At 36.8% G+C, this 461,373-nt stretch carries 436 protein-coding genes and 5 tRNA genes (1 of these 441 only partly in view); 252 read left to right on the top strand and 189 right to left on the bottom strand.

Translation table 11 applies throughout. The features are described 5' to 3' along the window. Positions 1 to 170 precede the first annotated feature (170 nt). Together ULVI_RS06230 and pbpC are read left to right on the top strand one after the other, a co-directional pair. On the top strand, positions 171 to 476 hold the full coding sequence (locus tag ULVI_RS06230) for a GIY-YIG nuclease family protein (RefSeq protein ID WP_068590806.1): 306 nt from the start codon (positions 171 to 173) through the stop codon (positions 474 to 476). A 283-nt stretch (positions 477 to 759) separates the two neighbouring features. Next, positions 760 to 3,126, top strand: coding sequence for a penicillin-binding protein 1C (gene pbpC / locus ULVI_RS06225; RefSeq protein WP_068590804.1), 2,367 nt, complete (start codon positions 760 to 762; stop codon positions 3,124 to 3,126). Positions 3,127 to 3,158: 32 nt separating this feature from the next. Here pbpC and ULVI_RS06220 read toward each other — a convergent pair whose 3' ends face one another. From ULVI_RS06220 to ULVI_RS06205, 4 genes are read right to left on the bottom strand one after another with little or no spacing between them, the layout of a single operon-like run. Then, positions 3,159 to 3,683 carry a YciI family protein gene (locus ULVI_RS06220; RefSeq protein WP_068590802.1) on the bottom strand — a complete coding sequence of 175 codons (525 nt, stop codon included), beginning with the start codon at positions 3,681 to 3,683 and terminating at the stop codon, positions 3,159 to 3,161. Then, positions 3,680 to 4,153, bottom strand: coding sequence for a CYTH domain-containing protein (locus ULVI_RS06215; protein ID WP_068590800.1), 474 nt, complete (start codon positions 4,151 to 4,153; stop codon positions 3,680 to 3,682). Before ULVI_RS06215 ends, ULVI_RS06220 begins: the two co-directional genes overlap by 4 nt. A gap of 5 nt (positions 4,154 to 4,158) precedes the next feature. Then, positions 4,159 to 4,533: a VOC family protein gene (locus tag ULVI_RS06210; protein ID WP_068590799.1), complete on the bottom strand. Its 375-nt coding sequence runs from the start codon at positions 4,531 to 4,533 to the stop codon at positions 4,159 to 4,161. Beyond that, positions 4,530 to 5,183: an NAD(P)H-binding protein gene (locus ULVI_RS06205; protein WP_068590796.1), complete on the bottom strand. Its 654-nt coding sequence runs from the start codon at positions 5,181 to 5,183 to the stop codon at positions 4,530 to 4,532. The genes ULVI_RS06210 and ULVI_RS06205 overlap by 4 nt, the downstream gene beginning before the upstream one ends. A 145-nt stretch (positions 5,184 to 5,328) precedes the next feature. On the opposite strand from ULVI_RS06205, the gene dinB reads away from it, so the two are divergent. Both dinB and ULVI_RS06195 read left to right on the top strand, forming a co-directional pair. Beyond that, complete coding sequence (dinB, locus tag ULVI_RS06200; RefSeq protein ID WP_068590794.1) at positions 5,329 to 6,426, top strand: DNA polymerase IV; 1,098 nt, start codon at positions 5,329 to 5,331, stop codon at positions 6,424 to 6,426. Positions 6,427 to 6,503: 77 nt separating this feature from the next. Beyond that, entirely contained in the window at positions 6,504 to 7,268 is a 765-nt protein-coding gene (locus ULVI_RS06195) for an SH3 domain-containing protein (RefSeq protein ID WP_068590792.1), read from the top strand. A gap of 181 nt (positions 7,269 to 7,449) precedes the next feature. On the opposite strand, the gene pyk is transcribed toward ULVI_RS06195, so the two are convergent. The 5 genes from pyk to ULVI_RS06170 all read right to left on the bottom strand — a co-directional run bounded on the left by pyk (position 7,450) and on the right by ULVI_RS06170 (position 11,753). Further along, entirely contained in the window at positions 7,450 to 8,880 is a 1,431-nt protein-coding gene (pyk, locus tag ULVI_RS06190; RefSeq protein ID WP_068590791.1) for a pyruvate kinase, read from the bottom strand. Next, the gene (locus tag ULVI_RS06185) at positions 8,880 to 9,371 is read right to left on the bottom strand and encodes an IPExxxVDY family protein (RefSeq protein WP_068590789.1); all 492 of its coding nucleotides are present in this window, start codon (positions 9,369 to 9,371) and stop codon (positions 8,880 to 8,882) included. Before ULVI_RS06185 ends, pyk begins: the two co-directional genes overlap by 1 nt. Before the next feature lie 130 nt (positions 9,372 to 9,501). Then, on the bottom strand, positions 9,502 to 10,245 hold the full coding sequence (rnc, locus tag ULVI_RS06180) for a ribonuclease III (RefSeq protein WP_068590787.1): 744 nt from the start codon (positions 10,243 to 10,245) through the stop codon (positions 9,502 to 9,504). An 8-nt stretch (positions 10,246 to 10,253) separates the two neighbouring features. Next, entirely contained in the window at positions 10,254 to 11,507 is a 1,254-nt protein-coding gene (fabF, locus tag ULVI_RS06175) for a beta-ketoacyl-ACP synthase II (RefSeq protein WP_068590785.1), read from the bottom strand. A gap of 12 nt (positions 11,508 to 11,519) precedes the next feature. Continuing rightward, positions 11,520 to 11,753, bottom strand: coding sequence for an acyl carrier protein (locus ULVI_RS06170; RefSeq protein ID WP_068590783.1), 234 nt, complete (start codon positions 11,751 to 11,753; stop codon positions 11,520 to 11,522). A gap of 265 nt (positions 11,754 to 12,018) precedes the next feature. On the opposite strand from ULVI_RS06170, the gene purN reads away from it, so the two are divergent. After that, on the top strand, positions 12,019 to 12,591 hold the full coding sequence (gene purN / locus ULVI_RS06165; protein ID WP_068590782.1) for a phosphoribosylglycinamide formyltransferase: 573 nt from the start codon (positions 12,019 to 12,021) through the stop codon (positions 12,589 to 12,591). 23 nt (positions 12,592 to 12,614) lie between these two features. Next, complete coding sequence (locus tag ULVI_RS06160) at positions 12,615 to 13,253, top strand: ribonuclease H1 domain-containing protein (protein ID WP_068590781.1); 639 nt, start codon at positions 12,615 to 12,617, stop codon at positions 13,251 to 13,253. Positions 13,254 to 13,255: 2 nt separating this feature from the next. On the opposite strand, the gene ULVI_RS06155 is transcribed toward ULVI_RS06160, so the two are convergent. Both ULVI_RS06155 and ULVI_RS06150 read right to left on the bottom strand, forming a co-directional pair. After that, positions 13,256 to 13,555: a hypothetical protein gene (locus ULVI_RS06155; protein WP_068590779.1), complete on the bottom strand. Its 300-nt coding sequence runs from the start codon at positions 13,553 to 13,555 to the stop codon at positions 13,256 to 13,258. Further along, complete coding sequence (locus ULVI_RS06150) at positions 13,546 to 13,863, bottom strand: hypothetical protein (RefSeq protein WP_068590777.1); 318 nt, start codon at positions 13,861 to 13,863, stop codon at positions 13,546 to 13,548. The genes ULVI_RS06155 and ULVI_RS06150 overlap by 10 nt, the downstream gene beginning before the upstream one ends. A 212-nt stretch (positions 13,864 to 14,075) precedes the next feature. Between ULVI_RS06150 and ULVI_RS06145 the strand changes: the two genes are divergently transcribed. Both ULVI_RS06145 and ULVI_RS06140 read left to right on the top strand, forming a co-directional pair. Then, positions 14,076 to 14,999, top strand: coding sequence for a PfkB family carbohydrate kinase (locus ULVI_RS06145; RefSeq protein ID WP_068590775.1), 924 nt, complete (start codon positions 14,076 to 14,078; stop codon positions 14,997 to 14,999). Positions 15,000 to 15,048: 49 nt separating this feature from the next. Then, the gene (locus tag ULVI_RS06140; protein ID WP_068590773.1) at positions 15,049 to 16,947 is read left to right on the top strand and encodes an amidophosphoribosyltransferase; all 1,899 of its coding nucleotides are present in this window, start codon (positions 15,049 to 15,051) and stop codon (positions 16,945 to 16,947) included. A gap of 733 nt (positions 16,948 to 17,680) precedes the next feature. Here ULVI_RS06140 and ULVI_RS06135 read toward each other — a convergent pair. After that, positions 17,681 to 18,289 carry a superoxide dismutase gene (locus ULVI_RS06135; RefSeq protein ID WP_068590771.1) on the bottom strand — a complete coding sequence of 203 codons (609 nt, stop codon included), beginning with the start codon at positions 18,287 to 18,289 and terminating at the stop codon, positions 17,681 to 17,683. 166 nt (positions 18,290 to 18,455) lie between these two features. On the opposite strand from ULVI_RS06135, the gene ULVI_RS06130 reads away from it, so the two are divergent. The 6 genes from ULVI_RS06130 (at position 18,456) to ULVI_RS15530 (ending at position 28,240) form a co-directional block, all read left to right on the top strand. Further along, on the top strand, positions 18,456 to 21,611 hold the full coding sequence (locus tag ULVI_RS06130) for a UvrD-helicase domain-containing protein (RefSeq protein WP_068590769.1): 3,156 nt from the start codon (positions 18,456 to 18,458) through the stop codon (positions 21,609 to 21,611). 24 nt (positions 21,612 to 21,635) lie between these two features. After that, positions 21,636 to 22,829 (top strand): glycine C-acetyltransferase, encoded by a 1,194-nt coding sequence (gene kbl / locus ULVI_RS06125; RefSeq protein WP_068590767.1) that lies wholly within the window; start codon positions 21,636 to 21,638, stop codon positions 22,827 to 22,829. 128 nt (positions 22,830 to 22,957) lie between these two features. Beyond that, the gene (locus ULVI_RS06120) at positions 22,958 to 24,346 is read left to right on the top strand and encodes an OmpA family protein (RefSeq protein WP_068590765.1); all 1,389 of its coding nucleotides are present in this window, start codon (positions 22,958 to 22,960) and stop codon (positions 24,344 to 24,346) included. Positions 24,347 to 24,411: 65 nt separating this feature from the next. Next, complete coding sequence (locus ULVI_RS06115) at positions 24,412 to 27,135, top strand: PD-(D/E)XK nuclease family protein (RefSeq protein WP_068590763.1); 2,724 nt, start codon at positions 24,412 to 24,414, stop codon at positions 27,133 to 27,135. Continuing rightward, a complete protein-coding gene (locus ULVI_RS06110; RefSeq protein ID WP_068590762.1) occupies positions 27,135 to 27,983 on the top strand; it encodes an alpha/beta hydrolase family protein in 849 nt (282 codons plus the stop codon). The genes ULVI_RS06115 and ULVI_RS06110 overlap by 1 nt, the downstream gene beginning before the upstream one ends. Before the next feature lie 107 nt (positions 27,984 to 28,090). Next, positions 28,091 to 28,240, top strand: a complete 150-nt coding sequence (locus ULVI_RS15530; protein WP_197463481.1) for a hypothetical protein — start codon at positions 28,091 to 28,093, stop codon at positions 28,238 to 28,240. A gap of 69 nt (positions 28,241 to 28,309) precedes the next feature. Here ULVI_RS15530 and ULVI_RS06105 read toward each other — a convergent pair. Together ULVI_RS06105 and ULVI_RS06100 are read right to left on the bottom strand one after the other, a co-directional pair. Beyond that, positions 28,310 to 28,383: transfer RNA gene (locus ULVI_RS06105), tRNA-Ala, on the bottom strand. 30 nt (positions 28,384 to 28,413) lie between these two features. Then, the gene (locus ULVI_RS06100) at positions 28,414 to 29,208 is read right to left on the bottom strand and encodes a universal stress protein (protein WP_068590760.1); all 795 of its coding nucleotides are present in this window, start codon (positions 29,206 to 29,208) and stop codon (positions 28,414 to 28,416) included. Between the two features lie 71 nt (positions 29,209 to 29,279). On the opposite strand from ULVI_RS06100, the gene ULVI_RS06095 reads away from it, so the two are divergent. From ULVI_RS06095 to ULVI_RS06080, 4 genes are all read left to right on the top strand, one after another. Beyond that, complete coding sequence (locus ULVI_RS06095) at positions 29,280 to 29,780, top strand: GNAT family N-acetyltransferase (protein ID WP_068590758.1); 501 nt, start codon at positions 29,280 to 29,282, stop codon at positions 29,778 to 29,780. Between the two features lie 97 nt (positions 29,781 to 29,877). Further along, entirely contained in the window at positions 29,878 to 31,212 is a 1,335-nt protein-coding gene (locus tag ULVI_RS06090) for an MATE family efflux transporter (protein WP_068590756.1), read from the top strand. 373 nt (positions 31,213 to 31,585) lie between these two features. Then, the gene (locus ULVI_RS06085) at positions 31,586 to 32,038 is read left to right on the top strand and encodes a 6-pyruvoyl trahydropterin synthase family protein (RefSeq protein WP_068590754.1); all 453 of its coding nucleotides are present in this window, start codon (positions 31,586 to 31,588) and stop codon (positions 32,036 to 32,038) included. Positions 32,039 to 32,127: 89 nt separating this feature from the next. Continuing rightward, positions 32,128 to 32,901: a UDP-2,3-diacylglucosamine diphosphatase gene (locus ULVI_RS06080; RefSeq protein WP_068590752.1), complete on the top strand. Its 774-nt coding sequence runs from the start codon at positions 32,128 to 32,130 to the stop codon at positions 32,899 to 32,901. Here the strand turns inward: ULVI_RS06080 and ULVI_RS06075 are convergent. Both ULVI_RS06075 and recJ read right to left on the bottom strand, forming a co-directional pair. Continuing rightward, positions 32,882 to 33,496 (bottom strand): peptidoglycan-binding domain-containing protein, encoded by a 615-nt coding sequence (locus tag ULVI_RS06075; RefSeq protein WP_068590749.1) that lies wholly within the window; start codon positions 33,494 to 33,496, stop codon positions 32,882 to 32,884. The genes ULVI_RS06080 and ULVI_RS06075 overlap by 20 nt on opposite strands. A 71-nt stretch (positions 33,497 to 33,567) precedes the next feature. Further along, the gene (gene recJ / locus ULVI_RS06070) at positions 33,568 to 35,259 is read right to left on the bottom strand and encodes a single-stranded-DNA-specific exonuclease RecJ (protein ID WP_068590747.1); all 1,692 of its coding nucleotides are present in this window, start codon (positions 35,257 to 35,259) and stop codon (positions 33,568 to 33,570) included. Between the two features lie 268 nt (positions 35,260 to 35,527). Here recJ and ULVI_RS06065 point away from each other — a divergent pair, with 268 nt between their 5' ends. From ULVI_RS06065 to ULVI_RS06055, 3 genes are all read left to right on the top strand, one after another. Then, on the top strand, positions 35,528 to 37,426 hold the full coding sequence (locus tag ULVI_RS06065) for a transthyretin-like family protein (RefSeq protein ID WP_068590745.1): 1,899 nt from the start codon (positions 35,528 to 35,530) through the stop codon (positions 37,424 to 37,426). A gap of 113 nt (positions 37,427 to 37,539) precedes the next feature. After that, entirely contained in the window at positions 37,540 to 38,130 is a 591-nt protein-coding gene (locus tag ULVI_RS06060) for a carboxymuconolactone decarboxylase family protein (protein ID WP_068590743.1), read from the top strand. Between the two features lie 15 nt (positions 38,131 to 38,145). Next, positions 38,146 to 38,859 carry a toxin-antitoxin system YwqK family antitoxin gene (locus ULVI_RS06055; protein WP_068590741.1) on the top strand — a complete coding sequence of 238 codons (714 nt, stop codon included), beginning with the start codon at positions 38,146 to 38,148 and terminating at the stop codon, positions 38,857 to 38,859. Here ULVI_RS06055 and ULVI_RS06050 read toward each other — a convergent pair. From ULVI_RS06050 to ULVI_RS06040, 3 genes are all read right to left on the bottom strand, one after another. After that, positions 38,856 to 39,422: a uracil-DNA glycosylase family protein gene (locus ULVI_RS06050; RefSeq protein WP_068590739.1), complete on the bottom strand. Its 567-nt coding sequence runs from the start codon at positions 39,420 to 39,422 to the stop codon at positions 38,856 to 38,858. The two genes, ULVI_RS06055 and ULVI_RS06050, sit on opposite strands and share 4 nt — an antisense overlap. A gap of 103 nt (positions 39,423 to 39,525) precedes the next feature. Further along, positions 39,526 to 40,212, bottom strand: a complete 687-nt coding sequence (rsmI, locus tag ULVI_RS06045) for a 16S rRNA (cytidine(1402)-2'-O)-methyltransferase (RefSeq protein WP_068590737.1) — start codon at positions 40,210 to 40,212, stop codon at positions 39,526 to 39,528. Between the two features lie 92 nt (positions 40,213 to 40,304). Further along, positions 40,305 to 41,102, bottom strand: a complete 798-nt coding sequence (locus ULVI_RS06040) for a hypothetical protein (RefSeq protein ID WP_068590735.1) — start codon at positions 41,100 to 41,102, stop codon at positions 40,305 to 40,307. A 100-nt stretch (positions 41,103 to 41,202) separates the two neighbouring features. Between ULVI_RS06040 and ULVI_RS06035 the strand changes: the two genes are divergently transcribed. The 9 genes from ULVI_RS06035 to ULVI_RS05995 all read left to right on the top strand — a co-directional run bounded on the left by ULVI_RS06035 (position 41,203) and on the right by ULVI_RS05995 (position 49,684). Next, positions 41,203 to 41,841, top strand: coding sequence for a thymidine kinase (locus tag ULVI_RS06035; RefSeq protein ID WP_068590730.1), 639 nt, complete (start codon positions 41,203 to 41,205; stop codon positions 41,839 to 41,841). 1 nt (position 41,842) lies between these two features. After that, a complete protein-coding gene (gene alr / locus ULVI_RS06030; protein WP_068590728.1) occupies positions 41,843 to 42,952 on the top strand; it encodes an alanine racemase in 1,110 nt (369 codons plus the stop codon). A gap of 80 nt (positions 42,953 to 43,032) precedes the next feature. Further along, positions 43,033 to 43,443 carry a large conductance mechanosensitive channel protein MscL gene (mscL, locus tag ULVI_RS06025; RefSeq protein ID WP_068590725.1) on the top strand — a complete coding sequence of 137 codons (411 nt, stop codon included), beginning with the start codon at positions 43,033 to 43,035 and terminating at the stop codon, positions 43,441 to 43,443. A 156-nt stretch (positions 43,444 to 43,599) separates the two neighbouring features. Continuing rightward, positions 43,600 to 44,592: an aspartate-semialdehyde dehydrogenase gene (locus ULVI_RS06020; protein ID WP_068590724.1), complete on the top strand. Its 993-nt coding sequence runs from the start codon at positions 43,600 to 43,602 to the stop codon at positions 44,590 to 44,592. 70 nt (positions 44,593 to 44,662) lie between these two features. Further along, complete coding sequence (locus ULVI_RS06015) at positions 44,663 to 45,061, top strand: DoxX family membrane protein (protein ID WP_068590719.1); 399 nt, start codon at positions 44,663 to 44,665, stop codon at positions 45,059 to 45,061. A 103-nt stretch (positions 45,062 to 45,164) separates the two neighbouring features. Further along, positions 45,165 to 45,539, top strand: coding sequence for a DoxX family membrane protein (locus tag ULVI_RS06010; protein WP_068590717.1), 375 nt, complete (start codon positions 45,165 to 45,167; stop codon positions 45,537 to 45,539). A 90-nt stretch (positions 45,540 to 45,629) separates the two neighbouring features. Beyond that, entirely contained in the window at positions 45,630 to 47,792 is a 2,163-nt protein-coding gene (locus ULVI_RS06005) for a prolyl oligopeptidase family serine peptidase (protein WP_068590712.1), read from the top strand. A gap of 3 nt (positions 47,793 to 47,795) precedes the next feature. After that, positions 47,796 to 48,743, top strand: coding sequence for an ABC transporter ATP-binding protein (locus ULVI_RS06000; RefSeq protein ID WP_068590710.1), 948 nt, complete (start codon positions 47,796 to 47,798; stop codon positions 48,741 to 48,743). A 194-nt stretch (positions 48,744 to 48,937) separates the two neighbouring features. Continuing rightward, a complete protein-coding gene (locus ULVI_RS05995; RefSeq protein ID WP_068590708.1) occupies positions 48,938 to 49,684 on the top strand; it encodes an SDR family oxidoreductase in 747 nt (248 codons plus the stop codon). Between the two features lie 77 nt (positions 49,685 to 49,761). Here ULVI_RS05995 and ULVI_RS05990 read toward each other — a convergent pair whose 3' ends face one another. After that, on the bottom strand, positions 49,762 to 50,760 hold the full coding sequence (locus ULVI_RS05990) for an NADP-dependent oxidoreductase (RefSeq protein WP_068590706.1): 999 nt from the start codon (positions 50,758 to 50,760) through the stop codon (positions 49,762 to 49,764). Positions 50,761 to 50,903: 143 nt separating this feature from the next. On the opposite strand from ULVI_RS05990, the gene ULVI_RS15650 reads away from it, so the two are divergent. Together ULVI_RS15650 and ULVI_RS05985 are read left to right on the top strand one after the other, a co-directional pair. Next, complete coding sequence (locus ULVI_RS15650) at positions 50,904 to 51,086, top strand: DUF421 domain-containing protein (RefSeq protein ID WP_241780958.1); 183 nt, start codon at positions 50,904 to 50,906, stop codon at positions 51,084 to 51,086. Beyond that, positions 51,083 to 51,433, top strand: a complete 351-nt coding sequence (locus ULVI_RS05985) for a DUF421 domain-containing protein (protein WP_241780957.1) — start codon at positions 51,083 to 51,085, stop codon at positions 51,431 to 51,433. Before ULVI_RS15650 ends, ULVI_RS05985 begins: the two co-directional genes overlap by 4 nt. A 1-nt stretch (position 51,434) precedes the next feature. Here ULVI_RS05985 and ULVI_RS05980 read toward each other — a convergent pair whose 3' ends face one another. From ULVI_RS05980 to pdxA, 9 genes are all read right to left on the bottom strand, one after another. After that, positions 51,435 to 51,893: a 3-oxoacyl-ACP synthase gene (locus ULVI_RS05980; protein WP_068590704.1), complete on the bottom strand. Its 459-nt coding sequence runs from the start codon at positions 51,891 to 51,893 to the stop codon at positions 51,435 to 51,437. Further along, on the bottom strand, positions 51,890 to 52,591 hold the full coding sequence (mtgA, locus tag ULVI_RS05975) for a monofunctional biosynthetic peptidoglycan transglycosylase (RefSeq protein WP_068590702.1): 702 nt from the start codon (positions 52,589 to 52,591) through the stop codon (positions 51,890 to 51,892). The genes ULVI_RS05980 and mtgA overlap by 4 nt, the downstream gene beginning before the upstream one ends. 34 nt (positions 52,592 to 52,625) lie before the next feature. Next, positions 52,626 to 53,765: an NAD(P)/FAD-dependent oxidoreductase gene (locus ULVI_RS05970; protein WP_068590700.1), complete on the bottom strand. Its 1,140-nt coding sequence runs from the start codon at positions 53,763 to 53,765 to the stop codon at positions 52,626 to 52,628. A gap of 89 nt (positions 53,766 to 53,854) precedes the next feature. Beyond that, positions 53,855 to 55,210 (bottom strand): acetyl-CoA carboxylase biotin carboxylase subunit, encoded by a 1,356-nt coding sequence (gene accC, locus ULVI_RS05965; RefSeq protein WP_068590698.1) that lies wholly within the window; start codon positions 55,208 to 55,210, stop codon positions 53,855 to 53,857. A 101-nt stretch (positions 55,211 to 55,311) separates the two neighbouring features. Continuing rightward, complete coding sequence (gene accB, locus ULVI_RS05960) at positions 55,312 to 55,800, bottom strand: acetyl-CoA carboxylase biotin carboxyl carrier protein (protein ID WP_068590696.1); 489 nt, start codon at positions 55,798 to 55,800, stop codon at positions 55,312 to 55,314. Between the two features lie 31 nt (positions 55,801 to 55,831). Beyond that, positions 55,832 to 56,830, bottom strand: a complete 999-nt coding sequence (locus ULVI_RS05955; protein WP_068590694.1) for a beta-ketoacyl-ACP synthase III — start codon at positions 56,828 to 56,830, stop codon at positions 55,832 to 55,834. A gap of 168 nt (positions 56,831 to 56,998) precedes the next feature. Further along, complete coding sequence (rpmF, locus tag ULVI_RS05950) at positions 56,999 to 57,196, bottom strand: 50S ribosomal protein L32 (RefSeq protein WP_068590692.1); 198 nt, start codon at positions 57,194 to 57,196, stop codon at positions 56,999 to 57,001. A gap of 9 nt (positions 57,197 to 57,205) precedes the next feature. After that, on the bottom strand, positions 57,206 to 57,757 hold the full coding sequence (locus tag ULVI_RS05945) for a YceD family protein (protein WP_068590688.1): 552 nt from the start codon (positions 57,755 to 57,757) through the stop codon (positions 57,206 to 57,208). A gap of 82 nt (positions 57,758 to 57,839) precedes the next feature. Continuing rightward, positions 57,840 to 58,901 carry a 4-hydroxythreonine-4-phosphate dehydrogenase PdxA gene (gene pdxA / locus ULVI_RS05940; protein WP_068590686.1) on the bottom strand — a complete coding sequence of 354 codons (1,062 nt, stop codon included), beginning with the start codon at positions 58,899 to 58,901 and terminating at the stop codon, positions 57,840 to 57,842. A gap of 59 nt (positions 58,902 to 58,960) precedes the next feature. Between pdxA and ULVI_RS05935 the strand changes: the two genes are divergently transcribed. Further along, positions 58,961 to 59,551 (top strand): riboflavin synthase, encoded by a 591-nt coding sequence (locus ULVI_RS05935; RefSeq protein WP_068590684.1) that lies wholly within the window; start codon positions 58,961 to 58,963, stop codon positions 59,549 to 59,551. Here the strand turns inward: ULVI_RS05935 and ULVI_RS05930 are convergent. From ULVI_RS05930 to mce, 3 genes are all read right to left on the bottom strand, one after another. Beyond that, positions 59,532 to 59,765 carry a hypothetical protein gene (locus ULVI_RS05930; RefSeq protein WP_068590683.1) on the bottom strand — a complete coding sequence of 78 codons (234 nt, stop codon included), beginning with the start codon at positions 59,763 to 59,765 and terminating at the stop codon, positions 59,532 to 59,534. The genes ULVI_RS05935 and ULVI_RS05930 overlap by 20 nt on opposite strands. A 312-nt stretch (positions 59,766 to 60,077) precedes the next feature. Next, a tRNA-Ile gene (locus ULVI_RS05925) sits at positions 60,078 to 60,151 on the bottom strand. A 73-nt stretch (positions 60,152 to 60,224) separates the two neighbouring features. Continuing rightward, positions 60,225 to 60,638 (bottom strand): methylmalonyl-CoA epimerase, encoded by a 414-nt coding sequence (gene mce / locus ULVI_RS05920; RefSeq protein WP_068590681.1) that lies wholly within the window; start codon positions 60,636 to 60,638, stop codon positions 60,225 to 60,227. 135 nt (positions 60,639 to 60,773) lie between these two features. Here mce and rbfA point away from each other — a divergent pair, with 135 nt between their 5' ends. Together rbfA and ULVI_RS05910 are read left to right on the top strand one after the other, a co-directional pair. Beyond that, complete coding sequence (rbfA, locus tag ULVI_RS05915) at positions 60,774 to 61,169, top strand: 30S ribosome-binding factor RbfA (RefSeq protein WP_068590679.1); 396 nt, start codon at positions 60,774 to 60,776, stop codon at positions 61,167 to 61,169. 1 nt (position 61,170) lies between these two features. Continuing rightward, positions 61,171 to 62,388 carry an ABC transporter permease gene (locus ULVI_RS05910; RefSeq protein ID WP_068590677.1) on the top strand — a complete coding sequence of 406 codons (1,218 nt, stop codon included), beginning with the start codon at positions 61,171 to 61,173 and terminating at the stop codon, positions 62,386 to 62,388. Here the strand turns inward: ULVI_RS05910 and dusB are convergent. Together dusB and ULVI_RS05900 are read right to left on the bottom strand one after the other, a co-directional pair. Beyond that, on the bottom strand, positions 62,385 to 63,377 hold the full coding sequence (gene dusB / locus ULVI_RS05905; RefSeq protein ID WP_068590675.1) for a tRNA dihydrouridine synthase DusB: 993 nt from the start codon (positions 63,375 to 63,377) through the stop codon (positions 62,385 to 62,387). The two genes, ULVI_RS05910 and dusB, sit on opposite strands and share 4 nt — an antisense overlap. A 133-nt stretch (positions 63,378 to 63,510) precedes the next feature. Continuing rightward, positions 63,511 to 65,916, bottom strand: a complete 2,406-nt coding sequence (locus ULVI_RS05900) for an outer membrane beta-barrel family protein (protein ID WP_068590673.1) — start codon at positions 65,914 to 65,916, stop codon at positions 63,511 to 63,513. Positions 65,917 to 66,158: 242 nt separating this feature from the next. Between ULVI_RS05900 and lepA the strand changes: the two genes are divergently transcribed. After that, complete coding sequence (lepA, locus tag ULVI_RS05895; protein WP_068590671.1) at positions 66,159 to 67,955, top strand: translation elongation factor 4; 1,797 nt, start codon at positions 66,159 to 66,161, stop codon at positions 67,953 to 67,955. A 43-nt stretch (positions 67,956 to 67,998) separates the two neighbouring features. Here lepA and ULVI_RS05890 read toward each other — a convergent pair whose 3' ends face one another. Both ULVI_RS05890 and ULVI_RS05885 read right to left on the bottom strand, forming a co-directional pair. After that, a complete protein-coding gene (locus ULVI_RS05890; RefSeq protein WP_068590670.1) occupies positions 67,999 to 68,235 on the bottom strand; it encodes a hypothetical protein in 237 nt (78 codons plus the stop codon). 49 nt (positions 68,236 to 68,284) lie between these two features. Further along, a complete protein-coding gene (locus tag ULVI_RS05885; RefSeq protein ID WP_068590668.1) occupies positions 68,285 to 70,150 on the bottom strand; it encodes a cation:proton antiporter in 1,866 nt (621 codons plus the stop codon). A 127-nt stretch (positions 70,151 to 70,277) separates the two neighbouring features. Between ULVI_RS05885 and ULVI_RS05880 the strand changes: the two genes are divergently transcribed. From ULVI_RS05880 to ULVI_RS05845, 8 genes are all read left to right on the top strand, one after another. Next, positions 70,278 to 71,183: an MBL fold metallo-hydrolase gene (locus ULVI_RS05880; protein WP_068590666.1), complete on the top strand. Its 906-nt coding sequence runs from the start codon at positions 70,278 to 70,280 to the stop codon at positions 71,181 to 71,183. Between the two features lie 10 nt (positions 71,184 to 71,193). Further along, complete coding sequence (locus tag ULVI_RS05875) at positions 71,194 to 72,864, top strand: S8 family peptidase (protein ID WP_082830790.1); 1,671 nt, start codon at positions 71,194 to 71,196, stop codon at positions 72,862 to 72,864. Positions 72,865 to 73,023: 159 nt separating this feature from the next. Beyond that, positions 73,024 to 74,862, top strand: a complete 1,839-nt coding sequence (locus ULVI_RS05870) for a M1 family metallopeptidase (RefSeq protein WP_068590663.1) — start codon at positions 73,024 to 73,026, stop codon at positions 74,860 to 74,862. Between the two features lie 74 nt (positions 74,863 to 74,936). Beyond that, positions 74,937 to 75,302, top strand: coding sequence for a ribonuclease P protein component (rnpA, locus tag ULVI_RS05865; RefSeq protein ID WP_068590661.1), 366 nt, complete (start codon positions 74,937 to 74,939; stop codon positions 75,300 to 75,302). After that, on the top strand, positions 75,289 to 76,134 hold the full coding sequence (locus ULVI_RS05860; RefSeq protein WP_068590659.1) for a DUF4349 domain-containing protein: 846 nt from the start codon (positions 75,289 to 75,291) through the stop codon (positions 76,132 to 76,134). The genes rnpA and ULVI_RS05860 overlap by 14 nt, the downstream gene beginning before the upstream one ends. 156 nt (positions 76,135 to 76,290) lie before the next feature. Then, a complete protein-coding gene (locus ULVI_RS05855; RefSeq protein WP_068590656.1) occupies positions 76,291 to 77,913 on the top strand; it encodes a S41 family peptidase in 1,623 nt (540 codons plus the stop codon). A gap of 5 nt (positions 77,914 to 77,918) precedes the next feature. After that, the gene (locus ULVI_RS05850) at positions 77,919 to 78,743 is read left to right on the top strand and encodes a sterol desaturase family protein (protein WP_068590654.1); all 825 of its coding nucleotides are present in this window, start codon (positions 77,919 to 77,921) and stop codon (positions 78,741 to 78,743) included. Between the two features lie 70 nt (positions 78,744 to 78,813). Continuing rightward, complete coding sequence (locus ULVI_RS05845) at positions 78,814 to 79,185, top strand: hypothetical protein (protein ID WP_068590652.1); 372 nt, start codon at positions 78,814 to 78,816, stop codon at positions 79,183 to 79,185. Here ULVI_RS05845 and ULVI_RS05840 read toward each other — a convergent pair. The 4 genes from ULVI_RS05840 to ULVI_RS05825 all read right to left on the bottom strand — a co-directional run bounded on the left by ULVI_RS05840 (position 79,175) and on the right by ULVI_RS05825 (position 81,841). After that, positions 79,175 to 79,618, bottom strand: coding sequence for a GNAT family N-acetyltransferase (locus tag ULVI_RS05840; protein ID WP_068590650.1), 444 nt, complete (start codon positions 79,616 to 79,618; stop codon positions 79,175 to 79,177). The two genes, ULVI_RS05845 and ULVI_RS05840, sit on opposite strands and share 11 nt — an antisense overlap. 23 nt (positions 79,619 to 79,641) lie before the next feature. Beyond that, positions 79,642 to 80,553 carry a cation diffusion facilitator family transporter gene (locus ULVI_RS05835; protein ID WP_068590648.1) on the bottom strand — a complete coding sequence of 304 codons (912 nt, stop codon included), beginning with the start codon at positions 80,551 to 80,553 and terminating at the stop codon, positions 79,642 to 79,644. A 10-nt stretch (positions 80,554 to 80,563) separates the two neighbouring features. Then, positions 80,564 to 80,995: a ribose 5-phosphate isomerase B gene (gene rpiB, locus ULVI_RS05830; protein ID WP_068590646.1), complete on the bottom strand. Its 432-nt coding sequence runs from the start codon at positions 80,993 to 80,995 to the stop codon at positions 80,564 to 80,566. Between the two features lie 603 nt (positions 80,996 to 81,598). Beyond that, positions 81,599 to 81,841, bottom strand: a complete 243-nt coding sequence (locus ULVI_RS05825; RefSeq protein ID WP_068590644.1) for a putative signal transducing protein — start codon at positions 81,839 to 81,841, stop codon at positions 81,599 to 81,601. Positions 81,842 to 81,959: 118 nt separating this feature from the next. Between ULVI_RS05825 and rnr the strand changes: the two genes are divergently transcribed. Genes rnr through ULVI_RS05810 form a run of 3 tightly spaced genes read left to right on the top strand, consistent with a single transcriptional unit; the run spans position 81,960 to position 85,685 of the window. Then, on the top strand, positions 81,960 to 84,182 hold the full coding sequence (gene rnr, locus ULVI_RS05820; RefSeq protein WP_068590642.1) for a ribonuclease R: 2,223 nt from the start codon (positions 81,960 to 81,962) through the stop codon (positions 84,180 to 84,182). 53 nt (positions 84,183 to 84,235) lie between these two features. Next, complete coding sequence (locus ULVI_RS05815; RefSeq protein WP_068590640.1) at positions 84,236 to 84,913, top strand: head GIN domain-containing protein; 678 nt, start codon at positions 84,236 to 84,238, stop codon at positions 84,911 to 84,913. Between the two features lie 55 nt (positions 84,914 to 84,968). Then, a complete protein-coding gene (locus ULVI_RS05810; protein WP_068590638.1) occupies positions 84,969 to 85,685 on the top strand; it encodes a LysE family translocator in 717 nt (238 codons plus the stop codon). A 90-nt stretch (positions 85,686 to 85,775) separates the two neighbouring features. On the opposite strand, the gene ULVI_RS05805 is transcribed toward ULVI_RS05810, so the two are convergent. Both ULVI_RS05805 and folB read right to left on the bottom strand, forming a co-directional pair. After that, a tRNA-Cys gene (locus ULVI_RS05805) sits at positions 85,776 to 85,846 on the bottom strand. Between the two features lie 72 nt (positions 85,847 to 85,918). Next, positions 85,919 to 86,275 carry a dihydroneopterin aldolase gene (gene folB / locus ULVI_RS05800; RefSeq protein WP_068590636.1) on the bottom strand — a complete coding sequence of 119 codons (357 nt, stop codon included), beginning with the start codon at positions 86,273 to 86,275 and terminating at the stop codon, positions 85,919 to 85,921. Positions 86,276 to 86,369: 94 nt separating this feature from the next. Here folB and ULVI_RS05795 point away from each other — a divergent pair, with 94 nt between their 5' ends. The 4 genes from ULVI_RS05795 to ULVI_RS05780 all read left to right on the top strand — a co-directional run bounded on the left by ULVI_RS05795 (position 86,370) and on the right by ULVI_RS05780 (position 89,297). Beyond that, positions 86,370 to 88,052, top strand: a complete 1,683-nt coding sequence (locus ULVI_RS05795; protein WP_068590634.1) for a glutamine--tRNA ligase/YqeY domain fusion protein — start codon at positions 86,370 to 86,372, stop codon at positions 88,050 to 88,052. Between the two features lie 187 nt (positions 88,053 to 88,239). After that, complete coding sequence (locus tag ULVI_RS05790) at positions 88,240 to 88,617, top strand: YtxH domain-containing protein (protein ID WP_068590632.1); 378 nt, start codon at positions 88,240 to 88,242, stop codon at positions 88,615 to 88,617. Positions 88,618 to 88,620: 3 nt separating this feature from the next. Next, on the top strand, positions 88,621 to 89,052 hold the full coding sequence (locus tag ULVI_RS05785; protein WP_068590630.1) for a hypothetical protein: 432 nt from the start codon (positions 88,621 to 88,623) through the stop codon (positions 89,050 to 89,052). Then, complete coding sequence (locus tag ULVI_RS05780) at positions 89,049 to 89,297, top strand: DUF6327 family protein (protein WP_068590628.1); 249 nt, start codon at positions 89,049 to 89,051, stop codon at positions 89,295 to 89,297. Before ULVI_RS05785 ends, ULVI_RS05780 begins: the two co-directional genes overlap by 4 nt. A 58-nt stretch (positions 89,298 to 89,355) precedes the next feature. Here the strand turns inward: ULVI_RS05780 and ULVI_RS05775 are convergent, their stop codons facing one another. Beyond that, positions 89,356 to 90,357 (bottom strand): SPFH domain-containing protein, encoded by a 1,002-nt coding sequence (locus tag ULVI_RS05775; protein WP_068590626.1) that lies wholly within the window; start codon positions 90,355 to 90,357, stop codon positions 89,356 to 89,358. A gap of 78 nt (positions 90,358 to 90,435) precedes the next feature. Between ULVI_RS05775 and ULVI_RS05770 the strand changes: the two genes are divergently transcribed. Then, positions 90,436 to 91,089 carry a porin family protein gene (locus tag ULVI_RS05770; RefSeq protein WP_068590625.1) on the top strand — a complete coding sequence of 218 codons (654 nt, stop codon included), beginning with the start codon at positions 90,436 to 90,438 and terminating at the stop codon, positions 91,087 to 91,089. A 4-nt stretch (positions 91,090 to 91,093) separates the two neighbouring features. Here the strand turns inward: ULVI_RS05770 and gltX are convergent, their stop codons facing one another. Further along, positions 91,094 to 92,608: a glutamate--tRNA ligase gene (gltX, locus tag ULVI_RS05765; RefSeq protein ID WP_068590623.1), complete on the bottom strand. Its 1,515-nt coding sequence runs from the start codon at positions 92,606 to 92,608 to the stop codon at positions 91,094 to 91,096. Positions 92,609 to 92,859: 251 nt separating this feature from the next. Between gltX and ULVI_RS05760 the strand changes: the two genes are divergently transcribed. The 4 genes from ULVI_RS05760 (at position 92,860) to ULVI_RS05745 (ending at position 99,594) form a co-directional block, all read left to right on the top strand. Continuing rightward, positions 92,860 to 96,258: a DUF4175 family protein gene (locus ULVI_RS05760; RefSeq protein ID WP_068590621.1), complete on the top strand. Its 3,399-nt coding sequence runs from the start codon at positions 92,860 to 92,862 to the stop codon at positions 96,256 to 96,258. After that, positions 96,251 to 96,688: an rRNA maturation RNase YbeY gene (gene ybeY / locus ULVI_RS05755; RefSeq protein WP_068590619.1), complete on the top strand. Its 438-nt coding sequence runs from the start codon at positions 96,251 to 96,253 to the stop codon at positions 96,686 to 96,688. Before ULVI_RS05760 ends, ybeY begins: the two co-directional genes overlap by 8 nt. A gap of 126 nt (positions 96,689 to 96,814) precedes the next feature. Continuing rightward, positions 96,815 to 98,686 (top strand): tRNA uridine-5-carboxymethylaminomethyl(34) synthesis enzyme MnmG, encoded by a 1,872-nt coding sequence (gene mnmG, locus ULVI_RS05750; protein ID WP_068590617.1) that lies wholly within the window; start codon positions 96,815 to 96,817, stop codon positions 98,684 to 98,686. A 59-nt stretch (positions 98,687 to 98,745) separates the two neighbouring features. After that, complete coding sequence (locus ULVI_RS05745; RefSeq protein WP_317039823.1) at positions 98,746 to 99,594, top strand: class I SAM-dependent methyltransferase; 849 nt, start codon at positions 98,746 to 98,748, stop codon at positions 99,592 to 99,594. Between the two features lie 149 nt (positions 99,595 to 99,743). Here ULVI_RS05745 and ULVI_RS05740 read toward each other — a convergent pair whose 3' ends face one another. Continuing rightward, positions 99,744 to 100,889, bottom strand: coding sequence for a DNA polymerase III subunit (locus tag ULVI_RS05740; protein ID WP_068590613.1), 1,146 nt, complete (start codon positions 100,887 to 100,889; stop codon positions 99,744 to 99,746). A gap of 108 nt (positions 100,890 to 100,997) precedes the next feature. Between ULVI_RS05740 and ULVI_RS05735 the strand changes: the two genes are divergently transcribed. The 3 genes from ULVI_RS05735 to ULVI_RS05725 all read left to right on the top strand — a co-directional run bounded on the left by ULVI_RS05735 (position 100,998) and on the right by ULVI_RS05725 (position 104,847). After that, positions 100,998 to 102,185 (top strand): phosphoglycerate kinase, encoded by a 1,188-nt coding sequence (locus ULVI_RS05735; protein WP_068590611.1) that lies wholly within the window; start codon positions 100,998 to 101,000, stop codon positions 102,183 to 102,185. Between the two features lie 104 nt (positions 102,186 to 102,289). Next, complete coding sequence (locus ULVI_RS05730) at positions 102,290 to 103,849, top strand: lytic transglycosylase domain-containing protein (RefSeq protein ID WP_068590609.1); 1,560 nt, start codon at positions 102,290 to 102,292, stop codon at positions 103,847 to 103,849. 20 nt (positions 103,850 to 103,869) lie between these two features. Beyond that, on the top strand, positions 103,870 to 104,847 hold the full coding sequence (locus ULVI_RS05725; protein ID WP_068590607.1) for a DUF4837 family protein: 978 nt from the start codon (positions 103,870 to 103,872) through the stop codon (positions 104,845 to 104,847). Positions 104,848 to 104,921: 74 nt separating this feature from the next. Here ULVI_RS05725 and tatA read toward each other — a convergent pair whose 3' ends face one another. Next, positions 104,922 to 105,110 carry a twin-arginine translocase TatA/TatE family subunit gene (gene tatA / locus ULVI_RS05720; RefSeq protein ID WP_068590605.1) on the bottom strand — a complete coding sequence of 63 codons (189 nt, stop codon included), beginning with the start codon at positions 105,108 to 105,110 and terminating at the stop codon, positions 104,922 to 104,924. 198 nt (positions 105,111 to 105,308) lie between these two features. Here tatA and ULVI_RS05715 point away from each other — a divergent pair, with 198 nt between their 5' ends. From ULVI_RS05715 to ULVI_RS05680, 8 genes are all read left to right on the top strand, one after another. After that, positions 105,309 to 106,181, top strand: a complete 873-nt coding sequence (locus ULVI_RS05715) for a M23 family metallopeptidase (protein WP_068590604.1) — start codon at positions 105,309 to 105,311, stop codon at positions 106,179 to 106,181. 6 nt (positions 106,182 to 106,187) lie between these two features. Next, positions 106,188 to 107,693 (top strand): GH3 auxin-responsive promoter family protein, encoded by a 1,506-nt coding sequence (locus ULVI_RS05710; protein WP_068590602.1) that lies wholly within the window; start codon positions 106,188 to 106,190, stop codon positions 107,691 to 107,693. 12 nt (positions 107,694 to 107,705) lie between these two features. Continuing rightward, positions 107,706 to 109,403: a DUF6909 family protein gene (locus tag ULVI_RS05705; protein ID WP_068590601.1), complete on the top strand. Its 1,698-nt coding sequence runs from the start codon at positions 107,706 to 107,708 to the stop codon at positions 109,401 to 109,403. A 227-nt stretch (positions 109,404 to 109,630) separates the two neighbouring features. After that, positions 109,631 to 110,176 (top strand): dTDP-4-dehydrorhamnose 3,5-epimerase, encoded by a 546-nt coding sequence (gene rfbC / locus ULVI_RS05700; RefSeq protein WP_068590599.1) that lies wholly within the window; start codon positions 109,631 to 109,633, stop codon positions 110,174 to 110,176. Beyond that, positions 110,173 to 111,033 carry a dTDP-4-dehydrorhamnose reductase gene (gene rfbD, locus ULVI_RS05695; RefSeq protein ID WP_068590598.1) on the top strand — a complete coding sequence of 287 codons (861 nt, stop codon included), beginning with the start codon at positions 110,173 to 110,175 and terminating at the stop codon, positions 111,031 to 111,033. Before rfbC ends, rfbD begins: the two co-directional genes overlap by 4 nt. Before the next feature lie 7 nt (positions 111,034 to 111,040). Continuing rightward, a complete protein-coding gene (locus ULVI_RS05690; RefSeq protein ID WP_068590596.1) occupies positions 111,041 to 112,024 on the top strand; it encodes a hypothetical protein in 984 nt (327 codons plus the stop codon). 368 nt (positions 112,025 to 112,392) lie between these two features. Next, positions 112,393 to 113,373 (top strand): lipopolysaccharide biosynthesis protein, encoded by a 981-nt coding sequence (locus ULVI_RS05685; RefSeq protein ID WP_157632575.1) that lies wholly within the window; start codon positions 112,393 to 112,395, stop codon positions 113,371 to 113,373. Positions 113,374 to 113,401: 28 nt separating this feature from the next. Then, entirely contained in the window at positions 113,402 to 114,847 is a 1,446-nt protein-coding gene (locus ULVI_RS05680; protein ID WP_068590593.1) for an O-antigen ligase family protein, read from the top strand. Between the two features lie 34 nt (positions 114,848 to 114,881). Here ULVI_RS05680 and ULVI_RS05675 read toward each other — a convergent pair whose 3' ends face one another. Next, on the bottom strand, positions 114,882 to 115,988 hold the full coding sequence (locus tag ULVI_RS05675) for a polysaccharide pyruvyl transferase family protein (RefSeq protein WP_068590591.1): 1,107 nt from the start codon (positions 115,986 to 115,988) through the stop codon (positions 114,882 to 114,884). A gap of 247 nt (positions 115,989 to 116,235) precedes the next feature. Here ULVI_RS05675 and ULVI_RS05670 point away from each other — a divergent pair, with 247 nt between their 5' ends. Genes ULVI_RS05670 through ULVI_RS05630 form a run of 9 tightly spaced genes read left to right on the top strand, consistent with a single transcriptional unit; the run spans position 116,236 to position 126,965 of the window. Next, the gene (locus tag ULVI_RS05670; RefSeq protein WP_068590590.1) at positions 116,236 to 118,362 is read left to right on the top strand and encodes a hypothetical protein; all 2,127 of its coding nucleotides are present in this window, start codon (positions 116,236 to 116,238) and stop codon (positions 118,360 to 118,362) included. 33 nt (positions 118,363 to 118,395) lie between these two features. Next, positions 118,396 to 119,337, top strand: coding sequence for a glycosyltransferase family 2 protein (locus tag ULVI_RS05665; RefSeq protein ID WP_241780956.1), 942 nt, complete (start codon positions 118,396 to 118,398; stop codon positions 119,335 to 119,337). Between the two features lie 27 nt (positions 119,338 to 119,364). Then, entirely contained in the window at positions 119,365 to 120,156 is a 792-nt protein-coding gene (locus ULVI_RS05660; protein WP_068590586.1) for a glycosyltransferase family 2 protein, read from the top strand. A 23-nt stretch (positions 120,157 to 120,179) separates the two neighbouring features. After that, positions 120,180 to 121,409 carry an O-antigen ligase family protein gene (locus ULVI_RS05655; RefSeq protein WP_068590584.1) on the top strand — a complete coding sequence of 410 codons (1,230 nt, stop codon included), beginning with the start codon at positions 120,180 to 120,182 and terminating at the stop codon, positions 121,407 to 121,409. Next, positions 121,396 to 122,532, top strand: coding sequence for a glycosyltransferase (locus ULVI_RS05650; protein ID WP_068590582.1), 1,137 nt, complete (start codon positions 121,396 to 121,398; stop codon positions 122,530 to 122,532). Before ULVI_RS05655 ends, ULVI_RS05650 begins: the two co-directional genes overlap by 14 nt. Further along, positions 122,529 to 123,839: a UDP-glucose dehydrogenase family protein gene (locus ULVI_RS05645; RefSeq protein ID WP_068590580.1), complete on the top strand. Its 1,311-nt coding sequence runs from the start codon at positions 122,529 to 122,531 to the stop codon at positions 123,837 to 123,839. The genes ULVI_RS05650 and ULVI_RS05645 overlap by 4 nt, the downstream gene beginning before the upstream one ends. Then, positions 123,839 to 124,828 (top strand): UDP-glucuronic acid decarboxylase family protein, encoded by a 990-nt coding sequence (locus ULVI_RS05640; RefSeq protein WP_068590578.1) that lies wholly within the window; start codon positions 123,839 to 123,841, stop codon positions 124,826 to 124,828. Before ULVI_RS05645 ends, ULVI_RS05640 begins: the two co-directional genes overlap by 1 nt. 3 nt (positions 124,829 to 124,831) lie before the next feature. Beyond that, positions 124,832 to 126,187, top strand: coding sequence for an exopolysaccharide biosynthesis polyprenyl glycosylphosphotransferase (locus ULVI_RS05635; protein ID WP_068590576.1), 1,356 nt, complete (start codon positions 124,832 to 124,834; stop codon positions 126,185 to 126,187). Then, on the top strand, positions 126,156 to 126,965 hold the full coding sequence (locus ULVI_RS05630; RefSeq protein ID WP_068590574.1) for a glycosyltransferase family 2 protein: 810 nt from the start codon (positions 126,156 to 126,158) through the stop codon (positions 126,963 to 126,965). Before ULVI_RS05635 ends, ULVI_RS05630 begins: the two co-directional genes overlap by 32 nt. Before the next feature lie 26 nt (positions 126,966 to 126,991). Here ULVI_RS05630 and ULVI_RS05625 read toward each other — a convergent pair whose 3' ends face one another. After that, complete coding sequence (locus ULVI_RS05625; RefSeq protein WP_068590572.1) at positions 126,992 to 128,302, bottom strand: phenylacetate--CoA ligase family protein; 1,311 nt, start codon at positions 128,300 to 128,302, stop codon at positions 126,992 to 126,994. Positions 128,303 to 128,369: 67 nt separating this feature from the next. On the opposite strand from ULVI_RS05625, the gene purD reads away from it, so the two are divergent. After that, positions 128,370 to 129,644, top strand: coding sequence for a phosphoribosylamine--glycine ligase (gene purD, locus ULVI_RS05620; RefSeq protein WP_068591415.1), 1,275 nt, complete (start codon positions 128,370 to 128,372; stop codon positions 129,642 to 129,644). On the opposite strand, the gene ULVI_RS05615 is transcribed toward purD, so the two are convergent. Beyond that, positions 129,636 to 129,872, bottom strand: a complete 237-nt coding sequence (locus ULVI_RS05615; protein ID WP_068590570.1) for a DUF6341 family protein — start codon at positions 129,870 to 129,872, stop codon at positions 129,636 to 129,638. The two genes, purD and ULVI_RS05615, sit on opposite strands and share 9 nt — an antisense overlap. A 39-nt stretch (positions 129,873 to 129,911) precedes the next feature. Here ULVI_RS05615 and ULVI_RS05610 point away from each other — a divergent pair, with 39 nt between their 5' ends. The 3 genes from ULVI_RS05610 (at position 129,912) to ULVI_RS05600 (ending at position 132,607) form a co-directional block, all read left to right on the top strand. Continuing rightward, positions 129,912 to 130,859, top strand: a complete 948-nt coding sequence (locus tag ULVI_RS05610; RefSeq protein ID WP_068590568.1) for a DUF6427 family protein — start codon at positions 129,912 to 129,914, stop codon at positions 130,857 to 130,859. A gap of 101 nt (positions 130,860 to 130,960) precedes the next feature. Next, entirely contained in the window at positions 130,961 to 131,572 is a 612-nt protein-coding gene (locus ULVI_RS05605; RefSeq protein ID WP_068590566.1) for a DUF4254 domain-containing protein, read from the top strand. A 45-nt stretch (positions 131,573 to 131,617) separates the two neighbouring features. Continuing rightward, positions 131,618 to 132,607 (top strand): glycosyltransferase family 9 protein, encoded by a 990-nt coding sequence (locus tag ULVI_RS05600; RefSeq protein WP_068591413.1) that lies wholly within the window; start codon positions 131,618 to 131,620, stop codon positions 132,605 to 132,607. 37 nt (positions 132,608 to 132,644) lie between these two features. On the opposite strand, the gene ULVI_RS05595 is transcribed toward ULVI_RS05600, so the two are convergent. Then, the gene (locus ULVI_RS05595) at positions 132,645 to 133,691 is read right to left on the bottom strand and encodes a ferredoxin--NADP reductase (protein WP_068591411.1); all 1,047 of its coding nucleotides are present in this window, start codon (positions 133,689 to 133,691) and stop codon (positions 132,645 to 132,647) included. A gap of 239 nt (positions 133,692 to 133,930) precedes the next feature. On the opposite strand from ULVI_RS05595, the gene porW reads away from it, so the two are divergent. From porW to ULVI_RS05500, 19 genes are all read left to right on the top strand, one after another. Then, on the top strand, positions 133,931 to 136,462 hold the full coding sequence (porW, locus tag ULVI_RS05590) for a type IX secretion system periplasmic lipoprotein PorW/SprE (RefSeq protein WP_068590564.1): 2,532 nt from the start codon (positions 133,931 to 133,933) through the stop codon (positions 136,460 to 136,462). Positions 136,463 to 136,490: 28 nt separating this feature from the next. Further along, complete coding sequence (locus ULVI_RS05585; protein WP_068590562.1) at positions 136,491 to 136,955, top strand: bactofilin family protein; 465 nt, start codon at positions 136,491 to 136,493, stop codon at positions 136,953 to 136,955. A 9-nt stretch (positions 136,956 to 136,964) separates the two neighbouring features. Beyond that, the gene (locus tag ULVI_RS05580; RefSeq protein ID WP_068590561.1) at positions 136,965 to 137,180 is read left to right on the top strand and encodes an AtpZ/AtpI family protein; all 216 of its coding nucleotides are present in this window, start codon (positions 136,965 to 136,967) and stop codon (positions 137,178 to 137,180) included. Positions 137,181 to 137,187: 7 nt separating this feature from the next. Then, on the top strand, positions 137,188 to 137,577 hold the full coding sequence (locus ULVI_RS15780) for a DUF6168 family protein (RefSeq protein WP_068590559.1): 390 nt from the start codon (positions 137,188 to 137,190) through the stop codon (positions 137,575 to 137,577). Between the two features lie 103 nt (positions 137,578 to 137,680). After that, positions 137,681 to 138,766: a F0F1 ATP synthase subunit A gene (gene atpB / locus ULVI_RS05570; protein ID WP_068590557.1), complete on the top strand. Its 1,086-nt coding sequence runs from the start codon at positions 137,681 to 137,683 to the stop codon at positions 138,764 to 138,766. 30 nt (positions 138,767 to 138,796) lie between these two features. Then, complete coding sequence (gene atpE, locus ULVI_RS05565; RefSeq protein WP_068590555.1) at positions 138,797 to 138,988, top strand: ATP synthase F0 subunit C; 192 nt, start codon at positions 138,797 to 138,799, stop codon at positions 138,986 to 138,988. Between the two features lie 102 nt (positions 138,989 to 139,090). Next, on the top strand, positions 139,091 to 139,591 hold the full coding sequence (locus ULVI_RS05560; RefSeq protein WP_068590553.1) for a F0F1 ATP synthase subunit B: 501 nt from the start codon (positions 139,091 to 139,093) through the stop codon (positions 139,589 to 139,591). A gap of 5 nt (positions 139,592 to 139,596) precedes the next feature. Continuing rightward, complete coding sequence (gene atpH / locus ULVI_RS05555; protein WP_068590551.1) at positions 139,597 to 140,136, top strand: ATP synthase F1 subunit delta; 540 nt, start codon at positions 139,597 to 139,599, stop codon at positions 140,134 to 140,136. Between the two features lies 1 nt (position 140,137). Beyond that, a complete protein-coding gene (gene atpA / locus ULVI_RS05550; RefSeq protein ID WP_068590549.1) occupies positions 140,138 to 141,718 on the top strand; it encodes a F0F1 ATP synthase subunit alpha in 1,581 nt (526 codons plus the stop codon). A gap of 103 nt (positions 141,719 to 141,821) precedes the next feature. Beyond that, positions 141,822 to 142,691, top strand: a complete 870-nt coding sequence (gene atpG, locus ULVI_RS05545) for an ATP synthase F1 subunit gamma (RefSeq protein WP_068590546.1) — start codon at positions 141,822 to 141,824, stop codon at positions 142,689 to 142,691. A gap of 105 nt (positions 142,692 to 142,796) precedes the next feature. After that, positions 142,797 to 143,336 carry a hypothetical protein gene (locus ULVI_RS05540; protein WP_068590545.1) on the top strand — a complete coding sequence of 180 codons (540 nt, stop codon included), beginning with the start codon at positions 142,797 to 142,799 and terminating at the stop codon, positions 143,334 to 143,336. Positions 143,337 to 143,516: 180 nt separating this feature from the next. Continuing rightward, on the top strand, positions 143,517 to 144,098 hold the full coding sequence (locus ULVI_RS05535) for a hypothetical protein (protein WP_068590543.1): 582 nt from the start codon (positions 143,517 to 143,519) through the stop codon (positions 144,096 to 144,098). Between the two features lie 77 nt (positions 144,099 to 144,175). Beyond that, the gene (locus ULVI_RS05530; protein ID WP_068590541.1) at positions 144,176 to 145,636 is read left to right on the top strand and encodes a lipopolysaccharide biosynthesis protein; all 1,461 of its coding nucleotides are present in this window, start codon (positions 144,176 to 144,178) and stop codon (positions 145,634 to 145,636) included. Positions 145,637 to 145,647: 11 nt separating this feature from the next. Continuing rightward, on the top strand, positions 145,648 to 146,025 hold the full coding sequence (locus tag ULVI_RS05525; protein WP_068590538.1) for a PH domain-containing protein: 378 nt from the start codon (positions 145,648 to 145,650) through the stop codon (positions 146,023 to 146,025). Positions 146,026 to 146,030: 5 nt separating this feature from the next. Then, positions 146,031 to 146,465 (top strand): dUTP diphosphatase, encoded by a 435-nt coding sequence (dut, locus tag ULVI_RS05520; RefSeq protein ID WP_068591409.1) that lies wholly within the window; start codon positions 146,031 to 146,033, stop codon positions 146,463 to 146,465. A gap of 46 nt (positions 146,466 to 146,511) precedes the next feature. Further along, positions 146,512 to 147,528, top strand: a complete 1,017-nt coding sequence (locus ULVI_RS05515) for a sugar phosphate nucleotidyltransferase (protein ID WP_068590536.1) — start codon at positions 146,512 to 146,514, stop codon at positions 147,526 to 147,528. An 18-nt stretch (positions 147,529 to 147,546) separates the two neighbouring features. Continuing rightward, positions 147,547 to 148,932 (top strand): tetratricopeptide repeat protein, encoded by a 1,386-nt coding sequence (locus ULVI_RS05510; protein ID WP_157632574.1) that lies wholly within the window; start codon positions 147,547 to 147,549, stop codon positions 148,930 to 148,932. 4 nt (positions 148,933 to 148,936) lie between these two features. After that, entirely contained in the window at positions 148,937 to 149,716 is a 780-nt protein-coding gene (locus tag ULVI_RS05505) for a DUF4292 domain-containing protein (RefSeq protein WP_068590532.1), read from the top strand. A 54-nt stretch (positions 149,717 to 149,770) separates the two neighbouring features. Next, entirely contained in the window at positions 149,771 to 150,952 is a 1,182-nt protein-coding gene (locus ULVI_RS05500; protein ID WP_241780955.1) for a murein hydrolase activator EnvC family protein, read from the top strand. 24 nt (positions 150,953 to 150,976) lie between these two features. On the opposite strand, the gene ULVI_RS05495 is transcribed toward ULVI_RS05500, so the two are convergent. Together ULVI_RS05495 and ULVI_RS05490 are read right to left on the bottom strand one after the other, a co-directional pair. After that, entirely contained in the window at positions 150,977 to 151,486 is a 510-nt protein-coding gene (locus tag ULVI_RS05495) for an acyl-CoA thioesterase (RefSeq protein ID WP_068590528.1), read from the bottom strand. A gap of 110 nt (positions 151,487 to 151,596) precedes the next feature. Then, the gene (locus tag ULVI_RS05490; protein WP_068590527.1) at positions 151,597 to 152,535 is read right to left on the bottom strand and encodes an HU domain-containing protein; all 939 of its coding nucleotides are present in this window, start codon (positions 152,533 to 152,535) and stop codon (positions 151,597 to 151,599) included. A gap of 251 nt (positions 152,536 to 152,786) precedes the next feature. Here ULVI_RS05490 and dprA point away from each other — a divergent pair, with 251 nt between their 5' ends. Further along, complete coding sequence (gene dprA / locus ULVI_RS05485) at positions 152,787 to 153,890, top strand: DNA-processing protein DprA (RefSeq protein WP_157632585.1); 1,104 nt, start codon at positions 152,787 to 152,789, stop codon at positions 153,888 to 153,890. A gap of 49 nt (positions 153,891 to 153,939) precedes the next feature. Here dprA and trpS read toward each other — a convergent pair whose 3' ends face one another. After that, positions 153,940 to 154,908, bottom strand: coding sequence for a tryptophan--tRNA ligase (trpS, locus tag ULVI_RS05480; protein WP_068590523.1), 969 nt, complete (start codon positions 154,906 to 154,908; stop codon positions 153,940 to 153,942). Positions 154,909 to 155,034: 126 nt separating this feature from the next. Between trpS and ULVI_RS05475 the strand changes: the two genes are divergently transcribed. Beyond that, positions 155,035 to 155,775 (top strand): lysophospholipid acyltransferase family protein, encoded by a 741-nt coding sequence (locus ULVI_RS05475; RefSeq protein ID WP_068590521.1) that lies wholly within the window; start codon positions 155,035 to 155,037, stop codon positions 155,773 to 155,775. Between the two features lie 121 nt (positions 155,776 to 155,896). Here ULVI_RS05475 and ULVI_RS05470 read toward each other — a convergent pair whose 3' ends face one another. The 3 genes from ULVI_RS05470 to recA form a co-directional block, all read right to left on the bottom strand. Beyond that, the gene (locus tag ULVI_RS05470) at positions 155,897 to 157,441 is read right to left on the bottom strand and encodes an outer membrane beta-barrel protein (RefSeq protein WP_068590519.1); all 1,545 of its coding nucleotides are present in this window, start codon (positions 157,439 to 157,441) and stop codon (positions 155,897 to 155,899) included. A gap of 42 nt (positions 157,442 to 157,483) precedes the next feature. Continuing rightward, positions 157,484 to 158,032: an RNA polymerase sigma factor gene (locus tag ULVI_RS05465; RefSeq protein WP_068590517.1), complete on the bottom strand. Its 549-nt coding sequence runs from the start codon at positions 158,030 to 158,032 to the stop codon at positions 157,484 to 157,486. A 184-nt stretch (positions 158,033 to 158,216) separates the two neighbouring features. After that, complete coding sequence (gene recA, locus ULVI_RS05460; protein WP_068590515.1) at positions 158,217 to 159,224, bottom strand: recombinase RecA; 1,008 nt, start codon at positions 159,222 to 159,224, stop codon at positions 158,217 to 158,219. Between the two features lie 166 nt (positions 159,225 to 159,390). On the opposite strand from recA, the gene trhO reads away from it, so the two are divergent. The 6 genes from trhO (at position 159,391) to ULVI_RS05430 (ending at position 166,160) form a co-directional block, all read left to right on the top strand. Further along, positions 159,391 to 160,422, top strand: a complete 1,032-nt coding sequence (gene trhO / locus ULVI_RS05455; RefSeq protein WP_068590514.1) for an oxygen-dependent tRNA uridine(34) hydroxylase TrhO — start codon at positions 159,391 to 159,393, stop codon at positions 160,420 to 160,422. A 151-nt stretch (positions 160,423 to 160,573) separates the two neighbouring features. Next, positions 160,574 to 161,764: a PSP1 domain-containing protein gene (locus tag ULVI_RS05450; RefSeq protein WP_068590512.1), complete on the top strand. Its 1,191-nt coding sequence runs from the start codon at positions 160,574 to 160,576 to the stop codon at positions 161,762 to 161,764. Then, complete coding sequence (locus tag ULVI_RS05445) at positions 161,757 to 162,242, top strand: gliding motility lipoprotein GldH (protein ID WP_068590511.1); 486 nt, start codon at positions 161,757 to 161,759, stop codon at positions 162,240 to 162,242. Before ULVI_RS05450 ends, ULVI_RS05445 begins: the two co-directional genes overlap by 8 nt. Before the next feature lie 6 nt (positions 162,243 to 162,248). After that, on the top strand, positions 162,249 to 164,567 hold the full coding sequence (locus ULVI_RS05440; RefSeq protein ID WP_068590509.1) for a penicillin-binding protein 1A: 2,319 nt from the start codon (positions 162,249 to 162,251) through the stop codon (positions 164,565 to 164,567). Between the two features lie 162 nt (positions 164,568 to 164,729). Next, positions 164,730 to 165,428 carry a CoA transferase subunit A gene (locus tag ULVI_RS05435; RefSeq protein WP_068590508.1) on the top strand — a complete coding sequence of 233 codons (699 nt, stop codon included), beginning with the start codon at positions 164,730 to 164,732 and terminating at the stop codon, positions 165,426 to 165,428. A gap of 78 nt (positions 165,429 to 165,506) precedes the next feature. Further along, positions 165,507 to 166,160 carry a CoA transferase subunit B gene (locus ULVI_RS05430; protein WP_068590506.1) on the top strand — a complete coding sequence of 218 codons (654 nt, stop codon included), beginning with the start codon at positions 165,507 to 165,509 and terminating at the stop codon, positions 166,158 to 166,160. A 415-nt stretch (positions 166,161 to 166,575) separates the two neighbouring features. Here the strand turns inward: ULVI_RS05430 and ULVI_RS05425 are convergent, their stop codons facing one another. Continuing rightward, on the bottom strand, positions 166,576 to 168,264 hold the full coding sequence (locus ULVI_RS05425; protein WP_068590504.1) for an ABC transporter ATP-binding protein: 1,689 nt from the start codon (positions 168,262 to 168,264) through the stop codon (positions 166,576 to 166,578). A 386-nt stretch (positions 168,265 to 168,650) separates the two neighbouring features. On the opposite strand from ULVI_RS05425, the gene ULVI_RS05420 reads away from it, so the two are divergent. Then, a complete protein-coding gene (locus ULVI_RS05420) occupies positions 168,651 to 171,602 on the top strand; it encodes a M4 family metallopeptidase (RefSeq protein WP_068590502.1) in 2,952 nt (983 codons plus the stop codon). Positions 171,603 to 171,676: 74 nt separating this feature from the next. Here the strand turns inward: ULVI_RS05420 and ULVI_RS05415 are convergent, their stop codons facing one another. Then, complete coding sequence (locus ULVI_RS05415) at positions 171,677 to 172,390, bottom strand: 3'-5' exonuclease (protein ID WP_068590501.1); 714 nt, start codon at positions 172,388 to 172,390, stop codon at positions 171,677 to 171,679. A 171-nt stretch (positions 172,391 to 172,561) separates the two neighbouring features. On the opposite strand from ULVI_RS05415, the gene ULVI_RS05410 reads away from it, so the two are divergent. Further along, positions 172,562 to 173,215 (top strand): class I SAM-dependent methyltransferase, encoded by a 654-nt coding sequence (locus ULVI_RS05410; RefSeq protein ID WP_068590499.1) that lies wholly within the window; start codon positions 172,562 to 172,564, stop codon positions 173,213 to 173,215. 18 nt (positions 173,216 to 173,233) lie between these two features. Here ULVI_RS05410 and ULVI_RS05405 read toward each other — a convergent pair whose 3' ends face one another. From ULVI_RS05405 to hemB, 7 genes are all read right to left on the bottom strand, one after another. After that, complete coding sequence (locus tag ULVI_RS05405) at positions 173,234 to 174,370, bottom strand: serine hydrolase domain-containing protein (RefSeq protein WP_068590497.1); 1,137 nt, start codon at positions 174,368 to 174,370, stop codon at positions 173,234 to 173,236. Positions 174,371 to 174,381: 11 nt separating this feature from the next. After that, the gene (locus ULVI_RS05400; RefSeq protein ID WP_068590495.1) at positions 174,382 to 174,855 is read right to left on the bottom strand and encodes a methylated-DNA--[protein]-cysteine S-methyltransferase; all 474 of its coding nucleotides are present in this window, start codon (positions 174,853 to 174,855) and stop codon (positions 174,382 to 174,384) included. Beyond that, positions 174,855 to 175,949 (bottom strand): CNNM domain-containing protein, encoded by a 1,095-nt coding sequence (locus tag ULVI_RS05395; RefSeq protein ID WP_068590493.1) that lies wholly within the window; start codon positions 175,947 to 175,949, stop codon positions 174,855 to 174,857. The genes ULVI_RS05400 and ULVI_RS05395 overlap by 1 nt, the downstream gene beginning before the upstream one ends. A gap of 146 nt (positions 175,950 to 176,095) precedes the next feature. Beyond that, positions 176,096 to 176,560, bottom strand: coding sequence for a hypothetical protein (locus ULVI_RS05390; protein WP_068590491.1), 465 nt, complete (start codon positions 176,558 to 176,560; stop codon positions 176,096 to 176,098). A 105-nt stretch (positions 176,561 to 176,665) separates the two neighbouring features. Beyond that, the gene (locus tag ULVI_RS05385) at positions 176,666 to 177,022 is read right to left on the bottom strand and encodes a hypothetical protein (RefSeq protein ID WP_068590488.1); all 357 of its coding nucleotides are present in this window, start codon (positions 177,020 to 177,022) and stop codon (positions 176,666 to 176,668) included. A 54-nt stretch (positions 177,023 to 177,076) separates the two neighbouring features. After that, complete coding sequence (locus tag ULVI_RS05380; RefSeq protein ID WP_068590487.1) at positions 177,077 to 177,586, bottom strand: DinB family protein; 510 nt, start codon at positions 177,584 to 177,586, stop codon at positions 177,077 to 177,079. A gap of 80 nt (positions 177,587 to 177,666) precedes the next feature. Next, positions 177,667 to 178,656 (bottom strand): porphobilinogen synthase, encoded by a 990-nt coding sequence (hemB, locus tag ULVI_RS05375; protein ID WP_068590485.1) that lies wholly within the window; start codon positions 178,654 to 178,656, stop codon positions 177,667 to 177,669. 57 nt (positions 178,657 to 178,713) lie between these two features. Between hemB and ULVI_RS05370 the strand changes: the two genes are divergently transcribed. Then, entirely contained in the window at positions 178,714 to 181,368 is a 2,655-nt protein-coding gene (locus ULVI_RS05370) for a DEAD/DEAH box helicase family protein (protein ID WP_068590483.1), read from the top strand. 18 nt (positions 181,369 to 181,386) lie between these two features. On the opposite strand, the gene hemF is transcribed toward ULVI_RS05370, so the two are convergent. The 9 genes from hemF to hemA are packed head-to-tail and all read right to left on the bottom strand — an operon-like array spanning position 181,387 to position 189,035. Continuing rightward, positions 181,387 to 182,289 carry an oxygen-dependent coproporphyrinogen oxidase gene (gene hemF / locus ULVI_RS05365; protein WP_068590481.1) on the bottom strand — a complete coding sequence of 301 codons (903 nt, stop codon included), beginning with the start codon at positions 182,287 to 182,289 and terminating at the stop codon, positions 181,387 to 181,389. A 1-nt stretch (position 182,290) separates the two neighbouring features. Continuing rightward, positions 182,291 to 182,926: a hypothetical protein gene (locus ULVI_RS05360; RefSeq protein WP_068590479.1), complete on the bottom strand. Its 636-nt coding sequence runs from the start codon at positions 182,924 to 182,926 to the stop codon at positions 182,291 to 182,293. Beyond that, a complete protein-coding gene (locus tag ULVI_RS05355) occupies positions 182,923 to 183,453 on the bottom strand; it encodes a GNAT family N-acetyltransferase (RefSeq protein ID WP_068590477.1) in 531 nt (176 codons plus the stop codon). Before ULVI_RS05355 ends, ULVI_RS05360 begins: the two co-directional genes overlap by 4 nt. Next, entirely contained in the window at positions 183,446 to 184,234 is a 789-nt protein-coding gene (locus tag ULVI_RS05350) for an EI24 domain-containing protein (RefSeq protein WP_068590475.1), read from the bottom strand. The genes ULVI_RS05355 and ULVI_RS05350 overlap by 8 nt, the downstream gene beginning before the upstream one ends. Further along, positions 184,231 to 184,704, bottom strand: a complete 474-nt coding sequence (locus ULVI_RS05345; RefSeq protein ID WP_082830788.1) for a DUF6973 domain-containing protein — start codon at positions 184,702 to 184,704, stop codon at positions 184,231 to 184,233. Before ULVI_RS05345 ends, ULVI_RS05350 begins: the two co-directional genes overlap by 4 nt. Before the next feature lie 14 nt (positions 184,705 to 184,718). Then, entirely contained in the window at positions 184,719 to 185,756 is a 1,038-nt protein-coding gene (gene hemE / locus ULVI_RS05340; protein ID WP_068590471.1) for a uroporphyrinogen decarboxylase, read from the bottom strand. A gap of 27 nt (positions 185,757 to 185,783) precedes the next feature. Continuing rightward, positions 185,784 to 186,809 carry a DUF559 domain-containing protein gene (locus ULVI_RS15645; RefSeq protein WP_241780954.1) on the bottom strand — a complete coding sequence of 342 codons (1,026 nt, stop codon included), beginning with the start codon at positions 186,807 to 186,809 and terminating at the stop codon, positions 185,784 to 185,786. 46 nt (positions 186,810 to 186,855) lie between these two features. After that, a complete protein-coding gene (gene hemC, locus ULVI_RS05330; RefSeq protein WP_068590469.1) occupies positions 186,856 to 187,767 on the bottom strand; it encodes a hydroxymethylbilane synthase in 912 nt (303 codons plus the stop codon). Next, positions 187,764 to 189,035 carry a glutamyl-tRNA reductase gene (gene hemA / locus ULVI_RS05325; protein ID WP_068591405.1) on the bottom strand — a complete coding sequence of 424 codons (1,272 nt, stop codon included), beginning with the start codon at positions 189,033 to 189,035 and terminating at the stop codon, positions 187,764 to 187,766. The genes hemC and hemA overlap by 4 nt, the downstream gene beginning before the upstream one ends. 226 nt (positions 189,036 to 189,261) lie before the next feature. Here hemA and ULVI_RS05320 point away from each other — a divergent pair, with 226 nt between their 5' ends. From ULVI_RS05320 to ULVI_RS05255, 14 genes are all read left to right on the top strand, one after another. Then, positions 189,262 to 190,164: an AraC family transcriptional regulator gene (locus tag ULVI_RS05320; RefSeq protein WP_394330939.1), complete on the top strand. Its 903-nt coding sequence runs from the start codon at positions 189,262 to 189,264 to the stop codon at positions 190,162 to 190,164. A 143-nt stretch (positions 190,165 to 190,307) separates the two neighbouring features. Continuing rightward, entirely contained in the window at positions 190,308 to 191,348 is a 1,041-nt protein-coding gene (hemH, locus tag ULVI_RS05315) for a ferrochelatase (RefSeq protein ID WP_068590467.1), read from the top strand. Positions 191,349 to 191,413: 65 nt separating this feature from the next. Continuing rightward, a complete protein-coding gene (locus tag ULVI_RS05310) occupies positions 191,414 to 192,793 on the top strand; it encodes an MATE family efflux transporter (protein WP_068590465.1) in 1,380 nt (459 codons plus the stop codon). A 216-nt stretch (positions 192,794 to 193,009) separates the two neighbouring features. Then, complete coding sequence (locus ULVI_RS05305) at positions 193,010 to 196,120, top strand: VPS10 domain-containing protein (RefSeq protein ID WP_068590463.1); 3,111 nt, start codon at positions 193,010 to 193,012, stop codon at positions 196,118 to 196,120. 31 nt (positions 196,121 to 196,151) lie between these two features. Then, positions 196,152 to 197,291 carry a glycoside hydrolase family 3 N-terminal domain-containing protein gene (locus tag ULVI_RS05300; RefSeq protein ID WP_068590461.1) on the top strand — a complete coding sequence of 380 codons (1,140 nt, stop codon included), beginning with the start codon at positions 196,152 to 196,154 and terminating at the stop codon, positions 197,289 to 197,291. 77 nt (positions 197,292 to 197,368) lie between these two features. Beyond that, positions 197,369 to 197,902 (top strand): CopD family protein, encoded by a 534-nt coding sequence (locus ULVI_RS05295; RefSeq protein ID WP_068590459.1) that lies wholly within the window; start codon positions 197,369 to 197,371, stop codon positions 197,900 to 197,902. Positions 197,903 to 197,979: 77 nt separating this feature from the next. After that, positions 197,980 to 199,446, top strand: a complete 1,467-nt coding sequence (locus tag ULVI_RS05290) for a sensor histidine kinase (protein ID WP_068590457.1) — start codon at positions 197,980 to 197,982, stop codon at positions 199,444 to 199,446. Positions 199,447 to 199,500: 54 nt separating this feature from the next. After that, positions 199,501 to 200,283: an enoyl-CoA hydratase/isomerase family protein gene (locus tag ULVI_RS05285; protein ID WP_068590455.1), complete on the top strand. Its 783-nt coding sequence runs from the start codon at positions 199,501 to 199,503 to the stop codon at positions 200,281 to 200,283. A gap of 83 nt (positions 200,284 to 200,366) precedes the next feature. After that, positions 200,367 to 201,443, top strand: coding sequence for a PA0069 family radical SAM protein (locus ULVI_RS05280; RefSeq protein ID WP_068590453.1), 1,077 nt, complete (start codon positions 200,367 to 200,369; stop codon positions 201,441 to 201,443). A 52-nt stretch (positions 201,444 to 201,495) separates the two neighbouring features. After that, positions 201,496 to 203,202, top strand: coding sequence for a helix-turn-helix domain-containing protein (locus ULVI_RS05275; protein WP_068590451.1), 1,707 nt, complete (start codon positions 201,496 to 201,498; stop codon positions 203,200 to 203,202). A 195-nt stretch (positions 203,203 to 203,397) separates the two neighbouring features. After that, entirely contained in the window at positions 203,398 to 205,113 is a 1,716-nt protein-coding gene (locus ULVI_RS05270; protein WP_068590448.1) for a helix-turn-helix domain-containing protein, read from the top strand. A gap of 279 nt (positions 205,114 to 205,392) precedes the next feature. Then, positions 205,393 to 205,914, top strand: a complete 522-nt coding sequence (locus ULVI_RS05265) for a hypothetical protein (protein WP_068590446.1) — start codon at positions 205,393 to 205,395, stop codon at positions 205,912 to 205,914. 23 nt (positions 205,915 to 205,937) lie between these two features. Beyond that, positions 205,938 to 206,360: a hypothetical protein gene (locus ULVI_RS05260; protein ID WP_068590443.1), complete on the top strand. Its 423-nt coding sequence runs from the start codon at positions 205,938 to 205,940 to the stop codon at positions 206,358 to 206,360. A 324-nt stretch (positions 206,361 to 206,684) separates the two neighbouring features. Then, positions 206,685 to 208,982, top strand: coding sequence for an alpha/beta hydrolase family protein (locus ULVI_RS05255; protein ID WP_068590441.1), 2,298 nt, complete (start codon positions 206,685 to 206,687; stop codon positions 208,980 to 208,982). A gap of 74 nt (positions 208,983 to 209,056) precedes the next feature. Here ULVI_RS05255 and ULVI_RS05250 read toward each other — a convergent pair whose 3' ends face one another. From ULVI_RS05250 to ULVI_RS05240, 3 genes are all read right to left on the bottom strand, one after another. After that, positions 209,057 to 209,716, bottom strand: a complete 660-nt coding sequence (locus ULVI_RS05250; protein ID WP_068590439.1) for an HD domain-containing protein — start codon at positions 209,714 to 209,716, stop codon at positions 209,057 to 209,059. Continuing rightward, positions 209,713 to 210,459 carry a lysophospholipid acyltransferase family protein gene (locus tag ULVI_RS05245; protein WP_068591401.1) on the bottom strand — a complete coding sequence of 249 codons (747 nt, stop codon included), beginning with the start codon at positions 210,457 to 210,459 and terminating at the stop codon, positions 209,713 to 209,715. Before ULVI_RS05245 ends, ULVI_RS05250 begins: the two co-directional genes overlap by 4 nt. A gap of 127 nt (positions 210,460 to 210,586) precedes the next feature. Further along, positions 210,587 to 211,000: a BrxA/BrxB family bacilliredoxin gene (locus ULVI_RS05240; protein WP_068590437.1), complete on the bottom strand. Its 414-nt coding sequence runs from the start codon at positions 210,998 to 211,000 to the stop codon at positions 210,587 to 210,589. Between the two features lie 336 nt (positions 211,001 to 211,336). Here ULVI_RS05240 and ULVI_RS05235 point away from each other — a divergent pair, with 336 nt between their 5' ends. The 8 genes from ULVI_RS05235 (at position 211,337) to ULVI_RS05200 (ending at position 218,154) form a co-directional block, all read left to right on the top strand. Then, entirely contained in the window at positions 211,337 to 212,080 is a 744-nt protein-coding gene (locus ULVI_RS05235) for a molecular chaperone DjiA (protein ID WP_068590434.1), read from the top strand. A gap of 152 nt (positions 212,081 to 212,232) precedes the next feature. Continuing rightward, complete coding sequence (locus ULVI_RS05230) at positions 212,233 to 212,889, top strand: metal-dependent transcriptional regulator (protein ID WP_068590433.1); 657 nt, start codon at positions 212,233 to 212,235, stop codon at positions 212,887 to 212,889. A 1-nt stretch (position 212,890) separates the two neighbouring features. Further along, the gene (locus ULVI_RS05225) at positions 212,891 to 213,682 is read left to right on the top strand and encodes a transporter (protein ID WP_068590431.1); all 792 of its coding nucleotides are present in this window, start codon (positions 212,891 to 212,893) and stop codon (positions 213,680 to 213,682) included. A 7-nt stretch (positions 213,683 to 213,689) separates the two neighbouring features. Then, positions 213,690 to 214,607, top strand: coding sequence for a metal ABC transporter solute-binding protein, Zn/Mn family (locus ULVI_RS05220; protein WP_068590429.1), 918 nt, complete (start codon positions 213,690 to 213,692; stop codon positions 214,605 to 214,607). Beyond that, a complete protein-coding gene (locus ULVI_RS05215) occupies positions 214,607 to 215,344 on the top strand; it encodes a metal ABC transporter ATP-binding protein (RefSeq protein WP_068590428.1) in 738 nt (245 codons plus the stop codon). Before ULVI_RS05220 ends, ULVI_RS05215 begins: the two co-directional genes overlap by 1 nt. A 42-nt stretch (positions 215,345 to 215,386) precedes the next feature. After that, the gene (locus ULVI_RS05210; RefSeq protein ID WP_068590426.1) at positions 215,387 to 216,511 is read left to right on the top strand and encodes a metal ABC transporter permease; all 1,125 of its coding nucleotides are present in this window, start codon (positions 215,387 to 215,389) and stop codon (positions 216,509 to 216,511) included. Further along, positions 216,504 to 217,664: a metal ABC transporter permease gene (locus ULVI_RS05205; RefSeq protein ID WP_068590424.1), complete on the top strand. Its 1,161-nt coding sequence runs from the start codon at positions 216,504 to 216,506 to the stop codon at positions 217,662 to 217,664. Before ULVI_RS05210 ends, ULVI_RS05205 begins: the two co-directional genes overlap by 8 nt. 64 nt (positions 217,665 to 217,728) lie before the next feature. Further along, on the top strand, positions 217,729 to 218,154 hold the full coding sequence (locus tag ULVI_RS05200; protein ID WP_068590422.1) for a hypothetical protein: 426 nt from the start codon (positions 217,729 to 217,731) through the stop codon (positions 218,152 to 218,154). Between the two features lie 14 nt (positions 218,155 to 218,168). Here ULVI_RS05200 and ULVI_RS05195 read toward each other — a convergent pair whose 3' ends face one another. The 8 genes from ULVI_RS05195 to ULVI_RS05165 form a co-directional block, all read right to left on the bottom strand. Further along, complete coding sequence (locus tag ULVI_RS05195; RefSeq protein ID WP_068590419.1) at positions 218,169 to 218,891, bottom strand: haloacid dehalogenase type II; 723 nt, start codon at positions 218,889 to 218,891, stop codon at positions 218,169 to 218,171. Continuing rightward, positions 218,881 to 219,528 (bottom strand): DsbA family oxidoreductase, encoded by a 648-nt coding sequence (locus ULVI_RS05190; protein ID WP_068590417.1) that lies wholly within the window; start codon positions 219,526 to 219,528, stop codon positions 218,881 to 218,883. Before ULVI_RS05190 ends, ULVI_RS05195 begins: the two co-directional genes overlap by 11 nt. 105 nt (positions 219,529 to 219,633) lie before the next feature. Beyond that, positions 219,634 to 220,182 (bottom strand): carboxymuconolactone decarboxylase family protein, encoded by a 549-nt coding sequence (locus ULVI_RS05185; protein WP_068590415.1) that lies wholly within the window; start codon positions 220,180 to 220,182, stop codon positions 219,634 to 219,636. 65 nt (positions 220,183 to 220,247) lie between these two features. After that, positions 220,248 to 220,811, bottom strand: a complete 564-nt coding sequence (locus ULVI_RS05180) for a TetR/AcrR family transcriptional regulator (RefSeq protein WP_068590413.1) — start codon at positions 220,809 to 220,811, stop codon at positions 220,248 to 220,250. A 153-nt stretch (positions 220,812 to 220,964) separates the two neighbouring features. Further along, positions 220,965 to 221,123, bottom strand: coding sequence for a hypothetical protein (locus ULVI_RS15415; RefSeq protein WP_157632573.1), 159 nt, complete (start codon positions 221,121 to 221,123; stop codon positions 220,965 to 220,967). A gap of 12 nt (positions 221,124 to 221,135) precedes the next feature. Beyond that, the gene (gene feoB, locus ULVI_RS05175) at positions 221,136 to 223,235 is read right to left on the bottom strand and encodes a ferrous iron transport protein B (RefSeq protein WP_068590411.1); all 2,100 of its coding nucleotides are present in this window, start codon (positions 223,233 to 223,235) and stop codon (positions 221,136 to 221,138) included. A 47-nt stretch (positions 223,236 to 223,282) separates the two neighbouring features. Then, positions 223,283 to 223,510 carry a FeoA family protein gene (locus tag ULVI_RS05170; protein WP_068590409.1) on the bottom strand — a complete coding sequence of 76 codons (228 nt, stop codon included), beginning with the start codon at positions 223,508 to 223,510 and terminating at the stop codon, positions 223,283 to 223,285. A 169-nt stretch (positions 223,511 to 223,679) separates the two neighbouring features. Further along, positions 223,680 to 224,345 carry an SCO family protein gene (locus tag ULVI_RS05165; protein WP_068590408.1) on the bottom strand — a complete coding sequence of 222 codons (666 nt, stop codon included), beginning with the start codon at positions 224,343 to 224,345 and terminating at the stop codon, positions 223,680 to 223,682. Between the two features lie 225 nt (positions 224,346 to 224,570). Here ULVI_RS05165 and rseP point away from each other — a divergent pair, with 225 nt between their 5' ends. The 3 genes from rseP (at position 224,571) to ULVI_RS05150 (ending at position 226,945) form a co-directional block, all read left to right on the top strand. Next, positions 224,571 to 225,896, top strand: coding sequence for an RIP metalloprotease RseP (gene rseP, locus ULVI_RS05160; protein WP_068590406.1), 1,326 nt, complete (start codon positions 224,571 to 224,573; stop codon positions 225,894 to 225,896). Positions 225,897 to 226,031: 135 nt separating this feature from the next. After that, positions 226,032 to 226,105: transfer RNA gene (locus tag ULVI_RS05155), tRNA-Asn, on the top strand. 138 nt (positions 226,106 to 226,243) lie between these two features. Next, on the top strand, positions 226,244 to 226,945 hold the full coding sequence (locus tag ULVI_RS05150; protein WP_068590404.1) for a TVP38/TMEM64 family protein: 702 nt from the start codon (positions 226,244 to 226,246) through the stop codon (positions 226,943 to 226,945). Between the two features lie 57 nt (positions 226,946 to 227,002). Here the strand turns inward: ULVI_RS05150 and ULVI_RS05145 are convergent, their stop codons facing one another. Together ULVI_RS05145 and ULVI_RS05140 are read right to left on the bottom strand one after the other, a co-directional pair. Continuing rightward, positions 227,003 to 227,977 carry a hypothetical protein gene (locus tag ULVI_RS05145; RefSeq protein ID WP_068590402.1) on the bottom strand — a complete coding sequence of 325 codons (975 nt, stop codon included), beginning with the start codon at positions 227,975 to 227,977 and terminating at the stop codon, positions 227,003 to 227,005. 118 nt (positions 227,978 to 228,095) lie between these two features. Next, a complete protein-coding gene (locus ULVI_RS05140; protein WP_068590400.1) occupies positions 228,096 to 229,049 on the bottom strand; it encodes an NAD-dependent epimerase/dehydratase family protein in 954 nt (317 codons plus the stop codon). Between the two features lie 113 nt (positions 229,050 to 229,162). On the opposite strand from ULVI_RS05140, the gene ULVI_RS05135 reads away from it, so the two are divergent. Both ULVI_RS05135 and ULVI_RS05130 read left to right on the top strand, forming a co-directional pair. Further along, complete coding sequence (locus tag ULVI_RS05135; RefSeq protein ID WP_068590398.1) at positions 229,163 to 229,759, top strand: hypothetical protein; 597 nt, start codon at positions 229,163 to 229,165, stop codon at positions 229,757 to 229,759. Positions 229,760 to 229,826: 67 nt separating this feature from the next. After that, positions 229,827 to 231,899 (top strand): M13 family metallopeptidase, encoded by a 2,073-nt coding sequence (locus tag ULVI_RS05130; RefSeq protein ID WP_068590397.1) that lies wholly within the window; start codon positions 229,827 to 229,829, stop codon positions 231,897 to 231,899. Positions 231,900 to 232,004: 105 nt separating this feature from the next. Here the strand turns inward: ULVI_RS05130 and ULVI_RS05125 are convergent, their stop codons facing one another. Further along, on the bottom strand, positions 232,005 to 232,814 hold the full coding sequence (locus tag ULVI_RS05125) for an SDR family oxidoreductase (RefSeq protein WP_068590395.1): 810 nt from the start codon (positions 232,812 to 232,814) through the stop codon (positions 232,005 to 232,007). Continuing rightward, positions 232,807 to 235,170 (bottom strand): M20/M25/M40 family metallo-hydrolase, encoded by a 2,364-nt coding sequence (locus tag ULVI_RS05120; RefSeq protein WP_068590393.1) that lies wholly within the window; start codon positions 235,168 to 235,170, stop codon positions 232,807 to 232,809. The genes ULVI_RS05125 and ULVI_RS05120 overlap by 8 nt, the downstream gene beginning before the upstream one ends. Before the next feature lie 118 nt (positions 235,171 to 235,288). On the opposite strand from ULVI_RS05120, the gene ULVI_RS05115 reads away from it, so the two are divergent. Next, a complete protein-coding gene (locus ULVI_RS05115) occupies positions 235,289 to 235,753 on the top strand; it encodes a CBS domain-containing protein (RefSeq protein ID WP_068590392.1) in 465 nt (154 codons plus the stop codon). Here ULVI_RS05115 and ULVI_RS05110 read toward each other — a convergent pair whose 3' ends face one another. The 4 genes from ULVI_RS05110 to ULVI_RS05095 all read right to left on the bottom strand — a co-directional run bounded on the left by ULVI_RS05110 (position 235,754) and on the right by ULVI_RS05095 (position 238,289). After that, on the bottom strand, positions 235,754 to 236,296 hold the full coding sequence (locus ULVI_RS05110) for an H-type lectin domain-containing protein (RefSeq protein WP_068590390.1): 543 nt from the start codon (positions 236,294 to 236,296) through the stop codon (positions 235,754 to 235,756). It abuts the gene before it with no gap. Positions 236,297 to 236,389: 93 nt separating this feature from the next. Then, positions 236,390 to 236,746: a hypothetical protein gene (locus ULVI_RS05105; protein ID WP_068590389.1), complete on the bottom strand. Its 357-nt coding sequence runs from the start codon at positions 236,744 to 236,746 to the stop codon at positions 236,390 to 236,392. A 2-nt stretch (positions 236,747 to 236,748) separates the two neighbouring features. Next, positions 236,749 to 237,309 (bottom strand): HNH endonuclease, encoded by a 561-nt coding sequence (locus ULVI_RS05100; protein ID WP_068590386.1) that lies wholly within the window; start codon positions 237,307 to 237,309, stop codon positions 236,749 to 236,751. Between the two features lie 71 nt (positions 237,310 to 237,380). Continuing rightward, positions 237,381 to 238,289 (bottom strand): DUF6268 family outer membrane beta-barrel protein, encoded by a 909-nt coding sequence (locus ULVI_RS05095; RefSeq protein ID WP_068590384.1) that lies wholly within the window; start codon positions 238,287 to 238,289, stop codon positions 237,381 to 237,383. Positions 238,290 to 238,440: 151 nt separating this feature from the next. Between ULVI_RS05095 and ileS the strand changes: the two genes are divergently transcribed. The 4 genes from ileS to ULVI_RS05075 all read left to right on the top strand — a co-directional run bounded on the left by ileS (position 238,441) and on the right by ULVI_RS05075 (position 243,626). Next, positions 238,441 to 241,845: an isoleucine--tRNA ligase gene (ileS, locus tag ULVI_RS05090; RefSeq protein WP_068590382.1), complete on the top strand. Its 3,405-nt coding sequence runs from the start codon at positions 238,441 to 238,443 to the stop codon at positions 241,843 to 241,845. A 4-nt stretch (positions 241,846 to 241,849) separates the two neighbouring features. Beyond that, a complete protein-coding gene (locus ULVI_RS05085; RefSeq protein ID WP_068590380.1) occupies positions 241,850 to 242,233 on the top strand; it encodes a TraR/DksA family transcriptional regulator in 384 nt (127 codons plus the stop codon). 67 nt (positions 242,234 to 242,300) lie between these two features. After that, on the top strand, positions 242,301 to 242,930 hold the full coding sequence (locus ULVI_RS05080; RefSeq protein ID WP_068590378.1) for a hypothetical protein: 630 nt from the start codon (positions 242,301 to 242,303) through the stop codon (positions 242,928 to 242,930). Between the two features lie 63 nt (positions 242,931 to 242,993). Beyond that, a complete protein-coding gene (locus ULVI_RS05075) occupies positions 242,994 to 243,626 on the top strand; it encodes a lipoprotein signal peptidase (RefSeq protein WP_068590377.1) in 633 nt (210 codons plus the stop codon). An 82-nt stretch (positions 243,627 to 243,708) separates the two neighbouring features. On the opposite strand, the gene ULVI_RS05070 is transcribed toward ULVI_RS05075, so the two are convergent. From ULVI_RS05070 to ULVI_RS05020, 11 genes are all read right to left on the bottom strand, one after another. Beyond that, positions 243,709 to 244,131: a response regulator gene (locus tag ULVI_RS05070; RefSeq protein ID WP_068591400.1), complete on the bottom strand. Its 423-nt coding sequence runs from the start codon at positions 244,129 to 244,131 to the stop codon at positions 243,709 to 243,711. Positions 244,132 to 244,141: 10 nt separating this feature from the next. Further along, positions 244,142 to 245,230 (bottom strand): PAS domain-containing sensor histidine kinase, encoded by a 1,089-nt coding sequence (locus tag ULVI_RS05065; protein ID WP_157632572.1) that lies wholly within the window; start codon positions 245,228 to 245,230, stop codon positions 244,142 to 244,144. A gap of 127 nt (positions 245,231 to 245,357) precedes the next feature. Beyond that, positions 245,358 to 245,771, bottom strand: a complete 414-nt coding sequence (locus tag ULVI_RS05060) for a DUF2752 domain-containing protein (RefSeq protein ID WP_157632571.1) — start codon at positions 245,769 to 245,771, stop codon at positions 245,358 to 245,360. Further along, on the bottom strand, positions 245,761 to 246,045 hold the full coding sequence (locus ULVI_RS05055; RefSeq protein WP_068590375.1) for a CD225/dispanin family protein: 285 nt from the start codon (positions 246,043 to 246,045) through the stop codon (positions 245,761 to 245,763). Before ULVI_RS05055 ends, ULVI_RS05060 begins: the two co-directional genes overlap by 11 nt. Before the next feature lie 45 nt (positions 246,046 to 246,090). Then, positions 246,091 to 246,660 carry a 5-formyltetrahydrofolate cyclo-ligase gene (locus ULVI_RS05050; RefSeq protein WP_068590373.1) on the bottom strand — a complete coding sequence of 190 codons (570 nt, stop codon included), beginning with the start codon at positions 246,658 to 246,660 and terminating at the stop codon, positions 246,091 to 246,093. Beyond that, the gene (locus ULVI_RS05045; RefSeq protein ID WP_068590370.1) at positions 246,653 to 247,657 is read right to left on the bottom strand and encodes a succinylglutamate desuccinylase/aspartoacylase family protein; all 1,005 of its coding nucleotides are present in this window, start codon (positions 247,655 to 247,657) and stop codon (positions 246,653 to 246,655) included. Before ULVI_RS05045 ends, ULVI_RS05050 begins: the two co-directional genes overlap by 8 nt. 4 nt (positions 247,658 to 247,661) lie before the next feature. Further along, the gene (gene rimK, locus ULVI_RS05040; protein ID WP_068590369.1) at positions 247,662 to 248,534 is read right to left on the bottom strand and encodes a 30S ribosomal protein S6--L-glutamate ligase; all 873 of its coding nucleotides are present in this window, start codon (positions 248,532 to 248,534) and stop codon (positions 247,662 to 247,664) included. After that, a complete protein-coding gene (locus ULVI_RS05035; RefSeq protein WP_068590367.1) occupies positions 248,524 to 248,955 on the bottom strand; it encodes an ATP-dependent zinc protease family protein in 432 nt (143 codons plus the stop codon). Before ULVI_RS05035 ends, rimK begins: the two co-directional genes overlap by 11 nt. Positions 248,956 to 249,042: 87 nt before the next feature. After that, entirely contained in the window at positions 249,043 to 249,915 is an 873-nt protein-coding gene (locus tag ULVI_RS05030; RefSeq protein WP_068590365.1) for an ATP-grasp domain-containing protein, read from the bottom strand. A 110-nt stretch (positions 249,916 to 250,025) separates the two neighbouring features. Further along, complete coding sequence (locus tag ULVI_RS05025; RefSeq protein ID WP_068590364.1) at positions 250,026 to 252,248, bottom strand: TonB-dependent receptor; 2,223 nt, start codon at positions 252,246 to 252,248, stop codon at positions 250,026 to 250,028. A gap of 59 nt (positions 252,249 to 252,307) precedes the next feature. Next, positions 252,308 to 252,727: a hypothetical protein gene (locus ULVI_RS05020; protein WP_068590362.1), complete on the bottom strand. Its 420-nt coding sequence runs from the start codon at positions 252,725 to 252,727 to the stop codon at positions 252,308 to 252,310. Positions 252,728 to 252,860: 133 nt separating this feature from the next. Here ULVI_RS05020 and uvrC point away from each other — a divergent pair, with 133 nt between their 5' ends. The 9 genes from uvrC to ULVI_RS04975 all read left to right on the top strand — a co-directional run bounded on the left by uvrC (position 252,861) and on the right by ULVI_RS04975 (position 266,427). Continuing rightward, positions 252,861 to 254,651 (top strand): excinuclease ABC subunit UvrC, encoded by a 1,791-nt coding sequence (gene uvrC, locus ULVI_RS05015; protein WP_068590360.1) that lies wholly within the window; start codon positions 252,861 to 252,863, stop codon positions 254,649 to 254,651. A gap of 32 nt (positions 254,652 to 254,683) precedes the next feature. Further along, positions 254,684 to 256,918, top strand: a complete 2,235-nt coding sequence (locus ULVI_RS05010; protein ID WP_068590358.1) for a patatin-like phospholipase family protein — start codon at positions 254,684 to 254,686, stop codon at positions 256,916 to 256,918. Positions 256,919 to 256,978: 60 nt separating this feature from the next. Next, positions 256,979 to 258,145 (top strand): homogentisate 1,2-dioxygenase, encoded by a 1,167-nt coding sequence (locus ULVI_RS05005; RefSeq protein ID WP_068590355.1) that lies wholly within the window; start codon positions 256,979 to 256,981, stop codon positions 258,143 to 258,145. A gap of 94 nt (positions 258,146 to 258,239) precedes the next feature. Continuing rightward, positions 258,240 to 259,403, top strand: a complete 1,164-nt coding sequence (hppD, locus tag ULVI_RS05000) for a 4-hydroxyphenylpyruvate dioxygenase (RefSeq protein ID WP_068590353.1) — start codon at positions 258,240 to 258,242, stop codon at positions 259,401 to 259,403. A gap of 102 nt (positions 259,404 to 259,505) precedes the next feature. After that, positions 259,506 to 260,276 carry a DUF3108 domain-containing protein gene (locus tag ULVI_RS04995; protein WP_068590352.1) on the top strand — a complete coding sequence of 257 codons (771 nt, stop codon included), beginning with the start codon at positions 259,506 to 259,508 and terminating at the stop codon, positions 260,274 to 260,276. An 11-nt stretch (positions 260,277 to 260,287) separates the two neighbouring features. Next, positions 260,288 to 261,250, top strand: a complete 963-nt coding sequence (locus tag ULVI_RS04990; RefSeq protein ID WP_068590350.1) for a tryptophan 2,3-dioxygenase family protein — start codon at positions 260,288 to 260,290, stop codon at positions 261,248 to 261,250. 4 nt (positions 261,251 to 261,254) lie between these two features. Next, entirely contained in the window at positions 261,255 to 262,469 is a 1,215-nt protein-coding gene (locus tag ULVI_RS04985) for a M23 family metallopeptidase (protein ID WP_068590349.1), read from the top strand. 185 nt (positions 262,470 to 262,654) lie between these two features. Further along, positions 262,655 to 265,888, top strand: coding sequence for a TonB-dependent receptor (locus ULVI_RS04980; protein WP_068590346.1), 3,234 nt, complete (start codon positions 262,655 to 262,657; stop codon positions 265,886 to 265,888). A gap of 95 nt (positions 265,889 to 265,983) precedes the next feature. After that, positions 265,984 to 266,427: a hypothetical protein gene (locus ULVI_RS04975; protein WP_068591396.1), complete on the top strand. Its 444-nt coding sequence runs from the start codon at positions 265,984 to 265,986 to the stop codon at positions 266,425 to 266,427. 157 nt (positions 266,428 to 266,584) lie between these two features. On the opposite strand, the gene ULVI_RS04970 is transcribed toward ULVI_RS04975, so the two are convergent. Next, positions 266,585 to 267,646, bottom strand: coding sequence for an endonuclease/exonuclease/phosphatase family protein (locus ULVI_RS04970; RefSeq protein WP_068590345.1), 1,062 nt, complete (start codon positions 267,644 to 267,646; stop codon positions 266,585 to 266,587). Between the two features lie 130 nt (positions 267,647 to 267,776). Here ULVI_RS04970 and ULVI_RS04965 point away from each other — a divergent pair, with 130 nt between their 5' ends. After that, the gene (locus ULVI_RS04965; protein WP_068590342.1) at positions 267,777 to 270,614 is read left to right on the top strand and encodes a TonB-dependent receptor; all 2,838 of its coding nucleotides are present in this window, start codon (positions 267,777 to 267,779) and stop codon (positions 270,612 to 270,614) included. Positions 270,615 to 270,678: 64 nt separating this feature from the next. After that, positions 270,679 to 272,649 carry a DUF5689 domain-containing protein gene (locus tag ULVI_RS04960; RefSeq protein WP_068590340.1) on the top strand — a complete coding sequence of 657 codons (1,971 nt, stop codon included), beginning with the start codon at positions 270,679 to 270,681 and terminating at the stop codon, positions 272,647 to 272,649. 277 nt (positions 272,650 to 272,926) lie between these two features. Here the strand turns inward: ULVI_RS04960 and ULVI_RS04955 are convergent, their stop codons facing one another. The 4 genes from ULVI_RS04955 to ULVI_RS04940 all read right to left on the bottom strand — a co-directional run bounded on the left by ULVI_RS04955 (position 272,927) and on the right by ULVI_RS04940 (position 281,180). Beyond that, positions 272,927 to 274,819: an OmpA family protein gene (locus tag ULVI_RS04955; RefSeq protein ID WP_068590338.1), complete on the bottom strand. Its 1,893-nt coding sequence runs from the start codon at positions 274,817 to 274,819 to the stop codon at positions 272,927 to 272,929. Positions 274,820 to 274,843: 24 nt separating this feature from the next. Next, the gene (locus ULVI_RS04950; RefSeq protein WP_068591394.1) at positions 274,844 to 275,758 is read right to left on the bottom strand and encodes a PorP/SprF family type IX secretion system membrane protein; all 915 of its coding nucleotides are present in this window, start codon (positions 275,756 to 275,758) and stop codon (positions 274,844 to 274,846) included. Positions 275,759 to 275,792: 34 nt separating this feature from the next. After that, positions 275,793 to 280,094, bottom strand: coding sequence for a gliding motility-associated C-terminal domain-containing protein (locus ULVI_RS04945; protein WP_068590336.1), 4,302 nt, complete (start codon positions 280,092 to 280,094; stop codon positions 275,793 to 275,795). A gap of 123 nt (positions 280,095 to 280,217) precedes the next feature. Then, positions 280,218 to 281,180, bottom strand: a complete 963-nt coding sequence (locus ULVI_RS04940; RefSeq protein ID WP_068590334.1) for an endonuclease/exonuclease/phosphatase family protein — start codon at positions 281,178 to 281,180, stop codon at positions 280,218 to 280,220. A gap of 76 nt (positions 281,181 to 281,256) precedes the next feature. Here ULVI_RS04940 and hflX point away from each other — a divergent pair, with 76 nt between their 5' ends. Continuing rightward, entirely contained in the window at positions 281,257 to 282,465 is a 1,209-nt protein-coding gene (hflX, locus tag ULVI_RS04935) for a GTPase HflX (protein ID WP_068590332.1), read from the top strand. Positions 282,466 to 282,506: 41 nt separating this feature from the next. After that, positions 282,507 to 283,199 (top strand): cyclase family protein, encoded by a 693-nt coding sequence (locus ULVI_RS04930; RefSeq protein ID WP_068590330.1) that lies wholly within the window; start codon positions 282,507 to 282,509, stop codon positions 283,197 to 283,199. Positions 283,200 to 283,353: 154 nt separating this feature from the next. Here the strand turns inward: ULVI_RS04930 and ULVI_RS04925 are convergent, their stop codons facing one another. From ULVI_RS04925 to ULVI_RS04850, 16 genes are all read right to left on the bottom strand, one after another. Beyond that, positions 283,354 to 284,295 carry a DUF3078 domain-containing protein gene (locus ULVI_RS04925; protein WP_068590328.1) on the bottom strand — a complete coding sequence of 314 codons (942 nt, stop codon included), beginning with the start codon at positions 284,293 to 284,295 and terminating at the stop codon, positions 283,354 to 283,356. A 114-nt stretch (positions 284,296 to 284,409) separates the two neighbouring features. After that, complete coding sequence (locus ULVI_RS04920) at positions 284,410 to 284,916, bottom strand: DUF2480 family protein (RefSeq protein WP_068590326.1); 507 nt, start codon at positions 284,914 to 284,916, stop codon at positions 284,410 to 284,412. Between the two features lie 52 nt (positions 284,917 to 284,968). Then, positions 284,969 to 285,295, bottom strand: coding sequence for an SUF system Fe-S cluster assembly protein (locus ULVI_RS04915; RefSeq protein WP_068590325.1), 327 nt, complete (start codon positions 285,293 to 285,295; stop codon positions 284,969 to 284,971). An 8-nt stretch (positions 285,296 to 285,303) separates the two neighbouring features. Continuing rightward, a complete protein-coding gene (locus ULVI_RS04910; RefSeq protein ID WP_068590323.1) occupies positions 285,304 to 285,726 on the bottom strand; it encodes a SufE family protein in 423 nt (140 codons plus the stop codon). Between the two features lie 5 nt (positions 285,727 to 285,731). After that, positions 285,732 to 286,166, bottom strand: a complete 435-nt coding sequence (locus ULVI_RS04905) for an META domain-containing protein (RefSeq protein ID WP_068590321.1) — start codon at positions 286,164 to 286,166, stop codon at positions 285,732 to 285,734. 32 nt (positions 286,167 to 286,198) lie between these two features. Beyond that, complete coding sequence (locus ULVI_RS04900) at positions 286,199 to 287,416, bottom strand: aminotransferase class V-fold PLP-dependent enzyme (protein WP_068590319.1); 1,218 nt, start codon at positions 287,414 to 287,416, stop codon at positions 286,199 to 286,201. A gap of 23 nt (positions 287,417 to 287,439) precedes the next feature. Further along, a complete protein-coding gene (sufD, locus tag ULVI_RS04895) occupies positions 287,440 to 288,756 on the bottom strand; it encodes a Fe-S cluster assembly protein SufD (protein WP_068590317.1) in 1,317 nt (438 codons plus the stop codon). Between the two features lie 70 nt (positions 288,757 to 288,826). Next, positions 288,827 to 289,576, bottom strand: coding sequence for a Fe-S cluster assembly ATPase SufC (sufC, locus tag ULVI_RS04890; protein ID WP_068590315.1), 750 nt, complete (start codon positions 289,574 to 289,576; stop codon positions 288,827 to 288,829). A 5-nt stretch (positions 289,577 to 289,581) separates the two neighbouring features. Then, positions 289,582 to 289,944 (bottom strand): hypothetical protein, encoded by a 363-nt coding sequence (locus ULVI_RS04885; RefSeq protein ID WP_068590313.1) that lies wholly within the window; start codon positions 289,942 to 289,944, stop codon positions 289,582 to 289,584. A 42-nt stretch (positions 289,945 to 289,986) separates the two neighbouring features. After that, positions 289,987 to 291,435, bottom strand: a complete 1,449-nt coding sequence (gene sufB, locus ULVI_RS04880) for a Fe-S cluster assembly protein SufB (RefSeq protein ID WP_068590311.1) — start codon at positions 291,433 to 291,435, stop codon at positions 289,987 to 289,989. A 17-nt stretch (positions 291,436 to 291,452) separates the two neighbouring features. Further along, positions 291,453 to 291,782: a HesB/IscA family protein gene (locus ULVI_RS04875; RefSeq protein WP_068590309.1), complete on the bottom strand. Its 330-nt coding sequence runs from the start codon at positions 291,780 to 291,782 to the stop codon at positions 291,453 to 291,455. A 174-nt stretch (positions 291,783 to 291,956) separates the two neighbouring features. Further along, complete coding sequence (locus ULVI_RS04870) at positions 291,957 to 293,036, bottom strand: cytochrome-c peroxidase (protein WP_082830786.1); 1,080 nt, start codon at positions 293,034 to 293,036, stop codon at positions 291,957 to 291,959. 4 nt (positions 293,037 to 293,040) lie between these two features. Beyond that, positions 293,041 to 293,841, bottom strand: a complete 801-nt coding sequence (locus ULVI_RS04865) for an MbnP family protein (RefSeq protein WP_068590307.1) — start codon at positions 293,839 to 293,841, stop codon at positions 293,041 to 293,043. A gap of 20 nt (positions 293,842 to 293,861) precedes the next feature. Next, positions 293,862 to 295,289 (bottom strand): hypothetical protein, encoded by a 1,428-nt coding sequence (locus ULVI_RS04860; protein WP_068590305.1) that lies wholly within the window; start codon positions 295,287 to 295,289, stop codon positions 293,862 to 293,864. Positions 295,290 to 295,345: 56 nt separating this feature from the next. Beyond that, a complete protein-coding gene (locus ULVI_RS04855; RefSeq protein WP_068590303.1) occupies positions 295,346 to 297,268 on the bottom strand; it encodes a choice-of-anchor B family protein in 1,923 nt (640 codons plus the stop codon). Positions 297,269 to 297,324: 56 nt separating this feature from the next. Further along, positions 297,325 to 298,557 carry a choice-of-anchor B family protein gene (locus tag ULVI_RS04850; RefSeq protein WP_068590301.1) on the bottom strand — a complete coding sequence of 411 codons (1,233 nt, stop codon included), beginning with the start codon at positions 298,555 to 298,557 and terminating at the stop codon, positions 297,325 to 297,327. Between the two features lie 157 nt (positions 298,558 to 298,714). On the opposite strand from ULVI_RS04850, the gene thiL reads away from it, so the two are divergent. Then, positions 298,715 to 299,770, top strand: a complete 1,056-nt coding sequence (thiL, locus tag ULVI_RS04845) for a thiamine-phosphate kinase (RefSeq protein WP_068590299.1) — start codon at positions 298,715 to 298,717, stop codon at positions 299,768 to 299,770. Between the two features lie 5 nt (positions 299,771 to 299,775). Here the strand turns inward: thiL and ULVI_RS15410 are convergent, their stop codons facing one another. Continuing rightward, positions 299,776 to 300,027 carry a hypothetical protein gene (locus tag ULVI_RS15410; protein WP_157632569.1) on the bottom strand — a complete coding sequence of 84 codons (252 nt, stop codon included), beginning with the start codon at positions 300,025 to 300,027 and terminating at the stop codon, positions 299,776 to 299,778. A gap of 73 nt (positions 300,028 to 300,100) precedes the next feature. Further along, on the bottom strand, positions 300,101 to 300,862 hold the full coding sequence (locus tag ULVI_RS04840; RefSeq protein ID WP_068590297.1) for an alpha/beta fold hydrolase: 762 nt from the start codon (positions 300,860 to 300,862) through the stop codon (positions 300,101 to 300,103). 85 nt (positions 300,863 to 300,947) lie between these two features. Between ULVI_RS04840 and brnQ the strand changes: the two genes are divergently transcribed. Next, a complete protein-coding gene (gene brnQ, locus ULVI_RS04835; RefSeq protein WP_068590295.1) occupies positions 300,948 to 302,228 on the top strand; it encodes a branched-chain amino acid transport system II carrier protein in 1,281 nt (426 codons plus the stop codon). On the opposite strand, the gene ULVI_RS04830 is transcribed toward brnQ, so the two are convergent. Further along, the gene (locus ULVI_RS04830; protein WP_068590293.1) at positions 302,229 to 302,879 is read right to left on the bottom strand and encodes a DUF1801 domain-containing protein; all 651 of its coding nucleotides are present in this window, start codon (positions 302,877 to 302,879) and stop codon (positions 302,229 to 302,231) included. Between the two features lie 92 nt (positions 302,880 to 302,971). Between ULVI_RS04830 and ULVI_RS15405 the strand changes: the two genes are divergently transcribed. Next, complete coding sequence (locus ULVI_RS15405) at positions 302,972 to 303,148, top strand: hypothetical protein (protein ID WP_157632568.1); 177 nt, start codon at positions 302,972 to 302,974, stop codon at positions 303,146 to 303,148. A 269-nt stretch (positions 303,149 to 303,417) separates the two neighbouring features. Here ULVI_RS15405 and ULVI_RS04825 read toward each other — a convergent pair whose 3' ends face one another. Continuing rightward, positions 303,418 to 304,710, bottom strand: coding sequence for an aminopeptidase P family protein (locus ULVI_RS04825; RefSeq protein WP_068590292.1), 1,293 nt, complete (start codon positions 304,708 to 304,710; stop codon positions 303,418 to 303,420). Between the two features lie 119 nt (positions 304,711 to 304,829). Here ULVI_RS04825 and ULVI_RS04820 point away from each other — a divergent pair, with 119 nt between their 5' ends. The 4 genes from ULVI_RS04820 (at position 304,830) to ULVI_RS04805 (ending at position 311,282) form a co-directional block, all read left to right on the top strand. Next, complete coding sequence (locus ULVI_RS04820) at positions 304,830 to 307,670, top strand: WD40/YVTN/BNR-like repeat-containing protein (RefSeq protein ID WP_068591390.1); 2,841 nt, start codon at positions 304,830 to 304,832, stop codon at positions 307,668 to 307,670. Between the two features lie 166 nt (positions 307,671 to 307,836). Continuing rightward, on the top strand, positions 307,837 to 308,502 hold the full coding sequence (locus ULVI_RS04815; protein ID WP_068590290.1) for a succinate dehydrogenase cytochrome b subunit: 666 nt from the start codon (positions 307,837 to 307,839) through the stop codon (positions 308,500 to 308,502). 11 nt (positions 308,503 to 308,513) lie between these two features. Further along, positions 308,514 to 310,529, top strand: coding sequence for a fumarate reductase/succinate dehydrogenase flavoprotein subunit (locus tag ULVI_RS04810; RefSeq protein ID WP_068590288.1), 2,016 nt, complete (start codon positions 308,514 to 308,516; stop codon positions 310,527 to 310,529). Between the two features lie 6 nt (positions 310,530 to 310,535). Beyond that, a complete protein-coding gene (locus ULVI_RS04805; RefSeq protein ID WP_068590286.1) occupies positions 310,536 to 311,282 on the top strand; it encodes a succinate dehydrogenase/fumarate reductase iron-sulfur subunit in 747 nt (248 codons plus the stop codon). Positions 311,283 to 311,349: 67 nt separating this feature from the next. Here ULVI_RS04805 and ULVI_RS04800 read toward each other — a convergent pair whose 3' ends face one another. Together ULVI_RS04800 and ULVI_RS04795 are read right to left on the bottom strand one after the other, a co-directional pair. Continuing rightward, on the bottom strand, positions 311,350 to 312,192 hold the full coding sequence (locus ULVI_RS04800; protein WP_068590284.1) for an FkbM family methyltransferase: 843 nt from the start codon (positions 312,190 to 312,192) through the stop codon (positions 311,350 to 311,352). Positions 312,193 to 312,225: 33 nt separating this feature from the next. Further along, positions 312,226 to 314,490: a tetratricopeptide repeat-containing hybrid sensor histidine kinase/response regulator gene (locus ULVI_RS04795; protein WP_068590283.1), complete on the bottom strand. Its 2,265-nt coding sequence runs from the start codon at positions 314,488 to 314,490 to the stop codon at positions 312,226 to 312,228. Positions 314,491 to 314,604: 114 nt separating this feature from the next. On the opposite strand from ULVI_RS04795, the gene ULVI_RS04790 reads away from it, so the two are divergent. The 3 genes from ULVI_RS04790 to ULVI_RS04780 all read left to right on the top strand — a co-directional run bounded on the left by ULVI_RS04790 (position 314,605) and on the right by ULVI_RS04780 (position 317,173). Next, a complete protein-coding gene (locus tag ULVI_RS04790; RefSeq protein WP_068590281.1) occupies positions 314,605 to 315,744 on the top strand; it encodes a methionine aminotransferase in 1,140 nt (379 codons plus the stop codon). 171 nt (positions 315,745 to 315,915) lie between these two features. Continuing rightward, positions 315,916 to 316,392, top strand: coding sequence for an ankyrin repeat domain-containing protein (locus tag ULVI_RS04785; RefSeq protein ID WP_068590279.1), 477 nt, complete (start codon positions 315,916 to 315,918; stop codon positions 316,390 to 316,392). Position 316,393: 1 nt separating this feature from the next. Then, positions 316,394 to 317,173: an amidohydrolase gene (locus ULVI_RS04780; protein ID WP_068590277.1), complete on the top strand. Its 780-nt coding sequence runs from the start codon at positions 316,394 to 316,396 to the stop codon at positions 317,171 to 317,173. Here the strand turns inward: ULVI_RS04780 and ULVI_RS04775 are convergent. Continuing rightward, positions 317,160 to 318,764 (bottom strand): Ig-like domain-containing protein, encoded by a 1,605-nt coding sequence (locus tag ULVI_RS04775; protein WP_068590275.1) that lies wholly within the window; start codon positions 318,762 to 318,764, stop codon positions 317,160 to 317,162. The two genes, ULVI_RS04780 and ULVI_RS04775, sit on opposite strands and share 14 nt — an antisense overlap. A gap of 91 nt (positions 318,765 to 318,855) precedes the next feature. Then, on the bottom strand, positions 318,856 to 319,386 hold the full coding sequence (locus tag ULVI_RS04770; RefSeq protein ID WP_241780953.1) for a ComF family protein: 531 nt from the start codon (positions 319,384 to 319,386) through the stop codon (positions 318,856 to 318,858). 216 nt (positions 319,387 to 319,602) lie between these two features. Between ULVI_RS04770 and ULVI_RS04765 the strand changes: the two genes are divergently transcribed. Then, positions 319,603 to 320,487, top strand: a complete 885-nt coding sequence (locus ULVI_RS04765) for a hypothetical protein (protein WP_068590271.1) — start codon at positions 319,603 to 319,605, stop codon at positions 320,485 to 320,487. Positions 320,488 to 320,550: 63 nt separating this feature from the next. Then, positions 320,551 to 322,092 carry a glycine--tRNA ligase gene (locus tag ULVI_RS04760; RefSeq protein WP_068590269.1) on the top strand — a complete coding sequence of 514 codons (1,542 nt, stop codon included), beginning with the start codon at positions 320,551 to 320,553 and terminating at the stop codon, positions 322,090 to 322,092. A gap of 90 nt (positions 322,093 to 322,182) precedes the next feature. On the opposite strand, the gene ULVI_RS04755 is transcribed toward ULVI_RS04760, so the two are convergent. Beyond that, on the bottom strand, positions 322,183 to 325,599 hold the full coding sequence (locus tag ULVI_RS04755) for a hypothetical protein (protein WP_068590267.1): 3,417 nt from the start codon (positions 325,597 to 325,599) through the stop codon (positions 322,183 to 322,185). A gap of 157 nt (positions 325,600 to 325,756) precedes the next feature. Here ULVI_RS04755 and ULVI_RS04750 point away from each other — a divergent pair, with 157 nt between their 5' ends. The 3 genes from ULVI_RS04750 to ULVI_RS04740 are packed head-to-tail and all read left to right on the top strand — an operon-like array spanning position 325,757 to position 328,579. Continuing rightward, positions 325,757 to 326,521, top strand: a complete 765-nt coding sequence (locus ULVI_RS04750) for an exodeoxyribonuclease III (protein ID WP_068590265.1) — start codon at positions 325,757 to 325,759, stop codon at positions 326,519 to 326,521. Positions 326,522 to 326,556: 35 nt separating this feature from the next. Continuing rightward, entirely contained in the window at positions 326,557 to 327,519 is a 963-nt protein-coding gene (locus ULVI_RS04745) for an OmpA/MotB family protein (protein ID WP_068590263.1), read from the top strand. A 22-nt stretch (positions 327,520 to 327,541) separates the two neighbouring features. Beyond that, positions 327,542 to 328,579, top strand: a complete 1,038-nt coding sequence (locus tag ULVI_RS04740; RefSeq protein WP_068590261.1) for an NADP(H)-dependent aldo-keto reductase — start codon at positions 327,542 to 327,544, stop codon at positions 328,577 to 328,579. Positions 328,580 to 328,646: 67 nt separating this feature from the next. Here the strand turns inward: ULVI_RS04740 and ULVI_RS04735 are convergent, their stop codons facing one another. From ULVI_RS04735 to radA, 4 genes are all read right to left on the bottom strand, one after another. Beyond that, positions 328,647 to 329,357, bottom strand: a complete 711-nt coding sequence (locus tag ULVI_RS04735) for an FKBP-type peptidyl-prolyl cis-trans isomerase (protein ID WP_068590259.1) — start codon at positions 329,355 to 329,357, stop codon at positions 328,647 to 328,649. Between the two features lie 177 nt (positions 329,358 to 329,534). Next, positions 329,535 to 330,899: an acyl-CoA dehydrogenase family protein gene (locus ULVI_RS04730; RefSeq protein WP_068590257.1), complete on the bottom strand. Its 1,365-nt coding sequence runs from the start codon at positions 330,897 to 330,899 to the stop codon at positions 329,535 to 329,537. A 145-nt stretch (positions 330,900 to 331,044) separates the two neighbouring features. Beyond that, positions 331,045 to 332,238, bottom strand: a complete 1,194-nt coding sequence (locus tag ULVI_RS04725) for a M23 family metallopeptidase (protein ID WP_082830785.1) — start codon at positions 332,236 to 332,238, stop codon at positions 331,045 to 331,047. Next, positions 332,210 to 333,571 (bottom strand): DNA repair protein RadA, encoded by a 1,362-nt coding sequence (gene radA / locus ULVI_RS04720; protein ID WP_068590255.1) that lies wholly within the window; start codon positions 333,569 to 333,571, stop codon positions 332,210 to 332,212. Before radA ends, ULVI_RS04725 begins: the two co-directional genes overlap by 29 nt. Positions 333,572 to 333,765: 194 nt before the next feature. Here radA and ULVI_RS04715 point away from each other — a divergent pair, with 194 nt between their 5' ends. Beyond that, a complete protein-coding gene (locus tag ULVI_RS04715; protein WP_068590254.1) occupies positions 333,766 to 337,347 on the top strand; it encodes a T9SS type A sorting domain-containing protein in 3,582 nt (1,193 codons plus the stop codon). An 82-nt stretch (positions 337,348 to 337,429) separates the two neighbouring features. Here the strand turns inward: ULVI_RS04715 and ULVI_RS04710 are convergent, their stop codons facing one another. The 4 genes from ULVI_RS04710 to panC all read right to left on the bottom strand — a co-directional run bounded on the left by ULVI_RS04710 (position 337,430) and on the right by panC (position 340,894). Next, entirely contained in the window at positions 337,430 to 338,578 is a 1,149-nt protein-coding gene (locus ULVI_RS04710; protein ID WP_068590252.1) for an alpha/beta hydrolase, read from the bottom strand. A 65-nt stretch (positions 338,579 to 338,643) separates the two neighbouring features. Beyond that, a complete protein-coding gene (locus ULVI_RS04705; protein ID WP_082830784.1) occupies positions 338,644 to 339,609 on the bottom strand; it encodes a lysylphosphatidylglycerol synthase transmembrane domain-containing protein in 966 nt (321 codons plus the stop codon). Next, positions 339,609 to 339,959, bottom strand: a complete 351-nt coding sequence (gene panD, locus ULVI_RS04700; protein ID WP_068590250.1) for an aspartate 1-decarboxylase — start codon at positions 339,957 to 339,959, stop codon at positions 339,609 to 339,611. The genes ULVI_RS04705 and panD overlap by 1 nt, the downstream gene beginning before the upstream one ends. A gap of 86 nt (positions 339,960 to 340,045) precedes the next feature. Then, complete coding sequence (gene panC, locus ULVI_RS04695) at positions 340,046 to 340,894, bottom strand: pantoate--beta-alanine ligase (RefSeq protein ID WP_068590248.1); 849 nt, start codon at positions 340,892 to 340,894, stop codon at positions 340,046 to 340,048. Between the two features lie 103 nt (positions 340,895 to 340,997). On the opposite strand from panC, the gene ULVI_RS04690 reads away from it, so the two are divergent. The 10 genes from ULVI_RS04690 (at position 340,998) to ULVI_RS04645 (ending at position 353,860) form a co-directional block, all read left to right on the top strand. Continuing rightward, the gene (locus ULVI_RS04690) at positions 340,998 to 341,807 is read left to right on the top strand and encodes a glycogen/starch synthase (RefSeq protein WP_068590246.1); all 810 of its coding nucleotides are present in this window, start codon (positions 340,998 to 341,000) and stop codon (positions 341,805 to 341,807) included. A gap of 98 nt (positions 341,808 to 341,905) precedes the next feature. After that, complete coding sequence (locus ULVI_RS04685) at positions 341,906 to 343,474, top strand: DUF4270 domain-containing protein (protein WP_068590244.1); 1,569 nt, start codon at positions 341,906 to 341,908, stop codon at positions 343,472 to 343,474. Positions 343,475 to 343,485: 11 nt separating this feature from the next. After that, complete coding sequence (glmS, locus tag ULVI_RS04680) at positions 343,486 to 345,333, top strand: glutamine--fructose-6-phosphate transaminase (isomerizing) (RefSeq protein WP_068590242.1); 1,848 nt, start codon at positions 343,486 to 343,488, stop codon at positions 345,331 to 345,333. Between the two features lie 100 nt (positions 345,334 to 345,433). Next, positions 345,434 to 346,156 carry a sulfotransferase-like domain-containing protein gene (locus ULVI_RS04675; protein WP_068590240.1) on the top strand — a complete coding sequence of 241 codons (723 nt, stop codon included), beginning with the start codon at positions 345,434 to 345,436 and terminating at the stop codon, positions 346,154 to 346,156. Between the two features lie 2 nt (positions 346,157 to 346,158). Continuing rightward, complete coding sequence (locus ULVI_RS04670; protein WP_068590238.1) at positions 346,159 to 347,055, top strand: aminotransferase class IV; 897 nt, start codon at positions 346,159 to 346,161, stop codon at positions 347,053 to 347,055. A 127-nt stretch (positions 347,056 to 347,182) separates the two neighbouring features. Then, positions 347,183 to 349,936 carry a TonB-dependent receptor gene (locus tag ULVI_RS04665; RefSeq protein ID WP_068590236.1) on the top strand — a complete coding sequence of 918 codons (2,754 nt, stop codon included), beginning with the start codon at positions 347,183 to 347,185 and terminating at the stop codon, positions 349,934 to 349,936. Between the two features lie 427 nt (positions 349,937 to 350,363). Continuing rightward, the gene (gene atpD, locus ULVI_RS04660; RefSeq protein WP_068590234.1) at positions 350,364 to 351,869 is read left to right on the top strand and encodes a F0F1 ATP synthase subunit beta; all 1,506 of its coding nucleotides are present in this window, start codon (positions 350,364 to 350,366) and stop codon (positions 351,867 to 351,869) included. Positions 351,870 to 351,940: 71 nt separating this feature from the next. After that, the gene (locus ULVI_RS04655; RefSeq protein ID WP_068591384.1) at positions 351,941 to 352,216 is read left to right on the top strand and encodes a FoF1 ATP synthase subunit delta/epsilon; all 276 of its coding nucleotides are present in this window, start codon (positions 351,941 to 351,943) and stop codon (positions 352,214 to 352,216) included. A gap of 130 nt (positions 352,217 to 352,346) precedes the next feature. Then, complete coding sequence (locus ULVI_RS04650; protein ID WP_068590232.1) at positions 352,347 to 353,267, top strand: hypothetical protein; 921 nt, start codon at positions 352,347 to 352,349, stop codon at positions 353,265 to 353,267. 89 nt (positions 353,268 to 353,356) lie between these two features. Beyond that, entirely contained in the window at positions 353,357 to 353,860 is a 504-nt protein-coding gene (locus ULVI_RS04645) for a hypothetical protein (RefSeq protein WP_068590230.1), read from the top strand. A gap of 34 nt (positions 353,861 to 353,894) precedes the next feature. On the opposite strand, the gene ULVI_RS04640 is transcribed toward ULVI_RS04645, so the two are convergent. Beyond that, on the bottom strand, positions 353,895 to 354,446 hold the full coding sequence (locus ULVI_RS04640) for a GNAT family N-acetyltransferase (protein ID WP_068590228.1): 552 nt from the start codon (positions 354,444 to 354,446) through the stop codon (positions 353,895 to 353,897). Between the two features lie 35 nt (positions 354,447 to 354,481). Beyond that, entirely contained in the window at positions 354,482 to 354,919 is a 438-nt protein-coding gene (locus ULVI_RS04635) for an MgtC/SapB family protein (protein ID WP_068590226.1), read from the bottom strand. Between the two features lie 176 nt (positions 354,920 to 355,095). Between ULVI_RS04635 and ULVI_RS04630 the strand changes: the two genes are divergently transcribed. Genes ULVI_RS04630 through bioA form a run of 4 tightly spaced genes read left to right on the top strand, consistent with a single transcriptional unit; the run spans position 355,096 to position 358,576 of the window. Continuing rightward, positions 355,096 to 356,244, top strand: a complete 1,149-nt coding sequence (locus tag ULVI_RS04630) for an aminotransferase class I/II-fold pyridoxal phosphate-dependent enzyme (RefSeq protein ID WP_068590224.1) — start codon at positions 355,096 to 355,098, stop codon at positions 356,242 to 356,244. Then, positions 356,241 to 356,657, top strand: a complete 417-nt coding sequence (locus ULVI_RS04625; protein ID WP_068590223.1) for a putative signal transducing protein — start codon at positions 356,241 to 356,243, stop codon at positions 356,655 to 356,657. Before ULVI_RS04630 ends, ULVI_RS04625 begins: the two co-directional genes overlap by 4 nt. Then, entirely contained in the window at positions 356,608 to 357,270 is a 663-nt protein-coding gene (bioD, locus tag ULVI_RS04620; protein WP_068590220.1) for a dethiobiotin synthase, read from the top strand. Before ULVI_RS04625 ends, bioD begins: the two co-directional genes overlap by 50 nt. 34 nt (positions 357,271 to 357,304) lie before the next feature. Continuing rightward, entirely contained in the window at positions 357,305 to 358,576 is a 1,272-nt protein-coding gene (gene bioA / locus ULVI_RS04615; RefSeq protein ID WP_068590219.1) for an adenosylmethionine--8-amino-7-oxononanoate transaminase, read from the top strand. Here bioA and ULVI_RS04610 read toward each other — a convergent pair. After that, positions 358,562 to 359,002 carry a cytochrome c oxidase assembly factor Coa1 family protein gene (locus tag ULVI_RS04610; RefSeq protein ID WP_068590217.1) on the bottom strand — a complete coding sequence of 147 codons (441 nt, stop codon included), beginning with the start codon at positions 359,000 to 359,002 and terminating at the stop codon, positions 358,562 to 358,564. The genes bioA and ULVI_RS04610 overlap by 15 nt on opposite strands. Positions 359,003 to 359,054: 52 nt before the next feature. Between ULVI_RS04610 and ULVI_RS04605 the strand changes: the two genes are divergently transcribed. The 4 genes from ULVI_RS04605 (at position 359,055) to ULVI_RS04590 (ending at position 362,919) form a co-directional block, all read left to right on the top strand. After that, a complete protein-coding gene (locus ULVI_RS04605) occupies positions 359,055 to 360,212 on the top strand; it encodes a beta-ketoacyl synthase N-terminal-like domain-containing protein (protein WP_068590215.1) in 1,158 nt (385 codons plus the stop codon). Between the two features lie 160 nt (positions 360,213 to 360,372). Next, positions 360,373 to 361,464: a biotin synthase BioB gene (bioB, locus tag ULVI_RS04600; RefSeq protein WP_068590213.1), complete on the top strand. Its 1,092-nt coding sequence runs from the start codon at positions 360,373 to 360,375 to the stop codon at positions 361,462 to 361,464. 60 nt (positions 361,465 to 361,524) lie between these two features. Further along, positions 361,525 to 362,382 (top strand): cupin-like domain-containing protein, encoded by an 858-nt coding sequence (locus ULVI_RS04595; RefSeq protein ID WP_068590211.1) that lies wholly within the window; start codon positions 361,525 to 361,527, stop codon positions 362,380 to 362,382. Between the two features lie 45 nt (positions 362,383 to 362,427). Further along, positions 362,428 to 362,919 (top strand): DUF6646 family protein, encoded by a 492-nt coding sequence (locus ULVI_RS04590; RefSeq protein ID WP_068590209.1) that lies wholly within the window; start codon positions 362,428 to 362,430, stop codon positions 362,917 to 362,919. Here ULVI_RS04590 and ULVI_RS04585 read toward each other — a convergent pair. The 3 genes from ULVI_RS04585 to ULVI_RS04575 all read right to left on the bottom strand — a co-directional run bounded on the left by ULVI_RS04585 (position 362,909) and on the right by ULVI_RS04575 (position 365,755). After that, positions 362,909 to 363,388 (bottom strand): regulatory protein RecX, encoded by a 480-nt coding sequence (locus ULVI_RS04585; RefSeq protein WP_068590208.1) that lies wholly within the window; start codon positions 363,386 to 363,388, stop codon positions 362,909 to 362,911. The two genes, ULVI_RS04590 and ULVI_RS04585, sit on opposite strands and share 11 nt — an antisense overlap. 216 nt (positions 363,389 to 363,604) lie before the next feature. Continuing rightward, positions 363,605 to 365,146: an Rne/Rng family ribonuclease gene (locus ULVI_RS04580; protein WP_068590206.1), complete on the bottom strand. Its 1,542-nt coding sequence runs from the start codon at positions 365,144 to 365,146 to the stop codon at positions 363,605 to 363,607. Between the two features lie 318 nt (positions 365,147 to 365,464). Next, the gene (locus tag ULVI_RS04575; protein WP_068590204.1) at positions 365,465 to 365,755 is read right to left on the bottom strand and encodes an HU family DNA-binding protein; all 291 of its coding nucleotides are present in this window, start codon (positions 365,753 to 365,755) and stop codon (positions 365,465 to 365,467) included. A 128-nt stretch (positions 365,756 to 365,883) separates the two neighbouring features. Between ULVI_RS04575 and mutY the strand changes: the two genes are divergently transcribed. The 8 genes from mutY to rpmA all read left to right on the top strand — a co-directional run bounded on the left by mutY (position 365,884) and on the right by rpmA (position 372,090). Beyond that, a complete protein-coding gene (mutY, locus tag ULVI_RS04570) occupies positions 365,884 to 366,951 on the top strand; it encodes an A/G-specific adenine glycosylase (protein ID WP_068590202.1) in 1,068 nt (355 codons plus the stop codon). Between the two features lie 59 nt (positions 366,952 to 367,010). Next, a complete protein-coding gene (locus ULVI_RS04565; RefSeq protein WP_068590201.1) occupies positions 367,011 to 367,469 on the top strand; it encodes a single-stranded DNA-binding protein in 459 nt (152 codons plus the stop codon). A 20-nt stretch (positions 367,470 to 367,489) separates the two neighbouring features. Next, positions 367,490 to 368,824, top strand: coding sequence for a gliding motility-associated protein GldE (locus ULVI_RS04560; protein WP_068590199.1), 1,335 nt, complete (start codon positions 367,490 to 367,492; stop codon positions 368,822 to 368,824). 1 nt (position 368,825) lies between these two features. Continuing rightward, a complete protein-coding gene (gene gldD, locus ULVI_RS04555; protein ID WP_068590198.1) occupies positions 368,826 to 369,380 on the top strand; it encodes a gliding motility lipoprotein GldD in 555 nt (184 codons plus the stop codon). A 141-nt stretch (positions 369,381 to 369,521) separates the two neighbouring features. Further along, positions 369,522 to 370,394 (top strand): DMT family transporter, encoded by an 873-nt coding sequence (locus ULVI_RS04550; RefSeq protein WP_068590197.1) that lies wholly within the window; start codon positions 369,522 to 369,524, stop codon positions 370,392 to 370,394. Positions 370,395 to 370,455: 61 nt separating this feature from the next. Next, the gene (locus ULVI_RS04545) at positions 370,456 to 370,914 is read left to right on the top strand and encodes a DUF4199 domain-containing protein (RefSeq protein WP_068590194.1); all 459 of its coding nucleotides are present in this window, start codon (positions 370,456 to 370,458) and stop codon (positions 370,912 to 370,914) included. Positions 370,915 to 371,049: 135 nt separating this feature from the next. After that, positions 371,050 to 371,766, top strand: coding sequence for a 50S ribosomal protein L21 (rplU, locus tag ULVI_RS04540; protein WP_068590192.1), 717 nt, complete (start codon positions 371,050 to 371,052; stop codon positions 371,764 to 371,766). 60 nt (positions 371,767 to 371,826) lie between these two features. Next, positions 371,827 to 372,090, top strand: coding sequence for a 50S ribosomal protein L27 (rpmA, locus tag ULVI_RS04535; RefSeq protein WP_068590190.1), 264 nt, complete (start codon positions 371,827 to 371,829; stop codon positions 372,088 to 372,090). 59 nt (positions 372,091 to 372,149) lie between these two features. Here rpmA and ULVI_RS04530 read toward each other — a convergent pair whose 3' ends face one another. Further along, the gene (locus ULVI_RS04530) at positions 372,150 to 372,791 is read right to left on the bottom strand and encodes a transglutaminase domain-containing protein (protein WP_068590188.1); all 642 of its coding nucleotides are present in this window, start codon (positions 372,789 to 372,791) and stop codon (positions 372,150 to 372,152) included. A gap of 138 nt (positions 372,792 to 372,929) precedes the next feature. Between ULVI_RS04530 and ULVI_RS04525 the strand changes: the two genes are divergently transcribed. After that, a complete protein-coding gene (locus tag ULVI_RS04525) occupies positions 372,930 to 373,469 on the top strand; it encodes a hypothetical protein (protein ID WP_068590186.1) in 540 nt (179 codons plus the stop codon). 226 nt (positions 373,470 to 373,695) lie between these two features. Here ULVI_RS04525 and ahcY read toward each other — a convergent pair whose 3' ends face one another. After that, positions 373,696 to 375,012, bottom strand: a complete 1,317-nt coding sequence (ahcY, locus tag ULVI_RS04520) for an adenosylhomocysteinase (RefSeq protein WP_068590184.1) — start codon at positions 375,010 to 375,012, stop codon at positions 373,696 to 373,698. 119 nt (positions 375,013 to 375,131) lie between these two features. Here ahcY and ULVI_RS04515 point away from each other — a divergent pair, with 119 nt between their 5' ends. Together ULVI_RS04515 and ULVI_RS04510 are read left to right on the top strand one after the other, a co-directional pair. After that, complete coding sequence (locus ULVI_RS04515; RefSeq protein WP_068590182.1) at positions 375,132 to 375,770, top strand: 4'-phosphopantetheinyl transferase family protein; 639 nt, start codon at positions 375,132 to 375,134, stop codon at positions 375,768 to 375,770. A gap of 3 nt (positions 375,771 to 375,773) precedes the next feature. Next, the gene (locus ULVI_RS04510) at positions 375,774 to 376,466 is read left to right on the top strand and encodes a geranylgeranylglyceryl/heptaprenylglyceryl phosphate synthase (RefSeq protein ID WP_068590180.1); all 693 of its coding nucleotides are present in this window, start codon (positions 375,774 to 375,776) and stop codon (positions 376,464 to 376,466) included. A gap of 24 nt (positions 376,467 to 376,490) precedes the next feature. On the opposite strand, the gene ULVI_RS04505 is transcribed toward ULVI_RS04510, so the two are convergent. Together ULVI_RS04505 and ULVI_RS04500 are read right to left on the bottom strand one after the other, a co-directional pair. Next, positions 376,491 to 377,135, bottom strand: coding sequence for a DinB family protein (locus tag ULVI_RS04505; protein WP_068590175.1), 645 nt, complete (start codon positions 377,133 to 377,135; stop codon positions 376,491 to 376,493). Between the two features lie 56 nt (positions 377,136 to 377,191). Then, on the bottom strand, positions 377,192 to 377,785 hold the full coding sequence (locus tag ULVI_RS04500; protein ID WP_068590173.1) for a Crp/Fnr family transcriptional regulator: 594 nt from the start codon (positions 377,783 to 377,785) through the stop codon (positions 377,192 to 377,194). 207 nt (positions 377,786 to 377,992) lie between these two features. On the opposite strand from ULVI_RS04500, the gene ULVI_RS04495 reads away from it, so the two are divergent. The 8 genes from ULVI_RS04495 (at position 377,993) to ULVI_RS04460 (ending at position 384,112) form a co-directional block, all read left to right on the top strand. Next, positions 377,993 to 378,253 carry a thiamine-binding protein gene (locus ULVI_RS04495; protein WP_068590171.1) on the top strand — a complete coding sequence of 87 codons (261 nt, stop codon included), beginning with the start codon at positions 377,993 to 377,995 and terminating at the stop codon, positions 378,251 to 378,253. Beyond that, positions 378,237 to 378,869 carry a nicotinamide riboside transporter PnuC gene (gene pnuC, locus ULVI_RS04490; RefSeq protein WP_068590169.1) on the top strand — a complete coding sequence of 211 codons (633 nt, stop codon included), beginning with the start codon at positions 378,237 to 378,239 and terminating at the stop codon, positions 378,867 to 378,869. Before ULVI_RS04495 ends, pnuC begins: the two co-directional genes overlap by 17 nt. Beyond that, positions 378,830 to 379,408, top strand: coding sequence for an AAA family ATPase (locus tag ULVI_RS04485; protein ID WP_068590165.1), 579 nt, complete (start codon positions 378,830 to 378,832; stop codon positions 379,406 to 379,408). Before pnuC ends, ULVI_RS04485 begins: the two co-directional genes overlap by 40 nt. Then, the gene (locus ULVI_RS04480) at positions 379,398 to 380,927 is read left to right on the top strand and encodes a DUF4301 family protein (protein ID WP_068590163.1); all 1,530 of its coding nucleotides are present in this window, start codon (positions 379,398 to 379,400) and stop codon (positions 380,925 to 380,927) included. Before ULVI_RS04485 ends, ULVI_RS04480 begins: the two co-directional genes overlap by 11 nt. Then, positions 380,927 to 381,334, top strand: a complete 408-nt coding sequence (arfB, locus tag ULVI_RS04475; RefSeq protein WP_068590161.1) for an alternative ribosome rescue aminoacyl-tRNA hydrolase ArfB — start codon at positions 380,927 to 380,929, stop codon at positions 381,332 to 381,334. Before ULVI_RS04480 ends, arfB begins: the two co-directional genes overlap by 1 nt. 201 nt (positions 381,335 to 381,535) lie before the next feature. Further along, positions 381,536 to 381,916, top strand: a complete 381-nt coding sequence (locus ULVI_RS04470; protein WP_068590159.1) for a hypothetical protein — start codon at positions 381,536 to 381,538, stop codon at positions 381,914 to 381,916. A 280-nt stretch (positions 381,917 to 382,196) separates the two neighbouring features. Then, on the top strand, positions 382,197 to 382,538 hold the full coding sequence (locus ULVI_RS04465; protein ID WP_157632567.1) for a hypothetical protein: 342 nt from the start codon (positions 382,197 to 382,199) through the stop codon (positions 382,536 to 382,538). A gap of 197 nt (positions 382,539 to 382,735) precedes the next feature. Beyond that, the gene (locus tag ULVI_RS04460; protein ID WP_068590156.1) at positions 382,736 to 384,112 is read left to right on the top strand and encodes a sigma-54-dependent transcriptional regulator; all 1,377 of its coding nucleotides are present in this window, start codon (positions 382,736 to 382,738) and stop codon (positions 384,110 to 384,112) included. A 2-nt stretch (positions 384,113 to 384,114) separates the two neighbouring features. Here the strand turns inward: ULVI_RS04460 and ULVI_RS04455 are convergent, their stop codons facing one another. Beyond that, a complete protein-coding gene (locus ULVI_RS04455) occupies positions 384,115 to 386,571 on the bottom strand; it encodes a hybrid sensor histidine kinase/response regulator (RefSeq protein ID WP_068590154.1) in 2,457 nt (818 codons plus the stop codon). Positions 386,572 to 386,957: 386 nt separating this feature from the next. Between ULVI_RS04455 and ULVI_RS04450 the strand changes: the two genes are divergently transcribed. Next, positions 386,958 to 389,135, top strand: a complete 2,178-nt coding sequence (locus tag ULVI_RS04450; RefSeq protein ID WP_068590152.1) for a TonB-dependent receptor — start codon at positions 386,958 to 386,960, stop codon at positions 389,133 to 389,135. Between the two features lie 11 nt (positions 389,136 to 389,146). On the opposite strand, the gene ULVI_RS04445 is transcribed toward ULVI_RS04450, so the two are convergent. Further along, positions 389,147 to 389,584: a hypothetical protein gene (locus tag ULVI_RS04445; RefSeq protein ID WP_068590150.1), complete on the bottom strand. Its 438-nt coding sequence runs from the start codon at positions 389,582 to 389,584 to the stop codon at positions 389,147 to 389,149. Between the two features lie 214 nt (positions 389,585 to 389,798). Between ULVI_RS04445 and greA the strand changes: the two genes are divergently transcribed. Then, positions 389,799 to 390,275, top strand: coding sequence for a transcription elongation factor GreA (greA, locus tag ULVI_RS04440; protein ID WP_068591382.1), 477 nt, complete (start codon positions 389,799 to 389,801; stop codon positions 390,273 to 390,275). A gap of 1 nt (position 390,276) precedes the next feature. After that, the gene (locus tag ULVI_RS04435) at positions 390,277 to 390,666 is read left to right on the top strand and encodes an HIT family protein (protein WP_068590148.1); all 390 of its coding nucleotides are present in this window, start codon (positions 390,277 to 390,279) and stop codon (positions 390,664 to 390,666) included. On the opposite strand, the gene ULVI_RS04430 is transcribed toward ULVI_RS04435, so the two are convergent. Both ULVI_RS04430 and ULVI_RS04425 read right to left on the bottom strand, forming a co-directional pair. Further along, the gene (locus ULVI_RS04430; RefSeq protein WP_068590146.1) at positions 390,663 to 391,016 is read right to left on the bottom strand and encodes a hypothetical protein; all 354 of its coding nucleotides are present in this window, start codon (positions 391,014 to 391,016) and stop codon (positions 390,663 to 390,665) included. The two genes, ULVI_RS04435 and ULVI_RS04430, sit on opposite strands and share 4 nt — an antisense overlap. Continuing rightward, complete coding sequence (locus ULVI_RS04425; protein WP_068590144.1) at positions 391,013 to 392,170, bottom strand: sensor histidine kinase; 1,158 nt, start codon at positions 392,168 to 392,170, stop codon at positions 391,013 to 391,015. Before ULVI_RS04425 ends, ULVI_RS04430 begins: the two co-directional genes overlap by 4 nt. Before the next feature lie 125 nt (positions 392,171 to 392,295). Between ULVI_RS04425 and ULVI_RS04420 the strand changes: the two genes are divergently transcribed. From ULVI_RS04420 to ULVI_RS04400, 5 genes are all read left to right on the top strand, one after another. Next, positions 392,296 to 393,171, top strand: coding sequence for a flavin reductase family protein (locus ULVI_RS04420; protein ID WP_068590142.1), 876 nt, complete (start codon positions 392,296 to 392,298; stop codon positions 393,169 to 393,171). Positions 393,172 to 393,177: 6 nt separating this feature from the next. Further along, the gene (locus tag ULVI_RS04415) at positions 393,178 to 393,918 is read left to right on the top strand and encodes a methyltransferase domain-containing protein (RefSeq protein WP_068590140.1); all 741 of its coding nucleotides are present in this window, start codon (positions 393,178 to 393,180) and stop codon (positions 393,916 to 393,918) included. A 24-nt stretch (positions 393,919 to 393,942) separates the two neighbouring features. Further along, positions 393,943 to 394,317 (top strand): DUF3127 domain-containing protein, encoded by a 375-nt coding sequence (locus ULVI_RS04410; RefSeq protein ID WP_068590138.1) that lies wholly within the window; start codon positions 393,943 to 393,945, stop codon positions 394,315 to 394,317. Positions 394,318 to 394,481: 164 nt separating this feature from the next. Further along, on the top strand, positions 394,482 to 395,123 hold the full coding sequence (aat, locus tag ULVI_RS04405) for a leucyl/phenylalanyl-tRNA--protein transferase (protein ID WP_068590136.1): 642 nt from the start codon (positions 394,482 to 394,484) through the stop codon (positions 395,121 to 395,123). 296 nt (positions 395,124 to 395,419) lie between these two features. Beyond that, positions 395,420 to 395,776 (top strand): hypothetical protein, encoded by a 357-nt coding sequence (locus ULVI_RS04400; protein WP_068590134.1) that lies wholly within the window; start codon positions 395,420 to 395,422, stop codon positions 395,774 to 395,776. A 6-nt stretch (positions 395,777 to 395,782) separates the two neighbouring features. Here the strand turns inward: ULVI_RS04400 and ULVI_RS04395 are convergent, their stop codons facing one another. From ULVI_RS04395 to ULVI_RS04370, 6 genes are all read right to left on the bottom strand, one after another. After that, positions 395,783 to 396,346, bottom strand: coding sequence for a DNA-3-methyladenine glycosylase I (locus tag ULVI_RS04395; protein ID WP_068590132.1), 564 nt, complete (start codon positions 396,344 to 396,346; stop codon positions 395,783 to 395,785). A 41-nt stretch (positions 396,347 to 396,387) separates the two neighbouring features. Continuing rightward, a complete protein-coding gene (locus ULVI_RS04390; protein WP_068590131.1) occupies positions 396,388 to 397,119 on the bottom strand; it encodes a hypothetical protein in 732 nt (243 codons plus the stop codon). Between the two features lie 69 nt (positions 397,120 to 397,188). Further along, the gene (gene truB, locus ULVI_RS04385; protein ID WP_197463480.1) at positions 397,189 to 397,881 is read right to left on the bottom strand and encodes a tRNA pseudouridine(55) synthase TruB; all 693 of its coding nucleotides are present in this window, start codon (positions 397,879 to 397,881) and stop codon (positions 397,189 to 397,191) included. Continuing rightward, positions 397,878 to 398,672 (bottom strand): undecaprenyl-diphosphate phosphatase, encoded by a 795-nt coding sequence (locus ULVI_RS04380; protein WP_068590129.1) that lies wholly within the window; start codon positions 398,670 to 398,672, stop codon positions 397,878 to 397,880. The genes truB and ULVI_RS04380 overlap by 4 nt, the downstream gene beginning before the upstream one ends. A gap of 3 nt (positions 398,673 to 398,675) precedes the next feature. Continuing rightward, positions 398,676 to 398,933, bottom strand: coding sequence for a DUF3098 domain-containing protein (locus ULVI_RS04375; protein ID WP_068590127.1), 258 nt, complete (start codon positions 398,931 to 398,933; stop codon positions 398,676 to 398,678). A 100-nt stretch (positions 398,934 to 399,033) separates the two neighbouring features. Beyond that, positions 399,034 to 399,912: a cell division protein FtsX gene (locus ULVI_RS04370; protein WP_068590125.1), complete on the bottom strand. Its 879-nt coding sequence runs from the start codon at positions 399,910 to 399,912 to the stop codon at positions 399,034 to 399,036. 232 nt (positions 399,913 to 400,144) lie between these two features. Here ULVI_RS04370 and leuS point away from each other — a divergent pair, with 232 nt between their 5' ends. Together leuS and ULVI_RS04360 are read left to right on the top strand one after the other, a co-directional pair. Next, positions 400,145 to 403,042 carry a leucine--tRNA ligase gene (leuS, locus tag ULVI_RS04365; protein ID WP_068590123.1) on the top strand — a complete coding sequence of 966 codons (2,898 nt, stop codon included), beginning with the start codon at positions 400,145 to 400,147 and terminating at the stop codon, positions 403,040 to 403,042. 120 nt (positions 403,043 to 403,162) lie between these two features. Further along, positions 403,163 to 403,852, top strand: coding sequence for a zinc metallopeptidase (locus tag ULVI_RS04360; protein ID WP_068590121.1), 690 nt, complete (start codon positions 403,163 to 403,165; stop codon positions 403,850 to 403,852). 88 nt (positions 403,853 to 403,940) lie between these two features. On the opposite strand, the gene ULVI_RS04355 is transcribed toward ULVI_RS04360, so the two are convergent. Further along, positions 403,941 to 404,918, bottom strand: a complete 978-nt coding sequence (locus ULVI_RS04355; protein WP_068590119.1) for a T9SS type A sorting domain-containing protein — start codon at positions 404,916 to 404,918, stop codon at positions 403,941 to 403,943. A 112-nt stretch (positions 404,919 to 405,030) separates the two neighbouring features. Continuing rightward, positions 405,031 to 406,401 carry a saccharopine dehydrogenase family protein gene (locus ULVI_RS04350; RefSeq protein WP_068590117.1) on the bottom strand — a complete coding sequence of 457 codons (1,371 nt, stop codon included), beginning with the start codon at positions 406,399 to 406,401 and terminating at the stop codon, positions 405,031 to 405,033. A gap of 110 nt (positions 406,402 to 406,511) precedes the next feature. Here ULVI_RS04350 and ULVI_RS04345 point away from each other — a divergent pair, with 110 nt between their 5' ends. Both ULVI_RS04345 and pckA read left to right on the top strand, forming a co-directional pair. Then, entirely contained in the window at positions 406,512 to 406,910 is a 399-nt protein-coding gene (locus ULVI_RS04345; protein ID WP_068590115.1) for a DUF423 domain-containing protein, read from the top strand. 71 nt (positions 406,911 to 406,981) lie between these two features. After that, the gene (pckA, locus tag ULVI_RS04340) at positions 406,982 to 408,583 is read left to right on the top strand and encodes a phosphoenolpyruvate carboxykinase (ATP) (protein ID WP_068590114.1); all 1,602 of its coding nucleotides are present in this window, start codon (positions 406,982 to 406,984) and stop codon (positions 408,581 to 408,583) included. Positions 408,584 to 408,893: 310 nt separating this feature from the next. On the opposite strand, the gene ULVI_RS04335 is transcribed toward pckA, so the two are convergent. Continuing rightward, positions 408,894 to 409,640, bottom strand: a complete 747-nt coding sequence (locus ULVI_RS04335) for a uroporphyrinogen-III synthase (RefSeq protein ID WP_068590112.1) — start codon at positions 409,638 to 409,640, stop codon at positions 408,894 to 408,896. 29 nt (positions 409,641 to 409,669) lie between these two features. Then, complete coding sequence (locus ULVI_RS04330; protein WP_068590110.1) at positions 409,670 to 410,326, bottom strand: DUF4271 domain-containing protein; 657 nt, start codon at positions 410,324 to 410,326, stop codon at positions 409,670 to 409,672. A gap of 222 nt (positions 410,327 to 410,548) precedes the next feature. Between ULVI_RS04330 and ULVI_RS04325 the strand changes: the two genes are divergently transcribed. The 3 genes from ULVI_RS04325 to ULVI_RS04315 are packed head-to-tail and all read left to right on the top strand — an operon-like array spanning position 410,549 to position 413,123. Continuing rightward, on the top strand, positions 410,549 to 411,280 hold the full coding sequence (locus tag ULVI_RS04325; protein ID WP_068591378.1) for a polyprenol monophosphomannose synthase: 732 nt from the start codon (positions 410,549 to 410,551) through the stop codon (positions 411,278 to 411,280). Next, positions 411,280 to 412,623, top strand: coding sequence for a dihydroorotase (locus ULVI_RS04320; RefSeq protein WP_068590109.1), 1,344 nt, complete (start codon positions 411,280 to 411,282; stop codon positions 412,621 to 412,623). The genes ULVI_RS04325 and ULVI_RS04320 overlap by 1 nt, the downstream gene beginning before the upstream one ends. Then, on the top strand, positions 412,620 to 413,123 hold the full coding sequence (locus tag ULVI_RS04315) for a DUF4296 domain-containing protein (protein ID WP_068590106.1): 504 nt from the start codon (positions 412,620 to 412,622) through the stop codon (positions 413,121 to 413,123). The genes ULVI_RS04320 and ULVI_RS04315 overlap by 4 nt, the downstream gene beginning before the upstream one ends. A 2-nt stretch (positions 413,124 to 413,125) precedes the next feature. Here the strand turns inward: ULVI_RS04315 and ULVI_RS04310 are convergent, their stop codons facing one another. Beyond that, positions 413,126 to 414,130 (bottom strand): NAD-dependent epimerase/dehydratase family protein, encoded by a 1,005-nt coding sequence (locus ULVI_RS04310; protein WP_068590104.1) that lies wholly within the window; start codon positions 414,128 to 414,130, stop codon positions 413,126 to 413,128. A 63-nt stretch (positions 414,131 to 414,193) separates the two neighbouring features. Here ULVI_RS04310 and tyrS point away from each other — a divergent pair, with 63 nt between their 5' ends. Then, positions 414,194 to 415,492, top strand: a complete 1,299-nt coding sequence (gene tyrS, locus ULVI_RS04305; RefSeq protein ID WP_068590102.1) for a tyrosine--tRNA ligase — start codon at positions 414,194 to 414,196, stop codon at positions 415,490 to 415,492. Positions 415,493 to 415,630: 138 nt separating this feature from the next. Here the strand turns inward: tyrS and ULVI_RS04300 are convergent, their stop codons facing one another. Both ULVI_RS04300 and ULVI_RS04295 read right to left on the bottom strand, forming a co-directional pair. Beyond that, entirely contained in the window at positions 415,631 to 417,103 is a 1,473-nt protein-coding gene (locus ULVI_RS04300; protein ID WP_068590100.1) for a T9SS type A sorting domain-containing protein, read from the bottom strand. 112 nt (positions 417,104 to 417,215) lie between these two features. Beyond that, positions 417,216 to 418,199 (bottom strand): LuxE/PaaK family acyltransferase, encoded by a 984-nt coding sequence (locus tag ULVI_RS04295; RefSeq protein ID WP_068590099.1) that lies wholly within the window; start codon positions 418,197 to 418,199, stop codon positions 417,216 to 417,218. 254 nt (positions 418,200 to 418,453) lie between these two features. Between ULVI_RS04295 and ULVI_RS04290 the strand changes: the two genes are divergently transcribed. Together ULVI_RS04290 and ULVI_RS04285 are read left to right on the top strand one after the other, a co-directional pair. Beyond that, the gene (locus tag ULVI_RS04290; RefSeq protein WP_068590097.1) at positions 418,454 to 419,137 is read left to right on the top strand and encodes a response regulator transcription factor; all 684 of its coding nucleotides are present in this window, start codon (positions 418,454 to 418,456) and stop codon (positions 419,135 to 419,137) included. Further along, entirely contained in the window at positions 419,137 to 420,180 is a 1,044-nt protein-coding gene (locus tag ULVI_RS04285) for a sensor histidine kinase (RefSeq protein WP_068590096.1), read from the top strand. Before ULVI_RS04290 ends, ULVI_RS04285 begins: the two co-directional genes overlap by 1 nt. Here ULVI_RS04285 and ULVI_RS04280 read toward each other — a convergent pair. Next, the gene (locus ULVI_RS04280) at positions 420,154 to 421,215 is read right to left on the bottom strand and encodes a glycosyltransferase (protein WP_068590094.1); all 1,062 of its coding nucleotides are present in this window, start codon (positions 421,213 to 421,215) and stop codon (positions 420,154 to 420,156) included. The genes ULVI_RS04285 and ULVI_RS04280 overlap by 27 nt on opposite strands. Positions 421,216 to 421,290: 75 nt before the next feature. Between ULVI_RS04280 and trmB the strand changes: the two genes are divergently transcribed. The 8 genes from trmB to ULVI_RS04240 all read left to right on the top strand — a co-directional run bounded on the left by trmB (position 421,291) and on the right by ULVI_RS04240 (position 426,667). Next, positions 421,291 to 421,971 carry a tRNA (guanosine(46)-N7)-methyltransferase TrmB gene (trmB, locus tag ULVI_RS04275; RefSeq protein WP_068590092.1) on the top strand — a complete coding sequence of 227 codons (681 nt, stop codon included), beginning with the start codon at positions 421,291 to 421,293 and terminating at the stop codon, positions 421,969 to 421,971. Between the two features lie 31 nt (positions 421,972 to 422,002). Next, positions 422,003 to 422,629 (top strand): lysine transporter LysE, encoded by a 627-nt coding sequence (locus tag ULVI_RS04270; protein ID WP_068590090.1) that lies wholly within the window; start codon positions 422,003 to 422,005, stop codon positions 422,627 to 422,629. 1 nt (position 422,630) lies between these two features. After that, positions 422,631 to 422,966, top strand: a complete 336-nt coding sequence (locus tag ULVI_RS04265) for an MGMT family protein (RefSeq protein WP_068590089.1) — start codon at positions 422,631 to 422,633, stop codon at positions 422,964 to 422,966. 114 nt (positions 422,967 to 423,080) lie between these two features. After that, positions 423,081 to 424,220 carry an Mrp/NBP35 family ATP-binding protein gene (locus tag ULVI_RS04260; RefSeq protein ID WP_068591376.1) on the top strand — a complete coding sequence of 380 codons (1,140 nt, stop codon included), beginning with the start codon at positions 423,081 to 423,083 and terminating at the stop codon, positions 424,218 to 424,220. A 1-nt stretch (position 424,221) separates the two neighbouring features. Continuing rightward, positions 424,222 to 424,464 (top strand): NifU family protein, encoded by a 243-nt coding sequence (locus ULVI_RS04255; protein ID WP_068590087.1) that lies wholly within the window; start codon positions 424,222 to 424,224, stop codon positions 424,462 to 424,464. Positions 424,465 to 424,619: 155 nt separating this feature from the next. After that, complete coding sequence (locus ULVI_RS04250; RefSeq protein ID WP_068590085.1) at positions 424,620 to 425,672, top strand: NAD(P)/FAD-dependent oxidoreductase; 1,053 nt, start codon at positions 424,620 to 424,622, stop codon at positions 425,670 to 425,672. Positions 425,673 to 425,718: 46 nt separating this feature from the next. Next, positions 425,719 to 426,153 (top strand): hypothetical protein, encoded by a 435-nt coding sequence (locus ULVI_RS04245; protein WP_068590083.1) that lies wholly within the window; start codon positions 425,719 to 425,721, stop codon positions 426,151 to 426,153. A 184-nt stretch (positions 426,154 to 426,337) separates the two neighbouring features. Further along, positions 426,338 to 426,667: a 2Fe-2S iron-sulfur cluster-binding family protein gene (locus ULVI_RS04240; RefSeq protein WP_068590081.1), complete on the top strand. Its 330-nt coding sequence runs from the start codon at positions 426,338 to 426,340 to the stop codon at positions 426,665 to 426,667. A 42-nt stretch (positions 426,668 to 426,709) separates the two neighbouring features. Here ULVI_RS04240 and ULVI_RS04235 read toward each other — a convergent pair whose 3' ends face one another. From ULVI_RS04235 to ULVI_RS04205, 7 genes are all read right to left on the bottom strand, one after another. Continuing rightward, entirely contained in the window at positions 426,710 to 427,420 is a 711-nt protein-coding gene (locus tag ULVI_RS04235) for an SGNH/GDSL hydrolase family protein (protein ID WP_068590079.1), read from the bottom strand. Between the two features lie 23 nt (positions 427,421 to 427,443). Further along, positions 427,444 to 428,340 (bottom strand): metallophosphoesterase family protein, encoded by an 897-nt coding sequence (locus ULVI_RS04230; RefSeq protein ID WP_068590078.1) that lies wholly within the window; start codon positions 428,338 to 428,340, stop codon positions 427,444 to 427,446. Between the two features lie 38 nt (positions 428,341 to 428,378). Continuing rightward, a complete protein-coding gene (locus ULVI_RS04225) occupies positions 428,379 to 429,155 on the bottom strand; it encodes a DUF3050 domain-containing protein (protein ID WP_068591374.1) in 777 nt (258 codons plus the stop codon). A 77-nt stretch (positions 429,156 to 429,232) separates the two neighbouring features. Continuing rightward, positions 429,233 to 430,411: an acyl-CoA dehydrogenase family protein gene (locus ULVI_RS04220; RefSeq protein ID WP_068590075.1), complete on the bottom strand. Its 1,179-nt coding sequence runs from the start codon at positions 430,409 to 430,411 to the stop codon at positions 429,233 to 429,235. Positions 430,412 to 430,460: 49 nt separating this feature from the next. Further along, the gene (locus ULVI_RS04215; protein WP_068590073.1) at positions 430,461 to 431,177 is read right to left on the bottom strand and encodes a tRNA1(Val) (adenine(37)-N6)-methyltransferase; all 717 of its coding nucleotides are present in this window, start codon (positions 431,175 to 431,177) and stop codon (positions 430,461 to 430,463) included. 65 nt (positions 431,178 to 431,242) lie between these two features. Further along, positions 431,243 to 431,767: a ribosome maturation factor RimM gene (rimM, locus tag ULVI_RS04210; RefSeq protein ID WP_068590071.1), complete on the bottom strand. Its 525-nt coding sequence runs from the start codon at positions 431,765 to 431,767 to the stop codon at positions 431,243 to 431,245. A gap of 13 nt (positions 431,768 to 431,780) precedes the next feature. Further along, complete coding sequence (locus tag ULVI_RS04205) at positions 431,781 to 432,365, bottom strand: 30S ribosomal protein S16 (protein WP_068590069.1); 585 nt, start codon at positions 432,363 to 432,365, stop codon at positions 431,781 to 431,783. Between the two features lie 146 nt (positions 432,366 to 432,511). Here ULVI_RS04205 and ULVI_RS04200 point away from each other — a divergent pair, with 146 nt between their 5' ends. The 5 genes from ULVI_RS04200 (at position 432,512) to ULVI_RS04180 (ending at position 439,518) form a co-directional block, all read left to right on the top strand. Next, complete coding sequence (locus ULVI_RS04200) at positions 432,512 to 433,300, top strand: DUF6252 family protein (protein ID WP_068590068.1); 789 nt, start codon at positions 432,512 to 432,514, stop codon at positions 433,298 to 433,300. A gap of 189 nt (positions 433,301 to 433,489) precedes the next feature. Then, positions 433,490 to 433,942 carry a ferritin-like domain-containing protein gene (locus ULVI_RS04195; protein ID WP_317039821.1) on the top strand — a complete coding sequence of 151 codons (453 nt, stop codon included), beginning with the start codon at positions 433,490 to 433,492 and terminating at the stop codon, positions 433,940 to 433,942. Between the two features lie 203 nt (positions 433,943 to 434,145). Further along, a complete protein-coding gene (locus tag ULVI_RS04190) occupies positions 434,146 to 434,598 on the top strand; it encodes a ferritin-like domain-containing protein (protein WP_068590064.1) in 453 nt (150 codons plus the stop codon). Positions 434,599 to 434,801: 203 nt separating this feature from the next. Then, complete coding sequence (gene dnaE, locus ULVI_RS04185) at positions 434,802 to 439,154, top strand: DNA polymerase III subunit alpha (protein WP_068590061.1); 4,353 nt, start codon at positions 434,802 to 434,804, stop codon at positions 439,152 to 439,154. 31 nt (positions 439,155 to 439,185) lie between these two features. Further along, positions 439,186 to 439,518 carry a hypothetical protein gene (locus ULVI_RS04180; protein ID WP_068590059.1) on the top strand — a complete coding sequence of 111 codons (333 nt, stop codon included), beginning with the start codon at positions 439,186 to 439,188 and terminating at the stop codon, positions 439,516 to 439,518. A 118-nt stretch (positions 439,519 to 439,636) separates the two neighbouring features. Here the strand turns inward: ULVI_RS04180 and ULVI_RS04175 are convergent, their stop codons facing one another. Next, positions 439,637 to 440,200: a DUF3124 domain-containing protein gene (locus tag ULVI_RS04175; protein ID WP_068590056.1), complete on the bottom strand. Its 564-nt coding sequence runs from the start codon at positions 440,198 to 440,200 to the stop codon at positions 439,637 to 439,639. 116 nt (positions 440,201 to 440,316) lie between these two features. Here ULVI_RS04175 and ULVI_RS04170 point away from each other — a divergent pair, with 116 nt between their 5' ends. Further along, complete coding sequence (locus tag ULVI_RS04170) at positions 440,317 to 440,904, top strand: Crp/Fnr family transcriptional regulator (protein ID WP_068590054.1); 588 nt, start codon at positions 440,317 to 440,319, stop codon at positions 440,902 to 440,904. An 18-nt stretch (positions 440,905 to 440,922) separates the two neighbouring features. Here ULVI_RS04170 and ULVI_RS04165 read toward each other — a convergent pair whose 3' ends face one another. The 4 genes from ULVI_RS04165 to ULVI_RS04150 form a co-directional block, all read right to left on the bottom strand. Beyond that, complete coding sequence (locus ULVI_RS04165; protein ID WP_068590053.1) at positions 440,923 to 441,792, bottom strand: pirin family protein; 870 nt, start codon at positions 441,790 to 441,792, stop codon at positions 440,923 to 440,925. Positions 441,793 to 442,016: 224 nt separating this feature from the next. Continuing rightward, positions 442,017 to 442,727 carry a pirin family protein gene (locus ULVI_RS04160; protein ID WP_068590051.1) on the bottom strand — a complete coding sequence of 237 codons (711 nt, stop codon included), beginning with the start codon at positions 442,725 to 442,727 and terminating at the stop codon, positions 442,017 to 442,019. A 24-nt stretch (positions 442,728 to 442,751) separates the two neighbouring features. Beyond that, positions 442,752 to 443,630 (bottom strand): pirin family protein, encoded by an 879-nt coding sequence (locus ULVI_RS04155; protein WP_068590048.1) that lies wholly within the window; start codon positions 443,628 to 443,630, stop codon positions 442,752 to 442,754. A 1-nt stretch (position 443,631) separates the two neighbouring features. Continuing rightward, positions 443,632 to 443,925, bottom strand: a complete 294-nt coding sequence (locus tag ULVI_RS04150; RefSeq protein WP_068591372.1) for a GNAT family N-acetyltransferase — start codon at positions 443,923 to 443,925, stop codon at positions 443,632 to 443,634. A 442-nt stretch (positions 443,926 to 444,367) separates the two neighbouring features. Between ULVI_RS04150 and trxA the strand changes: the two genes are divergently transcribed. The 8 genes from trxA (at position 444,368) to ULVI_RS04110 (ending at position 453,604) form a co-directional block, all read left to right on the top strand. Beyond that, the gene (gene trxA / locus ULVI_RS04145) at positions 444,368 to 444,685 is read left to right on the top strand and encodes a thioredoxin (protein WP_068590046.1); all 318 of its coding nucleotides are present in this window, start codon (positions 444,368 to 444,370) and stop codon (positions 444,683 to 444,685) included. A gap of 201 nt (positions 444,686 to 444,886) precedes the next feature. Beyond that, the gene (locus ULVI_RS04140) at positions 444,887 to 445,429 is read left to right on the top strand and encodes a ClpP family protease (protein WP_068590044.1); all 543 of its coding nucleotides are present in this window, start codon (positions 444,887 to 444,889) and stop codon (positions 445,427 to 445,429) included. Between the two features lie 24 nt (positions 445,430 to 445,453). Further along, positions 445,454 to 446,383: a DUF58 domain-containing protein gene (locus tag ULVI_RS04135; protein WP_068590043.1), complete on the top strand. Its 930-nt coding sequence runs from the start codon at positions 445,454 to 445,456 to the stop codon at positions 446,381 to 446,383. A gap of 217 nt (positions 446,384 to 446,600) precedes the next feature. Beyond that, positions 446,601 to 446,674 (top strand) — tRNA-Asp (locus ULVI_RS04130). Between the two features lie 188 nt (positions 446,675 to 446,862). Next, a complete protein-coding gene (locus tag ULVI_RS04125) occupies positions 446,863 to 447,417 on the top strand; it encodes a nitroreductase family protein (protein WP_068590040.1) in 555 nt (184 codons plus the stop codon). Between the two features lie 105 nt (positions 447,418 to 447,522). Then, positions 447,523 to 449,370 carry a cytochrome-c peroxidase gene (locus ULVI_RS04120; RefSeq protein ID WP_068590038.1) on the top strand — a complete coding sequence of 616 codons (1,848 nt, stop codon included), beginning with the start codon at positions 447,523 to 447,525 and terminating at the stop codon, positions 449,368 to 449,370. Between the two features lie 262 nt (positions 449,371 to 449,632). After that, complete coding sequence (locus tag ULVI_RS04115) at positions 449,633 to 452,608, top strand: alkaline phosphatase PhoX (protein ID WP_068590036.1); 2,976 nt, start codon at positions 449,633 to 449,635, stop codon at positions 452,606 to 452,608. Between the two features lie 81 nt (positions 452,609 to 452,689). Then, a complete protein-coding gene (locus ULVI_RS04110) occupies positions 452,690 to 453,604 on the top strand; it encodes a leucine-rich repeat domain-containing protein (protein ID WP_068590034.1) in 915 nt (304 codons plus the stop codon). Between the two features lie 2 nt (positions 453,605 to 453,606). Here ULVI_RS04110 and ULVI_RS04105 read toward each other — a convergent pair whose 3' ends face one another. Continuing rightward, a complete protein-coding gene (locus tag ULVI_RS04105) occupies positions 453,607 to 454,107 on the bottom strand; it encodes a DUF456 domain-containing protein (RefSeq protein WP_068590032.1) in 501 nt (166 codons plus the stop codon). Positions 454,108 to 454,217: 110 nt separating this feature from the next. Between ULVI_RS04105 and ULVI_RS04100 the strand changes: the two genes are divergently transcribed. The 4 genes from ULVI_RS04100 to ULVI_RS04085 are packed head-to-tail and all read left to right on the top strand — an operon-like array spanning position 454,218 to position 457,683. Further along, positions 454,218 to 454,586, top strand: a complete 369-nt coding sequence (locus ULVI_RS04100; RefSeq protein WP_068590030.1) for a BlaI/MecI/CopY family transcriptional regulator — start codon at positions 454,218 to 454,220, stop codon at positions 454,584 to 454,586. Next, entirely contained in the window at positions 454,583 to 456,022 is a 1,440-nt protein-coding gene (locus tag ULVI_RS04095; protein WP_068590028.1) for a M56 family metallopeptidase, read from the top strand. The genes ULVI_RS04100 and ULVI_RS04095 overlap by 4 nt, the downstream gene beginning before the upstream one ends. After that, positions 456,015 to 457,157 carry a tetratricopeptide repeat protein gene (locus ULVI_RS04090; protein WP_068590026.1) on the top strand — a complete coding sequence of 381 codons (1,143 nt, stop codon included), beginning with the start codon at positions 456,015 to 456,017 and terminating at the stop codon, positions 457,155 to 457,157. Before ULVI_RS04095 ends, ULVI_RS04090 begins: the two co-directional genes overlap by 8 nt. Before the next feature lie 40 nt (positions 457,158 to 457,197). Continuing rightward, positions 457,198 to 457,683, top strand: coding sequence for an energy transducer TonB (locus ULVI_RS04085; protein WP_068590024.1), 486 nt, complete (start codon positions 457,198 to 457,200; stop codon positions 457,681 to 457,683). Here ULVI_RS04085 and ULVI_RS04080 read toward each other — a convergent pair. The 6 genes from ULVI_RS04080 to ULVI_RS04055 form a co-directional block, all read right to left on the bottom strand. Further along, complete coding sequence (locus tag ULVI_RS04080; RefSeq protein WP_068590022.1) at positions 457,678 to 458,568, bottom strand: hypothetical protein; 891 nt, start codon at positions 458,566 to 458,568, stop codon at positions 457,678 to 457,680. The two genes, ULVI_RS04085 and ULVI_RS04080, sit on opposite strands and share 6 nt — an antisense overlap. A gap of 205 nt (positions 458,569 to 458,773) precedes the next feature. Further along, the gene (locus tag ULVI_RS04075) at positions 458,774 to 459,172 is read right to left on the bottom strand and encodes a VOC family protein (RefSeq protein ID WP_068590020.1); all 399 of its coding nucleotides are present in this window, start codon (positions 459,170 to 459,172) and stop codon (positions 458,774 to 458,776) included. A gap of 358 nt (positions 459,173 to 459,530) precedes the next feature. After that, positions 459,531 to 460,133, bottom strand: a complete 603-nt coding sequence (locus ULVI_RS04070) for a short chain dehydrogenase (RefSeq protein ID WP_068591370.1) — start codon at positions 460,131 to 460,133, stop codon at positions 459,531 to 459,533. Positions 460,134 to 460,144: 11 nt separating this feature from the next. After that, entirely contained in the window at positions 460,145 to 460,414 is a 270-nt protein-coding gene (locus ULVI_RS04065) for a CBU_0592 family membrane protein (RefSeq protein ID WP_068590018.1), read from the bottom strand. Between the two features lie 44 nt (positions 460,415 to 460,458). Then, the gene (locus ULVI_RS04060) at positions 460,459 to 460,761 is read right to left on the bottom strand and encodes an ArsR/SmtB family transcription factor (RefSeq protein ID WP_068590016.1); all 303 of its coding nucleotides are present in this window, start codon (positions 460,759 to 460,761) and stop codon (positions 460,459 to 460,461) included. Between the two features lie 281 nt (positions 460,762 to 461,042). Continuing rightward, positions 461,043 to 461,373, bottom strand: partial view of a tetratricopeptide repeat protein gene (locus ULVI_RS04055; protein WP_068590015.1) — the 3' end only. Its footprint extends 554 nt past the window's final position; only the last 331 of its 885 coding nucleotides appear in the window; the start codon falls outside the window, past its right edge — the gene reads right to left on this strand; it ends in the stop codon at positions 461,043 to 461,045.

Here is a 461,373-nt window from a genome sequence, read left to right as displayed (position 1 = left end):
GTCGAAGCGCAAACATGGAAAAAAAACAAATTGCTAACTAAAAAGTCTTCGACGAGCTCAGACTGACATCGAATTTCATAGTTGGCTATTGGAATAAAAAATATGAATATTAATACAAATTATAGGAACAAAGTCACGCTGAGCTTGCGAAGCATTTATGAAAATTTAATATGAAACTCTATTTCACATACATCCTTTTATGTTCTGATAACTCATACTACACGGGCATGACTAATGATATTGAAAGAAGAGTTGAGGAACATATACAAGGCAAAAAGAAAAGCAGTTATACCTATGCTAGAAGACCTGTTGAATTAAAGTGGTTTGTAACATGCACCAATCCTTCTGAGGCTATTAAAATTGAAAAACAAATTAAAGGCTGGACACATAGAAAGAAAAAAGCTTTAATCGAAGAAAACGCTAAAGACCTAATTCGGTTTTCAAAAAATTACAAAGAGTTTGGTAAGCCGAAATGATTTAAAAGTCTTCGACAAGCTCAGACTGACATCGAATTTCATAGTTGGCTGTTGAAACAATACATATGAAGGTGGAAAATAATACAAATTAAAGGAATTAGGTCACGCTGAGCCTGTCGAAGCGCAAACATGGAAAAAAACAAATTGCTAACTAAAAAGTCTTCGACAAGCTCAGACTGACATCGAATTTCATAGTTGGCTATTGAAATAAAAAATATGAATATTAATACAAATTAAAGGAACAAAGTCACGCTGAGCCTGTCGAAGCGCCACGCATTACTAAATGAAAACAAGAAAACACATACAAACCCATGTAACTAAACACAAGCTGAAATACAGTATGGTTTTAATCCTGTTATTGGGATGGTCTTTTTGCTTGCCTTCACAGTTGTTTAACGCACCTACTTCTACTGTTGCCGAAAGTAAAGAGGGGTTTATGCTCGGCGCTCGAATTGCAGACGATGAACAGTGGCGGTTTCCTGAAATGGATCACGTTCCCCAACGTTTTAAGCAGGCAATTCTTTACTTTGAAGATGAACATTTTTATTCACATCTGGGATTTAACCCAGTCTCAATCTCAAAAGCCTTTTGGCAAAATCTAACTACAGATTCTCGTCGCGGCGGAAGTACGCTCACTCAACAGGTAATTAGATTATCACGAAACAATAAACGGCGCAGCTATTGGGAAAAGGCGATAGAAATTGTGCAAGCTACTCGACTGGAAGCACGCTATTCTAAGGAAAAAATTATTGCGCTCTATGCGTCGCATGCTCCTTTTGGTGGAAACGTGGTGGGATTAGAAACTGCTTCTTGGAGGTACTTCGGAATCCCTGCTTCCTCCTTAAGCTGGGGGCAATCGGCAGCCCTTGCAGTATTACCCAATGCGCCTTCCTTAATTTTTCCAGGAAAAAATGAACTTCTTCTGAAACAAAAAAGAGATCGTTTACTTTTAAAGCTTTTTCACAGGGGTATTATCGATAAAACCACATACGAATTGGCTTTAGAAGAACCACTGCCCGGGAAACCGCTTCAGTTACCTGAGATTGCTCCACACTTAACCGAAAGAATTCGAACTACCCATCGAGGTAAACGCATTCAAACTACAATCGATTATTCGCTTCAGAAAAAATTAAATAGAATTACCGCCGAACATCATTATGTGCTGAAACAAAATAAGATTAATAACTTGGCAGTACTGGTATTAGATGTTGATACTAGGGAGGTGCTTGGATATGTTGGAAATGCTCTCACAACTTTAGACCATAATAATTACGTGGATATTATTTCGAAACCTCGCAGTACAGGAAGTACCTTAAAACCTTTTTTATATGCTTCTTTATTACATAGTGGAGAATTACTCCCAAATGAGTTAATTGCAGACATTCCAACGGTGGTAAATGGTTATAGTCCTGAAAATTTTGACAAACAATTTCACGGGGCCGTCCCAGCAAGTACTGCATTATCACGTTCTTTAAATGTTCCTGCTGTACGATCGTTACAGTCTCACGGGCTAGAAAGATTTTATAATAAACTTAAAACAATGCAATTAAAAGGAATTAGCCATCCAGCAGATTATTATGGACTAACTCTAATTCTTGGAGGTGCCGAAAGCTCATTGTGGGACCTCACAAAAGCATATGCAGGAATGAGCTCGACACTTACCTATTTCAATAGATCTTCTAGTGAATATCGCACAAATGAATTTATGGACCCCATTTATGTGAAAGATCAAAAAGTTGATTTCGGAACCATCCAATCGAAGCCTTCTCTATTTAACGCAGGAGCCATATATCATACATTAAATGCACTTCAAGAAGTAAACCGACCACAGGAATCAGAAAACTGGAGTTTTTTCAACAACTCACAACCCATTGCATGGAAAACCGGAACAAGTTATGGTTTTAAAGATGCTTGGGCAGTTGGAGTTACCTCTAAATATGCCATCGGGGTTTGGGTGGGAAACGCCGACGGAGAAGGACGTCCTGGTTTAACTGGAATACAGGCAGCAGCTCCTCTATTGTTCGACGTACTTGATGTTTTACCAATTTCAGATTGGTTTGCAACTCCTTTTGATGAACTAATAGAGACTGAAGTGTGTTCTAAAAGTGGAAATTTAGCAGGAATTTTTTGTGACAACCCAACGACAGAATGGATTCCGAAAGAAGGATTGAAGACTAAAGCATGCATTTACCACCATCAAGTGTTTTTGAATAAAACTGAAACTGCTCAGGTAAACTCTTCGTGTTATGAACTTTCAGAAATGAAACAAAAAAGTTGGTTTACCCTTCCTCCCATTCAGGAATATTATTATGCACCCCTACATCCCGAATACAAACCACTCCCTTCCTTTGCGTCTAATTGTTTACAGGAGGGTGAACGAACTATGGAATTTATTTTTCCGAAGCGAAATGAAACTATTTTACTTGCTAAAGATTTTAATGAACACGTTAACGAAGTAATTTTTAAACTAGCACATCGTTCTGCAGACGCTACAGTTTTTTGGTATTTAGATAGCCAATTTATTGGAGCTACCAAAACCTTTCATGAACTGGCAGTAACTCCAAAACCAGGTACATATGTCCTTACTGCTACCGATCAAGAAGGAAACGAAATAAAACTGCAAATAGAAATAAGCAGTGCCTCCATGTAAGATAAGGGCGTTTTGTGTATAAAAATATTTTATTAGCGCAACTTAAATCCTTTAGCTGCCCACCAGGGATGCATTTCAATTACAAGTCGACCCGCTTTTACCATAGGATCCATATTGGCAAGACTATCGGCAATTTTCAATGTAGGAACATTATAAATAGTTATGCCGCGAATCTCTCCCTCGTCACCGAAAGGCCCCGAAATATCTGCAAATCCTTGGGCATACATACTACCCAAATGTGCTAAATGCTCTTCTTGTAATTGTTGCGCTTCTTTTTTAGATTGTGATCGGTTCGGGCCCGTCTTCAGAAATGCCATAAAATATTGCTGCATTATAACAGTGTCGCCCGAATCTGGATCGACATAATCGAAGATTTCAAATCCGTCGCCAGTAAGCTCTTCCTTTAATTGTGCAATCGATTTTTCTGTGGCTATTACCGGTTTTTCTTCGAAAGTAAAGGTATTGTCAGAAGAATCTTCATTCGGTTTTGTTTCGTTTTTGCAGCTTGTAAAAAGGGATAGTGCGCCGATACATAGTATGAGATAGTTCTTTTTCATGATTTCCAGTATTTAAATGGGTTTTTACTAAGTTGTGAGTTGTAATATCTAATATCGCCTGTAACCTCCACTCCCAGCCAATCGGGTTTAAGAAAAATTTCGTTTTCTTTTGTAAGTTCTACTTCAGCAACGACCAATCCTTTATTTTCTCCAAGGAATTCATCAACTTCAAAAACATGTGTTCCTACATTCACTTCATGTCTTATTTTTTCGATTTGTCCTGGTTCTGCAATAACGAGTAACGCTTCCGCTTCGGGAACAGTGATTTCTTTTTCCCACTCCATACGAATAGTTCCGGCAGCATTCGATTTTCCCTTTACAGTCAAAAATGCTTGCTCTCCTTTTATTCGTACCCGTACCGTTCGCTCCGGATGCGTATTTAAAAACGCCTGTACAATTCGGGTTTGTTGAAATGCTTCCGATTTAAAAACAGTTGAAGTCACTAAAAATTTACGTTCTATTTCCTGCATGTAGTTTAAATTCTCCAGGGTGGGTTTTTTCGATTCTTCCCCGCATGATAGATCATAATTTGATTTCCGTCGTGATCCTTCAGTTTCGCTTCAATCCATAGCCAACTTTGTTCAACAGGGGTTGTTTCAAAAGTAATTCCTTTAGATTGTAATTCTGAAACTTTTTCACTCACATTTTCAACTTCAAAATAAACCCAAACACTTTGGCTTTCTGTTACTGAAACCACTTGATGTATTGAGAAGGTTGTATTGCCATTTGGACATTCGAATCGAGCATACTTCGGAAGACTTTTTACAATAAGTTGTAACCCCAATTTTTTATAAAATAAGATCGATTTTTCTACATCTATTGAAGGAACGGTTACTTGATTTAAATTCATTTCACGTTCGCAATTTCTTTAATTTTATCTGATGTGATAACAGTTTCATCAAATCCTTTTTTCATAAGTGCCTTCATGGCTGAAGCAATGGTGTCGGGATGAATAGACTGGTATTTCTTTGGAAGCAATGGATTAATAACTTTCATAACTCCTTTCATTATACGTTCTCCCAAACGTTTTTCGTCGCGCTTTCCTGCTATTAATGATGGTTGAAGAATATACGTGTTTGGTATTTCTTGTGACAAAACGTCCCGCTCCATCTCCCCTTTTACCTTATTATAAAATACCGAACTTTCCACATCTGCTCCCATTGACGACATAACAATAAAGGTCTCAATTTTGTTTTCTTTACAAAGTTTTGCAGCTGAAACTGGAATGCCATGATCAATCTTTCGATATTTATTTTTATCGGGGGTGTTAGCCTTTGTAGTTCCAATGCAACAGAAAACTACATTTCCATAAAATTCTTCATTATGCTTTTTTAACTCGAATAGACTAATAATGTGCTCTTCAAGTTTAGGGTGTGATACACCAGTAGTTCTTCTGGAAAAAACTTTTACTTTTTCAATCGTGCGATCGTGTAATAATTTATTTAATAACGTGCTTCCGGTTAAACCGGTAGCTCCTAAAAGTATTGCGGTTTTCTTCATGGTTATTTTGCAGATTTTGTTTGATTACGAAAGATACGGATTTTACTAATTTGAAGGTGCCAACGATAGGCAGGAGTCGTAAATTTTAATGAAGCAATATCGTTTTGAAGCTGTAACTTTGGATTTCTGAAAGTTCAATAAAAGAATGGAAACAGTACCTATTCGAAAAATTATTCATGTTGATATGGATGCTTTTTATGCATCGGTTGAACAGTTAGACAATCCTGAGCTACGAGGAAAAGCAATTGCGGTGGGGGGCAGTTCAAAACGAGGTGTGGTCAGTGCCGCTAGTTATGAAGCTCGAAAATTTGGCGTTCGCAGCGCTATGAGTGGTGCCATGGCACGTAGGCTATGTCCAGAATTAATTTTTGTAAAGACTAATTTTGACCGTTACAGAGAATTTTCAGAAAAAATTAGAAACATATTTTTTGAATACACCGATCTCGTCGAACCCCTTTCACTCGATGAAGCTTATTTAGATGTTACTGAAAACAAAAAAGGAAATCCAAGCGCAACGCTCATCGCAGAGGAAATCCGAAATAAGATCAAAGAGAAAACGGGATTAAACGCATCTGCGGGAATTTCGATTAATAAATTTATCGCTAAAGTAGCCAGTGATATAAACAAACCCAATGGTCAAAAAACTGTACCACCCGAAGATGTTATTGAGTTTCTCGAAAATCTCGATGTTAAAAAATTCTACGGAGTAGGAAAAGTTACCAAAGAAAAAATGTATCGTCATGGTATTTATACTGGGAAAGATTTAAAAGGGAAATCTCTTGAATATCTTTCGGAACACTTTGGAAAAAGCGGAGCCTATTATTATCATGTGGTTCGTGGTATTCATAATAGTACTGTAAAGCCATCGCGTACCCGAAAATCTCTTGCCGCCGAACGTACATTTAGTGAAAATATCTCTTCAGAATTATTTATGATGGAACGCTTAGAGGATATTGCAGAAGAGGTGGAAAGAAGACTTGCGAAAAGCAAAGTAGCAGGAAAAACAATTACCCTTAAAATTAAATATAGTGATTTTACACTACAAACGAGAAGTAAGACGTTACCCTTCTATACCGCCACTAAGTCGTTGATCGTTAACACTGTTAAAGATTTGTTATATCAAGAACCTATGAAAGAATCGGTACGGTTGTTGGGAATTTCTTTATCAAATTTGAATAACGAATCCAAGAAAAAAATCAAGCCTTCGGTTCCCATAGAGGTTCAATTAAAACTTGATTTTTAAATTACATTAATTTCTTAACGTGACATATATGAACTAAAGTTACTTGAATCTATTTATTAACACAAAACCTTTCAATTATGAAAAAAGTAGCTTTATCATTCGTTCTTGCAGCGCTCTCTCTTGTATTTTCTTGCAAAGAAAAACCTTCTAATTTAGGTGATGATCCCAAACCAGGCACTCTTGCAATTGCAGATACAACACCCAATACACCCGATTATTTATATGTTACTGCTCCCAGCGGTCTTACCCTTCGAGAATTTAATAATTTGAATAGTGAGAAACTTGCTGTTATGCCTTACGGTACTAAAGTAAAAATTATTACTTCGGAAAAAAATTCTACCATGACAGTTGGAGGAATAAAAGGAGGTATGAACGAAGTTGAGTTTAATCATAAAAGTGGATATGCTTTTAATGGATATCTTTCAAAATTCTTCCCACCAGAGAAAGATATTAAAGCTAAAGTTTATGTAGAAGAGCTTAATAAATTATTTCCTAAAGCTTCCTATACAGAATCTGTTGGAGGTACTGCAAGTAATCCGAGTAATACTCAAATAGTAGAATTACCAACCAACCAATGGCACGAGGCTTTTTATGTTGCACAAAAATTATATCGCATTCCTTCCGCATTTTCTTTTCCAAACCCAAAGGGAAAAGACAAAGAGGTTATCTCTGATGCAAAAAAAACTCCAACGTTATGGATAAGTGAGTTACAGATAGAACGAACTAATGATATCTTACAAAGTATTATTTATTCTTACGCTGGAGAAGGATTTGCAAGTACTATTACCATCACTAAAGAAGGGGACAAAATGAAAATTAAGGAGCACATGATCGCAGATTAGTTACAATATCATAATGAAAAATAACAGCAAGGCTTCAATAGGACTTTTACTTATTGAAGCTTTTTTTATACTATCATCTTCTAAGAAACAAGAAAGGTATTACAATAGTAACAAGTTCTAAAATGTACCATTTAGCATTATAAATCACAAAATAGATGTCTTTTATACAGTCCGTCCAAAATTATTTTACTTGTGAAACGCGCAGGGTATTAACCATTCCTTTGTCTACGATGGGCATCGCAGCGAGATTAATTAAAAATTCCCCTTTATTTACAAATCCTTTTTCATAAGCAATACGATTAACGTCTTCAACTGTTTCATCTGTGCTTACAAATTTATCGTAATAGAACGACTTAACTCCCCAAAGAAGGTTGAGACGAGAAAGAATTCTTCGGTTAGAGGTATAAACCAAAATATGTGCGTCTGGTCTCCATGCAGAAATCTGAAATGCCGTATACCCACTATTAGTTAAAGTACAAATTGCACTGGCTTCAATCTCATTAGCCATATGTGCTGCATGATAACAAATCGATTTAGTGATGTAACGATTGGTACGAACATGAGGGGGTTCTTGGGGAACTCGTATTAATGAAGAGTTTTCTACATTTCGACAAATATTTGCCATTTTCTGAATTACCTGTACAGGATATTTTCCTACAGAAGTTTCGCCAGAAAGCATCACTGCGTCGGCACCATCCATTACTGAATTTGCAACATCATTAACTTCCGCACGAGTTGGTGTTAGTGACGTAATCATGGTTTCCATCATTTGGGTAGCAATAATCACCGGAATTCTTGCTCTTTTAGCTGTGAGCACTAATTCTTTTTGAATTAAAGGAACCTCTTCTGCAGGAACTTCAACCCCGAGATCTCCACGAGCCACCATTAAAGCATCACAATAAGCTACGATCTTATCAATATTCTGAACAGCTTCTGGTTTTTCAATTTTTGCAATTATGGGGATTTTATATTCACTATGAGCTTCAATAATTGCTTGAAGGTCTTTTAAATCTTGAGCATGCCTCACGAATGAAAGTGCAATCCAGTCAACTTGTTGAGAAATTGCAAATACAGCATCCTTTTTATCTTTATCGGTTAATGCAGGTAGTGATATTGCGGTATTTGGAAGGTTCACTCCTTTTCTTGAACGTAAGGGCCCTCCTTGTATTACTTTTGTTTTTACTTCACTTTTACCATCGGTCTCGATTACTTCAAACATTAGTTTTCCGTCATCTAATAATACTCGTTCCCCAGGTTTCACATCTTTAGGGAAGTTGTCGTAATTCATATAGACTTTGTTTCGATCTCCCTCAAACTCCTCTCCAGTACAAAATGAGATTGTATCACCAGGCTCTACCACGACTTCTTCTTTCATGATACCTACGCGTAATTTGGGACCCTGCAAATCTCCTAATATGGCTGTGGTTGTATCTAATTCTTCTCCAAGTTCCCGAATTATTTTAATAGTTTTCTCTACATTTTTATAATCTGCATGAGAAAAGTTAACTCGAAAGACATCAACACCTTCAAGAATCATTTGCTTTAAAATATTTCGGTCTTGCGTTGCAGGTCCTAATGTGGCAACTATTTTAGTTCGTTTTTGAATTGGCATTAATCGAAAATTAGATTGTTCTTAGATTTTATAATTTCTGTATCTACGTTATATGACGAGATAACTTGTTTTATTTGGTTGATCGCTGCAAGTATTTTCCGAAGTGGAATGGTTTCAAAGTCGGAATACACTTTCAGAAAAAAATCTACATTTTTATACTCTGGCACTAAATAGGTAGTTACTAGGCTCTCTGAACCTGAAGCATCAAATAATCCTCCGCTACTATTTATATGGGCTGCTATAGAACGACATTTGTTTGCAATGAGGTTATAGGTGGTGTATTGATACTCATCTTCAAATTCAAATAAAGGAAAGGTGACTTCTAATCCGTTATTCGAAAAGTCTAAATCGACCTCTCTTCTGTATAATTTCAACCCTGTATTTTGATTGAGTAAATATGCCATTTTATAGGCTTCTTCACTGCAATGAATTGCGATTAAAGTAAACTCTTCACTAAAGTCATCATCAAGTACCAGCCTATGGTTCGCCATCGTGTTCGTTTCGTTTCCGAAGTAAAAAAATTAAGCTTAAAAATAAGCAATGTAATGTGACTAAACCGGTCTGAGAGATAAAATCTACGTTAAATTCTACGAAATCGATTTCGAGGAGACGTATTGGTGATTACGTGAAATCTTTATCGATTTCCGATTGTAATTTATAGTATGCCCTTTTTGCTGCGCGTTCTTCTGCTTTCTTTTTGGAAGTAGCTCTTGCCTTTCCAACTACCTTGTTTTCTAGTATTAATCGTACAGCAAAATGTTTAAGCGCATCGTTTCCTGTATCTTCATATACTGAAAATTTAAAAGGCTTTTTGTTTTTCTGGCACCACTCTATAAAAAGACTCTTATAGCTTATAATTTTTCCTTCAAGTCGTTCAATATCGACATAAGGTTTAATTACTCGTTTGTAGATGAATTTTTCGCAGTATGCATAGCCCCGATCTAGGTAAATTGCACCAACCAGAGCTTCAAATACGTTACCGTGAATGTTCCCACCGAATTGTTGTATTGGAATAGTGGTGCGCACATGTTTAATTAGGTTTAAATCTCGTCCTAATTCGTTTAAATGCTCTCTACTTACTACTTTCGAACGCATCTTAGTAAGATACCCTTCATTTCCACCGGGCACTTTTTTATAAAGATGTGAAGCTATTACGGCACTTAACATTGCGTCTCCTAAAAACTCTAATCGTTCGTAATTTTGAGGCTCTCCTTCTGCATTCGTTTCATTTGAAGATCGATGCGTAAAGGCTTTTTCGTAAATAGCAAGATCTTTTGGTTTGAACCCTAGTATTTTGCGTATTGTGAAAAAAAAATCCCCGTCCTTGTTAGTACGGGAATTAAATATGTTTTTTATGGAAGCCATTATTTCTCTTAGGCATCAAATTTTTTAAAGAGCACACAGGCATTGTGTCCTCCAAAGCCAAAAGTATTGCTCATTGCAACCTTAATTTCACGTTTTTGTGCTTTGTTTAAAGTAAGATTTAGCGATCCATCAATATTCTCATCGACTGTTGTATGGTTAATGGTAGGAGGTACTAACCCATGTTGCATTGCCAATATCGATGCGATTGCTTCAATAGCTCCTGCAGCTCCTAACAGGTGACCTGTCATAGATTTAGTGGAGTTGATATTCATATCTTTAGCATGTTCTCCAAAAACTTTTGTAATAGCTTTTAATTCAGCAACATCCCCAAGTGGCGTTGAGGTACCGTGTGTGTTGATGGTATCTACTTGATTTGGGCTCATGCCAGCATCGCGAAGACAGTTTAACATGACGCGTTCTACTCCTATACCATCAGGATGGGGTGCTGTCATGTGATAGGCATCACTCGACATTCCTCCACCTACTACTTCGGCATAAATTTTAGCGCCTCGGCTTTTAGCATGTTCATATTCTTCTAAAATTAAAGCACCTGCTCCTTCTCCTAAGACAAATCCGTCGCGAGTTGCATCAAAAGGTCTTGAAGCGGTTTCAGGGCTCTCATTTCTAGTTGATAGTGCATGCATTGCATTAAAACCACCCATACCTGCTTTGGTAACAGCGGCTTCACTTCCTCCAGTAACGATCATATCACAATGCCCTAAGCGAATGTAATTTAAAGCATCGATCATTGCATTTGCGGAAGATGCACAGGCAGAAACCGTCGTATAATTCGGTCCCATAAACCCATGTTTAATTGAGATATTACCTGGAGCAATATCTGCAATCATTTTAGGTATAAAGAAGGGGTTGAAACGTGGTGTTCCGTCCCCTTCTGCAAAATTTATTACTTCATTTTGAAAGGTTTCAAGACCTCCAATTCCAGCTCCCCAAATAACTCCTACACGAAATTTATCTATTTCGTCAAGATTTATTCCAGCATCTTTGATTGCTTCGTCTGAAGAAACCATTGCATATTGGGCAAACCGGTCTAATTTTCGGGCTTCTTTCCTGTCAAAATGCTCTAACGGATCGAAATTCTTAATTTCACAAGCAAATTTAGTTTTGAACTTTTCAGCATCAAAATATGTTATGGGTGCGCAGCCGCTCTTACCATTTTTTAATCCATCCCAATATTCACCGATATTGTTCCCGATTGGTGTGAGAGCTCCAAGACCTGTAACTACAACTCGCTTTAATTCCATAGAGTGCTTATCTTATTTAGCTTCTTCGATATACGATACTGCTTGACCTACGGTAGCAATATTTTCTGCTTGATCATCCGGAATCTGGATATCAAATTCTTTTTCAAATTCCATAATAAGCTCTACCGTATCTAGTGAGTCTGCTCCTAAGTCGTTTGTGAAGCTTGCTTCGTTAACAACTTCGTTCTCGTCAACACCTAATTTGTCTACGATAATCGCTTTAACTCTTGATGCAATGTCTGACATAATTCTTGTTTTTTAAATTTAATTATAAGTGGCAAAAATAAAATATTTTAATTGAAAACACTACTTTAACTGTAAAATGTGATCTGCTTGTGGTAAAAACCGCACAGAGTGATCTATGTTGAAGTTATGTTATTAAACTTTCCTTACGTCGTTAGATGCGGAATGATGAAACCAATTTAAACATTTTTGGGAGAAGTGAAACCCTATTGCCTTACTTTTGTATTTTATTTTATTAATTACTTCTTAAACACCCAAAGAAAACTTTATGAAGAAGCGCATTGTTATTTTTGCTTCGGGTAGCGGTACCAATACTCAAAACGTGATTCAATACTTTCAGCAAAGTGAGCTTGCCGAGGTTGTTCATGTGCTCACAAACAAGAAGAGTGCCAAAGTTTTAGACCGAGCCGAAAACCTTAATATACCCACATCGGTATTTAATAAAGAAGATTTAATTTCTGAAGACGGTGTATTGGCTTTACTAACAACCTTACATCCCGATCTTATAGTATTAGCTGGATTTTTATTAAAAATTCCTGGAACACTATTGAAAGCTTTTCCGAAAAGAATTCTTAATATACACCCAGCTCTTCTTCCTAAGTACGGGGGTAAAGGGATGTATGGAATGTATGTTCATGAAGCTGTTGTTGCAAATAAAGAGACCGAAACTGGAATCACTATTCATTTTGTAAACGAGCATTATGATGAAGGTGCGATTATTTTTCAACAAAGTGTTTCTCTTTCTAAAGAAGATACTCCACAAGACGTCGCTGCCAAAATACATGCATTAGAATATGAATGGTTTCCGAAGATAATTGAAAAGGTGTTGCTTGAGATGTAGCAATAAGTAGAGTAGAGAGAAGAATGGGTAAAAAAAAGCAAAAATTTTATGTGGTCTGGCATGGTAATCCTGCTGGGATTTATGGAAGCTGGCAGGAATGCAAACGTTCTATAACAGGAGTGAAGGGAGCTCAATACAAAGCTTTTCTATCTTTTGCTGAAGCCAAAAAAGCTTATAATAAGGAGTACGCAGATTACAAAGGCAAAAACACTAAGAAGAAAACACTGTCTAAAGAACAACTTGCCGCTATTGGTGAACCTAATTTATATTCATTATCTGTCGATGCAGCTTCTAGCGGAAATCCTGGAAAAATGGAATATCGTGGTGTCGATACGCAAACTAAAAAACAACTTTTTCACCAAGGACCTTTTCAGCAGGGAACTAATAATGTAGGTGAATTTTTAGCACTCGTACATGGACTAGCTTTTCTGAAACAACAAAACAGTGATCGTATTTTATACACCGACTCTAGAATTGCAATGGGTTGGGTAAAAAGGAAGAAGTGTAATACGAAGCTCAAGTGGGGAGTACATAACAAGAAATTAAACGATTTGGTGATTCGCGCTGAAAAATGGCTAAAAACAAATAGTTATACTACTATCATCGTTAAATGGGAAACAAAAGCTTGGGGTGAGATACCCGCTGACTTTGGGAGGAAATAATTTTATAGAGTGTTTTGCTCGTCTATACTAGAGTTCCAAAATAACAATAATTGCACCGCATCATTCGATACCTTATAGAATAGCTTTATGTTTTCTGACAAGAGGATCGATTGTATATCGTTTTTTGAATCTGAACTAACACCTTTAGAAAATAGCTTGGTTAACTGAATTAAATTTTTTTGAAACAAATTTTTTTGAATTTCATCTGCCTCCCTATCAAAATACACTAACACATTCTGAAGACTGGTGTGACAAACATCAGATACAATAATATTTTTATTTTTAGAAACAGCTACATCCATTTCCCTCCTCCTAATACCTCATTTATATCTTTGAGCCGTCCTTCTTTGATGTCCTTCTCTGAAGCTTTTAGAAGTTTCGAAATAACATCTACTTTATAAGATTCGTATGCTTCTGGATATAAATATCTAGACAACGTTTTTACTTCTTCACTAGTAAATCGTTTTTCTTTCATCTTTTTATAGAAAAAACCCCTCTTTATTTGAAGCAATTCTAAAAAAAACTGAAGCTTATAATGACTATTTCTAATATCATCAATTAACTGAGTGACAATACGGTCATACTCATGTATTACTTGGACCTTGTTCATAAATATGTCATTTATGTTTACATATATGTCAAATATATCAATTTTATTATTAAATTCATAAAGAAACTTGTGAATTCATCTCTGCTAAAATTGTGTTGGGATTAACGACAGCAAAACGTATCTTTGCACGGTAAATTTTGAAGCTTTAGAACGTCTAAAGGATTCGTTATTTATAAGACCTTTAAAAGTTTCCCGTCTTAAGGGGCCTTCGTATGAGTAAATTAGTAATTGTAGGAACTGTAGCTTTTGATGCCATTGAAACACCATTTGGCAAAACCGATAAAATTTTAGGGGGTGCCGCAACATATATTGGACTCTCTGCATCTAATTTTAATGTAGATGGAGCTATTGTATCGATTGTGGGAGGAGATTTTCCGAAGGAAGATATTTCGATGTTAGAAGAAAAAGGGATGAATGTTGAGGGTCTCGAAATAGTACCTAATGGCAAAACATTTTTTTGGAGTGGCAAATATCGCAACGATATGAATTCACGTGATACTTTAATTACAGAGCTTAATGTACTGGCAGATTTTAATCCCGTTGTTCCAAAAAGTTACCAAGATTCGGAAGTCGTTATGCTAGGAAACTTACATCCCATGGTGCAAATGGGGGTAATAAACCAAATGAAAAACCCAAAATTAGTGGTGCTTGATACCATGAATTTTTGGATGGATTGTGCACTCGAGGAGCTAAAACAGGTCATAGCCAAGGTAGATGTAATTACCATTAACGATGAAGAGGCTAGACAGCTATCTGGAGAATATTCTTTAGTGACTGGAGCTAAAAAAATTATGGAAATGGGACCTAAATATGTTGTTATTAAAAAAGGGGAACACGGAGCTTTGCTTTTTCATAAAGATGAAATATTTTTTGCGCCCGCCCTACCTTTAGCAGAAGTTTTTGACCCAACAGGCGCTGGAGATACATTTGCTGGTGGGTTTACAGGCTATTTAGCCAAGACAGGTGATTTTAGCTTTGAGAATATGAAGACAGCACTCATACATGGATCGGCATTAGCTTCTTTCTGTGTAGAAAAATTTGGGACAGAGCGCATGATCGATCTTTCAAAAAAAGAAGTACATCAAAGACTCAAACAATTTAAGAGTTTAACGCAATTTGATATTGAATTAACTTAATAATACGCCTTTCGGGGCGTATTTTATTTTATAATTTTTCTGACTACTTATGAGCGATGCTTTAAAACATGAATGCGGAATAGCAATGGTTCGATTGCTAAAACCTTTAGAATATTACAAAGAAAAGTACGGCACTGCCTTCTTTGGAGTAAACAAGATGTATCTAATGATGGAAAAACAGCACAACCGAGGTCAAGATGGTGCTGGTTTTGCAAGTATTAAATTAGACGTGAACCCAGGAGAGCGCTACATTAGTAGAGTGCGCTCAAATGCATCTCAACCCATACAGGATATTTTTGCGCAAATTAATGAACGTATTAACAATGAATTTGAAATACATCCAGAATACAAAGACGATGTAACTGCTCAAAAGAAGAACATTCCATACATTGGGGAGGTATTTCTAGGTCATGTGCGTTATGGGACATTTGGGGTAAATAGTGTAGAAAATGTGCACCCTTTCTTGCGACAGAATAATTGGATGCATCGTAACCTCATTATTGCAGGTAACTTTAACATGACGAATACTAACGAACTTTTCGACAACCTTATTAAGCTAGGAATGCATCCTAAAGAGAAGGCAGATACGATAACCGTTATGGAAAAGATTGGTCATTTTTTAGATGATGCAGTTCGAAAATTATATAAAAAAGCTAGAAAAGCAGGATTAAACAAAATTGAAGCGTCTCCATACATTGCAGAACACTTAAATGTTGCCAAAATATTACGCAAGTCTGCTAAAGATTGGGACGGCGGGTATGCCATGGCAGGAATGTTAGGCCACGGTGACAGTTTTGTTTTGCGCGATCCTGCAGGCATAAGACCAGCATATTTTTACCAAGATGATGAAGTTATTGTTGTCGCTTCCGAACGGCCAGCCATACAGACCGTTTTTAATGTCCCATTCGAATCTGTTCAAGAATTAGAACCCGGTCATGCTATTATCATTAAAAAAGATGGTAATATGAAAGTTACCGAAATACTCGAACCTTTAGAAAGAAAATCGTGCTCTTTCGAACGAATCTATTTTTCAAGAGGTAGTGATGCTGAAATTTATCAAGAAAGAAAAGAACTTGGTAGACTCGTGATGCCTAAAGTTTTAGAGGCTATAGATTACGATACTGAAAATAGTGTGTTCTCTTTTATCCCTAATACTGCCGAAACTTCATTCTACGGATTATTAGATGCTGCTCAAAATGAGTTGAATAAACAAAAGAATGAAGCCATTTTAAAAGAAGAAGGCAGTCTTACAACCGAACGATTGCTTCAAATTCAGCAACATAAGATTAGAACAGAAAAAATTGCAATTAAAGATGTAAAATTGCGAACATTCATCACAGACGACAGTAGCCGAGATGATCTTGTAGCTCATGTATATGATGTTACTTATGGAGTTGTAAAAGAAAGTGACAATCTTGTTATTATTGATGACAGCATTGTACGAGGTACGACTCTTAAAAAGAGTATTCTTAAAATGTTAGATCGATTAAAACCGAAACAAATTGTAGTCGTTTCTTCTGCCCCCCAAATTAGATATCCAGATTGTTATGGAATCGATATGGCTAGATTAGAAGATTTAGTTGCTTTTCAAGCCGCACTCGCATTACATAAGGAAAGAGGCACCTATGCGGTTGTTGATGACATATATAATAGATGTAAAAAACAAACTGCGCTACATGATAAAGAAGTTGTAAATCATGTAAAAGAACTTTATGCTCCTTTTTCAGATGAGGAACTTTCAGATAAAATTGCACAGATTATAAGTGTAGAGACCATCAATGCGAAAGTAAAACTTATTTTCCAATCTGTCGACAACCTCCATATAGCGTGCCCAAAAAATCTTGGTGATTGGTATTTTACGGGTAATTATCCCACTCCAGGTGGTAACAGAGTTGTAAATAAAGCCTATATAAATTTCTATGAAGGAAATACCGAAAGAGCATATTAATGTTAAAGTGGTGTAATTTACTTACAAAAAAGAGCACTTTAACGAGTATTTAGACTTTTAGTCCAAAAGTAGGAAAAGTCTGTAAATGCTATTACTATTTGGTATATATTTGAACCATACCATAGCATAAGTAGGTTAAGTTCATGGTAAGATTTGGGGCAAAAAAGGTAAACTCTTGTTTACCTTTTTTCATTTTATATAGTTATCACAAATCAATCACCCACTACAGCATACTCGGAAAATAGTGTTATTCTCAGAATCTGTTATGTGAAACTATCCTTCAGAAGATCTATTTAAGCTCCATTCCCTCTTTTAACATTAGGCTGACGACCAACGTATACCAAATACATTATATTTTCTTAAACGCCATTTTCACAAATAGCGTTTCGACCATATGCTATTATCTTAAGGACCTCAGAAGGGAAAAGTAAGGTCTATCTCCTGCCTTAGTAACTTTATAAATGCTATTGTAAACGCCATTGAACGAAAAAAGGGGCAATTGGTCTAAAAGTTTATTTTCGGAGATTTAAATTGTTCTATATTTGAATTATACCATAGCATAAGTAGGTTAAGTTCATGGTAGATTTGGGGCAAAAAAAGGTGAACTCTCGTTTACCTTTTTTTATGCGTAATAGTTTCTAGTTTTTCTCTTAAAGTATCTTTTCATATTTATTAATAAAAAAGCCTGCATATCAAATAGACATACAGGCTAGTAAAATAATACAGTTAATGTTTATTTATTTTGCGCATATCGGGTTGCAACTTCCTCCCAATTAATTACTTTAAAGAAAGCCCCAACATAATCTGGGCGTTTATTTTGATATTTTAAATAGTAGGCATGTTCCCAAACATCTAATCCTAAAATTGGCGTTCCGCCACAACCCACATCGGGCATTAAAGGGTTATCTTGATTTGGTGTAGAACAAACTTCTACTTTTCCACCTTTATGTACACACAACCAAGCCCATCCAGAACCAAATTGACCTTTAGCAGCTTCTGAAAATTTTTCTTTAAAATCTTCGAAACTTCCATAGGCACTATTAATTGCAGTTTCCAGTTCGCCAGACGGTTTTCCACCTCCATTTGGGGACATTACTTCCCAGAAAAGACTATGATTATAAAATCCACCTCCGTTATTACGAACGGCCTTATTTTTCATATCAAGATTAGAAAGAATGTTCTCAATGGTTTTTCCTTCGTTATCGGTGCCTTCTATAGCAGCGTTTAATTTATCGGTATATCCTTGATGATGCTTCCCATGGTGAATTTTCATGGTTTTTTCATCTATATGTGGCTCCAATGCATCATGAGCATACGGTAATTTTGGCAATTCAAATGACATATGTTTTCGTTTTTAGTTAGTATATATTTTATCTACCTCAAAAATACAGCTTTAACCATCTAAAAACTGTTATAGAATTTATAAGATTTTTATGTTTCTATAGATAAATCTAATAATGCTCTTCTCAATTCCTTCTTTTACTTAATTTAGTAAAAAATCAAGTCCATTGAATTCACCCACTCCTTTTACAATTTACAACGCCTCTGCTGGAAGTGGTAAAACCTTTACCCTTGTAAAAAAATATCTACTTCTTTTATTGCGCTCAGAAAAAGCTGGAACGTATAAAAATTTATTGGCAATTACCTTTACTAATAAAGCAGTTGCCGAAATGAAAGAACGAATCGTTTCAAACCTAGTTGCTTTTTCTGAAGAAAGTGCTCTCGATACTCCTTCAGATATGATGGGTTTCATCGCTGAAGAATTACAACTTACACTACCAGAAATTCACAATCGCTCTAAAAGAACGTTGCAACATTTATTACATCATTATGCAAGTTTTAGTGTAGAGACCATCGACCGGTTTAATCATCAGCTTATACGAACTTTTGCGAGAGACCTTAAATTAGACGGAAATTTTGAAGTCACTCTAGACACAAAACAACTGTTAGAAGAAGCTGTGGATAAACTTATTAGTCGCGCTGGAGAAGATCTAGAAATAACGCAAGTATTGCTAGATTTTGCTTTGGATAAAACAGACGAAGACCGCTCGTGGGATATCGCTAAAGATATTGTCTCTGCTTCAAAAATATTGCTTAATGAAAACGATCTTCCGAAGGTACTAGCTTTAAAACAACGCTCTTTAAAAGATTTTGTTCTTTTGAAAAAACACCTACTCGATCAAATAAAAATTTATTCTGAAACTATTTCAAATGAAGCTTCAGAACTGCTTCAGTTAATTGAAACTAGAGGAATAAGTCCCAGTGATTTTAGTGGAGGGTACTTTTCAAAATATTTGACATCCCTTTCAGAAAAAAATTTCAATGTTAATTTTGATCTTGCTTGGCAAAATAATATGAGGATAAAACCAATGTATCCTGGGCGATTATTAAAAAGCAATCCAGAAAACGCCGCTATTATTGATGAACTTTCACCTCTTTTTGAAGAAAAGTTCCTTTCAACAAAACAAAATATCTTAAAAATAAAATTTAATCTAAATGTCTTAAAAAACCTTATTCCGTTATCTGTAATTAACCTAGTGCGTCAGGAAATGGAGGGCATTAAAGAGGAAAAAAATATTATTCCTATTTCAGAATTTAACACCTTAATTTATAATGAGATAAAAGATCAACCAGCTCCTTTTATTTATGAGCGATTGGGTGAAAAATACCAACATTTTTTTATAGATGAATTTCAAGACACCTCGAAATTACAATGGGAAAATTTAATTCCGCTTGTCGACAATGCACTTTCGCAACTCGATGGTGATGGGAACACTGGTTCTTTGTTATTGGTAGGTGATGCAAAGCAGTCTATTTACCGTTGGCGAGGAGGGTTGCCAGAACAATTTATCTCACTTTACGGCGGAGTGTCTCCTTTTTCTACCCTTCCGGCTGTTTTAAATCTAGACACTAATTATAGAAGTACGCACGAAATTATCGATTTCAATAATGCTTTCTTTAGGTATGTTTCTAATTTTTTTGGAAATCCTATTCACGAATCATTATATAAAATTGGTAATGAACAAAAAAGCAATGCAAAGAAAAATGGGTATGTAGAAATTCAATTTATAGAAAATACAGCGAAAGAGGAAAAAGATACCAGTTACTGTGCCGCAGTACTTGAAGCGATACAAGTATTAAAAAATGATACATTTCAATACAGCGACATCTGTATTTTAACACGTGCAAAGAAAGATGGGATTACGCTAAGCTCTTTTCTTATGGAGCAGGGGATTCCCGTTATTTCTCAAGAAACGTTACTGCTTCAGTATTCAGAAGTTATTCTTTTTCTTGTAGATATATTAACACTCACGCTATTTCCCGAACACGAGGAGGTAAAAATACGCATCCTAGATTTTCTTCATAAAAAATTTCAGATCGAAGAACCACAGCATACTTTCTTTAAACGGTTTTTAAGTCAATCGATAGAAGACTCACAGTCACTACTTTTAAAATATAACATAGATATCGATTTCCATTATCTTGCTTCTGTTTCGCTGTATCAAAGTTTCGAGTATACCATTAGACAGTGTGCCTTAGAGAAAAATGCAGATGCTTATCTCTTTGGTTTTATGGATTTTGTATACGACTTTCAACAGCAACCTCAAGCTGATAAAACTGGATTTTTAACCTATTGGGAGCAAAAGAAAGACAGTGCCTCTTTTCCAGCAGGAGAAGGAACAAATGCAGTACAGGTCATGACCATCCATAAAGCAAAAGGGTTAGAATTTCCTGCAGTGATATTTCCGTATGCCGACATTAATATATACGACGCTAAACGCGAAAAGATTTGGTTTCCTTTCGAACATGAAGAAACAAACTTTAAAGAAGTACAATTAAATTTTAATAAAGACATCGAAACCTTTGGGTCTAAGGGAACCGAATTATATCATGATTTACGTAATACGTTAGCGTTAGACAATCTAAATTTACTCTACGTTACCCTTACGAGAGCCGTAGAGCGATTGTATATTTTTTCTGAAACGCCTTCCGCAATAAGAGATGATGGCCCTACAAAATACAGTCAGTTTTTTTCTGAATTTTTGAAAAACCGCAACTTATGGAATGAAACACAACTACTATATAGCTTCGGAAAAAAAGACTTAAAAATACCTGTTAAAACCATTACTGAAGCTGAACCAATTTTACCTATATATGTATCTACTTCCCCATCTGAACACAATTTAAGTATAATAACTACCGATGCAACTCTTTGGGAAACTGAAGCTGAAGAGGCTATTTCTGTTGGTAATCTACTGCATGATACCATGGCAGAAATTAAGTATGTCCAAGAGGTCGAGCCAGTTTTAAGCGGGCTTTCGATTCGAAATGTGATTCCTCTCGATGAATTTAACGCCCTAGAGAAAACTGTTAAGCGTATTGTTTCACACCCAGAATTACAAGATGTTTTTAATACAACCGACATAATTAGAAACGAATGGGATATTATTACTTCGGAAGGCTTTGTAGTTCGCCCAGATCGATTAAACATTGATAGTAACACTTCGGTTCGCATTATAGATTACAAAACTGGAGTTCCTACCTATCATCATGAAGAACAACTCAACGGATATGCGATCGCTTTGCGTGACATGGGATTTAAAGTAAAAGAAAAAATACTAATCTATGCGAACGCACAGGAAATTACGATAAATAAATTTTAACTTTGAACCGTTAAAACTCGAACTATGTACGGAAAAATAAAAGAACACCTTCAAAAGGAAATTCAAGAAATAAAAGATAACGGACTTTATAAACGGGAACGTATCATTACATCACCACAGGATGCTGTTATAAAAATTTCTACCGGGGAAGAAGTAATAAACTTTTGCGCTAATAATTATTTAGGTCTATCCTCGAACCCAGAAGTAATTCAAGCAGCAAAAGATGCTATGGATACGCATGGTTTTGGTATGTCATCGGTACGTTTTATTTGCGGAACGCAGGATATTCATAAAGAATTAGAACAAAAAATCGCCGATTTCTATGAAACGGAAGACACTATTTTATACGCTGCTGCATTCGATGCGAATGGAGGTGTTTTTGAGCCTTTATTAGGAAAAGAAGATGCTATTATTTCCGACTCTTTGAACCATGCCTCTATCATTGATGGAGTTCGCTTATGTAAAGCAGCCCGCTATCGATACGAGAATAGCAATATGGAAGATCTTGAAAAACAATTAAAGGCAGCGAATGAAGCTGGCGCAAGGCATAAGATAATTGTGACAGATGGTGTGTTTTCTATGGATGGTCTAGTAGCCCCACTAGATAAAATTTGTGATCTTGCTGATAAATATGATGCCATGGTCATGATCGATGAGTGTCATGCAACCGGATTTATAGGAGCCACTGGACGTGGGACGCTCGAAGAAAAGGGAGTAATGGGGAGAATTGATATTATTACTGGAACGTTAGGAAAGGCCCTTGGTGGTGCAATGGGGGGATATACAACAGGAAAAAAAGAAATCATTGATCTCCTTAGACAAAGATCCAGACCTTATTTATTTTCAAATTCATTGGCACCAGCAATTGTAGGAGCTTCGATAAAAGTTTTTGAAATGTTATCTAACGATACATCACTACGAGACACCTTAGCTGAAAATACAGCTTATTTCAAAAAAGGAATGAAAGATGCTGGATTCGACATTATTGATGGTGATTCTGCGATCGTCCCAGTAATGTTGTACGACGCTCAATTGTCTCAAAACATGGCAGATAAATTATTAAAAGAAGGCATTTATGTTATTGGTTTTTTCTACCCAGTAGTTCCTAAAGAAAAAGCAAGAATAAGGGTGCAACTGTCAGCGGCTCACACACAAAAACATCTCGACAAAGCGATTGCTGCATTTGTTAAAGTTGGCAAAGAATTAGAGGTTATATAAATCCAAGACTCATTATTTATAGGGCGTTCGCTGTCTATTTGTGAAAAATTTAATAGATTTGCTTTTGTTAATTAGTTTTAACAACTTACTTTTGCTCTAATTAACACTTAAAAATTAAACAATCGAATATGAAACATCTTAACAGTATTTTAGTTGCTGCCCTCTTAATTATTGGAGTTGGCGTAGCAAATGCACAAGACGAAAACAACCCTTGGCTAATCGAGGTTGGTGTAAACGCTGTTGACCTTTTCCCCGTTGGGCTTGAGGATGGTCAACAGGCATCAAATCCCATGCGAGGAGAACTTTTTGAAGAATTTTACAATGTAGACGATCACTGGAACATTTTACCTTCTGTGTCAAAATTGGCAATAGGTAGATATATTGGTGGTGGATTTACATTCAACGCTGTTGGTACTATCAACAGAATTGATAAAATTGGTGATATACCAGCAGATGATCTTAGCTACTACGGTGTAGATGGTGAGATCAACTATAGTTTTAGAGATTTACTTTTCGGTCCTGGAGGATGGTTTGATCCATCTATTGGAATCGGTGGTGGTTATACTTGGGTAGATGACATCGGATTTGGTACTGCTAATGGTCAAGTTGGATTAAAAATCTGGGTTGCTGAAAACATAGCATTAACTGCACAATCTAAATATAAGTATGCTTTTGAAGATACTTATGGTATAGAGCATTTCCAACATTCTGCAGGTGTAGCATTTAAGTTTGGTGGAAAAGATACTGACGGTGACGGAATCTACGATCAAGATGATGAATGTCCTGAAACTCCTGGTCTTCCAGAATTCAACGGTTGCCCAGATTCTGATGGTGATGGTATCGAAGATAGAAACGATGCATGTCCTAACACTCCTGGTTTAGCTGAATTTAACGGTTGTGCTGATACTGACGGTGATGGTATTGCTGATCCACAAGATGCATGTCCTACTGTTGCTGGTTTAGCTTCAATGAATGGATGTCCTGATACTGACGGTGATGGAATTACTGATGCTGATGACGAATGTCCTAACGAAGCAGGTCCTGCTTCTAATAATGGATGTCCTCAATTAGATAGAGATGGTGATGGTGTACTTGACAAAGATGACAGATGTCCAGATGTTCCTGGAACTGTTGCTAACCAAGGTTGTCCTGAAGTAACTACAGAGATTATCAAGCAATTGAACCAATATTCTAAAACAATTTTATTCGATTACGATAAAGCAACTATTCGTCAAGAATCTTACTCTGCTCTTCAGAGTATCGCTGATATCATGAAAGAATATCCAAACGCAAACTTCCATGTTGAAGGTCACACAGATAGCAGAGGTAGTGATTCATATAACTTGAAACTTTCTAAAGAAAGAGCAGCTTCAGTTATGACTTACTTAACTACTATCAACATTCCTGCTAACAGATTAACTTCTGAAGGATATGGTGAGTCTCGACCAATTGCAGATAACAAAACTGCTGCTGGAAGACAACAAAACAGACGTGTAGAGATTTCTCTTAAGAAATAAGCATCACGCTAAATAAATAATAGAAACGCCTCCGAGATATCGGGGGCGTTTCTTATTTTTATGAAATGCAAACATTCCTTGAAGAGACATTAGCAAAGATTCAATTAAAACATTCCGATCTAAGTTCTCTTATTTTAATTCTACCTAGTAAGCGTGCCGGGGGTTTTCTAAAACACCACCTGCGACAAAATGCATCAAAGACTTTTTTTGCTCCAAAAATTCTTAGTATTGAAGAATTTATAGAAACATTATCAGACCTATCGATCATTGATACGACCGAATTAATGTTTAAAAGTTTTGAATCATATCAAGCCACAACATCAATAACAAATAAAGACGATTTTGAAACTTACGCGTCTTGGGCTACAACACTTCTTAATGATTTTAATGAAATAGACCGACATCTAGTTGAAACGGATTCTTTTTTCAATTATTTAACAAGTATCAAAACTTTAGAACGATGGGGTGTTCAAAATGAAAAAACCCAACTCATAACTAGTTATTTAACCTTTTGGGAAAATCTTCCAGATGTATATGAGAACCTTCAATTACTTCTATTAAAAGAAAAAATAGGGTACCAAGGGCTTGTCTACAGAAAAGCAGCTGAGAAAGTAGACCAATACATTAACAAAAGCCTTTCTAGTAAACATATTTTTATCGGTTTTAATGCATTAAATAATGCGGAGCAACAGATCATTCAGAAATTACTAGAAGCAGGTAATACAGAAGTTTATTGGGATGCTGATGCGTATCTTTATAATGATACTAAACATGGCGCCTCATTATTTGTTCGAGAATACCTTCAGACGTGGAATTATTATAAAAAAAACGATCTGCCGTCGTTCCCAAATAATTTCAAAAAAAATAAAGACATTGAACTTATTGGTGTTCAAAAAAATATTGGTCAAGCAAAATATGTAGGAAAATTACTTTCAGAATTAACTTCAGAAGAACTTTGCAAAACTGCTATAGTTCTCGCAGATGAAACCCTCCTAGAACCTTTACTTGACTCTTTCCCTTCTAATGTGTCGAATGTAAACATTACCATGGGAGTGCCTATAAAAAACTTTCCATTAACCACATTCTTTGAAATGCTCTTGAAGCTTCATAGTCTAGAGACCGGTGTATGGTATTATAAAGATGTATTAGCACTTCTTAATCATCCAACAGCAAAATTACTGTTGAAAAATGGCAATAAAATTCTTAAAGAAATAAATGCTGAGAATACCACTCACATATCCGAAGAATTACTTCTACAAATTTGTGGTAAAGAGGATAAAATGATGGTGTCAAAATTATTTGGTGTATGGAATGACCGAAGCAATACAGCATTAAATATATGTAGTTTCTTGCTTCTTCAACTAAAATCACTGTATGAGAAAGAACCACTTAAAAAAGTAATCGCTTATCAACTCTATACAGTTTTCAAAAAAATTGAAGCGCTTGATAATAAATTTTCACATTTAAAAACAATTCGTACAATACATTCTTTGTTTAGAGAACTAATAGCAACTACGACACTTGATTATGCGGGAGATGCTTACGATGGACTACAAGTTATGGGGGTTCTCGAAACTCGTGTACTTGACTTTGAAAGGGTTATAATGACATCTGTAAATGAAGGAATTCTTCCTTCTGGAAAATCGAATGCCTCTTTTATTACATACGATTTAAAAGTAGCTTTCAACCTACCTAAATACACCGAAAAAGATGCTATTTATACGTACCATTTCTATCACATATTACATCGGTCTAAAAATATAAAGCTGTTATATAACACCTTTTCAGATGGATTAAATACTGGGGAAAAAAGTCGTTTTTTGTTGCAACTAGAAATTAATAAACATGAAAATCATTCGCTACATCATAAGTTAGTTACTCCAGAAATTAAAATAGAACAACGAACACCTAAAACAATTGAAAAAACAACTGGGGTTATGAATCGCTTGCAGGAAATTGCTGAAAAGGGATTTTCTCCTTCCGCCCTTACATCGTATATCCGTAATCCTATTGACTTTTATTTTCAGAAAATAATAAGACTTAGTGAAATTGAAGAAGTAGAGGAAACAATTGCTGCAAATACTATGGGAACTATAGTTCATGATGCACTTGAAAACTTATATAAGCCTTTAGAAGGTTCGAATTTTACCAGAGATTCATTAAAGGAAATAAGGAAAAAAGCAACTAATGAAGTTCAGTCTCAATTTGAAAAAACATTTCCAGGAGGGAATTTTAATACAGGGAAAAACCTTATCATCTTCGAAGTTGCCAAACGGTATGTGACAAATATGATCGATTCAGATAGCGCGCAAATTAATGCTGGAAACACTATCGAATTAATTAGTGTTGAACAAGAATTTCGCGTGCCTATTATTATATCTGAACTTCCTTTTCCAACTCATATTCGGGGTAAAATTGATAGAATTGACCGATATAATGACCAATTACGTATTATAGATTATAAAACCGGAGCAGTACAAGATACAGATTTAAAGATTTCTGAATGGGAATCACTAATTTCAGACTATAAATACAGTAAGGCTTTTCAGGTATTAACATATGCATATATGATATACGAGGCTCAAGGAATAACCGCAATGGAAGCTGGAATAATATCTTTTAAAAACCTGAACAGTGGCTTTCTCAAATTTATAGACAAATCGGTATCTAAATCTGGGACTTCAGCAATTACAGCTGAAACACTAGAGCTCTTTACTTTTGAAGCAAAAAAACTAATTCTCGAAATTTGTGATTCCACAATTCCATTTATTGAAAAAGAAATAACCTAATGAATATCGAAACGAACCAAATTCTACACAACGACAAAAATAAAAAACCCATACTATACGACTGTTATTATAAAAAATCTAAAAGTCCTAAGCCTGTTATTATTTTCTGCCACGGTTATAAAGGACTTAAAGATTGGGGTGCTTGGGATCTAATGGCTAAAACATTTGCAAATGAAGGTTTCTTTTTTCTGAAATTTAACTTTTCTCACAATGGAACAACCGTAGAACAACCTCTAGATTTTTCAGATCTTGACGCATTTGCAAATAATAATTTTACAACAGAACTAGATGATCTGGATCGTGTTATTAATAAAGTAACAAGCTCTACGCTTTACGCTCAAGAGGCAGATGTAACCAAAATCTCATTAATTGGTCACAGTCGAGCTGGTGGCATTGTACTAATTAAAGCAGAGGAAGATGCTCGAATTAGAAAAGTAATCACTTGGGCAGGGGTATCAAATTTTAAATCACATTTTAAAGAAGGAACTGAAGCTTTTAAACAATGGGAGGATAGTGGAGTTATTTATGTAGAGAATAGCCGCACACAACAGCAAATGCCACATTATTTTCAATTTTATAAAAATTTTAAAGAGAATGAAGATCGACTTACTATTAAAAGAGCAGTATCAAGTCTAACAATACCCTATTTAATTTTACATGGAGATGATGATCACACAGTAAATCTTAAAGAAGGAAAGCTTTTACAAAGTTGGAACAAACACAGCACTTTAAAAGTTATTGAGAATGGTGATCATGTCTTTGGAGCTTCTCACCCTTGGAAATCTTCAAAACTCCCCACAAAACTGGATGAAGTTATTGGTATCACTACATCATTTTTAAAAAAATAATAGAAAATCCTCTTGGTTTACAGGAAAAATCCCCTATAAATTTGGGTGGATTCACGGTTGATATAAACATATCTATTACATACTTTTATACTGTAAATCAGTATATTATGTCATATTTAGAACCAAAATTATTATCACGCTACCAATGGAAAAAGGTATTAAAGGGTGTTCCCAGCAAAAGAGACCTTGCTATTTTTAGAAGAGACATCGAAATTTATGAGCGTTCAAAAAGAGAGACGCGCCAACACAGTGCTTAACAACATGAAAAAAGACACATCAATTAGACATGTCTTTTTTATTGAACTTCTGTTTTTAAAGGAAGTTAGTGGAGAATATCGGAGTCGAACCGATGACCTCTACGCTGCCAGCGTAGCGCTCTAGCCAGCTGAGCTAATCCCCCATACTAGAAAGGGCTAAATTAGTAAAAAAATTAATCCTGAACCTGTAAAACTAACAAAGGTTTTGTAGTATGAAACTCTTTCTTTAATACAACATTTTTCTCCCACAATTTTTTGAAAAAACCTCGTTTACGACGCACAACACACAGCATATCAGGATTAATACCTTGATAGTGTTCTAATACGGCCTGGAAAGTAGTCGCGTTTTCTGTCTTAGTATAAGAAGTTTTTATTTTATCAACATATTCACTCACCGACAACATTGTATCTGTGCTTTCTGGTGTCTCCACATGTAAAAGGTGAATTTCAGTTCCAAAATGCTTAATAAATTTACGAACTGGAGCAAGCGTTCGTTTCTTTTCAAATGAACCATTTTTAAATGCCATTAACATTGTCTTAGGCTGCGAAAATTTTTCCCCTTCTGGCACAATTAGAATAGGGATATTCGTAGCCTTTAAAAGCTTTCCAGACATATTTCCTAAATATACTTCTTCACGAATTGAATTACTTCTAGGAGACAACACCATAAGATTAATAGAAATGTGTTTATTAAAGCGCTCAATTCCATCAACTACACCTCCTTTAATAGGGTGAGCTACTACCGTTACTCCTTTATTATCAACTTTAGATAATACATAATCTAATCTGTTTTCAGATTCTTCTTTAAGTACAGTATTTAATTTCGACCCAGTACCAGCTCTAGAAAATTCTTGAAATACAGAAACAACGTAGACATTTGCATCTACCTCTTGTGCGAGATCAATCGCATATTGTAAATTACTTGCCGAATTTTCTGAAGATCCCACGGGAACCAATATATTTTTCATAGTTGTATTGTTTCTAGTATGTTTAAATTTAAGCCTTGTAAAGGGAAACAGTGCAAAATTAGTTGGAAAAAATGATTCGCAAGGCAAAACTTTCAGAAATTGAGGAAATTATAAACTTAACTAAGGCATGTGCAGCCCACATGATTTCTCAAAACATTTTTCAATGGAACGAACACTATCCTAATAAAGAAGCCTTTTTAAAAGATCTAGACCGACAAGAATTGTATGTACTTTTTTCAGAAAATAGTATTGTTGGATGTGTCGTAATTTCTTCGGAAAAAGATGCCGAATACAACGATATTTCTTGGAGAACAGACGATAGTATACAGTATTATATTCATCGTCTCGCCGTTCACCCGAAGCATCAAGGTTTCGGAAACGCTAGAAAATTAATGGATTTTGCAGAAGCTTACGGCAAAACAAATAATGCCATTTCTATTCGATTAGACACCTTCAGCAAAAATGTAAGAAACCAACGTTTTTATGAAAGAAGAGGATATTTAAAATTGGGAACTATCTATTTTCCAAAGCAAAGTAAACATCCTTTCTTTTGCTATGAATTGATTCTTTAAGAAGGTCTCGCGCATGTTTTTTCTTATAAAAAAATCAATGATTTCAATATCACTTTAGTAATCCGAATTACAAAGATTCGGTAGCTTTGCACCGCTCATGATCTCAACCGATATTTCTTTTAAACGAATTCAGCAATTGGCACTTCCGGCGATCGTGTCGGGCATCGCAGAGCCGGTACTTTCCAGCACCGATGCTGCTATTGTGGGAAATATACCAGAATTTGGAACCGAATCACTTGCAGCCGTAGGAATTGTAGGTGCTTTTCTTTCTATGCTTATTTGGATTCTTGGACAAACACGAAGTGCCATCTCAGCAATCGTTTCACAAAATCTTGGGGCCGGAAAATTAAGTGACCTTAACAGTTTCCCTGCGCAAGCCATCTATTTCAATATTGCATTAAGCCTTATCGTTCTACTGTCTACGTACTTTTTCGTGGAAGAAATCTTTACGTTATTAAATGCTGAAGGAATTATTTTAGTCTTTAGTATAGATTATTACAACATTCGTGTTTGGGGGTTTCCTTTAACACTTTTCACTTTTGCAGTATTCGGTTTGTTTCGAGGGCTACAAAACACGTTCTGGCCCATGGTGATCGCAGCTATCGGAGCAGGAGTTAATATCGCGTTAGATTTTATGTTTGTTTATGGTGTTGAAGGTTATATTAATCCTATGGGTATTCAAGGAGCTGCGTGGGCAAGTCTTATTGCTCAAGCATTAATGGCGGTACTAGCACTGTTATTTTTACTTAAAAAGACCTCTGTGTCGCTTCGATTACGATTTCCTTTACATCCCGAAATTAATCGACTGGTATCTATGAGCTTTAATTTGTTTATACGTTCTGTTGCGCTTAACGCAGCACTGTTACTCGCCGTACGAGAAGCAGCAGATCTCGGTAAAGAATACATTGCGGCCCACGCTATTGCAATTAATTTATGGTTGTTTACTGCATTTTTTATAGATGGTTATGGTGCCGCTGGAAATGTTTTAAGTGGAAAATTATTAGGAGAACGTAATTTTACTGGACTTTGGACACTTACAAAGCGGGTAAACAGTTACAATATTGTTGTTGCAGCAATTCTGGTTTTGGTTGGATATATTTTTTACGAACCATTAGGACTACTCTTTAACAAGGACAAGGAAGTGCTTTCGATCTTTTATGGAATGTTTTTCATGGTATTGCTTTGCCAACCTATTAGTGCTCTTGCTTTTACGATGGACTCAATCTTTAAAGGGTTGGGCGAAATGAGTTTTCTTCGGAATGTTCTTCTCGGAGCAACTTTATTAGGTTTTATACCTGTACTTTATTTCTCTAAATATATGGAATGGGGACTCATCGGAATATGGATAGCAATAGTAGTGTGGGTAGCTTACCGCGCGGCAGCTTTGATTATTAAATATAAAAGAAAGTACATTCCATTAGTTGAAAAATAAATACATTTACCATAAAAAAGAATGGAAATAATTGAATTTATTGGAGGAGCAGGATTCTGGCTAATTATCGCAATATTGGTAATCGCGGTCGTAATTTTTAATAAAGTAAGAAACCGTAAGTAATATAGATCGCTTTCTTCTTACTTTAAAACCAAAATATGGAAACCTTTGAATATCTTACTGGAAAGGGTGGATTTTTAATACTGGCTCTTATTGTTGTAATTCTGGTTTTGTACAATAAATATCAAAATTGGCGCTACACTAAACCCACTCGCAAAAAGAAAAAATAGATGCTTTCTTCCCTAATATCGTACCTTTGCTTTTTAGAAATCTGAGAAAATAGTTTTAATAGGTTAGATTAGACATTATTTACATGAGCAACATCCGCATCACCAAACAATTTTCTTTCGAAACCGGACATGCTTTGTACGGGTACGATGGTAAATGTCGAAACGTACACGGACATAGTTATAAACTGTCGGTAACGGTAATAGGAACTCCAAATTCAGATTCGAATCATGTAAAATTCGGAATGGTGATCGATTTTAGTGATCTTAAGAAAATCGTAAAAGAAGAAATTGTTGATGTGTTCGATCATGCAACCGTCTTTAATAAAAATACTCCGCACGTAGAGTTAGCTAAAGAATTAGCAGATCGAGGGCACAATGTACTTTTAGTTGCCTATCAGCCTACAAGTGAAATGATGGTGATCGACTTTGCCGAAAAAATAAAAGCCCGTCTTCCAGAAGGCATTCAATTGCACGCCTTAAAGCTTCAAGAAACCGCCACCAGTTATGCAGAATGGTTCGCTTCCGAAAATAAGTAACCTCGAAAAAGATTCTTTAATTGCAGAAATATATTTTTAGCACTTAAACTACCTCAGTAAACTGCCTACTCTTTTACTATCTTTACACCATGCAAATTCCTCCAGGAAAAAAAATATACTTCTCAAGCGACAATCATTTGGGGGCTCCTACACCAGCTGAAAGTAAACCCAGAGAAGAACATTTTGTAGCGTGGCTAGATCATGTTAAAGAAGATGCCGCAGCTGTCTTTTTGTTGGGAGACCTGTTCGATTTTTGGTTCGAATATAAAACTGTAGTCCCAAAAGGTTTTGTTCGTGTCCTTGGAAAATTAGCTGAAATTAGCGATAGTGGAATTCCAATTTATTTCTTTGTTGGAAATCATGATCTTTGGATGCACGATTACTTCGAAACCGAACTTAACATACCTATCTATCACGAACCTAAAGCATTTACATTCAACAATAAAAAGTTCTTTATTGGTCACGGAGATGGTAAAGGCCCAGGGGATAAAGGCTATAAGCGCATGAAGAAGGTATTTAAAAATCCCTTTTTTAAATTTCTTTTTAGATGGATGCATCCCGATATTGGCATGCGTGTAGCACAACATCTTTCTGTAAAGAATAAACTAATCTCTGGCGATGAAGACAAGCATTTTTTAGGAGAGGAGAATGAGTGGCTAGCGCAGTATGCAAAACGAAAGTTAGAAACCGAACATTACGATTACTTTGTTTTTGGTCACAGACATCTACCCATGACTATTCCTGTAGCAGAAAATAGTACCTATTATAATCTGGGTGATTGGATTATACACTACACGTATGGAGTTTTTGATGGCAGCTCTTTTAAATTAGAAACTTTTCCAACTACTCAAGCAAACGATTAAAAGTAATTGCATCGAGACGACCATCGGGAAACAAGCCTTGTTTCTCTTCGAAGTTCTTTAAAGACTCGAACGTTACATTTCTAAATAAACCATCTAAAGGAATTTCATATCCCTTTTCTATTAATAGTTTCTGAATCTCATATACAAAAGCACCTCGTTCCCCTAATCGAAGCGAATAGGAAGTTGGGTTTTCAGAAAACATATTTCGCAGTAAAATTTTCTTTTGTTCTGCTTCTGAAAGGACCTTCTCTTGTACAATTTCTTTTTTTGGTTGAAGCAACTGCGCCTCGTACATTTTAACAGCCGCTAACTTTTTTCGGTATTCTGAAACTGCAGCGACCGTCTGTGCATCATCATCGCTAGGGTTTCGTACATCAATACGTTCTGCGCCCCATTGTGTGATCACATATCCATTTAAAGCTTCAACTGCCTCGTAATAATTTAATACTTGTGGGCTCATTTCTTCACCCATAGTGATAGCTTCGGGAATTTCATATTCGTAATTTGGAGGATGAAAACGATGGTATTTTGAATACATGTTATACCCTAGAATGCCTAAAATAACTACTAATAGAAAAATAATGATTTGTTTCATAACGGGTTTGGTTGGCTTCCTGTAAATGTAGGAAAAACAGTTGAATTCTATTTATGAAAGAAAAATACGATTTATGCCTTTATATCCTTAAGTCGTAACTGAAGGTTTACATTGCCTTGCCATTCGTTTTCATCGATTACATAGGCAGCTTTAAATGGTTTCCCACTGCAAGCGATGTCCGCTTCCGAAGCCATCCCAAAACCAATCCCAACAAACGTCGGCGAGTTACTTTGTTGCACGGTAATTCTAAGGTGAGTTTTATCGGCGCCCACACATTTTCCATACCCAGTATCTTTTAAATGTTGGGTCATAAAAACAGGGGTCATATTTCCAGGTCCGAAAGGGGCAAATTGCTTCAGAATTCTATAAAATTTTGGAGTAATCGCTTTCAGGTTGATCTCGGCGTCGATACGAAGTTGGGGAGAAAGTAGTTTTTTATCGATAGTTTCAGAAACAACCTTTTCAAACGTTGTTTTAAACGCTTCGTAATCTTTTTCTAACAAAGTTAGTCCAGCCGCATATTTATGTCCTCCAAATTGTTCGATATGAGCGGCACATCCTTCTAAAGCATTGTAGACATCGAATCCTTTTACAGAACGTGCAGAAGCTGCTAACTTTTCTCCGCTTTTAGTAAAAACTAATGTCGGACGGTAGTATGTTTCGGTAAGGCGGGAGGCAACGATACCAATTACTCCTTTATGCCAATCTTCTTGATAGACTACTGTTGTTGAACGGTCTTCTTCTTTCCTTTCTAAAATTTGCTGAAGTGCTTCTTCGGTAATTTGTTTATCGGCTTCCCTTCGATCGAGATTAAATTGTTCTATTTCTGAAGCCCACACGGCAGCATGGTGCTGGTCGGTTTCTGTAAGAAGCGACACAGCATGATTTCCATGTTTCATTCTTCCAGCAGCATTGATTCGAGGTGCGATAATAAATACTACATCGGTAATGGTGAGAACTTCTTTTTTAACTTGTTTTAATATCGCTTTAAATCCAGTTCGCGGATTCGAATTAATTACCTTTAAACCAAAATGCGCCAAAATCCGATTCTCTCCAGTAATAGGAACAATATCGGCACCAATAGCCGTAGCAACAAGATCTAAATACAATAATAAATCATTAATTTTCAAACCACGATCTACCGATAATGCTTGAATTAATTTAAAGCCTACCCCACACCCACACAATTCTTTATAAGGATAATTGCAGTCGTCTCGTTTGGGGTCTAGTACTGCAACGGCTTCTGGAATTTCGGGTCCTGGCCTATGGTGGTCACAAATAATAAAATCAATACCTTTTTCTGAAGCATATTTCACTTTATCTATTGCCTTAATACCGCAATCGAGTGCTATAATTAAAGTAACATCATTATCCTGCGCAAAATCGATTCCTTGATACGACACTCCGTACCCCTCTGCATAACGATCGGGAATATATGTTGCGACATTTGGATAATATGTCTTTAGGTAAGAAGAAACTAAAGCTACACTGGTAGTTCCATCCACGTCATAATCGCCATATACTAAAATAGATTCTTTGGCAGCAATGGCTTTTTGAATTCTTGCTACTGCCTTATCCATATCCTTCATTAAAAACGGATCGTGGAGGCCACTAAGATCTGGACGAAAAAACCGTTTGGCTTCTTCGAAAGTTTCAATGCCACGTTGTAACAACAGACTTGCAATTACCTCATCAACACCTAAGGATTTAGTGAGCACTGCAATTTTTTGAAAATCAGGTTTGGGCTGTAAGGTCCAACGCATATTGATAGTGAAATTTTATAGGGAAGTGATGTGATAAAAGTACTAAATACTGTATGGATTTCTAAGTATTTTAGAACTATTTAAAGAGGTGTTTTTAAATTTGGTTTCATTATTGAAAAAGGGTTTTTCTTACAGTCGCAACTAAACAACTGAATTAAAAAGGAGTGTTTACCTGCTTATAATCAGTCTTTTAACGTCGTTTAAAACACTACAATGAAACTACTTTAGCACACTGAAAATAAGTATAATAATCCATAAACTCTACATCATGAAATTTAAAGTAAAAGGTAGATTACAAGCCGCTGTATGCGATGAAAACACCATGGTTGTTGCCAATACGACCCTGCGTATCTATAATATCGCTCAAAACATTAATGAAGCCACCGCATATACTGCTGCCCAAAGCAAAGAAGTTGCACAGGTTTTCGAAGAAAAAGAAATTAAAGACCGTTCTGGAAAACTGTTAGTAGAAACTACTACCGATGCAGAAGGGAATTACGAGTTTGAAATTGATGACCAGCAACAGGAATATTCTGGGGGTGCAATGGCTGTTTCGGTGTACTATAAAGACATTCCAAATTACGGGCAAGAAAATACAGACCGTCCAAAGGGATTTACCACATTTGAAGTGCTTCTTAACGTCATTCAACCACGCTGGGAACAAACCGAAAATGGGCTAATTGCCGGTTGGAACTATCAAATACTCCACCGTATCTGGTGTTATATTTTAAAAAGGTTAGATATCTGGGTAATCTGCGGAACACTTCGTAACTGCAAATCGCAGGAACCCATACAAGGTATTGATGTAATTGCAATGGACGATGATATCATAACAGACGATCGTCTAGGAATGGCTACTACCGACGCAAACGGGAGGTTCTGCATTTATTATCGTTCTGCCGATTTCAAAAAAACATTCCTTTCACCTTTTATAAATATAGAAACAACTCCTTTTCTAAGTCCAGGATACGGTCCCGACATTTATTTTAAATATGCACTTGGGGGAGATGAATTTGCAGCCGAGTCACACACAGAAGCTCATAAAGCTAGTCGCCGAAATGTTGGGAATTGTGTCTGTGTACACCTTTGCCTTGAGGATGCCCCTACGATTCCTAATGATGGAGAATTTGTTTCAGCTTTTTATAATATCGGGCACACAAGACGTTACCATCCCGTATTAAATATCGATCCAGTGACGGGAAGAACTACTGGAAAATTAGAAGCCGCTTGGAATGAGCAAGCTTTTTATAGCACTATTTTACTGTTGGGGTCGCTCACAGCCAAATTTAACGGACAGCCTACTGAATACAAATTTCAATACGCCACAGTTGCAGATCCTTCTACGCCTACAGGAAGTATTCCCGATGCAAGTTGGAACGATGTAACCGAAAGTCTTATTGCTAAAACCATTATTGGAGATCAACTGGTAAACAATACCGATCCGTCGTTAGGCAATCATAATTATGTGATACAAGGGTCGAATGCCGCAAATAGCTCGGGGGGGACCGACTACAAAGTTTCTTTTAATGGAAACTGGATCGAAGTACCACAAACTCCAGGAATTAATTTTGATGGCTCACTCATCCGACTAAAAACCGCCGACTTAACTGGAGGCGAAGTAGATAAAGGGGGGTTAGTGCCAGGAGCATCTTCAGGCCCATTAGAATCGAACACTTATATAGCATTGCGAATGTTTAAACGGGAAGCTGGAAATATGGCTTCGGAAACCATGTGCGGGTTTTCAAGGCCTTTGGCACTGTTTAATACCCAGTACAAAGATGTGCCTCAAGGCGGAACTTGGGACCCGGCTGGAAAAGATACTGAGTTGGGAATTGCGACTCTGGATTTACAGGAATTGGTCGATGGCGGTAGTTGTGCGAAAATCGAAACAACACTACAGGTAAATTATACGGCTGCAAACCCAAATTTAGGTGCAGTATCGCTAGTAATGTATGGACCCGGCGGACCTCATAGCTTTGATCCGATCACCTACACAACCCCGGGACAAGAGGCCCACGGAAGTTCACAATATACAGGAAATGTAGAGGAGCTACCCAATTGTGCTTTTGAAATAAAACTTTTTGCCGAATTAAACCTTACTAACGGAGAGCAGCAGCACCACACCATTCAAGACCGTGTACTGTATTGTAAGCTACATCAAGAATAAATTTAATTTTAGGGGAGGAAAGTCCGGAGAAAACGACATACTGTTTCCTTCGGATTTTTTGTGAACGCTTTTTTCTTTTTTCGTATTTTGTCCTTCAATCAAACATATAATACATGCCTTTAGTAACGCCTCTTTCTTCCGATCACGATAAAGAAACCCAACAATTAGCCGAGTTTTTCAATGAAACACTAGGGTTTTGCCCCAACAGTGTACTCACCATGCAACGACGACCCGCAATTAGCAAAGCTTTTATAAACCTTAATAAAGCTGTTATGGCGAACGAAGGTCGGGTTACATCCGCTCTTAAACGAATGATCGCTTGGGTGAGTAGCAATGCCACTGGATGTCGGTACTGCCAAGCCCACGCTATTCGTGCCGCTGAACGCTACGGAGCAGAACAGGAACAACTCGACAATATTTGGGAATATAGAACACACCCTGCCTTTTCTGAAGCTGAACGTGTTGCATTAGATTTTTCACTCGCTGCTTCTCAAGTACCCAATGCTGTCGATGGAACTATAAAAGAACGCTTATACGAACATTGGAATGAAGGAGAAATCGTGGAAATGCTTGGAGTTATTTCTTTATTTGGCTACCTCAACAGATGGAATGATTCGATGGGAACTTCAATTGAAGAAGGTGCGGTTGAAAGTGGAGACCAATACCTTGGTAAACATGGGTGGAATAAAGGGAAACATCTATAAAAAAGTTTCAGTCTAATGAAAAAGACAGTGCTCATCCTAATTTTAGTCTCCTTAGCGTCATGCAATTATCTTGAAGACTTGGCGGATGAAATGAAGGGGTTTCAGAAACAAACTATCGATAAGAATGATTATAAATATGTAATCGACAAAAAGAACCGTCGCGGTTATGTTACCATCGATAACAAAATCATGGACGGTATTTATATAGTACTTCAAGACAGTGTACTTTATGAAGAACTTCACATTAAGGATGGATTTTTGCATGGCCCCTATTATTATTTTAATTCTGAAGGTAACATTACACTAGAAGCTACTTATTATCATAGCTATCGAGATGGATTTGAAAAAATATATTATAAAAACGGCACGATACGATCTGAAAAAGAGTTTAAAAGAGGAAAACCAACGGGTACCGAATACCGCTACGATGAGACTGGAACTTTAGTTCAGAAAGAAATAGTTGAAGATGGTATTACCTATAAGCATCAATACTACCAAGGAAAGCACACGGGAACTGAATATCTAAAAACTATTCAAGGTGAGTCATTTTTAATATTTCTGAAATACGATAATTTAGGAAACATAAAACTAATCCTCGGAAAGCAAGAACCTGTTAACTCTTCTGAATTTTATGTGTTCGCTCCTAATTTTGATGTGATTGAAGTGGTAAATCCGAACCTTGATCCCGAAACAGCACAGTACTATTTTAGCATGCTACAGGATTTTTAAAGAAGTTCTTTAATTTTCTTTTGAAGCTGGGGCACCACCGATTCTTCAAACCATGGATTCTTGCTTCTCCAGAAACGATTAACTGGAGATGGATGTGGCAGCGGCCAGTACTTAGGAAGATATTCTTTAAAATTGCTCACCCGATTGGTAAGGTTGCTACCGTCTTTTGGTAAATAATAATTTGTGGCATAACTCCCAATAAGAAGAGTAAGCCTTACATTATTTAATTCTGAAAGCACCGCATCGTGCCATAATGGAGCGCATTCCTTTTGTGGAGGAAGATCACCCGTTTTCCCTTTTCCTGGATAACAAAATCCCATTGGTAAAATTGCAAAATTAGTTGTATTGTAAAAGGTTTTATCATCTACCCCAAGCCACTCTCTTAATCGCTTTCCGCTTTGGTCTTTCCAAGCGACACCGCTCTCGTGGACAATACGACCTGGTGCTTGACTTATTATAACGATCTGTGAGGCTTCAGATGCTTCGATAATCGGTCTAGGCCCCAATGGTAGTCGTTTGCTGCAGACTTCGCAATTTCGAATGGTTTTTAAAAGGTGCTTCAAGATTTTTTTTAAAAGGGTTACGTTTCAGTTAATCGAATTCAAAAAAAAAGCTACTTGAGGAAAACAATGCTATCCATACGTAATTAGTTTTTGTAGATACCCTCTATTTTTTAGACGCCAATGTTTTCCCGCCAACAACTATTACCAACTCCCCTTTTGGAGGTTTTGCTTCAAAATGTTCCAATACCTCGATAGCTGTTCCACGCACCGTTTCTTCATGAAGTTTTGAAATTTCTCTCGACACAGAGATTGGGCGATCGCTCCCAAAATACTCCACGAATTGCCCCAAGGTTTTAATGAGTTTGTGGGGGGATTCATAAAAAATAATGGTGCGGGACTCTTCAGAAAGAATTTTTAATCTTGTTTGCCTTCCCTTTTTTACGGGTAGAAATCCTTCAAAAACAAATTTATCGTTTGGCAATCCGCTATTTACTAAAGCTGGTACAAAAGCTGTTGCCCCAGGCAAACAATCTACTTCTATTCCTGCTTCTACACAGGCACGGGTTAATAAAAATCCCGGATCGCTAATGGCGGGGGTTCCTGCATCGCTAATAAGTGCGACTGTGGTTCCCGACAAAATTCGTTGTACAATCGCTTGGGTTGTTTTATGTTCGTTATGCATATGGTGCGAATGCATCTGTGTAGTAATTTCGAAATGTTTTAGCAATTTACCACTAGTACGAGTGTCTTCAGCTAAAATGAGATCCGCCTCTTGTAATACTTCAACGGCACGAAAGGTCATATCTTTTAAGTTTCCAATTGGTGTGGGAACGAGGTATAATTTTGCCATAGGATAGCGAGTATAAAGGCAGTTTTTAATAAAATTTAAAATAATTATTTACTAGGACCGGGTAGTTTCCGAAGCAATAAAAAAAGCAATTCTTATATAAATCGCTTTTCTACTACTGCCATAAAACGTTCCTCATACATGGGTTTTTTTAACCAATAATTATAATCTGGTTTTACTTTCCCCTTAATAAATGCTTGTGCTTCTTCGAAGGTGTTCATTGTATTAATTTGTGATAGCACCCGTGTGTAGTCTTCTGTACTATCGTCGAACAAATGTTTTATAAAAGCCAAACGATCGTTTAAACCAATATTAAGTCCTTTATTAATGCTATCGTTAAGAGATTTTGGCTTATCATCATCGCTTTCTATCGCTTTTGTTTTAATAGAACTGCTTGTTGGAAAAGTTTTTTCTTTGGTCGTATTTTCAACATCTCCTCCCTTTGTTGGTTGCTTGCGCTCGAACGTAGGGGTTTCTTGATAATTAGAAGCAAACTCTTCTAGATCATTCTTTATATATTTTGGTTTTGGGAGCACTTCTGCAAGTAATTCATCGACACGTTGAGATTGTTCGGGCATTTGTGCCACAATATCTTTAATCTTCTCCATTAAAGGTTCGATAAGGTCATCTTGATGTTGTGGTTGAGGTACTGGTTCGGGTTCGGTAAACCAATTCTCCTCACGAAAACTTTTAGAGTCTAATGAGGCTTCATTTTTATCAACTTTTTGGGTATTTTCAGCTCCTTCAATTTGGGTTTCCAAAAAATCTAAAATACTTAACCGCTCGTATATATTCGCTGTTACTTTTTTGAGACTAGCAGTGTCGAATTGCTTTTCTTCAGAAAGAATTTGTTGTGCCAACATTTGGATATCTGCCCTAAGTTTCTTCTTCATAACTTTTAAAATTATTCTCTTTTTCTCAATTTTGTTTTTATAAATTTACGCAACCTTTATGTAAACGGAAAATCTTTCTGTTTTCGTCTAATTCAATATCATGTTTCTCGAAAATACCGTAAATCAAAAAGAACAATTTGGCTGGATAGAAGTAATCTCGGGCTCTATGTTTTCGGGTAAAACAGAAGAACTAATTCGCCGCCTAAAACGTGCTCAATTTGCACGTCAAAAAGTAGAAATTTTTAAACCTGCTGTAGATATTAGGTACGATGAAGATATGGTGGTTTCGCACGATAGCAATGAAATTCGTTCTACTCCAGTACCTGCTGCAGCTAACATCCCTATGCTTGCTGATAATTGTGATGTGGTAGGGATCGATGAGGCACAATTTTTTGATGATGCTATTGTAAAAGTTTGTAATGATCTTGCCAATAGTGGAATTCGTGTAATTGTTGCGGGACTGGATATGGATTATAAAGGGAATCCGTTTGGCCCTATGCCGGCTTTAATGGCAACAGCCGAATATGTAACCAAAGTACACGCAGTGTGCACCCGTACAGGAAACTTAGCCAATTACAGTTACCGTAAAGCCAATAGTACCGATCTGGTATTGTTAGGAGAAACCGAAGAATATGAGCCATTAAGCAGAGCGGCTTATTACAAAGCAATGCTGCGTGAAAAGGTTCGTAAAATGGATGTTAAAGAGCCACAAGAGGTTCCTCCTAAAAAGCAAGCCTAGCATGCCTCAAGCCACCGAAACTATTCTTGAAATCGACTTAAATGCCTTGGCGCATAATTATAAGTATCTCCGTGCGAAGCTTCAGAAAAACACTAAATTTTTAGCGGTAGTAAAAGCCTTCGGTTATGGTAGTGAAGCTTCAGAAATAGCCACAGAATTAGCAACGCTTGGAGTTGATTATTTTGCTGTTGCCTACGCTGGAGAAGGGGAAACACTTCGTAATTCTGGCATTGAAACGCCGATTCTGGTACTGCATCCCCTCCCCGTAAATTTCGATGTTATTGTAGAACGTTGTTTGGAGCCAAGTATTTATTCACGAAAAATGTTAACCGAATTTATCGATTATACAAAAAAGAAAAATCAAAACTCTTACCCAATTCATTTAAAGTTTAATACGGGATTAAACCGATTGGGTTTTACAGAAAATGATCTCGAATTTATCGCTACAACACTTGCTGCAACAACTAGTGTAAAAGTACGATCTATACTTTCTCATCTTGCTGCAAGTGAGGATGCTTCAAAAAAAGATTTTACAAAAAAGCAACTTAAAAGGTTCGATGTTATTTCAGAAAAAATTAGTGCTGCTTTAAATTACAAACCACTACTTCATACGACTAATACCTCTGGAATTATTAATTATCCAGAAGCGCATTACGACATGGTTAGAAGCGGAATTGGGTTGTATGGCTTCGGAAACGATTCTGAAGAAAATAAAAACTTACATCCTGTTGCTACCCTTAAAACTGTAATTTCACAAATCCATTCCATTTCTGAAGGAGAAAGCGTTGGGTACAATATGGGATTTATTGCCGAAGGTTCTATGAAAACAGCAACCCTTCCCATTGGTCATGCCGATGGAATTACAAGAGCGTATGGCAAAGGAAAAGGATGGGTTACTATTCACGGACAAAAAGCACCTATCGTTGGAAATGTATGTATGGATATGATCATGGTCGATGTTACCCATATTGATTGTGAAGAAGGAGACGAAGTGATAGTTTTTGGAAAAAATCCATCTGCAGAAGCGTTATCTAGTGCCATCAATTCAATATCGTATGAATTACTCACCGCTGTATCTCAACGTGTGAAAAGAGTGATTTGTCGAAAATAAGTTTGGAGAATTCTAAACTCTTTGTTAAAAAACAGAATTTAGCTACATTAGTGCTCTATTAACTTAAAACCCATCAAAAAATGTTAAAAGAATTTAAAGATTTCATCATGACTGGCAACGTTATTGACTTAGCGGTCGCCGTTATACTAGCAGGTGCTGTTGGTTTAGTTGTGAGCGGATTTGTATCCGATATTATGATGCCTATTATTGGTCATTTCGCCGGAGGCGTTGATTTTGCCGACATGAAAGTAGTACTTGACGAAGCTGTTATAGGACCAGAAGGTGTTGTAGTAGAGCCAGAAAATGCAATTATGTATGGTAAATGGGTAAATGCAATCATCAACTTAATCATTGTTGGATTTGTATTATTCATGATCGTAAAATCTTATGCAAAAGTGCGTGCTAAGAAAGAAGAAGCACCTGCACCACCTCCAGGACCGTCAGAAATAGATCTTTTAAAAGAGATTCGTGACGAGCTTAAAAGAAAATAACAATACGTAGCAGCCGCTACACTATTTATTTTTTAATCTTTAAACCCTCCAAGGCTTTGTGCTACGGAGGGTTCTTTTTTTGTTTAATTTCTAAAAGTTTATTGGTAATGGCGTATTTTTGAGCATCGATTAAAAACCTTTAAATCACAATTGAAAATGAAAGTCGCAATTGTTGGTGCTACCGGGATGGTAGGTACCGTTTTATTAAAAGTATTAGAAGAACGAAATTTTCCAATCTCCGAATTACTTCCCGTAGCCTCTCAACGATCGGTTGGGAAACAGTTGGTCTATAAAGACAAACTATATTCGATTGTAGGCATGCAAACCGCTATAGATGCAAAACCCGATATTGCAATTTTTTCTGCAGGAGGAAATACCTCACTAGAATGGGCTCCCAAATTTGCAGCCGCAGGCACAACAGTAATCGATAATTCATCTGCATGGCGAATGGATGCAGATAAAAAATTAATTGTACCAGAGATTAATGCTCAAGTTTTAACAAAACAGGATAAGATTATTGCAAATCCAAATTGCTCTACGATTCAATTAGTAATGGCATTGGCGCCACTTCATAAAAAATATACCATGAAACGCGTTGTTGTTTCTACCTATCAATCGGTTTCTGGTACTGGCGTTAAGGCGGTACAGCAAATGGAAAACGAAATGGCTGGTATAAAAGGGGAAATGGCATACCCCTACCCTATTCATAGAAATGCATTACCACATTGCGATGTGTTTGAAGATAATGGGTATACGAAAGAAGAAATGAAACTAGCTCGAGAACCTCAAAAAATATTAGACGATCGCACCTTTTCAATTACAGCTACGGCAGTTAGAATACCAACCTCTGGGGGCCATAGTGAATCGGTAAATGTTGAGTTTTTAAACGATTTTGACCTTAGTGAAATTCGTTCGATTTTACACAATACACCAGGAATTGTGGTGCAAGACAATCCAGACACCAACACGTACCCGATGCCAATATATGCGCATGATAAAGATGCTGTTTTTGTAGGAAGAATTAGAAGAGACGAAACACAACCCAATACTTTACAGCTTTGGATCGTGAGTGATAACCTTCGTAAAGGTGCCGCTACAAATGCTGTGCAAATTGCTGAATATCTAGTTGCAAACAAGTTAGTTTCGTAGGGCTTTATGCTGTTTTGTAAGTGTTCTAAAAGGTCTGCGTCTAAATGGTTGTAACCAACAAAGCAGATTTATGAAAATTTTTCATCTCATTTTACGCATCGGTTTAGGACTGATGTTATTGGCATTCGGACTAAATAAATTTTTGTGGTTTATGCCCGATTTCGATTTTTCTAAGTATCCCGATGCTGCTCACCTTTTTAATTCGTTGCGCTATTCCAGTCACGAACCAGGCGGTCCGGGTTACATTCTTCATTTGGTTGGTGCCACTGAAGCAATTGTTGGATTGTTATTGATCTTAAAAAAATGGATCCCGTTTGCGTTGATAATGCTTGTACCTATTTCAATAAATTTAGTAGCTTTCCACTTATTTGTAAATCTTCCGAATATTGGCCCTGCCCTATTGGTTGCTGTTGTAAACGGATATCTTATCTATAAAAATTGGGACGCTTATCGTGCAATGTTTCAGTAAAAAGTATAAAAAAAAATTTAGTAAAACCCACCTGCTCAATAGATACAGGTGGGTTTTTGTTTTTTTACCTATCTTTAATAGCATAACTAAACAACCCTTCCTTATGAATTCAACATTCACTAAAATTCTTCGCTATCTTCTTGGATTAGGACTGCTCGTTTTTGGTCTTAACAAATTTATTCACTTTATGCCAATGCCCGAGCTGCCTGCAGATGCTTCGCAATTTATGTCATCATTAGTTGCCACGGGATACATTCTTCCAATTGTAGGTGCTCTCGAGGTAGTTATCGGTCTCTTACTTATTTTTAATAAATGGGTGCCATTTGCCTTGCTTTTGCTCGTTCCAATTTCAATAAACATTCTTCTTTTTCATTTGTTTTTGGACCTCTCAGATATTGCTGGTGCGTTATTAATAGCCATTATTAATGTTGTGCTAATTTATAAACACTGGAGAATTTACCGCCCCTTGTTCATTTAACATGTCACTCACCTGATTTTTCAAAATTTCTTAAACTGTTAAAATGCTTCTTTTTTTAGTACATTTACGACCAGATTAACATCAAGTCGTATGAAAAATATACTCCTAATTGCAGTCTCTGCACTTCTAATTACGGGATGCAAAGAAGAACCTAAAAAAGAAGCTATTACTGTGAGCTACCACAAAACTAAAAAAGTTGATACTGTAAATACCTATTTCGGAACCGAGGTTAAAGATCCATATCGTTGGTTAGAAGATGACATGAGTGAAGAAACAGGGAATTGGGTAAAGGCTCAAAACGAAACTACTTTCGATTATCTGGATAACATTCCTTTTAGGGCTGAATTAAAAGAGCGCCTTTCCGATTTATGGAATTATGAAAAAGTAGGTTCACCATTTAAAGAAGGAGATTACACCTATTTTTATAAAAATGACGGTTTACAAAACCAGTATGTTATTTATCGCTATAAAACTGGAGAAGATCCAGATACTGCTGAAGTGTTTTTAGATCCGAATACTTTTAAAGAAGATGGCACAATTTCATTGGGAGGATTAAGTTTTTCTGAAGATGGAAAAATGGCAGCATATAGCATTTCTGAAGGAGGTAGCGATTGGCGTAAAGTACTGGTCATGAAAACTGAAAACAAAGAAATTGTAGAAGACACAATCATCGATGTGAAATTTAGTGGCCTTTCTTGGAAAGCAAACGACGGATTTTATTACTCAAGCTACGACAAACCAAAAGGAAGTCAGCTTTCTGCAAAAACCGATCAGCACAAACTTTTCTATCATAAATTAGGTACACCTCAGAAAGACGATCAATTAATATTTGGAGGCGTTCCTGCTGAAAAACATCGATATGTGAGTGGACGCGTTTCTGAAGACAACCGGTATTTACAAGTAACTGCCAGTACCTCAACATCTGGAAATAAGCTATTTATTAAAGATTTAACCAAGCCTAATAGTGATTTTATTACGGTAGTAGATCATACCGACAGCGACACCTACTTAATGTACAACCAAGACAGTAAGTTATACTTAGTGACCAATCTTGATGCTCCCAACAAAAAAGTGGTTTCGGTCGATGCTGATAATCCTATTCCAAGCAATTGGAAAACAATACTTCCTGAAACTGAAAATGTTTTAAATGCAAGTACTGGTGGAGGATATCTGTTTGCAAATTACATGGTCGATGCCGTTTCTAAAATTATGCAATATGATTTCGACGGAAAGTTAATTCGTGATATTAATCTTCCAGGTGTAGGATCTGCGGGAGGTTTTGGAGCTAAAAAAGAAGATGCTGAGTTGTACTACAGCTTCACTAACTATGTGACTCCTAGTAGTATTTATAAATTTAATATAACTGAAGGTACTTCCGAATTATATCGAAAGCCCGAGATTGATTTTAATCCCGAAAATTATGAAAGCAAGCAGGTGTTTTATACTTCCAAAGATGGAACAAAAGTACCTATGATTATCACCCATAAAAAAGGCCTTAAACTCGACGGAAAAAACCCAACTATATTATACGGTTATGGAGGTTTTAATATTAGTTTAACACCAAGTTTTAGTATTACGAATGCTGTTTGGATGGAACAAGGTGGTATCTATGCAGTACCAAATTTACGCGGTGGTGGAGAATATGGAAAGAAGTGGCATAATGCCGGTACCAAAATGCAGAAGCAAAATGTGTTCGATGATTTTATTGCTGCTGCCGAATATTTAATTGATAGTAACTATACCTCGAAAGATTATTTAGCGATTCGAGGTGGCTCTAATGGGGGTCTATTAGTGGGCGCAACTATGACACAGCGTCCCGATCTAATAAAAGTTGCCTTACCTGCTGTTGGGGTTCTCGACATGCTAAGATACCATACTTTTACTGCAGGTGCTGGATGGGCGTACGATTATGGAACCGCCGAAGACAGCCAAGAAATGTTCGATTATTTAAGGGCCTATTCTCCTGTACATAATGTAAAAGCTGGAACCGAATATCCAGCAACATTAGTTACTACTGGAGATCATGACGACCGTGTGGTTCCTGCACATAGTTTTAAATTTGCAGCAGAGTTACAAGAAAAACAAGCTGGGAATAATCCTGTTCTTATTCGTATTGAAACCGACGCCGGACATGGTGCCGGAACTCCTGTAAGCAAAACGATCGAACAATATGCAGATATTTTTGGCTTTACGCTCTATAACATGGGCTACGAGGTATTGCCGCAAAAGGTGAATGAGAAAGTGAAACAATAATTTGTGCTAGCGGTAACTATAGACTCTTTTTCATATTCAGAAAAACAGGTACTTAAAAAGGTTTCTTTTCAACTTAACAAGGGGGAACATCTCTCTGTATTAGGAGAAAGCGGCTGTGGAAAATCAACATTGCTGCATCTTATCTATGGAACACTTCAACTTACGGAAGGTACAATTTCATGGGATAAAAAACCGTTGCTTGGCCCTTCGCATAATCTAATTCCTGGAGAATCTTTTATAAAACTTGTTGCGCAAGAATATGAACTTATGCCCTTTACCACGTTAGCAGAAAATATTGCTGAAAATCTCTCTAGACAAAATTCCAAAAAGGATGCTGATCGAGTTTCGGAATTACTAAATGTAGTTGCGTTAAGCGACTTTAAAAACACCAAAGTAAAATTTCTTAGCGGTGGGCAGAAACAACGGGTAGCCTTGGCAAAAGCGTTAGCCAAGGCTCCAGAACTATTGTTATTAGATGAACCCTTTAGTAGTATCGATACGTTTCAGAAAAATCACTTACAAAGAACTTTATTTTTATATTTAAAGAAAAATAACATTGCTTGTATAACAGCCACGCACGATAGTGAAGAAGCACTTTCCTTTTCAGATAAATTAATACTTTTAAAAGATGGCGAGATAGATGCCTGTGGAACTCCAGAAGAAATCTACAAAGATCTTTCTACTGTGTATCGTGCAGGATTTTTTGGAGAAGTAAATGTGCTGCCTAAAACAGCTTTTTTTTCTGAAAGTTCTTCCGAAGAACTTATTTTACTACCACATCAACTCACTGTTTCAGATACCGAAACAAAGCTTCAAGTGACGGTAAAAAAATCTTATTTTAAAGGATATTATTATCTTATACAGGCGGAATGGAAAAATAAAGATCTGTTCTTTCTACATTCAGAAATAATTCCTGAAGGAAATAAACCATATCTTATCCTCAACAAATAAACGACTTCTTTTATTTGCCGTGTATTGCTTTATTATGAAATATTCATAAACCGACTCCTACTTCATTTTAATTAAAAACACCTCTTATTCTTAACTCATGATAAGACATTTCGTTAAATCTGTATTAAACAGTTTTATATAAAAAGGATGTTCGTAAATTATTGGGTATCTTCCATGTACAAAATTAAATAACTATGGATTTAAAAAATAAAACAGTCATTATCACAGGAGCTTCTAGTGGAATTGGAGAAGCGACTGCATTAAAATTGTCTAAAGAAGGAGCGAATGTGGTGCTCACCGCACGACGTGAAGACCGGTTAAAATCCCTTCAGAAAAAGATAGAAAAAAACGGAGGGAAAGCATTAGTAGTTGTTGGTGATGTTACCAATAAAAACAACTATAGTCATTTAGTTTCTGAAACAAAAAAAGAATTTGGAAGTATTGATGTCTTAGTAAATAATGCTGGATTAATGCCACTTTCTTACATTAAAAATATGCATACAGACGAATGGGATACCATGGTAGATGTGAATATTAAAGGGGTTTTAAATGGAATCGCTGCAGTTGTACCAACTATGATAGAACAAAAGGGTGGACACATAATTAATGTTTCTTCGAGTGCTGCTCATAATTATTTTCCTGGAGGTGCAGTATATTGTGCTACAAAGAGTGCCGTTAAAATGCTTTCTGAAGGATTGCGACAAGAACTTGCACCTACCTACGGTATTAATGTTACGTCTATCGAACCGGGTGCAGTATCTACAGAATTAACTGAAACGATTACCGATAAAGAAGTTCTTAAAGACATGAAATCGATGATGGATGATATGAATCCACTGGAGGCAGAAGACATCGCCGATGCTATCTTTTACGCACTATCACAACCAAAACGCTCTAATATAAATGATGTGTTTGTGATGCCCACACAACAACAACGTTAAACTAAAACCTATAATAATGAAAAAGTCCGGTTGAGATACTTTTCTCAACCGGACTTTTTACATTTTATACTTACTTATTAAGAAACTTTCACAATCATCTTCCCTTCATTTTTTCCTTCGAATAAGTCAATAAATGCTTTCGGTATATTATCGAATCCTTCTACTATGGTTTCTGAATATGTTAACTTATCCTCTTCTAACCATTTACCTAATTGTGCAATGGCTTCTTCAAATTTTTCGCCAAAATCACGCACAATAAATCCCTGCATTTTTATACTCTTTTTTACAATTGTGGTTTCTAATCGTGGTCCAGTAGGCTGTTCTTTTTTATTGTAAAGAGAAATAGCTCCACAGTTTATAACTCGTCCGTGTCTATTAATATTCGCTAAAGTAGCATCTAGAATTTCTCCCCCAACATTATCAAAATATACATCTACTCCATTTGGACATGCTTCTTTAATAGCTTGTTTCATATCTGAGGTAGTTTTGTAGTTAATCCCCTCATCGAAACCAAACTTCTCTTTCATCGTAGTTAGTTTTTCATCACTCCCTGCTATTCCTACAGCTTTGCAACCTTTAATCTTTGCTATCTGTCCAACAATACTTCCTACCGCTCCCGATGCTCCCGAGACTAATACAGTTTCGCCCTCTTTCGGCTCTCCGATATTTAATAACCCAAGATAAGCTGTAAGTCCAGTAAGACCTAAAACACCTTGATATGCACTTAATGGAGCTTTTGTTTCATCTACTTTCTGAAGTTGTTTTCCATTAGAAGTTTGAAACTCTTTCCATTCTAACATTCCGCTTACATAATCTCCCTTTTTAAAAGAGTCGTTTTTGCTTTCTACAACTTCGGCTACAATACCACTTTGTATAGGTTTATCAATCTCAAATGGTTCTATGTACGATTCTTCATCACGCATTCTTCCACGTAAATATGGATCCACCGAAACGTACTTGGTTTTTAAAAGTACTTCACCTTCGTTAGGGTCGGGTTTTTCCTCCTCTTTAAAATCAAAGTTATCTAGAGTTGGTATTCCTTTTGGTCTGCTTTTTAAAATGATTGTTTTATTCATTGTTCCTTGTTTTTCTTTTTAAAGATAGCTTCCAAAGTTTTCAACAGAAAAAAATTGTCACTTCTTAACGCATTATTTCAGAAAAGATTAACGTACTCAAGGAACTAATTAAAGTATCTTAGGTAGCTAACAAAAAAAACGCTATGAACTGGGAGTACTTTACCAAAGATCTAACCATCGACACTTTTTGGAGTGTACTATTGGGAACCCTAATAATTTATGCTGCAATTATTTTTTATACCCGAATTTTTGGTTTAAAAAGTTTTAGTAAAATGACTGGTTTCGATTTTATAAACACCATTGCCATTGTAATTTATTTGCAATGAGTATTGGAACTGGAAGTCCGAAATTAGTAATGGGTGCACTTATTATTGGGCTGCTATATTTAATGAATTATCTTATTTCGATCATCCAGTTTAAAAGCGATGCGGTACAACAAACATTAGACAACTCCCCTATGCTATTAATGCTGAATGGTAAAATGCTAGAAGAAAATATCGAAAAGTGTAAAGTGACGAAAGATGAATTACGGGGAAAATTAAGAGAAGCCAATGTCTTAAAACTGGAACAAGTAAAAGCCGTTATTCTTGAAACAACTGGGGATGTGAGCGTGTTGCACAGCGATGATGGTACTGAGGTTGAAGCATTCCTTTTAGAAGATGTTACCCAATAACTTATTTCACACTCGTTACCTTGTAATCCTTTCCATTAAAAGAAAATAGATCTCCTTTCTTCTTTCCTGAAAGCAAATCGCCAATAGGTGAATGTAATGCTACACAATAATAAACGGTTTTACTCACAGTAACAGCCCCAATGGAAATACTAAGAAAGTACGTACCTTGATTTGTATAGACCAGACTTCCTAGCCTTCCATAATCGGAAGTTACGTCAATATCTATTCTCGGCAATAATTTCTGAAGCGTTTCTATTTCCCTTAATTGCTTCCCAGCATTTTCTCGATCTATCTGAAGCATCGCACGTCCTGTCTCATGTTTATCGCCCGCACTACTCTTCGATTCATCTTCTAGAGATTCTATAATGTCTTCAATCGTCTGTTTAATTTTATCGAATCGCTTGGCTACGACATTTTTACACTCCTTTAATAAAGCTTCTTTTATTTCTTTTACCGTCATTTATTCGATTTATTTCGCTCTGCATTGAGCAGATTAAAAGTACCAAAATTTCTCATCTGTTTTACAATCCATGCTTTTCTTATTTCAATATATGAAGACGAAGGGGAAGCCCTAAAATTTCTGGGATTTGGTAGTATGGCCGCAATCGCTGCGGCGTTATCTTGACTTAGATTGGCTGCTTTTTTATTGAACCAATAAGCAGCAGCAACTTCAGCCCCAAAGACGCCATTTCCCATCTCGATACTGTTTAAATACACTTCCAGAATGCGTTCTTTACTCCAGAGTTGCTCTATAAGGAATGTAAACCACACCTCTAATCCTTTACGAAGCCAACTGCGATCGGGCCACAAAAAAACATTCTTTGCAGTTTGTTGTGAAATGGTACTGCCGCCTTTTATTCGATTTCCTGAAGTATTATTTTTATATGCTTTTTCAATCGCCTTGTAATTAAACCCATTGTGCGCCAAAAACGTCTGATCTTCGGCACAAATCACCGCGAGTTGAAGAGATTTAGAGATATTTTCTATAGATACCCAGTCGTGTTTTATAGTAAGTTTTTGATTCGATTCAACATAACGAATCACCATAAGCGGCGTGTAGGGTACAGGCACGTATTTATATAAAAGCACCCAACAAAAACTAACGGCTAAAAACCACAATAATGCCCTAATAAAAAATTTAAAAAATCGTTTAAACATACCAATGGCTGTATTTCTTAAATAAGAAGGGTCTCTAATTAGTATTTATGGGAATTAGGTTGGCAAGATCAGCACCAATAGTGCTCCCAATAGCCACACCCATGCCGCCTAATCGCACCCCACAAAAGACATGTTCTGAAAGCTGTTTTACTATAGGCTTCTTCTTACTTCCTACTCCCATAATACCACTCCAGCGACGTTCTATTTCAAACGCAGTTTCGGGTAATATTGTTGTATGGAGTAATTCCTCTAACTTATTCTGAATTAGGTTAGTAACTTTCATTACGGTGGTTTCTTCACCTTTTATATCGAGATTTCTACCACCACCTAATAAAATACGGTCGTCAATATTTCTAAAATAATAGTAGCCCTCCTCTAAATGAAATGTTCCTTTTATAGCCAAATTTTTTATGGGTTTCGTAATAAGCACCTGAGCACGGGCAGGTTGTACATTTTCATGTAAGAGTTGTTTTGCAAATCCGTTAGTTGCGATGCACACTTGTTTCGCGGTTAGTTCTTCGGAATTGTTTAACTGAAAATTTACTTTACTTCCACTATCATGTAATTGGGTAATTTCGGCATTGTTAAGAATGTGTATTTGTGCTTCTGAAGCTTTTTGAAGCAATCCAGATACCATTTTTCCAGTATCGATCTGCCCTTCAAACCGATTACGAATTATCGTCGATTGAATGTTTTTAAATTGAAAGGTATTGGTTTCTTCTGAAAACACATCGGCTTCAAAAACGGGGTGTAATAACTTATTTACATATGCTCTTTTATTTAAACAAGTTTCAAATAGGGTATTTTCCGAACTCCTAAAAAGCTCAAAGCCACCATTCAATTGAAAATCTAATGTTACGTCCCCTAAAGTTTTCCGAAGTAATTCCAATCCTCTTATCCTTGCTTGAACGAGACCGATCACTTCTTGTTCGGAATGATTTTGAAGGTCTGAAAGTATTTCTGAAAGGCTTCCAAAACATGCAAATCCAGCATTTTTAGTACTTGCGCCGCTTGGGAGCATGCCTCGTTCAAAAATAACAATTTTACTCCTGGGGTGTTTTTTCCGAAGAGCTAAAGCACAATTTAAACCAACGATACCACTTCCAATTACCGCAAAATCGATGTTGTGGAACCATGTTTTATATTCCCAATACGATGCATTTTTAATATTCATTTTATTAGAATGTGTTTCAAAAAAAACACCAAATCCTCAAGCGATATGCTGTTGAATTTGGTGCTTAATTATATGATTATTGTGAGTTCCTATTCCTCTTCTTCCGGTTCGTTCATAACAAAATCGTTCATAAATGCCGTAGTGTAATTTCCAGCAACATATGCGGGATCGTCCATAAGCTGACGGTGAAACGGAATGGTGGTTTTTATACCTTCTATTACAAATTCATCTAAAGCTCGTTTCATCTTATTGATGGCTTCCTCACGAGTTTGTGCCGTAGTAATGAGTTTAGCGATCATCGAATCGTAATTCGGCGGAATAGTATACCCTGCATACACATGTGTATCTAAACGAACTCCATGTCCTCCCGGTGCATGTAATACTGTAATCTTACCTGGTGAAGGTCTAAAATTGTTGTATGGGTCTTCTGCGTTGATACGACACTCGATAGAATGCAGTTTTGGTGTGTAGTTTTTTCCAGAAATAGGAATTCCTGCCGCGACTAATATTTGTTCACGAATAAGGTCGAAATCGATTACCTGCTCGGTAATTGGGTGCTCTACTTGAATACGTGTATTCATTTCCATGAAGAAGAAGTTACGGTGTTTGTCTACTAAAAATTCAACGGTTCCCGCTCCTTCATATTTTATATATTCTGCTGCTTTTACAGCTGCATTCCCCATATCGGTTCGAAGTTTTTTCGTCATAAACGGACTTGGGGTTTCTTCGGTAAGCTTTTGATGTCTTCTTTGAATAGAACAATCTCGTTCGCTTAAGTGACAAGCTTTACCTGTGCTATCTCCAACAATTTGAATTTCTATATGGCGTGGTTCTTCGATAAGTTTTTCCATATACATATCGTCATTGCCGAATGCAGCTTTACTTTCTTGTCGAGCAGACTCCCAAGCATCTTGGAGATCTGCTTCTTTCCAAACGGCACGCATTCCTTTTCCTCCACCTCCAGCACTTGCTTTGAGCATTACGGGATATCCAGTTTCTTTGGCAACAATCTTACAGGTTTTAAAATCTGGAATTATCCCATCACTACCAGGCACACAAGGCACTCCTGCCTCTTTCATGGTTGCTTTCGCCATTGCTTTGTCTCCCATACGGTCGATCATGTCGGCAGAAGCTCCGATAAACTTAATGTTGTGCTCGTCGCAGATTTTTGAAAATCTCGCATTTTCTGAAAGAAATCCGTATCCTGGATGAATGGCATCTGCATTTGTAATTTCTGCAGCTGCTATAATGTTAGAGATTTTAAGATAGCTCTCGCTACTGGCAGCAGGTCCAATACAAACGGCTTCGTCGGCAAAGCGTACATGTAGGCTTTCTTCATCAGCTTTAGAATATACAGCGACGGTTAATATTCCCATTTCCCGACACGTTCGAATAACGCGTAGCGCAATCTCTCCTCTATTGGCAATTAATATCTTTTTAAACATAATTTTCTGACATATCAAATCTCAAATAACTCTTTCCTTCTTACAGGATTTGAATAGATTGAGATTTGTGACCTGCCTGTTAGGCAGGCGGGTTAGACGTATTAAGATGGGTCTACTAAAAATAACGGTTGATCGAATTCTACTGGTGATGAATCATCTACCAATACTTTTACAATCTTCCCACTTAGTTCGCTTTCAATTTCATTAAATAGTTTCATTGCTTCGATAACACATAGAACATCTCCAGTTCCAATGGTATCTCCAACTTCTACGAATACGGGTTTGTCTGGTGATGGTTTGCGATAGAATGTTCCGATGATTGGTGATTTAATTGTGATGTATTTTGAATCATCTTCGGTTTTAGTATCGGTTGGTTTAGCTACTACAGGAGCTTCTTGTTGAGGAGCAGCCACCATTTGTTGTTGTGGGGCTCCCATGGCAGGGATTTGTTGAATATACGTTGTTTCCCCTTTATGGTCGTCACTACCTGTTTTAATGGTAATTTTAATATCTTCCATTTCAAGTTTCACTTCACTAGCGCCAGATTTAGCTACAAACTTGATTAAGTTTTGAATATCTTTTAATTCCATACTTTTTGGTTTAATTCTTAAGTGATATTTGTTATTTTGAGTCGTACGCCCAGGTTACATATATGGCTCCCCAGGTAAAACCGCCTCCAAAAGCTGAGAGGACTAGTTTATCTCCTTTTTTTAATTGTTTTTCATAATCCCACAAACAAAGTGGAAGTGTTCCAGAAGTAGTATTTCCATACCGATGGATGTTCATCATTACTTTGTCTTCTGGAAGGTTCATTCTTTTTGCCGCTGCATCGATAATACGTTTATTAGCTTGATGTGGTACTAACCAATTAACATCATCTCCGGTCAAGTTGTTTCGTTTCATAACACGTTCACAAACATCTGCCATGTTAGAAACAGCAAATTTAAAAACGGTTTTACCATCTTGAAACACATAATGTTGTTTATTGGCAACTGTTTCTGCCGATGCTGGTAACAAAGACCCTCCAGCCTCTATTTTGAGGTGAGGTCTTCCTACAGCATCGGTTCGTAAATATTCATCCTGCACCCCATAGCCCTCGGTATTGGGCTCAAAAAGAACTGCTCCGGCTCCATCGCCAAATATAATGCAGGTTGTTCGGTCTTCATAATCTATAATAGAAGACATTTTATCAGCTCCAATTAAAAGGACCTTTTTATATTTACCAGATTCAATATATCGCGCGGCAGTTGACATTCCAAAAAGAAAACTGGAACAAGCTGCCACCAAATCAAATGAAAAAGCGTTTACGGCTCCTATTTGAGTGGCTACGTAAACGCCTGTTGCTGCGACCGGCATATCTGGTGTGGCTGTTGCCATAATCACCATATCGATATCTTCCGGGTTGGTATTACTTTTTTCTAGAAGGTCTTTAGCGGCCTGAATACCAAGATAGGATGTCCCTTTATTAGCATCCTTTAATATTCTACGTTCTTTTATCCCTGTACGTGAGGTAATCCATTCATCGTTCGTATCTACCATTGTTTCCAAGACTTTGTTAGAAAGAACAAAGTCTGGAACATATCCCCCTACAGCGGTAATAGCTGCTGTGATTGTACTCATAAAGTTCAATTAAATTTAAAAAGGCAAAGTTTACCTTTAAAAGAAACGAAAATTACTAAATATTAATCAAAAACAGGTGTAAATTAACTAGTTTTTGATTTTCACGATAGTAAAACAAAAAAACTCTCACAGGAATGCGAGAGTTTATATTTTATAAGAAAATATGATTTAAGCTTCTACCTCTTCTACTGCATCGATCACAATTTGTCCACGATAGTATAATTTACCTTCGTGCCAGTGCGCTCTGTGATATAAATGAGATTCTCCTGTTGTAGGATCTGTAGCGATTTGAGGTGCAGTAGCTTTGTAATGCGTTCTTCTTTTATCTCTTCTTGTTTTGGAGATTTTTCTTTTAGGATGTGCCATTACTGTTTATTATTTATCCGTTAATAGTTTTTTTAAAGAGTCCCATCTTGGGTCTGTCTTATCACCTTCTTTGGCTTTACCTGTATCGGTTTCGCTTTTAGTAAGGCTTAATTCTTCAAGTTTATCAAGTATGTCACTCTTCAGTGTCCCGTCTTCAATTCCAGGATGTATTTTTTTTGTAGGTATCGATAGTACAATCGTTTCATACACATATTGCTGAATGTTCACTTCATAGCTTCCGTGAGGAATTATAAGAAGTTCTTCATTTTCATCATTAAATTCATCTCCAAACTTCACTATAAAGTGATAAGTTCCCGAAACATCTTGATTATAATGTTCATTAGAAATATCACAAGCGACATTTACATAACCAGAAAAGGTTAGCGTAAATTCTAATAGTGTTGTTTTTTTATTCAGCAGTACGTCAAGATTAATGGCTACGTCATTAAATTCTTCATACTCAAAATGCTCAAAGAACGTTTTTGTAATTTTAAAATTAAAGTGGTGTTCTCCAAGCTTCAATCCCACAAATGGGATGGTAAATTCTTTCAGATCCTTCATTTTCACACCTGTTTTAACATCACCACCTTACAAATAAGGCGGGTGCAAAGATAAAAAATTATTTCAAATGCAAATTAATTTATCACTTCTTTTTTACAAAGGATTTTCTTCGGCTCGTTTTAAGTGGATTTTTTGATATTTCGAGGTATTCTTCGCGGGTTTTATAAATGCTAATTGCGCTAAAGACAGCTTCTTTAAAAGAGTCATAATTTGCTTCATTTTTTCCCGCTAGATCGTAAGCTGTACCATGGTCTGGAGATGTTCTAATTTTATCAAGTCCCGCTGTGAAATTTACTCCCGATCCAAATGCAAGAGTTTTAAAAGGCACTAAGCCTTGATCATGGTAAGATGCAATAATTACATCAAAATTTTTGTAATTTCCTGTTCCGAAAAAACTGTCGGCTGCGTACGGACCTAAAACTATTTTTCCGTTATTCCGAAGATTATCGAGCGTTGGGCGAAGTATTGTATCATCTTCATTTCCAATAACCCCATTATCTCCATTGTGTGGATTAATTCCTAACACAGCGATTTTTGGTTTTTCTATTCCAAAATCTTGAATAAGTGTTTGATGAATGGTATTAATTTTTTTTTCTATTACTTCTCTAGTTATATTTTTAGAAATGTCTTTTACTGCAACATGATCGGTAAGGAGACCTACCTTCAACGTTTCAGAAATTAACAACATAAGGCTTTGTCCGTTCAACTCTTTCGCAAGATAATCTGTATGCCCAGGAAAATTAAAACTTTCAGATTGTACGTTAGATTTGTTAATAGGCGCCGTTACTAATGTATCTATTTTCGAATCCTTTAACGCTTTTACCGCAGCTGTTAATGATTTAATCGCGTACTCACCAGCCTTTGCTTCTTCCTTTCCGAAGTGAACTTCTACTGGCTCTTTCCACACATTTAAAACATTTATTTTCTTATGAATAATTTTATCCAGCGTATCGATTCCGTGAAAATTCATGTCGAGTCCAAACTCTTTTTTATAAAAAGACATTAATTTAACAGATGCAAAAATAACAGGGGTACAGAACTCTAACATACGAGCGTCTAAAAATGTCTTTAAAACGACTTCGCTTCCAATTCCGTTAAGGTCTCCTATCGATATGCCAACGATAATTTTTTCCTGTTTGCTCATCTCTGTCTATGCTGTTTTAAATTCTTACTTTTGCACTACAAATGTAACCAATTGTTATTATGTTCACCGGAATTATTGAATCGATAGGTAAAATAAAAACACTCACCACCGAGGGTGACAATCTGCATCTTGAAGTGGAAAGTAAAATTTCTTCTGAAGTAAGCATTGATCAAAGTGTGTCTCACAACGGAATCTGCCTCACGGTTGTAAAAATTCTAAAAGATAGTTATATAGTTACGGCTATAAAGGAAACGCTTCTAAAGACAAATTTAGGGTCTTTAAAAAAAGGTGATTGGGTAAATCTTGAAAGAGCAATGCGTCTGGGCGATCGGTTAGATGGACATATTGTTCAAGGACACGTGGACCAAATAGGGATTTGTGAAAATATTTCTGAAGCAAATGGAAGCTGGTATTTTACTTTTTCTTACGATTCGAGCACAGAGAACAAAACAATTGAAAAAGGATCGATTACAGTAAATGGTGTAAGCCTTACCGTTTTAGATTCTAAAAAAGATGAGTTTAAGGTTGCAATTATCCCATATACTTACGAACATACAAATTTTAAAACCCTGCAAGAAAACGATCGGGTAAATTTAGAGTTTGATGTAATAGGTAAATATGTGCAACGCCTTATGAAGCCTTTTTCTTAGCGATAACTTTTTTATACGCTACGAAACTTCCATATAAGGCCGCTAATATCAACAATACATATAGATTGTCATCTAAAGGTAAAGGGAGTTCTGGAGGGCCGGGAGGTCTAGGAGCAGGTGGGCTTGAACCAGCGCTAGTGGCTTGTCCAAACATAGGGGCATAGGTTATTACACTAAGTGCCATGATTAATATTGTTACGATTTGGGGTCGCATAATAAGGGGCTATAATACTATTTTTTTTTAAACTCTTAGTTGATAATTAAACTTATAAACAAGTTATCAACTCAAAATCATGTCGGCAAAGTACAAAAAAAAACGATAAAAAGCCTGTTTAGTATTAAAATTTCAATAATATATTTTAGTTGCGGTTTGATAATCCGCGAATTACTCTAAAAACGTATGATTCTTAAAAAAATTATATAATTGAGAATCTTACTTTTTAATTATTAAAGTTCAATAAAGCTTACCCTTAGGTATTAGTGATATAGGTAAGTAAAAAATTAAAAGAACGTAATCATATTTTTGTGGTCCCACATGGGCTCGAACCATGGACCCCCTGATTATGAGTCAGGTGCTCTAACCAGCTGAGCTATAGGACCTATTTACAAACGGCTATTTTAAACCTTCATAAAATCGATGGCAAATGTAAAACACTTTATCAGCACATCAAAACTATTTTAAAGGAATCTTTCTATCTTGACATAACTCAATTAAAACCCCATTTGCCGATTTAGGGTGTAAAAACGCTACCCACTTGTTATCTGCTCCTTTTTTAGGGGTTTCATTCAGAATTTTAAATCCTTCATTTTTAAGTCGTTTTAACTCTCCATTAATATCGGTCACCCCATATGCGATGTGGTGAATTCCTTCACCTCGCTTTTCAATAAATTTTGCGATAGCACTCTCTTTGGTCGTTGCCTGTAAAAGTTCGATCTTACTTTCACCACAGGCGAAAAATGAGGTTATTACCCCTTCTGAAGTAACTTCTTCGGTTTTATAAGGAGGGGCTCCCATAAGGCTTGTGTATGTTTTATTTGCTTCGTCCAGATTGGCAACGGCTATTCCTATATGTTCGATTTTTTTCATTCTGCTAAGATTTCTTCAATCAAAAATACAAAAACTTTACTGCGAGTGTAGATTCGTACGCTTTCAGAAAAAACGGTTTTAAACATCTAAAGAAAACATAGTTCTGAAAATAACAGAATGTAGTATTTTTGCAATATGGAAGAAAGTAACAGACAAAAGAAAATTGCGGGAGTCCTTCAAAATGATCTTGCAAATGTATTGCAGCAAATGTTGCGTGAGTCGGGGCAAATGGGTATTATAATTTCGGTAAGCAAAGTTAGTGTTACCGTAGATCTTTCTATAGCTAAAGTTTATGTTAGTGTTTTTCCAGCAGATAAGGCAGAAACAATGGTAAACGAATTAAATGTTCTAAAACCTAAAATAAAACATCAGATCGCTCAGCTCACAAAGCATCAGCTTCGAAAAATGCCAGAGCTCACTTTTTTTAATGACGACTCTCTTGAATATATTGAGAAAATCGAGAAAGCAGTTAAGGGAAGTGAAGATCCTATTGAAAATCCAGAGTTACTTCCAAAAAGAAAACGGTCGTAGGGTGAAATTTCCGCTCTATATTGCAAAACGATATCTGTTTTCTAGGAGCAGTAACAATGCCATTAATATTATTACAATAATTGCAGCATTAGGGGTAGTTGTGGGTGCTATGGCGCTTTTTATTGTGCTTTCGGGATTTGCAGGGCTTAAAGATTTTAGTCTTCAATTTACCAATGTTTTTGATAGTGATTTAAAAGTACTTCCCGCTTCGGGCAAAACCCTCTCTTTCGCGGTAAATACCGAAGAGTCGCTTAATGATATTGAGGGTATTGCAAGCTATACTAGAGTTATTGAGGAGCGTGTTTTCTTAAATTTTAAAGGGAAAAACCACATTGCTTATATAAAAGGAGTTGATGAAAACTATGGAACTGTAAATCCTATCGATAGTATTTTGTTTCACCAAGAGTGGTTTGTTCCCAATAGAGAAGAAGTTGTAATTGGCCTAAACACAGCGCATAAACTTTCTTTAGGTGTTCGTGATTATTCTAGTTTGTTAGAGATTTATGTTCCAAAACCTGGTACAGGACAAATTAATGCTTTAGATCCTACAAATGCTTTTACTAAACAGAATGCAATTGTTTCAGGAATTTACGCTGTAAATGAAGACCTCAACGGAAAATATGTTTTTAGTGATTTAGAGTTTGCTCGAACGCTGCTTCAATTAGATAGTACCACTGTTTCTTCGGTAGAACTTAAATTAACCCCAACTGCTTCCGAAGAAAAAGTGCGGGGTGATGTAGAAGCTTTGTTTAATGGAGTAGGTCGACAAGACATACAGATTAAAAACCGAATTCAACAAAACGACGCGCTCTACAAAATGCTGAATTCTGAAAATTTGGTTGTTTATTTTGTGGGTACTCTTGTTCTCATCATCGCCGTTTTTAATATCGTAGGGTCACTAATTATGATGATTCTCGACAAGCGGAAGGATATTAAAACCCTTCATAGTATGGGAGCAGAATTAAAATCTGTGCGAAAAATATTCTTCTGGCAGGGAACTATTATGACGACTCTTGCAGGATTATTTGGTATTCTTCTGGGAGTTATTGCTGTTTGGGGACAACTTCAGTTTAAATATGTAAACATTACAAGTACACTTCCCTATCCTGTACAATTAACACTTCTGAATGTTTTAATTGTATTTGTAACCATTACCCTTTTGGGAATTATTGCTTCTAAAATTGCCTCCAGCAGGGTAAGAAGTGCTTTACTAAATTAAACAAATTGAAAATCTCCAAATTTTTCTAATACCTCATCGAAAGCGGCAAACACTGATGCTGAGTCATCACTAGTTACCATTTTCATTCGGTATTCTTTAAAATGTGGTATGCCTTTAAAATAATTGGTATAGTGCCGTCTAGTTTCGAATACACCTAATGTTTCTCCTTTCCACGCTATCGCCATTTCTAAATGACGTTTTGCTGCCGAAACACGCTCTGCCATTGTGGGAGGAGCACAATGAGTTCCTGTTTCGAAATAATGTTTTACTTCTTTGAAGAACCAAGGATACCCGATACTAGCGCGTCCTATCATCGCCCCATCCAGTCCGTATTCATCTCGCATTTTCATTGCTTTTTCTGGACTGTCGACATCTCCATTTCCAAAAACGGGTATGTGCATTCGTTGATTGTTCTTTACGTCTGCTATCGGCGCCCAATTAGCCTCCCCTTTATACATTTGTGCACGAGTACGACCGTGGATTGAAATCGCTTGACATCCTACGTCTTGTAAACGTTCGGCTACCTCAACAATACGAATAGAATTGTCATCCCAACCTAATCTGGTTTTTACCGTGACGGGAAGTTTGGTGTGTTTTACCATAGCTTCAGTTAGCGAAACCATAAGATCTATGTCTTTAAGAATTCCTGCGCCAGCACCTTTAGAAACCACTTTTTTTACAGGGCATCCAAAATTAATATCTATAATATCTGGACCACTCGCCTCTACAATTTCAACGCTACGCAACATAGATTCTAATACAGCTCCAAAGATTTGGATTCCTACAGGACGTTCTTTTTCGTAAATGTCTAATTTCATGACACTTTTAGCCGCGTCACGGATAAGCCCTTCCGAAGAAATAAATTCGGTATATACTACATCGGCTCCTTGTTCTTTGCACAATGCACGAAATGGTGGGTCACTCACATCCTCCATGGGAGCAAGTAGTAATGGGAACTCTCCAACGTCTATGTTTCCTATTTTTGCGATAACGTTATTACTAATGGTTTAGAATGCAAATATAATAGAATACGTGCATTAAAAATGAAACCTTTTTTAAAAGGGAAGAGAATTGAAAAAAATTTTAGGTATTATCGTACAAAGGCAGCCGGCTGTCTGCTCATTATAGCCTGTCTTTTTCGTCTGTGTTTAGATTCTTATTATTGTCGCGAATTCTAAAGTTTCCGAAGTTGTATGTAAATCCAATAGTAAATAATCTAGTTTCAGATTGAGCAATATAAAAGTTGTCTTGATTGTAATAATTTGAAACTACGGGAAAATTAAATGAGGTATTAAATATATCGTCTACCCCAACAGTGATGTTGGCTGCTTTATTCCATAAAGATTTTCGAGCAGATAAATTCAAGAAAAAGCTGTTCTTATAAAAAGAAGATCCATAAATTATATTAGAAATATAATTTGACGAAAGATCAACGGTCCAAGTTCTGTCTTTCGAAAGGGTGAAATTAGAGTACACATATCCATAAAACCCAGGAGTGTGGTTGGTGTACGTTCTTGGTTCACTTTCTACAGCTAAAAATTCATTCTCCATATAAAACCCAGAAAGAATTACATAAAGATATAACCAAGAGGGTAAATTTGAAGGCGTGTATTGCAGGTCTAAACTGTATTCGAAATCTTGTAAAAGATTAGCTTCGCTATTTCTAAGTGTTCGGTTTATATTATCTTGGAAAGTTAAGGCACTCAATGAGTTATCTGTTGTTTTATAATATAATTCGAAAGTCCACACATTATTATAAGAATAATTAAGTGCTATTCTTTCTGTAATTGCCGGAACTAAGCTAGGATTTCCTTCATTAAAGTTATTCTCGTTTATAAAATATTTAAAAGGGTTTAGGTTTTGGTAACCTGGCCTTGAAATGCTTTTTGTATAAGCGAACCCTGCACTGTGTTTTTCGGAAAATTCATACTGCCCAGAAATTCGTGGAAAAAGCTTAAAGTAATCGTCTGTGTTTGTTTCTCCCAACACTCTAGAAATACCTTCAACATCTGTATACTCGCCGCGTAACCCAGCATTTATGCTAAAAGCACCGAAAGTTTGTTCGGTCTGTATGTATTCAGCATACACCTTTTCACGATAGTTAAAATCGTCGGATAGGGCTGCGTTAAACTCTACCCCCATATCCGTATCAAAAAAATCTAACTTACTATTACTATTTATAAAGCTATACTTTAGTCCTCCTTCTAAACTTCCTTTCCAAAATGGGTATGTAACATCTCCCTGTCCAGTAAAAATATTGGTGCTTTGATCTGCATTTGTTGAAAAACTATTTCGACGAAGTAAATTTCCGACAGGATCATTGTAATTAGTCATTACATTCTGAAGTCGTTCATTATTAAAATCTGTATAGTTTGCGGAAAGCGTAAGGCTAGAACTCTCTTTATCTAAAACAATTTTGTAATCTCCAGTTATAGAAAGTGTATGAGTGTCTGTTGCTAAATCACTTCGTGTAGAAAAAGTGCTGTCTGTTACACGTTCTATATTTTTAATATCTGTAAAACCATTATTCTTAAATGTTTCATTCGGGTTCACCGAAAATGTTGTAGCAAGACTAATTGTTTCTTTCTCGTTAATAGTAAAATCAGCAATTAGGTTTCCTTGATGTGCGTTTGTACGTGTAATTTTGTTAAAATCTGTATTCCAAAAAGAATTCGTGCTTCCATTAGGGTCAATAAAACGTGTATAGTTTATATCCTCTTTAAGGTTTTTTCGGGTATTAAAACTATAACTCCCGTAAAAATCTAACCAATTGTTTTTATAAAAATGAGAAGTTCCTAATTGATACTTAGGATATACACCTTGTTTGTAGGAACCATTTACTGCTCCTTTATAGCCAATAGAAATTGCTTTAGAAGTATTAATATTTAATACAGCTCCCGCAGCTCCATCATATTTCGCTGATGGGTTTGTAATAACCTCAACAGATTTAATATTTGCAGCATCTGTATTTTCAAGAAGGGCAATGGTTTCTGCTGTGCTTAGATAAACTCGCTTGTCATTAATATAAATTTCTGGAATTATAGATTTTACTTTTATATCATTGCCAACGACCACAACTCCTGGTGTCTTTTTTAACAAATCGAATGTGCTTCCTGTAGATAGAGAGGTGTTTTCTACATTAAAAATAAGCTTAGATGCTGTTCTTTTTATCGTTGGTTTTTTAGCAGTAATTATAGTTTCGCCAAGCGATTCTGTGTTTTCTTCCAATAGTATATTTCCAATATTTTCTTCGGAAACTAATGTGATTAATTGATCTTTAGTTGTAAATCCAATATAACTGAAAGAGATACGGTAAGTTTTATCTTCAAGTTCCGTTAGCTTGAAACTACCATCTTCTTCTGTTGTTACACCTTTAAATGCTTCTAAAGCTTCCTCCTCAAAAAGTAACACATTGACATACGATAGCGGTTGGTTTTCTATATCGAAGACGTGTCCGACAATAGTTCCGTTTTGAGAAAAAACGAAAAAGGTAGGTGCTATAATAAGAAGGAGTATGAGTTTTTTCATATCCAATTACAGGGATTAAAAGGACTGCTAAGCAGCCTAGTTGGTTTGCTAATTTTCTTTAATGTATTAAGCCAAGAGGGGAGTTGAAAGGTTGGTTTTGAACTAATACTAACACAAAGATGTTATAATTTTCTTAAACTGAAAGAATAATAAGCGATTTTTTAGTGGAATTCACCCCTATAGTGCTAAAGCACACTTTTTAAGTTATATTTGCAGCTTAATGATACCCCGGATATTTGATTATGAAGAATATAAGAAATTTTTGCATTATTGCACACATCGATCACGGTAAAAGTACACTAGCAGATAGATTGCTCGATGCTACTGGATCGGTAACTTCCCGAGAAAAACAGGAACAGCTATTAGACAGCATGGATCTAGAACGGGAACGTGGTATTACTATAAAAAGTCACGCCATTCAAATGGATTACCATTATGAGGGTGAAGATTATATTTTAAATTTAATCGATACACCAGGTCACGTAGATTTTTCTTACGAAGTTTCCCGATCTATTGCTGCCTGTGAAGGGGCATTATTAATCGTTGATGCAGCACAAAGTATTCAAGCACAAACTATTTCAAACCTATACTTAGCTCTTGAAAACGATTTAGAAATCATTCCAGTGTTAAATAAGGTTGATCTTCCTTCTGCTAATCCCGAAGAAGTTACCGATGATATTGTCGATCTACTAGGGTGTAAACCAGAGGAAGTAATTCCTGCCAGCGCCAAAACAGGTCTAGGAATTGAAGAAATTTTAAAAGCAATTATAGAGCGTGTTCCTGCTCCAAAAGGAAATACAGACGAATCGTTGCAAGCACTAATTTTCGATTCTGTATACAACCCTTTCCGTGGTGTGGAAACTTATTTTCGGGTTCTAAATGGAGAGATCACCAAAGGCCAGCAAATTAAATTTATGGCCACTGGAAATACTTATTTTGCAGATGAAGTAGGTACTTTAAAATTAAAGCAGGTTCCTCGAAAAAGTATAAAAGCAGGTGATGTTGGGTATTTAATTACTGGTATCAAAGAAGCGAAAGAAGTAAAAGTGGGGGATACGATTACCGATGCTAAATCGCCTACAACAAATATGATTGAAGGGTTTGAAGATGTAAAACCAATGGTTTTTGCAGGAATTTACCCAGTAGATACCGAAGATTATGAAGAGCTTCGAAACTCTATGGAAAAGCTTCAATTAAACGATGCTTCTTTAGTATTCCAACCCGAAAGCTCCGCTGCACTAGGTTTTGGTTTTCGTTGTGGTTTTCTAGGAATGCTTCATTTAGAGATCATTCAAGAGCGACTAGAACGTGAGTTCGATATGACGGTTATTACTACCGTACCTAACGTATCGTATTTAGCATATACCCATCGTGATCCCGACACTCCCATATTAGTAAATAACCCTTCCGATCTTCCAGAGCCATCCTCACTAAATCGTGTGGAAGAACCATATATTAAAGCAACAATCATTACAAAATCAGATTTTGTCGGAAATGTGATGTCTTTATGTATCGAAAAACGCGGGGTTATTACAAATCAAACGTACTTAACTACTGAACGGGTTGAATTAACGTTCGACATGCCTTTAGCAGAGATCGTATTCGATTTCTACGACCGTTTAAAAACAGTTTCAAAAGGTTATGCGTCTTTCGATTATTCTCCTATCGGAATGAAAACATCCCAACTCGTGAAAGTGGATGTTTTATTAAATGCAAATATTGTAGATGCGCTGTCTGCACTACTTCATAAAGACAATGCCTATGATATTGGAAAGAAAATGTGCGAAAAATTGCGCCAATTAATTCCAAGACAACAGTTTGATATTCCAATACAGGCCGCAATCGGGGCAAAAATTATTTCGAGAGAAACCGTAAAAGCACTTCGGAAAGATGTAACCGCTAAATGTTATGGTGGAGATATTTCACGGAAAAGGAAGTTATTAGAAAAGCAGAAGAAAGGAAAGAAACGAATGCGACAAGTAGGGAATGTTGAAATTCCACAAGAAGCATTTATGGCAGTTCTAAAACTAAATGACTAAAAAAAGGTTCCTGTTGTAGGAACCTTTTTTTATATCTATTTCTTTAAGAACCTCCGCATGTCGCTCCAGCATCTTGAAGTCCTGAAATATAAGCATCGTAAGGTGTTCCTGTATTCTCACCATTTACTGATGCATTTCCACTACTTTCTTGACATACTTCGAAAGCCGTAGGAGATTGGTCCGAGGTACACGTAGTACAAGACCGGCTGTCATCACTACCGCAGGAAGCGAGTGTTATACAACCCAAAACACTTATAATAAACCCAATTCTTTTAAACATAACGACTTTATTTGGTTTTCTAAAAACGCAACGAATTGTATATTATTTTCTAAGATGCTTCCTTTTTGTCCTCATCTTTAGTGGCATTTAATACGTCTTCGAAATCCATTGGCTTTCCTAAATACACTAAATTAGAACCTTCACTTACTTCCATCTTATCGGTTGCTGCAAGTAATTGAAGTTTTCCATTTGGATCCTTCAGAAAGATGGCTAATGCATTCGCATCTTCTTCAATAATACTTAAAAGTTTTAAGAACTGAGCTTGAGAATCTACGGGAATTTCCTGAATTGAAGGAAAGTTATTTGCTACTTCTGTAATGCGATTGTAGTCATGAGTATGAGAGAGTATTTCTTCAGAATCACTATGGGTATTTGTTCGTAGCTCTTGAGAGGTTATTAATCTAAAAGTTCCATTTTCACCAAATACGTTTCCGAAGCGATTAATGGCTTGCCGATTTATTTCATCATTTCCTGTCATAGCGATTAAAAATCCGACATCATTTAATTCGATATTATCGGTAAGATCATCTGCATAGATATTGGCATTAATTGCATCCAATCCTAGCTCTTTGGCTTTGTTAATATTTAATCGGTTGGAATCTACTAGAACTACATGTCGGTCATTCTTCTGAAGATACGATCCTATAAGGCGCGATACCTTTGAAGCTCCAACAATCATTACCCCTTCAGATTCTTTTAAAAACACTCCAACTGCAGACGCAACCATTCGAGCAGTTGTTGCATTTAATAATACGGTAATAAGTACAACACCAAATACTAAAGGTGTAATATACTCAGCTCCTGGAACCCCTTCGTTTACAAGTTTTGTTCCAAAAAGTGAGGCAATACCTGCTGCTACAATACCTCGAGGACCAACCCAGCTAATAAAAATCTTTTCGTTCGTTTGTAGTGAAGATCCTACGGTACTCGCAAACACTCCCAGCGGACGTAGTACAAATATGATAATTGCAAATAAGATTGCGGTTTTCCAGTTATACACTAGTAGAAGGTCTTCAATGCTAATATTCGCTGAAAGTAAAATGAACAGAATCGAGATTAATAATACACTTAACGATTCTTTAAAATACAGTAACTCTTTTAAGTTAGGCAGATCGCTGTTTCCTAAAAACATCCCCATGACCACAACAGCTAACAGACCAGATTCATGTGCAAACTGATCGCTTAATACAAAGATTAATAGCACAATCGATAACGATACAACATTTAATAAATAGTGGGGAATAAATTTTTTCTTGATGGAAATATAAAGTGCGTATCCGGCGGTGATTCCGAAGGAAAAACCAATAAGAATAATTTTACCAAATTCTATTAATGCTTGTTTGGTATATCCGGCATCTCCTTCCACACTAATAAATTCGAAGACCAATACTGCCACTAATGCTCCAATTGGATCAATTAGTATTCCTTCCCATTTTAGAACTGCGGATACATCTTTCTTTAGCGGGATGTTTCGTAATATCGGAGTGATAACGGTAGGCCCCGTAACTATTATTAGTGCAGCAAATAAGAATGAGATTCGCCAGTCTAGACCGAACACATAATGCGCGGCAACTCCAGCACCTAAAAATGTAATGGTAGACCCTAAACTAATTAGTTTACCTATTACCGATCCTACCTTCGAAATCTCTCCCCTACGCAAAGTAAGTCCTCCTTCAAAAAGAATAATTCCAATAGCGAGTGAAACGAAATAAAATAAACTTTCCCCTGGAAATAGGCCTTTTTCACCATTCCAGATAGGTTGAATCCATTGAGAACCGTCCTCAGACAGTAACGTAGATATAGGTCCCACAAAAAGACCGATTAATATAAGAGGTAATATAGCCGGAATTTTAAATTTCCACGCAACCCATTGCGCTAATATTCCGAGTACAATAATTCCTGCTAGTTCCAGCATGTTGATTGGTTTTTTGGTAAAATACGTTCTTTTCGAACTTCTTAAACGCTAACTTTTTGTTAAAAATAGTATAATTAATTAAGACCGTCGTCAACAGTATGTAACGCTTTTAGTAATTTGCAGCGATATGAAATTATATCCTATAGAGTCTGGTAATTTTAAGTTAGATGGTGGTGCTATGTTTGGGGTTGTCCCTAAATCTTTATGGGCCAGAACAAACCCTGCCGATTCTAATAATATGATAGACATAGCGGCGCGCTGTTTACTCATTGAGAACGGTGATCGTTTAACACTTGTAGACACCGGTATGGGTGACAAACAAAGTGATAAATTTTTTGGTTATTATTTTCAATGGGGTGACGACTCTATCGATAAAAGCTTAAAAGCTCATGGATTTCATCGTGATGATGTTACCGATGTTTTTATGACACACCTTCATTTCGATCATTGTGGCGGAAGTATACAATGGAACAAAGACCGAACAGGTTATGAGCCTGCTTTTAAAAATGCTTCCTTTTGGAGTAATAAAGCACATTGGCAATGGGCTACACAACCCAATAAAAGAGAAAAAGCTTCTTTTCTGAAGGAAAACATTTTACCTATGGAAAAAAGTGGACAACTTAAATTTGTAAGCCAACCCGAATTGTCTTTAACAAGTGCAACTCCTTCTGAAGCAAACCAAGAAAAAAAGGACTGGCTAAAAGAATCACCATTAGATTTCGGCATTTTCTTTGCAGATGGACATACCGATAAACAAATGATTCCGCTATTAGAATATCAAGGTAAAAAAATCGCTTTTATGGCAGATCTCTTACCAACGGTTGGTCATTTACCACTTCCTTTTGTTATGGGGTACGATACACGTCCTCTATTAACATTGCCTGAAAAGGAAAAATTTTTAAATGTAGCCGCCGATGAAGACTACTATTTATTTTTAGAGCATGATGCTCATAATCCAATTATAACCGTAAAACATACAGAGAAAGGAGTTCGGCTTAACGAACGCTTTACCTGGAACGAACTTTTTAATTAAACCCATGAACATGACAAGTATTAAAACCTCTCTTTTTGCTGTAGCAGCTGCAGCATTTTTATCGGGTTGTGGAAGCACTTCTGCACCCATTCTTTCAACTCCTATTGAAAACATAGACACCATCCCGTTAAAAATTGCTCCGCTCTCGGATGCCGAAACAAAGCAATGGCCGGCAAAAGATCTCGTAGCCGATACGATTCCTGGGATGAGCGTTGACAAAACGTATAGCGAACTCATTAAGAACAGAAAAGGAGAAAAAGTAATCGTTGCTGTGATCGATAGTGGAATCGATATTGAGCATGAAGATCTAAAAAATGTGATTTGGACGAACCAAGATGAGATCCCTGGAAACGGAAAAGACGATGATAACAATGGATATATTGATGATATTCACGGATGGAATTTTCTTGGAGACATTGTTGCAGAAAACATGGAATATGTGCGATACATGAGAAAATTAGGGTCTAAGTACGAAGGAAAAACAGAAACTTCTATTAGTGCCGCAGACCGTGAAGAATTTGCGATTTACCAACGCGCAAAAGCTGAATACGAAAAAGAATTCCAAGAATTAAACGGAAATTTAACTCGCTATCAAGGAATTTTAGCAAATGTGAAGCCAGCACATGAAGCCATTTCTAAAAAACTCGGTAAAGAAGACTACACAAGTAAAGACTTAGACGCCATACAAAACCCTACCGTGGAACAACAAGGGCAAATTGCTGGGCTTAAACAAATGTTAAGTTTCGGAGATTCGGTACCCGAAGTTATTAATCAATTAGAAGATGGAGTGCATTATTTCGACGGTCGATTAAAAAGCCATTTCGATATGGAAACCGATTTTAGAGGCGTTTTAGGAGATAATCCTGATATGATGGACGGAAAAGCTTATGGAAATAATGATGTAGATGGTCCAGATCCTAAAAAAGAGGACGCCATGCACGGTACACATGTAGCGGGAATTATCGCTGCCGAAAGAGACAATGGTATTGGAATGAATGGAGTCGCAAAAAATGTTGAGATCATGGTGGTTCGTGCCGTACCAGATGGCGACGAATACGATAAAGATATTGCAAATGCAATTCGATATGCTGTAGACAATGGAGCTAAAGTAATAAATACAAGTTTCGGAAAATATTATTCTCCACATCCAGAATGGGTTTGGGATGCAATAAAATATGCCGCAGACAAAGATGTGCTTATTGTTAATGCTGCTGGAAATGAAGGCTTCGACCTTGATGGAGTACAAGTATATCCAAACGATCAAGAAGGGATAAATACCGAAATTTCTGAAACCTTCTTAACCGTGGGGGCTTTAAATTTTAAGTATGGTGGTGAACTGGTTGCTACCTTTTCTAATTTCGGAAAGTCGAATGTGGATGTTTTTGCTCCAGGTGTAAAAATTTGGTCAACGACACCTTTAAATGAATACCAATACCTTCAGGGTACATCGATGGCTTCTCCAGAAGTTGCAGGGGTAGCAGCCATGATTCGCTCCTATTATCCAACACTTTCTGCAAAGCAAGTAAAACAACTGTTAATGGATAGCGGATTACCAACAAAAACTTCTGTAGTTCTAGGTGGAGACCCATCTAACCAAAATTCATTTACCAACATTTCTACTTCAGGGAAGATGGTAAACATGTACAACGCATTTATTATGGCGTCTAAAATGACAAACTAAAATGATATTTGTTATTGCATCATTCATTTAAAAAACCAATACAAAACCTGTCGAAATTTCATATTTGTAGAATTCGACAGGTTTAGTTATAATATCAAGTAGTTACTTTTAAGATTGAAATTCAATCCTAAATAAGAGTTTAATTAAATATAAAACAATATGAAATATTTCTTCGGAAGCATTCTTACCTTGTGTCTTGTAGCAGTTTCCATAGCTCAGAACAACACATCGTACTGGCAGCAAAAAGTTGATTACAAAATGGAAATCGACATGGATGCTAAAGCGCATCAATACAAAGGAAAACAAGAATTAGTTTATACAAACAACTCTCCAGACACACTCAAAAAAGTGTTCTATCACCTTTATTTTAACGCCTTTCAGCCGGGAAGTGAAATGGATGTTCGTTCACTAACTATTGAAGATGCAGATGGACGCGTTGCAGATCGAATTTCTAAACTGAAGCCAAATGAAATAGGATATATTAAACCAACAATGCTAACTCAAGATGGAAAAGAACTTACCTATAACGTGGTAGGTACTGTTTTAGAAGTATCGCTTAACTCACCAATACTTCCAGGACAAAGCACTACCTTTAATATGAATTGGGATGCACAAGTACCTGTTCAAATACGCCGTAGTGGTCGGGATAATGCAGAAGGAGTTGCTTATTCGATGACGCAATGGTATCCTAAATTAGCCGAATACGATTTTCAAGGATGGCATGCCGATCCTTACATTGCTCGTGAATTTCATGGCGTTTGGGGAGATTTCGATGTAAAAATCACGATGGATGCTGATTACACTATTGGTGGCACAGGCTACCTTCAAAATGAAGGGGAAATTGGTAAAGGATATGCTCCCGCTGGGCACAAACCTATGAAGCCAAAAAACGGAAAATATACTTGGCATTTTAAAGCTCCTAATGTTCACGATTTTACTTGGGCTGCAGATACCGATTATATTCACGATACTTATGAAGGTGCGAATGGAGTAACGCTTCATTTCTTTTATAAAAACAATCCGGAAATCCTTGAAAACTGGAAAAACCTTCAACCAAAAACGGCTGAATTACTTGAATATTTTAATGAAAACATCGGGGAATATCCCTACGATCAATATTCTGTGATACAAGGTGGAGACGGTGGAATGGAATATGCAATGAGTACCTTAATTACTGGAGAGCGAAAATTCGAAAGCCTGGTAGGGGTAACGGCACATGAATTAGCTCATACCTGGTTTCAGTTTTTACTAGCCACCAATGAAGGCAAACATGAATGGATGGACGAAGGCTTTACCAGCTACATATCGAATGAAGCGATGAATGTGATTATGGATTCAAAAAATCCGAATCCACACTCTGGATCATATCGCGGGTATACTTTTTTAGCAAAAAGCGGAAAGGAACAACCTCAATCCACGCATGCAGATCGCTACAACAGCAACCGTGCATACGGAATAACAGCCTACAGCAAAGGAAATGTGTTTTTAGCACAATTGGAATATGTAATTGGGAAAGAAAACCTTCAGAAAACACTTAAACGATATTTTGACGAATGGGCATTTAAACACCCAACACCTAATGATTTTATTCGGGTTGCCGAAAAGGTTTCGGGAGTAGAGTTAGATTGGTATTTAATGGACTGGACACAGACCACCAATACAATAGACTACGGTATTAAGAACGTGGAAACGAGCGGAGCCGAAACTAAAGTGACCTTAGAGCGAATTGGTTTAATGCCAATGCCTATAGACCTGTATGTAACGTATGAAGATGGTACACAAGAAGCATTTTACATTCCATTACAAATGATGCGCGGCGAAAAAACAAATCCGTATCCAGATATGAAACGAACAGTTTTAAAAGATTGGGCATGGGCATACCCTACTTACGATTTCACGATTCCTAGCGGTAAGAAAGTAAAAACTATGAAGATCGATGCTAGTGATCGCATGGCAGATGTAGAGCCAGCAAATAATACCTACGGAATAGAAGAATAAATTCTATAAAATCCTTTTTTTGATTAAGACCCCGAGGCACTGCATGCTACGGGGTCTTTTTATATCTTTATCGCATGAGTTTTAAATTTCCAAAAAGCGAAAGACTAAAAAGCCGAAAAACGATCGAGACACTTTTTTCTGAAGGAAAATCTTTTAAAAAGTATCCGTTACGAATGCTATATGTAGTACCTGAAAATGCTGATATTACACAGGTAGCCTTTGCAGTTCCAAAACGAAAATTTAAACTCGCCGTTACTAGAAATCGTATTAAACGACAAATTCGGGAAGCGTATCGTATTCAAAAACAAGAGGTTTTAACCAATAACGGCAAGAAATTTGCGTTGTTATTTTTATACATTGGGAGCGATATGCCTAATTATAATACCCTTGAAAAATCAGTAAAAACACTTCTTAAAAATCTTCAAGATGAAAACAATTAGTCTATTCTTATTTGGATTTGTACTTGCGTGCTCACAAGGAGGATCCCCGCCACCTTATGCTTCAGAAACGGCAGAAATTGTTTACAAAGACGCTGCAGATGAACTTTCTCCTTCTGTAGAAATGGTTGAAGAAACGATCTCTAATGAATCTTCAGAAATAAGTGAGCAAAAAATTATTAAAACCGCACGACTTTCGTTCGAAACACAGGAAGTAGTAGCAACCTATAACCGAATTATTCAGCTTGCTGAACAACACAAAGCAATTATTCAAAATGATAATTCAGGCAAGGGCTACAACCGAATTACGCAAAATATTACGTTGCGAGTCCCTACTGAAAATTTTCAGTCGTTTATAAACGGTGTTTCTGAAGGAGTTGCTTACTTCGACCTTCAAGATATTTCAAGACAAGATGTTACCGAAGAGTTTGTGGATCTGGAAGCTCGACTGAAAGCGAAACGAGAACTTGAAAAACGATACTTAGAATTATTAAGTCAAGCAAAAAATGTAAAAGAAATGCTTGAGATCGAACGGGAGCTTTCTAAGATTCGTGAAGAGATCGAAGCAAAGCAAGGTAGATTAAAATATCTTCAAAGCAGGGTAAGCATGAGTACCGTACATATTGAATTTTATAAAATTACGGCTGAAACAGGTATCACTCAATCGTACGGACAAAAAATAAAAAATGCGTTGCAAGGAGGTTGGGATGGCGTATCGGTGTTCTTTTTGGGCATCATTTATTTGTGGCCCCTATTTGTTCTTGCTGTACTGGTGCTGTTATTTGTACGCATTATAGTACTTCGGAAACGAAAAAATAAAAAGCCCAACAACTAGCACCTACGTTAATAGAGTAATAGATTTTACTCTTGTAATAGTTGCTTCAGTAATGTAATGAAACACATACCACTGTTTGTATTTTTGCGTTTGTTTTAAAAGAATTATACTAAAATTGGTATCTTCGGAATACTTTCAGAATAAATATTACCCTTTATGAAAAAGAAAATAATACTGCCCATACTAGCCATTGGAATCTTCTTTACTACTGTTAGTTTTAAAAGCGATTTTTTTGAGATCGCTAAACAGATCGAAATTTTTACCACGCTGTATAAAGAACTTAACATGAATTATGTCGACGAGGTAACACCCGCTACGCTTATGGACAAAGCTGTAAAGGGAATGCTCGCCGATTTAGATCCGTATACTGTCTATTGGAACGAACAACAGGTAGAAGACGCGCGAATTAATAATTCGGGGACGTATACCGGGATTGGCTCTACAGTTCGTGTAAAAGAAGACAAACTTATCATCATGGAGCCCTTTAAAGATTTTCCCGCAGATAAAGCCGGATTAAAAGCGGGTGATGAAATAACAAAGATTGGAACCATTAAAATTTCCGATTTTGATGATGATGCAGGAGAATTATTAAAAGGTGCTGCAGGCTCTACTGTTGAAGTAACGTATAACCGACAAGGAAAAACCAACACTGCAACTATTACACGAGGTGCTGTCGATGTGCATGCGGTTCCTTTCTATAAACTATTAGACGATAATATTGGGTACATTGTTCTCACAAAATTTAATCGCAAAACTACCGTAGAAACCAAAGCGGCACTAGAAGATTTAAAATCTCAGGGAGCTACCAAGCTTATTTTAGACCTTCGTGGAAACCCTGGAGGACTTTTAAATGAAGCAATTAGTATCGTAAATCTTTTTGTACCAAAAGGAGAGGTAATTACTACAACTAAATCGGTGATTGAAAAATACAATAAAGTCTATAAAACCAATAAAGAACCCATAGACACGGAAATTCCTTTAGTTGTATTGGTTAATGGTAGAAGTGCTTCGGCAAGTGAAATTGTTTCGGGAAGTATTCAAGACCTAGATAGAGGTGTGGTAGTGGGTGCCCGAAGCTTTGGAAAAGGACTCGTACAGCGCCCTAAAAAATTAACGTATGGCACACAGTTAAAAGTTACAATTTCTCGTTATTACACCCCAAGTGGACGTTGTATTCAAGCCTTAGATTACTGGAATCGGGATGAAAATGGAGATCCTATTCGGGTGGATGCTAAAGAGTATAATGAGTTTAAGACCAAAGGAGGTAGAAGCGTTTTTGACGGAGGTGGAATTTTACCAGATATCGAAGTAGAAACAGCTGTATTTAGTCCCATAACTACAGCACTATTAAAGGACAACGTGATCTTTGATTATGCAACTAAATACTATTACAGCAATTCGATGGAAAATTGGAATGATTTTAAGTTTAAAGATTCCGATTTTCAGGATTTTTTACGTTTTCTGAAGGATAATAATTTCGAATATGAAACCGAAACTGAAAAAGAATTTGCGGAAGCTCTTCGTAGAGCCGAAGATGATGATCTAAGCAAAGAGATTGCCGCAAGTTACACCAATCTTATGCAAGCCATAGATACCGCAAAGGATAAAGCGGTGGAAGCTAAAAAGGCTGAAATCGTATCGTTGTTAAGTGATGAGATTTTAAAGCGATATTTTTATCGAGATGGGATGTACGAATACCAAACCCAGCACAATCCTGAGATCTTAGCGGGTGTAGACGTATTAAAAAATGAAAGTAAATATGCGAAGATTCTGAAATAATTAAAATGGAGAGTTTTCTGCGTTTTTTTGAAACTATGCCTATCTGGATGAAAGCCGGATGGGTATTTTTTGTTTTAGCCCTATTTTGGATCTTAGAAGGATATTACAGTCTTATAGTAACACCTTATAAAAAATGGAAGCATGCGAAAGTGAACCTCATTCTTTTACTTTTTGTTATGATTATAAATGCCTTCTTCGGAATTGTAACGATCGGAGTATTTGTTTGGTTAAACGAATCACAGTTCGGGCTTCTTCATTTATTTGACGCCCCCATTTGGGTTGAGTTGCTCTTGTCTTTACTTGTCTTGGATTTTATAGCACAGTATGGTGTTCATTATCTATTGCACAAAGTAACATGGATGTGGCGATTACATTTGGTACATCACAGCGATAAACATGTAGATGCCACTACTGGTACGCGACATCACCCGATCGATTTTATAATACGTGAAACATTTGCTTTAATTGCGGTAGTTATCATGGGCATGCCAATTGCTTTTTATTTATTCTACCGTATTTTAAGCGTGCTTTTTACTTATTTTACCCATGCAAATATTTCCTTACCAAAATCGCTCGATAAAGCTCTTAGCTACGTTATTGTAACACCCAATATGCATAAATTTCATCACCACTTCGAATTGCCTTGGACCGACTCTAATTATGGTAATATGTTTTCTATATGGGATCGTTTATTTGGCACGTTCGTGTACGAAGATGTTAGACAGATTAAATATGGGGTTGATATTGCAGATCATACAAACGACACAAGCCTACGTACACAAATTGGGATGCCATTTAACAAAACGATACATTCAAAAACTAAAGCATAAACAGCTTACTTTTAACTAATTAACAATCCTTTAACGCAATAATTACCAAATTAATAGTATTATATTGGTTATGGTACAGATAGACAAACAGGAAAGCACAGAGACAATTAAAGAATCGGTTAGTTATTTAGAGAACAAAGGATTCGAAAATATTAAGGCCGATATTGAGGGGTATGACACTCCTAAATCGTATAAGAAAAAAGGGAGTGATATTTCTATAACCCCCGATATTGTTGCGGAAAGAGCTGGAATTCGTCACTATTTTGAAATTAGTTTAAAAAGCGAGAAACCCAATTTATTAAAATCGAAATGGCGTTTTTTAGATGTGCTTACTCGTATGCGCAACGAACGTTTTAGAATAATTACTCGTCGGGGTCATTATAAATTTACCAATGAAATGTTGGAAGATCTTAATTTAGAAAAAAACTTAATTAAGTTGTGATCATTGCAATGTGCGGTATACCATCTTCAAGGTATTCTGTACCCGTGGTTGTAAAGCCATGAACTTCATAAAATTTTATAAGATAGGTTTGAGCTGATAGCTTTATTGCTTCAGTCTTAAACCTATTTTTTATCGCCTCTTTTGAGGCTTTCATTATTTCATGACCATAACCAAACTTACGTTGAGAGGCATCAACGACAACCCTTCCTATTGCAGCTTCCGAAAAATAAATTCCTGGAGGAAAACAGCGTGTATAGGCGACTATTTTTTTGTTTTTATAACCAATAATATGAAGTGCTTTGTGGTCCTTTCCATCGATATCTTGATATACACAATCTTGTTCTACAACAAAAATTTCACTTCGTAACTGAAGAAGATCGTGCAATTCATAAATAGTTAACTCTTCAAATGTTTTAACAGTAATAGCATCCATAAAACGGTTTCAAATAGGTTATTTTAGTCTTGAACGATCACATCTTTAGCATCATCCTTTTGATATTCAGGTTGAATGTTTACGTGATTTATTCCGAAGTTATCGTATAACATTTCTTCCACATCGTCTAAGATAGCATCGAATTCTGATAGTTTAATATCTTTAGAAAAATCTATATGTGCTTCTAAATGTGTTTCTTGTTCATTCAGTTGCCATATATGCATGTGGTGTACGTTTTTAATGTGCGGAAATGTAGAAATTGCATTGCGTATATGTTCTAGATTTACGTCGTCTGGTGTGAATAGCATTAATATTTTATAGGATGATTTTAGTAATGAAGTTCCCATAACCAACAAATACAATGCTATTAAAACAGTTAATACGCTATCTATCCAAAACCACCCGAAATATTTCATTAAAAAACCACCTGCTAATACTGCTACCGATGCAGACATGTCTGTAAAAAGGTGGAGGTATGCAGAACGCATGTTCATGTTTTCTTTAGAATCCTTCCGAAGTAATAATACACTAAATCCATTTGCTAATATACCCAACATGGCCAACCAAATAACAATGCCGCTTTCGATAGGCAGCGGATTCATGAATCGAATAACAGCTTCATAAATTAAATAAACTGCTACTATAAGTAAAGAGGCGGCATTTACAAAAGCAGCAATTATTTCGGCGCGTTTGTACCCAAATGTTTTATCGAAAGACGCTTCTTTTTTAGCATATTTATCTGCAACATAACTTACCGTAAGAGAAAGCACATCACTAAAATTATGTAACGCGTCACTTAATAATGAAAGACTCCCAGAGATAATTCCACCAATTATCTGGGCGACTGTGATAATAATATTTAAAAATATAGACAATAACAGTTTTCTCCCTTTTAGATCTGCGTGGGAGTGTATATGAGTATGTTGATGATCCATTGTAAAGGAATTAAGAGCAGGCAATTTTATCTACTCTCCGCTGGTGACGGCCTCCTTCGAAAGAAGTTTCTAGGAAGGTTTTTACCATTTCTAAGGCTTGCGGTTCACTTGTAAAACGTGCTGGGATACTTAATACATTTGCATCGTTATGCTCTCGTGCTAAGGCTGTAATTTCTTTTGTCCAACATAATGCAGAACGCACTTTTTGATGTTTATTAGCTGTCATGTTTGCACCATTTCCACTTCCGCAGATAATTATTCCGAAATCTGCATTACCTTTTTCTACATCAGTGGCGACTGGGTGTACAAAATCTGGGTAATCCACACTTTCTTCAGAGTCGGTTCCATAATTTTTTACTTCATGCCCTTGTGAAGTTAAATAGTCGACTATGGTATTTTTATAATCTGTTCCTGCGTGGTCATTTCCGATAGCTAATTTCATGTGTGCTGATTTTGTGCAAATATACTCGTTCTTCAATATATATTAAGGAATGGTTTATAACATTCTGTGAATGTGAAATAAAATAAATCTGATTTTCAATTCTTTAAACTCAGTGAACATTATTGTAACATTTAGTTAACAACTGTGTTGATAGTTGTTCATTTAAAAACCATAAAAAAAGTTGCATATCACAATCTAATTCTTGTTTTAAAAATTTTAATTAGAAACCTAATTTTAACCCATCGATTTGTAGCTAAGTTATAGAATAAATTTTATGTCTTCCTAACACATAATTGAAAACTATTTATTAAAAATGTGTTGTCAACAACGGTTATCGACAGTTGTTAATTACCTTCTTTAAAATCTTATCTATCAATAGAAATACATTCTTATATCTTGTTAATAACCCTATAAAAAGGAACCATAACTTTAATTAAAAACAAATTCATAAAAAGTTATGCCAGCTATTAACACACCATAATCAACATCATTTTTATTTTAAATTTTAAAAAAAGAAAGGTGGATTATGTTATAGTTGTTGATAAGTGTTATTTGAGTAATTTATTTTAAAAAAAATATATTCTTCTGAAATAAAAAACAGGATTATACAATCTTTAAAGTATCTGATCTTCCGTCAAGATCGCGAAGTATTTTTTGAGCAGCTGAAATATCTTCTTCATGTACTTGAAGGCGAATTCCTCCAAATGCATTAGAATGAAACGGAAGAACACCAATCATAGTTTCATTTAAAAAAACAAAACGAATCTCGTGTTGCTCTAGCAATAATTTTAACACTGCGTACTCACTTGGAAATGTAAAAAATGCGATGGTTTTAAAATGTTTCATAAGGTGTTTCAGAATTATTAACCTACTGTTATCCTTATTTCTAAGGTACTAAATCTTTCCTAATAAGCCTATCACATTACCGTAGAAACGTTACTTTTACCGTACTTAATAAACAATTATGCCCAAACACAAAAGAAAGAAAAAATCAAATAATAAAATAGAAGGCTTAACCCAGAGTATTTTAAAAATCTTCAGAAAAGACCACGCTGCCCCTTATAACTACAAACAAATTGCGGCAAAGCTTGGTGTAGATGATCCCAGTAGTAGAAACCAGATCATAAAAAAATTAAAAGAGCTTCAGGGAAAAGGAACAATTAAAGAACTCGAAAGAGGAAAATTTATATTAACACCTTCGCAAAATTATTATACGGGTCGTGTAGATATTGCAGGCCGCGGACAAGGATATATTATTGTTGACGATCTAGAAAACGATATTTTTGTAAGCAATAAAAATTTAAATAAAGCCTTGCATGGAGATACTGTAGAGGTATATGTATTTAAACGTAAAAAAGGAGGAAAAACTGAAGGTGAAATTACGCAAATCATCGAACGGAAAAAGACCGAATTTGTTGGTACTATAGATGTACAAGAAAATTTTGCTTTTATGAACAGTACCGATCATAAAATGCATACCGATATTTTTATTCCGAAAGGAAAAATTAATGGTGCAAAAAATGGCGAAATAGTATTGGTTGAAATGGAAGACTGGCCCGAAAAAGCTGATTCCCCATTTGGACGTGTTCTTAAAGTTCTGGGAATGCCTGGAGAACATAATACAGAAATCCATTCTATTTTAGCGCAATACGGACTGCCCTACGAGTTTCCTCCAGAAGTGGAAGAATATGCTAATACACTAGACACAAAAATACATTCTGAAGAAATTAAGAAGCGCCGCGACATGCGGAAAACGCTCACTTTTACTATAGATCCGAAAGATGCGAAAGATTTCGATGATGCACTTTCGTTCGAAAAATTAGAAAATGGAAATTACGAAATAGGAATCCATATTGCCGATGTTTCTCATTACCTTAAACCGGGAACTATACTTGATGATGAAGCGTATGAACGTGCTACTTCTGTATATCTTGTAGATAGAGTAGTACCGATGTTACCAGAAATTCTTTCTAATGGAGCATGTTCTCTGCGCCCTCATGAAGAAAAGTATACTTTTTCTGCCGTTTTCGAAATGAATGATAAAGCAGAGGTTGTAGATAAATGGTTCGGAAGAACCGTAACGTACAGTGATGCTCGTTTTGCTTACGAAGAAGCACAACATATTATCGAGAATCCGAAGGATAGTTCTTATTTAATTCCTTCAGAAATAAGCATTACCGATAAAGCTTACCATGTAGATAAATCCATTGGTGAAGCTATTCTTGAAATGGATCGTTTGGCTAAAATTTTGCGTACAAACAGAATGCGGCAGGGAGCAATTTCTTTCGATAAAGTAGAAGTGAAATTTATTTTAAGTGACAACGGAAATCCCGATGGTGTCTATTTTAAAGAAAGTAAAGATGCTAATAAACTTATTGAAGAATTTATGCTATTAGCCAACCGAAGTGTAGCAGAATTTATTGGTAAAAAGAAATCGAAAGAAGGAGAAAGTAAAACCTTTGTTTACCGCGTTCACGACGAACCAGATGATGAAAAAATTGCTGCTTTAGAAAATATCATCAAACAATTTGGATATAAATTAAATACCAAGGATAAAAATAGTACAGCAACTTCATTAAATAAATTACTTAGTGATGTTCAAGGTAAAAAAGAACAAAATTTAATCGATACCCTTGCGATTCGAAGCATGAGCAAAGCCGTATATACCACTAATAATATTGGGCACTACGGACTGGCATTCGATTATTATACTCACTTCACATCGCCCATTAGAAGGTATCCAGATGTAATGGTACACCGTCTATTGCAACGATATTTAGATGGAAAATCCTCTGCCAAGCAAGATAAATACGAAGACAGATGTGCACATAGTAGTGACATGGAAAATCTTGCCTCCAACGCCGAACGTGATAGTATTAAATACATGCAGGTAAAGTACATGCAAGATCACCAGGATGAAGAATTCGTAGGAGTGATCTCTGGAGTGACCGATTGGGGAATTTATATTGAAATCATGAAAAATAAATGCGAAGGAATGGTGCGTATACAGGACCTTCGGGATGATCATTATCAATTTATTCAAGAAGAGTATGCAGTGGTTGGTCAGAAATCTAAAAAAACATATACACTGGGTGATGAAGTATATGTAAAAGTGAAGAATGCAGATCTAGTACGAAAACATTTAGATTTTACCATGTTAGGACATCGGGACGAAATTGAAAACTAAGTGTAACATTTTATATACAGCTGACTCTTTAAAGAAATATAAAAGATAACAAGATGAAATTATTTGGACTAGTATGCGCTTTAGTTATTTCTTATTCAACATTTGCACAAACAACTGTAGAAAAGGAAGTAGGAGATTTTTCTGAAATAAAAGTTTTCGACCTTATTGAAGTTAATTTAATTGCTTCGGAAACAAATAAAGTTGTGATTAAGGGGGATAATACCCAATCGGTAAAAATTATTAATGAAGACGGAACATTGAAACTTCGTATGGAATTAGAAGAGCGGTTCGACGGAAACAAAACGTTTGTTGAAGTCTTTTATAAGAAAATTAAAATTATCGATGCTAATGAAGGAGCTAAAATCGTCACGAATGAAGCAATTCAGCAAAACAATATCGAATTACGAGCCCAGGAGGGTGCAATGATCCGTGTAGGATTACAAGTTAATTACACAAAAATTAAAGCGGTGTCTGGGGGAATAGTGGAGGCAACTGGTCTTGCAACCAAACAGGAAATAAAACTAAATACTGGCGGTATATTTAAAGGTCCTGATCTTAAAACAAAAGATACCGATGTTAGAATTACAGCTGCTGGAGAAGCAGAAATTCATGCTACAGATAAGGCAACAATTCGTATTACCGCAGGTGGTAAAGTAACTGTCTATGGTAACCCGAGAGAATTAGATGAAAGGAAATTCGCAGGTGGAAAAATTATAGAGGTTATCGAGTAGAATTAATTTCTAAAACCATCGAACAGAAATAAGGGAATTTGTACTTTTACTTTCTATGTTCGATGGTTTTCTTTTTGCAGCATTTTATGGTTTTATCATGGCTTTTGCCGTGGGCCCCGTCTTTTTTACACTTATAGAGACAAGTATTACAAAAGGATTTAGAGCGGGGATTGCATTCGACGGAGGTGCAATTTTTGCCGATATCATCTTTATTCTTATTGCCTACTTTAGTACCACCAAATTATTAGACCGAGTTAAAAACGATCCTGCACTACTCATCTTTGGGGGTGGATTATTAATTGCTTACGGAATAATTTCCTATATAAGAACACATCGCTCATTATTCAAGATTGTACGAGAGCATCATGCCATTCAAGTAAAGAAAAATTTAGGTAGCTTATTTTTGAAAGGTTTTTTTCTAAATTTTGTCAACTTTGGTGTACTTGCCGGGTGGATTGGGATGATCATTTTAGCCAATGCTCACGCTACTTCAGAAAATGGTGTATTTTATTTTATCACTACGGTATTAGTTGTTTTTATCACTACCGATATTTTAAAAATTTCGTTGGCAAAAAAACTTAAAAATAAAATGACACCCCGCTTCACGGTAAAAACAAAAAAGTGGGTAAGTATTTTAATTATGATTTTCGGAGTTACCATGCTGTTGCAAGGAATTTTTCCGAACAGAATAAATGCTGAATTAGAGAAAATTCCACAACCCACCCTTCCTATAGAAAAACCCATTCCACCAATTGAAGCACCTGTAGAATAATAATTTCTTGAGAGATATAACAGGGTAAATTATTTACTACGAGTACTATAAAATAAAAAAACCCTCAACAAAATGTTGAAGGTTTTTTAGAGGCATCAAGCGGATTCGAACCGCTGTAGAAGGTTTTGCAGACCTCTGCCTAGCCACTCGGCCATGATGCCAATGTGTGCACAAAATTCTTATGCGAGGGCAAATATAAAAAGATTAAACTATAAATTCCTATAAAAACGCATTTACCGTTCAGATTTCATTGTAACCGATACTTCAGCCACATCTCCGCCTATGGGTGGATTAATTTTTGAAACGGTTACTTTCACCATATCAACCATAGCAATTTGCGCAAAGACACTATCTATAATTCGTTGACCCACATGTTCTAATAGTTTTGAACGGATAGCCATTTCTTCACGAACAATCTTCTGTAGATGCACATAATCTACTGTATCGCTAAGGGTATCGGTAGTGGCAGGCTTAATTAAATCCGCTTTTATCGAAAGATTAACGAGATAATCCGATCCAATTTTTTCCTCTTCTACCAAACAACCATGGTGCGCATATATTTTAATATTTTTTAAGCGTATCGTACTCATTTCAACTATTTTTGCAAAGATACAAATCCGTTATTTATTGGGGAACTGTATGTTTAAAGGAATCAATTTTTAATTGTTTTACAACACTAAATTTATGTCTGAAGAGAAAGAATCGCTGAATTTTATTGAGCATATAATAGAAGATGATCTTAGTAGTACACATGGTATAGACGATCTTAGATTTCGTTTTCCACCAGAACCTAACGGATATTTACATATTGGGCATGCATCGTCAATCTGTTTAAATTTCGGGTTGGGTTTAAAATACGACGCTCCCGTAAATCTTCGTTTCGATGATACCAATCCAGCTAAAGAAGAACAAGAATTTGTTGATGCTATAAAAACAGATATCGAATGGTTGGGCTTCAAATGGGCTGAAGAACGCTATGCTTCAGATTATTTTCAGCAATTATACGATTGGGCAGTTCAGTTAATTAAAGACGGAAAAGCATATGTAGATTCGCAAACATCTATAGCTATTGCAGAGCAAAAAGGAACCCCGACATCACCTGGTACAAATAGTCCTTTCAGAAACAGACCTATTGAAGAAAGCCTCGAGCTGTTTGAGCAAATGAAAAATGGTACAGCGGCTGAGGGAGCACATGTTCTAAGAGCAAAGATCGATATGTCTTCTGGAAACATGCTTATGCGGGATCCTGTAATGTACCGATCCCTTCATAAAAGCCATCACCGAACTGGAACCGATTGGAAAATCTTCCCGATGTACGATTGGACCCACGGCGAAAGTGATTATATCGAGCAAGTGACACACTCATTCTGTACGCTTGAGTTTCTACCCCATAGAGAGCTTTATAACTGGTTTTTAGACCAAGTGTATAGTAACGATAAAATACGCCCTAAGCAACGAGAATTTGCACGTAGAAATCTAAGTCATACTGTCGTTAGCAAACGTAAGTTGGCACGATTGGTTGAAGAAGGTGTTGTTACAGGATGGGACGACCCTAGAATGCCAACGATTTCTGGTTTAAGAAGAAGAGGGTATACACCAGCTTCTATTCGAAATTTTGCCGACAGTATTGGTGTAGGAAAACGAGAAAATTTAATCGATGTTTCTCACTTAGAATACAACATTCGTGAAGATCTTAATAAAAAAGCAGATCGTGTTATGGTAGTTTTAGATCCTGTTAAACTAGTGATCGACAATTATCCTGAAGGAGAAACAGAATGGTTGGAAGCTGAAAATAATCAAGAAGATGAAAATGCTGGTAGCCGACAAGTTCCTTTTTCGAAAAATCTTTTTATTGAAAGAAATGATTTTAAAGAAGAGGCAAATCGAAAATATTTTAGATTATCGTTAGGAAGAGAAGTACGACTAAAAAATGGATACATCATTAAAGGAGAATCTGTTGTAAAAGATGCAGAAGGAAATATAACCGAGATCCACTGTACCTACGATCCCGATAGTAAAAGTGGAAGCGGTACTGAAGCTTCTATGCGTAAGGTTAAAGGTACATTGCATTGGGTTTCTGCCGAACATGCACTTCCTGTAGAAGTTCGTTTATACGATCGCTTGTTTACGGAAGCTTCTCCAGATACTCATAAAGAAAAAGATTTTATGGAATTTATAAATCCTAACTCTTTAGAGGTGATTACTGGATATGCTGAGCCAAGTCTAAAAGAACTTCGGCCAGAAGATAAAGTTCAGTTTCAACGTTTGGGGTATTTCGTAGTTGATAAAGACTCCACGAGCAATTCAATTATTTTTAATCGTACTGTACCACTTCGAGACTCTTGGAAGAAGATTGCTGAAGATTAATTCTTAACTACTCGTTTTTTAAGATTTACAGTTCTGTAATTAACTGAAATTGGCTAAATATAGACCATTTTAAGATAACTTTATGTGTTGTAAATCAACTATTAACCGGTTATTAACAACGACCTCATAGGTTTAGAAGTAACTTTGTTAGCATAACAACTAGTAATAATTTAAAAACGAAAAAATCATGGCATCTAATACCGGACAAACACTTTTAGCACTACTCACAGGAGCAGCAATTGGAGCAGGAATAGGAATTCTTTATGCTCCAGAAAAAGGGTCTAAAACAAGAAACACTATTAGTAAAGAAGCTAAGAAAGCGCGAAAAAAGCTGGATAAGCAAGTAAAAGAAACTTCAAGCAATTTAAGTGATAAAGCACAAAAAGCACGCTTAAATTTCGAACAAAAATTAGAAAGCACTTTATCTTCAGCAAGTTATAAAGCGGACGATATTCTATTAGCAATGGAAGATAAACTAGAAGCATTGCGTAAGCAAAATTCTAAATTACAAAAAGAAGTTGCTAAAGAACAGGTAAAGACAACAGCTAAAAAGGCAACTGCGTAATTTATGGCATTCGAAACTATTTCTGAAAATATTAAAGGCGTTAGCACCAAGACGCAAGACTATATAGAGAGCATGGCGGAGTATTATAAACTCCTCCTGTTCAAGTCTACGATGAAGGGTGCAATTTCGCTAGTTAATCTATTAATTTTTGGAAGTATCTTTCTATTTGTACTATTGTTCATCTCAATAGCAGCAGCATTTCTTATAGGAAACGAATTAGGAAAAGTTTCTTACGGATTCTTTATAGTAGGCGCTTTTTACGGAATTATATTACTTCTATTATTTATCTTCGGAAGACCTTTAATCGAGAAGAATTTATTAATAAAATTTTCTAAGTTGTTATACGACGAAAACGATTTAACTCCTAAAGAAGCTGCTGAAGAAGAATTAAATAGTTATTCCGAAACTCTTACTAATGAAAAGAAATTGTCATGAAAACCTATACTTCTTTTGACGAAATAAACCGCGATTTAAAATATTTGAAACTTAAATCTCAAATAGATCAAGAAGAATTAAAGTTGGGTTTACATCATACGAAAGATTCTTTTAAAGAATCTCTTTCACCAATGAATATGATAGCAAGCACAATTGGAGCAGTTGCCAAGAAAGCATTTGTGTACAAGGCTGTAGATTGGTTGGTAGGAATGAAACCAGTTAAAAAAGAAGAATACGAAGAATAAAAGTATTTAAAGAACACAAAAAACCCGCTAATCTAGCGGGTTTTTAAGTTTATAAAAGTTAGTAATCAATATCACTATCGTCCAAAGGAGAGGTTGGTGGTGGGGTGCGTTTTTTCCGTTTTGGTTTACCAATACCCCGTGCCTCGTTTTCTTTTTTCATCTGTTCACCAATCTGGTTGCTTGCTACAAAAGAAGCAATCATGTCGTTCAGCATATTACTTCCCGCCTGAGGAGAGTTAGGAAGTAAGATAAGGTTCGTATTGGTTTCCTCACCAATAGATTGCAACGTATCGTAATGTTGTGTCACTACGATTAAAGCAGAAGCTTCTTGCGAATTAATCCCTACGTTATTTAAAACATCTACACTTTCCTCTAATCCACGTGCAATTTCTCTACGTTGGTCAGCAATACCCTGCCCTTGTAATCGTTTACTTTCTGCTTCCGCTCTAGCTTTAGCTACAATCTTAATACGTTCAGCTTCCGCTTCAAATTCGGCAGCAACTTTTTCACGCTCTGCGGCATTAATTCGGTTCATAGCTGCCTTTACTTGTACGTCTGGATCAATATCTGTTACAAGAGTTTTAATGATGTCATATCCATAATCAGACATAGCTTCATTTAATTCTTGTTTTACCGCGATTGCAACATCGTCTTTACGTTCAAAGACGTCATCTAACTTCATTTTAGGAACTTCTGCACGAACCACATCAAAAACATACGAAGTGATCTGATCGTGCGGATTTTCAAGCTTATAAAATGCATCATAGACCTTAGCTTTTAACACTTGAAATTGCACCGATATTTTTAAGCGTACAAATACATCATCTTTAGTCTTAGTTTCAACAATAACATCTAACTGTTGAATTTTTAAATTGATACGCCCTGCAATTCTATCGAAGACTGGAATTTTAAAATGAAGGCCCGAGTTACGAGTGCTTTGAAACTTACCGAAACGTTCTATAAGAGCAGCAGTCTGTTGCTTAACGGTAAAAATTCCAGAAAATAAAATAAATATTCCGAGAATGATAAAGGGGATAAGAAAAATAAATCCAAAGTTCATATGTTCGATATTTTAGTGGTTAGAAAAGATTGAAGATACAAAAATAAAGCTATTTTAGCGGTCCCAAACCTTCTCTCTATGAGTCTTAAATCGTTCCTTTTTGTTACCTTTTTTTGTGTCTTTATTCTAACATTGAATGCTCAGCGCAATTATGGAGGATATAATCATTTAGGTATCAATGGAGGGATTTCAATATACAATATTACGACTCCTAATTTCGAAACAGAGTCAGGAACAGGGTTTGTTGCTGGTTTTACAACGCGAGGTGAATTTTATGGATCGTTCGATATTCTCTACGGAATAAGTTTTTCAAATTCGGAATTAGGTATAAAAGCAAGCAACGCACTCAACACACAATTTGTCGATTACCAAATTCAAGGTGTGCAGCTGAATGTACTGGGAAGTTATAATATTATTCGAAACCACTTAAGCATTGAAGCCGGTCCTGTACTTAACGTTAATGGAAAAATGAATTTAAAATCGGAATCATTCGAAGACTACATCATCGACGGATATACAACGATTAGAACCCAAGATATTCAAGATATAAGTACTTTTAATGTCCATGCTGTGGGAGGAATAATGGCAGGAATCGAAAATGTAAGACTTAGTGCACAATACCAGTATGGTATTAATAATATGTTCAATAGTTTAAATGATAAAAACCTTGAAGAATCAAATTTTAAAGGGAATAGTTCGAATGTTGTTTTAGCTATCTATGTGTATTTTTAAGGAGTTACGAATTCATAAACCGAATTGCATTTTCAATACGTGTTAATGTCTCTTCTTTCCCTAAAATGGAAGCGATTTCGAACACATCGGGTCCCTTCATTTCACCCACCAGAGCCAAACGAAGTGGCATCATTACTTTTCCGAAGCCAATTTCTTTTTCAGTAATCCATCCTTTTATTTCTGAAGATAAGTCTGCCGCAGAAAAAACATCGATCGCCTTCATTTTTGCTACAAGTTCGGTAAATAAGTCTGCTGTATCTTCTTTAAACGCCTTTTTTGAAGCTTTCTCATCATAAGAGGTGGGTTGTTCAAAAAAGAAACTTCCCTGCTCCCAGAGATCCTCTAAAAAGGTAGCACGTTCTTTTAGCATTGAAACTATTACACCAAGATCTTTGGTGGTTGAAATACCTTTGTCACTTAAATACGATTCGAATTGTTTCACTAAAACGCCTTCATCCATGGTTTGAAGGTATTGGTGCTGAAACCATTTTGTTTTATCGGGATCAAATTTTGCACCCGATTTATGCACCCGATCCAATTCGAAGGCCTTAATGAGATCTTCCAAAGCGAAAAGTTCTTGTTCGGTACCAGGGTTCCATCCTAGAAACGCAAGCATATTAACTACAGCTTCGGGTAAGTATCCATCTTCACGATATCCTGAGTACAACTCTCCTTCTGCAGTTTTCCATTGCAACGGAAACACGGGAAAGCCCATTTTATCACCATCCCGTTTGCTTAACTTTCCTTTTCCAACGGGTTTCATAATCAACGGAAGGTGTGCAAATTTAGGTGCATCCCATCCAAAAGCACGGTATAATAAGATATGCAACGCCAAAGAAGGAAGCCATTCTTCCCCCCGAATTACGTGAGTAATTTTCATTAAATGATCATCAACAATATTTGCTAAGTGGTAGGTTGGCATTCCATCACTTTTAAAGAGTACTTTGTCGTCCAATACGCTCGTGTCGATTTGCATGCCTCCACGAATCATATCTTTTAAAGGAAGCGATTCGTTTTCAGGTGTCTTAAACCGAATTACATAGGCATCGTTGTTATCAAGTCTTTTTTGGGTTTCTTCGGAAGAAAGCGCCAACGAATTCTCAAGTTTTAGTCGGTTGTGCCAGTTATATATGAAGGTTTTTCCTTTTGCCTCGTGATCTTTCCGGTGTGCATCTAACGCTTCAGAAGTATCAAAGGCATAGTACGCATGTCCACTTTTAATAAGTGTATCAGCATAGTTACGATACATTTCTTTACGTTCACTTTGACGGTAAGGACCAAAATCACCACCTATTCCTGGACCTTCATCGAAGGGAAGTCCTAGCCAATTTAGGGCTTCTATAATATATTCTTCTGCACCTGCAACGTATCGAGTTTGATCGGTGTCTTCTATTCTAAGAATAAAATCCCCACCGTGTTTTTTTGCAAATAAATAATTAAATAATGCGGTTCTAACTCCACCAATATGTAAAGGTCCCGTAGGACTTGGTGCAAAACGTACTCTAACTTGTTGGTCCATAAAAAACTTCCTATTTTAAAGGCGCAAAGGTAGGAATTATCAATGTGATAATGTATAAGAAATGGTATATTCTAAGAACCGAGATCAGGTTGAAAAGCATTTATAGTACCCTAATATGTATAAAAATTAAAGGGAATATTTTTGGAGTAATTTTTGAGATACGATAGTCGCATTCTCTAACATTCTGTTTACTGAACAAATTATTGTAATTTGGTAGTTTCAGAGCGGTACGAACGTTTCCAGACATAGTTATGAGCACATTTAGTATTATTCAGCAGAAGCTGGAACAATTTATAAGAAAGTATTACACCAACGAACTCATTAAAGGGACCATTCTTTTTTTTGCGATCGGACTCCTTTATTTTCTAATCACCTTGCTTATTGAATACTTTCTATGGTTAAGTCCTATGGGGCGCACCGTACTATTCTGGCTTTTTGTATTGGTAGAAGCCGCACTGTTTGTTCGGTTTATAGCCTTCCCATTGGCAAAATTATTTAAACTACAACAAGGCATTGGCCACGAAGAAGCATCCCGTATCATCGGGAATCACTTTCCGAATGTTAGTGATAAATTATTAAATGTCATTCAATTAAATAGGAATCAGCGAGAATCTGAGTTACTGGCAGCGAGCATCGATCAAAAGGCCGAAGACTTGCAACCTATTCCTTTTCAAATGGCAGTAAATTTTAAGAAGAATGCGAAGTACTTGAAATATGCGGCGATTCCGGTAGTTATTTTTATACTATTTAGTGTGTTGGGCGAAAAAGATCTGTTTTCAACGAGTTACGAACGGGTAGTAAATTATGATACGGCCTACGAACCACCGGCGCCTTTTACTTTTTATGTAGAAAACTCAGAGCTGAATGCGATAGAAAATAAAAGTTTTACACTAAAAGTAAAGACAGAAGGAACTGCGATTCCTGAAAACGCCAGTATTTCCTATAACAATGAAACATACTATTTACAACAAACCACTCCCGGACATTTCGAATATACTTTTTTACAGCCTTCAGAAGCGATAGACTTTCAATTGAAAGCTAATAAGGTCCTTTCAAAACCGTATCGCATTGAGGTTGTAAAAACACCATCACTTGTTGGATTCGAATTATTTCTGAAATATCCGAGGTATACTGGAAAACAAAACGAAACATTAAAAAGTACGGGTAATGCTACTATTCCCGAAGGAACAACCGTTACTTGGAAGGTTCAAACCAAAAACACTACAAATGTTGCTTTAAAAACAAAAGATAGTACCTATCAATTTACTGAAACCGATAGAACTTTCAATTTTAAGAAGGGAATCTATTCTAGGTTAGACTATGCTGTAACTACTTCTAACCAAAAGTTAAAAGATTACGAAAACCTTTCCTTTACACTAGGAGTGATTAAAGATGCCTATCCAGAAATTGAAGTAGAGACTAAAAAGGACAGTTTAGACGATCAAACCATTTATTTCTTAGGTCGTGTTAGTGATGATTACGGACTTACAAAATTACGATTGGTGTATTTTCCTCAGGGAGAAGAGGAAAAGAAACAAGTAGCTCCGTTGCCTTTAAACAAAACTAATTTCGATCAATTTGTGTATTCGTTTCCAGGTACGCTTCTGTTAACCGACGGTGTTTCTTACGAGTATTATTTTGAGGTTTTCGATAACGATGCGATTCACAACTTTAAATCCAGTAAATCTGGCGTGTTTTCTTTCAGAAAAAGAACAAAAGACGAACAAGAAAACAAACAACTTGAAGATCAAGAAAATTCTATAAAGGGGTTAGATAAAACATTAGAGAACTTAAAAGATCAGGATAAAAAGTTGGAAGAATTGTCCAAGCTTCAGAAAGAAAAAAATGAACTTAACTGGAACGATAAAAAGAAACTCGATAATTTCTTAAAACGACAAAAGCAACAAGAGGAGATGATGAAGAATTTCTCCAAGGAATTAAAAAAGAACCTCGAAGAATTTCAACCTAATAACAACGAGAACGACCCATTTAAAGAACAATTAGAAAAGCGTTTAGAAGACACCGAAAAGAAACTTGATGAAAACGAAAAACTTTTAAAAGAACTAGAACGACTTCAAGATAAAATTAAAAAGGAGGACCTTACCGAAAAGCTTGAACGACTTGCCAAACAGAATAAGAACCAAGAGAAGAACTTAGAACAATTGGTTGAACTTACCAAGCGCTATTATGTGACTAAAAAGGCTGAGAAGCTAGCTGATGACCTTTTTAAACTAGGAGAAGAGCAAGAAAAGTTGGCAGATGCGCCAGAGGATGAAAATACAAAGGAGAAGCAAGAGGAATTAAATGAAAAATTTGAAGATTATAAAGAAGAAAAGGAGAAATTAGATAAGGAAAATGATGATCTAAAAGAGCCGATGGATATTCCTAAAGACAAAAAAGGGGAAGAGGATGTAGATAGCGAACAACAAAAGGCGACCGACAAGCTTAAAGGACAAAGTCCGAGTGGCGCTAAACAAAATCAAAAAAAAGCGGGACAAAAAATGAAGCAAATGGGTCAGCAAATGCAATCGCAAATGCAATCTGGGCAAATGGATGGGATCGATGAGGATGTTGAGATGTTACGTCAAATATTAGATAATTTAGTAGTGTTTTCTTTTGAACAGGAAGACCTTATGGAACAATTTAAAAAGACAGATTATGGAAATCCTGTTTTCGGAAGGAAATTGAATATTCAAAACGACCTCAAGCAAAATTTTCAGCACATCGATGATAGTCTTTTTACATTATCCTTACGGCAACCTCTTTTAAGTGAAAAGATTAATGAATCGTTGACAGAGGTTAGTTATAACATAGATAAATCTATGGAGCGTCTTGCTGAAAATCAGATGCGTTCTGGTACAGCTAGTCAACAGTATACCGTAACTGGAGCTAATGAACTTGCGGTACTATTAAGTGATCTTTTAAAAAATATGCAAAACGCAATGCAAATGATGGGTCAAGGATCTGGTAAAAGTGGTCAAGGACAGGGTGAGGGTGAAGGACAAGGGCAAGGATTCCAGCTACCTGATATAATTAAGAAACAAGAAAGCCTTTCTGAACAAATGAAAGAAGGCATGGAAAAAGGAAAGCAAGGAGAAAAAGGAAAAGAAGGTGAAGGTCAAGGTGGGGAAGGTCAAAGTGGAGAAGGAGATGGTAAAGGCGAAGGAGAGGGACAATCTGGAGAAAATGGTCGTAATGGCGAAAAAGAAGGGGAAGGTAATGAAGGTCGTAATGAGGAAATGAATGGAGAACTTTTTGAAATTTACAAACAACAACAACAATTAAGACAACAATTAGAAGATCGATTAAGCAAAGAAGGCTTAAAGGGTAAAGGAGGAGATTTGCTTAAAAATATGGAGAATGTAGAACAGCAATTGTTAGATAAAGGATTTAATGAGCGAACGCTTCAGGAAATGTTGAATTTAAATTATGAATTATTAAAATTGAAAGAGGCCGATCTTGAACAAGGTCAAGAGGAAAAAAGAGAATCTCAAACCAATCGAAATTCTTTTGAAAATACGTTGCGGCTTTCACCCGAGGATATTAAAAAATATTTTAATACTACAGAAATTCTTAACCGAGAGGCGCTACCTTTGCGCCAGGAATACAAGCAAAAGGTTCAAACATATTTTAAAAATAAAAATGATTAATTTTTTTACTACTGAAGACAGCAAAGAATCGGATAGGGATTTTACGCTTTTTAATAAGAAAGACGTTTCTGCTTGGATTTCTGAAGTAATTTCTTCGGAAGGTTTTGAAGAAGGAGAAATTACCTATGTATTTTGTGACGATGCATATTTACACTCCCTAAATGTAAAATTTTTAGAGCACGATACGTTGACAGATATTATTAGTTTCGACTATAGCTTGGGAAATCAAATAAACGGAGAAATTTATATTTCGATAGAACGCGTAAAGGAAAATGCGGAAGAATTCAATGCTTCTTTTACAGAAGAACTACATCGCGTAATAATCCATGGAATACTACATTACTGTGGTTATAAAGACAAATCTGAAACTGAAGTGAAAGAGATGCGTAAGAGAGAAGACAAGGCTTTAAGCCTAGTAAAACTTATATAAGTGTCTGATTGTCAATTTAATAAAGTATTAACAAATTGATTTACAGTATTTTACCTACCTTTGCGCTCCGAAAAATTAATTACAAATACAACAAATTTGGATGTTCCACGTGGAACATTATAGACTATGTTTGATAAAGAGTATGATGTTATTGTTGTAGGTGCGGGTCACGCCGGATCTGAAGCTGCTGCTGCCGCCGCCAATATGGGGTCTAGCACACTGCTTATTACTATGAATTTGCAAAATATCGGTCAGATGTCCTGCAATCCCGCTATGGGTGGTATTGCTAAAGGGCAAATTGTTCGTGAGATCGATGCAATGGGAGGATACAGCGGAATTATATCTGATAAAACAGCTATCCAATTTAAGATGCTTAATAAATCGAAAGGTCCTGCAATGTGGAGCCCGAGAGTGCAAAGTGATCGAATGCGGTTTTCTGAAACATGGAGACTGATGCTTGAGCAAACGAAGAACCTTGATTTTTATCAAGAAATGGTTTCTGGAATTTTAGTGGAAAATGAAAAGATAGTCGGAGTTCGCACTTCGCTAGGGTTAAAAATTAAAGGTAAATCTGTTGTTCTTACAAATGGTACATTTCTAAACGGACTTATTCATATAGGAGATAAACAATTCGGCGGAGGTCGAGCTGGAGAAAGAGCTGCAACCGGAATTACAAAAGAACTCGTTGATCTTGGCTTTGAAACTGGAAGGATGAAAACAGGAACGCCTCCAAGAGTTGATGGTCGTTCTCTAGACTTTTCTAAAATGAGTCTTCAACCAGGAGATGATATTCCTGAGAAATTTTCTTTTTCAGACCAAACTCAGCCATTAGAACACCAACGAGCTTGTCATATGAGCTATACAAGTCCTTTGGTTCACGATTTACTCAAGGAGGGTTTTGATCGTAGTCCGATGTTCAACGGTGCTATTCAAAGTATTGGTCCACGATATTGTCCATCTATAGAAGATAAAATTAATCGTTTTGCCGATAAAGATAGACATCAACTATTTGTTGAACCTGAAGGTTGGGATACGGTGGAGTATTATATTAACGGTTTTTCAACATCGCTTCCAGAAGATGTTCAGTTTAAGGCGTTGCAACAGTGTGACGGATTTAAGAATGTAAAATTCTTTCGCCCTGGATATGCCATCGAATACGATTATTTTCCACCCACACAACTACGGCACACTTTAGAAACAAAATTGGTTTCAGGTTTATATTTTGCAGGTCAAATTAACGGTACTACAGGATATGAAGAAGCAGCTTCTCAAGGATTAATGGCAGGTATTAATGCACATTTAAAAGTACATGAAAAGGACCCATTTATTTTGCAGCGTAATGAAGCGTATATTGGAGTTTTAATTGATGATCTAATTACAAAGGGAACCGAAGAGCCTTACCGAATGTTTACTTCAAGAGCAGAGTATAGAACTTTGTTGCGACAAGACAACGCCGATTTTAGACTTACACCACGGTCACATGAAATTGGTTTGGCAGCCGATGAACGTTTAAAGCGGATGGAGCAAAAAGAAATGCAATCGAATCAATTTATTCAATTTTTTAAAGATACCAGTGTAGCCCCCGAAGTTATTAATCCAATCTTAACGGAACGTGATTCGGCTCCCGTAAAACAAAGTGATAAAATGTATAAAGTTTTTTCACGACCAAATATTACGATGGAGGATATGCGAAAAGTACCAGAGGTAGATCTTTTTGTTTCTGAAAATAATTTAGATTACGATGTGCTTCAGCAGACCGAAATACAAGTTAAGTACGCTGGTTACATTGAAAAGGAAAAAAATAATGCAGATAAATTGAATCGTCTAGAGGGCATTAAAATACCCGAAACATTCGATTATTATAAACTGAAATCTCTCTCATATGAAGCGCGAGAAAAACTTTCAGAAATAAAACCAGCGACAGTTTCGCAAGCTTCGCGAATTAGCGGGGTGTCACCTAACGATATTTCAGTAATGCTTGTATACATGGGGCGTTAGAAAGTTGTTTCACGTGGAACATTTTCACCTACTGTTTTTTAAAACTATAAATTATATCATTGGCACGGACTGTAATGCATTCAAAATTGAAAGTTAAAGATCACTTAGTAACTGGGGAGTATTTCGAATTATTATACAATACAGAAAGAGAAATGCTGGTAACATCTCCGCAACCTAAACTCACTGAACTTGAAAAATATTACAATAGTGATGCCTATATTTCTCATACTGATGAGGACAAGGGATTGGTGTCTTTTTTATATCAAACGGTAAAGAAATATGCTCTAAAGAAAAAATTAAAATTAATTCAAAATCTAAATGGAGGTAACGGAACACTTTTAGATATTGGAGCAGGGACAGGAGATTTTTTAAAAGTAGCAAAAAATAGTAATTGGGAAATAGACGGAATTGAGCCTAATAAAAATGCACGAAGGCTGGCAAACGAAAAGGGAATTGATTTACTTTCTACATTCGATTCACTTCCCAAAAAACAATATGATATTATTACGCTTTGGCATGTTTTAGAGCACCTGCCAGATTTAGACGCTACATTACAAAAAATCGAACATCTGGTCCGACCAGGGGGAAGTGTCATTATTGCGGTTCCTAATTTTAATTCGTACGATGCGAAATTCTATAAAATGTATTGGGCTGCTTTTGACGTGCCAAGACATTTGTGGCACTTTTCAAGAAACTCTATGAAGCAATTATTTTCAAAAAATATTAAGTATAAAAAATCATTGCCCATGATTTTCGATTCTTTTTATGTGAGCTTGCTTTCAGAAAAACATAAATCTAATTCCAGATTTTCAATTCGCGCCATCTTCATAGGACTATGGTCTAATATACTCGCTTGGCGTTCTAAAGAGTATTCTTCTCTTATTTACATCTTCAGAAGAGTGGAATAGCGTTTTAAAGCTATTTGAGGGGTTTCTAAGTAAATTACTTGGTGATATATAGGAAAAACTAATAAACGCTCTTAGGGGCGGTGTAAATGACGTCTTTTATATAGAAATCATTTATAAGAGTTTATTTAATTAATAAAATTTAATTATAATTATTCTGGTTTGTGAATTAGCCTCGTTAATTGAATTGAAAGATCTGTAAATATTAATTTTCCGTTTCCGTTTCTTTCAATGTGATACGATGCGTCTTGTAATGCTGTATCTATTTCGAAAATATTATTTTGATGAATAAATGGGGCAAACTTTTCAATAGAAAATTTTTCATCAACTGCGTAGAAAAACAATAAAGAATCTGCTTTATAGTTTTTTAATAACGCTTGTCGAAAAGTTTCCATGCAGTACGAAAGAAATTTTTTCTGTGTTTCTCTTCCTTGACTCGCTAATGTCTCACTCCATTGTAACAAATCATTAATAGCTTTTTTATTTCCTTTTGCTTTAAACGCTGTACGTACCCAATCGATAAACCATTTCTCAAATTGTAAATCATCTCCTTCATTAGATATAAATTGAAGCGCTTTATTGAGATCTCCGTTTGATTGACGGCTAATGGTACGGGCTATACTTTCCTTTATGTTGTGATTTTTTACGAGTGTTGTTGAAATATTTTCTTCTGAAAGCAATGGGAAATTTAATGTCTGACACCGGGAACGAATGGTCGTAATAATTTGTTCTTCATGTTCAGTTAATAAGAGCAATATTGTTTTTTTGGGTGGTTCCTCGACTAATTTAAGAATTTTATTAGCGCACTCAGTATTCATTTTATCTGCCATCCACATGATGAGAACCTTCGATCCACCCTCATACGATTTTAGTGAAAGCCGCTTTGCAATATCTTCTGCTTCAAATTTACTAATGTTACCTTGTTTTTTTTCAATTCCAAGCGATTGAAGCCATTCAAATAAAGAAGCATACGGGTTGGTTTGAACGAATTTTCTCCATTCTTCGGTATAATGTACCGAAATAGCGTTCTTTTTTGCTACAGAACTTGTGTTTACTGGATATACAAAGTGAAGATCTGGGTGTGCAAGTTTATCTATTTTTTTAGCACAGAGCTCCTTTTTTTCGGCCGTATTAGCTTCACTACATAGTAATTCACGAGCATAGGCAATCGCCATTGGCAATAGACCACTGCCTGCATTACCTACAAATAATTGTGCGTGTGGAATACGACCATTTTCGATGGTCTTAAGCAAATGTGCTTTTAGGTGTACTTGTCCGGCAATTTCAGAAAAATCCATACGCAAAACTACACAAATTTTACCTTCAAAAATGATGCAGTTAGTTAGTAACCATCTTCCCCTGTGAAATACTTATTTTAGCTATATTTGTCACTGAAAATTTGAGCTATGAAAACAGTAAATGACTTCAATTTTAATAATAAAAAGGCGCTAATCCGTGTAGATTTTAATGTTCCATTAGATACAGATTTTAATGTAACAGACAGCACTCGGATAGAAGCGGCTAAGCCAACCATCATTAAAGTATTAGAAGATGGAGGAAGCTGTGTATTAATGTCGCACTTAGGACGCCCTAAAAATAAAGAAGCAGAGTTTTCATTAGAACATATAATTAAAGAAGTACGTGAAATTTTAGGGTTACAGGTTAAATTTGTATCCGACAGTGTAGGTGAAATTGCGGAGAATGCTGTGGCAGAGCTAAAGCCAGGAGAGGTATTACTATTAGAAAACCTTCGTTATTATGAAGAGGAAACCAAGGGAGATAGTGAGTTTGCTAAAAAGCTTTCTAAACTAGGCGATATATATATTAATGATGCATTTGGAACAGCTCACAGAGCACATGCTTCTACTGCTATAATAGCTAATTTCTTTCCCGATAACAAATGCGTCGGTTTATTGCTAGAGTCTGAAATACAGAACGTTAACAAGGTGTTAAAGGATAATAACAGGCCTATAACAGCTATTATTGGAGGGGCAAAAGTTTCCTCTAAAATTACAATCATTGAAAATATACTTGACACTGTAGACCATTTAATTATTGGTGGTGGAATGGCTTTTACATTTATAAAAGCAAAGGGTGGCAATGTAGGTGGTTCTTTAGTGGAAGATGATAAACAAGATGTTGCTCTTGAAATTTTAAAATTAGCTAAAGAAAAAAATGTAACTGTTCACCTTCCTATTGATGTTATTGCAGCCAATAGCTTTTCTGAATTTGCTAGTACCGAAGTAGATGCTGCAGACGCAATTCCAGAAGGTTGGATGGGGCTGGATGTAGGACCAGAAACAAATAGAACTTTTGCTGAAGTAATTTCTCAATCAAAGACTATTCTATGGAATGGGCCCGTAGGGGTTTTTGAAATGGAACCCTTTGCTAAAGGAACCATTGCATTAGGTAATGCAATTGTAGACGCTACTAGAAATGGTGCTTTCTCTCTTGTAGGAGGAGGAGATTCTGTAGCAGCTGTAAAACAGTTTAATTTTGCAGATAAAGTAAGCTATGTTTCTACAGGAGGAGGAGCCATGTTAGAAATGCTAGAAGGTAAAAGTTTACCTGGTATTGAAGCTCTTACAGAATAACCCAACAGAGACAACAACACCCCAAATGTGTTAAATTATTGTCTATTCGGTCCATTTATGTATTTTTAAGAAAATTTTTTAGAAGATATCCCCGTTGTATGCTCATGACTTTCAAACAAACATTCTTTTTATTTTTAATTTCTTGTACCACTTTACATGCGCAGGAAACGCCACAAACAGAAGCGATCCAACCACAGCATATTCAAATTGTGGATTCGATAAAGGTTCAAAAAATTTCGTCAGATTTGCCCGAAAAAGTGGTGGCAACCCAACTTAAAGATACCACAGTCATTGTACTTGAAGATATGGCAAATGCCAGAAAATATGATAGTATTTGGCTTAAGCAATTATACAATAACGATCTTTTTGAAGAAGTTTACGGAAGTGTTACTAATGCAACTTACGACGTAGTTCCTTACGAAGAATTACCCACTGAAGTTCTTAAACAACGACTAGAAGCACTTAATGCACGAACCCCATTTAATGTTGAATACAATCCATCGCTCGAAAACGTAATTCGAGGATATTTGAAGAACAGACGACAAAGTCTGGGTAAGTTAATGGCTTTAAGCGATTATTATTTTCCCATGTTCGAACAAGAACTCGACAAACAGGGATTGCCACTAGAAATGAAATATCTCGCTATTGTAGAATCTGCATTAAATCCAAGAGCTCGCTCAAGAGTTGGGGCAACAGGACTTTGGCAGTTTATGTTTGCTACCGGAAAGATGTTTGGATTGGATGTAAATTCGTATGTAGACCAACGTAGTGACCCCATTCTTGCTACCGAAGCTGCATGTAAATATTTAAACTCACTATATAAAAGTTTTAATGATTGGGATCTGGCATTAGCGGCATATAACTCGGGTCCAGGGAATGTTTCAAAAGCGATTCGCCGTTCTGGAGGACGTACCAATTATTGGAATCTTCGTACCCATCTTCCACGTGAAACGGCTGGTTATGTTCCTGCTTTTTTAGCTACCATGTACATTTTTGAATACGCAGAAGAACACGGTTTTAAAAGTCATGGTCCACGTATACCGTATATCGCAACAGATACCATACATGTAAAAAAACAAATTAGTTTAGATCAAATCGCAACCGTAGCGAGTTTAGACAAAGCTGAATTAGAGTTTTTAAATCCATCATACAAATTAGGAATTATACCTGTTTTAGAAAATGAAACAATGATACTTCGGTTACCAGTTGATATTATAGGAAAATTTGTAGCTAATGAAAGTGCTATCTATGCCTATGCTGAAAAGGAGTTCAATAAAAAAGAAAAACCGCTTCCAGAATTATTAGTTTCGAAAGACCAGATACGATATCGGGTTAGAAGTGGAGATTTTTTAGGAAAGATTGCTGAAAAATATGGTGTTTCTGTAAGCCAGATTAAACGGTGGAATGGACTACGAAGCAATCGCTTAAAGATTGGACAGCGTTTAACGATTCACCCAAGAAAGCCAGTTGCGACAACTAAGAGTAAATCTTCCACGACAAGTTCGAGTAGTGCGAAAGCCTCATATACAGTACGTAGTGGAGACTCATTGTGGAGTATTTCTAAAAAATTTCCTGGTGTTACCGTTCAAAATTTAAAAAATTGGAACGATATTAGTGGTAACAAACTTAAACCGGGAATGAAGCTAAAAGTTTCAAAAAGCTAATTTCTCCAAAAAAACACTCCATGAAACCATTTCTTATTGCGATGATATCGCTTCTTACGTTCATATCCTGTAATGAAACCAACGGGAAAAGAGACACGAGTTATCTTTCAAAATCGGTGGGAAATATTAATAGCCTTCAAGTTATTATTGCTAACGACCTCTGGAATGGCACCGTTGGAGAGGAAATTCGCAACGAGTTTGCGGCCCCTGTGGATGGACTTCCACAAGAGGAACCATTGTACTCTATGAATCAGATGCCGCCAGCAACGTATACCGATTTTGCTCGAAAATACCGTCTGTTTTTACATGCCACCATCGGAACAGAAAACAAAGTGAACTTGGTGCATGATTTATATGCGAAGCCCCAGACGGGAGCCATAATTACTGCTACTTCCGAAGAAAAACTTATCGAGCTGTTAAAAGAAAATCATGAAGCCATCATTGATGCGTTTCATACTTCAGAAATAAAAGAACGTCAAAAAAGAACCCGAGTTTCTCTTTTAGAGTTGGACTCTATAGAAAACCAATTAGGAGTTACTTTAAAAATTCCTTCTGCATACCGCATTGCCAAAGCGAACGATGATTTTTATTGGATACGTAAAGACTTAAAGTCAGGAACCACAAATATAATCGTGTATGATGTTCCTCTGTCTATGATTAGTAGCGATAGTACTGCTGTTGGAGATATTATAAAAATTAGAGATTCGATTGGTGGCAAACAACTGCCTGTAGAAGATGACAGTCAATTTATTACTGAAGAAGCCTACGCACCGTATTTGTTTAATGCTGAGATCGATGGGAAATTTGCGTACGAAACGAAAGGAATTTGGGAAGTAAAAGACGAATTTATGTCTGGACCTTTTATAAATTATGCGGTTCGCGACGAGAAAAACAATCGATATGTAATACTAGAAGGCTTTAGTTATGCACCTTCTGTTTCGAAACGGGATTTACAATTCGAATTAGAATCTATTCTTCTTTCCACAAAACTAAAATAATTACAGTTAACGTAAAAAAACCCGTTATTCCTAAGAGTAACGGGTTTTTTTATGAGATAGATTTTATCTGAAACTTATTTTGTTTCATCAATTTTCTTTTCTTCCGATTCATCTTTTGAAGCATCTTTAAATTCTTTGATACCACTTCCAAGACCACGCATTAATTCGGGTATTTTTCTACCTCCAAAAAGAAGCAATACAACCAAAACTACTAATACAATTTGCCAGGGACCAATCGCCAATGGGATAAATAGTGCATTCATGATTTTAAATTTATAGCGCAAAGGTAACAAGAATTTGCCACATACTACGTTTTGAAATTGACTTCCTGTAATAGAATGGCATAATGCTAATAGTATAGGATAAATGCCCAGTATCGTTTGGTAGCTACTATTTTCAAATCACAATTTCTGAAGTAGTAATCCCAATTCAATTATATTTGTAAAACGCAACCTTGCACCATGGCAAAAACAAAAGAAAAGAGAAGAAAAAAGATAAAGAAGAAGTTGCTGCATAAGTATCGTCTAGTGGTGCTAAATGAAGACACCTTCGAAGAGCGCTTTTCGTTTAAATTAAACCGATTAAATGTATTTGTATTCAGTACAATTTTTGCTCTCTTTCTAATTGTAATCACAACCCTTTTAATCGCATTTTCTCCATTGCGGGAATACATTCCAGGGTATTCGTCTACCGCATTAAAGAAAAAAGCAACCGACCTTACCTATAAAACCGACTCGTTACAACAGATTATTAATGTAAATGAACAATACCTAGCTTCTATAAGAAAAGTACTCACAGGAGACGTTAAAACCGTTAATTTCAATAAAGACTCGATCCTTGAGGCAGCACAATTGGAAGCGTCACAGGTAAATTTGCTGCCTTCAAGACAAGATTCATTACTTAGAGAGAAAGTGTCGAGAGAAGACAAATACAATCCGTTAACAGAAGGAAATGGTGCTGTAAATCTTGTTTTGTTTGCTCCAGTAAAAGGAACTATTTCTGAAGGTTACGATCCAAAAAACAAGCATTTTGCTGTCGATGTAGTAACTGTTAAAAATGCACCCGTTAAAGCAGCGTCAGACGGAACTGTAATTTTTGCGGGTTGGACTGCCGATACCGGGAATGTAATTATTTTAGAACACGCCAATAACATTCTCACGGTTTATAAGCACAATGCTTCCGTAAGCAAAGAACAGGGTGAGGTTGTAAAAGGGGGAGAAGTAATTGCTTCAGTAGGAAACTCAGGAGAATTTACCACGGGACCTCACTTACATTTTGAGATCTGGAGAGATGGATACCCTGTAGACCCCACTAATTTCATTGATTTTGATTAATAACCTATGTCATTAAAAGCAGTTGCCGCTAAAATTTTTGCCAAATTCGTCGTAAATCGCATGAATCGTTGGTCCCATTCTCCTGTAAAAACGCAACAAAAAGTTTTTAGAGAATTGCTTTCTATGGCTTCGGAAACTGCCTTCGGAAAAGACCATGATTTTTCCAATATCACCACTACTGAAGCATTTGCAGCAAAGGTTCCTGTTCGCGATTATGAAGCTTTAAAACCATATGTAGAACGGGTAGTAGCGGGAGAAGCAGATATTCTCTGGCCTGGTAAACCACTGTATTTTGCCAAGACATCTGGAACCACCTCTGGCGCTAAATATATTCCGCTAACAAAAGCCTCCATGCCTTCACATATAAAGGCCGCGAGAAATGCTATTTTAAGTTACATCCATGAAACCGGCAATGCATCTTTCGTGGATGGAAAAATGATCTTCTTACAAGGAAGCCCAGAAATGACCGAGAAGAACGGTATTAAATTAGGGAGACTTTCTGGAATTGTGGCACACTATGTTCCGGGCTATCTTCAGAAGAACAGATTGCCAAGCTGGGAAACTAATTGCATTGATGATTGGGAAACCAAAGTAGATGCTATTGTTCAAGAAACAAAGCAGGAAAACATGACGGTAATTAGCGGAATTCCTTCCTGGGTGCAAATGTATTTTGAACGCTTAAAAACCGCCACAGGAAAGAATGTGGGAACCCTTTTTCCCAATTTCGAACTTTTTATTTACGGTGGAGTTAATTACGAACCCTATCGCGTAAAGTTTGAAAAATTAATAGGAAGAAAAGTACCTAGTATCGAATTGTATCCCGCAAGTGAAGGGTTTTTTGCTTTTCAAGATTCACAACATAAAAAAGGAATGTTACTTCAGCTAAATAGTGGAATCTTCTATGAATTTATTGAAGCTACTACCTTTTTCGACGAAAACCCGATACGGCTTACTATAGGCGATGTAAAGAAAAATGTGAACTATGTAATGATTGTTTCAACGAACGCTGGTCTATGGGCGTATAACGTGGGCGATACGGTGCAATTCACATCCTTACAGCCATATCGAGTACTTGTTTCGGGGCGTATTAAACATTTTATCTCCGCATTTGGGGAACATGTTATTGGGAAAGAAGTAGAACAAGCGATGCAGGAGGCTCAACAAGCGTATAATTTTTCAATTTCAGAATTTACGGTAGCACCTCAAACCAATACAAAAGAAGGCGAACTGCCCTACCACGAATGGTTGGTTGAATTTGAACAGGAACCTTCAGAAGTAGCAGCAATTATTGAAACCATAGACGCTTCGATGCAACGACAGAATTCATATTACAAAGACCTTATCGACGGAAAAGTGCTTCAGAAATTAAAAATTACTTCGTTAAAAAAGGATAGTTTTCAGCAGTACATGAAATCACAGGGCAAATTGGGAGGACAAAATAAGATCCCAAGATTGGCTAACGATCGTAAGATCGCAGATGCATTGCAGCAACTTCAGCCTTTAAATAAATAGTACCTTTACACCATGACTTTATTAAAATCACACACCAGAACTCGTGCACAAGAAAGTACGGGAGCTATAGAACGAATGTACATTACCATGCGACACCTTTTTAATCGCGGGTACTATAAACCAATGGGGGTTTCGGGAGCCACGTTGCGAGAATCGTTATTAATTTTGCGTCCCGAGATCTATGGTTCTATAGCAGAAGAAAAAATAGAACTACAGGGGTTACTGTATGTTATGGATCGGTTGCCTTACGGAATTGAAGAATGCCGATATATTAACCTAACGAGTGATGAAGGTTACAAAGACTCCCATTTTAAACCAATTGTTCCATTAAAGCGTCGCAGAAATTGTTATCGCATTGATGATGAACAAATGAATATTGAGGTTACTCGTGGACGTTCTGAAATTTATGATGTACTAACCCACTTAACGTTTCTCTATATCGAATCGCATAAAATCATGAAACAGATCTTGATTAGTGATGAAGGTGCAGTAGTTAGAGATTGGACGAAATTGGAAGCGGCAGTTTTAAAGAAAGGTAAGCTTACGAAAGAAGAAAAAGAAATTGCTCTTACGCATACCGCGAATTTTTTAGGAAGAACTTTTGAAGAAGTTAGCACTGTTTTTCCTCAGTTTTCTTGTAAAGAAGACGAAAATAGATTTCTCAAGATAATTTATTATCTAGGTAAAGGAGCTTTAGAAGAAATTTTGAATGATGAAAAACGCATCATAACTTTTAGTCCGGTGCTTCGAGAGCGTTTAGGGCATCATATTCATGGGGAACGTTGGGCCATGAAAATTAAAAGAACCTTAGACGAAAAGGGTCTTTTAGACCGACCTATACATATTATTAGTGCAAACATGCACAGTGTGATGAACACATTGTTTGCAGATAAAGCATTGATAAAAGATGCCAAAGAGCACTCTAAAATGGAGCTATATGAAAGCCTTAGTAACTCTAAAAACTCGAAACAGCGCGAGACTGTCTTAAAGTATGCCTTAAAGCACGGAATGACCTATATCGAAGATACGAGTGGAGCGAATATCAACGTTCAAATTTTTGATACTAATAAATTAGATAAAAACAGTTATATTTCTGAAAATGAAGGTGTTGAAGAAGATTTAAAACCAGTTATCGTAGTGATGGATTATGCGTTTGGAGAACAAGCGTATGAAACCATGGATGAATTACTGAAACCGTACGGCAAAGAAAAAGATAACTTCTTTTTAAATGTGGTTTCGGTATCGATCATGGGAAAAGCTGGAATTCTGGAAGGGGGAAAAGGAGATATTATGATTCCTTCTGCACACGTTTTTGAAGGTACTGCAGACAACTACCCGTTTAAAAACAAATTAAAAAAGTCTATGTTTGATGATGATGATATAAAAGTATGTACAGGTACTATGATCTCTGTATTGGGAACATCACTTCAAAACCGAGATGTATTACGATTTTTTCACCGTTCGACATGGAATGTTATTGGACTTGAAATGGAAGGAGCACATTATCAAAAAGCCATACAAGCGGCGGCAAAGATACGAGGAAGTATTAGTTCGAAAGTAAAGGTTATGTATGCGTATTATGCGTCGGATAATCCGTTAGAAACGGGAAGTACATTAGCGAGTGGCGGATTGGGTACAAGTGGGGTAAAACCTACGTATTTGATCACCGAAAAGATGTTAAATCAGATTTTAGGAGCGTCTAAAAAATAATTTCGTTAGATGTTTAGTTACAGCAAGAATAACTTCTCACTACTTATTTAATTAGTTTTTACAGAAGAGTATGTTGTATAACGGGCATTTCAATAATAACACGTAAAGTCTTACAAACTGAATTGAGATTACTTAAAAAATGGCATTGATTTTCAATTTCATTTGAAGCTTCATCGTATATTTAATAAACGGATTTTTATTACAATTACCATTAATATAAAATAAATTTGAAATACTTACCTACCCCATTAGAAGGTTGTTTTTTATTAAAACCAACAATTTTTAAAGATGAAAGAGGGCAATTTTCTGAAACTTTCAACAAAAAGGCATTCGAAGCTTTAACAGGTCTTTCAACAAATTTTGTGCAGGATAACGAATCGCGATCTACTTACGGTATATTAAGGGGACTTCATTTTCAAACGGGTTCTATGGCGCAATCAAAACTTGTTCGAGTAATTCAAGGAAAAGTATTAGATATTGTAGTTGATGTACGCATAGGCTCACCAACTTTTGGGCACCATTTTTCTAAAGTGCTAGATGCTTCCGAAGGACTACAATTATTCGTTCCACGAGGATTTGCTCATGGTTTTATTACCTTGTCTGAAACTTCAATTTTTGCGTATAAATGTGATAATTATTACGATAAAGCTTCAGAAGGGGGCATTATCTATAACGACGCAACCTTATCGCTCGATTGGCATCTTCCGAAGGAAGACATTCGAATTTCAGAAAAAGACAAACAATTACCTTCATTCGAAGCGGCAACTGCATGAAACAAGTATTGGTTACGGGAGCAAATGGACAATTAGGGCGATGTATTGCGTTGGCGTCGAAACAGTTTCCGAAGGTAACATTTCATTTTCTTGATAGACAACAGCTTGATATTACTAATAATGGAGAAATTTTAGAAGTTTTCAAAAAAAATACATTTGATTATTGTATTAATGCTGCAGCGTATACCAATGTTGAACAAGCTGAAAAGGAAGAAGAGTTAGCTTTTGGTGTAAATGCAGAAGGAGTAAAATACCTTTCCCAAGCGTGCCAAACTTTTGGAGTTGTGTTGCTTCATATATCTACCGATTATGTATTCGATGGAAAAAAAAGCGAGCCGTATAACGAATTGGACGCAACAAATCCCATTAATGTATACGGAACATCGAAACTTGCGGGAGAATTGGCGGTTATAGAAAACTGTGAACGCTATTTTATCTTTAGAACCTCCTGGCTGTATTCACAATTCGGACATAATTTTTTGAACACTATAATAAAGAAAGCTTCGGAAGGAGCCTCGTTAACAATAACGACAGAACAAACTGGTACACCCACAAATGCAAATGATCTAGCAGAAATGTTGTTGCATATTATTACTTCTGAAAGTGAAGCATATGGGTTGTATCATTTTAGCAACAAAGGAAAAGCGACCTGGTACGATTTTGCTGAAGCGATTCTAGAATTCACACAACAAATTGATACCGTAAAACTTGCAAAAACCGACCATTACCGTACTTTTGCTGCAAGGCCTAAGAATAGTGTTCTAGAACTTATTAAATTTAAAACGAAGTTTAATATTGAAATGTTTAATTGGAAGGTTAGTTTAAAAGATACGGTCAAATATATTAAAAACCATTAAGGGTATTATGGAACGAAAAGATAACGAAGAATTAGATCTTGGAATGCTGTACGATAAATTAAAACAGATTTATCATGCGTTTTTAGTTTTTTTATACGGTTTGCTACAGTTTGTACTTTCAAGCTGGATTATTATTTTGGTGCTATTGGTAATTGGTATTGGCTATGGAATATACAAAGATGCCAATGCAAATAAGGGGCGAGAAACCGAATTGATTGTACAAATTAATTATGGAGCAGCCAACTTAATCTATGATGCAGCTACACAGCTAGATCTCAAAATTAAAGAACGCGATACTTCTTTACTTAAACCAATGGGACTTTATAATAATGAAGTTTTTTACCTTAGCGGAATTGAGATGGAACCTATTGTGAGTGTGATGGACATAATCTCGAATACTCGTGAAAACGACCGCAACTTGGAAGTAATCCTTGACGAAGCACAGTATGAAGATGAATTACTTACATCTGATGTGTTTTTACCAGCTTATAAAATGCACCGAATAAAATTACACACATCTCCATGGTCGAATCAAGGAACCATCGATCGTTTTGTTGACTATTTAAACGGAAATGAAAGTTTAAATCGTTTAAAAGAAACGGCAAAACAAAACTTAAGATACCGAATCAATGAAAATAAAAAAAGTGTAGCCTACATGGACTCGTTGTTTAAAGCTTATGGTACTAATCCAGAAAACAGAAAATCTGAACGTGAAGGAGATGTAACTTTCTTTGATATTAATCTTACAAACTTACACTTGGTCTTTCAAGAGAAGGGATTAATCATGCAGAAAAATCAGGAGTTAGAAATTGAACTTGCCAATGCCACAGATACAGTGGTGGTTCTTAATAAGCCCATGCTAACACAAAAACAATCGTTCCTAGGAAAGAAGAGAATTATATATCCGATAACGCTCTTATTCTTATTCTTTATGGTCTCTTTTGCGATCTACTTGTTTAAAAAAGCGAAGCAGTTGAGTGAAGCGCGTTAATCCTACCTTTTTTTGTAAAGGTTAAAAAAGATGCGCGAGCAATGATAAAGACAAACATTCTTTCTTTTTTAAAGAGCTTATCAAGTAATAAGTCTTTAATTTTATTTGATCAGGCACTATTTTCGCTGTTCAATTTTACGTCTATCTTTTTGCTTTCCAAATTAGCTGATGTTGATGTTTTTGGGACTTTTGTTGTCTTTCAGAGTTATATTTTTTTTAGCTTTATATTCTCTACGTTCTTTCTTTCGGCACCAATTCTAGTTTTATTGGCAAAAAATTGGAAAGAGCGGCAATCGGTTTATGTCTCAACCTTACTTAGCACCAATTTTATTATAAGCTTCATAATTGCCTTATTGTGTTATTTTTTTATGAAACAACAAGGTATCGAAGTAGCATTTATTTATGCTTTATTGGTTCCACTTCTTATGTCTGCTTTCGATATTATAAAAAAATATTTCTTCAGCAGTTTTAAAATAGACCTTAAACATGCAGTAATAGCATCGACTCTGCTCAATGTATCTTTTTTTATACCTGTTTTAATTTTAAGAGAATCACTTTCGTTATCTGTGATTTTGTCATTATACGCAATCGCTTATGCCATAGCCACCTCTTATTTAATTTTTATTCTCATTTATTATAGAGTTTTAGATTTAGAGTTCTTTAACTTTAGTAAAGAACGGCGCATAATTACTTCTCAAATTATTCACCAACATTTTAACTACTCTAAATGGATTATTCTTGGAGGAATTGCTTTTTGGGGTTATAGTCAAGGGCTTTACATTTATGCAAAAGCGTTACATGTTTCAGATTTTGGATTAAGTAAAGTAAAGACCATTCAAAATATTCTAGGAATCGTTAACATTTTTATTATTTCCATAGAGAATTTTTACACCCCTTATTTCTCAAATTATATAAAAAACAAACCGCATCAAGAATTAAGAAGTTTAGTAAAACAGCTCTTTCAAAAGAATTATTTAAAAATTCTTGGGCTCATAATTGGTGTTTTTATTTTTGCCGTAGTTTTTTACTCTTTAGTATATAAAATTAAGTATGGTGCAGGATTTTTTATCATTGTACTTTTTACAATTACCCAATTATTATTACTCGCCATGAGACCCTATATTATTTCATTGAAATCTGTTGAGGTAACCTATCCCTTTTTTATAGCTCATATTATTGCGGTACTTACAATGCTTGGTGCGGGTTATGTATTAATCGACCGGTTTGAATATACAGGAATGGCGGCAACATTTATTCTCTGTAATATTATGTATGCAATAGTAATAGGTTATTTTTATTTTCGTAAGGTTGTTGTAGTTGGACATCATAATACTCAAACAAAAAATTAATGCAACAGGTAAAATTTAATAAAGATTAGTGTTATTACTTAAACGAGCATATCAGGTATTTTTCTTCATCGGACTTTTCTTAATTCCGTTTAATAGTGATATTCCCGATTGGCTTGGTTTTTTGGGTGAATTAAGTGCCGACTCTTCACCAATTTTCTTTTTAATTGGTTTTTTGTTCTTGTTTTGTTATCAATGCATAATCGGGAAATTATATTTTCCTGTTCAATCTAAAACGTATCGCCTTTTTTTATTATTTCTTGTAGCGATAATTATTACTACATTAATTAATCTTCCTAGTATAGTAGAGTATTATTATAAACAAACATCAGGCATATATCGCTTTATTAGACAGTTTATATCGGTACTTATTTCAGGTGTGATATTTCTTTATTTATTTATTAATGTAGGACGCGATTATGGAATTGAACGATTTGTTTTAGCGGTTCGTAAAACATTTTTATATAGTTTTTACATTGTATTCTCGTATGGTATGCTTGAATATGCGATTATTAAATTGAACCTTACATTTCTCACCTCTATTCTTGATCTATACGGATACCTTCCTTTTGTAGAAGTAAAATTTACCCATTATATGGAGCGATTGTCTTCTATAACGTACGAACCTCCTGCTCTTGGACTTTATCTTATTACCGTTTCTGGTTTTATTTTCAGTTATATTTTTACTTCAAAAAAAGTTACGCGCTTTGTTCCTTTTGCATTGTTAATGCTTCTTGCTATCCTTTCAAAATCACGAACCGCACTGGTAGTTACTATTTTACAGGCAATTGCCGGGGTAGTATTTGCCTTTTATAAGTATAAAAGTTTTCGAAATTTATTTAATAAAGTACTGATTTTTGGTTCTATCGCACTTGTGGTGCTGTTGGTGTTTTTTGGAAAACCAATTTATGAAGCTGGATTAGAACGAATAGAATCTCTAAACTTTTCAAAAATAGACACGAAAAATAACATTAGTGCTATTTCAAACAAGTCTCGTATAGGTATTCAACTTGCTATGCTGGAGGTTTTTAAAGAAAAACCTATTTTCGGAACGGGATGGGGACAACAATTTTATGAGTCAAGGCATCATTATCCTACTTGGGCAACACGAAATAATTTTGAATTCCGTTTATTTTACCTTAATCAAGATTTAAAATCTTTTCCGCCTGGTTATAACTTATACTTTCGAATATTAGTAGAAACGGGCATATTTGGGTTATTCGTTTTCCTGTTCTTTCTGTTTTCGATTGTTCGTACTACGCTCATAGTATACAAAAGAGGGAAAGAATTGAATTTTATCACGCTAATATTACTGGTTAATTTTACGGGACTTCTACTCAATTGGTTTCAAACAGATTCCATGCGGATTTATGGTTTTTGGTTAAGTCTTGCTATTTTAATACTTTATAAACGACACCTTGATTTAAAGAGGGAAGATGCTGAAGACGATTTTTCTACTCAAAAAGAAATAGAGTAGAAAACACGGAGGAAACCACTACTAAATATTCCTTTTACTTAGTAAGCATCAATGTTTTTGTAAAGTTCCTTTTAGATTTTTCTATAGTTTTAGAAATGTTTTTTGGTGCGGTATAATGAGTCTGTATGGTTTCAAGAATAGTATGTGCAATTTGTTTAGGGTCTTTTTCAGCATCGTACACGCGCAAATCATCAGCTTGTCCCACATCTGTTAAAAAATCGGAACATTTTCTATGATATTCAATTAGAACAAATGGCACTTTCGCATAACAGGCAAAAATACTGGCGTGCAACCGGGTAGAGAGCATAAAATCGCAAGTTTCAATGTTGCGCCATGTAGTTTCTACGTTTCTAGAATACGGCACAATAGTGTATCGGTTTGCATCAATTCCCTGAAGTAACTCTTGTGTGGCTTCCATATCACCAATGGCTTCATTTCCGTTAATGATAAAAACCTTCAGAAGTACATTTTCCTGTTGTAATAACTCATGAACCACCAATTTAAAAAAGTGGTTTCTGTGTTTTTCTTTCGATAAATCCCCTCCTTTGTAACGCTCATAATTGCAAATGCTTATTCCTATGGTTTTTTGGGTTCTCATGGTTTGCTTCGGAAGCGATTCAGCTTGATATACCGATGGTAACAATGCCGCAAGATCGAAGGCGTCAACGGGTGTGTATGGAAGTTGTAATGACATGGCGTATTCGAAAGAGCGTCGATCGCGAAGAGAAAGAAAAGACAACGACTGAAGGTATTTCACCACATTTTTTTCAGCTTCAACATTTTGAAAAGGCCCTATCGAAACACCTATTGCTCCTAATGTAAGGGATTGGGTAAGAGAAGCATATTTCTTTGCCAATGCTCGGTTGCTGTGAAAAGGAATATCACTAAAGGTAGATCCTCCTGCAGAAATAAGATAATTGGAATTAAAAAAATGACGCATAAAATGAAGTCGGTCAATTCCTTTTAGAGCGTCAGTAGGTTCATTTGCTATTATAGGGTATTTTGTTTCTGGTAACTTAGTGCCGATAAAAACATTTTTTGTGCAGTTCCAATACGTTTTAGCTCCCCATGAAGCTACTTCAACAAAAGCATCATCACCTGCGTTTTTAAATCCATAGAAACCTTCAAAAATTATTTTCATAAATGCTTATAAACCCCAGTATTTGTTTTAATTTCGAATGACAAAGATACTTATTTTGATATGATTCTTTTTTATGAAACGTAGTAAGAAAGTATGCTTTCTAGCAATTTGTATATGCAATTTATTACATTTGAACGCTAAAGAAATAGTACATCCTTTTTAATCTTAAAAGTGGTTCAATCAATTTTACCTAGAATACCTCAAGTTTAATTTAATAGTGATAAAATACTCATAAACCCTACCAAGCATGGCTATATTTATTTCGGTGTTAATTTTGGCCGCTTATTTTTTTCTAATTTATAAATCCATTGGAGCATTTATTCTAGAGATTCGAAAGTTACCTACAACTGGAATAATCGTTTATTTTTTAACCATGCTGTTACCAGGATTTTATTTAGTATGGATTTTACACGATGAAAAATTTGTTTATTACTGGGATCTTTCAGGGTATTGGATACGGGCTATAGATTTTACCGAACTTTATTTTGAAAAGCCTTTTGTAGCATTCGAGGAGGTTTATAATACAATACGACACGCAGAATATAATTTCTTAGCGAACTTATTCATAGCACCATTAAATAAGCTCTTTGGTCTTTCTTTTGGGTGGTATGTGTTTTCAATTTATGTAATTTATTTTTTACCAGCTGTTTTATTAGTTTCTAACATAATTATTCTAACTCTTAGAAATGTAACGAGTCTCTTTCAAAAACTCAGCCTTCCATTTCTATGCTTACTCTTTACCCCTTTATTAATTCCAATACGCTTTGGATTTATTGATAGTATAGGGTTGGTACTCATCTTTATAATTTTAATCAGTGTTTTAAAAAGCGATTTTTTAAGAAAGTTCAATTATAAAAGTGCCATTGCAATAGGAATACTTATGTTGGTATTGGTATTCAGCAGGAGATGGTATGCCTTTTGGGCTACAGCGTTTTATGTCAGCCTTTTCCTAACCAATGTAATATATGCCATTTGGAATAGAGAGTGGAAACCGTTTAAAAATGCAGTGCTGAATCTTACAATAGGAGGCATTGTACCTCTTTCTATCATGCTGCTTTTCTTTTATCCGTTTTTTGAAATGTCTGTACTAAAAGATTATGGAGATATTTATTCCGCTTATAGAAGAGCGGTTCCTCTTGGTCAGCTGCAAAATGCAATTAACTTTTTTGGTTGGGGATTACTGGTAATTTTTTTAATAATGACACTAATACAAGCCCGGCAACAAAAGTTCCTAACCTTGTTTCTAGGAATTAACTCCATAATAATTATTGCACTTTTTACAAGAATTAATGATTTTGGTGGGTATCAACATTATTATTTGCTGTTACCTATGATTGTTATTTTTACCATGAGAGGACTACTGCTAGTACGGAAAAAGGCTGTAATAGTTCTAACTTTCTTTGCTTTTCTAGCTATTAATAATGCGCAGGTTTTTACGCATTCACTTAAATTCAACGATACACTACGAATTTTTTCGCAAGTTGACGGTGCTTCAAAAATAAGAGCCGATTACGACGAGATCGTTGCTATATCTAATGCTATTATTAATTATGAAAAGGAAGGAGCATCTATCTATATGCTAACAAGTTCAAGAGAAATCAACGATAATATTGTTAAAAACAGCAAGTTGCCTGAACTGCGAAATGAGTTTAAAAAGCTTCACATTACGCAACATGTAGACAAGAGAGACCACTTTCCAAACGAGCTTTTTTCTTCAGATTACGTCGTGGTAACAGACCCAGCTCAATATCACTTAGGAGAGAAAAACCAACAAGTAATTGGTTATTTTAATAATGCTATACTTAACGGAAGCCTTAAACCTCATTACAAAATTGTACAGACCTACCATTTAAATAAAGGTATTACAGCATATATAATGAAAAAAACATCAGGCTTTAATAAAAAGGAAATCGACAGCATTCGAAACTTTTTTAAAAGTAAATTTCCAGAATATCCCAAAATGTTCGATGTTAAAGAAAATATTTTAAGATCATTTGAGATCTTAGAAGGGGATGGCTATGGAAATGTTGAATTTTTAGATAATCAAACTATTAAAATGTTTCCAGGAAAAAAGAGGAACAGTACCATAAGTTTCACGGTCTCTCCTTTAGATAAAAATCTTTCTTTTGTCACATCTTTTTATGATAAGCAAGAAATCGAGAACAATTGTAATGTAGATAAAGATGGTGAGGTGCAACTTATTATTAAAGGAGATGGTGAGATACTAGAACAGTTCTCTGTATCACATAAAAAAGAGATTCCTGTTTTGGTAGAGATTGTAAATATTACCACAATACAGATAAGTGTAGATAAAGGAAAATATGAAGACTATTGTGACTTTTTCATATTAAAAAACTTTAGATTTAATAAATAGAAAAACCTTCATAGTGCTATATTTATGGAAAAAATGATAGAAGAAGAAATCGTTTTGTCTGTGATAATTCCTGTTTATAATGAAGAGGAAATTATTCCAGAACTTTATGCTAGATTGACGAGTGCTGTAAAAGAAGTGACGAAAAATTATGAATTAATTTTTGTTAATGACGGCAGTCGTGATAGTACCTTGCCACAACTAATTCATCTTTCTGAAACCGATCCTCAAGTTTTTTACATTAATTTTAGCAGAAATTTCGGGCACCAAATAGCGGTTACGGCAGGAATTGATGCTTGTAAAGGAGAGGCAGCTGTAATTATTGATGGCGACCTTCAAGACCCCCCAGAACTTATTCCCGAAATGTATTTAAAACATAAAGAAGGCTTTGAAGTAGTTTATGCACGAAGAGCGAAACGAGAAGGAGAATCTTATTTTAAAAAATTAACAGCGAAATGGTTTTATCGCATTTTAAGGAAAAGCACTTCTATAGAAATTCCCGTAGACACTGGAGATTTTAGATTAATAGATAGAAAAATTATCGATTGCCTCAAAAAAATGCCAGAACAGAATAAATTTTTAAGAGGACAGATCGCATGGTTAGGTTTTAGGCAAACCGCAGTATTATTTAACCGAGATAAACGTAGGTTTGGAACAACAGGATATCCATTCAGCAAAATGATGAAGTTTGCAATGGACGGAATTACCAGTTTTTCAGACAAACCCTTAACGCTAGTTACACGGCTAGGATTTATTATTTCCGCCTTTTCATTTCTAGTTATTCTCTATGCAATTTTTTCTCATTTTTTTCTGAAACAAACCATCACCGGATGGACCTCTCTAATAATTAGTTCTATGTTTATTGGAGGTGTCCAGCTCATATCAATTGGAATTATTGGAGAATACATTGGAAGAATTAATAAGAATGTTTTAGATAGACCGTTGTATATTATTCAAAACACGAATATTAAAGAGTAACCTAAGTATGCCTCAAACCTTCAATTAATGAAAACCATTAGTGTTATTATTCCAGCTTATAATTCTCAAGAAACAATACGGGAAGCATTAGAATCTATTGTGAAACAGGGAGATTATAAGTTTGAAATTATAGTGGTCGACGATGGTTCTTCAGACGCAACGAAATTGAAAGTCGATGAATTTTTAATAGAATTTCCAAAAACTAATGTGCGCTATTTTTTTCAGAAAAATAAAGGTGTTTCAGCAGCTAGAAATTTCGGACTTCAAAAAGCAACTGGGGCATATATCGCTTTTTTAGATAGTGATGATGCGTGGCTTCCTAATAAGATACAGGAACAATTAGCGGCCTTTAAAACTGCTCCCGATATTGATATGCTGGGCACAAATCGTGATGGCATACGACACACCTCTTTTTTTGGCAATAAGATCGATACTCTTCACAAACTTTCTTCCCGGTTACTTTTATATAAAAATTACCTAATGACATCCTCCATTCTTATGAAACAAGAGGTGGCAAAACAAACCGGTTTTTTTAATGAAACCATGAGTTATTCCGAAGACTTAGAGTATTTTCTTCGCATTAATAATTCATTTACATGTTACTTACTAAATAAAAGCTTGGTTCGTTCTATTACAGGTAAACAGGGTTTTGGGGAATCTGGTTTAAGTGCAAATCTATGGAAAATGGAAAAAGGAGAGCTTCATAATATTACAATGGCATATAAAATGAAGGTTGTAAACTTTCCTGAATATATATTTATTTACCTTTATTCTTTTCTAAAATATTTAAGAAGAATAGTTATTAGTGTTTTGCGCTAATTTATTAATACAAATAGCAGCTTTTGAAAGTACTACTTAGTAATTTATATCCGTATCTTTTCTTGATCTTTTGCTTTGTCATTCCATTAGACAAATACGCAACTGCGATCCCAAACATTGTCCTTATTGCTTTACTAGTTTCATTTCCTTTTGTTGTAAAAAAAGAAGATTTTAAAAGATTAGTACGCCTTGAGTTCCTTTTGTTTGGAGGTTTGGTCGTGTTTATTACCTTAGAAATGTTGCTTTTTCAAGATCGGTTAAAGGATATAAATATTATTGCAAAAATTGCTTCCTCGTTACTTCTGGTAGTGCTGTTTATTCCAATCTACTCAACAAAGAAACTAAACAAGACGATCATTATTTCTGTATTAGTCTGTATAGCTGTTAGCCTATTTAATTTATATGGGTTTTATATGAAAGAAGGAGTTTTTCATTTTGCTTCAGGCGCTGCGGTAGACGATGTGCTTATTATAGACCGACTATACCTAGGGTTTCTTTGCGTATTAAGTATCGTTGCATCCATTGGAATTATTGGTTCTACCTACAACGAATACAACAAATGGTATTTTGCAAACATCGTTTTAAGTATTGTATTTGTACTGTTAATCTCATCAAGAATTGCAATTATATTATTGCTGATTTTATTTCTTCTGAAAATTTTCTACACCAAAAAAAAATTGGAATATGGACTTTTCTTTATCGGAATTATAGCCATAGTATCGGGTGCTTTCCTTGTAAATAAAAATTTAGGCGAACGTTTTTTCTACACCCAAAGCAGCGACAGTGGAAAATCGTATATCGAACTGTTTAAATCATGGGAACAACGTGTTGTTATTTGGGATTGTAATTATCAGATTTTAAAAAACGACACCCCTGTTTTCACCGGCAATGGATTTTATGAGACAAAAAATAAACTCGTAGCTTGTTACGATACTACCATAGAACGAAAGGAAAAAAGAGCCTATTTTTTATTGAAACGCTTTAATCCACACAATCAGTTTGCCGATTTTATTTTAAGTTATGGTGTAATTGCTTTCTTGCTGTTTACTGCTATTTTTATCAGCCTGTTACTAAAAAACCGGAACTCATATTATAGGACGGGACTGCTTTTAAGCATCGCTGCATTTGCATTTATCGAATGTTTTTTTCAGCGACAAATGGGAGGATATATTTTTTCTATGATTTTTATTCTAATTATTTTCTCAGGACCTGAACCAAGTCGCCAAAGCACTTTAGAGAATGAAGAAAACTAGGGTCGCTCATATAGCAGACGCAGTTGGCGGCGTAGCGGTATATCTTCAGATCACGCTTCAGGCAATCGATCCCGAAAAGATCGAAGCTTTTATCATTCAAGGGCATCACACAAAAAATAAGATTTTTAAAGAGAAACACGGTAATTTAGTGCAAACATTTCTCGTTCCAATACAACGAGCTATATCCCCAATAAAAGATCTTCGTTCCATCTATGAAACCGCACAAATTCTTCGGAAAGAAAAACCCGATGTTATTCACGCTCATAGTGCAAAAGGAGGTATTGTTGCTCGCGCTGCATCCTTGTTTTATCCAACAACTGTGTTATATACCCCACATGCTTTTTCATACCTCAGCACACCCAATCGGTTTAAAAAAGGGCTGTATTTAAGAATTGAACGGCTCTTTAAGCATTTTAATTCTATTTTACTGGCGTGTTCTACTTCGGAAAGAAACAGGGGAATTCGGGAAGTAGGGTACAAAGAAGAAAAAGCTCTAGTTTTTAACAATTGTATTCATCCTATTTCTGAAACTGCTTTTCTGAAACACGACCTTCAACTTCCAGAAAAATACCTTTGTACCGTAGGTAGGCCCTCCTATCAAAAAAACATCGAGATGATGATCGAGGTACTAAATTTGTTAAAACAAAAGCAACCAAACATTCATTTGGTCATCATGGGTGTAGGCGAATACAGTCCGAACAAAGAACATGTCGAGCAATTAATCGAAACCTACGGACTTTCAGAAAACACCACTCTTATCCCATGGATCGAAAGAGGCAAGATTTTTACCATTGTGAGTAAATCACAGTTGTATCTTTCAACTGCGCGGTATGAAGGATTACCTTATGCCGTTATTGAAGCAATGGCATTAGGGAAAGCATGTGTCGTGACTAGTTGCGACGGCAATAAAGATTTAATTAAGGATGGGTACAATGGATATGTTGTAGAAGAAAATTCGGTAGAAACTATGGCAAATCGTACCTTTGCGCTCTTACAGAACAATGCATTACTTACAAAATTTGAAAATAATGCCTTGGACTATTTCAATGAGCATCATAATATTAACAATACGATTCAGAAATTAGAGGGAATCTACCGTTCTTATAGTAAAAATAAAGTATGAAAATAACAGTCATTGGCACCGGGTATGTTGGTTTAGTAACAGGAACATGTCTTGCTGAAACCGGAAACGAAGTTATTTGTGTCGATATAGATCAAGAAAAGGTTGAAAAAATGCGCAGTGGGGTAATTCCAATTTATGAGCCGCACCTCGATATTTTGTTCGATCGTAATATAAAAGCCAATAGGCTTCAATTCACAACTTCTCTAGAGGAAGGGTTACAACATGGCGAGATTATATTTTTAGCACTTCCAACTCCTGAAGACGAAGATGGTTCTGCAGATCTTTCTTATGTTTTAAACGTTTCCGAAGAAATAGGGAAGAAAATAAAAAGCTACAAAGTAATTGTAGATAAAAGTACTGTACCTGTTGGTACTGCCGAAAAAGTATATAGCGTTATTGCTAAAAACGCAAGCTGTGAATTCGATGTAGTTTCCAACCCCGAATTTCTTCGAGAAGGTTTTGCCGTAGACGATTTCATGAAACCTGAACGTATCGTTGTGGGATCTTCAAGCGATAGAGCAACGGTTTTAATGCAGAAATTATACAGTCCGTTTGTTCGTTCTGGCAACCCGATACTCATTATGGACGAGAAATCGGCTGAATTGACTAAATATGCCGCGAATTCATTTTTGGCAACCAAGATTACATTTATGAACGAGATCGCAAACTATTGCGAAAAAGTGGGAGCAGATGTAGACAAAGTACGGGTAGGAATGGGAACCGATTCGAGAATAGGGAAGCGATTTTTATTTCCGGGAATTGGTTATGGAGGATCTTGTTTTCCTAAAGATGTGAAAGCCCTTCAGAAGGCCGGTAAAGATTCTAATTACGATTTTAAAATTTTAAATGCGGTTATTGATGTAAATGTGCGTCAGAAAACAATTTTGCTTCCGAAGATGGAAGGTTATTTTAAAGACGACCTGAAGGGAAAAACAATCGCTGTTTGGGGTCTTGCTTTTAAGCCTGAAACCGATGACATTCGAGAAGCACCCGCCATCGATATGATGAACGGTCTTTTAAAAAGAGGTGCAACATTGCAGGTTTTCGACCCAGAAGCCATGCCAAATATTAAGAAGCAGTTTGGAGATACGTTGCAATATTCAGAAAGCATGTATGATGCTGTAAAAGGAGCAGATGCACTTTTAATATGTACGGAATGGAGTATTTTTAGAACTCCAGATTACGCTAAACTTCGAGAATTAATGAACGATACGGTAATTTTCGACGGAAGAAATCTTTACAATGTAGATGACCTTAAAACTGAAAAATTCACATATATTTCAATAGGAAGAAAAGAAATTCAGTAATGAAAAAAAGAGTCTTAATTACAGGTGCGGCAGGATTTTTAGGGTCTCATCTTTGCGATCGTTTTATTGCTGAAAACTTCCATGTAATTGGGATGGATAATCTCATTACGGGTGATCTAAAAAATATTGAGCATCTTTTTAAGAATGAACATTTCGAATTTTACAATCATGATGTAACTACTTTTGTACATGTTCCGGGTAACGTCGATTTTATTTTACACTTTGCTTCTCCTGCTAGTCCAATCGATTATTTAAAGATCCCAATCCAGACGTTAAAAGTAGGCTCTTTAGGAACACATAATTTATTGGGACTTGCTAAAGAAAAAAATGCCAGACTGCTTATTGCTTCTACTTCTGAAGTATACGGAGATCCATTGGTACATCCGCAAAGTGAAGATTACTACGGAAATGTAAATACAATAGGACCTCGTGGTGTGTATGATGAAGCAAAACGATTTCAAGAATCTATTACCATGGCGTATCATCGCTTTCATGGATTGGAAACACGCATTGCACGAATATTTAATACCTATGGACCCAGAATGCGTCTTAACGATGGTAGAGTAATTCCTGCATTTATCGGCCAAGCACTCCGAGGTGAAAATTTAACGGTTTTTGGCGATGGAAAACAAACCCGCTCTTTTTGTTATGTAGATGATCAGGTTGAAGGTTTGTATAGGCTTTTAATGAGCAATTATAGTGATCCGGTAAACATTGGAAATCCCGATGAGATCACAATTTTAGACTTTGCTGAAGAGATAATTAAACTCACAGGAACCGACCAAAAGATCGTATTTAAACCCCTTCCAAAAGACGATCCGTTGCAACGGGAACCAGATATAAAAAGAGCGAAAGAAATTCTTGGATGGTCTCCTAAAGTAAATAGGGAAGAAGGAATGAAACTTACTTTCGAATATTTTAAAAGCCTTTCTAAAGAAGAGCTTTTTAAAAGTGAACATAAGAACTTCTCTAAGCACAACAGATCCTAATACATGATATTTAAGCGAGGGAGATATTCAGGGTATTTAAGGCCCATATCATATGTGATCGATTTGTTAATCATTCATGTATTAGCTCATCAGTTTTTTGAAAGAAATTTCGAATACCTTAACTACATCATATTTATTTCACTTGCTTGGATAATACTATCGATAAAATCTAATTTTTACGAAATTTATCGCTTTACTCATGTGGCAAAAATAATGTCACTTATTGGGAAACAAAGCGTTATATTTTTATTAATTGTATTCGCTTTTTTTGGCTATTACAATCAAGTAACTAAAGAGCCATTAACCATCTTTACCTACATTTTATGGGTAATGGGTTTAATTACCATTGTTAAGTTTTCAATTTATTACGTGCTCAAAAAATACCGAAAATCCTTTAAAGGAAATGTGCGTCGGGTAGTTATTATAGGGCTTAATCAGAAAACAGATCAATTACGAAAATTTTTCAATGACAATCCAGAGTATGGGTATAACTTGGTTCACATTTTCGATCTTAAGGGACCTAATAGAAATACGATAGAAGCATGCTTCGATTATATTATCGAACATAAGATCGATGAGATATATTCTTCGGTAGCAGAAATAGGAAATAGAGATCTTGTAAAGCTTATCGACTTTGCAGACAATAACTTAAAAATTGTAAAGTTTCTACCAGATAATAAAGAGATCTATAGTAAGAAACTAGATTTTACATATTACGGGTTCTTGCCAATACTATCGATGCGAAAAATCCCCATGGATGAACCTTTTAATAAATTTGTAAAACGAACTTTCGATATTTGTTTATCATTAATTGTGATTATCGGTATTTTGTCATGGTTAACCCCTATCTTAGGAATTATTATTAAATTAGAGTCGAAAGGACCTGTGTTTTTTAAACAGAAACGTAACGGATTAGATTATCAAGAATTTTTCTGTTACAAGTTTCGTTCTATGAAACCCAATCCTTTGGCAGATCTGCACCAAGTTAAAAAAGGTGATGAGCGTATAACAAAGGTTGGTAAAATTATACGAAAAACAAGTATGGATGAATTACCACAATTTATCAACGTTTTAAAGGGTGAAATGTCTGTAGTAGGACCTAGACCACATATGGTAAGTCACACCCATATGTATGCTGAACGTATTGATAAATTTATGGTGCGTCATTTTATTAAACCTGGAATTACAGGATTAGCACAAGTAAGTGGATTTCGTGGCGAAGTTGAGGACGACAGTGATATTATAAATAGAGTAAAGTACGATATTTTTTATTTAGAGAATTGGTCACTTTTTTTAGATTTAAAAATTGTTTTCCAAACAATTTACAATGCACTACGAGGAGAAGAAAAAGCATATTAGCAAAAGCGGAAATCCGCTTGTTTCCATTATTACTCCCATGTATAATGCAGCTCCTTATATTGAAAAAACCATTCAAAGCCTTCAAAAACAAAGTTACTTACATTGGGAGCAAATCATTGTAGATGATGCTTCAACAGATAATTCTGTAGAAATTGCAGAAATGCTCTCAGCAAAGAACGCAAGAATTAAAATCATCAAACTTTCTGAAAATAAGGGAGCCGCTTATTGTAGAAATTTAGCAACAGAAGCTGCCAAAGGAAGTATGATTGCTTTTCTAGATGCAGACGATTTATGGCATGAAGACAAGTTGGAATTACAGTTACGTTTTATGGACCAAAATAATTGCTTGGTTTCATATACCAGCTATTTTCATATTAATGACAAAGGCGATAAGGCCCTAAAACGCATTAAAGCCTTACCCTCAGTTTCTTATGAAAAAGAACTAACTAATAATTACATTGGTAATCTTACTGGTATGTACAATGTTGAGGTTCTAGGAAAAATATTAGCCCCCGATATTCGTAAAAGGCAGGACTGGGCAGTTTGGTTGGAAGCAATAAAGAGGAGTGAAAAACCAGCAATGGGACTTCAGAAAGACCTTGCATTTTATCGAATTCATGAAGGCGGGATGAGCTCAAAAAAGCGTTCTCTCATAAAGTATAATTTTCAATTTTATAGAAATCATTTAGGCTACTCGCAAGTAGGATCTTTGTGGCGTCTCTCAAAATTCTTTTGGGAATACTTTTTTGTTCGACCCAATCAGATCGATTATTTATAAAACACCCACTTAAAGAAATTTAATGGTTATCTAAAAAGTGATATAAATTGCTTTAATTTTCCCCTGTTGCTGCGATCTAAAATGCGTTTTCTTTTAAATGAAAGGTCAAGATCTTGCCCCACATATTTTTGAAGAGCTCTCTCAATTTCCTTTTCAGCTTTTTCAGTTAATTTTTCGGTGGCTACGTAAACAATTGTAAATGCATGTAAGGATTTTTGTTCTACTACAAACTCTTTTACATTTCCATCATCTTCAATAACACTTTTTGTAACATAATAAAAAGTAAGACCGGGGACTATTTTTCCATTAGGAAGTCTCGCAACATCATTAGTGCGTCCCACTAATTGTTTTAAAATGGGCTTTTTTAAAGTGCTTTCTAATGCAAAAACACCCGTATCACCGATATCATAACGAATTAGTGGATGTGCTTTGTTATACAAGGAAGTTATTACAATACGTCCAGGGGTTTCGTAGGGAACAGGACGGTTGTTATCATCTAAGATTTCAACAAATAAAGTTTCACTATTTACAATAAACTCATTTTGTTTGTTTGTAAAGGCGATCAATCCAAGCTCACTAGCTCCGTATTCATTTACTATAGGCACTCCAAGCGTATTTTCTAATAATATTTTATCTTTTTCAAATAGCATTTCGCTGGTTACTATACACAATTGTAGCGTGGGACAAACGTCTTTAAGTCTTATTCCTTTTTTCTTCAAAAATTTGGCGAAAAGAACAATGGAGCTGGTATATCCATTAATATATTTAAATTTTTTTCTTCGGAAGGTTTGTAAAAAGACTTCCATTTTCTCTTCGGAAAGATCAAAGATAGGAAACCGATAGCGACCACTTAAACGGTCTTTAAGGCGTTCTTTTTGATATCCTAAGAAATCCAGCGGAATTCCATAGAAGCGAGCTTGAAGAGAAGCTTCCATGTGTATGTCAAACCATTGATAGCGATCTATAAATTCTGCCCAACTCAATGCATGAGAAAAAAAGTCTTTTGCGAATACAAAAGGATGTCCACTGGACCCAGACGTTTTATTAACGTAGCTATTTTTAGTATTAAAACCGTTGGAAAGCCTTTTTTTAAGAGGTACTTGAAGATCCGCCTTAGTCATTACAGGAACATCTTCCCAATGACTTATCTTTCTTGCATTTAAAAAACCTTTGTAAAACGAATTTTCCCGTAAATGATAATCAACAATATCCATTCTTAGTTTTTCTACATAGTCTGGATATTCCGATTCGGGTATTTGCTGAATTTTCTTCAGACGTGATTTTGCCTCTTTAATAGGAAAACCGTTAGCTCGTAAAGTGATCTCGAATAAATTCAATTCAGAAAAAATTAGTGCGGTAATTTACAAACAATTATTTTTGAAGCTTAAAACAAATCCTATTTCTATGAATATTTTAATCCTCGGTTCTGGCGGAAGAGAACATACATTTGCTTATAAAATTGCTCAAAGTGATGCGTGCGATCAACTTTTTGTAGCTCCTGGAAATGCCGGAACTGCTTCAATTGCGACCAACGTACCTCTAAATGTGACCGATTTCGAAGCGATTAAAGTATGTGTGCTTGAGAATAAGATTGACATGGTCGTAGTTGGTCCTGAAGATCCTTTAGTAGAAGGAATTTCAGATTATTTTTCAGAAACCGATTCTTTAAAACACGTCATGTTAATAGGTCCTTCAAAACGAGGAGCTTTGCTTGAAGGAAGCAAAGAGCGCGCAAAAGAATTTATGCTGCAGCACAACATTCCAACAGCAGCTTATGCAAGCTTTACAGCAGAAACTCTTTCAGCTGGAAAAGAGTTCTTAGAAACACTTCAGCCTCCTTATGTACTAAAAGCAGATGGTTTGGCAGCAGGAAAAGGGGTGTTAATAATTAACGACCTCGAAGAAGCTAAAGCTGAATTAGAGCAAATGCTTCAACACGCAAAATTTGGCGCAGCGAGCAACACGGTTGTTATTGAAGAATTTTTGGATGGTATTGAGTTAAGTGTTTTTGTTTTAACCGATGGTATAAATTACAAAATTCTTCCAACAGCAAAAGATTATAAACGTATTGGGGAAGGGGACAAAGGGCTAAACACGGGGGGAATGGGCGCCATCTCTCCAGTTCCATTTGCAGACGAAACACTCATGAAAAAGATTGAAGAACGCATTGTAAAACCTACTGTAAATGGACTACAAGAAGAAAAAATCGATTACAAGGGGTTTATATTTATAGGCTTAATAAAAGTGGGGGATGAACCGTACGTTATAGAATATAATGTACGCATGGGAGATCCTGAAACTGAAGTTGTACTCCCGCGTATAAAAACCGATTTGGTAACATTATTACAAGCGACCTATCAACAAAAACTAGATACACTGTCGTTAGAAATAGACAAGCGTGCTGCTACAACCGTAATGTTGGTATCTGGCGGATACCCTGAAGCTTATGAAAAGGGACAAGAGATTACAGGAATTTCAGAAGTAAAAGATTCAATTATTTTTCACGCCGGAACTCGTTTAAAGGAAGGTAAGGTGCTTACTAATGGTGGCCGAGTTATAGCGGTTACCTCATTAGATTCCGACTACAAAAAGGCACTAAAAAAATCCTATCAAAACATAGAAAAACTATCTTTTAATAGGATGTATTATAGAACCGATATTGGTTACGATCTAGCCTAAATAAGAATGTGATGTAGAAGATCGATCTTCCTCATCATTTTCATTATAGGTTTTTAATTCACGCATCCAGTAGATAAATGCAACAAAGCCAACGATCATAAAGAGCCAATTCATTACGCTAGCTAAGAACCAACTGTCTAACTCGAGTGAACGCAAAGCATCAAAAGGTGCAAACAGAATTGTTTCTGTAAAATCCTGTATACCGGTAAAAATGTCTTTAAAAGTCATATCCTTATATTTATAACGCAAAAGTATAAAATACCCAGTATGCTTACAAGCTTTTTCAGCAAATCTAATCCGATAAACTATTTAATTATAGGGATTCTCCTGTCCATCGGGTATATATATGGAGGGATTGCGCAAACAGAAGCGTTTTTAACCTTTTCTTCAATTTTAGAACATTTGCTGTATATGGTGATAGTTGTTTTTTCTATGCTGTTGCTCGATTTTGTTATTCGAAAAAACCAATTGACTAAACAGAACACTTTTGCTATACTTCTATTTGGTTGCTTTTTTTGGATGTTCCCTGTTATCTTTACAGACCAAATGGCAATGCTTGCCAACCTTTTTTTACTTTTAGCTTTTCGAAGGGTTGTAACCTTACATTCTGATAGGAATAACGAAAAAAAAATACTTGATGCTGCTATTTATATTACCATAGCCTCCTTTTTTTACTTCTGGAGTCTTCTTTATTTTGTGGTGCTTTTTATTGGTATTTTACGAAAACCCGACACTACGTTCAAACAATTATTAATACCTGTAGCAGGTTTTGTAGCTGTTTTTATACTTACTACGACTGTTTTTTTTCTTACAAAGGATTCTTTCGAATGGTTTTATACTTGGAAAACTGAGATTAGTTTCGATTTTTCAACCTATAATTCTGTAAATATTTTACTTCCTTTAGCAGTATTGCTTACACTCATTCTTTGGACCGTGGTTTTTCGTCTTCTAAGTTTAAAAGCCGCAGCTTCTAAAGAAAAACCAAACTATGTTTTATTACTTGTCATTCTGCTTATCACCATTGTTATTGCCTTAGCAAGCCCCAAAAAAACAGGTGCTGAACTAATTTTTATGCTTGCTCCTACTGCGATTATTGCAACCAATTATCTTGAACGTATTGGAGTGTCTGCTACTAGCGAAGGGGAAGAAATATGGTTTAAAGAAATCTTACTGTGGTTAATAGTATTGCTTCCTATAGCAGTTCTTTTCGTTTAAAGGTAATTGCAGAACAAACTTATACAGTATGAGTTCTATCTTAAAATATAATATCTTTGTAAAATAAGAATAAAGGGGACATCCTCATTAAAAATTTATTTATGTTCAGCGACACAGCCAATAAGATTTTCAAAGAAGTCATCGATACGTACCATGTAATTAATTCGGTGGATCAGCCATTTATCAATGCATACGATAAAGAGACCTCATTGCTTGAACATTTGTTATATCGTAAATGTTGGATAGACACCGTACAATGGCACTACGAAGATATTATTCGTGATCCAAATATAGACCCAGTTGCTGCCTTAACGCTGAAACGTAAGATCGACGCTTCTAATCAAGATAGAACCGATATGGTCGAATATATTGACAGTTATTTTCTTTCGAAATACAAAGATGTAAACGTTAAAGAAAATGCGACAATTAATACTGAAAGCCCGGCATGGGGGGTAGATCGATTGTCAATTCTCGCACTGAAGGTATATCATATGAACGAAGAAGCTTCTCGGGAAGATGCATCTCCACAACATCAAGAAGCCTGTAGAGCAAAATTAAATGTACTTCTTGAGCAACGTGTGGATCTAAGTACTGCAATAGATCAATTATTAGAGGATATCGCTAAGGGTGATAAATACATGAAAGTGTACAAACAAATGAAAATGTACAACGACGATGAATTAAATCCAGTACTGCGCGCACAGAACAAATAAACAATCAAAAAGCCTACGCACATATTTGTAATTCGATTGTCCGCTTTGGGCGATGTAGCCATGACAGTGCCAGTGCTTCGAGTACTATTAGATTCTTATCCCGAACTACAACTTACAATACTTTCAAAACCGGGTTTTAAGCCTTTATTTTCAGACCTTCACACAATTAACTTTCTAGAGGCTGATGTCTATGGAAAACACAAAGGATTCGGGTTACTTGGTCTTGCGAATGAAGCGAAAGCCCTTGGGGTCGATGCTGTAGCAGACCTTCATAATGTAATTCGTTCTAAAATCCTTAAAAATGCACTCTGTTTGCGAGGCATTCCAACAGCAACAATCGATAAAGGTAGAGCTGAAAAAAAAGCACTTACTCAAAATCATGGCGGTTCCATTTCTCCTTTAGAATCGACTCACGAACGGTATGCGAATGTTTTCAAAAAACTTGGATACCCTATCGATCTCAAAAAACACACATTTCCAGAACGACAACGATTATCGCCACAATTAAATGCACTTATTGGAGTAGAACCCAAAAAACTCATTGGAATTGCTCCCTTTGCTGCATATAAAAGCAAACAGTATTCCCTGTCGTTACTCACTGAAGTTATTGAGATGTTGAATGCTTCTGGGAAATACCGTATATTTTTATTTGGTGGCGGAAAGAAAGAAATTGAAATTTTAAAAAAATTAGAGGCTAAATATGCATCGGCAACGAATCTTGCTGGTCGTTTCTCGTTAGAAGCAGAACTAGCATTTATCTCCAATCTTGATGTCATGCTTGCAATGGATAGTGCCAATGGTCATTTGGCGGCTATGTACGGAATTCCAGTAGTGACGCTTTGGGGTGTTACCCATCCGTATGCAGGATTTGTTCCTTTTCAACAGCCCAATTCAAATCAGTTAGTTTCCAATAGAGATGAATTTCCACTACTACCCACATCGATCTATGGAAATAAGTTTCCGAAGGGATACGAAAAAGCCATGGATAGCATTCCTCCTGAGCTGGTCGTTCAAAAAATTAAAGAGAATTTATAAGCACTCTTTAAACCAGATAAAGTCTAATCCGAAAGTCTTAAACATCATCATAGTCAACCACGATCTTAGCAGTAGTAGGGTGTGCCTGACAAGTTAAAATAAAACCGTCGGCTATCTCGCTATCGGTAAGGATTTGGTTTTTTCTCATTTCTGCTTTTCCCTCCGTTAATCGCGCAATACACGTACTACATATACCACCTTGACAAGAGTATGGAGGATCCAGTCCCTCATCTAAAGCTGCCTGAAGAATCGACTTTGTTTGTGGCATAACAAAACTTTCGGTTTCGTCATCTACAGTTATCGTTACCGATGTATTTCCGTCATGTGATTCTACCAGTAATCCTTCTTCGGCGGTACTAAACAATTCGTGATGAATTATTTTTTCATTCACACCGTTTTGCTTCAGGGTTGCTTCCACTTCGTCGATCATTGGTTCGGGACCACATAAATAAAACGCATCGAATGTTATTTCTCCGTATTTATTCTTCAGAAGAAAATTTACTGTAGAACGTTCAATTCTTCCGAAGCGCCCTTGATCTTCTTGTTTTCTACTGTAAATAAACTCAACAAAAAACCGATTGGGATATGTTTTAAGAAGTTGTAAAATTTCAGAATGAAACATGGTGCTTTCTAAAGATTGATTTCCGAAAGCCAATAAAAAAGTGTTTTCTGAAGCAGTTTCAAGTGCCGATTTTACTAAAGAAAGAATTGGTGTTATCCCACTTCCTGCTGCAAAAGCGGCATAATTTTTTGGCGTTGTAGGCTCTGTTAATGTAAACTTTCCCTGAGGAGGCATTACCTCTAGCGTATCGCCAGCTTTTAGTGTTGAATTGGCATACACAGAAAAACTTCCTCCCTTTACTTCTTTAATTCCTACAGTAAGATTTATTTCTGAAGGAGCACTACAAATGGAATAAGCCCTGCGAATTTCTTTCCCGTCTTTAAGGTGTTTAATGGTAATATATTGGCCCGCTTTAAAACGGAAGGCGTCTTTTTTTTCGGAAGGTATTTCGAAAGTAACGGAAACAGCATTTGGCGTTTCTCGTTGCACCGATTTTACAGTAAGCGTATGGAATGTATTCAAGATCTTGTAATTTGTGAGCAAAAATACAAATAAGCATGCATTTTAAAATTGCGTTTAACAGGATATTTTGGAGTTCTCGAGGACTTTGATTTTAAAGGAACTAAGAGGAGTTGCGGGTTCAAAAAATAGGTGTTTGGGTATGAATTCTAAAAAAGAAACGTATTTTTACCGTTCTCTTAGTGCGATGTATACTAAAAGCAGTGCTTTTAAGTTACTATAACATATAAATTAAGGCAATTTTGAAAGGCATATATAAAACTACATTACTTCTTCTTGTTGTTCTTGTGCTCGCAGCATGTTCACGCAAGAAAAACACTTTTTTAACTCGAAATGCACATGCTGTAAAAGCTGAATACAATGCATTGTATAACGGAGGTGTGGCATTTGAGCAAGGAAAAGAAGGATTGGCGCAAACCTATCGGGATAATTTTTGGGAAATTCTTCCTGTAGAACGACTTGAATTGGAAGAGAAATTCGATGTTCCAGGAACATCTAAAGATCCTAACTTTAACAAAGCAGAAGAAAAAGCTGCTAAAGCCATCCAGAAGCATTCTATTTATATCGATGGAAAAGAATACAATCCGCAGATTGATGAAGCTTATATGCTTTTAGGAAAAGCACGTTATTACGATGCTCGTTTTATTCCGGCACTAGATGCGTTTAATTTTATTTTAGATAAATATCCAACGAGTAATAATATTAACCACGCAAAGGTTTGGAAGGCAAAAGCAAACATTCGTTTAAGAAATGAAGAAGTTGCATTAGAGAACCTTAAGAAAATGCTTGAAGAAGAAGAGTTGGATGACGAAGAATATGCAGATGCAGCTGCGATCATGGCACAAGCCTATATTAATCTTGATTCGTTAGCAGAAGCTTTACCTTATATGAAAATCGCTTCAGAAGAGGTTCGTGATAAAGAATTAAAGGGACGATATACCTTTATTAAAGGACAACTTTACAACCGTTTGGAAAAGCGCGACAGTGCAAACCTCGCATTCGATGAAGTAATTGAACTCAATCGGAAATCGCCAAGGGTATATATGATCAACGCCTACATTGCTAAGGCAAAAAATTTCGATTATAATAACGAAGACAAAGTTGCATTTCGAGAATTGTTAGATGAACTGGAAAATGATCGGGAAAACCGTCCATTTTTAGACAAGATCTACAACCAGATTGGTGAATACTATAGAAACAATAACACCATCGATACTGCAGTTGTGTATTATAACAAATCGATACAGGCAGTTACTCAAGACCGTCCTTTACAGGCAGTAAATTATCAAACGCTTGCTGAAATTAACTTCGATGCTGCCGAATATAAAATGGCAGGTTCGTATTATGATAGTACACTTACTAATTTAAATGAAGGAACTCGATTGTTTCGTAGAATTACAAAGCGACGTGAAAATCTTGATGATGTAATAAATTACGAAGATATCGCTACTGTGAACGATAGTGTGCTTCGAATTGCTGGTATGAGTGAAGCGCAGCAATTAACATATTTTACAGAGTATACACAGAAACTCAAAGCAAAGGCAGTTGCCGATTCTATTGCCAATGCTTCGGTCGAAAAAGGGGTTGCCAATAATGAGTTTTTTCAGAAGAAAACAAATCAAACAGGAAAAGGAGGGCCATTCTATTTTTACAACCCGACAACCGTTTCTTTTGGAAAATTAGAGTTTCAGAAAGCATGGGGAAATAGAAAATTAGAAGATAATTGGAGACGTTCAGAAAAACAACGAACTACCACATCGATCGAAGAAGAAGTCGCTGAAACGATTCCAATTGCCGAGAATGAAATGTTTAATCCGCAAAGTTACATTTCAAAAATACCGACCGACCAAGTGGTGCTAGACAGTTTAGCAAAAGAGCGAAATTTTGCCTACTACCAATTAGGTTTAATTTACAAGGAAAAGTTTAAAGAGAATGAATTAGCTTCAAACCGATTAGAAAAGCTATTAACCTATGGTCCTGAAGAACGTTTAATTCTTCCGTCGAAATACAATTTATATAAAATTTATTCTGAATCTGAAAATGCAGCGTTAGCTCAAAAATATAAGAATGATATTTTAAATAATCACGCTGATTCTAGGTATGCAGAAATTCTTCGGAATCCAAACACCGCCCTGGCTACAGACGAATCGAGTCCAGAATTTAAATACAAAGAGTTGTACCAGCAATTTGAAGCTTCACAATACGAAGAGGTGATTGCAAAAAGTGATGATTATATATCTCGTTATAATGGTACCGAGATCGTTCCAAAATTTGAATTACTGAAGGCTACCGCAATAGGACGCCAACAAGGTTTTGAAGCCTATAAAAAGGCATTGAATTTTATTTCATTAAACTATCCGAATGCTCCAGAAGGCAAACAAGCGGAGAAAATTTTTAGTACGGTATTGCCAAAAATCTCAACGACCGAATTCGTTGGGGAAGATGCTTCAGAAAAGTATAAATTAGTATATCAATTTAATACAGACGAACGTACCGCTTTAGAAGCGTTGCAAAAAACGTTAAATAGAGCAATAGATAGTTATAATTATAGCACTATGTCAACTTCTATTGATTATTATGCGCCTGGAAAATTATTTTTAATTGTTCATGGTCTAAATACGAAAATGGGTGCTCGTGGATTTGGTCAAAACTTAAAGGAAAATAAAGAATACCGAGTGGCAAAACCTTTTTTCGAGATCTCTTCTCCTAATTATAAAACCATTCAGATTCATAAAAATCTAGACGATTATTTGCAATCAGCCTCGGTAGAATAATAGATGTTAACCTTATAAATTAGCCGTTATGTTTTCAGAAAAGAAAGAAAAAACATCCCAAGAGCCGGGAACCGGGCAAAATAGAATCAATGAAGGAACTACGTTAAAAGGAGATATTACTTCGAAAGGATTTTTTAGAATCGATGGTACAATTGAAGGAAACGTAAGTACTCCATCTAAAGTAGTTCTAGGGAAAAGCGGAATTATAGACGGTACCTTAACGTGCGAAAATGCTGATATTGAAGGAACTTTTGTAGGAAATTTAAATGTTTCTGGTACGCTTACCTTACGCGCTACAGCCAATATAGAGGGAGATGTAGTTGTAGGAAAACTTGCTGTGGAACCTGGTGCAACTTTTAATGCATCTTGTGCTATGAAAGGCGCAAATAAAAAGGGCAACGATCAACAAACTTTTAAAAAAGAAACCAATAAAGGGAATGTATACGATCGTCAGCAACGTGTAAAGCAAACGACTCCCCAACCATCTAATTAAAACGGAACCATGTCTAAAAAAGACAATAGTGTTAAACGATGGGCCATACTTTCGGCCATTGGAATTGAGATGGGGGTAATTATTTTTGTTTTTGTAAAACTTGGGCTTTGGTTAGACACCGAATACAACTCAGGTGGAAAGCTTTTTCTTATTTTGGGAACTTTTGTTGGGATTAGTATTTCTCTCTATTTGGTGATAAAACAAACCAATAAGTTAAACTCCTAAGTTATTTATGAGTAGAAGGAGTATTACGTTCTTAGTTTTTTTATTGGTTGTTTTGTTGATTTGCTTCGGAATCCATATCGGGATTCTATATTTATTAAATTTAGATTTATTCCATCATAAAATTATTCTTAGTTATAGCGTTAATTTTGCCATGGCAATGATCATTTTAATCTTCATAGAACGGTCGTTATTAAAAAAATCTTCTTATTCAGGGTTTATTTTTATGGCGGGAAGTGGCTTAAAGTTCCTTGTTTTTTTCTTGTTATTTTACCCCGCTTATAAGAGTGATGGAATTATGGAAACAGCGGAATTTACTAGCTTTTTCGTCCCTTATGTAGTGTGTTTAACCTTAGAGGTAATTTATCTTTCTAAGCAGCTTAATAATCAGACCTTTTAATTGAAAAGCGATTGGTTAAAAAAACACTTTTTTTTCTTTTTTCTTTATTAAGATAAACTGTATTTTTGCACCGATTTTAGGAACACTCATAATTTGTTCAAAAATGCGAAAAAATATTTTAGGTAGATTATTGACGTTATTCGTTTTGCTGTTTTCATTTCAGATGGGAGCTGTAGAGGTTCAGTATTCAGAAGAAAAGGGAGCCACAGATGTCAAAAGTGAAATTAAGGAGTATATTTCACATCACTTATTAGACTCATACGATTTTGGTTTGTATTCGTATACGAACGACGAAGGAAATCATGAGTATGTAGGATTTCCTTTGCCAGTAATTATTTGGGACGATGGTCTTAAGGTATTTTCTTCTTCAAGATTAAAGCATGATGAAGGTGTCGCTGAGGTAGGAGGAAACTTTTACCGTTCTTACCATGGAAAAATTTATAAAACAGATGCAGCAGGTACTTTAAAAATGGATGCGGATAACCATCCTGAAGGGCGTGTTCATTTAGATTTTTCAATCACAAAAAATGTGTTCACCATTTTTGTTGTTTCGCTACTTATATTATTAGTGTTTAATCGTATGGCGAGATCTTACAAAAAAGGAGCAATACCAACAGGAATTGGTCGTGGATTAGAGCCAATTGTACAATATATAAGAGACGATATTGCGATTCCAAATATTGGAGTTAAGAAATACAAAAAATACATGCCGTATCTTTTAACAGTATTTTTCTTTATTTGGATTATTAACTTATTAGGTCTTACTCCAATGGGGATTAATGTAACAAACAATATTGCTGTTACTCTTGCATTGGCACTTATTACCTTTTTAATTACAACATTTACCGCCAATAAAAATTATTGGGCCCATATTTTTTGGATGCCTGGTGTACCGCCATTAATGCGAATTGTTTTAGCACCAATCGAATTATTAGGAACACTTATTAAACCATTCTCATTAATGATTCGTTTGTATGCAAACATTACAGCTGGACACATTGTATTAATGAGTATCATCGGTTTGATGTTTATATTTAAAAACTGGTTAGGAAGTTCATTATCATTTTTCTTGGCATTTGCCTTGTCTTTGTTAGAACTTTTAGTAGCCGCTTTACAAGCATATATCTTTACAATGTTATCTGCTTTATATTTTGGTTCTGCTGTTGAAGAACACCATGAGGACCACTAATTTTGAATGTTTAATTTAATATATATATTTATGACTATTCCAACTATTGTAGGAGCAGGTTTAATTGTAATCGGTGCCGGATTAGGTATTGGTAAAATTGGTGGTTCAGCGATGGACGCTATTGCACGTCAACCAGAAGCTTCAGGAAAAATTCAAACAGCTATGCTTATTGCAGCAGCACTTATTGAAGGTATTGGATTTGCTGCATTATTTGCAGGTTAAGAAATAGACAATAGCTACAACGGTTGGTTGTAGCTATTGTTTAATTAAACATGTCTTAGATAAAAATTAACCTAATATATTCCCTTATAGCGGAAAAATACTATGGAAAAATTAATAAACGAATTTTCATTCGGACTCTTTTTCTGGCAATTATTAATGTTTGTTTTGTTAGTAATCTTACTAAGAAAATTTGCATGGAAACCTATTTTAAATGCTATTGAAAGTAGAGAAGAAGGAATTAAGGGGGCTCTTGATGCTGCTGAAAAGGCGAAGCTTGAGATGGCTAATTTGCAGGCTAGTAATGAAAAATTATTGCAAGAAGCTCGTTTAGAGCGAGAAGCAATGATGAAAGAGGCTCGTGAGATCAAAGCTAAAATGATTGCTGAAGCAAAAGATGAAGCTAAATCTGAAGCAGATAAAATGATTACAAATGCGCAAGCGGCCATTCAGAGTGAAAAGAAGGCAGCCGTAGCAGAGCTTAAAAATACCGTTGCTGAACTTTCGGTAGAAATCGCTGAGAAAGTGGTTAAAGGAGAGCTTTCAGATAAAACGAAACAATTACAGTTGGTAGATTCTATGTTGAATGATGCCAAATTAAATTAATTCCTATGAGTAGCAGAGCAGCGATACGATATGCAAAAGCGATCTTACAACAAGCGAACGAAGCTCAAGTAGGAAATGTGCTCTTCGGAGACATGCAATCTGTTTACCAAACAATCGAAGGAAGTAAAGAACTTCGTGTTGTTTTAAACAGTCCAGTGATAAAGCCCGATGATAAGAAAAATGCATTGCTTACCATATTTAAAGGTCAGTCTGCGGCTACACACAATCTTATTAAGCTTTTAGTGCTAAACAAAAGAACATCTTTGCTTGGCAATGTAGCCAAAAGCTATATAGATCTTTACAACGATGAAAAGGGTGTAAAGGTTGCAGAAGTCACTACTGCGGTTGCTTTGTCTTCAGAGTTGGAAGCAAAAGTGTTAGCTAAAGTGAAAGAACTCACAGGAAGCGACAATGTAACATTAAACAATACAATCGACGAATCTATTATTGGAGGGTTCGTATTAAGAGTTGGCGATTTGCAATATGATGCGAGTATCGCTAATAAACTCGATAATATTAAAAGAGAATTTACTAAATCATTATAAAATGGCAGAAGTTAAACCAGCTGAAGTTTCAGCGATCTTAAAAGAGCAACTTACAGGTTTTGAAGCAACAGCTTCTTTAGACGAGGTAGGAACGGTACTAACTGTGGGTGATGGTATTGCCCGTGTATACGGATTGTCCAATGTACAATATGGAGAATTAGTTGAATTCGATGGAGGTCTTGAGGGAATCGTACTTAATCTCGAAGAAGATAACGTTGGAGTTGTATTGCTTGGATCTTCACAAAACATCAACGAAGGATCTACCGTTAAAAGAACGCAACGAATTGCATCTTTAAAAGTAGGTGAAGGAATTGTTGGTCGTGTGGTAGATACCTTAGGGCAGCCTATCGACGGAAAAGGTCCTATTGAAGGCGAAACTTACGAAATGCCATTAGAACGTAAAGCACCTGGTGTAATTTATCGTCAGCCAGTAACAGAGCCACTTCAAACTGGAATTAAATCCATCGATGCGATGATTCCCGTAGGAAGAGGACAACGTGAATTGGTTATTGGTGACCGTCAGACAGGAAAGTCTACGGTATGTATCGATACCATTATAAACCAAAAAGAATTTTACGATGCAGGTGAACCTGTATATTGTATTTATGTAGCAATTGGTCAAAAAGCTTCTACCGTAGCACTTATTTCTAAAGTGTTAGAGGAAGCTGGAGCTCTTGCTTACACCACTATTGTAGCTGCAAACGCATCAGATCCTGCACCAATGCAGGTATATGCTCCTTTTGCTGGTGCTGCAATTGGTGAATATTTTAGAGATACAGGTCGTCCTGCTCTAATTATTTACGATGATTTATCTAAACAAGCGGTTGCTTATCGTGAGGTATCTCTTTTATTACGTCGCCCACCAGGACGTGAAGCATATCCTGGAGATGTATTCTTCTTACACTCTCGTTTATTAGAACGTGCGGCAAAAGTGATTAATGATGATGCCATCGCAAAAGAAATGAATGATTTACCAGACGTATTAAAACCGATGGTAAAAGGTGGAGGGTCTTTAACAGCACTTCCAATTATTGAAACACAAGCGGGAGATGTTTCTGCATACATCCCAACCAATGTAATTTCTATTACAGACGGACAAATATTCTTAGAATCTGATTTATTTAACGCAGGGGTTCGTCCTGCAATTAACGTAGGTATCTCGGTATCACGTGTGGGTGGTAACGCTCAGATTAAATCGATGAAGAAAGTAGCAGGTACATTAAAATTAGACCAAGCACAATTCCGTGAATTGGAAGCATTCGCTAAATTTGGTTCCGATCTTGATGCGGCTACGATGAATGTAATATCAAAAGGACAGCGTAACGTAGAAATCCTTAAACAAGCACAGAACGACCCGTATACGGTCGAAGATCAAATTGCGATCATCTATGCAGGTTCAAAGAACTTGTTACGTGACGTACCAGTTGAAAAAGTAAAAGAATTCGAAAGAGATTATCTTGAAATGCTAAATGCGAAACACAGAACCGCATTAGATACTTTAAAAGCAGGTAAATTAACCGACGAAGTAACAGATGTGTTAGTAACTGTAGCATCAGAGCTTTCAGCGAAATATAAGAAGTAATAAAAAAAGTGAATACTTTGTATATGCAGAGTATTCACTATTGTAGTTTGAGGTTTAATTAATACAATTCCGCAAACAATGTGGAATACCGAAACCAAGAAAAATGGCAAACTTAAAAGAAATACGTAACAGAATTTCATCGGTAAGTTCAACGATGCAGATTACTAGTGCCATGAAAATGGTATCGGCTGCAAAATTGAAAAAAGCTCAGGATGCAATTACCGCAATGCGACCGTATTCTGAAAAACTATCGGAATTGTTGCAAAACCTAAGCGCAACCCTTGATGCTGACAGCGGAAGTAAATATTCAGATCAACGTGAGGTAAAAAATGTGTTGGTCGTGGCAATCACCTCTAATCGTGGATTAGCTGGAGCTTTCAATAGTAATATTATTAAAGCTGCACATGTGCTTGCAAATGAGACGTATGTTGGAAAACAGGTTGATTTTGTGACCATTGGTATAAAAGGAAACGATATTCTGAAGAAAAACGGAAAGGTAATCGATCACAACATCGCAATTTTTGATGATCTTTCTTATGATGCAACTGCTGAAATAGCTGAAAGTTTGATGAAGCTGTTTTCTGAAGGAACCTACGACAAAATCATATTAGTCTATAACAACTTTAAAAATGCAGCTACTCAATTAGTGATGAGAGAGCAGTTTCTTCCTATTCTTCCTCCAGAAGTAATTGAAACGGATTCAACAGCTAATGTAGATTACATTTTCGAACCTTCAAAAGCAGAAATTGTTGAAGAATTAATTCCGAAGAGTTTAAAAACACAATTGTTTAAAGCCCTTAGAGATTCTGTGGCAAGTGAGCACGGAGCACGTATGACAGCAATGCATAAAGCAACCGATAATGCGACAGAGCTTAGAGATGCTTTAAAACTACAATACAACAAAGCGCGTCAAGCTGCTATTACCAACGAGATCTTAGAAATTGTTGGAGGTGCTGAGGCTCTTGCAGGTTAACTGTAAATTACAACCTACAAATCCCCTTTCGATACTTTTCGGAAGGGGATTTTTTTTGGAATAAAACTTGGTGCTATGTGAATTCAACCACTAAACCATATTAAAATGAAAAAGACCATTGTCCTAATTCTTTGTTTTATTGCAACTACTATTACTACTCAGGGACAACACGAAAAAGGGGATATTATGACCTCTTTATTAGTTTCTCCCTTTCCAACGACTTCCGATAATCAAGACGACTTTGGGATTATTGGAAAAATTAATCTGGAATTTTTTGTTTCCAATGAGGTTTCTTTTTCTGGAAGCTTTTTTACCACTAATAACACCTTAATTACTAATGATAGTGGACTAACGATTCATTCGTACGGATTTATTCCTTCAATTCAGTACTATCTCTTAAACAACGAAAAATTTAACCTTTTCGCACAACTTGGATACGGTTTCGGATTTGAAGACCGTACGCGCAGGGAAATTGAAAACAGCGCTTTAACAGTATTTAGTGCTGGATTTGGTGCGAACTATAAAGTGGCAGATAAACTATATATAAAAGGAACCCTCCCCTATTTTAAAGGACAGAATATTACTATCGATGAGAAAGCCGCAGATGGAATTGCAGTATTTCTTGGAATAAACTATGCCTTATAAACTTATAGCAAAAGCTTATATTCTTGTATGAGATAAGCAGGGAAACATATAAGGTATGAATTAGATTTTTAGTAATCTATATCCTACGTATTTCAAAGATATTCAATGCTTTAGAATCTTTAGTTTTCGTATCTTTATATAAGCAAAAAAGGAATATTTTAATCTTCAAAATTGGGGAATATGAAGAAGCTAAATAAATTAATATCCTTTACCATTATTGCTACTTTTTTATTAAGCTTTGTAGCTTGTGGAGTAACAAAGGATTCATTTAAATTAGAAAAAAGACCGCCATTTTTAATTAGTCAAGTGTACAATAAACAATGGGCTTCTGGAATTAGAGACGGTAGTGTTGGAGATGATGTATATGTAAGCATTGAAAAGTTTAAAAGAAGAGATGCCGATATTACATTTCAACAATTATTTTTTAAAGATCAAGTTGCAAACCTTCGGAAACCAGCTGAATACAGAAATCAGTTTTTAGAATCATCAAATCATTTTGTCGCTTTTTTTAAAGATGGAAATACAAATGAAGCGTTTCAAACAGAAACCGATGAAGAACCTGAATCCCTTCCACTAACACAATTTCCCTTCGAATTAACAGATACCGAAGCGGTAATAAGTTATGAGTATTTTGGCAGAACAAGGTATTATAAAATACCTTTTGTTAAAACCGTTAGTAGAATTGGGTATCCATCAATGAATATGAATGACCAAGAAAAAACACCCGTTGAAGAATCTGAAGAACAAATAGATCAGAAATAAGTTTTTTAAGGTCTTTTCTCTTAGAAGAGTTCAAACAGAAATAAATCAATACTTTTACGTCCTAAATCTGCAAGGGCTTGAGTGTTTTTAAAAAACTCTTTCAACAAACTTTTATTTATGGACTAGCGACAGTGCTACCAAGGGCATTGGCGATTGTTTTAGTGCCTTTATATGTTGAATATTTAGCCAAGGAGGAATTTGGTATTTATGCCTCACTTATGGCTTTTCTAATTCTTGGAAATGTTGTGCTTTCCTATGGGATGGAAACTGCTTTTTTTCGGTTTATAAATAAAGAAGCCTCTCGTAAAAAAATTGTTCAATCCACAGCACTCACATCCCTTACAGTTTCTTCTCTACTTTTTTTAGTGTTGGTGCTACCAACACGCGAATCGATTGCAAGTTTCTTAGAATTTGATTCAGAATACATAACGTACGGACTAATAATTCTCACATTAGACGCCTTGTGTGTACTTCCCTTTGTCTGGTATCGTGCCAACGAACGCCCAATGCAGTATGCCGTTATAAAAATTTTAAACGTGGTAATTAATTTAGGGTGTAACCTGTTTTTCTTTTTGGTTCTTCCCAGTTTAGCTTCAAATGAGACCGAAAGTTTCTGGAATACATTTTATTCCGAAGAAAACAAATTAGCTTATATTTTTATTGCTAATCTTATTGCTAGCGCATGTACATTAGTAATGGTACTGCCTGTTTATTTTAAAATTCAATTTAAATTCGACCATGCGATTTGGAAACAAATGCTTCGCTATGCATTCCCCGTACTAATTGCAGGCATTGCATTTTCTATTAACGAAGCATTCGACAAGATTTTACTAAAGTATCTTTTACCTGCCGACATTGCAGAAGCCGAAGTTGGTGTCTATGCGGCATGTTACAAATTGGGAGTGTTTATGACTTTATTTGCCACGGCTTTTCGGTTAGGAATCGAACCTTTCTTTTTTAATCATGCCGAGAACAACAATGCCAAACAGACTTATGCAACCATCACAAAATACTTTACAATTTTTGGGAGTTGTATTCTTCTAATCGTAGTTGTCTATATAGACGTCTTTAAAAAAATTCTTATTCCAGAGGCAGAATACTGGGTGGCTCTTTCAATTGTCCCTATTATTTTATTAGCAAATCTTTGCCTCGGAATCTATCACAACCTCTCAGTGTGGTATAAAGTAACAGATCGAACTCGATACGGCGCGTATATTTCAGTTTTTGGAGCAATCATTACATTAGTTTTAAATTTTGTACTCATCCCAATATTAAGTTATATGGGTTCAGCAATAGCAACACTAGCAGCTTATGGTACCATGATGACAATATCCTATTTCTTCGGAAGAAAATATTACAAAGTTCCATATAATTTAAAACGCATAGGAAGCTATCTACTTATAGCAGTTAGTTTTTCCCTATTGTCGTTTTATGTATTTGAAGGGAATTTAATCGCTGGGACTCTATTATTATTGGTATTTTTGTTACTCATTGTTGGGCTGGAGAGAAAAGAAGTACAACGAATTATTAGAAGATAAAAAAATGAAGAATGAGTCTTTTCAATAAAATTTTAGGAAACGCAAGTGAGGTTTCTTCGGAAAGCTTAACCGAAAAATATGGACGGTTGTTAATTGAAGGCGAATCGGTAGAATTGGGTTTCAAATTACTAAGAGATGTGTTTATGTTTACCAATAAGCGCCTTATATTAATAGATATTCAAGGGTTTACAGGGAGCAAAGCCGAATATAAATCAATGCCTTATAAAAACATTTCCCGATTTTCTTTGGAAACTGCAGGAACATTCGATTTAGATGCTGAACTTAAAATTTGGATATCGAGCGAAAATACCCCTACGGTAAGCAAGAAGTTTAATAAAAGTATCGATGTATATGCAGTGCAACGATATCTGGCACAAAAAGTACTCTAAACATGCTGAAAATTAAGATCATCAATAAATCAAACCATCCAATCCCCGCATACGAAACAATCGCTTCTGCAGGAATGGATTTGCGTGCTAATGTCCCAGAACCATCAACGTTAAAGCCATTGCAACGCGCCATTGTAAAGACAGGGTTGTTTATCGAATTGCCAATAGGATATGAAGCTCAGGTACGTCCAAGAAGTGGATTAGCTGCCAAAAAAGGAGTAACCGTACTTAATGCACCTGGAACCATAGATGCGGATTATCGTGGTGAAATTGGAGTTATTCTTGTAAATGTTTCTAACGAAGATTTTACAATTGAAAACGGAGAACGCATTGCACAATTAGTGATCGCTAAACATGAACGTGCTGTTTGGGAGGAAGTTGAAGAATTAACCGAGACCAAACGAGGTGCCGGCGGTTTTGGGAGCACTGGAGTGAAGTAAATTTTAGAATAAAACAAGTAAGAGAAAACACCTAACATTGTAAATTATGAAAATCATTGTACCTATGGCAGGGAGAGGTTCCCGCCTTCGTCCACACTCATTAACGGTTCCAAAACCACTCATACCCGTGGCAGGTAAACCTATTGTACATCGATTGGTCACAGAGATCGCTACCATTTTAGACGAGGAGATTGAAGAGATCGCCTTTATTTTAGGTGATCCTGCTTTTTTTGGAGATGAAGTAGTGACAGCGTTAAAGGCACTCGCGAATGAATTAGGAGCCAAAGCAAGCATTTACAGACAGCTAGATCCAAAAGGAACGGGTCACGCTATTATGTGTGCCGAACCGTCCTTATCTGGCCCCGCAGTAATTGCGTATGCTGACACACTAATTAAAGCAGATTTTAATTTAGATAAAGAAGCCGATAGTGTGATTTGGACTAAGAAAGTTGAGAATCCAGAAGCTTTTGGAGTGGTAAACTTGAATGAAAAAGAAGAAATCATCGAATTGGTAGAAAAACCAGAAACTTTTGTCAGCGATCAAGCTGTCATCGGAATTTACTATTTTAAAGATGTTGCCGTATTAAAGAAAGAGCTTCAGTATGTGCTGGATAACAATATTATTAACGGTGGAGAATACCAGATTAATGATGGTATTAAGCGCATGATGGCAGACGGAAAAATTTTTAAAACCGGAACTGTAGATGAATGGATGGACTGTGGAAATAAAGAAGTAACGGTCGAAACAAATGCACGCATGTTAGGGTTTCTAGCAGAAGATGGCGAAACGTTAGTTTCAGAAGAAAGTGTTCAAGAAAATTCAACAATAATTTCACCTTGCTTTATCGGAAAAGGTGTCACACTTAAAAATAGTACTGTAGGACCGCATGTTTCTATCGGCGAAGGCACAATAATTGAAGATAGTACCGTTAAAAATAGTATTATTCAAACACATTCAGTTATAAAAAATGCTACCTTAGACAATGCGATGATAGGAAACCATGCTCATTTCGATGGGAAATTTACAAATGTGAGTATTGGGGATTATTCCGCATTAAAATAATAATTCAAAAACAATTTTTTGAACATCAAATCGTATCATATCTTTTTTATTTGCTTCGGAATGTTTCTGTTTCCAGTACAAACCTTTGCGCAAGAAACTATTCCTCCTTCCCAAGAAGAACCAACCGATGACCTTGGAAATGTGAGCGATGCTTTTCAGGAAAACTTTTTTGAAGCTTTAAAACAAAAAGGGATTGAGAATTACGAACTTGCCCTTAATGCTTTAGATAAGGCAGAAGCTGCAGCCAAAGGAAACCCTATACAAGAGGCAGTGGTCTTTTTTGAAAAAGGAAAGAATTATTCCAAATTAAGAGATTTTGAACCGGCAGAAGAGAACTTTAAAAAAGTGCTTCAAACCCAGCCAGAGCGATTAGAAGTGCTAGAAGCCCTCTACGACCTTTATTATCAAAAACAGGATTTCGATCAAGCAATTCCTTTAGTAAAAAAGCTCATCAAGTTCGACGAGGATTACAAAGAGGATCTTGCGAACCTATATCACAGAACAAAACAATACGAACTTGCCTTAGAAGTTTTAGACGAATTAGATGATTCTTGGGGAGAAAGCGATTATAGAGATGCACTTCGAAGTCGTATTTACAGAGTGACAGGCGATACGAGTGGAGCGATCGAGCAATTGGAACAAAAAGTAGATAGCAATCCGAAGAAAGAGAAAGAATATCTTAACCTTATCTACCTCTACAGTGAAAATGGTGAAACGAAAAAAGCTTTCGATACTGCTAAAGAATTATTGAAAAACAATCCAAAGTCTGAAGTGGTACACCTCGCATTATACAAATTCTATCTCGACGAAGGAGATACCACCAATGCTATCGAATCTATGAAACGCGTGTTTGAAAGCACGACAATAGATAAAGAAAGCCAATTTAAAGTACTAGGCGATTTTATAAAGTTTGTGAATACCCATCCTGAACAAGAAGCGAAATTAGAAAGTATGATCAGCTTATTTTCTGAAGACGACAACGGACAAGTATTTGAAAAAGTAGGAGATTATTATCTTGAGAAAAACCGAAAAGAAGAAGCGCTAAAATTTTATGAAAAAGGAATTTCGAGTGATCAAGACAATTATTCTTTAATGAAGAATACTTTATTGTTACAGATCGAATTTAAAAAATTTAATGAAGCTCAAAAGTTAAGTACCGATGCTTTAGAAGTGTTTCCTGCACAACCATTATTATATCTTTTAAATGGTGTTGCAAGAAATGGGTTGCAAGATTCAGATTCAGCGATAGACAGTTTAGAAACTGGAATTGATTATGTGTTTGACAATCCAGCAATGGAACACGATTTTTATAAACAACTAAACATTGCGTATACCCAGAAAGGCGATAGCACAAAAGCTGCGCAATATGCCAAAAAAGCCTCAGAAATAAAACCTTCTAATTAACTTTATGTCGTACAAACCTTTTTTAATAACTCTGCTGGTTTTTGTGTTAGCAGCCTGTGGAGGAGCAAAAAATATTAAAGGCTCCAATACAGCCAATAATAATCTTTCAGTTAAAAATATTCTTGCTACACACGAGGCCGCATCTCCCAATTTTGAAACCATGGCAGCGAGAGTGCTTGTAGCTTATGAAGATTCAGATAAATCGCAAAGTATTACGGTGAGTCTGCGCATGGAAAAAGATAAAACTATTTGGGTAAAGGCATCTGTACTGGGAATTACGTTGGCCAAAGTTTTAATAACTCCTACAAGTGTTAGCTATTATGAAACTATAGGAAACACCTATTTCGAAGGTGATTTTGCTTTATTGAGTGAATGGCTTGGTACCGATATTGATTTTCAGAAAGCACAGAGTATTTTATTAGGACAGTCGATTTTTCGGTTAAATGCTTCAGCGTACACATCTACTGTTCAAAATAACACGTACAAACTTTTTCCGAAGCAACAACCCGCTAATTTTATCCATTCTGTGTTCTTGAATCCCGAAAATTTTAAAGTAGCTTCAGAAACCCTCTCACAACCAAACGATAAGCGATTGCTTTCGGTTCGGTATGGAGATTATCAAATGGTAGAGAACAATTTTTTTCCTTCCGAAGTAGTTATTAATACAACAGAAGCCGACGAAAAGACTAAAATCGACATAGTTTATCGAAATATTGATCTTAATGTGTCTATTAGTTTCCCCTTCACAATTCCCGATGGATACGACGAAATTCAGCTTAATTAAATGAAAATAACTCGCTTACTTCTTTTATTTATTTTTTGTGGAATGTTTTCCACAATGAGTTTTGCCCAACCCGATAAGCAAAAGCAACTGGAGGAGAAACGTCAGTCAATTCTTAGTGAGATCAAGCAAATCAACTCCCTATTATTTAAAACTAGGGGAGAAAAAAAGAGCGTTTTAACCCAAGTAGAAGATCTTAATCAAAAAATAACGGCAAGAGAAAACCTAATCAAGGTAACCAACCAACAAGCAAATTTTTTAACTCGCGAAATAAATAGTAATCTTCAAAAACTAGATCAACTTAGAGAGGAATTACAAGAGCTAAAAGAAGATTATGCGGCGATGATTAACAAGTCATATAAAAGCAAATCACAACAAAGTAGGGTAATGTTTTTGTTGTCTTCGGAAGATTTTCTCCAAGCGTATAAGCGACTTCAGTATATGAAGCAATATACCAAGCATCGTAAAAAGCAAGGGGAAAGTATTAAAGAGAAATCGGAAGCACTTCAGCAGTTAAACACAGATTTGATTGCCCAAAAGAAACAAAAGGAAACTCTTATTTCTGAAAATAAAGCCGAGCGTCAACGGTTAAATAAAGAGAAAAAAGATCAGGAAATACTAGTGGCTTCATTGAAAAAAGATGAAGGAAAATTTGCCACACAAATACGAGATAAACAACGAGAAGCCGATAAGATCGACCGACAGATCGATGCGCTAATTAAAGCTGCAATTGCCAAATCGAATGAAAACGCACCTTCGAAAAACACAACAACCAGTACTAAGTCTGAAACCTTTGCGCTAACGGCCGAAGCAAAGGCTCTAGCGGCAAGTTTCACAACAAATAAAGGAAAGTTACCTTGGCCTGTAGAAAAAGGTGTCGTGGTGCGTCGTTACGGAAAACAACAACACCCTCAATTACCTAACGTAACTACTTTTAATAGTGGTGTAGAAATTGCTACAGAAAAAAAGGCAAAAGCACGTGCTGTTTTTAATGGAGAGGTTCTTGAAATTCAACAATTAAAAGGAGCAAATCGTGCCGTATATGTGCAGCATGGTAACTATATCACAGTGTATAATAACTTAACAGACATACAAGTTAAGAAGGGAGATAAAATTAAGACAAAACAAGAAATAGGTACCGTATTTCACAATCCGACCACAAACAAAACGATTTTAAAATTTCTCATCTATCAAAACAGCAATCGTATGAATCCGGCAGATTGGGTGTATAGAATGTAAAGTTTAAATTGGTGTTGTAGGCTTTTATTCGAATAAGGCTTTTAATTCTGTAGCTTCTTCGGGTTTTATTTTGCCTGCTAATAACAAACTTAATTGCTTTCTTCTTAAAGCTGCTTCGAAACGCGATTGCTCCAGTTCTGTTTCTGGTTGTAGTGCGGGAACAGAAACAGGAGTTCCCATTTCATCAACAGCAACAAAAGTATAAATAGCTTCATTCGCTTTGCTTTTCATGCCACTTTCGCGGTCTTCTATCCAAACATCCATAAACACCTCCATAGAGCTTTTAAACGCCCTAGAGACGTGTGCCTCTACAGTAACTACACTTCCTAGTGGAATCATTTTGTTAAATGCAACATGGTTAACAGAGGCGGTTACTACAATGCGTCTGCTGTGCCGACGTGCAGAAATACTGGCAGCGCGATCCATTCGCGCTAATAATTCACCTCCAAACATATTACCTATTGGGTTGGTTTCACTAGGTAAGACCAGATCGGTAATTACCGTTTTAGATTCTGAAGGAGTTTTACTATTCATTTTAATATTTTTTGCAAAGGTAGCGCATTCCTGTGCAGTGTCAAAGCTGATGTTAGGAAGAAAAAATAATGTTGGCTAAAAGAATTTCTTAAGAAAAGAAGGAGTTGAAATTATTTGGAAAGGTTTTGTACAAGCAACCAAGCATCTTTGTTTTCGGTACGTTTTATGGTGCGAAGATCCCGAAGTGCTTCTCGCCGATCTTCATAGCTATTATAGACTACTTGATGCAAACCATATCGATTCTTTCCAATTTTTTTTGCTGAAAATCCTTTAGCCGCTAGCTGTCTAATTTTCTTTTCAGCATTGGCCTCAATGCGATACGCTCCAGCAACAATGTGATAGCTCCCAGATTCTTTCGGTAAAGTAAGTGTAAGCGGAGCTAATGGGTTTTCAATAACAAAAGTAGCTTCTTGAATTTCATTTTCAACTCGTTTGTCGGCCTCTTGCTTTGTAACAAAATTGTGCTTTTGAACACCATTCTCATATAGTTTCATTCCTCCAAAACTGGTAACCGATAAAGCAATTACTGCGATAGCAGCATATTTTAAATAAGGTATTGCTTCTCGTTTTTCGGGAGTGAAAAGAATAGGCGTTTTACTGTCTGAAGAAGATGAATCTACAGTCGCTGATCTTAAAACCTCAGGAGTGGTAAATGTACTTAACCCAAAAGAAGAGGTAGCAAAGTTCTCTTTTTCTGAAGGAGTAAATTGTACCGAATGTTCTTCATTTAATTTAAAATCACCAATATTTTTAATAGTAACTGTCTTACCATCTAATAATTGATGAGACAAGGTTCCCGTAAAATTGCGAATTTTTTGAAGCGCTTCTGGATAACTGCAATTCTCTACAGATGCAATATAATTTGCAAGCAGCCCATCGTTGGTTTGTAACTGCTTGTTAAAAGAAACAGTTTTTCCAGGAGGGTAAAAAGTATGACTGTCATTGTCGATACGTGCCGATCGGTATTGGGTTAAAAAAGCCCCGAATCCGGGAATGATAACACACTCGTATCGGTATAGTAAATCGTTAACGTAGGTAGCCAATTGCATATAACAAACATATATTTTTTCCTTTCGGAAATCAACTCTAAGGAGGCAATTTTATCAACAAATTTGTAAACTGTTTGTAGAATGCTGGTAATCATTTAACTTCAAAATTTCAGTTTAGTAGTATGAACGTATTTTACTTCAAATTGTGGTGTGGTTTTGAGGAGATAGGAGTAAATTATAGCCATTCATATGAAACTCTATTTAAGAAATAGTATCTTTAAATTCCTCCCCTATAATTCAAACAATTTATGTTGTCGAAAAATGAACTTCGGTACGTACTCGCTTTACAGCGTGTCCCGAATCTAGGGGATACCTCTGCCAAAAAATTAATAGCGCAAATAGGTTCTGCCGAAGGTATTTTTAAAGAAAAGAAAAGTAACCTTTTAAAAGTTGATGGTATAGGTGGCTTTAAACTGAAAGATCTTTCAGAAAAAATTCAGCTTGACGAGGCTGATGAAGAATTATTTTTTATTGAATCAAACCAAATCGATTTCAGTTATTTTCAAGATTCAAACTATCCAGAAAAATTAAAACATTGTTTGGATGGTCCTATTTTGTTCTTTCAGAAAGGAAATATAAACTTTCAGAATAAAAAAATACTGAGTATCGTTGGCACTCGAAAAATTACGAGTTATGGCACCCGATTTTGTGAACAGCTTATCGAAGAACTTTCTCCTGTTAATCCTGTGATTGTTTCTGGTTTTGCCTATGGTGTAGATATTACAGCACAAAAAAAAGCAATAGACCTTGGTTTGCAAACTATAGGATGTTTGGCGCACGGACTAAATCAAGTCTACCCGAAAACACACAAAAAATATGTTGCTAAAATTGAAGAACACGGTGGGTTTATTACCGAATTCTGGAGCAACGATTCGTTCGATCGCACGAATTTTTTAAAACGCAATCGCATTATCGCTGGCTTAAGTGAAGCAACAATCGTTATCGAATCTGGCGAAAAAGGAGGAAGTCTCGTAACAGCAGATATTGCTAATTCATACCATCGGGAAGTCTTTGCGGTGCCTGGGCGTATAACAGACTCTCAGAGTTCGGGGTGTAACACCCTTATTAAAACCAACCAAGCACGTTTATTAACAGAGGCCGCAGATATTTTATATATGCTGGGCTGGAAAACGACTCGAGACATTGTAAAACCACAACAAACAACACTTTTTGTAGACCTTACTGAAGAAGAGGAAAAAGTTGTGGCCTATTTAAAGAGTAAAGAGAAGGAATTGCTTGACGATATTGCATTAGCTAATAAAATGCCGACGCATCGTGCTGCTTCCCTACTTTTAAGTTTAGAACTGAAAGGTGTAATACGGCCACTTCCCGGAAAACTTTTTCAAATTATATAATTGTGTAAAAAAAAGTAAATTTCTGTAGTAATGCGATAGAGGTAAAGATCTAATATCCAACTTTTTTACGAACTCGAAGTAACACCTCATTTGCTACATTCGTTGCTTTTTTAGCACCAATTTGTAAGGCTTCATCAATCTCAGAAAGGTGGGTCATGTAATGATGGTAACGTGATCTTTCTTCTGAAAATTTTTCAACAATTAACTCATACAATGCTTGTTTTGCATGTCCGTATCCATAATTACCTCCTTCGTAATTGGCTCGCATAGAAAGGATTGCTTTTTCTGAAGCTAAAAGCTTATAAAGAGCAAAAACATTGCAACTATCAGGATTCTTTGGTTCTTCCATTGGTGTACTGTCTGTCGCAATGGTCATGATTTGTTTCCGAAGTTTTTTATCGCTTAGAAAAATATTGATGGTATTGTTCTTAGACTTACTCATTTTAGCGCCATCGGTTCCAGGAATAAGTTTTGTGTTTTCCTGAATTTTTCCTTCAGGCATTACAAAGGTCTCTCCCATTTGAGCATGAAAACGGGATGCCACATCTCTTGTCATTTCAATATGTTGCAATTGATCTTTCCCAACAGGTATGATCTCAGCATCGTATAATAAGATGTCTGCAGCCATGAGCATAGGATAGGTAAACAATCCAGCATTTACATCTTCGAGACGGTCTGCTTTATCTTTAAAAGAATGGGCTAATGTGAGGCGTTGATAAGGAAAAAAACAACTTAAATACCAAGAAAGTTCTGTTACTTGTGAAATATCACTTTGACGATAAAAGGCCGTTTTATGAATATCTAATCCGAACGCAAGCCATGTCGCTGCTGTACTATAGGTATTGTTCCTTAAGGTTTCTGCATCTTTAATTTGTGTGAGCGAATGCATATCGGCAATAAATAGAAACGACTCATTTTTGGGATCGTTCGCCATGTTTATAGCTGGAACAATTGCTCCAAGAATGTTTCCTAAATGGGGTGTTCCCGTACTTTGTATTCCTGTTAGTATTCTGGACATGTCTATTTTTTTTTTCGCCTCCGCTTCCTCTTTATTTCAGCAGGTTATTTAATAAAACTTCAATATTATGCAAAGTTACTTTTTTTAGCACATTTGCATCATTCAAATTACTATTTTTGAAAGCCCATGAAGGTACTTCGATACATCCTTACTCCATTGTACAGAATCTGGTTCTATATTCTTTTAGGGCTTCCTATTGTAGTAATGTTTCCCTTGTTACTTATTAGCATTTTAAAAAAATCGTGGTATCCCATGTTTTTTAAGATTGCACGTGTATGGGCGACAATTATTTTGTTTGGTATGGGGTTTTTTCCAATTATTAAAAGAGACACGAAGTTTGAGAAGGGAAAAAGTTACATGTTTGTTTCAAACCATACTTCGATGACCGACATTATGTTAATGTTGTATGTGGTTCGCAACCCATTTGTGTTTGTGGGCAAAAAAGAACTTGCTAAAATCCCTGTGTTTGGCTTCTTCTATAAACGAACCTGTATTCTCGTAGATCGAAAAGATTCTAAAAGTCGATTGGAAGTATTTAAACAGGCGCAAAATAGATTGAAGCAAGGTCTAAGCGTTTGTATTTTTCCTGAAGGAGGTGTTCCAGAAGATCTCAGTTTGATTCTTGATGAATTTAAAGATGGGGCGTTTCGCTTAGCGATCGAACATCAAATTCCCATTGCTCCTATGACTTTTCACGATAATAAAAAACGATTTTCTTATACTTTTTTTACTGGTGGCCCTGGTAAAATGCGCGTGAAAGTTCACGAGCTAATTCCAACTAAAGGTTTTGTCTTAGAGAACAGACGAGAGTTACGAACTAAAACCCATGCGGTTATACGTAATGAATTAGACAATCCTACTATTTAAAGTAATTCTAACATTATAATTCCTAATCTTTTTAAAACACCTAAATAAAAAACCGTCCTATGGCGAAGAACGGTTTTTGTGTTTTTCGGGAAATCCCGAACATAACCAACTAAAAATTAACCTAAAATTGAATACTTAAACCACTATAAATCCCAACATAGTAGGGCTTAAAGTTTACAGAAGAATCTGTATATGGATTAAGCTGATATTTAAACATAGGTTCAATATTAAATTTAAATTTTTTAGAAATCGAATAGCCAAAACCAAGTCCGACATTCGAAGTAAAACTAACCGAAGATAAATTATTAGCCTCTCCAAGCACACTTTCGAAATCGCCCGAACGAACTGAAACTTCATTGTTTCCTAAAAACAAGGTGCTAAAACCACCAATAACATTAATACCAAAGCGTTTGTTTAGTAGGGCATATTTTAGCTCTAAAGGAACTTCAAAGTAAGAAATATCTTGATTTAACTCCCCAATAGCACCTCCTGCTTTAGGGATAATCATTCCAAAACCTTCTGCACCATTAGAAGTGGGTACATTTCCTTTGTCGAAAGCAGTAATAATATTTGTATTACCATTATGATTTACACCTCGTAATGCAACAGATCCAGGACCTTCGGCAGCAACTACATCATTGGTAGAATAACTAAGGTCTACATTACTTATTCCCGAACGAACGCTCAAACGGTCGGTGATGTTATAAGAGATATTCACTCCATAGCTAATACTCGTATTTCCTCCTTGAGAATTATCTTCAAACATAGGGTCGACCGAAGATCCATTTCCAAGACTACTGTAATAAACAGGAGCAATGTTAGGAGCAACATTCCAACGTTGAGTAGGGGTGTTTTTAATTGCTACAGCCTCTTCTTCTTTTTTAGTTTTTTCAATTTCCTCGATCAACGATTTTTTATTCGTTTTTGTCTTGGTTTCATTATTCGATTGTGATGCTTCTGCTATGGGAGTAGTTTCAGTAACCCCTATCTCTTTATTACTAAATTCTTTATTAGTAGAAACGGCTTCTTTTTTACTTTCATTAATTTTTGAAGAAGCATTCGATTTAGAGGTATTTTCAACGGCAACTGCTTCATTGTTAGTAATGCTGCTTTGAGGCCTCGTTGTTTGTACTTTATTGATGTCTTCGGAAGCGGTTTCAGTAGCGGAATTTAAATGTTTCGTAGCTTTTTCTTCGGAAGCAATCCTCGTATAATTTTTAGTTGGGGTGTTTTGTTTCGAGCTTTTATCTGAAGCATTTTCCGAAGAAATAACTGCAGGCACCTCTTTTGAGGTCGCAGGTTGATTAAATAAACTTTCTTCTTCTGTTACAACCTCTTCAGAAGCAACGGAAGATTTATTGGGCACTTTTTTGGAAGGTTGAAAAGTGTTATTAGGGTCTGAAACTTCCAGTGTTTCTTTTCCTTCAGAAGTAACCACGGTATTATTTAATTCCGAAGAACTAAAAAACACACTTCCAACGAGTAGTAATAATGCCAACAGGGCAGCAACACCACCTAGTCTCCACCAAAGCGGAATCACTTTTCGATCTTGCTTTTTAGCTGCCAATTGCGACTGAATATTTTCCCAGACACGTGGAGAAGGAGTTGGTTCGAATTGCTCGAATCGCTCCTTAAAAAGTTGATCTATGTGTTTCTTTTCTTTCATAATCCCCTAGTGGGTGTTTCAGTTCTATAATTTAATTATGCCCTATGGCTTAGTATTTTCGTTTTCGAGATAATAGGTCTCGATCTTTGTTTTTAAAATTCCACGAGCACGTGCTAGATTTGATTTAGACGTACCATCTGAGATTCCTAACAGATCGGCAATCTCTTTATGAGTATACCCATCCAGAACATACATACTAAAAACCAATCGGTACCGGTCGGGTAGCTCTTGAATAATCTTTAGTAAAAAATTCAACGGAACTTCTAAGTCTGTAACGTCTTCATCTTCTGCTTTATCCTCAATTTGTTCCTCATTTGGTATGTCAAAAACTCGTTGTTTTCGATATTTCTGAAGAACAGTATTTACCGTGATCCGTTTCATCCATCCTTCAAAAGAACCTTTGTCTTTAAACTGTGCTATCTTATTAAAAATAGTAATAAACGCATCTTGCAAATTGTCTTCTGCTTCTACATAGTTAGGGGAATATCGAAGGCAGATGGAAAACAACGTTTGGTTATAACGTTTATAAAGTTCTCCCTGTGCCTTAGCATCCTGCTGCTTACATAGTATGATGAGCTCGTCTAAAGTCAAACGTAGTCCAATGGTTAGTGAATTGAATTATAATAACTTACAAATATAAGTAAGTGACAACCCAGCAATCAAAGGTGCTACGTTAAGTAGATACCTTCGATTCTTAAGGGTTGCGTGTACATGGTTGTTTTTCTACCTCTTTTAACGAATTTTAACGAGATAAGCTATTTGGTAGAGGTAAAGTTTATTCGTTTAATGCGGCAATACTAGCTTTTATTTTTGTTTCTAATTCTTCCATTAATTCAGGGTTATCTAATAAAAGAGTTTTAACAGCATCTCTACCTTGCCCTAATTTTGTGTCGTCGTAGCTAAACCAAGACCCACTTTTTTTAACAATTTCGAAATCTACGCCTAGGTCAATGATCTCTCCAACTTTAGAGACTCCTTGCCCATACATAATATCGAATTCGGCTGTTTTAAATGGTGGGGCTACTTTATTCTTCACCACTTTTACACGAGTTTTGTTCCCCATCACATTGCTGTTACTATCTTTAATTTGTGTAGAACGACGAATGTCTAAACGTACCGAACAGTAAAACTTCAATGCGTTACCACCGGTAGTGGTTTCAGGATTCCCGAACATCACCCCAATCTTTTCACGTAACTGGTTAATAAATATAACAGTACAGTTTGTTTTGCTTATCGACCCAGTTAGTTTTCGAAGTGCTTGTGACATTAAACGGGCGTGTAATCCCATCTTACTGTCTCCCATTTCACCTTCAATTTCACTTTTAGGTGTTAAGGCAGCTACAGAATCGATCACAATAATATCGATCGCTCCACTACGGATTAAATTATCGGTAATTTCGAGTGCCTGCTCTCCGTTATCGGGTTGAGATATGATTAAGTTTTCGATATCAACACCTAATTTTTCAGCGTAATATCTATCGAAAGCGTGCTCCGCATCAATAAAGGCAGCAATACCTCCTTTTTTCTGTGCTTCTGCAATGGCATGTAATGTTAATGTCGTTTTACCTGAAGATTCCGGACCGTAGATTTCAATCACTCTTCCTCTTGGATATCCTCCTACACCCAAGGCAACGTCGAGCCCTAAGGAACCTGTAGGGATTACCTCTACATCTTGTACAGCAGAGTCTCCCATTTTCATTACCGTACCTTTTCCGTAGGTTTTATCTAATTTGGCTAGTGTAAGTTCTAGCGCTTTTAATTTTGCATCTTTCTCTTTGCTCATGAATTCATTTTTTTAGTAAAGGAGTCAATAGGTAAAAATACTATTTCTTTTGGTGGAGCACAAAGAGAAAAACGGGTAGGATGGTTTTTTTGTCAACAACCATAAAAGCCTTATTTTTGCGCCTAAATTACAGTACAAATTTCTTTTCACCTTAAACAAGTATAGCATGCAACTGTACAATACCTTAAGCGCAAAAGAGCGAGCAGCATTATTAGAAAATGCCGGGGAAGACCGATTAACGCTCTCTTTTTATCAATATGCCAATATCGGGAATCCCGAACTTTTTCGAAATCATTTATTTGTTGCTTGGGACAGTTTGAATGTGCTTGGTCGCATTTATGTCGCTCACGAAGGAATTAACGCACAGCTTTCGGTCCCAGCGAAACAATTTGCTGAGTTTAAAGATTTTTTAGACGGAATTTATTTTCTGAAAGACGTTCGTTTAAACATTGCCATTGAGCACGATCTAAAATCCTTCCTAAAACTGAAAGTAAAAGTGCGCAATAAGATCGTTGCCGACGGATTGAACGACGCCACGTTCGATGTTCGAAACAAAGGTGTTCATGTTGATGCAGAGGCATTTAATGCTTTAATTGAAGATCCCGACACCGTTTTAGTGGATATGCGAAATCATTATGAAAGTGAGATAGGACACTTTAAAGGCGCCGTAACACCCGATGTAGATACCTTTCGCGATTCTCTCGACATTATTGAAGAAGATCTGAAAGACCATAAAGAAGATAAAAAACTAGTTATGTATTGTACGGGTGGAATTCGTTGTGAAAAAGCCAGTGCCTATTACAAACACAAAGGTTTTAAAAATGTATTTCAGCTTGAAGGCGGAATTATAGAATATGCCAGACAGGTAGAACATAAGGGTTTAGAAAACAAATTTATAGGGAAGAACTTCGTATTCGACCATCGTCGTGGGGAACGCATTTCCGACGATGTAATTTCCAACTGTCACCAATGCGGCGAACCTTGCGACACCCATGTAAATTGTGCTAATGAAGCCTGTCATTTGTTGTTTATTCAGTGTGAATCCTGTGCTTCAAAAATGGACACCTGTTGTTCTATAGAATGCCAAGAAATTATTAAACTTCCAGTGGAGGAGCAGAAGAAACTTCGTAGCGGGCTACACAACAGCAATAAAATCTTTAAGAAAGGACGTTCTGAAAAACTAAAGTTTAAAAGGTAGTTATTAAAAATATCTTATTGGTTTTCGTGACTCACATCACAATTCTGAATTCTGAATCTTCATTCGCAATTAATTATTGGTATCTTTACGAATTGAATTAGTTTAATTTTCGTCTTTCTGAACTTTTCAGAAAGCTTTATATATAAAATGTATGGGCTGTACAAGCTGTGCCACGGGTGCTAACGGTCAGCCAAAAGGATGCAAGAACAATGGAACTTGCGGTACTGATGGCTGTAATAAATTAACAGTATTCGATTGGCTTTCAAATATGTCTCTCCCCGCGAATATGGAACCTTTTAATGGGGTCGAAGTTCGTTTTAAAAACGGAAGAAAATCTTTTTTTCAAAATTCAGATAAATTGTCTTTGAGTATGGGTGATATTGTCGCAACCGAAACATCTCCCGGTCATGACATAGGCATTGTAACACTCACGGGGGAATTAGTTCGGGTGCAAATGAAAAAAAAGAAAGAGAATGTAGATCCTACCAAGCTTCCTAAAATATATAGAAAAGCAACTCAGAAAGATATCGATATTTGGCAAGGGGTTCGAGACCGAGAAGCAGATGTTCAAAAACGGTCACGGGAGATTGCCATTCGCCTAGGGCTGCAAATGAAGATAAGCGATGTCGAATTTCAAGGTGATGCTTCAAAAGTAATTTTTTACTATACAGCAGAAGAGCGAGTAGATTTTAGAATGCTCATTAAAGAATTTGCTAGAACTTTTAATACACGTATTGAGATGAAACAGGTTGGTTTCCGTCAGGAGGCAGCCCGATTAGGTGGTATTGGTTCTTGTGGAAGAGAATTATGTTGTTCTACTTGGTTAACCGATTTCCGTTCTGTAAGTACATCGGCCGCGCGTTACCAACAATTATCGCTAAATCCGTTAAAGTTGGCAGGGCAATGTGGGAAATTAAAATGCTGTCTTAATTACGAATTAGATACGTATTTGGATGCTTTGGAGCATTTTCCGAAGAGCGATGTAAAATTACAAACCGAAAAAGGAACCGCCGTCTGTCAAAAGACCGACATTTTTAAAGGGTTGTTGTGGTATGCCTACGAAAAAGAAGCAATGAACTGGCACCAAATGCCTTTAGAAAAAGTAAATGAAATTATTGCTTTTAACAAAAAAGGAAAGAAAGTACAAAGCCTTGAAGCTTACACTATAGAAATTCCAATTGAAGAAAAAGAAATTTTTAGTAACGTCGTTGGTCAAGACAGCCTAACACGGTTTGATACGCCTAAAAGAACCAACAAGAAGCGAAGAAAGAATACTAAAAACCGTAATCGAAACCGAAATTCACAAAAAAAATCAAATAAAAATTCACAAAAAAATGCGTAACCTATGTGCCGCTTTTTTAGGAAGCGTTCTCTTATTTTCATGCAATTCAGACGTTCTTGTTAGTGATTCTGAAAGTATTTCGGGTACTTGGAATAAAAATGAAGCTATTGTGTTTACTATTCCACAAATTGATTCATCACAATCTTACGATGTTTTCTTAACGCTTCGAAATAATAATGATTACCCATTTAGCAACTTGTTTTTAGTGGTTTCTATGGAATTTCCACATGGTAAAATAGTAAAAGATACCCTAGAGTATAAAATGGCGAACCCTGATGGAAGTTGGATTGGTGAAGGAATAGGAAGTATAAAAGAAAGTAAGCTTATATATAAAAAAGGTGTTTCTTTTTCTGAAGAAGGAACCTACAAAATTAGCATTACACAAGCAGTGCGCAATAACGGGAATGTCGAAGGCGTTACTCAATTGGAGGGCATCACAGACGTTGGGTATAGCATAGAAACAACCTCACAACATTAGTAAATCATGGCAACAAAGACCACGAAAAAGCCTTCAAAAAAGGCACCACAAAACAACACCAGAAAACACGTAAAAACATTCTGGAAATTATTCGCTGCTTTTATAGGATTTATCATACTTGTTTTTTTACTCACTTCTTGGGGTGTTTTAGGCTCGCTACCCGATGAAACAACGTTAGAAAATCCAGAAAAAAATCTCGCTACCGAAATTATAGGGTCCGACGGTAAAGTGCTGGGTAAATTTTATAAAGAGAATAGAACACCAGTACCCTACGATTCGTTACCCGACCACCTCATTAATGCCTTAATTGCTACCGAAGACGTACGTTTTTATGACCATTCAGGAATAGATGGGAGAGGAACACTTCGCGCATTTGTCTTTTTGGGTTCTCGAGGAGGAGCTAGTACAATATCTCAACAACTTGCCAAATTATTTTTTACTGAAAATGCCTCTCGTAATAAGTTTGCAAGAGGGATGCAAAAACTAAAAGAGTGGGTTATTGCTACGCGTCTAGAACGCAGATATACTAAGGAAGAGATTCTTACAATGTATTTTAACGAATATGATTTTTTAAATCAAGCAGTTGGAATTCAATCAGCGTCACACATCTATTTCGACAAAGAACCTAATGAGCTAACTACAGTAGAGTCTGCAATTCTAGTTGGAATGTTTAAAAACTCTTCATTATATAATCCGCTTAGAAACCCAGAAGGAGTTAGAAATAGAAGAAATGTAGTACTTTCTCAAATGGAAAAGTACGATTATATTTCTGAAACGGTAAAGGATTCTTTACAAGCACTTCCATTAGAAATTAAATTCACACCTCAAGGTCATAATGAAGGGATCGCTACCTATTTTAGAGAATACGCACGTGCATTCATGCAAGACTGGATCGACGATAATCCAAAAACCGACGGATCTAAATACAATATGTATAGCGACGGATTAAAAATTTATACCACTATCGACTCTAAAATGCAGGAATATGCAGAAGAAGCGGTCGATATGCATATGGCTCATCTTCAGAAAGAATTTAACAAACAGAACGAGAAAAACAAAACCGCTCCTTTTCGAGATATTACTGAAGAGGAAACAGATAAAATCTTAATGTCTTCCATGAAGCGTAGTGACCGCTGGCGAGAAATGGAAAAACAAGGCAAAAATGATAAGGAGATTATTGAAAGTTTTAAAAAGAAGAGTAAAATGCGAATCTTTTCGTGGGGTGGTGATATAGACACTACCATGACTCCAATGGACTCTATTCGTTATTATAAATCATTTTTACAAGCATCCATGATGTCTATGACTCCGCAAACTGGAGAAGTTAAAGCATGGGTAGGAGGAATCGATTATAAGCATTTTAAGTACGACATGGTAAAAACAGGGAAACGACAAATAGGCTCTACCTTTAAACCCTTTGTATATGCAACAGCTATAGACCAAATGCATATGTCACCATGTGATACACTGCCAAATACTCCCTATTGTGTGCCTGCTGGAAAGCACGGAAACACAAAAGATTGGTGCCCAAATAACTCAGGGGGAGATTATGGGGATATGGTAAATTTAAAAGAGGCATTAGCACGCTCCATTAACACAGCTACGGCAAGGCTTATAGATCGCGTGGGTCCAAGACCGGTAATCGACTTGGTTGCTAAAATGGGGATTGAAACTAAAAACATGCCCGAAGTGCCTTCTATTGCGCTAGGAACGCCAGATGTTTCATTGTATGAAATGGTGGGCGCATACAGCACATTTGCTAATGAAGGAGTGTATGTAAAACCAACTTTAATTCAGCGTATTGAAGATAAAAACGGAACCGTATTATTCCAACATGTACCTGAAACGAAAGATGTTATTAGCGATGAAACGGCATATGTTACAGTAAGTTTGATGCAAGGTGTTACGCAGTCTGGTTCGGGAGCTCGTCTTAGAGGAACATGGGCGACTTCCAATAGTTTTTATAAGAGCGCAGTTACAGGATACCCTTATAATTTTAAAAATCCAATTGCCGGAAAAACTGGAACAACCCAAAACAACAGTGATGGCTGGTTTATGGGAATGGTTCCAAATTTAGTAACCGGAGTGTGGGTTGGAGGAGAAGATCGTTCGGTACATTTTAGTTCAACACGATATGGACAAGGAGCAACAATGGCACTTCCTATTTGGGGAATTTATATGAAAAAATGTTATGCAGATGAAAGCCTTGAAATATCGACAGGTAACTTTAAAAAGCCGGCAAATGTTTCAATTATAACCGACTGCGCAGAGTATAAGCAAGAAAATTCAGATGTGGAAGAAATACCAGATGAATTTGATTTTTAACGAAGGTTAATTTCAGTACACTAAAAAAACCTGTTCAATGATGTCGTTGAACAGGTTTTTTTTTCGGGTTGATTTCAGTATTTTTATCACTACTAATTACGATTTGAAATCTTGCAGCTTATCGAGGTCGCTAAAAGGTTTCTTTTCTGAAAAAAACTCAGAATGATTAATAAGACAGTTGCGAATGTTACTGAAGCATGCCAAGGAATTAAAGATGGAATGACATTTATGCTAGGTGGATTTGGACTTAGCGGAATTCCTGAAAATGCGATTGCTGAATTAGTGCGACAAAACGTGAAGAATGTCACCTGTATTTCTAATAATGCTGGAGTTGATGATTTCGGATTGGGGTTATTGCTTCAAAAACATCAAATCAAAAAAATGATTTCTTCCTATGTTGGTGAAAATGCCGAGTTTGAACGTCAAATGTTGAGCGGAGAATTAGAAGTAGAGTTAATTCCACAAGGTACACTTGCGCAACGATGTCAAGCAGCTCAAGCAGGAATTCCCGCGTTCTATACGCCAGCAGGCTATGGAACAGAAGTGGCAGAAGGAAAAGAAAGTCGCGAATTCAACGGAAAAATGCATATTTTGGAAAGTGCTTTTAACGCAGACTTTGCTTTCGTTAAAGCGTGGAAAGGTGATGAGGCGGGTAATTTAATTTTTAAAGGAACAGCTCGTAATTTTAATCCGAACATGTGTGGTGCTGCAAAAATTACGGTAGCTGAGGTAGAAGAACTTGTTCCTGCGGGAACACTGGACCCTAATCAGGTACACATTCCAGGAATTTTTGTACAACGTATCTTTAAGGGAGAAGCGTACGAAAAGAGAATTGAGCAACGAACTGTTCGTAAAAAGTAATTTGAAAACGACCAGATTACATTGTTTTCAAAACAACCTGTCGTGCATTCCACGGTTAGGTATTAAATAAAATTAAATATGTTAACAAAGGAGCAAATAGCGCAACGCATTGCGAAAGAAGTAAAAAATGGATATTACGTAAATCTAGGAATTGGTATTCCTACTTTGGTAGCAAATTTTGTGCGAGATGATATTGAAGTTGAATTTCAAAGCGAAAATGGAATTTTAGGAATGGGACCATTTCCTGTTGATGGAGAAGAAGATCCAGATCTTATCAATGCTGGAAAGCAAACCATTACCGCATTACCTGGTGCCTCTTTTTTTGATTCTGCAACTAGTTTCGGCATGATTCGAGGACAACATGTCGATCTTACTATTTTAGGTGCTATGGAAGTAGCCCAAAATGGGGATATCGCAAACTGGAAAATTCCTGGAAAAATGGTTAAAGGTATGGGAGGCGCTATGGATCTTGTAGCCTCAGCAGAAAATATAATTGTAGCCATGATGCATACCAATCGCGCAGGTGAATCTAAACTCTTAAAACAATGTTCGCTCCCACTTACAGGGGTAAATTGTGTAAAGAAAATAGTAACTAATCTTGCGGTGCTTGAAATTAAAGAAGGGGCTTTTGTTCTCTTAGAAAGAGCACCAGGTGTCTCTGTTGACGATATAAGAAATGCAACACAAGGAGATCTTATTGTAAACGGATCAATTCCTGAAATAGAATTATAGTCATTTAACCGATATTTATGAATTTAGCCGATGTTTTACATCGGTTTTTTTTATATCAAAATGTAGGAAAAAGATGATATTTTGTGCAAAAATGTTAAAAAAATAAGCATTACGTCGAATAATTATGTTTTTAAACGTAATTTTAAGAAATAGTTCACATCTTAGCAGTCCCAAGTTTAACCAACTTAACCTATTATGTTTAAAACTATTAAAAATACATTTCAGCTTCTTAAGAATGTAATGTATGTTGCAAAAAAAGTGTTTTTGTTGATGTAATTTTCTAGAAGTAGAAAATTGTTTTTTTGAGTTAATTACCCCCAAATCTGCTACTACGATACAGATTTAAGGTCAGCCCGTTCTTTGTGAGGTTAGAACGGGCTTTTTTATGTTTGTTTCTGAAAGCTTTAAAGGATATTTATATCCCTTTTGGGATGGCATCAATTAGTTTTTTCGTGTATTCGGTTACAGGGTTTGCATAAATCTCATCGGCATCTCCTAATTCTTCAATGCGACCTTGGTTCATTACTAATAGCTGGTCTGCCATGTATTTTACCACAGCCAAATCATGCGAGATAAAAATGTAGGTAAAACCAAAATCTTCTTTTAATTCATTTAAAAGGTTTAATACTTGTGCTTGTACCGATATGTCTAAAGCAGAAACAGATTCGTCACAAATCACTAGTTTTGGTTCCATGATGATGGTACGGGCAATGCCAATGCGTTGTCGTTGCCCTCCAGAAAGTTCATGTGGATAACGGTAATAAAAAGATTCTTCTAACCCCACTCGCTTCAAAATTTTCAGTACTTTTTCTTTTCGTTTCTTTTTTGAAGTTCCAATTTTATGGACGATCATTGGTTCCATTAAGGCTTCACCTAAAATAATTCTAGGGTTTAACGATGCGTACGGATCTTGAAAAATAAGTTGTATCTCTTTCCGAAGTTTTCTAATTTCAGAAGTAGATAGGTTCGATATATCGGCTCCTCTGTATTTAATAGTTCCCGCTGTGGCTTTATCTAATAGGAGTATTGCTTTACCAAGAGTTGATTTGCCACACCCTGATTCTCCGACCAGCCCTAATGTTTCACCTTCAAATACCTTAAAACTTACATTATTTACTGCCTTTACGACATTTTGTTTGTTAAAAAATCCGGTATTTCCATAGTATTCCTTCTCGAGATTTAGAATTTCCAGAATAGGTGGTTGGGTATACAGTTGTTTGTGATGTAAAGCTCGTTCTTGTGGAGAAACCTCTTCGGTTATAAAAGAAGCATCTGCTAAAGACGCAATGGTAGGAAGTCTTTTTAAACGCACCTCTAAAGTAGGTCGTGACGCTAATAATGCTTTGGTGTAAGTATTCTTCGGATTCTTAAAAATTGATTCAACCTTTCCTGCTTCTACCACTTCTCCTTGATACATGACAATAACACGATCGGCGAGTTCGGCTACCAAACTTAAATCGTGAGAGATAAAAAGAAGGCTCATTCCAGTTTCTTTTTGAAGCTCTTTTAATAATAATAAAATTTCTTTCTGAACTGTTACATCTAATGCGGTTGTTGGCTCGTCTGCAATTAGTAATTTAGGCTTACAGGCAATCGCCATAGCAATCATGACCCGTTGCATTTGCCCACCACTTATTTGATGCGGATAACTTCTGAAAATTTCCTTGGGACGAGGCAGTTTTACTTTTTCAAACAACAGCAAGGTTTCTTTTTTTGCTTCAGAAACAGATAATTTTAAATGATTCTGAAGAATTTCTGCAACTTGAAAACCACATCGTAAAGAAGGATTTAAAGCACTCATGGGCTCTTGAAATATCATTGCGATCTTATTACCACGAAGGGTTCGAAGTTCCTTTTCAGAAAGGGTTAGAAGATTTTTTCCATTGAAAAGAGCTTTACCCTTTAAATGAGTAATTTTCTTTGGAAGCAAACCCATAAGTGCTAATGAGGTTACAGATTTGCCAGACCCTGACTCCCCTACGACTCCAACAATTTCATTTTCAGAAATAGAAAAGGAAATATTGTGAATTACTTCGGTGGTTTTCTTTTTTGTTCCAAAAGCAATAGAAAGTGCTTCAATAGAAAGTAGGGGTGTCTCACTCATATCTCAAAGGTAGTAGAATATTCAATAATGGATGAAAATATTGTTTTCAAACGATTCGATTAATTCCATTATACTAATATTTCTTAATTGCTCTAAAGGTAATGTGTTGGTATCTATTCATATATGTAAATTATTGTGTAGTTCATCGAAATTCTTTTGTAGTAATTAAAAAATTATGTTAATTCGTAACTGAAAACTATTTTAATGCTCTTTTTATTGAGATATATTTACTAATTAAATAGATTTATTGCATTAAATTCAGTTTCAAAAATATTTTTATCCCGACTCTTATCCCCTCGGGCTTTGAAAATTACGCATAAGAAGTATCCCCCACGATACAATACGAATACAAACCTGATTTATTAATTTTTTTAATTTCACTATTTATGAAAAACCAATACAGAAACATTGCTTCTGCAATGTTAGTAGGACTCATTTCTTTTACGAGTCTGGCACAGGAATCTCCACAGAAACCTATTAAGAATTTACAAACGTTCGATCAGACGGAAAACAAAGCCATATCAAATGTTAGGCAGGTACTATCTGAACAATTAAAACTTCCCGAGGGTAATACCCTTTCTGAAATTTCTCAAAAAACAGATGAACTTGGTTTTACACACAAGGAGTATCAACAGTATTACAATTCTATTAAAGTAGAGTTTAGTTCTAGTAAGGTACACGCTAAAGAGGGAAAGATTATTGCTATGAGCAATAATGTTTTTCGCATAGCAGAACTACCTATTACTCCTCAGGTTAGCAATGCACAAGCGTTTAGCCGCGCATTGAGTCATGTAGGAGCTAGTACATATTTATGGGAAAATAGCCAAGAAGCACAACTAGCAGAAGACTACTCTAGACCTAATGGCGAATTGGTCGTATTTCCTGCAATAGAAAAAGTAACTACTGCACCTCGATTAGCATATAAATTTGATATTTATGCTACTGCGCCAGTGTATCGAGCTGACGTTTATATTGATGCGATTACTGGAGAATTTATAATGGAGAACAAACGAATTCATCACGCAAACACACCTGCAACTGGAACAAGTTTATATAACGGTAATGTCTCTTTTACTGCCGACAGTAATTCGGGTCAGTATCGTTTGCGTCAAACTGCTGACGGTGGTGGAATTCAGACTTTCGACATGAATAACGGAACAAATTATAATAGTGCAAGTGAAATTACAAGCAATAGCACCAATTTTACTGGAAATGCTACAGGAGTTCAAGCACATTTTGGTGCAGAACAAACTCATAAATACTTTTCTCAAAAACACAGCCGAAACTCTTACAATGGTTCTGGAGCGGTAATTCGTTCGTATGTGAGTTATTCTTCAAACTATGTAAATGCCTTTTGGGATGGAAGTAGAATGACGTATGGGGATGGAGACGGTGTTCAATATGGCCCATTAGTATCACTTGATATTGTAGGGCATGAAATTGCTCACGGTGTAACAGAGTATGCAGCCAACCTAGTTTACAGTTATGAGTCTGGTGCATTAAACGAATCGTTCTCTGATATTTTTGGAGAGTCTATCGAGAAGTTTGCACAGGGTAACAATGACTGGCTAATGGGAGATGCCATTGGTGCCGGTGGTAGCGGTGGAGCACTTCGTTCTATGAGTAACCCAAATAGCTACGGTCAACCAGATACCTATTTAGGTAACAATTGGTACTCGGGATCTGGAGATAATGGAGGAGTGCATTATAACTCTGGAGTACAAAATTTTTGGTTCTATCTTTTAAGTGTAGGTGGAAGTGGTACAAATGATAATGGAGATAGTTACAATGTTTCTGTAATTGGAATGGACAAAGCAGCAGCAATTGCATATAGAAATTTAGCTGTATATCTTAATTCAAATTCTCAATATGATGATGCAAGAGCGGGAGCAATTCAATCTGCTATAGATTTATACGGAGCAGGAAGTGCCGAAGAAATTGCAGTAACCAATGCATGGCATGCGGTAGGAGTTGGAGCTCCTTACGATGGAGGAAACCCACCTGCGCCAGAAGATTGTGTTACTGGAGATGTAAATTTATCGATCACATTCGATAATTATCCTGAAGAAACTGCATGGACATTGAAAAATGGAGCAGGAACTACGATAGAGTCTGGAAGTTATTCTTCTGCGAATGCAGACGGTTCTACGGTTACTGCTACTTTTTCTGGACTAGCCGATGACGATTATACCTTTACAATAACAGATGCTTACGGAGATGGGATTTGCTGTTCTTATGGAAATGGTTCGTATACCTTATCTACAGATTCAGTAACTATTGTATCTGGTGGAAATTTTGGTAGCTCAGAAGCTACTCAGTTTTGTATAGAGTCGGGAGGAGCCGACACCCAAGCACCGAGCACACCTGGAAATCTTTCAGCTTCGAACATAACAGAAACTACAGCTACACTTTCGTGGAACGCTTCTTCAGATAATGTAGGTGTTACAGGATACGATGTGTATCAAGGAAGTACAGTATTAGGAACAACAACGAGTACCTCGGCAAATATTACAGGTTTAGTTGCGAACAGCAGTTACACATTTAGCGTAAGGGCTAAAGATGCTGCAGGAAACACATCCGCAAGCTCAAACAGCGTAAATGTGACGACCTCGTCTCCTTCTACTGCAGACTATTGTGATAGTCAGGGAAATAACTCGTCTTACGAATGGATAGATTTAGTAGCCTTGAATAACTTAAATAATGTAACAGGTAATAATGGAGGATATGCCGATTTTACAAGCCTTTCAGCAAATTTACCTTACGGTTCAAACACAGTAAGGATTAGTGCTGGGTTCTCTGGTTCAAGTTATACTGAATATTGGAAAATTTGGATTGATTACGATCACGATGGTACTTTTGAATCTAATGAGTTGGTTGTTAGTGGATCTTCATCTTCTAGCGCAACGTTGAGTGGTAGTTTTTCTGTTCCAACAACAGCAACTGCTGGAGCAACAAGAATGCGTGTTTCTATGAAGTATAATAGTGCACAGACCTCTTGTGAAGCTTTTTCTTATGGTGAAGTGGAAGATTATACTGTAAATATCGGACAATCTTTTGCGGGAATTGCAGATGGTACATCGGGAGATACCTTAGGGAATGATAGTGCTGTGTACGGAATTAAAATGTATCCGAATCCTGCGAGTACTTATATAACCATTGAGTTGCTTGACAACCGTGAAGCTACTTACGAGATATTTAATGTATTAGGACAACAAGTATCAAATGGAATGCTTGATAGAACAGCAACTATTAATGTAAATAACCTTGCTGCTGGTTTGTATCTTGTAAAAATTAATGATGGGCAGAAAGACTTAATTCAACGATTTGTTAAGAATTAAGGCAATAGGTTTTTAATCTATACGACTTTTCTCCCCAAAGAAAAACCCGATCGAATCTCGATCGGGTTTTTATATTACACCGATTTAATTTCCAAATCTGTTAACAGTGGTTCATTTCTAAGTCTTAAAAATACTTGAGCTACGGTAATAGTGTCTTTTTCGCAATAGATAATAATGCGATCTATATCTTGTTCCTCATAAAATACGTCACGCACTTGACTGCCATCTATATCATCCTTTGGTGAAGGGATGCCTAAAACATGAGCCATTAGTTTCAGTGAGGTAAAGGTCTTGTAGTCTCCAAATTTCCATAATTCTAAAGTGTCAAGATGAGGTACTTCCCAAGGTTTTTTTCCGAAGAGATTTAATTTGAAGGGAAGTTCAATACCGTGAATGATCATTCTTCTAGCGATGTATGGAAAGTCAAATTCTTTCCCATTGTGTGCGCAAAGTAAATGATTGGGTCTGTTAAAATGAGTTTCTAAAAGCACTTTAAACTCTTTTAAAATGTCCTCTTCTTCTCCGTGAAAACTTGTTACGCGAAAGGTGCGTGTATCTCCTTGTAACTTAAAGAACCCTACAGATATACAAACAATCTTTCCAAATTCAGCCCAAATACCAGCACGGTCGTAAAATTGGGATGCAGTGAAATCTTCTTTTCGCTGATACTTTGTTTTCTGCTCATATAGAAGTTGAGTGGCTTCGTCTAGATCTTCAAAGTTGGGATGTTGTGGAACGGTTTCTATATCCAGAAAAAGGATGTGTTCCAAATTAATTCTCTGTAACATGGCATTAAAATCTAATGGGAGAGCAGATGGTTAAATGTACAAATTTTTAACAAACAATCATTCAGTACGTATTGGGATCGTTTTCAATTCTGCACTCGTTTATTAGCTTTATATTGTTGTAACGTTTTAATGATGAAACAATCGATTGTAAAAAATTAAGATTGAATTTTTATGAGTAAAGAAAAAAAACCATGGCCCACTGTAGATGCAATGAAACAGATCTATGAAAAAAAACTTTGGGGAGGATCAACCCCAGATTTTTACTCTGGGATTGGATCGCATCACCCCGATATTGTACAGCCTTATACAAGAGTTTTAACCAAATTTTTAACCTCATTTAAAAACCCACTTACTGTCTGTGATTTAGGTTGCGGTGATTTTAACGTTGGTAAAGAACTAGTAAAACACACGAAACAATTTATTGCAGTAGATATAGTACCTGAACTAATTGAGCGTAACAGAAGCACTTATAGTAATAAAAATTTAGAATTCCATTGTTTAAATATTTCAACAAACGAATTGCCAGCTGCAGATTGTGCATTACTAAGACAAGTATTACAGCATTTGTCGAATGCTGAGGTTCAAGAAATTGTAAATAAATTGCCGAACTATAAATATGTTATCCTCACCGAACATCTGCCTGTAGAAGACTTTAAGCCTAATAAAGATATTATCTCCGGTCAAGGCATTAGACTGAAAAAACAAAGTGGATTAAATCTTTTGCTTCCCCCCTTCAATTATAATCCAAAAGCACAAACGGAGTTGCTTTCTATCACATTAGAAAGCGGAAGAGGACGTATTGTAACGACCCTATATGAAAATTGAAAAGGAGTTTTGTAAACATTAAAGATAATTCAACATTGCATAAACTTCATCTACATACAGATAGAAATCGGTCGTGAAATTGTCAATTTTTGTACGAGGTATACGATGTCCTAATCGTACTATTATTAAATCGTCTTCGGGAATCGTAATAACGTACTGTCCTAAAATACCACGCATTACAAAAATTTCTTTGTTGTTATAGTCACTCAGCCAAAAACCGTATCCGTATTCGGGACTCGATTCAAAACGGGGTTGAATAGATTGGGCGACAAAAGAAGAATCTATTAATTGTTTGCCGTTCCATTTTCCGAAATCTTTATACAATTTTCCGAAGCGAGCAAAATCGCGTGCGTTACTTGAAAGGCAGCAATAGGCCTTTACGAGTCGATTTGTTTCATCATCTACTTGCCATAACGCGGGTTGTTCAAAGCCCATAGGTTGCCAAAAGCTTTTTGAAAGATAGTTTGACAAAGGTTGTTGCGTGGCTTTTTGAAGTACCATTGCGAGAAGCGCTGTATTTCCACTAAGGTACTTAAATGCTTGTCCAGGAGTGTCTACAACTTTTAGGCTAAGCATTGTTTCAGCGAGGTCATCATCGTAGTATGCTCGAGCCGTAATCCCAAACGGATTTAAATAAGACTCGTCCCAATTAAGTCCAGAACTCATAGAGGAAAGATCTCCAACAGTCATATCTGTATCTGCAAACTGTGGATAAAAGTCGGAAACGGGTTGTTCTAAATTTTTTATATAGCCTTCTTGAATTGCTTTTCCTAATAATGCCGACGTTATACTTTTCGCCATTGAAAATGAATTGGTCTGCGATGTGATACCGTACCCATCTGCATACTGCTCGTAAATAAGACTGTCATTTTTTATAATAAGAAAAGCAACGGTTTCGTAATTTTTATTTGCTTCGGAAAGCGTTTCGGTAGGAGTTAGAGTTCCAAAATCTTCATGTTTTTGCCAGGGCTGTGGATGTGTGCTCGCAAGAATAGTTTCGTTTTCGAAATAGGAATAATCGTCTATAAATGCGGTGGAATGTCCTGTAAAATAGACCACACGAATGCCTTTTAAAATATAGGCGTTGTCGGTAATGAGAAGTAAGATGATACAAAGAAAAATGATTCCGAAAAACCAAATAAGAAACCGTTTCATAGGAGAGGCGTTTAAAATAGAGAACCTTGCTTTACCGGACTTTCATGTTCAAGCAACCATTTTTTGCGATGCAAACCGCCGGCATATCCAGTAAGAGAACCGTCACTTCCAATAACTCTATGACAGGGAACAATTATCGAAATAGGGTTTTTACCATTTGCTGAAGCTGCTGCCCGAATCACTTTTGGGTCGCCTAATTGATTGGCGATTTGCTGATATGAAACTGTTTTTCCAAACGGAATTTGTTGCAATTGCTGCCATACTTTTTTCTGAAAATTAGTTCCTTCAAGTGAAAGCTTCAGTTGGAAATGAGACCGTTTTCCTTCAAAATATTCCATAAGTTGCGAGGTTGCTTCATGCAATTCTGAAGGGTTTTCTTCCGAAGCAACTTCCGAAGGATCCACAAAATAAACAGAAGTTACACCTTGCGATGTTCCTTTTAATTCAAGAATTCCTATCGGGGTTTTAAGATGCGCGGTTGCCATTACTCTTCGTTTTCTTCCTTTCCTTCTTGAAGACTTATACCCATTCGTTTAGCGCGGCGTTCCCAATTTTTACGAGCTTGTACTTGCATGTCTTCGATAGAATCGCTTTCGTCCATAATTTCTAATCCGAGTAGGGTTTCAATAATATCTTCCATCGTAACCACCCCTATGGTATTTCCAAATTCATCAACGACTGAAGCAATATGACCTCTTTTCTTTATAAATATTTCGAATAGATCTGGAATTGGTTTTTGTGCATCGACGACAAAGATTTCACGACGAAGATCACTTAATAATTTTTCGCCGTGTTCTTCAACAATTTCTTCCAGAATATCATCGCGAAGTACAAATCCAGTAATGTTATGAGATTTTCCGCTATATACAGGAATACGAGAAAATTGAAGGTTTTTATGGGATTCGTGAAACGCCTTTAGCGTCATATTTTCATCTTCTAAAGTCACTACTGGGAAAGGGGTCATGACGTCTTTTGCTTGTACCGATTTAAACACCAACAGATTTTTAATAACGGTGGTTTCATTTTCCTCGAACACCCCTTCTTCTTCGGCAGCATCGGTCATTGCCAAAAATTCTTCACGACTCATGGTACTCACATGGGCAGACTTCCCAATAAGTTTTGTGGTAAGTGTAAGAATCCAGAGAATACCAGTATATTTTAAAGGAAAAATGATTGCCTTTAAAGTAAAAGCCGTGAAAGGCCCTAGTTTTTTCCAATATGTGGCGCCAATGGTTTTCGGGATGATTTCAGAAACAATTAATATTAAAAGTGTCATGATCGCCGATACAACACCCACAATATTTACGCCCAAAACTTCAAATTTGTAAGGAAGCTTCTCTGCTTCAACACCTACTAAAATAGCCCCAACTGTATGCGCGACCGTATTAATTGTAAGAATAGCAATAAGAGGTTTGTCAATATCTTTTTTTAAAGCCGCAATCGTAGATGCATAGCCTTTTCCTTCTTGAGCTTTAACTTTTAAAAATGTAGGAGTAAAGCTTAAAAGTGCAGCTTCTAGGATAGAGCACAAAAAAGAAAAGAAAATAGAAAGTACTGCGTAGAGTATGAGTAGGGTCATTACGAAAAATTAATTTTGACTAATTTAAAGATTTAAACCCGATTTTTCTACAACAGAATGTTAATTGCAAAAATTTAAAAAGTGTTTAAAAAGGTAATTGTAGAATTATTAATTCAAATTACCTCTTCAAACACTTCACCTCACAATTATTTATTCAAGTTGTTTTTAATAAGCTGTTCCCATTTCTGAACTTCGTGTAGACACATTTGTGGGTCGGCGATGAGTGTCTCATCATCTTCTTGATAAACGATAATTTCATTATGAAATTTTGAGCCACTAAGTTCTAGCTCTACCAACTCCAAATGCTTTTTTTTGGGTTGAACAGTTTTCACATTACAGTTTTTAACCAACGAAAGATCAACCACTTGAAAATGATTCTCTAAATCTTTTAAGGTAGAGTACATCACCTTTTTAAGGGAAGCGTCGAGACCAATTATTGCACTCCCAATTACCTCATAATTAGTGAGGCTAACTCCATTTTCGGTACAAAGTTTATTGAATTGACTTTTAATTTTTTTGTCAGATTTAGACGAATTAATAATAACATAAAGAATAGGTGCAGTAAATAATACGAGAACTACGATCCCGATTGCAATTGAATTGAATTCCATGATATAGCGTATTTAATTTTAAACTAATTATTGAGTTCCGAGTACGGAACAACGACTTTATTGTATCATTAAATAAAGCGGGTGTATTAACTAATTAATAAAAAATTACCAGAAATAATGGAAGGGAAAAAGTTGTGCTTCGAGCAGTTTGTTTTTGTGCTCAACATAGGTTTGAAACAGTAATGCTTCAGAAATAAGAAGTGCGTCATGACCTTCTTTGATCGCTCCACCACTATAAAAATGTAGTTCGAGATCTGATTCATGAAATACGGGAAGTGTTTCAGAAACAGAGACTTCTTCAAAGAAAAGGGATGCATTATTATGAAAAGATTGAACTTGATCTTCGTGAGTATCTGTTGGAATAACGAAGGCACTTTCAGAAGAGAACGCAGAAGCACCCGTTGCGAAACCTATCGCAATCAAGAGAATTAGTTGCTTCAAAATGTTCTGAAATTCTTTCATGGGGTCAAAGGTAGTGCGAATTGCATTTCCTCATGCAAAAGTTTTATTAAAATTTTACCAGCCCGAGTATTTTGGAGGTTCTATGTCGTTGAGGTTGAGGTATACTATTAACTGCCCGCGGTGATGTGTCACGTGATCTTGAAGCAGATTAAGAATTTGTAGTTTGCTTTTTGGTCCCGCAAAAAAATCGACTGTTTCTAAAAGTGTTTCTTCGGAAGTGGTTTCTATTTCTTTTGAAACACTGTTAAAAGCATTTGTAACTAAGGCAATAATTTCTTTTTTAGTAGTACCTCCTGCTTCTGTAGCTTTTACATCGCTTTGGGTAAAATAAGTGGTTCGAAGCCAATCCATGTTTCCCTTTATATGAAGCAGTTGCTCCCGAAAGGTCATTTGCCGTTCGGAAGGTTTAAAGTCATACTCCGATTCTGGCATTGCTTCAACAATTTCAAGTAAGTATGTTTTAGAGTTTTCCCATTTTTCGAGGAACGCTTCTTTAGGAGTAGATTGCTGAGCGTAGCTTATTCCGAAGAATAACACCATACAATAAAGAAAAATAGTTTTCATAAAGTGCTCTGTTATTAATTTTCTGCCGCTTTAAAGACTTAATGGCTCGGGGTAGTTTCTGTATGTTTAACGAATAAAAATTATGAAATTAATTTCACTACATCTTTCGCAAAATAGCTCGCAATGATCTGTGCTCCGGCTCTTTTAATAGAAGTGATTTGTTCGATCATTACTGCGTCGTGATCTAACCATCCTTTTTCTGCAGCGGCTTTTAGCATTGCATACTCACCACTTACTTGATACACCGCCACTGGAACATCAACAGCTTCCCGAATGTCTCGAACTATATCTAGGTAGCACAAACCTGGTTTTACCATCACTATATCGGCGCCTTCTTGAATATCCATAAGAGTTTCTTTTATCGCTTCTTCCCGGTTTGCGGGATCCATTTGGTAGCTTTGTTTGTCTTTCGGAACATTTTTAAGATCTACCGGCGCACTGTCCAACGCATCACGGAAAGGCCCATAAAAAGCGGAAGCATACTTGGCGCTGTAACTCATAATACCCGTATCGTGGAAACCTTCGTCTTCGAGCAAACTTCGTATCTCAAAAATGCGGCCGTCCATCATGTCACTGGGTGCTACAAAATCGGCTCCAGCATTGGCATGCGATAAGGACATTTCGGCAAGAATAGCTGTTGTATCGTCGTTAAGAATTTTTCCTTCGGAAACAATTCCGTCGTGTCCAAAGCTCGAATACGGATCTAACGCTACATCGGTCATCACCAGCATATCGGGTGCTATGTCTTTTACCGTTTTAATTGCGCGTTGCATGAGTCCGTCTGCATTCAAGGCTTCGGTCCCGCTATTGTCTTTTAAGGAATCGGGTACTTTTACAAAGAGGAGTACCGATCGTAACCCCATATCCCACAAGTCTTTTACTTCCTTCTGAAGCAGATCCAAACTGAACCGATAATAATTCGGCATTGATGCAATTTCTTCTTTTACGCCCTTCCCTTCCACAATAAATAATGGTACTAAAAAGTCGTTAGGAGAAATAATGGTTTCTCTTACAAGACCACGAATGGCCTCACTTTGTCGTAATCTTCTGTTTCGTCGTAGTGGATACATAGAATTGTTTATTTTTACGACTACAAATTTACTATTATAAATTGAGCCTTCCGAATATTGAACCTACTATCAAATTCCTTTCATTTTAAATATACCTGGCGTTCGTATCAGCAACAATTTTTAAATAATTATCAGCAGTATATCGAAGATGATTATTTACATGTTATAGCGCCACCTGGTTCAGGGAAAACAGTTCTCGGACTGGAAATGATTAAAAGGGTCGATCAAAAAACACTGGTGTTGTCACCCACGTTAACGATTCGAAATCAATGGCACGATCGCATGCTCGAATGTTTTGTGGAAGATGAAGCTTCAGTTGCGATTTCGTACGATGTAAAAGCTCCTGCGATGGTTACATTTTCAACCTATCAATCATTGCATTCCTTTTATAAAAACGATTTGGAAGCTTCCGAAGAAAAACTACTTGCGTACTTCCAAGAAACAGGCGTTAAAACTATTGTGATGGATGAAGCCCATCATCTTAAAAATGAATGGTGGAAACCGCTTTTTAGCTTAAAGAAAATTACTGGGAGCATTCTAATTTCGCTTACTGCTACTCCACCCTACGATAGTGATGCTAGTGAGATCGCCAAGTACTTCGATCTTTGTGGTCCTATCGACGTAGAAATTGGTGTTCCAGAATTGGTAAAAGAGGGAAATTTATGTCCCCATCAGGATTATATCTATTTGTCGGAACCTGAGCAGGAACAAATAAAATATATTATAACATACCGAGAGCAATTGCTGGAGTTTGTGAGTTCGCTTCAGAAAAATGAATTGTTTAAGGAGCTTATCCAGCAACACCCTTTCTATACTCAAACCGAACTACATCTCGAAGAAATTTATGGGAGTCCCGATTTTTATTCGGCGATCCTTATTTACTTACATGCCGCAGGAGTGGAGATCGAGAAGGAGAAGACTGCGTTGTTGGGTTTTGAAGAAGCATCTGTGACCTTTCCGTCTTTCAGTTACCAATGGGTAGAGCTATTATTGCAGCCTATGTTAGTCTCCGACCGGGAGCGATATATCGATGGTGAAAACGTACTCGCGTATATTGAAAAGCAACTTCGAAAAATAGGTGCATACGATAAAAACCGGGTAAATTTAGTAGGTGAAAAAAAATTATACCGCTCCCTTTCACAGAGTCCTACGAAACTTAAAAGCATTTTTGAGATCGTTAAAATGGAAGCTGCTCATAATGGAAATGAATTGCGATTGGTGATCTTGTCCGATTATATTCGGAAAGAATTTCTAAATTTAAACCAAGAGGCGCCTCTTTCAGAAATTAATACGCTCGGCGTGGTTCCTATTTTTCAATACCTTCGGAAGCAAATCTCGGAAACGAAAACATTCAATCTTAAGAAATCAAAACTAGCAGTACTTTCGGGTTCTTTGATCATTCTTCATACTTCATTAGTAGCAGATCTGAAGCATCTTGTTTCAGCAGAAGCATTTTCAATTGCACCTGTAACCGATTCGGAATATTTATTTATTACACCCACGACTTTAGGTAAAAAGGAAATGACGGGAGCGATCACGCAACTCTTTGAAACGGGAGCGATCGAAGTACTTATTGGTACAAAGTCATTTTTAGGGGAAGGTTGGGATGCTCCTGCGATTAATACTCTTATTCTTGCTTCCTTTGTGGGCTCTTTTGTTATGTCGAATCAAATGCGCGGGAGAGCCATTCGTGTGCGACCCTCTCACCCCGATAAAGTTGCGAATGTCTGGCATTTGGCATGTGTGGATCCAACTAGTGACGAAGGTGGAATCGATGTGGCGCTCTTGCATAGAAGATTCGATGCGTTTTGTGGAGTTTCATTAGAAGACAAGCCCTATATCGAAAACGGAGCCGATCGTTTGCAACTCATTCAAAATGTAAAAAAGGTTTCCCTTTGGAATGAAAAAATGAAGCTATTGTCTAAAGAAAGAAGTGTCGTGACCCAGCGGTGGAACGAGGCAATAACTTCTGGTGTGCATTTAGTAAGGGAATTAAAACTGAAAGATGCCCGCCCTTCAGAAACAATAAAACAAAAAAGGCTTTATTACAAAGATGTAGTGAAATACTCGCTTATTGAACTAGGAGCTGTATTGTTAATAACGCTTCCCGAGTTGCTAGTGAATAATATTTCTACCTTGTTGACTAAGGGTGTTTTGTATTTCTTTTATGTGATCTTAGGAGGAATTATCATGATCTTTCTTCCTAAAACCTATAAAGCACTAAAGCTCTATTTGCAATTCGGCCGTCGGGATAAGAAGTTGTTTAAAATGGCAACAGCATTAAAACGTGCGATGCATGCAAAAAGAATCATTGAGACCCCTGAAGAAGAAACGACAATACAGGTGGAAACCCATGCTGATGGCGGACTCTCCTGTTACCTCATTGGAGCTACTGCTAAAGAAAGCCTACAATTTGTGGAGTATCTACAACAAATTATCGATCCAGTAGAGAACCCAAGGTATCTTATTACACAGTCGGGTTTTCTTCGGAAAAAACTTGGATTCAAAAATTATTATACGGTGCCGGGTATTTTTGCTGAGCGTAAAAAAGATGCCTTGTTGTTTTTTGAAAATTTTGAAAAAGAGCTTGGTACAGCAACAATGGTTTTTACACGGAATTTGGAAGGCCGGAAACTCTTATTAAAAGCTCGTTTCCATTACTTACAAGACAAACGCAATGTAATCTCTAAAAAAGCACTGATCTGGAAATAAGAACATCACTATTTAGATTTACACCCAGTCTTTCGGGTTCTTCAAGACTTCCAGTAATTCAGCCTCCTTACTTCTGGGCGCTGGATGATGATCGTATTTCCATTGCACTACAGGAGGAAGACTCATTAATATACTTTCAATACGGCCGTTAGTTTTGAGTCCGAAGAGGGTTCCTTTGTCGTGAACTAAGTTAAATTCTACATAGCGTCCGCGACGAATTTCCTGCCAGTCTTTTTGGGCTTTTGTAAATGGCAGGTGTATTCTTTTTTTCAAAATAGGAACATATGCTTCCAGAAAACTGTCGCCTACTTCGGTTACAAAATGATACCAATCTTGCATCGATTTCTCTTGTGTCGCCTTTAGGTAGTCGAAAAATAAGCCTCCGACGCCTCTGCCTTCCTCTCGGTGTGGGTTGTAAAAATACGAGTCGCAACGTTTTTTGTAATTTCTGTAAAAAGAGGAATCGTGTTTGTCGCATGCAGTTTTACAAACCTGATGAAAATGTATCGCATCTTCTTCAAATAAATAATACGGAGTTAGATCTTGTCCACCACCAAACCACTGATCGACAATTTCACCTTTTGCATTATACATTTCAAAATAACGCCAATTTGCATGTACTGTCGGCACCATCGGATTTATCGGGTGCAAAACCAGACTTAAGCCACAAGCAAAGAAATTAGCGTCTTTTACACCAAAATATTGCTGCATCGATTCGGGTAATTTTCCGTGAACTTCACTAGTATTTACACCTCCCTTTTCAAAGACAGCTCCGTTTTCAATGACACGGGTTTTGCCTCCCCCTCCTTCTGGACGAGTCCATTGATCTTCTTTAAAAACTGCTTTTCCGTCAATGGCTTCCAAGGTAGAAGTAATCGTATTTTGAAGCGTTCGAATGTAGGTTACAAATTGATCTTTCATTTTATAAGTTTATTTTGGGTGGAATTGCAAGAGTTGCTTTCTTTCTAGTAATTAAAAATACAAAACATGCCATTAATACATAATAGATAACGCCTAAGCATAATGCTGTTTGTGGCATATCGAGAAAAATACCACCTGTTTTTAGTGTTTCAAAATATCCTGATTTATTTAAAAAATCTTGTGTTAATCCTAACTCGGGAATGCTGTCTGCACTAAATGCGATGATAAACATGAGGAAAAAATAAACCACAGCAGCAGTTACAGAAATAAGAATGTTTCTCGATTTTAGCCTATCGGAAACATCGGCAAAAGCAAAGCGCATTCTGTTAAAGACAGCAAAAAGATAGGTAATTATAATAAGGTGCCAATTTTCGATAAATGATGAAAATACAATGGCAAAAATTCCATACAATGGAAAAAAGATAAATAACGATATTTTCTTAGGGAACGCAGCCATAAATACTCCGCTATGCACCATAATAAATTCGAAGGCGATGAGAAGCGCCAGTTCGCTTATTAAGTGAACATTAGAAATTTTAGGGTTTGACCAAACAATATAAAATTGAAGCGTGATGACGAGATAAAAAATGATCTCGGCATATTGAAATTGTTTGTCGTATCGTTCGATGATATTCATTCGTGACGATATTTTTCAAATAATTCCATGTCTTGCGGAAGATCGTTATCTGGAATGAATTCGTTTTTCAAGGTTTTTTTCCAACTGAAGCCATTTTTTTCCGCAACCCTACAGCTTCCAATATTGGTTTTATGTGCGATGATTTGAAGCGTTTCTAATCCTAAAGTTTCAAAAGCAAAATTGCTCATATGGTGAACGGCATGCGATGTAATTCCTTTACCTTCAAAACTGGCATCAATTCCGTAGGCGATCTCTCCTTGTTTTTGGTTAAAGTCGATTTTTTTTAGAATAACAATTCCTACAAGATTTTTGGTAGACCGTTCTTCAATTTTGTAAGTAATTGTTTCTTTTTTTTCGATCTCTATTTGTTTCCGAAGTACATATTCTGCGGCCAAAGCAGCCGAACGATTTTGGTCGAGTGTCTTTGGTAAATACCGTTGAAAACGACTTTCGTTAGCCATCATAAAGTCGTTCAATGCAAAAGCATCTGAGACTTCAAAAGGTGTTATATTATAAAATTTATCCACTAATTTTTTCTTCAGTAATAGGATCGATACGTTTTGTATGTAAGTTATTTTCTGCCTCAAGTAATGCTAAGGTTTCTGTGCTTGCCGCCGTAACTGAAAGTGGTAGTACAAGAATAATTCCCACAATGGGTACTAGGAGCATCGCCATAAAAACGATTCCGTTTCCAATGGCAACTCCCTTATTTCTTTTTACAAAACGAATACTGTCAGCGTATTTAAAATGGCGTTCTAGCGTATAATCCATATTACCAAAACCTGCATAGTATGATTGTACTAAAAAGATTAATATAGAGGTAATTATGTTAAGTACGGGAATAAAACTTAATAGTAAAAGAGGAATGGTTAATAATAATTCCATACATAGATTTCGTACATTGATACGTACTCCTCGCCATAGTTGTGATGCGTTATTTGTATTTCTATGCGAATGAATTTCACCAGATATATGGGCTTCGATTTTTTCTGAAACTGGACTCATGAAAGGAGCACTAAACGCCATAATCATGTGTTTGTAAACAATTAGTCCAAAGGCAACAACAATTAGACTTCCTAAGATAGTACTTATTGATTTGAAGGTTGTGGCGCCCCATTCCCAAAGCCAGATCTTCGAAATGAACCTTCCTATAGGATCTCCAAGACCCCAAGCGGTAAGACCAATTAGTAATCCGACGACAAGACTTATAAACATGGGAACTCCAAAATACTTCCACAATCCTAACTGGTTTATAAGTTTGAATGTTCCAGAGTATGCTTTTATACCTTTAAAGATGTTTTGTATCATGATTCGCTAATATAGACTAAGAGATTTTTATCTAATTTGTATAACGCGCCATGTTTTAACTGGGTAGCGGTGTTCATCTTATCTGTGAGGAGTTGAATGTAAGCTGCCTCTGTTAAAGTAGGGTCTTGACTAAAAAGCCTTCTTCCTACTTCATTATTGTGCAAATCCATAGCTTCATCCATCGCTTCATTTTGAGTCACTTTTTCATACAATGTTGTCACTTTTTGGGTCCAAAGCAATGCTCTTTTCTTATTCGAGGTTTTCTTAAATGCGTGCATACAAATGAGCACATTCCATAAGGCATGACGAAAGGCATTCGCTTTGTTACTTTTGTGATGTGCATTTCCAAAACGATTGTTACAAATCTTTATGCTTTTCGTTGTTGCTCGAATCGTAGGGAAAATTAGTAAAGGCTCAGATATAAAAAGGGCAGACAATTTAAAGAATTGTCGAACACTTAATTGACTCATGCGCTTTACTAGATTCACGACCGTACCCTATATTCTTTAACCGCCTCTATAAATGCACCTGCATTTTCAATGGGGATATTGGGTAGAATACCATGCCCAAGATTTACGATATAGCGATCTTTTCCAAAGGCATCGATCATCTCTGTGACCATTCGTTTAATTTCAGACGGAGGACTAAAAAGGCGTGTGGGATCAAAATTTCCTTGTAGCGTGATCTTTCCACCGCTAAGTTTCCGTGCAGTTTCTGGAGTACAGGTCCAATCTACTCCTAAGGCTGAAGCGCCACTTTTTGCCATGGTGTCTAAAGCAAACCAACACCCTTTTCCGAAGGCAATCACGGGAGCATCGTCTTTTAGGGCATCTATAATTTGCTGCATATACTTCCAGCTAAATTCCTGATAATCTACCGGCGATAACATTCCGCCCCAACTATCGAAAACCTGTACCGCATTTACTCCAGCTTTTACTTTCTCTTTAAGATAAGCAATGGTAGTATCAGTGATTTTCTGAAGTAATTCATGAGCTGCTACTGGTTGGGTGAAACAAAATTCTTTCGCTTTGTCAAAGTTTTTAGAGCCCTGCCCTTGTACGCAATAACATAGAATCGTCCACGGGCTCCCTGCAAAACCAATTAATGGAATGTCGTCATTTAATTTCTCTTTGGTCATTTTAATGGCATCCATTACATATCCTAATGTATCCTGAATATCCGGAACTATAACCCTGTCAAGGTCTTTTTGAGAACGTATTGGGTTGGGCAGCCATGGTCCAATTCCCGGTTTCATTTCTACGTGGATATTCATTGCTTGTGGGATCACTAAAATATCACTAAACAAGATTGCCGCATCCATTCCATAACGACGTATGGGTTGTACAGTAATCTCACTGGCTAATTCTGGTGTTTGGCAACGGGTAAAGAAATCGTATTTGGCTTTTATTTCCATGAATTCTGGAAGATAACGCCCTGCCTGACGCATCATCCATACAGGTGGTCGTTCTACCGTTTCTCCTTTTAATGCTTTTAAAAATAAATCGTTCTTTATAGTACTCATAGTAGTAGCTGATCACCAGTAAGGTGTTTAGTTTTTAATCGTTTTAATTGCTTTTGCGATCACACTTTCTACGGTGGTAGCATTTGCGATCACTACATTCTTAAAATATTTTTTTGCTTCGGAAGCGGTTGTCGTTCCTATACAAATCACGGGGCTATTGGTGGAGTCATTCTCTAGGAGAAAACTTTGAACACCACTCGGACTAAAAAACAACACAGCATCGAAAATTCGTTCAAATTTCTTTGGCTTTAATACGGTTTGATAGGTGGTAATTTCAGTTAGAGGTATGTTGGCTTTATTTAATTCTGAAGGAATTTCCTCCCGACGTATCGTTCCGCAAAATTGGTAAAAAGATTCTTTTTTATAGTTTTTTACGATGTATGCTGCCAATTCAGCCCCATATTCACTCGTTTTAATCACATTTTGACCTTTCGTTTCGAGGAGCGCTTTTGTTTTCTTACCGACACAAAAGCAATTCTCAATTTTTAATCCTAAATTTTCAACAGCCCGTACTCCGTTCTGACTGGTAAAAATAGCATTTTCTATTACTGAAGGAGCTTCAAAATCTAGATATTCAATAGAAATAGCATCATATTCAACCAACGAAACTCTAGCGTTGAGAAGCAATTCTTTCTGATTGAGGAGGAGTTTTTTTGTGGAAAGTATAGAAAGACCCCTCACCCCGTCCCTCTCCCGCTGAGAGGGGGAAAGTGGTTGTAGTTTTTTGATGGCCTCATAAATAGAGTTCAAGTCTTCAAAAACCACTTTATTTTGAAACCTTAATACATGATATCCTAATTTCTGTAAATGCAAGTCACGCAAATGGTCTCTTTCTTTTTGCTCCCCATTGTTGTGATAACCTTCATCAAGTTCGATAATTAGCCGTAAAGCATCACAATAGAAATCAACAATATATTCCTTAATGGGATGTTGTCTGCGAAACTTTAAATTTTCAAAATTACGATTGCGTAATACTGTCCATAGTTCTTTTTCAGCTGGAGTTTGTTGCTGCCTGAGGTGTCTTGCGATCGCTATTTTATTGGGTTTCTTCATATAAACTATCCCTTCTTAGTAGGAGAAGGGCTGGGGATGAGGTAAATTATTTCATCTCTTTTTTAATAGCCTGCATCAATTCTTTACCACCATTCTCTAAAATATAAGTGGCACATTTTTTTCCGAAGTCTAAAAAAGTATCGACAGAAGTTGTTTTTTCAATTTCAATCTTTGTTTCACCATTTAATGAAAACAAAGCACCTTTAAATTGAATTTTCTTTCCTACGATCTCCGCCAAAGCACCTATTGGAGCCGTACATCCGCCCTCGAGGGTACGTAAAAAATCACGTTCAATGTGTGTGGTTATTTCTGAAGCACGATGATTTAATTTGGAAGTAGCCTCTATACTGAAAGCATCATTTTCCAACGCCACAATTACCATTGCTCCTTGTGAAGGGGCCGGTAGCATCCAGTCTAATAGGGTGTGTGTTTCTGGGAGCACATGGATGCGTTCCAGTCCGGCCTTGGCAAAAATTGCACCTTGCCAATTATTATCTTCTAGTTTTTGCAGTCGGGTATTTACATTTCCACGCAGGTCGACCATTGTGTGATTCGGGTACTGATGCAGCCATTGTGCTTTTCTACGAAGGCTTCCAGTTGCGACCGTACAAGCGGCAGCATAATTTACGGTTCCTTTTGTTACGATAATATCTTCGGAAGCAGCACGCTCTAAAACCGCAGTTTGAATGATTCCTTTAGGAAGCCGAGTCGGGACATCTTTCATGCTATGAACCGCTATATCTACCGTTCCGTTAAGCATGGCAACATCGAGTGTTTTTGTGAAAATGCCAGTGATCCCCAATTCGTATAATGGTTTGTCTAGCACTAAATCTCCAGTAGATTTTACAGGAACCAGTTCTGCAATATATCCTAGTTCTTCCAGTTTTTCTTTAACAGTATTCGCCTGCCAAAGGGCTAATTCACTGTCGCGAGTTCCAATACGAAGGGTCTTTATCAAAGTTCTGAATTTGAAAGTTGAAATACTTTTTGAATAAGAGCAACGCTATCGGCTGTCTCGAACGTATCGTCTTTTAAATGATTGGCAACATGTGTCGTAATCTTCTGTATAATCCGATTGCTAATAATCTCTGCCTGCTCCTCATTAAAATCGGAGCGCTTTCTTCGTTGAAAATCGATTTCTCCCATTTTTATTTCTGAAAGTTTCGATTTTAACGCTTGAATGGTAGGTGCAAATTTTCGGTTCTGAACCCATTGATTAAACTCGGCTTCAATTTCTTGAATAATGGCCTTTGCAATTGGAATCTGTGAAGCTCTGTGAGCCAATGTCTTGTCCGTTACTTTTGAAAGTTCATCTAAGTGAACCAACGTAACAAATTCATTTTCAGTTACGTCTGAAGCTACATTCTTAGGAATAGAAAGATCGAGTATAAGTAAGGATTTTTTCAGAAACAATAATTCTTTAGAAATCGTAGGCTGCTGTGCTCCAGTCGCTACAATAAGCACATCGGTTTGTGCGATCTCACTTTGAATGTCGGCGTAATCTTTAACGATAAGGTTAAATTTTCCTGCGATCTTTTCTGCTTTATCCTTCGTTCGGTTAATGAGGGTAATATGTCCGTTTTGGGTGTGCTTAATTAAATTTTCACAAGTATTTCGCCCAATTTTTCCTGTTCCGAAAAGCAACAGGTTTTTTTCTGAAACATAAGGAACTCGTGCCATTATGTATTGTACAGCAGCAAAACTTACCGAGGTGGCTCCACTTGAAATTTCGGTCTCGTTCTTTATACGTTTGCTGGCGCGAATAACTTCATTGCCTAACCGTTCCATGAAGTTATTAAGCAATCCCATTTTTTTAGAACGTTTAAACCCTTGCCGCAACTGACTTATAATCTCGAAATCTCCGAGAATCTGACTGTCTAATCCCGTACCAACTTTAAAAAGATGTGAAATTGCTTGTTCGCCTTTTAGCACATAGGCTACTTTTTCAAACTCTTCTACCGTACCCTGTGTATGTTCACATAAGAGATTTATAAATTGATCGGCGTGTGTAGCGAAGCCGTAGAGTTCGGTCCTGTTACAGGTAGAAATTACACTTAAGGATTCAATATTTTGGTGCTTGGCTTGTTCTAGAATATTTTTTTGAGCTGTTTCAGAAATGCTAAAATGTCCACGAATTTCTGCGTCTGCCTTTTGGTAATTCAACCCAATAGCATAAAAATGCGATTCAGGTGACAAAGTAGCTATGCGAGTACCGTTTTGCTTCATTCGTGAATAGTTGGTCGAAGAGAGATCAAATTTTTTGTAAGAATATATTTCGACTGCGCAAATGTATATGTTGTTTTTTGTAAAAAACAACGCTAGCGGCATCAATTGTGTCGACACCTGTTAAAATTGCTAAAAAAAACGACTTAATTTATTGAAATGCCCTAAATTCGTAACATCAAGCCTTCGATACTAAAAAATTATTTAGAACAGTTCTAAATAAAAAACCATGAATTTTATGTTGAATTCTGAAAAAAATGTCGCTCAAAGTTTTTATGAAGAAACCACGATTGAGGAAGGTTTTTTTATTCTAAAATTTAATAATGAAAGTGATGATAGTCAGGTGTTTGTACGAGAGGTAAATGCATCTTTTATTCAGTTTCATTTTTGCATTAAAGGGAGTGCAAGTTTTAGTTTTAATGAAGGAAACTATGTGCTGCCGTTACGGGAAGAGAACTCTTTGTTGTTATACAATCCGGAGCGTGATTTGCCGTTGCATATTACGGTACCACCGCATTCATGGGTGCTTTCGGTTTTATTCCCTATTAAAAAATTTCACAGTTTATTTTCTTCCGAAGCAAATTATATTACATTTTTAAGTGACGAGAATAAGGATCGTAAGTATTACAAAGATGCAGCAATTTCCCCGTCGATGGCAATTGTATTAAATCAGTTAATGAATTACAACCTGCATCCTTCAGTAAAACCCCTTTATTTTAAAGGAAAGACCTACGAATTGCTAAGTCTTTATTTTAATCGTCCTGCCGATGCCGATGTAGAACAATGTCCATTTTTAGTGGATGAAGAAAATGTTGCCAAGATAAAAAAAGCTAAACAGCTTATTATTCAACGAATGGCAGAACCCCCTACACTGAAAGAACTTTCCGAAGAAATTAATCTCCCACTCAATCGTTTAAAGGAGGGGTTTAAACAAATTTATGGTGATTCGGTTTTTAGTTTTCTCTTCGATTATAAAATGGAAGTTGCACGACAATTATTAGCTACGGGTTCCTATAATGTAAATGAGGTGGGACTCAAAGTAGGCTACAGCACTTCCAGCCATTTTATTGCTGCTTTCAGAAAAAAATTTGGGACGACGCCTAAAAAATTTCTCATGGGACTTACAAATTAACATAAAGGCTGAAGAGATATTTATATCATTATTATGTTAATCTATATCGCACACTTTTTCACTGTTGCTATAAACGGTATTTTTGTACTTCAGAAAAAATAAATCATTAATTAAAGGAATCCCACACATGCTGGGTTAAATATATGAAAGGAGTTCTCCTTGTAAATCTTGGTTCCCCCGATAGCACCAAACCAAAAGACGTTAAGAAATACCTTGATGAGTTTTTAATGGACCCACGAGTGATCGATGTGCCTCGCTGGGCGAGAATTTTGCTGGTGCGTGGTATTATATTAAATACGCGCCCAAAACAAAGTGCCAAAGCCTATCAAAAAATATGGTGGGAAGAAGGGTCGCCATTAATCGTACTTTCAGAAAGGCTTAAAAATAAAGTGCAGGATAACGTTACAATTCCTGTGGCATTAGCAATGCGTTATGGAAGTATGACACTAAAAAAAGGAATTCAGGAATTGGTAGATCAAGGAGTTACCGAGATAAAAACCATCCCGTTATATCCTCAGTTTGCAATGGCAACTACAGAAACGATCGATGTAAAAGTAGATGAACTTGTAACTGAGTTTTTCCCGCAAGTTACTATTACTAGAACTCCAGCATTCTATAACAAACCAGGCTATGTGGAAGTGCTTTCAAAAAGTATAGGCGAATCGTTAAAAGGTCTCGACTACGATCACATTTTGTTTAGCTATCACGGTGTTCCCGAACGTCACATTCGCAAAAGCGATATTACGAATGGAAATTGCAAAATGAATGGTAAATGTTGTTTTAAAATGGGGTCACCACAGCATGAGTTCTGTTACCGCCATCAATGTGAGATTACCACAGTAAACGTCGCAAAGAAACTCGGTTTAGAACGGGGAACGTACTCCACTACCTTTCAATCAAGACTAGGATTCGATCCTTGGTTACAACCCTACACAGATAGGACCATTGAACGTATGGGAAAAGCAGGAACGAAAAAACTTGTGGTGGTTACACCAGCATTTGTAAGCGATTGTTTAGAAACTTTAGAGGAAATCGCAATGGAGGGACAGGAAATTTTCCACGAAGTGGGAGGAGAAGAATTTACAACCATACCCTGTCTCAACGACCGTGATGATTTCGCAGAACTTTTATCGAAATGGATTGATGAGTGGCGAATTGTAGATATAAAAACAGCGATCGCTTAAATAAAATTGTACTTAGTTTGGTTACTAACAAAACTTAAAGAATTTCCCACGTGTGCGGGAAGATTATGGCAAACGGAAAAAGATCAGACACGCTAGGGACCGACCCCATCTATAAATTACTGCTCCGTCAAGCAATTCCGGCATCGATCGGAATATTGGTCATGTCGCTCAACATGATCGTCGATACCATTTTTGTAGGTCGGTGGATTGGTCCGTTGGCAATTTCAGCAATTACGGTTGTGATTCCAGTTACTTTTTTTATTGGAGCAATTGGACTCGCCGTTGGAATTGGAGGAAGTTCGGTCCTTTCAAGAGCATTGGGAAAAGGAGACGATGAAAAAGCGTTAAAAGTGTTTGGGAACCAAGTAACACTTACCTTTTTAACGGCAGGAATATTAGCGATACTCGGACTCGTTTTTCAAGACTACCTTATCGAATTTTTTGGTGCCGACGAATCTTTCAAAGAATTAGCACTCACATACTATCGAATTGTTATGTATGGCATTGTCATGCTCGCACTTTGTATGATGGGGAATAATGTGATTCGTGCCGAAGGAAAACCAAAATTCGCCATGTACGCCATGATGTTACCCGCTATTGGAAACATTTTTATGGATTACATCCTCATAAATATATTCGACTTCGGAATGGAAGGCGCAGGCTGGGCAACCTTTATTAGTTATGCCGTATGTTTTGCGTTTATAGTTTGGTTCTTTGTTGCAAAAAGCGAACTCCGCCTCACTTTTGAAGCCATAAAACTGAAACGAACCATAGTAAACGAAATCAGCGGACTAAGTTCAGTTACCTTAGCAAGACAAGCCACTGTAAGCGTACTCACCATACTTCTTAACAATGTACTTATAGTTCATGGAGATGCATTAGATGTCGCAAGCTACGGAATCATTAGTCGCATGCTCATGTTTGCTTTATTTCCAGTAATTGGTGTAAATCAGGGATTTTTGCCAATTGCGGGGTTCAATTATGGCGCAGAAAAATACCAGCGAGTACGCGAATCGATCAATACCTCGATAAAATATTCTGGCCTATTAGCCCTCGGAATTTTTATAATAATTATGATTTTTCCGCAAGAGATCGTATCTATTTTTATTAGTAACAACCAAAATCTGGATGCCGCAACCCGTGCGGATAATGCAATATTACTAGAGCGAACACCTACTGCCTTGCGATGGGTCTTTGCTGCAACCCCGATCATCGCAGTGCAACTTATTGGAGCTTCTTATTTTCAAGCCATAGGTAAAGCCTTGCCAGCCCTATTGTTAAGTCTTACAAAACAAGGGTTTTTCTTAATCCCCCTTATATTAATATTGCCACAATTTTTTGGGGTTTGGGGTGTTTGGGTTTCATTTCCAATTGCCGATGTATTATCTACAATAGTTACGGGTTATTACCTTAATAAAGAGGTTCGTACCACTTTAATTCCTTAGTGATTTTTCAAAAAAGTACTAGGGCTTTGGGCGTTCCCTTTTTCCGCGCTGCTTCAAAAGGACCGGGCTTTCCGTTGTATCTCTTTATGGCTTCCCAAAGCAATAAAGAGGATGCCACTACAATCCCTAACGCAAAAAAATCTTTACACAAGAAGATGTGTTTGAAACAATTGAACGGAAACAGTATCTTTAACCAACCAATTAATTAAATTCCCTATGATCCGTTCGTTTCTTTTCTCTGTCTGCACCACGCTTCTAATAGGTGCTTTCTTTAGTAGTAATGTCACTGCTCAAACCTACGATGCATCCCTGTATGATGCACTAGAATATCGATTAATCGGACCGTTTCGTGGTGGAAGAAGTGCCGCAGTCACTGGAGTCCCCAACAAACCAAATCTATTCTATTTCGGAGCAACTGGAGGAGGTGTATGGAAAACTAAAGATGGTGGAAGATCATGGGAGAATATAAGCGATGGGTATTTTGGTGGCTCTATTGGAGCGATCGAAATTGCTGAAGATGATCCCAATGTAATTTATGTGGGTGGCGGAGAAAAGACCGTACGTGGAAATGTGTCGTCTGGCTATGGGATCTGGAAATCTGAAGACGCGGGTAAAACTTGGGCTACAGCAGGACTTGAAACAAGCAGACATGTACCTAGAATTGCCATTCATCCCAAAGATCATAATACAGTGTACGCTGCCGTACTAGGGAATATTTATAAACCCACTCAAGAACGTGGCGTGTATAAAACTACAGACGGAGGAAAAACATGGCGAAAAACCCTGTTTGCAAACGAAAATGCCGGAGCGGTCGATTTAATCATGGATCCTAACAATCCACGTATTCTCTATGCTTCTACGTGGAATGTTCGGCGAACACCCTATAGTTTAAGCAGCGGCGGTGATGGATCTGCCCTTTGGAAAAGTACCGATAGTGGCGAAACATGGAACGAAATATCTAAGAATAAGGGATTTCCTACCGATACATTGGGAATAATCGGGGTTACAGTTTCACCAGCAAACAGTGAGCGGGTTTGGGCAATCGTAGAAAATAAAGATAAAGGCGGCGTATACCGAAGTAATGATGGTGGAGAAACGTGGGACTTAATTAATAGTGAGCGAAAACTACGACAACGCGCTTGGTACTATACGCGGATTTACGCAGACACCAAAGACGAAGATGTGATGTATGTGCTTAATGTTCGCTATCACAAAAGTACCGATGGTGGAAAAACCTACGAAACCTATAATGCTCCTCACGGTGATCATCACGATCTTTGGATTGCTCCCGAAGATCCCAACCGTATGGTTATTGGAGATGATGGAGGCGCACAAGTTACGTATGATGGTGGTGAGACCTGGAGCACCTATCATAACCAACCCACCTCTCAATTTTATAGAGTAACTACCGATAATGCTTTTCCGTATCGCATCTACGCCGCACAACAAGACAATTCTACCATCCGAATTGCGCATCGTACTGAAGGTCGTAGCATCGGAGAGTCAGATTGGGAGTCTACTGCTGGTGGAGAAAGTGCCCATATAGCTGTCGATCCAGAAAATAACGATATTGTGTATGGCGGAAGCTACGACGGATTTCTTACACGGTACAATCACGAAACTGGAACTGTGCGAAGTGTAAGTGTTTGGCCCGATAATCCGATGGGACACGGAGCGGAGGATATGAAATACCGTTTTCAGTGGAACTTTCCTATTTTCTTTTCCCCACACGATCCCAATAAATTGTACACAGCTTCCAACCATTTGCATGCTACGACTAATGAAGGAGAAAGTTGGCAAACAATAAGTCCCGATCTTACTAGAAATGACCCATCAAAATTAAAATCATCGGGGGGTCCCATTACACAGGATAATACCTCGGTAGAATATTACTGTACCATTTTTGCTGCTGCAGAGTCCCCCAAGCAGAAGGATTTACTTTGGACAGGAAGCGACGATGGGCTCGTTCATGTTTCTCGGAATGGAGGAAAGGATTGGGAGAATGTGACGCCAAAGGGCATGCCAGAATGGATGATGATAAATAGTATCGAACCCTCTGTATTCGATGCCGGAACGTGTTATATTGCTGGTACTAAATATAAAACTGGAGATTTTGCACCCTACCTTTATAAAACAAATGATTTTGGAAAAACTTGGAAAAAAATTACAACTGGAATCGAACCAGAACATTTTACACGTGTAGTACGGGAAGATAAAACTAAAAAGGGTTTGCTGTATGCAGGTACAGAAACAGGAATGTATATTTCATTTAATGATGGAAGTACTTGGCAACCCTTTCAATTAAACCTTCCCATTGTTCCAATTACAGATCTCGCTGTGAAAGAGAACAACTTAATTGTTGCAACTCAAGGAAGAAGTCTCTGGATCTTAGATGATCTTTCTGTAATCTATCAACTTTCCGAAGTAAAAAAAGGAGAGAACTTTCTTTTTCAACCAAAAACAACGTATCGTATGGATGGAGGTTCTCGAGAAGGTTCACTAACAACGGGTACCAATCATCCTGCAGGGGTGGTCACTTATTTTAATTTGAAAGATCCTAAAGATAAGGAGGTCTCATTGAGCTACCTTACAAAATCGGGGGATACGATTAAGAAGTTTAGCACGAAAAATAAAAAGAAAGACAAACTAGAAGTAGAAGAAGGCGGTAATATGCATGTTTGGGACATGCGTGGACAAGGAGCAGAGCGGCTGGAAGGAATGATACTATGGTGGGCAAGTACAGATGCTCCCCAAGCAGTGCCAGGAGAATATAAAGTAGTATTGCAATATGACGATGATACAGTGTCGAAATCTTTTAGAATTGTCCCAGATAAAAATGCAGAAACCGACCTTGCCGGTATGCAAAAGCAATTCGATTTTATCACCGATATAAACGCAACGATCGATAAAGCACACACTTCAATAAAAAAGATTCGAAAAATAAATGCGCAACTCGAAGCATTTCAGAAACAATATAAAGACAATGAAAATGTAAAAACTCTTGTCGAAAAGGCGAAGGCACTTTCGGAAGACTTTTCAACCATAGAAAAAGCATTGTATCAAACCAAAAACAAAAGTGGACAAGATCCATTGAATTTTCCAATACGCCTCACAAACAAATTAGCACATTTAAATAGTTTAGTGGGGATGGACGATTTTCCTCCCACACAGCAAGACGTTGCTGTTAAAAATGAACTCACAAAAAAAATTAACGATGAGTTGCTTAAGTTTAATACATTGATTTCAAAAGAAATTGCAGATTTTAATGCACAATTCAACGCCATGAACTTAACATATTTGTTTGTGGAAGATGAAACCGAAGATTAATACCTATTGAAGAAAAATTTAGAAGAAAATAATGAAAACCCACACCCTATTTGCCTTTGCGATCTTTTTTACCTCTTTGTCTTACGGACAAATAAATTCATTTTCGCTCGAAAACTTTTATGAATATGATCCGGTGCTAGAGTATACCGTGGACACTATTTTTCAATCCATGAACGATACCACTCGGGTCGCACAAATGATCGTTACTTCTGCAGGAGAACTCGGGAAGCCCGAAAGTGTGGTTTTAAAATTAGCTCAGCAAAATAAGATTGGTGGGGTGGTGTTTTTAAAAGGCACTAAAGAAAATCATAAACGCATGATCGATAGTCTTAATGCGATCTCTAAAGAGAATCAGCAATTGCCTTTATTATTCTCGATAGATGCCGAGCCTAGTCTCTTTAATGGAAGGTTACAAGGGAGTGCACCGATGATGAATACCATCGATATTAAAACACTAGCAGAAAGTGATTCGATCGCTACACTAATTAATAAACAACTATTAGACATTGGTTTTCGGCAAAATTTTGCACCTGTTAGCGATGTAAGTCCGATGAACGAAGCCATTAAAAATAGGAGTTTTGGTAATGATATAGATTCGGTAATAGCGTTAAGCAAACAATTTATTAAAACATCGCAAGAGCAAGGTATTGTAGCAACTGCAAAACACTTTCCTGGGCACGGATTGGTCACTGGAGACACCCATAAAAAATCGGTTTATATTGACGGGCCATTACAAGAGTTGGTGGTATATCCACCGTTAATTGAAGCCGGAGTACTTTCTATCATGATGGCACATATAACGATAAACAATAACGAACAGTACGGAACAAATGGTCTTCCAGCAAGTTGTTCCAGAACAATCGTAACCGACTTGCTTAAAAATGAATTAGGATTTAAAGGGCTTATAATTACCGATGCTTTAAACATTATGAAAGCGGTAACAATTATTGAAAACGCTCCATTAGTAGCGTCGAAGGCGGGGAATGATATGTTGTTGATGCCTATTGATGAAACAGAAACGATCGATTCGGTTCTTTCAGAAATGAAAAAAGATTCAGTGTACAAGCATCAGGTGTATCAATCGGTTAAAAAAATAATTCGATTAAAAGTCTCATTGGGATTGTTAAAAGAGAATACGGTGGCTGAAACCGAAAAAGTTTCAGAAGAATAAGTGATGTGAATGTAATGCAACGGCTTTTTGTGAGTGGTTTTCTATACCTTTACACCCGTTGACTGAAGCTTCTTTACATGGAATATAATTATATAAAATCTCTTCATTTAATTTTTGTCATTACCTGGTTTGCCGGGCTTTTTTACATTGTGCGACTGTTTGTGTATCAAATTGAAGCCACTAAAAAACCATCGCCGGAAAAAGAAATTTTAGGAGCTCAATTTAAGATCATGGCGAAACGATTGTGGTATATTATTACTTGGCCTTCCATGGTGCTTGCACTTTTCTTTGCCATATGGCTAATTTCAATGCGTACCTTTTACCTAACCGATGCCTGGATGCAGGTAAAACTGGTCTTTGTAGTGCTATTAATTGCCTACCATATAAAGTGTCATTTAATTTTTAAACAACTGCAAAACGATGTGGTGAAGCATTCTTCGAACTTTATGCGTTTGTTTAATGAAGGCGCCACTATTATTCTATTTGCGGTGGTCTTTTTAGTAACCCTTAGAAATGCAATCAATTGGATTTATGGTGTCGTGGGTATTATTGCATTTTCAATAGTATTAATGCTTGGCTATAAATTTTACAAACGACTTCGAGAGCGGTAGTGCTGTAATTAGAAAAATTACACAGAGATACAGAACGGTCTAATTATTGCTATCTTTCCAATCCAGTTTACCATAGTATGAAGTTTTTCACCAAGTCCTTACGAACTCGTATTTTTTTATCGATGATCTTTTTGGTTGTAGGAGCTTCGGTATTAATTGCTATTGTAACAGTAATACAATACCGTGAAGAAGCAGAAGATTATCATGCTGAGCGATTACTTCGGAAAGAAGCCGCTATACGTGAAAATATTAATTATGTTTTAAAAACCACTACGTATCCGGTAGAAACAAAACAGATTCCTTTAATATTTAAAGAGAAGATTTTCGAACTGAAAGACATTCATAACTTAGAAATTTATTTATATGATCTAAATGGTGATTTATTAAAATCGTCTCGTATTTCCTTTTTTAAAGACAGTACTGCCACCGACCTAAAGATGCCTCCAAGGGCGCTAGACGCTCTTCAGAACTCACCAAGTAAAAGTTTTGTCGAACAGTTTTCTGAAGACGGACAAGAATATCAATCCTCTTATACGTTTATAACCGACAGTTATTTTAAACCGTTAGCAATTTTAAACCTCCCATATATTGAAGATGATAATTTCATCAATAGAGAGATGAAAGAGTTTTTAACACGATTGGCAATTGCGTATTTATTTATGTTGCTGGTCGCTTTTATACTAGCATATTTCTTATCAAAATATATTACGCGGTCTTTAAATGAGATTAGCGAAAAGATCACCGAAACTCGTTTAAATAAACGAAACAAAAAAATACAGGTTTCCAGCGCCTCTGAAGAGATCTCAACCTTAGTAAACGCATACAACGGGATGATCGACGAATTAGAAAACAGTGCGGCACAACTGGCTGCTAGCGAACGGGAAGCAGCCTGGCGAGAAATGGCAAAACAGGTAGCTCATGAAATTAAAAATCCGTTGACACCTATGCGTTTAACGGTACAAAGTTTTCAGCGCAAATTTGACCCTTCAGACCCAGAGATACACACTAAAATAAACGAGTACAGTAATACGCTAATTCAGCAAATAGACACGATGAGTTCGATTGCTTCTGCGTTTTCAACTTATGCTAAAATGCCAGCGCAGCAGGACGAGATGCTTAATGTTGTAAAGATCACAAAATTAGCACTAGATATTTTTAATGAAGATTTTATTTATTTCTTTTCCGAAGAAGAAAATATTACTGCAAAATTTGATCGAACGCAATTAATTCGGGTTATCACAAACCTTGTTAAGAATAGTATACAGGCAATTGAACAAAAGCCTCCGCAAGAACCGAGGATCGAAGTTAGGGTCTTTACTGAAATTGCATCTATTTCAATATGTGTTACCGATAATGGAATTGGTGTTGCAGAAGATCATATCGATAAAATCTTCGAACCTAAATTTACCACTAAATCAAGTGGAATGGGACTCGGCCTAGCTATGGTAAAGAAAATTGTAGAAACCTACAATGGCACAATTATTTTGGAAACCGATGAAACACAGCGAACTACTTTTAAAGTGAACATCCCCAGAGTAATCTAAGTTTTTTGTAAATTTGGCTACCCTAAATAATAAAACAAACTTAATCTTATCAAAATGAAGTACGAAAATTTACTTTCAGACTCCCAATCGGGAATCGCTACCATTACAATTAATAGGCCTTCAAAATTAAATGCACTTAATAGCGAGACAATAAAAGAATTACACAATGCTTTTAAAGCAGCAGATGCTGCCTCTGATGTGAAAGTAATTATAATTACGGGAACTGGAGAAAAAGCTTTTGTAGCTGGAGCTGATATTAGTGAATTTGCTGATTTTTCTGTTGCTGAAGGCGGGCAACTAGCAGCGCAAGGGCAGGCCATGCTTTTTGATTTTGTAGCAAACCTTTCAACACCAGTTATAGCAGCCGTAAATGGGTTTGCTTTAGGAGGTGGACTTGAATTGGCTATGGCGGCACATTTTAGAATTGCTAGTGATAACGCTAAAATGGGACTACCCGAAGTTTCTTTGGGAGTTATTCCAGGCTATGGTGGAACACAACGCTTACCGCAATTAGTTGGAAAGGGTCGTGCGATGGAAATGATCATGACCGCAGGAATGATAGATGCGAACCAAGCACTTCAATATGGACTTGTAAATCACGTGGTTGCACCAGAAGAACTTATCGAGTTTACACAAGGAATAGCCAATAAAATAATGCGTAATTCTTCAGTGGCAATTGCTTCAGCGATCGCAGCTATTAATGCAGGATACGAAGATGGAGAAAATGGTTTTGACACAGAAATAACAGAATTTGGAAAATGCTTTGGAACTGCCGATTTTCACGAAGGAACAACTGCTTTTTTAGATAAAAGAAAGCCAAAATTTCCAGGACAATAAACAACTAGGAATATTTCCATTTTAACTTGGAATAAGTCCAAAATTAAATTAACTTTGAAGAGTTCGCTTTTCAAAGTTTTTTTATGTCTAAAACTCAAAATAGTCTTAAAGGTCGTGGTGCTCAGCAAAAAGTGCATAATCGCTTCTTTGAACTAAGTCATGAAATGCGGGATGATTTTCTAAATTATTGTGAAATTGAAGGAGAAGTAGCCGATACGAATAAAACGAAATACATCGATGTGTTTCCCAAATCGCTCGTTAATAAAGTGAATAGTCCCGATGTAGGAATGGGTTTCTCTGCAAATCCATATCAAGGGTGTGAGCATGGATGTGTGTATTGTTATGCTCGCAATAGTCATGAGTATTGGGGATATGGAGCTGGCCTTGATTTTGAACGAACCATTCTAATAAAAAAGAATGCACCCGAACTTTTAGAAGAAAAATTAAAAAGTAAAAATTGGAAGCCATATCCTATTGTGTTTTCTGGAAATACCGACTGCTATCAGCCAATTGAGAAAAAGCTTCAGATTACCCGAAAATGTCTAGCGGTTTTTTTAAAATGGAAACATCCTGTCGGAATTATCACTAAAAATTCTTTGGTTTTGCGAGACCTTGATATTTTAAAAGAGTTGGCAAAGTTTAATTTAATACAGGTAAACGTTAGTATTACATCGCTTTCTGAAACTACCCGACGTCTTTTAGAGCCCCGAACTGCAACTATAAAGCAGCGGCTAAAAACAGTAGAGGTACTTTCAGAAAACAACATCCCCGTACGGGTAATGATGGCGCCGATTATTCCTTCTTTAAATAGTCATGAAATTCTACCTTTAGTAAAAAAAGTTTCAGAATTAGGAGCAAAAGATGTGGCATATACTATCGTACGGCTCAACGGACAAATTGCTACCATTTTTGAAGACTGGGCACGAAAGACCATTCCCGATAGAGCGGACCGCATTTTAAACCAAATAGCAGAGTGTCACGGTGGTACTTTAAATGATAGTCAGTGGGGAAGACGTATGCGAGGTGAAGGAACAATTTCAGAACAAATAAAAACTACGATGCATATCGCACGTAAAAAATATCTTCCGAAAGAAGGAATTTTACCCTTGGAAACGGAACATTACCAGCAACTAAAAAATCCACAAATGCGTTTGTTTTAAATAGTATCTTTGGTTTTTGTTACGTTTTATCTGCAAACGCTACCAATAGAATATGAAGTATTTTCTTTCCTTATTTTTTTTCTTATCGACACTTGTCTCTTCGACTGCTCAAAATGATACCCTAGCAGATAAATCATATAAGGAGTTAAGTGGAATAATAAATAAATATATTCTGCGTGATACAGCGGTAGCACTATCTGCATCTAAAATTTATTTAAAAAAAGCTCAAGAAGAAAAGGACGTTGAACAAAATTATCTAGGGCTTGAGGCGTTTGCAATCGTCTATTCTCAAGCTAACGATCATGATAAGGCTATTCGTGCTTCTGAGCGATTACTATCTTTTACTGAAGAAAATGAATTAACAAAATATTACAGCCGTACCTATCAGATGGCAGGCATGACCTACATAAAAGCGGGGACCTTTAGTAGAGGACTAAGGCTATTTGAAAATTCATTAGCGATAGCAGAAAGAAATGAAGATATTAATAGTATTCAAATTGCGACATATTTTATTAGCCTGTTCCAAGCGATTGAAGGAAACTATATTTCGGCTATAAATTCTCAACATCGCATGATAAAACGTATTGAAGGATTTAATGATCTTCCAAAAAAACAAAAACAACATTTAGTTCTATTAGCTGAAAACAGTATTGGAGATACCTTTTTAAAAGCTAAAAATGGAGATTCTGCATATCATTACATTAATAAAAACTTACAACAGGTTTTAAAAAATAAAAAAGACTCTTGTATGATTAGAACGTTGTATGTTCAATTAGGACACGCAGAAATTTTAAAGAAAAAATATGATGAAGCAAAAAAGAGTCTTGATTATTCTATGCGATACTGCAGGCCTTTAACAAAATTTGATAGTATGATTGTTGGAGGGTACTATGCAAAAGTGTATGCAGGAAAAAAGGATTTTAAAAAAACTATATCTTATTTAGAGGATGGCTTTTCGACGTATGAGGTTTCTGATAAAGAAGAAGGCTTTATGGACGATTTTTATTTAGTTCTTGCGAATGCATATAAAGAAGAAAAAAATCTTGAAAAAGCGAGTTATTATTATCAAAAGCATGTACATAGTATCAAAGAGTTTGCTAAAATAAAAGACACTTTAAATTCTTCGTTTCGCAATAAAGAACTTCGCGAGTTTGAAAATGAATTACAGGCACTTAAGGAAGAAAAGGACGAGAAACAGAATACTCTCAATTATTTTCTATTAGGTGGTTCTCTTATAATTCTCACATTGCTTTTCTTTCTTTTAAAATTCTACCGTGATAAAAAGAGTAATGAAGCAAAATTTGAAGCTCTTTTGAAGAAAATTGAGCGTGCAGAAAAGCCCGAAAATATTATCGATACTAAAGATCAAATCTTGGAGGAATCGAATACTACAGATATTCCTGAAGAAACGAAACAACAAATTCTTGAGGGACTTAAAAAATTAGAAAACAAAGAATACTTTCTAAAACAAGAATGCAATTCTTACAACGTAGCGAAAAAAATAAATACGAACACTTCCTATCTTTCGAAAGTAGTGAATGCACACTTCGGAAAAAATTTCAACACCTATATTAATGATCTTCGAATTAATTACGCCATTGTACGTCTAAAGGATGATGTGATTTTTCGATCGTATTCTATTCAATCAATTGCTGAAGAATTAGGTTATAAAAGTGCCGATTCGTTCACAAAATACTTTAAAAAAGACACAGGGTTAAATCCGTCGTTTTATATAAAGGAGATTAAAAATATAGCATGACTTTTCAGCATTATTACCCAAATGTTAACTCATAAAACATCCTTATAACAGGGTTCTTTTAACTTTCGCTTTATGAATACGTATAGTGCACGTGCCACTACACTCTCATTACTTATGCTAAGAACAATTTTATTTTAAATAGTATCTTTACCCACGTGTCTCAGCAATACTCCATTTTTGAATCACTTATTTAGTATGAAATATGTTCTACTTCTCTTTTTTGTTTTTACTAGCATAATTTTTTCTTATTCTCAAAGTGATGATGCTCTTTCTCAAATGTCTTTCGATGCCCTTAGAGATACAATTATAACATACGAATATAGAAGCCAAGATAAAGTTATTACTACCGCCAAAGCCTATATTTTAAAAGCGGAAAGAGAGCATAACAAAACCGAACAATGGTTTGGTATGGAATTTATTGGTGAAGCGTATTATCATTATAAACTGTATGAAAAAGCAAATGATCAAGGAGAAGATATGCTGGCTTTTGCAAGAAAAAATTTGCTTTCTGAATTAGAAATGAGATCCTTAGGGTTTTTGGGTGACGTACAATTGGTTGCTACCACTGCAGAAAACGCGCTATTATATTATGAAGAGCAATTAAGCCTTGCAGAAACTAAAAATAACGAGAGATATCAATTAGTCGCAATAAATAAAATAGCCAATGTTTACAGTTTAATTGGTGATGAAGAGAAGGCAATCGCGGTAAGAAAGAGAGGGGTAACTTATTATGAAAACAAACCAATCGATTCCTCTCATACCATAAAAGATAAAAATGGAACCTTAGCATATATCTATAATGTGATGGGGAATTCACATCTTAAACTAAAGCAAATCGATTCAGCTAAATTATATTCGGGATATATAAAGAAGTTCCCCAAAGAAGCTTTAGACTCTTGCTATGTTGAGTATTATTATATTTTAGACGCAGAGATTGCCTACGAAGAAAAAAGATTCAACGACGCTAAAAATTTCTTCACCAAGTTGTATTCGGTATGCCCCGATTATCATAATAATTATCCAATATCTAAAGCTTACAGTTTTGGTAAAATAGAAGTTGCTACTAAAAATTATCACGAAGCAATACGGATTTTACAACAAGGGTTAGATAATTATCAAGTCTTAGAATCTGAAGAGGGTTTCATGAACGACTATTATAAAATGTTGGCCGAAGCTTATATGAACACCGGAGATTTTGAAAGAGCCAGTTATTATTTCGAAAAGCAATTCACTTCTCAAAAGGAGTTTAGTAAATTCAAAAATGACGCTAAAAATAAATTTCTTCGAAATGAAAGAGAAGAGTTTGAAAATGAATTTAACACCTTATATGCCGAAAAGGAGAAAAAACAAAATCATTTAAACTACTTATTATTAGGGGGTTCTCTAATTATTCTAGCACTTCTATTTTTTCTTTTAAAATTTTACCGTGAGAAAAAGAAAAACGAAGCAAAATTTAAAGCTTTGGTACAGAAAATTAAAGTGGCAGAAGAGCCCAAGGACATCATAGATACCAAAGATGCAGTACTAGAGGAAGCAAATACTACCGATGTGCCAGAAGAAACCAAACAACAAATTCTAGAAGGTTTAAAAAAATTAGAGGAAAAAGAATATTATCTAAAGCAGGAATGCAACTCGTATCATGTTGCAAAAAAATTAGGCACGAATACATCGTACCTTTCAAAAGTGATTAATTCGCATTTCGGAAAAAACTTCAATACGTATATTAATGATCTTCGAATTAATTACGCCATTGTTCGTTTAAAAGATGATGTGATCTTCCGCTCGTATTCTATTCAATCTATTGCAGAAGAATTGGGTTATAAAAGTGCCGATTCGTTTACGAAATACTTTAAAAAAGACACCGGATTAAACCCCTCATTTTACATTAAAGAGATTAAAAATATTACATAATAAGTTTTTTAGATTCTAAAAAACACCCCCTTTTCCAGTAATCATTATAAGCTTTTTTACTTATAAATTAAGCTTCCACACCCTAAATTTATAAAAATAGGGTTCTCTTAAATTTTCATTCTTATCCATTGCTTTGTTTTACGTAATCCCTTTAATCAAGGGCGTTGTCGATCGTTTTATAGCACCCGAATTTTCCGAAATTGGGGTGGCTTCTCTTTTATATAGGAAGAATATATTGCAGATTTGATTTCAGAAAACAATCAGCATAATTTAAACGAAATGCAAACACGAAAACAAAAATTAACCAATCGATTAAAGTGGTACTATCCATTAGAGAGGTTCCATGCCCTTTTTACATTTCCTGTGTTAGCGATTTATGCTGTTTTTCACTATTCAATTCAAGATCTTGTTTTTTTATTATACGGCTTTGTACTTATCATTTTTATTTTATGGCAAGGGCAGCAGTATTGGAAATTAAAACTGTACCGATTAACAGATGTCGATTTCGACGAGAAAAAAAATCTATCTTGGTTCACAACCGCTAAAAAGATCAATGTATCTCTCATTGCTGGTATTCCCGTGGTTTTTTTGCTTCAATGGTGTCTAAATGATTGGAACATGCTCACTAACGATACACTAGGTTGGGCAATTGTGGCAAACACGTTCGGAATTCTCGAGCACATAAATTATTACCACACCCAACTTATGGTAGACAATCCATCCGACTTCAGTTATATACGTAAACATAAAAAGCTTAAAAGGGCCAGTTTAGCCAAGGACCTTTACGAACATAAACTTTAATATCAACCTTTCAATAATATACTATGAAAACAAAAAAAGACAACACTGCTCAACGAATAATAATTGCCGCTAGTATCATCGTCTTTGTGCTTCTTATGATTCCATTTAGCTATGGAGCGTATGTAGGATATACAATGCATTCGGGAATAAATGAGGACATAGAACAATCATTAAAAAAACATTGCGACTGTGATGAAGTGAAAAGGGATCATGCATCTTTTGGAATTGCAATAAGTCAAGAAGGAGTTGCTAACGAGACGATTGCTTTTTATTTAAATCAGTATAAGACAGGTTCATTCGAGGAAGAAGCCATTCGCTTAAACGAGCTGTTAAAAATTGAAGTAGCCAATTATAATGACGTAGATCTTATACAGCTTCATTTTAAAGATGTAGAAGGTAACGAAGCATCGACCACAATTAAAAACGGAATCATTCAGAAAAAATAAAAGTTATGAAAATAAAGATAAAAGAACATCATATAAGGGAAGCTATCTGCTGGGGAATTGTACTCTACTTCATGATAGCCTCATATTTACACACTAATTATCATCACCTATAAATTACAACATATGGAACTTCAAAACAAAACCACTTCAAAAATCCGATTAATAAAATTTGGTATCGGAATTATCGCAGGAATCGCCATCTACCTAATTGTTAAACTCATTTTTTAAAACATACACTATGACAACCATAATAGAATTTGCAACACAACTCGTGATCACAATGATCTCTTGGCTCTAATAATATAATCTTAAATCTAATTTCTTATGAAAAATAATAATATAATAGCATTATTCATCTGTACGATACTGTTCGGATTGAATATACAAGCACAACAACTCAACGGTTCTTACAGTGGTATTCTTAATGCTGGTGGAATGGAAATGGAACTTATCTATAATTTCAGCGGTACAGATGCCGATTTAACAGCGACAATGGATGTTCCTATGCAAGGCGCTACAGGAATCGAATTGGATTCTGTAGTATTGCAAGACGGATCGGTTACCGTGACCTCAGCAAAAATGAAGATGAAATATTCAGGCGTTGTTTCGGGAGAAGAAATTACCGGTACCTACGAACAAATGGGACAATCGTTTCCATTAAATCTAAAGAAAACTGTGAAAACTAAACCAGGAAATACCTCACTGCCTTCAACCGATCAAGAAATCGAAGCTTTGGGAGCTAAAGAAGATGGTACGTATAAATATTCAGTAACCGACTATTTTAAAACACCCGAAGCATTTTCATTTCAACTCTCGCCAGATGGTTCATATATTTCATATATGAAAAGAAGAGATACAGGAGAGCGGGATGTCTATATTAAAAATACGACTACCGAGGAAGAAACCTTGTTGCTGAAACAAGAAGAAGACCTTATTCGTGGGTATGCTTGGGCAAATAATAGCCGAATACTTTATATGCAAGATAAAGGGGGTGATGAAAACTACCATCTCTTCGGAATTGATGTCGGTGGAAAAAACAAAAAAGAACTTACCCCTTATGAAGGTGTTCGCGTGGATCTTATTGAAGGATTAAAGGAAAATGAAGCTCATGTGATCGTTAAAATGAACAAAGACAATCCACAACAGGAAGAGCCTTATTTGCTTAATATTAATACTGCAGAAATAACTAAGTTATATACCGTTAACGCAGGCGACCCGCCGGTAAGTGGATATAATTTTGACCGTCAAGGAAACCTTCGTGCCGTGAACCGAATTGTAGATGGAATTAAATCTGAAATTCTGTATAAAATAGATGGTGAATTTAAGTCGTTACTTACAACAGATTTCGGAGATGTTTTTGCTATTACATCGTTTAACCCAAGTACTAAAGATCCTAATGATGCCTATGTACTTTCTAATTTAGGAACCGATAAATTAGAGATCCAACTTTACGATCTTAAAAATAACAAGAAAATAAAAACACTTTTTAATAACGATACCTACGATGTGTCGGGAATGTCATTGTCACGGAAGCGAAATTATGAAATAGATTACTTTTCTTATACAGGAGAGAAAACAGTTGTTGTTCCTCAAAGTAAAACCTACAAAAAGATCTACAGCCGTTTGCAAAAAGAATTTGGAGACAAACAATTTTTTACGGTCGACAAAACAGACGATGAAAGTCAATACTTAGTAATGGTAACAAGCGATAAAATTCGCGGAGAATATTACATATATAATAAAACAAACGATTCGGTAACTCTTTTGTATAAGTTGTCCTCTCACTTGCAATCTGGTGATATGGCATCCATGAAACCCATTACGTTTAAAAGTCGCGATGGACTTACCATCCACGGCTACATTACGCTTCCAACCGATTATGTTAAAGGACAAAAAGTGCCACTTGTTGTAAATGTACATGGAGGTCCACAGGGATTAAGAGATTCATGGGGCTTTAATTCGGAAGCACAATTATTTGCAAGTCGAGGCTATGCCACCTTACATGTAAACTTTAGAATTTCCGGTGGATATGGGAAAGAGTTTTTAAAAGCCGGGTTCGGTCAAATTGGTCGAAAGGCTATGAACGATGTGGAAGATGGCGTGGACTATGTGATCGACCAAGGTTGGATCGATGCGGACAAAGTAGCCATTTTTGGTGGAAGTCATGGAGGATATGCAGTATTAAGAGGTATGACAAAAACTCCCGATAAATACGCTTGTGGGGTAGATTATGTAGGAGTAAGTAACCTAAATACATTTATGACGACCATCCCACCCTATTGGGAGAAATACCGTGCATTAATGTATAAGATCTGGTACAACCCGGAGATTCCTGAAGAAAAAGCGATCATGGACGAGATCTCTCCTGCATTACATGTAGACAAGATCAAGAAACCACTCTTTGTAGTGCAAGGTGCCAACGATCCACGGGTAAATATCGATGAAGCAGACCAAATCGTTAAGAGTCTTCGTGCTCGTAACGTTGAGGTTCCTTACATGGTTAAGTACGATGAAGGGCATGGCTTCGGAAAGGAAGAAAACAGATTAGAATTGTATCAAGCAATGATGGGCTTCTTCGCACAGCATCTAAAAACAGAAGGAAGTATTCCTGTTAAAGGATAATAGTATTTCTGAAAAGTAAAAGAGCGGCATTTTTTAATGACCGCTCTTTTTTTGTAAAAATTTGAAAAGTTCGTTTATCGAATTCCTTCCCATTCTGCATAGAACTGTTTCAAGAAAACTTCCATAAAATCATGTCGTTCTGCAGCAATACGCTTTCCTGTAACGGTATTCATACGGTCTTTCAGCAATAATAATTTTTCATAAAAATGATTAATAGTAGGTGCTTCGGAAGCTTTATACGTAGCGACAGACATTCCGAGAACAGGAGCTATGTCTGGGTCGTATAGTTTTCGGTTTTTAAATCCGCCGTAATTGAAGGTTCTTGCAATACCAATAGCACCAAGTGCATCTAGGCGATCTGCATCCTGAACCACATCTAATTCCTTAGAATTAAATTTTTGCTTCACATTTCCACCTTTAAACGAGATGTTTTCAATAATAGCGACCACATGTTGAATCACGATGTTAGAGACCCCGGCTTCAGAAAGAAAGTCAGATGCTTTTTTGGGCCCTACCGATTCATCTCCGTCATGAAACTTAGAATCGGCGATGTCATGAAGCAAGGCTCCTAAAGCGACAATAAACTCATCTACATTTTCTTCCGAAGCAATTAATAGCGCATTTTTATACACGCGTTCTATATGAAACCAATCATGTCCCCCTTCGGCATTTTTAAGTTCCCGTTTTACAAATACAATGGTTTGCTCAAGATGTTTTTTTTCTGTGTTTGTCATGCTACTACAACGCCCGATTTTATTTGTATTTCTAACTTATTTATTAATTCTTCATGCGTAAAGTCTGAAATTTTAAGAGTAGGATGTACGGTCATTTCGAGCTTTACGCCAAGGGGCATAGGAAACATACCATACCGTTGTAATTTCCATGAATTATTAATGGTTACAGGGAGCACATAAGCATCTGGAGCATTTTTAAATAAAGTAAGCATTCCGGTAACCCGAAACGGTTTGGGATGCCCGTCACGACTGCGGGTTCCTTCCGGAAAAATCACACCACTTCTATTAAACCGAACCAAATACTTGCCAAATTTTGTCATTTCAGTTAGGGCTTGTTCTTTGTTTTTACGATCGATTAGCACAGACCCACCATGACGAAGATTATATGAAATAGACGGAATTCCTTTTCCTAATTCGATCTTCGAAATAAATTTAGGATGGTACTTCCGTAAGTACCAAATAAGCGGTGGAATATCCCACATACTTTGGTGGTTCGAAACAATAATTAGCGGCACGTTATTAGGGATACTGGTATGTATTGTAATGTCGAAACTTGTTCCTAGAATAGAAAGGCACCGAAGAATATACCAGTTAAAATAGTCCACACTTTTTTTATGTGCTTGGTAGCCAAATACATTAAAACAGATCCATTGTACTGGATGAAAGAAAAGCATGCCTAGCGTAAAGAACAGGTAAAACAGAACTGTAAGCGGATAACTTAATACGTGAAGTATCTTTTTCATAACGAGCATTGAAAGGATCTACTAAGTACAAAAATAGCTTTTAAGAATTAAAAAACCGCCCTTAAAGAGCGGTTTAGAATTTTAACTATTTTCTGCTTTACGCTGAATGTCATTACACACAAAATAATTAGTTGCAATGTTCGTCGTAAGCCATTTTAAGGTTGTCAGCAATCATTTCTGCTGGACGCCCTTCAATATGATGACGTTCTAACATGTGTACCAATTCTCCATCTTTAAATAATGCCATGCATGGAGAACTTGGAGGAAAAGGAACCATTTGTGCCCGAGCAGCATCAACCGCTTCACGATCAACTCCTGCGAAAACTGTAACTAGGTGATCGGGTGATTTTGCGTTTTGAAGCGACATACGTGCCCCTGGTCTTGCATTGGCTGCAGCACATCCACATACCGAATTTACAACCACTAATGTAGTACCTTCTTTATGCAACGCATCGGTCACATCTTGTTCTGTATATAATTCTGCGAACCCTATGCTAGTAAGGTCTTCGCGCATTGGTTTTACTAATTCTGCTGGATACATAGTATTTTCTTTTAAGTGTATTGAGTACAAAGATACAAATTTCAAAAGTGTTACTACCCCGATGTAATGATTCGAAAATTCTATACTTCGATAGTGACACTATATGTTTATAAGTTGGGCAAGTCCCCTTCGCGTTGCTACGGCGACCGGGCTATTCGCGCTACACGGTAGCCAGCTGCTATCCCTCTTGCAAAAAGAATTTTGGTTTTTTTAAAGTTTGCGCGCTGGTATGGGAGAACCTGCTATTCACTAAAGCAATTATTTTCAATTTAATCCATTTCTTACCCCATGAAGTTCTGTTATATTTGCAACTTAATTTCTGTTCAATATTTATTTATGATTCGTTGGTTTGGAGCTTTTGTTGGATACATGCTGTACCGTTTCCCTGGTGCTTTTATTGGCTTTATGCTAGGAAGTCTTATCGATAATATGGTAGGCAACCGAGGCAAGGGTGGAGGCTTTAAACAAGTATTTCAACAACCATCTTCACAACGCGTAACGCCAGCCGATTTCGAATTGAACTTACTTTCTTTGGCTTCTTTAGTGATTAAAGCAGACGGAAATGTAAATCAGCGGGAACTGGATTTTGTGCGACAGTATTTTGTGCAATCCTACGGAAGAGAACGCGCCAATGCAACCTTTAAAGTATTTAATGATGTAATAAAAAAGAGAGAAATCTCTGCACAGAATATTTGTGCCTTATTACGACAAAGAACACGATACGAATCACGGCTTCAGATTCTTCATTTTTTGTTTAGTATCGCTAATGCCGACGGTTCGGTGTCGACTCCAGAAGTAAATGAAATTAACCGAATGGCGGGATATCTTGGGGTACAACTTCGAGATTTCGAAAGTATTAAAGCCATGTTCTTTAAGAACCCAGACAGTGCCTATAAAATTTTAGAAATTGAGCGCACTGCTACCGAAGCAGAAATAAAGAAAGCCTACCGTACCATGGCAAAAAAATACCATCCCGACAAACTTCAACACATGGACGAAGCCTACCGAAATGGTGCCGAAGAGAAGTTCCGAAAAGTGCAGGAAGCCTACGAGCAGCTTCAGAAGGAGCGAGGATTCTAAAAACGCATAATAGAGCAAAAGCAATTAATTTTAAAAAATTCTTCAGAAGAGATGTAGTTTTTCTTCAGAACAAAATTCTGTATTTCTATATTTTTAGACGTGGCTAAAAATAAAAACAGTATAAATCAAAAAATCTATTTACCTTTGTCAACATGTATTCATTAGCAGAAGAAAATTATTTAAAAGCGATCTATCACCTTGAGCATGCCACCAAAGGGGAAGTTAGCACAAATGCCATTGCAGAAGCGATGAGCACTAAGCCGTCTTCGGTAACCGATATGGTGCAAAAGTTAGCCGAAAAAGAGATGCTTTCTTATAGAAAATACAAAGGAACACTTCTTACTGAAAACGGTAGAAAGGCAGCCGCAAACGTAATTCGAAAACACCGTTTGTGGGAAGTTTTTTTGGTAGAAAAACTAAACTTTCATTGGGATGAGGTACACGATATTGCAGAACAATTAGAGCATGTCCATTCCGAAGAATTGGTGGCGCGCTTAGACAAATTTTTAGGCCATCCCGATTTCGATCCACACGGTGATCCTATTCCCGATGCACAAGGAAATGTAAAGCGCACCGAGAAAAAACTCCTTTCCGAATTACATAAAAATCAACGAGGTGTATGTGTAGGTGTTAAAGAATCGAGTGGTGAATTTCTTCAGTATCTCGATAAACGAAAAATAAGTATTGGGACTAAAATAAGAGTGCTCGGGAAAGAATTTTTCGATGGCTCTATGATCGTTCAAGTGGGGAGCAACCAGTTCTTTATTTCTCAAAAGATCGCAGAAAACCTATACATACAAACCAATTAAAATGAAAAACCTTCAAACCTTTTGTTGCCTAATAGTATTTATAATCTTTGGAGCGGCCAGTGCACAAGACACGGATAGCACCCCAGAAATGATCACCGATCGACCCGACGCCACAGAATCGCCTACCACAGTACCAAAGAAAAGTATTCAAGTTGAAACCGGAGCTTTTTACGAATCTTTCGAAGAGAACAACATAAAGTCTGAGGTATACACCTACAATACTACATTATTGCGTTATGGACTTCTAGACAATTTTGAGCTGCGACTGGGATTTAATCTGGAAGATGTAAAACTATCCACAAACGGAAATGAATTTTCAGATCCCGATTCCAGTCTGTCACCACTTTTAGCAGGAATAAAAGTTGCTATCGCCGAAGAAGACGGATTTCTACCCGAAATTGGATTGCTTGGACATTTATATCTTCCTTTTACAGTGAATAAAGAGATGCGCCCAGAAACTACTGGCGTGGACTTCCGATTTTCATTTGCACATACGCTTTCAGAACGGTCGAGTCTTGCTTATAATTTGGGAGCTCAATGGCTTGATGGTACGCCCGGAGCGGCTTATGTTTACACTCTTGTGTATGGCTATAGTATTACCGACCGTTTAGGTGCCTATGCCGAGGTGTATGGAGATCTTCCAGAAAACACAAAAGCAAATCATTTTTGGGATGCGGGTGTTACATACGCATTGCAACCTAATATTCAACTGGATGCTACTATAGGGCGTAGCATTACGGAGGGGCAGGATATATTAATAAGCGCAGGAATTAGTTTTAGAATACCAAAATAAGGAATAAATGAAAAAGTTAATATGTGTACTAGTACTTGTAGGGCTATGGAGTTGTAAAGATCCAAATGCAACAGGAGGCGATTCCCAAAAACTACAAGTAGTTACAACCACGACAATGCTCACCGATCTGGTTAAAAATATTGGGGGCGATTCTATTCAAGTAAATGGATTAATGGGAGCAGGTGTCGATCCGCATTTGTACAAAGCAAGCGAAGGGGACGTAAGTAAATTATACAATGCAGATATTATTTTTTATAACGGATTGCATTTGGAAGGAAAGCTGGTTGAGGTATTCGAAAAAATGGATTTACAAGATCAGAAGGCCATTTCATTAGGTTCATTTCTAGATAAAAACGAACTTATTGGATCCGAGTATTTTGCTTCCAATTACGATCCCCATGTCTGGTTTAATATTCAGTTTTTTAAGCAGTTTGCTTCAACCGTGACAGAAACTTTGTCGGAAGCAACTCCCGAGAACGCTACTTATTTTGAAAAGAATAATGCACTATTTCAGAAAAAATTAGAGAGGTTAGAAGCTGAAATTAAAGAGCAAATTAAAACCCTGCCCGAAGAAAAACGTATTCTTGTAACAGCGCACGATGCTTTTAATTACTTCGGAAAAGCATACGGATTTAAAGTAGTGGGATTACAAGGACTTTCAACAGCTACTGAAGCTGGTGTGCAAGATGTACAACGTCTCTCTCAATTTATCATCGACAATAAAGTAAAAGCCATATTTATTGAAAGTTCTGTGCCCAGACGTACTATTGAAGCGTTACAGGCGGCTGTGCTCGATAAAAACCACGAAGTGAGTATTGGAGGTTCTTTATACAGTGATGCGCTGGGAAGTGCTGGAACCGAAGAAGGAACCTATATTGGAATGTTTAAATACAACGTCTCTACTATTGTAAACGCCCTTAAATAATGGAACAAAAAATCGCCATAAAAGTTGATGATCTTACAGTAGCTTATAATTACAAACCGGTGTTATGGGATATCGACCTTATGGTGCCTGAGGGAGTTTTAATGGCAATTGTTGGTCCCAACGGAGCAGGAAAATCCACACTTATTAAAGCCATCTTGGGGATAATAAAGCCCATTGCGGGAAGTGTTACTATTTATGATAAACCGTATAATAAGCAACGCAAATTGGTAGCCTATGTTCCTCAAAAAGGAAGCGTAGATTGGGATTTTCCTACTACAGCAGTCGATGTGGTAATGATGGGGACCTACGGAAAACTAGGTTGGATTAAACGTCCTGGACAGAAAGAAAAGAAGGCAGCTTTAGAAGCTTTGGAAAAAGTCGGGATGCTTGCGTTTAAAAACAGACAGATAAGTCAGTTAAGTGGTGGACAGCAACAACGGGTGTTTTTGGCAAGAGCACTTGTACAAAATGCTGCGATTTATTTTATGGACGAACCCTTTCAAGGAGTAGATGCTACTACCGAGATTGCCATAATTAATATTTTAAAAGAATTACGAAAAGCAGGAAAAACGGTAGTAGTCGTGCATCATGACCTTCAAACTGTTCCCGAATATTTCGATTGGGTCACATTTTTAAATGTGAAGAAAATTGCTACGGGACCGGTGAAGGAAATTTTTAATGATGATAACCTTACCAAAACCTACGGAATTAATTATAAAGTGGCAGTTAATAAATAAGAAGTGCGGCGAACTACCCGCTAAAAAACTACAAAATTAAGAATGAACATCACCGAATATTTCGAACTCCTTTTTACAGATTATACCCTTCGCACGATCACGCTGGGAACTGCGGTATTGGGTGCTATTTGTGGAATGTTGGGTTCGTTCGCGGTACTTCGTAAACAAAGTCTTTTAGGTGATGCGATCTCACATGCTGCCCTACCCGGAATTGCAATTGCATTTTTAATTACGGGAACCAAAGACTCTAACATATTACTGTTAGGAGCTTTAATCAGCGGATTGGTTGGTACGTTCTGGATTCGAGGAATGATCACCAAAACACATTTAAAAAGTGATACGGCTTTAGGTTTGGTACTCTCATTATTCTTCGGTTTCGGAATGCTATTGCTCACTTTTATTCAGAAACAGCCTAATGCCAATCAGGCGGGACTTGATAAATACTTATTTGGTCAGGCAGCGACCTTGGTTGAAAGTGACGTGCGGTTAATGGTAATCGTTACAGGAATTGCGCTGTTTATTATGCTCCTGTTCTGGAAAGAATTTAAACTGCTGCTTTTTGATGCGGATTATACCAAAACATTAGGATTTAATACAAAGCTTATAGATGTTCTAATAACGTTCTTTATTGTATTGGCGATCGTTCTAGGACTGCAAACGGTAGGTGTAGTATTAATGAGTGCAATGTTGTTAGCACCTGCAGCAGCAGCACGACAATGGACAAATAACCTTGGCACAATGGTGTTTCTGGCAGCGATCTTCGGAGCTTTTTCTGGAGTGGTGGGGACTGCCGTTAGTGCAAGCCAGAATAATTTATCTACGGGACCAGTGATCGTATTGATCGCGGCTGTTTTTGTGTTGTTCTCCTTTATTTTCTCTCCAGGACGAGGATTGCTATTTCGGGAGATTCGGTTTCGACAAAACCGAAGAGATCTCCATTTAAAGAAAACGCTTCAGTTTATGTATGGAATTGCAAAAACACATGAGAATAGTTCACATCCCCATGCCATCAGGATCTTAAATAACTTTCACGGTTTTACAAAAGGGACCCTACGCAAATTGGAAGAAAAAGAGTGGATCGAAATTTCTGGACAACAATGGTCTTTAACTTCCGAAGGATTTACAGAAGCAAGAGATTTATACAACCAACAAAAAAAAGATGAATAGTCCTCAAATAGAAATACAGTTAATTGCAGTAGTGGTTGCCATAGCCTGCGCGATTCCTGGAGTATTTCTAGTGCTTCGAAAAATGGCACTCATTAGTGACGCGATTAGTCATTCGATTCTTCCTGGTATTGTAATTGGTTTTTTTATTACCCAAGACCTTAACTCGCCCCTACTTATTTTACTCGCTGCAATAACAGGGGTAATAACAGTCGTTTTGGTAGAATGGATTCAAAAAACAGGATTGGTTAAAGAAGATACGGCCATTGGGTTGGTGTTTCCTGCCTTATTCAGTATTGGTGTAATCCTTATCGCTAAAAATGCAAACGATGTGCATTTAGATGTAGATGCGGTATTGCTGGGAGAACTGGCATTTGCTCCCTTTGATAGGCTTTTGCTCTTCGGAAACGATGTCGGACCAAAATCACTTTGGGTCATGGGAACTATACTTATAAGTACCATTGTATTGCTTCTTCTGTTTTTCAAAGAACTGAAGGTAAGTACCTTCGATAGTGGACTGTCTGCAGCATTGGGCATCTCACCGGTGATTATGCATTACGGATTAATGTCGGTATCGTCGGTGACCGTTGTAGGTGCTTTTGATGCAGTGGGAGCTATTCTGGTAGTGGCTTTAATGATTGCACCAGCCGCTACCGCATACTTGCTAACGAGCGACCTTAAAAAAATGCTATGGTTAGCGATCACATTCGGAAGCATTGCTGCACTGGGTGGATATTGGGTGGCACATTGGCTTGATGCTTCAATTTCGGGATCAATAAGTACAGTGTTGGGAGTTATCTTCTTATTCGTGTATTTATTTGCACCCCGAAAAGGACTAATTTCAGTGTTATATCGTCAAAAGCAACAACGAACAGAAGTTTCTCTCATTACTTTTTTGCTTCATTTAAATAATCATTCCGAAGAAAGAGAACGACACATTAATCACTTACAGGAACATATTAACTGGCAAAAAATTCGCTCTAAAACGGTACTCGATCTTGCGTTAAAAAACAACATGGTGACTGTAACAAATAACGTTGTTTCTTTAACTAAAAAGGGAGATGAGTTTACCAATTTAGCATTGGAGTATATTATTACCAATAAAGATGAAAAGATTGAACATATGAAAGACGATTTCTTTTTGTTTAGAGGGTAATTGGACTCTATCCATTTTTTGGCACTATTTTTTCCTATATCTTTATAACACTAAATTAAAATATATGAAAAAGACCTTATTTATCCTCGCTATTATATGTTCTACATTTGTATACGGACAAAAAGAAACCCCCGTAGAAGTTCCTAAAATTGCCATGAAAGTACCTTTTGGAGAATCGATTACTATTAATGAGACTACAATAACATTTAAAAAGGTATTGGAGGATTCACGATGTCCCAAAGAAGTGAACTGTATATGGGCTGGTAGAATTAAAATTCTTGTGGAAGTATCAAAAGATGGAACTACTGCAGAAACTAAGGAATTAATATTTGGTCAAACTCGACCAGGAGAGTCAGAAAGCAAGCAAATTGCAACGTTAAATGGTAAGACGTATGTCGGGATGAATGTAACCCCTTACCCACAAGAAGAAGGAATTAGCGATCCCTCTAAATATGCATTGCTGCTAGTGAAAAAAACTAATAAGGAATAAATAAGATAATTTTTTTAGGAATAAGCAACTAGAATTTTTGTCAATTCGGTTAAATCTGTGGCTTCAATTTCAGTTTTAGGAGCTAACGGAAATAATTGTTGACCAGGGCGGCTAATAAATGCAGCACGCCAACCTGCCCACATAGCACCGGCTACATCCCAACCATGCGCAGCCACTAGCATACATTCTTCTGGATTTACGCCCATTTTTTGTGCTGCCCATTGATAAGCTTCAGTTGCAGGTTTAAATTTTCTAACGTCCTCAACACTTAACATTTTTTCAAAATAAGCTGTTAACCCTGCATACTCAAATTGTTTTTTTACACCTTCATTCGATGAGTTTGTAAAAGAAACTAAGGTATATCCCTCCTGTTTTAATGTTGTCAAAGCAGAAATCACTTCAGGATGTGGTGGAAGGGCTCTTAATGCATTGATAACCGTATCGCGTGCTTCTTCTGAAGAAATTGAAATTCCGTTATTTGCAGCAACCATTTGTAGTGTTGCGGCACCAATAGTGCTAAAATGCTTATACTGTCCGCTTACTGTGGTAACCAAAGAATATTGGAGCATTGTTGTAAACCATAAAGATAATAGATCCTCCTTACCATTTAAAACCTGACCAATTTGTTTTTTCATTTTGGTAAGATCTAGAAGTGTTTCATTTACATCAAAGAACAAAATTTTTGGTCTCGTTTTGTTTATGATGTTAGTATGATTTTCTATGGGTTTATTTTTCATTGATGAGATCTTTTAAAATTTGCTTAAATGCTGCGACAGGCTGAGCGCCAGTTACTGCACTTTTTTGGTCAAAAATTATGGTAGGAACCGAATTTACACCTAAGTTTTTCCAGTACGCTTCTTGATTTTTCACCTCATTTCTTACCGTCGTATTTTCGAGGGTTGCCATTCCTTCTTCTGCATTAAGTCCGACATCTAGAAGGGCTTGTTCTAGAACATCATTGTGAGACACATCTTTGCGTTCACTAAAGAATAGCGTCGTAAGTCGCATTTTCAGCTCGGTTTGCTTGTCGAACTGTTTAGCATACTCTAACAAAACATGCGCATTAAAAGTATTTACCATCTTCATTTCATCAAAGTAATCGAATGTAAAATCTAAAGCTGCTCCGGCTTCAGTCATTTGCTGTTGCGATTGTTTTTGTTGTTCTAAAGATGCGCCATATTTTTCGGAAATATGCTCGTGTACCAATTGCCCTTCAGAAGGCATATTCGGATTTAATTGAAAGGGATGCCATTCGATCGTTACGCGATCTTCAAGTTGTAGCTCACGGATAGCTTTTTCGAGTCGCTTATAGCCAATGGTACACCATGGACAAACAACGTCGGATACAATGTCAATTTTTAATAGGTCATTCATTCGTATACTTTTTAATATTAGTTACAGCTGTTTTCTTCTGAAGGGTTTTAAGTTCTATGTGTAATTTCTGGAAATTAAAATTACTTAATAGTTAAACTTTACACCCTATTTAGTCCATGCAAATTTTTTAAAGGGTGCATCTACTGGCGTATTTGCAATATGATTGGTATAATTGCTAATTACTTTTTGAGAAAGTCCTAGGATGATTTCAAGTACCTGTCTTTCTTCATATCCTGCATCATAAAATGTTGTAAGATCTTCTTGAGAAACCTGACCTCGGTTTCGAACCATTTTTAATGTAAAATCATGTAAAGCCTGTAATTTTTTGGAAGGCATTGCGGTTTTGTTTCGTAGGGCATTTGATAATTCTGAGTCTACCTTCATCATATTTGCAATGGCGGTATGAGCTGGAACGCAGTAGTGACATTCATGCTCCACATTAATCGTTTGCCATACTACTGTTAACTCATCGTTGTTAAAAGAAGATTCGGTAAAAAGTTTATGGATTGTTTGATAGGCTTCGAGAATACCAGGAGCCCCTGCTAATACTCCATGTAATCCCGGAATCATTCCATTAGTTTTTAGTGACTGTTCTAATAAAGGCTTGCTTTGTTTTGGTGCAGATTCGATGTCGTGAATTTTTAATGTAGTCATGATTTAATTTTTTAAAGGTTAATGTTATCTAAACAATCGTTTAGCTATTAGGTAAAAAAAAGGTATTAAAGATTCTTAAAAATGATATTTATATAATTGTCAAGCTGTATTTTGTTAAATAATCTTGTAGCTGAAGAGAGACCGAACATAGAAACTATGAGGTAATCGGTCTGTTCTTTAATTGTTTTTTCATCTTTGGAAGTGTCTTGTCGTAACATTGAAGCAAATACTTCTTCTAGATGGTTCATAAAATTAGAAAGCACCTCTTTAATTTGTTGGTCGGAATCTGCTCTCATTTCGTTAGCAGTATTCGTAATTAAACATCCTTTGCGAAGTTCTGTTTCTTTAGAAAACTCGATAAAATCGTAAAAATATTCTTTGATAGCGTCAACACCTTTCGTAGAAGCTTTCAGCTTTTCAATAAGTTGATTGAGTTTCTCTTTATAGCATTTTAAACTTTCAACAAACACACCATTTTTGCTTCCAAAACTGGAATAAATAGAAAATTTATTAATGCCCATTTCTTTTTCGAGCATTTGCATGGAAGTAGTTTCGAAACCATTACGCCAGAATAAATTCATAGCTCTTTCGATTACCTCTTTTTCTATATATTCTTTTTTGCGTGCCATTACTTAATACGAAGCAAAACTAAACAATCGGTTAGAAACAATAATAGTATTAACAAAAATTTACAATCTTAAGGAATCTAATGAATAGGTAAAATATTGGAAACTAATTGCTTTGATAGAAAATTTGTACTTCTTAAAAAATAGAATTTTCTATTAATGGCATCCACAATCGTTCTTGCCGCACTTGGTTTGTCCACCATCTGCGGTAGCGGAAGCTTTTGTACGTGCTTCAAAGATAGGATTCCAGACAAATTTCTTTAGAATAAATCCAGAGGCAAGTATAAACGTGATAAAAACAAGTATTGTTTGCATAATACAAAGATATTATTTTAAAATTTGATAGGCGCCAAGGGCGACAACATAAGCGATTACCGTCATGGCGAAGAGTTGCCACATGGGCCATTTCCAACTGTTGGTTTCTCTTCTAACAATTGCCAACGTACTCATACATTGCATGGCAAAGGCATAGAAAAGTAATAACGAAACACCACTAGCAAAATTGAACAAAGGAGTGCCTAAAATAGGATTTACTTCGGCAGCCATTCGGTTTTTTATGGTTTCTTCTTCTTCACTTCCCACGCTATAGATAGTTGCCAATGTTCCCACAAAGACTTCTCGGGCAGCAAAGGAACTTACTATTGCGATTCCAATTTTCCAATCGTATCCTAATGGTTGTACTGCGGGTTCGATGAATTTTCCTGTAATTCCAATATACGAATGTTCTAATTTGTAAGAAGCTATTCGAGTATCGATCTCTTCTTCGGAAAGGTTTAAAGATGCGGATTCTTGTCGTACAATCGTTTCGGCTTCGTTAAATGTACCAGGTCCGTATGAAGCAAGCACCCACAGAATAATCGAAATTGCAAGAATGATCTTTCCAGCACCTAATACAAATGATTTTGTCTTTTCAATTACGGTAATAATTACATTCTTCGGCATAGGAAGTTTGTAATTGGGCATTTCTACCACAAAGAAGGTCTTACTTTTAATTTTTAAAATTCTGTCTAGAAGGTAAGCAGATAAGATCGCCGTTCCAAACCCGAGTAAATACAATAACATTAATGTTAACCCTTGATAACTAAAGATTCCTAGAACTCGTCCTTCGGGGATTACTAACGCAATGATAATAAGGTATACTGGAAGTCGTGCTGAGCAAGTGGTAAAAGGGGTTACTAAAATTGTTATGAGTCGTTCTTTCCAATTTTCAATATTACGGGTTGCCATGATCGCTGGAATCGCACATGCAGTTCCTGAAATTAATGGCACTACACTTTTTCCACTCAGTCCGAAGCGTCGCATGATACGGTCCATTAAAAATACCACACGACTCATATATCCCGATTCTTCCAAAATTGAAATAAATAGGAATAAGAAAGCAATCTGAGGAATAAAAATAACAATCCCTCCTAATCCAGGGATGATCCCTTCTGCAATTAAGTTCGTAAAATCACCTGGTGGCATCGTATTTTTCGTCCATTCACTTAATGAAGCAAAGGAAGAGTCGATAAAATCCATTGGATAACTGCTCCAGTCGAAAATTGCTTGAAAGATCAGCATTAAAATTCCGAAGAAAATAAGATATCCCCATACTTTATGCGTTAAAACACGATCTAAACGACTGCGAAGATCTTTGGCGTTTTCGGTATCTATTGTTAATGTTTCTTTTAAAACACCATTTATAAATTGATATCGGAGAATGGTTTCTTTTTGCTGTAATCGCTTCAGATTGCTTTTCGATTCGGTTTGAAACGACGCCACACCTTTTAATTCATTTCGGTCTAATTTTCCGAAGTTTACATCTTGGGTGATGACTAACCAAAGCTTATACAGTTCCTGTTTTGGGAATGCTTTCCGAAGCCTATCAAAATATTCGGGAGCAATTACTGAAGCATTTACACAGGGTTTAGTAGAAAGGTGGCCATAATTAGTGATCGCATTTTTTAATGCATCGAAGCCTGTATTTTTTCGCGAACTTACAAGAACTATTTTTGTTTCCAGTTTTGCTTCTAAGGCTTCAACATCGAGAGAAATGGCTTTTCGTTTCATGCGATCTGCCATATTCACTGCTAAAATAGTAGGGATTCCTAGATCTTTAATTTGAGTGAAAAGAAGCAGATTTCGTTTTAAATTTTCTACTTCGCTAACTACCACTGCGACGTCTGGAAAATCTTTATCGTTTTTGTTAAGTAATAATTCTATAACAACATTTTCGTCGAGAGATGAAGCGTTTAAACTGTAGGTGCCAGGTAAGTCTAGAATATGTCCTTTAAGTCCACGGTCTAACTTACAAACGCCTTGTTTTTTCTCAACCGTAATTCCTGGATAATTCCCCACTTTTTGATTCAGTCCAGTGAGCCGATTGAAAACAGAGGTTTTCCCGGTATTCGGATTTCCAATAAGTGCAACATTAATCTGCCTTGCCATAGTATCTGCCCGTAACGACGGGTAACTCTTTGTGCGTACCTGTTTCTTTATAAAATAATCTCTATTTCGATTTGTGCAGCCGTCTCCTTCCGAATGGCGAGATAGCTTCCATTGATGTTTAAATATAAAGGATCTTGAAAAGGTGCTGTTTGAACTAACGCTACTTCATTACCCGGAAGACATCCCATTTCTAATAATTTTAAAGGCACAACATCGACCGAAAATTCTTTAATAATCGCGCGTTCTCCCTTTTTTAATGTGGCAATGGTTCGCATTAAGTTTATTTAGATTCATTTTAAACAACGCAAAAGTAAGCGAAATACATGACCTGTAAAAAGAAAAGCGGTAAAACAATAGATTTGTACTGAGAGACTGAAGAACTTGCTAACTTTTACACTTTAATCTGTAGGTTTCTGCGGCTACTTAAAATTTAATTTTTACTACCTATTCTTCTTTTTTCAAAGTTTGAATGTCCTCAAGCAAGGTTTCTATTGCCAATGGGTCGGTACCGTCGTAAAAACCTCGAATGCGTTTTTTAGTGTCGACCAAAACAAAATTTTCGGTGTGAATTAAATCGCTTTTTTGGTATGGATTGTCTTTTGCTGCCAGATACGATTTTCGGGCAAGATCGTAAATTTGTTTTTTATCTCCGGTGACCAAATTCCATTTTGCATCGTTTACCCCTTTTTCTAGTGCATATTTTTTTAATTGTGCAACGGTATCTGTTTCGGGCATCACGGTATGAGAAAGTAAAAGTACTTCCTCATCGTTGTAAAGTTCTTCTTGAATTTCTGCCATATGGTTGGTCATGACAGGACAAATGGTCTGGCAGGTGGTAAAAAAGAAATCGGCAACATAGATCTTATTGGCGTAATCCTGTTGCGTAATTGTTTTTCCGTTTTGATTGGTCAATTTAAAATCGGCGATAGTATGGTATTTTTTTACATACTGAATGGTGGTGTCTACCAATTCTGCATTTACATCGTTGGGTTGGTATACTGGAAGTATTTTTACAGGCTTCAGAATAGTATAGATCACAGTAATAATGATGACTGACAGTATTAATAATACAATGGCGAAAAATTTATACCGGGAAAAGAACTGAAGCATTTGCGTATATTTTTAGCAAAATTACGACTCAAAACTTGATTCTACCACTTCCTTTTCATAAATGTTTTTACCCTTCCGAAGTAAAACTTTACATATTTTTTTAGCAAGGCTTAATACCGTACTTTTGTGCGTTCAAATTTTGAGCACGAACCTATAGTGTAATGCATGTGATTTTGGGTTCGGTTTTTGAAAAGAAAAAATAAAACCTATAAATACAAGTGTGCTATGAGTCCATTTGCCGTTAAAGCAATTCAGCTATTACTCAGCTTATCTATATTAATTGTGCTTCACGAATTGGGGCATTTTATTCCTGCAAAATTATTTAAAACTCGGGTCGAAAAATTCTACCTGTTTTTCGATGTAAAATTCTCTTTATTTAAAAAGAAAATTGGAGAAACGGTTTACGGAATCGGGTGGCTACCTTTAGGAGGTTATGTGAAAATTGCTGGGATGATCGATGAGAGTATGGATAAGGAGCAAATGGCGCAACCGCCACAACCTTGGGAATTTAGAAGCAAACCGGCTTGGCAGCGTCTTATTATTATGTTAGGGGGTGTGACCGTTAACATTATTGTGGGGATTGTAATTTATATGGGGATCTTTTATTTCTACGGAAAAGACATCGTAACCAACGATGATCTGCCAAAAGGTTTTGCAGTAGCAGAAGAATTTAGACAATACGGATTTGAAGACGGTGACAAAATTCTGAAAGTAAACGGAAAGGATTTTGAAGATGTGACCGATATTAATAAACATTTATTTCTTAGAGACATTGAAACCATCGAGGTTCTACATGCTTCGGGAGAAACTGAAGCAATCGCAATGCCAGAAGATATTGGTCCACAAATGTTCCAAAAAGATATTTTACGTCCGTTCGAGCCGATGCGTACTCCAGTGATCGATACGGTACTTGCCGATTATCCTGCTGCGAGTGCAGGGTTTTTAAAAGGAGATAGAATTGTATCGGTAAATGGCACAGATATAGAACATTGGCATCAATTTACAGCTAATGTAAGAAAGAATATAGATAAAGAAAGTTCTGTAGTAATAGCTCGAGGTGGGCAAACAGATACGCTTCTAGTTACTCCTAATGCAGATGGTATTGTGGGAATTAATAATTTCGGGAAAGAATATAGAGGGAAGTCAACACATCTCTCTTATGGTATTGGAGAGAGTTTTACTGCTGGAATCGATTATGGGTATAACACTCTTAAAGATTATGTAAAACAATTTAAATATGTATTTACAAGTAAGGGAGCTACTCAAGTAGGTGGATTTGGAGCTATTGGAAATCTGTTTCCAGATACCTGGAATTGGGTTAGTTTTTGGGAAACCACGGCATTAATATCTATTATCTTAGCATTCATGAACATATTACCTATTCCTGCCTTAGATGGAGGACACGTAATGTTTTTACTTTACGAAATAGTTTCAGGAAGAAAGCCTAACGATAAGTTTATGGAGTATGCACAAATGGTAGGTTTCTTCTTATTAATTGCTTTGGTATTGTTCGCAAATGGGAATGATATTTACCGCTGGTTGTTCGAATAACTAAAAGTTGTAAAAAAAACAGAAAACTTTTTGCGACACATTAAAAATAATTTATATTTGCACCCGCCTACAAACCAATACACCGGTTTGGAAGCAAGCTGAAAGGGTTTTCCCTTTTAATTTTCTATATGAAATTCCTCTTTAGCTCAGTTGGTTAGAGCATCTGACTGTTAATCAGAGGGTCCTTGGTTCGAGCCCAAGAAGAGGAGCTGAAAAAATCCCGATCTACTTTTAGGTCGGGATTTTTGTTTTTAAAACCTTTTATGGAAGGATTTTTAACTTCTAGGAATTCCTCCAATTTTTTTGCTTCAGATAATTTATTCAATTTTGCATAGGATCTATGAGATATGGAAGAAACGAAGACATCTAATACTACTCAAAAAAGTAAACTGCCGCTATATCTTTCGTTATTGCTGCTTTTAGGCTTGGTTTTAAGCTATTTTTTTATTCCTTCTGTAAAAGAGTTTTTCAATGAAGCTTGGGAAGTACTTACCAGTGACGATAATGCCCGAATTGAAAATTGGGTGAGTGATTTTGGCTGGATGGGACCCGTAGTTCTTGTTTTGGCAATGGTTGCTCAAATGTTTTTATTGGTTATTCCCTCACTCGCCCTGATGGTGGTCTCAATTTTAGCATACGGACCCTTTTGGGGAAGCCTTATTGTAATTGTTGCTGTGGTGACAGCTTCTTCGGTGGGTTATGCCATTGGAACGTACCTTAGTGAAACGCTTGTAAAAAAACTTATTGGAGCTACTACCGAAAAGAAAATCGAAAAATTCATTGAAGCTTATGGCTTTTGGGCTGTGGTGATTACTCGTATTAACCCTTTCCTTTCTAACGACGCCATAAGTTTTGTAGCAGGAATCTTAAAAATGGGATACTGGAAATTTATAGGGGCTACCCTTCTGGGAATTGCCCCTCTAACTCTTTACATTGCTATTATTGGAGAAAACACAGACCGCCTTAAACAAGGCTTACTATGGAGTTCTTTAGTTAGTTTGCTTGTTTTTGGAGGCTATATTTGGTGGGACAAGAAAAAGAAGAAATAAATTGTAATAAAAAAAGCCGCAATAAATTGCAGCTTTTCTTTGGTTAGTTACAATAGTTTAATCTTCGGGGATTACATCGCCTTGATAATAATAATTAGCGTACTCATACTCGGAAGTAGTAGCACCATGATTAGCAATGGTAGTTGCTCTTACTGGAAGGTTATTAGCATTAAATTCATAAGAATAACTATTACTAATTGCTCCAGAGTCTGTAGTTCCCCAAAACGATTGTGTTCTGTTGTTTTCAGAAATAATATAGGGGAGAGCGTAATTTTCATCTGTAAAATTTTGCGATAAAAACCCAAAAACATATACTAAGTTAGTGGTCCCATTAAAGAGTGGGTTTACAGTATTGTCATACTGAAAATTACTTGCTACACCACTGTCGTTTCGCTGTGTAATATTATTGTTTCCATCGTATGTAAACGTAAGAAAATTTAGAGGACTGCACGTTCCTGTGTCTACAGTTCCTCCTCCAAACAAGGTGTCTGTTCTTAGAGAACCTTCAAAAAAGCAGTACTGTGCAATTGGGTTGCTAGGGTCTCCATACCAGAATTGATTATACGAATAATCATATGTCCTAGTACCTCCATCCATATAGGGTCCAATAAGTTCGTAACTAGATCCTTCAGAATAATGTTCCTCTATTGAATCATATTTAAAAGTACGATCTCCAAGAGTTAAAATTTTATCTTGATCATCATATACCAATTCATTTCCTTCCAATAGAATTCCATCGAGATCTACTTTGTTAATGGCAATAAGTTTGTTTGTAGCGTCGTAGCTAAAATTCCATGTAAAGTTTAAGGAGACTTCATGTGACTGTATAAAACGTCCTTCCGAATCGAAATAATATTTCATAATAATATTTTCCTCAGCGTCCCGAACATGATATTCGGCCATAACAGTAGACGAATTTAAGGGTGCTTCAAGTTGTTGATTTTCGGAAGTTTGTTCTTGAACCAGATCTTCGTTTGGTTCACACGAAAAGAATGCTAGCGCACAGGCTAACAGCAGGGGTAATTTTTTCATAAGTTGGTTAAATTTGGGATGGCAAATGTAGGAAAAATTCTTACATTTCAAAATATTTTATAAAATAAATTTCATAAAATCAGTATGTTACCAAATTGTTAACCCACTTTCATGTAAATTATGATGAATAGGTATCTCGAAGATTCTCTAGCATTATTTCGGTCATTTCATCTAAAGAAACATGATGTTTCCAGCCCCAGTCTTTACGTGCATCAGAATCATCGATACTTTGTGGCCATGAATCGGCAATGTCTTGCCTAAAATCAGGCTCGTATTCGATTGTAAATTCGGGAATGTGTTTTTGAATGCTGGCAGCGACTTCTTTTGGGTTAAAGCTCATTCCAGAAAGATTGTAAGCGTTACGTATTTTAATTAAAGCTGCATCCGCTTCCATAATACCGATGGTCGCTTTAATAGCATCATCCATAAACATCATAGGTAAAGTGGTGTCCTCGTCTAAAAAGCAAATGTATTTTTTATGCTTGAGGGCTTTATGATATATATCCACTGCATAATCGGTTGTGCCACCTCCGGGTAGGGTTTTATAGCTTATTAAGCCTGGGTATCGAATGCTACGCACATCTACGCCGTATCGTTTATGATAGTATTCGCACCAGCGTTCTCCAGTTTGTTTGCTAATACCATACACAGTAGAAGGCTCCATTACAGTATGCTGGGGCGTCATCTCTTTAGGGGTAGTTGGACCAAAGACAGCAATACTTGAAGGCCAAAAGATCTTGTCAATTTTATTCTCTCTAGCTAAATTAAGTACATTAAATAATGAGGTCATATTTAAGTTCCATGCTTTCATAGGAAATTTTTCAGCTGTGGCAGATAGCATGGCGGCCATTAAATACACTTCGGTAATTTCATAAGTAATAATTACATCCTGCACTGCCTCATAATCCATTGCATCCAATACTTCAAAAGGGCCACTCTCCATTAATTCGTCGCTTCCTTCATTTATATCACTGGCAATCACTTTGTGACCTCCGTATTTTTTCCGAAGAGCTGCTGTTAATTCAGTTCCGATTTGTCCGGAAGCGCCAATAATCAAGATCCTTTTTTTCATAGATTGTACGAATTTTAAGTGGGTAAATATAGGCATTCAAACCTTAATTATTTCTAAAAGAAAGTGGCTGTATACCATTAATTCCTATATTTGCGCATCTTAAAATCCTCGGAATGAAGTGGCTATTGCCGTTGTGTATTGGTATTTCTTTTTTAATTTTTGCTTGCGATACTTCTTCGGAATCTAATGAAGAAAGTCAAGAAGTTGCAAACGACTCCACAATTGTCTACGGAAAAAAAGACTTTCTGTTCCCGCAACTTACTGAAACTGCAGAGGCTTTTGTAAGTAGCTGGGGTGTTTACACAGATTTCGAAACTGAAGCAAAAGCGATTAACGGAAGAGATTTAGAACAATTAAAATCTGGCACAGACAGACTCTTGGCTAGAACAGATTCGCTCTCAAAAAAAATTCCAGATACACTTTTAAGTCAAGCTATTATTTCTCGAATTACAGTTGCTAAAACAAGAGCTTCACTTGTTCATCAAGAGGCACACAAAGTACGTGTAGATTCAGCTGCATTGGTAGCATCAATTCATGAGATGAATATGGCTACAAAAAATCTAATCGTTCAAATCAACGAGAAGTTTAAAAAAGATGATATTGACCTTCAGCGAAAGGAAAGCGAAAAAGAAGAACTTAAAAAGCAGCAAAAGTTTTTAGATTCTGTATATAAAGCAGAACTTCAAGATAAAAAGAACGATACTTTGTAACAAAATAGAATTATATCTACCAATACCAAATAGTAACCAATAACCAGAATTTTTCAAAAACAATACAATGAAAAAAAACAGTTTTAAATCGATCTTTTCGATTGCAATTCTTACCGTGGCTGTAAGTGCTTGTAATGAGAAAAAAGACACAAAAATGGCTGCTGCCGAAACAGAAGAAAGAGGGATTATTCTTTCTAATATGGATACAACAGTAAATCCGAAAGAAGATTTTTACAACTTCGTAAATGGAAGTTGGATGAAGAATACTGAAATTCCAGAGGATCAAGATCGTTGGGGTGGATTTAATGTGCTTCGTAAAAAAACCGATAAAGATGTTTTATCTATTCTTGATAAAGCAGGTAAAAGCGGGAACTATGCTGCCGATACAGATCAGGCGAAAGCATTAATGATCTTCAACTCAGAATTAGACACTGTTGCTAGAAATGAGGCTGGTATTAAACCCCTACAACCGGCATTAGATAAAATTGACGGAATTAACTCTATAGAGGATTTTCAACGTGTTATGACCGAAGATGCTGTGGCAGTCTCACAACCTTTTATTGGAGTGGCTGCTTTTTCAAATCCGAGTAATAGTGCCATGAATTCGGCATATATTACACCGGGAGGTCTTGGATTACCCGATCGTGATTTTTATACCAATACAGACGCTAAATCGGTAGAGATTCGTACTAAATATGTTGACCACATAACAAGAATGCTTCAGTTTATTGGAGGTTCTGAAGAGGATGCGCGAAAACAAGCGGAGCAAATACTTGCTTTCGAAACAAAATTGGCAATTCCAAGGTTAGATAAAGTAGCAAGTCGTGATTTTAGAAATTTCAACAACCCACGTTCGTTAGAGCAGGTTCAGGAAATGGTGCCACAAATTCAATGGAAGAAAGCTTTTAAAGACATGGGTGTAACCAAAGAACTTGATACGGTTATTGTAATGCAACCAAAATATATGGAAGTTGTAAAAGGAATGATGGCAAATCCCGATTTTGATATGTGGAAATCTGTAATGCGCTGGGCTACTTTAAATAGTGCTACCGGAATGCTTACCACAGAAATTCAACAAGCAAATTGGGACTTCTATAGTAAGTACCTTAAAGGAAGTAAGAAACAACGCCCTGCAGATGAGCGTGCGTTAGCAACTGTTAATGGTAGTGTAGGAGAAGCTTTAGGTAAACTATACGTAGATGAAATGTTTCCGCCAGAAGCGAAAGTAAAAGCAGAGGAAATGATTAGTAACGTGATCGCCGCTTACAAAGACAGAATAAAGAATCTTGACTGGATGAGTCAAGAGACCAAAACAAAAGCGATAGAAAAACTTGATAAATTTACCGTAAAGATCGGATATCCAGACAAATGGAAAGATTTTTCAAGTATGGCTGTTAAAGAAGGAAATAGCTATTACGACAATATGGTAGCGGTAAGCGAATGGGGTTTAAAAGAAAATCTTGATAAGATCGATGAGCCTGTTGACAGGACCGAATGGGGAATGTCTCCACAAACGGTGAATGCGTATTTCAATCCGTTTAATAACGAGATCGTATTTCCTGCAGCAATTTTACAACCTCCTTTTTACGATTATAAAGCAGATGCAGCGGTAAACTACGGTGGAATTGGAGCTGTGATTGGTCACGAGATATCGCATGCTTTCGATGATAGTGGTTCACGATTTGATGCAGAAGGAAACTTAGTAAACTGGTGGACACCAGAAGATCTTGAGAAATTTACAGAACGTGGAAATAAACTTGCAGAGCAATACAGCAGTGTTGAGGTTATGGACAGTGTTTTTATTAACGGTAAATTTACTTTAGGTGAAAACATTGGTGATGTTGGAGGTCTTTTAGGAGCCTACGACGGACTACAACGCTATTACGCAGAACACGGAAGACCTGAAGATATAGATGGGTTTACTCCAGAGCAACGATTCTTTATGAGTTGGGCAACAGTTTGGAGAACCAAACAACGTGATGAATACCTACGCACACAAATTAAAACAGACCCACATTCTCCAGGACGTTACAGAGCGACCGAGCCATTAAAAAACATAGATGCTTTTTACGAAGCATTCGATATTAAAGAAGGTGACCCTATGTACGTAGCTCCAGAAGACCGAGTACGTATTTGGTAATACATTCAAATTTTAAATAGATTAAAGGAGCTCGAAAGGGCTCCTTTTTTTGTTGTATAGAATAAATTTTTATTGGAAGAACACAGAGTTTTGGTTCCGGCTATTTTAGTTTAATGCATGTATAAATGAATATCCCAATACAAGATCAAGGTTTTTAGAATCGACCTTTTTATATGTTCTATTTTCTATTTCTTCTGAAAAATTTGGCGGTTCTAATTGAAGTTCCTTCGCCCGATGCGTATAATACTCTTTTTTTAAAGGATGTTGTGGACTTACCGCATTAAAAATATGTCCAAAAGCATCTTGTTTTATTATTTCTGAAAGTATCCCAATAGCATCGTCTCTGTGAATTAGATTTACGGGAGCAGCACCTCCATTAAGTTCGGTCCTACCAGCGAGATATTTTACAGGTTCTCGACTTCCCCCATACAAGCCGCCAAAACGCACAAGAGTCGTTTTAAAAGAGGGTGCATTAAAAAATAGTTGCTCTACTTCCAATAGTTGTAGTCCTGCATTAGAGTTGGGCTTTGGCACATTCGTTTCGAAAACATGCCCTTGTGAATCACTGTATACAGAAGTACTACTAACCAACACTAATTTCTTTACAGAGCTAGCTTCAATAGCACCTAAAAAATGCTTCATTTTGGCAACATGATCGGCTCCAGTATTTCGTCGTAGTCCTGGAGGAATCATGCAAACCAATATTGTTACATCTTTCAAGAAAGCTTTGGGTTCTCCGCTAATTCCTTGTTCCGATAGTTCTAAAGGAAACGCATTAAAACCTCTGTTTTGAAAAGAACTCGCCTTTTTTAGACTTGTCACCGACCCTTTAACCCGATAGCCAAGCGTCATTAAACGTTGTGCAAAGGGTTGTCCTAACCACCCTAACCCAGCAATTGAAATAGTTTTACTCATAGTTGTTTTTTACTAAAGTGTCATGAATGGCATTAGAAAGAGGAAGTTCTGTAGGTGTAAATTCGTGTTTTAATACAACAGCATCGGTCACGACAAACGGTTTAGGCATCATCGTTTTTGGACGCGGATTTATACTAAATTGAGGATGCGACATTAAATCGAAAGAATACTCTTGGAGGGTAAATTTAATGGGTATTTCTGAAGTCGAACTATAAGTAACACGAAGTGAATCACCATCTGAAACATAATGTCGAATTAAATTGTTCTTGTCTTTTGAAGCAAAAATACTATTGGTTCGATCTCGTAACGGAAGGTTCTTACCGTTAAATGAAATATTTGTTATCGCATGTGGGGTAGCAGCATAGAGCTCTATCTGATTTACATTTCTGTTTGGATATATGGTGAATGTGACATCTCTGTTTCCACTATAAATTGTATCAAGGGTTTTTTCGATCGCTGGCTTCGGAATGTTTTTATTTGGAGCCTCTGCAATAAAACTATAGCCTCTGCTGTATTTACTGTAAGAGGTAATAAGATTTTTATTTGAAGCTGTTTCCGGATCTTCTCCCAAATATCCTTTAGTCCAGTCATCGATAAAAGAGTCGTAAGTAAGCCAATACGATTGGTTCGTATCGGCATCTTTATAAAATAAAAGACTGTTCGGTTTTTGTCTTTTTTCAGAAAAATCACTTCTAATATGGGCAGTAATAAAAAACACAATCGCAAGTATAAAGCATATAAGCGAACTAATATTTTTCCACACATAAAAGCCAAATACCGGAAGCAATAATCCGAATAAAAGTACGGTGAAGACACAGGAAATCACCAACATTTTTAACCCTAAACCAACAGGAAAAAACTGAATTAATGGTCCCAATATAAATAAGGCTGGTGCTGCTAAAAATGCTAAGAGCAACAAACTTGGACGTTCTTGATGAATTAATAGAAATAATGAAATTAATCCAAAAAACAACGGAATTACAAAAAAGGCAGCTCCTTTTAAATAAATAACTACAACGATATTTACAAGCAACCAGAACGTTAAAGGTGCAACGTATAGACCGGCAACGAAATCTTTTTTGCTATAGCGTTTATATAGCTTAAATAAAATGGCTAGAGAAAGCAACACAAAAAACGCAATATATGCGTGCCCATTATAGGTAAATCCGTGCTGAATTTCATTGTATTGCGGATACAGCTTCAGAAGTAAAATCCAACCAAAATACCCAATGCCTCCGCATAGAACTAAAGAAAGTAAAAAGGTTCCAAAGCCTTTTGCGATGGTACGACCTTTCAGTTTTCCTTTAGAAATTCCGAAGAAAAGCAAAACAATAAATAGTGCAGCACACAGTAAGAGCATTGGTAAGATCCAAGAAAAAGGGTAGCTAATTAATTTTAGAAAAGGAAGATTTACATATACATTATCTGTTTCAGAGCGAAGTTGAGATAAATCTGCATCAGCGAAATAATGAAGTAATGGTAGCAGGTAACTTCCTTGATGTTGTAGCGTATTACGGTCTAGATTTTCGAACGTATCGTTTGCTGTGTGATAATCGTAATGATCGTCGATAAATGCAAAAAAGAAACTATCGATATCGCCTCGTTCCCTAAATACTGTCGAGTCTGTGCTGTTTGGTAATAATTTATATACACTATACATGAGGGAAGAACTCACTGGAAATTTCGGATTTGCCGCTATAAAACCTTTAATAAGGTTAGAATTTCCGTGATTGGTTTCAAGAATCATATTACTTGGGCCACCACTTCCACGAGCTTCAAAGTTTAGTATAAGTCCGATGTTTTTTGCCCATGGATGTTCATTTACGAATAATTTAGCGCCATCTAATCCAATTTCTTCTCCATCGCTGAAGAGAATTATTACATCATTTTTAGGAGTTTTTCCGCTTGCCTGATAGGCACGGAGCGATTCTAAAATAGTTACAATCCCACTCCCCGCATCGCTGGCTCCGTTCGAAGGAACCAACGCACTATCATAATGCGATAAAAGTAGTAATGACTTTGTTGGATTCTCACCTTTAATTCGAGCTACTATATTTTTTGGTTTGTCGAGACTCTTTGAAGAAGTGTTTAAAACAAAGCCTTCTTGTATTTCAGTTTCGAGACCTAGTGCTTCTAATTGTGCGACCAAATAATTACGAACTCGTTCGTGTTCTTTAGAACCTAAATAATGTGGTGCTTTGCTTATTTCTTTAAGAGGGATTAGTGCCCGTTCTGAAGAGAATTCGGTAAGCGGTGTTTTTGCATCTTTACCCTTTTGAGGCATAAGTGTAAAAAATGAAAGGTAGAGTAATAGAAGAATAATTAATAAAGAAAGAACACCACTTAATTTTCGCATAAACCCAGTTTAGGGATTTAAAAATACAACTTTATCATAAAAGAGGGAACTGTTTGTTTTATTGAGGACGTTTTCGTTTTGTTTTTTCTTATCTTAGAAAACATAAAATGCAGGTATTATGGGAATTAAAAGTTTTATGGGTAAAAGAGCTACGCCTCAAAAAGGAGCTTCGGAAGGGATTCGAGTTTCAGATTATATGTCACGTAATTTAACAACATTTCGTCCCGATCAATCTGTTATGGAAGTGATGACCTTATTGGTTAAGCACAAAATATCAGGTGGCCCAGTCGTAAATGAAAAAAATGAACTTGTCGGGATTATTTCTGAAGGGGATTGTATGAAACAAATTAGTGAGAGCCGTTATTACAATCAACCTATGGAAGATGTAACCGTATCGAAACACATGGCTAAAAATGTGGACACGATCGATGGTAACATGAATGTTTTCGATGCAGCGAATAAGTTCTTAGAATCGAAACACCGTAGATTCCCCATTGTTGAAAACGGAAAATTAGTCGGGCAAATTAGTCAAAAAGATGTCTTAAAAGCGGCTTTAAAATTACGAGGACAAACCTGGAAATAATTAATTTTGTGTTCTTTCAGTAGCGATCCAGTCGATAAATACATCATTGGTGTTAGCAGAATCGTTTATAGCTATCGTAAATCCAGTAACAGAAGCATTGGCTACTTTTATTTGTTCAACAGAATTCGACCCTGAATTATTAATTCCATCACCTTCCCGAAATGAGATCACTATCGAAGGGACTGCAGCAAACGGGGTATTAAAAGTAACATCGTAATACTGCCATCCACTAACTATAGGTCCTGTTTCGTAACTTCCTGCTTGCGTTAAATTACTATTGTTAATAGAACTTACCAAAACAACCCATTGAGTGCCATCATTATAAACGAAAGAATTAATATCGGTATCGTACACCAACATTCCTTGTACGTTTGGCATTGCGGTTCTGTTCGCTGAGGGCAGGCGAGGAATCAAGATTCCACTATCTTCTGAAGAAACATCTAATATAGCAGAGGGGTCGGGATTTGTAGTGCCAATTCCTACCTGGGAGTATACTGCATTCCATCCAATAAGGATGAAAGCGATGAGTATAATTTGTTTCATGTGAGGTGATTTTCTAACAAATATAGAGCGATTCTAGAATCCTCAAAATATATTAGACCAACAACCAATATACTCTATTAAGAGAGTAATTTCTTACAAGCTAAGATCAACTTTAACAAGAAGATAGATGTCATTTTCTAGGGCTAAATATCCTTGGTTATACACGTAGAAATATGTTGATCCAGTTTTTGTGATATATTGACCCGTAAAAAACTTAAAACTAAACCCTAACCTAAGTAGCTTTTCTTTAGTGGTTTTTGTTTTGTCTTTTGTGTTTAATTGCTCTAAAATTCGATAGTTCTTTCGAAGTCTGTTGTTTACGTTCCGAACGAGATTTTTATGATCCTTATTTAGTGAATTGTTATGAGCATTCCTGCAGGCATCACTGCAAAATTTCTTGTCGGAACGTCCAATAATTTTTTCACCACATTCGGGACATTGTCTATTCATAGTTACTCGTATTCAACGTGACCCCAATTTTCTCCAGATTTAATGCGGTATAATTGCATTTCAGAAATTCCGAATTGTTTTGCAATAAGCCGCATTCGTGTTTTTCTGTTAGGGTCGAAGATCTTTCTTTTTATAAGCTTTACTCTTCCCGCATTTAATTTAGAATAGCGAGGTTTTATCTTTGTTTTTTCTTTTGCTGCAATGACCGCTGGGTTTTTCATATTATGAGCCGTTAATTCAGCACGGTTTGCAAACATGAGATTTTCCGCTCGATTATTCCGTTTGTCAAAATCAATATGCGTAACAAACTTTTTATTTTCTGGATTATCCAAAAAGAGTTCAGCAACAGCACGATGTACATAGATCAAGTCGTATTTTCCAACTTTTTTTCTAGCATAAAAAACATCATACTTTGCAAGAGAACTTACTTTTAAAATTTCGCCTTCCGGATTTTTTTTATAGGTGATTACCCTTCCGAAGTTAGATACCTTAAACGATTCTTCATTGCGCCAATGTGGCTTTTTGAAGTCTTTCCAGACTTCATTTCTTAACTTAATTAACATAAAACAGGGGAGTTTTGTAATCAAATATACACAAAGTGTACTAATTTATAAAAAAGATACCAGAAAGTAAATTATTCTGAAGAAGTACTGGGTAAGTTAAAGCGATAAATTGCTTCAATTTTAGCAAAGAATCCTCCTGAAACATCTGGGTTTAATTGAGTTCTATCATCCCCAAAGCTGAAAGCAGAAACTCCAAGATCGATTTTTTCTGCATTAGAATACACTTCGTAATTATTGCTAGAGTACCCAATTTTTCCACGTAAAAGAACCGTTTTTTCTAATAGATTTAGCTGTATATAACTTGAAAATTCAAGTGAACTAAGGTCTACATAGCGTTCAGAAGTATCAGTTTCGTCATACAAACGAAAACTTCTACCAATTCCGTAATAATCTACTCCAACCGTAGTTTTTCCGAAGGTATAATTTACATCAGCGGCAATTGGTAGCGACATGTCCATTTCAAACTTATTGTTCTTACTTAAATAATACCACCCGATAATAGGTGTTGTGAAAAAACCGAAAGCTTCGGTTGTTGCGTAGAGTCCAAAACGATATTTTAAGTGTTCATTTTTTTGGTATTTCAACAAGCCCAATCCTCCAAAATAAAAATCATCACCCTTTATAGCATTGTAGTCTGAGGCGATCTTCGGAAGTAATACTAACGTACTACTCCATGTATCGTTAAAAGTAGTGGCAAGTCCCAGTTTTAAAATTGTACTATAAAGTGTTGTGGCTGATGTATTGGGAGCTAGTTCTAGGTGGTTGGTGCTAAATGCAACCCCAGTAATAAAAGCATTTTTCTCTGACAACACTATAGGAACTGTAAGATCTATGTCTAATGAAGAAACATTAGTGCTACCTACTGTATTTACATAATCGTTATTAAATGTTTGTCCGTAGCCTACTTTTAAAAGGTCTACATAATTTTGGCAAAAAGCGGAACAGGAAACAAAAACAAGTAGGATACAATAGTTTTTCAAATGATAAGGTTTTGGCTAAAGATAGAATTTTCTTCGGAAAGATTTATAGCGAAGTTGAAAGCTGAAAACAGGAATGATTTTGACTTTAAACCTACTAGCCTTTTTCAGCAAAATTTCTTACTTTCGCAACCTTATTGAAAGGCAACCGTTTATGAGCACAAAATTTAAGGAATACAAGGGCTTAGACCTTCCTGAACTGGGAAAGGAAGTACTCGATTTTTGGAAAAAAGAAAACATTTTCGAAAAGAGTATTTCCATTCGTGAAGACAACCAACCCTTTGTGTTTTTCGAAGGGCCACCATCGGCAAACGGAATGCCTGGAATTCACCACGTGATGGCACGTGCAATCAAAGATATTTTCTGTCGCTATAAAACCCAAAAAGGATTTAAAGTAGACCGCAAAGCCGGTTGGGATACCCACGGACTACCTATAGAGTTAGGAGTAGAAAAAGAACTGGGAATTACCAAAGAAGATATCGGAATCAAAATTTCTGTTGAAGCCTATAACGAGGCTTGTCGAAAAGCCGTAATGCGCTATACCGATGCTTGGAATAAAGTTACAGAAAGTTACGGGTATTGGGTAGACATGGAAGACCCTTACATTACCTATAAGCCCAAATACATGGAGACTGTGTGGTGGCTGTTAAAAGAAATCTATGGCAAAGGGCTCATGTATAAAGGGTATACCATACAGCCATATTCTCCAAAGGCAGGGACAGGACTCAGTTCGCACGAGTTAAACCAACCTGGAACCTATCAAGATGTTACCGATACAACTGTTGTAGCACAGTTTAAAGCCGTAGCCGATACGTTACCCGATGTACTGGCAGAAGTCTCTAACGATATCTGGTTTCTAGCATGGACGACAACACCCTGGACATTGCCAAGTAATACGGCACTTACCGTAGGGGCAAAGATCGATTATGTGTTGGTGCGTTCTTATAACCAATATACGTTTCAACCGATCAACGTTGTTTTAGCGAAAAATCTAGTTGAAAAGCAATTTGGCGGAAAATTTGAAGAAAAACCTAATGCAGAATCGTTAGAAGCCTACAAACAAGGGGATAAAAAGATACCTTATTTTATTGCTGCGGAATTTAAAGGAAAAGATCTTGAAGGAATTCGATACGAACAATTATTGTCTTATGCGCAGCCACACGATCATCCCGAAAATGCTTTTAGAATCATTACTGGAGATTTTGTCACTACTGAAGACGGTACCGGAATAGTACATACCGCTCCTACTTTTGGGGCCGATGATGCGAAAGTAGCTAAGGAAGCTGTGCCAGAAGTGCCACCATTATTGGTGAAAGATGAGGGAGATAATTTAGTTCCGTTAGTAGATATGCAGGGGAAATTTAGACCCGAAATGGGAGAATTTGCCGGCAAATATGTAAAAAATGAATATTATGATGATGGAGAAGCACCAGAAAAGAGCGTTGATGTTGAATTGGCAATTAAGCTAAAGACCGAAAATAAAGCATTCCACGTAGAGAAATATGTGCATAGTTACCCTAATTGCTGGCGAACCGATAAACCAATTTTATATTATCCGCTAGACTCTTGGTTTATTAAAGTGACCGATTTTAGAGATCGGATGTTCGAATTAAATGAAACCGTTAATTGGAAACCAAAATCGACTGGGGAAGGGCGCTTCGGAAATTGGTTAGCGAATGCCAACGACTGGAACCTTTCGAGATCACGATACTGGGGAATTCCCCTTCCGTTATGGCGTACTGATGATGGAAAAGAAGAAATAATTATCGGCTCTATTGAAGAATTGAAACAAGAAATGGAAAAAGCTGTTTCTAAAGGTTTCATGAAGGAAGATATCTATTCAGATTTTGTGGCTGGCGATTTTTCCGAAGAAAATTATAATACGGTAGATCTTCATAAAAACATTGTTGATGATATTGTATTGGTTTCAGAAAGTGGAAAGCCTATGAAACGTGAGGCAGATCTTATCGACGTTTGGTTCGATAGTGGTTCGATGCCGTATGCACAGTGGCATTACCCGTTTGAGAACAAAGAAAAAGTTGAGCAAACTTGGCGTAAAGCAGATTTTATTGCAGAAGGTGTCGATCAAACCCGAGGTTGGTTTTATACGTTACATGCCATTGCTACAATGATCTTTGATGATGTTGCGTATAAAAATGTAGTGTCTAACGGATTGGTGCTCGACAAGAACGGACAAAAAATGTCGAAGCGTCTTGGAAATGCTGTAGATCCTTTCGATACCTTAAAAACCTACGGTCCCGATGCTACGCGATGGTATATGATTAGCAATGCGAATCCGTGGGATAATTTAAAATTTGATAGCGACGGAATTGCTGAAGTACGCAATAAATTCTTCGGAACCCTTTACAATACCTATAGCTTCTTCAGTTTATATGCGAATCTTGACAATTTTAGTTATTCTGAAACCGATATTCCGTTAGCGAAACGACCCGAGATTGATCGTTGGATCCTTTCAGAATTACACACACTTATTCAAAAAGTGGATGAAGCATTTAGTGAATATGAGCCTACTAAGGCAACGCGGTATATTAGTGAATTTGTTCAAGAAAACTTAAGCAACTGGTTTGTTCGATTAAGTAGAAGAAGGTTTTGGAAGGGTGAGTATGCTGAGGATAAGATCTCTGCGTATCAAACATTGTATACTTGCCTTATAACAGTTGCTAAATTAGGTGCTCCGGTTGCGCCATTTTTTATGGACAGATTGTTTAAAGATTTGAGCAATGGAGTTAAAGAGGATGTTGTAGAATCTGTACATTTAAGTGATTTTCCAACGGCAGACCGTTCGTATATTGATACTGAATTGGAACGTAAGATGCAACGAGCACAAACAATAAGTTCATTGGTGTTATCGTTACGTCAGCGAGAGAAAATCAAGGTGCGTCAACCGCTTCAGAAAATAATGATTCCAGTATTGGATGAAAAAACTAAAGAAGAGATTAAAGCTGTTTCAGAATTAATAAAATCTGAAGTAAATGTAAAAGAAGTGGAGCTTATCGATGAGGGATCTGGGATGTTAGTGAAACAAATTAAACCCGATTTTAAAAAATTAGGACCACGATTTGGAGCAGACATGAAATCTGTAGCTCAGAGAGTTATGAGTTTTGGTCAAGAGGAGATTAGAACGATAGAAAAAGACGGAGAAATTTCTGTTAAAATTAATGGAAAAATGATTATCTTGACTATCGAAGACGTTGTGATAAGTTCTCAAGATATTGAGGGTTGGTTGGTTGCAAATGCCAATGGAGTCACAGTTGCTCTCGATGTTACCATTACTCCCCACTTAAAGAATGAAGGTATTGCCAGAGAATTGGTAAACCGAATTCAAAATATTAGAAAAGATTCTGGTTTTGAGGTTACAGATCGTGTTGAAGTTACCATAGAGAAAGAAGCGAAACTACAAACGGCTGTAGATCAAAATCTTCAGTACATTAAACAAGAAACGCTTACAGAGATACTTCAATTTGAAGAAACAGTAAAAAATGGTACGCTGATTGCTTTTGATGATATTGAAACCAAATTAAGTATTATAAAACATTAAAATTATGGCTCAAGATTTAAAGAATAGATATAGTGATGCTGAATTAGAAGAATTCAGAGATCTTATACAAGAGAAAATTAATAAGGCAAAAGAACAATTAGAACTTATTGAAAGCTCGTATAAAAATGATAGTAATAATGGTACAGATGATACTTCACCTACATTTAAAGCCTTCGATGAAGGTAGTGAAGTAATGAGTAAAGAGACCTCATCTCAATTGGCGATTCGACAAGAAAAATTTATTCGTGATCTTAAGAATGCCCTTATTCGAATTGAAAATAAAACGTACGGCGTTTGTCGTGTAACAGGAAAACTTATTAATCCTGAACGTTTAAAACTTGTGCCTCATGCTACGTTAAGCATTGAAGCAAAGAACATGCAGAAGTAATATTTTAGTATTCAATTTTAATGAACTTAATTTAATAATACCCTACACTTTTATGTAGGGTTTTTTTATGCTGAAAAGACTTACAATTATTTTAATTATAGTGGTATTTGTTTCAGGGCTGCATGCTCAAAAACAAATGCAAAAGACATGGGATGCCTCAAGTTTTGAGACACTTTTCATTAAAAGTGATGCGGTTTATACAATCACTGTAATTTCAGAAAAAAGAAATACCATTTCTATTAGTACTTCTATAGAAGGGGAATCCTCTGAAACGGTAGTAGTAAATGCTTCAGAAATAAATAACACCCTCACAATATCTACTTCTCGTATTCCATTTTTTATTTCTAAAAATGATAAACTGGCTGCTCATAAGGTTCTTGCAATAGAAATGGAGTTAAAAATTCCTGAGGACATAAATTTTAAAGTGAAATCATCTATGGCATCGGTAACACTTTCTGGAATTTTTAAAGAGGTGAGTTTAGCATTGGAAGCAGGTAATTGTATAGCAACAAAATTTAAAGGAAACGCAACCATTGAAACAAAAAGCGGTTTTATTACTATTGAAGCAGACGATGCCTGTGAAGGTATAGCAATCTCAAAATATAATACTGCTACAAATAGTCTTAGAACTTCAGGAAAATATAAAATTATAGCAACCAGTATTTACGGAACAGTCTCACTTACTCAAACGAAATAAAAGTATTATTTTTGTCGACCTTCTGTTACATCATATTGTTCTCAGAAAGATTAAAATAATCGTATGACAATTAAAAAAGCTGTTGGAATTATTATTCTTATCCTGATTATTGATCAGGTTTCTAAGTTTTATATTAAAACACATTTTACGTTAGGAGAAGAGGTAAAGATCTTCGAATGGTTTCGCATTCTTTTTGTAGAAAATGAAGGAATGGCTTGGGGTGTAAAAATTCCAGGTACATATGGAAAACTTATATTAACCTTATTTCGCTTGGGAGCAATTGTAGGTATTGCTTACTGGCTGTGGGACTCTATACGAAAAAATCTACCTCGGGTATTAATTATTGCGATTGCATTTATTTTTGCTGGTGCACTAGGTAATATTATAGATTCGGTTTTTTACGGGATTATCTTCAATGACAGCAACACCACGATAGCAACGTTATTTCCTGAAGAAGGGGCTTACGGAACACTGTTTCACGGTAAGGTGGTAGACATGCTCTATTTTCCGCTATGGGAGGGGTATTTACCAGAATGGTTCCCGATTTGGGGAGGAAACTATTTCCGATTCTTCGAACCTGTCTTTAATGTAGCAGATACAGCAATAAGTGTTGGAGTAGGATTGTTATTGGTGTTTAATAAAAAAGCATTTCCAAAGCATGAGGACAAAAAAGAACAGACAGAATTAAACAATTAGGAAGGGTAAAATAACTACGGTAATTTTACATTTTTAATTCCCATTTCTCTTTAAGATGTTTTTTGTGACCTGCAATTAAATTTTAAGAAGAAGCCGCAATTCTAAATAGTTTCTCGAATGCATCCATTTTAACAGGCTTAATAAGATAATCGGTTACAATACTGTCCGATTTAGCTTTATTAATCTCATACGGGTCTATCGATGAACTCACCACAAATAGACTCGTGGAAAAATCATTATTATTTTTTAATTTCCTAAATTTTTTTAGAAACTCCCAGCCATCCATTACTGGCATATTAAGGTCTAATAAAACAATCTCCGGGAAACTAGTGGTAGGGAAATTGTTGAGGTTAGATTTAAAATACATTAGAGCCTCTTCGCCATTTCTAAAAATAACTAGTTTTTCAGATAAATTTTTGTTGCGAATAATCTTTTTTACAAGATTGACATAGATAATATCATCGTCTATAATACAAGATAATTTAATTTGGGGATGTGTTTTCAAAAGAGACAATTTAGTTGAATTGAATTGTAAATGTGGTTCCTTTGTTTACAGTGCTTTCTAGAGAAATTTTACCGTGAAGGGCTTCTACCTGATTTTTAATGAGAAATAACCCAATTCCAACAGAATCTTCACGCTTATGAAATGTTTGGTACATAGTAAAAACTTTATCTTTATACAGTTCGAGATCGATGCCTATTCCATTGTCTTTAAACTCTAAATAATCGGACCCATTTTTAAAATAAGTTGAAATCTCAATCTTAGGGGGTCTATCGGGATGTTTATACTTTATAGAATTCGTTATAAGATTTAAAAAAATACTTTCCATGTAAGCTGGTATATATTTTATAGAGGGAACGAGCGAAAAATCACTGTATATTTCAGTTTTGGTTTTTAAAATAACTTGGTTGAGTGAGTTTTTAACTTGTTGTAAGATTTCCTCAAAATGTACTGGCAATTTTTCTTCATCTGCTTTAGACTGCACATTAACAATTTCATTTAAGTGAACAATTGTGTCGTTTAAACTTTTAGAAATACTGTCTAAACTTTCCATAAATTCTTTTCGTTCTTCTTCTGAAGAAACCGAATTCATTAATTCTAACGTAAGCTGTAAATTGCTAGAGTGAGACCGAAGATTATGAGAAACAATATGCGCAAAATTAAGAAGCTTCGAGTTCTGTATTTCAATAAGATGTAAAGAATTTTCTAAGCTTAGTTCTTTTAATTTTTCTGAAGTTATATCTTGAAATACTCCATGAACGCCAACAATATTTTTTTCATGGTCGTATAGAGGTTTTCCAATAGCACGTGCCCAAAATTCTTTTTTGTCGTACGTAAGCATTTTAAGATAGGCAGTAAAAGGTTTACCTGAACGGCAAGAATTTATTAACTCTAATACCTTTTCGTGGTGTTCCTCAACGTAAAAATCTAAAGCACTTTTTGGTTTTGGGACAAAACTGTCGGGAATATTTAGAATACGTCTTCCTTCCGGATCTATATAACTTTCCTTTTTTACAAAATTGATCCCCCAACCACCGGCGGCGGTCATTTTAGCAATCTCTTGATAATAAAAATTATCAAAATGTGTTAGAGGATTTTTCACAGATAAGCGCTCTTTGTGATTCTAGGTAAGCTCATGAATAAAATATAGGAGAAACGCATTTTAATTAAATTGGGTTACGAAAGATAGCTAATTTTTTTAGAAGTGTGATATTCAAGTTTGTAGTTGTTTATTCTGTAGGGGCTAAAAAAGTGAAGGGAGCGTACGGAATATTTCGAAGAACCCAATAAAGAATAGCTATAGCGAAATACCCAAAAATAAAAGCATTATTATAAAATAATGAAATACGATGTGACGTAGAGAAAATATAATTATAAAGAGTTAGTCCTAACCCATATACAAGTAAGGGAAGCGTAAGTACCATGAGAGGATTCAATCTAAATGCGGCAAGAATATGTCCATGGAGCAGTTGATAAACCGCTCTTTGAGACCCACAACCCGGACAATGATATCCCGTAACCATTTTAATAGGACAGGATAGGAAGAAGGTGCTTTGAGAAGGATTAAAAAGGTAATACAATAAAAACAACCCTCCAAGACCGAAGACCAGAAGGGTTAATTTTATAGTTTTATTAGTATCCACCCATGGCTCCACCGGCAATTCCTACTACCATTAATATAATGTAAAGTACCCATACAATAGCAGCCGCTACAGCAGCCCAAATTGCAAACTTTTTAGCGTCGTTAGCAGCTTTTTGCGCTCCGGCATGATCTCCCTGTAACCAGAGTTCCTTAACTTTGGTAGATTTAATAATAGAAACAATTCCTAAAGGAAGGCAACATAATACGGTGCTTAATATAGCCCAAACAAGATGATTATCTGGGGGTGTTGCCTGTGGTTGGTTCAAATTTTCCATTTTTATAGTTGGTTAGATTAATAAGAGTTTAAATATAATGATTTTTTAAAACGTATATATTTTTTTCGGTGTAATACAATAATCAAGGGGTACGTCGTTAGGATCTTGAGGTAATTTGTCTTCAGCTTCAAATAAAGAAAGTCCAACAAGAATAGTGTCTTTACGACATTTTTCTAAAAACCTGTCATAGAATCCCTTTCCGTAACCAAGTCTGTTTCCTTTAATGTCGAACGCTAATAGTGGAACAAACACTACGTCGATTTGCTTCGGAAGCAGTTCTATACCATCTTTGGGCTCAGGAATTCCATATTTAGAATGAAGTAATATTGTGTTTTCTTGAAGCAAAAAATGCGCCATTTCAAGAGTGTTGAAATCAGATTTTGAAACGACTACACTTTTATCTCTTCCTTGAAGGATATGGAGTAGGTACTGGGTGTCCACTTCTTTTTTTTCTGAAATCGATAAAAACAAATGGTAATAAGTACCTTCCCATATCTGAAGCTTTAATGCATTATTGGCAATGGCTAGACTCGCCTCATCAATATTTTCAGTAGTGAGTGTAGCTCTATGTGCTTTGTAAGTCTGGCGGAACTGTTGTTTTGTAAGTTTACTCATGGAGCTCATCCTCTTCGGTTTCAGAAACCGTTGCATTAACAGTGGTTATATGAAATATAGCATCCCCTTGATATACAATAGGGGCATGATTTACATTAATAATATAGCCTTCATTTGGTGCAATTACCTTATGTCGCATCTCTCCAAATGGATCGGTGATGGTTGCCAAAAACTCTCCTTTTTCTACGTGTTTATTGCATTCAATTTTAATGTGTAACAAACCACTTTTTTGAGCACGCATCCATTTCGTTTTTTCAATAAGTACAGTTTTTCTTTTAGGAGCTGGCGCCTCAAAAGAATCTGAAAGCATATTGAAATGAGACAGAAAACGCATTGTACCATCCACTCCTTCTTTCACTACGTTTTTATTGCTTTCTAAACTTTTACCTCCTTCAAATAGTAAGGTAGGTATTCCTTTTTTTGCACACGTGGTTCGGTACGATTTATCAATATTATTAGAATAAATCGTAAAAGGGGCATTAAAAATTTTTGCCAAGGTTAGTAAATAATCATCTCCGCGATGAATACGAAGTTGAGGAGCATTAAAACGACTCGCACCTCCAGTATGAAAATCGAGGCAGTAATCGGCATGTGGAAGTATTTTTTTTGTAAAGTGATAGGCTACTCTACTTGCTAAAGATCCTGTTTTGGTTCCCGGAAATACTCGGTTTAGATCTCTTCCATCGGGGAAAGTTCTCTCGGCATTTAAAAAACCGAAAATATTAAGAATGGGGATGCAAATTGTGGTTCCTCGTTTAGGGCGATTTATTTTTTTTGCAATAATCTGACGAACAATTTCCACACCATTAATTTCATCACCGTGAATCCCAGCTGTTAAAAGTACAGTTGGACCAGGTTCTGTAGAACGGGCCACAATAACCGGAATATCGATTTGTGTAGAGGTATATAATTTTGCAATGCTAAAATTGAGCATCTTAACGTCCCCTGGTACTATTTCGGTTCCTAAAATTACAAGTGTATCTTCATTGTCTGCCATGCGACTATACGTTTCTTTCTATATATTTAATAATTGAATTGGCGATGTCTTTTCCAGTAGCCGTTTCAATTCCTTCTAATCCAGGCGAAGAATTTACTTCTAAAATAAGCGGACCTCGCGCCGATTGCAGCATATCTACTCCTGCAATACCAAGTCCCATCGCTTTCGCTGCCTTGAGAGCTGCTGTTTCCTCTTCATCGGTAAGCTTAATAACAGTAGCACTTCCTCCACGGTGTAAATTGCTTCTAAATTCTCCTTCTTTACCTTGACGTTTCATTGCGCCCACTACTTGCCCATCGACAATAAATGCACGAATATCGGCACCACCGGCTTCTTTTATAAATTCTTGCACGATTACTCGAGCTTGTAAATTATTAAAAGCCTCAATGACAGATTCGGCAGCTTTTTTTGTTTCAGCTAGAATGACACCAATTCCTTGAGTTCCTTCTAATAACTTAATAATTACAGGAGCACCACCAGCTTGCTCAACGACTTCTTTAACATCTTTAGAGTAGTTGGTGAAGATGGTTTTCGGAAGTCCTAAACCAGCCCTTGAGAGAATTTGAAGGCTTCGTAATTTATCGCGAGAACGAACCAAAGCTTGAGACTCGGTAGTAGTAAATGCGCGCATCATTTCGAATTGTCGCACTACTGCCGTACCATAAAAAGTAACCGAAGCACCAATTCTAGGGATTACTGCATCGATATTTTCTAATTTCTGCCCTTTGTAATATATACAGGGGTTTTTTTTCTCGATCACAATATCACATTTGGTGTGATTGATAATTTCTACCGAATGGCCTCTTTTTTTTGCCGTTTCAACCAAACGTTTTGTAGAATACAGATTCGGATTCGCAGATAATATTTTAATGTTCATTTTTTAATTTTAGTTTGTAAGAGAGGTTGGTCTTATTTATATCGACTACGAATCTTTTGGTTAAAAATTTTCTTCCTAGTAGAACAGGATATTTCATTTCGGCACGGTCGCTCAAGGTTAAAAAAATAGGATATACTTTTCCAAAGAGCAAAATTTCAGTTAAAATTCGATACCGAGCTTGACTTTGCCCATTGCTACTTTTAACTACTTTTACATCATACTTATCGAATGTAATTTCTTTATTATGATAATCGGGATGCTCTTCATCTAGAAATTTACATTTCAAGTAATTATCTTCCACGACAATTTCTGTGCAATGAATGGAAGAGGTAAAAGCACCTGTGTCAATTTTAATTGCTAGATCAAAAAGATTTAATAGAGGAAAATCTGCTTTATCGGTCCTACCTATACTTCGTTTCAAATGTGAATAATTTTATAATTGCAAGATACTAAAAAGACTTTCTAACAAAGAAGAAGGATTAAAGGGTTTAAATGGTTTAAGAGAATCTTAGCGTTTATGTCGTTCTAAGTACTCAATAATATGCTTTGATACATCGATACCGGTTGTGTTTTCGACACCTTCTAAACCGGGAGTTGAATTAACCTCTAACACTAATGGACCTCGTTTAGATTGTAGAATATCCACGCCACATACACCAAGATTTAAAGATTTTGCAGCTCTTAGTGCTGCATTTTTTTCAGCTTCGGAAAGCTTTATTGCTTCGGAAGAACCTCCACGGTGTAAATTAGAGCGAAAGTCACCTTCTTTTGCTTGTCTCCGCATGGAAGCGACAATAGACCCACCTACAACAATTACACGAAGATCGGCTCCCTTAGATTCTTCAATGTATTCCTGAAGCAGAAATCGGGACCGAGTAGAACGAAGGGTCTCAAGTGTTGCCAATGCATTTTTATACGATTCGCATAAAATAACTCCGGTTCCGTGCGTACCTTCTAATAATTTTATAATTACAGGACCTTGGCCAAAATCACGCAAAAAATCTTCTGCGTAGTACTGGGATACTAATGTTGTTTTTGGTAACGGAACTCCCGCTTTTGCCATTATTTGAAAACTAGCCCATTTATCACGGGAAATTCGAATCCCTTCAGAAGAAACTATCGAAAAGACCTCCATAGCTTCAAAATGTCGCACTAATGATGTGCCATAATAGGTGTTCGAAGCACCAATTCGCGGAATAATAGCATCGAGATCATCAATAAGTTTATCGTGATATTGCAATAATGCTTTGTCGTCTTCTATGAATACATTGCAATAGGTTGGATCTATCACTTCTATCGAGTGATTTAAAGCCTCCCCTGCTTTTAGAAGACTTTGAGTAGAATATAATGTCTCCCCTCGAGACAAAATGGCGATATTCATGACTTTTAATTATGTTCTGCAATGTAGAAAATAAATATAAATCGAGAAGTACCCTAATAACAATTATAACACGTGAGAGGAGACATTCTTATTTAATAAACAATAGGTGTTTAAAAGTTAACGGTAACCTTACCTCTTAAAAAGAAAGGGGTTCCAGGAGTAAAGTGAATTTCCTCGGTAGGCTCAGCTTCGTTAAACAGTCGACTCTCTGTGGCAAATTGTGTTTCGTTCCATTCGGTATCGAATAGATTTTCTACAATAATTCCGAAAACAAAGTTTTTATAGGTGTAGTTGATGTTAAAGTCGGTCACAAAATATCCCTCAGCAATAATGCTATTGTCTTCATTAGCAGCACGGTCTTTTATAAAGCGATAATTTAATCCTCCCGAAAAATCTCCTACATTTTCGAAAGTAACACCTCCCGTTGAGGTAAGGTCCGGTGCTAAAGGAATATAGTCTGCACCTTCAGGTTCGTCTGTACTTCGAGCATAAGTATAATTTATGTCTCCAAATAGATACAGCCAATCTAAAGCTTCATAACGCATTCCGAAGTCAACCCCTAAACGACGAGATTTTCCACTAGGTTCAACAATTCCAGCGTCACCTACATACACAAATTCTTGATCTAAAAACAACGACCAAAGCGTACTGTTAATAATGAACTTGTCGGTTATTTTGTAGATCGCTCCTATATCGGTTCCGTAGGCTGCAGGTAAAATATCTTCCCCATTGTTAGCTACTACTACACGAGCATCGTTGGAATGAAAACCAACTCCAGTTTTTAAAAATAACTGTAAGGTTCGATTGGGACTGTATGTAACGTTCAATTTCGGACTTGCAAATACCTTGCTTTCGCTCTTATTGTCGTACGTTTCAGTTAGAAAATTTTCATAATCGAATTTAAAGTAATCAAGACGAAGACCTGGTGCAACTTTAAAGTCTCCCATATCGAATTCTGTATTCAGAAAAGCAAAAGCGTTTAGCTCATCTACATTTCCAAAAGCGAGACGTTCTAAAATTTCTTTTCGGTTTTTGGTTCGTGACAATTCCACGTTGTTTACATCATCATAGCGAATTCCCATACCGGCAGTATATTCAAAATCGGTACTTCCAAGATTGAGATCTTTAGAATATGCAGTTTGAAATCCAAGTATATTTCGATCTTCCTGCTGCATAATCTGGTCTCCGTTTACTGGGTCCTCTAAAAAGAACGTAAAGTTTGAAAACAGTTGAAAGTCATAATGTGAATAAAAAGCAGAAGTCTTTAATTTAGAATTATCAGTAAGAATTTTACTGTGATTTACTAAAACATTCGTTCTACTAGTATTTCCGCCTTCGGTATCATCAATCGCACCAAAACGTCCAATAATGCCAGCATCAACAGCGCGCTGCGGAATTTGCCCTGAAGCATCCCACTTGCTTTGAAAATGAGAAGCGGTAAACGAAACTTCCTGATCTTGGGCTACTTTAAAATTGTATTTCCCCATCAGGTTAAAGCGATTAAAATTTTGTGGGGTATCATATGGTCCATCGAAAGAGTTATAAGAACTAGCGATATAAGCATTGCTTTTTTCGGTTTCAAGAACATTAAATAATCCTACGGTTCGAAAACTATTAAAATCCCCTAACTCTACAGATACAGAACTATTATCGATACGTTCTTTCGTTTTAAAGGCAACATAACCAGCCGTGGTAAAATCACCTCGTTCTGCGTAAAAAGGCCCTTTTCCAAAATCTATTTTTTCGATTGTTTCTGGGATTAAGAAATGCAGATCACTATATCCTTGTCCGTGTGCATGCGACACCATATTAACTGGAAGCCCATCTACCGAAAGACTAATGTCGGTACCGTGATCGATATCGAATCCGCGTAAGAATATTTGTTCTGCTTTACCACCACCTGCGTGTTGCCCAATTATAAGCCCAGGTACTTTTCGCAGTACTTCTTGCGTATTCTTTACGGGATCGTTTTGTAGATCGATCGAAACAATTTGATTGAGGGTATTTACTTCGGGTGAAATCACGATCTGACTTAAAGAAACAGCGCTTTGTTGTAATGTAATGGTGATTTCTGAAGAAAGATCTTCTTCTGCCACCGTGTAAACAAAGGTTTCATACCCTAAGTAAGAACTATATATTTGGTCGTTTACTGAAACATTATCTAAAATAAATGTTCCTTGCGAATTAGTGTGCGAATGTGTTCCGCTGTCTTTATTGAAGATCGCCACATCTTCCATAGGCGTATTGTTTTGAGTTACTACTTTTCCTTTAAGCGTTTGCGATTGTGCATACGCGCAGCAAAGTAGCATACTCCATATAAGTATACTTTTCATAAAAAATTTTTTGAATAAGAGAATGTTTCAGAAGGAGTACTTCCGAAAATTAGGTGCGATTATGAAAAGAAAAACCTGGGTGGAGGGGTGTCGTTTCGAGGTACGACAGAATAGGTTTCAGAAACAAAAAAGAATAAAGATTTTTTAAAAGGCTTCGGAAGGGTTTCAGAAGTGAAATTAGGCTCTTGAAAGTGCTTGTCGAATTTTAGTTCTTTTGAATGCATTTCACTATCGGAAGCATTTTTTTCCGAAGAAAACAATTCTGAAAGAAAGGAGATAGCTTTGTGCTCATGCCCATGTTCAATATCTGCATCGTGTGCCAACTCATGCGAATAGTCAACATCGGTTTGTAATATCGCATGTTCTAATTTATGAAAACCCTCTAATAAAGGTTTCTGTAATGGTACCAACAAGTATACGAAAGCCAACACCAAAATGGCTGGTTTTTGTATCGCTTTAAGAATTGTTAGTAGTGTCATTTTATAGGGTTGGTATTTAAAAGTACGCAAATACACGACGTTTGGATTTTAAAATGTTTTTTTTAGCGGTTTATTAACAGTTATTGCTTCTTGATTTCTAATTGAAAAATAAAATTGCTAGTATCTTTGAAGTATGGCTGAAGCTTCGGTACCCTTACAAATTTCTACCTTACCCAATTCTCCTGGGGTCTATCAATATTACGATAAAGATGGAAAATTACTGTATGTTGGGAAAGCAAAGAATTTAAAAAAAAGGGTCTCTTCTTATTTCAATAAACAACATGACAATGCCCGCACCCGATTGTTGGTGCGCCGAATAAAGGATATTAAGCACATTGTGGTGGCAACAGAAACCGATGCTCTTTTGCTGGAAAATAACTTAATTAAAAAGTACCAGCCAAAGTACAATGTCATGCTCAAAGATGACAAAACATATCCTTGGATTTGTATTAAGAATGAGCGTTTTCCGAGAGTTTTTCCTACTCGACGGCTTATCAAGGATGGCTCCGAATATTTTGGTCCTTACACGAGCATGAAAACGGTGCATACCTTATTAGATCTTATAAAAGGGTTGTATCCCTTACGCACATGTAATTACGACCTTTCTGAAGAAAAAATACAGAACGGAAAATACAAGGTATGTCTCGAATACCATCTTGGAAATTGCTCTGGACCTTGCGAAGGGATGTATTCTGAAGCAGAATATAACGAGAACATTGAGGCAATTAGGAATATAGTAAAAGGAAATTTTAAAGATTCGCTCGTACGATTTAAAAAACAAATGAAGCAGTATGCCGAAGATTTAAAATATGAAGATGCTCAGCGTGTTAAAGAGAAAATTGAGGTTCTTGAAAATTATCAGGTGAAATCGACCGTTGTAAATCCGAAAATTAATAACGTCGATGTCTTTTCGATAATTAGTGATGAAAGTTATGGATATGTAAACTTTTTACAATTGTCTTTTGGGGCCATTATTCGCTCCCATACGTTAGAGATTAAAAAGAAACTTGATGAAACCGACAAGGAGTTGCTTCAGCTAGCGGTGATCGAACTTAGACAGCGCTTTAACTCACAGTCGAAAGAGATTTACGTGCCTATAAAGATAGATGCCGAAGAAGGAGTAAAAGTGCATATTCCGAAGGCAGGCGATAAAAAGCACATTTTAGATCTGTCGGTTCGAAATGCCAAATATTTTAGAATGGAGCGGTTTAAGCAAGCAAAGATTGTAGATCCCGATCGTCATGAAAAACGAGTCATGGCACAGATGAAAAAAGATCTCCGACTTACCGAAGAACCACGTCACATTGAATGTTTCGATAATAGTAATATTCAAGGGACAAATCCAGTAGCGGCATGTGTGGTTTTTAAAAACGGAAAACCAAGCAAGAAGGACTATCGTAAATTCAATATAAAAACAGTAGAAGGTCCAGATGATTTTGCGTCAATGGAAGAAGTCGTGTATCGCCGTTATAAAAGATTGCTAGATGAAGAGCAACCCTTGCCACAACTCATCATCATAGATGGAGGAAAGGGGCAGTTATCTTCTTCGTTAAAAAGTCTTGACAAACTTGGACTGCGAGGAAAGATTGCAATAATTGGTATTGCTAAACGACTGGAAGAATTGTTTTATCCAGATGATCCCATCCCATTGTATTTAGATAAAAAATCGGAAACTTTAAAGATCATTCAGCAATTACGAAACGAAGCACATCGATTTGGTATCACTTTTCATCGTGATAAACGAAGCAAGCAAGCACTGAATACAGAATTGGAATCAATTTCTGGAATTGGGGAAAAGACGGTCGTCGATTTATTGCAACATTTTAAAAGCACTAAACGAGTTTCTCAAGCAAGTTTTGAAGCCCTTGCTAAAATAATAGGAAGTAGTAAAGCAAAGAAAATTGTTGAGCATTTTCAGAAATAATTAATTATAAGAGTTAAAACCAATACAAACCCTTGAGAAAAATAATCGTCATATTCACTTTGTTAATTTCAGCCATTGGTTGGGCTCAGGATGCGCGTTCTGAAGATATAAAAGTAGGGCTGGTTTTAAGTGGTGGTGGTGCAAAAGGACTAGCACACATTGGAGCGTTAAAAGTTATCGAAGAAGCTGGAATACGTATCGACTATATTGGCGGTACAAGTATGGGTGCTATTGTTGGAGCATTATATGCCTCAGGTTATACAGCGAGGCAATTAGATTCTATTTTTAATGTAGTGGATTTTAACACGTTAATTCAGGATGATATTCCACGTAGTGCAAAAACTTTTTATGAAAAAGATGAATCTGAAAAATATGCCATCACATTGCCATTTGATGACTTCAATGTTGGATTTCCCTCTGGGTTATCGAAAGGGCAAAATGTATATAATTTGCTTTCTAAACTAACGGGACATGTACATAATGTCTCCGATTTCAGCAAATTACCAATACCTTTTTTTTGCGTAGCGACCGATGTGGAAACAGGAAAAGGAAAAGTTTTAGATAAGGGGTATCTTCCGCGAGCTATTACCGCCAGTGGAGCATTGCCCTCATTATTTAGCCCTGTTGTTATAAACGATACAGTGTTTGTGGATGGTGGTGTAGTTAACAACTATCCTGTAGATGAGGTGCGAGGAAAAGGTATGGATGTTATTATAGGAGTAGATGTGCAAGATAGTCTTAGAACTCGAGATGAAATGAGCTCGGCATTCGAGGTATTGGTTCAAATAAATAATTACCGTACGATTAACGATATGGTAAAAAAACGAAAAAAAACAGATATTTATATACACCCTGAGATTGATGATTTTAGTGTCGTAGCCTTTAGTGAAGGGAAAAAAATAGTGGCTTCTGGAGAGACAGCAGCAGGGCTGGTTCGACAGAAATTAGATTCGGTTGCAGCGAAACAAAAGATAAAACCAAAAACAGAAGTAAAATTCTTAAAAAGAAAGTCGGTTTTTATAAAAGCAGTAGATATTCAAGGTACTGAAAATTACACACGATCGTATGTTTTAGGAAAATTGAAACTTCGAATAAATACAGAAACAACTTACGAACGCTTCAATGAAGGTGTGAATAATTTATCTGCTACGGGAAATTTTCAAGATATAAACTATCGTTTCAGAGAAGATGAAAACGGAAAATTTACCGTTGAGTTTACTTTGCGTGAAAACCCCTCTAAAATGGCATTACGTTTTGCGGCTCATTATGATGACCTTTATCGTACTGCTGCTCTTATAAATATTACAAGAAAAAGACTATTTACAAATAATGATATTGCCTCGTTCGATTTTAAAGTGGGTGATAACATTCGATACGATTTTAATTATTATATCGATAAAGGATATTATTGGAGTATTGGCTTAAATTCACATTTCAACTTCTTTGATAAAGATGTACCTTATGAATTCGTTTCTCCAGAAATTTCAGAACAGAATAATGTTCCTATCAATGAAATTAATTTGGAATATGGAGACCTTACGAATCAATTATATGTGGAAACGCTTTTCCGAAGAACTTTTTTACTGGGTTTAGGGATAGAGCATAAATGGTTGCGTTACCTTTCGCCCACCATAGGGATCGACGAAAATGAGAATCTTCGAACTGTTTTTGAAAACACAAATTTCTTCAGTACTTATGGTTATTTAAAATACGATACATTCGACAATACTTTTTTCCCGAACAGTGGAATTTATTTTGAAGGAGATTTTCATTTTTATGTTTTTGCGGAAGGGATGGACCCTTCGTTCGATCAATTTTCTATAGCACAGGCGAAAGTAGCCTATGCTCATTCTTTTTCTGACAAATTTTCGGCACAGATAAGTACCGAAGGAGGGTTTAAAATTGGAGGGAAAGACACGCGATCTTTAGATTTCTTTTTAGGAGGTTATGGATACAAACGGCTTAACAATATTATCCCATTATATGGCTATGAGGCATTAGACCTTAGAGGTGATACCTATTTAAAATCTTCGCTCACTTTCGATTATGAGATTTTTAAAAAAAACCATATAAGTTTATCTGCAAATATATCTAATGTTGGTGATGATCTTTTTAGTACTGGACAATGGGCCGATGGGATCGATTATAGTGGATTTGCAGCGGGTTACGGTCTCGATACTTTTTTAGGGCCGCTAGAAGTTAAATACTCATTTTCACCAGAGATCGACGAAAGTGTCTGGTATGTTTCAGTAGGGTTTAGGTTTTAATAAAGTCTTACGATAAAAGCCATAAAATTTTTCCGATATTTGTGTAGTAAATAGCACCTTATGCCATTCTATCACAAACTCGGGAAGATACCTCCCAAACGACATACACAATTTAGAAAACCTGATGGATCTCTCTATTCCGAACAGCTTTTTGGAACCATTGGTTTCGACGGGATGTATTCGAACTCCTATCATGAGCATCGTCCTACACAGGTAAAAGAGATTAAACGACAATACAGCGTTGCGCCGAAGATCGCAAAAGAGAACAATATGCAGTCGTATCGTTTTCGAGGCTTTCAAGTTAAACCCGAAAAAGATTACCTAGAAAGTAGAAAAGCAGTCCTTACAAATAGTGATTGCACTATTATTTTAGCTGCGCCTAAAGAATTACAAACCGATTATTTTTATAAAAATACCGATGCCGATGAATTAATATTTATTCATAAAGGTACGGGGACGCTTCGTACACACTTAGGAAACCTAAAATTCGAATATGGAGACTATCTTTTAGTGCCGCGCGGAATTATTTATAAAATAGATTTCGATACCGAAGACAACAGGCTTTTTATTGTAGAATCGAGACGTCCTATTTATACGCCAAAACGCTATCGTAACTGGTTTGGACAACTTTTAGAACATTCCCCTTTTTGTGAGCGGGATCTTCGAAAGCCAACCGATTTAGAGACACATGATGAAAAGGGTGATTTTCTCATTAAAATAAAAAAGAAAGACGAAATTTTTGAAATGATCTACGCCACACATCCTTTCGATGTAGTTGGTTATGACGGATATAACTATCCATATGCTTTTTCAATTCACGATTTCGAACCCATTACTGGACGCATTCATCAACCGCCTCCTGTACATCAAACATTCGAAACAGATGCATTTGTAGTGTGTAGTTTTGTGCCTCGTTTGTACGACTACCACCCACTAAGTATTCCAGCGCCTTACAACCATAGTAATATCGATAGCGATGAGGTATTGTACTATGTAGATGGCGATTTTATGAGCAGAAACGATGTGGATGCTGGACATATTTCACTACACCCAGCGGGAATTCCCCATGGTCCGCACCCAGGTTCTACAGAAAGAAGTATTGGTAAAACCCGAACCGACGAATTAGCGGTTATGGTAGATACCTTTAAGCCCTTAATGGTAACTGAAGAAGCTATGAAAATAGCCGATGAGAAATATTTTCAATCATGGTTGGAAGACAATCATTAGAAATATGTATTTCACATAGCTTTATTAATGAATAAACTTTCTACTGAAAAAAAACAAAAAATTCGCTTCTACTGAAGCATATAAATATCACAGCATGGCAAGAGAAATAAAGAATCTTAAAGACTTACAAAATACAGAGTACGGACTGAAAAAATTATTCAGTGATGCTGAAGATTTTCTTCCATTATTAGGAACAGATTACGTAGAACTATACGTTGGAAATGCAAAACAGGCAGCTCATTATTACAAAAGTGCCTTTGGATTTCAGTCGATGGCATATGCCGGTTTAGAAACAGGACTTAAAGACCGTGTGTCGTACGTATTAAAACAAGACAAGATTAGGTTAGTGTTAACCACTCCATTAAAAAAAGATGGGGAACTTAATAGGCATATTAATGAACATGGAGATGCAGCAAAAGTAATTGCCCTTTGGGTGGGCGATGCCGCAAAAGCCTTTGAAGAAACCACCAAGCGAGGAGCAAAACCTTATTTGGAGCCTACCAAAGAAGAAGATGAACATGGTCACATTATTAAATCGGGAATTTATACCTACGGAGAAACAGTGCATTTATTTATTGAACGCAAAAACTACAACGGAGTATTTCTTCCTGGATTCGAAAAATGGGAATCACATTATAATCCAGAGCCAGTAGGATTAAAATTTATTGATCATATTGTTGGAAATGTAGGTTGGGACGAAATGAACAAATGGTGTAAATTCTACGCAGAAGTTATGGGTTTTGCACAAATTATATCGTTTGCCGACGATGACATTGCTACCGAGTACACAGCATTAATGAGTAAGGTGATGAGTAATGGTAATGGGCGAATTAAGTTTCCGATTAATGAGCCTGCAAAAGCAGAAAAGAAGTCACAGATTGAGGAATATTTAGATTTTTATAATGGTCCCGGAGTGCAACATTTGGCATTAGCTACAGATGATATTGTAGCGACGGTTTCAGCAATGCGAGATCGCGGCGTAGAATTTTTATATGTTCCCGATACTTATTATGATGATATATTAGATCGAGTGGGAGAAATCGATGAGGATGTCGAGGTCTTAAAAAAGCATGGAATTTTAATCGATCGTGACGAAGAGGGTTATTTACTTCAGTTATTTACAAATAATGTATTAGACAGACCTACGATGTTTATTGAAATTATTCAAAGAAAGGGAGCGCAATCTTTTGGGGTTGGTAATTTCAAGGCTCTATTTGAAGCCATCGAAAGACAACAGGAAAGACGTGGTACCTTGTAACAAAATAGTGTAACAAAAATAAAACTCCATCGTTATTATGATGGAGTTTCATTTTTGGAACAAAACTTGTAATTCCAATACCGAATTGGAAAACCCCAAGCTATGAAAAAAGTACTTACCTTATTATTAATTTTCAACATCACCCTAGTGATGGCACAAGACCGAGCTTTTGGAGATGGCGAATATTTAAAATTTAGAGTACATTATGGGCTTGTAACTGCGGGTTATGCCACATTAGAAGTAGATGAGGTTCGTTTAAATGGAAAAGAAGTATTCCATATACAGGGTTTTGGAGCGACCACAGGTCTTTCTAAATTTTTTTTTAAAGTAGAAGACAAATATCAATCCTATGTCGATAAAGAAAAAGACATTCCATATCGATTTATTCGAAAAATAGACGAAGGAGGATATACTAAAGATATCCAGATCGATTTTAATCACGCTAGCGGAATGGCGCGCGTGAATGATAAAAAACACAATAAGATTGAAGAGGTTCCGCTGCCTCCAAGTCCACAAGATATGGTTTCAGCGTTTTATTATTTAAGAAATCATGTTGATATTGCGACGGTAAAGGAAGGTGATGTAGTTGATATGAATATGTTTTTCGATAGAGGAAATCATAAATTCAGACTTAAATTCTTGGGTAGAGAGACCTTAAAAACTAACTTTGGAAAAGTTCCTTGTTTAAAATTTCGGCCATATGTAGAAGCGGGTCGAGTGTTTAAAGAAGAAGAAAGTCTTACTGTTTGGGTAACCGATGATGAAAATAAAATGCCGGTACTCATTAAGGCAGAACTCGCAGTAGGGTCGTTAAAAGCATCATTAACAGAATATAAAGGATTGAAGCATCAGTTTAGAATAATACCGGACTAACCACCCTCTTTATGGATTCAAAAACAACCCAGCAAGTAAAACAACTCGAAGAAAAATTTAAAAATTCAGGACAAGATCTAAGTTCTTATCTTGATGGATTATTATACGATCGGTACCTTACCTATTGGGATTACATTCATTTAGACACCTTACTAAGCCTTCAGATCCCGAGGACTCATTTTCCTGACGAAGAAATTTTTATTGCCTACCATCAGATTACCGAGTTGTATTTAAAGTTGATTATTCATGAACTAAAACAGATCATAGACGACAAAGTACAACAAGCAGATTTTTTCAGAAAAAAAGTAAAACGTATTAATAGGTATTATAGAATTCTTATCGAATCGTTCGATGTGATGATTCTTGGTATGGAACGCGACCAATTCTTAAAATTTAGAATGTCTTTATTGCCCGCAAGTGGATTTCAATCGGCACAATTTCGAATGATTGAGATTTATTGCACCCCACTTCATCACTTAACGCACAAAGATGTAAGGGATCAATTTTCAGAAAAAAGTAATTTAGAAGAAGTTTATGAAAATTTATATTGGAAACGAGGCGCAACCGATCTCGAGACTGGAGAAAAGACTTTAACGTTAAAGCAGTTTGAATATCGCTATACACCTCGTTTTATCCGTACTGCAAATGAGGTGCTTAATCAGACTATTTATCATAAATACATGCAGTTGCCCAAGAAAGAAAGGGAAAATGAATTGCTGATAAAAGAATTGCGAAGAATGGACGTTACTATTAATGTAGATTGGCTTCTTATGCACATTGGTGCTGCATACCGTTATTTAAACAATGACAAAGGAAAAGAGATTTCAGCGACTGGAGGGACGAATTGGAAGCAATTTTTACCGCCAACGTTTCAGAATATCCAATTTTTTCCCAACCTTTGGAGCCAGGAAGAACTTGATAACTGGGGTCACGAATGGGTGACTCATACATTTAACCCCGAAAAAAAGCAGTAATATTTTGAAAAGAATTCCCCTCGCGATCGCGATCCTACTCCTACTTATAGGTTGCGATACTCAGAAAGACGATGTAGTAGAAGAGGCAACAATAGAAGAAGTTCCCGAAGTTATTGAGGAATATGGTTACAATTTAAAAGAATTTCTGGTGATGCGCGATACCATTCGCCCAGGAGATACGTTTGGTGCAATTCTAGATGCCAACGGAGTTACACAGGACAAAATCTTCGAGGTAGCCAATAAGTTTAGAGACAGTTTTAATGTTCGAAAAATAGTGGTTGGAAAGCCTTACGTTTTGCTAAACGCAAAAGATTCAACCAATCACACACAAGTCTTTATTTACGAAACGAACAAAGTTGATTATGCTGTAGTTGACCTTCGGAATGAGATGAACGTTTATAACGACCGTAAACCGGTTTCGTATGTGGAACGAGTTGCTTCGGGAGTAATTACTAGCTCCTTGTCTGAAACGATGGAAGCTCAAAATTTAAGTCCGAACATGACCGACAAGCTTGCGAATATTTATGCTTGGACGGTGAACTTTTTTCATCTTCAGAAAGGCGATAGGTTTAAAGTAGTGTATTCAGAAAAATTTATTAACGACACTATTTCGGCAGGATTACAAGAGATTAAAGCTGCTTATTTTGAACATCGGGGAAAACCCTTATATGCTTTTAATTTCGAAACCGATAGTATTCGAGATTATTACGATCAAAATGCAGACAATTTACGGCGTGCATTTCTAAAAGCACCCGTTAAATTTAGCCGTATCTCTTCACGGTATAACTTAACAAGACGTATAAAATATTATGGGTATAAATTACGACCCCATAAAGGAACCGATTTTGCCGCTCCTTTAGGTACACCAATTCTCGCAACAGCCGATGGAACTGTCTCTAAATCTGAATACCGGGGTGGAAATGGTAACTATGTGAAGATTCGTCACAATGGAACTTATGAAACGCAATACCTTCATATGAAAAAAAGGAACGTTCGTGTAGGAGAGTTTGTTCGCCAAGGAGATGTTATAGGCTGGATTGGAATGACGGGAAACTCGGGCGGACCCCATGTTTGTTATCGCTTTTGGAAGAATGGAAAACAAGTGGATCCATTTCAACAAGATTTGCCCTTATCGAAGCCACTTCCGAAAGAATATCGTACAGAATTTGACACTTTCGTACTTCCTTTAAAGGAACAGTTAGACTGTTTAACATATTAATTTCTTCTTTTTTATATTGTTAATAACCCTGTTATAAACTAAGGCGCTGAAATCCAAAAATTTAGCGAATTCCTATTACATTTAGTTGTCAAAAATTTTCTTAATAATTTCTTAACCTTTCACTAAAATAATTGGAATAATTAGGAGTATTTTTGCTGCAAATTTTAATAACTAAATTTTAAACTATGAAAAAACTATTACTTTTAGTTACTTTTTTAGTAGTAGGAATATTTACTTCTTACGCTCAAGGGGTAACTACTTCTTCGATTAATGGTCGAATAACTGACGATTCAGGAGAGCTTCTCTCTGGTGCCAATGTAGTTGCCGTACACACCCCATCTGGTACGAAATACGGTGCAATTACCGATTTTGATGGATTTTTCAGAATTGTAAACATGCGTGTTGGAGGTCCTTACACAATTACTATTAGTTATGTAGGATATGAAAATTTTGAAAAAACAGATCTTTATCTTCAGTTAGGAGATTCAGAAGAAATTGACGTTGTAATGACAGGATCTGCTAGCGAGTTGGAAGAGATTGTGATTACAGCACAACGAGGTGGTGTTTTTGATTCTGGAAATACGGGTACTGAAACAAATGTTTCCACGCGTGAAATTAATGCATTACCATCTGTTACTAGAGGTCTTGGAGATTTTGTTCGTAAAACTCCTCAAGCATTGGTTACTGAAGGAGGATCTATATCTCTTGCTGGACAAAACAATCGATACAATTCTATTTATTTAGATGGTACTGTAAATAACGACGTATTTGGTTTAGCTGGTTCTGGAACTAATGGAGGGCAAACAGGTGTTAATCCATTATCTATTGATGCAATCGAATCTTTTCAAATTAACTTATCTCCTTTTGATGTAAGACAATCTGGTTTTTCTGGTGGAGCAATTAATGCGATTACAAGATCAGGTACAAACCAAACAGAAGGTTCTGCATATTTCTTTTTTAGAAATCAAAGTTTAGCAGGAAAGACTCCTGGTGCTATCGAGACCGATTCTAGAGAGAAGTTGGATGACTTTACCGCTCAATTGTATGGAGCAAGAATTGGAGGAGCTTTAATACAAGATAAATTATTTTATTTTGTTAATTACGAGAGACAAGATGAAGAGACGCCACAGCCTTTTAATGTGGGTGAATATGATGGAAATTCTTCAATTCAACAAATTAACGATTTACGTCAAGGATTAATTAACACCTATGGTTATGATCCAGGAAGTTTTGCAGACAATACTAGTTCTTTAATAAGTGATAAACTTACGGTTCGTTTAGATTGGAATATCAATCAAAACAACTCTATTACTGCAAAGCATAATTACGTTAAAGCAGAGCAATCATCACCGAACTCAAGTAACTCTAGAACGATTAACTTCTTCAACAGAGGTGTGTTTTTCCCATCTACTACAAACTCTACAAGTTTAGAGTGGAATACCAGTAACGGAAGTAATCTTGCAAACAATTTAATTATTGGTTATACTTCTGTAGAAGATGATAGAGATCCACTAGGAAATCCTTTTCCTGCGGTAACAATTCGTGACGGAAGTGCAAACATTGTTTTTGGTTCTGAGCCTTTTTCTACGGCGAACCTCTTAGAGCAGCAAGTTTTTACTATTTCTGAAAACTTTTCGATATTTACAGGAGCTCATAACATTACATTAGGGGCAAACTTTGAGTCGACCGATGTATTAAACGTTTTCTTTGGTCAGAATTTTGGTGATTATACATTTCAGAGTCTTGGAGATTTCAACACTTATTTAGATGGAGTTGCAGGAAATGAAGTAGCATCAGACGATTTCTTTTATAACTATTCATTAATTGGTGGTTTCGGAGATGAAAGTCAAGGTGCAGCAGAATTTAATTATACACAATTAGGTTTTTATGCTCAAGACGAAGTTGATTTAACAGATGACGTTAAAGTTACTTTAGGTCTTCGTGTTGAAGTTCCTTATTTTGAAGACGGAACAGTAAATGAAGATTTTAATAATAGAACGATTCCATTACTAGAAAGCTTTGGAAAAGATCTTAAAAATGCTGAGGTCGGTAAAAAGATTAGAAGTCAAGCGCATGTTTCGCCACGTATCGGTTTTAACTGGGATGTAGCAGGTGAAAAGAAAACTCAGATTCGAGGAGGTTTAGGAATCTTTACTTCAAGAATTCCACTAGTTTGGCCAGGAGGAACATATAGTAACAATGGTGTGTCTCAAGGATTCTCTGCTAACTTTTTATTGCCAGAAGACCAATTGTTTAACCCTGATGTAACAGGGCAAACAGTAACTGCTGAGCCAGGAAGTGGTGCTGTAGGTGGAAATGTGGATTTATTTTCTCCTGACTTTAAATTACCACAAACATTAAAATATAATATTGCAATCGACCAAAAACTTCCAATTTGGGGATTAGTTGCTTCGGCAGATTTCTTATATAATGATGTAATTACAAATGTTTTTTACGAAAACTTAAATATTAAAGGAGCAGTAGGAACATTAAATGGAGCAGACGATAGACCTTATTACAACGATAGTAGCCCAATAGACAATACTTATGGTCGAATCATCTTAGGGTCTAATACTGGTTTAGGATACTCTTACAACGCAACGTTTACATTAACAAAGCCATTCTCTAATGGGTTCTCAGGACAAGCGTCTTATACGTATGGTGATGGACAATATGTTTTTGAAGGAACTTCATCTCAGAATAGCTCACAATGGAGAAACTTGATTACCGTAAATGGTAAAAATGCAAATCCACGTGCAACAAATTCACAATTTGCTACAGGACATAGAATTTCAGCAAATGCATTATATGAACTTGATTGGAGTGAAAATGTAAAAACTACTTTCGGAGTATTCTATACTGGACAAGAAGGGTCACCTTATAGCTTTACATACAATGAAGGAGCAGATCTTTTAAACGATGATTCTAGAGATAATGCATTAATTTACATTCCTGCAAATCAGTCGGAAATTAATTTAGTGCCATTGGAAGATGGTGATGGAAATATTATTGCAACACCTGAAGGACAATGGAATGCACTGAATGCTTTTATTGAAAACAATGATTATTTAAGAGGTAGAAGAGGACAGTATGCAGAAAACAACGGAGATAGAGGCCCTTGGAGCCATATCTTTGACGTGAAAGTTCTTCAAGATTTTTCTTTAGATCTAGGAAATAACAAACACACATTTCAAGCATCTTTAGATATATTCAATTTTGGTAATCTATTAAATAAAGATTGGGGAGTACGTAAGTTTGTGCCAAGTCAAGTTGGATTGTTAACAACTGAAAGTGCAGGACCAGATCCAGAATTTACTTTCGATCCTTCTTTCCTTGATGGTATTGAAGAAATTGACGATAGTGGAGTTCAATCTTCAAGATGGCAAATGCAGATTGGATTACGTTATTTATTTAATTAAGACAATTAACATTTAAAATATAAAAAACCGCCTTGAGTTTCAAGGCGGTTTTTTTATGGAATAATCCCTACCTTTGGGAAGCTAAAACAACATCTATGTACACCACTGTTCAATTTATACACTCTTACTGGGCTTATCTAGTCGTTCTTATTGTAACACTCGCAACTATTAATGCCCTAGCGGGTTACTTTTCTAAAAGAGAATATGCTCCAAAAGATTTTCGAATCTCCTTATTTGCACTTATTGTTACACACATACAACTCCTTATTGGCTTGGTACTTTTCTTTGTATCTCCCCTAGGATTACAAAATATTACCAACAACGGAATGGGTGAGGTTATGAGCAACCCTACTTATAGATTGTATGCTGTAGAACATCCACTCATGATGCTCATCACGGTAGTGCTAATTACGGTAGGATACTCAAAACACAAAAAGAAATTAGTCTCGACACCTAAATTTAAAATGCTAGCGATCTTTTATACGCTCGCGCTAATAGCATTATTAAGTAGAATCCCATGGGGACAATGGTTTAATTAATGCTTTGAAATAGCACTACAAGTTTTAAATACGGGCAGTCTTAGTCTACCTAAACAACGAATCCACAACTCTTAGTAAGATATTGTGGATTCGTTTTTTTTATTGCTTCTGAAAGTTTTTCGCTTCATTACTTTCAGAACGGGAAATGAGTGTTTTTTTATTCTTCCGAAGCAATCTCTTTTATTAAATAAAGATACACCGGAAAGTGATCACTGTATCCGCCCGTAAATCCACCGTCTGCAAAACTACGATAGGGATATCCTTTATACCGTCCTCTTGGGTTTGCTAGATACGTTTTGTTATAGATTCCAGCTTTATAAAAACGATAGCTTGAGAAATCTTTTTTAGTGAGTTCGGTAGAAACAATCATTTGGTCGAATAAATTCCAGCTGTCGCGATACGCAAGGGTACCAAGTCCTTTCTGAAACATTTCCTCCATTGGGTTATATAGCTCTTTTAATTCCATATTTTCCCGGTCGTCTTTTGCTTTTAATACTTCTTTTACACTAGGACTTACAGGATCATCATTTAAATCTCCCATGGTGATAATTTTTGCATAAGGGTCTTCACTAAAAAGCGAGTCTATTAAACGCTTATTAAGAGCAGCAGCTTTCATACGTTTTGGGCGACTTCGTGCTTCTCCACCACTTCGGGATGGCCAGTGGTTTACAATTACGTGAATTTTTTCTCCATCAAGCATTCCGCTTACTAATAGTTGATCTCTCGTAAACACCCGTTTGCTTCGGTCTTGATCGTCGTAAATTAATAACTCATGCGCTTTGTAATTTGTGGGCGTGAAAAGTTTCTTTTGGTACAACAAGGCAACATCGATTCCTCTTCGGTCTGGAGAATCAAATTGAATAATACCGTATTCTTTATTTCGCAATGCATCATCATTTACAAGATCTTCAAGCACTTTTCGGTTTTCCGTTTCACAAAGTCCAATAACAGCAGGAGGGGTGCCTGTGACATCTGCACCAATTTCTGAAATTACCTTTGCCATATTTTTTATTTTAGCATTGTATATGGCTTCTGTCCAATGATCTTTTCCGTTCGGTGTGCGATCGTCATCGAAAGTGAGGGGGTCGTCCTCAAAATCAAAGAGGTTTTCGATATTATAAAAAGCAACGGTATTCACTTTATATTTTTTCTTTTCTTGCGCAAAAGTTACTGTAGTAATTAATGCTAATAGGAATGTAATTGGTAGAAATTTGTTCATTCTATGTAATATTAAATTTACGTAAAGCCTTATACAAAAGGTACGCCAAAAGTAGGTGTTTCATTTAAAAAATGTAGTTTTGCTTTGCTATTATAACAATAATTTAATCTAATAAACAAGTAGTTACCTAATGAAAAGATTAATTGTAACCTTTTGCATGGTGCTAATAAGTATTGCGCCTCTTTTAGCGCAGGAAGCAATCGTAAAAGGAAGAGTAGTTGACACCAATTCTAGTGAAGTTATTCCCGATGTCGATGTGCGAATTCAATCAAGTATCTATAGTACACAAACAGATGCAGATGGATTATTTTTAATTTCTGGCACCGAACTTCCACAAGGAGAGCAAGTGCTCCTTGTTTTAAAAGAGGGGTATGTAACGCAACAAATACCTATAACCGTTCAGAACAACGAAACAATTAATCTTGACCCTATTTTATTAGAGATCGATTTAACCGAAGTTGAAGCCCAAATAGGAATTATTAGCTTATCCGATAATGAACTTGATCAAGATGAAGGTACTTCTTATAATGTATCAGGATTGCTTCAAGCTTCGCGCGATGTTTTTCTTAATGCTGCTTCTTTCGATTTTAGTGCCACCTTTTTCCGTCCTAGAGGATTAGATAATGCCAACGGGAAAGTACTTATCAATGGTATTGAAATGAACAAACAATTTAACGGTCGCCCACAATGGGGAAACTGGGGAGGATTAAATGATGCACAACGAAATCGCGAATTTTCCTTAGGCTTAAAGGCAAACGATTATGCCTTTGGAGATATAGCAGGAACTTCTAATATTATAATGAGAGCCTCACAGTATCGTCAAGGAGGTCGTGTCTCATTTGCTTCTGCTAACCGAAGCTATCAAGGACGAATTATGGGGTCGTACAGTAGTGGTTTGTCACAGGATGGCTGGGCTTATACAGTACTTCTTTCAAGACGTTTTGGAGAGGAAGGATATATCGATGGAACCTTATACGATGCCAATTCTTTTTTTGGAGCCGTAGAGAAAAAAATCAACGACAATCACAGTGTAAACTTTTCTGCTTTTTATACCCCGAACCGAAGAGGGCGTTCTACTGCCATTACTCAAGAAGCTCGAGATCTAAAAGGAATTCGATACAATCCCAACTGGGGATATCAGGATGGGGAAATTCGAAACAGTCGTATTCGCGAGATCGAAGAACCCGTATTTATGTTGAACCACTACTGGAATATCGGAGAACAGACAAAATTAAATACCAACATCGGATTTCAAACAGGAAAAATAGGAAACACTAGAATCGATAATGGAGGTACACGACTTATTGATGGTGTGCCGATTCCGGTTGGAGGAGCACGTAATCCCTTTGGAAACTACTACCAGCGATTGCCTAGTTACTTTTTACAAGACCCTAATCCGACCGCTGCCGATTATCAGAATGCATATCTAGCACAACAGGAGTTTCAGGCAGACGGACAGTTAGATTGGAATGCGTTGTACTTCGGAAACACCAACGCTACAAACGTTGCCAATGGTGGAAATTCAACATATATCATTCAAGAGGACCGAAATGATGATACGCAGATTACTGTAAATACAATTCTTAGTACCAAACTTTCAGAAAACATTACCCTTAACGGAAATCTTAGTTATCGTACTTTAAACAGTGAAAACTTCGCTTCAGTAAAAGATCTTTTAGGAGGAACAGGATATTTAGATGTCGATTTCTTTGCAGAAGGCGAGAATACAAATGTGATTGGTGATATTTCACAAAGTGACCTTCAGAATCCTAATCGAATTGTACGTGAAGGTGATCGCTATAAATATAATTACGATCTAGATGCTGATGTAATTAGCGGATTTGCACAAGGACAATTTAAATACCGAACCGTAGACTTTTATGTGGCTGCACAGGCTTCAGAAACCAAATACCAGCGTACTGGTTTATTTGAAAATGGAAATTATCCGGGGAGTCGCTCTTTAGGTGAAAGTGAAGCATTAAATTTTACAAATTACGGAGTAAAAGGAGGGGCCGTATACAAACTTTCGGGTCGACATTTAATAGATGTAAATCTTGGCTATTTTACTAAAGCACCAACGCTTCGAAATAGCTTTTCTAATGCAAGACAGAACAACGATATCGTAATCGGACTGGAAAATGAAACGGTACAGAGCGCAGATATTAGTTACATCTTTAGATCACCAATTGTTAAAGCAAGATTAACAGGATTCTATAATAACATTCAAGACCAAACCGATATTAATTTTTTCTTTACGGAATCTGCACAAGGTTTTGAAGACGGAAATGCATTTGTACAGGAGATCTTAACCAATATTGAAACTCGTGGTGTGGGTGGCGAATTAGGAATTGAAGCACAAGTAACACCAACCATAAAATTAAAGGCAGCGGCTTCGGTAGGACAATATATCTACGCCAACAACCCAGATCAATATCTTACCAGTGACGACTTTGCAGATCAATTGACATTTGGTGATGGAACCACCAAGTTAAAAAACATTCATGTTGCCGGTGGTCCAGAAAGAGCGTATCAACTTGGTTTCGAATACCGCGATCCGGGATTCTGGTGGGTAGGTGCCACCACCAATTATTTCTCGAATGCATATATCGATGTAAGCAGCTTACGACGGTCTAATGCCTTTTCTTTAGATGTCGACGGACAACCCTTAAATGATTATGATGAGGACATTGCTAGAGAACTATTAAAACAAGAACAATTCGACGACTATTTCTTGGTGAATGTAGTTGGAGGAAAATCATGGAAGATCAAAGATTACTATGTTGGTTTCTTTGCTACCATTAATAATGTATTAGACCAGAATTACAAGACTGGTGGTTTCGAAGATTCAAGAAATGCCGATTATACCTCTGTTCTAGAAGAAAGTAAAAGGGAAAACCCCGTTTTTGGATCCCGTTATTACTTCGGAAACGGAACCTCTTATTATATAAATGTATACGTTAGATTTTAAAAAAATTACTATTAAATAAATACCCATGAAGACTTTAAACTTTTATAAATTTTGCGCGCTATTTATGGCAGCGATAGTGTTGAGTTCGTGTGTGCAAGATGATGAATTTGATGTGCCGAGTGTAACTATTCAAGACCAAGATAGTTTAGTGCAAGGGACAGAAATCACTATTGGAGCTTTGAGAGATTTGTTGGCTCAAGAACAAAATAACAATCAAAACGACATTTTAGATTTAGGAGAAACAGATACGTATCTTATTGGATATGTAATTTCTAGTGATGAAGGAGGCAACTTTTTTGAAGAATTAATAATTCAAGATAAAGCTGAGAACCCAACAGCAGGTGTACGAATTTTAGCAGACGTGAATCCTCTTTTTACAAGTTTTGAGTTGGGAAGAAAGGTTTTCGTTAAATTAAATGGATTAACCGTAGGAATCGACGGCGGTGTTGTGAGTTTAGGAGTTCGTGATGATGAGAGCTTAGGCAAAATAGCCGAATCAAGATTGTTCGATTATGTAATCCGGGATGATGAAACTGAAACTTTAGTGCCACTTCCAATAAGCATTAACGATTTTACAAGAGACAAAACCAATTTATTCGTGCGCATTGAGAATGTTCAGTTTGGTGCAGAAGAAGTGCTTGGAGATGATCCTAAGACCTTTGCAGGTGAACCTGATGATGAGTTCGATGGAGAACGCAACCTTATAAGTTGTTCAGATGGATTGAGTACAGTTTTTAGCACCAGTACATTTGCCGACTTTAAATCGGTTTTACTTCCAACAGGAGCAGGAAGTATTAATGCTATTTTATCACGTGATTTCTTCGATGAATTTTTTATAGTAACAGTCAATGACCCTTCTTTTATAGATTTTGGTACAGGAGAGCGATGTGATTTATGTGGAGATGCAGAATCTAGAGGGGATACTGTACTTTTCAGCGATTTTTTTGAAACACAAACAGAGGGGTCACCCATCTCTGGAAACGGATGGACCAATTACATTGAAGCTGGTACAGAAACATGGGAAGCTTTTTTCGATGATGGAACCAATGCTTCGTTAGGAATTTCTGCTCGTATACTCTCTTTTAATTCGGAGGATGAAAGTACCATAGGATGGTTGGTAACTCCAGAAATAGACTTTGATGCACAAGCTATGGAAACATTAGAGTTTAAAACATCTACAAGTTTTGCAGATGGAAGTCAGTTATTAGTGCTGTTTTCTCAAGATTGGGATGGTGTTGCAGAAAACATTCCGGCAGCATCTTGGGGTCCTGTACCGGCAGCAAGAATAGCACAGAACAGTGATTTTTTTGGTGACTGGATCGAATCAGGTCTGGTAGATCTTTCTTGTATTTTAGGAACAGGTCATGTCGCATTTAAATATATTGGTAGCGGTAACCCAGATAATGATGGTACCTACGAATTAGATGAAATAGAAATACGATCTGAAACAGTTATTGTCCCACCAGGTGAAGGGGTAGATTGTGGCGTTGCAGATACTGTAGGGAATAATGAATTGTTCAGCGACTTTTTTGAAAATCAAACCCCTGCAGAACCAATTTCTAATAATGGGTGGACGAATTATAGTGAAGCAGGAGCACAACTATGGGAAGCGTATGCTGAAGCGGGAACTAATCCTTCTTTAGGAATTTCTGCACGCGTAGGTTCGTTTATGTCTGGTGAGGAAAGCACAATTAGTTGGCTAATCACGCCACAAATTGATCTTGGCGCTCAAGATGGTGAAACTATTGACTTTAAGACCTCTACGAATTTTCCTGACGGAAGTGAATTAGAAGTACTTTTCTCAAACGATTGGGATGGTACCGAAGCGAATATTACATCAGCAAATTGGGAAGTACTATTGGTTGCAACGGTTGCTCAAAATGAAGACCCATTTGGTGATTGGATTTTTTCTGAAAATGTTAAACTAGACTGTGTAAATGGAACAGGGTATGTAGCTTTTAAATATACCGGAAGCGGCAATCCAGACTTTGATGGAACCTATGAATTGGATGAGATTACCATCAACGCTAATTAATTTCTAAGTATTTATTAATAATATTAAAAGGCTGTCTTACTAAGGCAGCTTTTTTTTTATCCTTATTTAAAGCCGAACTATAGTGAACACGGCAATTCTATACAGGGTACTGAGGAGTATTAGATGTAGGTTTTATGCCTTTAATTGCTTTACTAGAATTAAGTTCAAGACAGAAAATGATGTAGAGTTTTAAAAGAAAAAACCTTTACGTCCTGTAATATATAATTACATTTTGCAAAGGTTCTCCTGGTTGGTTAACTTTTACGTTAACGTGAGGTTATCTTGATATGATATTAAACTCAGAACGGCGATTTTTCTGATGTTGCGCTTCAGTACACTTAGTTGCACAACTTATCACTGGCCTACTTTCCCCAAATCCTTTCCCACTAATTCTTGAGGAATCAATTCCTTTAGAAATTATATATTGAACGGTCGATTGGGCTCTTTTTTCTGAAAGTTTCAAGTTGTAAGCGTCTGTATCGCGATTGTCTGTATGGCTTTCCACTGCGATTACCATATTAGAATACTTCTTCATTAGCCCTACAAGTTTATCTAACTCAAAGGCAGCTTGGGGCTTAATATTATGTTTGTCAAGATCAAAATAAATAGGCTCTAAAATAACTTTATCATCAACGATCATGGCTTCAATAGGACGAAGACCAATTGTGGTTTTGGTTTCTCCCTCGGTTGCTTTTTCAACTTCATTAGCCCCACTTTCAAAATCTTTCATAGTTGCTTGAACTACATGCGCTTTATCGCATTCCGTAGCAAAAGAAACATTTCCATTCTCGTCTGTTATCTTGGTGCTTAATTTGTTTTCCATTGTGTCATAAAGATCAACCCTTGCACCGGTAAGAGGTTCCCTGGTGTATTCGTTGATTATCTCAACAACCATATTGACCGTACAAGGTGCAATAAGTTTTTTAACGCTGTAAATATCATCTCCACCTTTTCCGCCAGTTCTATTTGAAGATACATAGCCCTCTTTAAGAACAGGGTCAAATTTAAATGCAAAATCATCGGCAGTGCTGTTTAAACCAGCTCCTAGGTTAATTACTTCACCAAAAGAGTCGCCTTCTGCCTCAGCCATAAAAACATCAAGTCCTCCTAAACCTAAATGTCCATCACTCGAGAAATAGAGCGTTCCATTTGTGTCGATATAAGGAAACGTTTCTTTGCCTTCGGTATTTATACCAGGTCCTAGATTTTTTGGAGTTCCAAAGGTTCCATCTTTATTAATGGAGACCCTATAAAGATCTGAACCTCCTTGACCTCCTGGCATATCACTTGAAAAGTAAAGAGTATTTCCATCTCGTGTAAGAGCGGGGTGTCCTACAGAATAATTATCGTTGTTAAAAGAAACCGATTGAATATCCTTCCAAACACCATCTATATTCTCGGCGGTATATATATTTATTTGATTGATTCCGTTTTCACCTTTGTCTAAATCGCCTTCGTAGTAGTCGTTACGATCAAAAAACATTTTCTTTCCATCGGCAGAAAGAACTACATTTCCTTCATGGAATTTCGTGTTTACATCGCCATTTAGTAACGTGGCATTTTTAATTGTACCTCCAACGTTAGAGGCCTTGTAGATTTCAAGGAAAGGCTCTTTATTCCAATCGTAGTTTTTACGGGTTGTGTTTCTTCCTGATGCAAAATAGAAATCTTTTCCATAAATAATTCCACCAAAATCTGCGTATTTTGAATTAAGATCTGCCATGTTCTTTACTGAAAATTCTGGAGTTTTATCTGTCAGTGTAGGAACATAGTTAGGGTTTTTAAGAAACTCTTTAGCGCGCGAGTCGTTTGGTTTCATTTCAGAAAATTTCTGCATCCAAGTATTATAATCGCTAAATTTTCCGTTTGCTTTTAAAGATTGTGCGTAATTATAAACAGTTTCGGCCTCCACATTTCTTCCTTTTACGACACGTTTATAATACGTTTCTGCCTTTCCGGTGTTATTAATAAAGAAATAACTGTTTCCTAACCTTTCAAAAACATATCGACTGCTTTTTCCTTTTGAAAGTAATTTTTCATAGGCTTTTGCTGCATCTGTATATGCAAGTCGATCATACAGTTCGTCTGCTTTTTTTGTGTCTTTATTTTGGGCAGTAGCGACAGATGATGCAACTGCAATAAATAGTAATAAAGTGTATATTTTTTTCATTTTGAATGAAATTAAAGTTATGGTTTAGAAGTATCTCGGTGATCGAAGTGTTCGCTTATTAAAGAACAGGTCGAATGTTAAAATAACTTCATGCGAAGCATTAGCAACGGTGTTTATTTCTGAAGTTACCGCATCGTATGCATATCCTATACGAATATTTGGATTTATTTGAAATCCAACTAGACCACTAAAAGAATCGTCTAATCGATAAGAAACTCCTAATTCGAATTTCTCATAAAAAAGGGCATTTAAGTTAGCATCGAATGAAAGTGGAGCATCAAAAGCAGATTTCACCATAACCGATGGCTTGAGTTTAAAATTTTCGGATGCTTGAATTACATATCCTGTAGTTGCAAAAAAGTGATTGGTTTCTGAACCAAATTTAACACCATTTTCATCTAAATGTACCGAACTTAAAAAGTTGGGTATAGACAGCCCGACATAAAAATTATCGGTATATAAAAAAGCACCAGCTCCCACATTTGGGTAGGTATTATTTATGTCTTCATCGAAGAAAGGGTCGGTGTCATCTTGCAACTCTAATCCCCCAAGTCCCACATCGTGAAATGTGGCTCCTGCTTTTAGCCCTAAAGCAAGTTTAGTGGTTTCGCCGAGGGGAAGAGTATAAGAAAAATCTGCGTAAACATTTGTTTCCTTTACAGGGCCATTTTCATCTTTTATAGCAGAAAGACCTAAACCTACCCGATCGCTAATAGGACTATGTCCCGAAAGTGTAATAGTTTGTGGAGCACCCTCAAAACCTGACCACTGGTCTCTATATAGGGCTGTTACAGAAAGTCCTTCTTTGGAACCAGCATAGGCAGGATTTACCACGTTCATGTTATACATGTATTGTGTATACTGTGGATCTTGCTGTGCATTCGAATTTTGAATGCAAGCAAAACAGATAAACAGAATGGCTAAATATAAATGTCTCATTTGTGTTTTTTTACCAGTTATAATCATCATGTTTCTAGTTTGGTATCGTGTTTAGATAAACCCACCCAGTCATCACATCTTCGAAATCCGGATTCGGAGCGGAAAACTTTAAGACATAATAATAGGTTCCTGTGGGTAGTGCATCTCCTTCAGATGTTTGACCACACCATTCGTTAACATAGTTGTTTTGCTTAAACAAACTTCTTCCATGTCTATTAAAAATTTCTATTGAGAAGGAACCTTGTCTATCTCCTAAAAATTCAAGATCTAAACAATCATTTTTACCATCCCCATTAGGAGAAATTCCTTCAGTAATAAGACAATTATCGACATCGTACATTAAAATATCAACCGAGTCTGAACCAGTACAATCTCCGTCTGAAATTTCAACGGTATAAGTAAGTGAGCCAAATTCATTGGTCGGAACCGTGAAGGTTAAGGTGCTGTTTGTTTCACCATCCAGTAAGTCTCCATTAAGGAACCATTGAAAAGTAACACCTTCTTCTGAAGTAGTCGCAGTAATGGTATTAGGGTCGTCGCGACAAACTTTAAAATCTTCTCCTACATCGACAATTAGGGGGTCTCTGATTTCAACCTCAATACTATCGGTCACAATACATGGCCCTACTGAAATAGTAAGGTCATAAGTTCCAGTTTCATCTACAAAAATTGTTGGAGTGGTTTCACCCGTGCTCCATTCGTATGTAATTCCTGTAGTATCTCCTGTAATTTGTGGAACGATCTCAAAAGATGAATTATCGCACAGAACCGCATCTGGACCAAGGTCGAGACTCGGAGGATCCTGTAAGGTAACTTCTACTGTAAAAGTAGCGTCACTACAAGGCGGAACAGAAATTAATACGGTATAAGTACCTCCTTCGGTTGGTGTAAATACAGCATCTGTGGAAACGGTGTCTCCAACCGCGTTCGTCCATACGTATGTTGCATCTGTTAAATCGATTCCCGGATTTGTAGGAGTTGCATTTAATGGAGTTATTGTATCATCGACACAGAATATCGCTTCAGTTGGAAGATTCGTTGTAATGTCAAATATTTCATTAAGTGTGAGTAAAAAGTCTACAGTACTAAAACAAGTAGCTTGTTCTACTTTTTCAACGCGAACATAAATTGTTTCAGGATTGGAACTATTTGTATACGCATCAGGATTTGGAATTGGATTTTGATTAACATCAGCATCAAAGTCGCTTAGGTGAAACGAAATGTTAAATAATGCTGGATCTTGTCCGTTTAAAATCTCTGGAATTTGATCTTCAAGGTTAACAGTTTCAATACCATCATTGTCAACATCGCAAACTTCCAAGTCTATAGGGTCAATAATATCTGGTTGTGGTGTCACCAATAGTAGTGATATATCATCGATAGCCAAATCGTTTCCGCAACCTCCCTCAGAGTTGTTAACAAGGACTAATTGAATTTCAGTAAGAGCTTGAGAATTAAAATTAATAAAATACTCTTGCCAATTTACATTTGGTCCGTTTTCAATAGTTCCCGTACTTGTTTCAACGATTAGGTTTCCAGAAGGATCTTCTATTCTCATGATCACATTAATTGGAATACCTCCATCTGGACAAATTGTAGAATCTGTATCATATACAGAAGTGATCCAAGTATTTAATTCATATTCTTCATTAGCGTTAATAGCGATAGTTCTTCTATAAAATTCGCCAGCTGTAAAATCGGCATTTACAAATAACATTCTTCCATTACCGTTATCATCTTCGGAATGATCTTCCATATTGGGGTGCCAGCCAATATTTAAACCAGTTGAAGAGTTAGAAATGGTGTACTCTCCATCATCTACCTCTGTTAAAGGGGTGTTACAATCGTAAGTAGTAGTTACTTCACTTGTGAAACAGAAACTTCCAATTCCTTCTCCAAAATCTTCCAAAAATACTACCTCATTACATTCAGGTTCGATTTCACAGGGAAGTTCAAAGAATGTAACTGTAACCATATCCTCACTTTGTTCTTGACAATCTGGACCGTTGGCAATTACTGTGTATTCGCCACTTTCTGTAATTGTTAATTCAGGCTCGTTTTCTCCTGGAATCAAAGTGCCGTTAAAAAACCATTCGTACGAATCGAAAGCTCCGTTTGCGGTAGTAGTTAATGTTGTTTCTTCTACATCGCAGAAAAACTGTTCTTCTTCTCCATCAATACTTATTTCACAAATAATATCACAATTCGTACTACCACCATTTGGTTCACCAAAATTAGTTTGTTGTAAGCTTATAAAGCCGGCTGCACCGTCAAAGTTTGTAATTAATAAAACGTAAAAATCTCCTGGCTGTGCATTTGGAATGGTAAAGTTTTCGATAGCATCAATAGAATAACTACAAGCTATAGAAGTGTTTGGGTTTAGGTTGTCACAATCTTCGTCTGGTGAATCAAAAGGTCCCCAAGCAATAAAATCAACATCCAAACCAGTTCCATTTGGATTGCCATCGTCATCAAATGAAGTGTTTTGAATAATTTCAAAATCTAATGTACCAGCTTCTTCTATTTGAAGAAAAAACCATGTTGGGTTAGGTTGTGTAATGAGACATTCGTAATCGATTCCTGGATCTGCTTGTCCGTCAATTTCATTTGGAAAAATGAGCCCGTCTTGTGAACAGAATGGATCTGCATTAATACATTGTTCTGATGGCAATACTGTAGACACACAAACATCGAAAGTCGTATTTTGATTTCCAGTTGAAGTCCAAGTGTATACTCGTAAAAAATAAGTGTTTCCAATAATTAAATTACTTGCTGTACTTTGATTAGGGTCACTACAATACAGTTGAGTTAGGTTGTCACAATCATCACCTTCGTACAGAACATGGTACAAATCGGTAGTGCTACCACTTGCATTAAGTAAACTTATTAAATGATTTTCTGAAGTAGCTTCAAACTGAAACCAAACATCATCGTCGTCTGTTCCAGAACAAGAATTTGCCTGATCTGAAGCGGTGGCTGCCTCAATTGTTCCAGAAGTCACTAATGTACATGTATCGTCTAAATTTACAGCCACATCAATAGCAGCATCACACTCGTCGTTAGAAGGAGGAGGTGGAAGTAATGCTACACAAATGTCGAAGGTAGTCGTATTTGTCGTACTGCTATTAAAACTATAAACCCGGATAAAATAAGTTTCTCCAATGGTAAGATCTTGGAGTACAGAATTATTGGGATCGCTACATGATAGGTTTGTGAGCGTCCCACAATCGCCGGCATACACCGAGTGGTATAAATCGGTTGTGTTTCCTGCTATGTTTGATAAAGTAATAGAGTGATTTTCGGCAGTCGCTTCGAAACTATACCAAACATCATCGTTCGCTGTTCCACCGCAAGGGTTATCTTGATCTGAAGCTGTTGCGGCTTCAACAGTGCCTGAAGTAGTAAGGGTGCAAGTATCATCAACATTTACATCCAACATAATGGCAGCCTCACATTCATCATTTTCTGGTGGAGGAGGTAGTAATGAGACACAAATATCGAACGTTGTGTCATTCAAGATATCATCGTTAAAGCTATACACTCGAATTAAATAAATATTCCCTATAGTTAAATCCTGAACTACAGAAGTATTCGGATCGCTGCAGGTTAAATTAGTAAGAGTTCCACACTCTCCTTCGTAAACGGAGTGGTATAGATCGGTTGTGTTTCCTACTATATTCGATAAAGTGATTCTATGATTTTCAGCGGTCGCTTCAAAAGAAAACCAGACATCATCATTTGCGGTTCCACCACAATCGTTCATGTCGGTAGATGGCGTTCCCCCCGCAATTGTTGCAGAAGTAACTTCAGTACAATTTTCATCTGTGTTTACTGTTAAGTCAATTGCTCCGTCACAATCGTCATTTTCGGGTGCTGAAGGAGGAGGTGTACATGTAATACTAAGGGTATAATCACCACTAGCAATATTCCATCCATAAGCATAAACAAAATATTCGGTAGCTTCTTCAGATAAAAAAGTAAATTCAGAACGTGTCGAACCATCACAACCGTCATCGTCGCCACCTATACATACTAAATTATCACAATCCCCGCTATAAACCTGAATTTTAGTATCGTAGTCTGAATCGCACATAGATAATTCGATAATATCTCCAGTTCCAGTAAAGCTATACCAGTTTCCAGGTGCTCCAGAGGTTGTGCCACAGGTTGCAGTAGGAGCTCCTGTGCTGGTTGATTGTTCTGTATTTCCCGTTACTGTATCCCCACACATTATTTCAATAGCATCTTCACATAGATCATTAACAGGAACTTGCGAAAAGACAGAAAAGGATGACAAAATAAAGAGAGCAAATACGAAGTGTAGATGTTTATTCATGAGGGTATTTATTTTTTAACGCTCACTAAATTATACAAAAAAGACCTTTTAGGAATGTATTAACAAACTTTTAGATGTAAAGCAGGAATTCTACGATAAATTACTTCCTAAAAATGAAAAGTCTTAAATTATTTCAAAAATTGTGTATACTGGAAAATGATCGCTAATTCCTCCCAAGTATTTTTGCCCCGCATAGGTTCGAAAGGGATTACCTTTATAGCGACCTTTTACTTCTTTTAATTCTAGTTGATTAAAAATTCCAGATATTTTAAAACGGAATTTATTACCATGTAGTTGTAAAAAGTTATTGCTAACAAGAATTTGATCGAAAAGATTCCATTCGCTCTTGTGATTTAAACTTCCTTCATATTTGGTGAGTAATAATTCCATAGGATTATAAAAGTCTGTACCCCTAACTATTTCAATGGGATTACTGTCTGGATCGGTATTAAAATCTCCCATTACTATAATTCTAGCATTCGGGTCTTCTTCTTTAATGCTTGTAATAATCTCACGATTCTTTTCAGCAGCTTTAATTCGTTTACTTTCTGTGGTGTTGGCTCCAGAACGGCGAGAAGGCCAATGGTTCACTATAACATGCACCTCCTCGTTTTCAAGCTTGCCTTTTATATGTAGCACATCTCTTGTGAAATCACGTTGCCCCGTTTCTGTTTTTAAATACAAGGTATGGGCTTTAAAGTGCAGCACTGTAAAAAAATCTTTCCGATACAAAAAGGCCGTATCAATGCCACGTTCGTCTGGAGAATCTACATGGATGTATCCGTAATTTTTTTCTTTCAGAAACTTAGAAGCTATCAGTTGTTGCATAACATATTCATTTTCAACTTCAGCAACACCCACTAGAACGGGAGGGTGTAAAATTTCATTATAACCAATTTTAGAAATTACTTGACTTATCTTATTAAGCTTATTCTGAAATCTCTTCTCCGTCCATTTGCGAGGCGCTTCGGCTGTAAAATCATCATCTAATGTTAAAGGATCTTCTTTGGTGTCGAATAGATTTTCTAAATTATAAAATGCAAAAGTGTATTGACTTTTAATTTTTTCTGAAGAATTTTCGGTCATAGGTATTTGGTAAAAGCTTGTAAATTACAAAAAACAGTAGCAATCTGTTTTGTACCTTTACATTATAATTAGATATATGATAGAAGAAGTAACTATTGAATACGAAAAAACCATCCTTATTGGGCTTATTACGCAGCAACAGGATGAGGAGAAATCGAATGAGTATCTCGACGAACTTGAATTTCTTGCCTACACCGCAGGAGGTGAGGTATTAAAGCGATTTGTTCAGAAAATGGAAAAGCCGAATCCGAAAACGTTTATCGGGACCGGAAAGATGGAAGATGTTCGTGCTTTTGTGGAAGCAAATGATGTTGGGGTCGCTATATTCGATGATGAACTTTCCCCTGCACAGCAAAAGAATATTGAAAAGATTTTACAATGTAAGATTATTGATCGTACCAACTTGATCTTAGATATTTTCGCTCAAAGAGCGCAAACCAGTTATGCAAGAACACAGGTAGAATTGGCACAATACGAATACTTACTTCCTAGACTTGCCGGAATGTGGACTCACTTGGAGCGGCAACGAGGAGGTATTGGAATGCGTGGGCCAGGGGAAACAGAAATTGAAACCGACCGTAGAATTGTACGAGACCGTATTTCTCTTCTGAAGAAAAAGATCGCCAAGATCGATAAGCAGATGGAAGTACAACGTGGTAATCGCGGTGCTTTGGTTCGGGTAGCTTTGGTAGGATATACCAATGTTGGTAAGTCAACACTCATGAATGTAATTAGTAAATCTGAAGTCTTTGCAGAAAATAAACTATTTGCAACCCTCGATACGACCGTTCGAAAAGTAGTAATTGGAAATCTTCCTTTTCTATTAACGGATACGGTTGGATTTATTCGAAAATTACCCACTCAATTGGTAGAGTCTTTCAAAGGAACATTAGACGAAGTTCGTGAAGCCGATCTCCTATTACACGTTGTCGATATATCCCACGATTCTTTCGAAGATCATATCGCTTCTGTAAATAAAATTTTAGATGAAATAGGTAGCGCTGACAAACCAACCCTGATGGTATTTAATAAAATTGATGCCTATGAACCCGAAATCATTGAAGAAGATGATCTGGTCACTTTAAAAACAAAAGCGCATTATACATTAAAAGAGTGGAAAAAAACTTGGATGAATTCTACCAACGGAGATGCTATTTTTATTTCGGCACTTAATAAAGATAATTTTGAAGAATTCAGAAAAACAGTTTACGATAAAGTTCGTGATATTCATGTAACTCGTTTTCCGTATAATAACTTCTTATATCCAGAAGAGTACGTGGAGTAAGGTAAATTAATATCTCAAAATCTTGTAAATTAAACGTTTAAATGCCAGAGATAATAGACTTGAGTCAGGAAATTTACGAAGGAATGCCAGTCTACAAAGATTTACCGCAGGTGACTATGGCAGTTCATAATTCTCACGAAGAATGGGATGGCATTGAAAACCCTACAACGAAAACCCCTGCAGTACATCAATTAACACTTGGAGAACATACGGGCACCCATGTGGATGCACTTAACCATATGGCGAAAGAGTATGTGGGACAATCGATCGACACCATGCCATTGTCTATGTTTTACACAGAAGGGATTTGTTTAGATTTTTCTGAAAAAGGGTACAAAGAATTAATATCCTCTTCTGAAATAGCTGAAGCTTGTAAAGAAGCTTCTCTTACCATTAAAAAAGACGATACAGTATTGTTGTATACCGACCATTTCAGAAAGGCTTATACCACTAAAAATTGGGCTCACGGTCCAGGAATTACAGCAGAAGCGGCAACTTGGTTGGGGAATAAAGGTATTGCCGCATTTGGTGTAGAAACCATGTCTCCTGGAATTCCGGGCATTTCAAATAAACAAGTTCATCATATTTGTGGTGAACTAGGTTTTACTCATTATGAAAATTTAATTAATCTACACTTGCTTATTGGTAGAGGTAGATTCAAATTTATTGGATTGCCATTAAAAATTAGAGGAGGAACGGGTTCTCCTGTAAGAGCTGTCGCTGTTTTCGAATGATAAATAAGAGGTAACATTCTTAAATTAAAAGTTTCGGTTTCAGATGTTATCTAAACGAATAGCAACATCTAAATTTTACGATTCTCTTTCAGAAGTAATAAAAAAACCGCCCTATATAAGAGACGGTTTTTAGACTATTAGTATACTCTTTATTTTAGAAACTATAATTAATTCCTAAAAGCCAATAGCTTTGTACTTTATTGTCTACATTATCGAATGTAGGAACTGTAGTATCGGTCTCAGGGTTAAAATTCTCTAGAGCATTGCTTAGTGCCTCTTGCTTATTTCCGCGAAGACCATACTCAAACCCTAGGCCAATCCCTTTCCATAAGGTGTAACCAGCACTGTTAATCCAGGTCCAGTTAGAAAGGTCGCTACTTTTATAGCTTTGAAACGCCGACAGATTCGATTTTAAATTTAACTTTCCAATCTTTTTAGTGTAGTCTACCAAAATCTTTGCTCCTAATGAAGACTCAAAGACGGCATCTTCTTTACTAAACACAAAATTGTAATTTAAAGGATGAACAACCACGACAAGATTTTCAAGTGGGGTCCATGTGGCTCCAACTCCAACGTCTAAATAGCCCGGGTCATTAAAATTATTTAAAATAGTAGTTCGGTATTCTGCTAATGCAGAAGCTGCTAAATTTTTTGCAATATTTCTCCCGTATAGAGAGCTGATGTTAAACACATCGGTGGCTTCTTGAAAGGAATCATCATCGGTTGGATCGTCTTGATCATCGTATTTAACCCAACTTAAATTAGCACTCATGGCATTTCTCCAAAAGAATTTTTCTTCTTTTAAATTTGCGAATCCGTTTGCTGTAATTCCAATATTCCCAGAAGAAACATTTGGAGATCCCTGAGAATACCAATTGTCAAAACTAGATAAATTAACTCCAATCGTACCAAAGGCACCATATTTCCATCCCGGAAGGGCATCGATTTGTGCTTGAATGGCATCAACTCGTGACTGAATAGCAGCAATAGAATCTTTTTTAGGACCCATTTTTGCTTTTAGTTCTTCTTCAGTTTCTTGTGCAAATAGTGCTAGTGGTGTTACAAATAGAACAATAAGTAATACTACTTTTTTCATAATACTTTAGATTTAAATTTTTTTCAAAAATAAGGGCTTAATCAATGAGATGGTGTAATTGTTTTCTGAAAAAATAAGGCTTTCGACTAACATCTGGTTTTTACGACCAATTACTTATTTTCTTTTAAAGAGTGGTACCGAAGAACAGGCCTCTCCGTATAAAATGCTTTTTGCAACCGGCTGAAGCTTTTGTGCCAACAGTACAAATGCATTTTCAGGAATGGGTTTGTGTGCACAACCTTTAATTATTACAGGTTTGTCTTTTAATTCTGAAAGGTCTAATTTTTGAAGAATTTCTGAAAAGAGAATGGTTTCAAGGTCTTCTAAAGATCCTACTGAAACTTTTTTAGCATGCGGTGCTAACTGAAGCGAAAGTAACATATACGCCCATCCCGGAATAATTGCATCGGTTGTACATGTTAATGCAACAAAGCAATCTGTATACTGAGTCCAATCGTGTTCTTTGGCATACGCTCTAAACTCTTTTTCGCGAAGTACAACCCCTTCCAACAACCATTTCGAAATATCAAATTGCACGCGCTTGCCTTCTGGATAGTAATCTTCTAAATCGAATGTGACTAACTTGCTGTTTGCAACTCTGTTTATTATTTCGTCCTGCATATTCCTTACTTTTACTGAGATTGGTCTTTCTGCATTTGTTGTGTAAACAGCATTAAAGCATTCCTAATTCTAATTTTGCCTCTTCGCTCATTAGGTCTTGTGTCCAAGGTGGATCGAATGTGATCTCAACTTCGGCATCTTTCACTAATTTAATAGATTTAACTTTATCCTCTACTTCCAAGGGTAGTGATTCTGCAACTGGGCAGTTAGGAGTGGTCAACGTCATTAAAATTTTTACTTCCCTGTCTTCATTTACAAAAACATCATAGATCAATCCCAGTTCGTATATATCCACAGGGATTTCAGGATCGTAAATTGTTTTAATTACTTTTAAAATCTTTTCTCCTAATTCGGTGGTGTCTAATTCTTCCGTACTCATAGCGTTTATTACTTAAGCTGTGCTTGATAGGCGACAGCGTATAATTTTAATTGTTTAATCATCGATACCAAACCATTTGCACGTGTGGGTGATAAATGTTCTTTTAGACCGATGGCATCGATAAAATCGGTATCTGCATTAATAATAGCCTCGGGCGGCTGATTGGAAAACACACGAATTAAAATCGCAATAATGCCTTTGGTGATTATGGCATCACTATCGGCAGTAAATACGACTTTATCGTTTTTTAATTCTGAATGCAACCATACTTTCGATTGGCATCCTTTAATAAGTTTATCCTCTGTTTTTTCTTTAGGGTTAATTAATGGAAGTGATTTTCCAAGATCGATCATATACTCATAGCGTTCCATCCAGTCGTCGAACATGGAAAACTCATCTATTAATTCTTCTTGTATTTCCTTAATTGTCATAAATTTTATTCTTGTGTGTCTTTTTTAGCTGTAATGAGAACACTGCGATCTGTTTTTGAATAAAGGGTAAGCACTCCGTCTTGTAACCCATAAGAACCTACATTGTTTAATGCTTCTAAATAGGTGGTTTCTGTTTTCATACTCGTTCCTGGACAGGCCTTTTTTGTAACAGCTAATTCGCCAAAAGTTAAGGCAGGATAATCAATCGTGTAGTTTCCGAAGAAAGTGTTACAGCCTGTAGATCCGTTTACCGATTTATCAAGAGCAGCAAAACCAAGCGTAAGATCTCCTGCAGCAATCTTTGCAGAATTTAAACCCGTTACAGTGTAGGTGCCAGAAAGTTGCACACTTCCGGCCGCGTCGATTACACGTTTTGTTTCATCGCAACTTGTAAATAAAAGAGAACATATTAGTACTGAAATTGTAAGTGCGTATTTCATAATTATAGTGTGTTAAGTGAGTTTTTTTTCAATTAAGAGAGCATCATTTTAGCTTTCTTTACCCCAGCTACGAGGCGGTCTACTTCTTCTAAAGTATTATAAAAAGCGAAAGAGGCTCGAACGGTACCCGGAATTTTGTAAAATTCCATAATAGGTTGTGCACAATGGTGACCGGTTCGTACTGCAATTCCTAATTTGTCTAAAATCGTTCCCATATCGTAGGGGTGTACTCCTTCAATATTAAAAGAAATGACCGAGGTTTTCGCTGTTCCAGTTCCATAAATTTTAAGTCCTTCTATGGCTAAAAGAGCTTCAGTAGCATAGTTTAGCAATGCATTTTCATGTGCTTCTATAGCTTTAAAACCAATGGTGTTAAGATAATCAATTGCTGCTCCAAATGCAATTCCTCCTGAAATATTTGGGGTTCCCGCCTCAAACTTATGTGGCATTTCTGCATAAGTGGTTTTTTCGAAGGTTACTTCAGCAATCATTTCACCTCCTCCTTGATAGGGCGGAAGTTTCTTGCCCCATTCTTCTTTTAGGTACAACATGCCAATCCCAGTAGGACCACACATTTTATGAGCAGAGGTCACATAGAAATCCACATCTAATTCTTGTAGATCTGGCTTTATATGCGAACAAGATTGTGCTCCATCGATAAGTACAGCCGCATTTACCTCGTGTGCTAGTTGAATGATCTCTTCAATAGGATTTATGGTTCCTAAGGCATTGGAAATATGATTTACAAAAACGAGTTTTGTTCTTTCTGAAAGGAGTTCTTTGTAAGCAGACATGACGAGTGTGCCTTCTTCATTCATTGGAATCACCTTCAGTTGTGCTCCTGTTTTTTCACAAAGCATTTGCCAAGGCACAATATTAGAATGGTGTTCGAGTGCAGAAACAATAATTTCATCGCCTTTTTTCAGAAGCGATGAAAATCCGTTTGCTATTAAATTAATACCATGCGTCGTACCGGGAGTAAAAATTATTTCGTGTGCATGTGCTGCATTAAAATGTTTTTGAATCTTTTGACGCGCCATTTCATAAGCATCGGTAGCCTCTTGTGAAAGCGAGTGAACACCACGATGAATATTGGCATTGTAATTACTGTAATACCCTACAATACTATCAATAACCTGCTGAGGTTTTTGAGAGGTAGCTGCATTATCGAGATACACCAGCGGGTACGTATTCACGGTGCGTTTTAGAATAGGGAAATCTGCCCGAATTTTTTCAATATCGAATGCCATACCTTTAGCTGCGTAATTTTAGATTAAAGTTCGAACCCGAGAGAAACTCCGATTTTGTCTGCGATTAGCTTATTAATGCGTCGTTTAAGTTCTGGAATTTTCACACTTTCTAGCACATTATTTGCGAATGCATACATGAGCAATGCGCGTGCCTCTTTTGTTCCAATACCACGAGATCGCATATAGAACAGAGCATCTTCATCTAATTGCCCGATGGTGCAACCGTGAGAACACTTTACATCATCTGCAAAAATTTCAAGTTGCGGTTTCGAATTTATAGTGGCTTTATCGGAAATAAGAATGTTATTGTTTTGTTGAAAGGCATCAATTTTTTGAGCATCTTTCTCTACAACAATTTTACCGTTAAAAACTCCCGTAGAACGTTCGTCGAAAATCCCTTTGTAATCTTGGTGGCTTTCACAATTTGGTGCAATGTGATGAACTAAAGTGTTGTGATCAACATGTTGCTTGTCTTCAAGGATCGTAATACCTTTTAGCGTTGACTCGCAATGTTCTCCGTTCTGAAAGAAATTAAGATTATTTCGTGTTAATTTTCCACCAAAAGAGAAGGTATGCACATTACAATTACTATCACGTTCTTGTGAAAGGAAAGTATTATCTATTAATGAAGCGGATTTATTGTCGGTCTGAATTTTATAATAATCTACAAAGGCGCGTTTCTCAGCGAAAATTTCAGTGACCGAATTGGTAAGCACTTCATTGTTTGATAGGTTCTGATGGCGTTCTATTATTTGAACATGTGCATTTTCTCCTACCACAATAAGATTACGTGGTTGTAATAAAATAGCGGCTTCGTTTCCTGTTGAGAAATTAATAATCTCAATAGGTTTTTCTACTTCTTTATGCTTCGGAATGTGAATGTAAGCTCCTTCTTTAGCAAATGCGGTATTTAAAGATGTTAAACTATCTTGTTTTGCTGCTTTATTAAAATAAGCTTCAATAACCGATTTATATTTCGATTTGCTTAAAGCAGAAGATAATAAACATACATCTACAGCATCATGAGTTGTTTCCGATAGGAAAGAACTATAAACACCATCGATAAAGACAATTTTGTACGTATCGATATCATGCAAGAAATACTGTTTTACATCCTTAAATTCGATGGTATGATCTGCTTTCCTTGGAAGGATGCTATAATCATTTTTAAGTAACGAATTTAGGGATGTATATTTCCAAGCTTCTTCCTTTTTTGTAGGAAAACCGTTTGTTTCGAAAGTTTTTATAGCCTCATTACGTAGCTCATGTATTGGAGAGTCATCTTCTAGATGATCTTCAAAAGCAATATAAGAGGATACTATTTTTTCTTTTAAGCTCATATTTTTTTATTCTGAATTCAAAAAACTAAAGTTTATTACTCAACTTTTTTGAATATTTTATTCTGAATTGTTATACCAATTCCTCTTTGATCCAGTCGTACCCTTTTTCTTCAAGTTCGTAAGCCAGTTCTTTAGTTCCAGACTTCACGATTTTCCCATTCATTAAAACATGGACAAAGTCGGGTACAATATAATCGAGCAATCGCTGATAGTGTGTAATAACCACTACTGCGTTGTCTGCACTCTTTAATTTATTTACTCCGTTAGCAACTACTTTTAAAGCATCAATGTCTAATCCTGAATCGGTTTCATCAAGAATGGCGAGTTTCGGTTCGAGCATTGCCATTTGAAAAATTTCATTCCGTTTCTTTTCTCCTCCAGAAAACCCTTCGTTTAGGGATCGGGATAAGAACTTACGGTCTATTTCTAAAAGATCTGCTTTTTCTTTAATCATTTTCAGCATTTTTCCTGCTGGCATATCTTCTAACCCTTTGGACTTGCGAGTTTCATTAATCGCCGTTTTAATAAAATTAGTTACAGATACTCCTGGAATCTCGATAGGATATTGAAATGAAAGAAAAATACCTTTATGTGCCCGTTCCTCTGGATCCATCTCGGAAATATCTTCATCCATAAAAGTGATTTCACCCTTTTGCATTTCAAATTCTTCTTTCCCTGCAATAACAGAAGCTAGTGTGCTTTTCCCAGAACCATTAGGACCCATGATCGCATGCACTTCGCCAGCATTAACGTTAAGGTCGATTCCTTTTAATATATTTTTGTCTTCTACACGTGCGTGTAAATTTTTAATTTTTAGCATGGTCTTTATTTCTTTTCTTCAATTTTTACATCTGCTTTAGCAGGAGTCGTTCCCACCGATACAATTTCTGTGATGGTTAAGATTTCTGGCCAACCTTCACCTGTTTCAGTAAACAAAGGATTTTCACCTAATTTTCCTTTAATGGTAACGGGTACCATGTCGAAATCATTTTCTTTTACAGGATTTACTTCTTCAGCTAATGCTGCAGCTTTATCATCTAATGTAACACCGTAGATAAAATCTGTTCCTTTTAGAACGGCTCCATCAGCGATATAGATAAACTCTCCTTCATAAATAGGATCATTATTTTCTGTTTTACAAGATAAAACCGTAAGAATTATAACGATTAATAACGCTGCTTTTTTCATAGCTATCACTTTGGTACTTTTATTAATATAATTTATTAAAGCTTATCCTACCGAACCTTCTAAGCTTATTTCTAAAAGCTTTTGAGCTTCAACAGCAAATTCCATTGGTAATTTGTTTAAGACCTCTTTGCTAAAACCATTTACAATTAATGCGATTGCTTTTTCGGTATCGATTCCTCTTTGATTACAATAAAAAATCTGGTCTTCTCCAATTTTACTTGTAGTTGCCTCGTGTTCTATCTTAGCTGATTTATTTTTAACTTCTATATATGGGAAAGTATGTGCGCCACAATTATTCCCCATTAATAAAGAGTCGCATTGTGAAAAGTTTCGGGCATTGTCTGCGTTCGGACTAATTTTTACTAATCCACGGTAGCTGTTTTGAGATTGTCCTGCGGAAACCCCTTTTGAAATGATCGTACTTTTGGTGTTTTTTCCTAAATGAATCATTTTAGTACCCGTATCTGCCTGCTGAAAGTTATTGGTAACCGCAATCGAGTAAAATTCTCCAATCGAATTGTCTCCCTTTAGGATACAACTTGGGTATTTCCAGGTTACAGCACTTCCAGTTTCTACTTGTGTCCAAGAGATTTTTGCATTTTTTTCACAGATTCCGCGTTTTGTTACGAAATTAAAAACACCACCTTTTCCTTCTTTGTTACCAGGATACCAATTTTGTACTGTTGAATATTTTATTTCGGCATCATCTAATGCGATGAGTTCTACAACAGCTGCATGGAGCTGATTTTCGTCACGGCTGGGTGCCGTACACCCTTCTAAGTAACTTACATAACTTCCCTCATCGGCAATAACAAGCGTACGTTCAAATTGTCCAGTTCCAGCTTGGTTAATTCTAAAGTATGTAGAAAGCTCCATCGGGCAACGTACCCCTTTTGGAATGTAACAAAAAGAACCATCGCTAAAAACGGCGCTATTTAAAGCAGCGTAAAAGTTGTCCCGCTGCGGGACTACAGAACCAAGATGTTTTCGTACCAGTTCTGGATGTTCTTTGATCGCTTCAGAAATAGAACAAAAAATAATTCCTTTCTCTCCGAGTGTCTTTTTAAAAGTGGTTGCTACCGAAACAGAGTCCATTACAATATCTACGGCAACACCAGCCAATTTCTTTTGCTCGTCTAATGAAATCCCTAATTTATTGAAAGTTTCCAATAACTCTGGATCCACATCATCGATACTGTCGTATTTAGGCTTTTTGTTAGGTGCAGAATAATAGGAAATGTTTTGAAAATTTGGCTTTTCATAATGAACATTTGCCCATTCTGGCTCTACCATTTCTTTCCAATACGCAAAGGCTTCCAATCGCCATTCGGTCATCCATTCGGGCTCTTCTTTCTTTTTAGAAATAGCACGAACAATGTCCTCATTTAATCCCACTGGAAACGTATCAGATTCGATATCGGTATAAAAACCGTATTCGTACTCTTTTGTTTCGAGTTCTTTCTTTAAATCGTCTTCTGTGTATTTACTCATTGTTTAGATTTAATATTTTATAACGAAAAAGACTCTCCGCATCCGCAGGTTCTATTTGCATTTGGATTGTTAAACACAAAACCTTTTCCATTTAAACCTCCACTATATTCGAGGGTTGTGCCTACTAGATATAAAAAACTTTTTTTATCTACTGCAATCTTAACCGAATGATCTTCAAAAACTTTATCATTTTCTCCTGTGCCATGATCAAACTTTAAATCGTAAGACAATCCTGAACATCCGCCGCTTTTTACTCCAACACGTACAAAGTCTTTTGATACGTCAAAACCTTCTTCTGACATGAGAAGAGAGATTCGAGCTTTTGCACTATCACTTACTTTAATCATTTTTAATGTAGATTAGTTCTAAATTAGAGTGCAAATATACGTTAAATGCGCCTTTAAACCATAGTCTATAGATCATTTTAGGGTATTGTGGAATAGATTTATATAATAATTAACAACCCTTTTAGATTAGGGCTCTAGCGACTTTTAATAAAGATAAGAAAGAGGCTTTTTTTATTAATTGGGACGTTGAAAATCGGGATTGGAAATAAAGGATGGATCTGATAAGGATAAAAGAAACGCTTTTAGATCCGCTTTGTCACTTTCTGTAAGCCCTACGCCTCCTTCAGAAACCTTCTTCATAAGTGGGTCTATAGTTTCAGAATAGACCAACCCTTCACTGTAATGATCGATAACTTCTTCTAAGGTGCCAAACCTACCATCGTGCATGTACGGAGCGGTATAGGCAAGGTTACGTAACGACGGACTTCTAAATAATCCGAAGTCTCTTGGGTCTCCGGTAACATTTCCAAGTCCTCTGTCGGTAATTACTTCGTCGAGACCATTGTTGTGAAAGGCATTGTCTGTCCAAAGGGGTGTTGAAGGCAATCCATGGCAATGAAAACAATCTCCACGACTTTCGTCTAGAAATACATTAAGTCCATTTTCTTCTTGAGGCGTTAGGCTTATTTCATTGTTGAGGTATCGATCAAATTTTGAATTACCTGAAATTAATGTTCGAATAAATTGAGAAATTGCTTTTGTAACGAGCGTGGAATCGATACGTTCTGTTCCGAAAGCTTCTAAAAAAAGTCTTGGATATGTTGAACTTTCTTGAAGTGTCGCCTCTACATTGCTCCATGTGTTATTCATTTCTATGGGGTTAGTAACTGGACCAAACATTTGTTCTTCAAGAGAATTGGCACTTCCATCCCAATTAAACTTTTCTCTAAAATTATAAGCTAAATTATGAAGTGGCATTGCGTTTCTAAATCCTTCTTCACCTGAAATTCCAACACTAAATTGACGGGGATCTGAAAAAGCATGCTCAGGTTGGTGGCAACCTGCACAATTTAAGGTCTTGTCTCCAGAAAGAATGGGGTCGAAAAAAAGCTTTTTACCTAGAGCAACTCCTTCTACAGTCTGTGGATTGTCTTGCGGAATGACCGGTGGAAGAATAGAATTGTCGAAAAATTCAGGTGTATTTAAGTCTAAGGGAGTTGGAATATATCCTTCATTCTGCGGCGTATCATCACTACAGGAAAAAAGGCATCCTGCCATAAAAAATATACTCCAAATTCCGCTTAAATTCTTCATGTTATTACTGTGTAACAGCTCCTAATTCGAATACGGTATTACCATTTTCTTTCATGTCTAATTGTGCTTGAAAATTAGGCATTAACACCATAAAACGCTCGTTTAAATCCCATGTAATAGGATTGTTAAACCACTCTGCAATATTTGCTTTCACTTCAATATTTGTAGTAGTACCTACGGAAACAGTTCCTAAATTAACCTCAAAGGAAGTGTCTCTTAACTCAACAAGAGTATCTGGTCCTGGAGGTAGTGTTTCATGACGATTTGCTCGTACAGTATGAAACTGAAAATTTGTAACCTCTGCTGCATTATTAATATAAGTTCCTTCAATCCGTTGGTAATGATATCCGCCTCCAAGCATCGCAGGAACACTCCAGAAACCGTCAACTGAATTAAGATCATTATACCCACCTTCTTTGTCATTGTCTTCATCGTCAAATCCGAAGGTAAAAGAAACGGTATAATCGCCCTCAGGAATTTCAATGTCTGGTGTAAATGTGGTATTCTCTCCATCACGTGCCAATACAAGATTATAATCCTCTGAAGCATATACGGTACCGTCGGTTACAGAGGTAAAAGTGAAATCTGAAAGTAAGTAATTTACTTTAGAGAGTGTCATGCTCTCCCCATTAGCATTAACGTATGTAGTATTCTGATAATCTGAATTTTCGATAGTCTGTCCATTCCAGTTTTGAGTAAAAGTAAAGTCTACAGAAGAGTCTGCTTGTATAAGGATTGCGTCGTCGTCATTTTTGCAACTTAATGCGGTAAGTACAAGAAGAAGCAGTAAAACAATTTTTTTCATGAAATTAAATATTTAGGGAATTAAATTTTAATTAATAAAACATCTTTTGATCCTTGATTAGAAGGGATGTCTAGGTCTGAGCTTTCTGTATTTCCAACCATTAAAATTGAGTCGTTATCTAGGGCGATTGCATCTTCAATAAACTCAAGATTTGATCCACCTGCTGAATATACCGATTCTAAGGTGCCGTTTGGTGCTATAATACCATACCATGCGTCGTTTTGCCCATTATTAGTTAGAAGATCTCCATTGCCGCTTCGTGTAGATCCGGAGATAAGATAATTTCCATTCGATAAAGGAAAAATGCTCTTAGCAGAATCGAATTCTGTTCCCCCGTAGGTTTTCTCCCAAATAAGATTTCCTTCATCGCTAAATTTTACAATCCACGCATCTGCATTACCTAGTGGAGTAGATATATCTTGATCGGTACTTCGAGTATCTCCAACCATCATGTAATTTCCATCGTTGGTTTGTGTTACAGCATATCCAATTTCTATGCCATCTCCGCCAAATGATTTTGTCCACATAAGGTCTCCAGAACTAGAAAGACGGACTGCCCAAAAATCATAGCTTCCTTTGCTGTCGGTAATGTCGAAATCATCACTTTCGGAAGCGCCAGTCATTAAAAAGCCACCATCTGCTGTTTCTAACGCATCGTAACTTCGATCGTTATTGGTTCCTCCAAAATACCGTTTCCAAATGGCATTTCCATTTCCATCTAATAACATGCCCCAAAATTCGCCTACGCCGTGCAAATTAGCGCCTTTTTGTCCTGTTTGAGAGCGACCTTCATTTCCTTCCCCTTCACTTGCGCTAACATCTAAAAAACCAGAAATAAAATAGCCGCCTGTGCTTGTTGGAAATGCTTTGTAACATTGATCGCTTCCTGAGTACCCGAACGTTTTGTTCCATTGGATATTTCCAGTACTGTCTAATTTCAGAATCCAAAAATCATGAAACCCTGCATTTCCTGGATCTGTGACATCACCATCGGTACTTCGGGTATATCCACTTACTATAAAGCCATTGTCATTTGTATTTGAAATATTCGTAGCAATATCGTTTGCAGTTCCTCCATAGGTTTTGCTCCATTGAATTTCACCACTTGTGGTTACCTTGAATATCCAGATGTCTGCATCTGCCGTTGTTTTAATATTTAAAAGATCACCGTCATTACTTTGGGTAGTTCCCGCAATTACATAGCTTCCGTCGGAAGTTGTTACAATAGCGACACCCTCATCAACACCACTTCCGCCATACGTTCTAATGAACTCGGCTTCAATAGGGGTTTCATCGTCCATTTCATCTTCCATTTCGTCTTCTTCTTGTGGTGAAGGGGTGTCTTTGCTGCAAGAAGTTACTGTTGCTAGTAGCAACGAATAGAAGATGAAGGTTATAAAGGTATTCTTCCGAAGAACAACTACTATGTTATTATATAAAAATCTCATAACTAACTTATTTACTTAAGGTATGGTATTTCATTGGCGCGTTAGTTGGTACAGAGCTATTGTTTTACAATTTTTTGAGTGATCCTATTGTTAATGTGTAAGAAATACATTCCGTTAGCAACGTTCGAAATATCAATCGTTTTTTGTGCTTCGGAAAAATTATCTTGTTGAAAGACTGCTTTTCCAGAAATATCATATAAGGTGATAGCACTAATGGGCTCACTTTTAGACGTGATATTTAGTATGTTGGTTGTTGGATTTGGATAAATAGTAATTCCATTTAAAAATTCATTGTCCGCTACTGAAAGGATTTCCATGACTTCTATTGTTACCGAACAGGCTACATCGTTGTTTGAAGTATCTGTTATTACAAAATTAACGGTGTAAGTTCCTTCGGTTAACTGCGTGCCTGGAGCTGGATCTTGCTCAATGGTAAAGGAACAATTGTCCGTTGCAGAAATAAGTGCTTCGGCTTCAAAATTTGGAAGTGCATAAAAATTTTCTCCCTCATCGTATCCTACTGAAAAATCTTGCGGACATTCAGGTATAGGATTTTGGGTATCTTCAATAGTAACGGTTGCCGTGCAAAAAGAGCGGTTTCCGAAGTCATCATATACTTCTAGCTCTACTTGATTTGTGCCTAGGTCTGAACAACTAAATTCGGTTTGACATAATTTGAAAAAGACCGTTCCACTATTGTCACTCGATCCATTGTTAATATCTTCTACCGTAAGGGTTGCAGTACCGTTTTCATCTAATGAAAGGGTTGTGTCCATACAACTGGCAATTGGTTTTGTAGTGTCTGCCGCAGATGCTTTTACTAAAATAAATCCACGTTCGATATCACTAATAACCAAATTTCCACTTTCGAAAAATGGATATACATTCCATGCTCCATTAAAACTAGCGGAGTTGTTATTAGGATAGGTGTCGAAGAAACTTTCTTGTTCCATGTTTCCGTTGGCTATGTCTGAAACGTCGAACGTTCTAAGGCCGGCTCTGTAATTTGCCATGTGATACTTTGTGCCATTTACATAGCCGTTGTGATCTATAGCTTCAGTTTCGCCTTCGTAAATAAAATGAAGTTGTGGAGACGAAAGATCTTCGAAATCGAAAACAATAGTTCTTGTATTTCCACCAATATTTAATTCATCTATTTCATCGCCTAGAACGAAGAATCGTTGATCTTCAGTAAACCATCCTTGATGCGTGTAAAAGGTGTTTGCATAATCTATAGTGGCAATGCCAACAGGATTTTCTTTGTCTGTAATATCAACAATAGCAACAAAATCTTCGTTGCTTCCAATTAAAATTTCTCTTCCTGTGTAGTTCGAATCTGGTCCACAGTATGTTACTACCTGCGCATCATGACTATATTGATCGAACGAATAACCGCCAGCAGCAACAGGATTTACGGGATCTTGAATATTTACAAAATGGGGCCCGCCATTAAATGTTGAGGTACCTACGCCATATGCATAGCCAGTATCTTCATTAATAACAATGTTATGTGCATTTCCAAAACCTTCATAAAGAGCGTCTGCATCGAATACTTGAGGTGGATTAGGTACATTTCTCAATCTAGTAAGATCGAATATTTGCATTCCATGTCCTGGTATTTCACTCACTACAAATGCATGATTCTGATATACTTTTACATCTCTCCAAGTATCTCCAAAACCACTTCCATTAGAGGGTAGTTTTCCTAAATACACAGGATTTACTGGGTCTGAAATATCAATAAAAGCACACCCATTGTTTAAGGCTACTAATGCATATTCATTTCCAGTTTGTGGATCGGTCCAGCCCCAAGAGTCATTTCCTTTTGTGGCATTCATTTCTGTTAGAGTGATTTCAGATTGTAGGTCATATCCATTGCACGGGTAGGGTCCTGCCATTCCATTATTGCAAGGAGTTTGGGCGAAAAGAGCTACCGAACTAACGATTAGTGCGATGCAAGTTGTATAAAATTGTTTCATCTTTATTTGGCTTGTTATGTGATGTTCCGAGTATGAATAAAATTATCTTGGTGGTTTTAGTGTTTTCTAACTAGATATAATCCAGTGTTTATGTCACTAATTAAAATGGTTCCGCTTTCAAAAAAAGGATATACGTTCCAAGCACCATTAAAAGAAGCGGTATTATTAGAGGGAAAGGTGTCGAAATTTCCTATTTCTGTTAGGTTCCCATTATCGATATCTGAAAGGTCTATAACTCGTAGTCCTGCAGAATAATTTGCAAGATAAAATAAGTTTCCTTTAACATATCCATTATGATCTACAGCATCTGTAGGACCTGTATATGTAGTATGTAACACGGGGTTGTCTAAATCTGAGAAGTTAAATACCAATGTTCGTGAGTTAAAACCAAAGTTAAGTTCATCCAGTTCATCCCCTAATAAAAAATAAGTCTGGTCTTCGGTAAACCATCCTTGATGGGTATAGCCCACTTCACCATAGCCTAATTGTGAAATAAGGACAGGATTTTCTTTGTCTGTGATATCTACGATAACAATTTCGTTTACGTTACTACCAATTAAAAGTTCTTTTCCAACATGTTCGGTGTCTGGACCATTATAAGTAATTACTTGTGCATCGTGACTATAGGAGCTAAGTTGGTATCCTCCAGCTGCAATTGGATTGGTAGGATTTTGAATGTTAATAAAGTGCGGTCCGCCATCAAAGGTTTGAGTACCTACAGCATAGGCATAACCGGAGTCTTCATTAATTACGATATTATGGGCATTTCCAAAACCATTATAATGGGCGTCTTCAATAAATGTATTCCCTGTTCCTGTTACGTTTCTTAATCGTGTAAGATCGAATACTTGCATACCATGTCCTGCGGCCTCGCTCACTATAAAAGCATGATTGTTGTAAACCTTAACATCTCGCCAACCACTGGGAACCGTATGTGTTGGTAGTTTTCCTAAATAGATCGCTGCTTCGGGATCTGAGATATCGATAAAAGCAGTTCCGTTGTCAAGACCCATTAAGGCATATTCTTTTCCATTACTTGGGTCGGTCCATCCCCAGCTGTCATTTCCTTCTGCGGCATCGAATGTAGAGAGTTCAATTCGGTAAAGTAAATCGTAGTCGGAGCATGGAAATATATCTGCTATCCCGTTTTCGCATGGAGCAGTTAGAACTAATTCTGGAGAATCATCGTTCATGGTATCATCAACAGGCAACCCATTATCGTCCATAGTATCTGAACCACAAGCAATAAGAAATAGACAACATCCAATAAAAAAAACTAATTTTCCCATAAATTTTTCACAATAATTTTCTAAGATACTTAGGTCTTGATTATAACGCTAAACTTACAGCGATATTTCAGCAGAAAAAAAATACCCTATTATACTACAAAAATAGTAAGTCTTTTTAATAGGATACTCTTATTTTTGCAAGATAAGACAATTCTATATGTTTGAAAATAAAGATTCTGAAAATACAAGTATCTCTAGCCTTGGTGAGTTTGGTCTCATCGATCATTTAACGAAGCACTTTAAGATACAAAATAAAACCACTGTAAAGGGGATTGGAGACGATGCAGCTGTGCTTGATCCAGAAGAAGGAAAACAGCTTGTGGTTACCACAGATATGCTGGTGGAAGGAGTTCATTTTGATCTTAGCTATATGCCTTTAAAACATTTAGGGTACAAAGCGGTAATGGTGAATCTTTCTGATGTATATGCTATGAATGCACTACCATCACAAATTACTGTGTCTATTGCAGTATCGAATCGATTTCCAGTAGAGGCCTTAGAAGAACTATACGCAGGAATTACTACTGCCTGCGAGCATTATAAAGTTGACGTAATAGGAGGTGATACAACATCTTCAACAACGGGTTTAGTAATAAGCATTTCTGCTATTGGAACCGTTTCCGAAGAAAAAATTACCTATAGAAACGGTGCCAAAGAAAACGATCTATTAGTTGTAACTGGTGATTTGGGTGCTGCTTACCTAGGATTGCAAATACTAGAACGGGAAAAGCAAGTTTTTAAAGTAAATCCAAACGCGCAGCCAGACCTTGAACCGTACTCATACTTGGTAGAACGTCAACTAAAACCTGAGGCGAGAAAAGATATTCCTTTGCTTTTAAGTGAATTAGACGTGAAACCTACTTCGATGATAGATATTAGTGACGGACTTTCCTCTGAAGTAATTCACTTATGCAAAAGTTCGAATGTTGGATGTAATCTATATGAAGATAAAATACCATTAGACCCACAAGTTATTGCTACCTGTGAAGAATTTAAAATGGATAGTACCACTATTGCTCTAAGTGGCGGAGAAGACTACGAATTGTTATTCACAGTTTCTACCAAAGATTTTCCGAAGATAAAAGCAAACCCGCATCTTACTGTAATAGGGCATATGACTCATGAAAAAGAAGGAATGCACCTAATTACAAGAGCTAATACTAAAATTCCAATTATAGCTAGGGGTTGGAATGCACTTACTGAAGAAGACTAGATAAACTAGGCTGTTGTGGTCACTCGGCGCATTTTTCTTTTATAAAATAAATTAAGAGAAGCATTAGCCTGTTTGTATTTTTCGGTGAGCGGCTCGAAACTTCCAGAAAAGTTGTTGGTCACTTCACAGCCACAGTGTGAGCATTTAAATTCACTAATATGATTTGTGATTTTTCGGGTCTCACGATAATTGTGACCAAAAGTGTTGCATACAATACTAAAAACAGAAAATCGAGGGTTGTGAGTGGAGTTTTTCATCAGTTGGGGATTAAATGAGCGTAAATGTAACAAAACTTTAACAATTAGAACGTTAAAAAGCAAAAAAAATCGATTATGAGTAAAAATTTATTAGTTCTTCCTTATTTTCTATCCAACTCATATGTCCTCCACTTAGCGTGATTAAAGTACAATTACAATAGGTTGCAATTTGTTTCGCTTCTAAAAAAGGGACAATTAGATCTTGAGTTCCGCAAAGCATAATCTTCGGCTTATTAAACTTTCTTAAAATAGTACTCCGGTCATTACGATCCCGCATTCCTTTAATTGTAGCAGCAATACTTTCTTTCGAAATTTGTAGGGCTTCTTTTTTTAAAAATTTTATTTCTGAAGCATAATCGACTCGGTCATTTGGAGAAAAAAGATTTGAAATTGCCATACTAACAAAAGCTTCCTTATTAGTGCGAATTACTTTAAGTGCGCGAGTTCTGTTTTCTTTTCGTTCTTCAGAATCTTCGGAAGGAGTAGAATTTATTAATGTTATTTTTGAAACCAATTGCGAATACTTTTCTATGTATGCCAATGCAACATATCCACCCATAGAATGTCCTACCAATTCGAACGACTGAAGCTTCAATTGTTCGATTACGGTATGTACAGCTTCTGCCATGAGTTCCATAGAATGTACTTCTCCCACAGAACCGCTAGATCCGTGACCAAGTAGGTCTATTGTAATTATAGTATACTTTTTAGAAAATTCTGCAATAAAGAAATCCCACATAGAGGCACTTTCTAAGAAACCATGTAAAAGAACAACCGCAGGTCCAGAACCATATGAATTATAAAATAGGTGGGTATTGCGAAAGGGTAGCTTCATTTTATCTATATTCGGAACTTCAAAAATAGTTTTTTGTATCTCACAAAACCTATTTTAATGTTTCGACTTATAATTTTTATTAAAAATGAACGCTTCTAAGCAAACCCTAGTTACTGCCTTTGCGCTATTTTCGTTATTCTTCGGGGCAGGAAATCTTATTCTCCCTCCTTTTTTAGGCTATAACGCAGGATCATCATGGATTTGGGTAAGTATTGGATTCGCTTTATCTGCCGTAATAATTCCTATCCTTGCTATTTATGGACACGCCAGACTGCAAGGAACCTTGCTCGATTTCGCAAAAAATGTATCGCCGACATTTGCATTAATTTATGCAATAATTGTGTATGCCATTTCAATTTCGCTACCCTCTCCAAGAACAGCTTCGGTAACTTATGAAATGGCGATCCAACCCTATTTTGAACTCTCATCTTTATGGTTAAGTGTCTTTTATTTCACATTGGTACTGGTGTTTGCTCTTAATAGAACTAAAATAATTAGTCTCATCGGAAAATTTCTAACTCCCCTTATCATCCTTATCTTATTGTTTATTATAGGCATTGGTATTTTTGCTGAGGTTCCGCCCATGCGAACTTCCATTTTTGAAAATGCTTTTACTGCTGGAATTCTAGAGGGGTATCAAACTTTCGATGCGATTGGAGGTGTTGTAGTTGGAGGTGTAATTGTGATTTCTCTAGCATTGCAAGGGAAATTTAATTACGAAGAAAAAAAACGGATGATCGCCCGCGCTGGAATTCTTGCTGGATTTGGGCTGTTTATTATTTATGGAGGTCTTATCGTACTAGGAGCATTAAATAGTGAACTTGCAGTTATCGAGAATCGAACACAATTATTAACACTTTTAAGTACGAATACATTGGGGTCGATCGGTACAGCATTTCTTTCGGTGTTAGTGGCTTTAGCCTGTTTCACCACTGCGGTAGGGATTGTTACAGGAACAGCTGATTTCGTAAAAGGAATTACTCGAGATTCTCAGCTCGCTTACACCATTACTGCAATCTTAGGTTGTATTTTAGGTGTTGTTGTGGGGCAATTTAATGTAGGGTATATTATAGATATAGCGTTGCCCGCCTTAATGTTTATTTATCCAATAACCATTGTACTTATACTCTTAAATGCGATCCCAAAACGATTTGCTTCGAAAGCTGTTTTTAGAGGGGTTACCCTTGTGACAATTTTATTTAGCATACCAGATTTTCTACAGTTTTTTGTTTCTGAAGGAAGTTTAGATAAAATACAATCCATTATTCCCTTATCAAATTCAAGTTTGGGCTGGGTAATACCTGCATTACTAGTTTTGGTGGGAATAAATTTATTTTTGAAGCTTAACCCTTCTGCTGTAAAGTAATTATTGTTTTTGAAGCTTTTTGTGAGAACCATCACAATTGGGAGGTTTTTGCGTAAGTCCACAAGTGCAATCATGAAATCCGAAGCCATCTATAATTTGTTCTTTATATTTTTTAATTCTCGAGGCACGTGTTTTAGATTGCTTCGCTCCAGAAAAATAAATCAAGTATCCTCTTTGGCGTCCTGGTGTTAAGTTAAAGAACGCTTTTTTAAAGGTAGCATCCTCTTTCATAAGTGAAGAAAGCTCTTCAGGGATTGGAGTATTTTCACCTGTATTACATGGGATTTTCGTACCCGCTTTCTCTACTTCGATTGCTTCTTGGATATATGCTTTTAAAGTAGTTTCAAGCGTTAAAATTTCCTCCACATTTGTAAAGGGAATAATTCGTCCCGAGCGCGTATTTTTACCAGGTTTTTTGAGAAGACTTTTATCATCTTTTAATAATACTCCCTTAAAAAAACTAATAATACAATACGATTTAAAGCTCCCTAAAATTACGATATTCTTTCCATGAAAACTATAACAAGGTTGACGCCATTTAAAAGATTCAGTTAATCCACATGTTAGTGCCAAATCACGAAGTTGCGACAACTCGGTTTCCCAAGGATTATCACTTAAATACTTCGTTACATTATTGTCTTTTACCTTCATATAAAATAGTTCTACACATTTTAAAGACGAGATGAACAGTAACAAATGATTAAAGTACGATACTAATCAATTGAATATAAACTTAACAAAAAATGAAAAAAAACAAAGGACAAACTTTATTTATAATTGGAATGACACTTTCAACACTGGGAATGACAATTTTATCTGATTATAAAATTTTACATTATACTACGATGATTATAGGTTTATTAATTATGATTTATAGTGTATTTATAATAGATAAGTTTAAAAAAGCTCAAAGAAAATGAAAGCGGTAAAGTTTAATCGAATTACTAATCAATAGAATTAAAAATGACTAAAAACATTGCAAAATTCTAAATAGAACGCTGAATTTACTGTTACAAAATTAGTATTAAACAGAGTTTCTAGTTAATATTATCTGCAAACTTAGGTGCTTAAATACGTCACGAAACATTCATAAACCGTTTCGAAATACACGAAAAATTATCTTCTAAATGGCGTTTAAACTATTTGTTTTCTGAAATTTATTCAGATAAACGTATGGTGCTAAATTGATTTATCCATTCATGAGATCTTCAATCTCTTCAGCTTCAATTGGGATATTACGCATTAAATTAAATGGTTCTCCCTTATCTTGAATAACTAAATCGTCTTCAAGTCTAATTCCGAAGCCTTCAGCAGGTATATAGATTCCCGGTTCTACAGTAAATACTTGATTGGCTTCCATTTTCTCCCATAGAATTCCATAGTCGTGTGTATCAAGCCCAATATGGTGTGAAGTACCATGCATAAAATATTTTTTGTATGCTGGCCAATCCGGATCTTCATTTTTAACGTCCGCTTTATCTAATAAGCCTAATCCTAATAACTCTGAAGTCATTAACTTGCCGACTTCAACATGGTATTCTTTCCAATACGCACCCGGGACTAACATTTTTGTAGCTTTATTTTTAACTCTGTTTACCGCATCGTATACTTCGCGTTGTCGTTTAGTAAATTTTCCACTAACCGGAATGGTACGAGACATGTCGCTACTATAATTTGCATATTCGGCACCCACGTCCATTAAGATGAGATCACCTGCTTGACATTGCTGATTGTTTTCAATATAGTGTAATACATTAGCATTGTTTCCGCTAGCAATGATGGGAGTATATGCAAACCCTTTGGAGCGATTTCTAAGAAATTCATGCATGAATTCTGCCTCAATTTCATACTCCCATACCTCAGGTTTTACAAAATCTAAGACGCGACGGAAACCTTTTTCAGTAATGTCACATGCTTGCTGCATAATTTCGAGCTCAATAGGATCTTTTACCGAACGCAAACGTTGCAAAATTGGATTGCTCTTCGCCCAGCGATGCGCTGGAAACTTAGCTTTGGTTTTTTTAATAAAACGATCTTCTCGGGTTTCAGTTTCTACATTGGCCCGGTAATGTTCGTTAGTGTTAAAGTAGATGGTTTCGGCTTGCGTCATAATTTCATAAAAGATCTTATCGAAGTCTTTTAGCCATTGCACATTTTTAATACCGCTTACTTCGTATCCACGTTCTTTAGTTAATTTCTCACCTTCCCACACAGCGATATGATCGTTGGTTTCACGTACAAATAAGATTTCACGATGTTTTTTATCGGGTGCATCTGGAAACAAAACCAGCATGCTTTCTTCTTGATCTACGCCGCTTAAATATAAAATATCCCTTGCTTGTTGAAAAGGCATGGTACTATCGGCACTAATTGGATAAATATCGTTGCTGTTAAACACCGCAATACTCTTAGACTCCATTTGAGCCATGAAATTTTTACGGTTTTTTACATATAATTTGCTATCGATTGGATGATATTTCATAGTGTTTATTTGATATTTTACTCAAAATTACTAGAATTTATGTCAAAGGGAGTTAATACAAAACTAAAATTTTGCAGAACAGCGGTATTTCAGTAATTTCAGCCACCAAACCAACAACTATGAAACTGTACCTGACCTTATTTGTCGCAATTTTATCAATTAGCGTATTTTCTCAACAAGTACCAACCTCTCCCTCTGAAGCTGAGAAAGCACTCGATCTTCTTCAAACATTTAAAGATAATTCCCTTGTAAAGAATCTTCCATTTAAAAATGTGGGTCCTACCGTCATGAGTGGACGTGTAGTAGATTTCGCAGTGAATCCAAAAAATCCAGTGGAATTTTATGTTGGTTATGCGAGTGGTGGTGTGTGGCATACAAAAAATAATGGGACGACATTTACACCTATACTAGACACTAGTCTAACACAAAATGTGGGAAGTCTTGCCGTAGATTGGAGCACGAATACTATTTGGGTAGGAACAGGAGAGGTGAACGCATCTCGCTCTAGTTATGCTGGCATAGGTTTATTGCAATCAACCGATAACGGAAAGACATGGAATAACATGGGTCTTACAGACAGTCATCATATTAGTAAGATTTTAATTAACCCAAATAATCCAAAAGAACTAGTGGTAAGTTCGGTGGGGCATCTGTATTCTGAGAATAGTGAAAGAGGGGTTTATAAAACTATAGATGGAGGTTCGACCTGGAATAAAACTTTGTTCGTGGATAATAGATCGGGGATTATTGAAATGGATGTGGATCCCAATAACTTTAATCTTATATATGCTTCTTCGTGGGATAAAGATAGAAAAGCATGGAATTTTCGAGGAAGCGGAATGGGAAGTGCGATCTATAAAAGTACCGATGCTGGAAGTAGCTGGACTAAAGTTTCAGTCACTGGAAGCGGATTTCCTTCGGGCGAAGGAGCTGGAAGGATTGGACTAGCGGTTGTTAATGAAAGCACCATTTATGCGGTTGTAGATAATCAAGATAGAAGACCTAAAGGAAAAGAAAAAAATAATGATGAAATGCTTCAGAAGGAAGATTTTAAAAAGATGTCTTCTGCTCAATTTTTAGCATTAGATAATAATAAATTGAAACAATTTCTTCGGAATAATAATTTTCAAGAAAAATATAAAGCAGAGAATGTAAAAAATATGGTACGGAGTGGAGCAGTAAAACCTATTGATCTTGCTACCTATTTAGAAGATGCAAATTCTATGTTGTTCGATACACCCGTAATTGGAGCTGAAGTTTACAAAAGTACCGATGGCGGAAAAAGTTGGAGTAAAACCCACGACGGATATTTGGATGATATTTATTATTCATATGGGTATTATTTCGGAAAGATCCACGTTGCTCCTTACGATTCTAACACCATTTATATTTATGGGGTTCCTATTGTGAAATCGAAAGATGGTGGAAAAACCTTTGAATCTATTAGTGCTGAAAATGTTCATGCCGATCATCATGCGTTATGGATAAATCCAAATCTTCCAGGTCATTTAATCGATGGAAACGATGGAGGGGTGAATATTAGTTACGACGATGGTGCAAGTTGGATTAAAAATAACGCACCTTCAGTAGGGCAATTTTATGCAATTAATGTAGACAACGAGACTCCTTATAATATTTATGGAGGACTACAAGATAACGGGGTTTGGGTAGGTCCTCACAATCATGAGGAGGATAAGAGCTGGCATCAGAGTGGGCAGTATCCCTACGAGTCGATCATGGGTGGCGATGGTATGCAGATTCAGATCGACACTAGAAATAGTGACGTGGTATACACTGGATTTCAATTCGGAAATTATTTCCGTCTCGATCGCGCTTCCGAAGAAAACACCTATATACAACCCAAACATGAGTTAGGGGAAAGTCCGTATCGTTTTAACTGGCAAACTCCAATTTTATTGAGCTCACATAACCAAGATATTTTATATTTTGGTGGAAACAAATTAATGCGAAGTTTAAATAAAGGAGACGATTGGGAAGCGATCTCAGGAGACCTTACCCAAGGAGGAAAGCCTGGAAATGTAGCTTACGGAACCCTTACAAGTATAAGTGAATCTCCATTTCAATTTGGATTATTATATGCGGGAAGTGACGACGGAATGTTGCATGTGTCTAAGAATGGCGGAAGCAATTGGACAACTATTTCAGGAACATTTCCAAAAGACCTGTGGGTAAGTAGAGTAATTGCTTCTGAACATAAAAAAGAACGAGTATATGTTACTTTAAATGGATATCGATGGGACGATTTTAAAGCGTATGTATATGTGAGTGAAAATTATGGTACTACTTGGAAAAATATTGGCAATACGCTACCAGCATCTCCCGTTAATGTGATTCGAGAAGACCCTGAGAACGATCAAGTATTATATTTAGGTACCGACAATGCAGCTTATGTTTCTTTCGATCAAGGACAAACTTGGGAAGCATTTTCTGAAGGATTGCCACATGTAGCAGTGCATGACCTGGTCGTTCAAGAGCGTGAAAAGGATTTGGTTCTTGGAACACATGGTCGCTCTATTTATATTGCCGACGTATCATTAATTCAAGAAATGAAGGGTTCTGCTAGTAATACCCTGAAAATTGCGGCGATAGATGATGTGCAAGCATCGAGACGTTGGGGAAGTAGTTTTGGACAGTGGTATGAAACCTTTGAGCCTTCGGTGCAGCTTCAGATCTTTGCTCCTGCTTCAGGAAAGGCAACGATTAAAGTGCTTTCTGAAGAAGGAAAAACAATACAACAGTTTACTTCCGAAGTAGCTAAAGGGATTAATGTAATCTCATACGATTTAACTGTTTCAGACAAAGGTAGGAAGGAACTGGAAAAGAAAGAAGTTGAGGTGCGTAAAGCACAAAATGAGAAGTATTATATTCCGAAGGGAGAATACAAAGTGTCTGTTATGCTTAATGGGGGAACAATAGAAACAGACTTCGAAGTGAAATAACCAATTTGGTTTAACGTATAGCTACATTAGAATGATTAGATTCATCATTCTCGTATTTAGAATAATTTTTAATTATCGCAAGAACCAATAAAACAAAACATAAAATTTGGCATTAGCCCTCGTGTGGCGTATTTTTGTGTCACTAAAATTTTGAAATAAAACCATAATGGGAATATTATCCGCTTCAATAGCCAAAAAAGTTGCCATGGCGCTTTCTGGCTTATTTCTTGTTTTTTTCCTTGCACAACATTTTACCATTAATCTATCATCTGTTATTGATCCTGAAACGTTCAATAATTGGTCTCATTTTATGGGGACTAATGGGTTGGTGCAGTTTGTGTTACAGCCAGTATTAATATTGGGAGTAATCTTTCACTTTGTAATGGGAATTGTGCTTGAAATTCAGAATCGCAATGCACGTGCAATTAGTTACAAATCTTATAAGGGGAGTAAAAACTCTACTTGGGCTTCTCGAAATATGATTATTTCTGGATTAGTAATTTTAGCGTTCTTAGGACTTCACTTCTATGATTTTTGGGTTCCAGAGATTGTTTATAAATATGTTGATGTTAAAGAAGCGGTTGAAGATCGTTATTTTATTGAGTTAGTGCACAAGTTTGAGAGTCCCGTACGAACTGGATTGTATTGTCTTGCTTTCGTTTTATTAATGTTTCACCTGTGGCATGGATTTGCTTCCTCATTTCAGAGTGTTGGATTTAATAATAAATATTCGAAAGCGCTTCAAGGTTTTACAAAGCTTTATGCGATACTAATTCCTGCAGGTTTTATTTTCATTGCGCTGTACCATCATTTTAACCAATTACCCCACTAAAAAGCAAAGCTATGTCGACATTAGATGCAAAAATACCTGAAGGCCCCTTAGCCGATAAGTGGACAAACCATAAAAATAACATCAACCTTGTAAATCCTGCCAATAAACGAAATATTGATATTATCGTTGTTGGAACTGGTCTCGCTGGAGGAAGTGCAGCAGCAACGCTCGCAGAACTGGGTTATAATGTAAAAACTTTCTGCTATCAAGATTCACCACGTCGTGCTCACTCTATTGCAGCGCAGGGAGGAATTAATGCGGCAAAGAATTATCAAGGAGATGGTGATAGTAATTACCGTTTATTTTATGATACTGTAAAAGGAGGCGATTACAGATCGAGAGAATCGAATGTGTATCGTTTGGCTGAAGTTTCAGCAAATATTATTGATCAATGTGTAGCACAAGGTGTCCCTTTTGCCCGTGAGTATGGTGGGCTTTTAGACAACCGTTCTTTTGGAGGTGTTTTAGTTTCTAGAACGTTTTATGCAAAAGGACAAACAGGACAACAACTATTATTAGGAGCTTATTCGGCGATGAACCGTCAGATAAATCGTGGTAAGATTGAACCATTTAATCGCCATGAAATGCTCGATATTGTAAAGATTAATGGAAAGGCGAGAGGAATTATCGCCCGAAATTTAGTTACCGGAGAAATTGAACGCCATTCTGCACATGCAGTAGTTCTTGCTACGGGAGGGTACGGAAATGTATTTTATTTAAGTACAAATGCAATGGGTAGTAACGTCACAGCAGCTTGGAAAGCCCACAGACGTGGTGCATTTATGGCAAACCCTTGTTATACGCAGATTCATCCAACATGTATTCCGGTATCGGGAGACCACCAAAGTAAATTGACGTTAATGTCTGAATCTCTTAGAAATGACGGTCGTATTTGGGTGCCTAAGAAAAAAGAAGATGCTGAAGCAATACAACAAGGTAAAAAGAAACCTACAGACCTTTCCGAAGAAGAAAGAGATTACTATTTAGAACGTCGTTACCCTGCCTTCGGAAACCTAGTGCCACGGGATGTTGCCTCTAGAGCTGCAAAAGAACGTTGCGATGCTGGATTTGGTGTAAATAAAACGGGAGAGGCTGTATATCTTGATTTTGCAAGCGCCATAGAACGCTACGGAAAAGAAGAAGCACTTATTCATGGAAATAATAATCCAACTGAACAAGAAGTGTACGATTTAGGTCGAGATGTAATCGAAAATAAATACGGAAATCTTTTTCAGATGTATGAAAAAATCGTGGATGAAAATCCGTATAAAACTCCCATGATGATTTATCCTGCGGTACACTACACAATGGGTGGGTTATGGGTAGATTATAATTTACAAACTACTATCGAAGGTTGCTATTGTGCAGGAGAAGCTAACTTTAGTGATCATGGTGCAAACAGACTTGGAGCGAGTGCATTAATGCAAGGATTGGCCGATGGATACTTTGTACTTCCTTATACTATTGGGGATTACCTTTCTAATGATATTAGAACCGGAAAAATACCAACTAATAGCCCAGAGTTCGATGTGGTAGAGAAAGATGTAAAAGATAGAATTCATAAATTACTGAATGCTTCTGGACAACATTCTGTAGATTATTACCACAAACGCCTAGGAAAGATTATGTGGAACAAATGTGGGATGTCCAGAAATGCACAAGGTCTTACTGAAGCGATTTCAGAAATTGCTGAATTACGAAAAGATTTTTGGGCGAATGTAAAGGTTCCAGGAAATGCAGATAGCATGAATCCGGAATTAGAAAAAGCAGGACGTGTTGCCGACTTCCTTGAATTAGGGGAGTTATTTGCAAAAGATGCATTGCATCGAAATGAATCTGCAGGTGGACACTATCGTGAAGAAAGTGTAGAGACAAGTGGAGAACAACAAGGAGAAGCGTTAAGAGACGATGAAAACTTTAAATATGTTGCTGCTTGGGAATACAAAGGAGAGCCAAAAGATGCCGTTTTGCATAAAGAAGATCTTGTCTTTGAAAATATTGAATTGAAAACACGTTCGTATAAATAAGAAGCTATGAAATTAACCTTAAAAATTTGGCGACAAGCGAACGCCACAGCAAAAGGAAGTATGAAAACCTATCCTATTGAGGATATAGAAGGAGATATGTCTTTTCTTGAAATGCTGGATGTTTTAAACGAAGACCTTATCAACAAGGGGGAAGAGCCTGTAGTGTTCGATCATGATTGTCGAGAGGGTATCTGCGGAAGCTGCTCGTTACAAATCAACGGTGAACCCCACGGACCCGACAGATTAGTAACTACATGCCAATTACACATGCGAATGTTTAATGATGGTGATACGATTGTTATTGAGCCATTTAGAGCAAAGGCGTTTCCTGTAATTAAAGATTTAATGGTCGATCGAAGTTCTTTCGATAGAATTCAACAGGCTGGTGGATATGTTTCTGTAAATACCTCAGGAAATACAATCGACGCAAATGCTACTCCAGTACAAAAAGAAAATGCAGATGATGCTTTTTATGCTGCTACCTGTATAGGTTGTGGGGCTTGTGTTGCAGCTTGTAAAAATGCGAGTGCGATGTTATTTACTTCAGCAAAAGTGTCTCAATATGCACTTTTACCTCAAGGACAAGTTGAGGCAGCTACTCGTGTTTTAAATATGGTCGAACAAATGGATAAAGAAGGTTTCGGAAATTGCACCAATACTGGAGCATGTGAAATAGAATGCCCTAAGGGAATTTCACTAGAGAATATAGCTAGAATGAACCGAGAGTACTTAAAAGCAAGCCTTCAAGGATAAAAGATTAAAACTATTTTAGATAAAAAAACCCGATCATTTATGATCGGGTTTTTACATTTTATAAACATTACTTTTTACACAAAATCATCGTGTTTCCTTTTAGAACAGAGCTCTCATTAACGGCACCGTAAGTGCTTTTGGTTAATCGATGATCTATATTTTCAATTTTAAAATTATGATGACGCAATAGCTTAATAATATCCCTATAATCTGTATTAAAATGATTCTTTAATAGATCTACATGGATTTCTAAAAGAAGAGTAAGATGTTTTTGTTTAAGAGTATTCTCCATTCCTCTTAATACTTTTTCTTCAGCGCCTTCTACGTCAATCTTTATAAAGTTGGGTGTTAATTTATGTTGTGAAAGAAAATCATCTATTGTTATACTAGAAATTTCAATAAAGTTTGCGGTAGATTTTGAGTTTATGATTAAACCAGGATTTGGTTTTTCAAGTTTTTGAATTCTCACAATTTCTTCTCGATCTGATACCCCAACATTATGTACTGTAATGGAATTAAGGGAATTAATAGCAATGTTTTTATTAATTAGCTGAATACATTTAGGGTCAACTTCAAAAGCATGAACTTTGCCTTTAGAAGCTAACTTTCCTGCAATACAGGTGAAATACCCAAGATGTGCACCAATGTCTAACACGGTACTTTCGGGATGTATTTCATTTATAAAGATTTTTGTGGCTACAGGCTCATGGATTTTTCCATTGGTATAACGTGGATAAAACCAACTCCATGAATAGGAATCTAAAGTACTATACTTTAAGTCTAATTCTTTAATGGGTAGTGCCCAATCTTTACTTCCTTTATATTTTTTTATTATGGGTTTTTGGTAAGTTTTTCGGGCAATGGTAAATAAGCCGAGCGCAGAGAGAATTTTCTTAATTCTTTTTTTCATTAAATTAATGTGTTATCAGAGATATCATGCAGGTTATACTGCTCGCAAGTGCGACTTATCTTTTACTTCCTTTTTATCCTTGGGCGGACTTGGAATATTTTTTAAAATGGTTTGAATAAATTTCTTTACATCATAGGGTTTTACGATAATGTCGTTCATTCCAGAGTCAAAAATTTTGTTACGCATTTCTTCCACTTCCACAGCAGTAAGGGCTACTATAGGGATTTTGGTGTTAAATTCTCGAATCTCACGTGTGGCTTCCATTCCATTTTTTAAGGGCATATTAATATCCATGAGAACTAGGTCATATTCATTTTCTCGAACGCTATGAATTGCTTGCTCTCCATTTTCTGCAATACTGCAAATCATATTATTCTTTTCAAGAATTTTTTTGGTAACAGTTTGATTAATTCTATTGTCGTCTACAATTAAAATTCTTTTGGCAACTAGAGTTGCATAATCTAGAAGTGTTGGTCCTCCGCTTTCGACTGCTACTTTTTGGTTTACATCATAAGTAAGAGAGAATGAAAAAAGTGATCCCATTCCTGGTTCACTTTCTAATGCGATTTCTGAATTGGAGAGTGACAGTAATTTCTTTACAATAGGTAAGCCTAAACCAGTACCTTGATAATTATAATTAACAGAATTAGCTTGTGAAAATTCTTCAAAAATTGTGTCTTGTTTTTCTTTAGGAATACCAATTCCTGTATCCTTAACATAAAACCGAATTGTTGCAGAACTTTCGGTTATTTGCTCCAACTCTGCAATAACATAGATGTCTCCACTTTCAGTAAATTTACAAGCATTCCCAATCAAATTCATTAAAATTTGAGATAAGCGTACCGAATTTCCTTCTATAAGTTGTGGGATGTTTTCTGAAATATGTACGATAATATTATTTTTATTCTGAAGGCGCATGTATTCAAATGAAGAAACAATCGTACGTATTAAATCTCGAATATTAAAAGAAGTATGTTCATCATCTATCTTTTTTGAATCTATCTTATTGATCTGAAGCACATCATTAATTAAAGCAAGCAGATAATCTGCAGAAAATTTTAACGATTTTAAATCGCTTTCATGCTTTTTTAAAGATTTATCTTCGAGCAAAATTGTACTTAGTCCAATTACTCCATATAATGGCGTTCGTAACTCGTGACTTACAGTAGAGAAGAAATTAGTTTTGGCTTTCGATAATTGTTCAGATGTTTCTTTTGCCTTTAGTGCCTCTTGGTTCTTAATGCGCAATTCTTTTACCAATTCTTTTCGTTTTCGGTAAGCAAAAAATAATCCAACAAAAATCAATAAGAAGCAAGTTGAAACAATTATAAGGAATGTATTTAGCTTCGATTTATTTTCAGCAACTTGTGCTTGTAATTCAGATTGAAGTTCTGCTGCTTTTGCGTCCTTACGATATTCAGAAACCTGAAATTTAGCAGAGAGGGCTTCAGTTTCAAGGGATTTTATTTTTTCATAATTAGCATTTATATACCCTTCTAATTTTTTACGTGCGGCATAAGCTTCTTCTATTTTTCCTTGGTTGTAGAGACTTTCACTATAGTATTTATATATTTTTTCAAGTTCGACTGTAAGGCCTTCTGCTTCCGCAGTATTAATAGCTTTAATAAAATATTTATCGGCCATTTCATAGTTGCTTTTTTGGGCGTAATATTCTCCCAAAAAATAGTCTAAACCAATACTAAAAGAACTGTGATCTTCAAACTTATTTAATTTCCGGGCTTTTATAAGGTGCAAATAAGCGGTTTTGTATTCTTTTGCATCCATGGCTGTGACGATCATGTTGTAGTACGCTCTCCCTAAACCACTAGAGTCTTTAATTTTTTCAAATAATTGTATAGACCTATCATTATATAAAAAAGCCTTCTTATAATTTTGCAAGTGGGTAGCATAAAAACTTGCAAAGTCCATATAGGTAAGCGCCATTGCGGTATCATTCTTCGATTCTATGGCGTATTTTTCAGATTTTTCAAAACTCTCCTTCGCCAAAATCGTATCTTTCATGGCGGCATAATTTTTCCCTAATAACCGATATCCTTGGTGGATATAATATGGATTTTCTGAAGTAAAAGCATCTTTTAAAAAATCGAAATTAATCTCAATCGATTTACGGTAGTCGCCATCTAAATAATAATTATTGGAAGAATCGATACGTTGACGAAAGTGTTCAACGTTTAAACCAGTATACGCTGAACCACCATTTTCTGTGCCTTGAAAGTTTTGCGCGGCTAACGAGTAAGATAGCGTAAAAATCAATAAGAAATACCTATATTTCTTCATTGGTTAATGAGGTTAATGGATTCACGGGGAGGCACTAAGATACACATTTTCTTGAAATTAGCTTAAAATCGTATTTAATTGTGTTTTGTCGACACTTTAACATTATCACTTTTTATGATCACTTCTAAACTTCCTCAAACCGAGACAAGTATATTTTCAGTAATGAGTCAACTGGCAAAAGAACACGGTGCCGTCAATCTTTCACAGGGGTTTCCTGATTTTGAAAGTGACCCCTATCTCATTGAATTGGTATCACACGCTATGAAAGATGGGTATAATCAATATGCACCTATGGCAGGGGACACCGATCTTTTAAAAGAAATTTCTAAAAAATACCAACTCTTGTATAAAAAGGCGTACGCACCCAATTCAGAAATTACGATCACTGCAGGTGCTACGCAAGCGATCTTTACGGCAATTACCGCAGTAGTTAATAAAGGTGAAGAGGTAATTATTTTTACTCCAGCATACGATTGTTATGCACCTTCAATTAAGCTTATGGGTGGGAACATAGTCCCGGTGCAATTACAAGCCCCAGCCTATAAACCCGATTGGAATTTAGTAGCAAAGAAAATTACAGAACGAACTAAAATGATTATTGTTAACTCCCCTCACAATCCGTCGGGAATGCTTTTTTCTGAAGACGATATGCTTCAGTTGGAAGCATTGGCAGTAAGACATGATTTAATTGTATTAAGTGATGAAGTGTACGAACATATTATATTCGACGGAAACATCCATCAAAGCGCTGCACGTTTTCCGAAGCTATCTCAACGTACTTTTATTACGGCATCGTTTGGAAAAACATTTCATAATACTGGATGGAAGGTTGGATATTGTGTAGCCCCTCAAGCTTTAATGAGAGAGTTTCAAAAGGTACATCAATTCAACGTTTTTTCTGTAAATCATCCTGTTCAAAAAGCATTGGCCACTTATATGAAAGATCCCGATCATTATTTAGGGCTTTCATCATTTTACCAAAAAAAGAGGGATTTTTTTATAAATGAATTGAAAGATGCACGCTTTAAAATAGTTCCATCGCATGGAACCTATTTTCAGTTATTAGATTTTTCTAAAATTTCGACCGAAAATGATGTAGCTTTTGCAGAACGTCTCACAAAACAATATCAGGTCGCAACCATACCAACTTCTGTTTTTAATGCGAATAACGAAGATTATAAACAAATACGTGTTTGTTTTGCAAAAAACGAAACAACATTAAAAAAAGGAGCTGCCATATTAAAAACACTATAGTATGGATGAATGTTTTTATACAGAACATAAAGAAGTGATAATTACAACATCCCATATATATTGTGCCAAAATAAAATTTATTAAGAGTAATTTTGTAAATTATACCTGAAGTTAACACAGGTGTTCTTTCTCGTGGAGGAATATTTGGTAAACTCTGGAATATATTAGCCTATGAAAGATTCATTATTTAATGCCATACGTAACGAAGATTCAGCGATGGTGCAATCTATACTAAAAGAAAATCCTGAACTTGTAAATGAAAAAGACGCAAGAGGTTCTACGCCTTTATTGCTGGCTGCTTATTATGGTCAAGAAGAAATAACAGAAATCATTTTAAGGCATCCGCAAGAAATAGATGCTCAAGACGGTGTGGGGAATACAGCCTTAATGGGAGTTTGTTTTAAGGGGTTTGCAGATATTGTAACAATGCTAACCGAAAAAGGAGCAGATGTAAATAAGACCAACTTCAACGGGTCCACAGCTTTAATATTTGCAACAACATTTGGAAGAAAAGAGATTGTCGAGTTATTGTTGCAAAACGGTGCAGAAACAACTACTCGAGATGACCGCGGTAATACTGCCCTAGATCATGCTAAAATGCAAAATGTCCCAGAAATAGTAACTTTACTAGAATCTCATTCGAAATAATATGATAGAACGTCTTTCTGTTACACTAGTTCAATCACATTTACATTGGGAGAACTCCGTCGCAAACAGACAACATTTCACAAAAATTTTTGAAAATATTTCTGCGAAAACAGATTTAATCGTGCTTCCTGAAATGTTTACAACGGGCTTTTCTATGAATGCAAAAGCATTAGCAGAACCAAAACAGGGTCCTACGTTAGAATGGATGCAGTCTGAAGCCAAAAAACACAACGTAGCAATTACTGGAAGTGTAATTATACAAGATAATGGCCTTTTTTTTAACCGACTATTCTTCGTGTTTCCTAATGGAAACTCAGAACACTACGATAAGAAACACACCTTCACACTTGCTAATGAGCATAAAACCTACACTGCTGGTCGAAATAAACTTATCGTAAATTATAAAGGTTGGAAATTATGTCCGCTTATTTGTTACGATCTTCGATTTCCGGTATGGGCTCGAAATACAGAAGAATACGATGTTTTGTTGTTTGTCGCTAATTGGCCGAAAGTACGTATTACCGCATGGGATACGTTATTAAAAGCTCGAGCTATAGAAAACATGAGCTATTGTATTGGTGTAAACCGCGTAGGCCTTGATGGAAATGGATACGAATACAACGGTCACTCAGCTGTTTATGATGGACTGGGGGCGCTAATATCAACACCCGATTTCGAAAAAGATTTCACACAGACGGTCATTTTAGATAAAAAAAACCTTCAAGAACAAAGAGAGAAACTTCAATTCTTGAACGACCGCGACAGTTTTACTCTAACGTAAACGTTTCCTGTAAACTCCAATTAGAACGTACCTCCAGTTGGGATGGATAATATACCACACGCTCAGGAGCACGTCTGTCTAGAAAACTACCAGTATCCCAGATTCCATTTGCATTAGTGTCGTAAATAATCCGTAAATAATACGATGCAGGTTTTAAATAATCGAAATCAACTACAGTGTTTTCTGTAACTAACTTTTCTGAAACTACTTTAAATTTTGCATCGACCAACTGTACAATTAATGGGAACTCTCGTGCATTTGAAAGGGTTAACGATAAGGTGCCATAATCTGAAAGTGCTTGCGTTCTAAATGTGTATTTTAATGTGTCGTTTGTAGTTTCAAAGAAGTCTGTAATTGCTCCAGGAAGTACATTCATTGTGTAACTTTGTGATTCTAACTTCGGAAAGAAAACAGCAAGTGTGTTGTTTGTTCTATTAATTTTTACTGAAGCTTCAACAGCAACGGTATCTTTATCGGTGACGGTGATTAATTCTGAAGCAAAAGAAGTTAATGGAGTATTGGCCGCAAGAATAACAGAATCCTTAGGAGTGAGAACCTGCGGACTTACATTTTTAATATTTAACGTATCTACATACAAATCACGAATTCTCGCTTTAAGAGTATCTGTTTTGCCACGGTTTTTAGCTAGAAATAGAAGAGAGTCTACCTCTACTGAAGGTTTAAACCAATAATGAAGTGTGTCGGTACTTCGGTCTTTAAATAGTCTGGAAGTATATCCAGAAGGAACTTCAGAAATAACTTCTATTGTTAAACTATCAGCATTCCCTTCATACCCAAAAAGGATGTGATTTTTAGATTCATGCTTAGGATTTATAACTCTGTAATCTGCCGATTCTTTAAAAAGATTTAGCGTGTACGTGGTGTCGGTTGGTAGCGTAACGTATGTTTTTTCGAATGCAATCTTATCAACTTTGGGTTGAAAAAGATAATCGTTCCCTTTATCTTTCAAAGCTAATAATAAATAAGAGCCTTCTTTTAAGTTAGTTAATTCGAACGATCCAATACTATCTGTGGTAGTGGTAATGTACGTTGGTTTTTCTGTATAAATAAGCGAGTCTTTAAATACCTCGTTTATTTCGTAAAGCAAAACAGTCGCAGGAAATGAAGGGGTTAATAACTCTGCATCTTTCACTGTTCCAGAAAGTGTTAAACTGTCGATGTAATCTCCAGTTGAAAATACATATTTATAATACTCAAACGGATTTTCCTCATTGTTATCTACAATACTTTTTCCAAAATTATACGAATACGTCGTATTTTCCTTCAACGTATCTTGAATTTGAATTTTTAGCGTTTTAGAAGTGCTTAAAGGGGTGATAATTGGAGCATAAGTTGCGGGAGGAGAGATGAGTAAGTTCTTGCTAAGATCTTTCAGTTTAATATATTCATCGAACGTAATTCTAATTTCATTGCCATTAAAATTAGTCGTGTAGTTTTCGGGAGTGCTTCTTAATAAAACAGGAGGGATACTGTCTAGTTTTCCGCCAGAAGGGAACCCTTTTTTTGCACAATCGGTAAACGATAATGAAAATAAAAAAGCAATAAAAAGGTACAACAATCGGTATTTCAACTAGTTTTTTTTAAAGAATGAACCGCAAAAATAACGAAATAGAAGCACTTTCATTGTGCCCTATTTTTTTAATTTTTATGTCAATAGAATATCATGCAATTGCAATGGTGGCAAGACTAATTTTTGCTTGAGTACCATCAAGTAACTTTATAGCACACTGCTCTAAGGTAGCGCCAGTGGTAACAATGTCATCTACTAATAAAATATGTTTTTCTGTCAAAGCTTCTTTATGAGCCACCGTAAAGGTATGGGTTCCGTGAAACCGTGTAAGTCGTTTTTTAAAAACTTGTGAGTCACTTTTGGTAACTTTTAGAAGAATATCATCGCGATATGGTTTGTTTAAGGCTTTTGCAATTTCTTTTCCGAAACCTTCTACTTGATTATACCCTCTTTTTTTTAGTTTGATTTTATGTAATGGGACAGGGATAATCATATCGATATTCTGGTATTCTTCTAATTCCGCTAATTCTTCACCTAACCACTTTCCGAAGAAACTACTAATCTCCTTTCTTCCTCTATATTTTAATGAGTGTAGTAAATTTTGAGTAATCCCTTTTTTCTGAAATAGTAAGAGAGCGGTAGCTTGTTGAACGGGAAAACGACCAAAAAAGATTTGTTTCATTCCTAAATTTGTAGTTTTATGATGTGAAACAAGAGGAATCGAGTGTCTACATGAAATACAAAGAATTTTTTCATTACCCGAAAGCACTGATTTACAGCCAATACACGCTCTGGGAAACAAAAGATTTAACATAATTTTAATTTTTTTACCATTTCATAAACGTTTCCGCTGATAATACCGCTGTATTTTAGCACCCTAAACAAAATTAACATAATTATGAGTACAGAAAACAATAGTTCAAAGTTTAAGGTTCTAATAGGAGTTTTATCACTTCTTTTAATTGCCTTAGCTGTCTATACAGTTACCTTGTATAATGATAGTAAGAGTACTGTTACCAATCTGGAAAAACAAAAACAAGGAATTGAACAAGAGTTGGAAGAGCTTATCGCTAATTATGATGAGATCATTCAAGACAACGAATTAAAAGACAAAGACCTACTAGCAGCTAGAGAGCGAATAGAGGTTTTATTAGATTCAGTAAAAGATTCTGAAGCAAACCTAGGTCTTATTGAACGTTACAAAGCAGAAGTAGGACGTTTAAAAACGGAACGTAAAATGTTGTTTAAACGAGCAGATAGCCTTATTGCTGCCAATCAGCGATTAGCTATCGAAAGAGATAGTACCACCATGGTATTATCAGAAACCTATAAAGTCGTAGATTCTGTAAGCGAATCGAACATGGCAATGGCAGAAACCATTAAAAAGGGATCTATTGTAAAGGCGACCGACCTTAAAGGTGATGCTGTAATTATTAGAAACAGCGGTAAAATTGTTGATACAAGAAGAGCAAGCAGAGCCGATAAAATTAGAGCTTGTTTTACATTAGCACCGAATTCTATAACTCAAAGTGGAGATCGTACACTATATGTACAAGTAATGAACCCTAAGAACAACCTTTTAGGCGACAAAAAGACCATCGAAGCAGAAGGCATGCAACCCGTATCCTATAGCGCTTCCACAAAAGTATTTTACGAAAATGAAGAATTGGACGTATGCATTTTGGTAAATGCAGCCGAAAGTGAACTCATCGAAGGACGTTATGTAGTGAATGTTTACGACGGAATGTCGCAAGTAGCAACTACAACCATGGAATTGAGATAAAAAAATCTTTTAAAAAATGAAAACCGCTGCGACATATCGTAGCGGTTTTTTTATTTTTACGCCATGGCAAACAACGACGATCAATTTAAAAAAGTAGTATCCCATGCGAAAGAGTATGGGTATATATTTGGTTCAAGTGAAATTTACGACGGACTAAGCGCTGTATATGATTACGCGCAAAACGGAGTGGAACTTAAAAAGAACATTCGAAACTACTGGTGGCACAGTATGGTGCACATGCATCAGAATATTGTAGGAATCGATGCGGCAATTCTTATGCATCCAACTACCTGGAAAGCTTCTGGGCACGTCGATGCTTTTAACGATCCTTTGATCGATAATAAAGATTCTAAAAAACGTTACCGCGCCGATGTTCTTATTGAAGACTATGCTGAAAAGCTAAATATAAAAGCACAAAAAGAAATTGCTAAAGCCGCAAAACGTTTTGGAGATGCTTTTAATGAAGAAGAATTTGTTACGACCAATCCCCGTGTACTACGCTATCGTGAAGAACAAAAAACGGTTCTTGAGCGAATGGCGCGCTCGCTAGAAAAAGAAGATCTTGCCGATGTAAAAGCATTGATCGAAGAATTAGGAATTGCCGATCCAGATACAGGAAGTAAAAATTGGACCGAAGTACGACAGTTCAACTTAATGTTCGGAACAAAATTAGGCGCTTCAGCCGATACGGCTACCGATCTATATTTACGTCCTGAAACCGCTCAGGGAATTTTTGTAAACTTTCTAAACGTTCAAAAAACCGGACGTATGAAGATACCTTTCGGAATTGCACAAACAGGAAAGGCCTTCAGAAATGAAATCGTTGCTCGACAGTTTATTTTTAGAATGCGCGAATTCGAACAAATGGAAATGCAATTTTTTGTTCGTCCCGGTGAGGAAATGAAATGGTACGAGCACTGGAAAGAAACCCGCCTTAACTGGCACCTTTCATTAGGATTAGGGGAAGAAAATTACCGCTTTCATGATCATGAAAAACTAGCCCACTATGCAAATGCGGCAGCCGACATCGAATTTAATTTCCCGTTCGGTTTCAAAGAACTGGAAGGAATTCACTCACGAACCGATTTCGATTTAAAAGCGCACGAAGAACACAGTGGTAAAAAACTACAGTTCTTCGATCATGAGATTAATGAAAGTTATACCCCTTACGTAGTAGAAACTTCCATTGGTTTAGACCGAATGTTCCTTGCGGTACTAAGTACGGCATTGCAGGAAGAAACGCTCGAAGACGGAAGCACTCGAACCGTTTTAAAGATCCCTTCTGTACTTGCGCCTGTAAAAGCAGCGGTTTTCCCATTGGTGAAAAAAGATGGCTTACAAGAGATCGCACAGGAAATTATCGAAGAGTTGCAATGGGATTTTAATGTATTGTACGATGAGAAAGATGCGGTGGGAAGACGCTACCGTCGTCAAGATGCTAACGGAACTCCATTCTGTATCACGGTAGATCATCAAACCAAAGAAGACCAAACCGTAACCATTCGTCACAGAGATTCAATGGAGCAGGAGCGTGTTGCGATTAGTGAACTTTCAGCCAAGATTAATAAGGCCGTGTCGTATAAAACATGGTTGGGAAAAAAATAAGACTTTAAATTTCATTTCTTCGGAAGTTGATTTGTTCTGAAACAGCTTCCGAAGAAAATTATTTTTATCCTTTATTGAAGGTGCTTCAAGTTAAAAAAACGCCCGTAATTGTACCGTTCCTGTATGTACAGCGTTAGCGGTTTCACTTTTTCTTCCGAAGTAAGACAGATTCGCATCTAAGTATTTTGTGATCCGTTTCTGAAACAACAAACGCCACGTAAAATTGGTGCCCGGTTGCAACCCTTCTAACATTTGATATGCCACCGGAGAAAATGCGTTTCCAATAAAATTATTATCAATATAATTAAACTCTCCGTTCATCGAGATCTTTTCAGCATTGGAATACGCAAACGAAAAACCGAGATTTTGTTGCTTCAGCGCTTCTTTCATTCCTAACGAATTATCTGAATTTGCGAATTTGTAAAAAACATCAAAACGGGTTTGTGTATTCAGCAGATACGAAACCTTCGGATTTACCTCATACATATCCAATCGGTAATTTCGAGCCGAAAAGTTTTCAGAAATGCTTTCACTACTGCCGGTGCTTCCTTTTAGATTAAACAACCAACTTGCTTGTACTTTGTGATTAAAATTAAGCTGATGACTTTTCAGTTTGCTTTCCTGTAATCCTAACGAAATAAGGTTGCTGCTTTTGGAAGAGATAAAGGTGTAGCTCGTAGTATAGCGTTGCTTCCCGCGGTTAAAGAAAAGGGCATTTCTAAAATTTAAGGACAATCCTAATTGATCATCACCACTATCTCCAAATGGATTAATATTAAACCCTTCATTCGTGCGACGCACTTTTCGGTCGAGAACATACGAACTCTGATTGTAAAATTTAGAAAGCACTTTTTTAAAGCCGGTGCCATTCGCCCATTGTTGTGGGTTTAGGGTAAGAATCTGACTAAATTTATTCTGCCGGATCCGTAAAAAGATCTGGTTGGGCAATAAAATACGCACATACGCTGCTTCATCTTGAAACTGCGCAATTTCAAATTCATCCAGTTCCTGTACGCCATTATTGTTATAATCGTTCCAAGTATACACGCCTTCTCCAGGATCTACCTGTACATAGGTAAATTCCTGTTGAGGAATCACTCCATTGTTCGATTCCAATACGGTATTCGACCGAATCGCATTATTGAAGAATGATTGATTGTATAAAACACGGGAATTTAACGAACGCTCATTTTCATCCTCCCCGTCCTCGTCTTTCAGCACCCGATAATTCGCAAAAGCCATGAGTTGACTGTTTTTGGAGTTGATTAAGCGCGATTTTAAATAATAGGTATTCGAGGTGTTTACTTTTTGTAGTTGTCCGTTGCGAATACTATCGTTTACACGGTATTGATATCCAACTTCTGCATACACCTTCGTGCTATCCCCTACACCCGAAAACACTTCAAATTGACTAAATTTTTGACTCACAGGACGCAATGTGTCGTCCACTACACCCCGCAATTGATTGTCTTCAAGCGCTACTTTTCCACCCACCCATGATTTTTTCAATGAATAAACGGTAGTATTGTTGAAACGTATAAATCGCGAATCCAACGAGTCCCCTTTGCTGTTCAAGAAACTCCCATTGGTTCTTATCTGTAATTTTTTAAGCTGAATGGCAGAGGAAATTACATGACGGGTTCCGCTAAAGTTTTCCGAAAAATCCAGGTTCTGAAATTCGTACCGTCCTCCACCAATTGTAGGGTCAGAAATAGCAACTCCTGTGGTAACAAAACGTTGATTTCCTAAGGGATTTATAAGGTTCCAATCCCGGTTAAACTCAATGTTATAAATGTTTTCAATACTTCTAAAATCTCTGTTTATGTAATCCAACGAACCAAAACCGGTTACTTTTAGTGTGTCTGCAGAAGTATATAAGGTTTGCCTCGCATCGAATCTTCCGGCAAAACCATCGTTATTATTATCATCCAGATCTGAAAAAAGGTTAAGGTCATTTTTACTTCCTGCCACTTCAAAAGAAATATTTGTTTTTTCTGAAGGATGATACGCCCCAGTTAATCCGCCAATTTGTAATTTGGTTGGAGCATTTAATTGAATAATTGGAGCATAATTCCCCTGCGGAACGCCGTTTAGAGGCGCTACATATTCAAAAACCCTACTAATAGCGTTCGTTTCACTAAGAACATAATCTCCCATATTATTTCCAACAAGAGTAAATCGCACACTAAAAAGTTCATCATCAGGATTGGTAGAATAGATAAAAACTTCTTCCCCATTTAGAATTTCTCGGCGATAGAGAATTTTGTTTTCAGAAAAGGTATCGGGTACAGCCGATGGTGCTGTCATTTGTGCTCTATCATCTCCCGCAGCCAATAGAACTGCAACCTGTTCTTCCGAAAGGTTTTGCTGTAAGGGCTGATTTTTCGCATCATTTTCAGAATACACGTAAGTTCCCAGGTCTAATTTTTCACTCGTATAGTTTCCGCCCCCATAGCCAATAAACCGCGTATAATTACGATCGGTAAATTGATATTCTACATTAATTCGCATGTTTGCAGTAATGGGGTAGGTGCTGTTAAACTTAATTTCTCCCGCATTGTAATCGATTACATAGTCTTCATTTTCACCACGTTTTAAAAGCAAACCATTTACATAAACTCGCTCACTTCCCGATACAATAAGAATAAAGAGTTCTCCATTGGGCCCCACTAATTTGTAAGGTCCTTGATTTCCTTCTTGGCCAATAAATTGGCTCTGAGCAAACACTCCACGTACCAATGCACCAGCTGCAAAGGCGCTGGTTTTCGATCCGTCGCCATGATCGATAGTACCTCCTAGTGAAATTCCCTGTACTTTTTTACTGAAATTAGCAAAATAACTCGTCGCGTTCTGAAGGTCAACATCTCCCGCACGAATGTTCCAATTATCACTATAAAGTTCGATAAAGATCTGGTCGAATTCATCCAGACTTTGCGAATAGCCTCCTTCTTGTGTAGGGATGTTGGCATCCTGTATCGACGCCCGTATGGCTACCTTGTCACTTAGCTGCCCAGTGATCTGCAGATCGAGTTGCGAATTCACAACTGCATTTTGATTGTTTCCAATAGTAACTCCCCGGGAAATGCTTCCCACTGTATTTAATCCGTCAAAAGGGGTAAAAGTATTCTGTTGTGTCGATTGATCCAACGAATACAGCTTGTCGATATCTTCGGTATTTTCAGAAATAATTTTTGGATCGAATGTAAAATACTTCCGGGTAAGAAAGTTGGGATATTTTAAATAGGATATTGTGACCGAATCTTGTGATTGCTGAAGCTCTTCTGAAAAAATAACCCTTCCCTTTTGGAAATCTACGGTGTACTGAAGCGAATCGATTCGTTGACCTTTTTTATCCGCTACTATAAATTTAGATGGATTTAGTGAAACAGTATCTAAAACAACAGTGTCTCGTACCGCAACACGTTTTGTTCGATGACCAGAAACTACTTCCTGCGCATATCCAGAAACGGAAATACATAATACAAAAAACAGTAGTAGATTCTTCATTACCTATACAACTTACAAGAAGTTGATTTATTTTGTTGATTCTTTTTTGAAAACCTTTTGTGGTGAAGGGGTCGTAAAAATACAATCTTAATTACTTTAGCACCGAATAGAATTGCTTCGGAAAGTAAAGATTTTCTATAGCAACTAAAAAGGAACGATGAAAATTATCTCATACAATGTTAACGGTATTCGAGCTGCCATTCGCAAAGGATTTTTAGACTGGATACAAAGTGCCGATCCCGATGTAATCTGCATTCAAGAAACAAAAGCGAACAAAGAGCAAGTCGACTTGGAAGCTATTGAAGCTGCAGGCTACCCCTATCACTATTGGTTCAGCGCTCAGAAAAAAGGGTATAGTGGGGTTGCTATTTTTTGTAAAAGAAAACCAAATCATGTGGAGTATGGGGTAGGCATCGAATCGATGGATTTCGAAGGAAGGACCATTCGTGTAGATTACGATGAGGTTTCGGTAGTAAGTTTATACCTGCCAAGTGGAACCAATATTGCCCGCTTGGAGCACAAACTAGAATTTATGGTATTGTTTCAAGAATATGTAAATGCTCTAAAACAGGAAATTCCAAATCTAGTGATCTGCGGCGATTACAATATTTGTCACAAAGCCATCGATATTCATGATCCTATTCGAAATGCCAATGTATCTGGATTTCTTCCTGTGGAACGCGAATGGATTGGGAATTTTATCGACAGTGGTTTTATCGATTCGTTCCGCTTTTTTAATAAAGAGCCCGATAATTATACTTGGTGGAGTTACCGTGCCAATGCTAGAAACAACAACAAGGGCTGGCGCATCGATTATAATATGGTTTCTCAACCACTACAAGATAATCTAAAACGAGCCGTTATATTACCAGAAGCCAAGCACAGTGATCATTGTCCGTTGTTGGTAGAGCTTGAATTTTAAATTCCCAAATCTTATTACAGAACAAACCAATTGCTATGAACAGTATTTTAAAAAAAACAACTCTTATTTTATTCATTCTCGGAATCACTTCAAGTTGTGTTTCATCAAAGATCTACGAAGACCTTCAAAAAAAGTACGACACGCTAAAAGCTGAAAACGAATCGCTCATGTCCCGTCTAGACGGAAAAGGTGGAGACCCTTCTCAGTACAGTGTTCAAAATCTTTTAAAAGAAAAAGCCGAATTAGAAGCAGATAAAAGCCGATTGGCAATGGATCTCGCTGCTACGGAAGCAAATCTAAAACGCTTACAAGGTAGTTACGATGCTTTGGAAGCGAATAGTTCTTCTTCCTTATCTGAAAATTTAGCGCTAAACAGAGACCTATTAACACAGCTTGAAGCAAAAGAAAAAGCTTTGAATGCAGAAAACGCGCGTCTCGAAAAACTGAAGCAAGATCTTGCTGCACGATCACAACGGGTAGAAGAACTGGAAGGAATCATCGCAGCAAAAGATGCCAAAATGAGCGCATTAAAAAATGCTATTTCAGCAGCACTTACTAATTTTGAAGGCAACGGACTCACAGTCGAGCAGCGCGACGGTAAAGTATATGTCTCGATGGAAAACAAGCTACTGTTCGAAAGCGGAAGTTGGGCAGTGAACAGTCGTGGAAGGGAAGCTGTGGTGGAATTAGGAAAAGTACTAGCACAAAACCCGGAGATCGCAGTATTAATTGAAGGACATACCGATAATGTCCCGTACGGAGGAAACGGTCCACTAAAGGATAATTGGGACCTTTCTACAAAAAGAGCGACGGCAATTGTCTCTATTCTTACAGAGAACAATGGCATCCCTAAAGACAACCTTACCGCTGCAGGAAGAGGAGAATACGCACCAATCGCATCGAATGCCACTTCGGAAGGAAAGACTAAAAACCGACGCATTGAAGTGGTGTTAACTCCGAAGTTAGATGAAATTAATAAATTATTAAATGAGCTGTAATTGTTGGTATCTTTAACCTCTTATGAAATACACCAAATTACCCAACACCGACCTTGAAATAAGTAGCATTTGCTTAGGCACCATGACATGGGGGCAGCAAAATACCGAAGCCGAAGGCCATGAACAATTAGATTTTGCACTCGAAAAAGGAGTTAATTTTATCGATACAGCCGAAATGTATTCAGTGCCCGGAAAAGCAGAAACACAAGGAAGTACCGAAACTATTATCGGAACATGGCTTGCAGATAGAAAAGACCGAGATAAAATAGTACTGGCTTCAAAAATTACGGGTCCTGCCAGAAACTTTCAACATATACGAGAAGATTTAAACTTTAGTAAGAAATCACTTGAAGATGCTCTACACAAAAGTTTGAAGCGTTTGCAGACCGATTATCTCGACCTGTATCAGTTACACTGGCCGGAGCGTGCTGTCAACGTTTTTGGAGTTCGGGACTATGCTCACGAAAATAACAAACAATGGCAAGACAATTTTGCAGCAATCTTAGAGAATCTAGAAGCATTTGTAAAAGCTGGAAAAATTAGACACATTGGTCTTTCTAACGAAACACCTTTTGGAGTGATGCGCTATATGGAAGAAGCGCGAAAAGGCAAACGTAAAATGATTTCGGTACAAAACGCTTATAATTTGCTGAATCGACGGGATGAGGTGGGGCTATCGGAAGTTCTATTACAAGAAAATGTAGGTTATTTGCCGTATTCACCTTTGGCATTCGGACAACTTTCTGGGAAGTATTTAAACGGAGCAACGCCAAAAGATTCAAGAGTGACGTTGTTTCCAGCGTATTCGAGATATCATTCGGAGAGCAGCTTTAGGGCGGTTGAAAAATACCATGCGATCGCCAAGAAACACGAAATAAGTTTGGCTCAAATGTCATTGGCTTTTGTACGACAGCAGCCTTTTGTAACGTCCACGATTATTGGTGCCACTACGATCGATCAGCTTTCAGAAAATATAGACAGTGTGAATGTAACGCTTTCTCAAGAAATTTTAAAAGAGATCAATGCGATACATGCCGAAATTCCTAATCCCGCACCCTAATTTTAAAGCTGATGGTTTTCGGTTTTGTTTTGTAGCGTAGTAATCTTTTTAGTTACTTCTGAGTTGCTTATTGTATGCTAATCAATTCCACATCGAAGACCAAAGTTTCGTTCGCACGAATAAACTCTCCTCTTGCTTGTGTGCCATACGCCAGTTCTGAAGGGATGTATACTTGATATTTTGCTCCCTCTTTCATAAGTTGCAACACTTCGGTCCACCCTTTAATAACTTGAGTAACACCAAAAACTGCGGGCTCCCCACGTTCGTACGAACTGTCGAAAACAGTACCATCGATAAGGCGCCCTTCGTAATGTACTTTAACTTTATTCGACGCTGTTGGAATGGCTCCAGTTCCTTCTTTCAATACTTTATATTGAAGTCCGCTGGCCGTAGTGGTAACACCTTCTTTTTTAGCATTCGCTTTTAAAAAATCTTCGCCCACTTTTTTGTTTTCAAGTCCCACAGTTTCTAAAGTACTTTGTTTTATGCGTTGCATCGTGGACTGAAATTTTAACTGTAATGCTTTTTGTGCTTCGGAATCGATCTGTGACTCGCCAGCAAGGGTCTCTACCAAACCTCGATAGTACATGTCTGGATTTAGATACGTGGCGGTACTATCTCCCAACACGTTCTGAAATTGTGTCGCATACGAAGCAGCCATAGCATACGAGATAGAATCTGAATAAGTTTGAAGTTTTGCTTTTTCTTGTGCGGTAGCTGTAGGTGCTATTGAAGCTATTACTAATATGCTTAGTAAAAAAAGAGTGCGAGTTTTCATGAAAATTAGATTTGGATTTTGAAGATTCGAAAATACGGAAAATGATGGGTTACTGCAACCTAAATTATAACCGCAAGAGGGATAGCAGCTGGCTACCGTGTAGCGCAAATAGCCCGACCCTTTGCAGCGATAGCGGAAAAGGGGCTTGCCCAAAAAAGAAGCCTTAAGATATTGTTATTAACTCACAAAAGCGCTATAGCCTGTAATGGCACGGCCCACAATAAGAGAGTTGATTTCTTTGGTGCCTTCGTAACTGTATATGGCTTCGGCATCGGCGACAAAACGAGCTACATCATACTCGAGTAAAATCCCGTTACCACCCATTACTTCACGGGCACGACTTACCACGTCACGGGTTCGCATGCTGCAAAATACTTTAGCGAGCGAGGCGTGTTCATCGGTTAAAATTCCTTGATCTTGCATTTCTGAAAGTCGGAAACACATGGTTTGCATTGCGGTTAAATTAGCGACCATTTCTACCAAATGATTCTGAATGAGTTGAAAACGGGCAATAGGTTTTCCGAATTGCTCCCGTTTCTTGGTGTATTTCAATGCACTTTCATACGCTCCTCTTGCACATCCAACGGCTTGCCACGCTACAGACGCCCGGGTCATTTTTAGCACTTTGGCAGTGTCTTTAAAAGAATCACATTTCTGAAGCCGATCGCTCTCTGGAATTCTACAGTCGGTGAGTGTAATCAAGGCGTTTTGAACTGTTCGCAACGCCATTTTATTTTCCATTTTTTCGGCTTTATACCCCGGATTATCGGTACGTACAATAAACCCTTTTACTTGATGCGTTTCTTTTTCCCTCGCCCAAATAATAGTAAGATCGCTGAAGGTGGCATTACCAATCCATTTTTTTTGTCCGTTAATAATCCATTCATCACCTTCTTTATAACAGGTGGTTTCCATTCCTCCCGCGACAGCAGAACCAACGTTGGGTTCTGTAAGTCCGAAGGCACCGATCTTTTCCATGCGTTGCATTTTAGGCAACCATTCTTGCTTTTGTTCTTCACTTCCACAGAGATAGATCGATCCCATAGCGAGACCACTGTGTACCCCAAAAAAGGTAGAAATAGACACATCGACACGGGCAAGTTCCATCGCCATGACGCCTTCCATTAAAAAGGTCTGATTGGGACACCCGTACCCTTCATACGACATTCCGCAAATATTGAGTTCCGCCATTTTCGGAATGATATGATGCGGAAATTCGGCACGATTCCAGAAATCATTTGCGATGGGTTTGATCTCGTCTTCCATGAAATTTCGCACTTTCAATTGAATTTTTCGTTGTTCGGGGGTAAGTTTAAGGCTGAGGTCGTAAAAATCACCATCGATAGGTGGAAGTTTGTGTTGCCCCTTTTTTGCCTTAGTCTTGAGCATACGCATAAGCCCAGCGAGTTGACGTTCGTCGAGATCACCGACGCTTTTCATTACTTCGGAAAGATCTACCTTTTCAGATAGTTTTGCGATAGCTTGAATGTCAACCGATTTTAATACAGAAAAGGTGTTTTTTATTTTTGAAAATACAGACATAGTTTTACGTGTTTAATGGAGCAGCCTCTTATGTGCATACAATAGCGAGCATTGAAATTACACGGAGTCTAAAACAGAGTTTTATTTGCTTTCGATGATGTCTTAAAGATACTTGCTCCGTGACACTTTGTAGCCTAAGAAAGTGTTAATTTGAAGGGAGCTCATTTACAAAGCGCTCTTGGATAAATCCTTTAATAAGATCTTTGGTGCGAACATGAAGCCAAGCTTCGTGTTTTCCTAACACAGCAACAGTATCTCCTTTTTTAAGAGTGGCGATAGTTTCGAATCCTGAAATAGGGGCTTTTTGGAGTGTAGTGTTGCGCTTTACAGAACCTTTTATCATAGTGTTCTCCCAGCTAATTTCTGGAAGGTCGGTGCGTTTAATATAGGGCAAAGGGTTAATCGCTCCCGAAGCAGTTTTGTAAATTCCGAAGTGCAGATGCGGCGCTGTGGTTCGCGCATTTCCAGTATTTCCTACAAATCCGAGTGTGTCTCCTTGCTTTACGCGTTTTCCGGTAGTGGTTGCAATGCTGTCCAAGTGTGCGTAGTACATAGTCTTTCCGAAGAGTCCGTCGCGGAGCCACACTTGTTTTCCACCCAAACCACGATCGCCCGTGGAGGAAACCCTTCCGTCGGTAATGGCTACTACAGGAGTTCCTCGTTTGGCAAAAATATCGACCCCTTCATGAGAGCGACTTCCACCATCTCTGGGATCTGCCCAAAAACTTTGAATGTTTTTATTTCCGGCTCCACTTACTGGAAAACCATACGTAGGTTGAGTGTAGATTTTTAATTTAAAAGGGATGCGCTCTCCAATTCCCGATTGTATAATGACCTTATACCAACCGTATTCTGTAATTGCTTCAGATAAGTGGGGGATGTCAATTTCAGAACTTTTAATGAGTTTCAGGGGCGCTACTGTATCCTGCGATTTTTTAAACAGATCGATAAAGACTTGTGTTGAATCTAAGGGCTTCTCAATTTCCACGACAAGACGCTCTCCTTCTCTTAATTGTAGGTCGTAACTATAGGGGAATAAAATTTTTTCAGAAAAAATACCACTTTCAGCATACGGCAGCAAGACCTGAAGACTGTCTTTTTTAGCTTCTTCAAAACGTGTTTCCCAAAGTAAAAAAAGAGAATCGTTTTTCTCGAAATTACGAGCATATACTTCTTTTGCAGATGGATTTGTAATTACATCGGCCGCTTTTTGAATTTCAGTACAACTCGAAATTCCAAGTAAAAGAAGACCAACAATGAGATAAGAGGCGTATTTCATAGGATTGTTATACAACAGAAATCGTACCATATTACCCAAATAAATGATGTACCACATCATGAACTTTCGCAACTTTAATTACGTTGATATGATAGGTTTGCTTCGGAAGTTTACAGTATTTTGAGATCACGATCGAAGTAAATCCTAGTTTTTCAGCTTCAGTAATTCGTTGATCGACACGGGTTACGGGACGTACTTCGCCTGCCAGTCCTACCTCTGCGGCAAAACACATACGTTTATCGATGGCAATATCAATGTTTGAAGATAGCACGGCCGCTACCACAGCCAGATCGATCGCTGGGTCGTCTACCGAAATTCCTCCGGTAATATTCAGAAAAACATCTTTTGCACCGAGTTTAAATCCGGCTCGTTTCTCCAGTACTGCAAGGATCATGTTAAGACGCTTCGCATTATAGCCTGTTGCACTTCGCTGTGGGGTTCCATATACAGCAGAACTTACTAGGGCCTGTATTTCGATCATGAGTGGGCGCATGCCTTCAAGCGTAGCTGAAATTGCAGTACCACTTAAGTCTTCTTCATTTTTTGAAATTAATATTTCTGAAGGATTGCTCACTTCCCGTAATCCGCTGCCTTGCATTTCGTAAATACCCAATTCGTTTGTGCTTCCGAAACGGTTTTTATTGGCACGAAGAATTCGGTAAATATGATTGCGATCTCCCTCGAACTGAAGCACGGTATCTACCATATGCTCTAAAATTTTAGGTCCGGCGATGTTTCCGTCTTTGGTGATATGTCCTATAAGAATTACCGGTGTCGCTGTTTCTTTAGCGAATTTAATAAGTTCGGTCGTGGTTTCACGAATCTGTGAAATACTCCCAGCACTGCTTTCGATATGATCGGTGTGTAACGTTTGTATCGAATCGATTACCACGATATCGGGTTCGATCTCTTGAATATTTCGGAAGATATTTTGCGTTTTGGTTTCGGTTAAGATGTAGCAGTTTTCTGAAATCGGCTGAATGCGTTCCGCCCGCATTTTAATTTGTTGTGCACTTTCCTCTCCCGAAACATACAATGTTTTATACGGTAATTGAAGCGCGATCTGAAGCATAAGGGTACTTTTTCCGATGCCCGGTTCTCCTCCTAATAAGGTAAGGGACCCAGGCACTAAACCGCCACCTAAAACTCTATTAAGCTCGTTGTTTTTGGTGTTGAGACGTGCTTCAGATTGGGTGGAGATTTCCGATATTTTTAAAGGTTTTGCAGCGCGTTTTGCGGTTGCTTCGGAAGGATTCCACGTTGCTTTTTCTGCTTTTTGAATTACTTCTTCCGCAATGGTATTCCATTCGTTACAAGAAGTACATTTGCCCTGCCATTTGGAATATTGTGCCCCGCAGTTTTGACAGAAGAAGGTTGTTTTTGTTTTTGCCATGATCGTGCAGCTAAAATACATATTTGAAGGCAATTCTAAAGAAATGAAAACTTAAGGTATTGTGAAATTTTTTGCAGAAAAGGACCAAATGTTAGTAGGTAATAGAACTTCACTAAATATATATGGCATTTCACTCAAAATAGTTGGATGGCTGTTTGATAGGTTGTTATGTTTAATTTTTAAAATCTCACACTATGAAATTATTTTTACAACTAATTATCTTCGTTTTTTCAACTGCTTTATTGGCTCAAACTCCCGTAAATGATGAATGCGATAATAGAATTTTATTAAGTTTAAGTACGACTGAAATTACTTCAGAAACCATAGATTTAACCCAAGCTACACAAAGCGTTTTGTCTTCTTGTGACAATATTTCTAACACGTATTACGATGCGTGGTACGAGTTTGTTGCACCCGTAAATGGCAACGTTCAAATAACTGGTATTGGTGGATTCGATAATGTAACATTTTATGAAGGTTGTGAGGGTGTAGAACTAACGTGCTTTACAGATGATGGCTTTTTATATGGAGTAACTCAAAATGCTACATACGTACTACGAATGTCGAGAAGATCAAACTTCGCCGGGGTGGTTACTTTTGGTATCCAAGCGTTTGCAGAAAGTGGCAATAATGAATGTGAAGATCGTACCAATCTCGATGTCACCACAACCGAAATTTCTGAATATACAGTAGATCTAAGAGGTGCTACAGAAAGTACCGATTCTTCTTGTGACAGTGCTGGAAACACCAATCTGGACGTATTTTATGAATTTATGGCGCCAGCAACTGGGTCGGTTCGTATTACTGGTATTGGTGGATTCGATAACGTAACTTTTTATGATGGCTGTGATGGGACCGAATTAACGTGCTTCACAGATGATGGTTTCTTATATGGGGTTACTCAAAATACGCCGTATGTGTTGCGAATGTCAAGAAGGGCGATATTTGCCTCAGTTGTTACTTTTGGGTTACAGGGGTTTGTTGAAAATGATAATAATGAATGTGATGATCGTACAACGATCACAATTACAACAACCGATGTGTCTGAATACACGGTAGATCTAAGAGGTGCTACAGAAAGTACCGATTCTTCATGTGATACTTCTGGAAATACAAACCTAGATGTATTCTACGAGTTTACAGCGCCAGTTACTGGAAATGTTCGTATTACTGGTATTGGTGGCTTCGATAATATTACGTTTTATGATGCTTGTGAAGGAGCCGAATTAGCATGCTTCACAAATGATGGCTTTTTATATGGGGTTACACAAAACTCTAACTATGTACTTAGAATAGCACGAAGATCGAATTTTGCCGACATTATTACCTTCGGACTTCAAGTTTTTCAAGAGGTCGTTAACGATGCATGTGTCGATCGCACAAACATCGATGTTACTACGACCGAAATATTAGAATATACTGTAGCATTAAGCAGCGCTACAGAAAGTCTTGACTCATCTTGCGAAAACTCAGGTAATGAAAATCTTGATGTATTTTATGAATTTACCGCCCCAGTTACAGGAAATATACAAATAACGGGGCTTGGAGGCTTCGATAATATAACGTTATATGATAGTTGTGAAGGAACCGAATTAACGTGCTTTACTAATAATGGTTTTCTTTATGATGTTATTGAAAACACAACCTATATACTTAGAATGGCACGAATTTCGAATTTTGCCGATACAATCACTTTTGGAATTCAAGCTTTTGAAAGAGAGGAAAACGATGAATGCGATATGGCTACTGAAATAAATATAGGGGTTTTAGAATATACCGAAATTCCTTACGATCTAAGAGGAGCTACAGAAAGTATGAACGCCGATTGTCAAAATGAAAACAATGAGAACTTAGATGTATTTTATAAATTTAATATGCCGGTTAATGGAAATATAGAGATAAGTAACCTTGGTGGTTTCGATGTGATTTCATTATACGATGCGTGCAATGGTACAGAATTATACTGTGCTGTTGGAAACGGAATTATATTTAACTTAACCTCAGGCACCGAATATATTTTAAGGGGTTCTAGATGGTCCGTTTTTGCAAATACAGTATCCTTACGTGTTCAAGCAGTAGAGGCACCATTACCAGGATGTACCGATACGGTAGAATTTATTGGGGGAGCTTGGGTGCCTAACCCTCCTAATTTTAATACAAATGCTATTATTAGATCAAATTATACCACCGAAGATTATGGCAGTTTTCAAGCCTGTTCCCTTTCGGTAGATTTGTTAACTTCAGTGAATATTGCTGCGGGTGATTATATAGAAGTAGCGTACGGAATAGATAATAATGGTGTGATCAATGTAGCCCATGAAGGAAACATTGTACAACGTAACGCAGCTTCCGAAGCTATAAATAACGGTACAATAAACGTGAGTGTTACCACTCCAACTCTTAATGATGGTGATTTTATGATGCTGGGAAGCCCGATGTCCACGGAAACTTCTAACGATGTTTTCGGAAATGTACGAATGGTTCGAAATCATAGTACCGAAAATTTTGTACCGAATTTAGATGTGGCAAACGACTTTCCTATGGCTGAAAACTTTGCAGATGACAATGGTGATAATTGGGTAAATTATACTGGAGCTATTAATGTGGGTGAAGGCTACTTAATTCGTCCCCAATCTGAAGCAGTCCCAGAAGGCACATATACCTTAACCTATTCTGAAGGAACTTTAAACACAGGCGACATTTCGATTCCTGCTTTGTTTAATACCACAAAGAATGACAGTCCTAATATTTTTTCAAATCCGTATGCTTCAGCGATCTCTGCGGTAGATCTTATTAATGCTAATTCGGTGATCGATGAGGTATATTTTTGGGAGCATCTTACTCCGCCCAATGCGTCGTTACCCGGTTATAACAATTTAAATTTTAGCATGCAGGATATTTCAATGTATAATTTAATGGGTGGTGTTGCGGCTGCTTCCGATCCTTCTGGAACTGAAACTGAGCCGAACGGATTTATTTCTACGGCACAAGGTTTTGGGATAAAAGCCAATGCAGCAGGAACGGTAACTTTTACAAATACCATGCGGCGTGTTTCTAATAACAACACATTACGGAGGCATGAGGTTGATGAAGTAAATCGTTTGTGGCTACAGGTAGAAAATAGAACCTATGGAATGCAGAGTACAACACTTGTTGGATTTACTTCGGAAGCAACTTTCGATGTAGATGCTGGGTATGATAGCCGAAGAATGGCAACAGTTCTGTCTCTCTTTTCTGAAACTGAACACGGGGATGAATTAGGGATTCAAGGAGTGCCACAATTTAATACGAACATGAAAATTCCTGTCGGATTTTCAACACAATTAGACGCTTCATTAGAATATCGTATCTCAATTTCAGAGGTGCAGGGTGTTCATCTAGAAACTACAGAAATTTTTCTCTTAGATACCGAGTTAAATATTACGACGAACCTTTCCGAAGAAGTCTATGAGTTTACAGCTGAAGCAGGTACGTTTAACTCAAGATTTATGGTGTTGTTTGAAGACCGAACCTTGTCGGTTTCAGAAAATAATCTGGAAGGTATTGTACTGTATCCAAATCCGGCGCAAGATAGGGTTGTGGTTTCAAATTTGAATCGTGAGTATATCGAATCAATTTCAATCTATGATATTTCGGGACGCGTGATTTATTCGCAAGCAATTGAAAGTGCTGTACAAAATATTTCTATTCCTGTAGTTACATTAGAGAGTGCGGTATATATTTTAAGTGTTAAAGGTACCCACGGATCTGTAACGAAGCAGTTGATTAAAAATTAAAATCTAGCGTTTTAAAATTAATAACCATGAATTGATGAATAGCTTCAATTCATGGTTTTTATATCATTTAATAAGGCAGCGATTAGTACCCGAAATCTTCTTTGATCTTATCGGCTTTATCTAACATAAGGTCTACCGTTATAAAATCGACCTCTTCTTTATCGAAGGCGCCTTGATACGTTCGCATCGCTTTTTTTGGATCACCGGTTTCTTCATAATAGCGCCCCATATAATAATCACCAATGTTAGCATCGGGATATTGTTTTTTTGCCATAGTGGCAATCTCACGAAGGGATTCCCATTGCGATTTTTTCTCGGCAGCTGTGGCAGTTGCGATAAAATCATTAGTTCGAATAGGATTGCTTAACCCAAAAAGGTTCTTAATGGTTGCATACTTTTCATTAAGATAGGTATGTACTGGTTCATCCATTTTCATAAGAACCTCTTTATACTCTTTTTTGCTAATCGGGCGATATACAGAAAAAATCTTTTCTAATGCATTTGGAATTCCGCGCCCTACTAAGGAGTAATGCGTAGCTCCTTCAAAATTGTCATAATAGAAGTTAAACTGATCGCTTTTTAGTTCTTTTAGTTTTCCGTTTAGTTCTTCTGAAATTTCCATTAAGCCCTTAATGTCATCGGTTCCAGTAGCGAGGTAATAAAATATTTTCGATTCTACAGAAGGAATACGTTCCGGAAGTCGCTCTTCCATCATAGGGGCAAGATCTGGACTTAAACTAATATATCCATTAAATAATGGTGGGTCTTTAAATAAATAGTAATTAATAAAGTTTGCGGTAAAATCGTGGCCAACAGCGATTACAAATTTTGCTGTGCGGTAATTGTTATCTATATATGGAATAAGTTCTAACCCTATAAACTCAAAGAAATCGGCGCCTTTATCGGCAGGAAGAAAATTGGAATCGTCGTAATTACAATCTTCATATCTTGTATCACCTTGCATGATCCCCACAACGATAGATTCGGGCATGTCCTCCCAATAGCTAAAATAATCTACATTCCCGGCAACTGGTTCGAATAAATAATCGGCATCGAGCACTACGACAATTGGATATACTTTTTCGGTATTGGTATCGTAATTACGCGGAAGCTGAATTTTTAATTTGCGGGTTTCTCCAAGTTTGGATGAATTAAATTCTTCATATAAAATCTGTGCGGAAGCAGATAGGCTACACAGAATACATAACAAAAGTAGAATGATTTTTTTCATGGTAAGATTTTTAGGAACGTGAAAGATAGTAAAATTTAAAAAATTGACTTTCGGTTTCAGAAAAACTATACTTGCGAACGGTTGTAAATAGGTAAAAATATGAAGGAAAGTACACCAAACAATACAATAGAGGCAATGCTCGAAGTCCAAACGATCCAGCCGAAAGCGGTTCCTACAGTTTCTGCAATTCCGAAAACAGCTAAAATTCCAGCTACAAAGAAGGGGTATGAACCAAAGCCACTATTAGTAAAGGCAAAAGCGAAACTACCTACCACAAACGTAATTATAATAGTCGCAAAATCGATGGTGCTGGTTTCTTCTAATGCGAGTGTGGCCGTATAAAAAGAACCAAGGTATAATCCCCAAATAAGAAAGGATTGTACAATGAAAAGACCAATTTTTTTTATTTTCAAAATGCTTAGAACCCCATCTTTTAACCCTAAGAAAAACTCCTTCAGTTTTATCTTTAATTTTGAATTAGAAAATTTCAGAAATAAAAAGAAGAGAAGTAGTAGTACAATCAATGCTGTAAAAGCGAGTATTAGTTTAGAAGGTTCAACGATTTCGCTTAAATATGCAAACAGAACATCGAATTGAAGCATTAAGGCTGCCGCTGTAAAACAAAGGAGAAATATAAGGTCGATAACTCGTTCAGAAATAATGGTTCCGAAACCCGTGGCAAATGGGACTTTTTCGTATTTATCGAGCACGATTGCACGACTTACCTCGCCACTCTTCGGTATAAAGATATTCATGAGGTATGCGATGGAAATAGCCATAAAATTATTAATAACCTTTGGTTGATGGCTTACAGGTTCTAATAAGATATTCCATCGCAAAGCGCGTATTACGTGACTTATTACAGTTAATAATACCGAAAGTGTTACAATCCAATAATCTGCTTTTGAGAAATAGCGTCCAATTTCTTTTAATTGCTCTTCAGAAAATTTGTTATATGAATAGAAGATAAGAAAAATCCCAAGCGCTAGAGGAATGGCAATTTTAAGAAACTTTGCGATCGATTTATTCACTAGTTGAGTAAGTTGTTGGTCTCGTTAGGGAACACCAATGCTGGTTTAAATTCTTTAGCTTCTTCTATGTCCATGATGGCATAGGTGATAAGAATAAGAATATCCCCTGGCGCTACCTTGCGAGCAGCGGCACCATTTAACGTGATTTCACCACTCCCTCGGGGTCCAGGTATTGCATAGGTTTCTAGGCGTTCGCCATTGTTGTTATTTACGATTTGGACCTTTTCACCTTCAACGATATTCGCAGCGTCAAGTAGGTCTTCATCGATGGTGATACTTCCAATATAGTTAAGGTCTGCACCTGTAACTTTTACTCTGTGGATCTTAGATTTTACGACGTGTATTTGCATAGGGCAAAGATACAGATGATTTTATATTTTTGAAATTTTCTTCATCGATATTAAAAAATGCAACTATTAGTTGAGGTTATAGTGTTTTATTCCTCCAAAGCTTTATTATCGATCAACCGTACTTTTCCAGCAAAAGCGGCGATAAAAGCGCGGTAGTTGTTTCCTTTGCGTTTGTGTTTTGCTGTTTTTAGGGTTTTTACATTTGCGATCTCAAAATATTCTAGTTCGAGATCGTTGTTTTTAGAAAAACGTTGCTGTACCAATGCATTTAATTGCGCAATAGAATGCGTTTTAAATTTTTGATTTACTTCGGAAAGAGTTTCGTGAATGATTGCTGCTGCCTCAAATTGTTTAGGAGATAGGCGTTTGTTTCGCGAACTCATAGCCAGTCCGTTTGACTCACGTACAATAGGGCACCCAATAATTTTGGTTGGAAGATTTTCAATCTCGACCAATTTTTTTACAATCTGTAATTGCTGAAAATCTTTTTCTCCAAAATAAGCTTTGTCTGGGCGAACTGCTTTTAAAAGTAAAGAAACTACAGTGCCCACACCATCGAAATGTCCTTTACGATGTTTGCCTTCCATTTCATGCTCAAGTCCATCAAACGAAAAGTGTTTTGAAGCGACTTTACCTTGATATAGATCGGTAGCGTCGGGAGAAAAGATAAAAACAGTCCCTTTTAACGTACTAATTAATGCTATATCAGCTTCTAATGTTCTAGGATATTTTTTTAGATCGCCAGCATTATCAAATTGCGTTGGATTTACAAAAATACTTACAACCACGACGTTGTTTTCTTCTAATCCTTTGTTTATTAAAGATATGTGACCCTCGTGTAAGGCTCCCATAGTTGGGATAAAACCAATTTTTTTAGAATTTCGATAAGGAAGAAGTGCTTTTAAGAGCGAATTTTGGTCGGTGTAAAGCGTCATATAGAATGATTAATTACTGCAATATTAATATAATACCTACAATCTTCATAAATTTTCGTAATTTTGCGTGTTTTTAACAGCAATACCAATAAAGAATAGATTTATGAAAGATAAGAGAGTCTTGTATGTGTCTTCAGAAGTAATACCTTATTTACCGGAGACCGAGATTTCTTCCATGTCGTTTGAAGCTCCAAGACTGGTGAATAATAATGATGGGCAAATTAGAATTTTTATGCCCCGTTATGGAAACATCAACGAACGTAGGCATCAGTTACACGAAGTGATTCGTTTGTCTGGGATGAATTTGGTAATCAACGATCTTGATATGCCCCTAATTATAAAAGTTGCTTCAATACCGAAGGAACGTATGCAGGTGTATTTTATAGATAATGAAGATTATTTTAAAAGAAAAGCCACTTTTGCAGATGAAGATGGAAATTTCTTTTCCGATAATGACGAACGCGCTATCTTTTTTGCTAAAGGCGTTATTGAAACCGTTAAAAAATTAAATTGGTCTCCAGATATCATTCACGTACATGGTTGGCTGGCATCATTCTTGCCTTTATATCTTCGAAACTATTATGGTAATGAGCCTTTGTTCGAAAATAGTAAAATTATTACATCGGTTTATGGTCAAGGTTTTACCGGGACATTAGACAAAAAGGTTGTAGATAAGATTAAGTTTGATGCAATCGATGATGAAGTTGTGGAAGATCTTAAAGATCCAACGTATGAAAATGTTATGAAAGTTGCGATAAAAAATTCGGATGCCATCATGATTGGTTCCGAAGAAATACCTTCAGCACTAACGGAGTATCTTAAAAGCATAGACAAGCCTGTGTTAAAGTTTCTTAATAAAGAGGATCTAGAGCCTGCAATGTTAGATTTTTACCGCTCAGAATTATTAAAATAATATACTATTTACGCTCGTTTATAGTTATTAAGTTGAAAAAAAATAGATGACGTTAGTTTCTAACTACTGGCGTCAGAGAAGAAAATTAAAATTAGCAGATGAAGATTAAATTTGTACTACCAAAAGTTACAGTACTTTTAATGGTGATGATTGCATTAGTGTCTTGTGAAGATGATTTTAGTACCCTCGGGTCTGAAATTTTTGAAGGACAAAATCCTGAAATTTCGTTGGATGATGCTGCCACTGTAATAGCTTATAGTGAAAAGTTTAAGCCTGTAAAAACAAATCAGCTTCCCGTAAATTCACTAGGAGTTTATAACGACCCTCTTTATGGAAAGTCTACAGTGAGTTTATTATCTCAGGTAACTTTAAGTGAATTAGATCCTGATTTTGGAGAAGAACCTGAATTAGAAAAAGCTACCCTATACTTGCCTTTTTTCAGCGAGGAAACTACTTTAGAAGAAACCACTACATTTGAGTTGGATTCAGTTTTTGGAGCACAACCTATTAAGATTTCACTTTACGAGTCTACTTATTTTCTCCGTGATCTCGATCCCACTACTAATTTTGAAGACACACAAGAATACTATTCTGATCAGGGAAATCTATTTGAAAATTTTCAAGGAGAACTTATAGGAGAAATTATAGATTTTGTACCAAGTGATGAGGGATTTGTTATTAATGAAGGTGATGAAGAGGAAGAGGAAACGCTTAGTCCAGGAATTCGAGTAGATTTACCTTTAGAGTTTTTTCAACAAAAAATACTTGATGCAGGAGGGACTCAAGACCTTATTAGTGTCAATAATTTTAAGAATTACTTTAGAGGGATTTACTTTAAAGTAGAATCAACTACAGATGACGGCACTTTTTTCTTATTTAATGTTGCTGAAGGTCGTATAGAACTTGATTACAATTACTTGCCAGAAGGTGAAGATGAGCGTGAAACATCATCAATCAATTTACAATTTAACGGTATAAATGTAAATGTATACGAGAACGATATAAACCCTACAATCGCTAGTGAATTACAAAATCAAGATAAGATCAACGGAGAGGAGAAATTATATATACGTGGGGGTGGAGAAGGAATTGTTTCAGTAATAAATCTATTTGGAGAAGATATTGATGGAAATGGAGTTGCAGACGAATTAGAGCTATTACGTGAAAAGAAATGGTTAATTAATGAAGCCAATCTTGTATTTCACGTAAAACAAAGTGATATTGAAAGTGGTAGTACAGAACCAGAAAGAATATTAATTTATAATCTTGAATCTGGCCAATTATTAGTTGATTATGGACTTGATTCTTCAGTGGCAACAGAACCTATCGACGCTATAAGCAATCACTTAGGTAGATTGGAGAGAAATGATTCTAATGAAGGTTTATCTTATAAAATTAAAATTACAACTCATTTAAGTAATATTATTAATCGAGACTCTACAAATGTCCCTTTAGGTGTAGTTGTAACGCAAAATGTAACTGTCCCACAATTTCAAAATGTTCGTACAATGGTACTCCAAGGAACATCAGAAGAGAGTTCAATCGATGTGAAACAAATTCCTGCAGGTGCTATTATTTCCCCTGAAGGTACTGTGTTACACGGGAATTTAGCTCCAGACGAAGCAAAACGATTGAAACTCCAAATTTATTATACAGAACCTAATTAATACGATAAAATATGTGTGGAATTGTAGGCTATATTGGTAAAAGAGAAGCTTATCCTATTATATTAAATGGTCTTAAAAGATTAGAATACCGAGGATATGATAGTGCAGGTATTGCATTATTTGATGGCGATGAAATTCAATTGTGTAAAACCAAAGGAAAAGTAGCAGACCTTGAAGCTAAGTTCGATAAAACCACAACAACTAAGGGTTCTGTAGGAATAGGACATACACGTTGGGCTACACATGGAGTTCCTAATGATGTTAATTCACATCCACATTATTCAAATAGTGGTGATTTAGTGATTATTCACAATGGAATTATAGAAAATTATGCTTCTATAAAAAAAGAATTAATCAACAGAGGGTACGTCTTTAAATCCGATACTGATACAGAGGTATTGGTTAACCTAATTGAAGAGGTCAAGAAAAAAGAAAATGTTAAATTAGGAAAAGCAGTTCAAATCGCTTTAAATGAAGTGGTTGGTGCGTATGCAATTGCTTTGTTCGATCGCAACAAACCCGATGAGATCGTTGTAGCTAAATTAGGAAGTCCCTTGGCAATTGGAATTGGAGAGGACGAGTTCTTTATAGCCAGTGATGCTTCTCCTTTTATCGAATTTACCAACAATGCGATTTATCTAGAAGATGAAGAAATGGCGATTATTCGTCGTGGAAGAGATGTGAAAATTCGTAAAATTAAAAATGATCATCTTGTCGACCCATACATTCAAGAGCTCAAATTAAATATTGAACAAATTGAAAAAGGGGGTTATGAGCATTTTATGCTTAAAGAGATCTACGAACAGCCTACGGTAATTAAAGATACATATCGAGGTCGTCTTTTGGCAGATAGCGGAATTTTAAAATTAGGTGGTTTAGAAGATCATATTTCTAAATTCACAAATGCAAACCGAATAATTATCGTGGCATGTGGAACTTCCTGGCATGCAGGATTAGTTGCCGAATATATTTTTGAAGACCTAGCACGTATCCCAGTAGAAGTAGAATATGCTTCAGAATTTAGATACAGAAATCCAATAATTACAGAGAAAGATGTAGTTATCGCGATTTCTCAAAGTGGCGAAACCGCCGATACTTTAGCGGCAATTAAATTAGCTAAACAAAAAGGTGCGTTTGTTTATGGTATTTGTAACGTTGTAGGTTCCACCATCTCTCGTGAAACTCATAGTGGTACATACACCCATGCTGGTCCAGAAATTGGTGTTGCTTCTACAAAAGCATTTACCACACAGATCACTGTATTAACTATGATCGCTTTACGATTAGCAAAACAAAAAGGAACTATTTCTCAAAGCGATTATATGTTGCACCTTAGGGAATTAGATATGATTCCCGACAAAGTAGCAGAAGCATTAAAAAGCGACGAAAAAATAAAAGTGATCGCAGATGTTTTTAAAGATTCATCAAACTTTTTATACCTTGGTAGGGGTTATAATTTCCCTGTCGCTCTCGAAGGAGCTTTAAAGCTAAAGGAGATCTCTTATATCCATGCAGAAGGATATCCTGCTGCAGAAATGAAACACGGTCCTATTGCCTTGATCGATGAACATATGCCTGTAGTTGTTATTGCAATAAATAGCAACCACTACGAAAAAGTAGTGAGCAATATTCAAGAGATTAAGTCCCGAAAAGGAAAGATCATCGCGGTTGTTACAGAAGGAGATACCGTAGTTAAAGAAATGGCAGATTACGTTATGGAAGTGCCAAAAACTCCAGAATCTTTAACGCCTTTGGTTACAACCATTCCATTGCAATTGCTATCTTATCATATCGCTGTAATGCTCGAACGTAATGTGGATCAGCCACGAAACTTGGCAAAATCGGTTACGGTAGAGTAAGCGAATAGTCATTTACCGTACAGATAAAAAAGAATCAGTAAAGAAGCGTTTTCGTTTTTATTCTGGTTCTTTTTCATTTTAAATGAATATTTTTATTCTAATGAAAACAATTAATTTAATTTCTGGTCCGCGCAATCTCTCCACGGCGATAATGTACTCATTTGCACAGCGAACAGATACCATTGTGCTGGACGAGCCTTTCTACGGAAATTATTTAAAAAATGCTTCTATCGCTATTCAGCATCCTTCTCAGGATCGTATTCTAGAAACCATGGAGTTGAAAGAAATGAATATTATTCAAGCCATCGAAGCACTTTCCAAAGAAAAAAATGTTTTTATAAAAGGGATGGCGCATCATTATCTATCAGAAAAACCAGATTTTATTTTAAACTGGACGAATGTTATCCTAATAAGGCATCCCGAAAAATTAATAGCATCTTTTGCAAAAGTTATTGAACATCCCACACTTAATGATATCGGTATTAAAAAAGCGACGGAACTGTTCTTGTTTCTGAAAAATAGCGGGAAACAACCCCTTGTGATCGACAGTGACGAACTTTTAAAAAACCCTGAGAATTATTTAAAAAATCTCTGTGCAAAGCTCCAGATGCCTTTTGAAGCTGAAATGCTTCAGTGGAAAAAAGGAGGCATTAAAGAAGATGGTATCTGGGCGAAACATTGGTACGGAAATGTACACAATTCTACAAGATTTGCAGTGCAAGAATCAAGTAGCCAGCCCCTTCCGAAGCATTTAGAACCGCTGCTTTTAGAAGCACTCCCTTTTTACCAAACATTACAATCATCTATCTTAAAAAACGAGTAACTATGTTGCAGCAATTCAATCCTAAGAATAAAGACCTACAAGTATATATTAAAGACCAATTATACCATCGCGACGAAGCAAAAGTTTCGGTTTTCGATAGTGTAGTTCAAGGCGGAGATGCTGTCTGGGAAGGATTGCGCGTTTATCCTGAAGGCGTAGTATGTTTAGATAAACACTTAACACGACTGCATGAGTCTGCCAAAACACTTGCATTTACAGATATTCCTACCAAATCTGAAATTAAAAAAGCCATTAAACAAACGCTTGAGGCAAACGAAATGAATAACGACACTCACATTCGGCTTACCCTTACTCGGGGCGAAAAAATTACTAGTGGGATGGACCCAAGACTAAATCAGAGTGGTTCATGTTTAATTGTTTTGGCAGAATGGAAGCCTTTGGTATACGATAATAACAGTGGAATTAAAGTCTTAAGTTGTAGTCAGCGTAGAAACGGACCGCAATACTTAGACAGCAAAATTCATCATAATAATTTACTGAATAATATAATTGCGAAAATTCAAGCGAATGTAGCAGGAAAAGATGCAGGTTTAATGTTAGATGATCGCGGTTTTGTAGCAGAACTAAACGGTAGTAACGTTTTCATGGTAAAAGATAACAAGGTATTTACGCCTTTTGCACACGCTTGCTTACCTGGAATTACTCGAAATACCGTAATAGAGTTGTGTAAAAAAAATAGCATTGAAATTGAAGAAGCCGATCTTACGCTGAGCCAGTTTATTAATGCTGAAGGAGTTTTTGCAACAGGAACAATGGGAGAATTAACCCCTATCGTGGAGATTGATGGACGTACAGTTTCAAAAGACAGCGAGGTAATGAAAAGAATCCTCGATGTATTTAAAACTACGATTCGTACTCTTTGCGAACCTTTAGAGTAATTCTTTCACACGATATTATTCATTTTAAAATAATTTCTTCTGAAGATGTCTCATTTTTAGAGGTCTATCGGTTGCTAAATTTTTATTTCCTATCTTTCTTATAGTTTAACCAACCTCTTCAAGCTATATGAAAACTTTTTCGCTATTCATTTGTTTACTTATTAGCGCAACAACTTGGGCGCAAACAACCCTCTCGGGAACTGTTACTGATGCATCACAAGAACCCATTTTAGGGGCGAATGTGGTTATAAAAGGTACTGCAGTGGGTACGGCAACCGATTACGATGGAAACTTCACTCTTTCTACAGATGCCGTGCTACCCTTCATTGTTGAAATTACAAGTATTGGTTATCAACCAGTGACGCAAGAAATTACTTCCGAGGGAGAACGTATATCTGTCGCTCTTCAAGAGGGAGATGCACTTGATGAAATCATTGTTTCGGCCTCCAGAACTCCAGAAAGTGTTCGTGAATCTCCGGTAACCATAGAGCGTATCGATGCCCGAGATATTAAGAATGCTGCTGCACCCAATTTTTACGCCTCCTTGGAAAATTTAAAAGGAATCGATGTGAATAAAGGAGGGCTTACTTTTAATTCGGTTAATGCAAGAGGATTTGCCACCTTTGCCAACACTCGGTTTGTACAATTGGTTGACGGAATGGACAATGCTTCTCCGGCATTAAATTTTGTAATCGGAAACTTTTTAGGGGTTAACGAACTCGATGTAAAAAGTGTAGAGATTCTGCCAGGTGCTTCTTCTGCATTATACGGAGCAAATGCCTTTAACGGAATACTTTTTATGACTACAAAAAACCCTTTCGAAGATCAAGGAATAAGCACGTATTACAAAACTGGTATTACAAGTCAAGAAGCTGCAGGAGACAATCGTTTTTATGATTTTGGAGTGCGTGCTGCCCATGCGTTTTCTGAAGTATTCGCGGTAAAAGGATCGTTTTCTTACCTCCATGGAACCGACTGGCATGCCACCGATGATAATGAATATATCTTAGGAGAGCCAGGAGAAGCCGACATGGTAAATCCGTTTGGCTCTAGTTTAGATCACGATGCTATTAATATTTATGGAGACGAAGTAGCCACAAATATTAACGAGGTGGCGCAATTTTTAGAAGCGACGGGACAAATCCCGGCAGGCTCAAGCATGTTTGTGCCTAATGTTGTTGTAGGACGAACTGGATATAAAGAGTCTGAACTAACCGATTATAAAGCAGAAAATGGGAAAGCTAATTTCGCATTGCACTTTAGACCCTGGAAAAATGATGTAGAGATTGTGTTAAATTCAAGATTCGGATTTGGAAACAGTATTTATCAAGGAGCGAATCGTTATCAGTTACGTAATTTTCTTGTACAACAACACCGTTTAGAAGTAAGTGGAACTAATTTTTTTCTGCGAGGGTATACAACAGCAGAGAAAGCAGGGAATTCGTATGACATGCGATTCACGGGTATTAATATGAATTTGGTAGATGCGCCACAATGGTTTGGAACTTATGTAGGAGCATTTCTTCAAGCTGTAAGTGCAGGAGCACCCGAAGCTGACGCACATGCTGGTGCAAGAACATTTGCAGACGCAACAATAACGTTACAACCAGGAACACCAGAATTTCAAGAGAGGTTCGAACAAGTGACCTCGAATCCCGATGTATCGGTGGGATCTAAATTTATAGACAATTCAAAATTACATGTAGCTGAAGGAAATTATAACTTCGGAAGTTTACTTAATAATGCATTCGACCTCCAGTTAGGAGGTTCTTTTAGACAATATGCATTAGATTCTCAAGGAACCATCTTTACCGACTATGATGGTCCTATTCGATATGATGAATACGGTGCGTATGTGCAGGCGATCGAAAAATTTGCAGATGATCGATTAAAAATAACTGGGTCGGTTCGCTATGACAAGTCCCAAAATTTTGACGCTAGTTTTTCGCCACGTCTATCATTGGTGTATTCGGCTGGAGAAAATAGAGATCATAATTTTAGAGCTTCGTATCAAACAGGTTTTCGTAATCCCGATACACAATCACAATATATTGGTTTTAACGTAGGAAGAGCAATTCTAGTGGGTTCTGCGGAAGAGAATCTTGATCGAATTTTACCTGGAACGCCACTTACTGGACGCGATGCCTATTTCGATTCGTATACGTTGAGTTCGGTAACTGCTTTCGCAGCTGCGGGAGACCCTTCTCTTTTGGTACCCGTACAAACTGCTTTAGTGGAACAGGAAAAGGTTACCGCGTTCGATGTAGGATACCGCGGGCAATTGGGAACTTTCTATCTCGATTTAAATGGATATTACAACATTTACGACGGATTTATTAGCAATACTACGGTAGTAACTCCAATTAATGGAAGTGCTTTCGATGCTTCGGGAATTGGCGATTTAGTTACTGGGCAAACTCAGGCATTTCAGTTATTTACCAACTCGAAAGCAGATGTTTCCTCGTATGGTGCTGTGGTAGGAGTAAACAAAAAACTTGGAAATGATTTTCGATTGGGTGTGAATTACACATGGGCGAAGTTCGACTTTGACCAGTCCTCCGATCCCGATTTTAGAGCGCAATTTAATACGCCTGAACATCAAGTGAAACTGAGTTTTTCGAACGCGAATTTGTTTAAAAATTTCGGATTTAACACCAACCTTCGATGGAGCGACGAGTTTCTCTGGGAATCCAGTATAGCTAATGCCATTATAGATAGTCGAACGGTTTTAGATGCCCAGATTAATTATGCCGTGCCAAAAATTAAATCGGTCTTTAAAGTGGGCGGAACAAACATTGCAGGAGATGAATATCGTAGTGCCGTAGCCTCTCCTAACATTGGCTCGCAATATTATGTTTCGTGGACGATCAATCAACAATAAGTGATATGGAATATTAAATGTTTCGATGCTCTCAGTATGATAAGAGAGCATTGACCTGTTTTCAAGTTGTTTTTCTGAAGCTATACGCAAAAAGACTAGTGTCGATGTATGTAGGTTGACATACTTCATTTACATCGATGCACAATCTTCTTTACTTTCGGGCAGCGATAGCAGAGGAAAACCCGCAGCCATTGCTATGATGGTTGATGTGGTGGAGATGGCGAGGATTTGAAACGAATAGCGCGGTACTACAAGCAATGAGGTACGAGATGTGAAGGAGTAGCACGCCAAAAGATAGGTTTAAAAAGAACGAATAAAATTTCAAGAATTTCCCTAGTAATATTTAAACAGAAAAAACTATCTTTGCACCGTTCAAAAAAGGGGCGGTATAATCGCCCGTACAGTACTAAAAATTAAACCCTTAATAATGTCACAAGTTACAGGTAAAGTTGCTCAGATTATTGGCCCAGTTGTGGACGTTGCTTTTGAAAGCGGTGCAAAGCTTCCCAAAATTTACGATTCTTTAGAAGTAGATAACAATGGTAAACAATTAATCCTTGAGGTTCAGTCGCATATTGGTGAAAACACCGTGCGTACAATTTCTATGGATTCTACCGATGGGTTAAGCCGCGGTGTAAATGTTGTTTCTACAGGAGCACCAATCCAAATGCCAATTGGCGACGATGTATATGGTCGTTTGTTTAATGTAATTGGAGATGCGATTGACGGAATCGGGGACCTTCCAAAATCGGGAGATCACGGATTACCTATTCACCGATCTGCACCAAAATTTGAAGACCTTTCTACCTCTACGGAAGTATTATATACAGGGATAAAAGTAATTGACCTTATCGAACCTTACGCAAAGGGTGGTAAGATTGGATTGTTCGGTGGTGCCGGTGTAGGTAAAACTGTATTGATTCAAGAATTAATTAATAACATTGCGAAAGGACACGGTGGATTATCTGTATTTGCCGGTGTTGGAGAGCGTACTCGTGAAGGGAACGACTTACTTCGTGAAATGTTAGAGTCTGGTATTATTAAATACGGAGACGACTTTATGCACTCAATGGAAGACGGAGGATGGGACTTGTCTAAGGTAGATAAGGCCGCAATGAAAGAGAGTAAAGCAACATTCGTATTCGGACAAATGAACGAACCACCTGGAGCACGTGCACGTGTTGCATTATCTGGTTTGACGATTGCAGAGTATTTCCGTGATGGAGCTGGAGATAGCCAAGGGAAAGATGTACTTTTCTTTGTAGACAACATCTTTAGATTTACTCAAGCAGGATCTGAGGTATCGGCACTATTAGGTCGTATGCCATCTGCGGTAGGATATCAGCCTACTCTAGCGAGTGAAATGGGTGCGATGCAGGAACGCATTACTTCAACTAAAAGAGGATCCATTACATCGGTACAAGCAGTATACGTACCTGCGGATGACCTTACCGATCCAGCACCAGCAACAACATTTGCTCACTTGGATGCAACAACAGTATTGTCTCGTAAAATTGCTGAGCTTGGTATTTATCCGGCTGTAGATCCATTAGATTCTACATCTCGAATTTTAGCTGCAGATATCTTAGGTGATGAGCATTATAACTGTGCGACTCGAGTAAAAGAATTATTACAACGATATAAAGAATTACAGGATATTATTGCTATTCTTGGTATGGAGGAATTATCGGAAGAAGATAAAATGGCGGTAAACCGTGCACGTCGTGTACAACGTTTCTTATCGCAACCTTTCCACGTAGCAGAGCAATTTACTGGTATTCCTGGAGTTTTGGTTGATATTAAAGAAACTATTAAAGGATTTAATATGATCATGGACGGTGAGTTAGACCACCTTCCAGAAGCTGCCTTTAACTTGAAAGGTTCAATCGAAGAAGCGATGGAAGCCGGAGAGAAAATGTTAGCAGAAGCTTAAAAAGTTTTGAGTTATAAGGTATGGGCGCAATGCTACATACCTTATGCTTTTACACACTTAACCAATTAGATATGTATTTAGAAATCGTAACACCAGAAGCATCTTTAGTAAGTGGTGAGGTGGAAAGTGTAACTGTACCGGGAGTGGAAGGTGAGTTTCAGATGTTGAACAATCACGCTGCTATCGTTTCTGTTTTACAGGAAGGTAAAGTGAAGTTTAAAGGAAATCCAACCATTGCTGAAGGTTACGAAAATAAATTTAAACAAGAGGACGGAAAGTGGGTACTTGAAATTACCAGTGGAACCGTTGAAATGAATAACAATAGAGTAATCGTATTGGCAGATTAATCCAAACGCATTACATGTTTAATAAACCCCTTATTCTGTAAGAATTTGGGGTTTTTTTAGTATTTATTTTAAATTAAGTTGCGTTACATCGATTTTATGTTACTTTTAACGAAAATTTAAAATTAATCTTATGAAATATTTAGTTTACTTCGGAAGCTTAATGCTTTTATTTATCAGTTGTCAAAGAGATGCTGATGTCACTACGGTAGAACAAACTGAAGCAGCATTAGTGGCCAAAGTACTTTCTCAACAACCCTCTGTTGAGCTTAGTGAATCTTTAAACAAAGGTTTGTATAAAGGAATTTTTGCTAGTTACGACCTTGTAGATAAGGGGATGGTGTTTTTAAACCTTCAAAATGACGGAAATGTTGAAGCAGCTGTAAGGTTCGTTAAAGGAAAAAGACCAGATGCATATTTCGTAGGGAATCAAGACGTTCAAGATTCTAACACGTATCACTTTAAATCTGAACTTGGAAGTTTTACAGCTACGGTGTCTTCAGGTAACGACATACAGATAAAGCATTTTAATTTTACGGGCAGAGATCATTATATTTCAGCTTTTAAAAGTAGATCATTGGCAGACGTAACAGTTGCCTTTGGAACTTATGTAGATGATGCTGATCCTTCATTTGCCGGAAACTGGGATGCCATCCATGCAGGTTCTTTGGCCCCGGCCCCACCGGGACATTCCAACTCTAACTTGATGTTGTTAGATAAAGTAGTTATTTCGAAACAAGGAAATATGTTTACAAGCACCGATACTCCTTCAGATAATGATAGTTTTGTAGAACCTTGTTTTTATGGAAGTATGTTCCCACAAGCCTGGTTTTATGAAAGTGATAATAATAGTTATCGTGAATTTATAGGATATAATCAGACGACAACATTCGCTAACAGAATGGCAAACTGGAGTCTTTCCTACTATGTTTTAGATGGTATTTACTCTTACGATACACCAGTGTGTAACAGTAGTGAGGCTGCCGGTTATGGTAGTTGGTCTTGGGATGGAAGATCCGGGCGTCTCCGTGTTGATTCGCTTTCCGATCTTTAAAACATATTTTATAGATACCTCAAATCCCATATTTCTAATTTTTGAAATATGGGATTTTTTTATTTTATAAATTAGTGTAGTATTGGCAAATGGAATCTAAAGAGGTGTATATTTCTGAAGGCAACCGTCCTTTGTGGCAACGAATATTGGCAGCCGCTTTTTTAACTGCAGCAATTGTTTGTGTATTGGTGTTTTTCGATGTACTACAAATATCTGATTCCCTTAAAAATGCCAGGCGTAGTGCTGCAATGTTACAGCTCTTTATTATTTGTGCCTCTCAGGGAATTGCCTTTTCAGTAGTACGAGATTATCATTTTAATTTTACTGAAAAAAAATATAAAATTGAATATTGCTTAGGTCCTATACACTTTGGCACATGGAAATACTTTAGAAATTTAGAATATGTTTCAGTATTTAAGAAGGAGGATTATTATGAAATCAATCTTTGGTATAATAAAAATAAACGGTTTAATATTTCTAACACTAATGACCCTTTAGATGCTTTTGAAGCGGGAAAAGAGATCGCAAAAAAATTACAACTGGATATTATTGACGCAAGAGATCCGCATAATTCAGAAAGAATTATCTTTTAAATAATAAAGCTCTATTCGTACGAAGGTTTGCTAGCTACTGCAAATATAGTAATTCCCAATCCTGTCCACCTGAATTATATCGTGACATTAATGTAAAGCCAATGGCGCTATGTGCCTCTAGAGACCGTGAATTTGTTGCATCAACTTCAGTAATAATGGTAGTAAATTCCGGCTGAATATTTTGCAGCATATACTTGTAAAGACTTCTAAAAACTCCCTGCTTGCGATAGATTTTGTCAATACAAATTTGTCCCATTATTATATAAGAATTTTTGTTCTTTAGGGGAAGTAACCCTAGTTCGATGCTACGTTCAATTTCCTTGAACATCGGAACTAATACCGGTAGCTCATCTTTAAAATCAAGATGCATCGAAAGGGCATATCCTACAACAGTATCTCCCATTTTGGCGAGCGTATGTGCACATCGGGTATTCATTTCCTGAAGTAGCGGGAGCTCGTGTTGTACCGTGACAAAACCTTCCGTTATTTTTTCTTCGGAAGTAAGTCTGGCGGGAAGATTCCTTTTCTGAAGCTCTAGAATTTCATGTAATTCTTGGTTTGATTGTGCCTGTGAGTACGTAATCATTTTATAACCTTTCAAATTATTGTAAGAATCGCTTGTTAATTTTCTTCGGAAGCATTTTTACTAATTTTATCATCTATTTTTCCGAAGACAAAATTAATAAGTACTACGAGAACCGTTAAAATAAGAAGTTCCCAATACATTCCAAAAGCAGCTAAACTTCCTGCTCCTGCACTGCACCAAATAGTTGCCGCTGTGGTAAGACCATGCACATTTTCACCTCGTTTCATGATAGTGCCTGCTCCCAAAAATCCAACGCCAATAGCCACTTGACTAACAACACGGGTGATGTCGGTATAATCATCTCCGTAAAAACGTAATGAAATTAACACAAATACAGCCGCCCCTAAAGAGACTAGCGTATTGGTTTTTAATCCGGCATGCTTGTTTTTAAATTCACGTTCAATTCCAATTAAAAAACCGGCAGCGAGGGCACAAAGTACACGAATGGTAAATTGAAAAACATCTGCATCCATTTAATTAGGTCTTTAGTTCCTAAAATTACGAATTCAAAGTTTTGTTTTTTGTTAAAGCGTTATTAATGAATTAAAGGTGTTTTAAACACAATTAGTTGATATAATAAAAATATCGCCTTCATTTTCCAGACAGTAATGTCCCTGTATTTATACAAGAAGTGACGTATCTTTGCACAATGCTACCCAAAAAACTTAAGAAGAAATTAAACGGTCGGAAGCTTTCCAATTCACTTCGCAGTTTAAGTACATCAACGAATCGTATCGACTTTTCATCTAACGATTATCTAGGATATAGTTTTTCAAATGAAATTGGAGTAGTGGCGGATGCGTTGGTAGTCTCACACCATCTTTCGGCGCATGGCGCAACGGGTTCAAGATTGCTTACAGGTCATCACTCCCTTTTTAATGAATGTGAGAATTTTGTGGCTGCATTTCACCATGCCGAATCCGCACTTATTTTCAACAGCGGATACGACGCCAATATTGGTTTTTTTCAATCTGTACCGCAACGGGGAGATCTTATTTTTTACGATGAATACATCCATGCCTCGATACGGGATGGGATATCCATGTGTCACGCAAAATCATATAAGTTCCCGCACAACGATCTAGAAGCGCTTAAAAAGAAAGTAAAGAAAGAGCGCCAGCGAACCACTATCGAAGCGGAGGTGTACATCGTTACCGAATCTGTTTTTTCGATGGATGGAGATGCACCAGACCTTTTTGCATTATCGAATTGGTGTGCCGAGCATAATGTGCATCTTATTATAGATGAAGCTCATGCCGTGGGAGTATTTGGGAAGCATGGCAACGGACTGGTACAACATTTAGGAATAGAACAAAACGTATTTGCCCGTATTGTTACGTTTGGTAAGGCATTAGGATGTCATGGTGCAGCCATACTGGGTAGTGAAGCATTAAAACAGTACCTTATTAATTTTGCAAGAAGTTTTATCTATACCACTGCATTACCACCCTATTCGGTTGCTGCAGTCTTGGCGGGATATCAAATACTTTCTAGCTCGACAAGCCAACAGGAACAATTACATTATAATATTGCAATATTACAAAATGAAATTAAAAAGGCGGAATTGAGTGAACACTTTATTACCAGCAATTCGGCAATTCATTGTTGTAAAGTTTCCGGAAACCAAACTGTAAAGAATCTTGCGGATCACCTCCAAAAATCGGGATTCGATGTGCGTCCAATTCTTTCTCCAACTGTACCAGAAGGAAGTGAACGTCTTCGAATTTGTCTGCATAGTTTTAATACAGAAGAAGAAATCGTCTCTTTAGTTCATCACCTTAAAATCCTTTTAACATGAGTAATACATTTACAACCATAGCAACGTTTGTGTATTCTTCGGAAGCTAAGATTATTAAAGGTCGACTTGAATCTGAAGGAATTGATGCTTTCTTACAAGATGACCTTACCATCGATACCGATCCATTAGTGAGTAATGCTATTGGTGGTGTAAAACTGCGAGTCCGAACAGAAGACACAATAAAAGCAAAACATATTATTGCCTCTATCAATCCGTACTCGGTAAATGACCAAGGAGAAGATATTGAATGCCCGAATTGCAAAAGCACTAAAATTAATTACTTTACTCATATTACGAGTGTTAAAACCTTGCTGGCGTTTCTCTTCGGATTTTTGTTTGGAGGACTTCCGTTCTACACAAAATATGAGTATACTTGCGTACGTTGTAAAACAAAATTTAGTCTTGAAAAATAACACCTATTTTATAACAGGAATTTCTACCGAAGTAGGAAAAACGATCGTTTCTGCAATAATTACAGAAGCGCTTGAAGCCGATTACTGGAAGCCTATTCAAGCAGGAGAATTGGATGCCAGTGACACTCGAAAGGTACGTCAATTGGTTTCTAATACGAAGACCAAATATCACCCAACCGCATTTAATTTAGAAACACCCATGAGCCCTCATGCCGCTGCAGAAATAGACGGTGTTGCCTTAAGTGTTTCTAAAATAGAACGCCCTATTACAACTAATAATTTAGTGATTGAAGGTGCGGGAGGATTGTTAGTTCCATTAAATAGTACAGAAACGGTATCAGATCTTATTAAGCCTACAGACCGAATTGTAGTGGTATCTAGACATTATTTGGGAAGCATTAATCATACCTTATTAACGTTAAATTCGTTAGAGCAAAAAGGCTTAAATGTCTTCGGAATTATTTTTAGCGGCAAGGAACATCCAACCACCGAACGTGTGATTCGGCAAATGACCGAAGTACCAATTTTAGGCAGAATTAATGAAGAATCTTATTTCGATGCGCGTGTAATTTCGTACTATGCTAAAATGTTTCAGAAAAATTTTCGGAAATAACCAAACCTACCGCGATCTCAAATAACGTGATTTTATGAAAAACTCACTTTCACAACGGGATCAACGCCACCTTTGGCATCCCCTTACACAACATAAAAACAGCGCCCCTCCTATAGGAATTGTTCAAGCTAAAGGAGCCGTTCTGTACGATGAACAAGGGAAAGAATACCTCGACGGCATCGCTTCTTGGTACACTGCCATGTATGGTCATTGCAACGCCACCATCACTTCAAAGGTTGCCGCGCAAATGTTAAAACTCGATCAGATCGTGTTTACGGGATTTACACACGAACCGGCAGTCGAACTTTCAGAAAAACTCATGGCAATCCTACCAGAGAATCAACAAAAAATGTTCTTCAACGACAACGGATCCACAGCAGTAGAAGCCGCAATTAAAATGGCACTTCAGTTTCATCATAATAAAGGAGAAAAAAAGGACACTCTAATTGCTTTCGAAAATGGATTTCACGGAGATACTTTTGGTGCGATGAGCGTTTCGGGACTTTCCGTATATAATGGTCCGTTCGAAGATTTTTTTCTGAAAGTAGTGCGCATTCCTGCCCCACAAAAAGAAAATTCAGCCAAAGTTTTAGCAGTATTACAACAACTTATTTCTGAAAACGACTGCGCAGCTTTTGTATACGAACCGTTGGTACAAGGAGCTGCCGGAATGAAATTTCATTCTTCTGAAGGTTTAGAAGCACTTCTGAAGCTGTGTAAAGAAAACAATGTGCTAACCATCGCCGATGAAGTGATGACGGGTTTCGGTAAGACCGGGAAACACTTCGCTTCCGAATATATGGAAACTGCACCCGATATTATGTGTTTAAGTAAAGCCTTAACCGCAGGAATGATGGCGATGAGTATTACCAGTTGCACCCAAGAAGTATTTAACGCCTTTTTAGACGACGATATAAGCAAAGGTTTTTTTCATGCACATACGTATAGTGCCAACCCGTTGGCTTGTGCGGCGGCTATTGCAGGAATCGATCTGCTTACTTCCAAAGCAATTCAAAATGATAGTGTACGAATTAACGAGCAACACCTCCAATTTACTGAAAAAATTAAAGTGCACTCAAAAATTTCCGAAGTACGGGTTTTGGGCGTGATACTGGCAATCGATCTCGATGTAAAAATGGAGCGCTATGGAGATCTTCGCAACCGGTTGTTCAATCATTTTATGGAACGGGGTGTATACCTGCGTCCGTTGGGAAATACGATATACATACTTCCTCCCTTTGTAACAAGCAACAAACAGCTTGAAAGCATTTACACCGCAATTAAAGAAGTTTTAGAAATCATCTAGAGTATTGTTGGGGTTTAAAAGATCGATCACTTCATTGGTTTCAGAAAGAAACACCTCCATTTTTTCATAGGTCCACGTTTTCTCGATACCCCCACCTTCAACACGTATTACTGCCTCGCCTTTGGGACCTTTAATGGGAATCGTGATGTTTGCCGAACTATAACCATTCTCGTAATTAATACTTCCACCGTTGCTTCCATTGCTTTCAATAGGTTCTCCAATACGATTAATCACTAGTTCGTTCGATCTTACTCTTTCCATGGCATCAATATTTGCTTGAGAATCGGATAAAAGCGAAGTAACCCCAAAAAAGATACTGCCCACGAAAACAATCGCAAAAATAATTAGCGCAAGGCAACCACCTGTTGGAACTACCCATTTCCAATTTCGGTTAAACCAGCTTTTTCGTTGTATATTTTCTTCCATATTAAATCAAATCAAAAAAGAGAACCGTTATTTTTGCAGCAAATTACAAAATTTGAACCAACCTATTTCCATAACCGGAATTTCATCTGTATCTGCACTTGGAGTTACACCTCTAGAAGTCTGGAAAACCTATTGTGCGCAGCAACCTGTATTCAGTACAAAGGAGTTTGGAGATGTAGAAGCAGTAGTTTCAAAAATTACTTCAAAAGGGGAAGCCATTCTACAGCAGCTTCAGAAGGAAAAGGATGCTTATAAAAAACTAGATCGTTCGGTACTGCTCGCCATCGCTGCGGCTAAAAGTGCGTTTACTTCGGAACAGTTTCAGAAGCAACACCTTGGGATCAATATTGGTTCTTCAAGAGGGGCCACACAATTATTTGAAAATTACCATTCCGATTTTCTGAAGCATCAAAAAGTATCTGCCTATACATCACCCACCACCACATTAGGAAATATTTCTTCTTGGGTGGGGCAAGAATTAGGGATCGATGGCGTGGAAATTGGGCATTCGGTGACGTGTTCTACCGCATTACATGCCTTGTTAAATGGAGTTGCTTGGTTACAGGCAGACATGGCAGATGCCTTTATCGTAGGTGGCAGTGAAGCCGCACTAACGCCGTTTACGATGGCGCAAATGAACGCTTTAAAACTATATTCCACCTCGGAGAATGCATTGGCATGCGAATCGATGCGTTTTCCGAAGAAAAAAAACACCATGATCCTTGGGGAAGGGGCTGCGGTCGCTGTGTTGGAGAAAGGAATTTCGGAACGTACAGTCGCTGTGATAAGCGGATATGGCTATGCTTCAGAAACATTAGTTCACAATAGTTCTATTTCTGAAGATGCAAAATGTTTTCAAAAGTCTATGAAGATGGCGCTTCAAAAAGCAGGACTGGAAACCGTTGATGCTGTCGTGTTGCATGCCCCGGGAACGGTAAAAGGAGATCTTGCTGAATACAATGCGATCGAGGCATGCTTCGGAAAAAATAAACCGCTACTTACTTCGAATAAATGGATGGTAGGACATACATTTGGAGCCTCGGGAATGCTAAGTATCGAAATGGCGACGTTTATGTTAATGCATAACAGGTTCATAGAGAATCCGTTCTATGAGAATGCGGGCCATTTCCCCAAACAATTAAAACACATCTTGGTGAATGCTGTAGGATTTGGTGGAAATGCGGTGAGTATTATAATTACAAAACCATAAGAGACTCTAAACTTTTTATTTATTTTTGAAACCGGCTTGAGGATAGCAGCGACTTCTTATTACGAAACAAGAAAAGTTTATAATAAAGGTACAGCGAATCGCCTCACCTTTTACAATCCTTAAACGTTTTGAGAGGCAAGCCCCTAACCTATATAACAGTATGAGTACGATAAAACACGACTGGACCAAAGAAGAAATTTTAGCCACTTATAATAAACCGATGATGGAGTTGCTGTATGAAGCGGCAACAGTGCATCGTGAGTTTCATAATCCGAATCAGGTGCAGGTATCTACGTTGCTTTCTATAAAAACAGGGGGATGTCCCGAAGACTGTGGGTATTGTCCACAAGCGGCACGATACCATACCGATATTGAAGGTAACGATCTCATGACGGTCTCACATGTAAAAGCACAGGCACTTCGTGCAAAAGCTTCCGGGAGTTCTCGTGTGTGTATGGGGGCTGCGTGGCGAAATGTAAAAGATGGAGCAGAATTCGATCAAGTGTTAGAGATGGTACGAACCATTAATAAACTCGATATGGAAGTGTGTTGTACACTAGGAATGATCACCGAAAATCAAGCAAAGCGATTGGCAGAAGCGGGGTTGTATGCATACAATCACAATCTAGACACTTCTGAAGATTATTACAAAGATGTAATTTCAACTCGTGCCTTTCAAGATCGATTAGACACGATCGATAACGTGCGCAAAACAAATGTGACAGTGTGTAGCGGTGGAATTATCGGGATGGGCGAAAAAGTAGAGGACAGAGCCGGGATGCTCGTAGCATTGGCTTCGTTAAGTCCACAACCCGAGTCGGTGCCTATTAATGCATTAGTGGCCGTAGAAGGAACTCCGATGGAAGAAATAGAGCCCATCTCTATCTGGGAGATGATTCGAATGGTTGCTACAACACGAATTGTAATGCCACAAACACAAGTGCGTCTTTCTGCAGGTCGTACCGAGATGAGTCGTGAAGGACAAGCCATGTGTTTCTTTGCTGGAGCCAACTCGATCTTTGCTGGAGATAAACTGTTAACAACACCAAATCCCGATGTTAATGAGGATATGGAAATGTTTAAATTATTAGGACTACAGCCTATGAAGCCTTTCGTAAAGAAAGCACAACCCGAAACTGTGGAGGCTTCAGAATCTAAGCATGTACCTTTAGGTGAAAAACCGCGATGGTCACGTCCGGGACATACCATAGAACGAAACGAAGAAGCAAAGACAAAAGCATCGATAAAGTAACCTTTTCTTTAAGAAATTGTTAAGGAGAAGTTTCTTATTTTTGTTGTCTTCAATACATTTATGCAGTTACAGGAAATAGACAGAGTTAAAGAGATCACGAAGGAAGACTTCCTGAAACACTATTTCAAGCCACAAAAGCCTGTGGTTATTGAGCGTTTTATCGAAGACTGGCCTGCTTTTTCGAAATGGGATCTTGATTATATGGCAGAAGTCGCCGGGGATAAAACAGTTCCCTTGTACGACGATCGCCCCGTACATCACGAAGACGGATTTAACCAACCGCATGCTACAATGAAAATGCGTGAGTACGTCGATTTACTAAAAAGGGAACCTACGAAATACCGAATTTTTCTTTGGAATATTTTAAAGGAAGTACCGCAACTTCAGAAGGATTTTAGCTATCCCGACTTCGGATTAAAATTAATGAAAGGTTTGCCCATGATGTTTTTCGGTGGGCGAAATTCGCATACATTCATGCATTACGACATTGATCTAGCGAATATTTTTCATTTTCATTTTCACGGAAAAAAAGAAGTGATCTTGTTCGATCAGCAGCAAAATAATTATTTGTATAAAATTCCGCATTCGTTGATCGTTCGTGAGGATATCGATTTTTCCAATCCGGATTACGACAAATGGCCGGCGCTTAAAAAAGCCAAAGGTTTTAAAACCCACCTCGAACACGGAAACGTATTATACATGCCTGAAGGTTACTGGCATTATATGAAATACCTTACACCCGGATTCTCCATGAGTCTGCGCGCTATTGCCCGAAATCCAAAAAATCTTGCCAAAGCAGTTTATAATATCGTGATCATGCGACACTTTGATGGTCTCATGCGAAAGCTGAAAGGCCAGAAATGGATCGATGAGAAAAATGAACAGGCTATTGTTAATACAAATAAGCAACTGCGCTAAGATCGATTACATTTTCCGTTACCTTTATAGTAGAAATTTGGTGTTATGAAACAACTTCTATTCATTTTCTGCTTCTTTTATTTTTCCGTTTGTATTGCACAATCGTATTCCGGTAAGGGAGACGTGAAGTTTCAAGTAGGCGCTCAGTTTCAAGAAGAGGGAACAGGAATAGGCGCTTCACTAGATTTTGGTTTTGGAGAGAATATTTCTTTGGGAGTTTTTTCAAGTTATGTGCTTAACGTTGATGAAATCTTAGGAGCAGAATTTCAAGATCGATTTGAGCTGCAAGGACGCTTTAATGCACATTTGGGCAATGTACTAAATATTGATCCCAACTTCGATGTGTATCCCGGCTTGTATGTTGGACTTCGTAATTTTGGAGGTCATTTAGGGTTGCGGTATTTTTTTACATCTGGTTTTGGGGTTTTTACAGAACTGCGCGCCCCTTTTTCAAAATACAATACCGAGGCGTTAACTCCAGCCGAACAATTAAACAACCAGTTTACTATGAGTGTAGGGGCTTCTTTTAATTTGTAAGTTCCCGTACCTTGTCATACACCCAATGCGATTCCCAGCCACGATACAGTAGATAGTCGGCTAATTTTTTCTTTTTTTTCTGAAGGTTTTCTTCGGAAGCAAGTTGCTTTAAACGTTTGTCTGCAAGTTCATGAAACGTCGCAGTGTATTCGCTTTCTGGAATTTCTTTGAGCGCTGTTTTTATATTGTAGGCAGAGATCTCTCTGAATTTTAATTCACGTATAATACGATTTTTTCCCCATTTTTTGGTTCTGAATTTTCCCCGCGCAAACGCCTGCGCAAACCGGGTTTCATTTAGGTAGTTCTCTTGAAGCAAATGATTTATTATAAGATCGATTGCATCTGGAATCATGTTCATATCCCGTAACTTTTGCCGCACTTCCTTATGGCAACGCTCTTGGTAGGCACAATAGTTTTCTAATCGTGCTTGGGCTTCTGTTACAGAATAGGTTTTGTGTTGGTATTGCATAGCATTCAAAGATACTGTTTTGTGGCGTTTATTTTATTGGATCGGAATGTGGAACGAGGGAAGAACTTTTTTGCATTAGGGATTGAAGCAAGCTACCGTGTAGCGCTGAAAGCCCGACCCTTCGAAGCTTTAGCGTAGGAGGGGAATGCCCAACAATAATGCATAAAAAAACCCTCCAAAGCTCATGCTAGGGAGGGTTTAAATGTATAGTTCATCTTACTTTAATGGTTCACCATTTTTATCGTGGAAATGATATTCCAGATAGGTGTATGCATCTCGGGGTTGAATTTTCACCCACTTTTTATGCTCCATGAACCATTTGGTTCGTATCGATGGAAATCCTTTTGTTAAAAAGGCTGCTATAAAAGGATGTGCATTTAGCGTGATCTTTTTATAGTCCTTTTTAAAAAGGCGTTTTACTTCTTCATTGATGCGATCTACCACAATGATAGGTGCTTCAATTTCGCCATCTTCGCCTCCGGGGGCTTCTTCGCGTGTTTTAATATTCATTTCCGGACGCACGCGTTGGCGGGTAATTTGAATCAATCCGAATTTACTCGGAGGGAGAATTTTATGTTTTGCTCTATCTTCTTTCATTTCGTCACGAAGATAGTTGTAGAGTTTTTTTCTATTGGCAGCACTTGCCATATCGATAAAGTCTACTACAATAATTCCACCCATATCGCGCAGTCGAAGTTGTCTTGCAACATCACTTGCAGCGATCATGTTTACTTCTAGGGCCGTATCTTCTTGATTCTTAGATTTGTTACTTCGGTTCCCACTGTTTACATCGATGACGTGCATCGCTTCAGTGTGTTCAATAACTAAATAGGCTCCTTTACTTCCAGAGACTGTTTTTCCGAAAGAGGTCTTAATTTGTCGCTCGATCCCAAATTTCTCAAACATTGGGACGTTCGAATCGTACAATTTTACAATTCCTTCTTTATTGGGAGCGATCTCCGCAACATAATCTTTTATTTGCAAGTAAAGAGTTTCATCGTCGATACAGATATTTGTAAAGGAATCGTTAAAAATATCTCGAATAATAGAAGCTCCTCTGTCTAACTCGCTTAACACCTTTGAAGGATGGTGTGCTCCTCGTAGCTTTTTACACATCGCTGTCCAGCGATCCATGAGATTTTGTAAATCTCTATCCAGTTCTGCTACTTTTTTGCCTTCTGCAACGGTACGTATTATAACACCAAATCCTTTGGGTCGAATACTCATGATTAATCGTTTGAGCCTTTCCTTTTCTTCTTTCGATTCTATTTTTTGTGAAATAGATATGCGATCAGAAAAAGGAACAAGAACAATATAACGTCCGGCTATAGAAAGTTCGGAACTAATTCTTGGTCCTTTAGTAGAAATAGGCTCTTTAACGATTTGTACTAAAATAGATTGATTCGATTTCAGGGCATCATTAATACCTCCGTTTTTATCAATCTCTTTTTCGAATGGAAAATTTTTTAAAGAGAAGTCTTTAAGTTTACCAGAACTTACACTTTTTACAAATTTTAGTAGGGAAGAGACCTTGGGCCCCAGATCGTGATAGTGCAAAAATGCATCTTTTTCGTATCCTACATTTACGAAGGCAGCATTTAAGCCAGGAACCGTTTTTCGGATTTTTGCGAGATAGACATCTCCTACCGAAAACTTATTGTCCTCTTCTTCTTTATGTAATTCTAATAATTTTCCATCTTTTAGCAGGGCAAAATCAACTTCTTGTGAACTGGATCTAATAAATAATTCGTAGCTCACTTTAATTAATTTTTATCCGTCACGCTGTACACGTGACAAATGGATTAAACAATATTTCAATAACAGGTCTTATATTTATAAACCTGCTGAGACCACTTTTTCCTTTAACAATAAGGAAGGTTTGTCTCTTTTTCAAAGAACGTACTAGTAATTTCTTTAAACAAAAAAAGTAGTTGAAAAACTACTTCTTCTTGTGGCGATTCGCGCGTCTTCTTTTTTTACGTTTGTGCGTTGCAACCTTATGTCTTTTTCTTTTTTTACCACTTGGCATAGTCTATTGATTTTTAAGAAGCCCTCGGAGCACCGAGGGCGTTATTATTATTTTACTTCAACGTTTGTTTTCACTCCTTCTACAAATATCTTTGCAGGCTTAAATGCAGGGATGTTATGAGCGGGGATCTTAATAGTTGTATTTTTAGAAATATTTCTTCCAGTTTTTTCTGCTCTTTTCTTAATAATAAAACTTCCGAAACCTCTAAGGTAAACATTGTCACCACCTTCTAAAGAAGTTTTTACTTCTTCCATGAATGTTTCAACAGTAGCTTGTACGTCTCCTTTTTCCATTCCTAATTTTTCTGAAATCTTTTCAACAATATCTGCTTTCGTCATGATTAATTTTTTTAATAAGTAAATTTAGGTTTTATTTTTTTTCAAGAGGGCAAATATAACAATTTTATAATCAATTCCTCAAAGGTTAATGCGTTAAAATATAACCATATATAGCGTATTTTTGTTCTATGAACGAAAATGCCCCTTTTTTTTCTAATAAACTCATTTCGTGGTATTTAGAAAACAAACGTGAGCTTCCATGGCGAGGCACGAAAGACCCTTACTTTATTTGGCTTTCGGAAATTATGTTACAACAAACCCGCGTTGCACAAGGAATGCCCTATTATTTTAAATTTACAGAGACGTTTCCTACAGTTTTTGATCTTGCAGCAGCATCTGAAGCTGAAGTGTTAAAATTATGGCAAGGTTTGGGATATTATTCTCGTGCAAGGAACCTACATACTACAGCAAAATACATTGCGTATGAGTTAAACGGGAGGTTTCCATCTACTTATAAAGATCTAGTAGCCTTAAAAGGTGTGGGGGATTATACGGCCAGTGCTATTGCCTCTATTTGTTTTAGCCTGCCGCATGCAGTGGTCGATGGAAATGTGTATCGTGTTTTAGCACGTGTTTTTGGAATTACAACACCTATTAATGTATCTAAAGGAATTAAAGACTTTAAGGTGTTAGCACAAAAGTTACTGGAGGAATCGAACCCTGGCACATATAATCAAGCAATAATGGAGTTTGGTGCTCGGTTTTGTGTGCCTCAGAACCCAGAATGTTCGCGGTGTATTTTTAAAGATGAGTGTGTAGCGTATAATAATGGTAGCGTAAAAGAGATTCCTGTTAAACTTAAAAAGGTAAAAGTAAAAAAACGGTTTTTCAATTATCTTGTGTTTCTTTCGCCTGATAATACCACACAACTTATTCAGCGTACTCAGAAAGGAATTTGGCAGCAATTATATGAATTTCCCTTGGTGGAAACAGAGAAAGAAGTTTCGCTGGATGTATTAAAGAAGGAAACGGGTTTTAAAACTTTGGTGGCTGGAATACAGCTTCAGAGTGTGGTGTTGTATAAGGAAGATTCTGTAATACATAAATTGTCTCATCAGCATCTCTATACGCGTTTTTGGATTGTTTCAGTTTCAGAAGTAAAAAAGAATAGAGTTCCTATTTCAGAAATAAGAGACTACCCGGTACCAGTATTGATTCAAAATTTTATTTCAGAATTTTCAGCCTTTACAAATTGAAAAAGCACTATATTTAAAACACATACGCTACCTTTGTAACGAATATAAATAGCAGACAGATGAGTGGAACATTGAATAAAGTTATGCTTATTGGGCATACAGGAGATGAAGTAAAGATGCACTATTTTGAAGGTGGTGGCAGTATTGGAAGATTTCCGCTAGCCACAAACGAGACCTATACCAATCGTACTACAGGAGAAAAGGTGAGTAATACCGAATGGCATAATATTGTGGTTCGAAACAAAGGTGCTGAAATATGTGAAAAGTATTTGCATAAAGGAGATAAGGTGTATATTGAAGGGCGACTTAAAACTCGTAAATGGCAGGATGAAAAAGGGCAGGATCGATATAGTACCGAAATTCAATGTACCGATTTTACGTTTTTAACTCCTAAAACTGAAAGTGGTGCAATGCCAACCTCGAACCCATCGAATGCACAACAAAATACAAATCAGCAGTCCCAATCGCAACCGGCTTCTCAACAAGCTACCGATGACGATGATGATCTTCCTTTTTAATAGTAAATTAAAGACACATTTTGGACCTAGAACCTCCGAGTTTATTGTTTATTAACCTTATCGACATTACGCAGATCACTAGCGTGCTGTTTTTGTTGGTGTTGTTACTTTGCTCTGCATTAATTTCGGGAGCCGAAGTGGCTTTCTTTTCGCTAACTTCTACCGATTTTGAGGGGACCGACGCAGCTTCAAAAGGTTCGAAACAGTTGGAGATCGTTCAGAAATTACTTGGAAAACCAAAAAAATTACTAGCTACAATTCTAGTAGCGAACAATGCAATTAATATTGCCATTGTTCTACTGTTTGAAAGCTTGAGCAGTATTTGGTTTAAAGATTGGAACTATACTTTTAATGCCTATTTTTTTGAGATTAATGCTGTGTTTTTGGTTAAAATAGGGGTGGTTACCTTTCTTATTTTATTGTTCGGAGAAATTCTTCCAAAGATTTATGCAAACCGGAATCGTATTACTTTTGCCTCTTTTATGGCATATCCGCTAAATGTACTCGATACTTTACTAGCGCCTATTAGTATGCCTATGCGCGCGGCAACCTTATATATTCATGAGAAATTTGGAAAGCAAAAATCGAATATTAGTGTTGACCAATTATCTCAAGCGCTAGAACTTACCGACGAGCGCGACACCACACAGGAAGAACAAAAAATATTGCAGGGAATTGTTACCTTCGGAAATACCGACACAAAACAGGTAATGAAAAACCGGATGGATATTTTCGCTTTAAATGAAGCCGCTCTTTATAGCAATATCATGCCCGAGATAATAGAAAATGGGTATTCTCGAATTCCTGTGTACAAAGACAGTATCGATAACATTACTGGAATTTTATATGTAAAAGACTTAATGCCGCACATAGATCGTAAAACTTTCGATTGGACCACATTGGTGCGCAAGGCTTATTTCGTTCCAGAAAATAAAAAGCTAGATGATCTTCTGAATGAATTTAAAAACATGAAAATGCATCTTGCCATTGTTGTAGATGAATATGGTGGCACCAGCGGACTTATTTCGTTAGAAGACATTATTGAAGAAATTGTAGGAGAAATTAGTGATGAGTTCGACGATGAAGATTTGGTATTTTCCAAATTAGACGACCACACTTATGTGTTTGAAGGTAAGACACCTCTCAAGGATTTTTACAAAGTCATTAAGTTGGAAGACCCACAATTCTTCGAAGACGAGAAAGGCGACGCAGAAACACTAGCAGGGTTTCTATTAGAAATATCGAAAGGGTTTCCAAAGAAAGATGAGATAATAACTTTTCATGATTACGCGTTTACTATAGAGGCGTTCGACAATAAACGTATTAAACAAATTAAACTTTCAATTCAATCATAATATGCGCACCGGACTGCTGTTGCTTTTTATTATTTTTTTTAGTTCTTGTGAAGATGATGTGGTTATAAAACCTAATGCAATGCTTCGTTTAGAATACCCTACGCCAAGTTATGAGGAAGTCACCTCTAATTGTCCATATATTTTTAAAAAGAACAATCGTGCTACTTTAGTAAATAAACAAAATTGCGGGGTAAATATTGTATATCCTAATATGAAGGCTACAGTGTACCTTACCTATCGGCCGGTTCATAATAGGAATCTTGATTCTCTATTATATGATGCACAAAAATTAACGTATGACCATACTATTAAAGCTAAGGAGATTCCTGAAAAAGTGTTTGTAAATCCCGAGAATAAAGTCTACGGAATGTTTTACATGATTAATGGAAATGCAGCAACACAAACCCAATTCTATGTTACCGACAGTGTACAACACTTTGTAACAGGTTCGGTCTATTTTGAAACCAAGCCAAACTTCGATTCACTATATCCCGCTATTGAATATCTGCGGAACGATGTAAGACAGCTTATGGAATCTTTGGAGTGGAAGAATTAATCTGAAAATTTAAAAATGGAGATTCAAAAAATTAACGAATCTATTATTTTTTTCGTGGTATTCTAAATCGGTACTGATGTGGAAATAATTCTGAATTCTAAATTCTAAATTCAGAATTTAAATCTCATCTTTGCATCCTCTATGAAGGGACTCGATAACAAGTGGATCTATCTTGCCATTCTCTCCGTTATCTGGGGAAGCTCCTTTATACTTATTAAAAAAGCGCTTATAGGCCTAACACCGCTTCAGTTAGGAGCGTTGCGAATTATCTTTGCTGGAACTTTCTTGTTTATTATCGGATTTTCTAAACTGAAAACGATTACAAAAAGAGAGTGGAAGTGGATCATACTTTCGGGTTTTGTTGGGACTTTTATTCCAGCATTTTTATTTGCTTTTGCCGAAACTGAAATTGATAGTGCGATTGCTTCGGTGCTAAATTCTACTACCCCTATTATGACGCTTCTTTTGGGAGCATTATTATTTGCTATTACTTTTTCGAGGAATCAAATATTAGGTGTTATTATTGGGCTTTTGGGAAGTTTGTTATTAGTTTGGAGCGGTTCCGAGTTACACCCAGATCAGAATTATTGGTATAGTGGGTTGGTTATGATTGCCTCGATCTGTTATGCAGTTAATGTAAATGTTCTAAAACGATATTTACAAAATGTGTCTGCAATGACTATTACTGTAGGGCAATTTGCAATTATTTTTATTCCTGCTCTAATCGTACTTTCTTTTTCTGGTTTTTTTGAAGAAACAACACTGAGTTCTGAAAACCTCATGCCTTCTTTGGGTTTTCTTCTTATCTTAGGAGTAGTAGGAACAGGGGTGGCTAAGATTCTATTTAACAGCTTGGTGCATATGAGCACACCAGTGTTTGCGTCTTCGGTAACCTATACCATCCCTATAGTTGCATTGCTTTGGGGGTTGCTAGATGGGGAGCATTTCTCACTTATACAGATGGGAGCTGCTGTTATTATACTTATTGGAGTGCTTCTTGCAAATAAAAGTTAACAAAGTCTTTAGAGTAACTATTGTAACTATTTCGTAATTTTCATACTTAAAACCAACTACCATGTCTAAGATTTATACCCGATACGGGATTCTCATTGCCATTATTCTCATTGCATATTTTTTGCTTTCTAAATTAATAGGTCTTCACCATTATCCTGTATTTAGTGCAGCTAATGGAGTAATATTTGGTATTGGAATCTTATTAGCGATGAAGAAATATAAAGCTGATAAAAATAATTTTAAATATCAAAAAGGATTTCAGTTAGGAATTTTTACTGGAGGTTTAGCTACATTGGTCTTTACTGTTTTTATGGCGCTTTATATGTACTTGATTGACAGTGAATTTTCTGCGAACATCCTTGATTCTTGGGGTTGGAATTACGAAACAGGAACCTTAATGATTCTTATTTCGTTAGTCGTTATGGGCTTTGCTACAACCATGGTTCTTACCCTTGCCTTCATGCAATTACTAAAAAGTTCTTGGAATACGCCCGATGGAAAGCGAAACACCTTAAAATAATCACTTTAAACACTTTGCTGTTTCAGTATTAAAAATTATATTTGCAGCCCCTTATACGGATTATGTCTGGTTGAGAGGGTGCAGACCCAACTGCGATTTGGGATTTTATAAACTAATTTAATAAACGATTACGCTATGTACGCAATTGTAGAGATAGCAGGGCAGCAAGTTAAAGTTGCAAAAGATCAAAAAGTCTTTGTAAATCGTTTGTCTACTGAAGAAGGTAAAAAAGTCGAGTTCGACAATGTACTTTTAGTAGGCGACGGTGATTCAATTACTATTGGCGCCCCGGCTATAGACGGCGCTCTTATCGGAGCAAAAGTCGTGAGACACCTTAAAGGTGACAAAGTTATTGTTTTCAAAAAGAAACGAAGAAAAGGATACCGTGTGAAAAACGGTCATAGACAAGCCCTTTCTGAAATCGTAATTGAAAGCATTGCAACTTCAGGAGCTAAAAAAGCTAAAACTGAAAAGGCAGAACCAAAAAAGGAGGCTAAGAAAGCTGCACCAAAAGCAGAAACAAAAGCTGCTCCTAAAAAAGAAACCACTGCAAAAGCAGAACCAGCTAAAAAAGCCGCTCCTAAAAAAGCAGCTAAAGCCGATGATCTTAAAAAGATTGAAGGTGTTGGACCAAAAGCTGCAGAAGCAATGATTGCTGCAGGGTTAGATACCTTTGCGAAAGTAGCAAAAGCTAAACCAGAAGCGATCGCAACTATTTTAAGTGATGCGAGTTCGAGATTAGCACATCTAGTAACAGACACATGGCCAAAGCAAGCAAAGTTAGCTGCCGACGGGAAGTGGGACGAACTAGAAAAATTACAAGATAAATTAGACGGTGGTATTGAGAAGTAATCTCGAAACCATTAAAGTATAATACATCCTGCTGTAAGGCGGGACCTAAAATCAAACAAGATGGCTCACAAAAAAGGAGTTGGTAGTTCCAAGAACGGTAGAGAATCAGAATCGAAACGCTTAGGTGTTAAGATTTTTGGTGGACAAGCTGCTATCGCAGGAAATATCATTGTAAGACAAAGAGGTAATACACATCACCCTGGTGAAAATGTATATGGTGGAAAAGACCATACACTACACGCTAAAGTAGACGGTGTTGTAAAGTTTACTAAAAAGAAAGACAACAAGTCGTATGTTTCTATAGTGCCTGGCGCAGAAGCATAATTCTAATTTTCTTTTAAAATTATAACCTTCCATTGGAAACAGTGGAAGGTTTTTTGTTTTTATATCGAGGGGAGTTTTTCAAATTCAGAACGACTTATGGGATGTTTTAAGAAACTCCATTTTCTATTTTCAGGAAAGTGTGTTTTTATAAAATAGGTTGGGTCTGTCATAAACCAATACGAGGATGGTTTTCCTCCGCTTCCTTGACTTCGCGCCATGGTAATATCAAGTAAGTGCCAGTTTCCATTTATTAAAACTGCGTTCCAAGTGTGATTTGGTGTCGCTAAATTATTCTTGTTAACGGTATAGCTTTTACTAAATCCATGAATTACTTTGGTTTGAATTCCTAATTCTTTACATAGATCCCTAAATAAGAAAGCATAGCCTCCACAGAGTGCTTTCCTTTTGCTTAGTGCCCTCTGCACTACCGAAGTTTCTGAAACATATACCTCTTTCTGCATTTTACGATTGGTTCGAAGTTCGTGATCGTAGGCAATATTTTGTGCCAACCAATTATATAGTGCAAAAGCTTTCTCACGATCGGTATTGCAATATTTGGTAATAAACTCTGCTAGGTTTTTTGTAACGGATAACTTTTTATTTTTTTCTTCTATTACTTTATTTGGATGCTCTATCGTATTGCCGCCAATAACAGCACCTATCTGTGCTGTGGAGGAAATTGTAATAAAAATGGATAACATACTAATAGATAGTAAACGCATATGGAATTCGCTAAGAATGTATATTGCCTACAACGTAAAAGGTGAACTATTATTGAAAGTAATGGCTACTTCCTATATATAGTATGATAGGCACAATTTTTGATTAAAATCCGATATATGAAATATTACTACCTGTTACTTTCTTGTCTATTCTTGTCTTGTATTCCTTTACAAATTGCACCTAATTTAGAGGACGGAAAAATTTTGAAAGCAAAAAAGTTCGTCAAATCACTTGGCAATCAATATGTGTATGCTTTTACCGATCCTAAGGAAGCGAACGAATTCTACAAGTATGTGAATGCTAAATACCAGATCACTTATGATGATGATTTAGGTAATATTCCTGTCACTATAGATACTGAAACCTATTACTTAACATTCTATGAGGCAGATAAACAGACCAAAACTTTAAATCTAGTGCCTTTGGTTGTTGATGCTGCCCTAGATAGTCAAGGTTACGGTTCCACCTTTGATGATGTATATGTAAGTAGGTCGGGAACTTGGTACATTGTACTCACGGTAACTGATGAAGCACTTAGCGATGCACTCCATCCTAACTACAAAAACAGCAGAGCAGTAACCAATTATGTAAATTTGCTTCGGAAAGAATACATAACCACGACCGATTATATCGAGGTGTATTTTAAAAGTGAATAGTTTTACGCTTAGTTACCATTTTGCAATAGCGATTGCAGTGGTAGCTTTTGTAAAACTGAAACCTATGGTTTTACAAAACTATAAACGGAAAGCGCGGACGGTAGTGGCGCGTAGCAAAACAACCGTATTGTCCTAACTAAAAAAGCCCTCGCAATAAATGCAAGGGCTTTTTTTTACAATTTTAGATTGACGAATTGTGAATCTAAAAACTGTTTTCTAAAACCGATTAGTATCTGTAGTATTCAGGTTTGAATGGTCCTTCTACTTCAACGCCAATATATTCGGCTTGTTCTGGACGTAATTCTGTTAATTCTACACCAATTTTTTCTAAGTGTAATTTTGCTACTTTTTCATCTAAATGTTTTGGAAGCATATACACTTCGTTTTCATATTTATCGCTGTGTTTCCACAATTCGATTTGTGCTAACGTTTGGTTGGTAAATGAGTTACTCATTACAAAACTTGGGTGTCCCGTTGCGCAACCAAGGTTTACCAAACGTCCTTCAGCTAATAAAATGATGTCTTTTCCGTCTATAGTGTATTTATCTACCTGAGGTTTAATTTCAGATTTAGTGTCTCCGTAATTGTCGTTTAACCATGCTACAGCAATCTCGTTATCGAAGTGTCCAATGTTGCATACGATGGTTTTGTCTTTCATTGCTTGAAAGTGTTTTCCTTGTACGATGTCTTTGTTTCCAGTTGTTGTAATAACGATATCTGCATTTCCAACCACAGTTTCTAATTTCTTTACTTCAAAACCGTCCATTGCAGCTTGTAACGCACAGATTGGGTCGATTTCGGTTACTGTTACGATAGAGCCAGCTCCTTTAAAGGATGCGGCAGTTCCTTTACCTACATCACCATATCCACAAACAACAACACGTTTTCCAGCCAACATTACATCGGTTGCACGGCGAATGGCATCTACTGCACTCTCACGACACCCGTATTTGTTGTCGAATTTAGATTTTGTAACACTATCGTTAATGTTAATAGCTGGCATAGGAAGTGTTCCTTTTTTTACCCGCTCGTATAAACGATGTACTCCAGTAGTTGTTTCCTCACTTAAACCTTTAATACCATCGGCAAGTTCAGGATATTTGTCTAATACCATATTGGTAAGGTCTCCACCATCATCAAGAATCATGTTTAATGGCTTGCGATCTTCTCCAAAGAAAAGAGTTTGCTCGATACACCAGTTAAATTCTTCTTCGGTTAATCCTTTCCATGCATAAACAGCAACTCCGGCTTCAGCCATTGCAGCAGCAGCTTGATCTTGTGTAGAAAAAATATTACATGAACTCCAAGTAACTTCAGCTCCCAAAGAAATCAGCGTTTCAATTAAAACAGCCGTTTGAATCGTCATGTGCAAACATCCTGCAATACGTGCTCCTTTAAGCGGTTGCTCATTTTTGTACTCTTCTCGAAGAGACATAAGCCCGGGCATTTCTGCTTCAGCTAATTCTATTTCTTTACGTCCCCATCCTGCTAGGGAAATATCTTTTACTTTATACGCTGTGTACGGTACTGTTTTCGTTGACATAAATTTTATTTTTATTCCCGCAGAGGCGGAAAACTCGTTGTTAATTCCTTATTTTTAATTCTGAAAATCTTTAAGGGTTTTTTCAGACCGCAAAAGTACGAAATCTCTATTAAAACCGTATGCCACTTTACAAAACTATAACAGTTTCACCAACGACTAAAGTCCTCATTTGGAAGATAGAAGAATCTTTTGAAGCACTTTCGGAAGGAATCTCACTTACCGAGCATTGTAACCAGCGGGTAATGGGTATGAAAAGCGACTTACACAAACGTGGATTTATGAGTGTGCGACATTTATTAGCGGCAGAAGGATATATCGATCATGATTTGTATTATGATGAAAATGGAAAGCCTCATTTAAAAGATGATAAGCACATCTCTATTACACATTCTTATATTTTTTCTGCAATTATAGTAAGCGATCAGGAAGTAGGGATCGATATAGAAAAACAACGCTCTAAGATTCTCCGGATTGCCCATAAGTTTACTCCCATAGAAGAATACAGAACATTGGCAAACGACGACGCGGTAATGCGTAAATTGACTTTTGTTTGGTGTGCGAAAGAATCGTTGTATAAAAGCTTTGCCTGTCCCGGTGTAAGTTTTTTACAACATATTTATGTCGAAGATTTTAGACTTGATGAATTGGTTACTACATCGACTGTCACTTACGATGAAAAAAGAACGACTTACAATGTTTATTTTTTAGAATTTGATGAATTTACTTGCGCTTATGCGTTACTGAATGCGAACGATTAAGGGATGGGAGTGTATTATACTGAATTTCTTCGGAAGGTTTCTCAGGGAAATAAAGGATTGGCGATCCTCATCGATCCCGAAAAGTTTAGGGTCAACGAAACTGCGTTATTTCTGAAGAAAATTCCCAAAGAAACTACCCATCTTTTTGTTGGTGGAAGTACCGTGCACAATGGGGAAACAAAAGCGGTGGTAACTGCACTGAAACAACATACCAATCTTCCCGTTATTTTATTCCCTGGAGATCACTCACAAATTACGCCAGAAGCCGATGCCCTTTTATTTTTATCGTTGCTTTCGGGAAGAAATGCAGAATACTTAGTGGGACAACAAGTAAAAAGCATAGCTAGATTAAAGGAATGGGAACTGGAAATAATACCTACAGGATACTTATTAATAGATGGTGGTAATGAATCTGCAGTCGCACGAGTAAGCGATACGCAACCTATGCCACAGGAAGACATTGAACTCATCGTGCATACAGCACTGGCAGGGGAATATATGGGTGCAAAAGTTATTTATCTTGAAGCTGGAAGCGGAGCGCTTACCCCAGTATCTTTCACCGTTATAAAAACAGTAGTAGGCGCAGTTTCAATTCCCGTAATTGTAGGTGGTGGTATCCGCACCGAAACTCAAAAACAAGAAGCGTATAACGCAGGAGCAGCTATGGTGGTAATTGGCACTGCCTTTGAAGAGTAAGAGAGTGTAAATCCTATTTATGCATTAAATCACGCTTTGCTTTTGAATTGCATTAAAATGATGGTTCGTATGATTTAATGTAAAATATAATATTTCTTTGAGGGTTACCAAACCTATATATGGCAGCGGTAATTGAATAGCATCCATTTGAGTTTCATCCATTTTTCTTGAACTAGTGAGTAGGTAATCGGATTGTTGCTTAAATGTTTCGATAATTTCTTGCTTTTCTGTGGAATCGGTAATCTGGAATTTATCTCTCAAAAGCTCAATTTGATTGCCCGTTAGGGTATAAAAGCCCTGTATTTTGGTTTCATCACTGGTATAATGTAGTGCTGCATACTTTTCGCTTTCATTTTCTATTTTTGGTACAAACGGAGGGAATGCTTTCCATTCTAAACCTGAAGTAGCTTTGTGATAATCGTTTAGAAAAGGTTGAATGTCTCTAGATTTTCTGTTAGAAGCACCCCATCTTTTTGTGAGGAGTTCCGGTTGAGACAGTAGGTTGTTTATAGGAGCAATAGATAAGGAAAGGTGCTGTAGTTGTTCCGCAACGGACCATTTTTCTGTTTTTGGCTTGTTAAAAAAAAGGGTGCTTTCTATCTCGTTACTTACTTTAATAACAACCGAGAATGATTGGTTTAGTTGGTCTAATAACATTGTTGTTTCCATGGAGTTACAGTTTGTTTAAGACAAATGTAACAATGCCGTATGTCCTTACTATTGACCTATGTTAATTTATGTTTTGTAACCATCATTTTTCGCAATCGGCTTAGACTCTCAGGTTCTATACCTAAATAAGAAGCAATGTGATAAAGCGGAATTTTTTCAAATAAAATGGGTCTGTTTTTCTGAAGATTTAAATATCGTTCAGCGGCGGTATAAAATAAAAAACTCTCTGTTCTTTGTTCGGCCAATGTAAATACTTTCTCGGCAACGATTCTTCCAAATTTTTGCCAATACGATGAGTTTTCATAGGCCTTTTGAAGCGTTTTATTAGAAATTGTAATAAGCTCACAATCTGAAATTGCTTGAATGTAATATTTACTTTTAGATTGATGAAGAAAGCTTTGATAGGAGGCAACAAAATCATTCTCAAAGAAAAACTCAACATTAATTTCTTTGCCTTCGTCAGTGATATAGAACATTCTTAATTCGCCTTTTTCAATAAAAGCCATTTTTTTACATACTTGCCCTTCAGTAAGGAAATATTTTTTTGCCGGAATCTTTAAAGGTATTCTGCTATTACTAAAATAAAGTTCACAATCTTCAACAGGTACTTGGGCTATTTTTTCGATTTTTGATTTTAGCTTTAAGATCATAACAAAATAGATTCTTGCGTGTAGATTTTTTACTAACAATGTATAAAATTATGCCTTATTTTTTAATTTAATCTTGTATTATTAATATAGTTCTTTAGTTATAAACTTCAATATGCTTATTAAATCTTAATGTCTGGCGATTACATCTCACAAAGAATAAAAGTACCTTTGTGGTATTAGAGAGTATTAAACCGAAGCAAGAATGTTATGCAAATATCTGTAGAACTTACCTTAACACCTTTGCAGGATGAATATGAACCTGCGATTATCGATTTTATTAAAAGGTTACGTGATTCTGATCTAAAAGTTCTAGAGAACCCTTTAAGTACACAAGTCTATGGAGACTATGATGAAGTGATGAAGTTGCTCACGACTGAAATGAAGGTTGCTTTAGATGCTGTAGAACGTGGTTTGCTCTATATTAAAATTGTAAAATCGAATAGAAGCGACTATGAACCCCATTTTTGATTTTCTTTTCGGGCAGTATCAAGGGTATCCCACCAGTGATATTATTATAGAAATTGTTGCAGTGATTTTTGGTTTTCTTTCGGTGTGGTTTTCGAAAGAGAACAAAATATGGGTGTTTCCCACCGGGATGATTAGTACGGCGCTTTTCGTGTATCTCTTATTAAAGTGGGGGTTATTGGGGGACATGATGATTAATGGCTACTATTTTATAATGAGTGTTTATGGTTGGTATATTTGGACACGCAAAGTCGATGCTACCCATGTCACGCCCATCTCCACTACCACAAAAAAAGAACACCTTATCTCGGCAGGAATTTTTATAGCCACACTATTGTTTGTTTTCATCATTTATAAGGCATTCGATAAGTGGAATAGCTGGACTGCTTATGTTGATACAGTAACCACAGCGATATTTTTTGTTGGAATGTGGCTTATGGCAAAAAGAAAGATCGAAAATTGGTTGTACTGGATCGTTGGAGATCTTATTTCGGTTCCGCTGTATTTTTACAAAGGATTTACTTTTACTAGTTTTCAGTATTTCATATTTACCTTTATAGCCATATTTGGATATTTCGCATGGAAAAAACACTTACACAAAAACCTTCAGATTGTTTAAAGTTTGTCCTTTTTGGTCCCGAATCTACAGGAAAAACTACCTTAGCAAAACAACTCGCAGCCCATTATAATACACGATGGGTTCCTGAATACATGCGTGAGTATCTTCAGAAAAAATGGGATGTATCAAAAAAAAAGTGTGAACGGGAAGATTTGTTGCCTATTGCTTACGGACAGATGCATTGGGAAAATGAACTTTCAGAAAAAACCAGCGACCTGTTGTTCTGTGACACTAATTTATTGGAACTTAAAGTATATTCAGAATATTATTACAATGGTTTCTGTCCCTCTGAAATTGAGGAGTTTGCATTAAAAAATGAGTATACACACTACTTTTTAACATACATCGACACAAAATGGGTATTCGATGATTTACGTGATAGACCCGATGATAGGGAAAAAATGTTCTGTATTTTTGAAAACGAACTAACTAATCAAAAATTACCGTTTTCAATTCTGAAGGGTACTCAAGAAGAGCGCTTTACCAACGCTGTAAGATTAATCGACGAAAAGACACGTAAACGAAACAATGTTATTTAAAAAAGATGTGCAACAAATTATAGAGCACGGCCTCACAGTAGATAAAATTAACGATCAAATTGAAACCTTTAAGAACGGTATTCCTTATGCAGATGTAATCACGGCTGCCTCCATAAACAACGGAATTCTGCAACTTACCAAACAAGAGCAAGAGGATTTAGTCAACTTGTATGAAACAAAAAGGGATGCACTTGAACTAGTAAAGTTTGTTCCCGCCTCAGGCGCAGCCACTCGAATGTTCAAGTTTTTACACCAATTCCTTGATACATACGATCCTGAAAAAGGTCGATTACTAGACTATATACGAAAGGGAAACCATACTCAAGTAGCATTATTTTTTAAATCTATTGGGGATTTTGCATTTGTAAATATGGTGCGAAAAAAAATTAGAATGCATTATCCGAATTACAAAAATAGTAAGAAGGGAGAACGTGCCGTGATGTTAGCGAAAATGCTTTTACACGAAGAAGGGTTGAATTTTAGCATGTTACCTAAAGGATTAATACCGTTTCATAAATACAATAAGTATTACACAACCGCTTTCGAAGAACAGCTTTTTGAAGCTGCTTTTTATGCCACGGCTAACGATGAAGCGTACTTGCATTTTACATTCTCAGAAAAACATGTTGACTTTTTTAGAGAAGAATTTGAAGAAGTTAAAAAGCGTGTAAGTAAAAAAACAAAAAAACGATTTAATATTTCTTATTCTTTTCAAAAACCCGAAACCGACACCATCGCGGTGACTGGAAATAATAAAGTTTTTCGAGATAAAGACAACCAATTAATATTTCGCCCTTCAGGTCATGGCGCCTTACTAAAAAATTTAAATGAAATAAATGCGGACCTTGTATTCATAAAAAATATTGACAATGTTGTGGCAGAAGATTATGTGCCTGTAATTGCCTTTCATAAAAAAGTACTTGCTGGAAAATTAGTAACTGTACAGGAAAAAATATTTAACTACATGCATCAGCTTTGTGAAGAAACAGTTTCTAAACAAACAGTTAACGAAGTGAAAAGTTTTCTTTGGAACGAATTAAATAAAAAGGAAATACCCGATTCGATTTTAGCTTTAAAATCTGTTTTAAACCGACCTCTTCGAGTTTGTGGTGTCGTAAAAAATACTGGAGCACCTGGTGGCGGCCCTTTTTGGATCAAGGATGATCAAGGGAATATGTCGTTACAAATTGTAGAGATGGCACAAATAGATACACAAAATAACCATCAACGATCTATTGCCAACGAAGCAACACACTTTAACCCTGTAGATCTTGTTTGTGGTTTGCGTGATTATGAAGGTAATAAATTTGATCTTCAAAAATTTAGTGATCCTAATTCTGGTTTTATTTCTTTAAAATCCCAATACGGAAAACCTTTAAAAGCTCTTGAACTACCCGGTCTTTGGAATGGAGCAATGGCACACTGGAATACTATTTTTATTGAAGTTCCTTTACAAACGTTCAATCCTGTTAAAACGGTAAACGACTTATTACAAAAAGAACACCGTCCTAATTTATAATGCATACCGAAACCATTATTAAAGAACTTGATTTTAAAGCCATACGCAGTAGTGGGGCAGGAGGTCAACATGTAAATAAAACTGCGAGTAAAGTAGTATTAAGCTTTAATGTCCTAAATTCTGAAGGTCTTACGGCATCTGAAAAACAGCGGTTACAGCAACGCTTACAAAATAGAATCACTTCGGAAGGAATTATATCACTTCAATGTAGTGAATCTAGAAGTCAGCACCGAAACAAAGCTATTGTAATTGAAAGGCTCATCGTATTACTGAAACAACATCTTAGAAAAGCAAAAGTTAGAAAGAAAACAAAACCTTCAAAAAACTCCATAGAACGACGATTAAGATCAAAGAAAGTAACTGCTTTAAAAAAATCTAATAGGAAGCCACCTAAGCTTGATAGATGAACGATACACAAAATGTGTATTCACTATACACCTGTATACAAAAAGTAACACTTCTACTTTAACATTTCATAAAGAAATCAATATTTAAACTCTTGATTTACAATTTATTACACATATTAAATTATGCTTCAATTTTTTGGTACAAATATTTCTATATACCTTCTCGAAACAGAAAAATTATAAACTTTAAAAATTAAAACTATGAAAAAGTTAATGTTAACCGCCGTATTCGCATTTGGAACTCTTACCGCTGTAAATGCACAAGATGCTAAAGAAGTAAAAGAAGTTCAAAAAGAGCCAACGGCAATGAATCAAACACCTGTAAAAGCTGAAAAGCCAGCAACTTTAAAAGCAGAGGTTAAAACTGAAGCTGAAGTTGTACAAGATTATAAAGAAGTAGCTGTAGCAGACGTACCACAAACAGTTACCGATGCTGTAGCAAAGCAATTTGCTGGTAGTAAAGTAACGAAAGCTTGGTTAAATGAAAAAGGAGAATACAAGCTTGAAGTAACTGCTGAAGGGAAAAAAGCTCAAACCTTATACGCAAACAGTAAAGGTGAATGGATTAAGAAGAATATGTAATATTCATCCAAATTGATTTTAAAAGGTGTTCGAAAGAGCACCTTTTTTTATGCAGTATGATTTAAAAAAGATGATATATAACAATCGACTGTATACCAAAGTGTATAATTTTTACACACGCACTTCCCTATTTACACATTTAATAATTTTAGTTTGAGCTACGAGTGATCTAATAAACCTAATAGAAATAGGGGTTAGCTGTTATTTTATAAGAATGTATCAACAGTGGCACTACTTTTTCATTACATCTTACGAAGAAAAAGCTGAAAAGTATAATTCAATGAAAAAGCCAATTATCGCATTTATATTGATGTTAAGTACCAGTTTCGCTGTACAAGCGCAAGTTGACGTTAAAACGGCTGTGGTTAATAATAACTCCCCTAAGCAACAATTAACCACTGCTGCAAAACCTCACCAACTTGCACCAACATACACTAATGTTACAGTTTCAGACCTTCCACTAGCCGTTACAGAGGCGGTAGCAACAGATTTTCAAACTGCTACCATTTCAAAGGCATTTGTAAATAATAAAGGTGAGTATAAATTACTCCTCAAACTTGCCGAAAAAGAAAACCTAACTGTGTTTGCAAACACAAATGGTGAGTGGATAAAAGAAGAGTAAGCTGCAGGTATTTAGATTCAATACTTTGCGGGGTGTCCAATTTGGGCACCCTTTTTTTTATGGTCATTTTTTTAAAAAAAACTTCCGAAGAAAACAGATATGAATACCAACCATTATTTAAATAATAAGCCATATTTTTATGAAAAATTTAAACCTAACCACGTAGAATCCTTCTATTTTTGTAAGCTCTATAACTTATGAGTCTAAAAATTTTAATAGTAGAAGATGACGTCGCCTTTGGTAAAATGCTAGGTACGTTTCTAGATCGAAAGGGATTCGATGTGGTAACCTGTCACAATGGTGAGCAAGCAAAGGCCTTTCTTGAAGATGGAACTTTCAAACTTTTAATCACAGACCTACAATTACCCGATGCTAACGGACTTGAATTATTAGATTTTTCGAGACAAGTTTCTCCTAATACTCAGATGATTTTGATGACGGGTTATGCCGAAGTTTCTTCAGCAGTAGAGGCCATAAAAAAGGGTGCTCTCGAATATATTTCCAAACCTTTCCGACCCGAAGAATTGCTTATGATTATTGAGCAAGCAATGGAAAGTGAAGCAGTAACTACAATAAAACAAAAGCCAGTAGAAACTCATTCCGATAACGCACCAAAGAAGGAACCGGCGGTGGGTAATTACAACAATCCATCTTTTGTCACCGGGTTTAGTGAGATTTCTAAAAAGTTTAATGAATATTTAAAACTTGTAGGTCCCACCGATATGTGCGTGCTTATTCAAGGAGAAAGTGGAACGGGAAAAGAAGTGGCCGCAAACGCAATTCATAAATATAGTGTTAGAAAAGACCAGCCCTTCGTGCCTGTAGACTGCGGATCGATTCCAAAAGAAATAGCAGCGAGTGAGTTTTTTGGGCATGTTAAAGGAAGTTTTACAGGAGCAATAAATGATAAAAAAGGTCATTTTGAAGCAGCTCATAAAGGGACTCTGTTTTTGGATGAAGTTGGAAATCTTTCGTATGAAAATCAAATTCAGTTGCTAAGAGCTCTGCAAGAACGAAAAGTAAAACCCGTAGGAAGTAATGCAGAAATAGAAGTTGATGTTCGTATTGTTTCAGCTACTAATGAAGATCTTATTAAAGCGGTAGAAGAAGGTAGGTTTCGAGAGGATCTATACCACCGTCTTAATGAATTTTCAGTACATATTCCATCTTTAAAAGAACGGCAAGAAGATCTTTTTCTTTTTACCGAATATTTTTTAGACGAAGCTAATAGATCGTTAGGAAAGCAGGTGCTCGGACTTTCAAAAGAAGTGGAAGCAGCCTTTAAAAAATATGCATGGCCAGGAAATTTAAGGGAATTAAAAAATGTAATTAAAAGATCGGTATTGTTAACTAATGGCGATTTTATTCCATTAGACGTAATTCCAAGAGAAGTTATTGTTGCTTCAGAAAAGAAAAAGCCGGCAGTAGATTATTCAAAAGAGACAAACGAAAAGCAACTCATTATAAATGCGCTTAAAGAAACGGGTAACAACAAATCTCGAGCGGCAAAGCTTTTAAATATTACCAGAAAGACACTTTATAATAAGATTGAACAATACGATCTTGATCTATAGTTCTACGAAACTGGCTGCTTAAGTGCCTTCATTAGTTCGTCTATTTTTACTTGTAAATTTTCAAATAATTCAATGCTTTCTTCGGGAGTTGTGGTTTGCGTTGATGTATGTTCTAATGCTTCAAGAATAGGAATTACTTGTACAGCACAAATCTGTCTAAACATGGTAAGCATTCGGTGAGAAACAGCATTTATAGTTTCAAAATCTGAAGTTTTAATTGCTTTTTTAAGTTGTTGTATGTCTTTTACAGTTTGGTCTTGAAATACTTGAAGCACCTCATAAAGACCGTCCTCTTTTCCAAGAAAAGATTGTAATAATGTAAGGTCGAAATGCTCATTGGCAATTGCTGCAGAAGTTTGTATTTCTGAAGGTTTTACGGCACCAACTCTATTTGGGAACACCTTGTGTAAGGCCGCAACCAAAGCATCTTTCGAAAATGGTTTTTTCAATAAAGCACTAAAACCTACATCGTAAAAATGTTGCTCTGTGTGATCACGACTACCGGTCATTGCGATTACTGGTTGTCCTGTAAAGGAAGATATTTCTTTATTTTGAAGAGCTCTTAGAATTTCAAATCCACTGGTTTCTGGCATTTGAATATCGGTCAATACAAAATCAAACTCTGTAATTCCTGCAGTTTTAAAATCAGAGAATCTATGAAAAGTATAGGTATCGATTTTAAGTTGTTCAAAAAGCTCCTTCAGTAATGCAGTCATCGATGCATCATCATCTATCAAAACTGCTTTTAACGAAATCAGATTCTCTGAAGTAACGGCCTTGGGGGAAGTGACTATAAATTCTGAAGGTGTTAAGGGAAGCGTTACTGTAAAGGTGCTTCCTTCTCCCAAAATACTTTTTACTTTTAAAGAACCCGACAACAACTCGGTTAATTTTTTCGAAATAGCAAGGCCCAAACCATATCCTCCAAATCGAGTCGCTGTATCGGTTTCGGCTTGTGTAAATTCTTTAAAAATTAATTCTTGTTTTTCTTTTGAAATTCCTATTCCAGTGTCTTTTACTTCAATCTGAATTAAATTGGTTTTACTAGAATCCTCATCTTTTTGAAGCTCTTTTACAAGAATAGAGATTTCTCCTTCTTCCGTAAATTTAAACGCATTTCCAATGAGGTTCGTTAAAATTTGCTGGATACGTAATGGGTCGCCTTTAAACATTCGCTGTTGTAGCGAAGAAGCTATATCAACCTCGAGCTTAACATTTTTCTGAGAATGAATGTCTCCCGAGGAATCTGCTACTTGTCGGATTAAATTTTCTAATGAAAACGGAATTTGTTCTAAAGGAATTTTTCCTGCTTCAAGTTTCGAAAAGTCGAGTAAATCGTCTACCAATTTATTTACATAATGAGAGCTAGAAGTGATTTGTTGAATGTAATACTGTTGTTTTTCTGTGAGGGGCGTATTTTCTATTAATCCTGAATAGCCAACAATGGTATTTAATGGTGTTTTAAGATCATGACTTACGGTAGAAATTAGTTGCTCACGACTTTTTAAAAGGTCTTCGGAATATTTTTTCTCTTGTTTTAAGTTTCTTCTGAAACGTTCTGCTTTAAAGAAATCTGTAAGAATAATATAGGTAAAAAGCAATAATACGATAAAACCAATACCTGCAGCAATTTTAAGAATATCTCGGGTTCTTTTAACAGCCGCTTCTTTAAGCGCATTATCTTGAATGTAATTTTTATTTACTTCTGCATCGAAGGTGGAAATAATTCCACGAAGTTGCCTTGAAATGTTTAAATCGTTGCGAATAAGTTCGTTTTCTTTTTCAGCTAACGCAATACGTGCTTTCGAATTTTGTCGTTTTGCTTCTCTAACAATATAGCGTGTTGCAACCAGCATAGAATCTACTAGCGTCTTTTTTACTTCTGGATTGTCCCTTGTTATAGTAGAATTTAAATAATCGATATAAACCTGCCAATACCTACGTTCTCGTTTAGAAAGAACTGCTGGATTATTCACGTAGTTTTCTAGAACCAATTTTCCCATGGTCGTGTCCAACTTTTTAAATTCCCGTAAAATATCGTCTAAAGAAGAATCGTATTGATTATTGATTTTAAGCATCCGAAGTTGCTCAATATTGCTGTTCTTTTCCGTAAATAAAGAATTAATGCTGTCTAATTGTGCTTTTTGTCGCTCGTTAGAAATAAGTTCTTTAATGCTCCCAATCTTCTGGTAGAGTGAATCAGATTTCGATTGATAACGTGCGTAATCTTCATTTTTCAGTGTTAGTAAGGCCAGTTTCGAAAGACCATCAGTTTCATAAACTAGATTCACAAGAGTCCCCGTTTCAATATATTTTTTGTCCTCAGAAATTTCAGAAGTAATCCCTAAGTATCCTTTAAACTCCGCGTATAAAAAAAATCCCACTGCTACTACCAGCGCACCCAAGACCAGATAGCTTAGGAGCACCTTTAAAGGAAATTTATTTTGTACAGATTTCATCCACTAAAAATAATCACTAACAACCAATATAAAAGTAAGAATATCATAAAAATTCAAATAAAGTAATTAAAAGAAAATTTCGTTTCCTACCTTTGCAAAACATCTCAAAGGGGTGCTCGATAGATTGCAGATTGCAGATTGTAGAATTACAATAGAAGGTTTTTATTACAAAAGCGTAACGCTAACATCTAAGATTTATTTGGCTGAGATTATACCCATAGAACCTGGAACAGGTAATGCTGTTTAGGAATAAAAAGAATGGTACAAAAATGTCTAGTCGACGTTGGTAGCAGCTCTTATAGGAGCTTTATCTCTGTAACATTTGTTTTAATTTATTATAACCAAGAGAATAATTACCCCTTTTATTCGTCAATTTTACTGTACGAATGAAACATTTATCTATTGTATGCGCTGCATTTTTATCAACAGCAACACTCCTAGCTCAAGAAACAACGACCGACTCTACCGACGTTCAAAGTCTGGAAGAAGTACTTATTAAATCGGTTCGGGTCGATGCCGACTCGCCAATCACACATTCTAATCTTGATGCAGAAGAATTAGAGCCTAGGAATCTAGGACAAGACATACCTTACATGCTCTCGTATTTGCCGTCTGTGGTAACCACGAGTGATGCTGGGGCGGGCGTTGGGTATACATATATTCGGGTGCGCGGAAGTGATGCCTCGAGAATTAATGTTACTCTTAATGGAATTCCCTTTAACGATGCTGAAAGTCAGGGAACATTTTTTGTGAATTTACCCGATTTTACCTCTTCGGTACAAAGCCTTCAGTTACAACGAGGAGTAGGGACCTCTACAAATGGGTCGGGTGCTTTTGGCGCAAGTTTAAATATTTTAACCGATGGTATTTCAGAAAAACCCTACGGAGAGATTGCAAGTTCTTTCGGTTCGTATAATACGTATAAAAACACCGTTAAATTTAGCACTGGATTACTACAAGATCATATCGAAATTTCGGGTAGATTGTCTACCATCCAATCAGACGGATACATTGATAGAGCAACTTCCGACTTGAAATCTTATTTTCTTCAAGGGTCTTTCGTAGATGGAAATACTTTGGTGAAAGCTATTGCTTTTGGAGGACGTGAAGATACGTATCAGGCTTATTTTGGAATCGATGCAGAAACTCTAAAAGAGGACCGAACTTTTAATCCTGCAGGACAGTATACAGACGAGAATGGAAATACACAGTTTTACGATAATGAAATAGATAACTACGCTCAGGATCATTATCAGCTTATCTGGAATCAACGATATAATAACCGTTGGAGCAGTAATGTTTCACTTAATTATACTTACGGAAGAGGATACTTTGAACAGTATAAAGAAGATGAAGATTTTGAAACCTATAATTTCGAACCCATTGTAATTGGTGATGAAACTATAAACACTACAGACCTAGTTCGACGACGTTGGTTAGACAACGATTATTATGCAATAAATGCAAATATAAATTACAAAGACGAACAATTCGATGTGGCTACTGGGTTGTTTTACAGTACTTATAAAGGAGATCATTATGGGGAAGTAATCTGGGCACAATTTGCTGGAGGTTCAGAAATCCGAGATCGATACTACTTCGGAACGGGCGATAAAAACGAATTTACCCTCTTCGGAAAAGCTACCTATAAGTTAGATGAGCAATGGAGTATTTTTGCAGATCTACAAGGGCGTTTTATCGATTACGAAACTACCGGAACCACCTCAGATCTTATTGAATTGAATGAAAATGAAACCTATTCTTTCTTCAACCCCAAAGCGGGAGCGAGTTTTTCATTAAATGCAGAGAATCAATTTTATTTTTCTTACGGAAGAGCTCATAGAGAACCAAGACGCAGCGACTTTGAACAAGGAATTTTTAAAGCAGAAAAGTTAGATGATTTTGAATTAGGATGGCGCTTTGCTTCTGAAGGAGTAAACCTAAATACTAACCTTTTCTACATGAATTACAAAGACCAATTAGTTCTTACCGGTGCTATAGATGATGTAGGAGCACCAATTCGAGAAACTAGTGGAAAAAGTTACCGTCTCGGAATCGAAGTGGATTCTCAGATAAGACTTTCCGAAGCATTTAGTATGCTCCCGAATATCGCATTAAGCACGAATAAAAATGTAGATTTTGTTGCATCAATTGATGGTGAACTGGTAAATCTTGGAAAAACGAATTTGTCTTTTTCTCCCGAGATTGTATTTGGAAATAGCCTACAGTACCGTCCACTTCCTAATGTACAATTGGCATTACTATCTAAATTTGTTGGAGAACAATTTATGGGTAATATCGATAGTGAAACTTCGAAATTGGATAGCTACTTTGTAAACGATTTTAATATAACCTATACGTTAAAAGAAGTTCCTTTTGTGCGAGAAATCTTATTCTCGGGACTTGTAAATAATATCTTTAATACAAAATATGTGTCTAACGGATACTTTTTTACCTTCGATGATGATTTTACCGATCCAGGTACAATTACAACCATTGAAGGTGCTGGGTATTATCCACAGGCGGAAATTAATTTTTTACTGGGAGCAACAATAAAATTATAAAAGTTTCAGAATTAATTAAAAATTCTGATGTTATCTCCAGTACGTTCTGCACGATACCTTTGCATAGGATAAAGACTTGGGTCGGAGGTGTGCAATCCAGATACGATATTATATTCATTATCGTCGTTTGGACAGGGGCATTCTGCGATTATACCATTTAATTCCATACGGGAACAATTTGCGGGTGGATGGTTGGGGTCACTTAATTCGAATGCATTATACAGATCATTATTAACATTATAAACAACGATTCCGCGAATTCCCTGTTGGGTTACTACAACACTATTTCCAGGAAACTTTAAGGGCTCGTATTGTGGAAGGTTTAAATTTAAAGTAAGGTTAACTAACGGATTTATTAAATTCGGATTGTCATCATCAAGCGTGTCATCATCTTTTCCACAGGAAAGGAGTGTTATGCAAATAAGTGAGGCAAAAAACATTAATTTCATGGAGTACGTATTTAAAAAATGAATTTATTTTTCGGTTCGAAATTACAATAAAAAAGTCCAAGAATAATTTTTTAGTATATTTGTTATATAAATCCCGTCGCGCATGGGATTTTTTGCATTCCCAGCTTTTTTTGAAGATGATTATAATAAGCGGGACTATACATTTAAAATAAAATTACGACCAATTATAGATTGGTATAATAACGATAAAGTTATGAGTAAAGTATCATATTACACAGCCGAAGGATTAAAAAAACTACGAGAAGAGGTAGATCACTTACGAGATGTAGAACGGCCTAAAGCCTCCAATGCCATCGCAGAAGCTCGCGACAAAGGAGATCTTAGTGAAAATGCAGAGTACGATGCCGCTAAAGAGGCGCAAGGAATGTTGGAAATGCGTATTTCGAAATTAGAGGAAACGTTAGCCAATGCTCGTTTAATCGACGAATCTCAATTAGATACCTCAAAAGTTTTGGTGCATTCTAATGTTAAAATTAAGAATCAGACCAATGGCATGGAGATGCAATATAAGTTGGTGGCACAAAGTGAAGCCGATTTAAAATCAGGAAAAATTTCTACAGAATCGCCTATCGGAAAAGGATTACTAGGTAAGAAAGTTGGAGATATCGCTGAAATACAGGTTCCTAATGGTGTAATGAAATTTGAAATAATAGAAATAACACGCGATTAATATGGGGAGCATCTTTACAAAGATTATTAACGGTGAAATTCCCAGTTATAAAGTAGCCGAAAATGAGGATTTTATAGCATTTTTAGATGTAAATCCCAATGCAAAAGGGCACACGTTGTGTGTTCCAAAAAGGGAGGTCAATAAAATCTTTGATCTTGAAGAACAAGAATATCTTGAGCTTATGAAATTCTCTCGTAAAGTAGCAAAAGCTCTAGAGAAAACAATCTCTTGTAAAAGAGTGGGAATGGCAGTAATAGGTTTAGAAGTGCCACACGTTCATGTACATTTAATCCCAATCAACGCTATGAAAGATATGACGTTTAATTCTAAAATCTCTTTGTCTAAAGACGAGTTTATAACCTTATCTCAAGAAATTGCTGCTAATTTTTAGTAGTCTTGTTGCAATATAAACCCATACATTAAAGTTGCTACAAGTATAATTCCCAACACAATAATGCCATAAGAAATTGGTTTTAGACGAAAAACGCTGTTTTTAGGGGTTGCTTGTTTTTTATTGTATTGATAAACTCTTTCAATATCTTCGGTCCAGTTTACAGGGTAGATCACATTTCCACAGGAATGACAAAACAAGGTCTCATCAATTTTTGCTTCATGTTTTTTATAGAATTGAGTTTCTTTTTCCATTTGTACAAATGAAATTTCTAACCCATCTGTAGCATAACACTCTGGACAGTTATTTTTTAATCTGGCTATGTGGAGAATATGTTCGGTCTGATTCATAGCTTTTTGTATTGTCGTAATGAGATTTCAATAGTCGTACCTAATGTTGGTGTGCTTTTTAAAACGCGAATTTTCCCATTGTGGTATTCATCTATTATCCTTTTTGCCAGAGAGAGCCCTAAGCCCCAACCTCTTTTTTTAGTGGTAAATCCAGGAGTAAAAATACGTTTAAAATTCTTTTTTGGAATTCCCTTTCCCGTGTCGGAAATATGTACAAGTGCATTTTTAGAAGTAGTGATAATAGAAACCGAAATTGTTCCTTTTCCTTTCATTGCATCGATACCATTTTTTACAAGATTCTCTATGGTCCAACTATATAGTTGTTTATTTAATTCAACAAATACAGGCTCATCTGGCACATCTATTTCGAATTTTATTAATTTCGAAGAGCGATTTTTAAGATAATCGAAGGAGGCTTGGGTTTCTTCAACTATGTCCCATTTTCCAAGCTTTGGTACCGATCCCACTTTCGAAAAACGTTCTGTGATGGTTTCTAATCGAACTATGTCTTTTTCAATTTCCTTAATATAATCAGGGTTAACTTGTTCCGATTTCAAAATTTCTGTCCAGCCTACCAATGATGATAAAGGAGTTCCTATTTGGTGGGCTGTTTCTTTTGCCATACCTGCCCAAAGTTTGTTCTGTTCAGCAGATTTAGCCGTTTTATTAAAGAAATAAATTGCAGCAAACAACAAGATCATGATCACGATGAGTACCGCTGGATAATACTTTAGTTTGTTAATTATTGGAGAATTTCCATAGTAAATTGTTGAAAGTAATTGGTTGTTATACCGTATTTCAATTGGAGTATATTCCGAAGAAAAATCTTGAATTTTAGCCTCTATTTTTGCCTTGGTGTCTATGGCATCCTGCGAGATGTTTCGCTCATCGTAGCTATCTTCTTTATGGCTATGAACAATCATGGGAGTAGTGGTGTTATTTTCTAACACATTCAGTACCATTTCACTAACATCGGACCCTGCAATATTTCCTTCTTGAAGCTCGTATAAAGCAGTGGCCCAGATTTGCATCTTGATACGCTCATTTTCTTTTAATTGATTAAAAAACGCATAAGTATTCCACAAAATAAGGGCAATTATAAATACAGAGAAAATAATAAAGAGCCAGCGAATTAAGGCTTTGTTACTGTTCATAAAAAGAATTCTTTTCAGTTTTTAAAGATACTTTAAATATGTGAATTGTATTTTTCAATATGTATTTTAGCAATACGCTTTTACGAATTTTTAGAAGCTATTTGTATTCAATACCTTTGTAAACTATGATGACTATCGATCCAAACGAAATTTCTACCGGAAAATTACATGGCTACCTGTTAGGAGCCGTTTCACCACGTCCAATTGCTTTTGCTAGTACAGTAGACGACGTTGGAAATGTAAACCTTTCTCCTTTTAGCTTTTTTAATGTGTTTAGCGCAAATCCGCCAATACTAATTTTTTCTCCAGCACGTAGGGTTCGTGATAATACGACCAAACATACGCTCGAAAATGTTATCGCAACCAAAGAGGTGGTAATTAATATTGTAAGTTATGCAATGGTGCAACAAATGTCGCTTTCGTCAACAGAGTATGATAAAGGAATCAACGAATTTGTGAAAGCAGGGTTTACCGAAGCAGCTTCTATAAAAGTAAAACCGCCTAGAGTAGCAGAAGCTCCGGTTCAGTTAGAATGCAAGGTGAATGAAGTAATCGCTTTAGGAAACGAAGGGGGTGCAGGAAATCTCGTTATTTGTGAAGTCGTTCAATTACATATAGACGAGGACATTTTAGATGCTGAAGGGAAAATAGATCCCGCAAAGATAGATGCTGTGGCCCGTATGGGTGGTAATTGGTACAGCCGTGCAAAAGAAGGAATGTTCGAAGTTCCTAAACCGCTATCGACACTTGGAATAGGGATCGATGCGCTTCCAGAGACCATAAAAAACAGCACTGTATTTACAGGAAACGACTTAGGAATGCTTGCGAATGTGGAACGTATGCCTTCTGAAAAGGAAGTGGCAGATTTTATAGCTGCTTCGGAAACAGATGCAGCATTTTTAAAAAACACGTCAGAAAAGCAACTTCATCTAAAGGCACAAGAACTTTTATGTAACGGAAACCTTTCTGAAGCATGGAAATTGCTAACAGCAGCGAAATAAAAGTTCATGTACGAACATCTTAAGCATCTCGCAAAAAAAATCCTTCCCAAGCGGTTGCTTCAAAACAATGAAGGGTTTTTTAGAAGTATCGTCGCTTTACAATACAAAGGCACCAAGTACGAATGTAACGTGTGTGGTATTCAGCTTTCAAACTTTATCGAATTAGAGCGAAAAGGAAAGTTATGCCCTAAATGTGGGAGCTTACCTCGCACACGAAGATTGTATCGTTTTCTTTCCGAAGAAATTAAAATTCAACATAAAACTATTTTACATTTTTCTCCTCCTGCAAGCCTGCGGAATGTGTTTCAAAAAAGCGATGCGAAACAATACGTTACCACAGATTACGAAGGTGAATTTAAAGCAGACAAACAACTTAACATTGAAGCTATCGATGAGCCCGATGCGGCCTACGATCTCATTATTTGCTATCATGTGTTAGAGCATATTCCCAACGATCGTACTGCGATGAAAGAACTTTTTCGCATTCTTAAAACAGGTGGAAATTGTATTATACAAACTCCATTTAAGGAAGGAGCGATTTATGAAGACGAAGCGATACAAAGCGAAGCAGACAGATTAAAGCATTTTGGACAGGAAGATCATGTTCGTATTTATTCGGTCAACGGATTAAAAAACAGACTCGAATCGGTTGGTTTTCAAGTGCAAGTTTATACCTTTACAACTTCCGAAAACGATAGATTCGGAATGAGAAATAATGAGACGCTGCTTCGTGCAGTAAAAGAATAGAAAGCGATATAAATTACTGAAAACATGGAAATTCAAGGAAAAATTAAATTGATTGGAGAAACACAAACCTTTGGCAGCAATGGGTTTCGAAAGAGAGAATTGGTGGTAACTACCGAAGAGCAATATCCACAACATATCATGGTTGAATTTGTGCAGGACAAAACCGATCTTTTAAATAATTATGGTGTTGGGCAAAACGTTAAAGTAAATATCAATTTAAGAGGACGCGAATGGGTAAATCCACAAGGAGAAACCAAATACTTTAACTCGATCCAGGGTTGGAGAATCGAAAATATCGATAGCGGATCTTCTCCAGAAATGCCTCCAATGCCTCCAGCCGATAACTTTGAACCAGCTACCAATGTAAATGAAGACGATCACGACGATCTTCCATTCTAATGGAAAACAGATAATTTGTTAAAAACGATTATAAGCAAACCACGAGTTCACTATTAAATTAGATGCTTGTGGTTTTTTTATGAATTAATGTAACCAATTTTTTTACTTCTGAAGTTTATAAAAGAAGCTGCTAATCGTATTTTCGTTAAAAGATTGCAACATCCATGTATTACCTCACAAACGAGTTATGGTTTCCCGACCCTTCTGAAGCAGATGAAGATGGGCTCCTTGCTGTGGGGGGTGATTTGTCTTCAGAGCGCTTACTTTTAGCATATCGTTCGGGAATTTTTCCTTGGTATTCTGAAGGACAACCTTTATTGTGGTGGAGTCCGAATCCCAGAATGATTTTAAAACCCAATCGCTTTAAAGTTTCAAAAAGCTTTCGAAAAACCTTACGATTAGAAAAATTTCGAATCACTTTTAACACAGCCTTTTGTGAAGTTATCGAACAATGTGCTGCTATTAAAAGGAAAGGGCAGGACGGTACGTGGATAACTTCAGAAATGGAACAATCTTATTTAAAATTGCACAACGCAGGATACGCAAAATCTGTTGAGGTGTGGATTGAAGATACACTAGTAGGCGGACTCTACGGAATTGATCTTCCGAAGCAAAAAGTTTTTTGTGGAGAAAGTATGTTTAGTAAAAAGAGTGATGCTTCAAAGGTGGCGTTTTATTATTTAGCCGAGTATTTAAAACGTCAAGATTACAAATTAATCGATTGCCAAATGTACACAGATCATCTCGCTTCTCTTGGTGCAGAAGAACTTCCAAGAACAGAATTCCTTAAACTTTTAAGATATTGAAGCAATCTTTTTTCAAAGAAAGAAACACAAAAAAATAGGGGTAATAAACTTTCTTGAATACATAGAAACAAGTTTTCTAAAAAAAATAATCTGAAGTTCTTATAACTGTTCTAGTAATATATTCATAGGATGGCTGCCTTTAAGAAATTGTTAACATAAAATAAGATAATAAACAATCTTTTTTTTAGTTTTGTACTCATAACAAACCCAGTAACATAAATTTATTTTTGAGAAATATTTGGATTTAGTAAGAAATCACTTACATTTACGATCCAAATCTTTAAATCCCCCCATCAATGAAGAAGCACCCAATGCTTATGTTTATGCTTTTTGCCTTTTTTTCTATGGCATCTTTTGCACAAACGGCAACCCCAGAAAAAACAGATACTACTAAAGATATCGACGTAGTGAAAGTCTATGAACAAGTCGTAAAAGAAGGCTACGGTACTGCCTTTATTTACAAGAAACTTGCCAATGCGTATTACTTTAAAAGTGAATACAAAAATGCCAAAAAGTGGTTCGAAGCACTTTCTCAAGAAGGTGAAATCACAGATCCCGATTTAAAATTTAGGTATGCACAGTCTATTAAAGCTGTAAAAGCTAATGGGATGAACTATGGAACTGAAGTTAGTTCTTTAGAGGATCCCGAATAAGAATTATTATACTTCATTATATCTAAAGCAAGTTACTAGGTGGTCATTTACCATTCCTGTAGCTTGCATTTTTGCATATATAATTGTAGAACCAACAAATTTAAATCCACGCTTTTTTAAATCCTTACTAATTCGATCGCTCAAAGGAGTGTTTGCAGGAATTTCAGCCATGGTTTTAAATGAATTTTTAATTATTTTCCCATCAGTAAAATTCCAGAAATAGGTGCTAAAGCTTCCAAATTCTTTTTGAACCTTCATAAACGCCTGAGCATTTGTAATAGCAGAATGAACTTTTAATTTGTTCCTTATAATACCTTTGTTTTCTAGCAGAGCGGCAATTTTTTTGGTATCGTAAGTTGCAATTTTTTTGTAATCAAAGTTGTCGAAAGCTTTTCTAAAATGTTCTCGTTTTTTTAAAATCGTGATCCAACTCAAACCTGCTTGGAAGGTCTCTAATAATAAAAACTCAAACAAGGTGGCATCATCGTAAACGGGTATGCCCCACTCGGTATCGTGATAGGCAACATATAGCGGGTCTTCTCCGCACCAATAACATCGGTTTTTAGACATAACAAATTATTTGTAAATAGAGATATAAGGATTCTAAAGGTTTACTGCTGCCCAGGGAATACATAGGTAATGGTACCTAGTTGTTTGTTTTTATCTGCATTTGTAGTAAAAACAGACGCGCGTGCATAGTCCAAAGCACTATCAATTAAACAACCATTTGATGTGTTCGAAGAACGTTTATTAAAGGTGGCTTCGGTAACTTTTCCTGTTTCGCTAACTTCGATACTTATTACAACTTTCCCTCCACCCATGCAGGTATATACTGGATTTGGCAGATCTAATGCTTTACGTTCTACCAATCGATAACTAATTGTAGTTTGCGTATTTGCGCCTTTAGTAATACTTGTTTTTTTTGTAGTGCCGGTTCCATTAGAAAATTCTTTTTTATCCTCAGAAGGTTTCTTACTCGCAGCAATCGTTGGACTTCCAGATGAGGAAGCGATTGCATTATCGATAGCCTCAAAATATTCTTCCATATTACCTTCTGTTTCTTCGGTAGTTTCATCGCGCTCACTTTCAATTTCGGAAATAAATTTTTCAGCTTCGTTATAGGCGCGGTGGGTTTTTATAGTTACCCGTTTAGGAGTTGTAGCGGCGACATTTTCATCTTCTAGAACAATATCTTCCAAAGCATATTCCACAAAAGCTTCTTCTTCAGTTTCCTCTAATTCGGCAACATCTTTGGTTAGTTTTAAGCTATACAATGACAGGAATAAAATTCCGAAGAGAAGGGAAGTGATTAAAAAAGCGCGATATGAATAATTAAGATTCATGTAGTACGTGTGGGAATATGTAACAAAAATAGAGAATATCTATTAACTTCAAGCCTAGTTAATAGCGATTTAACCTTTTAAGCGTTCTTCAAATTCGGTAATACTTATGGCATTTGCAACACTAAAGTCTCCTATTTTGGTTCTTCGAAGAGCAGAAAGATGTCCCCCATTGTTTAATGCTTTTCCAAAATCATGTGCCAAAGAGCGAATGTATGTTCCTTTGCTACAGGCAACTCGAAAGTGAACTAGCGGGAGCTCAATTTGGGTGATTTCAAATTCTGAAATGGTAATAGTTCGCGATGGAATTTCCACTTCTTCTCCAGCTCGCGCGTATTCGTACAATCGTTTTCCTTCTTTTTTTAACGCTGAAAAAATGGGCGGTTGTTGCTGAATTTCACCTGTAAATTGAGATGTAGCTGCATAGATGGCATCTTCGGTGATTTCTGAAAGAGGAAAGGTAGCATCCACTTCGGTTTCTAGATCGTAGCTTGGTGTTGTAGCCCCAAGGGTAATGGTACCAGTATATTCTTTTTGCTGTGCCTGAAAGGTTTCGATTTTTTTTGTGAATTTACCCGCACATAAAATAAGTAGTCCGGTTGCCAATGGATCGAGCGTTCCGGCGTGCCCAACCTTAATTTTTTTAATATTATAGTGTCTTTTAATTAGCCATCGCACTTTATTCACCACCTGAAATGAGGTCCACTCCAATGGCTTGTCTATTAAAATAACCTGTCCTTCTTTGTAGTCTTCCGAAGTTATCATATTAAAAAGCTTGCAGTTATTGCGATAAGTCCGACGATAACACAGTACACGGCAAAGTAACGCAACTTACTTTTCTTAACAAGAGAGATCATCCATGTACAAGCAATTAACCCACAAATAAAAGCAGCAATAAATCCGAGTCCAAGAGTCGTAAAATTCGCCGATTCTGCAGCGAGATCACCACTTAAAATATCTTTAGCGATCTTCCCAATAATTAATGGTACCACCATTAAAAAAGAAAATCGAGCCGCTTTTCCTTTATCGTTTCCTAATAATACAGAAGTTGAAATTGTCGCTCCACTTCGAGAGATTCCTGGTAACATAGCGATGGCCTGTGAAACCCCAATTATAAACGCGTCTCTTTTCGTAACAGGTTTCCCGGTGTTCTTCGATTTGTCTGCAAGCCACAGCAATACTGCGGTTACTAATAGCATAGCGCCCACAAAGGCGATACTTCCCCCAAATAATGCTTCGAGCTGTTCTTCAAAGAGTAACCCGATGATCACAGCTGGGAGCATCGAAATAATAATCTTAACGGTAAACTGGGTTTCTTCGTTCCACTGAAATTTTAGCAAGCCGCTAATAATTTCGATCACATCTTTTCTAAAAACAACTAGTGTACTTAATGCAGTGGCAAAGTGAAGTACAACCGTAAATAGTAAGCTCTCTTCTGGAACAGAGGTGTCACCTAAAATCGCTTTCCCTAATTCGAGATGTCCGCTAGAGGATACAGGAAGAAACTCGGTAAAGCCTTGAATAATACCAAGTAAAATGGCGTCTAATGCCTCCATACCTTATTTTTCTTTGTTGGGGTTCAGTAAAATCGCATAGACTTCAATGCCGAACCCAATGAGGATAATGGCAGGTGCTAATCGAATACGCCTCCAACTGTAGATCTCCGGATTAAAAACAGCAGGATCGTCACTGCCGCCGCCTGTCATAAGGATGAAACCCAAGGCGATAACAGCAACACCAATAATCATCATGATGTAATTCTTTCGTTCAAAAACGAATTGACTTTTAGCGGCTTCTTTTCTTTTCTTTTCTCCCACGGTTCTTTGTATTCAAGGATTACTGTTTTTATTTTCAACGTTCAAAAATACTCGAATTTTTTTGAACGCCCATTGTTTTAATTCTGAAGCACGATTGCCTTTAATAATAGAGCTCGTCGGTCTTTAAGTTAAGGAAGCGTTGCGTCGCAAAAAAGGTACTGATCCAAGTGATAAATACACCCATAAAAAAGATAAAAGCAAAGAGAACAGCAAGCAATACCGTGTCTGAAAGTAACTGCAATTGCGGATAACTCTTATCTAGATAATACAATACCAATGCCATCCCAATCATTGCTAGCAAAGCCCCGATAATCCCTAAGCGCACACTTTTCCAAACAAAAGGCCGACGAATAAAGCGTTTGGTGGCACCCACCATTTGCATGGTTTTAATGGTAAATCGTTTCGCATAGACCGACAGCCTAATAGAGCTGTTAATTAGCAATACCGCAATAAACGTGAAAATACCACTGATGATAAGAATCCAAAGGCTTATCTTTTTTACATTATCATTCAGTAGTGTGATGAGGGGTTTATCGTAGATTACTTCATCGACAAAGTCGTTGCTAGCGATTTCAGAAGTAATCTCTTCTACTTTTTCAGAAGAAACATAATCGGCTAAAAAGTAAATATCAATGCTGTTTTGCAGCGGATTGTCACCCAAGTATTCAATAAAATTTTCTCCGATTGTTTTGGCGTGTTCTTCAGCAGCTTCCTCTTTAGAAACATACGTGGCCGACTTGGTGTATTCTGCTAAAGCGAGACTCTGCTTCAATTGCGTAATCTCTACTTCTTTGGCGGTATCTTTCAGAAACACAGTCACCGGAATGTTCTCTTTAAAATAATCGGCTACTTTTTTCGAATTCAATACCAAAAGTCCTAACAAGCCCAATAAAAACAAGACGAGCGAAATACTAATTACCACAGAAAAATAAGAAGAAATCAATCTGCGTTTCTGATATTTTTCAAAAGATGCTGCCATAAAGTATAAAGGTTAATGTGACAAAGTTAAAGATTTGATATTTCGGAAATCAATTTATTTATAAAAATTAATGGGAATGGGATAAATGAATACATTCAGCATAGCATGCCACAAAAATTAGTTCAATTTTACTAACAGTTTCCGTCCTCAACTTTCATTCATCATATAACTAACGTTGCATCTTTTATGTTTCGTACAATAGCTGTAAATTTGCGCTTCGAAAAACCTGAGCATGAGCAAGTATCACTTCAACGAAATAGAAGCCAAATGGCAACAATATTGGTCCGAAAATCAAACCTTTAAGGCGCAGAATCCGTCGGCTTTCTCTTCTTCAGAAGAAGGAGACGATGAGACCGTCGACAAACCTAAATTCTACGTGTTAGACATGTTTCCATATCCTTCGGGAGCAGGATTGCATGTGGGGCATCCACTAGGATACATCGCTAGTGATGTGTACGCCCGTTTTAAAAGGCATCAAGGATTTAATGTGTTGCACCCAATGGGATACGATAGTTTTGGGCTTCCTGCAGAGCAATATGCAATTCAAACCGGACAACATCCGGCAGAAACCACCAAAGTTAATATTGAAGGAGGGACCGATAAAAGCGGAACAAAGATCGAAGGGTACCGAAAGCAATTGGATCGCATCGGATTTTCATTCGACTGGAGCAGAGAAGTACGTACTTCAAATCCGGGGTATTATAAATGGACGCAATGGATTTTTATTCAATTGTTCGAAAGCTGGTACGATACTTCGGAAGACAAAGCAAGGCCCATTTCAGAATTAAAAACTATTTTTTCTTCGGAAGGAAATAGCAACGTAGAGGCAGCATGCGATGAAGGAGTCGAAATCTTTTCTGGAGCAACGTGGAATGCCTTTTCTGAAGCGAAACAACAACAGATTTTATTACAATACCGTCTTACCTACTTAGCAGAAACTGAAGTAAATTGGTGCCCCGAATTGGGAACGGTACTTGCCAACGACGAGATCGTAAATGGGGTCTCCGAACGTGGCGGATTTCCTGTAATTCGTAAAAAAATGAAGCAGTGGAGCATGCGGATTACTGCCTATGCGCAACGCTTGCTCGACGGATTAGACACGATCGATTGGCCACAATCCCTTAAAGATTCGCAAACCAACTGGATTGGACGTTCCAAAGGAGCAGAGGTTACCTTTAAAATAAAGGATTCAGAAAAAACGATTTCGGTCTTTACCACACGTCCCGATACCATTTATGGGGTGAGCTTTATGACACTTGCTCCAGAATTGGATTTGGTAAAAGAGATCACTACCCAAGCGCAAAAAGCAGCAGTAGAAGCGTATATCGATGCTACCGCTAAACGTAGCGAACGCGATCGAATGGCAGATGTAAAAACCATTACCGGAGCTTTTACAGGTGCGTATGCCGAACATCCGTTTACCGGCGAAGCAATCCCGATTTGGATTGGAGATTATGTGTTAGCGGGCTACGGAACAGGTGCTGTAATGAGCGTTCCTTGCGGGGATCAGCGTGATTACGACTTTGCAAAGCATTTTAACATCCCGATCCCAAATATTTTTGAAGGAGTAGATATTTCTGAAGAAGCTTTTTCCGATAAAGCAACAACAGTAATTGCAAATAGTGACTTTCTTAACGGACTTTCCTATAAAGAAGCCACCCAAAAAGCGATTGAAGCTTTAGAAGCGAAAAATCAAGGTGAAGGAAAGATCAACTATCGCCTACGTGATGCTGTTTTTTCACGACAACGGTACTGGGGAGAACCTTTTCCAGTCTATTACAAAAACGGAATGCCACAAATGATCGCTAAAGAACATTTGCCCTTGGTATTGCCGGAAGTAGAAAAATACTTGCCTACCGAAGAAGGAGAGCCGCCATTAGGAAGAGCAGATGTGTGGGCATGGGATACTGAAAAAGCCGAAATTGTCTCGAATGATCTAATTAACAACGAAACGGTATTCCCTTTAGAATTAAATACCATGCCGGGTTGGGCGGGAAGTAGCTGTTATATGTTTCGGTATATGGATCCCGATAATAACGAGGAGCTCGCTTCGGAAGAAAAAATGAAGTACTGGGAAAATGTCGATCTGTATATTGGTGGTAGTGAGCATGCGACGAGTCATTTGTTGTACAGTCGTTTTTGGGTGAAATTCATGTACGATCGCGGAAACCTTTTGGTGGACGAGCCCGTTAAAAAACTTATCAATCAGGGAATGATCCTTGGGGAGAGTGCGTTTGTACATCGAATTGAAGGAGAAAACAAATTTGTAACCGAATCGTTGCTTCATACGTATAAAACGCAACCCATTCATGTGGATGTTTCTTTAGTAGACCATCATAACAATCTTGATATAAATGGCTTTACGAATTGGCGTGAAGATTTTAAAAATGCAGAATTTATTACAGAAAACGACGGCACATTTAAAGTAGTTCGCGAGGTTGAAAAAATGTCGAAGTCGAAATACAATGTAGTAAGTCCCGACGATATTTGCAGTCAGTATGGCGCCGATACACTGCGATTGTACGAGATGTTCTTAGGGCCATTAGAACAAGCAAAACCTTGGAGTACAGCAGGTATTACAGGTGTACATTCATTTCTGAAGAAGCTATGGAAATTGTATCATTCTGGTGAAGGAGAAAGCTTCAGAAGTACCGAGGAAGCCCCTTCTAAAGATAGCTTAAAGACGTTGCATAAAACAATCAAGAAAGTGCAAGAAGATATAGAAAACTTCAGTTTTAATACTTCAGTATCTACTTTTATGATTGCTGTTAACGAGTTAACCGCTCAGCAGTGTACTTCTCGTGAAATTCTAGAACCGTTGGTTATTTTAATTTCGCCGTATGCGCCTCATATTGCTGAAGAATTATGGCAACAATTAGGGCATTCAGAAAGTATTGCTACAGCATCATTCCCAAAATTTGAAGCATCGCATTTGGTTGAAAGCAGTAAAGAATACCCAATCTCTTTCAATGGAAAAATGCGTTTTACAATGGAATTACCACTCGACATGAGTAAAGATGACATTGAGTCTGCCGTGATGGCGCATGAGAAAACGGCTCGCTATTTAGAAGGAAGAACGCCTAAAAAAGTTATTGTTGTTCCTGGAAAAATTGTAAATATTGTAGGGTAATGTGGAAGTGTAAAAACTAGCACAGTATTTGTTATCTTTAAAGTATAGAAAAGTAAATTTATACTTTTTATTAAAACAAATTAGTAATTAAAAAGAGGTCCGTCTATACGGGCATTAGCTATGATTGGATATTATATATTAGCAGGAATTATATTTTTAGTAAGTTGGTACGTAAGTAATAAACTAAAAAGTAAGTTTAAACATTATTCTCAAGTACACCTTCAGAACGGAATGAGTGGGAAAGAGATCGCCGAAAAAATGCTTGCCGATAACGGGATTACCGATGTAAAGGTGATGTCTGTTCAAGGACAGTTAACAGATCATTACAATCCAGCAAATAAAACCGTGAATTTAAGTGAGCCAGTGTATATGCAGCGCAATGCAGCCGCAGCCGCAGTAGCAGCACACGAAGTAGGTCACGCAGTACAACACGCAACCGCTTACAGCTGGTTAAAAATGCGTTCTGCCATTGTACCCGCAGTAAGTATTTCGAGCAAGCTATCGAATATTGTGATTATGGCGGGATTAGTGCTTTCGGCTACCGGAATGGTCTTTGGAACATGGATCTTCGGGATTGGAATCTTACTTTTCGCTATGACTACTGTATTCGCTTTTATCACGTTACCAGTGGAATTCGACGCCAGTAATCGTGCTTTAGCGTGGTTAGAAAACGAAAATATGGTGACACCTGAAGAACATGCAGGGGCAAAAGATGCATTGAAATGGGCCGCACGTACTTATGTAGTGGCAGCCATTGGTTCTCTAGCAACCTTGCTTTACTTTATTAGTATGTTTTTAGGAAGACGCTAGTTTTTAGCTACAGCAGTACAACATTCAAAGCCCGTATTTTTTTAAATACGGGCTTTTGTAATTCTATATAGTAGTTTCCGAAGAAAGTTTACTTTTTAATGATATTTATTACTTGCTCTGTAGTTTCGGTTTGAAGATGTGCTACATACATTCCTTTTGAGATCCCAGTAAAGTCGATGGTGTTAGTGGTACTGTCCTCGTTCATTGTAAGATCAAGTACTACTTGACCTAACATATTCGAAACAACAACCCGTAAAAGTACTTCAGGAGTTTCAAGGGACAATAAACCGCTCGTCGGATTGGGATAAACGTGAATCTTATTCTGAAAGGAATTGTCTTCAATGTTTAGTAAGCTGCAATCTTCTGTAATGGTAGGGTTTGCTGGTAGTTCGGTAAAAGGATCCCATATATCTGAATCACTGTCATCTACGCAAATAAATTCGAGACTTTCATATCCTTTAAAGGGTGGAATAAGCTCCAGCATGTCGTTATTCTCATTTTGAACATTGATAGAGGTGATAGGAGTAAGAGAAAAATCAAAATCTACCAGGTTAACATTATTGCTTAGATCGATATCGATAAAGGCGTTATAATTCCCATTCAATACTTCAAGGTTGATATTTTCAGTGAGGTCTAACGTCGTGAAGTTATTCCAACGACAACCAAGTACTCTAAGCAGTGGGTTGTTTAGGAGGTTAAGAGTTACTGATTCATTGTCTTCCAGAATAAGTTCTTCTATTAAAGGATTGCCGCTAAAATCGATAGTTGTAACTGAATTCAGTATTAAATGAAATGATTTCAGATTGGCAAAAGCTTCTAATCCCGTGAGATCTGAAACATCCTGACTTAAAATTCGGAGATGTTCTACCATCAGTGCTTCAGAGAGTTGAATTTCTCCATCATTGTTGCTATCTACAGGAGCATTGGGAGTCGCATTAAAATCTTCGGAGACACAGTGTACGTTGACCAACGTATTTTTAAAGTTCGCATCGGGAATATCAAGAATTTGACCCCAAGCCATTGATTGATAAATCACCAAAAGTAAAAAGGTGTAGATAGTTTTCATAACAAAAAGTATACTATCAATATACTATTTTGTTTTTAAAAAATTTCCTACACCTTTTAGTGTTTAAATTCTCTTTAGCAGTACCAATATATTTCTAGTTACAAAACAGGTGCTATCCTACAACATTGTGAGGATTGTATCCAAGGTATGGAACTTCAGACTCGTTAAAAACCACACCATGATCTTCAAGTTCTTTTAAAATAGGTTCGTATACTTCTTTTGTAATTGGAACTTGCACCCCTGGATTTGTTATTTCTTCATTTAAGATCTTTAATGCAGCAATTGCAACAGGAAGACCCACGGTTTTTGCCATTGCAGTATGGGTCTGGTCTTCTCCTTTAATCACCATATTACTGTCTATTTGGTATTTCTTTCCGTTTAGCTCGTAACCAAATTTATGATACATCACGATCATATCTTTATCGGAGGGTTGCAGGGTCCATTTGTCTTCTAATATTTTCTGAAGTCCTTGTGCTGGAGTGGCATCTTTAATTCCGATTTTCTTTTCTGTATTAAAAATATCCAGATCTAATAGTTTTCCCCACATTAAATCATCTTGATCGATTTTTAAATTATGGCGCAATTTTAATTCTACGGAATCTGTCGGAGAATAGGGTAGGAACAAATTAACAAAATCACGATACGACATGTTTTCAGAATCGGGTATGGTGTAGCTGTCATCGGTCATCCCTAACTGTACAAACATGTTCCACGCTTTACTGAAACCAATACGGCGTATGGTACCACGATAGAGCGTTAGTACATCTTCGAGTCCGTAGACTTTTCTGTATTTTAAAGAATTTCGATTGGCATATGCTTCAAAGCGACCATGACCTTCTACTTCTAAAAATTCTGTTCTTCTAAAAAGTCTGTGATACGGAATATATTTATAAGTGCCTTCTTGAATAAATTCTGCCGCACCACCTTGACCGGCAACCACCACATTTCTTGGATTCCACGTAAATTTGTAATTCCATAGATTGTCGTCGCTTTCGGGAGCTACTAAGCCGCCAGTAAACGATTCAAAAAGCAGCATTTTTCCACCTTTATCACGAATTCGATCTATAATTTGCATGGCACTCATGTGGTCGATTCCGGGATCGAGGCCAATTTCGTTCATAAAGACCAAACCTTTCGATTTTACTTTCTGATCTAGTAATTGCATTTTATCGCTTACATACGATGCAGTTACCATATGTTTACCAAATTCTAGACAATCTTTGGCTACTTCTATATGAAAACGTGCAGGAAGCATTGAAATAACGAGATCGTTTTGTTGTACAGCCTCTCTTCGTTGTGGGTCATTGAATACGTCAAGTAAAATGCCTCGGGCATTCGGATGATCAGCAATGTGTTTTTGAGCCGATTGTATAGAAAGGTCGCCAATGGTGATGAATAAATCTTCTGTTTCAGATTTGTCTAACAGATATCGAATTAAACTTGTAGCAGATCTTCCGGCGCCTATAATTAAAATATTTCTCATGATTTTTTGGTACTTTTGAAGTCGTAAATGTAAACTTGATTATGGTATAATTTGGTTAAGTAAACCCAAAGAAAATACGAAACGAAAGTACTAAATTACCCTCGGAACCTATGAAGAATTATGATAAAAAAATAGTTGTAACAGCGAGTGTTTTAGCTGCTGTTACGATTGCTATTGGTGCTTTTGGAGCTCATGGATTAAAAAATCTAGTAGATGGTAATGCCTTGCTTAGTTTCGAGACTGGAGTGCGCTATCAAATGTACCATGTGTTGGCGCTGCTCGTATTAGGATTTGCAACTGCAATACCAAAGCGACTTCGTAAAACTGTTTTTTTATTTTTTGTTTTAGGGATGATATGCTTTTCCGGTTCTATTTATTTACTAGCATTAAAGACTATTCTTCCTTTTGATCCTACTGTAATCGCATTTGTAACACCATTGGGCGGATTGTTTTTTATTATAGGGTGGTTACGACTGGCTTATGGGATGTTTTCGTTAAAGATGACATAATTCCTTTTTTTAACACACTCTATCTCTTACATATTTATTATTTTTGTACTCCACAACAATTAAACAAAGTAATGGTCGATAAAAACCAAACTGCGAAAACGATTTCGTTAGAAAAATACGGAATTAATAATGCAAAAGTCAATTATCAACTTTCCTCTCAAGAATTACACAATCAGACATTAGAAAAAGGTCAGGGAACTGAAGCGAACAGCGGTGCTATCGCTGTTAATACCGGAGAATTTACCGGTCGCTCTCCTAAAGATCGTTTTATTGTAAAAGATGATGTTACCCGTGATAAGGTTTGGTGGGGAAATATAAATATTCCATTTCCGACAGATATGTTCGATGCACTTTATGACAAAGTGACTGCGTATCTTTCAGAAAAAGAGCTTTTTGTTCGTGATAGTTATGCTTGTGCAGATGAAGATTATAAACTCAATATTCGTGTTATAAATGAATATCCTTGGTCGAATATGTTTGCACATAACATGTTCTTACGTCCAACAGAGGAAGAATTAACTACTTTCGATCCCGAATGGCTCATTGTTAATGCGCCAGGATTTATGGCAGATCCTGAAGTAGATGGAACGCGCCAACACAATTTTGCAATTCTTAATTTTACTAAAAAGATCGCTCTAATTGGGGGAACCGGATATACAGGTGAAATTAAAAAGGGAATTTTCTCTGCGTTAAATTTTATTCTTCCTGTAGATAAAAATACGATGCCAATGCACTGTTCTGCTAATGTAGGTGAGAATGGAGAAACGGCTATTTTCTTCGGTTTATCTGGCACAGGAAAAACAACTTTATCTGCTGATCCTAAGCGAAAGCTAATAGGTGATGATGAACATGGTTGGACGGCAGAAAATACCATCTTTAACTTTGAAGGTGGATGTTATGCGAAAGTGATCAATCTTTCTGAAGAAAATGAACCCGATATTTATCATGCTATTAAACCGGGAGCAATTCTCGAAAATGTAATCATGAATGAAAATGGGGTTGTAGATTATGAAGACACCTCGATCACTCAAAACACACGAGTAAGTTACCCAATCTATCATATAGATAATATTCAACAACCTTCAATTGGTAAGAATCCGAAAAACATATTTTTTCTAACTGCCGATGCCTTTGGCGTATTGCCTCCTATCTCGAAATTAACTCCGGGACAGGCTGCTTATCATTTTATTAGTGGATATACTGCTAAGGTTGCAGGTACCGAGGAAGGTATTAATGAACCAACTCCAAGCTTCTCTGCATGTTTTGGAGCACCTTTTATGCCTTTGCACCCAACTGCTTATGCAGAAATGCTAAGTGATAAAATGCAAAAAGCAGGAGTGAATGTTTGGTTGGTAAATACTGGGTGGACTGGTGGGCCTTATGGCGTAGGAAACAGAATGAAACTGAAGTACACCAGAGCAATGATTACTGCTGCTTTACAAGGTGACCTTAATGGGGTTGCTTACGAAAAGCATCCAATTTTTGGACTCGATGTTCCTCAAGAATGTACAAATGTTCCTTCTGAAATTTTGAATCCGAAAACTACTTGGAAGAACAAAAAAGCGTACGATATTCAGGCGAGAGAATTAGCGGCTTCATTTAAAGATAATTTTGCAAAATTCCGTGAATATGCTAACGAAGAAATTCTTGCGGGAGCTCCTACTGAAGCTTAACGCATAAGAATAATGTATTGTAAAAGGCTTGCCGAAATATCGGTGAGCCTTTTTTCTTTTAGGGGTTCTTTAGAGTGTTTTAAATTTACAGCTCGAATGTGGATTAAGAGAAAAACATGCGTTAGGGATTGAAGCGGCATCCTTTTTTGGCTGTGTGCAGCCATAAAAGATATAGCGGAAAGCCCGGCTGTTGTAACGCAGTGAAAATAGTAACGCCCTACTTAAAAGGTCTATACAAGTTCATTACTATTTTAAATTAAAAACGCGACTCCTAAGAATCGCGCTTTTAGTTTTTTTATAATATTAATGTCTATTTTTTATTTACCTCTTTAATATACTTTTCTAGCGCCATAGTCATAGAAGGTGTTTCGGGAGTAGGTGCTTGAATGTCTACTCGTAGGCCATTTTCTGTAGCGGCTTTTACGGTGGTGTTACCAAAAACTGCAATACGAGTGTCGTTTTGCTTAAAATCTGGGAAATTTTCAAGAAGTGAAACAATCCCACTAGGACTAAAAAATACTAAAATATCGTAATACACATTTCGTAGATCACTAAGATCACTTACAACGGTTTTGTAAAATATAGACTGTGTCCATTTTACTTTAAGATCGTCAAGTACGGTAGGAACTTCTGGCTTTAATTTGTCTGAAGAAGGAAGTAAAAAGTTTTCGTTCTTGTATTTTTTAATAAGTGGAGAAAGTTCTGTAAATGTTCTTTTACCAACATAAATCTTTCGCTTACGATACACAACATATTTTTGAAGGTAATATGCTACCGCTTCACTCTGGCAAAAATACTTCATACTATCTGGAACTTTAAATCGTAATTCTTCAGCAATTCTAAAGAAATGATCTACAGAGTTTCTACTAGTAAGGATAATTGCGGTATAATCTTTTAAGTCCACTTTTTGTGCTCGCACCTCTTTTCCTGAAACTCCTTCAACATGAATAAAAGGAACGAAGTCTATTTTTACCTTTTGCCGTTCTATAAGATCGAAATAAGGAGAATTTTCAACTTTGGGTTCTGGTTGCGATACCAAAATAGTTTTCACTTTCATAAAGATGCAATTTTTTAAAATGTAAAGCCCTACGTAATCGTTTTATACACTATAATATAGGGTGAAATTTCAAGTGCGCAAAGATACAAAATAAAATAAAAGAAATGGCTGAAAATTAAATTTCCATTTGTTTTGTAGCTGTAAAACAGCGCAATACCGTTAAACACTATGAGTATACCGACAAAACCTAGTAATAAATGTAATGAAGGAGCTAGTGTATACAGGAAAATTGAATTTATTATAAGCACTAAAATGGCTAATAAGTTTCTATAACTTAGTTTTTGATACAAATATTGGTTTACAAGAGAGTCGATAGAAAAGATAGATCCCACAATCTTTTCTATTGAAAATTTTACTCCAATAAAAACAGAATAAACTGTCACAATCTGAACATACAACCACTTGTTTTTAAGTGCGATTGTAGAATCGTAAGTTTTAATTAAAAGATAAATAAGAAGTGAAAAAGACAGTACTTGAAATACAAATAAAAGCAAATTAAATGGATGTTCTATTCGGTCGTTCTTTCCGTGAATTAGAAAATATTTATTAGTAATTGGTAGTTGAATAAATTCTTGAAATCGTTTAGGATACGCATATTTAGTAAAGGCAAGTAATAAAATGCATCCCATTATTACTAATGTGATCCAATCGGTTGAAATTACAGAACGTTCTAAATACTGCACCATTAAATTATTTGTATATATCTACTTAAAAGCTATCTAACTTGTGGAAGATTTATTAATTTCTGTACAAAGGTACAGCAAAAATACCCCAACTAAAACTAACTTCTTTGGTAGTACTTGGCATTAGCGGCTGAAAAAAATCTTTTGTTAAAACCTTTCTAAAATGCTTTTTTTCACAAGAAATATATGAGTAAAAAAGGTACATTTGCCCTAAAACGCAGGGGAATGTCCAAGGGGTTAGTCGTAATACCTACATACAATGAAATTGAGAACATTACGCGTTTGGTGAGAAATATTTTTGCCCTACAACGTGATTTTGATATTCTAGTTGTAGATGACAATTCGCCAGATGGAACTGCTGCCGAAGTCGCATCGCTCATGGAAGCGTATTCTGGGAAACTACACTTGCTTTCAAGAAAAGGAAAGATGGGTCTAGGGACGGCATACATTGCAGGATTTCAATGGGCGTTAGAGCGAGAATATGGATTTATTTTCGAAATGGATGCAGATTATTCTCACAACCCAAACGATCTTATTCGGTTGTATAATGCGTGTAATCGTGATGGATACGATATGGCAATAGGCTCTCGCTATGTAAAAGGTGTGAATGTAGTAAATTGGCCTATGAGTAGAGTTCTTATGTCATGGGGAGCTTCTAAATATGTTCGTTTAATTACAGGAATGGATATTCATGATACCACTGCGGGATTTATTTGTTATCGAAGAATTGTGTTAGAAAAAATTGACCTTAGTAAAATACAATTTGTGGGATATGCGTTTCAGATCGAAATGAAATTTAAAACCCATCTTAATAAATTTAAAATTAAAGAAGTTCCTGTAATATTTACCGATCGAACCAAAGGAGAATCTAAAATGCATACGGGAATTATTTCTGAAGCAATCTTCGGAGTGATTAAAATGAAATTTAAAAGTCTATTTACCAGATACGAGATCTAATGAGTACCATTCTTATAAAAAATGCAACAATTGTTAATGAAGGACGCACCATGCAAGGTGATGTTCTTATTGAAGGGGATCGAATCACTCAAATCGATACGTCTATAAGTGCAAAATCTTCAGACACGAAAATTATCGATGCCGACGGACAGTATTTAATTCCAGGAATGATCGATGATCAGGTTCATTTTAGAGAACCAGGATTAACTCATAAAGCCAACATTGCGACAGAATCGAAAGCCGCAGCCGCAGGAGGAATTACTTCTTTTATTGAAATGCCCAATACGGTGCCACAAGCAACGACAATTACACTTTTAGAAGAAAAATTTGCCACTGCAAAAGAAGATTCTTGGGTGAACTACTCCTTTATGTTTGGAGGAACCAACGATAATTTAGAAGAAATTTTAAAAGTAGACGAGAATAAAGTAGCTGGACTTAAACTGTTTTTAGGTTCTTCTACTGGAAACATGCTTGTGGACGATGCAACGGTTTTGGAAAAAATCTTTAGTTCTACCAAGTTGTTAATCTCTGCACATTGCGAAGATGAAGCAACTATAAAAGCAAATATGGAAACATATCTGGCCGAATATGGAGAAGATATTCCAGTCGAAATGCATCCAAAGATTCGAAGCGAGGAAGCATGTTATTTATCTTCGTCAAGAGCCATCGAGCTAGCAAAAAAGACAGGAGCACGATTGCATGTTTTTCATCTTTCTACTGAAAAAGAAACACATCTATTTAGTAATAAAATTCCACTTTCTGAAAAGAAAATTACCGCAGAAGTATGTGTACATCACTTATGGTTTTCTGAAGCAGATTATGCAATTAAAGGTACCAAGATTAAATGGAACCCTGCAGTAAAAACCGAACAGGATAGAGACGGATTGTGGAAAGCTTTATTAGACGATCGCATTGATGTAATTGCTACAGACCACGCGCCGCATACTCTCGAAGAAAAAACCAATGTGTATACAAAAGCCCCTTCAGGAGGCCCTTTAGTGCAACATGCCTTAGTAGCCTTGTTCGAAATGCATTTACGAGGAAAAATTACTGTAGAAAAACTTGTAGAAAAAATAGCGCATAATCCGGCGATCCTTTTTCAAATTAAAGATCGTGGATACATTCGAAAAGGATATAAAGCAGATTTAGTGCTTGTGGATCCTAATGCACCATGGACGGTGAATAAAGAGAATATTCTTTACAAATGTGGATGGTCTCCTTTCGAAGGGACTACCTTTAAATCTAGAGTAACGCATACCATCGTAAATGGAGTACTCGTTTATGAAAATTTAAAGTTCCCTAATAAGCCAAAACCTGAACGCCTCCAATTTAACCGATCATGAGAACGCTTATCGCTTTAGTTATTATTGTAATGTTTTCAGGGTGTCAAGATGTTAAGAGACCCCAAAAGCCAGATGATCTTATTGCGAAACCTAAAATGGTCGATGTGTTAACAGAGGCATATCTTATAAGTGCAGCACGAAGCTATGATCTTCGACTTATTCGAAATAAAGGCGTGCAGTTAGACAGTCTTATTTATACGATGTTTCAAATAGATAGCGTTCAATTTGCGAAAAGCCATTCTTTTTATACAGCAGACCTTAATGAATACAATGATATGTTAGAGGAGGTTAAGGAACGACTGTTGGTCATGCAAAATAATGCAGACAGTATTGATGAATTAATAAAAGAGCAACGTAGAGAAGAACGTAAACAAGATAGTATTGCGGGAAAAACGTACGATACCATAATTGATGATGAAGATGCCGTAGATGAACGACAAAAATTAGTTGATAGCATGCGCCGAAGTACGCAGCTCATCGAACCTGAAATTTCACAATAGTATTATTTTTCTAGAAATGCTTTATTAACCCGTTGCAATGTCTGTTGATATGGCGTAAATGAAAAAGCTAGCGTTTCTTTTACCTTCGTAGCATCGTAAAAAGAAACGGTATACATAGAACGTACGGTGGCTTTTAATAACTTACGCTTTCCTCCAAATAACGCCGACCAAGCCCAATCCAAATTACAAAAAAGCATGAGTTTCCATTGTGCTATTCTCTTTTTTGGAATTTTTTTATTTTGAAGGGTAGCTATTTCTGAAAGAAGCTCTTTATAATGTAAATTTTCACCAACAAGGATAAATCGTTCTTCGGCAATAGTGCTGTTCATAAGTTGAATGAGTACAGAAACAACATCGCGAACATCCACAAATCCCATTCCTCCGCTAGTGTAAAAGGGAAGTTCTTTGGCAATCATTTTTAAGATTACTCCGCTGCCACTGTTCCAGAATCCTTCTCCAAAAATAATCCCCGGGTTTACAATTACAGCATTCAATCCTTCTTGCATGCCGCGCCATACTTCCATCTCAGCATCGTATTTTGTGATGGCATAAACACTATTTTCTCCAGCAGGATTCCAATGGGTTTCTTCGGTGATTAAAGTATTGTCTAGGGTGCTTCCCAAGGTCGCTACCGAGCTCACATAACAAAGCTTCTCGATCGAATTAGAAAGACAAAGATTCACCACATTTGCAGTCCCTTCAACATTTGCTTTTTTTAATTTATGGTAATGTTTTGGATCGAAGCTAATGTAGGCAGCAGCGTGATACACGTGAGTAATCCCTTTAAAAGCTTCCGTTAGTGCAGGGATGTCGATAATGTCTGCTTCTACCCAGTTAATTCGTTCGAAGAGTGCGTTAGATTCCTTTCCGTAGTACGAAAATATTTTCTTGACCGCATTGATATCACTTGTGCTTCGGTGAGTAGCACGCACATTTTGATGCTCTTTCAGTAAAAAATACAACAAATGCGAACCAACCAATCCTGTACCTCCTGTTACTAAAACCATAAATCCAAAAATAAGACTTTTATGTTCAACTGCATCCCACTATCTTTGCTGAAAATTAGAAAAATGCAACTAAAGAATTTCGTTGAAGAACTACAATGGAGAGGAATGGTCCACGATGTCATGCCCGAGACCGAAACACACTTAATGGAGCAAATGCGAACGGCATACATTGGTTTCGATCCTACGGCAGATTCTCTTCATATTGGAAATTTAGTCCCTATTATGATCTTGTCATTTTATCAGCGCTGTGGCCATAAACCAATTGCTTTAGTAGGTGGTGCTACAGGAATGATCGGGGATCCTTCTGGAAAATCCAGCGAGCGAAATTTACTTGATGAAAAAACGCTGCGTCACAATCAAGAATGCGTGCGCGGACAATTATCACAATTTTTAGATTTCTCATCGGGTGCTGCCAACCAAGCCGAACTGGTAAATAATTACGATTGGATGAAAGAATTTTCTTTTCTCGACTTTATTCGGGATGTTGGAAAACACATTACAGTAAATTATATGATGGCGAAAGATTCGGTGAAAAGTAGGCTTACTGGAGATGGTGCCGATGGTATGTCGTTTACAGAGTTCACCTACCAAATGGTACAGGGCTACGATTTTCTGCATTTATACAAAGAAAAAGACGTGACCTTGCAGATGGGCGGAAGCGACCAGTGGGGGAATATTACCACCGGAACCGAATTAGTACGCCGCATTGCTGGAGGTAAAGGATATGCCTTAACGTGTCCGTTAATTACAAAGAGTGACGGAAGTAAATTTGGGAAAAGTGAGGGAGGAAACGTGTGGCTAGATGCAAATCGTACCTCTCCGTATAAATTCTACCAGTACTGGCTCAATACCAGTGATGAAGATGCCGAGAAATACATTAAAATATTTACTTTTTTAGATAAAGATACCATTGAAAATTTGGCGACTGCGCACAAAGAAGCTCCTCATATGCGACTGCTTCAAAAACGACTTGCACAGGAAGTTACTACGACCGTACATAGTGAAGAAGAATATGAAAATGCAGTAAAAGCTTCAGAAATTCTCTTCGGAAAGTCTTCTTCGGAAGATCTAAAGGCGTTAAATGAAAAAACGTTCTTAGATATTTTTGAAGGTGTACCACAAGCTGAAGTTTCAGAAAAAGAAATTGAAAACGGACTAGATATTATTGGTGCCCTTGCTGAGAAAACAGGGTTTTTAAAGTCGAATGGTGAAGCACGACGGGCCTTGAAAGAAAATTCCATTTCTGTAAATCGGGAAAAAGTTTCAGAGGGATATTCAATTACTTCGAACGACCTTATTAACGGACGATTTGTTTTATTGCAAAGAGGGAAAAAGAATTACTTTATTATTAAAGCAATATAAATTTTTGGAAACAAAAAATTCCCCGAAACCGAGGGGTGACGGGGAATCTCTTAATTAACTAACCAACCAACTATGAAAAGAATTTCTTTTTCATAACAATAATTAAGTCGGTTTTTTATAAAGGTACTTACAGCTCCTTTAAATTTTAACAAACTTTTTGGCACGAATACTTTTTTCAGTAACAATTGTAATAAAGTAGACTCCTTGAGCAAGTTTAGAAACATTGATTTTTTGTTGTGTGTTAATAGAGCCTTGCTTTATAATCTTTCCTGAAATTGAGTGTATTGTGTAGGTGCTTAATAGGATATTTGCAGTAATGTTTAAAAAATCGTTAGTAGGATTGGGGTATATCTTGACCGTATCTATAATTTCAGCTTCATGTATTGACAAGTCGATTTGGTAGGCAGCAAGTTCAGCGACATAGGCATTCAATGAAACTCCGTCATCTTCACCACTCCAGTCAGAACCAAATAGTAACCGCGTTCCAGTTGGGCTTATAGTGACATGAGGTTCACCAAAATAGTCATATTCGTCCTCGTCAGATCGATGATGGCCTACGCGATACACATCTGCATTGCCGCCGTTTACTTTTGCAATTAAAATCTCTTGATCTAACAAATCTTGTCCGTCTCTATCGTACCCAATCATAGATGCAGCGATCCATCCCCCTTCATTATTTTTATGAGCCAGTGAAGATATGTGTGTGCCAGATTGCGGATAGCCATAGTCTTGGGTAGGTGTAATAGAAAAGCACGCTCCAGTGACTGCATTATATGCCACGATGGTCCCTTGGCAACCACCTTCTGGGCCTTCTTCAAAAGCAATTGCAAAAAGAGCATCATCACCATTAGATAGTCGTCCGAGGCATGAATGTTCTCCAGTATTGTTAATGTTTAAAGTGTTTACTGGCTGTCCGTTAGAATTATAGACGATCCCTTGATGGTAAAATAAATTTCCACTTGGGAAAGGCATTGGTGCTGTAAAAGCGATATCATCGATAACAAAAGATGTGAGTGTTTGTGTTGATATTCGATAATAGTATGCTGCTTCATTTCCACATCGAAAACTAAAGATGTCTGAATCCCATGACATCATTTGTACATCGTTACCTATAGATACTGAGGTTTCGCAACCAGAAATTGTTATAAGATTTGTAAGAATGGTTTTAGCTTGATTGTTTACATTATATTGAATAAAATCTTTGGTTCCGCTTTCTAAATAGAATAAAATGTTAGGGTCTTCAAAATGCCAAAAGATCGTTTCGATGTCATCTGGAACTATATCTGTTAGAGGGCGAATTAAGGTGTAATCTGTTCCATTATGGAGATAATGTTCTCCGTTGCCATAGAGGATCATGAGTGATTCGTCTGCATTCCATGCTTGAATCGTGCTGTACATAGGAACCCGCCTTTCGGTTCCTTCAAAATCTGAGATACGGCGTATCTGCGTGCTAGGAAAAGAGGGATCTGTTACAGCTTCTAAGTAATTAGGGATGCCTATAGCTTGTTGTGGATGAGGATCTAGGTCGTTTGCTATATAACCTTGAGAAAGGTCTTGTGATAAAATAGTTGTCGTAAATGCGATAAAACATAAAGTGAGTAGGGATTTCATATGAGTTAGATTTGTTATAGCTAAAGTACTTTATTTTAATTAAATACTTAATAACCTGTAGTTTGGGGTGAAATTTGCCCAATAGAAAAACTCTTATTTAAATCTTTAAAGATTAGAGGACCATTAAATTACATCCTCTAATATCACTGTCGTCAAATCGTCCTAAAATCTCGAAAGAGCCATTCTCGTGTATTTTTCCAAGATCTTGGGTAGCGATAAATGAACAGGAATATAGATTTGCCAGATCGATTACATTAATTCCGCCGGTTTTTCCGTGTACATAGGTAAGTGCATCCTCGGGATCGCGTGTTAAAAGTCGCATCCAAGGAGGTGTGGTGAATATGCCGTGACCTTGTGAGTACCCTTGTGAAAGTAGTTCGGTCATGCCGTATTCGCTGTGAATTTCAGAAACGCCGAATCCCTCTTTTAAGATGGTATGCAACTCTTCTTTTATCATTTCTTTTCGCTTCCCCTTCATGCCGCCCGTTTCCATAACCGTAGTATGCTGTAACTTAAAGTGCTTCTTTTCGATAAGATCTAATAACGCATACGATACACCTAATAAAAGTGTTCTACTTTGCTGTCTTTCTAAAAGGTCGAGCTTTTCAACAAGTGCATCAAGATCGTTGAGGTAAAAACCGCTGTGAGAATTTTTAGTGTCTCTAATAAGAACGTCGGCCATATATACCAATGAAGATCCCGATCGTTCTAAGTACGAAGGTAGCAACGCAAGAATGACTAGTTCTTCGGAATTACCATAATATTTTAAAAACGTTTTCTGAAAACTTTCACGGTACACCTCCAGAGATGCCACGTAATGAGAACTGGGGGTGCTTCCGGTTGTGCCACTACTTGTAAATATAACTTCTGAAGCACATCCAGCTGCAAGAAATACATTCGATTTAAATAACTGTACCGGTATAAATGGAATGTCTTCTAATTTTTTTACCGAAGCGACATCTATGTTAAGAAGATCACAGAACTTGCGATAAGGAGCAACATGTGTATATTGAAAGTTAAACACTTCAAATGCTAATGCTTCAAATCCTTCAGAAGAAGTAAGACTAAAAATTTTCTTTTCTAATACCGTATTCATGTGTTTCAGTTACATTTCAAAAATACATATTTAAGCAGGTTTCAGAAGAGATAAAGTTTCGAAATAATTTTATAAAGTCATGGGTTCTTAAATGAATATACTAGTAATTTGAAGTATATTTGATGAAGGTAGCGTGGAAATTAAAAGCAATTTACCATCGATGTGCCTATGTTACGGTATGGTTAATTATACCTTTATAAATCGTTGAAAATAGAATATTGTCTATATTTACTCGATAACATTTTCAGATTATAATGAAGAAAAAGGAAATTAAAATACTACTAGTAGACGATGAGCCAGATATTCTAGAAATTGTAGGATACAATCTCTCTTCGGAAGGCTATCAAGTAATTACTGCCGAAAATGGTATAGAGGCTATTTCGAAAGCAAAAAAGCACAAACCACAACTCATCATATTAGACGTTATGATGCCCGAAATGGATGGTATTGAAGCTTGTGAAAAAATAAGAGCGATTCCCGATCTTTCAGAAACCGTTATAACTTTTTTAACGGCACGTGGCGAAGATTATTCGCAAGTGGCAGGATTCGATGCAGGTGCAGACGATTATATTACCAAACCAATTAAACCCAAAGTACTTATTAGTAAAGTTAAAGCCTTATTACGAAGGTTTAAGAGTGACGCTGAAGAAAACGCAAACATCAAGCTAGGAAACCTTACCATTAATCGTGAAGAATATAAAATTGCGGTTGGGAAAGAGGAAATGGTACTTCCAAGAAAAGAATTTGAGTTACTTGCATTGCTAGCTTCTAAACCTGGAAAAGTCTTTAAACGCGAAGATATTCTGGACCGAGTTTGGGGAAACGAAGTTGTTGTAGGAGGAAGAACTATCGATGTACATATTAGAAAATTACGTGAAAAAATCGGTGACGAACGATTTAAAACTGTAAAAGGAGTAGGATATAAATTTGTAGTTTAATGGCGAAAGGGTTTAAAAAAACATACAAATTTGCCGTATACACTTCTACATATATTACGCTGTTTTTAACACTCGCAATGGGTGTTTTTTTTTACTTATACGGGGAAGAGCATTATTGGTTCATTTTAGTTTTTGCTATTGCATGTTATGTATTCTCTTTTTTCACGATACAATACCGCGTCGAAAAATTTATTTATCGAAGGGTTAAGAAAATCTACGATGATGTAAGTTTATTAGATGCTTCTACTTTTAGTAAACAACAAATTACCACAGACATGGCAAGTCTTACTAAAGAAGTAGAGCGTTTTGCCGAAAACAAAAAACTCGAAATAGAAACTCTTAAAGTTCGTGAAAACTATCGGAAGGAATTTATAGGAAACATTTCTCACGAATTAAAAACACCATTATTTACAGTACAAGGATACATCTTAACTTTGCTTGAAGGCGCAATGAAGGATAAAAGTGTTCGAAAAAAATACCTCCAACGTGCCAATAAGGGAGTAGAGCGTCTTATTTATATTATTAAAGACCTCGATATGATTACGAAATTAGAGGTTGGAGATCTTAACTTAAATAAAGAAGATTTTAATATCGTAGAGTTGGTACAGAATGTATTCGATCTAATCGAAATGAAAGCCGCAAAAAAGGGTATCACACTTACTTTTGACAAAGAGTATGATGAAAGTATTTTTGTTATTGCAGACAGGGAACGCATTCAACAAGTATTAAGTAATCTCGTGGTAAATTCTATAAAATACGGGAAAAAAGGAGGGACCACCGAGGTAAGTATCGAAGGGCTTATAAAAAATAAAGTTATCGTTCGCGTTACCGATAATGGGGAAGGAATTGCCAAAGAGAACATTCCGCGATTATTTGAAAGATTTTATCGCGTCGATAAAAGTGGTTCACGTAAAGAAGGAGGAAGTGGGCTCGGACTCTCTATTGTAAAACACATTATAGAAGCACACCGAGAAAAAATTTATGTTGAGAGTGAATTAGGAATTGGTTCTGAATTCTCATTTACCCTCGAAAAGGACGAATAATTTTTTAAGGTCTACGGCTTGTTCGAAACCATGAAATCCAGAATAGTTTTCAAGAAGGTTTAGAGAATCGATCAAAAATTCGTTTTGCTCACAATAAGGAGCAATTTTTAACTTTTCAAGCCGATCTGCCAAATATTCTTGTTCATACTGCCCAGGCGTAGGTATAAATAAAGCTTTTTTACCCATTGCAGCTAAGTCCATAACCGTGGTGTATCCCGAGCGTGAAATAATTAGATCACTTTCATTAATTACCGTTTCCAGCTCATTGCCAGTCATAAAGTTTACAACCTCAATAGTTCCATGACATTGGCGATCTTTTTTTTCTTCTATAACTCCCCGGACACATAAAATATGTTTAGAAGAATTTTTAAAGATATTTAATAAGGTCTTTTCCAAGAGTGTACGTTGAGGTTCAGGTCCCGATAAAAGTATTAGTATGTCATATTTCTTCGGAAGCGTTCTGCGTTTCATCCTGCTTAGAATTCCCATATAGCGAATAGGGAAAGGAGCATTATCGAGACGACTCATAGTACCACTTAAATTTTGATCACTATCTATATCTGGAACCCAGCAAATATTAAATTTCTTAATGTAGTTTTGATGTAATTTGCTGCTTAATAAAGAGGTGTTGCCGCTCAATACTTTTAATTGATGTGTAATAAAAACGGAAGGAACATCCTTACTATACACTCCTAACCGATTGTCACTAATAATTCCGTTAATCTTATTTTCGGAAACTAGCTTTTTAATAATCTTGTGTTCTTCAGAAATGGTTTGATGTAATTTTGGAAGCTTCAGAAATAATTTCCATTTAAAGTAGCGACCATTTTTTGGGTAGGTAATATTGTAGGATGGTAATTCCACATAGAGCAGTTTCGGAAACTCTTTCCGAAGTAATAATAACGCAGCTCCGTCTGAAGCTATTAAAACTTTATGCCCGCTTTCTAATAAAGCGCGAATTATAGGCACACATCGTGTAGCATGACCCAAACCCCAATGTAGCGGTGCGACCAGAATAGTTTTGCTAGTTGCCATAAAACAAAGGTAGGTATAATTGCAGGGGATAAGTATTTCCGTAATTTTACCAAATAATTATGTAAATGTCATACGGTGGGAAGTAAAAATAAATTAAAACGCTTCAGAGAAAACGAAACCTTCGAAAATGTGGTGCAACCAACAAGAGAAGAGGTACTCGCTAATTCTAAAGATTTAAAAGGTAATTGGAAAAAAAAGTTCTTTAAAAATAGTAATCCGTTAGTATTAGAATTGGGATGTGGTAAGGGTGAATATTCTGTGAACTTAGCTCAAATACATCCCGAAAAAAATTTTCTCGGTGTAGACATTAAAGGAGCTCGTTTTTGGAGAGGCGCTAAAACTGCTTTGGAAGACGGATTAAAAAATGTTGGATTTCTTCGCACACAAATTGAACTTATCGACCATATTTTTGACGAAAACGAGGTAGATGAAATATGGATTACGTTTCCAGATCCTCAAATAAAATATAAGCGAACCAAGCACCGATTAACAAACCTTGATTTTCTATCTAAATATAAAAAAATATTAAAAACAGATGGGTGGATGCACTTAAAGACCGATAGCGAATTTATGCACGGATATACTTTAGGAGTTTTACATGCCTCAGACGCGATCATCGATTATGCGCATCATGACGTGTATAACACCGAATATTCACCAAAAGAGGTTACTGGAATTCAAACCTTCTACGAAAAGCAGTATTTGGAGGAAAACAAACGTATAACTTACATCCGATTTAAATTTAAGTCCGCCTAATTTTAGTATATTGATTCGATAAATACACTGCATGGCGTTACTTCTTAATTTCGCGGTAGGATTTTTAGCAGCATTGGTAGGGGTTATTCCACCTGGGCTACTAAATATGTCGGCCGCAAAAATCAGCATGAAAGAAGGTCGAAAAAAAGGACTAATGTTTTCTGTTGGCGTTTGTATAACGGTCATGGTACAGACATTTGTAGCGTTGGTCTTTGCTCGGTTCTTAGGGAGACACCCCGAATATGTTTCAATGCTTCAAAAAGTAGCATTAGGAATTTTTATCTGTATTACCATCTATTTTTTCTTCATTGCAAAAGACACCCGAAGAAGCATGCCCGAAGATGTGCAGCACTCAAAAACAGGAAGAGTTTTTTCTGGAATGTTTTTAGCTTTTTTAAATTTACTTCCACTTCCCTATTGGGTATATATAAGCATCACTTTTGCTGGTTTTGGTTGGTTTGAGTTTTCACAACTAGGTATTTGGATGTGTACAATTGCATCTGGGATTGGAACCTTTGTAATGTTAGCACTTTATGTTTGGTTTTTTAGACCCAAAGAGACCCGTAAAAAAATGGAGATTAATATGAATTACATTATTGGTGGTATTACTGCTATAATTTCTATTATCACACTGCTAAAAATTATGAAAGAGATTTAAGATGGCAGAAGAAAACTTTTTCAAAAAAGTTCATGAGGTCGCTAAGCTAATACCCTACGGAAAAGTAACCAGCTATGGTGCAATTGCTCGATACCTTGGCGCTGCAGGTAGTGCACGTATGGTAGGGTGGGCAATGAATAAGAGTGGAAAAGATCCCGATATTCCAGCACATCGAGTTGTAAATAGAAAAGGACTTTTAACGGGGAAGCATCATTTCAAAGGGACCAATCTTATGCAACAGTTACTCGAAAGTGAAGGGGTGAGAGTGATAGATAATCAAATTCAAGACATGGAAACAATCTACTGGGACCCTACCATTGCCTTACAAAAAGATTAAAATTGAAAGCACTATCGTGCTATAAATCATTTCAATTTATCTCTTTCATATTTAGCCGTAGAACTCCTATCTTTGCTTTTTAGAATGAATCTAAATATAGCGAAGGAATTTTTTATGAAATTGAACAAACAAGACATTTTGAAAGCCCTAGAAACCATTACAGTGGCAGGAGAAGGAACTAATATGGTAGAAAGTGGTGCCGTACAAAATGTAATGACATTTGCCGATGAAGTTATCGTTGATCTTAAACTTTCAACGCCGGCATTGCACATTAAGAAGAGAGCAGAGGCAGACATTATCCAAGCCATTACCGAAAAAGTACATAAAGATGCGCAGGTAAAAGTAAATATCAAAGTAGAAGCTCCTGCAAAACCAGAGAATCCAAACCTTATAAAAGGAAAACCCATTCCAGGAATAAAAAATATCGTTGCTATAGCTTCCGGTAAAGGAGGAGTTGGTAAATCTACGGTAACAGCAAATATTGCTGTAACACTTGCAAAAATGGGCTTTAAGGTAGGAATTTTAGATGCAGATATTTATGGACCATCCATCCCTATCATGTTCGATGTAGCTATGGAGCGTCCGTTATCAGTAACTGTCGATGGGAAAAGTAAAATGAAGCCTATTGAAAATCACGGTGTAAAAGTATTGTCCATAGGGTTTTTTACGAAACCCGATCAAGCTGTAATATGGCGTGGTCCTATGGCAGCTAAAGCACTTAATCAACTTATTTTCGATGCTGCATGGGGAGAATTAGATTTTATGCTATTAGACCTTCCCCCAGGGACAGGAGATATTCATTTAAGCATTATGCAATCACTACCTATCACTGGCGCAGTAGTAGTTAGTACACCGCAAAATGTAGCTTTGGCAGACGCACGCAAAGGTGTTGCTATGTTTCAACAAGAGAGTATCGATGTGCCCGTATTAGGAATGGTAGAGAACATGGCATATTTTACTCCCGACGAGCTTCCCGAAAATAAATATTACATCTTCGGAAAAGAAGGAGCAAGAAACCTTGCCGAAGACCTTTCTATACCGTTTCTAGGAGAAATTCCATTGGTGCAGAGCATTCGTGAAGCAGGAGATGCTGGTCGTCCAGCAGCGTTACAAACCGCTACTCCAATAGAAAAGGCTTACGAGGAGCTCACGAGAAATGTAGTTGAAGAAACCGTACGAAGAAACAATAATCTTCCTCCAACCGAAGCAATACAAATTACAACAATGGCCGGCTGCAGTGCCGTGAAAAAATAATATGACAACTCAAGAATTAACAACAAAGGTAGAAGCAGCGCTCGAGGAAATTCGACCGTTCTTACAAAGTGACGGAGGCGATATCTCCTTGCTCTCTATAGACGATGGTAAAATTGTAAAAGTACAACTACAAGGCGCTTGCGTAGGTTGTTCTGTAAACCAGATGACCCTTAAGAGTGGTGTTGAAATGACCATCAAAAAACACGCACCTCAAATCGAAGAAGTGATCAATGTAGTGGCCTAAATTATTTTGAGGTCGACCCTCTTATGCTGCTTAGGGCAGCAAAAGAAGGTCGGGCCTTCCACTTTTACTCCTCGTCTCTTCCGCGATGCTCCAGAGACTGTGGGGTAACCGTTGCAGTCCCTCGCCCGGAAACATTAATATTTTGAATTAAGTACATGATTAAAACAGACATACTCATTATAGGTGCCGGACCCACCGGATTATTCGCCGTTTTTGAAGCAGGTTTATTAAAATTAAAATGCCATCTTATCGATGCTTTGCCGCAACCAGGCGGACAGTGTTCAGAGATTTATCCAAAAAAACCTATTTACGATATCCCCGCATTCCCAGAAATCCTTGCTGGAGATCTAGTGAATAATTTAATGAAACAAATCGAGCCGTTCCAACCTGGATTTACCTTGGGAGAACGTGCTCAAACCATCGAAAAACAAGAAGATGGTAGCTTTATTGTTACAACAAATAAAGGCACAAAACACCATGCGCCTGTTGTGGCAATTGCCGGAGGTTTAGGGAGTTTTGAACCACGAAAGCCACCCATTGCAAATATTAAAAACTTTGAAGATCACGGGGTAGAATATATTATTCGAGACCCAGAAGTTTATCGGGGTAAAGATGTTGTTATTGCTGGTGGAGGAGATTCGGCATTAGATTGGAGTATCTTCCTAACCGACATCGCTTCGAGTGTAACCTTAGTGCACCGTCGAAACGAATTTCGGGGAGCGTTAGATAGCGTAGACAAAGTACAAGAATTAAAAAACCTAGGTAAAATCGAAATGATTACTCCTGGTGAAGTAGTCGATATTGTTGGAGAAAGTAAGGTTGAAGGAGTTTCAATTAAACGAGGTGCCGAAGTTTCAAATAAAGCATGCGACCATTTTATACCGCTCTTCGGACTAGCACCTAAGTTAGGTCCCATTGCCGATTGGGGATTAGAAATTGAAAAGAATGCAATAAAGGTGGATAACACCTTAGATTATCAAACCAATATTCCAGGAATTTATGCCATTGGAGATGTAAATACCTACCCCGGAAAATTAAAATTAATTTTGTGTGGCTTTCATGAAGCCACACTTATGTGTCAAAGTGCTTACCAGCGTATTTTTCCAGAAAAAAGATATGTAATGAAATACACGACAGTGGGTGGAGTAGAAGGTTTCGACGGATCCAAAAAAGAAGCGCCAAAAGCAGTTGTAAAAGCAATAAAATAAGTAATTTTATAACATTACAACAAACAATTAACAAACCTCACTTAGTATGCGACCACTCCCCGGGTACCTAATCCTCATTGCTATATTTAGCATAGCGGCTCAAACCATTGCGCAAAACGTAGAAACCACACAGTTAATTGGAACCTGGAAACTCGTAGAAGATGACCATTTTACTGCCTCTAGAGAAGTAAAACATGTTCCAGAAATTGCGTTGAACTCTTCCAGAAAAAACGTTACTTCGACCACCAGCACAGATAAATTTTTAAAGATCGATAAGCGATACGTTACGTTTTATTTTTATGACTTTGGTCAACAAGGTCGCTACCGTGTCACCGAGAATATTTTAGATATTCAAGGGGAAGGAATTTTTAAGATCGTTAAAGTCTCTAAAAATGAACTCATATTGGAGAAGGATAAAAAACTTTCTTTTGTAAAGATGAAAGAACCCGATTTTTCTCGTTACGAATTAAAAGGAGATTAATTCTTTTCATTCAATAATTGGATTCACTTTCTTATAGGAATTGCTATTTTTGTGTGAGGGATAGAGCGGTGTGTTTAAGCTCTCTTTTGTAGCATTGCGTAAAAAGAAGCGAGTAGCGAAAGCCCGACCCTACGATATCGCGACTAGCGAAAATTGTAGGGGTACACCCTTAAAAATACATATCATGTCAGATATTACTATAACAATCATAGATCGAGAGGGAGTTGCTCATGAAGTGAAAGCTCCTACCGATATGAACATGAACCTTATGGAGGTGGTTCGTTCGTATGAATTGGCACCCGAAGGAACCATTGGTGTTTGTGGCGGTATGGCGATGTGTGCTTCTTGCCAGTGTTATGTGCTTACCGAGCATGAATTACCTGAAATGAGCTACGATGAAGATCTAATGCTAGCGGAGGCATTTTATGTTAAGGATACTAGCAGATTAGGATGTCAACTTCATATGCAACCAGAAATGGAAGGGCTAAAAGTTGAGCTTGCTCCAGAAAGCTAGAGATATTGCCTATAATTTTAGTTGGTAAAAAAGTTAATTATTCTATTTCAGAATTTGCTGAGCTAAGGGAAAGAGACGGTTAACAAATAACGTATACGCTTTTTCTGAAGGGTGTAAACCATCATTTGCAACGAGCTCTGTGTCTTCTATTCCTCGTCGTGTAATGTCTGTGATATTTTGAAAGATAACTCCTTTTTCTGAAGCGATTTTATGTGCAAACGCATCATATTTTTTTAACTCCTTAGAAATTAAGTCTGGGTTAGAAACTCGTTTTCTATAGGGTGTAAAAGCATAATCGGGAATTGAAACTACGACCACACGAGTTGGGTCATTTTGCGCAAATTGAATCGCAAGATCCAGTAGTTCTGGAAACTCTTTTTGATACACCTCGAATGGTTTTTTTTGAAATTGATTATTTACTCCAATTAATAAAGTAACCAGATCATAATTATTTTTAGGTTTTTCGATAGCAATTGCAGCTAGTAAATCGGTAGTGGTCCAGCCTGTTTTTGCGATAATTTTTACGGTTCCGTTTTGCTGTGTAGCGGTGTTTAAAGAATCTTTTAATTGCTTCGGAAAGTTGCAATTGGAACAGACACTTTCTCCTATGGTATAACTGTCTCCCAAAGCGAGATAGGTGTAATCTGGTGGTGATGGCGTTGTTGTATTGGCGGTCTTCTTAGTGGTAGAGCAAGACAGGCCAAAGGAAAGAAATATTCCCATAAATACGGTACATAGAAGCGGTGTTTTCATACAGATATGTTCGTAAAATTACGCTAATCGGTTTTATAATCGAAAATGCGCTGTGGTCCTTCGAGCAGAATTCGAATTACTTTTAGGGTACCATCTTCGGTAGTGGCAATGTGCCATTTTATAAGACTTATTTCACCGTTCTCAATTTCGAGACCCGTGATACTTCTAGGGTGTACACAGCTTCCGTCATTAAAATACGGGATGTCCCCAGGTTCAGGGAAACGGGGTCGGTGAGTATGTCCCGTAATGGTAAAAATGTTTTTGTGATCGATGATCCATTTTTTGGTACGTCGTTCAACTTTAATAAGTTCTTTGTAATTTTTCGCAGGACTCGTAGGGTCCCCAATACCAACAATCTGTAATTGCCGCCAGATTGCACGTACCATAAACCGGTTAAATTTCCATCCGCGGTAATTCATCCAGTCCGCTTGATGACCATGAAGCATAAAAACTTCTTGCTTTGTGTCTTCGTGTTCTAGTATTAAGCCTTCTGGAAACGAAATGTTTGGGAATAATGGTTCTTCTTTTCCAGTTACTTTGTTGAAATAGGAATACAGGTTTTTTTCAACATACCGCTCATTTCGATAAACCATGTCATGATTACCAACCAATCGATGCAGTCGGTTTTCCGCATAGAACAAACGCAACAGATCATACACGTTTTGATGCGCTTCAAAAATAGATTTAAAATCGATATTCTCCCACAATTCATCTCCATCCCCTAATTCGCAATAGGTAAACCCGTTGAGGTAATAATTTTTAAGTGCATGGTAATACACGTTCCGATTGTTGGCAAAATCGTCTGCGAAGCTGTTATCTCCGCGATGGCAATCACTAAAGATGACAAATTTTGAAGAATCATTAAAGGAAATGCGGCGGGCCGTTTCATAGGCTTTGCTAATCCTTGTTTGTGATGACATACCATTTCTTTTTTTAAAGATACGATATGACGAAGGTGTTACGCAAATTCAGGATCTAATATTTCTGAAAGTATACCTTCCCATAATACTTCTCTAGCTTGAAGTGAAGCAACCACTGTTTTTTCTACTTCGTGCCATTTTTTTGCATCATTTCCGCAGAGATTCTCAATCATTTGAAGCGCCATAGGGCCGTGTTCATCCTCGTCTAATTCGATATGCCGATCGAAGTAATATTTAAAATCGGTTAGATCTTCCTTCGGAAAGTTCTGTTGGATCTTAGTAATAATAGAAGTAAACATCTGCGGAATAAGATCTTCTCTTCCAAAGGTAAATGCAGCTGCAATGCAGTGGAGCTTTCCTTCAGTAATGGTTTGAAATGTAAAGGTTAAAAACTCCACGATTGCTTTTGGAAGTTTTTGTTTTTTTAATGTTTTTATAATGTTTTCAGAAGCATCTAAATCTGTAAGTAGATCATGAATGGGTTTTGTGTTGGCATTTGCTTTCTTCATGGCGTCGAGATACATTTCAAAATGGCTTTGACGTTCTCCTTTCCGATTAATATCTGTTTCTTCTGCCAGCACGATTTCGTTTATTAAATACCGAGTTTCAGGATTTCCAACAGGTTTCCAAGGAAGTGTAGTGCAAGTGAGCCCGCTCTGAAGCGCTTTTAACAACGACATAAAATCCCAGACTGCAAACACGTGATATTCCATAAATACCTGTAATTGCTGAGGCGTTTTTATTTCAGAATAGAGTGGATGGTTGAGGAGTGTTGTTCGATAGCCAGAAACCCGCTTATTTATTTGAGCGATCATAAAAGTATTTTTATGCAAAAATAAAGGCTTCATCTTGGTAGATAAAGCCTTTAGGAAAAGTTTAATATGAGTCGCTTTTATTTAAAGGCATTTAAGCCTGTAACGTCTAATCCGGTTATAAGTAAATGAATATCGTGTGTACCTTCGTAGGTAATTACACTTTCCAAATTCATCATGTGGCGCATGATGCTGTATTCGCCAGTGATTCCCATTCCGCCGAGCATTTGGCGCGCTTCTCTAGCTATATTAATTGCCATATCTACATTATTACGCTTTGCCATTGAGATTTGGGCAGAAGTTGCTTTCCCTTCATTACGAAGTACTCCTAGTCTCCAAGCGAGTAATTGTGCTTTGGTGATCTCTGTAATCATTTCGGCAAGTTTCTTTTGTTGCAACTGGAATCCACCAATTGGCTTTCCGAATTGATTTCTCTCTTTCGAATAGCGCAATGCTGTATCATAGCAGTCCATCGCAGCCCCAATAGCGCCCCATGCAATTCCGAAACGAGCAGAATCAAGACAGCCAAGAGGTGCACCCAATCCAGATTTGTTTGGAAGCAAGTTCTCTTTTGGCACTTTTACATTATCGAAAATAAGTTCTCCTGTAGCAGACGCACGTAATGACCATTTATTGTGTGTTTCTGGAGTTGAAAAACCTTCCATTCCACGTTCAACAATTAATCCGTGAATACGGCCTTCTTCATTTTTAGCCCACACAACCGCTACTTGACAAAAAGGAGCGTTAGAGATCCACATTTTTGCACCATTTAATAGATAGTGGTCTCCCATATCTTTAAAGTTGGTCGTCATACCTGCTGGATTCGAACCATGATCTGGCTCTGTTAATCCAAACGATCCCATCCACTCACCACTGGCAAGTTTTGGAAGAAACTTTTTGCGTTGTGCTTCGTCGCCATATTTCCAAATTGGGTACATCACTAACGAAGATTGTACAGAAGCCGTACTACGAACCCCGCTGTCGCCACGCTCGATCTCTTGCATGATCAAACCGTAAGCGATCTGGTCTAGTCCTGCACCACCGTATTCTTCTGGGATATAGGGTCCAAAAGCACCAATATCAGCAAGTCCTTTAATTATTTGTTCTGGGAATTCTGCTTTTTGAGCGTATTCTTCGATAATAGGAGAGACATCACGCTTCACCCATTCGCGGGCAGCATCACGCACTAATTTATGTTCGTCTGTTAACAGATCGTCCAATTGATAATAATCAGGAGCTTCAAAAAGGTCGGGTTTCATATTCGGAATATTTTAGGAATACAAATGTAAAAATCGCAACCCGAACGACCTACAGTTTCAAATAAAAATCACGTACTAAATTAAGATAGTCCTCGGTGTATTCGTGTCGTGCCAATTCTAGAGTCAGCGTTTCAAGTTTGGGAGTTGTTTCGGTAAAGGAAAATTCTAGCAATACTCTTTTTTCTTCGGAAGTACTACTTCCCTTTACATTACAAATCCGTTTTGGAAATAAACCCGCTTCTGAAGCTAATGAAATAAAGTGGGCTTTCTCTTTTATGGGAAGAATAGTAGCAAAAACACCATCTTTTGAAAGTAATTGATGCACAGCACCAATAAGATGTTCGAAAGGGAGCGTGTCTGTGAAACGTGCCGCATCGCGAGCAGCGTCTTCAGTCTTATAATCGTCTGTATAAAACGGCGGATTAGAAATAATGAGATCGTACGACTCGTCTTCCATCTCTATCACAAATTCTTGAAGGGAAGCATGATAGCAAAACAATCGATCGGCCCAAGGTGAGCCCTCGAAATTTTCAACACATTGCTCATAGGCATCAGTATCGATCTCAATGGCATCTATTGTTTCAGCAGCACTTCTTTGTGCCAGTTGTAATGCAATCAATCCGGTTCCAGCACCAATGTCGAAAATTGATTGGGGGTTGTGTTCTAAAGAAACCCATGCGCCTAAGAGAACACCATCGGTTCCTACTTTCATTGCACATCGCTCTTGATGTATGGTGAATTCTTTAAACTGAAAGGGTTTGGACACAGAAAGATAATTTAGATACTAGAAGAGAAGGTAATTCTTTAAAACAGCAACACGAATTTAGATATTTAAAGGTAGATATCTATAAGACCTTCTGGGACATCGAGATGCATGACTTTATTTTTACGATCCACTTGTTTAATAAAATGATCGTTGATAGGAATAAGAATTTCTTTACCGTCTTTTTCGATAATAAACAAGTGTTGTGCCGTAGCATCGTTTACACCCTTAATAATACCAGCATCACCATAGGTTTCATCTTCAACTTTAAATCCGATAACTTCGTGATAATAAAATTTAGTTCCGGTGAGTGGTGGAAGAAAGCTTAACGGAAGAAACAATTCTTTGCCTAAAAGAGCATCTGCATCTTCTTCGGAATTTACATCTTCAAATTTTACGCGAAGAAGTAGTGATTTGTGTAATGAGCTTTGTATAATAAAAAATGGAATCAGTGTTTTGTGTAGTTCCACAAAAACCGATTCCATTTTAGTAAATAATTCAGGTTCGTCGGTGTCAAGTTTGACAAGCAACTCTCCTTTAAAACTATATTTTTTGACAACTTTGCCTAAGTAGAAACAATCTTCCTTTTGCATCGTTGTTGCGAATTTAGTCTTTTTTGTCTTCAGCTTTTGCTTCTGCAGCAGCTTCCTCGATAGGAGATGCTTCAGTTTCAGCAGCTGTTTCAGTTTCAGTTGCTTCTGCTGTTTCTTCTGTAGCTTCTTCAACTACTTCAGGAGCATTGGCAGCTTCCGCTTCAGCAGCACGCTTTTCGTTCACTGCTTTTTCAGCAACAAGAGCTTCTGCTTTTAATTTGTCTTTAGCTTCAGAAACTTTCGATTTCTTAGCCTCAACAGTTTTTCCTTTTTCTTCAACCCAAGCATTGAATTTTTCTTCAGCTTGTTCTTCAGTAAAAGCACCTTTACGAACACCACCAGCTAAATGATTTTTCATCATTGCTCCTTTATAAGAAAGGATAGCACGAGCAGTATCGGTTGGTTGTGCTCCATTTTGAAGCCACTTTACAGCACCATCGATATCTAGTTCGATTTGTGCAGGGTTTACATTCGGATTGTAAATTCCTAATTTGTCTAGGTATTTACCATCTCTCTTTGAGCGAGCATCTGCTGCTACGATCCAGTAAAAAGGTTTTCCTTTTTTACCGTGTCTTTGTAATCTGATTTTTACAGGCATACAATTAATTTTTGAGGTACGCGACCTCGGTTATAATTATTAGTTCCGATTTAACGGACGGCAAAGATAGTATATTTTTTAATTGGGATTCAAGAGATTAAAGTTTTTCTTTTACATTTGTCAAGTGCTTTGAAAAGTTAACCGCTATGAGATTTATTTACGCCCTATTGTTGATTGTACCTGTTCTTTCAGGTTGTGAAAATGTAGAGAGAAATGACCCTGCACTTCAAGGGATCTTAAATTCTGAATTATATCGAGCAATTGATGCGCGAGCTACAGAAAATACGGACGGTAGCTTTTTAATTCAAGGCGTGACTCAAAGGGAACTTTTAACATTGCGTATTCAAAGGGGAAATCCAGCGGTGTATGAACTTGGTGAAAACTCAGTTAATTATGCTTCTTTCGAGGATTTTAATGGAAATACTTTTAGTACGAGTCCTAATGGTCTAGGAGAGATCGTTATTTCTAATTGGGATGAAGTTGGAAAAACACTCACAGGAACGTTCAAATTTAGAGCAATCCAGAATGGCATAGATACATTAGTAGTTCAAAGAGGAGCTTTTTTTGAAGTTCCGTATTTTGCAGAAGATGTGGATCAAGTTGCAGGAACTCTTTTAGCGCGTATTAATGGCGATAATTTTAACCCTTTTACTATTTCAGCTTCTCGTGAAGAAAACAGTATTATCATTAAGGGAAGCACACCAAACAAACTTCTTTCAATTCGATTACCTGTAGAAGTGGAAGCAGGTAGTTATTCGTTACCTCGAACAGATTTTATTTTTAAATACTCTTTAAACAATGAATCTGAAACTGCCGTTTCTGGCAATTTAAATATTACGAATCATGATCCTGCCATGAGGCGAATTAGCGGAGCATTTTCATTTAATACCGATTCTCACACCATATCTTTAGGGCAATTTAATGTCTCGTATTAATATTTTTCTTCCTAAGTAGTTAATTCAATTTATTTCAAACAGTTAAACGCTGTTAAATCCTCACAAGCTTACGTTAAAAGGTTGCGAAACCCCTTTGTTGTTAGTATATTAAGGTATGTCGAATTAAAGTTAAGCAACGATCTTTATTTGGATTTATCAAAAAAAAATGGTTGCATTATTAAAATATTGATGATGAAGTATACTGATAAAATGTCGAAAAATTTAAATGATCTCCTAACTAAAAATTACGATGCTGAAAAAGGCTATAAAAAAGCTGCAGACATCGTGACTAATTCTAAGTTAAAGCAATTTTTTACAGATCAAGCACAACGGAGATACGATTTTGGTCATGAATTAAAGACTGAAATTAGAAATTATGGAGAAGTCCCAGAAAAAGGAACTAGTGTAACAGGAGATATGCATCGGACTTGGATGGATATTAAATCTACATTCACTTCTAATGATGAAGAAGCAATACTAAAAGAAGTTAAGAAAGGTGAAAAAAATGCACTTGACGAATATACTGAGATTGTTAACGATGTTACGTTGCCTCCAACAACAAAAGCGATTCTTAACCAACAACGTATAAGTGTTGAAAAAGCGCTTGAGAACGCAAGAAATTTTGAAGCAATTGTCTCATAAATGGAAGTTGCTATATAAAGTGAAGACCGAATGTATGTTCGGTCTTTTTTATGCGTTTTATTTTTGGTGTAACCTCAAAGCTCCTTTTGAGTTAAACTTTGTTAAACGCCGTTAAGCCAAGGTTAATTATTGTTTTGGCTAGGGTAAGCTTCTGTATCTTTAGGATAAGAAAAAGAGTAAACAATTAACTAAAATTAAAAGCTATGAATAACTTAGAAAAATTAAACGGACAATTAAACGAACTAATTACTAAAAATTACGATGCGGAAAAGGGGTATAAAAAAGCGGCCGATCTCACTAAGAACCCTGAGCTAAAAGGATATTTTACCAATCAAGCTCAAAACAGGTATGATTTTGGTCATGCTTTAAAAAACGAAATTAAAAGTACTGGAGGTGATGTAGACAAAGGAACCAGTCTAAAAGGAGATTTACACCGTGCGTGGATGAGTGTTAAGGATACATTTTCGGCAAATGATGATAAAGCTATGCTCGAAGAAGTAGTTCGAGGAGAAGAGGCAGCTGTAGAGGAATATAATGAAATACTTTCTGATGCAACCTTAGCTCCTACTACACAAAACCTAATAAAAAATCAAGTGCAGTCGGTACAAAAAGCTCTAGCAGATGCAAGATCTTTAGAGGCGTGGGAAAACAAATAATTTTTTAGAAAAAAGACAGACAGAAAGACCGATGTATTCGGTCTTTTTTTATGCCGTGTTGTGAACAACTCTTCAAAACTTTAAGACGAGTTTTCGTGCTATTTTTTTTATTTTTACTTCGGAAGGATCGCACTCATTAATCATGTTTATTTGGGTGGTTTTCAATGTTTCTTCCTTCCAAATCCTTAACTCCACATTTGCATATGTATTTAATTTTCGACACCGAAACCACTGGATTGCCAAAACGCTGGGATGCTCCGGTTACCGACACCGACAATTGGCCTCGTTGTATACAGATAGCTTGGCAGGTGCATGATGCCATGGGGAATGTAATCGAACATCAAGACTACTTAATAAAACCAGAAGGGTTTAACATTCCGTTCGACGCAGAAAAAATCCATGGTATTTCTACCGAGTTGGCTCAACAGGAAGGAATTACTTTGGAGGAAATGATTGCAAAATTTAATGCCTCGTTATCGAAAGCTAAATTTGTTGTGGGTCAAAATGTAGGGTTCGATCTTAACATCATGGGGGCAGAATACCATCGCCTTGGAATTGAAAATAAGCTTGAGAATGCCGCCATATTAGATACCTGTACCGAAACCACTGCGCAATTATGCCAATTGCCTGGGGGTCGCTATGGAAAGTTTAAACTTCCAACTCTTACAGAATTACACGAATTTCTTTTCAACGAGCCATTTGCAGAAGCACACAATGCAACTGCCGATGTAGAAGCTACAACGCGGTGCTTTTTAGAATTAGTTCGTCGACGTATTTTTACTTCAGAAGAATTAGACGTTCAGCCAGATTATTTTGAGAATTTTTCAGAAGAAAATCCAAAGGAAATACAGCTTATTGGGTTAAAGCATATCAATCTGCAAAAAGCTTCAGAAAAAATTCGAAGGCAACTTGACGCTCAAACTGAAACAGACGACCTTTCTTCCGAAGAAATTAAAGAAAATCTCGAAACGCTTCAGGAGACTACCTTTGCGCATTTACACAATCATTCTCAATTTTCAATATTACAATCTACCTCTAGCACACAAGATCTTGTAAATGCTGCTATTAAAGATGGAATGCCAGCAGTAGCGCTTACCGATACGGGAAACATGATGGGCGCATTTCATTTTACACGCTCTGTTAACAATTACAACGATTCGCTTTCCGAAGAAGACAAACATAAATCGCTGAAAGCAATTGTGGGGTGCGAATTCTTTGTGTGTGAAGACCATCTCAACAAATCCCATAAAGACAACGGATATCAAATTGTCTTATTGGCAAAAAATAAAAAAGGATATCATAACCTGGCAAAAATGTCCTCGATCGCCTATACAGAAGGATTTTATTACGTACCGCGTATTGATCGGAAGGTGATCGAGAAATACAAAGACGATATTATTGTATTAACTGGAAGTTTGTACGGAGAAGTGCCAAGTAAGATTTTAAACATTGGTGAAAATCAAGCAGAAGAAGCTTTGTTGTGGTGGAAAGACCAGTTTGGTGACGATCTTTACGTAGAGATTATGCGTCACGAACAGGAAGACGAGCGACGTGTAAATCCCGTATTAATCGATCTTGCAAAGAAGCACGATGTAAAACTCGTAGCTTGTAACAATACTTATTACATTCATCAAGAAGATGCCAATGCACACGATATTTTGCTATGTGTTAAAGATGGTGAAAAACAAGCGACGCCAATAGGAAGAGGGCGCGGATACCGTTATGGATTGCCGAACGACGCCTATTACTTCAAGAAGCAGGAAGAAATGAAAGCTTTATTTAAAGATCTTCCAGAAGCGATCGAGAATATCGCTGAGGTGGTTGACAAGATCGAACCCTTTAGTTTACAGCGCGACGTATTGCTTCCAAAGTTTTCGATTCCGAGCGAATTTGAAGACCCTAAAGATGCTGAAGATGGCGGAAATCGAGGAGAGAATGCTTATTTAAAATATCTCACATTTCAAGGAGCTAAAAAACGATACGGGGATCTTACTTCGGAAACAGAAGAACGGATTAATTTTGAACTTGATGTAATTGAAAAAACGGGGTATCCAGGGTATTTTCTAATTACTGAAGATTTTATTCGTGAAGCGCGAAAAATGGATGTTTCGGTTGGGCCTGGAAGGGGTTCTGCTGCCGGAAGTGTAGTAGCCTATTGTTTATGGATTACCAACATCGATCCCATTAAGTACGATTTGCTTTTTGAGCGTTTCTTAAATCCCGATCGTGTAAGTATGCCCGATATTGATATCGATTTTGATGATGAAGGTCGAAGTCGTGTCATGGATTATGTAATTGAAAAATATGGAGCCAATCAAGTAGCGCAAATTATCACCTACGGAACCATGGCTGCGAAATCTTCCATTCGAGATACAGCTCGTGTACTCGATCTGCCTTTAAATGATGCAGATCGTATTTCGAAGTTAATTCCGAACATGACGAAGTTGAATAAGATCTTCGGAATGACCGATCAAGAACTTCGGAAAAAATTTAGAAGCGATGAACTACCAAAAGTAAATGAACTTTTAAACTTATCTGAAGGGTCCGATCTGGAAGCACAGACTATAAATCAGGCAAAAATTTTAGAAGGCTCGGTTCGAAACACTGGGATACATGCCTGTGGGGTTATTATTACGCCAAGTGATATTACCAATTTTGTGCCAGTCGCCACAGCCAAAGATAGTGACTTGTATGTGACCCAATTTGATAACTCGGTAGTAGAAAGTGCTGGATTATTAAAAATGGACTTTTTAGGGTTAAAAACACTTACCCTTATCAAAGACACTGTAAAACTGGTAAAACACAAGCACGATATCGATCTCGATCCAGATAATTTTCCGTTGGATGATGAGAAAACCTACGAACTGTTCCAGCGAGGAGAAACAGTTGGGATCTTTCAGTACGAATCTGCCGGAATGCAGAAGTATATGAAGGAGTTGAAGCCAACAGTATTTGCCGATCTTATTGCGATGAATGCATTGTATCGTCCAGGTCCGTTAGAATATATACCAAGTTTTATCCGTCGAAAGAACGGTGAAGAAACAATCGAGTATGACCTTCCTGCGATGGAAGAGTATCTTAAAGAAACTTACGGAATTACAGTATATCAAGAGCAGGTAATGTTATTGTCCCAAAGTTTGGCCGGATTTACAAAAGGTGAAGCCGATGTACTTCGGAAAGCTATGGGTAAAAAACAAAAAGCAGTACTCGATAAAATGAAACCCCAATTTATTGAGCAAGCTGCGGAAAAAGGACATGACCCTGAAAAATTAGAAAAGATCTGGAAAGATTGGGAAGCCTTTGCAAGTTATGCCTTTAACAAATCTCACTCTACTTGTTATGCTTGGATTGCCTATCAAACCGCCTATTTAAAAGCACATTACCCGGCAGAATATATGGCAGCGGTACTAAGTAATAACATGAGCGACATTAAACAGGTTACGTTCTTTATGGAAGAATGTAAACGCATGGGAATGGAAGTTTTAGGACCTGATGTAAATGAATCGTTCTATAAATTTACAGTAAACGATCGTGGGGCTGTTCGTTTTGGAATGGGTGCCATTAAAGGGGTGGGAGGCAATGCTGTAGCAACGATTGTCGAGCATCGAAAAGATGGAAAATACAAATCTATTTTCGATCTTTCAAAACGTATCGATCTAAGAGCAGCCAATAAAAAAGCTTTTGAAAATTTAGCATTAGCAGGAGGATTCGATAGTTTCGATACGCATCGTGCGCAATACCTACACGACGATGGTGATGGTGTGATGTTTTTAGAAAAAGTTTTAAAGTATGCAAGTAAATATCAAGATACGCAAAATAGCAGTCAAGTAAGTTTGTTTGGAGATGCGAGTGAAGTACAAATTCCTGAGCCCGAAGTACCGCCATGTGAATCGTGGGGTACCATGCAAAAATTGAAGCTTGAAAAAGAGGTAGTAGGGGTTTATATTTCTGGGCATCCACTGGACGATTTTAAAATTGAAATGAAGAGCTTTACCAATTGTAAAGTGGCCGATTTTAATGAATTGGAGAAATATGTAAACAGGGAATTGTGTTTTGGTGGAATTGTAAGCGATGTGCAACACCGCGAATCTAAAGCCGGAAAAGGATGGGCAATTTTTACGGTAGAAGACTACGAAGACAGTTATGAATTTAAAATCTTCGGAGAGGAGTATTTAAAACTTCGACATTTTCTAGTGCCTAACTCGTTTATTTACGGAAGAGTTTTTGTGAAAGAGGGATGGACCAATCGTGACACCGGTAAAAAAGGGGATCCGAGACTGCAATACAATAGCATGCAGTTATTACACGATGTTATGGATTCTCAAGCGCGTAAATTAACCATACAGATGCCTATCGAAGATTTAGAAGCTGGCAAGATCGATATGTTGAAAGATTTGTTCACCGAACACAAAGGAGAAAAGCAACTGCACTTTACCATCTATGAAGTAGAGAATAAGGTAAAATTAAGTATGCCTAGTCGAAAAACCAAGATTACTATTTCAAACGAATTATTAAACCGACTTCAAGAAGAGCAGGTAAAGTACCGACTGAATTAATAAAATTAATCTAACTAAATATTAAAAAAAGATGAAAAGTTTAATGCCAATCTTATTATTAGCAGCAACATTGGTTGCATGTAACAATAAAACCACCGAAGAAAAACCTGTCGATACGCAATCGGAAATTAAGGTTGAAAAAGTGAAATCTGGAAATGAAAATGAGTTAAAAAAAGAGGCCGTTTCGGCGATAGATTCTCAAAATGTTCTATATCTAGTTAACGACGAAAAGGTTTCGAAAGCTCAAGTAGAAGCCATCGACCCTGAAACAATTAAGAAGGTGGATGTTTATAAGGATAAGGAAAAACTTAAGGAATATGGGGCAAATAGTTATGATGGAATGGTTGTGGTAACGCTAAAGTAATTTGTTCAGGAACCAGGAACCTATTATTTTGCGTGGATTTTTAGGTAGCTGTAACTTCGCAATTGAAACTTCATAAAGTTGTGTTCTTTTTGCTTAGTAATTTTATGACGAGGCCTTGTTATTTTTTTCTATCTCTTTGGGTTGAGTCGGAAACTGTTTTCGAGATTTCTTTCTCGGGGGTTACAGTGGTTCCTTCTGTGGTAAATGTTATTCCTTGCTGTCCTATGCCGCCTACCATTACAGCCTGAAAAACAGGTTTTAAATTTTTATTAGCGCCCCACGTGATGAGAAAATTGGCTCCACTTCCACCCACTTCATCTTCCTCGTCAATTACATAATCGATGGTTTCTAAAGGGTTGAGGTAGATGGGTTCTTTTATGTAATCACGAACAAAGATTCCTGCTGAGTCGTAATAATCTACCTCTTTAATAAATAAAGTGTCACTTTTGCTGGTGTTTCGAATGCTTAATGTAGCAGCAAGCAAAATTTTGAAATCTCGCGTACGGTGAAAAATGTCAGAATATATAGGTACATATACTTCTTCCTCTACGGGAAAATCAAATTCTATAGTGCCCATTGTTTTTGCGGGAACATCTTTTATTTCTGTAGGATGTAACGGATTATTTTGAACGCACGATTGAAATCCGATTACAATTAACAAAATGAAAACCAATTTCTTCATAGGTAAATATACCTAGTAATTTTAAAAAAAAATGCAATCCATTTAAAAAGTATTGGACTACTATTTAAGTCAGGCACATCAATTTCAATATCTTTATACCACCTGAAAAGTTAAAAATGGCTTATCAACAATTTAGCACCTATCTTATTCAGAAAGCGGAATTAACACCAGAAGAAGTTAGTTCACTGCTTCCACTAGTGCGCTCAGGTACTTTTGCAAAAGGCTCTTTTGTGCTAGAAAAAGGATCGATCTGTAAGGAGACAATGTTCGTTGAAAGTGGATTGCTACGTACCTACACACTTGATGATAAAGGAAAAGAACATATTATTCAGTTTGCGCCCGAAAATTGGTTCACTGGAGACCGTGGAAGTATTTTTTTTAATGACCCTGCCTATTTCTATATTGAAGCTGTGGAAGATACAGAAGTAGTATTTGTAAACGATGTATTTATTGATGCAGCTTCAGAAAAAAGTGCTGCTTTCCGAATTTTCAATAAAACCATTCTTCATGCTCATATTCGACAGTTACAACAACGTGTAGACCAGTTGCTGGCTGCTTCCGCAGAAAAAAGATATACTCACTTTGTTAAGCAGTATCCTGACCTTATGTTACGAGTTCCACAATGGATGATCGCTTCTTATTTAGGAATTACTCCCGAAAGTTTAAGTCGGGTACGTAAAGAACTTGCAGCAAAAAAAATTTAAAGAATATTGCTATTTAATTTACTTCGGAAGTGGTACAAAATCGGTTTCACCAGGTACCTTCGGAAAGTTCTGTGCTTGCCAATCATCACGAGCTTTTTGAATGGTTTCCTTATCTGAAGCTACAAAATTCCAATGAATATGTCGTTCTTCGGGAAATGGAGTCCCTCCAAAAATATAAAGTATACTATCTTTTTCCATCTCGAATTCGCATAGGCTACTATCTTTTGCAACCAATAATTGTTTGGGTTCGTAGCGATGACCATCACTATGTATAGCACCTTGAAGGATGTAAAGTCCGCTCTCTCCATATAGGTCTTTCCCCAATCGCACGGTAGATCTAGCATTAGAGGAAAGTTCTAGAAAATAGAGTTCACTATATACTGGAACTGGTGATTGTTTTCCAAAAGCCGATCCTGCAATAAGTTTTATCGTAATACCTTCTTGCTCCCACTGCGGTACGTGCTCCTTAGGTGTATGATGAAAAGAAGGTGCGATGTCTTCTTTATCTTTAGGAAGTGCCACCCAGATTTGTAAGCCGTGTAATGATTTCTTTTCTTTCCGCAGATACTCGGGCGTACGTTCTGAATGAACCACTCCTTTACCTGCCGTCATCCAGTTTACGGCTCCAGGCTTAATTTCAACGACGCTACCAATACTGTCACGATGCATCATACTTCCTTCAAATAAATAGGTAAGGGTTGAAAGTCCGACGTGCGGGTGTGGCGGAACATCGAGATTTTCGGTTTCTGAAAGTTGCGCTGGTCCCATATGATCGATAAAGGCAAACGGACCAACCATTCTTTTTTTACGGAATGGTAACAAGCGACCTACCATAAAATTACCTATGTCTGCTGCTCTTTCGGGAATGATGGTGTGAATGTTCGACATGATTTTTAGCGGTTTTGTTATTAATTTAAATCAAGTGCTATAAGGCGATTATATTTCAATTTTTCACAAAACATCACTACTTTCGAGTGACGCTCTTAGCGAATATGCTTAATAGGGTTGTGAAACGTTTCCTAATTTACGATATATAAATAGATCTTTTTTTAGCCATGTTTACTGGTATGTGAAAATAGGTGGAGAACAGTGTTTATTGGTTTTCGATTAATTTAAAAATTCATTGGCACTTCCATAAGTAATACGCTGGCTTTGTTGTCGATCTTTAGTTCGATGGTGTTGGTTTCCCAAATTCCGAAGCCATCTCGTGAACTTAATGTTTCGCCTGCTACTTCCACAGTTCCGCTTAAGACGAATAAATATACGCCATTCCCTTTTTTGTGTGTAGAATAGGAGGTGGTTGTGTTGTTAAATTCGCCTAACGAAAACCAAGCATCTTGATGTGCCCAAACTCCTTCATCATCTTTTTCTGGAGAAAGAATCTGGTAGAACTCATTTTCTTTTTTAATGCCATTAATAGTGATCTGATCGTATCTGGGAGTTACATTTTCTTGATTTGGAAACATCCAGATCTGAAGAAATTTTACGGGTTGATCGGGGTTTTTATTATACTCACTGTGGGATACTCCAGTTCCTGCACTCATGATTTGTACATCTCCTTGTTTAATAACAGTAGAATTACCCATGTTGTCCATGTGCTGAAGATCACCTTCTAATGGAATAGAAATTATCTCCATATTATTGTGAGGATGGGTCCCAAATCCTTTTCCGCCACTTACGATGTCGTCATTTAATACGCGAAGGGCTCCAAAATGCATGCGTTCGGGGTTTTGATAATTGGCAAAACTGAAACTGTGATACGATTGTAACCAGCCATGGTTTGCATGTCCTCGTGCGTCTGCTTTGTGTAATACTGTTTTCATTGCGATGTTTATTTTTTACCTGTATTAGTCTTCTAAATAGCCAAATTTCCCCATATTGAAATCGTTCATAGCTTGTATGAGTTCTGCTTGGGTGTTCATTACAAACGGACCTTGCGCAGCAATAGGCTCTTGAATAGGTTCGCCACTTAAAATAAGTACAATTGCATCTTCGGAAGCTTCTACGGAAAACGTATCGCCTTCATTTTTAAACAACACCAAATGATCTGTAGCTACCGTTTCTTCTTGATTCACTGTGATTTCTCCTTCAATAACTAAAAGACAGGTATTGTAATTTGCAGGAAATGTAAAGGGGACATTTGCTCCTTTCTGAAGCCGTGCATTGAACATATGTATGGGAGTAAACGTAGTAGCGGGTCCTGTAATTTCGTTGTAAGACCCAGCAATAATCTCGATGGTTCCGTTGTTTTGCGGTAAAGAGTAGGTTGCCAAATCCTCTTGTGTTAATGCCTGATACTTTGGAGTGGACATTTTATCTTTTGCGGGCAGGTTGACCCACAGTTGGACCATCTGAAAGTCTCCTCCTTTTTTACTGAAAGATGCTTCATGATATTCTTTATGTAACACTCCCGAAGCTGCCGTCATCCATTGTACTCCTCCTTCTTTTATCACACCACCACCGCCACTACTGTCATGATGTGCCACACGCCCTTTATAAGCGATGGTTACGGTTTCGAATCCGCGGTGTGGGTGTACGCCAACTCCTTTGGGTTGCTCTGAAGGGGGAAAGTAAAATTTAGAATTATAGTCTAATAATATAAACGGACTCATACGCTCCATTCCCCGTTGAATTCCGTTGGGGATAAGGTTGTGTACTCTAAATCCGTCGCCCACAAAATGGGGTGTTCCCGGAGCAGCGATGAGTTCAATGTTTTTAGTACTCATATTAATCTTCTTTGTTATGAAATAATGATATTTTTTGATATTCTAAATGCTCATCTATATAAGCCTTGATAAAAGAACAATATGGTTTCACTTTTAGATCGTTCTTTTGGGCATATTCAAGGGCATGTTTTGCAAGTGCCGATGCGACTCCTTGTCCGCTAATTTCCTTAGGCACTTCGGTGTGTGTGAGTGCGATTCCGCCAGGGAACAATTTGTAATCTACAAAAGCAGTGTAACCGTCCACATGTATTTCGAATCCTTTTCCGTCTGTATTGTGTTCAACTTTAAATACCATAACCAAATAATTTATTTCAAAATTAAGAATATCCTTTTTGTTATGCATTGACCTATGGTAAGTAACGTATCAAGGATGCACGACGAATGACTAATTTAGAACTATTTAACTATAGCTCTCGAAGTTTTTTTACGATTAATGTTATTTTTTTCTTCGGAAGGGGTTCTAGTAAAATATTATAGGCTCTTGAAGTTCGGGTAGGGATTGATGCGGCATCCTTTTCGTAGCGTTTTTTAGAACGCTACGAAAAGATATAGCGGAAAGCCCGGTCTTATTGAGCTTTCTTTAAATGTTTGTTGTTTTAGATACTACTTACATGCGAAAGAAGGACCCGCCAAATTATAATTTTCTTTGATAAACGCATTGTTTAAACTAATGTTAAGCCTCTTACTTGTACTATAAAAAATGCTTATTTTTGTGCTATATCTAAAAAAGAAACAAGATGGCTTTAGAAATAACAGACGCAACATTCGAAGAAACAGTATTAAATAGTGACAAACCTGTATTGGTTGACTTTTGGGCTGCATGGTGCGGACCTTGTCGTATGGTAGGACCTATCATCGATGAGATTAGTTCAGATTACGACGGGAAAGCCGTGGTAGGAAAAGTAGATGTCGATGCAAACCAAGAATTTGCAGCGAAGTACGGAGTACGAAATATTCCAACAGTTTTGGTATTTAACAAAGGAGAATTAGTAGGTCGCCAAGTAGGTGTTGCTGCTAAAAATGTATATGCCGAAGCAATCGACTCGCTATTATAATATTTTTGAAAAAGAAAAATTAAACCTAAAGGCTTGGCAGATTGTCAAGCCTTTTGTTATTTTAGTAATCCTCTAAATAAACAATTGTCCCTAGAAATTTATCTGTTATCTAATAGGGGGATGGGGCCAAAGTAAAAAATCTGAAAATTTAATTAAAGTGGAAACTACGTTTTCTAAACGAAGTTGAAATACATACGATACATGGAAAAAAGAAATAAAGTACAGGATAAAATAGACAATCAGCAATTGGAAGACCGCACCATTTATTTATGGGGAATGGTCGATGATAAAAGTGCTCGTCATGTGGTAGACCGATTAATGTATTTAGATTCGGTGAATCATGAAGAAATAAAATTATATATAAATAGTCCTGGTGGATATGTAACTAGTGGATTTTCTATGTACGATACGATTCGTTCTATTAAAAGTCCGGTGTCTACTATTTGTACTGGATTGGCGGCATCTATGGGTAGTATTTTGCTTTCGGCAGGAGAGAAAGGGCGTCGTTTTATTCAGCCACATGCTCGGGTAATGATTCATCAACCTAGTGGAGGTGCTAGAGGACCGGCAAGCGACATTGAAATCACTGCTCAAGAAATCTTAAAGACCAAAGAGCTGAGTGCTCAAATCTTAGCTGATAATTGCGGACAGACGTTCGAAAAAGTGATGAAAGATTTTAACCGCGATCACTGGATGGGAGCTGAGGAAAGTATCGAGTATGGAATTGTAGATGGGGTTTTATAAACACCTTCAACACCAATTTAACCAATGAACATAGAAAAAGAAATAAACGAAATTACTGGGTTTAAAAACCTAGAACTACTCGCCACGCAAGTGGTGGAAGGGTTTATTTCTGGACTTCATAAAAGTCCGTTTCATGGATTTTCTGCTGAATTTGCTGAGCATAAAATTTACAATAATGGAGAAAGCACCAAGCATATCGATTGGAAACTCTATGCAAAAACCGATAAGCTATATACCAAACGCTACGAAGAAGAAACCAACTTACGGTGTCATTTAATTATCGATAACAGTAGTTCGATGCACTATCCGAAGTTAAAACACTTCGATATCAATTCGCTCAACAAGATTGGTTTTTCGGTATTGGCGGGTGCGGCGATTATGAATTTATTGAAGCGACAACGCGATGCTGTAGGACTTTCAATTTACAGCGATGCATACGATTTTTATAGCAACGAAAAAGGAAGCGAACGTCATCACCAAATGTTGTTAGGAAAAATGAATGAGGCTCTAGGTTCGAAAAAAGATCAAGTTAAAACTAAGACTTATACTCATTTACACCTTATTGCAGAAAAACTGAAACGCCGCTCGATGGTATTTTTATTTACAGATATGTTTCAGAGTGATGTGGAAGAGGAGAAATTGTTTGAAGCGTTACAGCACTTAAAGTACAACAAACACGAAATAGTCTTGTTTCATACGTTCGATAAGGAGAAAGAGTTACAATTCGACTTTAACAATCGTCCGAAACGATTTGTTGATGTTGAGACGGGAGATCACGTTAATTTATATGCAGATACGATCAAAGAATCGTATGCTGCTGCTGTGAAAGATTATTTTAATGATCTTGAACTTAAATGCGGACAGTATAGAATTAAGTATGTTCCTGTCGATATTAATAAGTCGTTCAATAAAATTCTTACTACCTATTTGGTAGAAAGACAAAAATTTGGATAAAGTTTAAATTTATTGATAATAACATGCATTTGTTTCAACATGCTATAAATGAATAGGGTTACACGTTATTTTTATGACTTTACAGTATAGATTTTGCCAAGTGTTTTTTCTAAAAGTAATTTTTTTTAAATAAATGTTTGTCAGATTAAATAACAGGCGTATATTTGCCCTCGCTAATAGCGATATTAGTATGCTTAACACCGAAAGGTATAGCAACGGTCTGGTAGTTCAGTTGGTTAGAATACCTGCCTGTCACGCAGGGGGTCGCGAGTTCGAGTCTCGTCCAGACCGCAACAATTCCTTCTTCAAGGAAACTAAGATGTTGTGTTGAGTCCTTTAAATGGGGCTTGTGGTTTAGAAATAAACCAATGAGAAGCTTATCCAAATGGATGGGCTTTTTTTGTTTTAATTGACTTCACAAATTCATAGTTTTATCCATAAAGAATCATTCAGTATCTTTGTTATTAAAAATGCAACGTATGATCTTTAATACGATACAATCCCGTCGTTCCGTGTTTCCTCCGCAATACAATAACGAACCAATTACAAAAGCTGAAATTAAAACCGTCCTAGAAGCAGCGAATTGGGCACCTACTCATCGCCGTACCGAGCCATGGCGTTTTAAAATCATGCAAGGGGAAAAACAAGAAGCGTTTGGGTCTTTCTTAGCGGAAACCTATAAAAAGAATGCGGAAAAATTTTCTGAATTTAAGTATAAAAAGTATTTGGAAAACCCCAAAAAGGCAGGAGCTATTATTGCAATTTGTATGCAACGAGACCCTTCTGAAGCAATTCCTGAATGGGAAGAAATTGCGGCAACAGCGATGGCGGTTCAGAATATGTGGTTAACCGCTCACGAAATGGGTATTGGTGCTTACTGGAGTTCCCCTGAAGTTATCAACCGAATGCATGAGTTTTTTACTATGAATGAAAGAGAAAAGTGTCTTGGCTTTTTCTATATGGGAAAATATGACGATCCACAACCAGAAGGTGTGCGAGCCACTTCTATCGAAGAAAAAACTACTTGGCTATAATTCGTAATACTGCTTTTAAAAACATCATTTAATTATTTCATAACGATTATATAACAGCCAACTTATAAGGGTTGGCTAGGTTTGTTACGCAATTAAAATTGTCCCGTGCGAACAACAACTCTATTTTATATTATTGGCTTTATTAGTTTCATTTGTATTCAGTGCAGTCCCAATGAAACGTATATTTCACGTCCCCAATCTATTTCAAATTATTTTAGCGAAACGCAACAAGCCTTTAAAACTTTAGATAGTTTAGCTACAGAATTTCAGAAAGGGAAGGTCTCTTCAGACATCCTTCAAAATGCGTTAACCGAATCCCGATTAGCGTATAAGAAAATAGAATTTTATGTAGCGTACTTTCATCCTGAATACACCAATAAATACCTAAATGGTGCTCCTTTATTAAAGATTGAAAAATCAGGGAACCAACCCACAATTTCCCCGCCAGAAGGGCTTCAGGTATTAGATGAACTTATCTTTTCTGAAAATCCTTCCGAAGAAAAAGTGCACATCGCCCGACTAGCAAAAAACGTACATACTCATTTTACACAAGTAGCCTCGGCTTTAGCTTCTAAAACGCTTATTCCAGAGGATATTATCACAGCGTCACGGCTTCAATTGGTTCGGATTTTTACATTGGGAGTCACTGGTTTCGATACACCTGGATCTGCAAACGGTATTGAAGAAGCAAAAGTATCGTTAGAGGCTATTGGGGAGGTACTCAATTTTTCAGAAACTAAACTATCTGAAAAACAAAAAAAAGAAGCTACTCAGTTAATACAGGCTGCTATTGCACAATTATCAAAAGCTACGTCTTTCGAATCTTTCGACCGCCTCACTTTTCTTACCAATCATATAGATCCATTATACAAACTATTAGGGCACACTCGTAATCTTAAAAAGCCAGAACATATAACCCAGCAAACTGGATGGAATCTAAACAGTGAAAGTATTTTTTCCGCAGACTTTCTCGATCCTTATTTTTTTGCCCAACTCACTCAAGAAGAAGATAGTAGAGCCTTGCGAGAATTAGGGGAAGAATTGTTTTACGACCCTATTCTAAGCAATTCTAAATCGATAAGTTGTGCAAGTTGTCATAATCCTCAAAAAGCGTTTACCGATGGATTGCCTACATCAAGTAGTAATAAAACTGGAGAATTTGTACTTCGTAATGCTCCCACACTTTTAAACGCTGCTTATGCAGAACGTTTTTTTTACGATGCTCGGGCTTTTAATTTAGAACAACAAGTAGAGCATGTTGTTTTTAATTCGGAAGAATTCGACACCGATTATATAGCTATACTCGCAAAACTATCTGCTCATTCTGAGTATCCTTCAAAATTTAAAAATGTGTTTGTAGATGAGGATATTTCAAGACGAAAAATAGCAAGTGCCTTAGCTTCATATGTGATTTCTCTACGTTCATTTAATAGTCCGTTCGATCGGTTTGTTCGAGGAGAAATTCCCGAAATTTCTTCGGAAGTAAAAAAAGGATTTAATCTATTTATGGGCAAAGGTGCTTGTGCGACCTGCCATTTTGCTCCAAATTTTTCTGGATTGGTTCCTCCTCTATATAGCGATACCGAAACTGAAATTTTAGGAGTGCTTAAAAACCCTAAGTCAGACGTTCCTGTCCTCGACACCGACGAGGGAAGGTGGAACAACGGGATTGCTAGTGAAGCAGCATGGATCTATGAAAAATCGTTTAAAACAACGACCGTTCGTAATAGTTTCGAAACTGCACCATATTTTCATAATGGCGCTTATAATACGCTAGAAGAAGTGCTTGATTTTTACAATAAAGGAGGAGGTGCCGGAATGGGACTTGAGGTAACTAATCAAACACTTCCCGATACGCCGCTCGATCTTAGCGAACAAGAAATACAAGCGATTATTGCATTTTTAAAAGCCCTTTCCGACAATCCCTATACAACTCAAATAAAAGTTTTATAGTTTCTGAAAAAAAATCAAAGTTGATTTTTACTGCTTAAAACTCTAGGACAGATCACAACAATTATAGTGTTAACCTTTATTTTCAATTCGTTTAACATACCTCCATTTCTGAAGCAATTTGGATAATATTCAGTTAAAATTAAAATCTGTTTCGTAACTATTTTTTCAATAAAGGGTAATGATGAGTTTGAATGCTTTGAAGTTCTAAAAAGTAGCTTTGAAGACCTTAACGATCAATTCAAACATATTAAACTTTTAAAAAATGAAAAAAAACCAACTTTATTTAAGATTCATGCTCTTCTTTTCTATGTGCACGCTTTCCATTGCACATACGATGGGAGCAGTGAGGTCTAATGCAACAGTCCTTAATGGCACTTTCCCTTTCGAAGCAGGAAGTAATTGGAGTTACAACGATACTGGTGTCGATCTTGGCACCGATTGGAGAGAAATCGGGTACGACGATGCAGCTTGGCAAAGCGGTCCTGCAAAATTTGGATATGGAGACGGAAACGAAACCACTACATTAGATTTTGGTCCGGACGCTTCAAACAAATATCCAACATATTACTTTCGCTACGAATTTGAAATTGAGGATGCTTCTCTTTACGGAGACCTATTATACAGCATACTTAATGACGACGGCGTAGTAGTCTATGTAAATGGAACCGAAGTAGTGCGTTCCAATATGCCCGAAGGTACCATTACTTATACTACCTATGCGTCTTCTACAATTGGCGGTAGCGATGAAAACGATTTTGAAGATTTTAGCAGCGCCAATCTGTTACAGAACGGTACAAATGTGATTGCCGTAGAATTGCATCAAGCAGATTCGGGGAGTTCTGATCTTGGTTTCGACCTTGCTTTAGATTTTGTGCCTTTAACTATAGAGCCGGCAGCTTACCCATTACCTGCACAATCGGCATGGAGCTATTTAGATACGGGAGTGAGTTTAGACGCAGAGCCTTGGACAACGATAGATTACGACGTGTCTTCATGGGCGATTGGTCTTGCACCGTTAGGATATGGAGATCCCGTAAATACCGAAATTTCTTTTGGTCCCGATGCCAACAATAAATTTATCACAACCTATTTTTCAAGAGATCTTACTGTGGAGCTTTCTGAAATGGCAGAAATGGTAGCCTTCGGATTAAATAGAGATGATGGTGCCGTGGTATATGTAAATGGTGTTGAAGTATTTCGTGATAACATGCCCGACGGTGACATTGATTACCTAACTACTTCTTCTACCATTGTATCTGGGAATGATGAAAATGTGTATTTTATTCATGAAGTACCTAAAACAGTATTTGTCGATGGACTTAACCGAATTTCAGTAGAGCTTCATAACCGTGACGGGCAAAGTTCAGACCTGAAATTCGATATGTATATTCAAGATGCTGAAGAGCCAGTAGAACCATTTGAATGTAGCGAAGGAGAAATAGGTTGTTTTACTTCGATAACACCCACAGGACAGACTTCAAATATGATTCTTCCAAGCGAGCATAGATTTCAACTGCTCTTAAAACAAGGGGATGTTTACAGTGGTGGCGATAATACAGTGCCGGGAAATAATGACTTTACAGGATATGTTCCTATCGAAGGGTCCAGTACCTTAGGGTATGTATCGGTAAATCATGAAAATACACCGGGTGGCGTTTCAATTTTAGATGTACATTTTAATGAAGATACATTATTATGGGAGTTAGATCAAAGTCAGCCAGTAGATCTTTACAACGATGTCTTAGTTACTACTACACGAAATTGTTCTGGAGGTGTTACTCCTTGGGGTACGGTAGTTACTGCCGAAGAATCTACAAATTCTGGAGATAATAATTCCGATGGTTATGAAGATGTGGGTTGGTTGGTTGAGATCGATCCGGAAACAGCTTCAGTAATCGATTATGGTTCAGGACAAGAAAAGTTATGGGCCATGGGTAGAATGAATCACGAAAATGTAGTCGTTTCAGAAGATATGGTAACCGCTTACTACGGTGAAGATGGTGGTACCGATTGTGTTTACAAATTTGTAGCCGATACACCAGGAGATCTTTCCGAAGGAACACTATATGTTTTAAAATTAGATACACCTTTAGCGAATAATGAACCTACCTCGCCTACCGCCACGTGGATTCAAGTTCCTAATACTACCAAAGCAGAACGTAATAACGTACGAAATGCTGCAGCTGCTTTAGGAGGCACAAACTTTAATGGGGTAGAAGATTGTGAAATTCATCCACTAACCGGGGAGATCTATTTTACATCGAAAGGAAAAGGAAGGGTGTATAAATTTTCGGACGATGGTGCGACAATTTCAAATTTTAGAACCTTTGTTGGAGGAATGAGCTACGACATTGCAACTGCTAATGGAACTCTAACCGAAGATTGGGGGGGTGGAAACGACAACCTTACTTTCGATGATAAAGGAAACCTTTGGGTATTGCAAGATGGAGGGAACAATTACATTTGGGTAGTGCGTCCTGATCATACACAAGCCAATCCACGTGTGGAGTTATTCGCATCGATGCCAAATGGGTCTGAACCAACGGGATTAACGTTTACACCCGATTTTAAATTCGGATTTTTCTCGGTGCAACATCCAAATGGAAACAACACACCACAATTAGACGCAACTTTTTCTGAAGTAACCTTTAATGCATCTGCAACAGTGGTATTTGCACTTAATGAAAATATGGGAGTTCAAGCACCTGTGGCAGATTTTGAAGCTTCAACAACCAATACAGTTCCTGGATCTGCTGTTACATTTACAGATCTTAGCGTGAATACTCCAACCTCTTGGTTCTGGACATTCGAAGGCGGAATTCCTGCAACTTCTACCGAGCAAGCTCCAACGGTTGCGTATTTAGAAGAAGGTACGTTCGATGTGAGCCTTACGGTTTCCAATCCTTCTGGAACAAGCGAAGCCTTGGTAAAAGAAGCATATATAGTGGTACAGTTACTAGGAATCGATGAGGTGTTAAAGAATGAAATTTCAGTATACCCAAATCCAACCGACGGAATTGTAAATGTTTCACTTCCAGAATTAAATGGGGAAGCAGCAACAGTAACCGTATTCGATATGTTGGGAAGAACGTTGTTAACCTCGAGTGAGGTGCACAATAACGGCGCCAATCAAACCATTACTTTAGACCTATCAAACATCATGGCAAGCCATCAAGTGTTGATGCTTAAAGTACAGGTGGGAGCAAGTGTGGCTTCGTACAAATTATTGACTAAATAATAGGAATATTAAGAATAAAAGGGCTGGTTGGTGCATGCATCGTACCAGTCCTTTTTATTTTTTCTGAAAAATAAAGCGCTTATGAATTTTTTAAAATGGAATCTTTTTCTGCTTTTTAGTGGTTGTTGTATTTTCTTCGGAAGCGCACAGCATGCGGATCCCTTGAAGAGCAAAGTATACTACAGCATTTCTGAAGCAGCATTAGACACGAACGCCACCCAACTTAATTTGCGTGACCAACAACTGTTTTATGTATCTAATCAATTGGAACAACTACAGCAACTTACGTTCTTAAATGCCATGCAGAATCATTTTGAAACGTGGCCAAAATCTATTTTTGCCTTATCCAATTTGGAAGTACTTAATTTGAAAGGGAACGGACTTACCTATATTCCCGAAGGTATAGAGAATTTAAAACAATTAATAACCCTCGATATTGCCGATAACGGCATAGTTGCCATTTCTGAAAGGATTGGTAAGTTAGAACAGCTTCAGTATTTGTACCTTTCAGGAAACACATTGTCTCGCCTTCCTGAAACCGTAACCTCTTGCACTTCATTACGAGTATTGCAATTAGAGAACAACCAGTTGAGCTACCTTCCCAATACCATGGGAACACTTTCGGTATTAGAAATATTAGATCTTGGTTACAATCAATTTTATGAGTTTGATACGCGTTGGTTGGGGTTAAAGCAATTGCGGGAACTAAATTTAGAACACAATAACTTAAAAGCATTACCAAAAGGTATTTCCTCACTTCAGAACTTAAAATCGCTTAGAATTAATAATAATATTTTAAAGGAACTTCCCGAAGATCTTACCGCTATTTTTACGCTGGAGCTTCTTATTATTTCGGGAAATCCGTTGACCCATTTACCAAAAGACATTGGGAATTTAAAGGAACTTACCACCTTAATTGCGGTCGATACTAATTTTGATAAGGCTGAAAAGAAGAGAATTAAGGAGGCGCTGCCTAATTGTATGGTTTATTTTTAAATTTAAAAAAACAACGAACGAAACTCCCAGGCCTTCCATAGAAACAATCCCAGATAGACTACGGTCGCCAGAAATTTTATAAACGTAGACGCTAAAAATCCTAAAAAAGAACCAAATGCGGCTTTTACTGCGAGGTTCTTTTCTGTTTTATTTACAACTAACTCTCCTAGTAATGCCCCTCCAAAAGCACCGATAAGAATTCCGAAAGGAATAGGAATAAAAATACCGACGATCAACCCTATTGTGGTTCCCCAAGCTCCCGCTTTACTTCCTCCAAATCGTTTAGTTCCCATTGCGGGAATGATGTAATCTAATACATATAAACCGATTGCCACAATTCCTGTAACTACTATAAAGGGCCAATTAAAAGAAACAGAGGGGCAAAGGTGTAAAACTAACAATCCGAGCCAGCTAACGGGAACACCTGGTAATACGGGAAGAAAACTGCCCAAAACGCCAACCAACATAAGCAAAAAACCAATGATCAATAGTGTAGTATCCATACACAATAAGACGGAAGATTTATAAAAATGTTACATTTTATAACTAAAAAATTAGTTTGAACTATAAATTTAGTTATATTTGTGTCACATCAATTTTTATTCAACACACCATGTCTAAACAACTCACCAAAGCAGAAGAAGATATTATGCAGATCTTATGGGATCTGGGCGAGGCAAATGTAGCTTCAATTTTAGAAGAATTACCTAAGCCAAAACCTGCCTATAATACAGTATCGACAATTGTACGTATTCTAGAGAGTAAAGACTTTGTGGATTACCGAAAAGAAGGTCGTGGACATATTTATTTTCCGAAGGTAGCAAAAGCAGAATATAGCAATCAGTCGCTCAATAAATTAATGGAAGGGTATTTTCAAGGATCATTTAAAAGTATGGTGAGCTTTTTTATGAAGAAAAACGACATTAGTATTCAAGAAATGGAGGAGTTAATGAAGGAGATCAATAAAGAGGAAACGTCATGATACATGTAGCAATTCAAATAATCGCTTTTCAACTTCTGTTTCTATTGGTGTACGATGTATTTCTGAAGAAAGAAACATTTTTTAAAGCCAATCGATGGTATCTGCTGGGTACAGCTGTTTTAAGTTTTATTTTGCCTTTTCTGAAAATTGATGCGTTACGGGAACGTATTCCGGAGCAATTTTTTATTACGCTTCCTGCGGTGCTCATTGGGAATAACGGAAGTCAACCCGGTATTTCAGAAATTACTTTAGATGCCGTTACCATTAGCCAGACATCATGGAACTGGATAACCATCGCAACCTGGATCTGGTGTGTGGGGATGGGGATTGCACTTGCAATTTTCCTGTTAAAATTATTTAAAATCCAAAAGTTAAGAAGAGCGGGAATTCTTAGGGAGCGAGCAGATTTTAATCTTATTATCCTTCCAAATACCGACGTGGCCTTTACGTTTTTCGACACAGTTTATTTAGGCGATCAACTTTCCGAAGTACAACAAAAAAGTATTTTGTTACACGAGCAGGTTCATGTAACCGAAAAACATACCTACGACCTACTATTTTTCGAATTGCTTCGAATTGTATGTTGGTTCAATCCGTTGGTGTATGTGTTTCAGCATCGCATGGAAACGCTTCACGAATTTACTGCCGATGCGCGCGTGGCGGCACAAAAAAGCAGGAAAGAATACTATCAAGAGTTATTATCTCAAGTGTTTCAGACCGAAAAAATTTCATTCATCAATACATTTTTCAATCATTCATTAATCAAAAAACGAATCATCATGTTACAAAAATCAAAATCGAAGAACATCTTTCAGTTAAAGTATTTAGTACTCATCCCCGCCGTTTGCGCGATGTTGTTGTACACTTCCTGTTCCGACGAAAGCAAGATAGAAGAAGCTACCGTTCAAGACGACGGGGAAGTGATGACCAAGATCAACGAGCTTTCCGAAGCCATTATGAAAAAAGGAAATCTTACAGACGAAGAAGCCAAAGCCCTAAAATTTTTGGCTACCGAAGCAACGCCTGATGCTAAAGTATATGAGTCGGTGCAGGAATATTTGGATGTAAGTAACAAAGCTGAAATACCCTTTGCAATCATCGATAAGGTACCCACGTTTCCAGGTTGTGAAGGCATGAGCAATGCGGATGCAAAACAATGCATGTCACAAAAAATACAGGCATTTGTTGCAGCCAATTTTAATACGAAAGTCGGGAATAATCTAGGGCTTACGGGGAGACAAAAAATTCGAGCGCAATTTAAAATCGATGCATTTGGAAAAGTTGTGGACCTTAGAGTACGCGCCGAACACGAGGCACTTGCCGAAGAAGCCCAGAGGGTGATTTCAAGCCTGCCCCAAATGACTCCTGGTGAGCATGATGGAAAGCAGGTAGCCGTCTTGTATGCTTTACCCATTCTATTTGAAATAAATGAATAAATTTCTGGCATTCAGTCTAATACTCATTTTCTTTAAAGTCGAAGCGCAACCCGCTTCGGCTTTAGCTGTTGGCGATAGTTTGTTTCAGTTAGGGGATTACACGAAAGCGATTGCCTATTATGAAAAAGTAAGCCCTTCCGAAGCAGCAACCTTTCAATTGGCGAAAGCATACGAAGCAATCGGAAATGTTTCAAAAGCACTTTCTTATTATGAAAAAATCAGCGCTGAAAACAATCATACCACAGTAACGAAATACCAATATGCCCGACTGTTAGGTGCTTCTGGAAACGTTATGAAAGCAGACAGTCTTTATAATATTCTTTCTGAAACACAACCCGGAAATCCGAATTTTAGTTATCAGCGGGGTGTTTTGCGGGAGAAACAGAAAGATACAATGGCAGCAGATTTTTTTCTGAAAACGCTTCAGTTAGATCCCGATCATTTACATGCGAATTACAAGCTCGCCCGCTACTACATTGAAAAGCGAAATTTCGATAAGGCTGAGCCGTATATTTCCAAAGGACTTTCAGCAGACTCGTTAAATGTACGTTTTCTCACCTTACAGGCATTGCAACGGTTTTATACAGATGCTTACCACGATGCGATCGTTGCTTTTGAAAACTTACTTTCCTTAGAGCAAAGCACTGCACAATTACACGAATTATTGGGGAAAAGTTATGCGCACACGAATCAGTTTGAAAAGGCCATCGATCAATACACCCTTCTAATCAATACCTACGATGATAAGAATGCAAAGTGGCATTATGAAATTGGCACCTATTTTTTAGCATTGCACTATCTCGAAAAAGCACAACGGCATATAGAACTTTCGATTGCGCTAAAAGACCTGCCTTTAGATGCTGAATATGTAAAGCTTTCTGCGGTTTTTAAGCGAAGTAAAAACTACAAAAAAGAACTAGAAACGCTACAGTTAGCTCTGCGTGAAAATCCTGATAATGAAGCTGCTATGTATTTACTTTCTGTAGCGGCAGACAACTACTTTGAGGATAAAAATACCGTGCTTACGTATTACGAGAAGTATCTTACTAGGTTCGGAGAAACAGGGAGATACCGGGAGTTGGCAAAACAACGTGCGAGCGATTTAAAAAAGGAACTTCACTTTACAAAGAATTAAGTTTCAGTAAATTTGTACATTCGAACGTATAATTTCTGAAATGAAACATCCGTATATTCTTGTACTTATTTTAGTACTGGCAACTTCTTGTCAGTTCTTTGATACGGAAAAAATTTCGACGGAAACTTTTTATGAAGAAGAGGTAAAGGCGATCGACTGGAAAGATATTGATCAATATCCAGTTTTTAAGCCCTGTGAGTCGACTACCGAGAAGGAATCACAGAAATCCTGTTTTGAACGTACGTTATCGGCACATTTGCTTCAGTCGTTTACAAAACATGACATACATGCATGGAATGATGTGAGTGATACGGTGCAATTGTCTTTTTCAATTAACAAAACAGGAAAAATTCAAATTACCAGTTTGAAGATCGATAGTGTGATTCAGAAAGAATTTCCATTATTGCGGCAATGGATCTACGAGGGTATTGATACTTTGCAACCTATGGAGCCCGCTCACAAAAGAGGAGTTCCAGTGCAAACCGAATTTACCCTACCTATTATTATTACTACGGAAAGTTTATAGATTGAATTTATAGCCCAAGGTAAAATCGAGTGGAGTTTCTCCATTTCCGTCCACACCAATAGCGACAATATCGTTATATGAAAACGTAAGATAACCATTTCCTAGTGCTACATCGGCGCCAATTCCGAAGGCTCCAGGTGCTTGAAAACTTCCTCCCGTTTCCTCAACGGTATTTAAAATAGGTTCGTCTGCTGGTCCGGTGGTTACAAATTCTACTTCATTAGAAGAATAAGTGTACGCTACGATCTTCGTATTTAAAAAGACATCGATACGTTCTGTTTTTATAAACTTAAAGCGATAGTTTAGTGATAATTGAGAAGAGGAATAACTGTAGTCTGATGTGCTTAACGTTTGTTTAAATCGAAGTAATGCGGCATGTCTACGCAATCGAACTTCATCAATAATTTCGAGATCCACCCCGAATGAAGGAGTGGTAGTATTTTCTGGATTGGAAACATACGGATTGTTGGTAATACCAAAAAAGCCTCCTAGGCGGAAGTCTAGTTTTATATCGGGTTTGTCGAATGTATATTCTGGGTCTTTTCTTTTGTTATATGCCACAAAAAAATCGGACAAGCTGGATAGTGTGAGATTGGTGTCGGCAAAACTTATGGCAACATCATCAGCGTGCGTTGCCAGTACGTCTTTGTATTCTTCCTGATAGGTTCCATTTAAACGGGTATTCTTTAATTCCGCAATAGTAGTTCCTTTTTTAGAAAAATAGCGGTATTCTCCGTCGATGGTATTCCATAATAATGTGAGTGGACCTTCAACTTCTGTTTTCAGCACATACGTTTGTCCGTCGACTGTGTATTGTTGTTGTGCTGAAACTAATGAAGAAGCACTAAGAAATACAAGAATAAAAACTGCGTGTAGGGTTTTCATAAGGGCATGATTAAGGATGGTTAAAGATAAAAAATTAATTGGGATGCATGCTATCGCACGTTCTTGATGACATCTTGAACTCGTTTTATTGTATAAATCGTTGAAAGTAAGGCGTAATTTACCACTTTAGCTTGTTGCCATTTATATTGCGTACATCGTTTACGAATGCATTCGCGTTTGGCTTAAAACTTCAATCTCCCTATATTTATTGTAAGTTCAATTGCCACGAAACTCCAAACCTGTCTTCTACAAACCCAAACTTTTGACTAAAACCATAATTATCTAATGGCATCATTATTTTTCCGTTTTCGGAGAGTTTTTCAAAGAGGTTTATAAGCTCACTTTCATTTTCACATTCAATATAGCTGGAAACTGCCGGTGTGAAGTCCCAATCGTGAACTGGAGGGCTGTCACTACACATAAATAAATCTCCGTTTAATTTAAATGTGGCACGCATAATTTTTCCTTCTTCAACAGGTCCATCTTTTCCCCATCGTTGTACATTGATAATCTTAGAATTATCGAATAATTCAACATAAAAGTTCATCGCTTGTTCTGCATTGTTCTTTTGAAATGTAAAAAACGTAGTGATTTGTTGTTTCATATAAGACTTATTTTTGATTGAATTTTTCTAGACTATTTTTTCAGATTGTAATCTCTTACTTTTAACCAACGTATTTCTGCCAATGTTGATCTCTGAACAATTAATTGTCGCTAAAACTAAAATTAGATTGTGTTTCTTCATATTTCTAAGTTCCTTAGCTTATAGTTAACGACTAGGTTTATAAAAAGTGGCGCTGAAAATAGGATGTTACTTTTAGGATGAACAGAAGCCGAATTTTATTTTTCTTTTCTAAATATAACTAAATAAAAAATTTGGCGTACTTTGTAAATATACAAAAACCTCTCGGAAAGCCTGTAATAGCTATGTTTTATACAGGTAGTTTGCAACTGGCTTTTTTTTAGTCGTAAATTCTAATTATTTCGCCATTTCCTTTTCCGTTTACACTTCTTACATACCCGTTAATTACTTTTTTCATTGGTATCGGGTTATGTCCAGGAAAATAGTCTTTATACTTTTCGTAAGCATCTTCTACCATTCCTGAAGAAACAACATTTACTCTAATTCCGTTTTCAATTTCAAGTGCAACCGCTTTTACGAAACTATGTATTGCACCATTTACCATTGCAGCACTTGTAGTTTTTACAACTGGGTCGTCTGCCAAAATTCCTGTGGATAAAGTAATTGAACCATTTGGGTATAAATAATTCTGTCCAATGCGTACAAGATTAACTTGTCCCATAAGTTTACTTTTCAGTCCTATATAATAATCGTCTTCAGAAAGTTTATTGAAATCGTCCCATTTTGCTTCTCCAGCGATACAAATTATAGCGTCTACTTTTTCTATCTTTTCAAACATTGACTTTATCGAACTACTATCAGCAATGTCAACAGTCACGTCTCCATTGGTTCGTCCAGCGATTAAAATTTCGTTTTTTTGTTTAAAATGTGAAACAACAGTTTTTCCTATTGTTCCGTTTCCTCCAATTATTAAAATTTTCATTGTTTTAATATTTAAGTTAAACATTTAGTTTTATTACATTTCTCTTTTTTATTTCTTGACTTATATATTGTTAAAGTTGCAATGACGCTCCAAAGTAAATTAGTTACAAAAGGTGGAATAGCATTGTAGTAATAACAATTTATGGCTATTAAAAGACCTCCGAGAAAGTTTAAGTACTTGCCATAATCTAAATACTTTTTGTTTTCAATAAGGGTTAGGGCATAGGCAAGGATTATTAAGCCTGAACCTGACCAACCTAATATGTCAAATAATAATTTCATAGTTTGTTATATTGCGAAATGTCGATATGAATAATCAAATTTTTTTATGTTAGAAAATCTGTAAACTCCTTAATTGTCTTTTCATTTCTTTTTAAGTAAGACCATTTACCGTGTCTTGTTGATATTAAAAGTCCGCATTTTTCCATATTTGTTAAATATGTTGAAATTGTTGATTGTGATAATCCTGCTTTTTCTTGAATATAGGTAACGCAAACTCCATCATTAAAATGTTTTAGCGTCTCGTGTGGTGGAAAATGTTTTTCTGGTTCTTTCAGCCATTCTAAAATTTGAAACCTTGTTTGGTTTGATAAACATTTTCCTATTTCAGTTGCTGTTTTTAAATTCATATTGCAAACATATTGATAAATCTCGATATATAAAAATGAACTCGTGTTTTTATTTAAAGTTTGATGTTTTTTTTAACTTGTTGCACAAGGGTCTTGTATATGGCTCGTAGCGTATAAATTAGCGATTAATTTTCGGTTAAGTTCGAGCCGATTTTTTTAATTTACTTATTACCTTTTCTTTTCAATAAGCCAAATTAAAAAATTTGGCGGACTTGCAAATATGCCTTAACTTTGGGTAAACTAACTCATTAGCTGTGAGCTATATACGTTGTTATGCTTTGTTACTTGTTTTCATTTATAACTTTTTGAGCACTTTTGTTGTCAGGGTTTAATTCCAGAGATTTTTTATAAGCATTTATGCCTTTTTCTTTCATGCCAAGAGCCAAAAGACAATCTCCATAATAAGCCCATGTATTATATCTTTCCGGATACAATTCTGTATTTACTTTACAAATTTTTAAAGCCTCTTCATATTTGTTTTGGTTCATTAAGTCATAGGCAAGAAAGGTTATTCCAAATTCTGAAGTGTTATACTCGATTTTATCTATATCGTCTAATTTTATGATTTCAATGATTTCTTCAATTGATTTTCCTTGAGCTAAAAGTTCAGAT

This window comes from Cochleicola gelatinilyticus (assembly GCF_001637325.1).
Taxonomy (GTDB): Bacteria; Bacteroidota; Bacteroidia; order Flavobacteriales; family Flavobacteriaceae; genus Cochleicola; species Cochleicola gelatinilyticus.
Note: the sequence above shows the minus strand (reverse complement) of the source record. Positions and strands in the feature narration are given on the sequence as shown.

Coding starts and splice junctions, on each gene's coding strand:
- ULVI_RS05345 (WP_082830788.1), bottom strand. CDS start 184,704: ATGAGTCAATTAAGTGTTCGACAATTCTTTAAATTGTCTGCCCTTTTT.
- ULVI_RS05030 (WP_068590365.1), bottom strand. CDS start 249,915: ATGAATATCGCCATTTTGTCTCGAGGGGAGACATTATATTCTACTCAA.
- ULVI_RS04060 (WP_068590016.1), bottom strand. CDS start 460,761: ATGAATTTAAAAACAGCAACTGAAATAGGAAAATGTTTATCAAACCAA.
- ULVI_RS04970 (WP_068590345.1), bottom strand. CDS start 267,646: ATGAACAAATTTCTACCAATTACATTCCTATTAGCATTAATTACTACA.
- ULVI_RS05740 (WP_068590613.1), bottom strand. CDS start 100,889: ATGGATTTTTCTGAAATTGCCGGACAAGTACACCTAAAAGCACATTTG.
- ULVI_RS05890 (WP_068590670.1), bottom strand. CDS start 68,235: ATGTTTAAAAGAATTGGGTTTATTATAAGTGTTTTGGGTTGTATAACA.
- ULVI_RS04445 (WP_068590150.1), bottom strand. CDS start 389,584: ATGAAATTAATGTTTTTTGCCTCACTTATTTGCATAACACTCCTTTCC.
- ULVI_RS04410 (WP_068590138.1), top strand. CDS start 393,943: ATGGAAATTCAAGGAAAAATTAAATTGATTGGAGAAACACAAACCTTT.
- ULVI_RS05390 (WP_068590491.1), bottom strand. CDS start 176,560: ATGGAATTCAATTCAATTGCAATCGGGATCGTAGTTCTCGTATTATTT.
- ULVI_RS04625 (WP_068590223.1), top strand. CDS start 356,241: ATGAGTAATACATTTACAACCATAGCAACGTTTGTGTATTCTTCGGAA.
- ULVI_RS05245 (WP_068591401.1), bottom strand. CDS start 210,459: ATGAAAAAGATACTTCACGTATTAAGTTATCCGCTTACAGTTCTGTTT.
- ULVI_RS04765 (WP_068590271.1), top strand. CDS start 319,603: ATGAGTACAGAAAACAATAGTTCAAAGTTTAAGGTTCTAATAGGAGTT.
- ULVI_RS06020 (WP_068590724.1), top strand. CDS start 43,600: ATGAAAGTCGCAATTGTTGGTGCTACCGGGATGGTAGGTACCGTTTTA.
- ULVI_RS04510 (WP_068590180.1), top strand. CDS start 375,774: ATGGGAGTGTATTATACTGAATTTCTTCGGAAGGTTTCTCAGGGAAAT.
- ULVI_RS05930 (WP_068590683.1), bottom strand. CDS start 59,765: ATGCGACCCCAAATCGTAACAATATTAATCATGGCACTTAGTGTAATA.
- atpB (WP_068590557.1), top strand. CDS start 137,681: ATGCGAAAAAATATTTTAGGTAGATTATTGACGTTATTCGTTTTGCTG.
- ULVI_RS05470 (WP_068590519.1), bottom strand. CDS start 157,441: ATGAAAGAAAAGAAACACATAGATCAACTTTTTAAGGAGCGATTCGAG.
- ULVI_RS04805 (WP_068590286.1), top strand. CDS start 310,536: ATGAAATTAACCTTAAAAATTTGGCGACAAGCGAACGCCACAGCAAAA.
- mce (WP_068590681.1), bottom strand. CDS start 60,638: ATGAAAAAAATCGAACATATAGGAATAGCCGTTGCCAATCTGGACGAA.
- ULVI_RS04735 (WP_068590259.1), bottom strand. CDS start 329,357: ATGAAAACTCGCACTCTTTTTTTACTAAGCATATTAGTAATAGCTTCA.
- ULVI_RS05885 (WP_068590668.1), bottom strand. CDS start 70,150: ATGCTGGAACTAGCAGGAATTATTGTACTCGGAATATTAGCGCAATGG.
- ULVI_RS06100 (WP_068590760.1), bottom strand. CDS start 29,208: ATGAAAAATATATTGGTTCCCGTGGGATCTTCAGAAAATTCGGCAAGT.
- hppD (WP_068590353.1), top strand. CDS start 258,240: ATGGCAAGAGAAATAAAGAATCTTAAAGACTTACAAAATACAGAGTAC.
- ULVI_RS04465 (WP_157632567.1), top strand. CDS start 382,197: ATGAAAAAGCCAATTATCGCATTTATATTGATGTTAAGTACCAGTTTC.
- ULVI_RS05990 (WP_068590706.1), bottom strand. CDS start 50,760: ATGAATAAAACAATCATTTTAAAAAGCAGACCAAAAGGAATACCAACT.
- ULVI_RS04850 (WP_068590301.1), bottom strand. CDS start 298,557: ATGGGAAAATTAGTTTTTTTTATTGGATGTTGTCTATTTCTTATTGCT.
- feoB (WP_068590411.1), bottom strand. CDS start 223,235: ATGGCAAGGCAGATTAATGTTGCACTTATTGGAAATCCGAATACCGGG.
- ULVI_RS06205 (WP_068590796.1), bottom strand. CDS start 5,183: ATGAAGAAAACCGCAATACTTTTAGGAGCTACCGGTTTAACCGGAAGC.
- ULVI_RS05005 (WP_068590355.1), top strand. CDS start 256,979: ATGCCATTCTATCACAAACTCGGGAAGATACCTCCCAAACGACATACA.
- ULVI_RS06075 (WP_068590749.1), bottom strand. CDS start 33,496: ATGAAACAAATCATTATTTTTCTATTAGTAGTTATTTTAGGCATTCTA.
- ULVI_RS04265 (WP_068590089.1), top strand. CDS start 422,631: ATGGCAGAAGAAAACTTTTTCAAAAAAGTTCATGAGGTCGCTAAGCTA.
- ULVI_RS06115 (WP_068590763.1), top strand. CDS start 24,412: ATGCAAACATTCCTTGAAGAGACATTAGCAAAGATTCAATTAAAACAT.
- ULVI_RS04750 (WP_068590265.1), top strand. CDS start 325,757: ATGAAAATTATCTCATACAATGTTAACGGTATTCGAGCTGCCATTCGC.
- ULVI_RS05400 (WP_068590495.1), bottom strand. CDS start 174,855: ATGGCAACCGCGCATCTTAAAACCCCGATAGGAATTCTTGAATTAAAA.
- ULVI_RS05140 (WP_068590400.1), bottom strand. CDS start 229,049: ATGAAAAAAAGGATCTTGATTATTGGCGCTTCCGGACAAATCGGAACT.
- ULVI_RS05230 (WP_068590433.1), top strand. CDS start 212,233: ATGTATTCATTAGCAGAAGAAAATTATTTAAAAGCGATCTATCACCTT.
- ULVI_RS06110 (WP_068590762.1), top strand. CDS start 27,135: ATGAATATCGAAACGAACCAAATTCTACACAACGACAAAAATAAAAAA.
- ULVI_RS04665 (WP_068590236.1), top strand. CDS start 347,183: ATGAAAACTTTTTCGCTATTCATTTGTTTACTTATTAGCGCAACAACT.
- fabF (WP_068590785.1), bottom strand. CDS start 11,507: ATGGAATTAAAGCGAGTTGTAGTTACAGGTCTTGGAGCTCTCACACCA.
- ULVI_RS04335 (WP_068590112.1), bottom strand. CDS start 409,640: ATGAAAGTGAAAACTATTTTGGTATCGCAACCAGAACCCAAAGTTGAA.
- ULVI_RS05360 (WP_068590479.1), bottom strand. CDS start 182,926: ATGAATATCATCGAACGATACGACAAACAATTTCAATATGCCGAGATC.
- ULVI_RS05440 (WP_068590509.1), top strand. CDS start 162,249: ATGGCAACAAAGACCACGAAAAAGCCTTCAAAAAAGGCACCACAAAAC.
- ULVI_RS05560 (WP_068590553.1), top strand. CDS start 139,091: ATGGAAAAATTAATAAACGAATTTTCATTCGGACTCTTTTTCTGGCAA.
- rimM (WP_068590071.1), bottom strand. CDS start 431,767: ATGCAAAAGGAAGATTGTTTCTACTTAGGCAAAGTTGTCAAAAAATAT.
- ULVI_RS05690 (WP_068590596.1), top strand. CDS start 111,041: ATGGAACGAAAAGATAACGAAGAATTAGATCTTGGAATGCTGTACGAT.
- ULVI_RS04495 (WP_068590171.1), top strand. CDS start 377,993: ATGCAAATATCTGTAGAACTTACCTTAACACCTTTGCAGGATGAATAT.
- pdxA (WP_068590686.1), bottom strand. CDS start 58,901: ATGAGCAAACAGGAAAAAATTATCGTTGGCATATCGATAGGAGACCTT.
- ULVI_RS06060 (WP_068590743.1), top strand. CDS start 37,540: ATGCCTTTAGTAACGCCTCTTTCTTCCGATCACGATAAAGAAACCCAA.
- ULVI_RS05810 (WP_068590638.1), top strand. CDS start 84,969: ATGTTCGATGGTTTTCTTTTTGCAGCATTTTATGGTTTTATCATGGCT.
- ULVI_RS04415 (WP_068590140.1), top strand. CDS start 393,178: ATGTACGAACATCTTAAGCATCTCGCAAAAAAAATCCTTCCCAAGCGG.
- ULVI_RS04270 (WP_068590090.1), top strand. CDS start 422,003: ATGGCGTTACTTCTTAATTTCGCGGTAGGATTTTTAGCAGCATTGGTA.
- ULVI_RS04290 (WP_068590097.1), top strand. CDS start 418,454: ATGAAGAAAAAGGAAATTAAAATACTACTAGTAGACGATGAGCCAGAT.
- ULVI_RS05985 (WP_241780957.1), top strand. CDS start 51,083: ATGAGTATTGGAACTGGAAGTCCGAAATTAGTAATGGGTGCACTTATT.
- ULVI_RS05105 (WP_068590389.1), bottom strand. CDS start 236,746: ATGAATAGACAATGTCCCGAATGTGGTGAAAAAATTATTGGACGTTCC.
- ULVI_RS05495 (WP_068590528.1), bottom strand. CDS start 151,486: ATGAATAGTAAAACTCCTTCAGAATCTAAAACGGTAATTACCGATCTG.
- ULVI_RS05715 (WP_068590604.1), top strand. CDS start 105,309: ATGGCAAAAACAAAAGAAAAGAGAAGAAAAAAGATAAAGAAGAAGTTG.
- ULVI_RS04070 (WP_068591370.1), bottom strand. CDS start 460,133: ATGAAAATTTTAATAATTGGAGGAAACGGAACAATAGGAAAAACTGTT.
- sufD (WP_068590317.1), bottom strand. CDS start 288,756: ATGAGCTTAAAAGAAAAAATAGTATCCTCTTATATTGCTTTTGAAGAT.
- ULVI_RS04825 (WP_068590292.1), bottom strand. CDS start 304,710: ATGAAATATCATCCAATCGATAGCAAATTATATGTAAAAAACCGTAAA.
- ULVI_RS04250 (WP_068590085.1), top strand. CDS start 424,620: ATGATTAAAACAGACATACTCATTATAGGTGCCGGACCCACCGGATTA.
- ULVI_RS05615 (WP_068590570.1), bottom strand. CDS start 129,872: ATGACTTTTAAAGACATTTTTACCGGTATACAGGATTTTACAGAAACA.
- ULVI_RS04800 (WP_068590284.1), bottom strand. CDS start 312,192: ATGAAAAAAAGAATTAAGAAAATTCTCTCTGCGCTCGGCTTATTTACC.
- ULVI_RS06220 (WP_068590802.1), bottom strand. CDS start 3,683: ATGAAAAAGAACTATCTCATACTATGTATCGGCGCACTATCCCTTTTT.
- ULVI_RS04395 (WP_068590132.1), bottom strand. CDS start 396,346: ATGTCTAAAAACCGATGTTATTGGTGCGGAGAAGACCCGCTATATGTT.
- ULVI_RS05980 (WP_068590704.1), bottom strand. CDS start 51,893: ATGACGGTAAAAGAAATAAAAGAAGCTTTATTAAAGGAGTGTAAAAAT.
- ULVI_RS05420 (WP_068590502.1), top strand. CDS start 168,651: ATGAAAAACCAATACAGAAACATTGCTTCTGCAATGTTAGTAGGACTC.
- ULVI_RS04155 (WP_068590048.1), bottom strand. CDS start 443,630: ATGAGTACTAAAAACATTGAACTCATCGCTGCTCCGGGAACACCCCAT.
- atpG (WP_068590546.1), top strand. CDS start 141,822: ATGGCAAACTTAAAAGAAATACGTAACAGAATTTCATCGGTAAGTTCA.
- ULVI_RS05045 (WP_068590370.1), bottom strand. CDS start 247,657: ATGGCAGACAATGAAGATACACTTGTAATTTTAGGAACCGAAATAGTA.
- ULVI_RS04830 (WP_068590293.1), bottom strand. CDS start 302,879: ATGAAGGTAAAAGACAATAATGTAACGAAGTATTTAAGTGATAATCCT.
- ULVI_RS04635 (WP_068590226.1), bottom strand. CDS start 354,919: ATGGATGCAGATGTTTTTCAATTTACCATTCGTGTACTTTGTGCCCTC.
- ULVI_RS05705 (WP_068590601.1), top strand. CDS start 107,706: ATGACTTTATTAAAATCACACACCAGAACTCGTGCACAAGAAAGTACG.
- ULVI_RS04990 (WP_068590350.1), top strand. CDS start 260,288: ATGGATTCAAAAACAACCCAGCAAGTAAAACAACTCGAAGAAAAATTT.
- greA (WP_068591382.1), top strand. CDS start 389,799: ATGAGTAAAGTATCATATTACACAGCCGAAGGATTAAAAAAACTACGA.
- rpmA (WP_068590190.1), top strand. CDS start 371,827: ATGGCTCACAAAAAAGGAGTTGGTAGTTCCAAGAACGGTAGAGAATCA.
- ULVI_RS06140 (WP_068590773.1), top strand. CDS start 15,049: ATGAGCGATGCTTTAAAACATGAATGCGGAATAGCAATGGTTCGATTG.
- ULVI_RS04575 (WP_068590204.1), bottom strand. CDS start 365,755: ATGACGAAAGCAGATATTGTTGAAAAGATTTCAGAAAAATTAGGAATG.
- ULVI_RS04585 (WP_068590208.1), bottom strand. CDS start 363,388: ATGCAATACCAACACAAAACCTATTCTGTAACAGAAGCCCAAGCACGA.
- ULVI_RS04780 (WP_068590277.1), top strand. CDS start 316,394: ATGATAGAACGTCTTTCTGTTACACTAGTTCAATCACATTTACATTGG.
- alr (WP_068590728.1), top strand. CDS start 41,843: ATGCCTCAAGCCACCGAAACTATTCTTGAAATCGACTTAAATGCCTTG.
- ULVI_RS04515 (WP_068590182.1), top strand. CDS start 375,132: ATGCCACTTTACAAAACTATAACAGTTTCACCAACGACTAAAGTCCTC.
- ULVI_RS05475 (WP_068590521.1), top strand. CDS start 155,035: ATGAAGGTACTTCGATACATCCTTACTCCATTGTACAGAATCTGGTTC.
- ULVI_RS06135 (WP_068590771.1), bottom strand. CDS start 18,289: ATGTCATTTGAATTGCCAAAATTACCGTATGCTCATGATGCATTGGAG.
- ULVI_RS04500 (WP_068590173.1), bottom strand. CDS start 377,785: ATGATCTTAAAGCTAAAATCAAAAATCGAAAAAATAGCCCAAGTACCT.
- ULVI_RS04400 (WP_068590134.1), top strand. CDS start 395,420: ATGAAGAAGCACCCAATGCTTATGTTTATGCTTTTTGCCTTTTTTTCT.
- hemH (WP_068590467.1), top strand. CDS start 190,308: ATGAAAGGAGTTCTCCTTGTAAATCTTGGTTCCCCCGATAGCACCAAA.
- ULVI_RS04795 (WP_068590283.1), bottom strand. CDS start 314,490: ATGAAGAAATATAGGTATTTCTTATTGATTTTTACGCTATCTTACTCG.
- ULVI_RS05500 (WP_241780955.1), top strand. CDS start 149,771: ATGAGTTTTGCCCAACCCGATAAGCAAAAGCAACTGGAGGAGAAACGT.
- bioA (WP_068590219.1), top strand. CDS start 357,305: ATGAAAAACTCACTTTCACAACGGGATCAACGCCACCTTTGGCATCCC.
- ULVI_RS05900 (WP_068590673.1), bottom strand. CDS start 65,916: ATGAAAAAACTCATACTCCTTCTTATTATAGCACCTACCTTTTTCGTT.
- ULVI_RS04370 (WP_068590125.1), bottom strand. CDS start 399,912: ATGGCAGCATCTTTTGAAAAATATCAGAAACGCAGATTGATTTCTTCT.
- ULVI_RS06005 (WP_068590712.1), top strand. CDS start 45,630: ATGAAAAATATACTCCTAATTGCAGTCTCTGCACTTCTAATTACGGGA.
- ULVI_RS05265 (WP_068590446.1), top strand. CDS start 205,393: ATGCAAACACGAAAACAAAAATTAACCAATCGATTAAAGTGGTACTAT.
- ULVI_RS05685 (WP_157632575.1), top strand. CDS start 112,393: ATGAAACAACAAGGTATCGAAGTAGCATTTATTTATGCTTTATTGGTT.
- ULVI_RS04815 (WP_068590290.1), top strand. CDS start 307,837: ATGGGAATATTATCCGCTTCAATAGCCAAAAAAGTTGCCATGGCGCTT.
- ULVI_RS04085 (WP_068590024.1), top strand. CDS start 457,198: ATGAAACATCCGTATATTCTTGTACTTATTTTAGTACTGGCAACTTCT.
- ULVI_RS04550 (WP_068590197.1), top strand. CDS start 369,522: ATGAAGGGACTCGATAACAAGTGGATCTATCTTGCCATTCTCTCCGTT.
- ULVI_RS04860 (WP_068590305.1), bottom strand. CDS start 295,289: ATGAGATTTTTATATAATAACATAGTAGTTGTTCTTCGGAAGAATACC.
- ULVI_RS04790 (WP_068590281.1), top strand. CDS start 314,605: ATGATCACTTCTAAACTTCCTCAAACCGAGACAAGTATATTTTCAGTA.
- ULVI_RS15780 (WP_068590559.1), top strand. CDS start 137,188: ATGAGTAGAAGGAGTATTACGTTCTTAGTTTTTTTATTGGTTGTTTTG.
- ULVI_RS04150 (WP_068591372.1), bottom strand. CDS start 443,925: ATGGTATTTAAAGTTGAACACAATACAGACGGAAAAGGATTCGAAATA.
- ULVI_RS04980 (WP_068590346.1), top strand. CDS start 262,655: ATGAAAAAACTATTACTTTTAGTTACTTTTTTAGTAGTAGGAATATTT.
- ULVI_RS05585 (WP_068590562.1), top strand. CDS start 136,491: ATGTTTTCAGAAAAGAAAGAAAAAACATCCCAAGAGCCGGGAACCGGG.
- thiL (WP_068590299.1), top strand. CDS start 298,715: ATGTTTGAAAATAAAGATTCTGAAAATACAAGTATCTCTAGCCTTGGT.
- dinB (WP_068590794.1), top strand. CDS start 5,329: ATGGAAACAGTACCTATTCGAAAAATTATTCATGTTGATATGGATGCT.
- ULVI_RS04995 (WP_068590352.1), top strand. CDS start 259,506: ATGAAAAAAGTACTTACCTTATTATTAATTTTCAACATCACCCTAGTG.
- ULVI_RS04945 (WP_068590336.1), bottom strand. CDS start 280,094: ATGAATAAACATCTACACTTCGTATTTGCTCTCTTTATTTTGTCATCC.
- ULVI_RS04320 (WP_068590109.1), top strand. CDS start 411,280: ATGAGTACCATTCTTATAAAAAATGCAACAATTGTTAATGAAGGACGC.
- ULVI_RS05110 (WP_068590390.1), bottom strand. CDS start 236,296: ATGAAACAAATTATACTCATCGCTTTCATCCTTATTGGATGGAATGCA.
- ULVI_RS04715 (WP_068590254.1), top strand. CDS start 333,766: ATGAAATTATTTTTACAACTAATTATCTTCGTTTTTTCAACTGCTTTA.
- ULVI_RS06145 (WP_068590775.1), top strand. CDS start 14,076: ATGAGTAAATTAGTAATTGTAGGAACTGTAGCTTTTGATGCCATTGAA.
- ULVI_RS05515 (WP_068590536.1), top strand. CDS start 146,512: ATGAAAATCATTGTACCTATGGCAGGGAGAGGTTCCCGCCTTCGTCCA.
- mscL (WP_068590725.1), top strand. CDS start 43,033: ATGTTAAAAGAATTTAAAGATTTCATCATGACTGGCAACGTTATTGAC.
- ULVI_RS06215 (WP_068590800.1), bottom strand. CDS start 4,153: ATGCAGGAAATAGAACGTAAATTTTTAGTGACTTCAACTGTTTTTAAA.
- brnQ (WP_068590295.1), top strand. CDS start 300,948: ATGAACGCTTCTAAGCAAACCCTAGTTACTGCCTTTGCGCTATTTTCG.
- ULVI_RS04115 (WP_068590036.1), top strand. CDS start 449,633: ATGAAAAAAAACCAACTTTATTTAAGATTCATGCTCTTCTTTTCTATG.
- ULVI_RS04390 (WP_068590131.1), bottom strand. CDS start 397,119: ATGAATCTTAATTATTCATATCGCGCTTTTTTAATCACTTCCCTTCTC.
- ULVI_RS04205 (WP_068590069.1), bottom strand. CDS start 432,365: ATGCCTGTAAAAATCAGATTACAAAGACACGGTAAAAAAGGAAAACCT.
- ULVI_RS05235 (WP_068590434.1), top strand. CDS start 211,337: ATGATTCGTTGGTTTGGAGCTTTTGTTGGATACATGCTGTACCGTTTC.
- ULVI_RS04420 (WP_068590142.1), top strand. CDS start 392,296: ATGATGACTATCGATCCAAACGAAATTTCTACCGGAAAATTACATGGC.
- ULVI_RS04745 (WP_068590263.1), top strand. CDS start 326,557: ATGAACAGTATTTTAAAAAAAACAACTCTTATTTTATTCATTCTCGGA.
- ULVI_RS04485 (WP_068590165.1), top strand. CDS start 378,830: ATGGAAAAAACACTTACACAAAAACCTTCAGATTGTTTAAAGTTTGTC.
- ULVI_RS04885 (WP_068590313.1), bottom strand. CDS start 289,944: ATGAAAAAAGCAGCGTTATTAATCGTTATAATTCTTACGGTTTTATCT.
- ULVI_RS06090 (WP_068590756.1), top strand. CDS start 29,878: ATGATCTCAACCGATATTTCTTTTAAACGAATTCAGCAATTGGCACTT.
- ULVI_RS04255 (WP_068590087.1), top strand. CDS start 424,222: ATGACAACTCAAGAATTAACAACAAAGGTAGAAGCAGCGCTCGAGGAA.
- ULVI_RS04455 (WP_068590154.1), bottom strand. CDS start 386,571: ATGAAATCTGTACAAAATAAATTTCCTTTAAAGGTGCTCCTAAGCTAT.
- ULVI_RS06080 (WP_068590752.1), top strand. CDS start 32,128: ATGCAAATTCCTCCAGGAAAAAAAATATACTTCTCAAGCGACAATCAT.
- aat (WP_068590136.1), top strand. CDS start 394,482: ATGTATTACCTCACAAACGAGTTATGGTTTCCCGACCCTTCTGAAGCA.
- ULVI_RS04710 (WP_068590252.1), bottom strand. CDS start 338,578: ATGAAAAAAATCATTCTACTTTTGTTATGTATTCTGTGTAGCCTATCT.
- ULVI_RS04525 (WP_068590186.1), top strand. CDS start 372,930: ATGAAATATTACTACCTGTTACTTTCTTGTCTATTCTTGTCTTGTATT.
- ULVI_RS05725 (WP_068590607.1), top strand. CDS start 103,870: ATGAAACCATTTCTTATTGCGATGATATCGCTTCTTACGTTCATATCC.
- ULVI_RS05300 (WP_068590461.1), top strand. CDS start 196,152: ATGAAAACCCACACCCTATTTGCCTTTGCGATCTTTTTTACCTCTTTG.
- ULVI_RS05945 (WP_068590688.1), bottom strand. CDS start 57,757: ATGAAGGATCTGAAAGAATTTACCATCCCATTTGTGGGATTGAAGCTT.
- ULVI_RS04740 (WP_068590261.1), top strand. CDS start 327,542: ATGAAATACACCAAATTACCCAACACCGACCTTGAAATAAGTAGCATT.
- ULVI_RS04075 (WP_068590020.1), bottom strand. CDS start 459,172: ATGAAACAACAAATCACTACGTTTTTTACATTTCAAAAGAACAATGCA.
- ULVI_RS06160 (WP_068590781.1), top strand. CDS start 12,615: ATGGGTAAAAAAAAGCAAAAATTTTATGTGGTCTGGCATGGTAATCCT.
- ULVI_RS05635 (WP_068590576.1), top strand. CDS start 124,832: ATGATATTTAAGCGAGGGAGATATTCAGGGTATTTAAGGCCCATATCA.
- ULVI_RS05875 (WP_082830790.1), top strand. CDS start 71,194: ATGACAAGTATTAAAACCTCTCTTTTTGCTGTAGCAGCTGCAGCATTT.
- ULVI_RS04080 (WP_068590022.1), bottom strand. CDS start 458,568: ATGAAAACCCTACACGCAGTTTTTATTCTTGTATTTCTTAGTGCTTCT.
- ULVI_RS05190 (WP_068590417.1), bottom strand. CDS start 219,528: ATGAATGACCTATTAAAAATTGACATTGTATCCGACGTTGTTTGTCCA.
- ULVI_RS05050 (WP_068590373.1), bottom strand. CDS start 246,660: ATGAGTAAACTTACAAAACAACAGTTCCGCCAGACTTACAAAGCACAT.
- ULVI_RS04820 (WP_068591390.1), top strand. CDS start 304,830: ATGAAACTGTACCTGACCTTATTTGTCGCAATTTTATCAATTAGCGTA.
- ULVI_RS05310 (WP_068590465.1), top strand. CDS start 191,414: ATGGCAAACGGAAAAAGATCAGACACGCTAGGGACCGACCCCATCTAT.
- ULVI_RS04285 (WP_068590096.1), top strand. CDS start 419,137: ATGGCGAAAGGGTTTAAAAAAACATACAAATTTGCCGTATACACTTCT.
- ULVI_RS05735 (WP_068590611.1), top strand. CDS start 100,998: ATGAAAACAGTAAATGACTTCAATTTTAATAATAAAAAGGCGCTAATC.
- ULVI_RS06065 (WP_068590745.1), top strand. CDS start 35,528: ATGAAATTTAAAGTAAAAGGTAGATTACAAGCCGCTGTATGCGATGAA.
- ULVI_RS04220 (WP_068590075.1), bottom strand. CDS start 430,411: ATGAAACCCGACCTTTTTGAAGCTCCTGATTATTATCAATTGGACGAT.
- ULVI_RS04180 (WP_068590059.1), top strand. CDS start 439,186: ATGAAAAGTTTAATGCCAATCTTATTATTAGCAGCAACATTGGTTGCA.
- ULVI_RS05135 (WP_068590398.1), top strand. CDS start 229,163: ATGAAGTGGCTATTGCCGTTGTGTATTGGTATTTCTTTTTTAATTTTT.
- ULVI_RS04360 (WP_068590121.1), top strand. CDS start 403,163: ATGATTGGATATTATATATTAGCAGGAATTATATTTTTAGTAAGTTGG.
- ULVI_RS04355 (WP_068590119.1), bottom strand. CDS start 404,918: ATGAAAACTATCTACACCTTTTTACTTTTGGTGATTTATCAATCAATG.
- atpE (WP_068590555.1), top strand. CDS start 138,797: ATGACTATTCCAACTATTGTAGGAGCAGGTTTAATTGTAATCGGTGCC.
- ULVI_RS06170 (WP_068590783.1), bottom strand. CDS start 11,753: ATGTCAGACATTGCATCAAGAGTTAAAGCGATTATCGTAGACAAATTA.
- ahcY (WP_068590184.1), bottom strand. CDS start 375,012: ATGTCAACGAAAACAGTACCGTACACAGCGTATAAAGTAAAAGATATT.
- ULVI_RS04900 (WP_068590319.1), bottom strand. CDS start 287,416: ATGGCATTCGATATTGAAAAAATTCGGGCAGATTTCCCTATTCTAAAA.
- ULVI_RS05435 (WP_068590508.1), top strand. CDS start 164,730: ATGATTAATAAGACAGTTGCGAATGTTACTGAAGCATGCCAAGGAATT.
- ULVI_RS04675 (WP_068590240.1), top strand. CDS start 345,434: ATGAAAACAATTAATTTAATTTCTGGTCCGCGCAATCTCTCCACGGCG.
- ULVI_RS05825 (WP_068590644.1), bottom strand. CDS start 81,841: ATGAAACATTTTAAAACCATCGCATTTTTTACATTTCCAAGTGAGTAC.
- ULVI_RS04280 (WP_068590094.1), bottom strand. CDS start 421,215: ATGGCAACTAGCAAAACTATTCTGGTCGCACCGCTACATTGGGGTTTG.
- ULVI_RS04235 (WP_068590079.1), bottom strand. CDS start 427,420: ATGAAAACACCGCTTCTATGTACCGTATTTATGGGAATATTTCTTTCC.
- bioB (WP_068590213.1), top strand. CDS start 360,373: ATGAGTACGATAAAACACGACTGGACCAAAGAAGAAATTTTAGCCACT.
- ULVI_RS05130 (WP_068590397.1), top strand. CDS start 229,827: ATGAAAAAAAACAGTTTTAAATCGATCTTTTCGATTGCAATTCTTACC.
- ULVI_RS04380 (WP_068590129.1), bottom strand. CDS start 398,672: ATGGAGGCATTAGACGCCATTTTACTTGGTATTATTCAAGGCTTTACC.
- ULVI_RS05845 (WP_068590652.1), top strand. CDS start 78,814: ATGGTACAGATAGACAAACAGGAAAGCACAGAGACAATTAAAGAATCG.
- ULVI_RS05100 (WP_068590386.1), bottom strand. CDS start 237,309: ATGTTAATTAAGTTAAGAAATGAAGTCTGGAAAGACTTCAAAAAGCCA.
- rimK (WP_068590369.1), bottom strand. CDS start 248,534: ATGAACATTAAAATATTATCTGCGAATCCGAATCTGTATTCTACAAAA.
- dnaE (WP_068590061.1), top strand. CDS start 434,802: ATGTATTTAATTTTCGACACCGAAACCACTGGATTGCCAAAACGCTGG.
- rpmF (WP_068590692.1), bottom strand. CDS start 57,196: ATGGCACATCCTAAAAGAAAAATCTCCAAAACAAGAAGAGATAAAAGA.
- ULVI_RS05935 (WP_068590684.1), top strand. CDS start 58,961: ATGTTCACCGGAATTATTGAATCGATAGGTAAAATAAAAACACTCACC.
- ULVI_RS05670 (WP_068590590.1), top strand. CDS start 116,236: ATGGCTATATTTATTTCGGTGTTAATTTTGGCCGCTTATTTTTTTCTA.
- ULVI_RS05630 (WP_068590574.1), top strand. CDS start 126,156: ATGCACTACGAGGAGAAGAAAAAGCATATTAGCAAAAGCGGAAATCCG.
- ULVI_RS06155 (WP_068590779.1), bottom strand. CDS start 13,555: ATGGATGTAGCTGTTTCTAAAAATAAAAATATTATTGTATCTGATGTT.
- ULVI_RS05250 (WP_068590439.1), bottom strand. CDS start 209,716: ATGACAAACACAGAAAAAAAACATCTTGAGCAAACCATTGTATTTGTA.
- ULVI_RS15415 (WP_157632573.1), bottom strand. CDS start 221,123: ATGCAAACAATACTTGTTTTTATCACGTTTATACTTGCCTCTGGATTT.
- ULVI_RS04910 (WP_068590323.1), bottom strand. CDS start 285,726: ATGACAATTAAGGAAATACAAGAAGAATTAATAGATGAGTTTTCCATG.
- ULVI_RS05710 (WP_068590602.1), top strand. CDS start 106,188: ATGTCATTAAAAGCAGTTGCCGCTAAAATTTTTGCCAAATTCGTCGTA.
- hemF (WP_068590481.1), bottom strand. CDS start 182,289: ATGAAAGATCAATTTGTAACCTACATTCGAACGCTTCAAAATACGATT.
- ULVI_RS05730 (WP_068590609.1), top strand. CDS start 102,290: ATGACTTTCAAACAAACATTCTTTTTATTTTTAATTTCTTGTACCACT.
- ULVI_RS04325 (WP_068591378.1), top strand. CDS start 410,549: ATGTCCAAGGGGTTAGTCGTAATACCTACATACAATGAAATTGAGAAC.
- gldD (WP_068590198.1), top strand. CDS start 368,826: ATGCGCACCGGACTGCTGTTGCTTTTTATTATTTTTTTTAGTTCTTGT.
- ULVI_RS04300 (WP_068590100.1), bottom strand. CDS start 417,103: ATGAAATCCCTACTCACTTTATGTTTTATCGCATTTACGACAACTATT.
- ULVI_RS05855 (WP_068590656.1), top strand. CDS start 76,291: ATGAAAAAGAAAATAATACTGCCCATACTAGCCATTGGAATCTTCTTT.
- ULVI_RS05150 (WP_068590404.1), top strand. CDS start 226,244: ATGGAAGAAACGAAGACATCTAATACTACTCAAAAAAGTAAACTGCCG.
- ULVI_RS05020 (WP_068590362.1), bottom strand. CDS start 252,727: ATGACACTACTAACAATTCTTAAAGCGATACAAAAACCAGCCATTTTG.
- ULVI_RS06185 (WP_068590789.1), bottom strand. CDS start 9,371: ATGGCGAACCATAGGCTGGTACTTGATGATGACTTTAGTGAAGAGTTT.
- ULVI_RS04245 (WP_068590083.1), top strand. CDS start 425,719: ATGCGACCACTCCCCGGGTACCTAATCCTCATTGCTATATTTAGCATA.
- ULVI_RS05650 (WP_068590582.1), top strand. CDS start 121,396: ATGAAGAAAACTAGGGTCGCTCATATAGCAGACGCAGTTGGCGGCGTA.
- ULVI_RS04785 (WP_068590279.1), top strand. CDS start 315,916: ATGAAAGATTCATTATTTAATGCCATACGTAACGAAGATTCAGCGATG.
- ULVI_RS04200 (WP_068590068.1), top strand. CDS start 432,512: ATGAGATTTATTTACGCCCTATTGTTGATTGTACCTGTTCTTTCAGGT.
- ULVI_RS05385 (WP_068590488.1), bottom strand. CDS start 177,022: ATGAAAGAATTTCAGAACATTTTGAAGCAACTAATTCTCTTGATTGCG.
- ULVI_RS05835 (WP_068590648.1), bottom strand. CDS start 80,553: ATGGATCATCAACATACTCATATACACTCCCACGCAGATCTAAAAGGG.
- ULVI_RS05955 (WP_068590694.1), bottom strand. CDS start 56,830: ATGAGTACAATCACAGCAGCTATTACCGCTGTAGGGGGATATGTTCCA.
- ULVI_RS04640 (WP_068590228.1), bottom strand. CDS start 354,446: ATGATTACGTACTCACAGGCACAATCAAACCAAGAATTACATGAAATT.
- ULVI_RS04125 (WP_068590040.1), top strand. CDS start 446,863: ATGATCTTTAATACGATACAATCCCGTCGTTCCGTGTTTCCTCCGCAA.
- ULVI_RS04295 (WP_068590099.1), bottom strand. CDS start 418,199: ATGAATACGGTATTAGAAAAGAAAATTTTTAGTCTTACTTCTTCTGAA.
- ULVI_RS04310 (WP_068590104.1), bottom strand. CDS start 414,130: ATGGTTTTAGTAACAGGAGGTACAGGATTGGTTGGTTCGCATTTGTTG.
- ULVI_RS04670 (WP_068590238.1), top strand. CDS start 346,159: ATGTTGCAGCAATTCAATCCTAAGAATAAAGACCTACAAGTATATATT.
- trxA (WP_068590046.1), top strand. CDS start 444,368: ATGGCTTTAGAAATAACAGACGCAACATTCGAAGAAACAGTATTAAAT.
- recA (WP_068590515.1), bottom strand. CDS start 159,224: ATGAGCAAAGAGAAAGATGCAAAATTAAAAGCGCTAGAACTTACACTA.
- ULVI_RS04450 (WP_068590152.1), top strand. CDS start 386,958: ATGAAACATTTATCTATTGTATGCGCTGCATTTTTATCAACAGCAACA.
- ULVI_RS06010 (WP_068590717.1), top strand. CDS start 45,165: ATGAATTCAACATTCACTAAAATTCTTCGCTATCTTCTTGGATTAGGA.
- ULVI_RS06120 (WP_068590765.1), top strand. CDS start 22,958: ATGAAACATCTTAACAGTATTTTAGTTGCTGCCCTCTTAATTATTGGA.
- ULVI_RS05210 (WP_068590426.1), top strand. CDS start 215,387: ATGAACATCACCGAATATTTCGAACTCCTTTTTACAGATTATACCCTT.
- ULVI_RS05405 (WP_068590497.1), bottom strand. CDS start 174,370: ATGAAACGGTTTCTTATTTGGTTTTTCGGAATCATTTTTCTTTGTATC.
- ULVI_RS05165 (WP_068590408.1), bottom strand. CDS start 224,345: ATGCTTCAGTTCTTTTCCCGGTATAAATTTTTCGCCATTGTATTATTA.
- ULVI_RS05580 (WP_068590561.1), top strand. CDS start 136,965: ATGTCTAAAAAAGACAATAGTGTTAAACGATGGGCCATACTTTCGGCC.
- rfbD (WP_068590598.1), top strand. CDS start 110,173: ATGAAACAAGTATTGGTTACGGGAGCAAATGGACAATTAGGGCGATGT.
- ULVI_RS06195 (WP_068590792.1), top strand. CDS start 6,504: ATGAAAAAAGTAGCTTTATCATTCGTTCTTGCAGCGCTCTCTCTTGTA.
- ULVI_RS05255 (WP_068590441.1), top strand. CDS start 206,685: ATGAAAAATAATAATATAATAGCATTATTCATCTGTACGATACTGTTC.
- ULVI_RS05430 (WP_068590506.1), top strand. CDS start 165,507: ATGTTAACAAAGGAGCAAATAGCGCAACGCATTGCGAAAGAAGTAAAA.
- ULVI_RS04140 (WP_068590044.1), top strand. CDS start 444,887: ATGGAAAAAAGAAATAAAGTACAGGATAAAATAGACAATCAGCAATTG.
- ULVI_RS04260 (WP_068591376.1), top strand. CDS start 423,081: ATGAAATTGAACAAACAAGACATTTTGAAAGCCCTAGAAACCATTACA.
- pnuC (WP_068590169.1), top strand. CDS start 378,237: ATGAACCCCATTTTTGATTTTCTTTTCGGGCAGTATCAAGGGTATCCC.
- ULVI_RS04725 (WP_082830785.1), bottom strand. CDS start 332,238: ATGATGTGGTACATCATTTATTTGGGTAATATGGTACGATTTCTGTTG.
- ULVI_RS04545 (WP_068590194.1), top strand. CDS start 370,456: ATGTCTAAGATTTATACCCGATACGGGATTCTCATTGCCATTATTCTC.
- ULVI_RS04925 (WP_068590328.1), bottom strand. CDS start 284,295: ATGAAAAAAGTAGTATTACTTATTGTTCTATTTGTAACACCACTAGCA.
- ULVI_RS05305 (WP_068590463.1), top strand. CDS start 193,010: ATGATCCGTTCGTTTCTTTTCTCTGTCTGCACCACGCTTCTAATAGGT.
- ULVI_RS05170 (WP_068590409.1), bottom strand. CDS start 223,510: ATGCGAACCATTGCCACATTAAAAAAGGGAGAACGCGCGATTATTAAA.
- ULVI_RS05280 (WP_068590453.1), top strand. CDS start 200,367: ATGTCTAAAACTCAAAATAGTCTTAAAGGTCGTGGTGCTCAGCAAAAA.
- ULVI_RS05770 (WP_068590625.1), top strand. CDS start 90,436: ATGAGTCTTAAATCGTTCCTTTTTGTTACCTTTTTTTGTGTCTTTATT.
- gltX (WP_068590623.1), bottom strand. CDS start 92,608: ATGGACCAACAAGTTAGAGTACGTTTTGCACCAAGTCCTACGGGACCT.
- ULVI_RS05075 (WP_068590377.1), top strand. CDS start 242,994: ATGACAATTAAAAAAGCTGTTGGAATTATTATTCTTATCCTGATTATT.
- ULVI_RS05240 (WP_068590437.1), bottom strand. CDS start 211,000: ATGTATCCAGCAGAATTAGTAAAACCAATGCGCGAAGACCTTACTAGC.
- mnmG (WP_068590617.1), top strand. CDS start 96,815: ATGTTTGATAAAGAGTATGATGTTATTGTTGTAGGTGCGGGTCACGCC.
- ULVI_RS05850 (WP_068590654.1), top strand. CDS start 77,919: ATGGAGAGTTTTCTGCGTTTTTTTGAAACTATGCCTATCTGGATGAAA.
- ULVI_RS05275 (WP_068590451.1), top strand. CDS start 201,496: ATGAAGTATTTTCTTTCCTTATTTTTTTTCTTATCGACACTTGTCTCT.
- ybeY (WP_068590619.1), top strand. CDS start 96,251: ATGATTAATTTTTTTACTACTGAAGACAGCAAAGAATCGGATAGGGAT.
- ULVI_RS05780 (WP_068590628.1), top strand. CDS start 89,049: ATGAAAACCTATACTTCTTTTGACGAAATAAACCGCGATTTAAAATAT.
- ULVI_RS04230 (WP_068590078.1), bottom strand. CDS start 428,340: ATGTCATCACAAACAAGGATTAGCAAAGCCTATGAAACGGCCCGCCGC.
- ULVI_RS04975 (WP_068591396.1), top strand. CDS start 265,984: ATGTACACCACTGTTCAATTTATACACTCTTACTGGGCTTATCTAGTC.
- leuS (WP_068590123.1), top strand. CDS start 400,145: ATGAGCAAGTATCACTTCAACGAAATAGAAGCCAAATGGCAACAATAT.
- ULVI_RS06035 (WP_068590730.1), top strand. CDS start 41,203: ATGTTTCTCGAAAATACCGTAAATCAAAAAGAACAATTTGGCTGGATA.
- ULVI_RS05540 (WP_068590545.1), top strand. CDS start 142,797: ATGAAAAAGACCATTGTCCTAATTCTTTGTTTTATTGCAACTACTATT.
- hemA (WP_068591405.1), bottom strand. CDS start 189,035: ATGAAGCAAAACGGTACTCGCATAGCTACTTTGTCACCTGAATCGCAT.
- ULVI_RS04345 (WP_068590115.1), top strand. CDS start 406,512: ATGAAGAATTATGATAAAAAAATAGTTGTAACAGCGAGTGTTTTAGCT.
- ULVI_RS04630 (WP_068590224.1), top strand. CDS start 355,096: ATGCTACCCAAAAAACTTAAGAAGAAATTAAACGGTCGGAAGCTTTCC.
- lepA (WP_068590671.1), top strand. CDS start 66,159: ATGAAGAATATAAGAAATTTTTGCATTATTGCACACATCGATCACGGT.
- ULVI_RS05260 (WP_068590443.1), top strand. CDS start 205,938: ATGAAAACAAAAAAAGACAACACTGCTCAACGAATAATAATTGCCGCT.
- ULVI_RS04865 (WP_068590307.1), bottom strand. CDS start 293,841: ATGAAAAAAATTGTTTTACTGCTTCTTCTTGTACTTACCGCATTAAGT.
- ULVI_RS05080 (WP_068590378.1), top strand. CDS start 242,301: ATGCTGAAAAGACTTACAATTATTTTAATTATAGTGGTATTTGTTTCA.
- ULVI_RS04065 (WP_068590018.1), bottom strand. CDS start 460,414: ATGAAATTATTATTTGACATATTAGGTTGGTCAGGTTCAGGCTTAATA.
- rnr (WP_068590642.1), top strand. CDS start 81,960: ATGCCCAAACACAAAAGAAAGAAAAAATCAAATAATAAAATAGAAGGC.
- ULVI_RS05290 (WP_068590457.1), top strand. CDS start 197,980: ATGAAGTTTTTCACCAAGTCCTTACGAACTCGTATTTTTTTATCGATG.
- ULVI_RS04470 (WP_068590159.1), top strand. CDS start 381,536: ATGAAAAAGTTAATGTTAACCGCCGTATTCGCATTTGGAACTCTTACC.
- ULVI_RS05125 (WP_068590395.1), bottom strand. CDS start 232,814: ATGAGTAAAACTATTTCAATTGCTGGGTTAGGGTGGTTAGGACAACCC.
- ULVI_RS04810 (WP_068590288.1), top strand. CDS start 308,514: ATGTCGACATTAGATGCAAAAATACCTGAAGGCCCCTTAGCCGATAAG.
- ULVI_RS15405 (WP_157632568.1), top strand. CDS start 302,972: ATGAAAAAAAACAAAGGACAAACTTTATTTATAATTGGAATGACACTT.
- ULVI_RS04170 (WP_068590054.1), top strand. CDS start 440,317: ATGGCTTATCAACAATTTAGCACCTATCTTATTCAGAAAGCGGAATTA.
- glmS (WP_068590242.1), top strand. CDS start 343,486: ATGTGTGGAATTGTAGGCTATATTGGTAAAAGAGAAGCTTATCCTATT.
- atpA (WP_068590549.1), top strand. CDS start 140,138: ATGGCAGAAGTTAAACCAGCTGAAGTTTCAGCGATCTTAAAAGAGCAA.
- ULVI_RS06015 (WP_068590719.1), top strand. CDS start 44,663: ATGAAAATTTTTCATCTCATTTTACGCATCGGTTTAGGACTGATGTTA.
- ULVI_RS04480 (WP_068590163.1), top strand. CDS start 379,398: ATGTTATTTAAAAAAGATGTGCAACAAATTATAGAGCACGGCCTCACA.
- ULVI_RS04460 (WP_068590156.1), top strand. CDS start 382,736: ATGAGTCTAAAAATTTTAATAGTAGAAGATGACGTCGCCTTTGGTAAA.
- ULVI_RS05415 (WP_068590501.1), bottom strand. CDS start 172,390: ATGTTACAGAGAATTAATTTGGAACACATCCTTTTTCTGGATATAGAA.
- ULVI_RS05795 (WP_068590634.1), top strand. CDS start 86,370: ATGTCTGAAGAGAAAGAATCGCTGAATTTTATTGAGCATATAATAGAA.
- ULVI_RS15410 (WP_157632569.1), bottom strand. CDS start 300,027: ATGAAAAACTCCACTCACAACCCTCGATTTTCTGTTTTTAGTATTGTA.
- rbfA (WP_068590679.1), top strand. CDS start 60,774: ATGGAAGAAAGTAACAGACAAAAGAAAATTGCGGGAGTCCTTCAAAAT.
- pbpC (WP_068590804.1), top strand. CDS start 760: ATGAAAACAAGAAAACACATACAAACCCATGTAACTAAACACAAGCTG.
- ULVI_RS04565 (WP_068590201.1), top strand. CDS start 367,011: ATGAGTGGAACATTGAATAAAGTTATGCTTATTGGGCATACAGGAGAT.
- ULVI_RS04915 (WP_068590325.1), bottom strand. CDS start 285,295: ATGAGTACGGAAGAATTAGACACCACCGAATTAGGAGAAAAGATTTTA.
- ULVI_RS05640 (WP_068590578.1), top strand. CDS start 123,839: ATGAAAAAAAGAGTCTTAATTACAGGTGCGGCAGGATTTTTAGGGTCT.
- panD (WP_068590250.1), bottom strand. CDS start 339,959: ATGCAAATACACGTCGTAAAATCTAAGATCCACAGAGTAAAAGTTACA.
- ULVI_RS04940 (WP_068590334.1), bottom strand. CDS start 281,180: ATGACCGAAAATTCTTCAGAAAAAATTAAAAGTCAATACACTTTTGCA.
- ULVI_RS05285 (WP_068590455.1), top strand. CDS start 199,501: ATGAAGTACGAAAATTTACTTTCAGACTCCCAATCGGGAATCGCTACC.
- ULVI_RS06230 (WP_068590806.1), top strand. CDS start 171: ATGAAACTCTATTTCACATACATCCTTTTATGTTCTGATAACTCATAC.
- sufB (WP_068590311.1), bottom strand. CDS start 291,435: ATGAGTAAATACACAGAAGACGATTTAAAGAAAGAACTCGAAACAAAA.
- rpiB (WP_068590646.1), bottom strand. CDS start 80,995: ATGAAATTAGCTATCGGAAATGACCACGCAGGAACAGATTATAAAAAT.
- ULVI_RS04530 (WP_068590188.1), bottom strand. CDS start 372,791: ATGTTATCCATTTTTATTACAATTTCCTCCACAGCACAGATAGGTGCT.
- ULVI_RS04770 (WP_241780953.1), bottom strand. CDS start 319,386: ATGAAACAAATCTTTTTTGGTCGTTTTCCCGTTCAACAAGCTACCGCT.
- ULVI_RS05815 (WP_068590640.1), top strand. CDS start 84,236: ATGAAATTATTTGGACTAGTATGCGCTTTAGTTATTTCTTATTCAACA.
- accB (WP_068590696.1), bottom strand. CDS start 55,800: ATGGAATTAAAAGATATTCAAAACTTAATCAAGTTTGTAGCTAAATCT.
- ULVI_RS04760 (WP_068590269.1), top strand. CDS start 320,551: ATGGCAAACAACGACGATCAATTTAAAAAAGTAGTATCCCATGCGAAA.
- ULVI_RS15530 (WP_197463481.1), top strand. CDS start 28,091: ATGTCATATTTAGAACCAAAATTATTATCACGCTACCAATGGAAAAAG.
- ULVI_RS05055 (WP_068590375.1), bottom strand. CDS start 246,045: ATGGAAAATTTGAACCAACCACAGGCAACACCCCCAGATAATCATCTT.
- ULVI_RS06150 (WP_068590777.1), bottom strand. CDS start 13,863: ATGAACAAGGTCCAAGTAATACATGAGTATGACCGTATTGTCACTCAG.
- ULVI_RS06210 (WP_068590799.1), bottom strand. CDS start 4,533: ATGAATTTAAATCAAGTAACCGTTCCTTCAATAGATGTAGAAAAATCG.
- ULVI_RS05760 (WP_068590621.1), top strand. CDS start 92,860: ATGAGCACATTTAGTATTATTCAGCAGAAGCTGGAACAATTTATAAGA.
- ULVI_RS05220 (WP_068590429.1), top strand. CDS start 213,690: ATGAAAAAGTTAATATGTGTACTAGTACTTGTAGGGCTATGGAGTTGT.
- ULVI_RS04920 (WP_068590326.1), bottom strand. CDS start 284,916: ATGCAGGACGAAATAATAAACAGAGTTGCAAACAGCAAGTTAGTCACA.
- ULVI_RS06055 (WP_068590741.1), top strand. CDS start 38,146: ATGAAAAAGACAGTGCTCATCCTAATTTTAGTCTCCTTAGCGTCATGC.
- ULVI_RS05395 (WP_068590493.1), bottom strand. CDS start 175,949: ATGACCCTACTCATACTCTACGCAGTACTTTCTATTTTCTTTTCTTTT.
- ULVI_RS04595 (WP_068590211.1), top strand. CDS start 361,525: ATGCAGTTACAGGAAATAGACAGAGTTAAAGAGATCACGAAGGAAGAC.
- ULVI_RS05785 (WP_068590630.1), top strand. CDS start 88,621: ATGGCATTCGAAACTATTTCTGAAAATATTAAAGGCGTTAGCACCAAG.
- ULVI_RS05025 (WP_068590364.1), bottom strand. CDS start 252,248: ATGAAAAGTATACTTATATGGAGTATGCTACTTTGCTGCGCGTATGCA.
- trhO (WP_068590514.1), top strand. CDS start 159,391: ATGCAACTGTACAATACCTTAAGCGCAAAAGAGCGAGCAGCATTATTA.
- ULVI_RS05840 (WP_068590650.1), bottom strand. CDS start 79,618: ATGGATGCTATTACTGTTAAAACATTTGAAGAGTTAACTATTTATGAA.
- ULVI_RS15645 (WP_241780954.1), bottom strand. CDS start 186,809: ATGAAGAAACCCAATAAAATAGCGATCGCAAGACACCTCAGGCAGCAA.
- mutY (WP_068590202.1), top strand. CDS start 365,884: ATGAACGAAAATGCCCCTTTTTTTTCTAATAAACTCATTTCGTGGTAT.
- ULVI_RS04095 (WP_068590028.1), top strand. CDS start 454,583: ATGATACATGTAGCAATTCAAATAATCGCTTTTCAACTTCTGTTTCTA.
- mtgA (WP_068590702.1), bottom strand. CDS start 52,591: ATGTTTAAACGATTTTTTAAATTTTTTATTAGGGCATTATTGTGGTTT.
- ULVI_RS04135 (WP_068590043.1), top strand. CDS start 445,454: ATGAACATAGAAAAAGAAATAAACGAAATTACTGGGTTTAAAAACCTA.
- rnpA (WP_068590661.1), top strand. CDS start 74,937: ATGAGTTTTAAATTTCCAAAAAGCGAAAGACTAAAAAGCCGAAAAACG.
- ULVI_RS04425 (WP_068590144.1), bottom strand. CDS start 392,170: ATGAACAGTAACAAAGCCTTAATTCGCTGGCTCTTTATTATTTTCTCT.
- ULVI_RS05870 (WP_068590663.1), top strand. CDS start 73,024: ATGAAATATTTCTTCGGAAGCATTCTTACCTTGTGTCTTGTAGCAGTT.
- ULVI_RS05320 (WP_394330939.1), top strand. CDS start 189,262: ATGAATTTTATGTTGAATTCTGAAAAAAATGTCGCTCAAAGTTTTTAT.
- ULVI_RS05445 (WP_068590511.1), top strand. CDS start 161,757: ATGCGTAACCTATGTGCCGCTTTTTTAGGAAGCGTTCTCTTATTTTCA.
- ULVI_RS04505 (WP_068590175.1), bottom strand. CDS start 377,135: ATGGAAACAACAATGTTATTAGACCAACTAAACCAATCATTCTCGGTT.
- kbl (WP_068590767.1), top strand. CDS start 21,636: ATGTACGGAAAAATAAAAGAACACCTTCAAAAGGAAATTCAAGAAATA.
- trpS (WP_068590523.1), bottom strand. CDS start 154,908: ATGTCCAGAATACTAACAGGAATACAAAGTACGGGAACACCCCATTTA.
- ULVI_RS05970 (WP_068590700.1), bottom strand. CDS start 53,765: ATGAATATTAAAAATGCATCGTATTGGGAATATAAAACATGGTTCCAC.
- ULVI_RS04950 (WP_068591394.1), bottom strand. CDS start 275,758: ATGAGACATTTATATTTAGCCATTCTGTTTATCTGTTTTGCTTGCATT.
- ULVI_RS05295 (WP_068590459.1), top strand. CDS start 197,369: ATGGAATATAATTATATAAAATCTCTTCATTTAATTTTTGTCATTACC.
- rplU (WP_068590192.1), top strand. CDS start 371,050: ATGTACGCAATTGTAGAGATAGCAGGGCAGCAAGTTAAAGTTGCAAAA.
- purD (WP_068591415.1), top strand. CDS start 128,370: ATGAATATTTTAATCCTCGGTTCTGGCGGAAGAGAACATACATTTGCT.
- ULVI_RS04610 (WP_068590217.1), bottom strand. CDS start 359,002: ATGGAAGAAAATATACAACGAAAAAGCTGGTTTAACCGAAATTGGAAA.
- ULVI_RS04100 (WP_068590030.1), top strand. CDS start 454,218: ATGTCTAAACAACTCACCAAAGCAGAAGAAGATATTATGCAGATCTTA.
- ULVI_RS05270 (WP_068590448.1), top strand. CDS start 203,398: ATGAAATATGTTCTACTTCTCTTTTTTGTTTTTACTAGCATAATTTTT.
- ULVI_RS05535 (WP_068590543.1), top strand. CDS start 143,517: ATGAAGAAGCTAAATAAATTAATATCCTTTACCATTATTGCTACTTTT.
- ULVI_RS04960 (WP_068590340.1), top strand. CDS start 270,679: ATGGCAGCGATAGTGTTGAGTTCGTGTGTGCAAGATGATGAATTTGAT.
- ULVI_RS04655 (WP_068591384.1), top strand. CDS start 351,941: ATGTATTTAGAAATCGTAACACCAGAAGCATCTTTAGTAAGTGGTGAG.
- ULVI_RS04755 (WP_068590267.1), bottom strand. CDS start 325,599: ATGAAGAATCTACTACTGTTTTTTGTATTATGTATTTCCGTTTCTGGA.
- ULVI_RS04110 (WP_068590034.1), top strand. CDS start 452,690: ATGAATTTTTTAAAATGGAATCTTTTTCTGCTTTTTAGTGGTTGTTGT.
- ULVI_RS05610 (WP_068590568.1), top strand. CDS start 129,912: ATGCTTACAAGCTTTTTCAGCAAATCTAATCCGATAAACTATTTAATT.
- purN (WP_068590782.1), top strand. CDS start 12,019: ATGAAGAAGCGCATTGTTATTTTTGCTTCGGGTAGCGGTACCAATACT.
- ULVI_RS05775 (WP_068590626.1), bottom strand. CDS start 90,357: ATGAACTTTGGATTTATTTTTCTTATCCCCTTTATCATTCTCGGAATA.
- ULVI_RS04240 (WP_068590081.1), top strand. CDS start 426,338: ATGTCAGATATTACTATAACAATCATAGATCGAGAGGGAGTTGCTCAT.
- ULVI_RS04175 (WP_068590056.1), bottom strand. CDS start 440,200: ATGAAGAAATTGGTTTTCATTTTGTTAATTGTAATCGGATTTCAATCG.
- ULVI_RS04350 (WP_068590117.1), bottom strand. CDS start 406,401: ATGAGAAATATTTTAATTATAGGCGCCGGAAGATCTGCTACAAGTTTA.
- ULVI_RS04730 (WP_068590257.1), bottom strand. CDS start 330,899: ATGTCTGTATTTTCAAAAATAAAAAACACCTTTTCTGTATTAAAATCG.
- folB (WP_068590636.1), bottom strand. CDS start 86,275: ATGAGTACGATACGCTTAAAAAATATTAAAATATATGCGCACCATGGT.
- ULVI_RS05675 (WP_068590591.1), bottom strand. CDS start 115,988: ATGAAAATAATTTTTGAAGGTTTCTATGGATTTAAAAACGCAGGTGAT.
- ULVI_RS05995 (WP_068590708.1), top strand. CDS start 48,938: ATGGATTTAAAAAATAAAACAGTCATTATCACAGGAGCTTCTAGTGGA.
- atpD (WP_068590234.1), top strand. CDS start 350,364: ATGTCACAAGTTACAGGTAAAGTTGCTCAGATTATTGGCCCAGTTGTG.
- ULVI_RS05605 (WP_068590566.1), top strand. CDS start 130,961: ATGTTCAGCGACACAGCCAATAAGATTTTCAAAGAAGTCATCGATACG.
- rsmI (WP_068590737.1), bottom strand. CDS start 40,212: ATGGCAAAATTATACCTCGTTCCCACACCAATTGGAAACTTAAAAGAT.
- ULVI_RS04645 (WP_068590230.1), top strand. CDS start 353,357: ATGGAATCTAAAGAGGTGTATATTTCTGAAGGCAACCGTCCTTTGTGG.
- ULVI_RS05860 (WP_068590659.1), top strand. CDS start 75,289: ATGAAAACAATTAGTCTATTCTTATTTGGATTTGTACTTGCGTGCTCA.
- ULVI_RS06095 (WP_068590758.1), top strand. CDS start 29,280: ATGATTCGCAAGGCAAAACTTTCAGAAATTGAGGAAATTATAAACTTA.
- ULVI_RS06085 (WP_068590754.1), top strand. CDS start 31,586: ATGAGCAACATCCGCATCACCAAACAATTTTCTTTCGAAACCGGACAT.
- ileS (WP_068590382.1), top strand. CDS start 238,441: ATGAGCACAAAATTTAAGGAATACAAGGGCTTAGACCTTCCTGAACTG.
- tyrS (WP_068590102.1), top strand. CDS start 414,194: ATGCAACTAAAGAATTTCGTTGAAGAACTACAATGGAGAGGAATGGTC.
- rseP (WP_068590406.1), top strand. CDS start 224,571: ATGAGTCCATTTGCCGTTAAAGCAATTCAGCTATTACTCAGCTTATCT.
- ULVI_RS04435 (WP_068590148.1), top strand. CDS start 390,277: ATGGGGAGCATCTTTACAAAGATTATTAACGGTGAAATTCCCAGTTAT.
- arfB (WP_068590161.1), top strand. CDS start 380,927: ATGCATACCGAAACCATTATTAAAGAACTTGATTTTAAAGCCATACGC.
- ULVI_RS04875 (WP_068590309.1), bottom strand. CDS start 291,782: ATGATTAAAGTAAGTGATAGTGCAAAAGCTCGAATCTCTCTTCTCATG.
- ULVI_RS05180 (WP_068590413.1), bottom strand. CDS start 220,811: ATGGCACGCAAAAAAGAATATATAGAAAAAGAGGTAATCGAAAGAGCT.
- accC (WP_068590698.1), bottom strand. CDS start 55,210: ATGTTTAAAAAGATATTAATTGCCAATAGAGGAGAGATTGCGCTACGC.
- uvrC (WP_068590360.1), top strand. CDS start 252,861: ATGGCTGAAGCTTCGGTACCCTTACAAATTTCTACCTTACCCAATTCT.
- tatA (WP_068590605.1), bottom strand. CDS start 105,110: ATGAATGCACTATTTATCCCATTGGCGATTGGTCCCTGGCAAATTGTA.
- hflX (WP_068590332.1), top strand. CDS start 281,257: ATGATAGAAGAAGTAACTATTGAATACGAAAAAACCATCCTTATTGGG.
- ULVI_RS04165 (WP_068590053.1), bottom strand. CDS start 441,792: ATGTCGAACATTCACACCATCATTCCCGAAAGAGCAGCAGACATAGGT.
- ULVI_RS04430 (WP_068590146.1), bottom strand. CDS start 391,016: ATGAATCAGACCGAACATATTCTCCACATAGCCAGATTAAAAAATAAC.
- ULVI_RS05205 (WP_068590424.1), top strand. CDS start 216,504: ATGAATAGTCCTCAAATAGAAATACAGTTAATTGCAGTAGTGGTTGCC.
- ULVI_RS04840 (WP_068590297.1), bottom strand. CDS start 300,862: ATGAAGCTACCCTTTCGCAATACCCACCTATTTTATAATTCATATGGT.
- ULVI_RS04650 (WP_068590232.1), top strand. CDS start 352,347: ATGAAATATTTAGTTTACTTCGGAAGCTTAATGCTTTTATTTATCAGT.
- ULVI_RS05790 (WP_068590632.1), top strand. CDS start 88,240: ATGGCATCTAATACCGGACAAACACTTTTAGCACTACTCACAGGAGCA.
- ULVI_RS04855 (WP_068590303.1), bottom strand. CDS start 297,268: ATGAAACAATTTTATACAACTTGCATCGCACTAATCGTTAGTTCGGTA.
- ULVI_RS04190 (WP_068590064.1), top strand. CDS start 434,146: ATGAATAACTTAGAAAAATTAAACGGACAATTAAACGAACTAATTACT.
- ULVI_RS05145 (WP_068590402.1), bottom strand. CDS start 227,977: ATGAAAAAATTACCCCTGCTGTTAGCCTGTGCGCTAGCATTCTTTTCG.
- panC (WP_068590248.1), bottom strand. CDS start 340,894: ATGACGCTTTACACCGACCAAAATTCGCTCTTAAAAGCACTTCTTCCT.
- ULVI_RS05660 (WP_068590586.1), top strand. CDS start 119,365: ATGAAAACCATTAGTGTTATTATTCCAGCTTATAATTCTCAAGAAACA.
- hemE (WP_068590471.1), bottom strand. CDS start 185,756: ATGAGTACTATAAAGAACGATTTATTTTTAAAAGCATTAAAAGGAGAA.
- atpH (WP_068590551.1), top strand. CDS start 139,597: ATGAGTAGCAGAGCAGCGATACGATATGCAAAAGCGATCTTACAACAA.
- ULVI_RS04330 (WP_068590110.1), bottom strand. CDS start 410,326: ATGGTGCAGTATTTAGAACGTTCTGTAATTTCAACCGATTGGATCACA.
- ULVI_RS05645 (WP_068590580.1), top strand. CDS start 122,529: ATGAAAATAACAGTCATTGGCACCGGGTATGTTGGTTTAGTAACAGGA.
- ULVI_RS04090 (WP_068590026.1), top strand. CDS start 456,015: ATGAATAAATTTCTGGCATTCAGTCTAATACTCATTTTCTTTAAAGTC.
- bioD (WP_068590220.1), top strand. CDS start 356,608: ATGAGTATACTTGCGTACGTTGTAAAACAAAATTTAGTCTTGAAAAAT.
- ULVI_RS04965 (WP_068590342.1), top strand. CDS start 267,777: ATGAAAAGATTAATTGTAACCTTTTGCATGGTGCTAATAAGTATTGCG.
- sufC (WP_068590315.1), bottom strand. CDS start 289,576: ATGCTAAAAATTAAAAATTTACACGCACGTGTAGAAGACAAAAATATA.
- pckA (WP_068590114.1), top strand. CDS start 406,982: ATGGTCGATAAAAACCAAACTGCGAAAACGATTTCGTTAGAAAAATAC.
- ULVI_RS05215 (WP_068590428.1), top strand. CDS start 214,607: ATGGAACAAAAAATCGCCATAAAAGTTGATGATCTTACAGTAGCTTAT.
- ULVI_RS05225 (WP_068590431.1), top strand. CDS start 212,891: ATGAAAAACCTTCAAACCTTTTGTTGCCTAATAGTATTTATAATCTTT.
- ULVI_RS05085 (WP_068590380.1), top strand. CDS start 241,850: ATGGCTCAAGATTTAAAGAATAGATATAGTGATGCTGAATTAGAAGAA.
- ULVI_RS05350 (WP_068590475.1), bottom strand. CDS start 184,234: ATGATACAAAACATCTTTAAAGGTATAAAAGCATACTCTGGAACATTC.
- ULVI_RS05200 (WP_068590422.1), top strand. CDS start 217,729: ATGAAAAAGACCTTATTTATCCTCGCTATTATATGTTCTACATTTGTA.
- hemB (WP_068590485.1), bottom strand. CDS start 178,656: ATGTATCCACTACGACGAAACAGAAGATTACGACAAAGTGAGGCCATT.
- ULVI_RS05505 (WP_068590532.1), top strand. CDS start 148,937: ATGTCGTACAAACCTTTTTTAATAACTCTGCTGGTTTTTGTGTTAGCA.
- ULVI_RS04225 (WP_068591374.1), bottom strand. CDS start 429,155: ATGATCGCTCAAATAAATAAGCGGGTTTCTGGCTATCGAACAACACTC.
- ULVI_RS04160 (WP_068590051.1), bottom strand. CDS start 442,727: ATGAAAACAGTATTACACAAAGCAGACGCACGAGGACATGCAAACCAT.
- ULVI_RS06040 (WP_068590735.1), bottom strand. CDS start 41,102: ATGAAGAAGAAACTTAGGGCAGATATCCAAATGTTGGCACAACAAATT.
- ULVI_RS04105 (WP_068590032.1), bottom strand. CDS start 454,107: ATGGATACTACACTATTGATCATTGGTTTTTTGCTTATGTTGGTTGGC.
- ULVI_RS05410 (WP_068590499.1), top strand. CDS start 172,562: ATGAGTAAAGAAAAAAAACCATGGCCCACTGTAGATGCAATGAAACAG.
- ULVI_RS04905 (WP_068590321.1), bottom strand. CDS start 286,166: ATGAAATACGCACTTACAATTTCAGTACTAATATGTTCTCTTTTATTT.
- ULVI_RS15650 (WP_241780958.1), top strand. CDS start 50,904: ATGAACTGGGAGTACTTTACCAAAGATCTAACCATCGACACTTTTTGG.
- ULVI_RS05665 (WP_241780956.1), top strand. CDS start 118,396: ATGATAGAAGAAGAAATCGTTTTGTCTGTGATAATTCCTGTTTATAAT.
- ULVI_RS04590 (WP_068590209.1), top strand. CDS start 362,428: ATGAAACAACTTCTATTCATTTTCTGCTTCTTTTATTTTTCCGTTTGT.
- radA (WP_068590255.1), bottom strand. CDS start 333,571: ATGGCAAAAACAAAAACAACCTTCTTCTGTCAAAACTGCGGGGCACAA.
- rnc (WP_068590787.1), bottom strand. CDS start 10,245: ATGGCTTCCATAAAAAACATATTTAATTCCCGTACTAACAAGGACGGG.
- ULVI_RS05490 (WP_068590527.1), bottom strand. CDS start 152,535: ATGCAATTGGCTACCTACGTTAACGATTTACTATACCGATACGAGTGT.
- ULVI_RS04690 (WP_068590246.1), top strand. CDS start 340,998: ATGAAAGATAAGAGAGTCTTGTATGTGTCTTCAGAAGTAATACCTTAT.
- ULVI_RS04315 (WP_068590106.1), top strand. CDS start 412,620: ATGAGAACGCTTATCGCTTTAGTTATTATTGTAATGTTTTCAGGGTGT.
- truB (WP_197463480.1), bottom strand. CDS start 397,881: ATGATAACTTCGGAAGACTACAAAGAAGGACAGGTTATTTTAATAGAC.
- ULVI_RS05185 (WP_068590415.1), bottom strand. CDS start 220,182: ATGACTACATTAAAAATTCACGACATCGAATCTGCACCAAAACAAAGC.
- ULVI_RS05450 (WP_068590512.1), top strand. CDS start 160,574: ATGGGCTGTACAAGCTGTGCCACGGGTGCTAACGGTCAGCCAAAAGGA.
- ULVI_RS05880 (WP_068590666.1), top strand. CDS start 70,278: ATGAAATTATATCCTATAGAGTCTGGTAATTTTAAGTTAGATGGTGGT.
- ULVI_RS05380 (WP_068590487.1), bottom strand. CDS start 177,586: ATGAAAACTATTTTTCTTTATTGTATGGTGTTATTCTTCGGAATAAGC.
- ULVI_RS05425 (WP_068590504.1), bottom strand. CDS start 168,264: ATGAGTGAGACACCCCTACTTTCTATTGAAGCACTTTCTATTGCTTTT.
- ULVI_RS04685 (WP_068590244.1), top strand. CDS start 341,906: ATGAAGATTAAATTTGTACTACCAAAAGTTACAGTACTTTTAATGGTG.
- ULVI_RS04195 (WP_317039821.1), top strand. CDS start 433,490: ATGATGAAGTATACTGATAAAATGTCGAAAAATTTAAATGATCTCCTA.
- ULVI_RS04930 (WP_068590330.1), top strand. CDS start 282,507: ATGCCAGAGATAATAGACTTGAGTCAGGAAATTTACGAAGGAATGCCA.
- ULVI_RS05525 (WP_068590538.1), top strand. CDS start 145,648: ATGAGTCTTTTCAATAAAATTTTAGGAAACGCAAGTGAGGTTTCTTCG.
- ULVI_RS04870 (WP_082830786.1), bottom strand. CDS start 293,036: ATGAAGAATTTAAGCGGAATTTGGAGTATATTTTTTATGGCAGGATGC.
- ULVI_RS05195 (WP_068590419.1), bottom strand. CDS start 218,891: ATGAAAAATAAACCCATAGAAAATCATACTAACATCATAAACAAAACG.
- ULVI_RS05120 (WP_068590393.1), bottom strand. CDS start 235,170: ATGCGAAAATTAAGTGGTGTTCTTTCTTTATTAATTATTCTTCTATTA.
- ULVI_RS05115 (WP_068590392.1), top strand. CDS start 235,289: ATGGGAATTAAAAGTTTTATGGGTAAAAGAGCTACGCCTCAAAAAGGA.
- ULVI_RS04955 (WP_068590338.1), bottom strand. CDS start 274,819: ATGAAAAAAATATACACTTTATTACTATTTATTGCAGTTGCATCATCT.
- recJ (WP_068590747.1), bottom strand. CDS start 35,259: ATGCGTTGGACCTTACAGCCCAAACCTGATTTTCAAAAAATTGCAGTG.
- pyk (WP_068590791.1), bottom strand. CDS start 8,880: ATGCCAATTCAAAAACGAACTAAAATAGTTGCCACATTAGGACCTGCA.